At 47.7% G+C, this 461,373-nt stretch carries 375 protein-coding genes, 45 tRNA genes, 9 rRNA genes, 2 other RNA genes and 3 riboswitches (2 of these 434 running past the window's edge); of the genes, 330 read left to right on the forward strand and 101 right to left on the reverse strand.

All coding sequences use genetic code 11. The features are described from left to right. A protein-coding gene (locus NYE45_RS00550; protein WP_340015186.1) for a M1 family metallopeptidase crosses the window boundary here: on the reverse strand, positions 1–179 show its 5' portion. Its footprint begins 1,813 nt before the window's first position; the window shows 179 of its 1,992 coding nt (coding positions 1–179); its start codon is at positions 177–179; the stop codon falls past the left edge of the window. Positions 180–280: 101 nt separating this feature from the next. Between NYE45_RS00550 and NYE45_RS00555 the strand changes: the two genes are divergently transcribed. After that, the gene (locus NYE45_RS00555) at positions 281–784 is read left to right on the forward strand and encodes a YwhD family protein (protein ID WP_062838130.1); all 504 of its coding nucleotides are present in this window, start codon (positions 281–283) and stop codon (positions 782–784) included. 197 nt (positions 785–981) lie between these two features. Here NYE45_RS00555 and NYE45_RS00560 read toward each other — a convergent pair whose 3' ends face one another. After that, the gene (locus NYE45_RS00560; protein WP_340015187.1) at positions 982–3,060 is read right to left on the reverse strand and encodes a PBP1A family penicillin-binding protein; all 2,079 of its coding nucleotides are present in this window, start codon (positions 3,058–3,060) and stop codon (positions 982–984) included. 414 nt (positions 3,061–3,474) lie between these two features. Here NYE45_RS00560 and speE point away from each other — a divergent pair, with 414 nt between their 5' ends. Further along, entirely contained in the window at positions 3,475–4,302 is an 828-nt protein-coding gene (gene speE / locus NYE45_RS00565) for a polyamine aminopropyltransferase (protein ID WP_017691306.1), read from the forward strand. A gap of 14 nt (positions 4,303–4,316) precedes the next feature. Continuing rightward, positions 4,317–5,186, forward strand: coding sequence for an agmatinase (gene speB, locus NYE45_RS00570; RefSeq protein WP_036607280.1), 870 nt, complete (start codon positions 4,317–4,319; stop codon positions 5,184–5,186). Positions 5,187–5,608: 422 nt separating this feature from the next. Here the strand turns inward: speB and NYE45_RS00575 are convergent, their stop codons facing one another. Continuing rightward, positions 5,609–5,740: a hypothetical protein gene (locus NYE45_RS00575; protein WP_017691304.1), complete on the reverse strand. Its 132-nt coding sequence runs from the start codon at positions 5,738–5,740 to the stop codon at positions 5,609–5,611. A 623-nt stretch (positions 5,741–6,363) separates the two neighbouring features. On the opposite strand from NYE45_RS00575, the gene NYE45_RS00580 reads away from it, so the two are divergent. The 5 genes from NYE45_RS00580 to argS all read left to right on the forward strand — a co-directional run bounded on the left by NYE45_RS00580 (position 6,364) and on the right by argS (position 11,886). Further along, on the forward strand, positions 6,364–7,551 hold the full coding sequence (locus NYE45_RS00580) for a hypothetical protein (protein WP_340015188.1): 1,188 nt from the start codon (positions 6,364–6,366) through the stop codon (positions 7,549–7,551). A gap of 216 nt (positions 7,552–7,767) precedes the next feature. Next, complete coding sequence (locus NYE45_RS00585; protein ID WP_340015189.1) at positions 7,768–9,249, forward strand: alpha-N-arabinofuranosidase; 1,482 nt, start codon at positions 7,768–7,770, stop codon at positions 9,247–9,249. 3 nt (positions 9,250–9,252) lie between these two features. After that, positions 9,253–9,519: a DUF6171 family protein gene (locus NYE45_RS00590; RefSeq protein WP_340015190.1), complete on the forward strand. Its 267-nt coding sequence runs from the start codon at positions 9,253–9,255 to the stop codon at positions 9,517–9,519. A gap of 265 nt (positions 9,520–9,784) precedes the next feature. Further along, complete coding sequence (locus tag NYE45_RS00595; RefSeq protein ID WP_340015192.1) at positions 9,785–10,210, forward strand: DUF1934 domain-containing protein; 426 nt, start codon at positions 9,785–9,787, stop codon at positions 10,208–10,210. After that, positions 10,207–11,886, forward strand: a complete 1,680-nt coding sequence (gene argS / locus NYE45_RS00600; RefSeq protein ID WP_340015193.1) for an arginine--tRNA ligase — start codon at positions 10,207–10,209, stop codon at positions 11,884–11,886. The genes NYE45_RS00595 and argS overlap by 4 nt, the downstream gene beginning before the upstream one ends. Positions 11,887–12,180: 294 nt before the next feature. On the opposite strand, the gene NYE45_RS00605 is transcribed toward argS, so the two are convergent. After that, on the reverse strand, positions 12,181–13,335 hold the full coding sequence (locus NYE45_RS00605; RefSeq protein ID WP_062838123.1) for a S8 family peptidase: 1,155 nt from the start codon (positions 13,333–13,335) through the stop codon (positions 12,181–12,183). Between the two features lie 462 nt (positions 13,336–13,797). On the opposite strand from NYE45_RS00605, the gene rpoE reads away from it, so the two are divergent. The 49 genes from rpoE (at position 13,798) to NYE45_RS00850 (ending at position 58,629) form a co-directional block, all read left to right on the forward strand. Continuing rightward, the gene (rpoE, locus tag NYE45_RS00610) at positions 13,798–14,367 is read left to right on the forward strand and encodes a DNA-directed RNA polymerase subunit delta (protein WP_062838121.1); all 570 of its coding nucleotides are present in this window, start codon (positions 13,798–13,800) and stop codon (positions 14,365–14,367) included. Positions 14,368–14,820: 453 nt separating this feature from the next. Beyond that, positions 14,821–16,425 (forward strand): CTP synthase, encoded by a 1,605-nt coding sequence (locus NYE45_RS00615; RefSeq protein ID WP_062838120.1) that lies wholly within the window; start codon positions 14,821–14,823, stop codon positions 16,423–16,425. Between the two features lie 229 nt (positions 16,426–16,654). Then, positions 16,655–17,041 (forward strand): response regulator, encoded by a 387-nt coding sequence (locus tag NYE45_RS00620; RefSeq protein WP_076334180.1) that lies wholly within the window; start codon positions 16,655–16,657, stop codon positions 17,039–17,041. Positions 17,042–17,301: 260 nt separating this feature from the next. Then, entirely contained in the window at positions 17,302–18,156 is an 855-nt protein-coding gene (gene fba, locus NYE45_RS00625) for a class II fructose-1,6-bisphosphate aldolase (RefSeq protein WP_076334179.1), read from the forward strand. 147 nt (positions 18,157–18,303) lie between these two features. Further along, positions 18,304–19,557 (forward strand): UDP-N-acetylglucosamine 1-carboxyvinyltransferase, encoded by a 1,254-nt coding sequence (locus NYE45_RS00630; protein WP_062838117.1) that lies wholly within the window; start codon positions 18,304–18,306, stop codon positions 19,555–19,557. A gap of 469 nt (positions 19,558–20,026) precedes the next feature. Next, entirely contained in the window at positions 20,027–21,352 is a 1,326-nt protein-coding gene (gene rho, locus NYE45_RS00635) for a transcription termination factor Rho (RefSeq protein ID WP_062838116.1), read from the forward strand. Between the two features lie 96 nt (positions 21,353–21,448). Continuing rightward, a complete protein-coding gene (locus tag NYE45_RS00640; protein ID WP_340015194.1) occupies positions 21,449–22,723 on the forward strand; it encodes a radical SAM protein in 1,275 nt (424 codons plus the stop codon). 102 nt (positions 22,724–22,825) lie between these two features. After that, positions 22,826–23,023: a 50S ribosomal protein L31 gene (gene rpmE / locus NYE45_RS00645; RefSeq protein WP_036607255.1), complete on the forward strand. Its 198-nt coding sequence runs from the start codon at positions 22,826–22,828 to the stop codon at positions 23,021–23,023. A gap of 147 nt (positions 23,024–23,170) precedes the next feature. Further along, an RNA gene (gene ffs, locus NYE45_RS00650) (signal recognition particle sRNA large type) lies at positions 23,171–23,438 on the forward strand. A gap of 174 nt (positions 23,439–23,612) precedes the next feature. After that, complete coding sequence (gene dnaX / locus NYE45_RS00655) at positions 23,613–25,358, forward strand: DNA polymerase III subunit gamma/tau (protein ID WP_340015196.1); 1,746 nt, start codon at positions 23,613–23,615, stop codon at positions 25,356–25,358. A gap of 41 nt (positions 25,359–25,399) precedes the next feature. Then, entirely contained in the window at positions 25,400–25,711 is a 312-nt protein-coding gene (locus tag NYE45_RS00660) for a YbaB/EbfC family nucleoid-associated protein (RefSeq protein WP_036607248.1), read from the forward strand. A gap of 35 nt (positions 25,712–25,746) precedes the next feature. Further along, complete coding sequence (recR, locus tag NYE45_RS00665; protein ID WP_062838113.1) at positions 25,747–26,346, forward strand: recombination mediator RecR; 600 nt, start codon at positions 25,747–25,749, stop codon at positions 26,344–26,346. Between the two features lie 186 nt (positions 26,347–26,532). After that, complete coding sequence (locus NYE45_RS00670) at positions 26,533–26,808, forward strand: DUF2508 family protein (protein WP_340015197.1); 276 nt, start codon at positions 26,533–26,535, stop codon at positions 26,806–26,808. 34 nt (positions 26,809–26,842) lie between these two features. Then, positions 26,843–27,112, forward strand: a complete 270-nt coding sequence (locus tag NYE45_RS00675; RefSeq protein WP_076334175.1) for a pro-sigmaK processing inhibitor BofA family protein — start codon at positions 26,843–26,845, stop codon at positions 27,110–27,112. Between the two features lie 351 nt (positions 27,113–27,463). Further along, a 16S ribosomal RNA gene (locus NYE45_RS00680) occupies positions 27,464–29,016 on the forward strand. Between the two features lie 156 nt (positions 29,017–29,172). Beyond that, positions 29,173–29,289, forward strand: a 5S ribosomal RNA gene (gene rrf, locus NYE45_RS00685). A gap of 36 nt (positions 29,290–29,325) precedes the next feature. Further along, positions 29,326–29,402 (forward strand) — tRNA-Ile (locus tag NYE45_RS00690). Positions 29,403–29,424: 22 nt separating this feature from the next. After that, positions 29,425–29,500, forward strand: a tRNA-Ala gene (locus NYE45_RS00695). A 209-nt stretch (positions 29,501–29,709) separates the two neighbouring features. Next, positions 29,710–32,636: ribosomal RNA gene (locus tag NYE45_RS00700) — 23S ribosomal RNA — on the forward strand. The 16S, 23S and 5S rRNA genes sit together here with 10 tRNA genes alongside, the layout of an rRNA operon. An 82-nt stretch (positions 32,637–32,718) precedes the next feature. Beyond that, positions 32,719–32,810, forward strand: a tRNA-Ser gene (locus NYE45_RS00705). A gap of 43 nt (positions 32,811–32,853) precedes the next feature. Then, positions 32,854–32,930 (forward strand) — tRNA-Met (locus NYE45_RS00710). 9 nt (positions 32,931–32,939) lie between these two features. Then, positions 32,940–33,015 (forward strand) — tRNA-Val (locus NYE45_RS00715). 5 nt (positions 33,016–33,020) lie between these two features. Further along, positions 33,021–33,096, forward strand: a tRNA-Thr gene (locus NYE45_RS00720). A 9-nt stretch (positions 33,097–33,105) separates the two neighbouring features. Further along, positions 33,106–33,183, forward strand: a tRNA-Asp gene (locus NYE45_RS00725). A gap of 21 nt (positions 33,184–33,204) precedes the next feature. Continuing rightward, positions 33,205–33,277, forward strand: a tRNA-Phe gene (locus tag NYE45_RS00730). A gap of 12 nt (positions 33,278–33,289) precedes the next feature. Further along, positions 33,290–33,375 (forward strand) — tRNA-Tyr (locus tag NYE45_RS00735). Between the two features lie 7 nt (positions 33,376–33,382). Next, positions 33,383–33,455: transfer RNA gene (locus tag NYE45_RS00740), tRNA-Lys, on the forward strand. 143 nt (positions 33,456–33,598) lie between these two features. Then, on the forward strand, positions 33,599–34,795 hold the full coding sequence (locus tag NYE45_RS00745; protein ID WP_340015198.1) for a helix-turn-helix domain-containing protein: 1,197 nt from the start codon (positions 33,599–33,601) through the stop codon (positions 34,793–34,795). A gap of 103 nt (positions 34,796–34,898) precedes the next feature. After that, positions 34,899–36,023 (forward strand): sn-glycerol-3-phosphate ABC transporter ATP-binding protein UgpC, encoded by a 1,125-nt coding sequence (gene ugpC, locus NYE45_RS00750; RefSeq protein ID WP_062837775.1) that lies wholly within the window; start codon positions 34,899–34,901, stop codon positions 36,021–36,023. Between the two features lie 420 nt (positions 36,024–36,443). Next, entirely contained in the window at positions 36,444–37,382 is a 939-nt protein-coding gene (hprK, locus tag NYE45_RS00755) for an HPr(Ser) kinase/phosphatase (protein ID WP_017691278.1), read from the forward strand. Positions 37,383–37,503: 121 nt separating this feature from the next. Then, complete coding sequence (gene lgt, locus NYE45_RS00760) at positions 37,504–38,529, forward strand: prolipoprotein diacylglyceryl transferase (RefSeq protein ID WP_340015199.1); 1,026 nt, start codon at positions 37,504–37,506, stop codon at positions 38,527–38,529. A 6-nt stretch (positions 38,530–38,535) separates the two neighbouring features. Further along, positions 38,536–39,192, forward strand: coding sequence for a pyrophosphatase PpaX (ppaX, locus tag NYE45_RS00765; RefSeq protein WP_017691276.1), 657 nt, complete (start codon positions 38,536–38,538; stop codon positions 39,190–39,192). Then, positions 39,189–39,731, forward strand: a complete 543-nt coding sequence (locus NYE45_RS00770; protein ID WP_340015200.1) for a DapH/DapD/GlmU-related protein — start codon at positions 39,189–39,191, stop codon at positions 39,729–39,731. The genes ppaX and NYE45_RS00770 overlap by 4 nt, the downstream gene beginning before the upstream one ends. A 403-nt stretch (positions 39,732–40,134) precedes the next feature. Beyond that, complete coding sequence (locus tag NYE45_RS00775) at positions 40,135–41,334, forward strand: ATP phosphoribosyltransferase regulatory subunit (protein WP_340015201.1); 1,200 nt, start codon at positions 40,135–40,137, stop codon at positions 41,332–41,334. Between the two features lies 1 nt (position 41,335). After that, positions 41,336–41,995 carry an ATP phosphoribosyltransferase gene (gene hisG, locus NYE45_RS00780; protein WP_062837770.1) on the forward strand — a complete coding sequence of 220 codons (660 nt, stop codon included), beginning with the start codon at positions 41,336–41,338 and terminating at the stop codon, positions 41,993–41,995. 127 nt (positions 41,996–42,122) lie between these two features. After that, positions 42,123–43,427, forward strand: a complete 1,305-nt coding sequence (hisD, locus tag NYE45_RS00785; RefSeq protein ID WP_036674768.1) for a histidinol dehydrogenase — start codon at positions 42,123–42,125, stop codon at positions 43,425–43,427. Continuing rightward, the gene (gene hisB, locus NYE45_RS00790; RefSeq protein ID WP_197997954.1) at positions 43,420–44,049 is read left to right on the forward strand and encodes an imidazoleglycerol-phosphate dehydratase HisB; all 630 of its coding nucleotides are present in this window, start codon (positions 43,420–43,422) and stop codon (positions 44,047–44,049) included. Before hisD ends, hisB begins: the two co-directional genes overlap by 8 nt. Before the next feature lie 3 nt (positions 44,050–44,052). Beyond that, positions 44,053–44,679 carry an imidazole glycerol phosphate synthase subunit HisH gene (gene hisH, locus NYE45_RS00795; RefSeq protein ID WP_340015202.1) on the forward strand — a complete coding sequence of 209 codons (627 nt, stop codon included), beginning with the start codon at positions 44,053–44,055 and terminating at the stop codon, positions 44,677–44,679. Positions 44,680–44,978: 299 nt separating this feature from the next. Next, positions 44,979–45,713 (forward strand): 1-(5-phosphoribosyl)-5-[(5-phosphoribosylamino)methylideneamino]imidazole-4-carboxamide isomerase, encoded by a 735-nt coding sequence (gene hisA / locus NYE45_RS00800; protein WP_047841450.1) that lies wholly within the window; start codon positions 44,979–44,981, stop codon positions 45,711–45,713. 30 nt (positions 45,714–45,743) lie between these two features. Next, entirely contained in the window at positions 45,744–46,505 is a 762-nt protein-coding gene (gene hisF, locus NYE45_RS00805) for an imidazole glycerol phosphate synthase subunit HisF (protein WP_017691268.1), read from the forward strand. A gap of 1 nt (position 46,506) precedes the next feature. Continuing rightward, on the forward strand, positions 46,507–47,232 hold the full coding sequence (gene hisIE, locus NYE45_RS00810) for a bifunctional phosphoribosyl-AMP cyclohydrolase/phosphoribosyl-ATP diphosphatase HisIE (protein WP_340017283.1): 726 nt from the start codon (positions 46,507–46,509) through the stop codon (positions 47,230–47,232). Between the two features lie 12 nt (positions 47,233–47,244). After that, positions 47,245–48,069: a histidinol-phosphatase HisJ gene (gene hisJ / locus NYE45_RS00815; protein ID WP_340015203.1), complete on the forward strand. Its 825-nt coding sequence runs from the start codon at positions 47,245–47,247 to the stop codon at positions 48,067–48,069. Positions 48,070–48,149: 80 nt separating this feature from the next. Continuing rightward, positions 48,150–49,097, forward strand: coding sequence for a ribose-phosphate pyrophosphokinase (locus NYE45_RS00820; protein ID WP_036616184.1), 948 nt, complete (start codon positions 48,150–48,152; stop codon positions 49,095–49,097). A 225-nt stretch (positions 49,098–49,322) separates the two neighbouring features. Beyond that, complete coding sequence (locus NYE45_RS00825; protein ID WP_340015204.1) at positions 49,323–51,614, forward strand: helix-turn-helix domain-containing protein; 2,292 nt, start codon at positions 49,323–49,325, stop codon at positions 51,612–51,614. Positions 51,615–52,059: 445 nt separating this feature from the next. Then, complete coding sequence (locus tag NYE45_RS00830) at positions 52,060–53,649, forward strand: extracellular solute-binding protein (protein ID WP_340015205.1); 1,590 nt, start codon at positions 52,060–52,062, stop codon at positions 53,647–53,649. A gap of 131 nt (positions 53,650–53,780) precedes the next feature. Then, on the forward strand, positions 53,781–54,680 hold the full coding sequence (locus NYE45_RS00835; protein WP_062837760.1) for an ABC transporter permease subunit: 900 nt from the start codon (positions 53,781–53,783) through the stop codon (positions 54,678–54,680). Between the two features lie 70 nt (positions 54,681–54,750). Further along, complete coding sequence (locus NYE45_RS00840; protein WP_062837759.1) at positions 54,751–55,623, forward strand: carbohydrate ABC transporter permease; 873 nt, start codon at positions 54,751–54,753, stop codon at positions 55,621–55,623. A gap of 49 nt (positions 55,624–55,672) precedes the next feature. Continuing rightward, positions 55,673–56,623: a TIM barrel protein gene (locus tag NYE45_RS00845; protein ID WP_340015206.1), complete on the forward strand. Its 951-nt coding sequence runs from the start codon at positions 55,673–55,675 to the stop codon at positions 56,621–56,623. A 254-nt stretch (positions 56,624–56,877) separates the two neighbouring features. After that, a complete protein-coding gene (locus NYE45_RS00850) occupies positions 56,878–58,629 on the forward strand; it encodes a hypothetical protein (RefSeq protein WP_340015208.1) in 1,752 nt (583 codons plus the stop codon). 147 nt (positions 58,630–58,776) lie between these two features. On the opposite strand, the gene NYE45_RS00855 is transcribed toward NYE45_RS00850, so the two are convergent. After that, entirely contained in the window at positions 58,777–59,229 is a 453-nt protein-coding gene (locus tag NYE45_RS00855) for a hypothetical protein (RefSeq protein WP_340015210.1), read from the reverse strand. A 324-nt stretch (positions 59,230–59,553) separates the two neighbouring features. Between NYE45_RS00855 and NYE45_RS00860 the strand changes: the two genes are divergently transcribed. The 3 genes from NYE45_RS00860 (at position 59,554) to NYE45_RS00870 (ending at position 63,615) form a co-directional block, all read left to right on the forward strand. Further along, positions 59,554–61,287, forward strand: a complete 1,734-nt coding sequence (locus tag NYE45_RS00860; protein WP_340015211.1) for a tetratricopeptide repeat protein — start codon at positions 59,554–59,556, stop codon at positions 61,285–61,287. A 174-nt stretch (positions 61,288–61,461) separates the two neighbouring features. Beyond that, a complete protein-coding gene (gene trxB / locus NYE45_RS00865) occupies positions 61,462–62,421 on the forward strand; it encodes a thioredoxin-disulfide reductase (RefSeq protein ID WP_169482107.1) in 960 nt (319 codons plus the stop codon). Between the two features lie 162 nt (positions 62,422–62,583). After that, entirely contained in the window at positions 62,584–63,615 is a 1,032-nt protein-coding gene (locus NYE45_RS00870) for an AI-2E family transporter (protein ID WP_076333536.1), read from the forward strand. 168 nt (positions 63,616–63,783) lie between these two features. Here NYE45_RS00870 and NYE45_RS00875 read toward each other — a convergent pair whose 3' ends face one another. From NYE45_RS00875 to NYE45_RS00890, 4 genes are read right to left on the reverse strand one after another with little or no spacing between them, the layout of a single operon-like run. Further along, positions 63,784–64,389 carry a response regulator transcription factor gene (locus NYE45_RS00875; protein ID WP_340015212.1) on the reverse strand — a complete coding sequence of 202 codons (606 nt, stop codon included), beginning with the start codon at positions 64,387–64,389 and terminating at the stop codon, positions 63,784–63,786. Continuing rightward, entirely contained in the window at positions 64,386–65,525 is a 1,140-nt protein-coding gene (locus tag NYE45_RS00880) for a sensor histidine kinase (protein ID WP_340015213.1), read from the reverse strand. The genes NYE45_RS00875 and NYE45_RS00880 overlap by 4 nt, the downstream gene beginning before the upstream one ends. Positions 65,526–65,534: 9 nt before the next feature. Further along, positions 65,535–66,272, reverse strand: a complete 738-nt coding sequence (locus tag NYE45_RS00885) for an ABC transporter permease (protein WP_340015214.1) — start codon at positions 66,270–66,272, stop codon at positions 65,535–65,537. 1 nt (position 66,273) lies between these two features. Beyond that, complete coding sequence (locus tag NYE45_RS00890) at positions 66,274–67,182, reverse strand: ABC transporter ATP-binding protein (protein WP_340017284.1); 909 nt, start codon at positions 67,180–67,182, stop codon at positions 66,274–66,276. Between the two features lie 366 nt (positions 67,183–67,548). On the opposite strand from NYE45_RS00890, the gene NYE45_RS00895 reads away from it, so the two are divergent. From NYE45_RS00895 to NYE45_RS00925, 7 genes are all read left to right on the forward strand, one after another. Beyond that, positions 67,549–68,499 carry an ROK family glucokinase gene (locus tag NYE45_RS00895; protein WP_062837749.1) on the forward strand — a complete coding sequence of 317 codons (951 nt, stop codon included), beginning with the start codon at positions 67,549–67,551 and terminating at the stop codon, positions 68,497–68,499. A 51-nt stretch (positions 68,500–68,550) separates the two neighbouring features. Next, the gene (rapZ, locus tag NYE45_RS00900; protein ID WP_017691251.1) at positions 68,551–69,450 is read left to right on the forward strand and encodes an RNase adapter RapZ; all 900 of its coding nucleotides are present in this window, start codon (positions 68,551–68,553) and stop codon (positions 69,448–69,450) included. A 13-nt stretch (positions 69,451–69,463) separates the two neighbouring features. Then, entirely contained in the window at positions 69,464–70,450 is a 987-nt protein-coding gene (locus NYE45_RS00905) for a YvcK family protein (protein WP_017691250.1), read from the forward strand. Positions 70,451–70,456: 6 nt separating this feature from the next. Then, positions 70,457–71,395, forward strand: coding sequence for a DNA-binding protein WhiA (gene whiA, locus NYE45_RS00910; protein WP_340015215.1), 939 nt, complete (start codon positions 70,457–70,459; stop codon positions 71,393–71,395). Between the two features lie 258 nt (positions 71,396–71,653). Continuing rightward, on the forward strand, positions 71,654–71,923 hold the full coding sequence (locus tag NYE45_RS00915) for an HPr family phosphocarrier protein (RefSeq protein ID WP_017691248.1): 270 nt from the start codon (positions 71,654–71,656) through the stop codon (positions 71,921–71,923). 156 nt (positions 71,924–72,079) lie between these two features. Further along, positions 72,080–72,832 carry an SIMPL domain-containing protein gene (locus tag NYE45_RS00920; RefSeq protein ID WP_340015216.1) on the forward strand — a complete coding sequence of 251 codons (753 nt, stop codon included), beginning with the start codon at positions 72,080–72,082 and terminating at the stop codon, positions 72,830–72,832. 386 nt (positions 72,833–73,218) lie between these two features. Next, positions 73,219–74,316 (forward strand): DUF4163 domain-containing protein, encoded by a 1,098-nt coding sequence (locus tag NYE45_RS00925; protein WP_340015217.1) that lies wholly within the window; start codon positions 73,219–73,221, stop codon positions 74,314–74,316. 169 nt (positions 74,317–74,485) lie between these two features. Here the strand turns inward: NYE45_RS00925 and clpP are convergent, their stop codons facing one another. Together clpP and NYE45_RS00935 are read right to left on the reverse strand one after the other, a co-directional pair. Beyond that, positions 74,486–75,082, reverse strand: coding sequence for an ATP-dependent Clp endopeptidase proteolytic subunit ClpP (gene clpP / locus NYE45_RS00930; RefSeq protein WP_340015218.1), 597 nt, complete (start codon positions 75,080–75,082; stop codon positions 74,486–74,488). Positions 75,083–75,259: 177 nt separating this feature from the next. Beyond that, a tRNA-Arg gene (locus tag NYE45_RS00935) sits at positions 75,260–75,334 on the reverse strand. A gap of 427 nt (positions 75,335–75,761) precedes the next feature. Between NYE45_RS00935 and NYE45_RS00940 the strand changes: the two genes are divergently transcribed. The 17 genes from NYE45_RS00940 (at position 75,762) to NYE45_RS01020 (ending at position 95,951) form a co-directional block, all read left to right on the forward strand. Beyond that, a complete protein-coding gene (locus NYE45_RS00940) occupies positions 75,762–76,787 on the forward strand; it encodes a sugar-binding domain-containing protein (RefSeq protein WP_340015219.1) in 1,026 nt (341 codons plus the stop codon). Between the two features lie 107 nt (positions 76,788–76,894). Then, a complete protein-coding gene (gene gap / locus NYE45_RS00945) occupies positions 76,895–77,902 on the forward strand; it encodes a type I glyceraldehyde-3-phosphate dehydrogenase (RefSeq protein ID WP_017691243.1) in 1,008 nt (335 codons plus the stop codon). Positions 77,903–78,051: 149 nt separating this feature from the next. After that, positions 78,052–79,233, forward strand: a complete 1,182-nt coding sequence (locus tag NYE45_RS00950) for a phosphoglycerate kinase (RefSeq protein ID WP_310342101.1) — start codon at positions 78,052–78,054, stop codon at positions 79,231–79,233. Positions 79,234–79,269: 36 nt separating this feature from the next. Next, on the forward strand, positions 79,270–80,022 hold the full coding sequence (gene tpiA, locus NYE45_RS00955) for a triose-phosphate isomerase (protein ID WP_036616221.1): 753 nt from the start codon (positions 79,270–79,272) through the stop codon (positions 80,020–80,022). Position 80,023: 1 nt separating this feature from the next. Then, positions 80,024–81,568 (forward strand): 2,3-bisphosphoglycerate-independent phosphoglycerate mutase, encoded by a 1,545-nt coding sequence (gpmI, locus tag NYE45_RS00960; protein ID WP_076333468.1) that lies wholly within the window; start codon positions 80,024–80,026, stop codon positions 81,566–81,568. A 239-nt stretch (positions 81,569–81,807) separates the two neighbouring features. Further along, the gene (gene eno, locus NYE45_RS00965; protein WP_062837741.1) at positions 81,808–83,094 is read left to right on the forward strand and encodes a phosphopyruvate hydratase; all 1,287 of its coding nucleotides are present in this window, start codon (positions 81,808–81,810) and stop codon (positions 83,092–83,094) included. Positions 83,095–83,305: 211 nt separating this feature from the next. Next, complete coding sequence (gene secG / locus NYE45_RS00970) at positions 83,306–83,539, forward strand: preprotein translocase subunit SecG (RefSeq protein ID WP_062837740.1); 234 nt, start codon at positions 83,306–83,308, stop codon at positions 83,537–83,539. A gap of 555 nt (positions 83,540–84,094) precedes the next feature. Continuing rightward, positions 84,095–86,890: a ribonuclease R gene (gene rnr, locus NYE45_RS00975; protein WP_340015220.1), complete on the forward strand. Its 2,796-nt coding sequence runs from the start codon at positions 84,095–84,097 to the stop codon at positions 86,888–86,890. A gap of 261 nt (positions 86,891–87,151) precedes the next feature. Next, positions 87,152–87,634 carry an SsrA-binding protein SmpB gene (smpB, locus tag NYE45_RS00980; protein WP_062837738.1) on the forward strand — a complete coding sequence of 161 codons (483 nt, stop codon included), beginning with the start codon at positions 87,152–87,154 and terminating at the stop codon, positions 87,632–87,634. Between the two features lie 589 nt (positions 87,635–88,223). Then, positions 88,224–88,588, forward strand: a transfer-messenger RNA (tmRNA) gene (ssrA, locus tag NYE45_RS00985). A 109-nt stretch (positions 88,589–88,697) separates the two neighbouring features. Beyond that, positions 88,698–89,348, forward strand: a complete 651-nt coding sequence (locus NYE45_RS00990; protein ID WP_340015221.1) for a hypothetical protein — start codon at positions 88,698–88,700, stop codon at positions 89,346–89,348. A 96-nt stretch (positions 89,349–89,444) separates the two neighbouring features. Continuing rightward, entirely contained in the window at positions 89,445–89,642 is a 198-nt protein-coding gene (locus NYE45_RS00995; protein ID WP_340015222.1) for a hypothetical protein, read from the forward strand. After that, positions 89,635–90,207 (forward strand): zeta toxin family protein, encoded by a 573-nt coding sequence (locus tag NYE45_RS01000; RefSeq protein WP_340015223.1) that lies wholly within the window; start codon positions 89,635–89,637, stop codon positions 90,205–90,207. The genes NYE45_RS00995 and NYE45_RS01000 overlap by 8 nt, the downstream gene beginning before the upstream one ends. Before the next feature lie 682 nt (positions 90,208–90,889). Further along, entirely contained in the window at positions 90,890–91,531 is a 642-nt protein-coding gene (locus tag NYE45_RS01005) for a polysaccharide deacetylase family protein (RefSeq protein ID WP_340015224.1), read from the forward strand. Between the two features lie 148 nt (positions 91,532–91,679). Then, the gene (locus NYE45_RS01010) at positions 91,680–92,933 is read left to right on the forward strand and encodes a mechanosensitive ion channel domain-containing protein (RefSeq protein WP_340015225.1); all 1,254 of its coding nucleotides are present in this window, start codon (positions 91,680–91,682) and stop codon (positions 92,931–92,933) included. Between the two features lie 102 nt (positions 92,934–93,035). After that, on the forward strand, positions 93,036–94,955 hold the full coding sequence (locus tag NYE45_RS01015) for an AraC family transcriptional regulator (protein ID WP_340015226.1): 1,920 nt from the start codon (positions 93,036–93,038) through the stop codon (positions 94,953–94,955). A 141-nt stretch (positions 94,956–95,096) separates the two neighbouring features. After that, on the forward strand, positions 95,097–95,951 hold the full coding sequence (locus tag NYE45_RS01020; RefSeq protein WP_340015227.1) for an aldo/keto reductase: 855 nt from the start codon (positions 95,097–95,099) through the stop codon (positions 95,949–95,951). Between the two features lie 238 nt (positions 95,952–96,189). Here the strand turns inward: NYE45_RS01020 and NYE45_RS01025 are convergent, their stop codons facing one another. Continuing rightward, positions 96,190–99,360 (reverse strand): alpha-mannosidase, encoded by a 3,171-nt coding sequence (locus NYE45_RS01025; RefSeq protein WP_340015228.1) that lies wholly within the window; start codon positions 99,358–99,360, stop codon positions 96,190–96,192. A 199-nt stretch (positions 99,361–99,559) separates the two neighbouring features. Here NYE45_RS01025 and NYE45_RS01030 point away from each other — a divergent pair, with 199 nt between their 5' ends. Next, positions 99,560–100,483: an AraC family transcriptional regulator gene (locus NYE45_RS01030; RefSeq protein WP_340015229.1), complete on the forward strand. Its 924-nt coding sequence runs from the start codon at positions 99,560–99,562 to the stop codon at positions 100,481–100,483. Positions 100,484–100,698: 215 nt separating this feature from the next. Here NYE45_RS01030 and pdxA read toward each other — a convergent pair whose 3' ends face one another. The 4 genes from pdxA to NYE45_RS01050 form a co-directional block, all read right to left on the reverse strand. Then, the gene (gene pdxA, locus NYE45_RS01035; protein ID WP_253504871.1) at positions 100,699–101,700 is read right to left on the reverse strand and encodes a 4-hydroxythreonine-4-phosphate dehydrogenase PdxA; all 1,002 of its coding nucleotides are present in this window, start codon (positions 101,698–101,700) and stop codon (positions 100,699–100,701) included. Next, the gene (locus NYE45_RS01040; RefSeq protein ID WP_340015230.1) at positions 101,697–102,992 is read right to left on the reverse strand and encodes a four-carbon acid sugar kinase family protein; all 1,296 of its coding nucleotides are present in this window, start codon (positions 102,990–102,992) and stop codon (positions 101,697–101,699) included. Before NYE45_RS01040 ends, pdxA begins: the two co-directional genes overlap by 4 nt. A gap of 95 nt (positions 102,993–103,087) precedes the next feature. Then, positions 103,088–104,074, reverse strand: coding sequence for a 2-keto-3-deoxygluconate permease (locus tag NYE45_RS01045; protein ID WP_340015231.1), 987 nt, complete (start codon positions 104,072–104,074; stop codon positions 103,088–103,090). Between the two features lie 166 nt (positions 104,075–104,240). Continuing rightward, the gene (locus tag NYE45_RS01050) at positions 104,241–105,923 is read right to left on the reverse strand and encodes a PrpR N-terminal domain-containing protein (RefSeq protein WP_340015232.1); all 1,683 of its coding nucleotides are present in this window, start codon (positions 105,921–105,923) and stop codon (positions 104,241–104,243) included. 229 nt (positions 105,924–106,152) lie between these two features. Between NYE45_RS01050 and NYE45_RS01055 the strand changes: the two genes are divergently transcribed. The 29 genes from NYE45_RS01055 to NYE45_RS01195 all read left to right on the forward strand — a co-directional run bounded on the left by NYE45_RS01055 (position 106,153) and on the right by NYE45_RS01195 (position 142,470). Next, entirely contained in the window at positions 106,153–106,371 is a 219-nt protein-coding gene (locus tag NYE45_RS01055) for a hypothetical protein (protein WP_340015233.1), read from the forward strand. 108 nt (positions 106,372–106,479) lie between these two features. Beyond that, positions 106,480–107,433 (forward strand): alpha/beta hydrolase, encoded by a 954-nt coding sequence (locus tag NYE45_RS01060; RefSeq protein WP_340015234.1) that lies wholly within the window; start codon positions 106,480–106,482, stop codon positions 107,431–107,433. A gap of 204 nt (positions 107,434–107,637) precedes the next feature. Further along, the gene (locus NYE45_RS01065) at positions 107,638–108,342 is read left to right on the forward strand and encodes a PspA/IM30 family protein (protein ID WP_340015235.1); all 705 of its coding nucleotides are present in this window, start codon (positions 107,638–107,640) and stop codon (positions 108,340–108,342) included. A 36-nt stretch (positions 108,343–108,378) separates the two neighbouring features. Further along, positions 108,379–109,410 carry a TFIIB-type zinc ribbon-containing protein gene (locus tag NYE45_RS01070; protein ID WP_340015236.1) on the forward strand — a complete coding sequence of 344 codons (1,032 nt, stop codon included), beginning with the start codon at positions 108,379–108,381 and terminating at the stop codon, positions 109,408–109,410. Then, complete coding sequence (locus NYE45_RS01075) at positions 109,407–110,207, forward strand: TPM domain-containing protein (RefSeq protein WP_340015237.1); 801 nt, start codon at positions 109,407–109,409, stop codon at positions 110,205–110,207. The genes NYE45_RS01070 and NYE45_RS01075 overlap by 4 nt, the downstream gene beginning before the upstream one ends. Positions 110,208–110,253: 46 nt before the next feature. Beyond that, positions 110,254–111,297, forward strand: a complete 1,044-nt coding sequence (locus tag NYE45_RS01080; protein WP_076210220.1) for an SPFH domain-containing protein — start codon at positions 110,254–110,256, stop codon at positions 111,295–111,297. A 254-nt stretch (positions 111,298–111,551) separates the two neighbouring features. Then, positions 111,552–111,779: a DUF896 domain-containing protein gene (locus tag NYE45_RS01085; RefSeq protein ID WP_076333539.1), complete on the forward strand. Its 228-nt coding sequence runs from the start codon at positions 111,552–111,554 to the stop codon at positions 111,777–111,779. A gap of 132 nt (positions 111,780–111,911) precedes the next feature. Next, complete coding sequence (locus tag NYE45_RS01090) at positions 111,912–112,868, forward strand: ring-cleaving dioxygenase (protein ID WP_340015238.1); 957 nt, start codon at positions 111,912–111,914, stop codon at positions 112,866–112,868. Positions 112,869–112,928: 60 nt separating this feature from the next. Beyond that, positions 112,929–114,017, forward strand: coding sequence for a low temperature requirement protein A (locus NYE45_RS01095; RefSeq protein ID WP_340015239.1), 1,089 nt, complete (start codon positions 112,929–112,931; stop codon positions 114,015–114,017). Positions 114,018–114,438: 421 nt separating this feature from the next. Continuing rightward, complete coding sequence (locus NYE45_RS01100) at positions 114,439–117,222, forward strand: glycoside hydrolase family 3 C-terminal domain-containing protein (protein ID WP_340015240.1); 2,784 nt, start codon at positions 114,439–114,441, stop codon at positions 117,220–117,222. A 188-nt stretch (positions 117,223–117,410) separates the two neighbouring features. Next, positions 117,411–117,602 (forward strand): hypothetical protein, encoded by a 192-nt coding sequence (locus NYE45_RS01105; protein WP_062837718.1) that lies wholly within the window; start codon positions 117,411–117,413, stop codon positions 117,600–117,602. Between the two features lie 217 nt (positions 117,603–117,819). Beyond that, the gene (locus tag NYE45_RS01110; RefSeq protein ID WP_340015242.1) at positions 117,820–118,860 is read left to right on the forward strand and encodes a sialidase family protein; all 1,041 of its coding nucleotides are present in this window, start codon (positions 117,820–117,822) and stop codon (positions 118,858–118,860) included. A gap of 77 nt (positions 118,861–118,937) precedes the next feature. After that, positions 118,938–119,702, forward strand: a complete 765-nt coding sequence (locus NYE45_RS01115) for a copper homeostasis protein CutC (RefSeq protein WP_340015243.1) — start codon at positions 118,938–118,940, stop codon at positions 119,700–119,702. Between the two features lie 30 nt (positions 119,703–119,732). Then, the gene (locus NYE45_RS01120; protein ID WP_340015245.1) at positions 119,733–121,193 is read left to right on the forward strand and encodes an alpha-L-fucosidase; all 1,461 of its coding nucleotides are present in this window, start codon (positions 119,733–119,735) and stop codon (positions 121,191–121,193) included. A 1-nt stretch (position 121,194) separates the two neighbouring features. Next, positions 121,195–122,952 carry a beta-galactosidase family protein gene (locus tag NYE45_RS01125; protein ID WP_340015246.1) on the forward strand — a complete coding sequence of 586 codons (1,758 nt, stop codon included), beginning with the start codon at positions 121,195–121,197 and terminating at the stop codon, positions 122,950–122,952. 109 nt (positions 122,953–123,061) lie between these two features. Then, positions 123,062–123,928: a sugar phosphate isomerase/epimerase gene (locus NYE45_RS01130; protein ID WP_340015247.1), complete on the forward strand. Its 867-nt coding sequence runs from the start codon at positions 123,062–123,064 to the stop codon at positions 123,926–123,928. Between the two features lie 253 nt (positions 123,929–124,181). Continuing rightward, positions 124,182–125,240: a Gfo/Idh/MocA family oxidoreductase gene (locus NYE45_RS01135; protein ID WP_340015248.1), complete on the forward strand. Its 1,059-nt coding sequence runs from the start codon at positions 124,182–124,184 to the stop codon at positions 125,238–125,240. Positions 125,241–125,750: 510 nt separating this feature from the next. After that, positions 125,751–127,163, forward strand: a complete 1,413-nt coding sequence (locus NYE45_RS01140; RefSeq protein ID WP_340015249.1) for an alpha-L-fucosidase — start codon at positions 125,751–125,753, stop codon at positions 127,161–127,163. Between the two features lie 357 nt (positions 127,164–127,520). Beyond that, positions 127,521–128,465, forward strand: coding sequence for an ABC transporter permease subunit (locus NYE45_RS01145; protein ID WP_264935646.1), 945 nt, complete (start codon positions 127,521–127,523; stop codon positions 128,463–128,465). Between the two features lie 15 nt (positions 128,466–128,480). After that, positions 128,481–129,389, forward strand: a complete 909-nt coding sequence (locus NYE45_RS01150) for a carbohydrate ABC transporter permease (RefSeq protein ID WP_017691189.1) — start codon at positions 128,481–128,483, stop codon at positions 129,387–129,389. Positions 129,390–129,517: 128 nt separating this feature from the next. Beyond that, the gene (locus NYE45_RS01155) at positions 129,518–131,155 is read left to right on the forward strand and encodes an ABC transporter substrate-binding protein (protein WP_340015250.1); all 1,638 of its coding nucleotides are present in this window, start codon (positions 129,518–129,520) and stop codon (positions 131,153–131,155) included. 175 nt (positions 131,156–131,330) lie between these two features. Next, the gene (locus tag NYE45_RS01160; protein ID WP_340015251.1) at positions 131,331–133,550 is read left to right on the forward strand and encodes a helix-turn-helix domain-containing protein; all 2,220 of its coding nucleotides are present in this window, start codon (positions 131,331–131,333) and stop codon (positions 133,548–133,550) included. A gap of 50 nt (positions 133,551–133,600) precedes the next feature. Further along, positions 133,601–135,913 (forward strand): glycoside hydrolase family 3 N-terminal domain-containing protein, encoded by a 2,313-nt coding sequence (locus NYE45_RS01165; protein ID WP_340015252.1) that lies wholly within the window; start codon positions 133,601–133,603, stop codon positions 135,911–135,913. Next, the gene (locus tag NYE45_RS01170; RefSeq protein WP_340015253.1) at positions 135,910–139,041 is read left to right on the forward strand and encodes an alpha-mannosidase; all 3,132 of its coding nucleotides are present in this window, start codon (positions 135,910–135,912) and stop codon (positions 139,039–139,041) included. The genes NYE45_RS01165 and NYE45_RS01170 overlap by 4 nt, the downstream gene beginning before the upstream one ends. Positions 139,042–139,058: 17 nt before the next feature. Then, on the forward strand, positions 139,059–139,934 hold the full coding sequence (locus NYE45_RS01175) for a sugar phosphate isomerase/epimerase family protein (protein WP_340015254.1): 876 nt from the start codon (positions 139,059–139,061) through the stop codon (positions 139,932–139,934). A gap of 12 nt (positions 139,935–139,946) precedes the next feature. Continuing rightward, positions 139,947–140,819, forward strand: a complete 873-nt coding sequence (locus NYE45_RS01180) for a sugar phosphate isomerase/epimerase (protein ID WP_340015255.1) — start codon at positions 139,947–139,949, stop codon at positions 140,817–140,819. 187 nt (positions 140,820–141,006) lie between these two features. Continuing rightward, the gene (locus tag NYE45_RS01185) at positions 141,007–141,234 is read left to right on the forward strand and encodes a hypothetical protein (RefSeq protein WP_062837704.1); all 228 of its coding nucleotides are present in this window, start codon (positions 141,007–141,009) and stop codon (positions 141,232–141,234) included. A gap of 79 nt (positions 141,235–141,313) precedes the next feature. After that, positions 141,314–141,874 (forward strand): hypothetical protein, encoded by a 561-nt coding sequence (locus NYE45_RS01190; RefSeq protein ID WP_340015256.1) that lies wholly within the window; start codon positions 141,314–141,316, stop codon positions 141,872–141,874. A gap of 167 nt (positions 141,875–142,041) precedes the next feature. After that, entirely contained in the window at positions 142,042–142,470 is a 429-nt protein-coding gene (locus NYE45_RS01195) for a VOC family protein (RefSeq protein ID WP_340015257.1), read from the forward strand. Positions 142,471–142,588: 118 nt separating this feature from the next. On the opposite strand, the gene NYE45_RS01200 is transcribed toward NYE45_RS01195, so the two are convergent. Beyond that, positions 142,589–143,443, reverse strand: coding sequence for a hypothetical protein (locus NYE45_RS01200; RefSeq protein WP_340015258.1), 855 nt, complete (start codon positions 143,441–143,443; stop codon positions 142,589–142,591). 222 nt (positions 143,444–143,665) lie between these two features. Between NYE45_RS01200 and ytxJ the strand changes: the two genes are divergently transcribed. From ytxJ to NYE45_RS01240, 8 genes are all read left to right on the forward strand, one after another. Further along, positions 143,666–144,205: a bacillithiol system redox-active protein YtxJ gene (gene ytxJ / locus NYE45_RS01205; RefSeq protein WP_340015259.1), complete on the forward strand. Its 540-nt coding sequence runs from the start codon at positions 143,666–143,668 to the stop codon at positions 144,203–144,205. A gap of 78 nt (positions 144,206–144,283) precedes the next feature. Then, positions 144,284–144,466 (forward strand): hypothetical protein, encoded by a 183-nt coding sequence (locus NYE45_RS01210; RefSeq protein ID WP_340015260.1) that lies wholly within the window; start codon positions 144,284–144,286, stop codon positions 144,464–144,466. 163 nt (positions 144,467–144,629) lie between these two features. Continuing rightward, complete coding sequence (gene kdpA, locus NYE45_RS01215; RefSeq protein WP_340017286.1) at positions 144,630–146,303, forward strand: potassium-transporting ATPase subunit KdpA; 1,674 nt, start codon at positions 144,630–144,632, stop codon at positions 146,301–146,303. 208 nt (positions 146,304–146,511) lie between these two features. Then, positions 146,512–148,512, forward strand: coding sequence for a potassium-transporting ATPase subunit KdpB (gene kdpB, locus NYE45_RS01220; protein ID WP_340017287.1), 2,001 nt, complete (start codon positions 146,512–146,514; stop codon positions 148,510–148,512). Between the two features lie 60 nt (positions 148,513–148,572). After that, a complete protein-coding gene (gene kdpC, locus NYE45_RS01225) occupies positions 148,573–149,133 on the forward strand; it encodes a potassium-transporting ATPase subunit KdpC (RefSeq protein ID WP_340015261.1) in 561 nt (186 codons plus the stop codon). An 89-nt stretch (positions 149,134–149,222) separates the two neighbouring features. Beyond that, positions 149,223–151,562: a histidine kinase gene (locus NYE45_RS01230; RefSeq protein ID WP_340015262.1), complete on the forward strand. Its 2,340-nt coding sequence runs from the start codon at positions 149,223–149,225 to the stop codon at positions 151,560–151,562. After that, the gene (locus NYE45_RS01235; protein ID WP_340015263.1) at positions 151,563–153,167 is read left to right on the forward strand and encodes an ATP-binding protein; all 1,605 of its coding nucleotides are present in this window, start codon (positions 151,563–151,565) and stop codon (positions 153,165–153,167) included. Between the two features lies 1 nt (position 153,168). Then, positions 153,169–153,870: a response regulator gene (locus tag NYE45_RS01240; RefSeq protein WP_264935621.1), complete on the forward strand. Its 702-nt coding sequence runs from the start codon at positions 153,169–153,171 to the stop codon at positions 153,868–153,870. 119 nt (positions 153,871–153,989) lie between these two features. On the opposite strand, the gene NYE45_RS01245 is transcribed toward NYE45_RS01240, so the two are convergent. Next, positions 153,990–155,291: an alpha-glucosidase/alpha-galactosidase gene (locus tag NYE45_RS01245; protein ID WP_336765563.1), complete on the reverse strand. Its 1,302-nt coding sequence runs from the start codon at positions 155,289–155,291 to the stop codon at positions 153,990–153,992. 203 nt (positions 155,292–155,494) lie between these two features. Between NYE45_RS01245 and NYE45_RS01250 the strand changes: the two genes are divergently transcribed. From NYE45_RS01250 to NYE45_RS01275, 6 genes are all read left to right on the forward strand, one after another. After that, a complete protein-coding gene (locus tag NYE45_RS01250; protein ID WP_340015264.1) occupies positions 155,495–156,322 on the forward strand; it encodes an AraC family transcriptional regulator in 828 nt (275 codons plus the stop codon). 77 nt (positions 156,323–156,399) lie between these two features. After that, positions 156,400–156,594: riboswitch (cobalamin riboswitch) on the forward strand. 165 nt (positions 156,595–156,759) lie between these two features. Further along, positions 156,760–157,698, forward strand: coding sequence for a nickel ABC transporter permease (gene nikB / locus NYE45_RS01255; RefSeq protein WP_340015265.1), 939 nt, complete (start codon positions 156,760–156,762; stop codon positions 157,696–157,698). After that, complete coding sequence (nikC, locus tag NYE45_RS01260; RefSeq protein WP_340015266.1) at positions 157,699–158,532, forward strand: nickel transporter permease; 834 nt, start codon at positions 157,699–157,701, stop codon at positions 158,530–158,532. Positions 158,533–158,546: 14 nt separating this feature from the next. Further along, positions 158,547–160,139 (forward strand): ABC transporter substrate-binding protein, encoded by a 1,593-nt coding sequence (locus tag NYE45_RS01265; protein WP_340015267.1) that lies wholly within the window; start codon positions 158,547–158,549, stop codon positions 160,137–160,139. Beyond that, on the forward strand, positions 160,139–160,936 hold the full coding sequence (locus NYE45_RS01270) for an ABC transporter ATP-binding protein (RefSeq protein WP_340015268.1): 798 nt from the start codon (positions 160,139–160,141) through the stop codon (positions 160,934–160,936). Before NYE45_RS01265 ends, NYE45_RS01270 begins: the two co-directional genes overlap by 1 nt. Continuing rightward, positions 160,926–161,795 (forward strand): dipeptide/oligopeptide/nickel ABC transporter ATP-binding protein, encoded by an 870-nt coding sequence (locus tag NYE45_RS01275; protein ID WP_340015269.1) that lies wholly within the window; start codon positions 160,926–160,928, stop codon positions 161,793–161,795. Before NYE45_RS01270 ends, NYE45_RS01275 begins: the two co-directional genes overlap by 11 nt. A gap of 296 nt (positions 161,796–162,091) precedes the next feature. Here NYE45_RS01275 and NYE45_RS01280 read toward each other — a convergent pair whose 3' ends face one another. The 4 genes from NYE45_RS01280 to udk all read right to left on the reverse strand — a co-directional run bounded on the left by NYE45_RS01280 (position 162,092) and on the right by udk (position 168,176). Then, positions 162,092–165,034 (reverse strand): DUF5704 domain-containing protein, encoded by a 2,943-nt coding sequence (locus NYE45_RS01280; protein WP_340015270.1) that lies wholly within the window; start codon positions 165,032–165,034, stop codon positions 162,092–162,094. A 449-nt stretch (positions 165,035–165,483) separates the two neighbouring features. Beyond that, the gene (locus NYE45_RS01285; RefSeq protein ID WP_340015271.1) at positions 165,484–166,755 is read right to left on the reverse strand and encodes an S-layer homology domain-containing protein; all 1,272 of its coding nucleotides are present in this window, start codon (positions 166,753–166,755) and stop codon (positions 165,484–165,486) included. 346 nt (positions 166,756–167,101) lie between these two features. Continuing rightward, a complete protein-coding gene (gene csaA / locus NYE45_RS01290; RefSeq protein WP_340015272.1) occupies positions 167,102–167,431 on the reverse strand; it encodes a chaperone CsaA in 330 nt (109 codons plus the stop codon). 112 nt (positions 167,432–167,543) lie between these two features. Further along, the gene (gene udk, locus NYE45_RS01295; protein ID WP_017691162.1) at positions 167,544–168,176 is read right to left on the reverse strand and encodes a uridine kinase; all 633 of its coding nucleotides are present in this window, start codon (positions 168,174–168,176) and stop codon (positions 167,544–167,546) included. 314 nt (positions 168,177–168,490) lie between these two features. On the opposite strand from udk, the gene NYE45_RS01300 reads away from it, so the two are divergent. From NYE45_RS01300 to NYE45_RS01315, 4 genes are all read left to right on the forward strand, one after another. Continuing rightward, positions 168,491–169,324, forward strand: coding sequence for a PRD domain-containing protein (locus NYE45_RS01300; RefSeq protein WP_340015274.1), 834 nt, complete (start codon positions 168,491–168,493; stop codon positions 169,322–169,324). Positions 169,325–169,475: 151 nt separating this feature from the next. Beyond that, the gene (locus NYE45_RS01305) at positions 169,476–171,404 is read left to right on the forward strand and encodes a beta-glucoside-specific PTS transporter subunit IIABC (RefSeq protein WP_340015275.1); all 1,929 of its coding nucleotides are present in this window, start codon (positions 169,476–169,478) and stop codon (positions 171,402–171,404) included. A 48-nt stretch (positions 171,405–171,452) separates the two neighbouring features. After that, entirely contained in the window at positions 171,453–172,910 is a 1,458-nt protein-coding gene (locus NYE45_RS01310; RefSeq protein WP_340015276.1) for a family 1 glycosylhydrolase, read from the forward strand. A gap of 6 nt (positions 172,911–172,916) precedes the next feature. Further along, on the forward strand, positions 172,917–173,876 hold the full coding sequence (locus tag NYE45_RS01315; RefSeq protein ID WP_340015277.1) for a 2-keto-3-deoxygluconate permease: 960 nt from the start codon (positions 172,917–172,919) through the stop codon (positions 173,874–173,876). A gap of 105 nt (positions 173,877–173,981) precedes the next feature. Here the strand turns inward: NYE45_RS01315 and NYE45_RS01320 are convergent, their stop codons facing one another. Then, a complete protein-coding gene (locus tag NYE45_RS01320) occupies positions 173,982–174,665 on the reverse strand; it encodes a type 1 glutamine amidotransferase domain-containing protein (RefSeq protein ID WP_340015278.1) in 684 nt (227 codons plus the stop codon). A gap of 320 nt (positions 174,666–174,985) precedes the next feature. Between NYE45_RS01320 and NYE45_RS01325 the strand changes: the two genes are divergently transcribed. Beyond that, the gene (locus NYE45_RS01325; RefSeq protein ID WP_340015279.1) at positions 174,986–175,510 is read left to right on the forward strand and encodes a hypothetical protein; all 525 of its coding nucleotides are present in this window, start codon (positions 174,986–174,988) and stop codon (positions 175,508–175,510) included. Between the two features lie 145 nt (positions 175,511–175,655). Here NYE45_RS01325 and NYE45_RS01330 read toward each other — a convergent pair whose 3' ends face one another. Together NYE45_RS01330 and NYE45_RS01335 are read right to left on the reverse strand one after the other, a co-directional pair. Further along, positions 175,656–178,676: a DEAD/DEAH box helicase gene (locus NYE45_RS01330; RefSeq protein WP_340017288.1), complete on the reverse strand. Its 3,021-nt coding sequence runs from the start codon at positions 178,674–178,676 to the stop codon at positions 175,656–175,658. Positions 178,677–178,681: 5 nt separating this feature from the next. Further along, positions 178,682–180,457, reverse strand: a complete 1,776-nt coding sequence (locus tag NYE45_RS01335) for an SWIM zinc finger family protein (RefSeq protein ID WP_340015280.1) — start codon at positions 180,455–180,457, stop codon at positions 178,682–178,684. Between the two features lie 283 nt (positions 180,458–180,740). On the opposite strand from NYE45_RS01335, the gene NYE45_RS01340 reads away from it, so the two are divergent. Beyond that, on the forward strand, positions 180,741–181,559 hold the full coding sequence (locus NYE45_RS01340; RefSeq protein ID WP_340015281.1) for an endonuclease/exonuclease/phosphatase family protein: 819 nt from the start codon (positions 180,741–180,743) through the stop codon (positions 181,557–181,559). 161 nt (positions 181,560–181,720) lie between these two features. On the opposite strand, the gene NYE45_RS01345 is transcribed toward NYE45_RS01340, so the two are convergent. Next, the gene (locus NYE45_RS01345; protein WP_340015282.1) at positions 181,721–182,548 is read right to left on the reverse strand and encodes a methyl-accepting chemotaxis protein; all 828 of its coding nucleotides are present in this window, start codon (positions 182,546–182,548) and stop codon (positions 181,721–181,723) included. Between the two features lie 370 nt (positions 182,549–182,918). Between NYE45_RS01345 and NYE45_RS01350 the strand changes: the two genes are divergently transcribed. The 34 genes from NYE45_RS01350 to NYE45_RS01515 all read left to right on the forward strand — a co-directional run bounded on the left by NYE45_RS01350 (position 182,919) and on the right by NYE45_RS01515 (position 209,318). Further along, a complete protein-coding gene (locus NYE45_RS01350) occupies positions 182,919–185,162 on the forward strand; it encodes a glycoside hydrolase family 88 protein (RefSeq protein ID WP_340015283.1) in 2,244 nt (747 codons plus the stop codon). 241 nt (positions 185,163–185,403) lie between these two features. Next, the gene (locus NYE45_RS01355; protein ID WP_340015284.1) at positions 185,404–186,744 is read left to right on the forward strand and encodes an ABC transporter substrate-binding protein; all 1,341 of its coding nucleotides are present in this window, start codon (positions 185,404–185,406) and stop codon (positions 186,742–186,744) included. 48 nt (positions 186,745–186,792) lie between these two features. Continuing rightward, complete coding sequence (locus NYE45_RS01360) at positions 186,793–187,743, forward strand: sugar ABC transporter permease (RefSeq protein WP_340015285.1); 951 nt, start codon at positions 186,793–186,795, stop codon at positions 187,741–187,743. Further along, positions 187,740–188,588: a carbohydrate ABC transporter permease gene (locus NYE45_RS01365; RefSeq protein ID WP_076333531.1), complete on the forward strand. Its 849-nt coding sequence runs from the start codon at positions 187,740–187,742 to the stop codon at positions 188,586–188,588. Before NYE45_RS01360 ends, NYE45_RS01365 begins: the two co-directional genes overlap by 4 nt. A gap of 67 nt (positions 188,589–188,655) precedes the next feature. After that, on the forward strand, positions 188,656–190,533 hold the full coding sequence (locus tag NYE45_RS01370) for a sensor histidine kinase (RefSeq protein WP_340015286.1): 1,878 nt from the start codon (positions 188,656–188,658) through the stop codon (positions 190,531–190,533). Between the two features lie 8 nt (positions 190,534–190,541). Beyond that, positions 190,542–192,140 carry a response regulator gene (locus NYE45_RS01375; protein ID WP_340015287.1) on the forward strand — a complete coding sequence of 533 codons (1,599 nt, stop codon included), beginning with the start codon at positions 190,542–190,544 and terminating at the stop codon, positions 192,138–192,140. A 52-nt stretch (positions 192,141–192,192) separates the two neighbouring features. Then, positions 192,193–192,738 carry a GNAT family N-acetyltransferase gene (locus NYE45_RS01380; RefSeq protein ID WP_340015288.1) on the forward strand — a complete coding sequence of 182 codons (546 nt, stop codon included), beginning with the start codon at positions 192,193–192,195 and terminating at the stop codon, positions 192,736–192,738. 619 nt (positions 192,739–193,357) lie between these two features. Further along, positions 193,358–194,910: ribosomal RNA gene (locus NYE45_RS01385) — 16S ribosomal RNA — on the forward strand. Positions 194,911–195,278: 368 nt separating this feature from the next. Continuing rightward, positions 195,279–198,207, forward strand: a 23S ribosomal RNA gene (locus NYE45_RS01390). 137 nt (positions 198,208–198,344) lie between these two features. Further along, positions 198,345–198,461, forward strand: a 5S ribosomal RNA gene (gene rrf / locus NYE45_RS01395). Between the two features lie 59 nt (positions 198,462–198,520). Then, positions 198,521–198,594, forward strand: a tRNA-Ile gene (locus NYE45_RS01400). A 35-nt stretch (positions 198,595–198,629) separates the two neighbouring features. Then, positions 198,630–198,705 (forward strand) — tRNA-Ala (locus NYE45_RS01405). A gap of 1 nt (position 198,706) precedes the next feature. Next, positions 198,707–198,782: transfer RNA gene (locus tag NYE45_RS01410), tRNA-Asn, on the forward strand. Between the two features lie 4 nt (positions 198,783–198,786). Continuing rightward, positions 198,787–198,858: transfer RNA gene (locus NYE45_RS01415), tRNA-Glu, on the forward strand. A gap of 6 nt (positions 198,859–198,864) precedes the next feature. Beyond that, a tRNA-Val gene (locus NYE45_RS01420) sits at positions 198,865–198,940 on the forward strand. Positions 198,941–198,960: 20 nt separating this feature from the next. Next, positions 198,961–199,034, forward strand: a tRNA-Met gene (locus NYE45_RS01425). 25 nt (positions 199,035–199,059) lie between these two features. After that, a tRNA-Asp gene (locus NYE45_RS01430) sits at positions 199,060–199,137 on the forward strand. Positions 199,138–199,154: 17 nt separating this feature from the next. After that, positions 199,155–199,230: transfer RNA gene (locus NYE45_RS01435), tRNA-Phe, on the forward strand. 20 nt (positions 199,231–199,250) lie between these two features. Continuing rightward, positions 199,251–199,326: transfer RNA gene (locus NYE45_RS01440), tRNA-Thr, on the forward strand. Between the two features lie 9 nt (positions 199,327–199,335). After that, positions 199,336–199,421, forward strand: a tRNA-Tyr gene (locus NYE45_RS01445). A 10-nt stretch (positions 199,422–199,431) separates the two neighbouring features. Beyond that, a tRNA-Lys gene (locus NYE45_RS01450) sits at positions 199,432–199,507 on the forward strand. Between the two features lie 6 nt (positions 199,508–199,513). Further along, a tRNA-Leu gene (locus NYE45_RS01455) sits at positions 199,514–199,594 on the forward strand. 10 nt (positions 199,595–199,604) lie between these two features. Continuing rightward, positions 199,605–199,679, forward strand: a tRNA-Gly gene (locus NYE45_RS01460). 7 nt (positions 199,680–199,686) lie between these two features. Continuing rightward, positions 199,687–199,763 (forward strand) — tRNA-Arg (locus NYE45_RS01465). A gap of 17 nt (positions 199,764–199,780) precedes the next feature. Beyond that, positions 199,781–199,859, forward strand: a tRNA-Leu gene (locus tag NYE45_RS01470). A 7-nt stretch (positions 199,860–199,866) separates the two neighbouring features. After that, positions 199,867–199,940: transfer RNA gene (locus NYE45_RS01475), tRNA-Pro, on the forward strand. 10 nt (positions 199,941–199,950) lie between these two features. Further along, positions 199,951–200,021 (forward strand) — tRNA-Gly (locus NYE45_RS01480). 394 nt (positions 200,022–200,415) lie between these two features. Then, positions 200,416–202,281: a 3D-(3,5/4)-trihydroxycyclohexane-1,2-dione acylhydrolase (decyclizing) gene (iolD, locus tag NYE45_RS01485; RefSeq protein ID WP_340015289.1), complete on the forward strand. Its 1,866-nt coding sequence runs from the start codon at positions 200,416–200,418 to the stop codon at positions 202,279–202,281. 64 nt (positions 202,282–202,345) lie between these two features. Further along, positions 202,346–203,248, forward strand: coding sequence for a myo-inosose-2 dehydratase (gene iolE, locus NYE45_RS01490; protein ID WP_340015290.1), 903 nt, complete (start codon positions 202,346–202,348; stop codon positions 203,246–203,248). Between the two features lie 191 nt (positions 203,249–203,439). Further along, positions 203,440–204,450, forward strand: a complete 1,011-nt coding sequence (iolC, locus tag NYE45_RS01495) for a 5-dehydro-2-deoxygluconokinase (RefSeq protein ID WP_340015291.1) — start codon at positions 203,440–203,442, stop codon at positions 204,448–204,450. Between the two features lie 99 nt (positions 204,451–204,549). Further along, a complete protein-coding gene (locus NYE45_RS01500; protein WP_340015292.1) occupies positions 204,550–206,025 on the forward strand; it encodes a CoA-acylating methylmalonate-semialdehyde dehydrogenase in 1,476 nt (491 codons plus the stop codon). Positions 206,026–206,092: 67 nt separating this feature from the next. After that, a complete protein-coding gene (gene iolG / locus NYE45_RS01505) occupies positions 206,093–207,145 on the forward strand; it encodes an inositol 2-dehydrogenase (protein ID WP_340015293.1) in 1,053 nt (350 codons plus the stop codon). A gap of 108 nt (positions 207,146–207,253) precedes the next feature. Continuing rightward, a complete protein-coding gene (gene iolB, locus NYE45_RS01510; RefSeq protein WP_340015294.1) occupies positions 207,254–208,060 on the forward strand; it encodes a 5-deoxy-glucuronate isomerase in 807 nt (268 codons plus the stop codon). Between the two features lie 250 nt (positions 208,061–208,310). Further along, on the forward strand, positions 208,311–209,318 hold the full coding sequence (locus NYE45_RS01515; protein WP_340015295.1) for a LacI family DNA-binding transcriptional regulator: 1,008 nt from the start codon (positions 208,311–208,313) through the stop codon (positions 209,316–209,318). Between the two features lie 175 nt (positions 209,319–209,493). Here the strand turns inward: NYE45_RS01515 and NYE45_RS01520 are convergent, their stop codons facing one another. Next, positions 209,494–211,473 carry a methyl-accepting chemotaxis protein gene (locus NYE45_RS01520; RefSeq protein ID WP_340015296.1) on the reverse strand — a complete coding sequence of 660 codons (1,980 nt, stop codon included), beginning with the start codon at positions 211,471–211,473 and terminating at the stop codon, positions 209,494–209,496. Between the two features lie 477 nt (positions 211,474–211,950). Here NYE45_RS01520 and NYE45_RS01525 point away from each other — a divergent pair, with 477 nt between their 5' ends. Both NYE45_RS01525 and NYE45_RS01530 read left to right on the forward strand, forming a co-directional pair. Beyond that, on the forward strand, positions 211,951–212,478 hold the full coding sequence (locus tag NYE45_RS01525) for a hypothetical protein (RefSeq protein ID WP_340015297.1): 528 nt from the start codon (positions 211,951–211,953) through the stop codon (positions 212,476–212,478). Beyond that, on the forward strand, positions 212,475–212,981 hold the full coding sequence (locus NYE45_RS01530) for a GNAT family N-acetyltransferase (RefSeq protein WP_340015298.1): 507 nt from the start codon (positions 212,475–212,477) through the stop codon (positions 212,979–212,981). Before NYE45_RS01525 ends, NYE45_RS01530 begins: the two co-directional genes overlap by 4 nt. Positions 212,982–213,100: 119 nt before the next feature. Here the strand turns inward: NYE45_RS01530 and NYE45_RS01535 are convergent, their stop codons facing one another. The 3 genes from NYE45_RS01535 to NYE45_RS01545 form a co-directional block, all read right to left on the reverse strand. After that, a complete protein-coding gene (locus NYE45_RS01535) occupies positions 213,101–213,460 on the reverse strand; it encodes a hypothetical protein (protein WP_340015299.1) in 360 nt (119 codons plus the stop codon). A 259-nt stretch (positions 213,461–213,719) separates the two neighbouring features. Continuing rightward, positions 213,720–214,559, reverse strand: a complete 840-nt coding sequence (locus NYE45_RS01540) for a DUF4261 domain-containing protein (RefSeq protein WP_340015300.1) — start codon at positions 214,557–214,559, stop codon at positions 213,720–213,722. 76 nt (positions 214,560–214,635) lie between these two features. Beyond that, the gene (locus tag NYE45_RS01545) at positions 214,636–215,001 is read right to left on the reverse strand and encodes a DUF1304 domain-containing protein (protein WP_340015301.1); all 366 of its coding nucleotides are present in this window, start codon (positions 214,999–215,001) and stop codon (positions 214,636–214,638) included. Between the two features lie 259 nt (positions 215,002–215,260). Between NYE45_RS01545 and NYE45_RS01550 the strand changes: the two genes are divergently transcribed. Continuing rightward, positions 215,261–215,794 carry an MOSC domain-containing protein gene (locus NYE45_RS01550; RefSeq protein ID WP_340015302.1) on the forward strand — a complete coding sequence of 178 codons (534 nt, stop codon included), beginning with the start codon at positions 215,261–215,263 and terminating at the stop codon, positions 215,792–215,794. A 16-nt stretch (positions 215,795–215,810) separates the two neighbouring features. On the opposite strand, the gene NYE45_RS01555 is transcribed toward NYE45_RS01550, so the two are convergent. From NYE45_RS01555 to NYE45_RS01565, 3 genes are read right to left on the reverse strand one after another with little or no spacing between them, the layout of a single operon-like run. Next, the gene (locus tag NYE45_RS01555; RefSeq protein ID WP_340015303.1) at positions 215,811–216,650 is read right to left on the reverse strand and encodes a helix-turn-helix transcriptional regulator; all 840 of its coding nucleotides are present in this window, start codon (positions 216,648–216,650) and stop codon (positions 215,811–215,813) included. Positions 216,651–216,678: 28 nt separating this feature from the next. Next, positions 216,679–217,416, reverse strand: a complete 738-nt coding sequence (locus NYE45_RS01560; RefSeq protein ID WP_340015304.1) for a WecB/TagA/CpsF family glycosyltransferase — start codon at positions 217,414–217,416, stop codon at positions 216,679–216,681. Beyond that, positions 217,413–217,952: an SUKH-3 domain-containing protein gene (locus NYE45_RS01565; RefSeq protein ID WP_340015305.1), complete on the reverse strand. Its 540-nt coding sequence runs from the start codon at positions 217,950–217,952 to the stop codon at positions 217,413–217,415. The genes NYE45_RS01560 and NYE45_RS01565 overlap by 4 nt, the downstream gene beginning before the upstream one ends. 167 nt (positions 217,953–218,119) lie before the next feature. Here NYE45_RS01565 and NYE45_RS01570 point away from each other — a divergent pair, with 167 nt between their 5' ends. After that, entirely contained in the window at positions 218,120–218,569 is a 450-nt protein-coding gene (locus tag NYE45_RS01570; RefSeq protein ID WP_062838169.1) for an SRPBCC family protein, read from the forward strand. 181 nt (positions 218,570–218,750) lie between these two features. Further along, positions 218,751–220,280 carry a PAS domain-containing protein gene (locus NYE45_RS01575; protein ID WP_340015306.1) on the forward strand — a complete coding sequence of 510 codons (1,530 nt, stop codon included), beginning with the start codon at positions 218,751–218,753 and terminating at the stop codon, positions 220,278–220,280. Between the two features lie 140 nt (positions 220,281–220,420). Here NYE45_RS01575 and pyk read toward each other — a convergent pair whose 3' ends face one another. Further along, positions 220,421–221,836 carry a pyruvate kinase gene (pyk, locus tag NYE45_RS01580; protein WP_062838171.1) on the reverse strand — a complete coding sequence of 472 codons (1,416 nt, stop codon included), beginning with the start codon at positions 221,834–221,836 and terminating at the stop codon, positions 220,421–220,423. Positions 221,837–221,949: 113 nt separating this feature from the next. Here pyk and NYE45_RS01585 point away from each other — a divergent pair, with 113 nt between their 5' ends. Further along, complete coding sequence (locus NYE45_RS01585) at positions 221,950–222,729, forward strand: AraC family transcriptional regulator (protein ID WP_062838172.1); 780 nt, start codon at positions 221,950–221,952, stop codon at positions 222,727–222,729. A gap of 132 nt (positions 222,730–222,861) precedes the next feature. On the opposite strand, the gene NYE45_RS01590 is transcribed toward NYE45_RS01585, so the two are convergent. Beyond that, positions 222,862–223,533 (reverse strand): phosphatase PAP2 family protein, encoded by a 672-nt coding sequence (locus NYE45_RS01590; RefSeq protein WP_340015307.1) that lies wholly within the window; start codon positions 223,531–223,533, stop codon positions 222,862–222,864. 305 nt (positions 223,534–223,838) lie between these two features. Between NYE45_RS01590 and NYE45_RS01595 the strand changes: the two genes are divergently transcribed. The 4 genes from NYE45_RS01595 (at position 223,839) to NYE45_RS01610 (ending at position 226,021) form a co-directional block, all read left to right on the forward strand. After that, a complete protein-coding gene (locus NYE45_RS01595) occupies positions 223,839–224,627 on the forward strand; it encodes a CPBP family intramembrane glutamic endopeptidase (protein ID WP_340015308.1) in 789 nt (262 codons plus the stop codon). Between the two features lie 141 nt (positions 224,628–224,768). Then, entirely contained in the window at positions 224,769–225,005 is a 237-nt protein-coding gene (locus NYE45_RS01600; RefSeq protein ID WP_036607962.1) for a hypothetical protein, read from the forward strand. Positions 225,006–225,400: 395 nt separating this feature from the next. Then, on the forward strand, positions 225,401–225,601 hold the full coding sequence (locus NYE45_RS01605; protein WP_024633772.1) for a cold-shock protein: 201 nt from the start codon (positions 225,401–225,403) through the stop codon (positions 225,599–225,601). Between the two features lie 192 nt (positions 225,602–225,793). Beyond that, positions 225,794–226,021 carry a cold-shock protein gene (locus NYE45_RS01610; protein WP_017691121.1) on the forward strand — a complete coding sequence of 76 codons (228 nt, stop codon included), beginning with the start codon at positions 225,794–225,796 and terminating at the stop codon, positions 226,019–226,021. 245 nt (positions 226,022–226,266) lie between these two features. Here NYE45_RS01610 and NYE45_RS01615 read toward each other — a convergent pair whose 3' ends face one another. Continuing rightward, positions 226,267–226,614: a hypothetical protein gene (locus NYE45_RS01615; RefSeq protein WP_340015309.1), complete on the reverse strand. Its 348-nt coding sequence runs from the start codon at positions 226,612–226,614 to the stop codon at positions 226,267–226,269. 164 nt (positions 226,615–226,778) lie between these two features. Here NYE45_RS01615 and NYE45_RS01620 point away from each other — a divergent pair, with 164 nt between their 5' ends. After that, the gene (locus tag NYE45_RS01620; protein ID WP_340015310.1) at positions 226,779–227,513 is read left to right on the forward strand and encodes a class I SAM-dependent methyltransferase; all 735 of its coding nucleotides are present in this window, start codon (positions 226,779–226,781) and stop codon (positions 227,511–227,513) included. A 56-nt stretch (positions 227,514–227,569) separates the two neighbouring features. On the opposite strand, the gene NYE45_RS01625 is transcribed toward NYE45_RS01620, so the two are convergent. Next, positions 227,570–228,214 carry a GntR family transcriptional regulator gene (locus tag NYE45_RS01625; protein ID WP_340015311.1) on the reverse strand — a complete coding sequence of 215 codons (645 nt, stop codon included), beginning with the start codon at positions 228,212–228,214 and terminating at the stop codon, positions 227,570–227,572. A gap of 321 nt (positions 228,215–228,535) precedes the next feature. On the opposite strand from NYE45_RS01625, the gene NYE45_RS01630 reads away from it, so the two are divergent. From NYE45_RS01630 to NYE45_RS01750, 25 genes are all read left to right on the forward strand, one after another. Then, positions 228,536–229,357 (forward strand): transporter substrate-binding domain-containing protein, encoded by an 822-nt coding sequence (locus NYE45_RS01630; RefSeq protein ID WP_340015312.1) that lies wholly within the window; start codon positions 228,536–228,538, stop codon positions 229,355–229,357. Positions 229,358–229,380: 23 nt separating this feature from the next. Next, positions 229,381–230,037, forward strand: coding sequence for an amino acid ABC transporter permease (locus NYE45_RS01635; RefSeq protein WP_340015313.1), 657 nt, complete (start codon positions 229,381–229,383; stop codon positions 230,035–230,037). A 141-nt stretch (positions 230,038–230,178) separates the two neighbouring features. Then, positions 230,179–231,399, forward strand: a complete 1,221-nt coding sequence (locus NYE45_RS01640; RefSeq protein ID WP_340015314.1) for an ornithine--oxo-acid transaminase — start codon at positions 230,179–230,181, stop codon at positions 231,397–231,399. After that, positions 231,371–232,354 carry an arginase gene (gene rocF, locus NYE45_RS01645; RefSeq protein ID WP_340015316.1) on the forward strand — a complete coding sequence of 328 codons (984 nt, stop codon included), beginning with the start codon at positions 231,371–231,373 and terminating at the stop codon, positions 232,352–232,354. The genes NYE45_RS01640 and rocF overlap by 29 nt, the downstream gene beginning before the upstream one ends. 656 nt (positions 232,355–233,010) lie before the next feature. Next, positions 233,011–234,563 (forward strand): 16S ribosomal RNA (locus tag NYE45_RS01650). Between the two features lie 298 nt (positions 234,564–234,861). Next, a 23S ribosomal RNA gene (locus NYE45_RS01655) occupies positions 234,862–237,788 on the forward strand. 137 nt (positions 237,789–237,925) lie between these two features. Then, a 5S ribosomal RNA gene (gene rrf, locus NYE45_RS01660) occupies positions 237,926–238,042 on the forward strand. 59 nt (positions 238,043–238,101) lie between these two features. Beyond that, a tRNA-Ile gene (locus tag NYE45_RS01665) sits at positions 238,102–238,175 on the forward strand. Positions 238,176–238,210: 35 nt separating this feature from the next. After that, positions 238,211–238,286, forward strand: a tRNA-Ala gene (locus NYE45_RS01670). 1 nt (position 238,287) lies between these two features. Further along, a tRNA-Asn gene (locus NYE45_RS01675) sits at positions 238,288–238,363 on the forward strand. 3 nt (positions 238,364–238,366) lie between these two features. Next, positions 238,367–238,458 (forward strand) — tRNA-Ser (locus NYE45_RS01680). 17 nt (positions 238,459–238,475) lie between these two features. Further along, a tRNA-Glu gene (locus tag NYE45_RS01685) sits at positions 238,476–238,547 on the forward strand. A 6-nt stretch (positions 238,548–238,553) separates the two neighbouring features. Continuing rightward, positions 238,554–238,629 (forward strand) — tRNA-Val (locus tag NYE45_RS01690). A gap of 20 nt (positions 238,630–238,649) precedes the next feature. Then, positions 238,650–238,723 (forward strand) — tRNA-Met (locus NYE45_RS01695). A gap of 25 nt (positions 238,724–238,748) precedes the next feature. Beyond that, a tRNA-Asp gene (locus NYE45_RS01700) sits at positions 238,749–238,826 on the forward strand. 22 nt (positions 238,827–238,848) lie between these two features. Continuing rightward, positions 238,849–238,924 (forward strand) — tRNA-Thr (locus NYE45_RS01705). Between the two features lie 97 nt (positions 238,925–239,021). Next, a tRNA-His gene (locus NYE45_RS01710) sits at positions 239,022–239,097 on the forward strand. A gap of 11 nt (positions 239,098–239,108) precedes the next feature. Then, a tRNA-Gln gene (locus NYE45_RS01715) sits at positions 239,109–239,183 on the forward strand. Between the two features lie 9 nt (positions 239,184–239,192). Then, positions 239,193–239,268: transfer RNA gene (locus NYE45_RS01720), tRNA-Lys, on the forward strand. A gap of 9 nt (positions 239,269–239,277) precedes the next feature. Next, positions 239,278–239,365, forward strand: a tRNA-Leu gene (locus tag NYE45_RS01725). Positions 239,366–239,373: 8 nt separating this feature from the next. Next, positions 239,374–239,448, forward strand: a tRNA-Gly gene (locus tag NYE45_RS01730). 6 nt (positions 239,449–239,454) lie between these two features. Next, a tRNA-Arg gene (locus NYE45_RS01735) sits at positions 239,455–239,531 on the forward strand. A 16-nt stretch (positions 239,532–239,547) separates the two neighbouring features. After that, a tRNA-Pro gene (locus NYE45_RS01740) sits at positions 239,548–239,621 on the forward strand. Between the two features lie 13 nt (positions 239,622–239,634). Continuing rightward, positions 239,635–239,705 (forward strand) — tRNA-Gly (locus NYE45_RS01745). Positions 239,706–239,887: 182 nt separating this feature from the next. Continuing rightward, positions 239,888–240,493: a short chain dehydrogenase gene (locus tag NYE45_RS01750; protein ID WP_340015318.1), complete on the forward strand. Its 606-nt coding sequence runs from the start codon at positions 239,888–239,890 to the stop codon at positions 240,491–240,493. 214 nt (positions 240,494–240,707) lie between these two features. Here the strand turns inward: NYE45_RS01750 and NYE45_RS01755 are convergent, their stop codons facing one another. The 4 genes from NYE45_RS01755 to NYE45_RS01770 form a co-directional block, all read right to left on the reverse strand. After that, positions 240,708–241,754: an ABC transporter substrate-binding protein gene (locus tag NYE45_RS01755; RefSeq protein WP_340015319.1), complete on the reverse strand. Its 1,047-nt coding sequence runs from the start codon at positions 241,752–241,754 to the stop codon at positions 240,708–240,710. A gap of 97 nt (positions 241,755–241,851) precedes the next feature. After that, positions 241,852–243,534: a helix-turn-helix domain-containing protein gene (locus NYE45_RS01760; RefSeq protein ID WP_340015320.1), complete on the reverse strand. Its 1,683-nt coding sequence runs from the start codon at positions 243,532–243,534 to the stop codon at positions 241,852–241,854. 403 nt (positions 243,535–243,937) lie between these two features. Beyond that, entirely contained in the window at positions 243,938–244,798 is an 861-nt protein-coding gene (locus NYE45_RS01765; protein WP_145152237.1) for a hypothetical protein, read from the reverse strand. Positions 244,799–244,944: 146 nt separating this feature from the next. Next, the gene (locus tag NYE45_RS01770; RefSeq protein WP_340015321.1) at positions 244,945–245,853 is read right to left on the reverse strand and encodes a LysR family transcriptional regulator; all 909 of its coding nucleotides are present in this window, start codon (positions 245,851–245,853) and stop codon (positions 244,945–244,947) included. A 405-nt stretch (positions 245,854–246,258) separates the two neighbouring features. On the opposite strand from NYE45_RS01770, the gene NYE45_RS01775 reads away from it, so the two are divergent. The 4 genes from NYE45_RS01775 to NYE45_RS01790 all read left to right on the forward strand — a co-directional run bounded on the left by NYE45_RS01775 (position 246,259) and on the right by NYE45_RS01790 (position 251,791). Then, positions 246,259–247,275 carry an ABC transporter ATP-binding protein gene (locus NYE45_RS01775; protein WP_340015322.1) on the forward strand — a complete coding sequence of 339 codons (1,017 nt, stop codon included), beginning with the start codon at positions 246,259–246,261 and terminating at the stop codon, positions 247,273–247,275. 69 nt (positions 247,276–247,344) lie between these two features. Then, positions 247,345–248,418, forward strand: coding sequence for an ABC transporter substrate-binding protein (locus NYE45_RS01780; RefSeq protein WP_101314834.1), 1,074 nt, complete (start codon positions 247,345–247,347; stop codon positions 248,416–248,418). A 116-nt stretch (positions 248,419–248,534) separates the two neighbouring features. Continuing rightward, positions 248,535–250,205: an iron ABC transporter permease gene (locus NYE45_RS01785; protein ID WP_340015323.1), complete on the forward strand. Its 1,671-nt coding sequence runs from the start codon at positions 248,535–248,537 to the stop codon at positions 250,203–250,205. Further along, positions 250,202–251,791 carry an MBL fold metallo-hydrolase gene (locus tag NYE45_RS01790; protein WP_340015324.1) on the forward strand — a complete coding sequence of 530 codons (1,590 nt, stop codon included), beginning with the start codon at positions 250,202–250,204 and terminating at the stop codon, positions 251,789–251,791. Before NYE45_RS01785 ends, NYE45_RS01790 begins: the two co-directional genes overlap by 4 nt. Before the next feature lie 81 nt (positions 251,792–251,872). Here NYE45_RS01790 and NYE45_RS01795 read toward each other — a convergent pair whose 3' ends face one another. The 3 genes from NYE45_RS01795 to NYE45_RS01805 all read right to left on the reverse strand — a co-directional run bounded on the left by NYE45_RS01795 (position 251,873) and on the right by NYE45_RS01805 (position 255,432). Next, positions 251,873–252,358: a GerMN domain-containing protein gene (locus NYE45_RS01795; protein WP_340015325.1), complete on the reverse strand. Its 486-nt coding sequence runs from the start codon at positions 252,356–252,358 to the stop codon at positions 251,873–251,875. A gap of 107 nt (positions 252,359–252,465) precedes the next feature. Beyond that, positions 252,466–253,878, reverse strand: coding sequence for an N-acetylmuramoyl-L-alanine amidase family protein (locus tag NYE45_RS01800; RefSeq protein WP_340015326.1), 1,413 nt, complete (start codon positions 253,876–253,878; stop codon positions 252,466–252,468). A 153-nt stretch (positions 253,879–254,031) separates the two neighbouring features. Further along, the gene (locus NYE45_RS01805) at positions 254,032–255,432 is read right to left on the reverse strand and encodes a serine hydrolase (protein WP_340015328.1); all 1,401 of its coding nucleotides are present in this window, start codon (positions 255,430–255,432) and stop codon (positions 254,032–254,034) included. A gap of 267 nt (positions 255,433–255,699) precedes the next feature. On the opposite strand from NYE45_RS01805, the gene NYE45_RS01810 reads away from it, so the two are divergent. Both NYE45_RS01810 and NYE45_RS01815 read left to right on the forward strand, forming a co-directional pair. Beyond that, entirely contained in the window at positions 255,700–257,673 is a 1,974-nt protein-coding gene (locus NYE45_RS01810) for a methyl-accepting chemotaxis protein (RefSeq protein ID WP_340015329.1), read from the forward strand. A gap of 217 nt (positions 257,674–257,890) precedes the next feature. Continuing rightward, a complete protein-coding gene (locus NYE45_RS01815) occupies positions 257,891–259,090 on the forward strand; it encodes a DUF2087 domain-containing protein (protein WP_340015330.1) in 1,200 nt (399 codons plus the stop codon). Positions 259,091–259,348: 258 nt separating this feature from the next. On the opposite strand, the gene NYE45_RS01820 is transcribed toward NYE45_RS01815, so the two are convergent. Beyond that, on the reverse strand, positions 259,349–261,349 hold the full coding sequence (locus tag NYE45_RS01820; RefSeq protein ID WP_340015332.1) for a methyl-accepting chemotaxis protein: 2,001 nt from the start codon (positions 261,347–261,349) through the stop codon (positions 259,349–259,351). A 404-nt stretch (positions 261,350–261,753) separates the two neighbouring features. Between NYE45_RS01820 and NYE45_RS01825 the strand changes: the two genes are divergently transcribed. The 7 genes from NYE45_RS01825 to NYE45_RS01855 all read left to right on the forward strand — a co-directional run bounded on the left by NYE45_RS01825 (position 261,754) and on the right by NYE45_RS01855 (position 269,790). Beyond that, the gene (locus tag NYE45_RS01825; RefSeq protein ID WP_062837349.1) at positions 261,754–262,428 is read left to right on the forward strand and encodes an AzlC family ABC transporter permease; all 675 of its coding nucleotides are present in this window, start codon (positions 261,754–261,756) and stop codon (positions 262,426–262,428) included. Then, positions 262,419–262,748 (forward strand): AzlD domain-containing protein, encoded by a 330-nt coding sequence (locus NYE45_RS01830; RefSeq protein ID WP_062837141.1) that lies wholly within the window; start codon positions 262,419–262,421, stop codon positions 262,746–262,748. The genes NYE45_RS01825 and NYE45_RS01830 overlap by 10 nt, the downstream gene beginning before the upstream one ends. Positions 262,749–262,858: 110 nt before the next feature. Next, positions 262,859–263,656, forward strand: coding sequence for an NAD(P)-dependent oxidoreductase (locus NYE45_RS01835; RefSeq protein WP_340017289.1), 798 nt, complete (start codon positions 262,859–262,861; stop codon positions 263,654–263,656). 114 nt (positions 263,657–263,770) lie between these two features. Then, entirely contained in the window at positions 263,771–264,427 is a 657-nt protein-coding gene (locus NYE45_RS01840; RefSeq protein ID WP_340015334.1) for an SGNH/GDSL hydrolase family protein, read from the forward strand. 245 nt (positions 264,428–264,672) lie between these two features. Next, a complete protein-coding gene (locus NYE45_RS01845; protein ID WP_340015335.1) occupies positions 264,673–266,598 on the forward strand; it encodes a heparinase II/III family protein in 1,926 nt (641 codons plus the stop codon). Next, entirely contained in the window at positions 266,591–268,549 is a 1,959-nt protein-coding gene (locus NYE45_RS01850) for a glycosyl hydrolase (protein WP_340015336.1), read from the forward strand. The genes NYE45_RS01845 and NYE45_RS01850 overlap by 8 nt, the downstream gene beginning before the upstream one ends. 104 nt (positions 268,550–268,653) lie before the next feature. Further along, on the forward strand, positions 268,654–269,790 hold the full coding sequence (locus tag NYE45_RS01855; protein ID WP_340015337.1) for a glycoside hydrolase family 88 protein: 1,137 nt from the start codon (positions 268,654–268,656) through the stop codon (positions 269,788–269,790). Between the two features lie 382 nt (positions 269,791–270,172). On the opposite strand, the gene NYE45_RS01860 is transcribed toward NYE45_RS01855, so the two are convergent. Beyond that, complete coding sequence (locus tag NYE45_RS01860; RefSeq protein WP_340015338.1) at positions 270,173–270,778, reverse strand: methyltransferase domain-containing protein; 606 nt, start codon at positions 270,776–270,778, stop codon at positions 270,173–270,175. Between the two features lie 212 nt (positions 270,779–270,990). On the opposite strand from NYE45_RS01860, the gene NYE45_RS01865 reads away from it, so the two are divergent. Continuing rightward, complete coding sequence (locus NYE45_RS01865) at positions 270,991–273,363, forward strand: Ig-like domain-containing protein (protein WP_340015339.1); 2,373 nt, start codon at positions 270,991–270,993, stop codon at positions 273,361–273,363. A 184-nt stretch (positions 273,364–273,547) separates the two neighbouring features. On the opposite strand, the gene NYE45_RS01870 is transcribed toward NYE45_RS01865, so the two are convergent. From NYE45_RS01870 to NYE45_RS01895, 6 genes are all read right to left on the reverse strand, one after another. Further along, a complete protein-coding gene (locus tag NYE45_RS01870; protein WP_017691072.1) occupies positions 273,548–274,093 on the reverse strand; it encodes a chromate transporter in 546 nt (181 codons plus the stop codon). A 2-nt stretch (positions 274,094–274,095) separates the two neighbouring features. Further along, positions 274,096–274,683 carry a chromate transporter gene (locus NYE45_RS01875; RefSeq protein WP_062837150.1) on the reverse strand — a complete coding sequence of 196 codons (588 nt, stop codon included), beginning with the start codon at positions 274,681–274,683 and terminating at the stop codon, positions 274,096–274,098. Between the two features lie 12 nt (positions 274,684–274,695). Next, positions 274,696–275,190 (reverse strand): Lrp/AsnC family transcriptional regulator, encoded by a 495-nt coding sequence (locus NYE45_RS01880; RefSeq protein WP_062837151.1) that lies wholly within the window; start codon positions 275,188–275,190, stop codon positions 274,696–274,698. A 271-nt stretch (positions 275,191–275,461) separates the two neighbouring features. Then, positions 275,462–276,577 (reverse strand): PAS domain-containing protein, encoded by a 1,116-nt coding sequence (locus tag NYE45_RS01885; RefSeq protein ID WP_340015340.1) that lies wholly within the window; start codon positions 276,575–276,577, stop codon positions 275,462–275,464. Next, positions 276,570–277,220: a response regulator transcription factor gene (locus tag NYE45_RS01890; RefSeq protein ID WP_017691068.1), complete on the reverse strand. Its 651-nt coding sequence runs from the start codon at positions 277,218–277,220 to the stop codon at positions 276,570–276,572. The genes NYE45_RS01885 and NYE45_RS01890 overlap by 8 nt, the downstream gene beginning before the upstream one ends. A 108-nt stretch (positions 277,221–277,328) precedes the next feature. Then, a complete protein-coding gene (locus NYE45_RS01895; RefSeq protein ID WP_340015341.1) occupies positions 277,329–277,760 on the reverse strand; it encodes a GAF domain-containing protein in 432 nt (143 codons plus the stop codon). A gap of 374 nt (positions 277,761–278,134) precedes the next feature. On the opposite strand from NYE45_RS01895, the gene NYE45_RS01900 reads away from it, so the two are divergent. Further along, positions 278,135–278,911 (forward strand): Crp/Fnr family transcriptional regulator, encoded by a 777-nt coding sequence (locus NYE45_RS01900; protein WP_248278147.1) that lies wholly within the window; start codon positions 278,135–278,137, stop codon positions 278,909–278,911. Positions 278,912–279,004: 93 nt separating this feature from the next. Here NYE45_RS01900 and NYE45_RS01905 read toward each other — a convergent pair whose 3' ends face one another. From NYE45_RS01905 to NYE45_RS01915, 3 genes are all read right to left on the reverse strand, one after another. Then, positions 279,005–279,562, reverse strand: a complete 558-nt coding sequence (locus NYE45_RS01905; protein WP_340015342.1) for a GNAT family protein — start codon at positions 279,560–279,562, stop codon at positions 279,005–279,007. 124 nt (positions 279,563–279,686) lie between these two features. Next, a complete protein-coding gene (locus NYE45_RS01910) occupies positions 279,687–279,842 on the reverse strand; it encodes a hypothetical protein (protein ID WP_167350941.1) in 156 nt (51 codons plus the stop codon). 153 nt (positions 279,843–279,995) lie between these two features. Next, positions 279,996–280,286 (reverse strand): hypothetical protein, encoded by a 291-nt coding sequence (locus NYE45_RS01915; RefSeq protein ID WP_152682947.1) that lies wholly within the window; start codon positions 280,284–280,286, stop codon positions 279,996–279,998. 227 nt (positions 280,287–280,513) lie between these two features. Here NYE45_RS01915 and NYE45_RS01920 point away from each other — a divergent pair, with 227 nt between their 5' ends. The 4 genes from NYE45_RS01920 to NYE45_RS01935 all read left to right on the forward strand — a co-directional run bounded on the left by NYE45_RS01920 (position 280,514) and on the right by NYE45_RS01935 (position 286,427). Then, the gene (locus NYE45_RS01920) at positions 280,514–282,028 is read left to right on the forward strand and encodes a DUF6359 domain-containing protein (RefSeq protein ID WP_340017290.1); all 1,515 of its coding nucleotides are present in this window, start codon (positions 280,514–280,516) and stop codon (positions 282,026–282,028) included. 220 nt (positions 282,029–282,248) lie between these two features. Further along, the gene (gene cdaS / locus NYE45_RS01925; RefSeq protein WP_340015343.1) at positions 282,249–282,878 is read left to right on the forward strand and encodes a sporulation-specific diadenylate cyclase CdaS; all 630 of its coding nucleotides are present in this window, start codon (positions 282,249–282,251) and stop codon (positions 282,876–282,878) included. A gap of 136 nt (positions 282,879–283,014) precedes the next feature. Beyond that, complete coding sequence (locus NYE45_RS01930) at positions 283,015–284,121, forward strand: Glu/Leu/Phe/Val dehydrogenase (protein ID WP_145152180.1); 1,107 nt, start codon at positions 283,015–283,017, stop codon at positions 284,119–284,121. A 278-nt stretch (positions 284,122–284,399) separates the two neighbouring features. Next, positions 284,400–286,427 carry a methyl-accepting chemotaxis protein gene (locus NYE45_RS01935; protein ID WP_340015344.1) on the forward strand — a complete coding sequence of 676 codons (2,028 nt, stop codon included), beginning with the start codon at positions 284,400–284,402 and terminating at the stop codon, positions 286,425–286,427. 103 nt (positions 286,428–286,530) lie between these two features. Here NYE45_RS01935 and NYE45_RS01940 read toward each other — a convergent pair whose 3' ends face one another. The 4 genes from NYE45_RS01940 to NYE45_RS01955 all read right to left on the reverse strand — a co-directional run bounded on the left by NYE45_RS01940 (position 286,531) and on the right by NYE45_RS01955 (position 290,724). Further along, on the reverse strand, positions 286,531–287,100 hold the full coding sequence (locus tag NYE45_RS01940) for a nitroreductase (RefSeq protein ID WP_340015345.1): 570 nt from the start codon (positions 287,098–287,100) through the stop codon (positions 286,531–286,533). 9 nt (positions 287,101–287,109) lie between these two features. Then, positions 287,110–288,126, reverse strand: coding sequence for an iron-siderophore ABC transporter substrate-binding protein (locus tag NYE45_RS01945; RefSeq protein WP_340015346.1), 1,017 nt, complete (start codon positions 288,124–288,126; stop codon positions 287,110–287,112). An 87-nt stretch (positions 288,127–288,213) separates the two neighbouring features. Continuing rightward, on the reverse strand, positions 288,214–289,797 hold the full coding sequence (locus NYE45_RS01950; protein WP_340015347.1) for an AraC family transcriptional regulator: 1,584 nt from the start codon (positions 289,795–289,797) through the stop codon (positions 288,214–288,216). A gap of 63 nt (positions 289,798–289,860) precedes the next feature. Continuing rightward, the gene (locus tag NYE45_RS01955; protein WP_340015348.1) at positions 289,861–290,724 is read right to left on the reverse strand and encodes a LysR family transcriptional regulator; all 864 of its coding nucleotides are present in this window, start codon (positions 290,722–290,724) and stop codon (positions 289,861–289,863) included. Between the two features lie 165 nt (positions 290,725–290,889). On the opposite strand from NYE45_RS01955, the gene NYE45_RS01960 reads away from it, so the two are divergent. From NYE45_RS01960 to NYE45_RS01970, 3 genes are all read left to right on the forward strand, one after another. Further along, a complete protein-coding gene (locus NYE45_RS01960; protein ID WP_340015349.1) occupies positions 290,890–291,030 on the forward strand; it encodes a hypothetical protein in 141 nt (46 codons plus the stop codon). Then, entirely contained in the window at positions 291,021–291,911 is an 891-nt protein-coding gene (locus tag NYE45_RS01965) for an alkene reductase (RefSeq protein WP_340015350.1), read from the forward strand. The genes NYE45_RS01960 and NYE45_RS01965 overlap by 10 nt, the downstream gene beginning before the upstream one ends. A 134-nt stretch (positions 291,912–292,045) precedes the next feature. After that, the gene (locus NYE45_RS01970; protein WP_340015351.1) at positions 292,046–292,414 is read left to right on the forward strand and encodes a VOC family protein; all 369 of its coding nucleotides are present in this window, start codon (positions 292,046–292,048) and stop codon (positions 292,412–292,414) included. A gap of 141 nt (positions 292,415–292,555) precedes the next feature. On the opposite strand, the gene NYE45_RS01975 is transcribed toward NYE45_RS01970, so the two are convergent. Beyond that, entirely contained in the window at positions 292,556–293,764 is a 1,209-nt protein-coding gene (locus NYE45_RS01975) for an MFS transporter (protein WP_340015352.1), read from the reverse strand. A 285-nt stretch (positions 293,765–294,049) separates the two neighbouring features. On the opposite strand from NYE45_RS01975, the gene NYE45_RS01980 reads away from it, so the two are divergent. Continuing rightward, positions 294,050–294,628 (forward strand): TetR/AcrR family transcriptional regulator, encoded by a 579-nt coding sequence (locus NYE45_RS01980; protein ID WP_340015353.1) that lies wholly within the window; start codon positions 294,050–294,052, stop codon positions 294,626–294,628. Positions 294,629–294,724: 96 nt separating this feature from the next. On the opposite strand, the gene NYE45_RS01985 is transcribed toward NYE45_RS01980, so the two are convergent. Continuing rightward, complete coding sequence (locus NYE45_RS01985; RefSeq protein WP_340015354.1) at positions 294,725–295,849, reverse strand: LLM class flavin-dependent oxidoreductase; 1,125 nt, start codon at positions 295,847–295,849, stop codon at positions 294,725–294,727. A gap of 264 nt (positions 295,850–296,113) precedes the next feature. On the opposite strand from NYE45_RS01985, the gene NYE45_RS01990 reads away from it, so the two are divergent. From NYE45_RS01990 to NYE45_RS02010, 5 genes are all read left to right on the forward strand, one after another. Beyond that, complete coding sequence (locus NYE45_RS01990) at positions 296,114–297,499, forward strand: transcriptional regulator (RefSeq protein WP_340015355.1); 1,386 nt, start codon at positions 296,114–296,116, stop codon at positions 297,497–297,499. A gap of 256 nt (positions 297,500–297,755) precedes the next feature. Beyond that, positions 297,756–299,126, forward strand: coding sequence for a transcriptional regulator (locus NYE45_RS01995; protein ID WP_340015356.1), 1,371 nt, complete (start codon positions 297,756–297,758; stop codon positions 299,124–299,126). 141 nt (positions 299,127–299,267) lie between these two features. Then, positions 299,268–299,441, forward strand: coding sequence for an aspartyl-phosphate phosphatase Spo0E family protein (locus NYE45_RS02000; protein WP_339168193.1), 174 nt, complete (start codon positions 299,268–299,270; stop codon positions 299,439–299,441). A gap of 36 nt (positions 299,442–299,477) precedes the next feature. Beyond that, positions 299,478–300,002, forward strand: coding sequence for a pyruvate kinase (locus NYE45_RS02005; protein WP_340015357.1), 525 nt, complete (start codon positions 299,478–299,480; stop codon positions 300,000–300,002). Positions 300,003–300,311: 309 nt separating this feature from the next. After that, positions 300,312–300,500: an aspartyl-phosphate phosphatase Spo0E family protein gene (locus tag NYE45_RS02010; RefSeq protein WP_062837171.1), complete on the forward strand. Its 189-nt coding sequence runs from the start codon at positions 300,312–300,314 to the stop codon at positions 300,498–300,500. A gap of 149 nt (positions 300,501–300,649) precedes the next feature. Here NYE45_RS02010 and NYE45_RS02015 read toward each other — a convergent pair whose 3' ends face one another. From NYE45_RS02015 to NYE45_RS02030, 4 genes are all read right to left on the reverse strand, one after another. After that, the gene (locus tag NYE45_RS02015) at positions 300,650–301,300 is read right to left on the reverse strand and encodes an amino acid ABC transporter permease (RefSeq protein WP_340015358.1); all 651 of its coding nucleotides are present in this window, start codon (positions 301,298–301,300) and stop codon (positions 300,650–300,652) included. A 92-nt stretch (positions 301,301–301,392) separates the two neighbouring features. Next, positions 301,393–302,115, reverse strand: a complete 723-nt coding sequence (locus NYE45_RS02020) for an amino acid ABC transporter permease (protein ID WP_076332614.1) — start codon at positions 302,113–302,115, stop codon at positions 301,393–301,395. A 102-nt stretch (positions 302,116–302,217) separates the two neighbouring features. Then, entirely contained in the window at positions 302,218–303,048 is an 831-nt protein-coding gene (locus NYE45_RS02025) for a transporter substrate-binding domain-containing protein (protein WP_076332615.1), read from the reverse strand. A gap of 39 nt (positions 303,049–303,087) precedes the next feature. Further along, entirely contained in the window at positions 303,088–303,840 is a 753-nt protein-coding gene (locus NYE45_RS02030; RefSeq protein WP_340015359.1) for an amino acid ABC transporter ATP-binding protein, read from the reverse strand. Between the two features lie 453 nt (positions 303,841–304,293). Here NYE45_RS02030 and NYE45_RS02035 point away from each other — a divergent pair, with 453 nt between their 5' ends. After that, positions 304,294–305,907 carry a glycoside hydrolase family 28 protein gene (locus NYE45_RS02035; RefSeq protein ID WP_340015360.1) on the forward strand — a complete coding sequence of 538 codons (1,614 nt, stop codon included), beginning with the start codon at positions 304,294–304,296 and terminating at the stop codon, positions 305,905–305,907. 170 nt (positions 305,908–306,077) lie between these two features. Here the strand turns inward: NYE45_RS02035 and NYE45_RS02040 are convergent, their stop codons facing one another. Further along, on the reverse strand, positions 306,078–306,929 hold the full coding sequence (locus NYE45_RS02040; RefSeq protein ID WP_264933453.1) for an AraC family transcriptional regulator: 852 nt from the start codon (positions 306,927–306,929) through the stop codon (positions 306,078–306,080). Positions 306,930–307,186: 257 nt separating this feature from the next. On the opposite strand from NYE45_RS02040, the gene NYE45_RS02045 reads away from it, so the two are divergent. Then, the gene (locus tag NYE45_RS02045) at positions 307,187–307,648 is read left to right on the forward strand and encodes a cupin domain-containing protein (protein ID WP_062837177.1); all 462 of its coding nucleotides are present in this window, start codon (positions 307,187–307,189) and stop codon (positions 307,646–307,648) included. 86 nt (positions 307,649–307,734) lie between these two features. Here NYE45_RS02045 and NYE45_RS02050 read toward each other — a convergent pair whose 3' ends face one another. Next, positions 307,735–308,562, reverse strand: a complete 828-nt coding sequence (locus NYE45_RS02050; protein WP_339168201.1) for an aldo/keto reductase — start codon at positions 308,560–308,562, stop codon at positions 307,735–307,737. A 456-nt stretch (positions 308,563–309,018) separates the two neighbouring features. Between NYE45_RS02050 and NYE45_RS02055 the strand changes: the two genes are divergently transcribed. From NYE45_RS02055 to NYE45_RS02070, 4 genes are all read left to right on the forward strand, one after another. Beyond that, a complete protein-coding gene (locus tag NYE45_RS02055; RefSeq protein ID WP_036616660.1) occupies positions 309,019–310,275 on the forward strand; it encodes a DUF445 domain-containing protein in 1,257 nt (418 codons plus the stop codon). Positions 310,276–310,658: 383 nt separating this feature from the next. Continuing rightward, the gene (locus NYE45_RS02060; RefSeq protein WP_264933461.1) at positions 310,659–310,940 is read left to right on the forward strand and encodes a hypothetical protein; all 282 of its coding nucleotides are present in this window, start codon (positions 310,659–310,661) and stop codon (positions 310,938–310,940) included. Between the two features lie 31 nt (positions 310,941–310,971). Then, positions 310,972–312,264, forward strand: coding sequence for a hypothetical protein (locus NYE45_RS02065; RefSeq protein ID WP_340015361.1), 1,293 nt, complete (start codon positions 310,972–310,974; stop codon positions 312,262–312,264). A gap of 50 nt (positions 312,265–312,314) precedes the next feature. Further along, a complete protein-coding gene (locus NYE45_RS02070; protein ID WP_264933465.1) occupies positions 312,315–312,587 on the forward strand; it encodes a hypothetical protein in 273 nt (90 codons plus the stop codon). 233 nt (positions 312,588–312,820) lie between these two features. Here the strand turns inward: NYE45_RS02070 and NYE45_RS02075 are convergent, their stop codons facing one another. The 4 genes from NYE45_RS02075 to NYE45_RS02090 all read right to left on the reverse strand — a co-directional run bounded on the left by NYE45_RS02075 (position 312,821) and on the right by NYE45_RS02090 (position 317,055). After that, entirely contained in the window at positions 312,821–313,597 is a 777-nt protein-coding gene (locus tag NYE45_RS02075) for a YcnI family protein (protein ID WP_062837184.1), read from the reverse strand. A 56-nt stretch (positions 313,598–313,653) separates the two neighbouring features. Beyond that, on the reverse strand, positions 313,654–315,369 hold the full coding sequence (locus tag NYE45_RS02080; RefSeq protein ID WP_340015362.1) for a copper resistance protein CopC: 1,716 nt from the start codon (positions 315,367–315,369) through the stop codon (positions 313,654–313,656). A 197-nt stretch (positions 315,370–315,566) separates the two neighbouring features. Continuing rightward, positions 315,567–316,223, reverse strand: coding sequence for a response regulator transcription factor (locus NYE45_RS02085; RefSeq protein WP_340015363.1), 657 nt, complete (start codon positions 316,221–316,223; stop codon positions 315,567–315,569). A gap of 1 nt (position 316,224) precedes the next feature. Then, positions 316,225–317,055 carry a histidine kinase gene (locus NYE45_RS02090; protein WP_340015364.1) on the reverse strand — a complete coding sequence of 277 codons (831 nt, stop codon included), beginning with the start codon at positions 317,053–317,055 and terminating at the stop codon, positions 316,225–316,227. A 305-nt stretch (positions 317,056–317,360) separates the two neighbouring features. On the opposite strand from NYE45_RS02090, the gene NYE45_RS02095 reads away from it, so the two are divergent. After that, complete coding sequence (locus NYE45_RS02095; protein ID WP_167350943.1) at positions 317,361–317,528, forward strand: hypothetical protein; 168 nt, start codon at positions 317,361–317,363, stop codon at positions 317,526–317,528. A gap of 133 nt (positions 317,529–317,661) precedes the next feature. On the opposite strand, the gene NYE45_RS02100 is transcribed toward NYE45_RS02095, so the two are convergent. From NYE45_RS02100 to NYE45_RS02110, 3 genes are all read right to left on the reverse strand, one after another. Then, positions 317,662–319,494 (reverse strand): diguanylate cyclase, encoded by a 1,833-nt coding sequence (locus NYE45_RS02100; protein ID WP_340015365.1) that lies wholly within the window; start codon positions 319,492–319,494, stop codon positions 317,662–317,664. A gap of 494 nt (positions 319,495–319,988) precedes the next feature. Further along, a complete protein-coding gene (locus NYE45_RS02105) occupies positions 319,989–320,579 on the reverse strand; it encodes a DUF5317 domain-containing protein (RefSeq protein ID WP_340015366.1) in 591 nt (196 codons plus the stop codon). 242 nt (positions 320,580–320,821) lie between these two features. Further along, positions 320,822–322,243, reverse strand: a complete 1,422-nt coding sequence (locus tag NYE45_RS02110; protein ID WP_340015367.1) for a hypothetical protein — start codon at positions 322,241–322,243, stop codon at positions 320,822–320,824. A gap of 277 nt (positions 322,244–322,520) precedes the next feature. Between NYE45_RS02110 and NYE45_RS02115 the strand changes: the two genes are divergently transcribed. The 15 genes from NYE45_RS02115 (at position 322,521) to nfsA (ending at position 337,614) form a co-directional block, all read left to right on the forward strand. Next, positions 322,521–323,552 carry a BMP family protein gene (locus tag NYE45_RS02115; RefSeq protein WP_145325689.1) on the forward strand — a complete coding sequence of 344 codons (1,032 nt, stop codon included), beginning with the start codon at positions 322,521–322,523 and terminating at the stop codon, positions 323,550–323,552. Positions 323,553–323,666: 114 nt separating this feature from the next. Further along, positions 323,667–325,166, forward strand: coding sequence for an ABC transporter ATP-binding protein (locus tag NYE45_RS02120; protein WP_340015368.1), 1,500 nt, complete (start codon positions 323,667–323,669; stop codon positions 325,164–325,166). Continuing rightward, positions 325,163–326,230 carry an ABC transporter permease gene (locus tag NYE45_RS02125; RefSeq protein ID WP_017691012.1) on the forward strand — a complete coding sequence of 356 codons (1,068 nt, stop codon included), beginning with the start codon at positions 325,163–325,165 and terminating at the stop codon, positions 326,228–326,230. Before NYE45_RS02120 ends, NYE45_RS02125 begins: the two co-directional genes overlap by 4 nt. Then, positions 326,214–327,137, forward strand: a complete 924-nt coding sequence (locus NYE45_RS02130) for an ABC transporter permease (protein WP_076332630.1) — start codon at positions 326,214–326,216, stop codon at positions 327,135–327,137. Before NYE45_RS02125 ends, NYE45_RS02130 begins: the two co-directional genes overlap by 17 nt. 47 nt (positions 327,138–327,184) lie before the next feature. Beyond that, complete coding sequence (locus NYE45_RS02135; RefSeq protein ID WP_340015369.1) at positions 327,185–327,856, forward strand: sulfite oxidase-like oxidoreductase; 672 nt, start codon at positions 327,185–327,187, stop codon at positions 327,854–327,856. Position 327,857: 1 nt separating this feature from the next. Continuing rightward, a complete protein-coding gene (locus NYE45_RS02140) occupies positions 327,858–328,616 on the forward strand; it encodes a nucleoside phosphorylase (protein WP_340015370.1) in 759 nt (252 codons plus the stop codon). A gap of 421 nt (positions 328,617–329,037) precedes the next feature. Continuing rightward, entirely contained in the window at positions 329,038–329,223 is a 186-nt protein-coding gene (locus NYE45_RS02145; protein WP_036616704.1) for a hypothetical protein, read from the forward strand. Between the two features lie 121 nt (positions 329,224–329,344). After that, positions 329,345–329,833, forward strand: coding sequence for a GNAT family N-acetyltransferase (locus tag NYE45_RS02150; protein ID WP_340015371.1), 489 nt, complete (start codon positions 329,345–329,347; stop codon positions 329,831–329,833). A gap of 60 nt (positions 329,834–329,893) precedes the next feature. Next, positions 329,894–331,150: a hypothetical protein gene (locus tag NYE45_RS02155; protein ID WP_340015372.1), complete on the forward strand. Its 1,257-nt coding sequence runs from the start codon at positions 329,894–329,896 to the stop codon at positions 331,148–331,150. A gap of 100 nt (positions 331,151–331,250) precedes the next feature. Then, positions 331,251–331,649, forward strand: a complete 399-nt coding sequence (locus NYE45_RS02160) for a metal-sensitive transcriptional regulator (RefSeq protein WP_340017291.1) — start codon at positions 331,251–331,253, stop codon at positions 331,647–331,649. 60 nt (positions 331,650–331,709) lie between these two features. After that, positions 331,710–331,910, forward strand: a complete 201-nt coding sequence (locus NYE45_RS02165) for a copper ion binding protein (protein WP_076332633.1) — start codon at positions 331,710–331,712, stop codon at positions 331,908–331,910. A 223-nt stretch (positions 331,911–332,133) separates the two neighbouring features. Beyond that, positions 332,134–334,611, forward strand: a complete 2,478-nt coding sequence (locus NYE45_RS02170; protein ID WP_340017292.1) for a heavy metal translocating P-type ATPase — start codon at positions 332,134–332,136, stop codon at positions 334,609–334,611. A 352-nt stretch (positions 334,612–334,963) separates the two neighbouring features. Next, entirely contained in the window at positions 334,964–336,127 is a 1,164-nt protein-coding gene (locus NYE45_RS02175) for an ABC transporter permease (RefSeq protein ID WP_145152102.1), read from the forward strand. A 151-nt stretch (positions 336,128–336,278) separates the two neighbouring features. Continuing rightward, positions 336,279–336,878 (forward strand): TetR family transcriptional regulator, encoded by a 600-nt coding sequence (locus NYE45_RS02180; protein WP_340015374.1) that lies wholly within the window; start codon positions 336,279–336,281, stop codon positions 336,876–336,878. Continuing rightward, on the forward strand, positions 336,871–337,614 hold the full coding sequence (nfsA, locus tag NYE45_RS02185; RefSeq protein WP_340015375.1) for an oxygen-insensitive NADPH nitroreductase: 744 nt from the start codon (positions 336,871–336,873) through the stop codon (positions 337,612–337,614). Before NYE45_RS02180 ends, nfsA begins: the two co-directional genes overlap by 8 nt. 324 nt (positions 337,615–337,938) lie before the next feature. Here the strand turns inward: nfsA and NYE45_RS02190 are convergent, their stop codons facing one another. The 6 genes from NYE45_RS02190 to NYE45_RS02215 form a co-directional block, all read right to left on the reverse strand. Next, positions 337,939–338,769 carry a TatD family hydrolase gene (locus NYE45_RS02190; protein ID WP_340015376.1) on the reverse strand — a complete coding sequence of 277 codons (831 nt, stop codon included), beginning with the start codon at positions 338,767–338,769 and terminating at the stop codon, positions 337,939–337,941. 82 nt (positions 338,770–338,851) lie between these two features. Next, the gene (locus tag NYE45_RS02195) at positions 338,852–339,760 is read right to left on the reverse strand and encodes an ABC transporter ATP-binding protein (RefSeq protein ID WP_340015377.1); all 909 of its coding nucleotides are present in this window, start codon (positions 339,758–339,760) and stop codon (positions 338,852–338,854) included. 37 nt (positions 339,761–339,797) lie between these two features. After that, positions 339,798–340,556, reverse strand: coding sequence for an ABC transporter permease (locus NYE45_RS02200; protein ID WP_340015378.1), 759 nt, complete (start codon positions 340,554–340,556; stop codon positions 339,798–339,800). Further along, on the reverse strand, positions 340,556–340,846 hold the full coding sequence (locus NYE45_RS02205) for a thiamine-binding protein (protein WP_017690996.1): 291 nt from the start codon (positions 340,844–340,846) through the stop codon (positions 340,556–340,558). Before NYE45_RS02205 ends, NYE45_RS02200 begins: the two co-directional genes overlap by 1 nt. Positions 340,847–341,061: 215 nt before the next feature. Next, on the reverse strand, positions 341,062–342,102 hold the full coding sequence (locus NYE45_RS02210; RefSeq protein ID WP_340015379.1) for an ABC transporter substrate-binding protein: 1,041 nt from the start codon (positions 342,100–342,102) through the stop codon (positions 341,062–341,064). Between the two features lie 309 nt (positions 342,103–342,411). Continuing rightward, positions 342,412–342,524: riboswitch (TPP riboswitch) on the reverse strand. A gap of 160 nt (positions 342,525–342,684) precedes the next feature. Then, a complete protein-coding gene (locus NYE45_RS02215) occupies positions 342,685–343,071 on the reverse strand; it encodes a VOC family protein (protein WP_340015380.1) in 387 nt (128 codons plus the stop codon). 298 nt (positions 343,072–343,369) lie between these two features. Between NYE45_RS02215 and NYE45_RS02220 the strand changes: the two genes are divergently transcribed. Beyond that, on the forward strand, positions 343,370–343,804 hold the full coding sequence (locus NYE45_RS02220; protein WP_340015381.1) for a hypothetical protein: 435 nt from the start codon (positions 343,370–343,372) through the stop codon (positions 343,802–343,804). A gap of 423 nt (positions 343,805–344,227) precedes the next feature. On the opposite strand, the gene NYE45_RS02225 is transcribed toward NYE45_RS02220, so the two are convergent. Continuing rightward, complete coding sequence (locus tag NYE45_RS02225) at positions 344,228–345,463, reverse strand: MFS transporter (protein WP_340015382.1); 1,236 nt, start codon at positions 345,461–345,463, stop codon at positions 344,228–344,230. A gap of 388 nt (positions 345,464–345,851) precedes the next feature. On the opposite strand from NYE45_RS02225, the gene serS reads away from it, so the two are divergent. Continuing rightward, entirely contained in the window at positions 345,852–347,150 is a 1,299-nt protein-coding gene (serS, locus tag NYE45_RS02230) for a serine--tRNA ligase (RefSeq protein WP_340015383.1), read from the forward strand. Positions 347,151–347,373: 223 nt separating this feature from the next. Here the strand turns inward: serS and NYE45_RS02235 are convergent, their stop codons facing one another. Then, positions 347,374–347,577, reverse strand: coding sequence for a hypothetical protein (locus NYE45_RS02235; protein WP_076253873.1), 204 nt, complete (start codon positions 347,575–347,577; stop codon positions 347,374–347,376). 180 nt (positions 347,578–347,757) lie between these two features. Here NYE45_RS02235 and NYE45_RS02240 point away from each other — a divergent pair, with 180 nt between their 5' ends. The 26 genes from NYE45_RS02240 to NYE45_RS02365 all read left to right on the forward strand — a co-directional run bounded on the left by NYE45_RS02240 (position 347,758) and on the right by NYE45_RS02365 (position 375,405). After that, positions 347,758–348,864, forward strand: coding sequence for an Ig-like domain-containing protein (locus NYE45_RS02240; protein ID WP_340015384.1), 1,107 nt, complete (start codon positions 347,758–347,760; stop codon positions 348,862–348,864). A 381-nt stretch (positions 348,865–349,245) separates the two neighbouring features. Next, the gene (locus NYE45_RS02245; RefSeq protein WP_340015385.1) at positions 349,246–349,797 is read left to right on the forward strand and encodes a GrpB family protein; all 552 of its coding nucleotides are present in this window, start codon (positions 349,246–349,248) and stop codon (positions 349,795–349,797) included. A gap of 19 nt (positions 349,798–349,816) precedes the next feature. Then, positions 349,817–350,209, forward strand: coding sequence for a DUF2809 domain-containing protein (locus tag NYE45_RS02250; RefSeq protein ID WP_340015386.1), 393 nt, complete (start codon positions 349,817–349,819; stop codon positions 350,207–350,209). Between the two features lie 28 nt (positions 350,210–350,237). Further along, on the forward strand, positions 350,238–350,795 hold the full coding sequence (locus NYE45_RS02255) for a GNAT family N-acetyltransferase (protein ID WP_340015387.1): 558 nt from the start codon (positions 350,238–350,240) through the stop codon (positions 350,793–350,795). A 51-nt stretch (positions 350,796–350,846) separates the two neighbouring features. Beyond that, complete coding sequence (locus NYE45_RS02260; protein ID WP_264933545.1) at positions 350,847–351,176, forward strand: DUF952 domain-containing protein; 330 nt, start codon at positions 350,847–350,849, stop codon at positions 351,174–351,176. Between the two features lie 68 nt (positions 351,177–351,244). Next, positions 351,245–351,835 carry a DUF1572 family protein gene (locus NYE45_RS02265; protein ID WP_340015388.1) on the forward strand — a complete coding sequence of 197 codons (591 nt, stop codon included), beginning with the start codon at positions 351,245–351,247 and terminating at the stop codon, positions 351,833–351,835. Next, positions 351,832–352,425, forward strand: a complete 594-nt coding sequence (locus NYE45_RS02270) for a histidine phosphatase family protein (RefSeq protein ID WP_340015389.1) — start codon at positions 351,832–351,834, stop codon at positions 352,423–352,425. The genes NYE45_RS02265 and NYE45_RS02270 overlap by 4 nt, the downstream gene beginning before the upstream one ends. Next, on the forward strand, positions 352,426–353,259 hold the full coding sequence (locus NYE45_RS02275; protein WP_340015390.1) for a DUF2785 domain-containing protein: 834 nt from the start codon (positions 352,426–352,428) through the stop codon (positions 353,257–353,259). Between the two features lie 44 nt (positions 353,260–353,303). Continuing rightward, positions 353,304–354,017 carry a 5-oxoprolinase subunit PxpB gene (pxpB, locus tag NYE45_RS02280; protein ID WP_340015391.1) on the forward strand — a complete coding sequence of 238 codons (714 nt, stop codon included), beginning with the start codon at positions 353,304–353,306 and terminating at the stop codon, positions 354,015–354,017. After that, positions 354,017–355,051, forward strand: coding sequence for a biotin-dependent carboxyltransferase family protein (locus NYE45_RS02285; RefSeq protein ID WP_340015392.1), 1,035 nt, complete (start codon positions 354,017–354,019; stop codon positions 355,049–355,051). Before pxpB ends, NYE45_RS02285 begins: the two co-directional genes overlap by 1 nt. Further along, positions 355,048–355,821: a 5-oxoprolinase subunit PxpA gene (locus NYE45_RS02290; protein WP_340015393.1), complete on the forward strand. Its 774-nt coding sequence runs from the start codon at positions 355,048–355,050 to the stop codon at positions 355,819–355,821. The genes NYE45_RS02285 and NYE45_RS02290 overlap by 4 nt, the downstream gene beginning before the upstream one ends. 90 nt (positions 355,822–355,911) lie before the next feature. Beyond that, the gene (locus NYE45_RS02295; RefSeq protein WP_340015394.1) at positions 355,912–356,370 is read left to right on the forward strand and encodes an NUDIX domain-containing protein; all 459 of its coding nucleotides are present in this window, start codon (positions 355,912–355,914) and stop codon (positions 356,368–356,370) included. A gap of 647 nt (positions 356,371–357,017) precedes the next feature. Continuing rightward, positions 357,018–357,434, forward strand: coding sequence for a pyridoxamine 5'-phosphate oxidase family protein (locus NYE45_RS02300; RefSeq protein WP_062837223.1), 417 nt, complete (start codon positions 357,018–357,020; stop codon positions 357,432–357,434). Positions 357,435–357,912: 478 nt separating this feature from the next. After that, positions 357,913–360,168 carry a bifunctional 2',3'-cyclic-nucleotide 2'-phosphodiesterase/3'-nucleotidase gene (locus tag NYE45_RS02305; RefSeq protein WP_340015395.1) on the forward strand — a complete coding sequence of 752 codons (2,256 nt, stop codon included), beginning with the start codon at positions 357,913–357,915 and terminating at the stop codon, positions 360,166–360,168. A 214-nt stretch (positions 360,169–360,382) separates the two neighbouring features. Next, a complete protein-coding gene (locus NYE45_RS02310) occupies positions 360,383–361,420 on the forward strand; it encodes an EAL domain-containing protein (protein ID WP_340015396.1) in 1,038 nt (345 codons plus the stop codon). Between the two features lie 195 nt (positions 361,421–361,615). Then, a complete protein-coding gene (locus tag NYE45_RS02315) occupies positions 361,616–363,712 on the forward strand; it encodes a methyl-accepting chemotaxis protein (RefSeq protein WP_340015397.1) in 2,097 nt (698 codons plus the stop codon). Positions 363,713–364,103: 391 nt separating this feature from the next. Next, positions 364,104–365,396, forward strand: coding sequence for an arsenic transporter (locus NYE45_RS02320; protein ID WP_340015398.1), 1,293 nt, complete (start codon positions 364,104–364,106; stop codon positions 365,394–365,396). A 685-nt stretch (positions 365,397–366,081) separates the two neighbouring features. Continuing rightward, the gene (locus tag NYE45_RS02325; protein ID WP_340015399.1) at positions 366,082–367,008 is read left to right on the forward strand and encodes a phosphate ABC transporter substrate-binding protein; all 927 of its coding nucleotides are present in this window, start codon (positions 366,082–366,084) and stop codon (positions 367,006–367,008) included. A gap of 142 nt (positions 367,009–367,150) precedes the next feature. After that, positions 367,151–368,059: a phosphate ABC transporter permease subunit PstC gene (gene pstC, locus NYE45_RS02330; protein ID WP_100528178.1), complete on the forward strand. Its 909-nt coding sequence runs from the start codon at positions 367,151–367,153 to the stop codon at positions 368,057–368,059. A 2-nt stretch (positions 368,060–368,061) separates the two neighbouring features. After that, entirely contained in the window at positions 368,062–368,949 is an 888-nt protein-coding gene (pstA, locus tag NYE45_RS02335) for a phosphate ABC transporter permease PstA (protein ID WP_340017293.1), read from the forward strand. 12 nt (positions 368,950–368,961) lie between these two features. Beyond that, positions 368,962–369,717: a phosphate ABC transporter ATP-binding protein PstB gene (gene pstB, locus NYE45_RS02340; protein WP_062837230.1), complete on the forward strand. Its 756-nt coding sequence runs from the start codon at positions 368,962–368,964 to the stop codon at positions 369,715–369,717. A 193-nt stretch (positions 369,718–369,910) separates the two neighbouring features. Continuing rightward, positions 369,911–371,011, forward strand: a complete 1,101-nt coding sequence (locus tag NYE45_RS02345) for a phosphotransferase (protein ID WP_340015400.1) — start codon at positions 369,911–369,913, stop codon at positions 371,009–371,011. A 357-nt stretch (positions 371,012–371,368) separates the two neighbouring features. Continuing rightward, positions 371,369–371,492: riboswitch (glycine riboswitch) on the forward strand. 252 nt (positions 371,493–371,744) lie between these two features. After that, positions 371,745–372,434 (forward strand): L-serine ammonia-lyase, iron-sulfur-dependent subunit beta, encoded by a 690-nt coding sequence (gene sdaAB, locus NYE45_RS02350; protein ID WP_340015401.1) that lies wholly within the window; start codon positions 371,745–371,747, stop codon positions 372,432–372,434. Beyond that, positions 372,424–373,362 (forward strand): L-serine ammonia-lyase, iron-sulfur-dependent, subunit alpha, encoded by a 939-nt coding sequence (gene sdaAA, locus NYE45_RS02355; protein ID WP_340015402.1) that lies wholly within the window; start codon positions 372,424–372,426, stop codon positions 373,360–373,362. Before sdaAB ends, sdaAA begins: the two co-directional genes overlap by 11 nt. Before the next feature lie 261 nt (positions 373,363–373,623). Next, positions 373,624–374,838, forward strand: a complete 1,215-nt coding sequence (locus NYE45_RS02360) for an ABC transporter permease (RefSeq protein WP_340015403.1) — start codon at positions 373,624–373,626, stop codon at positions 374,836–374,838. 54 nt (positions 374,839–374,892) lie between these two features. Then, the gene (locus tag NYE45_RS02365; protein ID WP_340015404.1) at positions 374,893–375,405 is read left to right on the forward strand and encodes a PadR family transcriptional regulator; all 513 of its coding nucleotides are present in this window, start codon (positions 374,893–374,895) and stop codon (positions 375,403–375,405) included. Between the two features lie 132 nt (positions 375,406–375,537). Here NYE45_RS02365 and NYE45_RS02370 read toward each other — a convergent pair whose 3' ends face one another. Beyond that, the gene (locus tag NYE45_RS02370) at positions 375,538–377,292 is read right to left on the reverse strand and encodes an alpha-glycosidase (RefSeq protein WP_340015405.1); all 1,755 of its coding nucleotides are present in this window, start codon (positions 377,290–377,292) and stop codon (positions 375,538–375,540) included. A 223-nt stretch (positions 377,293–377,515) separates the two neighbouring features. Between NYE45_RS02370 and NYE45_RS02375 the strand changes: the two genes are divergently transcribed. From NYE45_RS02375 to NYE45_RS02395, 5 genes are all read left to right on the forward strand, one after another. After that, positions 377,516–378,199: a response regulator transcription factor gene (locus NYE45_RS02375; protein ID WP_340015406.1), complete on the forward strand. Its 684-nt coding sequence runs from the start codon at positions 377,516–377,518 to the stop codon at positions 378,197–378,199. Between the two features lie 56 nt (positions 378,200–378,255). Further along, entirely contained in the window at positions 378,256–379,767 is a 1,512-nt protein-coding gene (locus NYE45_RS02380; RefSeq protein WP_340015407.1) for a HAMP domain-containing sensor histidine kinase, read from the forward strand. An 87-nt stretch (positions 379,768–379,854) separates the two neighbouring features. Beyond that, positions 379,855–380,769, forward strand: a complete 915-nt coding sequence (locus NYE45_RS02385) for an ABC transporter ATP-binding protein (protein WP_145325645.1) — start codon at positions 379,855–379,857, stop codon at positions 380,767–380,769. Continuing rightward, on the forward strand, positions 380,766–381,482 hold the full coding sequence (locus NYE45_RS02390; RefSeq protein ID WP_340015409.1) for an ABC transporter permease: 717 nt from the start codon (positions 380,766–380,768) through the stop codon (positions 381,480–381,482). Before NYE45_RS02385 ends, NYE45_RS02390 begins: the two co-directional genes overlap by 4 nt. Position 381,483: 1 nt before the next feature. Continuing rightward, positions 381,484–382,218 (forward strand): ABC transporter permease, encoded by a 735-nt coding sequence (locus NYE45_RS02395; RefSeq protein WP_340015410.1) that lies wholly within the window; start codon positions 381,484–381,486, stop codon positions 382,216–382,218. A 93-nt stretch (positions 382,219–382,311) separates the two neighbouring features. On the opposite strand, the gene NYE45_RS02400 is transcribed toward NYE45_RS02395, so the two are convergent. Then, entirely contained in the window at positions 382,312–382,872 is a 561-nt protein-coding gene (locus tag NYE45_RS02400) for a DapH/DapD/GlmU-related protein (RefSeq protein ID WP_340015411.1), read from the reverse strand. Positions 382,873–383,175: 303 nt separating this feature from the next. Here NYE45_RS02400 and NYE45_RS02405 point away from each other — a divergent pair, with 303 nt between their 5' ends. After that, positions 383,176–385,884, forward strand: coding sequence for a PAS domain S-box protein (locus NYE45_RS02405; RefSeq protein ID WP_340015412.1), 2,709 nt, complete (start codon positions 383,176–383,178; stop codon positions 385,882–385,884). 142 nt (positions 385,885–386,026) lie between these two features. Here NYE45_RS02405 and NYE45_RS02410 read toward each other — a convergent pair whose 3' ends face one another. Further along, the gene (locus NYE45_RS02410) at positions 386,027–386,980 is read right to left on the reverse strand and encodes an L-lactate dehydrogenase (RefSeq protein ID WP_145325640.1); all 954 of its coding nucleotides are present in this window, start codon (positions 386,978–386,980) and stop codon (positions 386,027–386,029) included. A 544-nt stretch (positions 386,981–387,524) separates the two neighbouring features. On the opposite strand from NYE45_RS02410, the gene NYE45_RS02415 reads away from it, so the two are divergent. Next, positions 387,525–388,214 carry a hypothetical protein gene (locus NYE45_RS02415; RefSeq protein WP_340015413.1) on the forward strand — a complete coding sequence of 230 codons (690 nt, stop codon included), beginning with the start codon at positions 387,525–387,527 and terminating at the stop codon, positions 388,212–388,214. Positions 388,215–388,277: 63 nt separating this feature from the next. Beyond that, entirely contained in the window at positions 388,278–389,171 is an 894-nt protein-coding gene (locus tag NYE45_RS02420; protein ID WP_340015414.1) for a protein kinase, read from the forward strand. A 218-nt stretch (positions 389,172–389,389) separates the two neighbouring features. Here NYE45_RS02420 and NYE45_RS02425 read toward each other — a convergent pair whose 3' ends face one another. Further along, the gene (locus tag NYE45_RS02425) at positions 389,390–389,599 is read right to left on the reverse strand and encodes a hypothetical protein (RefSeq protein WP_017690946.1); all 210 of its coding nucleotides are present in this window, start codon (positions 389,597–389,599) and stop codon (positions 389,390–389,392) included. A gap of 208 nt (positions 389,600–389,807) precedes the next feature. Here NYE45_RS02425 and map point away from each other — a divergent pair, with 208 nt between their 5' ends. Together map and NYE45_RS02435 are read left to right on the forward strand one after the other, a co-directional pair. Next, complete coding sequence (gene map / locus NYE45_RS02430) at positions 389,808–390,554, forward strand: type I methionyl aminopeptidase (RefSeq protein WP_339304469.1); 747 nt, start codon at positions 389,808–389,810, stop codon at positions 390,552–390,554. Between the two features lie 174 nt (positions 390,555–390,728). After that, a complete protein-coding gene (locus NYE45_RS02435) occupies positions 390,729–391,742 on the forward strand; it encodes an NADP-dependent oxidoreductase (protein ID WP_340015415.1) in 1,014 nt (337 codons plus the stop codon). A gap of 195 nt (positions 391,743–391,937) precedes the next feature. On the opposite strand, the gene NYE45_RS02440 is transcribed toward NYE45_RS02435, so the two are convergent. Then, positions 391,938–392,423 carry a cytochrome c biogenesis protein CcdC gene (locus tag NYE45_RS02440; RefSeq protein ID WP_264933607.1) on the reverse strand — a complete coding sequence of 162 codons (486 nt, stop codon included), beginning with the start codon at positions 392,421–392,423 and terminating at the stop codon, positions 391,938–391,940. A 217-nt stretch (positions 392,424–392,640) separates the two neighbouring features. On the opposite strand from NYE45_RS02440, the gene NYE45_RS02445 reads away from it, so the two are divergent. Genes NYE45_RS02445 through NYE45_RS02455 form a run of 3 tightly spaced genes read left to right on the forward strand, consistent with a single transcriptional unit; the run spans position 392,641 to position 396,403 of the window. Beyond that, positions 392,641–393,795: a HEAT repeat domain-containing protein gene (locus NYE45_RS02445; RefSeq protein WP_340015416.1), complete on the forward strand. Its 1,155-nt coding sequence runs from the start codon at positions 392,641–392,643 to the stop codon at positions 393,793–393,795. Continuing rightward, entirely contained in the window at positions 393,776–395,236 is a 1,461-nt protein-coding gene (locus NYE45_RS02450) for a glycosyltransferase family 2 protein (RefSeq protein WP_340015417.1), read from the forward strand. The genes NYE45_RS02445 and NYE45_RS02450 overlap by 20 nt, the downstream gene beginning before the upstream one ends. Before the next feature lie 36 nt (positions 395,237–395,272). Further along, on the forward strand, positions 395,273–396,403 hold the full coding sequence (locus tag NYE45_RS02455) for a hypothetical protein (protein WP_340015418.1): 1,131 nt from the start codon (positions 395,273–395,275) through the stop codon (positions 396,401–396,403). A gap of 181 nt (positions 396,404–396,584) precedes the next feature. Here the strand turns inward: NYE45_RS02455 and NYE45_RS02460 are convergent, their stop codons facing one another. Both NYE45_RS02460 and NYE45_RS02465 read right to left on the reverse strand, forming a co-directional pair. After that, positions 396,585–397,157 carry a TetR-like C-terminal domain-containing protein gene (locus NYE45_RS02460; protein WP_062837252.1) on the reverse strand — a complete coding sequence of 191 codons (573 nt, stop codon included), beginning with the start codon at positions 397,155–397,157 and terminating at the stop codon, positions 396,585–396,587. Continuing rightward, positions 397,154–397,885, reverse strand: a complete 732-nt coding sequence (locus NYE45_RS02465) for an MBL fold metallo-hydrolase (RefSeq protein WP_340015419.1) — start codon at positions 397,883–397,885, stop codon at positions 397,154–397,156. Before NYE45_RS02465 ends, NYE45_RS02460 begins: the two co-directional genes overlap by 4 nt. Before the next feature lie 430 nt (positions 397,886–398,315). Here NYE45_RS02465 and NYE45_RS02470 point away from each other — a divergent pair, with 430 nt between their 5' ends. Together NYE45_RS02470 and NYE45_RS02475 are read left to right on the forward strand one after the other, a co-directional pair. Then, positions 398,316–398,780 carry an Rrf2 family transcriptional regulator gene (locus NYE45_RS02470; RefSeq protein WP_340015420.1) on the forward strand — a complete coding sequence of 155 codons (465 nt, stop codon included), beginning with the start codon at positions 398,316–398,318 and terminating at the stop codon, positions 398,778–398,780. A gap of 262 nt (positions 398,781–399,042) precedes the next feature. After that, positions 399,043–399,669 (forward strand): nitroreductase family protein, encoded by a 627-nt coding sequence (locus NYE45_RS02475; RefSeq protein WP_340015421.1) that lies wholly within the window; start codon positions 399,043–399,045, stop codon positions 399,667–399,669. A gap of 181 nt (positions 399,670–399,850) precedes the next feature. On the opposite strand, the gene NYE45_RS02480 is transcribed toward NYE45_RS02475, so the two are convergent. Both NYE45_RS02480 and NYE45_RS02485 read right to left on the reverse strand, forming a co-directional pair. After that, the gene (locus tag NYE45_RS02480) at positions 399,851–400,534 is read right to left on the reverse strand and encodes an S-layer homology domain-containing protein (RefSeq protein ID WP_340015422.1); all 684 of its coding nucleotides are present in this window, start codon (positions 400,532–400,534) and stop codon (positions 399,851–399,853) included. Positions 400,535–400,692: 158 nt separating this feature from the next. Then, entirely contained in the window at positions 400,693–401,553 is an 861-nt protein-coding gene (locus NYE45_RS02485; protein ID WP_340015423.1) for an AraC family transcriptional regulator, read from the reverse strand. Between the two features lie 234 nt (positions 401,554–401,787). On the opposite strand from NYE45_RS02485, the gene NYE45_RS02490 reads away from it, so the two are divergent. The 7 genes from NYE45_RS02490 to NYE45_RS02520 all read left to right on the forward strand — a co-directional run bounded on the left by NYE45_RS02490 (position 401,788) and on the right by NYE45_RS02520 (position 410,466). Then, positions 401,788–402,843, forward strand: a complete 1,056-nt coding sequence (locus NYE45_RS02490) for a lactonase family protein (RefSeq protein ID WP_340015424.1) — start codon at positions 401,788–401,790, stop codon at positions 402,841–402,843. Between the two features lie 236 nt (positions 402,844–403,079). Continuing rightward, positions 403,080–404,474 carry a helix-turn-helix transcriptional regulator gene (locus NYE45_RS02495; protein ID WP_340015425.1) on the forward strand — a complete coding sequence of 465 codons (1,395 nt, stop codon included), beginning with the start codon at positions 403,080–403,082 and terminating at the stop codon, positions 404,472–404,474. Positions 404,475–404,762: 288 nt separating this feature from the next. Next, positions 404,763–406,640, forward strand: a complete 1,878-nt coding sequence (locus tag NYE45_RS02500; protein WP_340015427.1) for a rhamnogalacturonan lyase — start codon at positions 404,763–404,765, stop codon at positions 406,638–406,640. Positions 406,641–407,123: 483 nt separating this feature from the next. Further along, positions 407,124–408,203 (forward strand): sulfate ABC transporter substrate-binding protein, encoded by a 1,080-nt coding sequence (locus NYE45_RS02505; protein WP_340015428.1) that lies wholly within the window; start codon positions 407,124–407,126, stop codon positions 408,201–408,203. Between the two features lie 87 nt (positions 408,204–408,290). After that, a complete protein-coding gene (gene cysT, locus NYE45_RS02510) occupies positions 408,291–409,127 on the forward strand; it encodes a sulfate ABC transporter permease subunit CysT (RefSeq protein ID WP_017690928.1) in 837 nt (278 codons plus the stop codon). Between the two features lie 67 nt (positions 409,128–409,194). Continuing rightward, on the forward strand, positions 409,195–410,070 hold the full coding sequence (gene cysW, locus NYE45_RS02515) for a sulfate ABC transporter permease subunit CysW (protein ID WP_340015429.1): 876 nt from the start codon (positions 409,195–409,197) through the stop codon (positions 410,068–410,070). Between the two features lie 156 nt (positions 410,071–410,226). Then, positions 410,227–410,466 carry a YezD family protein gene (locus NYE45_RS02520; protein ID WP_036607453.1) on the forward strand — a complete coding sequence of 80 codons (240 nt, stop codon included), beginning with the start codon at positions 410,227–410,229 and terminating at the stop codon, positions 410,464–410,466. A 97-nt stretch (positions 410,467–410,563) separates the two neighbouring features. On the opposite strand, the gene NYE45_RS02525 is transcribed toward NYE45_RS02520, so the two are convergent. Next, positions 410,564–412,204: an extracellular solute-binding protein gene (locus NYE45_RS02525; RefSeq protein WP_340015430.1), complete on the reverse strand. Its 1,641-nt coding sequence runs from the start codon at positions 412,202–412,204 to the stop codon at positions 410,564–410,566. Positions 412,205–412,446: 242 nt separating this feature from the next. Next, the gene (locus NYE45_RS02530) at positions 412,447–414,768 is read right to left on the reverse strand and encodes a helix-turn-helix domain-containing protein (RefSeq protein WP_340015431.1); all 2,322 of its coding nucleotides are present in this window, start codon (positions 414,766–414,768) and stop codon (positions 412,447–412,449) included. 363 nt (positions 414,769–415,131) lie between these two features. On the opposite strand from NYE45_RS02530, the gene NYE45_RS02535 reads away from it, so the two are divergent. Continuing rightward, complete coding sequence (locus tag NYE45_RS02535; RefSeq protein ID WP_340015432.1) at positions 415,132–417,843, forward strand: S-layer homology domain-containing protein; 2,712 nt, start codon at positions 415,132–415,134, stop codon at positions 417,841–417,843. Between the two features lie 225 nt (positions 417,844–418,068). Here NYE45_RS02535 and NYE45_RS02540 read toward each other — a convergent pair whose 3' ends face one another. Then, complete coding sequence (locus NYE45_RS02540) at positions 418,069–418,956, reverse strand: hypothetical protein (RefSeq protein ID WP_340015433.1); 888 nt, start codon at positions 418,954–418,956, stop codon at positions 418,069–418,071. A 304-nt stretch (positions 418,957–419,260) separates the two neighbouring features. Between NYE45_RS02540 and NYE45_RS02545 the strand changes: the two genes are divergently transcribed. From NYE45_RS02545 to NYE45_RS02570, 6 genes are all read left to right on the forward strand, one after another. Next, positions 419,261–424,894, forward strand: coding sequence for a S8 family serine peptidase (locus NYE45_RS02545; protein WP_340015434.1), 5,634 nt, complete (start codon positions 419,261–419,263; stop codon positions 424,892–424,894). Positions 424,895–424,984: 90 nt separating this feature from the next. After that, entirely contained in the window at positions 424,985–425,794 is an 810-nt protein-coding gene (locus NYE45_RS02550; protein ID WP_340015436.1) for a DUF1629 domain-containing protein, read from the forward strand. Positions 425,795–425,813: 19 nt separating this feature from the next. Continuing rightward, positions 425,814–430,007, forward strand: a complete 4,194-nt coding sequence (locus NYE45_RS02555; RefSeq protein WP_340015437.1) for a fibronectin type III domain-containing protein — start codon at positions 425,814–425,816, stop codon at positions 430,005–430,007. A gap of 139 nt (positions 430,008–430,146) precedes the next feature. Then, on the forward strand, positions 430,147–430,575 hold the full coding sequence (locus NYE45_RS02560) for a GNAT family N-acetyltransferase (RefSeq protein ID WP_340015438.1): 429 nt from the start codon (positions 430,147–430,149) through the stop codon (positions 430,573–430,575). Positions 430,576–430,892: 317 nt separating this feature from the next. Beyond that, the gene (locus tag NYE45_RS02565; RefSeq protein WP_340015439.1) at positions 430,893–431,525 is read left to right on the forward strand and encodes an NAD(P)H-binding protein; all 633 of its coding nucleotides are present in this window, start codon (positions 430,893–430,895) and stop codon (positions 431,523–431,525) included. 115 nt (positions 431,526–431,640) lie between these two features. Beyond that, positions 431,641–433,320, forward strand: a complete 1,680-nt coding sequence (locus NYE45_RS02570) for an NAD(P)H-hydrate dehydratase (protein WP_340015440.1) — start codon at positions 431,641–431,643, stop codon at positions 433,318–433,320. A 289-nt stretch (positions 433,321–433,609) separates the two neighbouring features. Here the strand turns inward: NYE45_RS02570 and NYE45_RS02575 are convergent, their stop codons facing one another. The 4 genes from NYE45_RS02575 to NYE45_RS02590 all read right to left on the reverse strand — a co-directional run bounded on the left by NYE45_RS02575 (position 433,610) and on the right by NYE45_RS02590 (position 439,330). Next, positions 433,610–435,262 (reverse strand): methyl-accepting chemotaxis protein, encoded by a 1,653-nt coding sequence (locus tag NYE45_RS02575; protein ID WP_340015441.1) that lies wholly within the window; start codon positions 435,260–435,262, stop codon positions 433,610–433,612. Positions 435,263–435,288: 26 nt separating this feature from the next. Further along, on the reverse strand, positions 435,289–436,302 hold the full coding sequence (locus tag NYE45_RS02580) for a BMP family ABC transporter substrate-binding protein (protein WP_340015443.1): 1,014 nt from the start codon (positions 436,300–436,302) through the stop codon (positions 435,289–435,291). Positions 436,303–436,666: 364 nt separating this feature from the next. Further along, the gene (locus NYE45_RS02585) at positions 436,667–438,277 is read right to left on the reverse strand and encodes a gamma-glutamyltransferase family protein (RefSeq protein WP_340017294.1); all 1,611 of its coding nucleotides are present in this window, start codon (positions 438,275–438,277) and stop codon (positions 436,667–436,669) included. Between the two features lie 153 nt (positions 438,278–438,430). Further along, on the reverse strand, positions 438,431–439,330 hold the full coding sequence (locus tag NYE45_RS02590) for a glucose 1-dehydrogenase (protein ID WP_340015444.1): 900 nt from the start codon (positions 439,328–439,330) through the stop codon (positions 438,431–438,433). A 155-nt stretch (positions 439,331–439,485) separates the two neighbouring features. On the opposite strand from NYE45_RS02590, the gene fosB reads away from it, so the two are divergent. Both fosB and NYE45_RS02600 read left to right on the forward strand, forming a co-directional pair. Next, entirely contained in the window at positions 439,486–439,905 is a 420-nt protein-coding gene (fosB, locus tag NYE45_RS02595) for a metallothiol transferase FosB (protein WP_100526939.1), read from the forward strand. A gap of 135 nt (positions 439,906–440,040) precedes the next feature. Continuing rightward, positions 440,041–440,244, forward strand: coding sequence for a hypothetical protein (locus NYE45_RS02600; RefSeq protein WP_340015446.1), 204 nt, complete (start codon positions 440,041–440,043; stop codon positions 440,242–440,244). Positions 440,245–440,372: 128 nt separating this feature from the next. Here NYE45_RS02600 and NYE45_RS02605 read toward each other — a convergent pair whose 3' ends face one another. After that, a complete protein-coding gene (locus NYE45_RS02605) occupies positions 440,373–441,623 on the reverse strand; it encodes a helix-turn-helix transcriptional regulator (protein ID WP_340015447.1) in 1,251 nt (416 codons plus the stop codon). 184 nt (positions 441,624–441,807) lie between these two features. Between NYE45_RS02605 and NYE45_RS02610 the strand changes: the two genes are divergently transcribed. The 17 genes from NYE45_RS02610 to NYE45_RS02690 all read left to right on the forward strand — a co-directional run bounded on the left by NYE45_RS02610 (position 441,808) and on the right by NYE45_RS02690 (position 459,744). Then, positions 441,808–441,999 carry a hypothetical protein gene (locus tag NYE45_RS02610; protein WP_340015448.1) on the forward strand — a complete coding sequence of 64 codons (192 nt, stop codon included), beginning with the start codon at positions 441,808–441,810 and terminating at the stop codon, positions 441,997–441,999. 239 nt (positions 442,000–442,238) lie between these two features. Beyond that, on the forward strand, positions 442,239–443,249 hold the full coding sequence (locus tag NYE45_RS02615; protein ID WP_340015449.1) for a 3-oxoacyl-[acyl-carrier-protein] synthase III C-terminal domain-containing protein: 1,011 nt from the start codon (positions 442,239–442,241) through the stop codon (positions 443,247–443,249). After that, on the forward strand, positions 443,188–444,576 hold the full coding sequence (locus NYE45_RS02620; protein ID WP_340015451.1) for an ATP-grasp domain-containing protein: 1,389 nt from the start codon (positions 443,188–443,190) through the stop codon (positions 444,574–444,576). The genes NYE45_RS02615 and NYE45_RS02620 overlap by 62 nt, the downstream gene beginning before the upstream one ends. After that, entirely contained in the window at positions 444,577–445,863 is a 1,287-nt protein-coding gene (gene lysA, locus NYE45_RS02625; protein ID WP_340015452.1) for a diaminopimelate decarboxylase, read from the forward strand. An 18-nt stretch (positions 445,864–445,881) separates the two neighbouring features. Further along, complete coding sequence (locus tag NYE45_RS02630; RefSeq protein ID WP_017690901.1) at positions 445,882–446,142, forward strand: acyl carrier protein; 261 nt, start codon at positions 445,882–445,884, stop codon at positions 446,140–446,142. Then, positions 446,142–447,020: a hypothetical protein gene (locus tag NYE45_RS02635; protein WP_340015453.1), complete on the forward strand. Its 879-nt coding sequence runs from the start codon at positions 446,142–446,144 to the stop codon at positions 447,018–447,020. The genes NYE45_RS02630 and NYE45_RS02635 overlap by 1 nt, the downstream gene beginning before the upstream one ends. Positions 447,021–447,040: 20 nt before the next feature. Next, a complete protein-coding gene (locus NYE45_RS02640; protein WP_340015454.1) occupies positions 447,041–447,997 on the forward strand; it encodes a 3-oxoacyl-[acyl-carrier-protein] synthase III C-terminal domain-containing protein in 957 nt (318 codons plus the stop codon). A 15-nt stretch (positions 447,998–448,012) separates the two neighbouring features. Further along, positions 448,013–448,735, forward strand: coding sequence for a hypothetical protein (locus NYE45_RS02645; RefSeq protein WP_340015455.1), 723 nt, complete (start codon positions 448,013–448,015; stop codon positions 448,733–448,735). After that, a complete protein-coding gene (locus NYE45_RS02650; RefSeq protein ID WP_340015456.1) occupies positions 448,735–449,892 on the forward strand; it encodes an acyl-CoA dehydrogenase family protein in 1,158 nt (385 codons plus the stop codon). Before NYE45_RS02645 ends, NYE45_RS02650 begins: the two co-directional genes overlap by 1 nt. Continuing rightward, on the forward strand, positions 449,885–450,850 hold the full coding sequence (locus tag NYE45_RS02655) for a hypothetical protein (protein ID WP_340015458.1): 966 nt from the start codon (positions 449,885–449,887) through the stop codon (positions 450,848–450,850). The genes NYE45_RS02650 and NYE45_RS02655 overlap by 8 nt, the downstream gene beginning before the upstream one ends. 18 nt (positions 450,851–450,868) lie before the next feature. After that, positions 450,869–452,257: an MATE family efflux transporter gene (locus tag NYE45_RS02660; RefSeq protein ID WP_340015460.1), complete on the forward strand. Its 1,389-nt coding sequence runs from the start codon at positions 450,869–450,871 to the stop codon at positions 452,255–452,257. Between the two features lie 27 nt (positions 452,258–452,284). Beyond that, positions 452,285–453,466 carry an arginase family protein gene (locus NYE45_RS02665; protein WP_340015461.1) on the forward strand — a complete coding sequence of 394 codons (1,182 nt, stop codon included), beginning with the start codon at positions 452,285–452,287 and terminating at the stop codon, positions 453,464–453,466. A gap of 2 nt (positions 453,467–453,468) precedes the next feature. After that, the gene (locus tag NYE45_RS02670; RefSeq protein WP_340015462.1) at positions 453,469–454,446 is read left to right on the forward strand and encodes a hypothetical protein; all 978 of its coding nucleotides are present in this window, start codon (positions 453,469–453,471) and stop codon (positions 454,444–454,446) included. A 22-nt stretch (positions 454,447–454,468) separates the two neighbouring features. Then, on the forward strand, positions 454,469–455,773 hold the full coding sequence (locus NYE45_RS02675) for an insulinase family protein (RefSeq protein ID WP_340015463.1): 1,305 nt from the start codon (positions 454,469–454,471) through the stop codon (positions 455,771–455,773). Beyond that, positions 455,766–456,989 carry a pitrilysin family protein gene (locus NYE45_RS02680; protein WP_340015464.1) on the forward strand — a complete coding sequence of 408 codons (1,224 nt, stop codon included), beginning with the start codon at positions 455,766–455,768 and terminating at the stop codon, positions 456,987–456,989. Before NYE45_RS02675 ends, NYE45_RS02680 begins: the two co-directional genes overlap by 8 nt. 30 nt (positions 456,990–457,019) lie before the next feature. Beyond that, positions 457,020–457,808 (forward strand): 4'-phosphopantetheinyl transferase superfamily protein, encoded by a 789-nt coding sequence (locus tag NYE45_RS02685; RefSeq protein ID WP_340015466.1) that lies wholly within the window; start codon positions 457,020–457,022, stop codon positions 457,806–457,808. Positions 457,809–457,932: 124 nt separating this feature from the next. After that, positions 457,933–459,744, forward strand: a complete 1,812-nt coding sequence (locus tag NYE45_RS02690; RefSeq protein ID WP_340015467.1) for a S9 family peptidase — start codon at positions 457,933–457,935, stop codon at positions 459,742–459,744. 172 nt (positions 459,745–459,916) lie between these two features. Here NYE45_RS02690 and NYE45_RS02695 read toward each other — a convergent pair whose 3' ends face one another. Both NYE45_RS02695 and NYE45_RS02700 read right to left on the reverse strand, forming a co-directional pair. Further along, positions 459,917–460,954 carry an aminoglycoside phosphotransferase family protein gene (locus NYE45_RS02695; protein ID WP_340015468.1) on the reverse strand — a complete coding sequence of 346 codons (1,038 nt, stop codon included), beginning with the start codon at positions 460,952–460,954 and terminating at the stop codon, positions 459,917–459,919. Between the two features lie 21 nt (positions 460,955–460,975). Continuing rightward, positions 460,976–461,373, reverse strand: the 3' portion of a protein-coding gene (locus NYE45_RS02700; protein WP_340015469.1) for an SMI1/KNR4 family protein. The gene runs 577 nt beyond the window's last position; only the last 398 of its 975 coding nucleotides appear in the window; the start codon falls outside the window, past its right edge; it ends in the stop codon at positions 460,976–460,978.

The raw sequence follows: 461,373 nt of genomic DNA on the forward strand, positions 1-461,373 counted from the left end.
ACACTTTCTGGAGGTGCTGGCGTTGGAGCTATTGCCTTGGGCTTGCCCGATTCCGGGGCGAGTACTGGCAATTCGGAATGAGTTGAGCGATTGTAACCCAGAGTGATCCATATCCCTCCGGCCAGCACACATAAGGCCAGGGATGCGGTGAGCCAGCTCTTGGCGCGTCGTGGAATCATCGTTAAATACCTCCCGTTGACAAGCATCTACAGCATGTATATGTTTGCAATGGGCCAATTATTAGTTAAAATATTTGTATCAACCCTTGGAGGCTATAAACATGGACCAAAACGAGCAAAACGGCAAAAAACAGATTGCCTTGAATATCGTTAGTGCAAAAAGCAAGCATAAAGGTTTCGGTGCAGGCTCCATTGATCTGAACAACCTTTCTCCGGTCATTATTGATAATGGCGAAGCCAAAATTGATATCGGTGCGATGCATGCGAAGAGCAAAGTGGAGCGCAATATCAAGTTCTCGACGAATCGTGAGGATGTACCCAATGGACGCCAAGTATGGCTGGTGTGGGTAGCTGTGGATCGCACGGAGGAAGGCCAACTGTATGGTGGAGCAACGGCCTGTGAGATGTGGATTGACACAGAAGCAAGACGTGGATGGAAACTGCTGGCGGAACATGTGAATCGCATGGATTATGCCATGAAGCGCCGTTTCATGCTGGATGAGCTCGGACCGGAAGCACGGGCCGCACTCAAGACGCTGTTGATCTCACACAACGAAGATTGGTGGAATGCTTCTCCGGATGTATTGAAGGAAGCACTTGCCTAAGTTAGATCAGTCAACACAGTATAAAAGAAAAAAGAAAAAGGCCCTTTAACCGGAAAATTCGGTTGGGGCCTTTTTGCTCGTTCATTAACAGTATTCATCGATCTGAATAATTATGAGTTTTCATCTGAAGTGAATTTCCAAATGATCAATATAATCAGGGGTCAAAGGTGACGCAACTAAGTCATCGCGCATTTGCGTTATTCTACCCACCAACGTTTGAAATCTCCCCACCAGGAATGCTTCTCTTCCTGTATGCCTTGTTGATTCTGCACCTGACGGGTCTTCTCATCTTCTCCTGCATCCGAATCATCCGTCGTACCATGACATACCTCTTTCGGCTCAGTTCCATCAATAAAGACTTCCAGTCGCTTCTCTTCACAGCCATTGCCTGCCAGCTTGCCGGATTCCGGGTCGATATAGACACTTACAACATGATCAGGTACGGTGAAAATTTTAGGTGGTACGCTCGCAAGGGCCTGCTCTGTGAACTGGGCAAAGATCGGCGCCGCCCGTCGGCCATCCGAAGTGGAGATGGCTTTGCCTTGGTCGTAACCAACCCATACCGCGGTGGAGAGCTCAGGTGTGAATCCAACCAACCAGGCATCGGTATTGGTTGTGCCCGTCTTTCCGGCTACCGGACGTTTGATCGCGGCAGACACCCGGTTACCCGTTCCCCCATTTTCGAAGACACTTTCCATTAAACGAGTCAGTACATAAGCTGCCGCAGGTTCCACAACAGTCTCAGCCTTCGTCTGCGGCGATTCGTAGAGCACACGTCCTGCAGCATCCGTCACTTGCAGAATGGCGACAGGTGGTGTTCGTTGTCCACCAGCAGCGATGACAGAAAAGGCCGACGCCATCTCCAGCGGACTGACAGGTGAGGTTCCTAGTGCAAGAGAGGGCACGGCGCTCAGGTTACTTGTAATACCAAGGCTTTTCGCCATACTCACAACCTGCTCAGGACCGATCTGCATAATGGTGTTCACCGCATAGATATTGTCTGAAGCGGCGATTGCCTGCCTAAGATCAATCTCACCTAGATACTTGTCCCCGAAATTGCCAGGTTTATAGGTTTTGCGGTCGTTGTCATAATGAAACAGGGTAGGTTCACTGTTAAACATGGATGCACTGGTAAGCTGCTTGGACTCCAGGGCTGCCAGATACATAATCGGTTTAAAAGCCGAACCCGGTTGACGTGTAGTCGCCAATACATGGTTAATCTGATTGGTGCGATAATTTTTGCCGCCCACCATGGCTTTGATGTAGCCCGTACGAGGATCGATGGACACGAGGGCCGTCTCCAGCTCGCTTTTGGCATCCATACCCTTCGCTATGGCGTCTTCAGCTGCTTTTTGTACACGTAGATCCAGTGTGGTGTAGATGTTCAATCCCCCGTGGTCCAGCATCGCTTCGCTGATTCCTAGCTCTTTGATGGCCAGACTCCGAATATAGTCACGGAAATACGGAGCGCTTTCCACCGTTTTACGCTCACTTTCCGGTTTGAACGAAAGCATTTTCTCATAGGCCTTATCCGCTTCGGCCTGGGTAATCTCGCCGATATCAGCCATGGCATTCAGCACAATTTTCTGCCGGTCTTTGGCATTCTTCATATGGTTATAGGGTGAATAATATGTGGGTCCTTTCGGGATTCCTGCCAGCATGGCGCTCTCTGCGAGATCCAGCTGTTTGGCTGATTTGCCAAAATACATCCGCGAAGCTGCTTCGATTCCGTACGCTCCATGCCCGTAATAGATTTCATTCAGATACATCTGCAAAATTTCATCCTTGCTGTACTTCATCTCCAATTGCGCCGTGTACATGGCTTCCTTGGCTTTGCGAGTCCATGTTTTCTCATGAGACAGATACAGGTTACGCGCCAGCTGTTGGGTCAATGTACTCGCGCCTTGTGACATCTGCATATGTTCAAGGTTAACGAGTACCGCCCGTCCCATTCCTTGAACGTCGAACCCGTAGTGGTTGTAGAATTTGCGGTCCTCTACAGCCAGAGTGGCATGGACCAGATCTGGAGCGATGTCCTCCAGTTGAACAGGTACAGAATCTTTGCCACCTGCCGAGAAGGTAGCGATCACTTCACCTTGACTATCCAGCAATCGGGAATTTCGATCAGAGTCTGCGAGGGGGAGGCTGGTTGCGTATAGGTACACCAATCCCGCCGCGGTAGCAAGCATGGCGAGCACGCCCAGCAGAGACAGGTTTTTAATGAATTTTCGTACACGGAACCCGCGTTTGCGGGTCTTTTGATTTGGCTTGGTCATGGAACGGGCTCCTCTCTTTTCTTCCAGTATGGGACTTGATTGGCAGGGATATTCAATCGGGTGCATAAGCAAACAAAATGTAGCATTTTCGCCGGAAAAACCGTTTTGCAGTATAAACGTCAATCGCGTATAATGCAAAAGGGTAATGAAAAGGTAAGATTCGGCACAAGATACTAAAGCGCGTAAGGACGAACAGACGAATGGTCATTGATTCATTGATTAGTCAGACGCTCTGCACGCTCTGGTCAAATTTAATCTATATAATGAAGTGAACCGCGGATCTTTCCCGCAGGCCAGCAAATCATAACGCGATATGGCGCCGAACGCTGGACGTGCTTGGGCGAACCGATTATAGTGCACAGCGCTTGGTCGGGTATGGCTGATCATTAACTTTACGGAAAGAAGGTAGAGATTATGGAATTGTGGTTTACGGAGAAACAGACCCCGGTATTCGGGATCACCGCGAAGATTAAGCAGACCTATGTTACAGAGAAAACCGATTTTCAAGATTTGGCCATGGTAGAAACCGAGGAATTCGGTAACATGTTGCTCCTTGATGGCATGGTGATGACTACCGTAAAAGACGAATTCGTATATCACGAAATGGCAGCACACCCTGCGCTGAACACACACCCGAATCCAAAAAAAGTTCTGGTTGTCGGTGGCGGCGATGGCGGTGTCATACGTGAAGTCATTAAGCATGCTGCTGTAGAAAAAGCAGTTCTCGTCGAAATCGACGGTAAAGTCATTGAATACTCTAAAAAATATTTGCCTGAAATCGCCGGCAAGTTGGACGAGCCTAATGTTGAAGTACTCGTAAACGACGGCTACATGCATATTATTGAACATAAAAATGAATACGATGTGATTATCGTAGACTCCACGGAGCCTGTAGGCCCGGCTGCGCCATTGTTTGAGCGTGGTTTCTACCAAGGTATCTACGAAGCACTCAAAGAAGACGGAATCTTCGTTGCCCAAACGGACAACCCTTGGTTCAAGGCGGATCTGATCCAGAAGGTGAACAAAGACGTCAAAGAAATCTTCCCGATCGTACATGTGTACGGCTGTAATATTCCAACATATCCAAGTGGTTTGTGGACATTCACTATGGGAAGCAAGAAACATGACCCGCTTGAAGTGGATGAGACTCAAATCCCGGAGATGGATACGAAGTATTACTCTCCGCGTCTGCACAAAGCAGCATTTGTACTTCCTAAATTCGTGGAAGATTTAACGAAATAAAGGGGAAATCATTAATGAAACTGGATCAAGCTTATTCAGGAAACGTATTTATTTGCAGCTCTGAGGATTATGAGAACTCGAAAGCAGTTATCTATGGTATGCCGATGGATTATACCGTCAGCTTCCGTCCGGGTTCCCGTTTCGGCCCATCTCATATCCGTCAAGCATCGGTTGGACTTGAAGAGTACAGCCCGTACCTCGACAAAAGCATTGTAGACATGACGTACTTTGACGCTGGAGACTTGCTCTTGCCTTTCGGTAATGCTGGACGCAGCCTTGAAGTAATTCATGAATACATCGGTAGTTTATTGGCTGACGACAAATTCCCAGTTGGTCTCGGTGGCGAGCATTTGGTTACTTGGCCAGTCATCCAACAAATGTACAAGAAATACCCGGATCTTATTCTGATTCATATTGATGCACACGCAGACCTTCGTGAAAACTATGAAGGCGAGCCCTTGTCCCACTCCACACCAGTACGTAAAGCAGCTGAGTTAATGGGTGGCAAAAATATCTATCAGTTCGGTATCCGTTCCGGTTCCCGTGAGGAGTTCCAGTATGGTCGCGAGAACATCAACTTCTATCCATTTGAAGTGGCAGCTCCGATGAAGGAAGCTCTTCCGAAGATGGGCAACCGTCCGGTGTATGTGACCATCGACATCGATGTGCTTGATCCGTCAGCAGCACCAGGAACAGGTACAGCAGAAGCGGGCGGCATTACGTCCAAGGAACTGCTGGAAGCCATTCATATGATCGCGGGATCTGATGTAAATGTCGTTGGTTGTGACTTGGTTGAAGTTGCACCAATTTATGATCCAACACAACAGACACAGATTGTAGCTGCGAAGCTGATCCGTGAAATGCTGCTTGGATTCGTGAAGTAATTACAGAATAATCGATAAACATCATGCTCTCTGTCTGCGCGGCTTCAAACCTGTGCAGGGGAGGGCATTTTTTTATTGATAACGTTCATCTGCCTGTCCTCAACTATTCCAGCATAAGGAACCCGATGCATGATAGATCCGAAACTATTCTGCCAAGCGAAATAACGAGGTTGAATTCAAATTAAGTTAATTTAACTTCTGTCTGGAGCTATGTTATACTGACTACATCAGTATTCGGTAGTATATGAGTTGATATATTACACTCGTGAAGTATATGGTGATCGGGTTCGACCATATACTAAAAAAAGAGCCTATACCGCGCCAACGGTAAAGACTCTTAGGACCCGAAAGGCTGTGGACTGCCACGGCGCGCATGAATTAAATACCGCTATTCAAGCGAAACCCACCGTCAGGCGTCCAACCTATGAGGTGGGTTTTCGCTTGCTACGAAACTTTTTGCGCAACCAACGGTAAAGCTTTCGCCCACTCAGTACAATACTGAGGATCGCAGCAATCCATCGGATTACATCAAGCAACGCCACAAGTTTGACCATCGACGTCACCCCCTTTCGGGAAGCTGCGCCGTGGTCTGGAAAACATCCACCAATATTCAAAAGTCCATAACATGAATTATAGCACGTATGTTCCCTTGTCTCTACCATTTATTTCATGTGTTAGTATGGACTCTCCACTTACGCAGATATCGTGCCTTGGTATGACTCTATCTTAATATATGTGTATAATATGGAAATATAGGAAGGTGAATGTGAATGCGTGTGATTCGGACTCAATTGAGTATGTATCCCAGGTGGCTAACTGCAGTTTTTATAGTGTTTGTCATCAATTTTGTATTAGCAGTGACGATCTTTCTCAACTTCACGTTGATGGTGGCTGATCTGGCCATGCTTTTTGCTGCATATAGTATTCGGGAATATAAATATAACAAAATATATTTTAGTTTATGCCTTTTCTTAAGTATCAGTTTTGTTATCCTTGCTGTGGTGACGTATCCCATTTAACTTAGAGTACACAATGTTTAGTAATCAACCACCCTTGCCTACATGATACCAATCATGGGTAAAGGTGGTTTTTTTCTTGCGAAATTGTCATCGGGGTTCATCGGATTGTTACGTTAGAACCATCCCATTTGGGTAAAACCATAGAAGGAGGTGTTACGATGACAACTAAGAGAACGATGACACGCAAACGGATTGGTGCGCTGGCATTATCGTTAACGCTGGCTTGGGGGATGGGGCCGGTACATACGCTATCAGGCGCTAATGCTGCATCCTCGCAGGTATGTGGAAAGGGAGACCATGGACTATCTGCTACATTGAAAAAGGGTAGTGGTGTGGAAGAACAACACCTGCAATTTACTGATATTGATTTTCTTAATGATACGACTGGACGAGCCGGGGGCGAGGGGTTTCTAATCGGTACCTCGAATGCAGGCTGTACATGGCAATCCATATACACCGGGCAGTGGCAATTCACACAGCTTGATTTTCCGAATAATGTGAACGGATATGCGCTGGCGCGGGTGAAGGATTCACCTGCAACCTATCTGATCCGTACCAATGATGGAGGATCTCACTGGAAGCGGCTCGATACGCCGGGTATTCAATTCAAACGCATCGATTTCCGCAATAAAGATGTAGGGTATGGTTACACCTATAATGGTGCATATCAGACGAAGGATGGCGGGGTAACGTGGAACAAAATGAATACACCTGCCAACACGCGTGCAGCTGCTTTTGCGACAGAGAAGCAAGGGTATGCCGTCGTGGTTGTACCTGGATCGGGATATCATCTGAAGCAAACGAGTGATGGCGGAAAAAACTGGACAACCTCTCTTCGAGTTGTCTCAGACACCTGGAGTGGAGCGGATCTGTATGCACATGGCCAGCAAGTATGGGCCCTTCTGTATGGTGATGCAGGCATGTCCCAACAATCCTACTCGCTCTATGCGAGCGGTAATCAAGGCAAGAACTGGACTCAAGTATTTGCGCAATCCACAGCAGGGGGAGGTCCTGCACCAGGTGCAAACAGTGCGGGTAAAGGAACCGGACCTGCCAATCCCGGCGGTCATCCAGGCAACATGGCGCTGATTGGTAACCAGACGGCTTATCTGTCCGCAGGGTCACCTGCAGCTGGTAAAGTGGGGATTGGTCGCTCATATGATACAGGTTCCACGTGGAAAAACGTTGATCTAAAAGATCCGGGATATAGTTCTCGTATCTCGTTCCCATCCGCCAAAACAGGCTGGTTCGTAGTGACAAGTGATAACTCACCTGCAATTTATCAGACTACAGATGGTGGAACGACGTGGACACAAAAAATGTTGTTGCCTTCAGAGCAGGATTAAGTACCTGTTATCTGAAATAACAACCAGGCAAATCCAAATTAGAAATGAATGATAATCAATTTGGTATGTCTCTGCATGGATATCTATAACAAACAAGCCTCTTCCTATTCAATTACACAGGAAGAGGCTTGTTTGTGCAGAAATAAAAACGGTTGAAACCTACTCCAAAACGAGTTATTGTAAGCGATAACAATACAATTTATGGAGGTTGAAATCATGGTTAATGTTATTTTAAAGGCAGATTCAGATCAAGGATTAATAAATCGCAATATATATGGTCAATTTTCCGAACACTTGGGTCGTTGTATTTATGAGGGACTGTGGGTAGGAGAGGATTCACCTATTCCGAATACGGATGGGATTCGAAATGATGTGTTAACGGCCTTGCAGAAGCTTAATATTCCAGTGCTTCGCTGGCCAGGAGGTTGTTTTGCCGATGAATATCACTGGAAAGATGGTGTAGGTCCGAAGAGTGACCGTGCTCGTATGATCAATACGCACTGGGGTGGTGTGGAAGAGAACAATCACTTTGGTACGCATGAATTCATGAGATTATGTGAGTTGCTCGGCACGGAGCCATATATTAGTGGCAATCTGGGTAGCGGTACAGTGCAGGAGATGCAGGAATGGGTGGAGTACATCACGTTTGACGGCGAATCCCCGATGGCGAACTGGCGGAAAACTAACGGCCGGGAAGAACCGTGGAAACTGAAATATTTTGGCGTGGGAAATGAGAACTGGGGATGCGGCGGAAATATGCGTCCTGAATATTATGCGGATGAATATCGCCGGTATGCTACATATGTACGTAACTACTCCGGGAACGAAATTTATAAAATCGCTTGTGGTCCCAACGAAGGCAACTATGAATGGATGGAAGTGTTGATGCGTGAGGCTGCTCGCTTTATGGACGGAATCAGTCTTCACTATTACACCATCCCTACAGGAGAGTGGAATGATAAAGGCGCAGCTACAGGATTTGGAGAGGCTGAATGGTTCACGACTTTGAAAAAGACGCTCCATATGGATGAATTACTGGTGAAGCACTCCGAGATTATGGATAAATATGATCCAGAAGGCAGAGTCGGCATTATTGTGGACGAATGGGGTACGTGGTATAACGTTGAGCCGGGAACCAATCCAGGTTTCTTATATCAACAGAATACGATGCGGGACGCTGTGCTTGCAGGCGTTAACCTGAATATTTTCAACCAACATAATAAACGGGTACAGATGGCAAATCTTGCTCAGATCGTCAATGTGCTTCAATCGCTTGTGCTCACGGAAGGTGACAAAATGCTCCTGACCCCTACGTATCATGTATTTGATATGTATCAGGTTCATATGGATGCGCAGCGACTGGACTTGAATTATGAAAGCCCAGGATACACATTCGGAGAAGAGACCATTCCGCAGCTCAGCTTATCAGCTTCCCGCAACAAGGATGGGGTCATTCATGTGACGGCTTGTAATCTGAGTCACACGGATGAGTTGGAAGTCGTGTGTCAGCTGGAAGCAGCTCAAGCGGCTAAAGTATCCGGGCAGATTTTGCATCATGCTGATTTTGGTGCATTCAATACGTTTGAACAACCGAGTCAAGTTCAGCCTATGGCGTGGGATGGAATCACACTGGAGAATAACACATTGCGTTTTGTCCTTCCACCAGCATCGGTTGGGGTGCTCGCTGTAGAGGGTTAATGAATGAAAAGGCAGGAACCTTGCAAGGGCTGCAATGATCAGTATGATGTGAAGATTAGCGATGCCAAAATGGCCAGACTTGTGGAGATGGCCTCGCGCTCGCGTTCGACCGTACAGGATGAGGAATATGAGCGGCGATTATCCATCTGCTCTGCCTGTCCGGGATTGCAATATGGCACAACCTGTCGGCATTGTGGCTGTCTCGTACAGGTGCGAGCAAAGCTGAGCGAGTCGATATGTCCTTTTCCTTATGAATCCCAATGGGCCTGATCGGATGAACGAATCTTATTATAATGAAGCAAAAGGGAGTTGCACTTTACAGGTGTGGCTCTTCTTTTTTGGCTTGATGAGGAAAAAACTCTGAATTTGGATTTGAATTGAGCGAGGGAACTGGATATAGTTATACAGTAGAGTGTAGGATAGCGAGCTATCCGGGAATATGAGCGCGTATAGCGACACAACAATACGGGAAGGGCTGTTCTCACCGGCCGTGCCTGATTTTGCGTCGCCTCGAATATAATGGAGGTTAACATTCATGTCGAACATGCGACCGGTACACATCCGGCTGCACAGCCGTTATGAAGGTGAAGATGTGCTGCAGGAAATGCAGGGTGAAGCCGTGTTGAAAGGGTCCGTTCTTTATGTTCGTTATGAAGAACCGCAGGTTGGACCCGAGGGAGGCACAACCCGCACCACATTGAAGCTGGGCGGACAATCCATCAAGATTATACGTCATGGTGAGGTTGAATCGGAGCAGACTTTTGAATTGAATCGGAAGCTTCCTGGTTTCTACCGATCGCCATACATGTCGTTTGCCCTGTCCACGCATACACAGCAGCTGGAACTTTCCATTCAGGGATTGAGCGCACGCGCAGCGTGGAGCTACGACTTTTACCGCTTTGATGAAGAATCCGGACATTTCGCGATTAGTTTGCATATACAGGAGGAACCAATTTCATGACACGTAATCCACTAGATACGATTAACGAACGGGTAAGCACGGCCATCGGTAACGCCATTGTGGCTGCCGGAATTGTCACGCAGGACGAATTGCCAGCCATCACATTGGAAGTGCCGCGTGAGAAGACACACGGAGACTTGGCAACCAATGCTGCCATGCAGCTGACCAAGATTGCCAAGCGCAATCCGCGTCAGATTGCTGAAGAGATCATTGCCAATCTGAATCTGGCTGAAGCAGGAATTGAGAAGGCAGAGATTGCTGGTCCAGGATTCATTAACTTCAAATTGGACAAGAGTTACCTTTACCCAGTACTTGCGCTTGTGCAAGACCAGGGTAAAGATTACGGAAGAATTAGCATCGGAGAAGGACGCAAAGTCGAGATGGAGTTCGTCAGTGCCAACCCGACAGGCAGTTTGCATCTGGGTCATGCCCGTGGAGCAGCTGTAGGGGATGCACTATGTAACATCCTTGACTACGCAGGATATGATGTAACCCGTGAATACTACATTAATGATGCAGGTAATCAGGTGTTTAATCTGGCTCGTTCTATTGAAGCTCGTTATCTGCAAGAGCTGGGTCAGGATGCTGAGATGCCTGAAGACGGTTATCACGGCGAAGATATTAAAGGATTCGCCAAGCAGCTTGTTGCTGAAAAGGGTGAAGAATTGCTGTCCATGCACCCCGGTGACCGCGCGGCTTATTTCCGTGACTTTGGTCTGGAGAAGGAACTGGACAAGATCAAACGTGACTTGAATCGTTTCCGTGTTAACTTTGACATCTGGTTCAGCGAGACTTCCCTGTATGACAACGGAGAAGTGCTGCGAGTATTGGATGAATTGCGTGACCGCAATGAGATCTATGAGCAAGACGGGGCAACTTGGCTGAAAACGATGCAGTATGGTGACGACAAAGAACGTGTATTGATCAAGAACGATGGCACGTATACTTACCTGACGCCGGATATTGCTTATCACCGTGACAAGTATGCGCGTGGATACGACACGATGATTAACATCTGGGGTGCGGATCACCATGGATATATTCCACGGATGAAAGCCGCGATGCAAGCACTGGGCAATGACCCTGAGAAACTGGTGGTCTTGATTGCACAGATGGTGAGCTTGTTCCAGAACGGTGAAAAAGTGAAGATGTCCAAACGTACAGGTAAGGCTGTAACGATGGAAGATCTGATGGATGAAGTCGGCATTGATGCCATCCGTTACTTCTTCACAATGCGTAGCATGGACTCCCATTTGGACTTTGACATGGACCTTGCGATTTCGACATCCAATGAAAATCCGGTATTCTACGTACAATATGCGCATGCACGTGTATGCAGCGTATATCGTCAGGCTGAAGAACAGGGTATTGAGCTGTTGCCACTGGCACAGATTGACCTGTCCAAGCTGACAACAGAGCATGAGTATGACCTTCTCCGCAAAATGGGAGAGCTGCCTGAGGAGATCTCGGCAGCGGCAACAGGATATGCACCTCATCGTATCATCCGTTATGTATACGAGCTGGCATCCCTGTTCCACAGCTACTACCGTGCAGAACGCGTCATTACGGAAGACGCGCAACAAACTCAGGCGCGTCTGGCGCTGATCGGTGCTGTGCGCACCGTTATCGCAACAGCGCTTCGTCTGGTAGGCGTAACCGCACCAGACAAAATGTAAATCCAGGCCCGCGGCACATCGCCGCTCTGCCTATAGCAAAAAGTCTCCATGCCCACGTTGTGTCATCAACGTGGTATATGGAGACTTTTTTTGTGGTGTACCCGGGGCTGTAGAAACTGGCCTATCCCCTGATACACCACAAGGTCTGCTCAGCCCTGCACTGTCATTGCAGCGGGCGCCAGCTAGAGGCTATGCAGCAATAGCAATGCCTCTTCGCGCGTACTGTGCCGGGAGAGCTACTGCGTTTCGCCACCAAGCTTCAATCGAGTCCTGCTGATGGGAGGCAGAGTCGGATCACTCTCCGCCCTCCTGCATTAGCCGCAGGGCGTCAATCTCGCCACCGCGTACCTTGCTTTTCGCGGTGGTGGTCTTACGAGCGCGCAGCGGGATCGTAGCACGCTTGACGAGCGTTTTGATTTCACTAGGGGATAGACCAGGATGTTTTGCGAGCAGCAAGGCGATAGCGCCACTCACATGGGATGTCGCCATCGATGTACCACTCATCTCGTGATGCTTCCCTTGTACCCAGGAGGAGACGATCTTATCACCGGGTGCATAGACATCGACGTATGCGCCGCGATTGCTGAAGGACGCAATACGTCTGTTTTTGTCGGTTGCCCCAACGGATATGGTCTGCGGATACCGTGCTGGATAATCAATACTGCGGCGTTTGCCGTCATTTCCTGACGAGGCAACAATGACGATTCCAGCATGGTATGCACGATTGACCACGTCAAGAAGCGCCTTGCTACGTGTTTTCATGCCAAAACTCATATTGATGATATCGACCTTGTTGCGTACACACCAATCGATGCCAAGTACAATGTCGGATACATAAGCCGATCCGTTGTGGTCAAATGCTTTCACCGGATAGATCAGGGAGCGTGGAGCTACACCAATCATGCCTGCGGTGCTGTTGGCTGCAGCGATGGTCCCTGCAATGTGGGTTCCGTGTCCATTATCATCATGGGGAAGCAGGCTGCGGTTTAACAGATTGATTCCGCGTGCCAGAGAATAACGAAGATCGGGGTGGTGGTAATCAGCACCCGTATCAATTACGCCGATTTTAATTCGGTGTCCCGTAGACACAGACCATACTTTGGGTGCCCGAATTTGTTTCACTCCCCACGGTATGCCTTGGGCATTGCTTGGTTTGCTGTGGAGCGCGGTGGCGTGAAGGGAGATGGGCACGTCTGCTTCAATCGTAATTTCATCCCCATAGCGGTACAGATCCTCCGGGCGTTGCACTGGAGCGATAATGGAACGAGCGAGTCGGGAGGAGCGAACAGCCCCAAGGTCCGTGAATTCGTTCCGCATTCGGGACAATTCCAGGAGACAGGCTTCATACTGCTGTGGTTTGGCAAATCGGATCAAATATCGCCCTCCCTGTTCTGGTTCAGGGCGTCGCATTCCGTCAATCAATTGATGCAATAAACCAGTATAGTCCATAATGGGCAGCCCCCTTCGGGATGAACATGCTGAGGTATTCTATGAATGCGCTCATCCCGCCGCATGGGGAACTTGCCCTTTTTTTACAAAAACACATTCTCTTCGTGTCAAAACGGGCGCAGGGACATATGATGGATGGAGAGCTAGAGGGCTCTTGCGGGGAACCTGGTGAGGAGCAATCCTTCAAGGGTATACAGTCAGAAGGCGGAGGGGACTCCGTCTTTTTTATTTTGGCGTTGTCTTTTTTGTGAATGAGGATGTTTGTAGGAGTTTGATGTCAACTTACGATCAATATATGGACAGATTGGACCTGCTCTCTGCATTTGCGTCACATCCATACATAAAAACTTGCTTTTTACCGCTAAATAGGTTTTACTTAGGTTTGTTAATGGATATGTTATACGTAACAGTCCAGTTCGTAGGGGTTAAAAAGTGAATTTTGTGTGAGAGGAAGTGTCTGCAGTGAGTACCTCGCTCAATTTGAAAATTGATAAAGAAAAGGTAAAAGAGATCCCTTTGGTGGACCTTGCCTTTATGGTGCTGAAAGCGGCTAATACGCCGTATTACTATCGTGACTTGATGAATGAGGTAGCGAAGCAGCGCGGAATGACTGATGAAGAAATCAACGAGTTTATCGCCCAGCTATATACCGAGATTAATATCGATGGTCGTTTTGCTTGCGTCGGTACGAGTCTGTGGGGCTTGAAGCGCTGGTATCCGGTAGCTGGAACAGAAGATTCCATGACGGGTGCGAAGCGTCCGCGTATCATCAACGATGAAGATGATGATCTGGAAGATGAAGACTTCGGTGAAGAAGAAGACAGCTATAACAGCGACGAAGACTTCGACAGCACGGATAAAGACGAAGATGAAGACGAAGAAGATGAAGACGAAGACGACATCTTTGATGAAGAAGACAGCGAAGAAGAAGTGCTGGTCGAAGATGACGATCTGGAAGATGAAGACCTCGAAGAAGACGAAGAAGAGTCCGAAAACGAGGATGAATTTGACGACGATTCTGATAATCGGTAGTCATTTTTGACGTCTATAATTTACCCGTTTCCCCGGAATAGTCAGCCTTGACAGCGGACGGGGTAACGGGTAAACTATTGCATGGGCTTATGAATGAGCGATAATATATTTATGTTTTTTATAGAAGGTGCCCCGTCCTGCGGGAGTACTTTTTTTTGTATTTTTAGAGGCATAATTTTGCAAAATGTTTTCATTTCCGCATGCTCCCGGCCAACATTTCGTGGCCCGTTTTTGTATATCAAAAACACCAAATGGAATGAAGGCTACCGGAATGTTTGCACCATTTTTTGCTGTAGAACAACGTTTATTTAAACCGTCTTCGCAGAAAGAGCAGTTCGCAGATGCAGGGAATTTCTGCCATTGCTCTTTTTAACGATGATTACCTGGGAAACAGGTTACGATAACACCATATATCGCCTGAATTTCTGTACTTATATTAGGAGGGTAATAACAGTGACAAAGTATATTTTCGTGACGGGCGGAGTTGTGTCCTCCCTGGGCAAAGGGATTACGGCTGCTTCGCTGGGCAGATTGCTGAAAAACAGAGGGCTTAAGGTAACGATTCAAAAATTTGATCCATACATCAACATCGACCCAGGGACAATGAGTCCTTATCAGCACGGCGAGGTTTTTGTTACGGATGATGGCGCGGAAACGGATCTAGACCTTGGCCACTATGAACGTTTTATTGATATCAATCTCTCCAAAAACAGCAACGTCACGACTGGTAAAGTATACTCTTCCGTCATCAGCAAAGAGCGACGCGGGGAATATCTGGGCGGAACGGTACAAGTTATTCCACACATTACGAACGAAATCAAAGAGCGTGTATTCCGCGCTGGACGTGAAGCGGGTTCGGATGTTGTTATTACGGAAATTGGCGGAACAGTGGGCGACATCGAGAGCTTGCCTTTCCTGGAAGCTATTCGTCAAATCAAGAGTGATGTAGGTCGCGACAATGTAATGTACATCCACGTAACCCTTATTCCTTATATCAAAGCAGCTGGTGAAGTGAAAACAAAACCAACGCAGCATAGTGTTAAGGAATTGCGCAGCATCGGTATTCAACCGAATGTGATTGTATGCCGTACGGAGTATGAATTGTCTGACGACATGAAAGCCAAAATCGCTCTCTTCTGCGATATTGATGAGAATGCCGTGGTTGAATGTCGTGATGCAGACACGTTGTATCAAGTACCTCTGAACCTGCGTGAAGAAGGCTTGGATGAGATCGTGGTAAACCACCTGAAGCTGACTACTCCTGCACCGGATATGAGCGAGTGGGAAGGTTTGGTTGACCGGATCAACAAGTTGGAGCATACGGTTGAGATCGCTATTGTTGGTAAATATGTAGCGCTGCACGATGCATATCTGAGTGTTGTTGAGTCCTTGTCTCATGCAGGATTTGCATCCAATGCCGATGTGAAAATTCGCTGGGTTCCTTCTGAGGATATTACAGATGAGAATGTAGGCGACCTGTTACATGGTATTGGCGGTATCCTTGTTCCTGGTGGATTCGGAGATCGTGGTATTGAAGGTAAAGTATCGGCAATTCGTTATGCTCGTGAGAAACAAATTCCGTTCTTCGGTATTTGCCTGGGTATGCAGGTTTCCGTTATTGAGTATGCACGTTCCATCGTTGGTTTGAATGGTGCGAACAGCTCCGAGATTAATCCTGCAACGGAATTCCCTGTGATCGATCTGTTACCTGAGCAAAAAGATATCGAGAATCTGGGTGGCACGATGCGTCTGGGTCTGTATCCTTGTAAGCTTCAGGAAGGTTCTTTGGCGATGGCATGTTATGATGACGAGCTGGTGTATGAGAGACACCGTCACCGGTATGAGTTCAACAATGAATACCGTGAAACGATCGAAAAAGCAGGACTGGTTATCTCGGGTACATCCCCGGATGGACGTCTGGTTGAGATCGTGGAACTTCCAGGACACCCTTGGTTCCTGGCGGTACAATTCCATCCGGAATTCACTTCACGTCCGAACCGTCCGCAACCATTGTTCCGTGAATTTGTAAAAGCTTCTCTGGAGAATGCGCAGAAGTAATACATGGTTTTAGTGTTAATGTAATAGATATCGGGGATGTTCCTGGCAACCATTTAGCGGAGCCGGAACATCCTTTTTTTTACGTAAAAAGCAGGTCGAAATGCTTTTTGTCATTTTGTGAAGGTAGCAGGATTTTAATGGAAGAGGTAGAATACTTATCATGACGACTATGGGATAGTTATCCAGATTCGAAGATGTACATGCTTTCCTAATTCTAGGAGGTTACAGAGTGGAAGATAAAAAAGTTTTGATTGTTGATGACCAGAATGGTATTCGAATCCTGTTAATGGAAGTGTTCAGCAGTGAAGGATATAACACGTTTCAAGCACCCAACGGCAAGGTTGCCCTGGAGATTGTGAATAATGACAAGCCTGACCTGGTATTGCTCGATATGAAGATTCCTGGGATGGACGGTCTGGAAATCCTGAAGCATATCAAAGAAATTGATCCGGATATCAAGGTCATCATGATGACCGCTTATGGTGAATTGGACATGATTAAGGAAGCCACGGATCTTGGAGCACTCATGCATTTTACAAAACCGTTTGATATCGATGAGATGCGAGTGGCTGTAAATATGCAACTTCGTAATGGGGCCGCCAATAAATGCAGTTGAATCCTGTAGATACAGGATTTTTTTGCGTGTGAAGAACATAGATGGTACTTGGTGGAACAATGGGGTATTTCACTCCTTCATCCGGGGAATATTGGAAATGGGGAAGTCATAAAGCGGTGTCTATGAAAACTGTGCTGCAAAGCACAGCATTTTTGCAAATGCTTGTTTAGTATTTGACATGGGATGTGGTATAATAAGCCCGTATGTGATTTCGGCTAAAAACCATAGACACAACCCAAACCCCTAGGAGGATTGAAACCATGCCATTAGTATCTATGACAGACATGTTGAACAAAGCACTCGAAGGAAAATATGCAGTTGGTCAATACAACATCAATAACCTTGAGTGGACTCAAGCGATTCTTGGTGCTGCTGAAGAAGAGAAATCCCCAGTAATCCTGGGTGTATCCGAAGGCGCAGCACGTCACATTGGTGGCTTCTACACTGTAGTTAAAATGGTAGAAGGACTTATCCACGACATGAAAATCACTGTTCCAGTTGCAATTCACCTGGACCATGGTTCAAGCTTCGACAAGTGTAAAGAAGCGATCGATGCTGGATTCACATCCGTAATGATCGACGGTTCCCACCACTCCATCGATGAGAACATCGAAATGACTAAAAAAGTTGTTGAATATGCACACGCTAAAGGCGTTTCTGTAGAAGCTGAAGTAGGTACTGTAGGCGGACAAGAAGACGACGTTATCGGCGGCATCATGTACGCTGACCTGAACGAGTGTATCCGTATCGTTAAAGAAACAGGTATCGACACATTGGCACCAGCTCTTGGTTCCGTACACGGTCCTTACCATGGCGAGCCTAACCTGGGCTTCAAAGAAATGGAAGAAGTTCGTGACGCGGTACAAGTTCCACTCGTATTGCACGGTGGTACAGGTATTCCTAAACACGACATCGACAAAGCCATTTCCCTGGGTACATCCAAAATCAACGTAAACACAGAGAACCAAATCGCTTTCTCAAAAGTGGTTCGTGAAGTGCTTGCAGCTAAACCAGATGCTTACGATCCACGTACATTCATCGTACCAGGCCGTGATGCAATCAAAGAAACAGTTAAAGGTAAAATCCGCGAGTTTGGTTCCAACAACAAAGCGTAATTTATCTTTACCAGTTCCATACTGTGAAATGGAAGAACACCGCCTAGCCGGTGTCTTTCCATTTTCACACCTTATTTCTACATCGGAAGCCAACAGCACGTATTGCCGTTCATCGGCTGCAAAACACGTAGGGGGACATTAAGCTTTATGGAAAAATTGATGATTAGTGGCGGACGTCCGTTACAGGGAACTGTAACTATAAGCGGCGCCAAGAACAGCGCCATTGCGCTTATTCCTGCAGCATTGCTTGCCGAGTCAGAAGTCGTGTTGGACAACCTGCCGCTTTTGAGTGACGTGGCGGTTTATGCAGAAATTTTGGAGGAACTCGGAGCACGTGTTACTTGGGAAGGCAGTCAGATGAAGATTGATCCTTCTGACATTAAATCCATCCCTATGCCGAATGGTCCCGTGAAGAAGCTTCGCGCTTCGTATTATATGATGGGTGCATTGCTAGGGCGTTTTAAAGAAGCGACCATAGGTTTACCAGGAGGCTGTAATTTTGAGCCTCGTCCAATTGATCAACATATCAAAGGGTTTGAAGCGCTTGGCGCAACTGTAACAAACGAACACGGCTCCATTCATCTGCATGCCAAAGAGCTGCGCGGAGCAAAGATTTATCTTGATGTAAGCAGTGTCGGTGCAACCATTAACATTATGCTGGCGGCTACTCGTGCCAAAGGCTCTACAATTATCGAAAACGCGGCTAAAGAGCCTGAGATTATAGATGTAGCAACACTTCTGAATTCCATGGGTGCCAGCATCAAGGGTGCAGGTACCGAAACGATCCGTATTGAAGGAGTATCGGAGCTTAAAGGCTGCCGTCATTCTATCATTCCGGACCGTATCCAAGCAGGTACGTATATGATTGCTGCAGCGGCAACGCGCGGAGATGTTCTGATTGACAATGTGATCCCCAAACATCTGGAGGCTTTAACGGCAAAGCTGCTGGAGATGGGTGTTGGCATTGAGGAATTGGATGAAAGTATACGTGTCATTGGTAAACCAAATTATAACCATGTTGACGTGAAGGCACTTGTATATCCTGGTTTCCCAACAGATCTACAGTCACCGATGACCAGTGTTTTGACACAGGCAACTGGCGTGAGTGTCCTGAGCGACTTTGTATATAGTAATCGATTCAAGCATGTGCCTGAGCTGGTGCGGATGGGCGCAAAGATTCGGGTAGAAGGACGGTCAGCGATTATTGAAGGCAGTGCATTGAATGCGGCCAAAGTAAAAGCGTCCGATCTTCGCGCTGGAGCAGCGCTGGTAATTGCAGGTCTCACCGTCAGTGAAGGTGTGACTGAAGTAACGGGGGTCGAATATATCGACCGTGGTTACGATCACCTGGTGACCAATCTGCGCCTGCTTGGTGCAGATGTATGGCGGGAAACCGATTAATATGGCAGTATCATGCATGATTCAGTCATACACATGTTTATTTTAACTGAACTGCATATCCTTTCAGTAATTGGGTAAACCTGTTTTAATAGAGTTCTCAGTCTCTCCGGCATAAGACGAAATGTTTCTGTTTCCTTTACCGGAGGGTCTTTTTTTGAGTCAAACTTCATATGGCTGTAAGAACATCATTTCTCTTCCCCAACCCCCGGTTTTGTTTGAACCTGCGCTCCATAGCCGGTCTATCCGGATTGATCGCCTCAATGCATCGTGTTCACTCATTAGCGGATCTTGCCGAATATTGGCCATCCCACCCGGAAACTTACACTCAAAGACAAGTATTTGCATTATAACGGTTACATTCCGTACAATGGACAGAAGAGATTGTGGCAGATGCTGCGCTCTATAGCCGGAACATCTAGCGAAACTATCCATTTCACACGGACTTATTAATTGAATAGGTGGTTATTATATGGATCTACAAATTTCCGATTTGGAAGAAATGAAACTAACGGACCTCTACAAGCTGGCCAAAAAATATCAGATACCTTACTATGGTACGTTAAAAAAGAAAGAATTAATCTTTGCTATATTACGCGCACAAGCTGAACAGAGCGGTCTGATGTTCATGCAAGGCGTACTCGAGATTTTACCTGAAGGTTACGGATTCTTAAGACCCATTAACTACTTGCCAAGTACGGAAGACATCTACATCTCAGCTTCTCAGATTCGCAAGTTTGACCTAAGAACAGGTGACCTTGTATCAGGTAAGTGTAGAACGCCTAAGGAAAACGAGAGATACTTCGGATTGTTGCAAGTCAACGCTGTAAATGGTGAGAATCCATCGGCGGCTGCAGAGCGACTTCACTTCCCGGCACTAACCCCACTGTATCCGCAGAAAAAACTGGTTCTCGAAACATCCCCCAACCATTTGTCCACACGCATTATGGATGTGCTCGCCCCGGTAGGATTGGGACAGCGCGGATTGATCGTAGCACCTCCCAAAGCGGGTAAAACGCTTCTCCTCAAAGAAATTGCCAACAGCATCTCAACTAACAATCCTGAAATTGAACTGTTTGTCCTGTTGATTGATGAACGTCCAGAGGAAGTAACGGATATGTCGCGTTCGGTAAAAGGGGAAGTTGTGGCTTCTACATTTGATGAATTGCCTGAGAATCATATCAAGGTGGCAGAGTTGGTGCTTGAGCGTGCGCTTCGTCTGGTTGAGGCGAAAAAGGATGTCGTTATCCTGCTGGATAGCATTACGCGTCTTGCGCGTGCATATAACCTGGTTATTCCACCATCTGGTCGTACACTTAGTGGTGGTATTGACCCAGCTGCGTTCCATCGCCCGAAACGTTTCTTCGGCTCTGCCCGGAATGTGGAAGAAGGCGGAAGCCTGACCATCCTGGCAACGGCATTAATTGATACCGGTTCGCGTATGGATGACGTCATTTATGAAGAGTTTAAGGGTACGGGTAATATGGAGCTTCATCTGGACCGTCGTCTGGCTGAGCGTCGTATATTCCCGGCGATCGACATTCGTCGTTCTGGTACGCGTCGTGAAGAAGTATTGCTCAGCAAGGAAGAGCTGGATACGATCTGGACGATCCGTAAGAACATGAATGATTCCCATGACTTTGTCGAAGGTTTCCTCAAGAAACTTCGTAACAGCAAAACGAATGCTGAGTTTTTGGCGGCATTTGATTCAGCTGGTAATGGTCCAACAAGTAATTCGGGGACAACAACAACCCGTCGCTCACCAAGACAGACAGCTACGTCAGGTACATCGACATAAGTGTCGTTCGACCAATAACATGCTTTTACAGCGTTGCTGTGAATTTTACAATACACTCGTCGTTAGGTTTAACCCATTAGATGTGAGGAGAACATCATGTATTTAGTATACGCAGATGAAAAAGGTAATGTATTTGATCACCCTTCCCTGTACGGGCTTGCCCGCAGTGGAGATATGATCGTTGAGATTATGGAGGATGAGTTGATTCCTCTGCCAGAAGGTGCAACGTTGGTTGGACTCCCAAGTACCCGGCCCATTGGTATGGACCCGGACACAGGTGAGATGCTGCCGATGCCAACAGACACACAGGCTGTAGGTGCGTTGCTTCCACAGGGCTTCACTCGTTTGTGTCTCCCTGGTTATGTGAAGACGGATAAGGAATATAAGTTACCGTTGTTCGGTTATTCAGCAGTAGTTTGGAAAGACGGCGGTTTCTATGTCACGGCTTCGAAGTCGGATAGTCCCGACAAATGGAATCCGCTGAACTGTGATCGAGATGATGTGCGTTCCGGAGTTAAACGGTTGACGGAGCAATATCCCGAGAACCGCCTTTATACCCACCTGTCCAATTGTGCATTGGGATATGAATGTCTAACTTCGTCGAACACGTTCCTGAATCGTTGGGAAGGCGGAGTACCGGTATCCTATTCCTGTAATGCGGGCTGTTTCGGATGTATCTCCGAGCAGCCGGATGACAGTGGCTTTGTTTCACCACAGACGCGTATGAACTTCCGTCCGCGTGTGGATGAGATTGTCCAGGTCATGATGGAACACCTGAAAACACCGGAATCCATCATTAGCTTTGGACAAGGTTGTGAAGGGGAGCCCTCCACGCAGGCCAAGCTGATTATTGAAGCGATTCGTGAAGTGCGTTCTGTAACGGATATGGGGTATATCAACATTAATACCAATGCCGGTCTGAATGATCACATTAGAGGCATTGTAGACGCTGGATTGGATCTAATGCGCGTAAGTACAATTAGTGCACTGGATGATCACTATAACGCCTACTATAAGCCACGTGGTTATACCTTGGCTAATGTCGAGAAGTCGATGAAATACGCGGCACAGCAAGGTGTATACACATCCATTAACTATTTGATTTTCCCGGGCGTAACAGATCGTGAAGAAGAGATTGAGGCGATGATTGAGTTTGCACGAAGAACGGATCTGCGTCTGATTCAGATGCGTAATCTCAATATTGATCCGGAGAGCTACTTGGGATTAATTCCTCCAGCTCAAGGTGATATCCTGGGCATGAAGCAGATGATTGAGATCTTTGAAGACGAGCTGCCTGATGTGGTGATTGGTTCGTATACCCACGTTCCACCAGCTGGAATGGCACGCCCTAAACGGTTGATTACCTCTTAACAATAATGGATTGCAACAGGCAATAGGCCGTGTTATAATCTCAGAGTTGTGCCATTTACTCTGGGTCCGCTTGAGGCTCAGGGCGGAAAGAGGTGAAAGGTAATGAAAGAAGCAATTCATCCTAATTACACGATTGGTCAAGTATCTTGCGCTTGCGGGAATACTTTTGAGACAGGTTCGGTTAAAGACGGACTTCGTGTAGAGATTTGCTCCGCGTGCCACCCGTTCTTCACAGGTAAACAGAAGTTTATCGATGCTGGCGGCCGTGTTGATCGTTTCAAGAAGAAATACGGAATCTAATAGGACAATTCTCGGAGTTGTCTGCTAATTGCATCCAACCCACCCCTGCTGAACTGGCAGGGGTTTTTATATGTTTTATGTGTGCCTAGTTGTCTCCGCGTTCCTTCTGGTTGCAATTTGGATAACCTTACGTTATACTATTTCTTACCGTGCTAGATGGGGAGGTAGCGGTGCCCTGTAACTCGCAATCCGCTATAGCGAGGTTGAATTCCTGCTAGAGGTTTTGTCGATGTGAGGTTTGGTCCCTAAACGTGGTGTTGACGGTTGGGTCCTCCGCAATGAGTACTCATGAACCTGGTCAGGTCCGGAAGGAAGCAGCCATAAGTGAGATCACTCTTGTGCCGGAGGGTTGCCTAGCCCGAGCTATTGTTCAGGGGTGCCACTTGGATCGCAAATATCGATAGCAGGTGCACGGCTTACCATTTAAATGTAGAGACCTTTGCAGTTGTATGTATGCAGGGGTCTTTTTGATATGTCTTAAAAAACCACGCATGAATGAGTCAGATAAAGTTTGGATTCACCCCGGATTATAGTATAATAGGGGAACGACAAAGGACTCGAATGCGAAGTGGAAGGAAGGTAACGCATCATGGAGCATATCGCGTTATACCGGGCTTGGCGTCCCCAGTCGTTTCAAGATATGGTGGGACAACAGCATATTATTCAGACCTTGCAGAACGCGATTCGTGAACAGCGGACTTCCCATGCCTACTTATTTAGCGGGCCCAGAGGAACGGGGAAGACAAGTGCCGCCAAGATTTTGGCCAAAGCTGTGAACTGCGAACGCGGGCCTGCGCCTGAACCTTGTAACGAGTGTGAAGCTTGCCGCAGGATTACGACTGGCGCTGTGATGGATGTGCAGGAGATTGATGCTGCATCCAATCGAGGCGTTGAGGAAATCCGTGATCTTCGGGAAAAGGTTAAATATGCGCCAACCGAAGTCCGGCAGAAAGTCTATATTATTGATGAAGTGCACATGCTGACGACGGAGGCATTCAATGCTTTGCTCAAAACATTGGAGGAGCCACCACCACATGTGATGTTTATTTTGGCAACAACGGAACCACATCGCCTTCCGGCTACCATTATATCGCGTTGTCAGCGATTTGATTTTCGCCGGGTTTCTCTGGAAGAGCAGACAGCAAGGCTTACACTGATCTGTGAACAGGAAGGCATGGAAGCTGACCAGGATGCACTCCAATACATTGCCCGTTTATCGGACGGTGGAATGAGGGATGCACTTAGTGTGCTGGATCAGATTTCTTCATTTACGGATGGACGAGTAACGTACCAGCAGGTTATGGATATGACTGGTGGAATTGCTTCAGAGCAATTTGCCAAACTGGCTGCTTCGCTGCTCAAGGGTGATGTTGGTCACATTTTGCAGATGATTGAAGGCTTCATGCATGAAGGAAAGAGTGCAGACAAGTGCATGGAGAATTTACTGTATTATTTCCGTGATTTGCTTATGATTAAGATGGTGCCTGATGCAGATAAACTGACGGATCGGGTACTCAATCCGGAATCTTTCCGTGATATGGCGGAGTCCTTCACCAAGGAACAGCTGTTCCATATGATCGACACCCTTAATCGGTATCAGAGTGAGATGAAGTACGCGGTACAGCCACAGACATTATTTGAAGTCGCATTGCTTAAACTGTGTAGTATTCCAGCACAAGGAGAGGCGTCTGTTCAAGTTGGAGTTTCGTCTCATGCGGCACCTGCTGATGGGGGAGAGATCAACCGCTTGAAGCAGCAGCTTGCTGAACTGGAGAAGAAATTGGATCGCGCACTTAAGAGTGGGTTGTCTGGTGGAGAGGCTGCATCGAGTGCTCCATCGCGTCCGGCAACAAGAGCCCCTGTATCGAGAGGGAACTCGCCCGCGAAGCTTCCTGCACAGTTGGATCAATATGTTGCGCGCAAGGGAGCCCCTGAGTTCGCAGAGATCAGCAAAAAATGGAGTCAGATCCTTCAGCGAGTGAAGGAAGAGCGGGTTACCGTTCATGCCTGGTTTGTGGATGGTGAGCCGGTATCATTGCTTGAAGACAACGTTCTGGTTGCTTTTAAAAACAATATCCACCGTGAAACGACGGAGAAGCAGGCTAACCGCGAAGTTATTGAGCGTGTGTTGTCCGAACAACTTGGGCGTCCGGCACGTTTGGTGACGATGATGCTCAAAGATTGGACCGGGGTAATGGAAGGAGCTTCTGAAGCGCCAAAGGAGGACTTTAAGCTTGAACCTGAGCATGAAGACGGCGGTTCAGGCAACAAACAGCCTTGGATTGATGAAGCCATCCAGCTCTTTGGTGAGGACCTTGTAGTGATTAAAGAATAATGCGCATAGCGCGATAACCATAACAAAGGAGATGAACAATTATGAATAACATGAACCAAATGATGAAACAAGTGAAGAAAATGCAGGAGCAAATGCTGAAAGCACAAGAGGAACTGGCGGACAAAACAGTCCAAGGTACTTCGGGTGGCGGTGTTGTGACGGCTGAAGTTAACGGACACAAGAAATTGCTTGCTATCACGATCAAACCTGAAGCGGTAGATCCGGAAGATGTTGAAATGTTGCAGGATCTCGTTATGACAGCTGTTAATGATGCAATGGCCAAGGCTGATGAGATTGCCAACAAGGATATGGGCAAGTTCACAGGCGGCATGAATATTCCGGGATTATTTTAATTAAAAATTGATCCTGTCAAAGGAGACACAATCGATTGTATTATCCCGAACCAATAGCAAAGCTGATTGATGCCTTCACCCGGTTGCCGGGTGTGGGTCCCAAAACAGCAGCGCGTTTAGCTTTTCATGTGCTTAACATGAAGGAAGATGACGTTATCGATTTTGCCAAAGCACTCGTGAGTGTGAAGCGTAACCTTCATTACTGCTCTGTGTGTTGTAATATCACCGACACGGATCCGTGTCGCATCTGTCAGGATAAGTCCAGGGATGTCTCTGTAATCTGTGTAGTCCAGGATTCGAAGGATCTGGTGGCGATGGAGCGCACCAAGGAATTCGATGGGTACTATCATGTGTTACAGGGTGCGATTTCACCTATGGAGGGAATTGGCCCAGACGATATCCGTTTGAAGGAACTTCTGATTCGATTAAGTGATGAACGGATAAAAGAAATCATTCTGGCGACGAACCCCAATATTGAGGGTGAGGCTACAGCGATGTACATCTCCCGCCTGGTGCGTCCGTTTGAGATCAGTGTGACCCGGATTGCCCATGGATTGCCTGTAGGTGGCGATCTGGAGTATGCAGATGAAGTGACCCTTTCCAAAGCGCTGGAAGGGCGTAGGGAGATGCGTTAGTGTGTTAGAATTGGTTTCGCACAGTATACTTCCTTAGAAACTTCGGATGCTAAATATGTTTTGATGCGCAAAGAGAGCCCTGGGGCTCTCTTTTTTTATGATTAAAATGAAACGTCCAAGTTCTAAGTTTGTCCTTTCCCTGATAAGTATGAGAATATGCTGTGCTGATCAGGAGGGGGAGAGTTTATGTTCATGTGGCGAAATACACGGAACTCGGTAGAGAAACACAAAAGAATATTGAAGGAACTTGAAGCGGATCAGATCTATGCAGATATTCAGACGGCAAAGCAGGAGTGGGAACGGGCTATGAGGCAGTTCGAAGATGCGCAGGGGCAGGATGAGATTGATTATGCCATCTATGTACTGGAGGCGGCCGAGCGAAAGTATCAGATCCATTTGAAGAGAGCCAAGCGGGCTAGAGCTAATGATGAGGTTGAAACACAGCGAGGAGTTAGTATGTAGATTCAGATTTAAACTATACATGGAGGTGTTGAAAATGAAGAGTATCATACTGGGAAGTGTATTGGTTATATCATTACTGGGGCTTATCGTTATTTTATTCAGAAAGCGGATAGGTTTATCGTTTTTCACATCGTTTGGAATTCATCTGGTGTTGGCGGCGGTAGGTATATACATCGTCAATTATTCCGGCTGGTTAACTGGAACCTATATCCCTCTGAACCCTGCAACCATAGGAACTGTAACTGTTTTGGGATTGCCGGGTGTGGGGCTATTATTGGGATTGAAAATTTCTTTGTTTGGATAGTTGACTCCTGGGATATTTATATGGTACATTATATCTCGTTGCTTTGCTTGCTTGGTTACATGCTTTTGATGAAATGAAGAAGTTCATTACGAGCTTCGAAAAAGAATTTCAAAAAAACACTTGACCAAAACATACGAAGTATGATATATTATAAAAGTCGCCGCTGAGAGAAAATGGTGACGAAGAAACAAGTTTGATCTTTGAAAACTGAACAACGAGTGAGTAACGATCTTGCTTGCAAGATCGACGCTGAGAAATTGGTACAAGTCTTCGGACTGTATGATTTCGAAGCAAAAAAGAGATTTTTAATCTCGTCAGATTCAAAATGAGCTTATCGCTCTTTTCAATACTTTATTGGAGAGTTTGATCCTGGCTCAGGACGAACGCTGGCGGCATGCCTAATACATGCAAGTCGAGCGGACTTAAAGAGAAGCTTGCTTCTCTGATGGTTAGCGGCGGACGGGTGAGTAACACGTAGGCAACCTGCCCTCAAGTTTGGGACAACTACCGGAAACGGTAGCTAATACCGAATAGTTGTTTTCTTCGCCTGAAGAGAACTGGAAAGACGGAGCAATCTGTCACTTGGGGATGGGCCTGCGGCGCATTAGCTAGTTGGTGAGGTAACGGCTCACCAAGGCGACGATGCGTAGCCGACCTGAGAGGGTGATCGGCCACACTGGGACTGAGACACGGCCCAGACTCCTACGGGAGGCAGCAGTAGGGAATCTTCCGCAATGGGCGAAAGCCTGACGGAGCAATGCCGCGTGAGTGATGAAGGTTTTCGGATCGTAAAGCTCTGTTGCCAGGGAAGAACGCTTGGGAGAGTAACTGCTCTCAAGGTGACGGTACCTGAGAAGAAAGCCCCGGCTAACTACGTGCCAGCAGCCGCGGTAATACGTAGGGGGCAAGCGTTGTCCGGAATTATTGGGCGTAAAGCGCGCGCAGGCGGTCATTTAAGTCTGGTGTTTAATCCCGGGGCTCAACCCCGGATCGCACTGGAAACTGGGTGACTTGAGTGCAGAAGAGGAGAGTGGAATTCCACGTGTAGCGGTGAAATGCGTAGATATGTGGAGGAACACCAGTGGCGAAGGCGACTCTCTGGGCTGTAACTGACGCTGAGGCGCGAAAGCGTGGGGAGCAAACAGGATTAGATACCCTGGTAGTCCACGCCGTAAACGATGAGTGCTAGGTGTTAGGGGTTTCGATACCCTTGGTGCCGAAGTTAACACATTAAGCACTCCGCCTGGGGAGTACGGTCGCAAGACTGAAACTCAAAGGAATTGACGGGGACCCGCACAAGCAGTGGAGTATGTGGTTTAATTCGAAGCAACGCGAAGAACCTTACCAGGTCTTGACATCTGAATGACCGGTGCAGAGATGTACCTTTTCTTCGGAACATTCAAGACAGGTGGTGCATGGTTGTCGTCAGCTCGTGTCGTGAGATGTTGGGTTAAGTCCCGCAACGAGCGCAACCCTTATATTTAGTTGCCAGCATTTCGGATGGGCACTCTAGATAGACTGCCGGTGACAAACCGGAGGAAGGTGGGGATGACGTCAAATCATCATGCCCCTTATGACCTGGGCTACACACGTACTACAATGGCCGGTACAACGGGCTGCGAAATCGCGAGATGGAGCCAATCCCAACAAAGCCGGTCTCAGTTCGGATTGCAGGCTGCAACTCGCCTGCATGAAGTCGGAATTGCTAGTAATCGCGGATCAGCATGCCGCGGTGAATACGTTCCCGGGTCTTGTACACACCGCCCGTCACACCACGAGAGTTTATAACACCCGAAGTCGGTGGGGTAACCGCAAGGAGCCAGCCGCCGAAGGTGGGATAGATGATTGGGGTGAAGTCGTAACAAGGTAGCCGTATCGGAAGGTGCGGCTGGATCACCTCCTTTCTATGGAGAATCGTTTCCTGTAACGGAAACATTCAAATAAGTAGGTTCTGAGAACCTGCAACAGCGATTCATTTTGGTCCATCACTTCGGTGTGGATGAAATGAAGAGCACAACACTCACTCGTTGCTCAGTTTTGAGAGCTCAAACTCTCAAACGTTTGGTGGCGATAGCGAAGGGGTTCCACACGTTCCCATCCCGAACACGACCGTTAAGCCCTTCAGCGTCAATGGTACTTGGACCGCAGGGTCCTGGGAGAGTAGAACGCCGCCAAGCGTAACCCATTTTGGGTTCAAATAGTATATAAAATGTGGGCCCTTAGCTCAGTTGGTTAGAGCGCACCTCTGATAAGGGTGAGGCCGGTGGTTCGAGTCCACCAGGGCCCACCATCTATACCTTTAAACTTTATATGGGGCCATAGCTCAGCTGGGAGAGCGCCTGCCTTGCAAGCAGGAGGTCAGCGGTTCGATCCCGCTTGGCTCCACCAAAAATGATTTACAAGTTTGTTCTTTGAAAACTAGATATCGAAACGAAACAAACGCGAATTAGAACATTCCTTTAAGCTAATCTTGTGTAAACAAGTGAAGTGTTTAAAGGTAGTTAAATTGCTTTTGTGATGGTATCGGGTGAGAGTGACTTTTGGATTTGGACGTAGTCCAAACCAAGGGAAGCGAGCGACCGAAACCGGAACAAAATGGTTAAGCTACTAAGAGCACACGGAGGATGCCTAGGCGCTAGGAGCCGATGAAGGACGTGGCGAACAACGAAACTGCCTCGGGGAGCTGTAAGCAAGCTTTGATCCGGGGGTGTCCGAATGGGGAAACCCAGCTGGGGTAATTTCCAGTTACACCTAACTGAATACATAGGTTAGTGTGAGGCATACCAGGGGAACTGAAACATCTAAGTACCCTGAGGAAGAGAAAACAATAGTGATTCCGTCAGTAGCGGCGAGCGAACGCGGAGAAGCCCAAACCAGAGAGCTTGCTCTTTGGGGTTGTGGGACGTCTCACATGGAGTTACAAAGGAACCGGTTAAGCGAAGAGGTCTGGAAAGGCCCGCCAAAGAAGGTAAAAGCCCTGTAGTTGAAAGTCTGTTCCCTCCGAGACGGATCCCGAGTAGTGCGGGGCACGTGAAACCCCGTATGAATCCGGCAGGACCATCTGCCAAGGCTAAATACTTCCTAGCGACCGATAGTGAAGCAGTACCGTGAGGGAAAGGTGAAAAGCACCCCGGAAGGGGAGTGAAATAGAACCTGAAACCGTGTGCTTACAAAAAGTCAGAGCCCGTTTTAGGGGTGATGGCGTGCCTTTTGTAGAATGAACCGGCGAGTTACGTTCCCGTGCAAGGTTAAGGTGAAGAGCCGGAGCCGCAGCGAAAGCGAGTCTGAATAGGGCGACATAGTACGTGGACGTAGACCCGAAACCGGGTGATCTACCCCTGTCCAGGGTGAAGGTGCGGTAACACGCACTGGAGGCCCGAACCCACGCATGTTGAAAAATGCGGGGATGAGGTGGGGGTAGCGGAGAAATTCCAATCGAACTCGGAGATAGCTGGTTCTCCCCGAAATAGCTTTAGGGCTAGCCTCGGAAAACAGAGTCGTGGAGGTAGAGCACTGATTGGGTGCGGGGCCCGCAAGGGTTACCAAGCTCAGTCAAACTCCGAATGCCATAGACTTACTTCCGGGAGTCAGACAGTGAGTGCTAAGATCCATTGTCAAAAGGGAAACAGCCCAGACCATCAGCTAAGGTCCCCAAGTGTGTGTTAAGTGGGAAAGGATGTGGAGTTGCACAGACAACCAGGATGTTGGCTTAGAAGCAGCCACCATTGAAAGAGTGCGTAATAGCTCACTGGTCGAGTGACTCTGCGCCGAAAATGTAACGGGGCTAAACACACCACCGAAGCTATGGCTTGATGCTTTGCATCAGGGGTAGGGGAGCGTTGTATAAGGGTTGAAGGTGTACCGTAAGGAGCGCTGGACATTATACAAGTGAGAATGCCGGTATGAGTAACGAAAAGATCAGTGAGAATCTGATCCGCCGAAAGCCTAAGGGTTCCTGAGGAAGGCTCGTCCGCTCAGGGTAAGTCGGGACCTAAGGCGAGGCCGAAAGGCGTAGTCGAAGGACAACAGGTCGAAATTCCTGTACCACCGTAAGCCGTTATGAGCAATGGGGGGACGCAGTAGGGTAGTGACGCAGACTGATGGATGTCTGTCCAAGCAGTAAGGCTGATGTGTAGGCAAATCCGCACATCATTAAGGCTGAGCTGTGATGGGGAGTGAAAATTACAGTAGCGAAGGTCATGATCTCACACTGCCAAGAAAAGCCTCTAGCCAGGTGATGGTGCCCGTACCGCAAACCGACACAGGTAGGCGAGAAGAGTATTCTAAGGCGCGCGGAAGAACTCTCGTTAAGGAACTCGGCAAAATGACCCCGTAACTTCGGGAGAAGGGGTGCCCCGGTAGTGTGAATAGCACGAGGGGGCCGCAGTGAAAAGGCCCAAGCGACTGTTTAGCAAAAACACAGGTCTGTGCGAAGCCGTAAGGCGAAGTATACGGGCTGACGCCTGCCCGGTGCTGGAAGGTTAAGGGGAGTGGTTAGGAGCAATCCGAAGCTGTGAACCGAAGCCCCAGTAAACGGCGGCCGTAACTATAACGGTCCTAAGGTAGCGAAATTCCTTGTCAGGTAAATTCTGACCCGCACGAATGGCGTAACGACTTGGGCGCTGTCTCAACGAGAGATCCGGTGAAATTTTAATACCTGTGAAGATGCAGGTTACCCGCGACAAGACGGAAAGACCCCATGGAGCTTTACTGCAGCTTGATATTGAATTTGGGTACGATCTGTACAGGATAGGTGGGAGCCTTTGAAGTGGGAGCGCAAGCTTCCATGGAGGCAACGTTGGGATACCACCCTGATCGTATCTAGGTTCTAACCTGGTACCGTAATCCGGTGCGGGGACAGTGTCAGGTGGGCAGTTTGACTGGGGCGGTCGCCTCCTAAAGAGTAACGGAGGCGCCCAAAGGTTCCCTCAGAATGGTTGGAAATCATTCGAAGAGTGCAAAGGCATAAGGGAGCTTGACTGCGAGACCTACAAGTCGAGCAGGGACGAAAGTCGGGCTTAGTGATCCGGTGGTACCGCATGGAAGGGCCATCGCTCAACGGATAAAAGCTACCCTGGGGATAACAGGCTTATCTCCCCCAAGAGTCCACATCGACGGGGAGGTTTGGCACCTCGATGTCGGCTCATCGCATCCTGGGGCTGAAGTAGGTCCCAAGGGTTGGGCTGTTCGCCCATTAAAGCGGTACGCGAGCTGGGTTCAGAACGTCGTGAGACAGTTCGGTCCCTATCTGTCGTGGGCGTAGGAAATTTGAGAGGAGCTGTCCTTAGTACGAGAGGACCGGGATGGACGTACCGCTGGTGTACCAGTTGTTCCGCCAGGAGCACCGCTGGGTAGCTATGTACGGACGGGATAAACGCTGAAAGCATCTAAGCGTGAAGCCCCCCTCAAGATGAGATTTCCCAGTATGTAAGACCCCTTGAAGACGACGAGGTAGATAGGCTGGGGGTGGAAGTGCAGCAATGCATGGAGCTGACCAGTACTAATCGGTCGAGGGCTTATCCAATTAGCAAGTGATAATTCGCGTGTTTCGTTTCGAATCTAGTTTTCAGGGAGCAATCCTTGAATGATGTTGAAGATTGTTATTTGGAGAGATACCCAAGTGGCTATAAGGGGACCCTCTGCTAAGGGGTTAGACTGCGTAAGCGGTGCGAGGGTTCGAATCCCTCTCTCTCCGCCATCTTTACCTAAAGATGGACAAGCAATCAAGACACAATTAATATGGCGGTGTAGCTCAGCTGGCTAGAGCGTACGGTTCATACCCGTAAGGTCGGGGGTTCGATCCCCTCCGCCGCTACCATATTACCCAGGAGGCTTAGCTCAGCTGGGAGAGCATCTGCCTTACAAGCAGAGGGTCGGGGGTTCGATCCCCTCAGCCTCCACCATATACGCCGGTGTAGCTCAACTGGTAGAGCAACTGACTTGTAATCAGTAGGTTGGGGGTTCAAGTCCTCTCGCCGGCACCATTAATGCCTGGAACCGTGGTGTAGTTGGCCTAACATGCCTGCCTGTCACGCAGGAGATCGCGGGTTCGAATCCCGTCGGTTCCGCCATTAATCCTAAAAATTAAATATGGCTCGGTAGCTCAGTCGGTAGAGCAGAGGACTGAAAATCCTCGTGTCGGCGGTTCGATTCCGTCCCGAGCCACCTTTAATCCTTGGAGGATTAGCGAAGTGGCCAAACGCATCAGACTGTAAATCTGCTCCCGTACGGGTTCGGTGGTTCGAATCCATCATCCTCCACCAGTTTTATGAGTCATTAGCTCAGTTGGTAGAGCACCTGACTTTTAATCAGGGTGTCGAAGGTTCGAGCCCTTCATGACTCATCTTTAAGAAAAGAGTGATTAATCATTAATTTGATTAGTCGCTCTTTTTTGTTATGTAATTTTAAAGGAATATGGATATTTATTAATGCAGTGCAAGATATGATAAACTAATAGAAAACATGCAGAGTGGTGACGTTCATTATATGAAGCTCATACCTGATCTAAAACAGCAAATTGAAGTCATTATAGGCACAACTTTGGACGAATATGAAATCACAATACAAGAATGGACGCAATCCGTAGTAAATCTGGTTGGTCTTCATGGGAATTCAGATACCTTTGGTGATGAAGGTGAGATTCAGGGGTTACCTGATCACTCTATATCCCAAAGTACATTATCCGATGTGATCAGTTTGAATACAGGAGAGCGTATCTTTTTTAAGGTTCGGATGAATGAGAAAGAAGAGACTGTCGTGTGTTGGGGATGCGTAGCCAGATCTATTACTGTGGAAACACGGCGGTTTATTGAGCTTTTGATCCGTACTAATACGGGACTAGCTGATGAGACACAGCCTGTAGTATATGAAAATGATAGAGAGCAGTATCTGACTGAACTGGGTCTCTGGCTTAAAGAGCAGATCAAACAACCAACCAAGCAGGAATCTGAAAGTGTTCCTGATCGCTTTGTGGTGGCTGCTGGATTGAATGCTGAGAAGATTCTGTTTTTGCTACAAGGGGATACACCTGATGCACATCGTTTACGATCCAAGGAACTGAACAAGTTGCTTGAGAGTTACTTTGGCGAGGAGATTGTATTGATTCCTTTAGGGGAGCAAGAGTGGATTTTTATGGGTGATAAAGAGATTGTTACAGAAGAAGCCGAGGAAGATACAACGGAAGCCAAAAAAGATTCACTAAACGCTTTCTGTCTGGGATTACATGAATTGGTCGCGAGTGAGTGGGCAGGTGTATTCCATCTCTCTGCATCCCTGCCATGCATTCCTGCACAACAACTGGTATCGGTCACTGCTCTTCTTCAAGAAAGTGTTCAATTGGGCAGAGCATTCCATGTTACGCAGCACATTCATCTCCCATGGGATCTGCATCTGGAACGTTTGGTAGCGAGCATTCCAGATGAACAACGTATACGCTTTATACAGGAAACAGGCAAGGACACGTTAATCTTCAATGATAGTGAGACGCTTGCCACGCTGGAGACCTTTTTTAGTCTGGACTGTAATGTTAGTGAGACAGCCAAACGACTTTTCATTCATCGAAATACGTTGGTGTACCGTCTGGACAAGATTAAACAGGAGATTGGTTACGATGTAAGGCACTTCGAAAGTGCTGTTCTAGTGCAGTTTTTACTGCTTATGTACAAAGTGACGAAAAAGCATTGATATTTTTGTGCAGTTTGCGAATAGTCAAACCTCATACAGATAGGGTAATATAAAAATACAAATTGTATTCGATTACAAAATGATCTCTGAGGAGGCAACAATCATGGCTGGAGTACGTTTAGAGCATATTTTCAAAAAATACCCGGGTTCTGATAAAGCAACTGTAGTTGACATTAACCTGGACATTAAAGATAAAGAATTTCTGGTATTGGTAGGCCCGTCCGGTTGTGGTAAATCAACAACACTGCGTATGATCGCAGGCCTTGAGGAAATTTCTGAAGGTAAACTCTATATCGGTGACCGTGTCGTTAATGATGTTGCACCTAAAGACCGCGATATCGCAATGGTATTCCAATCCTATGCCTTGTATCCGCATATGAGCGTATATCAAAACATGGCGTTTGGTTTGAAATTGCGTAAGGTTAAAAAAGATGAGATCGACAAACGTGTACGTGAAGCAGCGAAAATCCTGGATATCGAGCATTTGCTTGAGCGTAAACCTAAAGCATTGTCCGGTGGTCAACGTCAGCGTGTCGCTTTGGGACGTGCGATTGTCCGTGATCCACAAGTGTTCTTGATGGATGAGCCTCTCTCCAACTTGGATGCCAAACTGCGTGGTCAAATGCGTGCAGAGATCACTAAACTTGCGAAACGTTTGGAAACAACTGTTATCTACGTAACGCATGACCAGATCGAAGCGATGACGATGGGTGATCGGATCGTTGTTATGAAGGATGGTATCATCCAACAAGCAGCTTCTCCGGAAGAGTTGTATAACTTGCCGGCTAACCTGTTCGTAGCTGGTTTCATCGGTTCCCCGACAATGAACTTTATCTCGGGTAAACTGGCTGAGCAAGGTGCTAACCTGCACTTCGTAGCTCCAGGCGTGGACGTTGAAATCCCGCAAGGTAAAGCACAAGTGTTGAAATCTAGAGGATACATTGGCAAAGAAGTGATTCTGGGTGTTCGTCCAGAAGACATTCACGAAGAGCCAGTATTCCTGGAAGCATCCCCGAACTCTGTATTCTCTACACACGTAGATGTTACAGAGAACCTGGGTCACGAAATGCTCCTCTACTTGAGCGGTGTTGGTAACGATACAACGATCGCACGTGTAGACGGACGTTCTAACACTCGTGATGGTTCCACAGTTAAAATGGCCATCGACATGAACAAGGTTCATATCTTTGACAAAGAGACTGAAGTGAACGTACTTCTTCAAGACTAATATTACTGAGATTCCTCGGTGACGATGGAACCTGACAGTTAACGCAATTATACATTGTAATGAGAGCCCCTTCCGTTATTGCTGGAAGGGGCTTTTTTTAAGATTATAATTTATAAGCTTTCAGCGGGGCTGAAGAATTCGATAATCGCAAGAAAAGCAACTGCGACCCCCTAATGTAGCATACTTGATACTGCTTCGATTAGAAGACTTTTCTTACTAATAGTTGTGGGAGGCCGCGATTGCATTCAGCCCGGAATTCATTTAAGATTATTTGAAGGTCTGTCTTCTTATGATTAAGAGAATGGACTGTTGGAAGGGTATGCATCTGTACCTAATGTTGTGAATGCGCTAATAATGGAAAGAACTGATACACGATCTGATGTACATAGAGGCACAGCGAATGCTGAAAGGAAGAGACAAATGGCGAAAAAAGTGAAAGTATCCGAATTGGTGCAGCAGTTTCAGTTAGAGGTTGTTTCTGGATCTCACGGACTGAAAAGAGTCATTACGGTAGATGATCTGAACCGTCCTGGTCTGGAAATGGCCGGTTATTTTGAATACCATCCACAAGAGCGGGTACAGTTGCTTGGAAGAACGGAGTTAGCCTTTTTTGCAATGTTACCTGAGCAAGAGCGGCGCGATCGCATGCAACGTCTATGCACGGAAGAGACACCTTGTATCGTTGTAACGCGTGGACTGGAAGTTCCGCAAGAGCTGATTGATATCAGTGAAGAACAGAATCTGGCTGTACTTCGCAGCAACATGGCGACAACGATTCTATCCAGCCGAATTACCGGTTTTCTGGAGAAGAAACTGGCACCGACAGCAACCATCCATGGTGTACTTTGTGACGTCTATGGCGTAGGCATGCTGATCACGGGTAGTAGCGGTATTGGTAAGAGTGAAACAGCACTGGAACTGGTGAAACGTGGACACCGACTGATTGCCGATGATGCAGTAGAGATCCGCCAAACGTCAGACTTTCAGCTGCACGGTACAGCACCTGAATTGATTCGCCATTTACTCGAAATTCGAGGCGTCGGCATTATCAATGTCATGACATTATTCGGAGCCGGTGCGGTTCGGAATAACAAACGGATTACCTTGGTTGTACGTCTGGAAGCTTGGCAGCAGGACAAACAATATGATCGTCTAGGTCTGGATGAAGAGACTACACGTATCATTGATACCGATGTGCCTCTGGTTACGATCCCTGTTCGTCCGGGACGGAACTTGGCCGTTATTATTGAAGTGGCTGGCATGAACTATCGCCTGAAACAGATGGGTCTGAATGCTGCACTGCAATTCACGAACAAGCTGACAGCAACCATCTCGGAAGATATGGAAGACATGGATTAAGAAATATTTTATACAAGGAAATGAAGACCAATGGTTGACATGAACTGCTTCTCTTAAGGCGCAGGGCATGCCAACCATTCGTCATGCATGCGATTGATTGAATTTATAGGAGTGTGAATGAATGGATACATTATTACTGTTGAACCCAATTGCGTTCTCTATTGGAGCGTTAAAGGTTCACTGGTACGGGCTTATTCTTGGTGCTGCGGCACTGATAGGATTACTGCTCGTGATCCGGGAGGGCAAACGCTACAATATTCCACAGGAAGTGTTCATGGACATGGTTCTGCTGGGCGTGCCTTCTGCCATCATTGGTGCCCGTATCTACTACGTAGCATTTAAGTGGGAAGATTATAAGGATAATTTCTGGGATGTCTTTAAAATATGGAATGGCGGTATCGCCATCTACGGTGCACTTATTGGTGCTATCATCTGTGCAGTTATTTTCTTCCGTCGTAAAGGATATAACTTCTGGCGTATGGCTGACATCTGTGCCCCTGGACTGCTCGTTGGACAGTTAATCGGTCGCTGGGGGAACTTTGTGAATCAGGAAGCCTACGGCGGTCCTGTGGAAGAATCATTTTTGAGAGACAAGCTTCATCTACCGGACTTTATTGTGAATCAAATGAACGTAGAGGGTGTATTCCACCATCCTGCATTTTTGTATGAATCGATGTGGAGTCTCGTTGGTCTGGTCTTGCTGTTGGTTTTGCGTCGTCAGAAGTTTCTGCGTTCAGGTGAACTGTTCATGTTTTATTTCATCTGGTACTCTATCGGTCGCTTCTTCATTGAAGCTTTACGGACAGACAGTCTGGGCTTCCAGGCTCCGCAGTGGGTTGCTTCATTAGTGAACGGGCTGTGGTCTCCAATGACTGCAATGGGCTTTGAACAAGGATATCTGGATCCTGCTTACGGTAACGTACGAATCTCGCAACTGCTCGCTATTGGCATCATTATTGTAGCTGTTGTATTCATTGTGGTGAGAAGAGTGACAGGCAAAGCGGATGTTCGTTACAGTGATCCGATTGTATCGTCCAAGGTTCCTGCAGATGATATGGAGCATACGGGAACGGTTGCTGGCAAAGAGAATAAGGTAACACCTCCAGCCAAAGATGAATCCAAGCAAGTTGATGATAAAAAGGAGTAATGCAACATGATTGACACGGTATTGTTTGATCTGGACGGAACGATTATTGATACCAATGAGTTGATTATCAGCTCATTCCAGCACGTCATGGGGGGATGGGAACATTCAGCTCCGTGGACACGGGAACAGATTATTCCGCATATGGGTGGCACACTAGAGCAGCAAATGCGGACTTTCTCTGGCCAGGAGGAAGTCTCCGAGTACGTGAAGGGTTACCGTGCCTATAATGATATCCATCATGAAGCGATGGTTAGACCTTTTCCACATGTTATTGAGGTAGTCGAGGCGCTGCATCAGGCCGGCATTGTGATGGGTGTAGTCACGACCAAAATTCGTCCATCTACATTAAAGGTGTTGGAGCGTTTTGACCTATTGAAGTATATGAAGACGATTGTAACAGTGACCGACGTAACGAATCCGAAGCCGCACGCTGAACCTGTTCTGAAAGCCATGACGGAACTGGGGGCAGATCCTGCCAAAACCTTAATGGTGGGTGACAGTCCGGTGGATATCCAATCGGCACAAAATGCGGGTGCTCTCTCGGCGGGGGTTGCATGGTCTCTTAAAGGAGAAACGATCCTGAACGGATATGGCCCGGATCACATGTTGCACGACATGAGAGACTTGTTGAAACTCATCCGCATTGAAACGGGACGTTCATGAGAAAAGTAACCCGCTATCCGGTAGAGGACCAGAATGCACTTTGGCATATCTACAAGACAGTGAGTCCGTGGAAGGGCGTTCGTAATTTTATCTGGATCCAATTGTCACGCTACTGTCCGATTCTATCGGTGAAGAACTGGATTTACCGCCGGATGCTCGGTATGAAGGTGGGAAAACATACGGCCTTTGGCCTGATGGTGATGGTGGATGTGTTTTTTCCGGAGAAAATAACGGTCGGCGAAAACTCGGTCATTGGGTACAACACAACGATTCTCGCTCATGAGTATCTGATTAAGGAGTACAGGCTCGGTGAGGTGATTATCGGGGAAAATGTACTGATTGGTGCCAACACAACGATTCTGCCCGGGGTAACGATAGGAGATGGAGCCGTTGTGGCTGCCGGAGCTGTCGTACATAAGGATGTTGCACCAGGAGCTTTTGTTGGAGGCAATCCACTACGTGATTTATCCGGTTCGGCAGCTTCTACGGAGGAGACGGTCTTTAACACGGATAATTCTTCTCAGGGTAGTGTGCATTAAATCAATAAAGTGATCAATGAAGATGGATCGATGATGATGATTCGAAGTAAAAAGCTGCTGATGGCAGCTTTTTTCGTATATAAATACCGACTGGTGAGGGTAATGAGTGTGTGTATAAAACAATATGTTCATCCAAGGGTGATCAAGCTTCGGTATTGTTGACGGTAGTGCGGATTTCATGTTATTATATCCCATATCCTTTAGTTTGTTAGCACTTTACCATGTGAAAGTATTTTGAGAGAATATAACGTGATAAAGGTTGAACTAAACCAATAGTTGAAGGCTTTTGAAGCATTACGGTGATTCAGGGTTACAAGATAGAATGGGGATTTACACTACATAAATCCTGTTGAAATAGAACGAGCACCACTCTTAAATTACTGACTCGGGGTGAATAATACCAATGTCCAAACCAAAAGGCTTTGAAAAACCGACCGGATTTCGCGACTACACACCACATGTAGTATCCAAGCTACGGACGATTGAGCGGAATGTACTGGAATGTATGGAACGCTGGGGTTACCGTCAGATCATCACACCAACGATTGAATACTACGACACAGTAGGTGTAGCGAGCTCCACATCAGATCGCAAATTGTTTAAATTATTGAACAGCCGTGGAACCACGCTGGTGCTGAGATCGGATCTAACAGCTCCAATTGCACGCGTCGTTTCGTCCATGCTCAAAGATGAGCAGTTACCACTGCGTCTGTCCTACCATGCGAACGTATTTCGTTCCATTGAAGAGGAAGCTGGACGTGAGGCTGAATTCTTCCAGACGGGGGTGGAGCTGGTTGGAGACGATTCACCTGAAGCGGATGCAGAAGTTGTTGCGCTTGCGATTGCCTCTTTGCAGGCAGCGGGCGTGTCTTCTTTTAAAATAGCCATGGGCCACATGGGATTCCTGAACGGATTACTGGAGGAAGTGATTCCAGGCCAGACCGCTGAGCAGGAGCAACTGAAGGAAGGGTTACTTGGACGTGATTATGTCGGATATCGCCAGTCGATTGAAGCATTGAATCTGGAGCCGAAGTTGAAAGAACAGCTTGAAGCGATCTTGCGTCTGCGCGGGGGTAAGGAAGTATGCACACATGCGGCAGAGCTAAGTTCAAGTGTTGAAGCAGCCCAGTCGATTGCACATCTGTGTGCAGTATTCGAAGTGCTGGAAGCATACGGTGTATCCGAGCATGTGCTGATTGATCTAACGATGATCGGTGATTTCTCCTATTATACGGGTATGACTTTTGAAGGGTATGCGGCAGAACTGGGCTCCCCGGTATGTAGCGGCGGACGGTATGATAATCTCTTACAACAGTTTGGGCGCTCGTTGCCAGCTACAGGATTTGCACTGAAAACCAACCGAATTATTGATGGCGTTCATGGCATTATCATTGAAGAGAAAAAACCAATACTTATCCAATATAGCCCGAAACGTCGGGCCGAGGCACTAACAGAAGCGGCAAGATTACGCAGTATGGGGCAAAATGTAGTGACACTCCTCCTTCCTGAAGACGGGACTGAGGCAAGTGCTGTATCAAAGGGAGCAACAACCGTTCAAGCGGAGCAGGTTATTACTTACGGATCTGAAGAAGGAGGACGCTGAGATGTCGGATATTCTGAAGGTGGCCATGCCGAAGGGCCGAATCTATAAAAAAGCCTCCAAATTGTTCCGTGAAGCGGGGCTGGATATTCCAGAAGACGTGGACGATACACGCAGACTGGTCATCGAAGTACCGGAAGCCGGAATGGAGTTCATTATGGCGAAGCCCGTGGATGTTCCAACGTATGTGGAGTACGGTGTTGCCGATATCGGAATTGTCGGTAAAGACGTGCTGCTGGAGGAAAATCGGGACGTGTACGAACTATTGAATCTGGGAATCGCCCAGTGCCGTATGTCTGTCATTGGACTTCCGGACTGGAAGCCAGGCATCCAGCAACGTGTCGCAACGAAGTATCCGAGGATTGCTTCGCAATATTTCCGGGAGCAGGGACAGCAGGTCGAGGTTATTAAGTTGAATGGTTCCATTGAGCTCGCACCCCTGATTGGTCTGGCAGATCGAATCGTCGATCTGGTGGAGACAGGTCAGACGCTGCGCGAGAACGGACTCGTGGAGATGACAGGCATTCTGGATATCACGAGCCGTCTTATCGCCAATCGGGTAAGTTATCGGATGAAAAATGCCCGAATCCAGGCATTGTGTGATGCGCTTCAGCAGGTCATTCCGGCATCGAATGAGATTTCGGCGGGAAGCCTTCGGGGATAAATTAATAGTTCGGAAACATAGATGAGAAACATATAAAGCAAAAGTAAAAGCAAGAGTAAGAGACACAACAAAGAAAAGAATCGGCCATGAATAGGCAGGCATTACAGGCGATAAGGAGGTTTTACGCATGAAAATTGTACCTGCACGGGAGTTTGATCTGAAGCGGGAAGTAGAGTATGGTACGCCGGAGCAAAATGAAACGGTACGGCGTATTGTCAGCGACATTCGCCGTGAGGGTGATGCGGCCCTGCTGCGTTACACAGAGCAGCTGGACCGTACGAAGCTGACGGCAGCGGAATTGCGCGTGCCGCAGGAAGAGCTGCAGGCGGCTTATGCAGCCGTGGAGCCATCCTTTGTGACGGCGATTCGGCAAGCCGCCGCCAACATTCGTGCGTTTCATGAGAAGCAGAAACGCAACTCGTGGATGGATTGGCAGCCGGACGGCAGCCTGCTGGGCCAGGTCATCCGACCGCTGAAGCGGGTCGGGGTCTATGTACCTGGCGGCAAAGCAGCGTATCCATCGTCTGTGCTGATGAATGTGATTCCGGCACAGGTGGCAGGCGTGCCGGAGATTGTTCTGGTGACGCCGCCGTCTACGAATGGCGGCGAAGGTATTAACCCGTACATTCTCGTGGCTGCTGCGGAAGCAGGCGTGAGCGAGATGTACCGTGTTGGCGGCGCTCAGGCTATCGCCGCCCTTGCTTACGGCACGGAGAGTATTGCACCGGTCGACAAGATCTGTGGACCGGGCAATATTTACGTGGCGCTCGCGAAGCGCGAGGTGTACGGTGCGGTCGATATCGACAGTATCGCCGGGCCGAGTGAGATTGTGGTACTCGCCGATGATACGGCGAATCCGGTGTATGTCGCCGCCGACCTGTTGTCGCAGGCGGAACATGACGAGATGGCATCGGCCATTCTCGTCACGAATTCGGCCACGCTGGCGGAAGCCGTGCAGGGCGAAGTGCAGCGGCAGCTTGAAGTGCTGCCGCGGCGCGATATCGCTGCTGCTTCGGTAGAGCAGTATGGTGCGATTATTGTGGTCGATTCCATCGATGAAGGAATCGATGTAGTGAACCGGCTTGCACCGGAGCATCTGGAGATCATGGTGCAGGAGCCTATGGCTTACGCTGGCCGGATCGAGAATGCCGGTGCGATCTTCCTCGGCCCGTACAGCTCGGAGCCGGTAGGAGACTATTTTGCCGGACCGAATCATATTATTCCGACCAATGGCACCGCACGTTTCAGTTCACCGGTGGATGTGGATGATTTTATCAAGAAATCGAGTTTGATCTATTATAGTAAAGAAGCGCTGCTGAAGAACGGAGCGGCTATTATAGAGTTGGCCCGCCATGAGGGTCTTGAAGGGCATGCCCGTGCAATCGCTGTACGGTTAGAACAGGAAGGAAAGGCGGAATCGGACAATGGATAAGCAAAATAATGGTGTGGAACTTGAAAACAAAGGCGCAGTGCGCCAAGCAGAGGTTGATCGCAAAACAAACGAGACCAATATCCAATTGGCTTTTACCGTAGATGGAACAGGACAATCCACGATTGAAACGGATGTACCCTTCCTGAACCATATGCTGGATCTGTTCACGAAGCACGGACAATTCGACCTGAACGTGCAGGCCCGTGGAGATATTGATATCGACGATCATCACACGGTTGAAGACATCGGAATCTGTCTGGGACAGACGTTGCGAGAAGCGTTGGGTGACAAACGCGGTATTAAGCGTTACGCCAGTGTTTTTGTACCGATGGACGAGGCACTCGCTCAGGTCATTATTGACGTGAGTAACCGACCTCACTTTGAATACCGTGCTGAATACCCTTCCCAACAGGTAGGCAGTTTCTCCACGGAGCTGGTACATGAATTCCTGTGGAAATTGGCGTTGGAAGCTCGGATTACGTTGCATGTCATTGTGCACTATGGACAGAACACACACCACATGATCGAAGCGATCTTTAAGGCATTGGGACGTGCGCTGGATGAAGCAACGATGATTGATCCACGTGTAACAGGTGTGCCTTCCACGAAGGGAGTGTTGTAGACGATGGCGATTGCAATTGTCGATTACGGTATGGGGAACCTGCACAGCGTCGGCAAAGCGGTCGAACGTCTTGGCTACGAAGCGCTGGTCACGGGTGACCGGGAAGAGATTCTTGGCGCAGATGGTGTCATTCTGCCAGGCGTAGGTGCTTTTGGTGATGCGATGGTTCATCTGCGGGAGAGTGGACTGGATACGGTGGTGAAGGAAGCCGCTGCCGGGTCCAAGCCACTTCTGGGTATCTGTCTGGGCATGCAATTGTTGTTCAGCTCAAGTGAAGAGCATGGCGAGCATGAGGGATTGGATATTTTGCCAGGTAAAGTGGTGCGATTCGCACCAGGAGAACTGAAGGTTCCACATATGGGCTGGAACCGTTTGGAATTTGTACACGCCGAAAACCCGCTATTTACTGGGCTTGAGGCAGGTCACGTCTACTTTGTCCATTCCTATCATGCGCTTACTGAAAACAGGGACGATCTGCTGGCGGTAACGGATTACGGACATCCGGTTACAGCCATTGTAGGCAGAGGATCGAACTTCGGTATGCAATTCCACCCGGAGAAAAGTGGCGAACTTGGCATGAAGCTGCTCGGCAACTTCTTGGCTCTGACAGGAGCGCCTGTCCAAAGGTAAATATCTCTGGTATACGTTCTGTGGATGACAGGACTGGCGCAAGAGAACTAATGTGTAGTCTTCACAGTCCACAGAAAAAAGGTATCAGTTGAATTTCAATTTATATGATTAGAGACGGATGACTCACTGCTACGGTGTGTTAACATTGCATGCCTGGTATGGAGCATTGCGCGTCTCTTCTAACCTATAGAAATATCTGAAGTTAAACACGCAGGTACGGAATCTAACGTATCGATAGAATTCATATCGTCAGTATGTAATTAAGCGTACAAATTTAATCAATATTCAGGAGGCCTTCTATGTCATCTTTTATCCTATATCCGGCGATTGATATCCGGGACGGCAAATGTGTAAGACTGGTGCAGGGAGATTATAATCAGGAGACCGTTTATAACGATGACCCGGTTCAAGTGGCTTTATCCTGGGAGAAGCAAGGCGGTACATACGTCCATCTGGTGGATCTGGATGGTGCCAAAGCAGGACATCCCGTTAACGATGAGCTGATCGGACGGATTGCCTCGGCGGTGAACGTACCCGTTCAGGTTGGTGGCGGACTTCGTACGGTAGCGGATGTAGAGCGTTTGCTGGGTCTGGGTGTTAGCCGACTGATTATTGGAACAGCAGCAATTGAGGATCGTGCTTTTACAGAGGAAGTACTGGGACGTTACGGCGACAAAGTGGCAATTGGTATCGATGCACGTAACGGTTACGTGGCAACTCGCGGTTGGCTTGAAACATCGGAAGTACAGGCAGAGGTGCTTGCTAAGGAACTGGCGGCATATGGAGCAGAAACGTTTATCTTTACGGATATATCCCGTGATGGCATGATGCAAGGTCCTAATGTGGAAGCGATTGTGTCTCTTGCCAAGGCGAGCGGACGGACGGTTATTGCTTCCGGTGGTGTGAGTGTGATGGATGATCTGCTTCGTCTGAGTCGTCATGCGGATGATGGTGTTGGTGGAGCGATCGTGGGTAAAGCACTGTATACTGGTAGTATCGATCTGTCTGAAGCAGTACGTGCGGTAAACAAGTAAAGGATATCCGGTTAGAGAGGAAGAGGTAGCATGCTGGCAAAAAGAATCATTCCCTGTCTGGACGTGAAGGACGGCCGGGTCGTCAAAGGCGTCAACTTCGTTAATCTCCGCGATGCGGGTGATCCGGTAGAGCTGGCGGCGCTATATGACCGCGAGGGCGCGGACGAATTGGTATTTCTCGATATCTCTGCTTCGGTAGAAGGCCGCGAAACGATGGAAGAAGTGGTACGGCAGACAGCCGGCGAGATCGCTATTCCATTTACGGTAGGCGGTGGCATCTCCAAGGTGGAGGACATGAAGCGGATTCTCCGTGCAGGAGCGGATAAAATTGCAGTGAATACAGCTGCGGTACTTAATCCACAGTTGATTGCAGATGGTGCACGTCGCTTCGGCTCCCAATGTATCGTCGTAGCGATCGACGCCAAGTATAATGAAGCTTGGGGCGAGTGGGAGGTCTACACGCATGGTGGACGGAAACCATCCGGGATCAAGGCACTGGAATGGGTTAAACAGGCTGAGAGCTTGGGCGCGGGAGAAATTCTGCTGACAAGTATGGACGCCGACGGAACGAAAGACGGCTTCGATCTGAAGCTGACGGCAGCGGTATCCGAATCTGTGCGTATTCCGGTCATCGCATCGGGCGGTGCGGGCAAGGAATCTCATTTCTATGATGTATTCACCACAGGCAAAGCGGACGCAGGGCTGGCCGCAACGATTTTCCATTACAAAGAAATCGCCGTACCGGCGTTAAAACAACATTTGAGAGAACAAGGGGTGGAGATCCGTGACTAAAGTGAGTGATGAAATCAAGGAACAGCTGTCCTTGGAACAGGTTGTGGAACACATTCGTTGGAGTGATGATTTGGTTCCTGCCATTGTGCAGGATGTGGATACTCGTGAAGTTTTAATGATGGCTTATATGAATCGTGAATCCCTGAAGTTGTCGCTGGAATCCGGTGAGACCTGGTTCTGGTCGCGCTCTCGTCAGGAGTTGTGGCATAAAGGTGCAACCTCCGGCAACGTGCAGACGATTACTTCCCTGAAATATGATTGTGACGGCGATACCTTGTTGGTTGAGGTCAAACCCAATGGTCCTGCCTGCCATACAGGTGCGGTGACTTGTTTCCATAATGAAATCATTGGTTTGCCAGAGAAATCGGCAGACAAGGCTTCGGATGAAGCGGGTGCGGCATCTGCTTCTGCAAGTTCCAGTTCCGAAAGTCGCTTTGAGGTATTGGCTGAACTGGAATCCGTTATTGCAGAGCGTGAACGCGAGCGCCCTGAGGGTGCATATACAACGTATTTGTTCGATAAAGGTGTAGACAAAATACTGAAAAAAATCGGTGAAGAAGCGTCTGAGACGATTATCGCCGCCAAAAATAAAGATAATGACGAGCTTCGTCTGGAAGTCAGTGACCTGATGTATCACCTGCTCGTCCTGTTACAAGAGCGCAAGCTGCCGCTGGACGACATTATGTCAGAGCTGAGCCGCCGTCATGAACGGCCTCGCCGCGATTAGGAGGCGAGTTACGTGCGTATAGACTATCACACACACCATGAGCGGTGTGGACATGCAGTCGGTAAACTGGAGGAATACGTGCAACGTGGTGTGGAGATCGGACTATCCCAGATTGGATTGTCCGATCACATGCCATTGTTGCATGTCGATCAGGCTCAATATTATCCGGAAATGGCGATGCCTATGGATGAACTGCCGCGTTATGTAGAGGAGTGTTTCTCCCTGAAAGAACGTTACCGTGGACAGATTGAGGTACGTGTTGGTCTGGAAGGTGACTATATTGAAGGCTGGGAAACAGAGATCCGTGCAATCATCGAGCGTTATCCATGGGACTATGTGATTGGCTCCGTTCATTTCCTTGGGGAATGGGACATTACGGACTTCCGCCAGACCCATCACTGGGAGGGCAAAGACGTCCTTGAAGTATATCGTCATTATTATGATGCTGTAAGCAAGGCTGCTGCGACGGGCATGTACGATATTATGGGCCATACGGATGTCATTAAACGGTTTGGCTTTGTTCCTTCAGCGGAGCAGACAGAAGAACGTATCTCACTGGAGAACGCCGCGCTGCAGGCTATTGCCAAAAGTGGCTGTGCCATGGAGCTGAATGCTTCTGGATTATCCAAGCCTTGTGCCGAGATGTTCCCTAGTCGCAGAATGCTGACAGAAGCTATTCGCTTGGGTATTCCACTAACCATGGGCTCTGATGCACATGACCCAATGAAGCTGGGCGATTATTTGCCCGAAGCTGAAGCTCTTTTACATGAGTTGGGCTGTACGGAGGTCGCTGTTTTTGAAGGCCGTCATCGTTCTTTCATTCCTTTAAATGTATAAGCCAGTGGAGTATAATGAGGGTAGGAAATAACCTTTTAGATAAGGGATTATATAGGGATTTCAACCCTCGGGAGGGCATTATGCAGCATTCGTTACGTATTTTTTCCGGTTCATCGAACCCTAAGCTGGCAGAACAGGTATGTGACAAGCTGGGAGTACAACTGGGCAAGATCAAGCTGTCCCGGTTCAAGAGCGGAGAAATTTACGTTCATTATGAAGAAACGATCCGTAATTGTGATGTGTTTCTGGTACAGTCGTTGTCTCATCCGATCAATGAGCTGTTTGTCGAGCTGCTTGTGATGATTGATGCTGCTAAAAGGGCTTCAGCGCGCACTGTGAACATCATTGTTCCGTATTACGGTTATGCTCGTCAAGAGCGCAAATCTGCTCCTCGGGAGCCGATCTCGGCCAAGATGGTAGCAGATGTATTAACGACAGCTGGAGCCAATCGGGTAGTAACGATCGATCTGCATGCAGCGGCCATACAGGGATTCTTCAACATTCCGGTTGACCATATGACATCGCTGGATCTGATTAGTGACTATCTGTTAAGCAAAGGCATCGAGAATCCTGTCGTGGTCTCCCCGGATGCGGGACGAGCATCGATGGCAGAGAAGCTGGCGAATCGTCTGGATTCCCCATTTGCCATTATGATCAAGAAACGTCCAAGCCATAATGAATCGGTGATTACCCATGTCATTGGTGATGTTGAAGGCCGGACACCCATTATTATTGAGGATCTGATCGACACCGGAACAACGATTCTGAATGTCGTGGAAGGGTTGAAGGAACGTGGGTCCAAAAATGTGTATGTATGTGCAACACACGGGTTGTTCTCGGATGGGGCAGTCAGTAAATTGAATCACCCGTCTATTGAAGAGGTGGTGGTTACGGACTCAATTGCACTGCCAGATGATCACCCTGAATGCTTCAAAGTGTTACCTGTTGCACCCATGCTGGCCCGCGCCGTACGCATTATTGTGGATGGTGGCTCCATGGCCACATTGTTTAAGGATTCCGGTATTTAGAGCATCGAGGATTTATCGGTGTGATGCCCCAGATTAACTGATCCGTGTCTGAGTTGTTGTCTGCTCAGCACGGTTTTTTGCTTTTGACTCTGCGAATTCAATTCTTGCTTTGCTGCTTGGAGGCTTGTGCTATAATAACATAAAATCAGTTATGATAGCGTTATCATATAGTATTCAGCCCTGAGGTGAGATGGATGCTGAACAGTAGAACCACGGCTGAGAACATTGGCATCGTGGAGTGAGGAGTGGGGTCTATTGTCTCGTAATTGGTACTACCGGTTACTGTTCTCGTATTTCCCGATTTTTTTTCTTACGGTGACCATACTCATTATCATCGCGTTTGTCTTCATTAATGACATCTCCAAGGAGGAAACGAAAAAAGCAGACCGGATCTCCTCCAGTTATATGTTAGACACGGTGGATCGTACAATCAGAGATATTGAACTATCTATCCTTGAAACGGCACAGAGCCAGCAGGCCTACAAACTCTATTTTAATAACACAAACCAGACCAGCTCAGACACGGTATATGCGGTTGCGCAGAGTTTACGTGAGCTAACCAATTCGTCCTCATGGATTCAATCCATCTATCTGTATGACAAGCGAAATAAACATGTACTGACCGTAAGTGGTTCCAGAGAAGTGGAAAGTTTCTCGGATAAGGCATGGATTGATCAGATGGCAGCTGGTTCTATCGGTTCAGGCTGGCAGCCGGTCCGTGAATTCGATGCGGACTCTGTTCAGCGTACCCCGATTCGTGTATTAACGGTGAACAAGGATATGCCTTTGCCTTTTGGCTCTCAGGGTACACTGGTCATTAATATCAAGATGAGCAGCATTGAACAGAGCGTAGACAGTATGGTTAATGGTCAGCTCTCGTTCCTGACAATTACGGATCGGGACGGTAAGGTTGTCTACAATGCACACTCGGACCAAGAAGGCTCGATAGACGGTCAGGAACTGAATACGCTACCGCTAGAAAGACTAGGCTGGACAATATCCAGTGGAATTAAAGCCGGCAACTTATTTGGCTGGGTATCTGTCGTGTCTTATGTATGGGTAATCATTGCGATTGTGACTGTCCTCTGTGCGATTGTGTATATCGTGTACATTACTCGCCGTAACTATAAACCCATTCAGATCATCATGAACCGGATTGAGTCTCATCAGATTCGGGCGTTTGAACACTCGGGGGCTCGCACGGATGAGATGAAGATGATTGACGGTGTGCTTGAAAATCTGATTAATCATATGATGGATTATGACAAGAAAAGCAGGGAAAATGTACTCATGCAGCGCAGCAAGTTGTTCAATGCCCTGTTGCATGGGGAACACATGGAAAACGCAGCAGAGCAATTAAAAGAGCTTTCTCCACTGAATGATGTGTATGACTCGTCGCGCTTTGTCGTTGTTGTTGGAGAGATTAACCGTTATGAGAAGGGTTTTCAGGAGAGGTACACGAGAGGTGAACAAAATACGCTGAAGTTTGCCTTGATGAACGTTTTGCAAGAGCTGTCACGTAATACGGGAGTACAATGCTGGACGGAATGGATTAGTGTAGATCGAATTGCGATCCTTTTTATGTTCAAAGAACAGAGTGATAACAACCTGGACATGTCTGGGCAGATTCGTGTTGTAGCTGAGGAATGCAAATCCTGGGTAGAACAAAATCTACGTATTTCCTTAAGCTTCGGTATTGGACCTATTGCTCAGGGAGTTGGTGCAATACGAGATTCCTATGCGGCCGCAGAAGCGGTAATGCAACGCAAACTGTTGATGAATGGAGATGTCGGCCAAGCCGATTGCGGCGAACCACAGCATCCTTTACTGGATACCTATACTTATTTGCAGATGATTGCGGACTTTGTTAAGCGGTTCCGGATGTCGAGTGGACAGTGGCGGGAACAGTTGGAGGAGATCTTTACAGCATTTGAAAAAAACAAACTGCCGGATGACGAGATTCGTTCTCTGATTCAAGCCATGTTACAGATGCTCAGCCGAGAGGTGGCCATGATGTCGGAAGGGCTCCAGGAAGAGCTGTCCGAAGAAAACATCAACAGATGGTTAAGTACTGTGGAAGAGGCAGAGACGCTTACGGATGTGAAAAATCTTTTGTTCGAAGGTCTGACAGACTTGTTTAGAACATATGTGGCGGTAACGGAAACCAAGAGTTACAAAGCCATGGTCAACGAAATGAAAAATTATATCGAAGAACAGTTTGCGAATCCGGATCTTTCATTGAAACATCTGAGCGACCGATTCCAGATTACGGGCAAACATGCGAGTTATTTGTTCAAGACAGAATTCAACATGAAGTTTGTTGATTTTGTTACAGAGCTGCGCATGAAGGAGACGGAGCAGCTTCTGCTCAATACGGATTACTCTTTGCAGGATATTGCCCTGAAGGTTGGGTATGCAAATGGAATTACGTTGGGACGTGTATTTAAGCGGGTAACGGGCATTACACCAGGAGATTATCGTCGTTTGAAACGTGAACATCGAGAACCCGAAGAGTAACGCAAAAGTGATCATATTCTGAGATCTGTACATCAGGATAGACAGGGTGAATTTCATGCAGTCACTTTCCACCAGGAGAGCAGGCTTGCAGAGGTTCGCCCTGTTTTCGTTGAACAGTTCTCTGGTATCCGAGATCGATGCAACTGTTTTCGCAGGATAGCAAGCTAATATTCCTGTTTTTTCTCGTTTACGAATATAGGCAGTGTGTGAAAATGGTTTATCCGAATGGGGACAGGCAGTTCCGAGTCGTGAGGTGTTGTGAGCCATCACAGCCTAGAGCAGCGCAGCTTTGGGAAAATAATCAGTCTGCGAAAATGTGCTTAACATATAAACCATAATCCGTTTGTAAGCGCTTCCGAAATTGGTTTATTGCTAGAGGTCGGAAAGATGTGGAATACTCGGAGCAAGCCTTAAACATTCACGCAAAGTAAAAGGGGATGACAAAATGATTGGAAAAGCAACCAAAGGGAGTAAGAAGAAATGGATGGGTCTGGCACTTACGGTAGTAATGGGAGTGTCCTTACTTGCGGGGTGCTCGTCTGCATCAGAAAAAGAATCAGCAGAAGGCGGGGCAACAACTAATGGTGAGCGTGTTACTTTGAAAGTGGAGGTTTTCGATCGTGGTAACAGTCCTTCTCCACATACGATTACGAACAACTACTTAACTAAATTTGTTCAAGAGAAATTCGGCGATCCGAATAACATTGATGTGCAATTCGTACCTGTTCAACGGTCAGAAGAAACAACCAAGCTCAACGTGTTAATGGCCAGCCCCAGTGACGTTCCAGATATTGTGTTTGTATACGACTCCAGTGTGTTCTACCGTTATGCTCAGCAAGGTGGTCTAACTGACGTAGGTGAACTTCTTAATGAACATGCACCTAACTTAAAAGAATATCTCGGCGATGACCTGTTGAAATTCGGTCAGCTTGAAGGTCAGCAATTCGCTATTCCGGGTAAACGTGCCATTACGGCTCGTTACAACTCATATATCCGCCAGGATTGGCTCGATAAAGTCGGCATGGAAGCTCCAACGACAACGGATGAGCTGTACGAAACGTTGAAAGCATTCAAAGAGAAAGATCCGGGCAATCTGGGCAGCAAAAACATCCCAATGGGTATGGCACTTGCCCCAGCGCAGTACGAAACACTGATTTACTCCTTCATTAAACCCGTACAAGATGGGCTTACGTACAGTCAGCGTTACGAGCTACCATTGCATGATGGCTTCAAAGATGCGATGCAGTTCCTTAACAAGCTTTACAATGAAGGTCTGATCAGCAAAGACTTCAGTCTTGATGAAGAAAAAACGCAATTGGTCAAAGACTTCCAGAACGGTAATATTGGCTACATGTCTGAGGACGTAGGTCAGATTCTGTATGCAGATGGTATGCTTGATAATTTGTATAAAAATGTACCGGATAGCAAAGTTGTAGCAGTTGACGCTTACACCAACTCGAATGTAGACAATAAACACATCAAATCACGTTATGGTAGCAACGGTATGTACATCATGATTCCAAAAAGCAGCAAACGTTCCGTTGAAGCAGTGAAATATCTAGACTGGATGGCTTCTGGAACGAACTTGCTGGAGATGAACACGGGTGTCGAAGGTGAAAATTACGATATGGTTGATGGTGTTCCAGTTGTTAAAGATGATGCACCACAGGATGTCAAAGATCGTCTCTACAACGGTGGAGACATGGCCATTATTGCCAACGGTAAAGTAGTTGGAGATCAGGCAGCCAATGAAGCCGCATGGATTGCAGGCTTCCCAGAACGTAACCATGAACTGATGAGACAGTCTATTGATATCGCTAATACGGATACGGTCGGCCCGGTTATCTTCAGCAAACCAATTGAAGCAGAATCTAAATATGGTACAGCGCTAAATGATAAGTTGAAAGTGCTTATTGTGAAAACTGCGATGGCTAAACCGGCAGAGTTCGAAGCGGTATATGAAAAAGAAATAAATGATTTCATGTCACTGGGTGGCACTGAGCTGAAGAAAGAGCTTGAAGCAGCACTTCAGTAAGCGTTATCAAGTAAACAGATTTATCTTATGATTATTAAATCAATATGTAATTTACCGCATAACTTTAGAAGGAACGCGTGCCGCCAGTATGGGCGGCACAGCCGTTTCTCTGTTGATAGGAGGAAACCGACTTGACCATCACATACTTGAAAAGGTATTGGCAATTATATGCGCTCATCTCACTGCCTCTGATCTACTTCTTGATCTTTCGTTACGGCCCAATGTACGGGGTTCAGATCGCTTTTAAGGATTTCAACTTGTTTCAGGGCATCAACGGGAGTGAGTGGATCGGTTTCGATGCTTTCCGTGAAGTATTTGGAATGCGGGACTTCTACACCACATTACGAAATACCTTCATGCTAAATTTCCTCGACCTGCTTGTTTCGTTCCCTGCTCCAATTATATTGGCCATCATGCTCTATGAAGTTCGATTCAAATGGTTTAAAAAAATATCGCAAACGATTCTGTACATTCCTCACTTTATCTCCTGGGTTATCATCGGGGGAATTGTATACCAATTGTTCGGTAATCAATCCGGTATGGTTAACGGTGTGTTGGAGAGTATGGGCTTAAATTCAATACCATTTTTGACAGAGAAAAACCCATGGCTTGTGACGTACCTGTTCACAGGTGTCTGGCAAAGTGCAGGATGGGGAACCATTCTATATCTGGCCGCATTAACCGGCGTCAATAAGGAATTGTTTGAGGCTGCCGAGATTGACGGAGCTTCAAGACTGAAGAGAATCTGGCATATTACGTTGCCAAGTATTAAGCCAACCATTGTGACCTTGCTCATTCTTAATCTCGGACATATGGTCAGCATCGGTTTTGATCGGCCTTATATTATCGGTAACACAGCCGTACGTGAATATTCAGATGTACTTAGTACGTTTGTATACAGGGTCGGCCTTGAATCAGGACAATACACGCTGGCAACTGTCGTAGGACTATTCCAGGCTGTTGTAGGGCTAATCTTTGTACTTGGCTCTAACTATATTTCGAAAAAGGCAACCGGCGAAGGCATTTTATAAGTTATCAAAGCATGAAAGATACGCCAATCGGCTTGTATGTATAGACCATCAGCAAAGGAGCTGTGCGCATATGAGTGAACGCACCTCAAATCGGATTTTTGATATCGTTAATATCTCCTTTATCAGTTTGTTTGTTATATTCTGTCTGGCTCCATTTTTGCACACCATTGCGATATCGTTAAGTTCTAACCGGGCTATTACTTCGGGAGAAGTAACCATTTTTCCTAAAGAATTCAACTGGGATGCGTATATTCAAGTATTCTCTGATCAATCCATGCTCTACTCACTGGGCTTTACGACTGTTCTGACAGTGGCAACCACAGTGTTGTGCATGTTATTCACACTTGCTGCTGCATACCCGCTAACCAAGAAAAAATTGAAAGGGCGCAAGCTCTTCATGTATGTCATCATCATTACGATGTTCTTCAGTGGCGGGATGATTCCCGAGTATTTGCTCATTCGTGATCTCAATATGCTTAACTCAGTCTGGGCACTGATCCTACCGGGACTGGTGAGTCCATTTAACCTGATCATCCTGATCTCATTCTTCAGAGGCATTCCTGAAAGTCTGGAAGAATCAGCAGAAATTGACGGCAGCTCACATGTACACACGCTATTCAAAATCATACTGCCATTATCCATGCCTGTACTTGCCACATTAGCGCTATTCTACGCAGTTGGCCGCTGGAATGGATTCCAGGATTCACTGTTGTATATTAATGATCCCAAGTTGTATCCACTACAGCTGAAGCTCTTCCAAATGGTTCAAAACAACATGGTAAGCGAACTTACATTGATGGAAGGTGCTAACCGCACACCACTGACTCCGGAAAGTCTCAAAGCAGCTACAGTTGTATTCGCAACGGTACCCATTCTGCTTGTCTATCCGTGGCTGCAAAAGTATTTTGTCAGCGGTGCCATGCTTGGCGCGGTAAAAGGTTGATATAAAACTACTGGGTAAGCTCCAGCCGATGGGAAGGAGAAGGAATCAGATGCAGCAAAAAGATAAAGGTATATATTCATTTTCGACGTGCTGGAATATCCGAAAACATGATATTGGGGAAGACATGATACGGGAGATTGCGGATCTCGGCTTTCGCCGAGTGGAGCTCAATTATAATGTGACGAAGGAAATGCTCAAGACGATTGAGCCCATGATTGAACGCGGAGACATCGGCGTCTCCAGTGTTCATAACACGTTTCCACATGACCCTGATCCCGATTATGGTACGGATTCTATCTTGCTTGGCTTCGAAGATGAAGTGAAACGTAAGCGGGCAATCGAGTTGCTGGTCGAGTCGGCTGAATATGCCCAGCGTTATGGTGGAGAAGCTGTTGTTGTACATCCCGGAGAAGTACCTTTTCCTCAGGATATCAGCAAAGATCTTGGAAAGCTCTACAACGAGGAAGGTCCGGATTCACCGAAGTATCGCAGCAAATGGGCGGAACTGATGGAGCGGCGAGAGGCACTCAGTTCTGGCTATGTGGAGAAAATTATCGCCAGTCTGGATGAGGTGTGTAATCGAGCGGCAGCTAAAGGTCTGGATGTTCGTTTTGGAATCGAGACGAGATCCAGACCGCAACAGATTCCTACCCTTGCCGAGGCCAAGACCATCATCACAGCTCTTAAAGGAGCTCCAGTTGGTATCTGGTACGATACGGGTCATGCCATCATGATGGACCGACTGGGTCTCTATGATAGTGTGGGAGAAATGCAGGGGCTGATGGATGATATCGTAGGTGTTCATATCCATGAGACACTCGGTCTCTCTGATCACTGGTGCCCTTATGTACACAGTAAGGACATGAACTTCTATGATGCCTATCTGCCGATGATTCGCCGGGCACAGGTGAAAGTATACGAGTTGAAGTCTGCCTGTAAGGCAGAAGAGATCCATGAGAGTCATGACTTGCTAATGAAGAAGTTTGAAGTGGCAGAGTAGGAACGGTGATATGGGGAACCGTGTGCTTGTTAACAACGTGTGTTAACTACTGTTTCCTCGGTGATGAAGACCCATAAATATGTAGTGAATTAAGAACGGATTTTCTAGCGACTTTTGTCGGTAGATGGTATATACTGACGAGAAAAATGAACTCACCTACGGGCGGTATGAGTAAGCTTCCGGTCTGAATTGAAGGGGCTGAAGCAACATACTCCGCACATCGGGAGAATGCATTGGTATGGAGGGGACTGCATATGTACAAACAACTGGTGGACAGTAATGACAGAGCGGTAGAAAGAGGCATATCGCGGCAGATGCTTGACCCGGAAAGCCGTTACTATGGAGGGACAATTGATCCCTTCACAGGTGTTGCCTGGGTTAACCACACGACTGGAACGCCTACGGATATGTGTTACTGGGGAGCTGCGATCTCCAATCCGGATTCCATCTATTACCGGGATGAGGCGTTGTTAAATCGACTGCTGTTAGCTACGGAATACGTACTTCGCTTCCAGCATGAAGATGGTTCAATATCGCCTGGCTGGACTAATTACCATTCCCCTCCCGATACCGCATTTGTCGTTGTAGGGTATTCGCAGTTATATCAGCTTCTTCAACAGCAGGATTGGGAGCCACTGCAACCTGTATTGAACAATATGAGGCTGTTTCTGGAACGTACAATCCCAACCATGCTTACGGGAGGCTGTCATACGCCTAATCATCGCTGGGTGCTATGCGCGGCGCTCGGTTTCTTGCATGAGCTATTTGATCTGGAGGAAGCTGTGCAGCGCGCAGAGCAGTGGATGGATGAAGGGATGGATATTACTCCCAATGGGGAGTGGACAGAACGAAGCAATGGGATATACAGCGCAGTTAGCGATATCATGTTAATTCATGCTGCACGCCTGCTCAATCGTCCTGAACTGCTGGAACCGGTGAGGCTCAATCTCCGCATGATGGTGTACCTTGTGCATCCAACGGGTGAGATTGTTACGGATTATTCAGGTCGACAGGATCTGGGCAGTGTTCATGATCTGTCGCCTTATTATCTACCTTATGCCATTTTGGCCCGGCTGGATAGTGATCCACTCTTTGCCGGCATGGCAGCCTGGGCAGGAGATACATTAACAGATCCGGGAGTATGCTCAGTGAATACGCTCATTCGGTTGATGCTTGAGCCAGAGCTTCAGCAGGCGATTGAGGCACGTGATGCATTACCGGAACAGTATGAGGTTATGCTGAATGAGCATTTTGTACGCGACGAATATCTGGAGCAGATGGACGCAGTAGGGCATCATGGACGTATCTCGCATAGTCGTATGCATACGGACTTTGGTGCTCCCGTAGCCCGAATTCGGGATGGGGCTACTAGCGTGACGGTGATGACAGAAGTTCCTTCTTTCTTCGCTCTTCGTCATGGAAAAGTGCGTCTGTTGGCTGTGCAACTGGCTTCATACTTTAATCCAGGATATGTACCTATGCAGCAAATGACGAGGTTGTCCGAGGGATATCAACTGACTGGCGAGCAGAAAAAAGGCTATTACGGTCCAGTCCCTGCGAACCTGTTGCCAGAATCGGCTGCATCAGCCATCAGTCCATGGTACTTGCTACCTCATCAGAGCCGTCAGCTCACTCATGAGCAGACATTCCGTGTAGGGGCAGAAGTGCAACCAACGGAAAACGGATGGACCATGCATCTCTCGGGGCAGGAGCCGGAAGACATTATGATGCAGCTATCCTTTGTATTCGGAAGCGAAGGTGAGCTGACCTGCGAGGATGCCATTGAAACGAGTGAGGGTCACTATCTGTGGAAAGGCGGTACGTTACGCTATACCTGCGGAGAAGACTGGCTGGAGATCACCGGGGGTGAGCTGGGGCATTTGGCCGCTTCGGTGCGGGAGGCGAAACTGCCAGACAAGTGCAAGGTTGTGCTGGTCAATTTCATGACGCCGTTTGATAAGACCATTCATATTTCACTTTCGCCTTCGATGGCGTTGAAGCTTTAAGTCATAACTGTAGAAGACCGAGCCTTTGGGCTCGGTCTTCTTTTTTTTATGGCTGATTACGGCGAAGTTCACTATATTCCCACTGATGCACCCAATCAATAGGAAGTGATTCGGATATTAAAGGATACGTCTCATAATTGTGACCTATTATTTCAGTTGCTCTAACGCAGTTTCAATTGGTTTAGTTATTAGAGGATTCTCTTTGGTATTACTCCAGTAAACGATGAGAACATTTTCTTTCTCATATAGAAAAGGCAATGTTGTAAAATGGGCACCTTCCATATTCTTATTGAATTCTGTAGTCCCTTTCATGCGATCCTTTTCAGAGTTGAAAATATAAAAATGTATAAATTCAGGGTTATCCGGTTCTTCTGCAGCTTGCACCTCAATGGAGTACACCTCAGGTATAACATCATTTAATTTCATTGGATACCCGGTTATGCCAAAGGATACTAAATTCAGTTTTTGAGATTCAAGCGCTGTTACTACATCATCTAGTGTGAGAATATTTTCTTCATTTTTTATATCTTCTGAACATCCGACCAAGGCAAACAAGCATATTAAAATGAATACAAGTGGTTTTATTTTCGAGATAACCAATATACCATCTCCTTAAAAATAAGAATGATGTTGCCTTGTAATATGAAGTGACACCGGAGCTAAAGAATAAAAAAAGTCTCACGTATTTGATTCGTATACAAAGCATTTATGAAAACCATTCACAGCAGATTCAGATCATGAGCTACATTTATCTTACCATAACCGAAAGAAGCCAGTTGAACGCCCTTACCCGACAAGGATGGAAGGTCATCGTTATTTGCATTTTTTTCATAAACGACATGAAACTACATATTGAGAAGTGGGCCTTAAGATGTGGTATACTGAAGAGTATGAATGAAATGCAAAGAGGAGGTGCCTTGGAAGATGAAGGGCAAGCTAGTGCGGGCTGAGGGACACCTTGCCAATATTATACCGATTCACTTGGATGCTTCTTTCTTTTTTGAAAGAGCTGTCCGCTCGCTGGACCGTAATCATGTCGACAAGGCATTAAAATATTTTCGCAAAGCTGTTGAATACGAACCGGAAAATCCGGTGAATCATTGTAATATGGCGGGTATTTTATCGGAGAAGGGCGATTATGAAGCGTCCAATGCCATTCTGGCTAACGTGCTGGAAGTGGTAGATCCGTCGATGACGGAATGTTATTTTTACATGGCGAACAATTATGCAAATATGGATCGGTTTGAGGAAGCCGAGAAAGCACTTGTTACCTACTTGGAGGAGGACACCCAGGGTCAGTTCATGACGGAAGCTGAAGAGATGATGGAGCTTCTGTACTATGAGCTGGATCGTCCGGCCAAACTGAATCGAATTAAATCACGCAAAGGTGTAGTGGAGCACGATCAGGCACGGGAACTGTTGGAAGAGGGGAAATTCGCACAGGCTGCTGAGCTGCTCGAAGGCATGTCATCGGATTATCCTGACTACTTGGCTGCCCGTAACAATCTGGCACTTGCCTACTATTATATGGGGCTGTTTCCCAAAGCCAAAGAGACCATTGCCGAAGTGCTTGAACAGGAGCCCGGTAATCTGCATGCACTCTGTAATCTGGCCATTTTCCATCAAAATGAGAATCGGGCTGATCAAGTGCTGCTTCTGATCAAAAAATTGCGTGTCATCGTGCCGTTCCAGCACGAACAAGTCTACAAACTGGCTACCACGATGGGAATTCTGGGCCAACACGATACGGCTTATGTTCACTTCCGTCGTTTGCTCAAGGACGAAGAGACAGCTGCTGATCCGGCACTTGCTCACTATGCAGCAGTGGCGGCTTATAATACAGAGCGTTATGACGCTGCTGAGCGTCTATGGCATTATGTGTCCAAGCTTGATCCGGGTTCCGAAGTATCTCGGTACTATCTGTCCGGTCTTGAGGCCGTACGGCAAGGCGAGCAAGAGCCGGAGAAGCTGAGTTATCACTATCATCTGCCGTTTGACGAGCAGTTCAGACAGTGGGAGAACTATGGTAACGGCATACCTGAAGAAATGAAGAATGATCCACTGATTCGTTCATCGTTCTTCTGGGCTTTGCGACATGGTGATCGGGCAACCAAGCTGCAGGTTATTCATGCACTCGGGATGATCGGGGATTATGAGGTGCAGCAGGCGCTGCAATCCTTTATTGAAGAACCGGGAGAAGAACAGGATCTGCTTGAGGCAGCACAAGCTGTGCTGGATGGATTGAAATCGGCTGAACACGAGGAGCAGAATACTCAGGTGGTTCGACCGTTTTCTCCTGTAGCCTTGAAGACTATTGGGAAGGCTCAACCCACATCGGAGCAATCGGAGACTCACTCAACTTCCCATTGGCAGGCTGTTGTTGATCGTGCGCTTCAGATGTCTGAGGCGAAGGCTGAGTTGCAGCAAGAGATGGAACGGCTCTGGACGGACTATGTAGCCCGGGTACATCCCGAGGTTCCGGGTACGAAGCAGATTGAGGGCTGGGCTGCGGGACTTGAATATTTGGCTGCCAAGAATCACAGTCGACCTGTTACCTATCAAAGCATCGCTGAGCGGTATGGGATATCGGCATCAACGGTTAGCAAGTATGCTAAACAGATCCATCGGGTTTGTAACAGCAAACCACCACTTGTATAGAAAGAAAATTCGCTTTAACTCGTTTTCAGAAAGACATCATCAGGTGAAGGATACAACAACCGGGAAAACGGGTAAACTTAACGAATGGGCCTCGTAAACGCCTGTAGGATATCATCTTGGCAAGTTCATCGCTAGTACAACACACTCTCACCTTATTAAGGAGGCTGTATCTATATGTCTAAATACAGAACGATTGTGATCGGAACGGGACCTGCGGGTCTGACAGCAGCGATATATCTAGCTCGTGCTAATCTGAACCCACTGGTTATCGAAGGTCTTCAGCCGGGTGGTCAATTGACGACGACAACGGAAGTTGAGAATTTCCCTGGTTTCCCGCAAGGTATCATGGGTCCGGAACTGATGGACAACATGCGTAAGCAAGCAGAACGTTTTGGAGCGGAATTCAAAAATGGTTGGGTTGAAGAGGTTGATTTCAGCAAACCTCCCTTCAAGGTCAAAGTTGGAGGAATGGGTGAACTGGAAGCTGAATCGATCATTATCTCCACAGGTGCTTCCGCTCGTTATCTCGGTATTCCGGGCGAGCAGGAAAATGTGGGACGTGGTGTAAGTACATGTGCGACATGTGACGGCTTCTTCTTCCGCGGCAAAAAAATCGTGGTCGTTGGCGGTGGTGACTCCGCGATGGAGGAAGCGAGTTTCTTGACTCGTTTTGCAACGGACGTCACATTGGTTCACCGCCGCGATGAGTTACGTGCATCGAAAATTATGCAAGATCGGGCTCGCAGCAATGAGAAGGTGAAGTGGGCACTGAACCGTACTCCTCTTGAGGTCGTGCCTGAAGCGCTGGGAGTCAAAGGGCTGAAGGTGCGCAACAACGAGACGGGGCAGGAAGAGTTGCTTGAGGCGGATGGCGTATTCGTTGCCATTGGTCACACGCCGAATACCGGGTTCCTGGGTAATGCGATCGCACTGGACGAACATGGTTATGTTGTGGTTAAACCGGGAACGACGGAGACCAATATTCCGGGTGTATTTGCCTGTGGTGATGTTCAGGATACGAAGTATCGTCAAGCCATTACGGCAGCCGGATCAGGTTGTATGGCCGCGATGGATTGCGAGAAGTTCCTTGAAGGAAGCATTGTGCATGACTGGAGCGAAACGCTGGATAAGTAAGCATGACATGCGTGAGGTTAGGCATATGTTAGGAATAAGAGACAACGGGAAGTCTCATGAAATGAGAGAAGCCGGAAGGCTTCTCTTTTTTTGAAACTACAGTGGGCATGAGTTCGTATACATATGGGGCATATTAGCTGTGAGGTGAAGATTTTGGGGGAAATGATAAAAGATTGGTTACAGAATGCAACAGTGAGGCGGTTTTTGATTCTGCTCTTGTTCTGTTTAATTTTGTTCAGTATGGGGAGTATGCTTCACATGATTCTGCTGTTGTTCCTGGTGACATATGTCATGAACAGGCTGCAGCACTTCATTACAGGTGGTTTGAATCGGTTATTTAAGATCAATTATAAAGTCGTGGTCATCCTGCTCTATATGATCGTTATCGCAGTGATTGTGCTGGGTATCTCCAGATATTCACCACGGATTGTTGATCAGGTCGTTCAGTTGACGAACGAGATTATGAAGTTTCTGGATAGTGCGGACGGTGATAATTTTGCTTCCAAGATTGCGGGTTACCTTCAATCCTTCGATATCAAAAACTACACCAATGATGCATTGAAATATATTTTCGCTTTGAGCAAATGGTTGGAGTTTATTCTGCTCGTTATCATTCTGAGTCTGTTCTTCTTGTTGCAGAAGCAGGAGATATCCAAATTCACATCCAAGTTCAAAACAAGCAAAATCGGGTGGTTCTATACTGAAGTAGCTTACCTTGGCGACAAGTTCGTTTCTTCTTTCGGTAAAGTTATTGAGGCTCAATTGCTGATTGCCGTATTCAATACGGTGCTGACAATGCTGGGGCTCTGGATTCTGGGTTATCCGTACTTGTTCGCGCTGACCATTCTCGTATTTATGTTAAGTTTGGTGCCAGTGGCAGGGGTGATCATCTCTCTGGTGCCGCTCTGTCTGATTGGATATCAGATGGGTGGACTGAAACTGAGTATTATCGTGATCATCATGATTATTATCATTCATGCGTTGGAGACGTATTTCCTGAATCCAAAGCTGATGGCACACAAGACCAAATTACCGATGTTCTACACCTTTATTGTGCTGATTCTGTCGCAACACTTCCTGGGGATCTGGGGACTGATCATTGGTATTCCAATCTTCGTCTTCCTGCTCGATATTCTGGATGTAAACAAGATGGAGAAGACAGAAGAGCCGGTACGTGTGGAAACGAAGTTATAATGCATAGCTGAAGAACGGCTGAATGCTGTGTAATAACGATGTGTATAAAAAGATTAAAACGCCTCCAGTTCGCTGGAAGGCGTTTTTTCTATGCCATACACCAGAAGGTGTAATGGATCGTGAATGAAGTTCTATCTGGACCATATGTCGTGCTTCGTGAACAAAGTCCTATGACAGCCAGCCTTTCTCCTCGGCAATGGAGACGGCCTCCATCCGGTTCTTGGCAGCCAGCTTGGCGAAGGCCTCCGATAAATAGTTACGTACGGTCCCGTAGGAGAGATGCAGGGAGGCGGCAATGTGATTGGCATTCATCCCGGTGGCAGCCAGCTTGAGCACTTCCTTCTCCCGTTCCGTTAGTGGGTTGACGGCTTTGGCTGCGCCAAAAACGAGCTCAGGTGAGACTTCCCGCCCACCGTTCATTACACGTCGAATGGCCTCGGCCAAACGGTCACTGGGCTCATCCTTGAGCAGATAGCCCTGAACTCCGGCTTGTATAGCCCGTTCCAGGAATCCAGGTCGAGCAAACGTTGTGAGGATGATGATCCGACAACTCAGACCAAGCTGCTGAATGCGTTCAGCCACATCAAGTCCACTCATCACAGGCATTTCAATGTCCATCAGGCAAAGATCTGGCTGAAGAGTAGCGATCTGCTTCAGAGCTTCCTCTCCATTACCCGCTTCTCCAATGACTTCAAAATCATCTTCAAGATCAAGCAGGGAGGCTAGAGCACCACGCAACATACGCTGATCTTCGGCAATTAATATACGAATCATAATGATATTCCTCCTTGTGGCTCGCTGGCGATTAAGGGAAAGAAAAAGACGACCCGGGTTCCTTTAGAACCGGAGGAAATCTGAAATGACCCATCGATCAAATCCAGACGCTCGGACATTCCCTTCAGTCCATTTCCGTGATGTAAATCTGAATTTAGGCCAATACCATTATCTTGGACCATAATCCTGATTCCATCGGGTATTCGTTCCAGTTGAATGATACCTAAAGTGGCTTTGCTGTGCTTTACGATATTTGTCACGGACTCAAGAATGCAGAGACTTGCCATGTTCTGAGTCAAATCAGGCACATCAGCATAAGATCCTTGTTCTCCGATCAGTCGCAGTTCAATGTTGGCACTTTTCAAGGTTTCTTTGGCATCAGCCAATGCCTCCACAATGCTGATTGCCCGCATATCGGAGACGAGTTGACGTACTTCTCGTAAGGCAGCACGGGAGGTGCGCTCGATTTCGCGTGCTTCTTGAATGGCACGTTCGGGGTTTTTGGTGATAAGTTTGTTAACAAGCTCACTCTTCAATGTAATCAAAGAGAGCGTGTGCCCCATCGTATCGTGCAGATCCCGGGCAATGCGCATGCGTTCTTCTCGTTTGATCAGCTCTTTAATATGCTGTTGCGCTTCATCAAGCTTGGCTTCCAACTGCTGCCGATCTAGCATGGTTTTGATGCCATAGGGAGATATCAGCATGATCAGATAAAACGGAATAAAGAACAGCAGCTGCTCGGTACGAAGTTGATCGAGGGCTATGGTAATGACCATCGGAATGGTCTGTATGACAGCGAAGATAAGCAAAAACAAGCGAAAGGCACGCTTTTCCGAATACCATCCAATGAAATTCGCTGTGAAAAATCCAAGAAAAAACATGTTAGGATTAATGATCAGGCTAAGAATGAGAACACAACCCATTTGCATACAGAGCCAATAGGAAAAAAGATATGTGCCTGCGTTCATGTAGAGTTGTCGATAGGTAAGGACGAAAACGATAAAAGCTGTGATTCCGATGTATTGCTCAAGCCCCTGGGCATTCCACAGATAGTATAAGGGCATGGCTAAATAGATCATCCAGATATATGGATAGACACCGTATCGTTTAGGGAAAAGTTCAAAACCTTGAAGCATGCGTCGAAATTACGCCTCCTTCTGTTTGCTGCGGATATATGTGGATAGTAACATAAATCCCACCAGATATGCTGCCAAAAGAAGGATATCTCGCATATGAGGCATATCTCCAGCTATGAGGACCCATGCTCCGTTGCCGAAGCTGTGTGAAGGCAACCAGCTGCCGATCTGCCTCAGCCAGTCTGGCATGACATCAAGGGGCATCCACATACCTCCAAGCAAGGCGAGGGAGAGATACAGGGCGTTGCTCAATCCGCTGGCAGTGTCTACCCTGCGGAACGTGCCAATGCATGTACCGAGCGCAAGAAAAGGCAAAGAGCCAGCCAGAATCCAGAGCGCAGAACCAATCCACTGTGATGCCATGAGGGAAACACCGTTAATCAGATAACCGGATATAAAAATAATGATAATCGAGCACAGGTGGATGAAGGTCTGACCAATCATTTTACCACCAAAATAAATGGAGTTTGGTAGCGGTGTAACTCGAAGATAGGTAACCCAGCCGTGCACCCTCTCCTGAACAAGACGAATACCAAGAGTCATGATGGATGAGCCCATCACGCTGAAGCAGGTCATGGACATCAGATAGTGTGCATTCCATTGCTGAGCATCCACAGCATCTGTGGTAAATATGCGGGTATACAGGATATAGAATAGTACAGGCATCAGTAAAGACCAGAATACAAAATAGACATTACGTGACATGCGAAGCATCTCTACTCGGGATTGGGCCAGCAGCATGGACATCTTAATGATCCTCCTTTATGGTTTCGAGCAATGTTGCGTAAGCATCGTCGAGCTGTCCGGCTTCAATGCGGATCTCCTGAACGGGAAGCTGAATGGTAATGATGTGGCGAATGAGTGCATCTGTATCTTGGGTATGAAGAATGCATCGATTTTTACGATATTCGATCTTGTCTACCCCGGACAACCCTTCAACTTGAGTGCGAATGTCTAAATCTGAGGAGAATGAAAAGGATAGTGTTCGCTTCGTGATTTCGCCTTTGATGCTGTCGGGTGTTCCGTCTGCAACGATGGAGCCTTCATTGAACAGGATAATTCGATCGGCAGCTTCATCTGCTTCGTGCAGGTAGTGGGTGGTAAAGACCACAGTTTTGCCTTGCTGCGCAAGCGCACGGATCTGTATCCAGAAATGCCTGCGGGTCTCGGAATCCATTCCGACAGTAGGTTCATCGAAGAAGAGAACGTCAGGGTCACCGGTCATGGCCAGTGCAAAATTCAGGCTGCGCTTCTGTCCGCCGGATAGCTTTTCTGCTCTTCGATTCAAGTCAGCTGGCGCAAGACCGGTTAAGCCTTCAATCACGTCTGTATCCAGCGGGGTAGGGTAGTAGCTGTGAACCATGCGAATAATCTCTCGGACGGTAAGTCCGTCCATGACACTGACATCCTGTAACATGACACCCATGCGTTGACGAACCTGTTTATGATCCGGTGCCATTCCCAGGACAGTCACTTCACCAGAGGAAGGGCTGGACAGGCCGAACATCATTTTCATGGTGGTTGTTTTGCCAGCACCGTTGGGTCCGAGTATGGCCACAATCGAGCCGCTAGTGATATTTAGTGAGATATGCCGAACGGCATGCTTGTTTCCAAACTGCTTGCTTACGTTGTTCAGCTGGATAACCGTTGAATCCATATTCATCGTATTCACGCCCCTCGTCTGTTCAATAAGATAATTTCATCTTACGGAAAAAGTCGTGGGTGATTTAGTAAGCATTGTCATGACTTTCAGGTGACAGTTGTCATCTTTTATGAATGGAACGAGTGAACATGAAATATCATGAGTTGAGGCTTCCCTTTCTATGAGGGAAGAATAAAGCTTGCTTTTTAATAGGAGAAAGGGAGGATGTATACGTATTCAAAAATGGTGTGTGATGTGGTTCACAACCCCGGCGGAGCAGGAAGGACTTGAGGTCTTATCGTCTTGACCCAGGCGTATCCTTCAATTATAGTTGGTACGTAGGACTTAAACTATTTTAGATAGATAAAGGTGGCTTGCAGCATGTCTGAGAAAATCTACGTTGGGGTCGATCTCGGCGGAACAGCAATCAAGGTCGGTATATGCGATGAACAAGGTCAGCTAATGCATACGTATGAAGGACCGACTGAAGTGGATAAGGGCGTAGACACGGTCATCGCCAACATCGAGAAGTATGTCCGACATATCGTAGCCGAATCACCTTACAGTTGGGAACAGCTTGAGGGTGTAGGTGCTGGAGTGGCCGGTTTCACGAATGTACGTGAGGGAATTATCGTTCATGCCCCTAACATCGGATTTCGGAATGTAGCCATTCGTTCGATTCTGGAGGAACGTCTGGGCAAGCCAATCAAAATAGATAACGATGCGAATGTAGCTGCACTGGGTGAAGTGTGGGCAGGTGCGGGCAAAGGCGTAGACAATTGCGTATGTTATACACTCGGTACGGGCGTTGGCGGAGGCTTGATCCTGAATGGTAACATCTATCAAGGCTTCTCTGGTATGGCTGGTGAGCTGGGTCATATCAGTGTTGTACCTGATCTGGAGGCCATCAAGTGCGGCTGTGGTAAAATGGGATGTGTAGAAACAGTATCGTCTGCAACGGGTATTATCCGTATGGCAAAGGATGCTGTAGAACGCGGTGATCATACGTCACTGGCACTCGTTGACAAGATTGCAGCCAAAGAAGTATTTGATGCTGCCAAAGCAGGCGATGAAGTGGCGCAGCGTATTGTAAACCGTGCGGCCTTTTACTTGGGCAAGTCCATGGCTACTGTAGCAGCTGTCATTAACCCGGAGATGTTCATCATTGGTGGTGGCGTATCCAAAGCGGGTAACTTCCTGTTTGATGAAATACGTACCGTATTTGCTAAGTTAACACCGGAACCGCTGCAAGAAGGGGTTCAGATTCTGGAAGCTACACTTGGTAATAATGCAGGTATTGTAGGTGCAGCAGGTCTTCTCTTGCGTTCCTAGTAACCTCGTAACAATATATGAAGACAGCAATATGATAAGGAGGGGACATTTATGCTTGAAGGTGAAGGCTCACCAGGCACAGGCGCCACGCTCATTATCATTACGGGCATGTCCGGAGCAGGTAAAACCATTGCAGTACAGAGCCTGGAGGATCTGGGTTTTTTCTGTGTGGATAATCTGCCACCGGTATTGATTCCAAAATTTGCGGAACTGATTGAACAGTCAAACGGTAAGATCGGTAAGGTTGCATTGGTTATCGATCTTCGCGGGCGTGAATTCTTTACGGCTCTGTCCGAGTCTTTGAACTATATTAAAGATCATTTTACCATTCATTGCGAAATTTTATTCCTGGATGCTACAGATTCTGTACTTGTTCAGCGTTACAAAGAAAGCAGGCGCAGACATCCGCTGGCTCCTGAAGGTATGCCGTTGGACGGCATCCGGTTGGAGCGCAAGATGCTGGAGGAACTCAAAAACTCCGCTACACAGGTACTGAATACAAGTACAATGAAGCCTGCTCAACTGAAAGAACGCATCATATCCCGCTTTTCTCATCTGGAAAGCCAAATGCTGTCGGTGAATATTACTTCGTTTGGATTCAAGTATGGCATTCCGATCGATGCCGATCTGGTATTTGATGTACGTTTTTTACCGAATCCGCATTATATTGATCATTTGCGTCCGAATACGGGACAGAATAGTGATGTGTATGAATATGTTATGAAATGGCCAGAGACACAGGCGTTTCTGACAAAGCTGCTGGATATGCTGCATTTCCTGATTCCGCAATACCGGAAGGAAGGCAAAAGTCAGGTTATTATTGGAATCGGCTGTACCGGAGGCAAGCATCGTTCGGTAGCAATATCGGAATATTTGGGCAAGATGTTGGGAAGCAGCGAGACTGAAGCTGTCACCGTGAGCCATCGCGACGCTGACCGGGACCGTCATTAAAGAGGGTGAAGGGATGAAAGAGGCCGGACCACGAAGAGAACGTCCGAGAATAGTTGTAATGGGCGGCGGAACCGGATTATCCGTGATGTTGCGTGGTTTAAAAGAAAAACCGCTGGATATCACGGCCATCGTCACAGTTGCAGATGACGGTGGAAGTTCAGGCATCCTGCGCAATGAGCTACAAATGCCGCCTCCGGGCGACATTCGCAACGTGCTTACGGCACTGGCTGATGTAGAACCATTGCTTTCAGATATGTTGAAGTACCGTTTCAATACAGGCGCGGGGCTTGCAGGCCACAGCTTGGGGAATTTGATTTTGGCTGCAATGACGGATATTTCGGGCGACTTCGTGACCGCGGTGCGGGAACTTAGCCGCGTGTTTGCCGTTCGAGGTGAGGTATTGCCAGCCGCAGGCCAGGCCGTGGTGTTGCATGCCGAGATGGAAGATGGGACAATTATTACAGGTGAGTCCAAGATTCCGGAGGCAGGTGGACGCATCAAACGCGTTTTCCTTGAACCGGATCACGTGGAGCCGTTGCCAGAAGCGGTAGAGGCTATTCGTCAAGCTGACGCCATTCTGATCGGACCAGGCAGCCTCTATACAAGCATCCTTCCGAATCTGCTCGTACCGAAGCTGGCTGAGGCTGTGGTAGAGGCTGATGCGGTGAAGATGTTTATCTGTAATGTGATGACACAGCCGGGAGAAACAGATAACTATACGGTAAGTGACCACCTTAAGGCGGTACACGAGCATATAGGTCATCAGCTCTTCGACTATGTTATCGTAAATAATGGTGATATTCCGCTGCAAGTGCAGAATAAGTATGCGGAAAAAGGAGCAAAACCGGTTGTATTGGATATGAATGTACTCGAAAGTGCCGGCTATCAGGTGGTTGCAGATACCCTTGTTCTGTTCAAAACCTATCTGCGTCATGATGCCGACAAGTTAAGTCATCACATCTACCAACTGGTACAAAATTGGATGTTACGGAAGAGGTGAAGTCCCATGTCGTTTGCAGCACAGACCAAAAAAGAATTAACCATGATCGAGAGCGAACCGTGCTGCGAAAAGGCGGAACTTTCAGCCCTCATCCGTATGCTTGGTGCGGTGCAGTTATCGAATAAAAAAGTGATCTTGGATATTTCGACGGAGAATGCCGCCATTGCAAGACGGACATACTCTCTGCTTAAAAAGCATTTTCAAGTGCATACGGAATTACTGGTACGCAAAAAAATGCGGCTGAAAAAGAACAATGTATACATTGTTCGTATTCCAACCATGGTACAGGAGATTCTCAATAGTCTTCATATTGTATCGGAAGGTTTTCTGTTCACACCAGGGATTCATGCGGAGCTGTTTCAGCAGAACTGTTGTAAACGGGCCTATCTTCGCGGTGCATTTCTGGCAGGTGGATCGGTTAATAATCCGGAAGGTTCCTCCTACCATTTGGAGATTGCGTCCATGTATGAGGAGCACTGTCAGGCACTGGTCGATCTGGCGAATGAATTTCATCTGAATGCCCGGTGTATAGAACGGAAAAAAGGATTCATCCTATATATCAAGGAAGGCGAGAAAATCATTGAGCTGCTTAGCATCATTGGTGCTCATCAGGCCTTGTTCAAGTTTGAAGACGTACGGATTATGCGCGACATGCGTAACTCCGTTAACCGTATTGTCAATTGTGAGACGGCCAACCTGAATAAAACCATCGGAGCGGCGGTAAGGCAAATCGATAATATTCGGTTGTTGCAAAAGGAAGTCGGTCTGGAATCGCTACCTGAGAAGCTTCGCGAAGTGGCGGAGGTTCGGCTCGCTCATCCGGATATCAACTTGAAGGAAGTGGGCGAACTCCTTAAAGGTACAGTCAGCAAGTCGGGAGTGAACCATCGGCTTCGCAAGATTGATGAGCTGGCTGAGAAAGTGCGCACAGAACGTTATGGTTAAGACGGAGTAGGGTAAAGTAACAAGGTCGGCTGATTCTGTTGAACAAAAACGGAGCAGGCAAGCCTGATGTAAAGGAGCCAGAAGAGTCACTCGGGCAGCTTGGTGCCATGTGCAATGGTGATGAAATGGGGCATGATAATGCCCTCCAAAGCACCCTGAGTTTTTTCTTCTAGTGTCCGGCACAGGTTAATGTTATAATGTTGTATAAATATAATTGTGTATTTAATGTCCAGATTTCATAATAGGGGGTAAGTTTCCATGACAAAGCACCCGGTAGTTGTCCGTTTGAAAACGGGTCTCCATGCCAGACCTGCGGCACTGTTCGTTCAAGAAGCGAATAAGTACTCATCTGAAGTGTTCGTCGAGAAGGACGACAAAAAAGTTAATGCAAAAAGTATCATGGGGATCATGAGCCTTGCGATCAGCACAGGTACGGAAATCCAGATTAGTGCAGAAGGCGCGGATGCCGAACAGGCTGTAAACGCTTTAGTTAGTCTGGTAAGCAAGGAAGAGCTTGAAAACCAATAAGATATGATTCTTTCAATGAAGAAGTCCCGAAAGGGGCTTTTTTGCGTTTTTATTGTTTTCGCTATCGTCAAGTGCAACATTATGCAATTTGTCCCGTCTGTTAAGGTATCAAATGCTTTAAAGTTTGAGATGTTAACACATAAGGGGGCTATCGTGATGGGTAAACAATGGATGAAACCGTTTGGTGCGGTGCTGGTGGCAAGTACGTTGCTTGTTGGAGGAACAGCATGGGTTGCACCAGGTAACTATGCTTACGCTGCAGAGGTTCAGGGCGTACAACAGAATGTGATTAATGTCGTGGGTAAAGGTGAGATTCAGGTGAAACCGGATATTGCTTACCTGTCCATTGGCGTGAACAGTACTGCAGAGACAGCTGCATCTGCCCAAAAAGCAAATGCTGCCAAAGTTCAAAAGGTATCCAACTTGCTGAAGAATACGTGGAAGATCAGTGCAGATGACATTCAAACCAGTCAGTTCTCTGTACAACCGAACTATACTTATAGTGAAAAAGACGGACAACAAATTAAAGGATACACAGCGCATCATACGCTGACGGTCACATATCGTGAGATGGACAAAATCGGCGAGCTGCTCGATGCTGCTTCACAAGCAGGTGCCAACAACATTGAGAACGTGCGCTTTACTGTAGAAAATCCGGAAAGTTATGAGTCCCAAGTGATTGAGAAAGCTGTTGCCAATGCCGATGTGAAAGCTGGCGCCATTGCAAAAGCAGTTAAACGTCAACTGGGTGCTGTTCTTTCCGTGAGCCAAGGCGATGCCAATGTGCCTGTATTCTATGCAAGTGAGGCTTTGATGTCCAAAGCACAAGATACAGCAGGTGGCACTGAGATTGAAACAGGCCAGGTTAAAGTGAGCACAATCTTGAATATCACGTATGAAATGAAATAAACAAGATTGAACTAAGAATGTAAGCACAAGTAATCTTTCAAGTGTCATTTGAGGGAGTACAACGAAATAATGACAAAGACTTTGTCCCCGGGACAAGGTCTTTTTTGTTGCAAAATCAAACTTTGATGAAGTTAGAAGGCATGATACCCTTTTGAAGCTGCATGAAATGCTGTTTTTTGGTATCTTTTTTGTATAGTTTTTCGTGACAAAAAGGTCATATCCCGTTATATTTTCCCTCTGATATTCATCAACATTGTAACTCCAGCTGTAAACCTTTCCGAAATTGGGTTAATTATAATAGAGAGGTGAGCGTATGAGATATGCGATCAGTTCAGAATTACATACGCAATGATCCCTAATTGTAAATTCAGAGAGGAGTTTTATATATGACATCATGGAAAAAATGGACAAGTGCGTTGCTTGCAGCAGGAATTATTGTGGGGAGCGGTGCAGTGTGGCAAGATAGTTCGGTACAAGCGGCTTCTGTATCCTCCAAAGTGACAACCCCGGCTGAGGTGACCCTGAAATCGGGTGGGAAAACACTGACTCAAAAAGGACTTTTGCAAGGAGGCTCAACCTGGGTATCTCTTACAGCAGTTAAAGATGTAGCGGGTGGAACCTTGAAATATGATGCGAAAACCAAAGAGTATGCTCTGACAGCAGCCAATAACACGATGACCATCAGCCTTTTGGACGGCGAGCCGAGTGTTCGAATTAACAATTACTATCCTCAAGTAGACGCGAAGCTGATCAACGGCAGACTATACATCCCATTCTCGGCGATGAGAGATTATCTGGGTGTGCAAGGGAACTGGGATGGCAAAACCAAAACGTTGACGCTCAGTAAAGTGAAACAAAATAGTGTGAAAGTTAAAGCGGCGACAATCAATGTTACTGTGAAAAATGCTGAAGTGGATGTTCAGTATCCGCAGGTGAGTGGACTTGCCAGCAAAGAAGCTGAAGTAGCGATCAACAAAGTGCTGAAAGATGAAGTGGATGCATATGTAGCTGACTTCAAGAAACAGACATCTGAGTTCGGCGGTGCAACCGCCAACCGTCCGTATGCATTTGAGAGCTCTTATGTAGTGACGTACAACGAAAGAGGCGTTCTGGGACTCATTACACAACGCTACGAGGATTATGCTGGCGCTCATGGTATGACAACCCGTACGGGCCACACCTTTGCACTGGACACAGGCAAGGAGCTTACGTTAGATGATGTGCTGCAAAACAACAAAACTATGCGTGAGACGTTGGGTAAAAAAGTCGGCGAACAGCTGAAAGCTCGCGGTGGATACCTCGAGGGTTACAAAGGGTTAAATAAAGATCAGGATTTCTATGTGACACCAACGGGTGTGGTCGTGTTCTTCCAGCTGTATGAGTATACAGCGTACGCAGAGGGATTCCCTGAAATGCCTTTTACGTATAAAGAGCTTCTCCCTAAAGGTACAGAACCTTTTAGCGATGTAACGGGAACCAAGTAACGAATCATTATCGTGCACTCTAAGTTATCTTTCTTATAAAATGAAAAAAAGAAGCCCCCATCATGTGCTTATGATGAGGGCTTCTTCTCGTATAGACAACACAATGATGTGTTGCTGATTACGTTAGGTGTTGATTATGTTAACGCTTAGACCGTGGTCTACGTTACTCTTAGATGCCTTGGGACCCTACGTTTTCGATAACTTTATCAATGATACCGTATTCGGCAGCTTCAGCAGCACTCATGAAGTAGTCACGATCCGTGTCTTTCTCGATCTTCTCCAACGGTTGACCTGAACGCTCAGAGATGATGCGGTTCAAGGTATCGCGCATTTTCAGGATGCGGCGAGCACGAATTTCGATGTCAGTAGCTTGACCTTGAGCACCACCAAGTGGTTGGTGGATCATGATTTCACTGTTAGGCAACGCAAAACGTTTCCCTTTCGCACCGGCATTCAGCAAGAATGCACCCATGGAAGCCGCCATACCTACACAGATGGTAGATACATCCGGTTTGATGAATTGCATTGTATCGTAAATGGCCATACCAGCTGTAATGGATCCGCCTGGGCTGTTGATGTATAAGTGAATGTCTTTCTCCGGATCTTCCGCAGCTAGGAACAACATCTGTGCCATGATGGCATTCGCCACAACGTCATTAACATCGCTACCAAGGAAAATAATACGATCCTTCAGCAATCTGGAATAGATGTCATAGGCGCGCTCACCCCGGTTGCTCTGTTCAACGACCATAGGAATAAAACTCACGTGAAAAACCTCCTCGGAAATGTAAATGTTATTGGTGTTTATACTTAAACTGTTACCGTATTACCCACATAATAAACAATTCCAAACAAAAAGTCAAAGAAAGTCAAACTAACTTGCAAAAAAAAGAAACCTTTCCGGTTTCATTGGTTAAAAGGGTTATGAGCTGTTAAATAAAAATGGCGCGCCCGCCAAGAATCGAACTTGGATCTCAGGCTTCGGAGGCCTACGTCATATCCATTGGACCACGGGCGCACATTATGTGACAGCAATAATGATTATAGCTCATGAAATATTTAATTGCAAGCAGTTCGTTATGCATGTTGGTTTGGATTGAGCTAAAAATGATCATGATGAAGAAGAGTGGATAAAGAGTGCATTTAAGTAAATGCTATTAGAGGTTTTGGACATGCCATATGAAATGTGTTTCTGAGCGATATGTAGATAGAAATAATTTGTTTCTTCTATATATGGTATGCGCGAGGTAATCATCAATCATGGAAGTCCAGGATTGTGAAAATAGGCGCGTACAAACGCTGGAAGCGTGTCGAAATAAGACATTGAAACACTTGCATGTCACGTCAGTTTTAGGTAGAATAGACGTGGGACTTAAAAAGTTAACCCGGGACGTTTTAGGGCCACGAAAGAGAGCTTGGAACGAGAACTTGCGGGAGTGGAAAGCATGCGAACGATTTTAGAAGTACAAAAGCAGCTTCTGCCTGATCTCATGGATATCTTGAAAAAGAGGTATACGATTCTGCAACAGATCATGTTATCGGATGTGATCGGACGGAGAACGTTAGCTAATTCCATGCAGATGACCGAGCGGGTTCTGAGGGCTGAGACCGATCTGTTAAAGGCTCAGGGACTTATTGAAATTGACAGTGCAGGAATGAAGATCAGCGAGGCAGGGTATGATTTGCTGCAGCAGTTAGAGCCCGTTGCCAAAGAGTTGTTCGGATTATCCGAGCTGGAAGAGCGCATCAAGCAAGCCTACGGTCTGCAAAAGGTAGTTGTGGTTCCTGGCGATTCGGATGTTTCTCCATTTGCCAAAAGGGAACTGGGCAGAGCCGGAGCGAAGGCTCTCGGCAATATCATGAGTGACAACGACGTTGTCGCCGTTACTGGCGGATCAACAACGGCCGAAGTCGCAGAGCAGCTGACTCCGCCAACATCGCTCAAAGGTGTCTGGTTCGTACCGGCACGCGGTGGACTTGGAGAAAGCCTTGAAATTCAGGCAAATACGATCGCATCCACAATGGCAAAACGGGTAGGAGCGCAATACAAACTCCTGCATGTACCGGATTTGCTTAGTGACCATGCTTATGAATCATTAATCCAGGACCCCAGTGTTCAGGAAATTCTGGAGCTGATTCGGAAATCGCGGATTGTTATTCATGGAATTGGTGATGCCGTGGAGATGGCGACAAGACGTAAACTTGCGACGGAGATTATAGATGAACTCCAAGAGCAAGGGGCCGTATCTGAGTCTTTCGGTTATTACTTTAATGATCAGGGTGATGTGGTTCATACCATGCTTACACTGGGAATGCGACTTCAGGATATTGAACGAACCGATGTCGTGATCGGAATTGCAGGTGGCAAAAGCAAAGCTGCTGCCATACACTCCGTGCTACGATTTGGTCAGGAAGATATTCTGATTATTGATGAGGCTGCTGCCGAAGTCATCGTAGCCGAAATGGAATAAGAGTTTACTTTTTAACACAACCATTGTTGTCTTGACGGACTTCACCGTCTGTCTTGAATATATAAGTTTCATAAAAAAATTAATCAAAACTTGGGAGGAACTTACTCATGATTAAAGTAGGTATTAACGGTTTTGGACGTATTGGACGCTTGGCATTCCGCCGTATTCAAAATGTAGCAGGCATCGAGGTAGTAGCAATCAACGACTTGACTGACGCTAAAATGCTGGCTCATTTGCTCAAATATGATACAACTCAAGGTCGCTTCGATGGCGATGTTGAAGTACACGATGGCTTCTTCAAAGTGAACGGCAAAGAAGTTAAAGTATTGGCTAACCGTAATCCAGAAGAACTTCCTTGGGGCGACCTGGGCGTAGATATCGTTCTGGAATGTACTGGTTTCTTCACAACTAAAGAAGCAGCTGAGAAACACTTGAAAGGCGGAGCTAAGAAAGTTGTTATTTCCGCACCAGCTACTGGCGACATGAAAACCATCGTTTACAACGTAAACCATGAAATCCTCGACGGTACTGAAACTGTAATTTCCGGCGCATCTTGCACAACGAACTGCCTGGCACCTATGGCAAAAACGCTGCAAGACAAATTCGGAATCGTTCAAGGTTTGATGACTACAATTCACGCTTACACTGGCGACCAAAACACGTTGGATGCTCCACACCCTAAAGGTGACTTCCGTCGTGCTCGCGCAGCAGCTGAAAACATCATCCCTAACACAACTGGTGCTGCTAAAGCAATCGGTCTGGTAATCCCAGAACTGCAAGGCATCCTTGATGGTGCAGCTCAACGTGTACCAGTAGCTACTGGTTCCCTGACTGAGCTCGTAACTGTTCTGAACAAAAAAGTAACTGCTGAAGAAGTTAACGCAGCTATGCAAGAAGCTTCCGATCCAGAAACTTTCGGATACACAGAAGACGAAATCGTATCTTCCGATATCCAAGGAATCACTTTCGGATCCCTGTTTGATGCAACTCAAACTAAAGTTCTGACTGTTGGCGACCAACAATTGGTTAAAACTGTAGCTTGGTATGACAACGAAATGTCCTACACTGCACAATTGGTTCGCACTTTGGAGCACTTTGCAAAAATGATTAAGTAATATCTGCAATAACATAGAGCGGAAACAGATGCTATTGTTTCCGCTCTTTATATATCTACATTTTGCAAATTTCTCAAAAACACCAGGATTGACAAGGGATTTCAGCTCTTGATTGGTCCACCAAATACATGGGTGCGGAGGAAATACAGATGAACAAAAAAAGTGTACGCGATATCGAATTGACAGGAAAACGGGCTTTTGTCCGTGTAGATTTCAATGTGCCGCTCGAAGATGGTAAAATTACAGATGACAAACGTATTCGTGCAACGCTTCCTACAATCAACTTCTTGATTGAAAAAGGCGCTAAAGTCATTTTGGCAAGCCACATGGGTCGTCCTAACGGCGAAGTGGTTGAATCCTTGCGTTTGACTCCAGCAGCTGAGCGTTTGTCTGAATTGCTTGGTAAAACAGTTGTTAAAGCTGACGATTCTGTTGGTGACGCTGTTAAAGCTCAAATCGCTGAACTGAACAACGGCGACGTATTGTTGCTTGAAAACGTTCGTTTCCACGCAGGCGAAGAGAAAAATGATCCGGAACTCGCAAAACAATTTGCTGAACTGGCTGACGTTTTCGTTAACGATGCGTTTGGCGCGGCTCACAGAGCACACGCTTCGACTGAAGGAATCGCTCACTTGCTTCCAGCAGTGTCCGGTTTGTTGATGGAGAAAGAACTTGAAGTGTTGGGTAAAGCAATCTCCAACCCTGAGCGTCCTTTCACAGCTATCATTGGTGGATCCAAAGTTAAGGACAAAATCGATGTAATCGACAACCTGCTGAACATTGCAGACAACGTGATCATCGGTGGAGGTCTGACTTACACGTTCTTCAAAGCACAAGGACATGAAATTGGACAATCCTTGCTGGATGAATCCAAACTTGATGTTGCTCTCGGTTTTATCGAAAAAGCGAAAAAACTGGGCAAAAACTTCTACCTGCCGGTAGATATCGTAGTGTCTGACGATTTCAGTGCGAAAGCAAACACACAAATCGTTGACATCGATGGTATCCCAGCAGATTGGGAAGGTATCGACATCGGTCCTAAAACACGTGAGATCTATGCTGACGTAATCAAAAACTCCAAATTGGTTGTATGGAACGGACCAATGGGCGTATTTGAAATCGAGCCATTCTCCCACGGTACTCGTGCAGTAGCAGAAGCTTGCGCTGAGACAGAAGCTTACACTGTAATTGGTGGCGGTGACTCCGCAGCAGCAGCTGAGAAGTTCAAATTGGCTGATAAAATGAACCACATCTCTACAGGTGGCGGTGCATCGCTCGAGTTCATGGAAGGTAAAGTACTTCCAGGCGTAGTGGCATTGAACGACAAGTAAGTTTTAGTAGTCTATAGCATGAAGGAGTTGAAACCCATGAGAACACCGATTATCGCAGGTAACTGGAAAATGTTCAAAACGGTTTCCGAATCCAATGACTTCATTCAGGAAGTTAAAGGAAAAGCGGAAGTTGAAGGCGTGGAAACTGTAATCTGCGCACCGTTTACAAATCTGCCATCCCTGGTAGAAGCCGTTAAAGGCACAAACATCAAAATTGGTGCACAAAATCTTCACTTTGAAGACAACGGTGCATTCACAGGTGAAATCAGCGGCGTGATGCTGAAAGACCTGGGTGTAGATTATGTCATTATTGGTCACTCGGAGCGCCGTCAATATTTTGCGGAAACCGATGAGACTGTCAATAAAAAGTTGCATGCAGCATTCCGTCACGGATTGACTCCAATCTTCTGCCTGGGTGAGACGCTTGAAGAGCGTGAAGCGAACCAAACAAAAGACGTATGCAAAGTGCAAACAGTAGCTGCTTTTGCAGGTCTGTCTGCTGAGCAAGCGGCACAAGTCGTTATCGCTTATGAGCCAATCTGGGCGATTGGTACAGGCAAATCCTCCACTTCCCAAGATGCGAATGAAGTTATTGCTTACATCCGTACGCTGGTGAAGGATCTGTACAACGAGACGGTTGCGAATGCAGTTCGTATTCAATACGGCGGCAGTGTTAAACCGGAGAACGTAACAGAATACCTCGGACAAAGCGACATCGACGGCGCACTTGTTGGCGGTGCCAGCTTGCAGCCGGCTTCGTTCATCGCGCTTGTTGAGGGGGCGAAGTAAGATGACAGCTCCAAAACCTGTAGCACTGATCATCATGGATGGCTTTGGTCTGCGTAACACGGTGGAAGGCAATGCGGTAGCGCAAGCCAAGAAACCGAACTACGACCGTTTCATGAGCCAATTCCCACATACAACACTCACTGCTTGCGGTGAAGCTGTAGGTTTGCCAGAAGGGCAAATGGGAAATTCCGAGGTAGGTCACCTGAACATTGGTGCCGGCCGGATCGTATACCAGGATTTGACCCGTATCTCCAAATCCATTCGTGACGGCGAGTTCTACGACAATGAAACACTTGTCAAAGCTGTTCGCGAAGCGAAACAAAGCGGCAAAAAGCTTCATCTCTACGGCTTGTTGTCCGATGGCGGCGTACATAGTCACATCGACCACCTGTTTGCTATGCTGGATCTGGCCAAAAAAGAAGGAATGAATGATGTGTATATTCATGCTTTCATGGATGGCCGTGATGTTATGCCAGACAGTGGTAAAGACTTCATGCAGAAACTGATCGCTAAGATTGAAGAAGTTGGTGTAGGTAAAATCGCAACGGTTCAAGGTCGCTATTACGCGATGGACCGTGACAAACGTTGGGAACGGGTTGAGAAATCATACCGCGCTATCGTTTATGGAGATGGACCAAAATACACTGACCCACTCAAAGCGGTTGAAGAATCGTATGAGAAATCCGTATTTGATGAATTCGTTGAACCAACGGTTATCGTCAAAGCGGATGGTGAGCCGGTAGGTTTGGTAGAGAGCGGCGATTCCGTTATCTTCCTCAACTTCCGTCCTGACCGTGCGATCCAGTTGTCGCAAGTATTCACAAACCAGGATTTCCGCGGTTTCGATCGTGGTCCGAAGTTCCCAGTGGGCTTGCACTTTGTTTGCTTGACTTTATTCAGTGAGACGGTTGAAGGTTATGTGGCTTATTCGCCGAAGAACCTCGACAACACGCTGGGTGAAGTTCTTGTACAGAACAATAAAAAACAACTGCGTATTGCAGAAACGGAGAAATACCCGCACGTTACCTTCTTCTTCAGCGGCGGTCGTGATGTGGAGCTTCCGGGCGAAACTCGCGTACTGATCAACTCACCAAAAGTTGCAACGTATGACCTGCAACCGGAGATGAGCGCGTATGAAGTGGCTGATGCATGTGTTCGCGAGATCGAAGCAGACAAACATGACGCCATCATTCTGAACTTTGCTAACCCTGACATGGTTGGACACTCCGGCATGCTGGAGCCTACCATTAAAGCGGTTGAAGTAACAGATGAGTGCATGGGACGTGTTGTGGATGCAGTACTTGCCAAAGGCGGCGTTGTACTGATCACGGCGGATCATGGTAACGCGGATATGGTGTTCGATGAGCAAGGACGTCCGTTCACAGCTCATACAACGAACCCGGTTCCATTCATCGTTACTGATGCAAATGTAACCCTGCGTGAAGGCGGAATCCTGGCGGATATCGCGCCAACGATCCTTGACCTGATGCAATTGCCTAAACCGGAAGAAATGACAGGTACATCTGTTATCGCTACCCGTAAGTAAGTTGTACAACAACATATATAATTGGGCGGTTTGGCGTTTGCACATTGAACGAAGGCAGCAGAAATAGTCTGAAGAAGCGAAGCGCTCGACTTTATCACATGATTTCAACTTATGACGATAAGTTCAAAGAAATCAGGGGATAACAGCGATCAGAAGAAGATTCTGCTGACGTAGTGAAATAAGGGCAAACACAAGTTGGTCCCAAAATTAAATCCCAACTATAAAGGAGATTATCACAAATGACTATTATTTCTGACGTGTACGCTCGCGAAGTCCTCGACTCCCGCGGTAACCCTACAGTAGAAGTTGAAGTATACCTGGAGTCCGGCGCAATCGGCCGCGCAATCGTTCCATCCGGTGCATCCACTGGTGCCCACGAAGCAGTTGAGCTTCGCGATGGCGACAAATCCCGTTACCTCGGTAAAGGCGTTCTGCAAGCTGTTAAAAACGTAAACGAAACAATCGCTCCAGAAGTTATCGGTATGGATGCATTGGATCAACTGGGTATCGACAAATTGATGATTACTTTGGATGGTACGCCAAACAAAGGTAAACTGGGTGCTAACGCAATCTTGGCTGTATCCATGGCAGTAGCTCGCGCAGCTGCTGACGCTCTGGACCTGCCATTGTACGTTTACCTGGGCGGATTCAATGCTAAAGCACTGCCAGTACCAATGATGAACATCATCAACGGTGGTGAGCATGCTGACAACAACATCGACGTTCAAGAGTTCATGGTTCTTCCAGTTGGAGCACCAAGCTTCAAAGAAGCTCTTCGCGTAGGTGCGGAAATCTTCCACAACCTGAAATCCGTATTGAGCTCAAAAGGCTTGAACACAGCTGTAGGTGACGAAGGTGGTTTTGCACCGAACCTTGGTTCGAACGAAGAAGCAATCACTACAATCATCGAAGCTATTGAAAAAGCAGGTTACAAACCAGGCGTTGACGTATTCCTGGGTATGGACGTTGCTTCCACTGAGTTCTACAAAGATGGTAAGTACACACTTGCTGGCGAAGGTAAATCTTACACTTCCGCTGAGTATGTTGACCTTCTGGCTTCATGGGTTGAGAAATACCCAATCATCACAATCGAAGACGGTATGTCCGAAGATGACTGGGATGGTTGGAAATTGCTCACTGAGAAATTGGGAGACAAAGTACAACTCGTTGGTGATGACCTGTTCGTAACGAACACTGAGCGTCTGGGTAGAGGTATCGACGAAGGTATTGGTAACTCCATCCTGATCAAAGTTAACCAAATCGGTACATTGACTGAAACATTCGATGCAATCGAAATGGCTAAACGTGCAGGATACACAGCTGTAATCTCCCACCGTTCCGGTGAGTCCGAAGACAGCACAATCGCTGACATCGCTGTTGCAACTAACGCGGGTCAAATCAAAACGGGTGCTCCTTCCCGTACAGACCGTATTGCGAAATACAACCAATTGCTTCGCATTGAAGATCAACTGGGTGAATTGGCTCAATACAATGGTCTTAAAGGATTCTACAACCTTAAAAAATAAGCTGGATAGCCAGCTTTTACGGGCAAGCCGGGTAACCGGCTTGTCTTTTTTATTGGTACATAGCAATGTGTACACTACGGATCAAGTAGATGGTGAAATTTAGGGTATTGTATGAACTGCACTACTTGTATCACAACAATAGCTATGTTACAATTAAAGTAACTGTTTTTATGGTGAGATGTTATGCCCACATGGGTAGGAGGTGGAAAGAATGGATATTGCTTTGAAATTGCTGCTCGTTGTCTTCTCGATCGGTCTAATCACTGTAGTATTGCTGCAGCACGGGAAAAGCGCTGGTTTGGCGGGTGCCATCTCCGGTGGTGCGGAACATCTTTTCGGTAAAACGAAAGCGCGCGGATTGGATCTCTTCCTGCAACGTGCAACGGTGGTACTGGGTGCAGGATTTATGATTTTGTCTATTATTGTTACGGTTGTTTCCAAGTAAGACTTGGAAATGCTGAGCAATGAATAGCTTAAGCTAATGGCTTCATTGATGAACCTTCGTTTCGTGGAGAAACGGGGGTTTTTTAATAAATTCTTACGCGTCCAAACTTTTCCAACGATATATAGACTCCATGATTTCGGTCTTCTTCTCACTTCTGTTCGGTTTTCCTTCCTTAGTGTGCAACACACCCCTATCATGTATGGTATATCCCTCGCTTATTCGTTACGCGAACTTACTCCTTATAATGAATGTCATGTGTACAGAAAATTTCAGGATGTGGTCGTTTTACAGATGCGTACAGCACTTGTATCGCATAAAATGTCTGTAGAGATACGTGAAAGCGTGATTTTAGAGGAGCGCCCGGCAACTGCGGTTTTTTTGCGAGGTACGGATGGGCCGGATTGAATTCGTGTATACTAGGGTATGAGATAGTATGGTTGCATTACTACACTCTACACGACAGTGACATTGTACTGCATGAAAATGGTATGGATTCCGATACATAAAGAGATGAGACCCGATTACACTTTTATGTTTCCCGAGGTGAATATATTAATGATAACAGAACAACAATTGCTCGACTTCATGCGGGAAACCGCTTATAAACCGATGACTTATCAGGAGTTGGAACAGCACTTCGGGATCGAAGATGCAGCTGATTTCAAAGCCTTTTTGATTATGCTTAATACGCTGGAGGAATCCGGTAAAGTTTTGCTGACACGTAACAATCGCTATGGCATGCCAGAGCGAATGGATTTGGTACGCGGACGTTTACAAGCTCACGCCAAAGGGTTTGCTTTCCTTATTCCTGAGGATCGGGAGCACCCGGATGTGTATATTCACGCCAATGATATGAAGAGTGCGATGAATGGTGACACGGTATTGGTTAAAGTTACGTCTCAAGGACCTTCTGGCGGCCGCCTGGAAGGTGAGATCGTTCGTATTGTTACTCGTGCTGTGACACAAGTGGTTGGTGTGTTCCAGAGCCATGAGGTGTACGGCTTCGTCATTCCGGATGACAAACGGATTAATCGCGATATTTTCATCCCACGTACTAACTTTGCAGGGGCTGTTGATGGGCAGAAGGTCGTAGCAAAGATCGTTAGCTACCCAGAGGGCCGTGCTGCAGCTGAGGGTGAAGTAATCGAGATTCTCGGTCATAAGGATGAGCCGGGTATTGATATTTTGTCCGTCATCCGCAAGCATCAGCTGCCTGAAGCTTTCCCGGATGAAGTGGTAGAAGAGGCGGAGAAAGCACCAGACTCCATCACGGATGAAGAGATTGTACAACAGGGGCGCCGTGATCTGCGTGGACTTAACATTGTTACGATTGATGGCGAAGATGCCAAGGATCTGGATGACGCTGTTAACGTAGAGAAGCTGCCTAACGGGAACTATCGTCTGGGTGTTCATATTGCCGACGTTGGCTATTATGTGCAGGAGAATTCCAAGCTGGATCAGGAAGCTTATAACCGCGGATGCAGTGTGTATTTGGTAGACCGGGTTATTCCAATGTTGCCACAGCGTCTGTCCAACGGGATCTGTAGTTTGAACCCACAGGTAGACCGTTTGACTTTGTCTTGTGAGATGGAGTTTAACGACCAGATGAAGGTTGTGAAGCATGACATTTTCACGAGTGTAATCAAAACCAAAGAGCGGATGACGTATTCCAACGTTCGCAAAATCCTTGAAGGTGAAGAGCCAGAATTGCTCGAGCGTTATAAGGATCTGGTGGATGATTTCCATCTGATGAAAGAGATCGCCTTGAAGCTGCGTGCTATGCGTATGCGCCGTGGTGCGGTTGACTTTGATTTTGAAGAATCCAAAATCATTGTGGATGCAGAATGCAAACCGGTGGATATCGTGAAACGGGAGCGTTCGATTGCGGAGCAAATCATCGAGGAGTTCATGTTGGCAGCGAACGAAACAGTGGCAGAGCATTTCCACTGGTTGAAGGTTCCGTTTATCTATCGTGTGCACGAAGATCCAGACCAGGAAAAACTGCAAAATTTCCTCGCCTTTGCGGCGAATTTCGGACACCAAGTCAAAGGACGTGGCAACGCGATTCATCCACGTGCACTTCAATCGTTGCTTGAGGATATCAAAGAAACGAAAGAACAAACCGTGATCAGTACGATGATGCTGCGTTCCATGAAACAGGCGAAATATGATTCCGAAATGTCGGGTCACTTTGGTCTGGCAGCAGAATTTTATAGTCACTTTACGTCTCCAATTCGTCGTTATCCCGATCTCGTCATTCACCGGGTAATCCGCGAAGTGATTGAGAATAATGGTGCTTTGCCAGAGAACCGTCAGGAGTATTTGGCAGCACGGATGTCCGATATTGCGCAGCAGTCTTCGGAACGTGAGCGTGTAGCGGTAGAAGCTGAACGGGATACAGAGAAGATGAAGAAAGCTGAGTATATGCTCGATAAAGTAGGCGAAGAGTTCGAAGGCATGATCAGCAGTGTGACCAGCTTCGGTATGTTCATTGAACTGGAGAACACGGTTGAAGGTCTGATTCGCCTGAGCGCCCTCACGGACGACTATTACCATTTTGACGATCAGCACATGGCTCTGATTGGTGAACGTACCTCGAAAGTCTTCCGCATCGGTGATGAAGTGAAGATCCGTGTGGCGCGTGTAAGCATGGAAGAGTATACCATTGATTTTGAAATGGTGGATATGAAACCTCGCGGTGAACGTCCTGGCGGCTTCGGTGGCGGACGTGGCGGTAAAGGTGGACGTCCAGGTAGCGGTGGCGGACGCGGCGGTGCCAAGGGTGGACCAGGTGGATTCAGTGGTTCGCGTGGCGGCAAAGGCGGCTCATCTGCTGCTGGAGGTAACCGTGGTGGCAGATCACCGGAAGAGAGCAGCAAAGGCGGTCGTGGCGGTCGTAGCGGAGCTGCGAGTGCAGGAGCGGGCGCAGGCTCATCCGGTGGCTACGCGGGTAAAGGCGGGGGCAAACCGAAAGGTGAGCGTCGTGCGAATGATGCTGGCGGATCGACTAACCGCGGCAAGGGCGCGGTAAGCTTTGGTTTTGGCTCAGGTAAAGGTGGTTACAGCTCTACATCGGGTGGATCGGATAGTGGTTCAGCCGGTGGACAAGGAAGTGGCCTGAACAGCGGCAGCGGTCGCGGTGAGGGAAGCTTCAAGTCCGGCAAGGGCGGCGGTAAAGGTGGCAAAGGCGGAAGTGGAAGAAAGAACACTTCACCGAGCGGCGTATTTATCGGAGAAAACGCAACTCCTGGTGGTGCTCAGGAAGGCGGAGCACCACGTCGCAAGCGGAAGAAGAGCAAAGGTGCAGCTGGTAACGGCACAGCAGCTTTTGTACGGAAAAAGAAAAAATAATAACGCTACAGTCACTTGGAGAACTGGACTGCAATTAGTTCCTCCAAGTTAAGTGTTAGTGAGATAGTCACTTCAGGTGTATGTTGTTTCGCACAGTCTGTAAGTGGTGTAATGAGGAGGGGCGGCAGAGGTCGCCTCTTTCTTGATTTTAACAGCCGTACTTGCTACAATTAAGGTCTGGCACGTGGTACCTTGGTGCAACATCGGGTGCGCTGCTACAGAGCATGGTACCGGCTTATTTTACGGAGAAGGAGTGAGGACATGGGCAAGAATGATGGACAGAGTAAAGTGCTCGCACAGAATAAAAAGGCTTCCCATGACTACTTCATTGAAGATACGTATGAAGCGGGCATGGTGCTTACCGGAACGGAGATCAAATCTCTTCGCAACGGCCGTGCGAATATTGGTGATGCATTTGCCACGATTCGAAACGGTGAGATTCATATTCACAATATGCATATTAGTCCTTTTGAACAAGGAAACCGAAATAATCCGCTCGATCCGACACGTACACGCAAGTTGCTGATGCATAAAGTGCAAATTCACAAGCTGCTCGGGCTGTCGAAACAGGACGGATACAGCATTGTGCCTTTGAAGATCTATATCCGCAACGGTTATGCGAAGCTGCTGCTCGGACTGGGTAAAGGTAAGAAACAGTTCGACAAACGCGAGACTGCAGCCAAGCGGGATGCACAACGTGATATTCAACGGGCAATGCGTGAGAAGCAGAAAGTCGCACGTTAAGTGGAGCGCTGGGCGTGGAAAGCTGTATTATAGGTATATAAGTTAGTTTTTGTGATGGAGCTAGGAAGAGTGTTGTACGAGTTAAGGAGTCTCAAGGTTTGTCCTGTAATGGACAAGATTGAGGCTTTTTTTATTTGTAGTGGGGATGGTGATTTGATGTGAATAGCTGTAGTATGCAGTTGGGTGATTTTTGTTGTGTGTGATTAAGTAAATTGCTAGGAGCATGGAGCTAAGTGCGGTGAGGAATCTAATTTTTCAGCTGTTGCGTAGTTTGTCAGGGTAGTGGGTAAGATACTTAGGTACAGTTGTTCGTGATCCGATCTGGGTAAACTTTACTTCCGATTGGTGACGCGGTATAATATGTAGACGATTGAGCTGTTGTATTGGATAAATTTGTACACGTGCTCAGCCCGCTGGAATGTCTTCCAGCAATCTGTACTATTTCGGTGATGTGTCCTATGTTATGATTACTCATGTAGCAGACAGGAATGCCGAGTTTGAAAGAAGCATCTTTTTACCTTGGAGGAAAAAGATGTGCAGCACCTTTGCTCCGTATTCACGGATTAATCCTGGAGCCCTTCTTATATGAGGGGGCGTTTATGGATTCGACGGGGATAGTTCGAGCATGGGTAGCGGGTAGTGGGGACGCGTCCGCTTCATCAACGCTAAAGCCTATTAAACGGCAAACAACAAACAAACTACGCTTTCGCAGCCTAAGAAACTGTGTGCGTGCTTCTAACCTGCATCGCCCATGTGACAGGATTAGGGGCTAACAAGTAGTGGGATACGCTGTCACATCTCCGCCTGGGGTGTGCTGAAGAAGACAATCAGGCTGACCCAACGTATAGCCGGTTACGGGGCGATACTCGGGTGACATCAAAACTGTGACTACACCCGTAGAAGCTTATGTGTCGTTATCTTCGGACAGGGGTTCGACTCCCCTCGCCTCCATTAGTAGTATCAGTGACAGCCACCATTTGGTGGCTGTTTTTGTATATCAATCTATTATTCTGGTAATACTAATTACTATATTAATAGATTTGGAGTGAGGACATTGACCTTAATGACTATTAAGAAGGAAAACCATATACACATTTCAGATTATAAGAATTTAGTTAGAGGAATAGTCAAGGAAGGATCGTTGTTTTCGTTATTCAAATTTCAAACTGAAGTGATACGAAAATTGACTGCTGATGATGGAACAGACTTCACACAGCAGAGAATTGTTGACTTTTTGAATATATTAAAAGAAGTAGCCGATGAATGCTTGTTATGCAATAAGTGCAATCAAACATTTAAATTTAGGATTTGTGCCGGACTAAGTTATAAAAAAGACAATGCAATTGAGTTAACTTGTGAAGGGTGTGGCGATTGTTACACTCATTCTGAGGAGCGAAGTCATTTCACCTATTTTAACTTTGAAGCATGGAGAGAAGTAGATAGTTTAAGGAAGCGATCTAGGGGATTCACTATAAGTTATCGACTTAGTAGTTCACCTGAGAGGGCACTTCTTTTAATAAATGATAATAAAGAGATACGCCCTGAAATATGGATTAATGGCCATCGAGTTTTTCAAGCAGAGGAAGTGAAAAGTTACTGGAATTACTCAAAAGAGCTAATTAAAAAATGGAAAAAGAATGAGGAAATACAAGCGGAATTTAAACGAAAAGAGAATATAACGATTTATGGATTAGATGAAAGAAAAAATGGATAACTATTTTAGCTATATAACACCACGATCAGTGTTCTGATTGGTGGTATTCAGTTTGTGATATAATAGGGATAATTTAAAACTGGAGGGGGACTGAGAATGTTTACAAATCGAGAACAGCTCCAAGAAATTCTAAAAAAAGCAAATCAACATGCACGTAAACAAGCTAAAGAATCAGGTGCCTCTATTTATTATATAAAGAACAACAAACGCGTTCGTGAGGATGCTGAAGGCAATAAATTCGAAATTATATTTGATGCTACTGGGAAACGCCAGGAGTTTGAATATCATGAGTGAAATCAGGCCAGTCATGACTGTGTTTGCGGGTACCAATGGAGCAGGGAAAAGTACACTTAGCATGCAAATGAGAGAGTGGCTTGGTGAACTGGTTGATCCAGATCAAATTGCAAGAGAGTTGAAGCCAGAGAATCCGCGTAGTGCTGACCTGTCTGCTGGCAGGGAAGCTGTAAAAAGAATCCGATCTCTCATTAAAAGTGGTAAAAACTTCGCTATTGAAACGACATTGTCCGGATCATTTGTTTTAAAACATATGGAAATAGCAAAAGAAAACAGTTACGAAATTTTGGTATACTATATCGGCCTTGAGGATGTCCAAATGCATATAGATCGTGTAGCCTCACGTGTTGAACAAGGTGGGCATTGGATTGCAGAAGAAGACATTCGTTATCGATATGGTGAGTCATTGAAGAACCTTAAACCGGCTCTAGCTATCGCAGATCAGGTTATCATTATTGATAATACATACGAGCCTTTAATTGTTGCGGAAATCATACAGAGTGATTTGATCTATTGTGTTGAACCCATACCTGCTTGGGCTAATCCTGTTCTTAAGGATTACTGATACTTGGGTGACATCAAAACGGTGACTACACCCGTAGAAGCTTATGTGTCGTTATCTTCGGACAGGAGTTCGACTCCCCTCGCCTCAAATTCACAACTTGTAGCTTAAAGATGACGTGACGTCTACATATTCCTTGTAGACGAGTACCTTTTTTTCATAAATACCAATGAACTTCTTGATTTCAGGAAGATTACGTCTGGAGATGTGGTCCTTAAGTCAGAAAGCAGTTATTGCAGATATTCTTCTGTAATGACTGCTTTTCTTTTACCTAATGGGCTTCTAACAACTTCGTTTCCAGTTCAACCTTTTGCTGCTCTAATGCCCCTGAACTTCAAGAATGATAGGTTTATTAAACCACTAGTTACTGCATTTAGAATGTTCTCGTTCTGAAATTCTACATCTACTAAACTTTTGGACAGGTGCCGTTTTGAATAGTAAGAGATACAGGGGGAGTTAGTTTGAGGAATACTCGAAAAAACATTAGTGACTGAGTGGCTTGTTTATGTGACTCATTGCAAATTTTAATAAGTATGCCTCCAGACAGAAGAGCATGATCGCAGGTGCGATCAAAGGTTAGATTAGAGAGCAGGTGAAGTTGTGATCTCTTGACTAGACCGCGGCGTATAGACATGGAATAATAAGGGGGATGTAGCCAGTCAGTTGCAGAGAGGGGGCATTATTTATGGTCAATATCGCGATGGTAGAGCAGGAGTCTGTTCGGGAAAAGGTTGTGGCGTTCACGTTTGATGATGGGCCGCATCCGGTGTACACACCTCAAATGCTTGAGATTTTCCGCGCTGTCGGTGGACGGGCGACGTTTTTCATGATTGGCCAAGAGATGGAGGCTCACCCGGAGATTACGGCAGAGGTGCACCGGGAAGGGCATGAGATCGCAAACCATACGTACACGCATCCGAACCTGACCAAGTTGACGCTGGAGGAAGCCTGGGAGGAGCTGCAACGCGCAGAAAATCTTGTCCAAGAAGTCACGGGGCAACCTGCCTGCAGCTTCCGACCGCCCTATTTTGGAGTAAATGATGATATACTGTCTTTGGCGGCGGAGCGCGGATATCGCACGATTGGTGCGGTCAACGGTGATGCGAGAGATTGGGACAATCCCGGCGTTGAGCACATTCTGGAGCATACCCGGTCTGTGATGAAACCAGGCAGCGTGCTCATATTCCATGACGGGTACGGGGATCGTTCCCAGACGGTGGAGGCGGTTCGTGTGTTGGTGGATGAACTGGTTACGGAAGGGTACCGATTGGTGACGGTGAGTGAGTTGTTGGACATTTCTCGTGTGAATGATATAAAGACGACATAATCAAGTGGGCCCATCATTCTTTGAATGAAAGGGTCTTTTTTTAATATATATAATGCATAGGAAGAACGGAGCGGAAGCACAAATTTTGCTTACCACCTTAATCTACTTTATAATAATAGGCTAAACTAGACTGCGTTAGGAGGAAACAATGGACTTTATTAGAAATCAACTAGAGGGAATGGGCATGAGTGAGCCATCCATTGGATATCTTTCGAATATAATTATGGTGATTTTTATAGCGGTGATCTCGATATTGGCGAATGTGATTGCCAAGCGAGTGGTACTAAAGACGGTGCATCGTATTGTAAGTAACAATCGGTACAAGTGGGGCAACATCATTGTGGAGAAAAAATTATTCCACAAGCTGTCGCATCTCGTGCCAGCGATTATCATCTATTATTCTGCTTATATTTTCCCGTCCTATCAGGCTTTGATTGAAAAGGCTGCTATGACATACATGATCGTTATCATGATCACGGTGCTCAACGCGCTACTCAATGTATTTGATGATATCTATCGTTCCTATGAAGTCTCCAAGATTCGACCAATTAAGAGTTACATTCAGGTCGCTAAAATCTTCCTGTTCATTATAGGTGGGATTATCGTCATCTCGAATATGATTGGACAGAATCCGTTGATCATTCTTAGTGGACTTGGTGCGTTATCGGCCGTATTGATGCTGGTTTTCAAGGATTCCATATTGGGTCTGGTGGCCGGCGTTCAACTATCTTCGAATGATATGGTGCGTGTCGGTGACTGGATTGAAATGCCGAAATATAATGCGGACGGCGACGTCATCGATATTACATTGAACACGGTAAAGGTTATGAATTTTGATAAAACCATTACGATGATTCCAAGCTACGCCCTCATTTCGGATTCGTTCCGGAACTGGAGAGGCATGCAGGTGTCCGGCGGCAGAAGGATTAAGCGGAGTATCTATATTGATATCAGCAGTATCCGTTTTTGTACGGAAGAGATGGTGGCTGAATTTGAGAAAATCCACTACCTGACTGATTATGTCTCAGCTAAATTGAAGGAAATTCAAGCATACAACATGGAGCACCAGGTGAACACGGAAAGCAACGTGAACGGAAGACAGCTCACCAATGTGGGTGTGTTCAGGGAATATATCCATCAGTATTTAAGAAATCATCCGAAAATCAATAAAGATATGACGATGATTGTGAGACAACTAGCACCAGAAGATCGCGGACTGCCTCTTGAAATCTACGCATTCAGCAACGATATTAACTGGGGTGTGTATGAGAATGTGCAAGCGGATATCTTTGACCATATTTTTGCGGTTGCACAAACCTTTGGACTTCGTGCGTTCCAGAATCCAACCGGGCATGATATTGTGCAGCTGAAAGAGGATAAGCAATTTGCACGAGAGTATTAGGTTTTTTTTCAATGCATAAGCCGTTAACCCATCTGGGTTGATGGCTTTTTGTCTGTGATATAATAGGCATATTTTAAGAACGATGAAGTAGGGGGAACGTATATGGATTGGGAAGCCCATATCGAACGGTGGAGCCGAACTGCTGTTAGATTGCTGGATATTCGGTATTATCGTGCGGAGCATGGAACGGTTCCTGATCACTATGTGGCGCATACCAGCTTTTTCTTAATTACTACTCGTGGAGAGGCTAGGGTGAGCATATCGGGCGAGGTCTATCAGACCCGTTCATCTTACATATTACATGGGGGAGCAGATGCTGAGCTGAGTATTGTGCCGCTGGGTCAGGACTTTGCCTGTTATCTGATTTTATATACAGCCGAGTGTCTATCGCCGGAGGAACGGAAGAGCTTCCAGGTGACGTATGCGTTTGCTCCGTATGCAGTACTCCCTGTTCAGGAAAAGTGTGAAGCTATGAACCGTTTGTGGCAAGAACCCGCTTCCATAGACAAGCTACAGGCGCAGTCGGTCTTTCTTCCATTGGTGTACGAGATCATGCGGCAACAGATCCAGACATTGGCCAAAAAGGAAAGCAGCAGACCCAACATCGTCACTGAGGCAATCCACTATATTCACGATCACTATAACGAGCCGATTACAGCCGAGGAACTAGCCAAGAGATACCATTGCAGCGCCAGCTATTTATCCCGTTTGTTCAAAAACCAGATTGGACTAGGACCCATTGAATATCTCATTCATGTGCGCGTTCACAGATCAAAGCAGTACCTTCTAAAGTCCGAGGCCCGTATCCAGGAAATCGCGAGCAACGTAGGTTATGCAGATGTGTATTATTTCAGTCGCTTGTTCAAAAAGCATACCGGATTATCGCCACTTCAGTTTCGTGCGGAACATCATCAAAAGATCCAGGTTCAGTATAATCCATTACGCGGGTTAGAATCGTCTATTGTAACCCCTAACTCCTTTTTTCATAATGAGAATGAGACTTATTATCAACGGATTAGGGAAGGGGACACATCCATGTTTAGATTTTCACGACCGGCCTTTGGAGCGATGATGTTATTATGTACATCCTTGCTTCTAAGTGCATGCCAGACAAGCAGTACTCCAGGAGCAGCGGCTTCCCAGCCAGCTTCATCAGATACGACTACTGCTGTAACTACAGACAGCGCAGCTGTGGAAACGCGGATGTATAAACATCTGAAAGGCGAAACCGAGATTCCTGTGAATCCACAGCGAGTCGTCAGCTTCTATCACTTGGGTGAGTTGATGGCACTTGGGGTGAAGCCGGTTGGCACAACGACATTTATTTTAGATAATCCACTTATAAGTGATACTTCCGGTATTTCAGATGTGGGTGTTCCGCCAGATGCGGAGAAAATTCTGTCACTGGAGCCAGATCTGATTGTTACAACGGCAGCATTTGCGGAGGCTGTGGAAGGCGGGTATGATGCACTGAGTCAGATCGCTCCAACGATTGTTGTCGAGCAGTACAACGACCCGATTAAAGATGTCGAGATGTTTGGTGATATTCTTGGAAAACAAGAGGAAGCACGGTTATGGAACGAGCAATTCACGGCCAAAATCGCGGAGTACAAAGAGAAAATTAGCCCTTATGTAAGTGCCGATGAGACGTTCTCCATATTAAACGTGCGTCCAGATGCACTTTTTGTTTACGGGGATACCAATATGGGAGGCAATATCATCTACAAGTATCTCGGGTTGAAGCCAACCGCCAAGGTAGAGACAGACGTGATCAAAGGTGAGACGTGGGAAATTTCTTCTGAGGTGATTCCGGACTTTATCGGTGACCGGTTATTCCTTGCTGTGAATGACGGGGCGGAGGATAAACTCAAGGATGTACAGAAGCTGATTGAGCAATCCCCAGCAGGGAAAGCGAATAAGGTCTACAATATTGATTTTGATGAGTTTCTGCTCAGTGACCCCATTTCGGTAGAGCAACAGCTGGACATCATTGCTGATATACTGGTCGGAGATAACGAATAGAACGTCCAATACCTTGTAGTCTCTCTTATGCCAAATTGATTCAAGCTCACTGGGAGGGGTAGAATAACGAGAGGACGATCAATTTCTAACAGTCTAATCTCGGAACGAAAATCCAACCTTTTGGCAAAGGAGAGTTCTCACATGAAGCATCACATTCCGGAATATACATTGAACGATGGCTTGAAAGTACCCGCAATTGGATTTGGTACCTATAGTTTAAAAGGTGAAGAAGGCGTTAAATCGATCGCATCCGCGATGGATGTGGGTTATCGATTAATTGATACGGCATATAACTATGAGAATGAGGCAACAGTGGGCAAAGCAATCAAGCAGAGCTCCGTTGCCAGAGAAGAACTGCTGATTTCCTCGAAGCTGCCGGGGCGCTATCACGCTCATGATAAAGCACTCGTAGCAATTCAGGAATCCCTGTACAGAGCCGACCTGGATTATTACGACCTCTACCTGATCCACTGGCCCAATCCCAAAAAGAATGTGTATGTGGAAGCATGGCAGGCTCTAATTGAAGCAAAAAAACGCGGATATATCCGTTCCATCGGAGTGAGCAATTTCCTGCCTGAGCACAATGAACGCCTGATTAAAGAGACGGGGGTAGCACCGAGTCTGAATCAGATTGAGCTGCATCCGTTCTTTGATCAAGCCCATCAGCGGGAACAGGATAAGAAACATGGCATTGTGAACGAGTCCTGGAGTCCAATCGGACGTGGCAATGATGCTGTTCAGGATATCGTCAAAGACGAAAAAATTCTCCGCGTCGCGGAAGCTCATGGGAAAACGCCTACCCAAATCATCTTGCGCTGGCATATCCAGCTAGGCTCTATTCCAATTCCGAAGGCAAGTTCGCTTCAGCATCAGCAAGAAAATATTGATATTTTTGACTTTGAGCTGACTGCGCAGGAGATGGAGCTTATCTCTTCATTCAGCCGTCCAGATGGACGATTGTGGGATCAGGACCCGAGTGAGTACGAAGAATTTTAAGGACAACGTAACCACTGGCTAAATTGGTTGCTGTATAATCTATCATCTGTGATCAGAAACCCCTGTGAATAAACATGGTAAAGCCCGCTGGCTCTACCGATGTTATTCCAGGGGTGTTTTGTATTTCTAGGGAAAGAGGATACAGTAACAAAGAAAAAGAGTGCCCTTGTCAGTAATGACAAGAAGCACCCATAATATGAATGGTTATGGCTACATAACTTACCCGTAAATGTGCCCGCTACGCTCTCGGAATCCGGAAAGTTAGAATCTCGTACGGTTTAATATCAAAAGAAATCCGGCCGTTGTCCACGATGCATTCCGCCTCGTTATTTTCCAACAGATCACACGCATATGCTTTAGCACCTGCTCCTTCAGTCAGTTGAAGAGAAGCCCGACTGCGGCGGCCATGCGCTTCGTAGACTCGGATGATCATATCATCGTTGTTCTCGGCTTTTTTGATAACCTCTAACACGACATTCTCTTGATCGACCGATGCGAGTGACCATAGCCCCGGCAATGTGCCGGTTTGCAATGCAATCTCACGGGCAACCAGAGGACGGTTGATATCGTAAGCAGCTTGGATGACACGTCCTTCACGGAAGTCGCCCTGATGCGGATAGAGCGCGTAGGTGAATACGTGCTGCTCTTTGTCGGCATTTTCATTCGGGTACGTTGCGCTCTTGATCAGTGACAGTCGCATCACCGAGTTATGAATATCATATCCGTATTTGCAGTCGTTCAGCAGAGCAGCGCCGTACCCGTTCTCCGCCAGATCGGCCCACTTCTGTCCACATACTTCAAACCGTGCCTGATCCCAACTCGTATTACGGTGGGTAGCGCGCTCAACGTTGCCGTACTGGATCTCATATACCGCTTTCTCAGTCCAGATATCCAGCGGGAAAGCGGTTTTCAACAACAGGTGCTCCTGCTTCCAGTCTATGAATGTACGGAAATCAATCCGGCGTGTATGCGCATAGAAGATGATTGTCTGCTCAATAACAGATTCCAGGAACTGTCGCTTCACTTGCAACACGGAACGCACAGGCCCGCTTTCAACCCACTCAAGCGACTGCAGGTCGTTAATCTCCCACATATGCTGTTCATAATAATCGTCAATATTCCACGCTTCGTATTCCGCAGGTCGATCCTCGAATACTTGCAGCACGTTGCCACGCTTTCCAGACTGAAGCAGCTCACGGCCTTCCAGCTTGTCCCATACAGATGTGAATTCGGCACTTTCATTCAGATGAATATCATACCAAGGTGTATGGATGTGTCGCTGATCTGCTTCCCACTGTGCAACTGACACGCCAATACCCAGTTCGGCGGCCATATCCGGCGTGATCCGGAAGGTTTTATATCCTGATGCAGGCACGTTCTCTGCAAGAAACACGAGTCCGCCTTCGGAAGTACGCTGGCTCGCTACAGGACGATCTCCGTCATAGACCGTTACTTTTTTCGCAAAAGAAGGCAGTTCAACCACATCCGTCCGCTCGAAGCCGGTCGTGTTAAATACCACAATGGCTTCGCCATCAGATGTAATTCGACTCGCAATGCCGTTCAGCGCGCTGTTCTTCAGTTCATCCGTGACACGCAGAACTTCTTCATACTGCTCTTTGGAATCCACATACACCTGCTCAATGGAGCTACCAGGGAGAATATCATGGAACTGGTTCAGCATTGTCAGCTTCCATGCGTGCTCCAGTGCATCAGTTGGATGGGTCGCCTGTGCATCCGCCTCGCGATGAATCATGGCATACAGCTCGGCATCGGCCAGTGCAAATTCGCTATGCCGGTTGTACCGTTTGTTACGGGCCATAGAAGTGTAGGTACCCCGGTGATACTCCAGATACAGCTCACCCGACCAGCGTGGAACGGAAGGAACATCCGCCAGATTTTGCTCCAGCTTCTCGAAGAACTCACGTACAAAAGTACGTTTCACGTCCGGTACGCCTGGTAATCCTTTTTCAAGCCGTCTGCCGTGCTCTAGCATCTCCTCCGTTGGTCCGCCGCCCCCATCACCGAAGCCGTAGCACTGTAACACATCTGCATTGATGTTTTTGTTCTGGTATCGCTGCCATGTGCCTTTGACTTGAGATGCATTGAATCGTCCATTGTAGGTCGTTTCGAACCGGCGCTGCCTGAAATCGGGATGCTTGTCATAGTCTGTGGCTGTGATGAAATGCGTTAAAACCTCAGAGCCGTCAATGCCTCTCCAGTACATCGTGTCGTTCGGAATCTGGTTCGTATCGTTCCAGGCAATTTTGGTCGTCATAAAATAGTCAATACCGCTCTTGCGCATAATCTGCGGCATCGCTGCACTATAACCAAATACATCTGGCAGCCAGAGAACACGGTTCTCCACGCCAAACTCTTCCTTGAAGAAACGTTTCCCGTAGATAATCTGACGGATCATGGATTCGCCCGAAATCAGGTTGCAATCGGCTTCCAGCCACATCGAACCTTCCGCTTCCCAGCGGCCTTCGGCTACCTTTTCCTTGATTTTCTCATAGAGAGACGGGTAGTCTGCTTTCAGGTACGCATATAACTGGGGTTGCGAGGACATGAAAGTATATTCCGGGAACTTGTCCATCAAGTAGAGTACACTCGCGAAGCTGCGAATGACCTTTTCCCGCGTCTGATCCAGTGTCCACAGCCATGCCACATCAATATGAGTATGACCAATGCAGTGAACGGTGGGAATGTGGTTGCCCGCAGGCCGAGTTTCACCGTAGATATGATTTTGCATATAAAGACGGGCTTCCAGCACCGATGCATGAAAAGCAGTACTGTTTTCCTGACGCAAATCCAGTAGATTTACCGCCCGATTCAGATGTTCAATCAGCTTCAGTCGCTCCAGATCATCCTCACGTAGTAGATCCGCGGCATCGAGTGCAGCTTTAAGATCGTAATATAAATCCGTGACAGGCTGATGATGCTCAGCTACATATACATTGAGAAAGACATCGGCTGCCGAAGTACTACAGTACGCATATAGTGCCAGTTCGAATGCTTCACCTTTTCCCGCAGCGGGTGTCAGATCAATTTCCGTATGGTTCACGTCCAGACCGCAGATCAATTCTCCATTGAGGAATGCCAGAAATTGCGGGTTATCATAGTTCCAAATATCATCAGCACCGGTGACAATGGTACAAACGACTTTTTTTCCTTCCATATGATCCGGGATGCGAATCCGGGTTTTGAAGCAGCTGTGTACGTCTTTGCCGCCCCAGCCATCACCCTTACGGAATACGTTCCAGGAGGAAGGGTCCTCATGAACCAGTTCCCAGGAGTGGTAACCACTCTCTTTATGATAAAGCTCCGGTATATATGTCTTTGAGGTCAGTCGTGCACGTTCCAAGTGTTTCACAATGGTATGGATCCGAGTATACAAGGAATTCATTTTCATGTTGGTTTCCCACCTTGGTTTGTAGTAAGTACAGGCTGTAGTCGTTGATGGAACGAGAATACTGCAAGCGCTAACATATCAACTTTATCATACCAAAAGAGAAATGGGCGAAACTATGTATTGTATGCTGAAAATAACGTCTTTTTATTGCATTTCATGCTAAAATAAACTCATTAGAATCGGGATAGGGGGCATGTCCATGACACCATCGGTTTTGGCATACGAGCAGGGATATGCGATCCATGTGAACGAGCCTGGAGATTCACTTTTTTATCATCTGGATTATGACGAACGCTCTCATGAACTGAATATGGAGTTTCAGCATTTCCACGATTACTATGAAATCTGTATTCTGCTGGATCGCAGGGCTGCGCACATTATTGAAGGTAGTTTGTACGAGATTCAGCCGTATGATATCGTTCTGCTGAGACCCTCTTTACTGCACAAAACGCAATATCCAAAGGGAGTGCCACCCAAACGCTTGATGATTACCTTTGCCATGCCGCGCAATACACCCGGTCTTGAGAACGGTTACACAGAACTGTTTTCGATCTTTGATGAACCAATCCCGATATTCCGATTTACAGAAGAACTGCGCCAGGCGGTAATGGCTCCTTTAAACGAAATCTTTGCTCTATCACAAAATCTCTCCGTACTTCATTCGGTTGCAATTCATAGCAAATTCGTTGAGTTTCTCTGTACAATCCATCGATACTCAGCAGAGAATAGCTACGTTCGTGAAGAGACAGGTTCGTCTATGTCGCAGCGGATGTATGCCATTGCATCGTATATTCACAGTCATTATCAGAACGAGTTGTCCCTTGAGGAGATCTCCAAACGGTTTTTCGTGAGTGCCCATCATCTATCCCGTCAGTTTAACAAAGTCACAGGCTTTACATTTACCGAGTATATTCAGATGACCCGAATTCGTAACGCCCAACAATTGCTCCTAAACTCTAACCAAAAAATCACCGATATTGCAGCACAGTGCGGCTTCGCCAGCTTCTCTCAATTCAATCGCATCTTCAATAAACTGAATGGCATGTCACCGAGTGCATATCGCCGAAGCAGAGAATTGCAGAGCGAGCGTGAAGTGATATCCTCGGGTAGACCTGAGCGCTGACTGAAGACAGAGATAATCTGGGGATGTCCGTGGAGATGTGTTGCATAAATCGCGACAGCCAAGAACGGATAGAGGACAAATAAAAAAGGCAAACCCTCTAAGTTACAAAGGGAATGCCTTTTTCTTTTTCCTTCTATATAAAGATACGTCTATCTGGAGAGGGTCCTCCTGACCAGACTCACTCTCTCACTCATGTGCCTGTATGACAGCTACTCTTAAACTTGATCCTTCGGTGCCAGCTCAATGGCGGAGCGGATGGCAGCCAGCATACTTTTATCATCTGCGATGTTTTTGCCGGCGATATCGAAGGCTGTACCGTGGTCAACAGACGTACGGATGATGCCGCCTTTCAGACCAACGGTGATGTTTACACCTTCCTCAATGCCCATCACCTTGATCGGTGCATGGCCTTGGTCGTGGTAGCAGGCTACGACGATATCAAAGTCACCGCGGCCAGCGCGGAAGAAGAGTGTGTCCGCCGGCAGGGGACCAACGACGTTAATGCCTTCCTGCTGCGCACGTTCAATGCCGGGCTGCAGTTTCTCTTCTTCTTCTCCATTACCGAACAAGCCGTTCTCCCCGGCATGAGGATTGATTCCGCATACGGCTACGCGCGGATTCTCAAAGCCTGCTTTTTTCAGCGTATCATGGGCAAGCTTCACCACGGTGTAGGTTCTTTCCGGGTTAATACTCGCAATGGCATCGATCAGACCCATGTGTGTTGTCAGGTGAATAACGCGCAGATTAGGCGTTGTCAGCATCATCGAGAAATCCTGCGTATCCGTCAGGTCAGCCAAAATTTCGGTGTGTCCCGGGTACAGGTGCCCGCCCTGGTGCAAAGCTTCTTTGTTCAAAGGCGCGGTGCAGATAGAATGAATTTGCTGCTTTTTGGCAAGATCAATGGCTTTGGCGAGAAACTGGAAAGCTGCATCCCCAGCCACGGCAGATACTTTACCGTATTCGAGATCCGCAGGAACGAGATTCAGATCAATCACATCCACGGTACCGAATTCATACTTTGCTTCGGAAGGCTCTTGAATCGCGTTAACGTTTAGACTTGAGCCGATGACTGGCAACACACGCTCCAGAATCTTCGCATCACCGATAACGAGTGGATTGCACTGATTGTACATCTCTTGATGACCCAGTGCTTTCATAATTATCTCCGGTCCAATACCTGCTGCGTCGCCCATTGTAATTCCAATTGTAGGTTTCATACCAGAATACCCCCTTTTAATTTTTGAATCGCATGGATAAAGACATCGGGTTTACCGAATCCGCCTGCTTTGGTAACCACATGCAGATCATCAATCCCGATGAACTTGGAGATCGGCACGCCGATTTCAAGCTCATCCAGCAGCTCGAAGCCGCTAATATTCCATTTCAGACAGATCTGTTTTGCCGTATCGCCACCAGTCATGGACACCCCTTTGAAAAGCCTCTCTTCCAACAGTCTGGCACAGATCTCACCCATCGCGAGTACGATTTCGTTGCTGACTTCCGTGTGATTGAGACCGCGAATTTCGCCCGTTGCCCGTGCCAGTTCGATATCCACTTGTTCTGCGGTGGAGTAGAGGACGACATCTTGTCCTTCCAGTGCTTTGGATCTCACCTCGTTATAGACACGTTCCATCTCTTCCGCGCGATCTGCGGTTGCGGATACTGCTTTGAAAGAGTGGAATGAAACGGATGCAATCTTAGATTGGCGCAGCAAGCGATACAATTGCTCGCGGGAGTTTTTATTTACGCTGCCCACAACCGTCAGGACCGGACCGGGATTCTCGGGTATCGTGAGTTCGGTGGACTTGGATTCAAGTTCGAAGTGAGCAGGGAGGTAGTTGGCTATGCCAGCAGACCCTGCCCAGGCAAAGGTATAATCCAGCTCGCGAGTCATCTGCAAGATCATCTCCAGATGCCGTTCTTCTGTGGAATCTACGAGTACATATGGAATGTTATTTTGCTTGAAATGTTCTAGTTTCGATTGAATGTGACCTTGGCCAACGTCCAGATCAGCAACCGTTATTTCGCCCACTTCATAATTCGTCTGTTGTTTCAGCAGGTCCGGAAGGTAGGAAAGAGTTACGGGCGTCTTCGGATCATTCGCAATCTCGGTATCCGCGAGCGGAACGCCGTTCAGATAATGAATACCCTCATGGATGGTACGGTTATTCTTCGGATAGCCCGGAGCGATCATCATAAAGTCAGGTTTGACGACATCATATAGGGCATCGATCTCGATGCCGATATTTCCACGCATGGTCGAATCCATCTTTTTAAAAATTGTCTCAAATCCGTTGTTCGTTAGCAATTCAGCAGCCCGATATACACGGTCATACGCTTCCTGCGAGGATATGGAACGACTATCTGTATCAAAGACGACGGCATCGTAACGCGTAAGAGGCTCCTCATCCATATTAAAAAGAACACTGGTCTTTAAGCCATGACGGGCAAGCTGCACCCCGCTGTCATTGGCACCGGTCAAATCATCTGCAATAATGGCTAATTTCATGCAGTCATCCCTCCTTGTGAGCACATTTTAATAAAAAGTTCGTTCAGATCATCCATTAAGCATAGATTAAGCACATTAAATCAGGTGAAAACCCTTTATGTGGTTGGTCGTTGATTGTATTTCTCGACTCCACCTGATTTCTCCAGTCGTTTGGAGAGGAACCCGATGAAGATCGGCAAGAGGATGGCCGTAGTAACAACGCTCGCCGCAATCTGCACCGTAGCAATCTCGGCAATTGGGCCAAATGAAGCATTAGCAGCCACGATGGCAGCAGGTGTACCTACCGCATTGCCGGCTGTTGAACCTTCGGAAGCACCGACGATGGGGTTCCAGCCGATGGCTTTGAACAACAGGTATCCGATTCCGCCTGTGAGAAGCACGGTCAGAACGCCAAGCATGATTCCACCGAGTCCACCTTGGATAATCGAGGAGAAGTTGATTCCCATACCCAGTGAGAAGGCGAAGAACGGAACAAGTTTGTCGCTGCCTTTGTGCAGCCAATCTGCCAGATTGCGGTCCAGATTACCAATAATGACACCAACGATGAGCGGAAGCAATACAGCAACGAATGCCATAGGAGAGAACATGCCGTTGGCAAAGCCCATCGCACCGAAGATGGAGAGCGCTACCATGGTTAGGAATGGACCATCGCTGAGCGCGAGGAATGGATAGGCTGCTTTGTCATCTTCTTTACCGTATTGACCAGCGAGTGCGATGTAAAGACCACCGTTAGAGTTGGTCATCGCAGCGATAATGGCAAGTGGGGCCAGACCCAGGAATAACCCGCTTGAGTCGGCAAACAAAATGGCAACGAGACCAAGTGCTGCACCGATCGCCCACTTGACGACAAGCAAGGTAACACCCTTACCGACGGATGAACCAGCCGTTTTGAATGTAATCTGTGTACCGGCAATTAACAGGAACAGTGCAATCAATGTACTGGAACTGTTAACGAAGAGAGCTTCCGTGAATCCGCCAATGCGCAAGGCATTTGGGAAGAATGTATTAATGGTTGCACCGAGTAACAGAGGAACGACCATCATACCGCCAGGGATGCGATCTAAAGTTGCTTTAATGTTCATAGTAGTAGCTCCTTATGAAGTAATCGTTTTTATGAAGCGCTTGCAGGGATTATGTTATCCCATATCGTTTAATATAGCAACAATAAATTATTGTAAATTTAAAATACATAGTAAACTGTTTAAAAATGCAACACATAAAGGCGATAAAAAAGACGCAAACTTAAAGTTAATCTTTAAGTTTACGCCATAATGTGGCCCGGTTAATCCCCAGACGCTCTGCGGCCTTCGATTGATTATTATTTTCCTCCTGAAGCACGAACTGAATAACTTCCTTTTCGATGTCCTTCAGAGTTCCATTCAACTTCATTTGGCTTGAAAGAGGTTGCTGATCCAGTAAACGAGACAAGGTAGCGGTGGTAATTACATAGTCCTGTTCATTAAGTGCAGCCTGCTTGATCAGATGCTTCAACTGGTTGACGTTCATATGTGTGATCTGATCCCGGATCAGCTGTAGTGCATCTTCTTTTATTCTCACCGCAGTAGTTCCGTATTTCTGGTAGTAACCCGTTAGGAAATGCTGCATCAGTGGAGCCAGATCCTCTGGTCTATCCGCAAGATTTGGCATCATGATCGTATTAAGCTTCAGGTCGAGAGACCACTGTGGGTTCAAGGTCTGTTCTCCAAGTATAAACACGCCAATCCGGCTTTGAAGGCAGCTCTGGATAAAAGAGAGCAACTCGGGATCTTCGATACGTGCTTCCATACGGTTAATCTCTACATTCCGAACCTTGGCTAGTGGTATCTTGTGCAAATGACCGGGCGGAACTTGCGTGAGATCGATCTGTAATAGCAGCCCGCCACCGGAGTACATCTGATGAATGTGTTTGACCAGAAAAGATTTACCGGAATCCGCTTCACCCAGTAGATAGATCGGTTCATGATGCTCGTAGAGTGCCCGAATGTTCTTCAATACCGCCTGCATGGCAGGGGATTCAGCAACAATGGGCTCCATCGATGCGTCCGTGAACGTTGTTATGCCGAATTGTGCAAAGGCATAGGGTTTTCCTTTTTCCAGCATATATACCTTGTAACTCTTGTTGTCCAGAGTCGTTTCATAGGCGTTAACCGTGAGTTGGTAATCGTCCACCATAAACACATTTTGGATCTGGGATTGATGGAAATCCAGGCTGGTGTTGGTTAGATACATGTGATTATCGGTCAGCGGATTTTTCTCAAAATCGGTCAGGTTCTCGAATACGACTTCGTTCCGTTCATTTAAAATAAGCAAATTCGGATGTTCCTGTGTCACCAGGTCATTCAGTATGATCGATATCGCATGATTTTTGCTCAAATAACGGTAGACCAGCTGTGCATCCTCCATCGCTCTAAGGATGGATTCCTGGCCAGATTGGATCAACAATCCCTCCAGACCATAGGTCTTCGCGGTGTTGACGGTAATCACATCCCCGACAATCTGGCGGTACCCGGAAGCCTTCAACTCCAAGAGCAATCGTGCTACATCTTCCGAGCTATGTATGGTATAGACCTTGAGAGGCAGATCCATCAGATCAATAATGGATTGTGCACCAGAGGTGATGTTGGAGAAGCCAACGATGGCTGTTTGGCCGTTAAACTGGCTTGCCAGGGTAAGTGAACGAATCATATCATAGCCTGATAACTGCACATCAATGACGGGAATGGTCACTGCTTTCTTAATCAGTTGGGCGGTTCCGCCGCGGCTGATGATAATCTCTGCACCGTTTTTCTCAGCTTGGGTTGCTAATTCCACACCGTTTGCCAAATCGCCCACGTCCGTCTGAATGGCCAACTGGGGAAAACGAGGAATGCACTCTTGTATAATAGGAATCATCGATTCGTAAGGAGCGATAAAATGAACTCGTGTACGCATAATTTTCCTGCCTTTTATAGAAATCATTGATCCCCTTATTATAGCCAACTTGCGGAGGAAAGGCACCTCTGGGAGAACCAACACGGTCATGTCTGCAAAATACCTAAGGGGTATGTCGCCATAACTCTTCGAGTTGAATGTGATGAAGTGCACTGAATCGAATCCTTAACTATTTCAAAATTAATGGATAATTGCACACGATAAGTATAGAGAAATGAGGAAATTTCATATGGGAGATATTCATAAAGTAGCTGAACCGGATCACATCATTAAGGATGTTGTCGGAAAGTTCCCGTGCAGGGTGCTGTGGAGTGAGGGCCGCCCATGTCTGGAGTATCAGAGGGAAGAAGGGTTAGCTCGGATCGAAGAATACGTCCGCACGACGTATAACGTTGAGCTGTTGGATGTGTTTTTCACAGCGGTGGAGAGCCTTCCAGTTGAGCCGTAGTTAGGGAGGGATTTATTAGAGCGCGATGAGAAAAGGATTAAATCTCATATAACTTCCAATGTACATGGTAAAATAAATAAGAGTGTACATCATGTTGGAGGGGAACCAATGAGAATTGTGTTGAAGAGATTGGGGTATGGTGCCTTGGCAATATTGGGTGTCATGCTAGTGTTTATTGTAATTAGTTTCACGAATCATACAATTAAGCTTAAGAGTGAGTTGAGTATTCTGTCGCCGCCAGGTGTAATGGTTAACGTGAATAATCACCAAATGCATGTCTATACAGAAGGCGCTGGGTCACAGACGCTGGTATTTCTATCAGGTGGGGGCACATCCGCTCCTGTATTGGATTTCAAGGCACTTTACTCCAGATTGTCGGAACAATACAAAATTGCTGTGGTGGAGAAGGCAGGCTATGGCTATAGTGAAACGGCCAAGGTGTCCCGCGATATCGATACGATATTGGAAGAAACCAGAACAGCGCTGACTTTAGCAGGCCAGAATCCACCATATGTGTTGTTTCCGCATTCCATGTCAGGCATTGAAGCATTATATTGGGCACAACGGTATCCAACCGAAGTGAAGGCGATCATTGGATTGGACCCTGCTATTCCAGAGGTATATGAAGCATATCCTTTGCCTTCGGGAGGCATGATGAGTCTGACAGGTTTGGGAGCACGAATGGGAATTACACGCTTTTTCCCCGGGATTGTGGATTCATCCGCTGCAATTAAGGAGAATCATCTATCTCCTCAGGAAAAGGAACTTTACCGTGTGCTATTCTACAAGAATACGCAGACTTCAAATATAAATGATGAAGTCAATCTGATTAAACAGAATGCAGCAAAAGTTGCCACACAGGGAATTCCGGATGTGCCGATGTATTTTTTCATATCTAATGGTGAAGAGTTACCGCTTGAGAATTGGCAAACGTACCTAATACGTTATATCGAGTCTGTGAAGAAGGGACAATATCAGCTTTTAGATGTTGGTCATTACATACATAATACGGATCCAGATCGGATTGCAGAGGAAAGTGTGCTGTTCATTAACGAACTGTGATTGAGGAAGAAAGATACTGAGAATTAGGAGAGGATTTTTGGATTATAAGGCGACACTATAAGTGCTCGTCTTTTCTTATATTGTGTTGTTATAGTATGGATTTGGATCGTATTAACTCCACTTGCAATCGTGAAATGTGAAACGTATGTGGGCGTATTCATGTATTATAGTATACATATGAACTTTTCGGAGGAGGAACAAGTAATGGGAATCTTATCGAGGTTTAGAGACGTGATGAAGGCCAATGTGAACCACATGCTGTCGCGGGCGGACGACCCGGAGAAGAGTGTGAATGAGTATATGCGCAGCCTGAGCAGTGATCTGGGTCAGGTAAAAGCGGAGACGACAGCGGTGCTGTCAGATGAGAGCCGGGCGAAGCGAGCATTGGATGAGTGCAGTGCCGAGGTCAAGAAATTACAGCGGTACGCTGAGAAATCAGCGGAGTCGGGAGACGAAGACAAGGCACGTGGTTTTCTAGAGAAGAAAGTGAAGCTGGCTGACAAATTGAACGAATTACATGCCGCATATGAACGTGCTTCCGCCAAAGCCAAGATGATGAAGCATATGAATGATAAGCTCGTTGCCGATCTGGGGCAACTGGAAGCGCGGCATGCAGAACTGAAAGGCCGAATGGCAGATGTGAAGGCGCAGCAACAGGCGAACGAACGGAATGCATCTGCGGGTAGAGCTGATGCCGCATTGAAGGCCATGGAAGACAAGGCGAATCAGGCGCTGAACGAAGCGGAGGCTTTGGCAGAACTACGCGCTGGAGCACAGGAAGATGATTTGGACGAATTAATTGCCCAGTTGGAGAGGGACATGAATGCGGATGCGGGTAATAATGAGAGTGTGTTGCCAAGTGCGGAGGAAGAACTCGCAGCGATCCAGGAGAAGTTGAAGAATAAGTAATACGTTACACCATTTCGTTAACATTGAGGTGAGCAGATGCCGGTTATTGAATATAAATGTCCCAACTGCGGCAGTGGCATGATCTTTGACAGTGTGTCAGGTGCATTATCCTGTCCGAGCTGCGGCCGCCAGGACAACATAGAGCAGATTCCAGATCCGTTGAAGAGACAAGTGTTTACGGAAGATGAGGTCAAGGAATACCACTGTAACAGCTGCGGAGCTGACATTGTGACAGAACCGGAGACCAGTGCGACGACATGCAGTTTCTGCGGTGCAGCGGTTGTACTGAGTGATCGGCTGACGGGCAATTTGGCCCCTGCGATGGTAATTCCCTTTTCCATTAACAAGGATCAAGCCAAGCAGGCTTTCAAAAAGTGGTGCAAAAACGGCCTCTTAACGCCAAGTGGCTTCATGTCCGCCGATCGGATTCAGAGCATTACCGGCATGTACGTGCCGTTCTGGTTGTACGAGTTACATAACAAAATCGAAGTGCATGGTCGTGGCACCAAGGTTAGATCCTACACCCAAGGTGACTACCATTACACGGAAACTCAGCATTTCGATATATACCGCCGGATTCGGCTGAATTACGTGAATCTGCCCATCGATGCATCGGAGAAAATGAAGGATGAGCTGATGGATAAGCTGGAGCCTTTTCCATACAATCAGCTGAAATTGTTCAAGACCCCGTATCTGGCGGGGTACATTGCGGAAAAATACAGTTATACGGACGAGGAACTTTTCCCACGGGCCAAGGATAAAACGAGATCTTACATTGATTCTTATATTGCTTCAACCGTATCCGGATATAGTAGCGTGAGCTACACGGACAAACAGATTGATACGACGCTCAAACATGCGGACTATGTGCTGCTCCCGGTATGGATGGTCAACTACGACTATAATCGTGCACAGTATACCTTTGCCATGAATGGTCAGACAGGTAAAGTGGTGGGTAAACCGCCGATCAGCAAAGCCAAAGTGGCCGGATGGTTCGCAGGAGTCTCTGCGGTCTCGTTGCTGTCACTGAAGCTGGTTTCCTGGATGATGGGAGGTGGATTCTTATGATGAAAAGAACCCCTCTGGCCGTGATGGCTACGCTCATTTTACTTATGATAACCCTTGTCGCTCCGTTGATTTCCATGTCATCGGCATCCGCAGCGGAGAGCAAAAATCTCATCTACGATGAGGCCAACCTGCTGAGTGAGCAGGAGATCAGTGAACTGAATCTACTTGCGAATCAGTATGGCGCTGAACGGCAGACGGACTTTGTTATTTTGACAACAAATAATGTTGAGAATCAGGATGTTATGCTCTTAACGGAAGATTTTTATGATAAGCAGGAGCTAGGGTACGACAAAAAATTTGGCAATGCTGTCATATTAACGATGGATATGAATAATCGCGAAGTGTATCTGGCTGGATTTTATAAGGCAAAAGAATATTTGAGTGATCAGCGACTAGATTCTATCCGTAACCGAATTACCTCTGAATTGTCCAGTGGGGATTATAAACTCGCATTTGAGAAATACATTGAGCTCTCTTACAAATATATGGGGTATGAACCCGGTGTGAATCCGAACAACATTTTGTTCAACGGCTGGTTTCAGTTGGGAGTATCTGTAGTTCTTGGCGGTATTGTTGTTGGTATGATGACCTATCGTTCCGGGGGGCGTGTCACGGTCAATCGTGCGACTTATGAGGATTCAAGCAATTCCAGTGTAATTGATCGTCAGGATCGTTATATCCGTACGACCGTAACCAAGCGCAAAATCGAGAAGAACAATAACAACGGTGGAGGCGGCGGAGGTGGAGGTACCTCCCGAGGCGGTCATTCACACAGTGGAAGTAGAGGTTCGTTTTAGTAACGGAGTCTGCGAATTATGTTAAATAGAAGGGATGGGAACGAGTATGGGATTTTTCAGAAATCAATTTTCGAATGTGGTGGAATGGGAAGAGTTCAGAGATGACATGATATTTTGGAAGTGGAGCAACCGGGAGATTAAGAAGGGGAGTAAACTCATTATCCGTTCGGGTCAGGACGCCATTTTCCTGAATAACGGTAAAGTGGAAGGGATTTTCGAGGACGAAGGATCATTTAATATCGATTCCGAGATCATTCCGTTTCTTTCTACCTTAAAAGGGTTCAAATTCGGATTTAACAGCGGCATGCGGGTCGAAGTCTTGTTTGTAAATACCAAAGAGTTCACCGTGCGCTGGGGCACACAAAGTCCGGTGTTGATTCCAACACCACAACTCCCGGGCGGGATGCCGATTCGGGCCAACGGAACATTTAATTTCAAAGTAAGTGACTATGTGACCCTGATTGATAAGATTGCAGGCATCAAACAGAGTTATCTGGTCGAGGATGTCAAAATCCGAATCACTTCAGTGCTGGATCAGCTTCTAATGAAGTGGATTAGCCGTGAAGGGAAGGATATGTTCAACCTGCAGGCCAATGCATCGGATATTGCCAAGGGGATTCAGGAAGATCTGGATATGCAGATGATGGACATCGGCATTGGGATTACCGGTTTCCAAGTGATGAGCTTCAACTATCCAAAAGAGATTCAGGATATGATTACAAAGACCGCTTCGCATGAGATGATTGGTAATCTGCAAAAGTATCAACAGGTCAGCATGACAGACGGCATCTCATCCGGTAAAGTACAGGGCGGCGGCGCAGCTTCGGATATGGCGGGCATGATGATGGGTATGAACATGGCCAATGAAATGATGAAAAACATGAACCAGAACCAAGGCCAAAACCAGAACAATAATTCCAATTCATCTCAGAATCAAAATAACGACCAGAAACCAGCGGGAAATAGCAACGGTGATTCGAATACATCTTCATCTACAGAAGGCAACAAGAAGCCAAACTTCTGCCCAAACTGTGGAGCCAAAAATGAAGGTGCCAACTTCTGTCCGAACTGTGGTCAAAAGCTGGGCTAATGAATTAAATACATGAAGGGCTAGGTTCGTAGTAAGTGAAATTACTGCGGAGCTAGCCCTTTTTTGTTTGGAGTCATACTTAAAGCAACATGGAGTAGAGCAGAGGAACGGGTGCAGTCATTTAATTTTTATAAAAGAGTTGACAACCGATCACAAATCATTTATCTTTAACTTAAGATATTTAATTTGAATATAAATAAATAACAAGCCAAAACAAATATCTTTAATCCATTACATGAGGAGAGATCAAGATGATGATCCCAACATTGACCAGAATAAATGAACTTTCAAGAAAAGCCAAAGAGGGCGGATTGACGGAGATGGAGAAAGAGGAACAGGCTCGTCTTCGCAAGGAATATCTGCAAACTTTTCGCGGTTCGGTCAACGACATTCTGCTGAATGCAACCATCTATGATCCAAACGGCGATGACGTGACTCCTGATAAATTGAAACAAGAACAGGCCAATCAAAATAACGACTAGCATATTATTCGCTAGACCATATATCTTAATTTAAAGATAATACAAACTTACTATAAATCAAATAACTAACTCAAATATCTCTAACACCTAATCAATTTAAAACATGCTTACCAAACCAAGGAGGAATTAATCATGACTATTCAAACAGCAGGTATTCACCATATTACAGCTTTCGCAGGCGATCCACAGGCCAACGTTGATTTTTATGCCGGAGTTCTGGGACTTCGTCTCGTGAAAAAAACAATTAACTTCGATGCACCTGATGTATATCATTTGTACTTTGGAGACGAACACGGAAGCCCGGGTACCATCATTACCTTCTTCCCATCGGCTGGATCACCACGGGGCAAAATTGGCGGAGGTCAGGTCGGCATCACTTCCTATGTCATTCCTCCTGGGTCGATTGGCTTCTGGCAGAACCGGTTGGAACAGTATAACATTGAGGTAACCAAAACAAGTCGCTTCAATGAAGAGCTGCTTCAATTCGAAGATAGCGAAGGCCTGCGGCTTGAGCTTGTTGAACGGGAAGAAGGAGCAACCAGCACTTGGGCGCATGAAGGGATTCCAACCGATAAAGCGATCAAAGGCTTCGGCGGTGCTGTCCTGTTCAGTGTTAATCCGCAAAGAACGATGGATGCTCTTGAGAAAATCATGGGATTTGTCAGAGTGAGTGAAAATGAAGAGTATGCTCGTTTCCGGTCCAGTGGGGATATCGGTAATGTCGTAGATGTTCCAGTGACCCGTATACCTCTGGGTATGGGCGGCGCAGGAACCGTGCACCATATTGCATGGCGCGCAAAAGACGATGAGGAGCATGCACAGTGGAGCGAAGCTGTACGTGATTACGGGTACCAACCGACTCCAGTTCGGGATCGTCAGTACTTTAACGCAATTTACTTCAGAGAAGCTGGTGGCATTCTGTTTGAAATTGCTACAGATCCTCCGGGCTTTGCCAAAGATGAACCTGCTGATTCGCTTGGACAAAAATTGATGCTGCCTGAGTGGTTTGAGAAATACCGTCCACAGATTGAGGATAATCTGCAACCGATCGAAGTAAGAACGCTCGTACCTGCTACAGCTGCGAATTAATTGGAGGGTTATTCTGTCATCAAAGTGTAAGTGTAAATGAAACCAAAGGAGCATTGAAGGATGATGGAGAAAAAGGTTACCTGGCTGGAGCTGTTCTACGATCTGCTCTTTGTAGCAGCGGTCTCTAAAGCGGGCCATGTCTTGTTGCATGCCGAACACGGAGTAATTACGTTTGAATATTTAATGAAATTTGTGCTTATTTTCATCCCTGTTTGGTGGGCATGGGTCGGTCAGACCTTGTTTATTAACCGTTATGGTCAAGACATCCTGATCCATCGAATATTCCTCATCCTTCAGCTTCTGTCCGTTATGGTCATGACGGCGAGCCTCTCTACCCATTTTGACCAATATTATCTGTCCTTCTTCATCGGGTATATCGGCTCACGGGCGTTTACGGCCATTCAGTATCTGACGGCTCACAAGTCAAAAAGCGAGCATCAACAGCAAGCCGCTCGTTACTTGGGCATCTGTTTCCTTATTGGGATATTAATCTCATCAGGTTCACTGTTTTTCGATTCATGGTTACGCTACTTAATTCTGTATGTGGGGATTGCTGTGGACATTGTGCTTCCGCTGATCGGTCGTAAAAATCTGGTAAAAGTACCGGTTCAGACCCATCACTTGTTGGAACGCTTCGCACTCTTTACACTTATCCTGCTGGGTGAATCGGTGGTAAGCATTATCGCTGTGCTGCAAGCCGATCATTGGGACATGAAATCCATCTTGTTTGCCGCCTTTACGTCCATATTTGTCATTGCAATGTGGTGGCAGTACTTCGACAACGTGGAGAAAAAGGTCAGCAAAGAGATTCAGACTGCCGGGCAAGCGATCATATACGGCCATCTGTTCATCTACATCTCCATGAGCATGATCGCGGCATCAATTCAGCTGTTATATCAGAATCAGTTAAACTATGTGTTCATGCTCGGGTTTGTATTTGGATCAGCGCTACTGTATTTCTTGTCGACCTCCCTTGTGTTCCACCGTTACAGACACGCACATCTACGACTCCGGCCACGTCATCTGGCGGTGATGGTAGGGTTGCTGGTGGCATTTGTCCTTGTAGATCTGGTCTATCGAGTTCCAGGCTATGTCATCATGGGCGAAGACATGTTGTTCTTCCTGGTGTATGCGAAACTTACGACTTGATATGAGTAATCTAAAATGAAGAAAAGTCACGGACAACAGACGTCCGTGGCTTTTTGTTATGCCACTAATTGTGAACAAGTCTTAATTATATCAATAAAGCACAAATCTAATTTAATTTCTTCAATAGAATCTGTTAATATGAGACTATGTACAAGTGAATCTACCAGATCATAGAATATCTTTTTTATAAAATGAGCGTAAGAAACAAACATGAAAACGGAGAGGACAGAAATAACCTGAAGAAGCATAAGCGTTCGCCTTTATCAACGGATTTCTCCCTTAGGAAAAGGGAATCAAGAAATCGGGGGATAAGAGTGATCGAAGGGTTGTTCTGTCATAGTAGTGGCCGAGTGACGTTTTGTGAGTTCATTTTATATATAGCGATTCGTAGATATGGGGATGACAATCAGGAGGGAAATCATTGAGCACACATCAAATCGGAGTTCCATTGGAAGGGTTTGCAGAGTTTAGTCGCACGGTTGCCGCAGAAGGAGCCGTTTTACTCAGAAATGAAGGCCAGGTGCTTCCGCTTCGCGAAAACGAAAACGTTTCAGTTTTTGGACGAATTCAAGTCAATTATTATCGCAGCGGCACGGGTTCAGGCGGTAGCGTTCATGTGGCCTATACAACCAATCTGTTGGATGGTCTTCGCAGCAAAAAGAATATTACCGTTAATGAAGAGCTTGCAGCTGTCTATGAGAAGTGGATTGAAGAAAATCCATTCGATGATGGCGGAAAAGTATGGGCAGCCGAGCCATGGAATCAGAAAGAAATGCCTTTGACGGATGAACTTGTTGCACAGGCTAGAAGCAAGTCCAGCAAAGCTATTATCGTGATTGGACGTACAGCAGGGGAAGATCAGGATAATGCGGATGCGCCAGGAAGTTACCAACTGACAGAAGATGAGAAAGCGATGTTAAAACAAGTCACTTCGCAGTTTGAACACACGATCGTTGTGCTGAATGTCTCGAATATCATTGATATGAGCTGGTTAAACGAAACGTATCTACATCCGATCCAAGGTGTAATTTACTCCTGGCATGGCGGTATGGAGGGTGGTAATGCGATTGCTGATGTGCTGGCGGGCGACGTTACACCAAGCGGTAAATTGACAGATACGATTGCATACTCCATCGAAGATTACCCTTCGACGAGCAACTACGGCAATGAGTTCAAGAACCTGTATCAGGAAGATATCTATGTAGGTTATCGTTATTTCGAAACGTTTCGACCTGAGCGCGTTCAGTTTGAATTCGGTTACGGCCTGTCTTATACGACGTTTTTGACCCAACACGAAGAAGCGAAATCCGTGTCCAAAGACGGCGAAACCTACATTGAAGTTCGTGTCAATGTGACCAACTCAGGTACAACATATGCGGGCAAAGAGGTTGTGCAAGTTTATTATGAAGCACCACAAGGCAAACTGGGACAACCGGTGAAGGCTTTAGTAGCATTCGGCAAAACAGGATTGTTGCAGCCGGGCGAGTCAGAACTTCTGACGATCAGCTTCCCGATCAATGCCATGGCATCCTACGATGATGCGGGTGTTACAGGTCTTGCTTCCGCGTACGTATTGGAAGAAGGCACATACCGACTGCATGTAGGAACCAGTGTGAAACAAGTGCAGCTCATCAGCATCGATGGTCAGGATGGCTATGTTATTGAATCCCTTCAATTGGTGGAGCAACTGCAAGAAGCAATGGCCCCAACTGAAGATTTTACACGGATGAAACCGGGTCTGCGCAAGGAAGATGGATCATATGAACTGACTTATGCCGAAGTGCCGAAGCGTAAAGTATCCATGGCGAACCGGATTGAAGAGAATCTCCCGCAAACGCTGGAGCAGACGGGTAACCAGGGCCACAAGCTGAGTGATGTTAAGGCTGGCAAAGTGAGTCTGGAAGCCTTCATCGCTCAACTGAGTGATCAGGATCTGGCGGCAATTATCCGAGGCGAAGGCATGAGCAGCCCGCTCGTTACTTCGGGAACGGCATCTGCATTTGGTGGTGTCAGCGACAGCCTGTTCAACTACGGTATTCCGGTAGCATGTACGGCAGATGGCCCGTCCGGTATTCGTATGGATAGTGGCGAGAAGGCAACACAGGTATCCATTGGGACATTGCTTGCGGCGACATGGAACAAAGATCTCGTTGAAGAGTTGTATGTGATGGAAGGACAGGAACTGCTGAGAAATCAGGTGGATACCCTGCTCGGACCTGGACTGAATATTCGCCGGAGCCCGCTCAATGGCCGGAACTTTGAGTACTTCTCTGAAGATCCACTGATCTCGGGTGTATTTGCCGCGGCGTGTACGAAAGGTATTATGAAGGGTGGTTCCAATGCCACACTGAAACACTTTGCCTGCAACAACCAGGAGAAACACCGCAGTAAAGTAGATGCCGTTGTCTCCGAACGTGCACTGCGTGAAATTTACCTGAAAGGGTTCGAAATCGCTGTAAAAGAAGGCGGAGCGAACTCCATCATGACCTCTTACAACCCGGTTAACGGACACTGGGCGGCATCCAATTATGATCTCAACACCACGATTCTCCGTGGCGAATGGAATTTCGAGGGTATCGTAATGACCGACTGGTGGGCGATTATGAACGATGTGACCGAAGGTGGAGAGGCGGATCGCAAATACACCAACTGGATGATTCGTGCGCAGAATGATCTCTACATGGTTGTACCGAACTACGGCGCAGAGATCAACGGCTGGGATGATAACACGATTGAATCTTTGGAAAATGGAACACTTACGCGCGGAGAACTGCAACGCTCTGCGATTAACATCTGCAAGTTCATCATGAATGCACCGGTGTCCGGCAGAAAACACGAGATCGTGGAGAACGTCGCTTCGTTCCAAGCGAATGCTTCTCTATCTGCTACACAAGCTCAGGCGCTGGTTGAGAACGCACAGGTGAAACCTGAAGTAGCTGAACCCGTCTACATGAAAGTGGACGAGGCAGGCCATTACCGGATTATCGTACAGATCATGTCCCCTGAGCCGGAACTGGCTCAAAGTGCATGTAACCTGCTCCTGAATGATCAGTTGGTGACCACCATCCAAACGAATGGTACGGAAGGCAAATGGATCAGACAGAAGCTTGTCAAAGTAGATCTTGAAGCAGGACTGTATGAATTGAAACTGGACTTCACAAAACCAGGCCTCCAGATTGATTGGATCGAATTCAAGCAGGTGTAGAAGATAGTCGGATATATCAGGTGATAACAGCAATCGAAAGGTTGTTCTGTCATCAAAAGTAGAATACGTTGGTATGACAAAGGACACTGTTCGCGGGTGTCCTTTGTTGTAACACGGAATAGCTACTGTTATGATAGTGTTATGGGATTCTGGAGTTCTGAACAATGGGGTCAGGGGTGTTGCGAAGAATGAGAAATTATAATTTTTTGAGTCCAATCCTGCTGGTTGTAGTGGCGCTGATTGTAAGAGGCCTGGTGACTAACCTGGGAGTTCTTTTCGGACTATCACAAGAAGTGGCGAGTAATATTGCCATGATAGCCATGATCATTGCTGCACTGATTATGTTTAATCGAATGACGAAGGCTCGGCGTAAAAAATAGAAAAAGCTCGGATAACCGAAAGGTTATCCAAGACATGAAGACACCCTCCGGGTGTCTTTTTTTGTATTGACGTTCTGATCCTAACGTTTTAGACTATTGCTAATAAATAATAACGTTAATAATAACAAAAATAACAAAAAGCATCAGGAAAAGTACATGATGTCCGTTGCACGCTCTATTTGCTAGCCCATCCCGGTCCCCAAAGGAGAATCCATTCATGAAGATCATTGCCGACAAACAATATATCTTTCAGGAAGGTCAGCCTTTTCAGAGCAGTCATGCGTCCACCGTTGCTGTTTTACCGAATGGCAGTGTGCTTGTTGCATGGTTTGCAGGTCAGCATGAGAAGGCGAGTGATGTAGCGATCTGGCTCGCAAGGCAGGATCATAGCGGAGCGTGGTCTGTTCCACGTAAAGTTGCGGATGAGGAAGGTATTGCGCACTGGAACCCGGTGCTGTATGCACAGGGTGATTCGCTGATGCTCTTTTATAAGGTAGGGCATGAAATTACGGATTGGCATACCCGTATCATTCGTTCAGGGGACGGTGGATATACGTGGACGGCTTCTCGGGAATTGGTGCCCGGCGATATTGGTGGTCGTGGGCCGGTTCGGAACAAACCTATTCAGCTGGAGGATGGAACAATGCTGGCTCCCGCATCCATTGAACGATTGGACCCTGAGGTATCAGGCAAGCAGATCTGGGAGTCCTTTGTCGATATCTCAACAGATCACGGGGAAACATGGACGAAAAGTACGCATGTGCCGATGGACCTGTCCACCTATGTTGGGGCGGAGCATTGGTTTGCGAAGGGGCTGATCCAGCCTACATTGTGGTCTTCTGGTGGAGAGCGTGTGCACATGCTTCTGCGCAGTACCGAAGGGGTTATTTTTCGCAGTGATTCGCCAGATGGTGGACGCACATGGTGTGAAGCTTACGCTACAGAATTGCCCAACAACAATAGCGGAATTGATGCCATACGCATGGAGCATGGCTTGCTTGTGCTTGTCTACAATCCGGTCAGTGGATATGCAACAGAGAGCCCTCGAACCCCGCTGATGATTACTTTTTCAACGGACAATGGTCAGACCTGGGGTGATGAATATGTGCTGGAAAATGAACCGGGGGAATACTCGTATCCGGCGATTGTATCTCAAGGGAAGGATCTTTATGTCACCTATACGTGGAAAAGGGATCGGGTCGCGTTCTGGAAACTAACCGTCACTCATAACGATGAAGAAGGACCGCAGGAGCGCTGATGATACGCTTTGTCGGTCCTATATGTCATGGAGCGTAGCACTTTACAAGTACGATAATGATCAAGGGAGTGACCCTTATGAACAGACAGCCTGTATTGGAAGTCATCGCTGTGAATGTGGAAGATGCCAGAGCCGCAGAACAGGGTGGTGCAAACCGAATTGAACTGGTATCAGCGATGTCCGAAGGAGGGCTTACCTCCAGTTATGGTGTCATCGAGCAAGTAGTATCACAAGTCTCCATTCCAGTGTATGTCATGATCCGTCCACACAGTCGCTCTTTCCGCTATAGCGCAGATGACGTCCGTGCCATGACCCGGGATGTCTGCGTGGCGAGGGAACTTGGAGCTGCTGGCATCGTGATCGGCGCCCTTACAGAAGCTGGTGAAGTGGATCTCCTATCCTTGCAATCATGTATGGCCGAAGCTCAGGGGCTCGGCGTTACGTTTCATCGTGCGATTGATGTGAGCGCAAGCCTGACTGAGACGCTCAAGGTCATCAACAAATTGGGTACCGTCGAGCGTGTGCTTACATCGGGAGGGAAACGGGTAGCGCCTGAAGCGATGCTGGAACTGAAACAGCTTCAGGAACTGGGCCAAACCTTGAACATCGCTGTCATGGCTGGCTCGGGGATAACCGTAGACGGGATTCAGACCCTCGTCCAACAAACAGGTATCACAGAGATACATATGGGATCAGGCGTCAGGTCCGAAGGCAGCTTTAATTATCCCATTGATCCACATTTGGTCGAAGAAGCCAAGCAGCAGTTATGGTTTGCATCACAGCAATTCATGGATAGTAGTGCAATGAGTAGCGGTCCAAGCGATGGAGGCCTAGTGACATAGGAATGCACGAAATAAAAGGAGTGATACGCCATGAATCAAGAACTGCAAACATCCGAATGGATTAAGTCCGCAGCACAGGTAAGCCCATCGGAACGCCAGTTGAGGTGGCAGGAGATGGAGTTCTATGCATTTATTCATTTTACGGTAAATACATTCACGGACCGGGAATGGGGCACTGGGGAGGAAGACCCGGCTATTTTCAATCCTTCTGAACTGAGCGCAGCGCAATGGGTGCAGGCGTGCAAGGCTGCTGGGATGAAAGGGCTGATTTTGACGTGTAAACATCATGATGGATTTTGTTTGTGGCCAAGTCAGTTTACAGCGCACACGGTCGCGGCAAGTCCATGGAGGAATGGTGCGGGGGATTTGGTTCAGGAAGTTGCAGATGCCTGCCGTGAGGGAGGGTTGAAGTTTGGCGTGTACCTTTCTCCTTGGGACCGCCATGAAGCCTCCTATGGGGATTCGCAGAGATATAACGAGTTTTTCCTCCAACAGTTGCGCGAGCTGCTCACGAATTATGGCGACATCTTCTGTGTATGGTTCGACGGTGCGTGTGGGGAGGGTCCGAATGGTAAAAGGCAGATCTATGACTGGGACGCCTATTATGCGCTTATTCGTGAACTTCAGCCGGGAGCTGTCATCTCGGTATGTGGTCCGGATGTTCGCTGGTGCGGCAATGAGGCAGGGCATACGCGGGAATCGGAATGGAGCGTCGTGCCAGCATATATGCAGGATAATGAGAAGATTCAGGAGCAATCGCAGCAGGTGGATGATGGTGAGTTTGCCACAAGGATCAATACGCAGGACAGTGATTTGGGAAGTCGAGAGGTCATTCGTTTCCAAAGTGACCAACTGATCTGGTACCCTGCTGAGGTGAATACTTCAATTCGCCCGGGATGGTTCTATCATGCCAGTGAAGATGATCAGGTCAAAACATTGGAAGAATTGCTCTCCGTCTATTACGGCGCAGTGGGGGGCAATGCCACCTTTTTACTCAATCTGCCGCCGGATACGCGTGGTCTCATTCACGAAACGGATGTCGAGCGACTACAGGAATTGGGAGATTCGCTGCGCACCATTTTTCAGGAAAATTTCGCCTTTCAGGCGCTGGTAAAAGCATCAGAGACGATGGATGAACAACATGCCGTATCAGAAGTGCTGACAGAAGACCGGGATACGTATTGGCGTCCCCTTGAAGGAACGGAGCAGGCTTGGATTGAGCTGGATTTGCGGGAGGAACGATCATTTGACCGGGTGGTGCTGATGGAGCATATCCAGACAGGTCAACGGATTGAGCGTTTTACACTGGAGTTACAGACGGCAGATGGTGGTTGGGAAGCGTTCTACACGGGGACGGTGGTGGGGTATAAGCGAATTTGCTGTTTCCCACAGGTCACATCGAGAAGGATGCGATTAACCATTCATGAATCCAGATGGTACCCTACGTTGTCCGGGTTGGGCATATATCTAAGTGAACGGGGAGGGCTGTAACATGGCGGTGCTGACGTATAAAGGTTCACAATTCATGTATGGTGGCGAGCCCATTCGAATTTTGTCGGGTGCCATCCATTACTTCAGAGTGGTTCCCGACTATTGGGAGGATCGGTTGCTCAAGTTGAAAGCCTGCGGTTTCAATACGGTGGAGACGTATGTGCCGTGGAATGTTCATGAGCCGCAGCCGGAGCAGTACTGTTTTGAAGGTTTGGCTGATCTGGAACGATTTATTCGCACTGCGGGAGATGTGGGTCTGCATGTGATTGTTCGCCCAAGTCCTTATATATGTGCCGAGTGGGAGTTTGGCGGATTACCTGCCTGGCTGCTTGCTGATGATGACATCCGTCTGCGGTGTAATGATACAAAATTTCTGGCGAATGTGGATCGTTATTATGATGTGCTTTTGCCCAAATTAAAACCTCTTCTTAGTACCAATGGCGGACCGATTATCGCAATGCAGATTGAAAATGAGTACGGCAGCTTCGGGAACGACACGAGTTACCTGCAATATTTACGTGATGGTATGGTAGAGCGCGGTATGGATGTGCTTCTGTTTACTTCGGATGGACCAACAGATCACATGTTACAGGCAGGATCGGTACCGGGGCATCTGGCTACGGTCAATTTTGGTTCAGGGACGGAAGGAGCGTTCGCCAAACTGCGTGAATATCAGGCGGACGAACCTTTGATGTGCATGGAGTATTGGAATGGCTGGTTCGACCACTGGGGAGAGTCACATCATACCCGAGAAGCCGCAGATGTGGCTGGTGTATTTGAGGAGATGCTTCAAGCAGGAGCCTCAGTCAACTTTTATATGTTCCACGGTGGAACAAACTTCGGATTCTATAACGGGGCGAACTGTCAGCAGAAGGATCAATACGAACCCACGATTACAAGTTACGACTACGATTCACTGCTCAGTGAATCCGGGGAGCCGACAGCGAAGTTCCATGCGGTGCGTGATCTTATTGCTCGGTATAGCGATGAAGATCTGGGTGAGCTTGTGCTGCCAGAATCGAAGGGGACCGTCGCCTATGGGCGAGTGGAATTGAACCAGCAGGCGTCTTTACTTACACAATTGGACCGGATATCAGCCTCGGTGCAGCGTACGAATCCGGAACCGATGGAGAAGCTGGGTCAGGATTATGGCTTTATTTGTTATCAGACCCGGATATCCGGGCCCAGAGAGCGACAGGAGCTGGTGATTCAGGAGGTACGTGATCGTGCGCTTGTGTTTGTGGATAGGCAATTTCAGGGAGTGCTTGAACGGGGAAATACGGCATTATCGGTATCCTTTGAAGTGCCGCCAGAGGGCGCAGATCTATTGGTTCTTGTTGAAAATATGGGGCGAATCAACTATGGTCCGTACCTGAGAGATCCGAAGGGCATTACGGAGGGAGTGCGACATGGCTTTCAATTTTTATATGATTGGACGATTCATTGTCTGCCATTAACCGATCTGTCGGGTTTGCAATTTAGCAATGCGATTAGCGAAGTACAGGGGCCAGCTTTTTATAGGGGAAATCTTCAGATCAAGGATGTGAGAGATACTTTTCTGCGATTGGATAACTGGACCAAGGGAGTTGTATTTGTAAACGGATTCAATCTGGGTCGATTCTGGAATAAAGGACCGCAAAAAACGTTATATGTACCTGCTCCACTTCTTCGCGAGGGTGAGAATGAAATTGTAATATTCGAGCTTCATCAGACGGCTGATCTGGCCGTAACGTTGGTGGATACACCGGATTTGGGCTAGGAAAAGGAAAATAGTTGAGCCAAACGATTATTGAGAATTGTCGTGTCCGCCGGAAAAAGGTATACGTTGGGTATGGACATTGACTGACTACAGGAGAGGATGAGGAAAAATGAAAGTTGGACTCAGTACCTACAGTCTGCAACAAGCATTGGATCGCAAAGAATTGACCGTACCGGATGCCATTCGTTGGATCGCCGATCAGGGTGGGGAACATGTGGAGATTGTGCCAATGGGATTCAGTCTGATCGATAACCCGGAGTTGATTGATGAGATTAAAGCTGTGGCAAAAGAGGTTGGAATTGATATTTCCAATTATGCCATCGGCGCTAACTTTGCTGTGCAGGAAGACGCCGAAGCGTTGGAGCAAGAGATCCAGAATGTGATGCGACATGTGGATGTAGCTGCAGCGCTCGGAGTAAAGCTGATGCGTCATGACGTGGCATTCCGCCCTGCACCAGAGGGAACCGTAGCACAGTTTGAGATCGACCTACCGGTACTAGTGAAGGCTTGTCAGCGGATAGCCGATTATGCAGCGGATTTTGGAATCACAACAAGCGTGGAGAACCATGGGTACTATGTGCAGTCGAGCGAGCGAATTCAGCGTTTGCTACACGAGACGGCGCGGGATAACTTCAAAACTACGCTGGATGTCGGCAATTTCCTCTGTGTGGACGAAGATCCGGTGAGTGCCGTAAAAAATAACATTCCGTACGCGTCGATCGTGCACGCCAAAGACTTCTACTGGAGACCTTCCTACCGGAACCCCGGTGAAGGCTGGTTCCAAACTTCGCATGGCAATTACCTGCGCGGTGCCATTGTGGGCCATGGCGATATCGACATGCCTGAGGTATTCCGTGTGTTGAAACAATCCGGGTATGACGGATATATCTCGGTTGAATTTGAAGGCATGGAGGATTGTAAAACCGCCTCACGTATTGCTATGGATAACGTCCGCCGCCTATGGGAAGAGGCATAGGGCTGAGTACTTGTTTTAAATGAATAAAATTGAATCCAATTCTAAAGAAGGCGTGAGTAACAGAGGGGAAGCTTGGAACTGTAGGAGCGTTAGCGACCGCCTTTGTCTGCGGATTTCAACCGCTAGAGCGGTCAATAAAAGAAATTTGCAGACAACAGCGGCCTAAAGTCCAAGCATTCACCGTCGTTACGTTAAGCCGAATATTATAATTTCTTGAGTCAATTCATATGAAAACGATGGAGGAATCAGCACTATGTCCAAATTGAAAGTTGCCGTTATCGGTGCCGGATCCATATCCGATTGCCATTTGCAAGCCTACGCCAGTAACCCCGACGTTGAAATATACGCCATCTGCGACCTGAATGCAGAACGTGCCACAGAAGTGGCGAAGCAATATGATGCACCCCATGTGTTTACCGATTACAAAGAATTACTCGCACTGCCCGAGATTCATTCCGTCAGCATCTGTACATGGAACGACTCCCATGCGGAGATTAGCATTGCTGCTCTGGACGCGGGTAAAAACGTGCTGTGTGAGAAACCGCTCTGCCAAACGGTGGAGGATGCCCTTGAGGTAGAGAAGGCGGTTCATCGCAGCGGAAAGTTGCTGCAAGTCGGTTTTGTTCGCCGTTATAGCGACAATGCACAGATTCTGAAGAGGTTCATTGACGAGGGTGAACTGGGCGAGATTTATTATGCCAAAGCCTCCAGTCTACGGCGTCTGGGCAATCCGGGTGGCTGGTTCTCGGATATTAACCGCTCCGGCGGTGGCCCACTGATCGATATCGGGGTGCATGTGATCGATATCTGCTGGTATCTGATGGGCAGACCAAAGGTAAAATCCGTCTCCGCTAACGTGTCTAACCGATTGGGGAACCGCTCGAACATTAACAATCTGTCATTCTACAAAGCAGCAGATTATGATGCGGAACAGAACACCGTTGAGGACATGGCGAATGCCCTGATTCGTTTCGAGAACGGTGCGAGCCTGCTCGTGGACGTCAGTTTCACGCTCCATGCCAAAGCGGATGAGACGTCGGTCAAACTATATGGCGACAAAGGCGGTGCAGAGCTGGAGCCGGAAATTTCGATCATTGGCGAGAAATTTAACACCATTTTGAACATGACTCCACAGGTGGATTTCAAATCATTTGACTTTATGGGCTCGTTCCGCAATGAAATCAACCATTTTATCGATAGTACGCAGGGTCTTAAAGAAACACTTAGCCCCGTCGAGGATGGCGTCGAGGTAATGAAAATGCTCTGCGCCATCTACGAATCAGCCCGTCAAGGCCGCGAAATTACGCTGTAAAGGTAGGATTGTATTGCGTTGATACTTAGGGAGCGAGCGCTACCGAACCTGAGTCGCGCTATATCGGAATAAACAGCAGTTTACAGCGTTTTTATAAGCTGATTTCGGGAAATAACGTGTCTGATGTTCCTTACAATTTAAAAAGAGGACCATAAAGCTAAATAAGACGCCCTGAGTTCCTTAGAAAAAACTTTACTCATTCGCCAGGATCAGCAGCTTGGATTTCCTTATATAGAAACGAAGGAGATGCGGGATTCACAAGTAATTGAAGATGGCACCGCAATCGAAATAACAAAGTTACTACGCCCCTTAATAGTTAAACTAGCGTTTACGCCAAAACGGAGAGTGCAGAACCAATCTGAAGAAGCGAAGCGCTCGCCTTTACCCCCGGATTTTCCCTCTAGGGAAAATCCGGGGGTAACAGCGATCGAAAGATGGTACTGCACTCGGAGTGACCAGGCGTAACATACAAGGTCTATCTTTTATCCAATCCAAAGGAGATGAAATAGGATGAGCGAAACCAAAGAAACCGTACTGGAGCAGGAAGAGCAGATCGTCGAAGCCGGGGTGCACAATTTTAGCAAAGAGGATGAATGGATCAAACCGGAAGATCCGCTGCTGAATGAGCGGCTGGAGTGGTTCAAGGATCAGAAGTTGGGGCTGATGATGCACTGGGGGCCGTATTCCCAGCTTGGCCTTGTGGAGTCCTGGGCGCTGAGCGACGAGGATGGCGATTGGTCGCGCGACGACATCGACTGGACGGATGACATGGAAGACTTCAAACGGGAATACTTTGATCTCAACAAAACCTTTAATCCGATTCGCTTCCAGCCTGAGGAATGGGCACAGATGGCGGCAGATAACGGATTCAAATACTTCCTGTTCACCACCAAGCACCATGACGGTTTCTGCATGTGGGATACCAAGACGACGGATTACCGGATTACGGGCAAGGACACGCCTTTTCATACCCATAAGTATGCGGACATCTGTCGAGCATTATTTGACGCTTTTCGGGCCAAAGGACTTGGCATCTCAGCGTACTTCTCCAAAGCGGACTGGCATACCCCGTATTACTGGGCACCGGGCATGGAGCGTGGACGGCATATGTGGCGCGGCCCTTCGTATGATCCCCATAAGTATCCGTGGCTGTGGGAGAAATTCGTAGAGTTCACACATGAGCAGATCATGGAGTTGCTGACGAATTACGGGCGGATCGAATGTCTGTGGCTGGATGCCGGCTGGGTGCGCGAAGGTCGCCATGGTCAGGATATCAGGCTCGGGGAAGTCGTGGAACGGGCGCGTCAGACCACACAACCTTGGCTCCTGTCCGCAGATCGTACCGTCGGTGGACCGTATGAGAATATTGTTACCCCCGAGCAGACCATACCGGAACATCCGATGAACATTCCATGGGAAAGCTGTATTACTGTGGGATACTCTTTTGCTTTCGGATTCGATGATCAGTATAAAACGGGAAGACAGCTGGCACATATTCTACTCGAAGTCGTGTCCAAGGGTGGTAACCTGGCACTGAATGTAGGACCGCAACCCGATGGGCGGCTGCCAAAAGGGGCAATTCGAGGCATCAAGGGCCTCGGTGAATGGTTGGGAACTCATGGAGAAGGCGTCTATGGAACCCGGATCTGCGGGCCATATTTTACGAAGGATTGGGCTTTCACCCAGAAGGAAGAGATCAACACCGTATATGCCTTCCGTTTATACCGAAACGAAAATGAGACCGTACAACCACAGTTAATCATTCCTTATCTGGAAAAGGTAGAGCGGATCGAACTCGTCGGCACTAATGACGTACTTTCGTATCAGCAGACGGAAGACGGGCTTCTCGTGGAACTGCCACAATCCGCCGCGACCAGTGCAGCACCCATCACACATACGTTCAGATTGGTCACAAGCGCATAGAACCACATAGAACGCCATGTCAATTCCGGGGGAGATATCACAGCCTCCGGGATTTTTTTATTCATACAGAAGGAACACAATTTCCTACAGAAACGGCTCGTAATCGCTTGTCACACAAGGGTTTATGGAATAAAGATAAGTCGGAGAAAATTGCAAATTGATGAAAGTTTACGGTTCGAGGTACTATCAAATCAAGAAAGCGTTACCTGATATGAATGTTCACATAATATTTGCTTAACAAGGGAAAGAGAACAGAAAAAAGGATGTATAAGGGATGTAAATGTAATGTATTATTACACTTGAGGTGTAGAAGGAGTGACGCAAATGAGTCGAGCTACGGAAAGCATACCCGCCAAGATGGAACTCCAACAGAGGAAACATGTGGAGCCCAAGCGGCAGCATCCATTCATCAGAAGCCTCAAGAAGCACTGGGAGCTCTACCTGCTCGTGCTGCCCCCGGTGTTGTATCTGTTGATCTTCAAGTACATTCCTATGGTGGGTGTCCAGATCGCATTCAAGGACTTCAGCGTGGTCAAAGGAATCTGGGGAAGCCCTTGGGTGGGATTCAAACATTTTGAAGCCTTCTTCCAATCTCCAAACTTCTGGCTACTGATTAAGAACACGATAGGCATTAGCTTCTATTCCTTAATCGCAGGGTTCCCCATTCCCATCTTGCTCGCGCTGGCGCTGAATGAGATTCGAACGGGTTACTTTAAGAAGACCGTGCAGATGGTCACCTACGCTCCGCATTTTATCTCCACCGTTGTTATGGTATCCATTATCATTCTGATGCTCTCCCCGCATGTGGGCGTGGTAGACAAGCTGTTCACACTGCTCGGATTTCCGATGACCAACTTCATGGGCATCCCGGAATACTTCAAATCGATCTACGTTTGGTCTGGTGTATGGCAAGGCATGGGGTATTCATCCATTATATATATCGCAGCTCTTGCTGGTGTTGATCCATCTCTCTATGAAGCAGCGAAGATGGACGGCGCATCAAGGCTTCGGAAAATATGGCACATCGACCTCCCATCACTCGTTCCAGTCACCGTCATCATGTTGATTCTGAGTCTGGGCAGCATTATGGGTGTAGGCTTCGAGAAAATATATCTGATGCAGAATCCGCTCAACACAAGCGCTTCGGAGGTCATCTCCACGTATGTGTACAAGGTGGGTCTGATCGGAGCGAATTTCAGCTTCTCCTCGGCAGTAGGGTTCTTCAACTCCATTATCAACCTGATCCTGCTGGTTATCGTCAACGGCATATCGCGCAAAGTATCCCAGAACAGCTTGTGGTAAAGGAGGAGCTTATCCATGTTCAACCTGATTAATCGTAACCGGATCAAGGACCCGCTCGGTGACCGCATTTTCATGACATTCAACTACATCTTTCTGTTCGCTATACTGCTAACGGTGTTTTACCCGCTCTTGTATATCATCAGTTCTTCGTTTAGCTCTTCACGAGCCGTGACATCCGGTCAGGTGTGGCTGTTCCCGGTAGACTTTAACATCAAAGCGTACATCTCCATTTTCAAAAGCCAACAGCTTATGCTCGGTTTCTATAACACGATCATCTACACCGTGGTGGGCACGTTCATTAACGTGGTGCTGACCGTCATGCTGGCGTATCCCTTGTCACGAAAATCGTTCTATGGACGAGGGGCCATCATTATTTTCATGATGATCACAATGTTCTTTGATGGCGGTCTGATTCCCACCTACCTGCTGATGAAGGATTTGCACCTGCTGGATACACGTTGGGCAATGTGGCTGCCGGGGGCGCTCGCGGTGTTCCAGGTCATCGTGGCAAGGACTTTCTTCCAATCTTCCATCCCGGAAGAGCTTGGTGAGGCCGCGGAAATGGACGGTTGTCGGGATATCCGGTATCTGATCAGCGTGGTTCTTCCCTTATCGAAGCCTATTCTGGCCGTCATGACACTCATGTATGCCGTAGGCCACTGGAATGCGTACTTTGATGCACTGATCTACCTGCGCTCCGAGAAGTTGTTCCCTCTGCAATACGTGCTTCGCAATCTGCTCATCCTGAACGCGGCTGATCCGGCGATGCTTGCCAATACCAGCCAACAGATGCGAGATCAAGGGTTCGAGCAGGTGTTGAAATATGCACTGATCGTTGTCGCGAGTATTCCAATCCTGATCATGTATCCATTTGTACAGAAGCATTTTGTTAAAGGGGTCATGGTTGGTTCCCTGAAAGGTTAATCCTTGTGAGTTAAGCCCGGTTGCCTCTTGAAAGGAGGTGGAAGGAACACGCCGGCTTCCGGGGTCGATTTTATACACGTGCAGTACTACCAATGGTTTGCCGTTATGAACAAAAAGGAGGAGTCAGATTGAGAAAATCTTGGATTTCGATGTTGTTTCTGGTCTTTGCTTCGATGGCTTTGTTGTCCGCATGCAGTTCATCCGAGGAATCGGGTGGGAGTAGCGACGGTAGCGGGGAGAGCGGCGGTCCTGTAACCATGACCCTCTTTGCGCCGCAAGGCAAAGCGTCTATGGAAGAGAATGAATTCACCCAATTTATCGAAGACAAGTTCGACGTTACCCTGAAATGGGATCTGGCCCCAACGGACGCCTTGCAGGATCGCAGACAATTACTGCTGGCCAGTGGTGATTATCCCGAAGTGTTTCTTCACGGCAAGTTCACAACCTCAGACCTTCAAACCTATGGAAAACAGGGCGTGTTCCTTCCGCTACAAGATCTGATTCAGGAGTATGGTCCGAATCTGACCAAGATTATGGAAGAGAAGCCATACTTCAAAGAAGCCATCACGGCACCGGATGGCAACATCTATGCGCTGCCGATCTTCAATGAATGTTACCACTGTACGTATGCACAGAAATACTGGATCAACACGGAGTGGCTCGATAATTTGGGTCTGAAAATGCCAACCACGACAGATGAATTGTATAACGTTCTGAAGGCGTTTAAGACACAAGATCCGAACGGTAACGGGAAAGCGGACGAGATTCCACTCACGGGCGCACCGAACAAGTATGTATGGAATGGCAACATTGATGCCTACCTGATGAACAGCTTTATATACAATGACAACGACAAATACCTGATCGTGAACGATGGCAAGGTGAGTTTTGCCGCCAATCAGGAAGGGTGGAAGAAAGGGCTGGAGTACATGAACAAGCTGTATGCAGATGGCCTGATTGATCCGGCTTCCTTCACACAGAACGATCAGGCGATCGGACAACTGGGTAACAAAGAGGGCGATGAAGTGGTCGGCTCCATTACGACGGCGCTGGTCAGTTATCTCGTGAATACCTATGACAAAGAAATCACCCGTCACCAGCACTGGGAGATCGTTCCTCCATTGAAAGGGCCGGATGGCGTGCAGACGACAGGCGCTACGCAGAGCGTAGGTGAGTTTGAGTTTGCCATTACCAACAAAGCGACAGAAGCACAGCAGATTGCCGCCATCAAAATCGTAGACTACATGTTCAGTGAAGAAGGTGCGTTGTACGCGGAGTATGGACCAACTGAAGGCAAGGGCTGGAAGAAGGCAGATGCCGAGGAGAAAAACATCAATGGCGAGCCGGCCAAATACAGCTACTACAACCTGCCTGAGCGTGATCCAAACGTTGTTGTGAACGAGAGCTGGTCACAGATCGGAGCACATGACTTGTCCAACACGTTCCGTAATCTGTTTGCCGAAGGACAGAATCCGTTAGAAGCAGAGGGCTACGGTACACGTTTGGCTCAAGCTACCAATGTGTATGAACCTTATGCACCCAAAGAAGTGTACCCTGCGAACGTATTTATTCGTCCAGAGGATACGGAATCAGCTGCACAACTGACTACGGCCATCAAGGACTATGTGCAGACGAATATGGCGCAGTTCATTATTGGTAGCAAGAGCATTGATAAGGAATGGGATTCGTATGTTAAAGGCTTTGATGGTCTGGGGTTGAGTAATTACCTTGAGATCTACCAGCGTGCCATTGAGAAGAATCAATAATTGAAGGATTCCATATAGAGGCTGTCCCGTCTGTCACCCGTGACCGGGACGGTCTTCTCCTATGACAACCCCACGTCATCCGATATAATGTACTGAATATTTATGGAAAATTAACGATCAGCACAAATGTTTGTCGTCATTCAGCATGAACAGTAACGGTGGGGGGATCTCGGAGATGAACAACAATTGGTTTAGGCGTTTGCTGTTATCGTATCTGCCTGTTTTCTTTATTGTGACGACCATTTTATTCTTTATTTTCTTTCAGGTATTCAATGAACAGAATCGTAGAGAAGCACTTAAGGCCAATGAATTCCTGGCCTCACAGGTCACGCAATATCTGGACAACTCCCTGCGTTCCATCGACTTCAAGGTACTGCGTGAAATTTTGACCAACCCTAACTTGAAGAATTATTTCTCGGTATCTGGCAGCGAAGATGTGTATGCAGGCATTCAGGCGGTCCAGGTAGTTGATGAATTGAAAATAGAGTATCCGCTGATCGATTCGATATATCTCGTTCGATATGGAGATGGCACGGTCTTCAGTAACGGGAAGGCTGTTCCGATTGAAGAGTTCCCGGATGCAGACTTCATTGCAGATAGCCGGTCAAGGGATGAACAGAAATGGGCAGGAGCACGAGCGTTCAGGGCTTTTCCTTCACAAGCGACGGAGCAGGTGATTACGATTGTGCGAAGTGTAGGGAACGGCAAAGGACTTGTGGTCACGAACGTGGATCTGAGTACCTTGAGAAAATCCATCATGCAGATGTATGATCCGGAATTTACGTTCGTGAACATCTTCAACCGATCAGGCGGCAATCTGTGGGATAGCAGCATGCCAGAAGGGGTTACAGCTTCCACTAAAACTACTTCGGGAGAAGTCTTCTCCGAATTTACGTCGAGTTATAGCGGTTGGAAGGTGCAGACAGGTCTCAACAATGGCAAAATCGTCAAATGGGCTCTGCAATTTTATAATATCTGGTTTGCGTTTGCTGTAGTGGTTGTGTTGATTGGCGTGGTATGGGTGATCTATGTGACCCGCAGAAACTACAAGCCGATTCAGCAGATTGTCACGTTAATTCAGACCGTCTCTTCACAGAAGCAATCGGGGCTGAACTATGGCAAAGAGAATGAGTTCCGATTCATCCATACAACGCTGGAACGCATGATTGATCAGACGAGGCAATATCAGGAGGAGCATGAAGAGAATCTGATTTTGCAGAAAAAAATGTTCTTTCAGGAGTTGTTGGAGGGCACACGAGACTTTACGAGCACGGAGCTGACAGCAGAGATGAAGAAGTTCAAACTGCCTGAGCTGGAGCATCGTTGGGCCGTCATGGTAGTTGAAATGGATCGGTATGATGCATTTGTAACGGAGTATCATGATCAGGACCAATCCCTCCTGAAATTTGTGTTATCCAGTATTCTGCAGGAGAGTGCACGTCATGAAGGAACGGAGGTGTGGGCTGAATGGATCTCCGATCAGCGCCTGTACGCTATCCTCTGGATGCCGGAAATGGAACAGGCTGAGGAGACCGAGCATCGATTGCTCGCTGGTTATCTGGACAGAATCGATCAGTATCTGAACTTCACCGTGACCATCGGTGTTGGTCGGGTCGCTGTCGATATTCGGGGACTGAGAGCTTCATTGAAAGAAGCTGTGCACGCGCTGGAGTATAAGGCCGTACTAGGGATGAATCGCATCATTCCGTGTAGTGATGTGCCGAATTCGACCAATGATGTATATGAGTTCCTGAAAACCATCTCGCTGCTGGTACAGGCGATGCGTTTATCGGACGATGTTTGGGAAAAGCATTTTGAAAGACTGTTTGATCAAATCAGTGAGTCCGTTCTGTCCCGTCAGGAGATTATGAATACGATCCAATTGTTATTTCAACATTACAATCGGGAATTCGCCGAACTTCCACGGGAGTATCAGGAGTCTTGGGCAGCTATATTCACCCCACTTCTGCCAAGGCTTGAGGGCTGGGAAACGTTAGACGATCTGCGTGAGCTGTGCTGGGAAGGGTTCAGGGAACTGGCGTTGCAGATGCAGACGCTGCATTGTTCCCGAAAACACAGATCACATATTTTGGAGATTCGCAAATACATCGAAGAGCATTACAACAATCCCGATCTGTCACTGAACTACCTTAGTGATCTATTCGATATTAATCCGAAGTATCTGAGCAAGCTTTTCAAGGATGAGATTGGGGAGAAGTTTGTGGATCTGCTCATTAGTCATCGCATCGAAAAAGCCAAGCTGCTCATGCAGGAGACGGATAAAGCTATTCAGGAGATCAGTGAGGAAGTGGGATACACGAACTATAATTCCTTCAACCGGGCTTTCAAGAACGTGGTGGGTGTGGCACCAAGTGACTACCGAAAAGCCATGTGATGTAAGTGCACGCGCCTAACTAATTCCGAACGCATAAGGAGAATGTGCATATGGACTATAAAGATGCTTCGCTTCCCATTCACGAACGAGTTCAGGATCTGATCGGACGGATGACAACGGCAGAGAAGATTGGACAACTCATTCAGCCTATGGGATGGAAGACGTATGACAAATTAGCTGATGGTACAGTAGAGGTGACGGAAGAGTTCAAAGCGGACATGGAACAGGGCGGTGTTGGTTCTCTGTACGGTGTGCTTCGGGCCGATCCATGGACCGAAGTGACGCTGGAAACGGGGCTGACCCCACGGCAGGGAGCCGTTGCTACGAATGTCATTCAGCAGTATGCCATGGAGAATTCCCGGCTGGGCATTCCCATTTTGTTCGGAGAAGAGTGTTCCCACGGGCATATGGCGATTGGAGCGACAGTATTTCCGGTACCGTTAACGGTGGGCAGCACATGGAATATGGAGTTATACCGCAAGATGTGCGAAGCTATCGCAGTGGAAACCCGGAGTCAGGGGGGAGCGGCAACGTATTCCCCGGTGCTTGATGTCGTACGTGACCCGAGATGGGGACGGACAGAGGAATGTTTTGCCGAAGATCCATATTTAATCGGTGAATTTGCAGTAGAAGCGATGAAGGGACTACAGGGTGATCACCTAGATTCCAACCGGACGATTGTTGCGACACTCAAGCATTTTGCGGCTTATGGCAGCTCGGAGGGTGGGCGGAATGCAGCACCTGTGCACATGGGATTACGTGAATTGCATGAAATAGATCTGTTGCCGTTCAAAAAAGCAGTGGAAGCCGGGGCTTGTTCCGTGATGACCGCTTATAACGAGATTGATGGCGTGCCGTGCACGTCCAGTACGTATCTGCTGAATGACCTTCTGCGCGAGCAGTGGGGATTTGATGGATTCGTCATTACTGATTTTGGCGCCATTCAGATGCTGGTCCATGGACATAACACCGCCGAGAACGGGGAGCAGGCCGTAGCACAGTCCCTTCAGGCAGGAGTAGACATGGAGATGTCTGGGTACATGTATCGCAAACATCTCGGTCAGGCGCTGGAGCAGGGATTGATCGAAGAGAAGGATCTGGACTTGGCTGTGAGGCGGGTGTTGGAGATGAAATTCAGACTTGGGTTATTCGAACAGCCTTTCGTAGATCCTGACTTTGCAGAGCGGGTTATCGGATGTGAAGACCATACTCAGCTGGCGAGAGAAGTCGCGCAAGAGGGGATTATTTTACTGAAAAATGAGGGGAATACTCTTCCACTCGGCAAAACAGGTACGAAGCTGGCCGTCATTGGTCCGAACGCGAACCATATCTATAACCAGCTCGGGGACTATACCTCGCCACAGCCGAGAGAACAGATCGTTACCGTACTGGATGGCATTACGCGCAAGCTTGGCGCGGATTCGGGTCAGGTGTTGTACGCACCCGGTTGCCGGATTAAAGGCGATTCCAGAGAGGGCTTTGCGCAAGCGCTCGCCTGTGCGGAACAGGCGGATGTCATCGTGATGGTGATGGGTGGTTCCAGCGCTCGCGATTTTGGTGAAGGTACCATAGATTTACGGACAGGTGCTTCAGTGGTGACCGATGATCCATGGAATGATATGGAGTGCGGCGAGGGCATTGACCGGGCTTCCCTGAATCTCATGGGTGTTCAATTGGAGCTGGTGCAGGAGGTACATAAGTTGGGAAAACCCGTTATCGTGGTGTATATTAACGGCCGCCCCATTGCTGAACCTTGGATTGATGAGCATGTCCATGCCATTGTGGAAGCGTGGTACCCCGGCCAGGAAGGTGGTAACGCCATCGCAGATATTCTGTTCGGTGATGTCAATCCATCTGGCCGCCTTACCGTCTCCATCCCCAAGCATGTTGGGCAACTTCCGGTCTACTATCATGCCAAGCGTACTCGTGGCAAGCGGTATCTGGAGATGGATCTTGCGCCGCAGTATCCGTTCGGACATGGACTGAGCTATACCGAATTCAAATACGAGAATGTAAGGGTTATACCGGATGTGATCGGCCCGGACGATGAAGCACAGGTGATGGTTGAAGTCACGAATACCGGAGCGGTATCGGGAAGCGAGGTTGTGCAGTTGTACATCACGGATGTGTCGGCTTCGGTTACGCGGGCTGAAATGTCTCTGAAAGGTTTTCGTAAAATCCATCTAGAGCCAGGACAGACTCAGACCGTTACGTTCCCTGTGCAAAAAGAACATCTCGCACTGATCGACTCTCGTCTCCAGTCTGTCGTAGAACCGGGTGAATTCAGGCTCATGGTTGGCCGTAGTTCCATAGAATGGACTGCTTGCAGTCTGCAGATCCAGAAGGTGGGGGTGGAGGTATGATTCGAATTCAGCGATTCATCGAAGATCTGAAGCAGCGGCAATGGCTGGATACGATCGAGCTTCCGGCATGGGAGATGCAGAGGGCCAGATACATTCGGCCAGGGGAATACGAGTACGAGCAGGGATATGAAAATGAAGATGAGCAGGCAGACAAGGCCATGCAAAGCTTGAATCCGCTGAACAGCGTACACGGCACGACGTATTTTCTGAGTAATCGTGTGGAGATTCCGGCGGAATGGCAAGATCAAGCTGTTGGGCTAATCTTCGAGGCTGGAGGAGAAGGGCTGCTGAAGGTGAATGGCTTACCTTATCATGGACTGGATCGGAATCACGGGTTCGTACCCCTTCCGAGAAGTCGGGTAGGAAATACACCGCAGTTGGAGATTGAACTCTACGATCCGATTCCAGAGCCGCATGATCCACTCAACCGACAAGCTGTTATTCAGCCGCCTATTCAGGGCATTCGGGCAGCGTTGGTTCATGTTAATCAGCCACTGCAGAGCCTGATGTACAGCGTTACGGTACTCGCCGAGTCGCTCCGGGCATATAACGAGAAGGAGCCCAAGCGGATGGCACTTGTTCAAGCCATTCATCAGGTGATGGATGACATGTACAATGACCCGAACCGCTGGAGTGATGCAGCCTGGATACAGAACTTTGAACATGGATTAGTACAGTCGGTACAGCAGGAAGACCCGGAGGAGTATCGAAGTGGCTTCATGCATCTGGTTGGACAATCCCATATTGATATTGCCTGGCTGTGGCCTGTACGTGAGACGGTTCGCAAGTCCAGTCGCACGTTCTCGACCATGTGTACGTTGATGGACACATACCCGGATTTTGTGTATTCCCAGAGCCAGCCGCAGTTGTATGCCTTCGTGAAGGATCATTATCCGGAGTTGTACGAGCGAGTTAAAGCCCGTATTGCCGAAGGCCGCTGGGAGTTGGTTGGAGGCATGTGGGTCGAGCCGGATCTGAATATTCCGAGTGGCGAGTCGTTAGTTCGGCAGATTCTGTATGGACAGAACTTCTACCAGGCGGAATTTGGCAAGCGCTCCAACATCGAGTGGCTGCCGGATACCTTTGGCTACTGTGCTTCCTTGCCGCAGATGCTGAAGCTCGCGGATATTCCTTATTTTATGACCACCAAGCTGAATTGGAATGATACCAATGCGTTTCCTTATGACCTCTTCGACTGGGTAGGCATTGATGGCACTTCCGTGCTGGCGTATCTGAATCATGGCGTGAATGAGCATACGCGTCCCAAAGATGTGGATGAACACTGGCAATCGTATAAACAGAAGGATGTGCATCCTGAGCAGATGTTGCTTTATGGACATGGCGATGGTGGTGGCGGCGTGACGAATGAGATGGTGGAGTTTGCGGAGCGATCCCATTTGATGGTCGGACAGCCGATCAGCAAATTCAGCACGGCTGGTGCTTTTTTTGAAGACATATCATTAAATCATCCGACGTTGCCGAAATGGCACGGGGACTTGTACCTGGAGCTGCATCGCGGAACCTACACGACTCATGCGAGGAACAAACGTAGCAATCGAAAGGCAGAGGTACTGTATCGGGAAGCGGAGATCTGGGGGCAATTTGCCGGAGCTTGGTCTGCACACACGAAGAATGATCTGGATGAAGGCTGGAAGCTGATCATGCTCAACCAATTCCATGACATTATTCCGGGAACGTCGATTCCTGAAGTATACGTAACGTCCACCGAGGAGTACACGAAGGTATTTGCATTAGGTACATCCGCACTGCGGGAAACGCTGGATACCCTTGCGGAGAACATTGCAACAGATGAAGTCGATGGTCTACCCTACATTATATTCAACAGCCTTGGCTGGGAGCGTGGAGAGAATATCACCATTACAAGGGATGCCAACCTCGCCGGGGTGGCTGCATTTGATCGTGAAGGGAACCGTCTGGCCTGTGATCTTGAACAAAAGGAAGACCAGTATACGCTGCTCGTGCATGTTCCATCGATTCCTGCTTTTGGGTATACAACCATATGGCTGCGCGAGGCATCGGATGTTATCCTTCCAGTAAGGGGAGAAGAACGCTTCCCTTCCACATGGGAAACCGAATTCTATACCCTTGAGTTCAATGACGTGGGAGAGATCACCCGATGGTATGACAAAACGGTAGGACGCGACTGGCTGAAGCCCGGTGATCGGGCGAATGAGTGGCAGTTTTTCCACGACAAACCGACGTACTGGGATGCATGGGATATCGATCCACGATTTGAATCCCAGCGAGCAGGTGCGGTGCAGTTGATCTCCAGAGAGGTTGTACAGCGCGGGGCTACGCGAGATGTACTGCGTTTTGTCTGGAAGCTGAATCAATCGGAGATCAGTCAGGATATCATTTTACATCGTCACCAGCGGCGTGTTGATTTCCATACGAAAGTGAACTGGAATGAGAGCCATAAGCTACTCAAGGTGGCATTTCCGGTGGATCTGGTGGCAGCCAAAGCAGCCTATGAAATCCCGTTTGGAGCGTTGGAGCGTCCAACCCATAACAATACCAGTTGGGAGCAGGCGCAGTTCGAGGTCTGTGGACATCGCTGGGCGGATATCTCGGAGGGAAACAGCGGTGTGAGCTTGCTGAATGATTGCAAGTACGGGTATGACATTAAGGATCGAACGATCCGCCTGTCTCTGCTTCGTGCCCCGAAATGGCCGGATGAACATGCCGATCAGGGCGATCATGAATTCGCGTATTCGATCCTGCCCCACCAGGGCGATTGGCGACAAGCCGCCGTCGTTCGCCGGGCGATGGAGCTTAATCATCCGGTGGAGGTTGTTGCAGCGAGTCAGTCTTCCGGTCACTTGCCAGCTGAACATGCTTGGGTTCAGTTCCAAAGTGAGCATGTCATTTTGGATGCAATCAAGCCTGCGGAAGACGGCTCGGGAACGGTGCTGCGTTTCTACGAATCATCAGGAGGTCGGGAAACGGTGCAGGTTCAGTGGGCTGAGAAGGAAATCAAGGCATCCATCATTAATCTGTTAGAGGATGAGATCCATCCGTTGGTTTGTCCGAACGGAGCATTCGAACTGACATTCAAACCGTATGAGATTAAGTCGGTGAAACTTGTTCCAGTGAATCCAAATACGTAATCTTCAGGAGGTATGACATGAAATTAACGAATAAGATCGGTGTCATCGTGGATAGCTTTGGCGTAGGTGTACGGGAAGGGTTGAACAAGGCCAAAGACGTAGGTGCAGAAGGTGTGCAGATCTATGCCGTCAAGGGAGAGATGGACCCTGAAAATTTGTCGCCTGCGGCGCGCAAGGAGCTAAAGAGTTACATTGATTCTCTAGGTCTCGAAATTTCAGCATTGGTTGGCGATTTGGGCGGACATGGGTTTCAGGTCAAGGAAGATAATCCGTGGAAAGTGGAGAAGTCGAAGCGGATCGTGGATCTGGCCCTCGATCTGGGCACCAACATCGTCACAACACATATCGGTATTGTTCCACATGACCCTTCATCGGAAGTTTATGCCACGCTGCATGCTGCTTGTGAGGAACTAGGCCAATACGCCAAGAGTGTTGGCGCATACTTTGCCATTGAGACAGGGCCGGAAACGGCTGCTGATTTGAAAAGATTCCTGGATACGTTGTCGACCAACGGAGTATCGGTGAATTTTGACCCGGCGAATATGGTGATGGTGACCGGAGATGATCCGGCGCGGGGCGTTCATCTGCTCAAGGATTACATCGTACATACCCATGTGAAGGATGGTGTGCGGCTGAAGGAAGTTGACCCACGAGACGTATACGGAGCGGTCGGTTATGCCCCTATGGATCACGATAAGATTGCCGAGATGGTCTCTTCCGGAACATTCTTCCGCGAGGTGCCGCTGGGCGAGGGTGGCGTTGATTTTGACGGATACTTTGCAGCGCTTCAGGAGATTGGTTACACCGGTTATCTGACGATTGAACGCGAGGTAGGGCATCAGCCGGAGCAGGACATACGCAAGGCGGTTCAATTTATCCAACAATATCGATAGGGAGCTGAGCAGATGAAAGTGGGCCTGAGCACGTATAGTTTGTTGAACGATCTGAATTCGGGTGAGATGACGGTGCTGGATGTGATCGACTGGATTGCGGCGAACGGCGGCGAGCATATGGAGATGGTGCCTTACGGTTATACCGTGGAGGATAATCACGATCTGGCGGATGCAATTCGAGAACGGGCAGCATCTGCGGGTATTGAACTGTCCAATTACTCGATGCCAGCGAATTTCGTGCAGGAGACGGAAGAGGCGTTTGCAGAAGAGATGGCTCGGGTCAAAAGGCATGTGGATGTCGTATACCGAATGGGTGTAAAACATCTGCGTCATGACGTCACGGCGTTTACCCTGCCGAAGGAGAAAATGACCATTGCCTGGTTCGAGGAACATCTGCCGCTGATGGTGCGGGGAAGCCAGATCATTGCGGACTATGCTGCGCAGTTTGGTATTACTACAACCATTGAGAACCACGGCTTCAGCGTGCAGGCGAGTGATCGAGTGCAGCGTGTGCTGCATGCTGTAGATCGTCCGAATTTCAAAACAACACTCGATATTGGCAATTTCATGTGCGTGGATGAGAACCCGATCATTGGCGTCATGAAAAATCTGCCGTACGCTTCTCTGGTCCACTTCAAAGATTTCTACTTCCGTCCTTATGATGAGCATCCGGGTGAGGGTGAATGGTTCACGACAGCCTACGGTAACTTCCTGCGAGGGGCCATCGTTGGACAAGGGGACATTCCAATTCGTAAAATTGTAAAGCTGATCAAAGACTCCGGCTATGATGGCAACATTACGGTGGAGTTCGAAGGCATGGAGGAATGCAAATCCGCATCCAAAATCGCCATGGACAACCTGCGCCGCTTCTGGAAAGAGGCGTAAGAACACTATAGAGATATAATCAAGGGCCACGTTCAAAAGTGGCTCTTTTTGTCATGCTACAACAAGTGATTAAGCCTATCAGAATATGGTTCTGCGCAAGGATTAAGTTACGAGCATCACAAGTGTGGTATAATGGATATATTCAGCCTGATAATAACTGGCTATGGATAGGAGAGGTCGCTGATCTATGCAGGTATTCGAGGACTGGAATCAGAAAGTAAAGAAGACGTTTAATGCTACGAACCCCGAGGTAGTATTGACGGTATCGGAAGCTGGAAGTTTGCTCGGCTTGACCAAAGACCAGATGAAACTGTACGTGGACAAGAACAAACTAACGAAGGTCCCGATCATGAGAAGTGTTCACCGATACCTCTTATTGAAAAGTGAAATAGATAACATCGTTCAAGCTCGATAACTTCATAGGATTGAACACAACCATTTTACCGACAGGATTCGGGAGAGTGGTCTTTTTTTTATCGGAAAGGGGACAGAACGTGCTGAATAAAGCGTCGGATTGGTTCTATCAGCGGGTCAATTGGAAATGGGTTATAGCTGCGGTTGTTGTATTTGCCTGTTTCATTGCATTTATTCTGCCCTGGCAGGCGGCAAAGTCGGAGGAGGCCACAGGTGGCGGGCAGTCCCCGGACTCCTCTTTTCTGTACACGGCGAATGATCTTTATCAGATGGCTGAGCAGTATGGTGAAGCAGGACGGAGCGCCTATATTCAGGCACGATTCACATTTGACCTCATATGGCCCTTGGCCTATCTGTTGTTATTGGTTGTTCTGTTATCCGTACTCTATCGCGTGCTTCCGGTAAAGAGTCGCTGGCGCTGGGTGAATCTGGTTCCAGTCTTAGGTTGGGCTATGGATATGCTCGAAAATATAGGTGCGTCCCTGATCATGTCTCGTTATCCTGAACGTACGCCTGTGCTTGCTGAACTCACTCCGATATGTACACTGTTGAAATGGTGTCTGATCTATGCCAGTTTTGCAGCACTGGTTCCGGGTGTTCTGATCACGTTTCTCTACTATATGCGCAAGCGCAAGCAGTAGTGGAGAGAGGGATGGATTCAGAATATGTTGGTAACCCTAATCATGTAAAGGTCCGCAGAGATGAGTGCAGAAATATACGCTTGTCAAAGGACAACCTGTTCATATATACTCATGTCGCAAGTGGCGTGAATCGTATAATTACAAGAGCCCAAGGAGATGAAGAACGCATGTCGATCAGCTTGAATGTGTATCTGGTAACAGACGGTAATGGACGTGAATCGGTAGATTTTTATCAAAAGGCATTTGGAGCGGAAGTGCTCGCGCTTCAAACATTTGGTGACGGTCCATCGGATCCGAATCACCCCATCCCGCCCGAAGCGAAAGACCGTATTATGCATGCTTCATTGCAAATTGGCAGCTCGGTATTAATGTTGTCCGACACATTTCCAGGCATGCCGTACACTGTAGGTAATCATGTTACGGTTACGGTGAACACGGATACGGCGGATGAAGCCAAAGCAATTTTCAACCAACTGCAAGACGGCGGCGAAGTGAAAATGCCGATACAAGAGACATTCTGGAGTCCAGCCTACGGCTCGGTTGTCGATAAATTTGGTGTACAGTTTCAGATTAGTGCTACGCCGGGACAAGCTTAAGAGTGTACTCTTTGCTAATATAGCCTTCAAATGGCAAAAACCTCCGCGATCTGCTTTGAGCAGTTGTGGAGGTTTTTTGTGCTAATTTTTGTAATGATTCGTGATTAATCTCACTTGATTAGCCTTCCTTCTGAATCTTGGAAGGGTTGTTGATTTTATAAGGAACCGGGTTACGTGTCAGCTTCTTCTTGATGATTTTCGCTTCAAACGTGATAACGTCTCCCACTTCGAGTTCCTGTTTCTTAACCGTAGCACTGTGGCTGGACCAGGCTTCCCCAACATCGATGACGTCTGGCTCCGTTATGGTAACTGCTTCGTAGATGATGACTTCATCATCATTGTCAGAGAAATGATTCGGTACGGTGGTGAATTCTTTGACCACGGCACTCATCTTCACTTTGCCTTCAGGCAGATCAATCTTGACGGTTTTGGCTTTGCTCGCTGTTTTGGCTTTAGGTTTGGCTTCACTGGCTGCCCCGCTTTGAGGTCCAACATACTCTTCTACTAGCCCATCCGGATCACCCTTCATCCCCGAGGAGAATTCATCTGTGTCCGTGTCGTCCGAATCATCCAGATCCGGCGGAATTTCATCCAGGTTAACCAAGGCATCTGGAGTTGGCGCAACATCAGCAGCGACTGGTGTGACTGTATCCGAAGTTGTCGATTCTGTGCTTCGATCTGACCCGGCATTACTTATGCTTCTGGCGCTGTAACTGGACGCTTGCATTTCCTTCAGATACGACGGGTGAATACAATGCTTTTGTCCATTATCCAATTGAATAACGGCTGCCATGTGATCGACATATCCAATGATGGTGCAGGGCATGTTCAATCCGTTTCCTTTATAATAGAACATTTTGAGTTTGGTTGCTTTACCCGAAAGCAGGCCCCACTCCTGACATTTCTCAATTAACTCGTCTTCGTTATCCAGCGCAATAAAATCCTGCGGTTCAATCATAAACGCGTATGTCATATGGAATTTCCGCCCTTCCAATCCATTCTTCATGTTCATCGTTTCCAAATTACAACCAGTGTATCACAAATGAGCATTTTGCATAAATCGAAACGCTGAAATCTGTACTCGGAGATGAAGATTATCAAAGCCTGCTCACAGAGGCCTATGCTATAATTTGATCAGAATAAAGGATGAGAAGATATAGCCTTGATATACATAGTTTAAGAAGGGAAGATCTGCATGAAGAAAAAAGTAAATCATCAAGCCGTATGGCTTGCTATAGGAACGGCTATGGGAGTCAGCATTGGTACGGCTACGCAGCAGCTTGGACTCGGGATTGCTTTTGGCTTGGCGCTTGGCATTGTGCTTGGTTCGGTGGTTAGCAAACGTGCCGGGTCAGACTCAGAACATATGCTCAGCGAACATGTCCGTGAATTGCACAAACCTGGTGACTGGGAAGAGGCGCTTCACCGTTCGCAGGATCATCCGGTGCTTATTTTGAAGCACAGCACGACGTGTCCGACGAGTGCTAGAGCGTACAGAGAGTTTATGGCGTTTGTGGGCACCCATGCATCAGATCCCAAACAATTCATGGATTACCGCATCGTCAAAGTGATTGAAAATCGTTCGTTGTCCCGCCATATTGCGGAAGAGACAGAGGTTCACCATGAGTCACCACAGGTACTTCTTCTCGATCAGGGAAAAGTCGTCAATCATACCTCCCATGGCAAAATCACGAAAAAGAGATTATTGCAGTGGGCACAGAATCCGTTTGGATGAATAACACACCTTGATAGACCCGTTCTTTTCAGCCTTTAGCTGAGGAGAGCGGGTCTTTTTTACGCTTTTTTTACACCCATGGAGGCATTTCTTTACCCCTTTTTTACAGCGTTTCGTATTACGATTTTACATGTAGCAGGTGCAGAGAACGGTAGAGAGAGGGAGGAAAGGCGCATGGTGAATGATGCCACGATGATTGGATTGGTTGTGCTGCTGTTTGCGGTGTTTTGGGGATTTGTGAAATTTTGCGAGAAGGCTTGAGGGTAGAGAGGGGGAAGTCAGATGATCGTCATTGGCATGATTGTGCTTGCACTGGTGATTTATCTCGGTTATGTGCTGGTGAAGCCGGAGAAATTCTAATGCTGACGATGTACGTAATGCGGAACAAGGGAACGTCGAATAGGGAGGATATGCGGATATGGGTATCGGTGTAGTGCAAGTAGCGGTGACGCTACTGATCATCCTGCTGCTGGTGAAGCCGGTGGGGAAATATGTAGTGAACGTGTTCGATGGACAGCGAACGGGGCTGGATCGGATTTTTGGTGGACCGGAGCGACTGCTCTATCGAGTGATGGGCGTACGCGAGAATGAGTCCATGGGGTGGAAAAAGTACCTCACGGCGGTTCTCCTCTCGAATTTTGTAATGTTGGTATTGATGTTTCTGGTGCTGCGACTGCAAAAATATTTACCGCTCAATCCGGATGGCATCGGTAATATGCCAGCGGCGCAGGCATTTAATACAGCCGTATCTTTTATGACCAACACGAACTGGCAGTCGTATACGGGCGAGAATGCCCTGTCGTATCTGTCACAGATGCTGGCCGTGACGTTCCCGATGTTTACGTCCGCAGCGACGGGATTCGCAGTAGCCATTGCATTCATTCGTGGTCTGGTAGGCCGCCGGGATGAACTGGGGAATTTTTATGTCGACCTTGTACGGTCGATTACGAGAATTTTTTTACCGCTGAGCTTTATTGTAGCATTGTTCCTCGTGTTCCAGGGTGTGCCTCAGACACTCGCGGGAGCGGTGAACGCAACCACGCTGGAAGGCGCGCAGCAGACGATCTCACGTGGACTGGTCGCCTCACTGGAGTCGATCAAACACATTGGCACCAACGGTGGTGGCTGGTTTGGAACCAATGCTGCACATCCATTCGAGAATCCGACGGCCCTGAGCAATCTGGTGCATATCGTCTGCATGATGCTGTTACCGACTGCACTGGTATACGCCTTCGGCTTGATGGTCAATAACCGGAAGCAGGGTTGGGCCTTGTTCGCAGCGATGAGTTTTCTTTTCCTGGTGATGTTGACCACCGTATTTGTCTTCGAATATCGCGGTGTACCTGCGCTGGATGCGGCGGGTCTTCAGGGCAATATGGAGGGGAAAGAGGTCAGGTTCGGCATACCTGAATCGGCTTTATTCACGGCAGTCACGACAGCGGCTACTACAGGTTCGGTCAACAATATGCACGAGTCGCTCACTCCACTTGGAGGCATGGTATCACTGGCTCAGATGATGCTCAATAACGTGTTTGGGGGCAAAGGGGTAGGGCTGATCAACGGACTGTTGTATGTGATTCTGGCTGTGTTTATCTGTGGATTGATGGTGGGACGAACACCTGAGTTCCTGGGCAAAAAAATCGAGGGCAAAGAAGTGAAGCTCGCATCCATCGCCTTGCTCATTCATCCTTTGATTATTCTGGCGCCAACGGCACTCGCGCTTATGCGGCCCGAAGCCGTTGCGTCCATCTCGAACGGGGGCATGCATGGCCTGACCGAGGTTCTCTATGCTTTTGCCTCGGGTGCAGCCAATAACGGATCGGCCTTTGCCGGACTGAATGCGAATACAGACTTTTACAACATCGCGATTGGTATCGTTATGCTGCTGGGAAGATACGTTTCGATGATCGCCATGCTGGCTATTGCGGGTTCACTCGCTACGAAACGGGTTGTACCGGTAACCACAGGCACCTTGCGGACCCACACACCTCTCTTTGCTGGCATTCTGGTCATGATGATCGTTGTTGTCGGCGCACTCACATTCTTCCCGTCGCTTGCCCTTGGACCGATCGCAGAACACTTGGCGATGATTCAATGAGGGATATGACAGGGAGACGACAGATGGATCAGCACAAGGACGTAACGTATGGAGGTGGCAGTGCACGATGAATGCAGTCGAACGAAAGAAGGAGCAGACGATGCAACACATGGATACAGAAATGTTTAGAACGAAAGGCAATGAGCCGGATAACAACCGCGGTAATATTCAACGTGATCCCGGATCAAAACGGTCGTTAAGCAAGGAGATGATACTTCAGGCTTCACTGGATGCGTTCAAAAAGTTAAATCCGGTGGTCATGATCAAAAATCCGGTCATGTTTATTGTCGAGATTGGCACATTCATTACGCTCTTATTGAGCATCAATCCAGATCTCTTCACCGCATCGGAGGCTGGGCGCGGGTACAACATTGCCGTGTTTTTCATTCTGTTGTTCACGCTGCTGTTCGCTAACTTCGCGGAGGCACTTGCAGAAGGTAGAGGCAAGGCGCAGGCGGATACGTTACGCAAGACGAAGTCGGACACCATGGCCAATCTGGTGCAGAAGGATGGAACCATCCGGCAAGTGTCTTCGACCCAGTTGAAAAAAGGCGATATGGTCCGTGTGGAAGTTGGTGAACTGATCCCGACGGACGGTGAGATTATAGAAGGCTTGGCCTCTATTGATGAATCGGCCATTACGGGAGAATCTGCCCCAGTCATCAAGGAAGCAGGAGGCGATTTCTCTTCGGTTACCGGAGGTACACGCGTTGTGTCCGATTACATCGTCATGCGTGTTCAGACCGATCCGGGTGAGTCATTCCTTGACCGGATGATCTCTCTGGTTGAGGGTGCACAGCGCCAGAAAACACCTAATGAAATCGCGCTGACAACCCTGCTTGCCGTATTAACTCTGATCTTTCTGATCGTCATTCTGACAATGGTCCCGATGGCCAATTACCTGGGTATTCGACTGGATCTGGCGACACTGATCGCACTGCTTGTCTGCCTGATCCCAACCACCATTGGTGGATTACTGTCCGCCATTGGTATTGCCGGAATGGATCGGGTTACGCAGTTCAATGTGCTCGCCATGTCGGGTAAAGCGGTGGAAGCAGCCGGGGATATCGATACGTTGATTCTGGACAAAACGGGGACGATCACATACGGAAACCGTATGGCGTCTGAATTCATTCCGGTTCATGGCATTACTTCATCAGAGATGACGCGGGCTGCTTTACAGGCTTCTGTGCGAGATGAGACCCCGGAAGGACGTTCTGTTGTGGAACTGGCAGGTAAACAAGGCCAGAGCTGGGCTGAGACGGAGTATGCCAATGCGGAAATTGTGGAGTTCACGGCAGAGACCCGGATGTCCGGTCTAAATTTCATCAGCGGAATGAAGATTCGCAAAGGTGCGGTAGATGCGATCAAACGATATATTGCTTCCGAAGGAGGACGTATACCGGGAGATCTGGATGAGATTGCAAATCGAATTGCGAAGGCTGGAGGCACGCCGCTTGCTGTTGCCATCGATGAGCGAATCTACGGTGTGATCTATCTGAAAGACACTGTGAAGCCAGGGCTGAAAGAGAAGTTCGCCGAGATGCGCGCCATGGGCATCAAGACCATTATGTGTACAGGCGACAATCCGCTGACCGCAGCGACCATAGCGCTGGAAGCGGGCGTGGATGATTTTATTGCCGAAGCGAAGCCCGAGGACAAGATTGCGGCAATCAAAAAAGAGCAGCAGGAGGGCAAGCTCGTCGCTATGACGGGCGACGGTACCAACGATGCTCCTGCTCTGGCGCAGGCCGATGTGGGCCTGGCGATGAATTCGGGCACCATGGCGGCCAAGGAAGCGGCCAACATGATTGATTTGGACTCTGACCCGACCAAGCTATTGTCGGTCGTCTCCATTGGCAAGCAGCTGCTGATTACACGCGGCGCACTTACAACCTTTTCGATATCCAATGATATCGCGAAATATTTTGCCATCATTCCAGCCATGTTTATTCTCGCCATGCCGCAGCTTCAGGCGCTGAATATTATGAATCTGGCTTCGCCGCAGTCCGCAATCCTGTCGGCGCTGATCTTCAACGCCATTATTATTCCACTGCTTATTCCCATCGCGATGAAAGGGGTTAAGTACCGGGCGATGTCAGCCGAACGGCTGCTTGGTCGTAATGTGTTCATCTATGGCGTAGGTGGTGTGATTGTACCTTTTATCGGTATTAAGCTGATTGACATGGTTTTGTCGGGGATTCTTTAACGAGCTAACAACGTTATCAATATTGTCCTTTTATCCTAATGAATTCAGGAAGTGATCTGTATGAACATGTTTTTGCCCGCCGTGCGGTTATCCGTCGTGCTGATGCTGATATGCGGCCTAATCTACCCGCTTGTAACGACTGGCATAGCCCAACTTCTCTTTCCTGCGCAGGCGAATGGCAGTCTGATTACGCAAGATGAGAAAATCATCGGCTCGTCCCTGCTTGCGCAGGAAATCCAATCGCCGGGGCTGTTCCAGCCCCGAGCATCGAGTGCCGGTTATGACCCAACGGCTTCAGCCGGTTCAAATCGAGCTGTAGCTTCGGAGGAATATATCGGCGAGATGAAGGAAAAGATGGCTCAGCTCCAGCAGGAAAACCCGGGATTGAAGCAGATCCCTGCTGATCTCGTGACGGGTTCAGGCTCTGGACTTGACCCAGATCTCTCTCCCGAAGCCGCTGAGGCACAGATCCCACGAATTAGCGAAGCTACGGGGCTTAGTGAACAGCAGCTTGTGCAACTTGTAGATGAGCATACGGAAGGTCGTCAGATGGGTATATTCGGGGAACCGCGTGTGAATGTAACGGCTCTGAATCTGGCGCTGACAGCAGAACTGAAGTAACGAACGAACATATTAGCCTGCTCACGATATATCGGGAGGGGCTTTCTCCATTTTTGTCTTCACATTAACAAGAAAGGGGGAGAGGACGGATGGAAGACAGCTTTAAGCGCAAGTCACCGGAAGAAATGTTGAGGATGATTACGAAGCTGCAGCAGGGTACCCTCAAAATCTACATCGGCCCAGTCAGCGGATCAGGCAAAACGTATCACATGTTGCGGGAAGGGAACACGTTGCGCCAACAGGGCATTGATGTGGTCATCTGCGCCGTCTCCACAATGCGCAGACCGGAAACGGTGGAACAGCTTGGCGCACTCGAACGGATTCCAAGTATTCACTGGTTACGCCAGAGTGATGATGTAGAGATGAAAGATCTGAACCTGGATGCACTATTGGCGCGTAATCCGGAGGTTGTGCTGGTGGATGGTTTGGCACATCGCAATAGAGAAGGCGCTCGCTATGCTACCCGTCTGGAGGACATTCAGTTTTTGCTCCGAAACAATATCAGTGTCATGACAACGGTGAATGTGTATGAGCTAGAAGGGTATACCGAACTGGCCCGGCAGCTCACCGGTATCGCAGCAGAACATACGGTACCTGCGGATACACTGGAACTTGCGGATGAAGTCAAGCTGATTGACGTCACACCAGAAACCATACTGAGCCGTCTGGCAGAAGGTCATCTAAAGGGGCATGAGGGAGAAGCTGTATTTCGTCAAGGTAATCTGGGTATTTTGCGCGAACTGGCCCTGAGATTGGTTGCAGAAGGGGTGAATGAATCCCTGCGTGAGCATCGGGAGGAGATGGGAATTACCGTCACAACAGGCATCATGGAACGGATTCTGGTGTCCACGCAATATCATTGGAACGGCTCGATCTATATTAGGCGTGGACAACAGATAGCCAAACGGCTGAATGGTGATTTGTGCGCCGTGGTTTTTCGGAATATGAAGCAGCCATTAACCAAGGAGGCAACCGTATTTCGGCGCAATATGATCAAGTTGGTAGAGAAGTTTGGCGGCCATATGGAAGAGTTGTCTATATTGCACCGTCGCAACATCCCGTCTACGCTGGCGCGTTACGCCATGGAGCACCAGATTACCCGGATTGTGATGGGACACTCCCGGCGTACGCGCTGGCAGGAATTGTCGCAAGGGTCCGTTGTGAACTCGCTGCTACGCAGATTACGTGGTGTCGACCTGTTTCTTGTTGCTGATCGAGCAGCTCGGGAGGGTGAACGTGTGGTTCCAGCAAAAGTTAACGATGTGGAGTCGCTGACATACCGCAGACTAAGCGAGCAGGAAATGAAGGAACAGATAGGTCAGATTCAGCGCGGCACATTCAAAATATATATCGGAGCCGCACCAGGTGTAGGCAAAACCTACATGATGCTGCGGGAAGGCAATGATTTGCTCCGTAAGGGCATCGATGTACAGATCGGCTTGCTGGAGACTCATGGGCGGGCGGAAACCGTGGAGCAGATGGGTCACCTATCTGTGATCCCTCGCGCACAGCGAGTGTATCAGGAGGCTCGTCTGGAAGAAATGGACACGGAGGCCATTCTGCATCTTTGTCCGGAAGTGGTGCTTGTGGATGAACTGGCGCATACGAATGTGCCCGGAAGTGTTCGGCAAAAGCGTTATGAAGATGTCCTGCTCCTGCTGAATGCAGGCATCTCGGTGATTACCACAATGAATGTACAGCATCTCGAAAGTTTGAATGATGCCGTTGAACATATTACCGGTGTTCGTGTCCGCGAGACCGTGCCCGATCGGATCATTCAGATGGCGGATGAGGTGCAGCTGATTGATGTGGCACCCCAGGCCTTGCGGCAGCGCATGAGGGAGGGTAAAATCTATGCAACTGCCAAGGTCGAGCAAGCCCTTGCGAATTTCTTCAAAATTGGTAATCTGATTGCCTTGCGTGAACTTGCCCTGCGCGAACTGGCGGACGATGTCGATGAACGGCTTGAAACACAGCAGGCCAAAATTGCACTTCGAGGACCTTGGCGCAGACAGGAAGCGGTCTTTGTATGTGTAAGCAGTGATCGTCATGCCGAGCGGCTGATCCGGCGCGGGTTCCGCATGGCTTATCGTCTCAAAGCCATCTGGCATGTACACCATATCCACATCGGTGAGTCCATGAGTGACGAAGTGAAGTGCCATCTGGAAGCCTTGGAACAGCTGACGATTCGGCTTGGCGGTCAATTTCATATTCATCACAGTCCAAGGCTGCGCGATGTACCTGGGATATTGGCAAGAAAAGCATCGGAGGCGCGAGCAACCCAGCTTGTGGTCGGGCAGGCAAGACGGGTGTGGTGGCTGAATGGTTACCGCGGCTCGGGCTCAGTGGTCAACCGACTTGTACGCTTGTCGCGGCATCTGGATGTATTGATCGTTGCAGATTATGATTATGAACTGAGCGGGATGTGAATGATTTTGTCTGAACGAATAAAAAAAGAAACGCGGGCATCCCATGGGAAACGGGTTCCGGCATATGTATGGGTGACCCTTGGGGTGACGCTGCTAACTTTACTGCTTCATGCCATCGGCATGAGTGGTGATCTGGTGAATGTAGCGCTTGTATACCTGTTTCCCGTACTGGTTAGTGCCGTGTACTGGGGAATGGGGCCAGCTGTATATGCCGCGAGTTTTAGTGTCATTATGTTTGACTTCTTTTTTGTACCGCCATATTTGAGCTTTACGGTTGAAGACTTGAGGTATCTCATCTCATTTGTCGTGTATCTTGCGGTGGCTATCCTGACAGCGAGTCTTGCAGGTCGATTGCGACAACAGTTGGAGATGGTAAAAGCACGCGAGGCCACGACTAACTCCCTGTACGCATTGAGTCGTCAGATGACAGCTATTACGGATCTGAATACCTTACTGGTTAACATTGCAACACAAGTATCGCTTACCCTCGGTAAGCCTGCGGCTGTGTATCTTCCGGATGGACAGGGGGATCTGCTGGTTACAAGCTCATCCGCATCCGCATCCGCATCAGAAGGGGAAAAGGACAGCTGGGGAGATGGAGAGTCGGAGATTGCCATTGCCAAATGGGTGTATCATCACGGACAGATCGCCGGTAAGGGATCATCCACTTTGCGGGAATCTCCCGGACTTTACGTGCCGCTACGCACAGAGGAGCAGATTCATGGCGTGCTCGCCGTGAGCATGGACGCTGGCGAGGTTCATGAGCAGCAAGAACAGCTTCGTCTGCTGGAAGCATGCGGAGGTCTGGCGGCAGGTGCCATTGCCCGAGTGAAGCTGGCGGAAGAGGCCCGATTGGCGCAGATTACTGCCGAATCGGAGCGTATACGCACAGCGCTGCTGGACTCTGTCTCCCATGAATTACGCACGCCCCTAACCGCCATTATCGGCTCGGCTACAGGATTGATGGAGAATGATACGCTTTTTACATCCGAGGATCGGAGAGAATTAACTGGCAACATTCGGGATGGAGCCTTGCGTATGAATCGTCTCGTCACGAATCTGCTGGGTATGGTTCGACTGGAGAGCGGCATGTTGCAATTGAATCGGAAATGGTGTGACGTGGGGGACATGATCAGCGTCGTACTGACACAAGTTCGGGAATTCAGTCCGCATCGCAACATTCAAGTTGAACTGCCTGATGATCCGGCCTTCATTTACGGAGATGAAGTATTGTTGGAGCAGGTACTGGTCAACATCGTCAGTAACGCCATTAAATATTCGCCTGATGAGAGCCAGATTGTCATCAAGGTGACGAGTGATAAGAGCCTAAGTCAATTGATGATCTGGGTAGCTGATCAAGGCATTGGTATACCGGAAGCGGAAAGAACACGTATATTTGATAAGTTCTATCGCTCGGAGTCCACTCAGCATGTCACAGGAACGGGGCTTGGTCTGGCGATTTGCAAAGGCATTGTGGAGGTCCACGGAGGTACCATTGTGGCAGAGCCGAATCCGGGCGGTGGAACGAGAATGCGCATAAATATCCCCATGGAGGCTCACGGACCGCGGTTTCCCTATTCAGAACAAGGAGAGGTTGAAGAATAACATGAACGCACCACTAGGGGCTCGCATACTGGTGATCGATGATGAGCCGCAAATTCGCAAATTGCTCAAGGTCACCCTACAGGCGCACCAATTCGAACTCCACGAGTGTGGGGATGGCGAAGAGGGCGTCATTCAGGCCAGTATTGTACATCCGGATCTGATCATCCTTGATCTTGGTTTGCCGGGCATGTCTGGCATGGAAGTACTTCGCCGGATTCGCGAATGGTCACAAGTGCCAATTATCGTGCTGACAGCGAAGGATCAGGAGGGAGACAAAATTGCCGCGTTGGATGGTGGTGCAGATGATTATGTGACCAAACCATTCGGAATGGGTGAATTGGTCGCACGTATTCGGGTGGCGCTGCGTCATGTAGCCAAAACGACGGATGAGCCGATACTGCGCTTCGGATCACTGACGGTTGATCTGGCCCAAAGGCAAGTGGAACTGGAAGGTACTTTGGTCAAATTAACCCCAACCGAATATGAGATGCTGAAGGTGCTCGCCTCGAATGCGGGGAAGATCATCACCCAGCGTCAGCTTTTGCAGCAAGTATGGGGAGGGCATCATCATGAGTCTGACAGCCATTACCTTCGGGTATATGTGGGACATCTGCGTAAAAAATTAAATGAAGATCCGACAAATCCCCGATATATTCAGACGGAGCCTGGCATTGGTTATCGCTTCTTGCTTTCTGCCGAATAAGGTTCAAGGGAGCGGGGCGTTTCTTATCAAATGAATGCGATGCACGCTTTAGTGGGTGAGCGCTACGGAACGAACAAAACACCGTCCCCTTTAGCAGTAAAGGAAACGGTGCTTTTTTATTATGACGTGTATTTTGGCAACCAGTCGCCGTGAGCTTCAATCAACTCATCACACATCGCTACGATATCATCGATAGACAGCTCCGCAGCTGTGTGTGGATCAAGCATAGCGGCGTGATAGATATGTTCTTTTTTGCCGGTAATTGCCGCTTCAATCGTCAGCAGTTGCGTATTGATGTTGGTCCGGTTCAATGCCGCGAGTTGTGGAGGCAGGTCACCAATGTACGTAGGGCTGATCCCTGATCCATCGACCAGACAAGGTACCTCGACACATGCCTCGCGCGGCAGGTTCGTAATCAGTCCGTTGTTCATGACGTTGCCGCCAATTTTGTAAGGTTGGTTCGTCTCCATAGCCTCCATAATATGCGATGCGTATTCCCGACTACGGGTATGTTCAATATTTTCGCTGGCAAACAGCTTGGTACGCATCTCTTTCCAGCCTTCAATCTGGTTCACACAGCGGCGTGGATACTCATCCAGTGGAATGTTGAAGCGTTCGATTAGCTCCGGGTAATTCCGTTTGATGAAGTATGGGTGGTACTCGGCATTGTGTTCGGAGGATTCCGTTACATAATAGCCAAAGCGCTGCATCAGCTCAAAACGAACCATGTCGTCATGCTGTTCCTTCTGTTTTTCCTTCGCCAGACGTTTAATCTCGGGGTACAGATCCTGCCCGTCTTTTGTAACTTCGAGCAACCACGCCATGTGGTTGATGCCTGCAATTTTGGCCACCACACCTGTCTGATCGATCCCCAGTGCATCAAATAGATGCGGCACACATACCTGCACACTATGACACAATCCTACGGTTTTGATCCCACCATGCACGTTCATGACGTTGGTAAGCACAGCCATCGGGTTGGTGTAGTTCAGGAACCAGGCATCCGGACATACTTCCTGCATATCCCGGGCAAAATCCAACATGACCGGAATCGTCCGCAAGTTACGGAAAATTCCGCCGATGCCGAGTGTATCTGCAATCGTTTGACGCAGTCCGTATTTCTTCGGAATCTCGAAGTCCGTAATGGTACATGGATCATATCCACCGACTTGAATGGCGTTGATAACATATTTGGCTCCGCGCAGCGCTTCTTTGCGGTCATGATATACGTTAATGACACAACGACTTCCAATTGAACGGGCCAGACTGGTCAGCAAACGCTCGGAATCGCTCAAACGTTCAGCATCGATATCAAACAATGCCAGTTCAAAATCCTGCAGTGCTTCGGTCATCATGACATCACCCAATACATTTTTAACAAAGACGGTGCTTCCTGCACCGAGAAACGTAATTTTGTTCATCTTAAGTTCAGCCTCCCTGAAAAATGTTGTACCCCAACTATAGGCCGATCCGGCTCATATAACTATGGCTCAACCCCTTTCAAACATGGCATAATCCCATTTTTGTTCCCGCTTTCAACTAATATTTATCCACTTTAGCTGTTATAATTTAATTAGGTATACAGATAGTAATCCGCGAAAGGAAGTAAGGAGTGAGGCATAGCGTGAGTCCAATTGAGATGAATGTGGTTCCCACGGGCTGGACACAGATGGAGCTGGTTTTGTTGTTTTTCGGGTGGGAGGCGTGTGATCCTGCACATTATTGGGGACCGGGTGTACGTGATTCCTATGTTGTGCATTACATCCATGAAGGACGGGGCACTGTGTACATGGGGGATCGGGAGTACAAGCTCACTCAGGGACAGGGCTTTGTGATTCTTCCAGATACACTTATTCATTATGAGGCAGATCCGAAGGAGCCCTGGACGTATTCGTGGTTTGGATTCAAGGGTGTACAAGCCAAAGCATTCATGCAACGTGCCCAGTTAAGTCCGGAGCGACCGGTATACGATGCCCATGATACGAGTACGATGGAACACTTGTATACGGAGATGGTTCAGGCTTCCACACGTCCGGGAGGTGATGTGATGAACCAGAGTCTCTTGTACCGCTTGATGGCAGAATTAATCTCTTCATCTCCTGTGGAGGAGGAAATAGGACAGCTCCTTTCGAGCAAAGAGACGTACATCCGGCAGGCAGTTCAGTTTATGGAGAACAGGTACAGCCAGCGAACCTCCATTCTGGATATTGCCCACGCTGTTGGACTGGATCGCACATATCTGTCCGGGTTGTTCAAGGAGCGCTATGGCAAGTCGCTACAGTCCTTTTTTCTGGAGTATCGAATGAATCGTGCTGCCGAACTTCTTCAAAACCCCGGACTTTCTGTTAGTGAAGTAGCCCACTCGGTGGGTTATACGGACCCATTACTATTTTCGAAGATGTTCAAGCGAGTGACGGGTGTATCACCAAAGGGTTCGAGAATTCGCGATTAGATGCACCTATTGCTTCAAATTTAAAAGAAAAGTTTTGATCATTAATCGTTGTCCCGCTATACTGATACAGAAGTGTAATTGAATATGTGGAACTTGGTGCTTTGCCCGTCAGGGTGGAAGCTTAATAGGGAAGTCCGGTGTAATACCGGCGCGGTCCCGCCACTGTAACAGAGGAGTCAGGTAGCGATAAATCCACTGGTTTAGACCGGGAAGGAGCTACAAGTGACGATGATTCTGGAGCCAGGAGACCTGCCAGGTTTAACAAACACAGTAGTACCCTACGGGAGATAGGAAGGTGTTTAGAGAGCATGATTTTTTCTGAAAATCTGTTTATTTAAGGCGTCCTCATCCAGTAACACGGAGAGGGACGCTTTTTTTGATATGTAGGAGGACATCATGGCACATACATAAAGTTTTGGGGAAGGGCGTTTGAGCACTTGAGCAGATATATCGTTAAACGATTAGTACAACTGGTAGCCGTATTGTTCGGCATCACGTTCCTGACATTCCTGCTAACCTATCTGTCTCCTGGAGATCCAGCCAGACTTATGCTCATGTCTACAGGTGTAACGCCATCGGATGAGCTGGTCAGGCAGGTGAGGTCAGAGCTTGGATTGGACCAACCCTTTCTCTATCGATATGGGACATGGCTGGGACAGGTGGTGACCGGAGACTTCGGTACGTCATATAAATACAATCGTCCAGTACTGGATGTGCTCATGGCGCGGCTCCCGGCAACGCTTTGGCTGACAGGAAGCGCCATGCTTCTGGTTATTCTGGTCTCCTTTCCACTGGGAATGCTGTCGGCTGTGTACCGCAACAAATGGCTTGATTATGTTATTCGTTTATTCTCTTTTGCCGGATTATCGATGCCCAGCTTCTGGTTGGGTATGTTGCTCATGTTGGTCTTCGGTGTACAGCTGAAGCTGCTACCAGTGATGGGCAATTCCGGCTGGAACAGTCTGATTCTGCCCGCATGTACACTCGCGATTCCACTTGTTGCCCAGTACAGCAGACAGATTCGTACGGTCCTGCTTGAGGAGACAAGCCAGAACTATGTGATCGGAGCAAGATCCAGAGGTGTGAAGGAGTCGATCATTATTTTACGTCATATTCTCCCTAATGCTCTGCTGCCGATCGTTACCCTTATGGGCATGACGACAGGTGCTTTGTTAGGTGGTGCAGCGATTGTGGAAAGTTTATTTGTGTGGCCGGGTGTTGGCCAGATGGCGGTGGATGCCATTTTTACAAGGGATTATCCTCTCATTCAGGGGTATGTCATCTGGATGGCGATCATATATGTCACGCTGAATCTGCTGGTTGACGTATGGACACATCTTCGTGATCCTCGAATCCGACTGGATGTGGATGTATAGATGAGAGCCTTCAGACTTGTATTACTGCAAAATCGCTGGTTCACATTCCTGCTGTCTCTGACCGTCTTCTGGATTATTCTCGCTATGGTTGCGCCATTCCTCGCACCACACGATCCACTTGCAACGAACTTTGCCAAAGTGTTGCAGCCATCCAGCGCCGAATATCCGCTCGGAACCGATCAGCTTGGCCGCTGTGTATTATCCCGCCTTCTTTACGGGGCAAGAACCTCGCTGCTGCTTACCTTTATGATGATTAGCATTGTGTTCGTACTAGGTGTAGCGATTGGGGTTATCGCCGGTTTCGCTCGGGGTCTGACGGATACGGTGCTTATGCGGTTGTCTGATACATTAATGGCATTTCCGGGCCTTATTTTTGCGATCGCTGTGGTGGGCATGCTTGGGCCGGGATTGTTCAATACGGTACTGGCACTGTCGGTTGTCTGGTGGGCGAAGTATGCACGGATGGCCAGAAGCCTGGTGATTTCCCTTCAACAAAAGGAATATGTCGCTGCCGCTGCTTTCAGCGGAGCACGTAAGATCCAGATCATCGGCAGGACGATCCTGCCCAATATGATGTCTCCACTCATCGTCATGGCGATGATGGATGTGGGTGGTATGATGCTGTCCATCTCGGGGTTGTCGTTTCTCGGGCTTGGCGCGCAGCCACCGAACCCCGAGTGGGGGGCGATGTTAAATGAAGGCAGAAGATATCTCCAGACTGCGCCTTGGTTGTTGATTTATCCGGGTCTGGCGATATTTAGCACCGTTATTATTTTTAATTTACTGGGAGACAGCCTGCGAGATGTACTTGATCCCAAGAAAAATACAGCTTAACTGGAGGAACCAGAATGAAGAGGAATTTACAAAAATCAATCCTGCTCACCATCGTATCCATGTTCGTTGTGTTCTTGCTTGCAGCTTGTGGTACTACCAATAATCCATCGACCTCGTCGGATGCAACGGAGAAGTCGGCGGCTACGGACAATGGTACGACAAGTGCACCAACGCATCTGAATGTGGCCCTGTTCTGGCTGGGAAGCAACCTGGACCCGGCAGAAGAATGGAACGGCTGGACACTTACGCGTGCAGCGATTGGTGAGACACTGATTCAGTTTGACGAGAATATGAAGTTGGTCCCTAAAATTGCAGATACCTGGGAACGTGTGGATGACACGACTTGGCATTTTCATATTCGGGAGGGTGTAACTTTCCATAACGGAAACAAAGTAACCGCCGACGCGGTGAAAAAATCGATCGAACGCTCCATTGAGTTAAATGAAAGAGGACAGGCAACTGTGCCAGTTGCGTCGATGACTGCTGAAGGACAAGATCTGACGATCAAGACGACAGAGCCTTACGCATCCTTGCTTGGCAATATTGCCGAGCCGCTGTTTATCATCGTGGATACTAGCGCAGATACATCCAAATTCGAGAGCGAGCCGATTGCAACTGGGCCATTTATGGTGACGGGTTATACGCCGGATCAAGAAATCCAGGTGAAAAAGTATGACGGATATTGGGGCGGCGCGGCAGATGTCGACACATTGACGTTGAAATACATCAAGGATGACAGCACACGTGCTCTTGCTCTGCAATCTGGTGAGATTGATGTAGCAAGTAACGTGGGACGCAGCAGTCTGGCATTATTCCAGGACAAGAGTCAATATACCATTGATGAAATTCCAAGCCTGCGCACCCAGTTCGTATGGTTCAACACGACCAATCCGCTGCTGAGTGATCCGGAGGTTCGCCGGGCGATCTCATATGGTATTGACCGAGAGATGTATGCAAATACGCTGGTGGGCGGTCAGGCAGCCAAAGGACCATTCACCTCAGCTCTGCCTTTTGGCTATGACAAGATCACAGGATATGATTACGAACCGGAGAAAGCCAAACAGTTGCTGGATGGGGCTGGTTTCAAGGATGCAGATGGCGATGGCATTCGCGAAAAAGATGGAAAGAAGCTGTCGCTACAGCTGATTCTCAACTCCGCTTACGAGTCCGATTCAATTGTGGCTGCTGCGATGCAGTCCCAGCTTAAGGAGATCGGTGTTCAATTGGAGATGACCTCTTATGAGGATTTAACCGATCATCAGAAGAGCGGAAATTACGATCTTGCTTTAACAAGTATCAATACAGGCATCACGGGTGACCCGCAATATATTTTGGATTTCTACTTTATGACGGGCGCGGAATGGAATGTGGGCGGATATAGCAATCCGAAGCTCGATGAAGTAATTACTCGTCTTCACTCCGAGTTTGATGTGGAGAAAAGGTATGCTCTCGCAGCAGAGGCCCAGCAGATGATTTTGGATGATGCAGCCTATATGTTTTTGACCTATACCCCGATTAATATTGTGAGTAAAAGTACCGTGCAAGGTGCGACGATGTATCCTATCGACTTCTATTTGCTGGATCGTAATATTAAGGTTGGGCAGTAATGAAGCCCCTGCTTAGTGTCAATAACCTTTCCGTAACCTACAAGGGTGATTCTCTGGCTCTACAGGAATTGTCCTTCTCCATGAATAAGGGGGAGATTATCGGGATTGTAGGCGAAAGCGGCAGCGGAAAATCGACCCTGATTCGGGCTTTGCTTGGCCTGTTACCAGAAGGTGGTCGATACACCGGGGGAGAGATCTCTTTTCAGGAAAAAATGCTTCTACGTGACTCGCGATTGGATTGGGACGGAGTGCGCGGGAAGCGGATTGCCATGGTGTTTCAGGACAGTGGATCGTATCTTAATCCGATTCGCAGCATCGGCAGTCAGTATATCGAAGCGATTCGTACTCATTTCAGCGTGTCCAGAAAAGCAGCTCAAGCGATGGCTGTGAATATGCTCTCGGACATGGGACTGAAAGATCCCGAACGAATCATGCGTGCCTATCCCTCGCAGCTTAGTGGGGGGATGAAACAACGAACGGCGATAGCTATGGCGGTTACGATGGAACCTGAACTTCTACTTGCAGATGAGCCGACAAGTGCATTGGATGTGACGACACAAAATGAAGTGATGAATCGATTGAGCGAGCTTCGTTCCCGCCAGGGGACAGGCATGATTATCGTTACGCATAACATTGCCGTTGCAGCTCATATGGCGGACCGAATTGGTGTTATGCAGGGTGGTACATTGGTTGAAATGGGAGATACTTTCCGCGTCATATCCGATCCTCGGCATGAGTACACTCGCAAGCTGCTGAGTGCTGTACCTGAATTGGAGGGAAATGTTCATGGCTCATGAGGAGTTACCGATTCTGGAACTGAGAAACCTGTGCAAAACCTACGAGTTAAAGGGACATAGGGCAGTTGATGCGCTGAAAGCTGTTCATTTGGAGCTATATCCGGGAGAATGTCTGGGGATTGTCGGTGAGAGTGGTAGCGGGAAGAGCACACTGGCTAGATGTGTAACCCATCTGGAACGAGTGACTTCAGGACAGATTCGATATCGTCAGCAGGATATTACCGGATTGAACGGAAAGGCACTACGGCAGCAACGAAAGAAGATCCAGATGGTATTCCAAGAGCCTTCGGCTATCTTTAATCCGCGAATGAAGATTGGAGCTTTTATCCGGGAGCCACTCATCAATTATAAAATAATGAAGGGCCAGCAAGCGGAACAGGAAGTGCTCAAGCTGTTGGAACGGGTGGGGTTGCCGACTGCTGCTGCGGATAAATATCCGCATGAACTGAGCGGCGGAGAGCAGCAGAGAGCAGTCATTGCCCGTGCGATTGGAGTAGAGCCAGACATCATCCTGTTCGATGAAGCCACCTCCGCACTGGATGTTTCCATCCAGCAGCAGATCCTGGATCTGTTGGTGGAGTTGAGAAAGGATACAGGCATCTCATCTATTTTCATATCGCATGATCTGGCGGTAGTGCAACAGGTTAGTGATCGAATTGCCGTGATGTACCAAGGCGAGGTGGTCGAAGTCGTAGAGAGTTCGCAGCTGACCAGCTCAGCCAATCATCCCTACACCCGTAGCCTGATGGCTTCGGTGTTGTCCGTGAGGGAAATGAAGCATAGGGTGCAGGCGCAGAATCTAGAAGAGGAACAGGAACAAGGGCGGATGGGGGTTCTTCAAGAAAGTCTGTTGGGATAACTTGATACGCGGATTCGTTATGTTGGATTATACAAAGAGAAAGACACAAAAAAGGATCCCTTGAAAGTCTATTGATGACTTTCAAGGGATCCTTTTGTTGTATAACAGGCATATTGTGTATAGCTGGGACGTGACACTGGAATACAGAATAGCTTGTTAATTTTTCGTCATATGTCGTTCAGTGCACCTATATCATTCAGTACACCATAGTTTTGCATGTCTGTGTAGTACTTAGTCCGGCACTTTATAGCTATTTCATCATACAATTATTGATTGCTTCATTGGGTGATCCAGTACTAGTGTGGCACTTGGGATTGGAAGTCGTTCCGGCTGGACTGATCAGCATGGTATAAGACAATATCGCCATCCTTCAGCGGCCAGGTTCTGCCTTGGCTGTCAGTTGGCGTGTTGTTGAAACCTTCCATCTGCCATTGATTCATCAGCGGCGCATGAATATATTGCAGATGGGGTGCCTCTGTATTTCCGTTCCGTAGGCTCTCCATGTTGAAGTTGACCACAATATAACCATTTTTCAGAAAAGTATTCGATTTCTCATCTAGCTGGTTTTGTCGGGCGAGGGGTTCGAGATCCGTACCTTTTGGTACGGCATATACATCGGCTGGCAAGCTGTACTCCCCGTACCAGCGTTGTATTGCTGCATTGGCCCGGTCCACGTTGATCCCGGAAGGAATGTCCGTTTTGGGCCCAATAAGCGTCCTAATCGGAGCGGACAGGATCATCCAGTCATAGCGACCTACCCACGTTTTTTGATGAGAAGTCTGATCGACCAGGCGGACCATATGTTCTGCCAACGTACGTTGGTTACGTTCTTCCGCTGACAGTTCATAAGTATACTGATAACGCGCTGTATCGCCTAACTCCGTGCCGGGTACATTTCGAAGCCTTGAGTTCAGGACAACAAATCGTTTCTCCAGATCCTGTGCCGAGCCGATTCGGATTAGGCGTTCCTGACCGCGATGGTAGTACAGATCCACTTCTTGCCGGGAGGACCCATCTTTACTCACAAAAGCAAAAGTAGGTGTAATTCGAATACCATCCTGTTTGCCAAACATATTACCCTTTGTCTTCAGATCGAACTTGAAATGGTACCCTGTCTTCACAGTCGCGTTAGCGAATCCCTGCACCGGATGGCTTCCTGGTCGGATGGGCAATACAAATGGAGCCAGATTACCTCGTGGATCACCATCAATGCTATTCATCCCAGTCCAGTAGCTATAGCCCGTTGGTTCGGGACTGCCCAATCGCTTGCGAAATACATTTTCCCAGTTGTAATCGGAGATATCAGTGATGTGAAAATCATATAACCTTCCGATGACATCTACGGGTACGGTGTCCGCTGCAACATGATGTGCCAAATTGGTATTGGCATCCTGTTGCTCGGTAAAGTTTGCCGGTGCATTCTCTGCAATGTTGCGGAATACAATGTGATACTTGCCTTCGTCTACCCATACAGGGAGATAGAATGTGGTGTCCAGTTGATTGACCGGAATATCGACCCATGTCTTGGCAGGGATAAACTGACTCCGGTCAGCGTTATAGACATCAAACGGGAATTGCACCTGTTTGATCCGAAAATATTTGGCATAGTCCCGATTTCCATAACCGGGATAACTCGCTGCGTCCAAGTGCTGTCCCGCTGTAGGGATTCGCACAATGAACGGGCGTTCCAGAATGAGTGCAGCGCTGGTTGGGTCCGGTACGGTTTTCTGATTATGCGGCTGATCATCCGACACCCAGGCGTAGTTGACGACGGGAGTGTGCACTGTGACGGTGTTGATGCCGTTAATCGGCAATATTTTGTTGGCGCCGCCATTCACGTTACCCGGTAGAAGATCATAATAGATCTCACCGGAGCTTGTGGTGTTTGCTTTATTCAGTAGGGAATTGCTGATTATATTGCCCGGTTTATACAGCACATCGCGCCCAATCGTCGTTGGATTAGGAATGTTGAATGGTGTTGGGCCATCTTTGGTTGCTTCCGCATCATTCATAATGGTTGTGCTGTTGAATTTCACTAAATCATTATTCACTTTACTTTGAGGTGTGTTGGACTCAGCCATGCCTTTTAACCGTGATGTATCATCAGGCACGCTGGGAGGTAGGTTCAAACCACCTGTTAATTTGGGTGGAGTATATGAGATTGAAGTGGTTTGCCCTGGTCGTACATGGCTTTCTACGGATTCATCATTTCTAGATTCCAGTGTTGGTGGTGTGTATCCTGTTGGATTCATCGTAACGGTCTCTCCGGGCAAAGCGTAATTATTCATGGTTGCTTTAGCGATCTTGTATACTTCCAGGTTGTTAATTTTCCAGTAGGAGTAGTCTCTTGTGATTTGGAAAGTGTATGGCTTGGATACCGTGTCATTCGCGGGTACAGGCGGCCCTGGTGTACAACCATCATCATCACATATTTCGGGTCCAGGTACTGTCCATTCTCTGTCGTAAGAGATTGTGATATTGCAGTCGTATGTAACTTTACCACTCATTTTCGCCCAGGCTTGTTTAAACAGGTAATTGTCAGCAAAGGCATTCGTATAGAGTGATTCAGAAGTAGGGATTCCTTTTAACACATTGAATGTCTCATTATCTCTGTTATCTGACTTAATAACACCATTGGCATTTGGATCGAGATCATTCATGCTCATGATGGTGCCAGCAGAAGGTGGTCCAATCGTTGGTGTGCAACCTCCACCACCGCCTCCATTACCGTTCTCACCACCAGGACCCGGATCTTCTTCAACGCCAATGTTTGTTGTGGTAGTTAAGGTGAAATCGTCTTTTTCCCACAATACGGTGATGGTTGTTGTTCCTCTACTGACGGCTTGAACTAATCCGGAGTTACTAACGGTAGCGACACCTGGATTGGATGATTCCCATGTCGTTGTACCACCGCTACCGGTGTTTACATTGGTCTCTGCTCCAAAGTTTCCATCTCCATTTTTGGTTTTGACCGTAGCATTCAATTGTTTGGATTGGTTCAAGCTAAGTTGCCCGCCAGCGGTTAGGTTGATCTCTTTGGTTATTTCGGCAACAGCCCGCCAATATATATCCGTATTGAATATGTAGTCGGCAGAGTATTTAGGTGGATTATAGGGTCTGTGGGCTGTTGGTTCAATAGCACCTCCGATTTGAGTTGTAAATTTCACTGCCTCACCGTCAAATGATTCGACACTAACCAAGATTGGTTTTCCTGGTAAGTAATACTGTGTGTTATCCATGTACATGGGCTTTAATGAAATTGAAGTTAATTCATTTCTAGAATATCTCTGACCTGAACTATCAAAGTACTCAGAGGGTTTGTAGCTTGGTGCATCTAGTGGAAGATTTACGCAAACTAATGATGAGTTTGGTTTGTTAGTATCGAGGTTATTGCTTAATGTTTGGCCGTTGCATTCTCCATCTACACTCCATCTTAAATTATCGAGCTGGTAAACATAAATGCCGATATTAGACATTCCACTGCCCTCAACGGGGATTACTTTTTTCTGAGACTTTGCAGGTGATGAAGGTACTATACGAGAGGCTTCTAACACTGGTTTTGTTCCGGGTCCCCCTCCAGCAAAAACAACTGAAGGGGTCGGGAATGACATACAGAGTACTATAAATAATATTAAAAGTTTCTTCATTTCTCTATTGATACACACATTTGCACTCCCTTTTCATTAACTTAATAAGGAACTACGTTATAAATCGTTCCGTCTTTGAGCATCAGATTTACTCTGGGATTAAGGGTATTGTCAAAATGTAATAAACCTTGGCTCCAATAATTCGGGTTTTTAACGGTAAATATTCCTTTTGGACCAAGCAAATCATTAATGTGCTTAGCTCCATAATTCCTAAAAGCTGCAGTATTTGGTGAGGTTAGCGTATTGATCGTTGGTGAGTTAATAAGGCTTCCTCCTTGCAGTTGGTTCATAGAGTTCTTAATATTAATATCAAACTCTGTAAAAGAATAATAAGCGCCTCTTAGTAATCTATCTTTTTCATCAACGAAAACAGGGTAATAGATACTTCTCTCAGTTTCTTTCACATATGGATTGACGATGATCCAGTTCTTGACCTTCAGATTTGCATAATTCGTTACTGTAACTAATTCTTGATTACGAACTTTCGCAAAATCTCCAGTTACTTTACTGTAATCATACGATTCAGAAAATTTTTCTGGTCCCGCTTTCTGATACTTAGGAGCAATAATACTCAAATTCGTCCCGGTCAAACCCACCGCTCGCAGTTCATTCAGACCCTGAAAATCGGCAGGTTTTGTCTTGGCAACTGCTGCATAACGTGCGATCAACACAGCAACTTCTGCCCGAGTGGTGGTACGATCCACCCCAAATGTTTTATCGTTTGCCACACTCATCAGTCCCGTTCCCAGGGCAACGGCTACAGCATTTTTTTGAGCGCTTGCGAGTTTTCCTGTGAAATACTCCTTTGCAGGCACAACGGTGTTCGTCACATCAGAGAGTGCTTGTTTGTATTCAGGATCAACGACGGTTAATCCTTGCGTCAACCACGTAGCCATTTCGCCTCGTTGAAGAGCGCCTTGTGCATCCAGTTTCCCCTTGTAATTAGAAGGGCTGATAAAACCTTTTGCTATAGCAATAGAGACACCGCTCTTTGCCCACTCGGGTATGTCTGTGAAATTGTTTTGTTCTTGTGCTGATGCATCAGGCTGGTCGGATAGACGTCCCAGGATACTTGCCATTTCAGCTTTGGTAACAGGTGAGCTTGGTTTAAATGTCCCGTCGGCATATCCTTTGAAATACCCCTGTTCCACGGCCGAATTAATTGCTGAGGATGCCCAGTGTGTAGCCGGAACGTCCTTGAATTTAGTTGTAGCTTGTGCGGCTTCTACAGAACTCCCAACGCCTCCAAAACCTACGATACCCCCTGTTAATAAAGCCAATGCCGTTACGCCGGAAATCATCATTTTTCTCATTATACTTACCCCTCTCAATTGTGAATTTTTCTCCTTGATATGTACTTTTCAGGCTACTAGATACTAAATTTGTAATAATAATCAATATTCTACCATGTAAAACTAGGCTGTTGGTATGATTTATCAATATATTTCCTCCTCTGCATAGAACTCTTACTAATTCTCCAGACCTATATTTCCTCCAAAAAACACAAAAAAAGGCCACGAATCCGCAGATTCATAGCCTTATGCTTTAAGGTCTCCAACATATGTAGTTCCATCAATAGTCAATCCAATAATCAATACATCAAGGATACTCGATTTCCAAACATTTGAAAAGCCCATATTATTCGAACTCAAAATAAACTCAGGCTATCGGTGTTCCATTTGGCAATGGACGATCCGGTGTGAGCAAGACAACATCGCCTTCACCAGGCACGCCGCCTAGCACAAGTACTTCAGAGACAAAACCGGCAATTCGCCGTGGAGGGAAATTAACTACAGCAACGACCTGTTTGCCGATCATCATGTCAGGCGTGTAGCGTTGGGTAATCTGAGCACTGGAACGTTTCAGGCCAAGTGGTCCGAAGTCGATCGTCATTTTAATAGCGGGAATACGAGCCTTTGGAAAGGGTTCGGCTTCCACCACTGTACCAACCCGGATGTCATGTTGCATGAATTCTTCAAAAGTAGCCATAGGGGGAGATCTCCTTTCAACTATTGGGGACTATTATAAATGAAAAATCAACAAAAAATCCAGATTACGCTGTATCGTAACCTGGATTTCTGTTGTGGTGCTTTGCAGCTAGTTAAGCGCCGTTCCAATTCTCTCCGGTGAGGTATTTCTCAGTGAGGATGGATAACATCTGAATGCCTACTTCATTATGTCCGCCTTCTGGAATAATGATATCAGCATACTTTTTGGATGGCTCGATAAAAGCATCATGCATCGGTTTTACCGTTTCGAGATATTGTTTGTACACGGATTGGATCGTGCGTCCGCGTTCTTCGATGTCCCGCAGTACTCTCCGCAAAATCCGCACATCGGAATCAGTATCAACAAATACTTTGATGTCCATCAGACTGCGCAGATGTTCGTCGATCAGCACATGCAATCCTTCTACAATGACAATATGGTTCGGTGCCAGTTCAACCGTCTCATTGGCAGCACGGTTATCTATGGTGAAGTCATATACGGGAGCATACGCCGCTTGGCCTTTTTTCAACAGGGTGAGATGCTCAATCAACAGATCATTATCGAATGCAAACGGGTGATCGTAATTGGTGAGTCGACGTTGCTCAGGTGTGAGCTGCGACTGGTCTTTGTAATAATTGTCTTGGGATATAAATGTGACCTTACCTGATCCCAGACGGTCTATGACGGAGCGAGCTACCGTCGTTTTACCGGAGCCGGTTCCTCCGGCGATACCAATAATGAGCATGGTTGTTCCATAAGCCTCCCTAGAATGGCAGCATAATCATGGATAAAGGGCAATGATCCACAATCGATTCAGCACCTTTACCCACGTGTCTGTCTGTGAATACACAATTCTTTCATTGTACCATAGCGCATTACTTTTTTCATCTGCTTTACAGAGGCATGTATTCCCTAACAAAGGAGGATTGACATTCTTGTGAACAGGCCTATAATAATACATATATTCATAACACGGACTGTTACTGGGCGAACCAGGCATGACCGAATTCGATTATTTAACTGTAATCGCTTTCGGTCTTTTTTTATTTTCATCTGGGGGTGAGGACATTGAAGGTTATTAAGAAAGTGAATAACAACGTGGCGATTGCCATTAATGATAACAATGAAGAAGTATTTGTCGTAGGTAAAGGGGTAGGATTTCTGAAAACGCCCTATGAGCTGACAGAGACGGACTTGGTAGAGAAAATTTTCGTAGCACCGAAAAATATCCGTATGTATGACCTGCTGAACAGTATTCCGATTGAGGATATATATCTCGCTGAGGAAGTGATTAAGCTAGGCAGTCAGATTCTGAATAAACAATTTAACCCGAACCTGCTTCTCACCCTGTCCGACCATATCAGTTTTGCATTAACCAGAACCAGAGAAGGCATCAGTATCAAAAATCCGCTGGAATGGGAAGTGCGGACACTCTATCCGGACGAGACCCGGGTGGGGGAGGCTGCGCTGAAGCTGATACAGGAGCAAACGAATCTGGCTTTGCCGACAGCCGAAACGACGCTGATTGCTCTTCACTTTGTCAATGCACAGGTTGGCTCGGGAGAAATGACGGATACGACCAAGGTAACCACAGTTACAGGTGAAATTCTATCCGTGATCAAATATGCTCTCAAAATTGATTTTCAGGAAGACTCCATTCACTTTATGCGATTTGCGACACATATCAGATATTTCATTATGCGGCAGATGAGCGGTAAATCGCTCAAAGACGAGAATGAATCGCTGTTCCTAATGGTGAAGGAGAAGTTCCCGAAGGAACTCGCTTGTGTGGAGAAGATTGCTTATTTTCTGAAAAACAATTACGGCTGGACCTGTTCGGATGATGAAAAATTATATCTGATTCTGCATATCCAACGATTAATCTCGAACTAACCAATTGAGTGAACCAGTGAAAGAACTAACCGAATAATCCATATTGGACTGTTACTGATTCGATCAGGCATGACCAAGCGTAGGGAATGACGATTCCCCGGCTTGGTCATTTTTTATATAACCATTTCAGTAGATGTAGAGGAGAAGGGTCATGAACAACAAAGACTTGGCTAAAAACGTACTTGATCTTGTTGGCGGCGAGCAAAATATATCGGGTCTGACGCACTGTGCAACCCGTTTGAGATTCGTATTGAAGGATGATAACAAAGCAGATCTCAAAGCGCTGGATCAGCTCGAAGGCGTGCTCAAGGCACAAAATTCCGGTGGACAGATTCAGGTTGTCATCGGTGCAAAGGTAGATGCAGTCTACAGTGAAGTGAGGAATTTAACTTCTGACCAGATTGGCGAGCTTACGGAGTCTACAGACAGTGGACCGAAAAAGAGACGCAACCCCGTCAATGTCGTACTTGAAACCATCGCAGGTATATTCACACCTGTTCTGCCAGCACTTGTTGGTTGCGGGATGATCAAGTGTTTGGCTACCGTAATAACTGCAATGGGATATCTGGAAGGCTCCGGTTTCCTGACGATCATTAACATGATCGGGGACTGTATTTTCTACTTCATGCCGTTCTTCCTGGCTGTTAGTGCAGCAAATCGTTTCAAAACCAATCCCTATTTGGCTGTAGCTCTTGCTGCGGGACTAATGCATCCAACTATTTTGAACGCTGCGGCTCTGATTGCTGAGACGGGTGTAAACAGTATTGATTTTCTCGGCATGCCGATTCTGTTGATGAAATATTCCTCTTCCGTCATTCCAATCATTTTGGCGGTATGGATTATGAGTTATGTGTATCCGATCGTTAACCGAGTGATTCCCAAGTTTCTACAGGTCCTGCTGACCCCAATGATTGTTTTGTTCATTATGATTCCTCTGGAATTAATAGTGCTTGGCCCAGTAGGATCATATATCGGTGACTGGTTGACCAATGGCATTAACTCATTGTTCTCAACCGCAGGTGTTCTTGCTGGTGCAATTCTTGGATTTTTCAAACCGATTATGGTCATGTTCGGTATGCACTATGCCATCATGCCGATTCAAGTTCAACAAGTGGCTACACTGGGTGCAACCGTGCTGTTACCAACGGCACTGGCGGCAAATTTGGCTCAGGCTGGAGCAGCCTTCGGTGTGTTTGTACTGACGAAGAGTAAAACGATGAAATCAGCGGCTGCTTCGAGTGGATTCACGGCTTTGTTCGGGATTACCGAGCCGGCGATCTATGGTGTAACGCTGAAATACAAACGTCCCTTTTTCGCAGGTTGCCTGGCAGGTGGATTAGTCGGTGGATTCTACAGTTTGGTGCATACAACAGCCAATGCAATTTCACTTCCAGGTGTATTGGCAATTGGCACGTATACATCTGATCGTTACATGTATGTTGTTATTGGTTGTATTGCCGCAGTTGTACTCGGGTTTGTGTTCACGCTGTTGGCTGGCATCAAGGAAGATACAGATGTGAATAAATCGAAGCAGCAAGCTACTAATAAAGTAAATAGCAATCAGACAGTCGTTGCCTCAGAGGTAACTCCAGCATCCGTATCATCACAGACATCCACATCTTCTGACATGCTTATCGTTAGTCCAATGACAGGGGAGATCAAACCCATCTCTGAGGTAGAAGATCAGGCATTTGCCCAAGAGTTGATGGGTAAAGGCATTGCAATCGTTCCGACAGATGGCAAGGTATACGCTCCATTTGACGGAGTAGTCGAGGCGCTTTATCGCACCAAACACGCCATCGGTTTGAAGGCAGCGAATGGTGTCGAGATCCTGATTCATATCGGTGTGGATACCGTCAGCCTGAAAGGGAAATATTTTAACGCCCATATCGAACAGGGACAGACAATCAAGGCTGGCGATTTATTGGTGGAGTTTGATCCAGAAGGCATTACTTCAGCAGGTTATAACACCATTACATCGATTGTGGTAACCAACATGCAACAGTATGGAGACGTACTGACCACAGCGACCAGCGGCCCGATCCGGGAGAGTGAAGCTTTAATTAAGCTGATCCCATAAAACTTGTATTAAGACCTTAATAACACGTAATAACAGGAGGAAACTAAAATGACCAATTCTAATTTTCCAAAAGATTTTCTATGGGGAGGCGCACTATCTGCCTGTCAGGCAGAGGGAGCTTATGATGTGGATGGCAAGAGCTTGACCATTCCAGAAGTGATGAAGTTTAACGAGAAGAACGACCGCAAGGTGACCAAGCAGATCCGGGTTAATTGGGAGATGATTGAAGAGGCCAGGAATGACCCGGATACCGTGAAATATCCGAAGCGCCGGGGGATCGATTTTTATCATAACTTCCGTGAGGATATTGCCTTGTTCGCCGAGATGGGATTCAAAGTCTTCCGTTATTCCATTTCATGGGCCAGAGTATTTCCAGGTGGCGACGATGCCGCTCCGAACGAAAAGGCACTAGAGTTCTATGATCAGGTGATTGATGAATGTTTAAAACAGGGAATGGAGCCCCTGATTACCATCAGCCACTTTGATACGCCAATTGTACTGATGGACAAGTTCGGAGGATGGTATAACCGCAAGTTGATCGATCTGTATGTAAACTATTGTGATGTACTGTTTAATCGCTACAAGGGCAAAGTGAAATATTGGGTGACGTTCAACGAGATCAACATGAGCGTGAAAGCATCGGCGAAGACGCTGGGAATCATTGATTATGACGCTCCGAATTATGAAGAAATGTTGTTCCAAGGGCTGCATCATCAATTTGTAGCTGCGTCCAGAGCAACCAAGATGGCTCATGAGATTGATCCGAATAACCAGATCGGAAGTATGGTGGCTTATTTTACAACATATCCTTACACTTGCAAGCCAGAGGACGCACTTCAGATGCAGCAGGATGATCAGATGAAAAATCAGTTTTATCTGGATGTGCTTAATAAAGGGGATTATCCGTACTATAGTAAAACGTATTTCAAAAACAAGGAGATCCAGTTGAACATCGAGGATGGCGATCTGGATAGCATTCGCGCACATACGGCTGACTTCGTGGGGATGTCGTATTACAACTCGATGATTTCCAGCAGTGATACAGAGCAGCTCGAACTAACGGCAGGCAATGTACACAGTGTATATAAAAACCCGCATCTGCCCGCTAACGAGTGGGGTTGGCAGATTGATCCGATTGGCCTGCGTTATACGCTTAATCTCGTCTATGATCGGTATCAAAAACCTGTCTTCATTCTGGAGAACAGCTCGGGCTTTTACGATAAGTTAAATGAAGACGGAACGATCAACGATCCATACCGGATTGATTTCCTGAGCAAACATATCGAACAGATGGGACTCGCCATTGCTGATGGGGTCGAGGTGTTGGGGTACACGATGTGGGGACCCATCGACATGATCAGTTCAGGGACTTCCGAGATGAGCAAACGGTACGGATTTATCTACGTGGATCAGGATGACTATGGCAATGGTACGCTGAAAAGATATCGTAAGGATTCCTTCTTCTGGTATCAGAATGTGATCCGTACCAACGGAGCAGAACTGTAACACACCATGAACATTCTGGGTCGTATCAAAAAAATCCCCGGCGGCTTGCTGATCGTTCCCATGCTGGCCGCTGCGGTCATCAACACGATTTTCCCTTCGTTCTTTCAGATCGGAGATCCAACGACAGCACTATTCACATCGAAAGGTACCATGGTGTTGATCGGCATGATTTTACTGATATCAGGAACACAGCTTAACTTGTCACAGCTTCTGGTGACTTTGAAGAGAGCAGGGGTGCTCTGTATTTCACGTATCCTCATCAGCTGCCTGTTCGGATGGGCGTTTGTACACTTTTTTGGCATAAGTGGGGTCGGGGGAGTTTCTGCGGTAGCCTTCATTGCCGTTCTGACCAGTTGTAATCCGGGATTATATCTGGCCTTGATGAACACGTACGGAGATGATGTGGATCGTGCTGCGTTTGGTATTCTGAATCTGATCGCCGTACCGGTTATTCCGGTCATGATATTGAATTCGGCAAGTGGCGTCGGTATCGATTATCTCAGTGTACTTGCTACGCTAGTACCTTTCTTGATCGGGATACTGCTTGGTAACCTGGATAGCAACATCCAGAAGATGTTTGCTCCGGGAACACTGATTCTGCTGCCTTTCCTGGGTACGAGCTTTGGGTCCAATATTGATCTGCGTATTGCATTTCAGTCCAGTCTGTCCGGCTTGCTGGTCACAGTGTTATTTTTGCTGATCTGCATGCTGCCACTCATTGTAATCGATCGCACGATATTAAGACGGCCCGGTTACGCTGCGGCTGCAACATGTTCGGTTGCTGGATTGTCCATGGTGGTGCCTTCGATGGCTGCCGGGTTCAATCCGGCGTATGCGCCATATGTGGACACAGCTATCGCTCAGATTGCCTTTGCTGTGATCCTGACGTCGGTTACCGTACCTTATATCGTGAAGCGTTTGGCTGGAACAACAGCGACGGAAGCTTCTGCATCAACAAATCACTAGAAAAAAACAGCATGTGTTCTGTCAGGTCATGACGGATCACGTGCTGTTTTGCTTTGTACATCTATATGATCTCCTGGGGGGAGAAGAGGGGTCGATCGGTTTATTTTACAGACCCAGCAGTTGTTTCACACTTTCAGCTACCGCTTTGCTGGATTGCGGATTCTGTCCGGTGACCACGCGGCCATCTGTTGTGACATAGGAGCTGAAGGCAGTAGCCTTATCATATTGTGCAGCGCGTTCTCTCAAAGCATCTTCCAGCAGGAAAGGAACATACTCGGTTTGTTGAGCCAATGCTTCTTCTTCATTCGTGAAGCCGGAAACGGTTTTGTCGTTGATCAAAAGCAGACCATTGGACAGTTTCACGTTCAACAGGGCTGTAACCCCGTGGCACACGCCGGATACAACGCCACCTTTTTCATAGATTTCACGAGAAAGCTCTTGAAGTTCGGCATTGTCCGGGAAATCCCACATCGTACCGTGACCGCCTGTGAAGTAGATCGCATCGTAGTCACTCGCGTTTACTTCGCTAGGTTTCAACGTATTTTTCAATTGGTTCATGAACGTTTCGTTCTCGAAATAGGCTTTGGTGCTCTCATCCAGAGAATCGCCGAGACTTTTCGGATCAAGAGGTACGTTACCACCTTTAGGGCTAACCAGATCGATTTGAACATTTTCATTATGATCAAACTCTTCAATAAAGTGAGTTGCTTCGCTCAGCCACAAGCCGGTAGGCTCGTCCTTCGTTGCGTATTGATCCACATTTGTTAGAACAACCAATATTTTTTTCATATAAAAACCTCCCGTAAAGTATATGACATTCATTTATATTTAATATCACAAAATTAAATTGTGTAAAATCTATTATCAATAGTAACATAACCATTTTCTAAAGTAAAATCATGAACGTATCGTCGTTCTCCAATCTGACTTTTAAACGTAGGAGAAAGAACAACGTGGTGGTAAGTATGCTCCTTAAGAATGCACTTTTACTTATAATGCCCTGTTTATTTTACTCATATTGTAAGCGGAGGTAGGCGTGTGTAAGGGATCTCGAAATTAATTCAAATTTGAAGTTAATTTGATTGAACAACTAGTACTTTTGATTTAGAATGACGGAAGATACCAACAAAAATCTGGTACATATTACATATGGACTCGGAGGAACAGTCATGAAACGTTCAGGTAAATTTTTCGCTTCATCCGTAGTTGCTGCTGTCGCTGCAGTATCTATCGTCTCTTCAGCTTCAGCGAGCACAGTTTCCGTCTCCAATATCTCTGGCGTAACACCTATTAACTTTAGCAGTATGGATATCGAAACAGCTTTGATGATGGTCCAACAAGAACGTACCAAATTACTGGATGCACAATTGCAAACGCAAATTCAGGAGGTACAGAACCGTAATCAACAGATCGCGGATTTGAACGCTCAATTGCAGATAGCCCAGCAAAACGGGGATGAAGCAGCTGTTCAAAAGCTGAAAGGCCAAATTGATGCTGCGAGCAATTCCCAACAGATGGACATGCTTCGTCTGCAGTCCATGTCCAACAAGCGCAATGAAGCGTTTGATGTCATGACGAACTTTATCAAAAAAATGCAGGATTCAAGATCATCCATCATCGGTAACATGCGTTAAGAACGGATAATTGACTGCAACAATACAAAAAGAGCGAAGCCGGAATTCAAATTCCGAAACTTCGCTCTTTTTGTATTTCTTTTATGATATATCACATCTAATCCGGGTGTGGCCCCAGTCTTTATACTGCTTTCTTCAATCCAAGTTAGCCCGACCAGTCACGACGCCGTGTGAACAGATCCTTCAGCTCGTCTGTCGACAATTCCGTAATCCAGTTCTCGGAGCTTGTGATGATGTTATCGCTAAGCTGCTGTTTGCTCTCCAACATCTCGTCGATCCGCTCCTCCAGTGTGCCAAGAGAGATGAACTTATGCACCTGAACATCCTTGGTCTGACCCATCCGGTAAGCCCGGTCGGTGGCTTGATTCTCAACAGCGGGGTTCCACCAGCGGTCAAAGTGGAAGACGTGATTGGCTGCCGTCAGATTTAAACCCACGCCGCCTGCCTTGATGGACAGAATGAAGACGGAAGGCTGCTTGTCCTCAGGCAATGTGCGGGATTGGAATTCCTCAATCATACGATCCCGCCCCGTTTTGGATGTTCCGCCATGCAGATACAGCACAGGCTCCTGCAACTCCTGACGTAGTACCTGTTGCAGCATCTGACCCATCCCGATGTACTGGGTGAAAATAAGGCATCGCTCGCCCTCATCCCGCAACTCGCGGACAAGCTCCATCAGTCGTTCCAGCTTCGCGGATCGACTGATCAGCATCGCCATATCCTGCGGGCTGTACACGTCATAAGCAGATGTCAATGCGCCGTCTTCGGGCAGTTCCTCTGGCAAGGCTTCTTTGGTCAGCAGCAGAGGGTGATCACACAGCTGTTTGAGCTGGGTTAACGCCGATAGAATTGCGCCTTTGCGCTTAATGCCTTCCAGTTCTTTCATTTTATCCATCAGGGCCTGTACGGACTGGTCATACAATGCACTTTGTTCGCCCGTAAGGTGAATGTAAGTTTTCATCTCGTTTTTGTCCGGCAGATCAAGCTGGATATTCGGATCTTTTTTCTTCCGGCGCAGCATGAACGGTTTCACTAATTGCTGCAGATCCTGCATCCGTTGCTCATCCTTATCCTTCTCTATGGCACTGATAAAGCGAGTCTGGAATGCCCTTGCACTGCCCAGATATCCTGGATTGGTAAAATCATAGATCGACCACAGCTCGGACAACCGATTCTCAATTGGTGTGCCTGTCATGGCAATGCGGTGTTTCGCCGGGAAACTGCGAACAGCCAGGGACTGCTTGGTCTGAGCATTCTTAATATTCTGCGCTTCATCGAGACAGATGCATGACCACGTATAAGTCTGCAACATTTCCTGATCCAGTGTAGCCGTAGCAAAAGATGTGATAATAATGTCCACCTGCTCCGTCTGCTCCCGGAATTCTTCCCCGCTTAATCGGCGTGCTCCGTAATGCAGGCTGACATGAATGGAAGGCGCGAAGCGGCTAATCTCCTTTTGCCAGTTGCCCAGTACGGAAGTCGGACAGATCAGAAGTGCCGGAGCTTGTCCCGGCTTACGTGGTTCATGTTCTTTGATGTGTAACAGATACGTGATGAACTGAATGGTTTTCCCAAGACCCATATCATCGGCAAGACATGCCCCAAGTCCGAATCTGCGCAGGAAACCAAGCCATGCAAAACCTTCCTTCTGATACGATCGCAGCTCGGCATGAAGCCCTGTCGGGATGGGCAGAGAAGGCGCACCGCCTTGTCCACCTCCGAGTTGTGCGATAACCCGATTCAGGTGTTCGTTAAGTTCAACCTCCAGCCGGATGTTCTCATTAGCCTGCGGTTGCTCTTCCTCCTCGGATTGTTGTCCTTCCTTCCATTTCTGGTTGCGGTATTCGCGCTGCTCATTGTGCAGCAGATGCAAGTGCAGAATATCCTGAAATGAGAGTCCCTGTTCCCGATCTACACCGCCCATGGCACGACGTATCTGTTCCAGCAGGTCGGGGTCGAGAGGAACCCATTCTCCGCGGAAGCGAACCAATCGTTCATTACGGGCAACAAGGTCGGCGAATTCATCTTCGCTGAGATCCGTGTCACCAATCGCAATTCGCCAGTCAAAATGAATAATCGAGTCCAGTCCAAAGAACGACTGGCCTCGCTCACTGCCTTCCTCCGGTTGCACCTTAGCGCGCAGCTTTGGCTTCTTCTTACGTGCTGCTTCCCACCAACCTGGAAGTAGGACTTGCCAGCCCGCCGCCAGTAACCTGCCGCTATCCTGCGTCAGGAACTGCCAGGCTTCCTGATCTCCCAAAGGGTCACTCAGTACATCCCGTCTGCCGCTAATGGAACCTCCAAGACGCGGCAGATGTGCACGAAGCTGATCCAGCCATCCGGCGGAGCGATCCAGAATGAACGGTGTCCATACCTCGGGCCATTCCCCTTCAAGCCTGCCGCGTGAATCCAGCATGACGGGCACCAATACGGCGGCATCCAGCTTGTTCTGCAATACCAATCGCAGACGCCAAGATGGTTCATCTTCGTCTGGCTCCTGCAACTGCAGCATGGGTCTGAATGGTGCGGCATCTGCTTTCCAGCCAATGGATACGAGCCAGGACTGGGCATCCATTCCGGCTGTCTTAGGGAGAGTCCCACGCTCTGGGAACAACTGCGGGAATTCACGCCGCAGATCGGTTGCCGCTTCCTCCGAACTATACCAGCGCTGGAATACGGCAGCAGAGTAGGTCGCCCCGAGTCCCTCGGCATAGCTCTCGTCCGTTTGCTGAATCGCTTTGGTAAGCGATGCTCGATCCTGCTTTTTCAAGTTGTCCGGGTCCCAGGTCCACTGAAGCTGTCCTGCACGGTAGGCTTCAAAGCTGGGCACGTATTTGCGTTTCTCAATGGAGGCTGCGAGGGCTGGAGCCAATCGAATCAGATGTTCCGCTTGCTCGTCCCACTTCCATTCAATATGAAGCAGCGTATGCATCTCGGCGAAGAAGGGAATGACTTCTTCCGCAGGCAGAACAACCAGCTCAATCTCCTCAATCTGCCGAACTTCCAGTTCGGTGCCGTAGAAGGAAGGCACATGCCAGGCGAATAACCGCTGCTTAAGCGACTGTCCCGATACAAAGTGGTGCGTGTTGAGTGCTCCGTAAAATAAAGCATCGCCATATCCGGTTAAAGCGACGTGAACCTCAATCGTTTCAGTGTAAGGATGAATTAAGCTCATGAGATCAGTTTACCTTTCCGAAGCTCTTCCTGCAGGGCGCGCAGCCGACTGTTACGAACGGCGAGTGTGGTGATGAATTGCTCCCAGTGCGCTTCTTGCTTCAACTTTTTATAGATTTTGGAGAGGCGTTTCAGCAGCTTCACCGCTGCTTTGTATCCGTCCCTGTTCTTGTGTCCGATATAACGCTCCACCGCCTGGTGATAGAAGGGGAGCAGTAGTTCAGGTGCATCTTTTTCAATCGGTTGCAGTACTGCTACGCGAAATTCGAGAGGCTCCGTCCCTGTGCTCAGCTGAAAATCAATCCACCTGCGCCACTGACCACGAGAATGCATGGCATCTTCATAAGCAGGGCGGGAGTGGGGAAGCATGCTGACAAGCGTGTCCCACATGCGGTTCTCTGCATCCGGCAGATGTTGAATGGCCGTGTCCCACAGATGCATGTAATCATTCAAAGGTGTGTTACGCCGATTCGCCAGAAGGGGGCCAAGTTGTACCAACCAATCCCCAAGCCGATTCCATTCAGCCGAATCTGTGAGTACATGGAGAAAATGCAACAGATGTTCTGGCGGGATGCCATAGGCGGAGCTTCCATGGACGAGTCGTTGCCATGCCTGATCATCCTGCCCCAAATGGAAGTACATCCAGCTCTGGGCGAGTACCAGTGGTAAGGGGAGTGTTACAGCTTTGCTCGTTCTCTCACTACTACTTCCATTACTTTGAGCACCACCCAAGACACTTTCACCTGACGGGGAAGGTGTCGAAGCGGCGATTATACCGCGCTCTATATTATTTAAGATAGCCTGTTCCGATGCTAGCATGTCCGGCGCACCTTGAAGCTCAGGCACAATCCAGTTCAACCATAGTTGTCGATAGATCGGCGTGAAGAACATCATGTTTGCCGTCTCAGACATCATATGTGTACGTAAATAGGCCGAGGTTTCGGCCAGTCTGTTCCAATGTTGCTCAAGCTTTTTCCCCTTTAGACCCGACAGGTCTAGCTGATGGTTAAAGATCCGATCGATGCCTTTCAGAAGTGCATCCACCGCCAGCTGGGCAGGGTAGCTCAAGTACACGGGGGTATGCGTAATTGAATTACGGGCCGGAGGCACGCAGAATCGGATGAGGTACAGCTGTACATGCAGTTCAAAAAGTTGGTCCATCGCAGCAGACAGCCTTGGCTTAATGGCATATAGCTCGTCCGTTGCTTCCTGCACGTAGGATGTGTTTGCTGTGCCGGTACCCAGCCGTCTCAGAGAGGAGTGAAATAGCTCATGCCATTCCGAGATTCCAAGATCGGCCAGCTCTGTTGCACGCTCCTTAATCTGGCTGTATTGGTTAACCGGAACATCCATATCCTGCTGTTCATCGGCATCTGCATAGCTGGATGGTCCTGCGGCCATGGCCCCAACGGGTTTGGTTGTTTGTTTAAGGGCGGTACTGGAGTGCGCATTCACAATCGCATGCACAGGTCGCTCCAGTTGCTCGGCATAACTCATCAATACAGCAGTCATATGTTTGCATAGGGAACTCACCGGACAGGTACAATGACTGGTAGACAGAGATTGCATGCTAAGGGTGACCTCATACTCTTCCGATCCTTGTACAACGGCCGAGATCCCTTGTTGTTCGGAATAGGTTAATGGTCCGACACGTTTCTGTTTATAATATTGGAATCCACGCATGATCGTCAGGTTATTAAAATGCTCCGCAACCTGCCTGATCAACTGTTGCCACTGCGCATCATCCATCCTCATGTTATTCGGTATGTTCATCATTCCATCTCCTGGGGTAAACATAGGTTCAGTAATCACCACGTCTATAACGTTATGTTGTGAATTTAATGTATCCATCATATCAGTTATGAGCCACTCCGTGCATGGGTTATGAAGAATTTGAAGTTATTTTAGACCAACAGGAATCAGGATGAACACGTCGGTTCTGATAGCAGACGGAATGCATGATTGCACCATATTGTGTATGCTTATGGTATGTATTCCTTTCAGGAACGATGCAGGCCGGGGAAACGGCCATACTACACACAACAGGAGAGAGCATATGAAAATACTTACGTTAAACACACACGCTTGGGCGGAAGAGAATCAACTGAACAAGATCAGTCAGCTGGCTGATTTTATCAATACACATCAATTCGACGTGATTTCCATGCAGGAGGTCAACCAATCCATGCAGGAAGCGGCGCTTTCTCAGGAAGAACTGAAGATGTATTATGCTACTGAATCGGATGCTGTGATTAAAAAAGATAACTATGCCTACGTCCTGCTCCAGCAGTTGACCGAGCAATATTACTGGACGTGGATTAACGCGCATGTCGGGTTCCAAAAATACGACGAAGGACTGGCGATCCTTAGCCGGACGCCGATTAAGCAGGCTTTTGGAGAATACGTGTCCCACATGCGGGATTATAACAATTACCGTACGCGCAAAATGGTTGGGATTGAGACGGTCGTCCAAGGGGAAGCAACCTGGTTTGTAAATGGACACTACAACTGGTGGGATGATGCGCAGGAACCGTTCAAGGGCCAGTGGGAAATGACGGAGAGCAAGCTTGCCCCCTACATGAATCAGCCGTTATATATGATGGGTGATTTCAATAATGTCGCGGAAGTGCGTGGGGAAGGCTATGATTACATGATGAGCAAAGGCTGGAACGACCTGTACACCACAGCATTGCAAAAGGATGACGGAGCAACCGTGGTGAAGGCCATTGCCGGCTGGGCAGATAACAAACGCGATCTGCGGATCGATTATATTTTCTCCAATCGTCCAATCCAGGCCAAGTCTTCCACCGTGGTCTTGAACGGTAAAAACGGACCTGTCGTGTCAGACCATTTTGGCGTCGCTGTAGAGATATAACAGCCATACGGCTATAAAAAGGATATCGCCTCAAATACGAAAAAAGCCTCCGTTGAGTTCCTGTAAAGGGAAGTGTAGCCGGAGGCCTTTTTGCATTCAAACATAATTTCCTATGTACTTGTGATATGGTTTGTTCTTCTTGGTTCTGCGGAACTGGACTACTATTCGAGCGCCAGCATCTGATGTACAAACTTTTTCAGATTCGCACTTGTCTCACTAAGCTGTTCGATACTTTCCATGAACTCGGTAACGAGCTTGGCTTGATCTACCGTTGCGGTTGTAATCTGACCGATCTCTTGCTCCATATGTTTCATGGAATCCTGTACACTGCTGAGAGATGATTCAATATCAGATGCTGCTTGTTTCGTATGATCGGACAGTTTGCGTACCTCACTGGCAACCACACCGAATCCGGCTCCCTGATCGCCCACACGGGCTGCCTCTATCATGGCGTTGAGTCCAAGCAGGTTGGTTTGTTCCGATACTTCACGAATGACGTTTGTTACTTTACTTACACTGACCGAGTTCTCTGAAGCTTTTTTGGAGTTGCGCAGAATCTCTTCCGATGTCGCGGAGAGTTCTTCGGAATGTGCCGCAATCTGCTGAATTCCGCCGACGAGCGCATTAATGGTTGTTTCATTTTCACGAATCAGATTTTCGAGAGTCATATGGCTATCCAGTGCGTAGTTCACACCCAATATACCCACGACCTGATCGTTTTCTTTGATGGGAATAAGGATGGCGTCGAAAGGTCTGCCTTGCAGATCACCAGGCATACGTGCCACGGTACGGGAATCTTTGTTGGTGAGCATTTTGAAGTTTTTATAATCATCATGCAGCTCATCCCCAACCTTTACGCCAATCTCCAGACTTTTTGCTTCGGAAAAATACAATACTTTCTCATGATCATTAATGGATATGGATATGTCGTCGCGGAACATTTGGCTAACAAAAGGCATAGCATTTACCAGAGATTCAAGAGTATTCAATGTTCATCTTTCCTTCCCGATACAAAAAGTGGAATTTTTCAGCCTACTATCTATATCGGTAACGTTTTCTCGTTTTTAAACTATTGTTTAAATTTTGTTAACTTAGAGAGACAAGGTGACTAAGTTAAATTAATTTTGTAAGCGTAAACAAAATTCTATAGCCACCACAGAACATGTCAGTTATACTGGGATTATTATTCGGCTGTTCTGAAGATAACCAAGGGACATATCTATTTCCCGGTAAGGGGATTATCCACCTAGGTTAAGCGCTATACTTTATTACTGCATGTTAGTTTAGTGCTCCATTGTGGATGGTATGAATGCAATGATATAAGACTTTATTTCAACGGAAGAAGGATGTGTGCCATCGATGACGACCTATTTCAGTGAACCGCAGAGCATGTATTACCGATTTGGAGAAGATCAGGATCAGGTGTTGAAGGTGCTAGCCGAGAGGTATATTGGAGCCAATGCGCAGGCTGATTTTGTATATCGGGTATTCCAAAAGTCTGGTATTTTGCAAAATGAGAGAGGGCTTTATGATCTGAATTTAGGTAAACGCTTTCCTGATGCACTCAAAGACCATATATCCTACGCAGCTGCACTGGTTTGGGGGGATGAGGACCGAAATCTGGATGTGCTGGTCCGCTGTTATGGTCCTGTTCGGTTCTATTTCAATGGGCAGTTGATCTACCGCTCTACGGTAATGGATGAGATTAGTCCTGATGCAACGGTGAAGCTCAGCATCGATATCAAGCCTGGTTGGAACACCATTTGGCTGGAAATGAAAAACACGCCTGCCGGCTTTGGCTGCCAGTTTGGATCAGATGAAGGTAAAGTGCGTATTCTGAACGTATTTGCTCCATTCCAGGAGAGACAGGGGCAAGCGGGGTGGGTGTTCTCCCAACCGAACCCAGCCACGAGTAAACAACCGGACCTGCTGGGAAAAGAAGCAGATTACAGTTTGAAGTGGCTGCCTGAGACAGGCTGGTCTGATGAGGATGAAACCAAGTCAGCTCTCGAAAGAATATACGGGCATCTTCCTGGCCGGCATGCTTATGCTTGGACCCATCTGAACAATACCGATTCGACCGGGAGTCCGGTTCGATTGTCAGGTCAATCTTCCGGTTCTCTATGTATATGGATTAGCGGCAAACCCGTGGCGCAAGTGAAGGAAGCAGGTCCATTTGAAGTGGATATTCCAGCCTCTTTTGGACGGAGTGACCTGCTTGTCCGGAGTGAGTGCACTGAAACGGCAGGACCTTGGCATTTTAATTTGAACGCAACCGTTTCCGGTAAGCCGCTTTCACTTGAACTTCCTCAGCGTGTGCACGGTGCTAATGGAGAGTCTTGGTTATATGTTGGACCTTTTGAATCGGAGGTAGAACCGGATTTGCAGGATCTGGCACGGACGGACCGAGTGTACCAAACGGGGCTAGAACAGACGTACTGGCGTTTAGATCGACCAGATGCTTGGATCAGACCTTATTATGAAAACGCCATGTTAAGCAACAAATGGACCGTGGGCAGTGTGACCAATTATGGTCGCTGGGATTATCCATTGGGTGTCACCGTATATGGTCTGCTACGGACAGGACGTTATTTGCAGAGACCGGACATTACACGTTATGCGGCTGAACATGTGCAGGCATGTACCCAGATGTATGAGTACTCCCTATGGGATCGGGAGCAGTATGGTTTCCCGGCAGTCAATCAACAATTGGTCATGCTGAAAATGCTGGATAACTGCGGTTCTTTTGGCTCAGCTATGCTCGAAGCGTATTCAGAGTGTCATGAACCGACGTTTCTTCCGATTGCTGAACGGATTGCGGATTTCATGCTTTCCCGCCTGGAGCGGCAGGAGGATGGTGCGTTTTATCGCACATGCGTAGGGGAGTATGCCGAGAATACCATGTGGGCTGACGACCTCTATATGAGCACGCCGTTTCTCGTTCGTTATGCCCGGGTGACCGGAAACACATCCGCACTGGATGAAGCCGCCAGACAATTTTTATTGTATCGGAAATATCTGTTCATTCCTGAGTTCAAAATTATGTCTCACGTATATGATTTCAAATACGGACAAGCAACGCAGATTCCATGGGGACGGGGGAACGGCTGGACACTGTTTTCCTTGACGGAGGTATTGGAAGCTTTGCCAGTGGAGCATCCCGAGCGCCCGGCTTTAATTGATTTTTTCAACGAACTGTGTGAAGGGTACGCGGCTCTTCAAGGGGGAAGCGGGTTGTGGCATCAGGTGTTGAATGATCCGCAGACGTATGAAGAAGCCTCCTGCACGGCGATGTTTGCCTATGGTTTTGCGCGGGGTGTACGTTTTGGCTGGTTCAAAGACCCAGAAGTTTACGTCACGGCTGCCCAGCGGGCCTGGAAGGGACTCATCTGCAAAGCCATTGATCGTCAAGGCAACGTGCATGGGGTGTGCAGCGGATCGAGATATGCGTTTACGGCAGAGTATTATGATCAGGACTTGCGTACCGTCACCAATGACAATCATGGAATTGGCATTATGATGCTTGCAGGAACTGAGGTAGCCAAAATGAAGGAGTATCTAGCTGAGTCCAGGGTATCTTCACCTGCCGTCACACATTCCTGACAGACTTAACCATACCAACCCGTTAACTTCTGCTCCACGTACTACACTTCTATCCCCGTAATCATATCTGATAAGGGAATTTCACCGCCGGGAATGTCATTCCCGGTGGTTTTTGATTCCGACAACTCCTTACTTTTTTGACAGGAAAGCTTACTTTTGTTTATGTCATGTGCAGCAATGGACCGATACAATAGATTTTGTAAGCGATTCCATAGATGCAAGAAGGGGAGGAAATTCATTTATGATGATCACGAAAAAGTGGGTAACCCTGTTCTGCCTGTCCCTGTTATTGTTCGCTACAGCCTGTTCTGGAGGGGCCACCGATACACCAGCTTCTTCTGGTGAAGCAAGTGAAGGTGAAGGAGACTCTTCAAGTAAGATCGAACTACGCATGACCTGGTGGGGATCACAGACTAGACATGATCTGACGACCAAAGTCATCCAATTGTTTGAAGAGAAACATCCGGGAATCACCATTAAGCCTGAATACTCCGGTTGGGACGGTTATTTTGACAAGTTGACTACACAGGTAGCTGGTTCGAATGCACCGGATATCATCCAGATGGATTACGCTTTTCTGACTGACTTTGCCCGGCGTGGCGCCTTGCTTGACCTGACTCCGTTTGCAGAGAGTAAAGAGCTGCGGACAGAGGATCATGATCAAAGTATGATTACAGCCGGATCAATTGACGATAAATTGTACGCGATTACCCTCGGCGTTAACGCACCAGGTGTCATCTATGATGCTACCGTATTTCAGGAATTAGGTATTGAAGAACCGCAAGAGAGCTGGACATGGAAGGATTTTGGGGATATGGCGACCAAGATTGCCACAGCCAAAGGTGAGGGGTTCTATGGATCTGCAGACATTTCCGGTACAACGAACATGTTTGAAGTGTTTATTCGGCAATCCGGGAAAGGATTGTTCGATGGAGGCACGATGACCGCTACCAGCGAGGAGCTTCAACAATGGTTCGATATGTGGGGTGCACTGCGCGAGAACGGTGGAGTGACCACAGCGGAGATCACGGCATCCACAACGAATGCGCTGGAGACACGCCCGATCTCACTGGGTACAGCTGCCATGGATTTTGCGTGGTCCAATCAATTACTGACTTTCCAGCAGGTGAATAAAAATCAGGATCATAAACTTGGCATCCAAGTGCTTCCGCATGGTGTTAACGAGCAGCAAATTGGCGAATACCTGAAGCCAGGGCAGTTCCTCTCCGGTTATGGCAAAACCAAACATCCAAAGGAAGTGGCCATGTTCATCGATTTCATGGTCAATGATCCAGAAGCAACCGCTATTCTTGGTTCTGAACGTGGTGTGCCGGTTAACTCAAGCATTCGTGAGCAGATGCAGCCAACGCTGCCGGAAGCGGAGCAAACCATTTTTCAATTTATCGATACCGTATCGAAACATTCCAGTGAGATTGACCCACCATACCCGCAAGGATTTGCTGAAGTGGACACGAGTTTCAAGAGCGCAAGCGAGCAGATTGCCTTCGGTCAAGGCAGTACTCCAGATGTCATTGCCCAGTTTATTGAAGGAGCCAAGGCTACACTTGCATCGAGTCAGTAAACCATTGAAATCGTATCAGACTTCTAATTCTGCGGGGAGGTTGCGAAAATGACTACATCTCAGGTCAGTCAAGCCCGAATCGAGCGTGTAGCTGTCCGGCAGGTCAAACGGAGATATGCGCATAATGGAGCTGCTCTTCTGTTCCTCGCCCCATGGCTTGTCGGGTTGTTATTTCTCACCTTGGGTCCCATGTTGGTATCGTTATACATTTCGTTCACCGATTACAGTATCCTGGCCGCCCCTTCCTGGGTCGGTCTGGATAACTACACGACGATGTTTACATCGGATAAACTGTTCACTCAGTCGCTCAAAGTCACATTCACGTATGTCGCTGTATCCGTACCGGTCAAATTGATTTTCGCGCTGCTTGTAGCGATGTTGCTCAACAAAGGGATTCGAGGATTAGGTATTTATCGGACAGTGTATTACATCCCGACATTGCTTGGAGGTAGCGTGGCGATTGCGATGCTGTGGCGTAAAATGCTGGGTGGGGACGGGCTACTCAATAGTGTTCTTGCCATGGTAGGCATTAAAGCGCCCGATTGGGTAGCGAATCCGAAGTATGCCCTGTACTCCATCGTGCTGTTATCCGTGTGGCAGTTTGGATCGTCGATGATTATTTTCCTGGCAGGCCTGAAGCAGATTCCACCCGAGTATGATGAAGCCTCAGCGGTAGATGGTGCAGGTCCTCTGCGGAGATTCTTCTATATAACGTTGCCGATTCTGTCACCCGTTATCTTTTTCAATCTCGTCATGCAGCTGATTACGTCCTTTCAATCGTTCACGCAGGCCTTCGTCATCAGTAACGGTAGCGGCGGGCCGGTGAACTCAACCTTAATGTACTCTCTGTATCTCTACAAAAAAGGATTCTCATTCTTTCAGATGGGCTATGCTTCCGCGATGGCCTGGGTGCTGGTCATCCTGATTGGCGTATTTACATTGCTCGTATTCCGCAGCAGCAAGCTGTGGGTGCACTATGAGGATGGTGGAAAATCATGATTGGACAACGGAACTCTACAGCATGGGTCGTCGGCAAACATGTGCTGATCTCTGGCATCGCCTTTGTCATGCTCTATCCAATTCTCTGGATGCTAGGCAGCTCGTTCAAACCGGGACATATGATCTTTACAGAGACCTGGTTCTGGCCGCAGGAATGGAATTGGCAAAATTATATGAATGGCTGGTCTGGAATTCAGGGTAATCCGTTCTCCCGGTTCCTCAGCAATTCTGTCATCCTGTCGCTGGGCGCCGTGCTGGGCAATGTGATTTCCTGCTCTATGGCGGCGTATGCCTTCGCCCGACTGAATTTTCGTTTCAAAGCCATCTGCTTCGGTCTGATGCTCATGACGATCATGCTGCCACATCATGTGACGCTGATCCCGCAGTATATCCTTTTCAATCACCTGGAGTGGGTGAATACGTATCTGCCCCTCGTCGTGCCAAAATGGCTGGCGACCGACGCATTCTTCATTTTTCTCATGGTACAGTTTTTCCGGGGGTTGCCCAAAGAGCTGGATGAAGCGGCCACTATTGATGGATGCGGTCCTGTGAAAATATACACCAAAATCATCATTCCACTTGCCTTTCCAGCGCTGGTTACCACGATGATCTTTACGTTCTTGTGGACATGGGACGACTTCTTCAGTCAGTTGATCTACTTGAGTGACGTTAGCAAATACACTGTGCCGCTGGGTCTACGCCTGTTCCTTGATTCCAGCTCTCAATCCGATTGGGGTCCGATGTTTGCGATGTCGGTATTGTCGCTGGTGCCATGTTTTATCGTATTTATCGTGTGTCAAAAGTACTTCGTGGAAGGAATCGCAACCTCTGGGCTTAAAGGGTAATTCCAAGACGAAACGAGTTGATTTTCGCATGCGGAAAGGAAGATGGTCTTCATTCATTAATCACAAGTTGCAACAAAGCAAGCTCTCCACGTTGATGGTGACTTGCTTTATTGCGTTTAACCTGTTGCTTGTCTTGGTTGTCGTCTGGCTGGCATATCAGTCTTTCTCAGCGGTCACCTTTGCCGAGATTAGCAAAGCACGCCTGGCTCTTCTGAACGAGAGCACACGTCGGGGATTTGATTTCATCACAGGGGTAACCGGAACGGCCTATGCTCTGGCAAGCAATCGGGAACTGTCCAGTATGCTCGAAACGATGGAGACCGGAAGACTTTCGCAGATTCATCAACGGAGAGAGGTTTCTCGAATCCTGGATCATACCTTGGTCGTCAGTGAAGGCATTACTTCTATAGAGTTGTACACGGATGCATTTAACGGTGTAGCTGTTACCATGCCTGATCGCATCTTCCCGGTAGACACGATTTCCGACGACTCCTGGTTCGATGCACTGGAGCAAGCAGATGCAGCATGGGTACCTTTGCGCGAGAATGAATCTGGTCAATCATTAATCGGGTACGCCCAGCGAATCTTTGACAGCCGAGGGGGTACGGTAGCCTATGTGCTCATTCGACTGAGTCGCACAGACATCGTACGAAGGTTTGCCGATGTACCCATGGTTCTTGATGGAAAAGTCCTGTTGGTAGATACGGCTGGTAATGTCGTCATGCAGATGGGGAGAGTTGATCCAGCAGGAGATAATGTGCAGCCCGATAATGCTTTTGAAGGTGATGTAATGGGTGAACAGGAACGAGCAGATAGAAGAAATGAAGCGAGTGCAATTCAAGAAACGGGTGAGACCGTAAATTCATCTTCTTCTATTATAGATAGTGCATGGATTCAGGAACATGTCCAACCAGGTGCAGACGGATACGAAGTAGTTTCCGGACAATCCGGAGGTGCACAATTGGTGCTGTACTCCAGGCCAGCCATGCTTCAGTGGCGTCTGGTGCAGACTATTCCTGTTCATATGCTGTTATCCCCTGTCAGACACGCAGGGTGGCAGATCCTTGGCATTGCAGTGTTGGGGTTGTTATGCTCGGCAATACTCGCATATATGTTCGTGCGGCGGATTATTCGTCCTCTGCGCCAACTGATCAAACGGATGAGACAATTGGAGAAAGGGGATTTCGATACTCGGGTACAACTGTCATTCACAGAGGAATATGCCCATTTGGCGTATGGCTTCAATCACATGGCATCACAGCTCACGACGCTGATGGAACAGGTGAAGGATGAGAGCCGTGCTAAGCGGGAAGCCCAGACGGGCTTGCTTGAGGCCCAGATCAAACCCCATTTTCTATACAACACCCTCGACATGATTCACTGGCGCGCGCTCGATTACGAAGCCAAGGATATCAGTCGCATGATTGTACAGCTCAGTAAGCTGTTACGGATCGGACTGAGTGGGGGAAGATTGTTTATCCGGGTTCGGGATGAGTTGGAGCATGCCCGGTGTTACGTCAACATACAGTCGGAGCGACTACCTTTCTCCATTCAATATCAGGAGCAGATCGATCCGCGCATTCGCGGTTGTTACATTCCCAAGATCATTTTGCAGCCCTTCATCGAAAATGCCGTTATGCACGGACATCCCCAAGAAGGCACACTTCGAATTCAGGTGCATATGTACGAAGAGGTTGGCACGCATGAGGATATCGTCATTCGTATCACGGATAATGGGCGGGGGTTGCCGGAGGGGTGGAAACTCGAAGAGACGTGTGGCATCGGTGTACGGAATGTCCATCAGCGAATTCAGCTCTATTGCGGGAAGCGATATGGCGTTCAACTGAGCAATAGAGAGTCAGGTGGCGTGGAAGTGACTATTACACTGCCGCGCATTGAGAGCGACGAGCAATTAAATCTGTGGCTGGACGGTGAAAAAGGATGAAGACCATTATGCTTGTTGATGACGACCCTCATATTGTAAAGGCATTAAGCGAACATATCGATTGGCCTTCCCTAGGCCTCAGCATTGCAGGCACTGCTTCGAATGGCCTGGATGCGCTTGATCTTTTTCACCGCATGCATCCCGATGTTGTTATGACTGACGTCTATCTCCCAGGGATGACCGGGCTTGAGATTACGCAGACGTTGAGGCGTGATCATCCTCATCTGCCGATCATCATCCTTAGTGGATATGACGAATTCGAGAACGCCCGGGCAGCCATGCGCTGGGGTGTGAATCACTTTTTGCTGAAGCCGGCAGAGGTTGAGGAGATTGAGTCTGTGCTGCGGGAGGTGCTGCTGGAACAAGATGTGCGAGAGCGACATGAGCGGCTGGAGCGGACGTACAAGCAGGAGGTTGGACGAGTGCTTCCGTATTTGCGCAAACAATTCCTTCACGAACTGCTGACTACGCGATATCGGCCGGAGGAGCTGCCTAAAGAACGCATGGACTATATAGGCATTCACATGTCCTCCCAGACACGCGCCATTAGTCTGCAACTGAATCGCCCCGTATTTTTGACACGGATGAAAGAACGGGACTGGCAGCTTCTCCGCTATGGGGCGGCTGATATTATTCAGGAGACGGTGAAGGAGCAGGCGGCGCGCATGAATGGTCAGGTAGAGATTGTTGATTATTCGGATCAGGTATTTGTGTTGCTTCTATTAGGAGATAAAGAGGATAAGGATCAGCTTGAGGATATCCTGCCACTCGTGGAAAGGATGATGGATCAGATCTTTACGTATTTGAAAATCGAAGTAAGTGCTGGAATAGGAAAAGCCAAAAGTCACCCATGTGAGGTGATAGATTCTTATCTGGAGAGCAGGGAAGCGGTGGAAACAGCAGAGTTTCAAGGTGGAAGTCGTATCTACCACTATGAAGCGTCAGAGGATACAGAACCAAGTGTGACCGATTATTCGTTAATGCTTCGTCAATGGAATGAGGCTTGGGCGGATATTCGACCTGACCTGGCGGAAGAGGTATGGCATCATATTTGCCTTTTGCTGAAAGAGGGGAAATGTGTTGGGATACAGGATGTACAGGTTGTGGCCGTCAGTCTGTTTGACACGTTGATGCATAGCTGGAACCGACTTCATCCTATGTTAGCGCCACCGCTAGCGATGAGTGATTTTTTGCGTGAAATTCAATCGAAGTATGCTCTGCATGATCTGGTAAATTGGATGGATCGTTTTATCTGCGACTGGCTGGAACAGATACGTAAGGAGATGGGCGAGAAGAAAAGCAATAAACTTATCGAGCAGGTAAAACAGTATGTAGAGCTTCATTACGCCGAAGAGATTAGTTTTGAAGCGATAGCCAAGGGGCTGTTCGTACATCCGAAGTATCTGAGTCAACTGTTCAAAAGGGTGACCGGTGAGAATTTCGTGAGTTATTTGAACGGGTACCGGATTCAGAGAGCGTTGGAACTGTTGCATTCGGGACATTACATGGTATATGAGGTGAGCGAGATGACGGGGTTCCGTAACGCGACGTATTTCAGCCAGGTGTTTAAGATGCTTACAGGCAAGAGTCCGTCTGAGGTGGGGTAGAGCAGTAGAGAGTACAGAATATAATTACATTGGAATAGGCGGAATGGTTCTTATGATTATCGAACAACAGGAATATTACGTTAAAAGGGTATCTTACTCGATTAGATCAGCAGAAGAAAAGGATGCCGAGGCCCTGTCTTCACTTCGTGTACAACTGGACGGAGAAACCGAGAACATGGACCTTGAAGAGGGCGAGGGGTATATCGACCCAGCCGGCTTTAGGCGTATCATCCAGTTGGACACCGAGAAGTCGCGTAATCTGTTCCTCGTTGCTATAGTAGCGGGCGAGATTGTGGGATACTCCCGATGTGAAGGCACAGAGTTGAAGCGATTTAGCCATAAGGTTGAGTTCGGCGTGTGTGTAGCCAGAGAGTTCTGGGGACATGGGATTGGCAAGAACTTGTTGGAGCAGTCGATGGAATGGGCAGACCAGACTGGTGTGGAGAAGATGACGTTGAATGTACTGGCATCCAATGAAAAGGCAATCGAGCTATATCAAAAGAGTGGCTTCGGGATTGAAGGTGTTTTGAAAAGGGAACGTAGGCATGTAGATGGGCAGTATTACGACACGATAGTGATGGGCAGGTTCAAAGCGTAACAAGTAAAGAAGTGATGACCAAAACTTATCAAGCTCACAGAAGAGCGAGTCAATTACAATAGTCGATATCTAAAAGCATTGTTCCCAATATGATATTGTCTTTCTTATTATATAGAATGTAATAATGTTGATCGGTTCTGTTCGTAACCTATATAGAGGCAGAATAGACTGGTGAGTGTATGTAGGGTATAGTAAGATGATATTGCCATCGAGAAGATTAGTTTGAAAAGAGATTTAATCGAGCATATGAGAATTTCGTTGATGGGATATTTTACAAGTAGTAATTATATCGTGCATATGGTATATTCTATTTCCGGCCAAAAAAACACGAGAAACTTAGTGCCGAGAGCAAAATAAATAAGCTTCGAAAGAAACTTAAAAAAAGAGCTTGCTAAGTTGGTTCGGAAGTGTTATGATATAAAAGTTGCTGAGGGGAACGACGATCGGTAACGAAATAAGTTTGATCTTTGAAAACTGAACAACGAGTGAGTAATGATCTTGCTTGCAAGATCGACGCTGAGAAATTGGTACAAGTCTTCGGACTGTATGATTTTGAAGCAAAAAAAGAGATTTTTAATCTCGTCAGATTCAAAATGAGCTTATCGCTCTTTTCAATACTTTATTGGAGAGTTTGATCCTGGCTCAGGACGAACGCTGGCGGCATGCCTAATACATGCAAGTCGAGCGGAGTTGATAGGAAGCTTGCTTCCTTGATACTTAGCGGCGGACGGGTGAGTAACACGTAGGCAACCTGCCCTCAAGTTTGGGACAACTACCGGAAACGGTAGCTAATACCGAATAGTTGTTTTCTTCGCCTGAAGAGAACTGGAAAGACGGAGCAATCTGTCACTTGGGGATGGGCCTGCGGCGCATTAGCTAGTTGGTGAGGTAACGGCTCACCAAGGCGACGATGCGTAGCCGACCTGAGAGGGTGATCGGCCACACTGGGACTGAGACACGGCCCAGACTCCTACGGGAGGCAGCAGTAGGGAATCTTCCGCAATGGGCGAAAGCCTGACGGAGCAATGCCGCGTGAGTGATGAAGGTTTTCGGATCGTAAAGCTCTGTTGCCAGGGAAGAACGCTTGGGAGAGTAACTGCTCTCAAGGTGACGGTACCTGAGAAGAAAGCCCCGGCTAACTACGTGCCAGCAGCCGCGGTAATACGTAGGGGGCAAGCGTTGTCCGGAATTATTGGGCGTAAAGCGCGCGCAGGCGGTCATTTAAGTCTGGTGTTTAATCCCGGGGCTCAACCCCGGATCGCACTGGAAACTGGGTGACTTGAGTGCAGAAGAGGAGAGTGGAATTCCACGTGTAGCGGTGAAATGCGTAGATATGTGGAGGAACACCAGTGGCGAAGGCGACTCTCTGGGCTGTAACTGACGCTGAGGCGCGAAAGCGTGGGGAGCAAACAGGATTAGATACCCTGGTAGTCCACGCCGTAAACGATGAGTGCTAGGTGTTAGGGGTTTCGATACCCTTGGTGCCGAAGTTAACACATTAAGCACTCCGCCTGGGGAGTACGGTCGCAAGACTGAAACTCAAAGGAATTGACGGGGACCCGCACAAGCAGTGGAGTATGTGGTTTAATTCGAAGCAACGCGAAGAACCTTACCAGGTCTTGACATCCCTCTGATCGGTACAGAGATGTATCTTTCCTTCGGGACAGAGGAGACAGGTGGTGCATGGTTGTCGTCAGCTCGTGTCGTGAGATGTTGGGTTAAGTCCCGCAACGAGCGCAACCCTTATATTTAGTTGCCAGCATTTCGGATGGGCACTCTAGATAGACTGCCGGTGACAAACCGGAGGAAGGTGGGGATGACGTCAAATCATCATGCCCCTTATGACCTGGGCTACACACGTACTACAATGGCCGGTACAACGGGCTGCGAAATCGCGAGATGGAGCCAATCCCAACAAAGCCGGTCTCAGTTCGGATTGCAGGCTGCAACTCGCCTGCATGAAGTCGGAATTGCTAGTAATCGCGGATCAGCATGCCGCGGTGAATACGTTCCCGGGTCTTGTACACACCGCCCGTCACACCACGAGAGTTTATAACACCCGAAGTCGGTGGGGTAACCGCAAGGAGCCAGCCGCCGAAGGTGGGATAGATGATTGGGGTGAAGTCGTAACAAGGTAGCCGTATCGGAAGGTGCGGCTGGATCACCTCCTTTCTATGGAGAATCGTTTCCTGCAACGGAAACATTCAAATAAGCAGGTTCTCAGAACCTGCAATAGCGATTCATTTTGGTTCATCACTTCGGTGTGGATGAAATGAAGAGCACAACACTCACTCGTTGTTCGGTTTTGAGAGCTCAAACTCTCAAACAGCTTGCTTTTGCATGGAGCTTGTTCTTTGAAAACTAGATATCGAAACGAAACAAACGCGAATTAGAACATTCCTTTAAGCTGAACTTGTGCAAACAAGTCAAGTGTATAAAGGTAGTTAAATTGCTTTTGTGATGGTATCGGGTGAGAGCGACTTTTGGATTTGGACGTAGTCCAAACCAAGGGAAGCGAGCGACCGAAACCGGAACAAAATGGTTAAGCTACTAAGAGCACACGGAGGATGCCTAGGCGCTAGGAGCCGATGAAGGACGTGGCGAACAACGAAACTGCCTCGGGGAGCTGTAAGCAAGCTTTGATCCGGGGGTGTCCGAATGGGGAAACCCAGCTGGGGTAATTTCCAGTTACTCATAACTGAATACATAGGTTATGTAGAGGCATACCAGGGGAACTGAAACATCTAAGTACCCTGAGGAAGAGAAAACAATAGTGATTCCGTCAGTAGCGGCGAGCGAACGCGGAGAAGCCCAAACCAGAGAGCTTGCTCTTTGGGGTTGTGGGACGTCTCACATGGAGTTACAAAGGAACCGGTTAAGCGAAGAGGTCTGGAAAGGCCCGCCAAAGAAGGTAAAAGCCCTGTAGTTGAAAGTCTGTTCCCTCCGAGACGGATCCCGAGTAGTGCGGGGCACGTGAAACCCCGTATGAATCCGGCAGGACCATCTGCCAAGGCTAAATACTTCCTAGCGACCGATAGTGAAGCAGTACCGTGAGGGAAAGGTGAAAAGCACCCCGGAAGGGGAGTGAAATAGAACCTGAAACCGTGTGCTTACAAAAAGTCAGAGCCCGTTTTAGGGGTGATGGCGTGCCTTTTGTAGAATGAACCGGCGAGTTACGTTCCCGTGCAAGGTTAAGGTGAAGAGCCGGAGCCGCAGCGAAAGCGAGTCTGAATAGGGCGAATTAGTACGTGGACGTAGACCCGAAACCGGGTGATCTACCCCTGTCCAGGGTGAAGGTGCGGTAACACGCACTGGAGGCCCGAACCCACGCATGTTGAAAAATGCGGGGATGAGGTGGGGGTAGCGGAGAAATTCCAATCGAACTCGGAGATAGCTGGTTCTCCCCGAAATAGCTTTAGGGCTAGCCTCGGAAAACAGAGTCGTGGAGGTAGAGCACTGATTGGGTGCGGGGCCCGCAAGGGTTACCAAGCTCAGTCAAACTCCGAATGCCATAGACTTACTTCCGGGAGTCAGACAGTGAGTGCTAAGATCCATTGTCAAAAGGGAAACAGCCCAGACCATCAGCTAAGGTCCCCAAGTGTGTGTTAAGTGGGAAAGGATGTGGAGTTGCACAGACAACCAGGATGTTGGCTTAGAAGCAGCCACCATTGAAAGAGTGCGTAATAGCTCACTGGTCGAGTGACTCTGCGCCGAAAATGTAACGGGGCTAAACACACCACCGAAGCTATGGCTTGATGCTTTGCATCAGGGGTAGGGGAGCGTTGTATAAGGGTTGAAGGTGTACCGTAAGGAGCGCTGGACATTATACAAGTGAGAATGCCGGTATGAGTAACGAAAAGATCAGTGAGAATCTGATCCGCCGAAAGCCTAAGGGTTCCTGAGGAAGGCTCGTCCGCTCAGGGTAAGTCGGGACCTAAGGCGAGGCCGAAAGGCGTAGTCGAAGGACAACAGGTCGAAATTCCTGTACCACCGTAAGCCGTTATGAGCAATGGGGGGACGCAGTAGGGTAGTGACGCAGACTGATGGATGTCTGTCCAAGCAGTAAGGCTGATGTGTAGGCAAATCCGCACATCATTAAGGCTGAGCTGTGATGGGGAGTGAAAATTACAGTAGCGAAGGTCATGATCTCACACTGCCAAGAAAAGCCTCTAGCCAGGTGATGGTGCCCGTACCGCAAACCGACACAGGTAGGCGAGAAGAGTATTCTAAGGCGCGCGGAAGAACTCTCGTTAAGGAACTCGGCAAAATGACCCCGTAACTTCGGGAGAAGGGGTGCCCCGGTAGTGTGAATAGCACGAGGGGGCCGCAGTGAAAAGGCCCAAGCGACTGTTTAGCAAAAACACAGGTCTGTGCGAAGCCGTAAGGCGAAGTATACGGGCTGACGCCTGCCCGGTGCTGGAAGGTTAAGGGGAGTGGTTAGGGAGCAATCCCGAAGCTGTGAACCGAAGCCCCAGTAAACGGCGGCCGTAACTATAACGGTCCTAAGGTAGCGAAATTCCTTGTCAGGTAAATTCTGACCCGCACGAATGGCGTAACGACTTGGGCGCTGTCTCAACGAGAGATCCGGTGAAATTTTAATACCTGTGAAGATGCAGGTTACCCGCGACAAGACGGAAAGACCCCATGGAGCTTTACTGCAGCTTGATATTGAATTTGGGTACGATCTGTACAGGATAGGTGGGAGCCTTTGAAGTGGGAGCGCAAGCTTCCATGGAGGCAACGTTGGGATACCACCCTGATCGTATCTAGGTTCTAACCTGGTACCGTAATCCGGTGCGGGGACAGTGTCAGGTGGGCAGTTTGACTGGGGCGGTCGCCTCCTAAAGAGTAACGGAGGCGCCCAAAGGTTCCCTCAGAATGGTTGGAAATCATTCGAAGAGTGCAAAGGCATAAGGGAGCTTGACTGCGAGACCTACAAGTCGAGCAGGGACGAAAGTCGGGCTTAGTGATCCGGTGGTACCGCATGGAAGGGCCATCGCTCAACGGATAAAAGCTACCCTGGGGATAACAGGCTTATCTCCCCCAAGAGTCCACATCGACGGGGAGGTTTGGCACCTCGATGTCGGCTCATCGCATCCTGGGGCTGAAGTAGGTCCCAAGGGTTGGGCTGTTCGCCCATTAAAGCGGTACGCGAGCTGGGTTCAGAACGTCGTGAGACAGTTCGGTCCCTATCTGTCGTGGGCGTAGGAAATTTGAGAGGAGCTGTCCTTAGTACGAGAGGACCGGGATGGACGTACCGCTGGTGTACCAGTTGTTCCGCCAGGAGCACCGCTGGGTAGCTATGTACGGACGGGATAAACGCTGAAAGCATCTAAGCGTGAAGCCCCCCTCAAGATGAGATTTCCCAGTATGTAAGACCCCTTGAAGACGACGAGGTAGATAGGCTGGGGGTGGAAGTGCAGCAATGCATGGAGCTGACCAGTACTAATCGGTCGAGGGCTTATCCAATATGCAAGTGATAATTCGCGTGTTTCGTTTCGAATCTAGTTTTCAGAGAATGATCTCTGAATATGCGCTGAACCATTCATCCACACAGTCGTGTCGGACCGAATGGAACGCGAACGCATTTGTTACACAAATGCTCGTTTGGTGGCGATGGCGGAGGGGTTCCACACGTACCCATCCCGAACACGACCGTTAAGCCCTCTAGCGCCGATGGTACTTGGACCGCAGGGTCCTGGGAGAGTAGGACGCCGCCAAGCGATTTCCCTTTGGGGTATTTTTTTTGCCCCCCTTGCCAAGGAATAAGGGATATATATTAGGGCCCTTAGCTCAGTTGGTTAGAGCGCACCTCTGATAAGGGTGAGGCCGGTGGTTCGAGTCCACCAGGGCCCATAGCAAGACCACAACAATGAAATATACCAGTGTATGGGGCCATAGCTCAGCTGGGAGAGCGCCTGCCTTGCAAGCAGGAGGTCAGCGGTTCGATCCCGCTTGGCTCCACCATTCCCTGATAGCTCAGTTGGTAGAGCACTCGACTGTTAATCGAGTTGTCACAGGTTCGAGCCCTGTTCGGGGAGCCAGTAAGGCCCGTTGGTCAAGGGGTTAAGACACCTCCCTTTCACGGAGGTAACAGGGGTTCGAATCCCCTACGGGTCATAATATGGAGGCTTAGCTCAGCTGGGAGAGCATCTGCCTTACAAGCAGAGGGTCGGGGGTTCGATCCCCTCAGCCTCCACCATATAACAACTTTTATAACGACGCGGGGTGGAGCAGCCCGGTAGCTCGTCGGGCTCATAACCCGAAGGCCGCAGGTTCAAATCCTGCCCCCGCAATTAACTTTCCTTGAGAAAGTACTATGGAACCGTGGTGTAGTTGGCCTAACATGCCTGCCTGTCACGCAGGAGATCGCGGGTTCGAATCCCGTCGGTTCCGCCATTTTTTTAATTAAGTAAGGCTCGGTAGCTCAGTCGGTAGAGCAGAGGACTGAAAATCCTCGTGTCGGCGGTTCGATTCCGTCCCGAGCCACCATTTATAACACCATGTAATATGCCGGTGTAGCTCAACTGGTAGAGCAACTGACTTGTAATCAGTAGGTTGGGGGTTCAAGTCCTCTCGCCGGCACCATGTAATTCTGGAGGATTAGCGAAGCGGCCAAACGCATCAGACTGTAAATCTGCTCCCGTACGGGTTCGGTGGTTCGAATCCATCATCCTCCACCAGTTTTTCTATGAGTCATTAGCTCAGTTGGTAGAGCACCTGACTTTTAATCAGGGTGTCGAAGGTTCGAGCCCTTCATGACTCACCATTATATGCGCGTGTGGCGGAATTGGCAGACGCACTAGACTTAGGATCTAGCGTCTTTGACGTGGGGGTTCAAGTCCCTCCACGCGCATCCCTTATTTGCGGAAGTGGCTCAGCGGTAGAGCATCGCCTTGCCAAGGCGAGGGTCGCGGGTTCGATTCCCGTCTTCCGCTCCAATATTTTGCGCCCTTAGCTCAGCTGGATAGAGCGTTTGACTACGAATCAAAAGGCCGGGAGTTCGAATCTCTCAGGGCGCGCCATTATAACTTCATATTTTGCCGGCGTGGCGGAATGGCAGACGCGCTCGACTCAAAATCGAGTGGGAAACCGTGGAGGTTCGAGTCCTCTCGCCGGTATAGATAACGGGATGTAGCTCAGCTTGGTAGAGCACCTGGTTTGGGACCAGGGGGTCGCATGTTCAAATCGTGTCATCCCGATTGTTGTTATGCGGGTGTAGTTCAATGGTAGAACTTTAGCCTTCCAAGCTAATAGCGTGGGTTCGATTCCCATCACCCGCTTAAATATTGAAAAGAAAGAGATGGTGAGTACCATCTCTTTCTTTTTTTGCATTCATAGATATATTGGTGAATGTAGTATACGAAGATCACAGAATATATGGTTCGCTGGCATGTACCAGCATGTTGTATCCCATCCTCACAACAGATCCCTTCTCTCATAACTCTTAGTAATTGTGGAGAGCTCTCAAATGGAACAGGTCTAACACAACACATCTTACAACACTAAATCTAAGCTTCTTTATCACATTTTATAAAAACGCTTACAAAAATAGCTTGCGTAAATCATCAGCCTGTAATACCATATCAATTAAGCGCTTAACCTTTAGGGGTAAGGCGCTTAAACTTAACTTAGATTAAGCGCTTAACCCGTAGAGGAAAGGATGGCGATCATTTCATGATAACAATTCGACTGACGATGGCTCAGGCATTGCTTCGATACCTGGATCAGCAATATATCTCGGTTGACGGGGTGGAAACCAAGTTTGTGAAGGGGATCATCGGTATTTTTGGACATGGCAACGTAACAGGCATTGGAGAAGCGCTGGAGCGTAGTCCCGGAAGCCTGACGTATATGCAAGGGAAGAACGAACAAGGTATGGTGCATACGGCAGCAGCCTATGCCAAGCAGAAGAACCGCAGACAGATCTATGCATGTACAACATCCATTGGACCTGGTGCTTTGAATATGATTACGGCGGCAGCTACCGCAACGGTGAACCGGATTCCGGTTTTATTGCTTCCTGGAGATAACTTTGCTACACGGGAACCGGACCCGGTACTACAGCAGCTGGAAGTAAGCAGTGACTATACAATTTCAGCTACTGATCCATTCAAAGCCGTCAGTAAATACTGGGATCGCATTGTTCGTCCCGAACAGTTGATGATCGCTGCTACACAGGCCATGCGTGTGCTAACCGACCCAGCAGAGACCGGAGCAGTAACACTCGCACTGCCACAGGATGTGCAGGCAGAGGCGTACGATTATCCGGAATCGTTCTTTGCCCGCAAAGTACATTATCTGGATCGTCGCCCGCCGGTACAGGCAGCTATTGAACGGGCAACGCAGCAGATTGCTCGCGGTAGAAAGCCGCTGCTCGTTGCAGGCGGCGGCGTATTGTACTCTGAGGCGTCCGTTCAATTAGTGGAGTTCGCCGAAGCATTTGGTATTCCGATCGCCGAGACGCAGGCGGGTAAAAGCGCAGTCTCTTGGGACCACCCACTGAATGTGGGGGCAATCGGGGTTACAGGTTCTCTAGCAGCCAACAGGCTGGCGAGAGAAGCGGATGTGGTGATCGGCGTCGGTACCCGGTTCTCGGATTTCACGACGGCGTCCCGCTCTGCTTTTCAACATCCAGAAGCTTCATTCATCAACATCAACTTGAACAGCATGGATGCCGCCAAGTTAGGCGGAGAAGCCATTCTGGCCGATGCACGTGAAGGGTTGCAGGCTTTACAAAAGGAATTGCAGCAAAGACAATACCGCAGTGCATATGGCGCATCCGAAGTCGCTGACCTCCGAGTTGAGTGGAATGCAGAAGTGGATCGGCTGTATGCAGCACAACATGAAGCTGGACTCGCGCAGACCACAGCAGTCGGCGTGGTTAACCGGACGATTGATCCATCCTCCGTCATTGTGTGTGCGGCAGGCAGTCTGCCAGGCGATCTGCATCGTTTGTGGCGTGCGGCTGAACCAAAGACGTATCACATGGAGTATGGATTCTCCTGTATGGGGTACGAGGTAAGTGGAGCGTTCGGAGCAGCACTTGCCGAGCCGGATCGTGAAGTGTACGCGATGGTAGGGGATGGCAGTTATCTGATGCTACATTCGGAGTTTGTGACCAGTTTGCAGGAACAGAAGAAGATGACTATTTTATTATTTAATAACAATGGATTCCAGTGTATTCATAATTTGCAGCGGGAACATGGTAGTGATGGGTTCGGCAATGAGTTCCGTTATCGGGAATCAGAAAGCGGACGATTGACCGGGGACTACATGCCAATGGACTTTGCAGCCCACGCCCGAAGCATGGGAGCCAAATCCTATAGAGCGGAGACAGCAGAACAGCTGGAACAGGCACTCCGAGATGCGAAGAATGAAACGGTGAGTACGTTGATTGAGATTCCGGTTGTGCCTGGGACCAATGCAGGTGGATACGAGTCATGGTGGAATGTAGGTGTACCAGAAGTATCTGCCGAGGAAAAGGTAGTTCGTGCTCATCATACGATGCAAGCCAACCGTGCCAAAGCAAGACCTATTTAATCTGATTTTGAGCACTGCATTCCGAGTGAACCACAATGTTGAACGACAAAGGAGACGTGGAGCAATGAGCAAGCTGCCATTCCAGCTTGGGATTCATCCGATCAATTGGGTCGGTGAAGATGTGAAAGAGCATGGTGATGCGACAACGTGTGCACAGATTCTGGATGACATTCAGCGTCTTGGGCTGACAGGTACGGAGATGGGACGAAAATATCCAACCGATCCTGCTATATTGCGTGAGGAATTGAGTAAAAGGAATATCAATCTGGTCTCCCAGTGGAAATCGGTGCTGTTCTCCGATCCGGCGTATCGTCAGTCGGAGCTGGACAGTTATCGCAGACATGCGGAATTTCTACAATCCATGGGTAGTAAGGTGATCAGTACGGCGGAGGTAGGTGGTTCACTTCATTTTGATCCAAGACGGACACCGAATGAAAAAGAAGTGCTCAGACTCAGTGAATCGGAATGGCATATCCTCGCTGAAGGATTAAACGAAGCAGGAGCTATTGCCCGTGAACATGGGTTGAAGCTTACGTACCATCATCATGGAGGTACAGTGGTAGAACAACCGGATGAGATCGACCGACTGATGGAGCTAACCGATCCTTCTCTCGTGTATCTGCTCTATGACACAGGTCATGCCTACTATGGCGGAGCTGATCCACTTGAACTGCTGCGCAAACATTATGATCGGATCGCTTATATCCATCTGAAAGATATCCGCCCACATGTGCTGGATGAAGCACGCGCGGAGCAGTCTGATTTTGTCGGCTGTATTCGTAGAGGGGTGTTCACCGTACCAGGGGATGGATGCATTGACTTTGCTCCTATTCTGCAAGAACTGATCACACGAGGATACGATGGCTGGGCGATGCTTGAGGGAGAGCAGGACCCGGCGATTCATAACCCGTATGAGTATGCCAAACGCTCCTTGAACTATATGAAGTCCTTATACCAACACAGCTGATACAGGCATAGCGATGGGAAGAGGACCATACCCATGAAGTGAAATAGGATGAAGACCAGCAAGAGTATAACGTTACGATTGGAAAATAAAACTGACTTACTCTAGCCGTTTACTGATCCTCAAGATCGTAACTAGTCTAGATATCCATATACAACATGTAAAATCCCACCACAGAAAGGGGCTCACATGCAATGACTTACGTATCCTTTCCCGTATCCAGGAAGAAGGATTTCACCGCGATTGGCCGACTGTGTATCGACTTGAATGCCAATGAGATCAATCGCCCGATGGAAGAGACGATGACGTTCACAAAATATGTGGGCGGATCTCCAGCCAATATTACGATTGGCATGTCCAGGCTGGGTATGGAGACGGCATTTATCGGTAAGATCGCGGGCGACCAGATGGGCAGATTCATCCATAGCTATCTGGAGAAGAACGGCATCGACACATCGAATGTGGTTACAGATGACACCGGAGCAGTAACCGGGCTTGCTTTTACCGAAATCAAGAGTCCAACCGATTGCAGTATCCTGATGTACCGGGACAATGTAGCTGATCTGTTATTACAGGCGCAAGAGGTGCAGGAGCAGTTGATCGCTGACTCCAAAGTGCTGCTAATCTCAGGCACAGCCCTCGCGCAGAGCCCATCCCGTGAAGCCGTATTACAGGCACTAACGTATGCGAAAAAACATGGCACAGTTATTGTGTTTGATCTGGACTATCGTCCATACACATGGACATCGGACGAAGAGACAGCGGTCTATTATAACCTCGCAGCCGAGAAATGCGATATCATCCTTGGCACACGTGAAGAGTTCGACATGATGGAGACATTCGACCACAATCCGGATCATAGCGATCAGGTGACTGCACAGAAATGGTTCGATTTCTCAGCGAACATCGTTGTAATCAAACACGGCAAGGAAGGGTCCATTGCTTATACGCGTGAAGGGCTTTCCCACCGTGCGGACAGCTATCCGGCAAAAGTGGTCAAAACGTTCGGCGCAGGCGACTCTTACGCGGCTGGCTTCCTGTATGGATTGATGCAGGGCTGGACGATTGAGCGCAGTATGGCGTATGGCAGTGGCGCAGCAAGTATCGTCATTTCAAGCCACAGCTGTTCGGATGCAATGCCAACAGCGGAACAGGTAAATGACTACATTGAACGTTGCAATCGGGGCGAGATTACCGTTTCCTGAAGCACGTTGCAATACTTTGAATAACGCACACATACAGATCTATAACAATGAAACAAGTTGAACATAAGGGATTACACATAAGCGAAGGGAGACAGGGCTATGGGAAAAGGAGTTTCTGAAGCGTCTGCAACAGCGACAATGGTACAAAACTGGATCGGAGGTGCCTGGGTAACCCCAGCTGCAACTCGTACGGAGCCGGTTGTGAACCCGGCCACGGAAGAAGTTATTGCACATGTGCCACTGTCTGAGCAAGCGGACGTGGATCTGGCCGTTCAGACGGCACGGGAAGCGTTCAAGTCGTGGAGCGGCACACCGGTTCCACGCCGTGCACGTATTCTGTTCCGCTACCAGCAGCTGCTGGTGGAGCATTGGGAAGAGCTCGCTCGCCTGGTGACGCTGGAGAACGGTAAAAGCTACGCTGAAGCGTATGGCGAGGTACTACGTGGCATTGAATGTGTCGAGTTCGCGGCAGGTGCCCCGAATCTGATGATGGGCAAACAACTACCTGACATCGCGACAGGATTGGAGTCGGGCATGTATCGTTACCCGATCGGCGTAATTGGCGGGATTACCCCGTTCAACTTTCCGATGATGGTGCCTTGCTGGATGTTCCCGCTGGCTATTGCTTGTGGTAACACCTTTGTTCTGAAGCCGTCCGAGCGTACACCGCTGCTGGCAGGCCGTTTGGCAGAGCTGTTCAAGGAAGCGGGGCTTCCGGACGGTGTGCTCAACATCGTTCACGGTGCGCATGATGTCGTGAACGGTCTGCTGGAACATAAGGATGTTCAAGCGATCTCCTTTGTCGGATCACAACCTGTGGCGGAATACGTCTACACTACTGCATCCAAGCATGGCAAACGGGTACAGGCACTCGCGGGTGCCAAAAACCACTCCATCGTTATGCCGGACGCCGATCTCGATCTGACGGTGAAAGAGATTACAAGCGCAGCTTTTGGCTCAGCAGGGGAACGTTGCATGGCATGTTCGGTTGTTGTGGCTGTAGGTGATGTGGCTGACACACTCGTACAAAAGCTGGTGGAAGCAGCAGACCGCATTACCATCGGTAACGGCATGGATGAGGGCGTATTCCTCGGTCCCGTCATCCGTGGACCACATAAAGAGCGCACACTCAGTTACATTGAAACCGGAGAGCAGGAAGGCGCGGCCTTGATCCGGGATGGACGTAAGGATCAGGCGACAGGTGAATCCGGGTACTTTGTAGGGCCGACGGTATTCGATCAAGTTGAGAGCAATATGAAAATCTGGCAGGATGAGATCTTTGCTCCAGTACTCTCGGTGGCAAGAGTGTCTACGCTGGAGGAAGCGGTAGAACTGGCGAATCGTTCAGACTTTGCCAACGGGGCGTGTCTGTTCACCCGCAGCGGGGCGAGTATGCGTCAATTCCGTGAAACGATTGATGCGGGCATGTTGGGCATTAACCTGGGCGTACCTGCGCCAATGGCATTCTTCCCGTTTTCCGGCTGGAAGAAATCCTTCTACGGTGATCTGCATGCCAATGGTACGGATGGTGTTGAATTCTACACTCGCAAGAAGATGGTAACGGCGCGCTGGTAACAACCAGAGCAACTCGGGCTAAGGGGAACGCCCAGCCCATATGGACGCACATAGGGAGGATAACGGAATGGGCAAGGACAAAGTGAGAATTGGCATCATCGGTGCTGGACGGATCGGCAAAATTCATGCAGACAATCTCCTGCGTAACCCGCATGCCGAGATTGTGGGAATCAGTGACTTATTCGCGGGTCCTGAATTGGAGGCATGGGCCTCCAGACGTGGCATCCCTGTTGTAACGACGGACAGCAGCCAGTTAATCTCGATGCCTAATGTAGACGCGGTGCTGATCTGTTCTTCAACAGATACACATGTACCGCTGATCGAACAGGCCGCTCAGGCGGGCAAACACATCTTCTGCGAGAAGCCGGTCAGCATGGATCTAGCACAGACTCAAGCGGCTGTAGCGGCGGTTCAGGAGGCTGGCGTGAAGCTGCAAATTGGTTTTAACCGTCGCTTTGATCACAATTTCAGACGGGTACGTGCACATGTGAAGGATGGTACGATTGGTGATCCGCATATTATCAAAATCACGTCTCGTGACCCGAGTCCACCGCCTGCGGAGTACATCCGTGTATCTGGCGGGATCTTCATGGACATGATGATTCATGATTTTGACATGGCCCGCTATCTGTCCGGGAGTGAAGTGGAAGAAGTGTACGCTCAGGGCAACGTGCTGATCAATCCGGTTTTTGCAGAACATGGTGACGTGGATACAGCTATTGTAACGATGACGTTTGCCAATGGAGCGATTGGTGTTATTGATAACAGCCGTCAGGCTGTATACGGGTATGATCAGCGTGTTGAGGTATTTGGCTCAATGGGCAGCGCCGCAGCGGCGAATGATCATCCGAATACGGCTGAGATCAGTACAGCGGCCGGACTCATGCGCGACAAACCATTGCACTTTTTCCTGGAACGCTACAATGAAGCGTATGTACAGGAGACAGCCCTCTTTATCGATGCAATCATTCATGATACACCGGTTATTGTAGATGGCCACGATGCAGTACAGGCAGAACGAATTGCGCTGGCAGCGAAGATGTCGATGGAGCAGGGAAGACCTGTGAAGCTGAGTGAAGTCCCTGGGGTGTCAATGGAATCGCAAACGGCAACGCCATAGGTGGATGATTAAAGTCACTTTTTTAAATGAGCGCATGAATAGTCAAAGTTCTTGTTTTTATATGCATCAGGTTGTTATGGACGACTACAGAAAGGAGTGGATGGCAAGATGTCAGAACGTATTGTGAAACCCGTGGTCAACCGGGAGGGGGACGGTACGCTTATAAACGTAACACCGGAGTCGGCTGGGTGGGAATATGTTGGATTTCAGGTAGTGAAGTTGGCTGAAGGGGAGACGCTAAACCGCGAGAGCGGTGATCAGGAACTCTGTGTGGTTCTTCTCAGTGGTTTCGCTAATGTAAGTACCCGGGAGCACACATGGGATAATATCGGAAAAAGAATGAGTGTTTTCGAGAAAATCCCCCCGTATTCGGTCTACGTCTCAACTTCCGATCAAGTGCAGATCACAGCACGTACCGAACTGGAAATCGCTATATGTGTTGCGCCCGGAAAAGGCACGTACCCGGCTCGTCTCATTGCACCCGAAGATGTAGGGGTAGAGGCGAGAGGATATGGCAATCTGGAACGCCAGATTCACAACATTTTGCCGGAACAAAAGGAAGCGGACAGTCTGCTCGTTGTTGAGGTGTTCACACCAGATGGGCATTGGTCCAGTTACCCGCCACATAAGCATGATCGGGACGCACTCCCGGATGAATCTTTGCTGGAGGAAACGTATTATTTCCGTGTGCAACCTGAGCAGGGGTTTGCCATTCAGCGCATATACACGGATGATCGCTCTGTAGATGAGACGCTTGCAGTGAAGAACGGTGAAGTGGTGCTTGTTCCGGATGGATATCATCCGGTAGGTGCTCCTCCGGGGTATGAGGTCTACTATCTGAACGTGATGGCTGGACCAACCCGGACCTGGAAATTCCATAACGACCCTGACCATGAGTGGTTGATGAAAAAGTAAAACAATTCCTGCTAAGCACATTGTGCTCGCTTCAAGTTGCGTATGCAGACTTCCCCCTGCATAATGAGAAGAAGAGAACAATTATCTATGCGAATCAATTTCATAACTCACTAAAATGGATTTCTGTAACTAAATATAGACAAATTGAACCATTTTGATCTATATTTAGCTTTGATTGAAGCAGATAAAGGTATTATGAGATTGATTCATGTGTAACGAAACTTATATATAGCACAAATGGGGAAAAACAATGAAAGCAACCATATACGATATAGCACGCGAGGCGGGTGTATCCATTGCAACCGTCTCGCAGGTCATTAATGGCAAAGGCAAGATCAGCGAGAAGCGGCGCGCCGAGATTATGGAGATCATGGAACGCCTTCACTATCAACCCAGCGCGATCGCAGCTGCACTTACAGGCAAGCAGACGTATACATTGGGACTACTTGTACCCGACATTTCCAACCCGTATTTTGCAGAACTCGCCAGAGCAGTCGAGGATCGAAGCCGTCAGTTGGGCTACAGCGTGGTCATCTGCAGTACCGACAATAAGGACGAGCGGGTAGAGCGTTACCTGAATCTGCTTCAGCAAAAAAGGGTCGATGGCATGATGATCGGAACCGGAATCGATAATGCCGAAATTTTGTCACCTCTCTTGCAGCAGTCCATCCCTGTCGCTTTGATTGCCCGTCATATGCCGTCCCTGTCGGTTCATACAGTCACCATTGATGACATTCTCGGTGGAAGACTCGCAGCGGAACATCTGCTTGAACTTGGTCACACCCGTGTAGCAGTGCTGTCGGAACCGTCCAAAGTCAGCAGCAGTCAGGAACGTGTACGTGGATTCCGTGAAACACTGATCAAGGCAGGTCATACGCTGCAACCGAATCAGATCCGAGAATCGGCAGCTGACCTGAGTTTGGCCAAAAAAGAGGCGCTACTGCTGCTCAGTGAGATTGATCATCCCACAGGCTTGTTCTGTTGTAACGACATTCAGGCCATTGGTGCACTTCAGGCAGCCAAAGAGCTGGGTCTACGCGTGCCAGAGGATGTGTCCATTATCGGATTTGATAACACCATTCTGGCCTCGGTAACCAGTCCACCACTTACAACTGTTGCCCAGCCGATTGAAGATCTGGGACATCGCGCTGTAGATCTGTTGATTGAAGAGTTGAAGGATGAGCGTAAAGAGCCGCAGAAAATTGTGCTGAAGCCCGAATTGGTTATCCGAGAATCAGCAGGCCGTGTAAGGGGCTGAAACAATGAGGTTTCCAGCATACGCTAATCAGCCGTGAGGCCAAGCTGGCCAAGCTTACTTGTGTCATATCTTTTATCCAGATACGGGTGCCGTTTCATCCCTCATTCGGAATATGTAACATAACAACGTAACAAACAAGCCGTGTTCCCCCAATGGGAGAACGCGGCTTGTTGATTTAAATCTTGAACTTCTTCACTTCCTCGGCGAGCGTATTGGCTTGTTGAGCCAGTTCATTGGAGCGCTCCGAGATACTCGTAATGTAATTGAACTGTTCCTGCGTAGAGGAAGCAACCTCTTCTGTGGAAGCGGCGCTCTGTTGCGACATAGCCGCTACGCTGGAGATCACTTCAGCAATCTTGCCCGAGCTGCTGTCCAGTTCAGTTGTTGCAGATGATACCTGCTGAAGCTGGTTGTCGATGCCTTCAATGGATTGTTTGATTCGCATAAACGAATTGCGCATCTCATGCACGGCAGCGACCTGCTGCTCAATACCATGTTCAGCAGAATCAACCTCGCTCACACTTTGACGAGTAGCCGCCTGGATTTCATTCAGCAACACGATGATATCCTGAGCAGAGCCTGCGGATTGTTCAGCCAGTTTGCGTACTTCCTCGGCAACCACCGCGAATCCACGTCCATGTTCACCCGCTCTGGCTGCCTCAATGGAAGCGTTCAAGGCAAGCAGGTTGGTCTGGGAGGCGATACCTTGAATCATGCTGACGATGTCTTCAATCTTCTGTGATTTGTCTGCCAGTAGGGTGATCGATTCACCTACGCGGTCAATCGATTGGCGGTTGCCATCCGAAAGTTCCACCTGGTGATCTACCGCCTGCAGTCCAGCCAGCATGGCTTCTCCTGCTTCACGTATCATCGTTACGGACTGCTCCACACTGCGATTAATACCGCCCACACTATCGCTCATCTCCGATAGACGGCTTGAGCCATCATACACCGATTCAGCCTGTGTACTGGAGCCTTGAGCGAGTTCATCGGTGGCAATGGAGATCTGCTCCGCGATGCGCTTGGTGTTATCCGTATGTTCCTGCATCTCACCCGAGATACTTTGTACCCGATCAGCAGAGGCCGTTACTTGTCTGAACAGCATACTAAGCTGATCTGACATCTGATTGAACGCCATGCCAAGCTCAGCGAACTCATCTTTGCCTTTGATCTGCACCCGTCCTGTAAAGTCACCACTCGACATCTGGCGTGACGTTCCATGCAGGCTTCTCAGCGGCTTGATGAAGAGTGTTGCGATCCAATAGGCACCTGCCAATACAACCAGCAACGTAATACCGATAATCAGAATGTAGTTATTGCGCAATTCATAATACTCAGCGTAGGCCAGCTTCTCGGAGATGATGGAGCCTACAGCCCAGCCGGTGCTTGGAATCTGATGATAGAACAACAGATAATTCTCGTCATTATATTGGAAGGGCTTCTGACCTGACGAATTCGCCTGCATATCTGCCAACAGCGGTTTTAACTCCACATTATCAGCAGCGGAAGTGTTCACGAGTTTATCGTCAGGGTGAGCCAGAAGCAGCCCGTTTTTATCGATTAAAAAGGTGTAGCCCAATCCGTCCAGGTTTATTTTCCCCACGGTATCGGTAAGTGTAGAGAGCAACAAGTCACCTGCGACAACCCCTTGCATTGTGCCTTCTTTATTTTGAACCGGCATGGCAATCGATACCGCGTATTGCTCCGACATCATATCCAGATAGGGATCAGAGAAAGTTAACTGATTGGCTTGCTTCGCTTCCTGGTACCATGGACGCTGTCTTGGGTCATAATCTGCATCGGGAGTCCAGTCTGAACCGTTCATGAAGCTGCCGTCCTGCTCTGAACCGTAATACAGATCCGACAGACTCTCTTTGTTACTGCCCAGCTTCATAATGTTAAAGTATTCTTCCGTGAGTTCTCCCTCAGGCACGCCTTCCTGGATGACAAAACCTAACGTTTCGATGACTTTGGCATTACTGCTGATCCAGCCATCCAACTGATTTGCCGAAGAGGCCATTAAGCCATTCAATTTGGAGTCCACATTACGCGTGGCTTGTTTTTCAGTTTGAACCAAGCCAAGGGAAGCCAGTGGCAGTGCAGTAATCAATACAGCGGCCAGAAACATAATCATTAATTTCGGTTTGAGCTTCATTACAATTCCCCCTAGCGTTTAACAATTACATGCCTATACTTCTTCATATAACATATTATCGTGCGTGGTGAGCATGGTGTTCCAAGCTGATTTGTTGATAATGCTCACTTGTTAAAACTGGCCGAGTATAGTCTCGGGATGTTATGGATGTGTAAGAATGAATGGAGCTTATGAAGTATATCGTCATTTTTAGTTTAAATTTTAGGTAATCAAACAAGTTAGTTAGCGAGCATAGAAATTTATTTTAATTACTAAATCTGAAAACGGAATCATGATCTGGAAGTCTTGTATACATCGACTACACGCTTTTTTCCCTACCGTTCAATTATTATCAGTAACTATAGTTTAGGCAAAAACGTTATCGAAATGGATAGGGTAAATAAGAATTTACTTTGGAACAGAAGGAGTGAGATGATATACTAGGAAGTATCATTAATTACCATTTTATATATGTTTTGTGGTGTATGGAGGAGCGGTATGATTAAAAGACTTAAAATCATTATGGGCATCGCCATGATTATTGTTGTTGCAGCTATTGCAGTGCGTATGTATACCTCTGGTCAATACACCATGTATATCCCCAGCAAACATACGACGTTTCGAGCAGAGGTTACAGATCATATGAGCATGCTGGATAGATTGGATCGACTGACGATTAGGAAAATTTCAAGTGCAGATCCGTATAATGAAGAAGATGAAGTGACGATTACAGATCCCAATGAGATTAGAGATATGCTGAAGCTCTTGAAGGATGTTGAACTTAAAAGAGTACGGGAATTCGACGTTTCCGAAAGGAGTCCATATTACTATGAATGGCGACTTACCATTAATAAGGAAGGTCGATTTACCGATGGATTCGGATTAACATTCTATAATGAGCATGCCGTTTCAATCTATAGTAAGTACAAGACACGAGACAAACTTCAAGATTACGAAATTACTAATGAGCTCAATATAAATGAGATGGAGCGCCTTTTTGAAAAACTGAAGGAGGAGCAAACATGACCAAGACCAACTATCATGTACGCCTCATTGAGGAACAGGATATCTCCTTTCTGTGGGAGATGTTATACGCATCCCTGCATACACGCGAAGGTGATGAACCTATCCAACTCGAAAGTGTACATACTCCTGAGCTATCCAAATATGTTGAAGGCTGGGGAAGAGAAGGGGATTTTGGGTATGTTGCGGTAGACCAGCATGGTAAGAAATCAGGTTCAATAACATTACGATTCTATACGGATCAGAATGCGGGTTACGGTTATGTGAATGCAGCTACGCCAGAGATGGGGATGGCTGTAACTGAAGATGCACGTGGAAAAGGTGTAGGCACCTTACTGCTTCAGACTGCACTGGATGAAGCCAAACGGCGGGGAATTGAAGCAGTCTCGCTCAGTGTAGACCCGGATAACGAAGCGATTCGCTTATATAGGCGGTTAGGGTTCGTGGAGGAAGGCTTCTGTGGTACATCAGTAACGATGGTGCGTGTGAGTAGTCTGGAATCTTAAATGATCTATGATCTTTCTACTGAATAAGAAAAAGGCGCTCCCTAATGGGAAACGCCTCTTTCTTTTGCCGCGTATAGCACATACATGTTCGCTTTAAACTTCCGCTGTACTATCTCGAATTATTTCAACAAAAATGCCAAAGCCTCGTCATACGTTTCCCATTGGAATTCAGTCTGATGAGCCGATTCTTTGGAAATGCGATTCAATTGCATTTTGGCGATTGCACCGCCTACGGCCACACTGGCCCGCTTCATACCCCACGCTGTCAGCAATTTCTGATGCTCTACAATTTTTTCCTTGGTATCCTGAGGGAATGCCTTCATGCTTCGCATATCGACTAGCACATCAAACGAATTTCCCAATTGTTCCGCTAATCTCTGGATTTCTGTATTCGCTTGTTCGACATGTTCAGGGGAAACAATACCTTCCCAAGTAATTTCAATAATAGATTTAGTTAAATCCAAACGTCTAACAGACATGTAGGCAACTCCTCGATAATATAATGATATGTATGATATGAGACTATAAGCCTATTAATTATACCTTTTTATAGCACGAATGAAAACTTAAATCATAGTTATATGGTTCTTATGAACTACTTCTTCCTAGTGGAGTTAAATTCAGGGATTGCTTCCATATCATCATTGGAAGAAGTTGAATAGCTAAAAGCCGCCCAGAGTATGAACTCCGGACGGCTTCTACAAAGGTGACACGATAAAGTTAAGATAACTACGTAAGCTAGAATCCGATCTTCAAACTGTTACCTTCCGTTGCTACACCTTTGGAAAGGGAAATGCTTAGCTTTTGTTCTGCCGAGAAACCAAGTGTTTCCCCGTCATGCAGTGTGACGTCGTTTTCAACCACATACGTTGTGGTCATGAACATCATCTCAAATACGTCGCTTAAGGACTCCGACGATTGCATAATCTCCATCTCTTCTTTGCCAAAGTTACGTAGTCCGTAAGTGTAAGCTGAAGCTCCTTCGACATTCTGATATAATCCGATGAAAATCCAGAGCGAGACGGGCAGCTCATCATGCTTGATTCCACGGCTGGTCTCGACATATTGACTGGCTTCAACCACAAGCGGGGCCATGTATATTGCGAGCGCGTGATCCAACTGCAATAAGGCACTCGCTGTCTGAGTGAACAGAACATGTCCCTCGATAGCATTTGTTGCGTTCAGAACAGATACAATAATCTGAGACTGGTGACGTGAGGTAACTTGCTCCGCTTCTCGCCAAAGGATGTTAAGTTTGGCATTCTCCTCAACTTCACGGTCAGGCACAGGGGCGGCAATGTGAGCACATACCACCTGCATTCCATTCACTTCAAAAAAGAGATTGCCCTCCTCCGGGCGTTCCTCAATCTCAATATTCCATTCGTTTTTCATATTTTTGATGAAGAGGTCAAAATCACAATCTTCACGCTCCAGCAGGACAAAACCCACGATGGTTTCACTGTAATTCGTCGATTCGACAGCACCACCTGCAGGTACCTTCTCCTTTTTGCGCCGCCGAAGCTTGTCAAACAATCCCATGACATGTTCTCCTTCCAATTCCAGATTAATTCTGGTCATTGTACACTGCTATCTATTCACTACCTTACCATAAAGGAGTTTACATGAATCGAAGCAATACACTATTCGACAGAAATTACAGGAACAGAACTAGCAACAATGCAATGATCGCAGGCAATCCTTGTTTAATAATGATGGAACGTGAAGAAGTAGCCCCTCCATAGAGGGCCGCGATAATCACACACGCCAGGAAGAAAATCTGAATATGCTGTCCAACGGTAGCATCCGGATATACGAGTCCCCAGATCAGACCTGCCGCAAGAAATCCATTGTAAAGACCTTGATTGGCCGCGAGAGATTTGGTTGATTTGGCGAATTCCGGCGTGAGATTAAAAGTTTTCATTGTGCGTGGACGAGTCCACATAAACATCTCCATCACCATGATATAGATGTGTTCGACAGCTACAAGAGCTACAAAAATGATACTAATCAAAGGAAACACCTTACTTTCTAATATGTAATTTATTTACTTGTCCACCTTAGTATAAATGTTTGCAACGAGAACGGAAAGAGTAAAATTAATTTGCAACAATTTAATTGTGTATTATTTAAAATGTTTATCATTTTCCAAGTGCGTTAAGATGTTGAAAATAAAAAAAATGGATACAAAGGTAAGCATACGCCGATTGTCGAAAATCCATTCATTGGGTAATAATGAACAATAAAGAAGCAATATTGCTCAGGAAAGAGAGGAGATTACTATGGGAACTGTTCAATTCGTCTTGTTGGCTGATGATTCATCCACATTTGTGACGCGAGTTGTTCCTTTTATCGACATCGAGCTTGCGGGAATTCCGGGTGACCGTCACTATGGTTTGCTTCGTCCGGCGGACTCCCGTCAGAAAATCTACAAGCGCGGCACACCGATTGCGAATCGCCGCCAGATCAGTATTGTTTCTGAGGAAGAATGTGCTCTTATCGCTGAGAAAATGAACATTCCTGAAGTGCGTCCAGAATGGCTTGGTGCCAATATGCTGGTCCGTGGCATTGATCGATTGACTGAATTGCCTGCTGGAACGCGGCTTTTATTTCCAAACGGGACGGGGTTAATATGCGAAGGAGAGAATCTTCCGTGTGTGCATCCGGGGAAAATGATTGAGCAATTCTACGAACAGGACGGTTTGCGTAAAAAGTTTGTGCCAGCCGCTCGCAAAAAACGTGGGATCGTCTGCTCGGTAGAACGGGAAGGGGTAATCCATACGGGGGATACCATCGAAGTCATTCGCCTGTCCTGATTTTCAGGACAGGTTTTTAATTCATCAGACCATAGCGCTCGCCATTCGGTTGTTTAGAGTGTATATACTCCTCTGGTGTGCTTCCGATAATGGACTTGAAATCTCGGATGAAATGGGATTGATCATGATATCCGAGATCCTGAGATAGCTTAACCAGATCATAGTGAAGACCGCGCTCCATCCATTCTGCAGCATTTTGCAGACGATACAACTTAATTACGGTTTTTGGTCCAATACCTACATACTGATTGAACAGGCGCTGTAGCTTTCTTTTATGAATTTTCCAATACGAAGACAGATCATCTACTCTCAGCATCTCACGGTTCAGTTCAATCTGTTGCACAATATCGTTAACCAGCGTCGCTTGGGCATCTTCAGCTGGAAGGTGCGCACATAATAGCTGATCGATGTAACCGATTTTATCCGCATTATCCCCATCCCGAAGTAGCCTTTCTTCCAAGGAACCTGCTGTGACCTCAAGAATACGGGATACATCCATCGGTTGTCCGTAAAGTGAAGAGACAGGAACCCGAAGGAAGGGATAGAATCCTCCTGGTTTGAACTTCACACCAAATACACGGCCTTTCCCGCTCACAAGATAGGAGAATTTACGTCCCGACGGTCCGAAGCAAAACGTATTGTTCCGTTCCACAACCAGATTGACACAGGGGTTAGGCACGACATGTTGGGGATACGGTTCAAGTCCTGTCAGATCCCACGATACGATCCAATAATGTTTAACAAAAGGACGAAGTGCTTCGGAAGGAGCATGGCGGGTCAGTTGATATCTTTGGTCACCTTCATTCAGATTCAGCAGGCCCATACTTGGTCTGTCTCCTTGTTCTACCTGTTTCATCCGGACCATTCCTCCTGCTCATCTCACATTATTTAGGCTCTCTGAACAACATTGCTCGCACAGCAAAACGGGGTAAAATGAGTTGCCTGCGCCATCTCGAAGGTTGATTGAGGAGGCGATAGAGCCACTCCAAATTAAGCTTCTGCCATATCGCAGGGGCACGTTTGGTTTTCCCGGCCAGAATATCGAGACTACCTCCCACTCCTATGGCTACACGAGCACTCAACTGATGGCGATACTTGTTAATCCAGTGTTCTGCATGGGGTGCGCCAAGAGCTACGATAAGAAAGTCCGGTTGAGCACTACAAATCTCTTCTATAATCTGTTGTTCCTCATCTTCCTGGAAAAAACCATGGTGTCTGCCTTTGACGACAACTCCCGGATAGCGTTGCGCAATAACTTTCACGGCCTGTTCACTGACACTTTCCTCTGCTCCCAGCATGTAGAATGACCAGTGTTTTCGATCGCCTTCCTCCAATAAACGAAATAGCAGATCACAACCGGTTACCCGTTCAGTCAATTGTCCACCCCGCAAACGGGATACCATTACAATGCCAGCACCGTCAGCTGTAACCAACCCGGCTTGATCGACGACTTGGCGAAGAGAGGTACTCTTTTGACAGGACATGACGATCTCGGGATTTCCTGTGATGACATGGAACAGTTCAGTGTTTTCCTGATCTACGACTTCACCAAGGATCGAAACGGTTTGATCCATCGTGACATTGGGAAAAGGGATACCCATAATATTTGTTGATTGGCTCATGTCTCATTTCCTTTCTGATTCCGACCCATGAGTGAATGGGGGACAAGCTTATGCGTGTGAAGTTCATGTATCATACTGTCAATCAGATTATCGAATGCATGTACGTTTGGATCATAATCGTGTAACAGATACAGTTTGCCTGAACGGCCAATAGCTGTGACTGCAGAATAGTAGTATCCGGTTAATCCAAGACAATAACAATCTTCTTTAGCGTATTTCAAGATCGAATGCATCTCTGCGGAACAACGTAGTGTTTCTTCAGCATCCGGAATAAAATGAAATTCATATTCATGCCAAGGGCTTTCAGTAGGCACTTCCCCGGCAGTGTGGCTATAGTATTTAAAATATATAAGTTCATCTATTCCCCAAAACTCTTCAAGAAACGAACGGGCAGCCGGAAATAAATCTGCGGATTTAGAGCACTGCTCTATGTATGGGGAGATGTCAACGCAGCGGTTCTCATACCAGCCCGCCTTCTGCAGCAACTGAATCATTTGTTGATAGGGTAACAATGAGGATTGTGACGTTCCAGTCATATTGAACAACTCCTGTTATTTCATTCCAGTTTAGTATATCTGATCTTCTGGAAAAGGACTATATCTCCTGATGTCGCGTTTTTACAATACGACCTTTGGGGTATAACGATAGGATAGGAGTGCGAGGTTGGCAGATCGCATATCCAATACATAAAGGGAGTGAGTCTATGGAACTCAAATATGAGTTTTATATCAATGCAGGGCTGGAAGATGTGTGGAATGCTCTCATTTCACCAGACGGCACACGGAACAGCTTTTTCGGTAGTGAACTTCGTACGAATTTTCAGCCAGGTCAGCCGTTTGCTTATGTAGGGCCGGGCAATGATGGTGCGGAGACTGTCCATGTGTATGGAGATATATTAGAATTCGAACCGTTGTCCAGACTCAGCTATCAGGAGCATCCAGGTCCATCATATCATGCGAACCATGCCGAGCTTCAATCCAGAGTGGCTTTCCAGTTGGAGACTGTGGGGGAGTGTACGAAGCTTACGCTGATCAATGATCAATTTACAGATAACCATCCTTCCTTTGCCAATGCACAGAGCAGCTGGTGGATGATCCTGAGCAGCATCAAAACTTGGGTAGAGACGGGAAAAACACTGAATTTTGGCTGGTAGTTAGCTGGCAAGAGGCAGTCATGAATGACTGATTATAATAATAAAAAAATATATATAACAAATGAACCAGTGCTGATTCAGCGCTGGTTCATTTTGTTTATACAAATTAAGACTATAGCTCTACATTTAATGTCTAATGATGTCGAAATATATATCATATGACCTAAGAGGAGAAATGAACATGTTTCGTAAAAGCACTGAATCTACTAAACAACTTCGTATAGATGCGTATCAAAAATTATTGGAGTATAGTCGTAAGCTGGTTGCAAACGCAGAAAAGGGCGACTATGGTACATGGGTCGAAGATGGCATTGAGTTTCAGGATGCCGATGAAATAGCCAGTAACATCAAAAAAGCAGTACATATGATGAAAGCACAGAACGAAGCTGTGGAAATGCGTCTTAAGATGCTGAATCAGGCGATGAATGTGGGATTATGGGAATCTGAAATCGTTGCCGGTGATGCGCTGGATAACAATAATATCATCGCATTTTCGAATGAATTCCGCCAAATGTTAGGTTTCCATAATGCCAAGGATTATCCCGATTCCTTTGCAAGCTGGGCCAAATCCATCTATCCGGATGACAGACCTCAGCTGGTGCAGGAGATTATGAAACATGTGAATGACCCTGGAGCAACGAATGCTTATAACGTAATTAGTCGTATGATTACAAAAAGTGGAGAAATCCGCTGGTTCCGATGTCTTGGACAAGTCGTCCGAAATCAGGCTGGCGTTCCGGTCAAACTTCTGGGCATCATGTTTGATATTCATGAGGAAAAAAGTAAGTCCGATGAGCTGGAAGCACTCGTCACCCGATATGATCTTGTTAACCGGGCCTTGGTGGAGGCACCGTGGGATATGACCGTTGTGGCAGGAGATGTGGTTAACCCGAATAATGAATTTTGGTGGTCACCCCAGTTCCGCAGAGAATTAGGGTTCAAAGACGAGCAGGATTTCCCGAATGTGTTCAGCAGCTGGAGCAGCCGATTGCATCCGGAAGACCATGACCGGACGATTAATGAATTTGCCAGACATATGAATGATTACAGTGGCCGCACGCCGTACGATCTGGATTATCGTCTGCAACGCAAAGACGGGGAGTATCGGTGGTACCACGCGGGTGGGGAGACCATTCGGGATCAGGATGGAGTACCGCTCCGTGTAGCTGGAACGATTCGTGATGTAACCCATGAGAAGAATAAGGAACAGATCGTGGAAGCCATGAATATGAAAACAAAACAATTGTCGGAGTCCATTGGTGAGATGGTACGTGGAATCAACTCGATTACCGATCAGGCACAGGATTTGGTGACTGCACAGGAATTGTCTGCCGATGCAGCCATTGAAGTGAAAAGCAGTGCAGATGATACGAAGAATATCACCGTGTTTATTCGGGAGATTGCGAGTCAGACCAATCTACTCGGGTTGAATGCAGCCATTGAAGCCGCGCGAGCGGGAGAGCTGGGACTGGGGTTTGGCGTCGTTGCAGGTGAAGTGCGCAAACTGGCTGATCACAGTTCAGAGGCCACAGTAAATATCGAAGATAGCATGCAGAAGATGAAAACACTGATTGATCAAATTCTGGAGCATATCGGTAATATGTCTACGTTAACGCAAAATCAAGCTGCCCTGACACAACAGGTGAATGCTTCAATGGATGAGATTAACACCATGTCACAGGATCTGGTTGATTACTCGCGGAATCTATAATTTCGAACCCATTTGTTGTAACATCACGATTCATTGGCATACATCATCGACAAAAAATCCACCGGGGGCATTTCTGCTTCCGGTGGATTTTGTATTTCTTACTTATAGCTAAGATTATAGCTACAGTTTCAGCTATTTGATTATACTTGTTGAACTTTGATCAGGTTCGTATTACCGGATTGACCGATTGGAACACCAGCGGACAATACAATGATGTCACCTTTTTCGATGTAACCTGTTTTGATTGCGTTGCGTGTAGCAGATTCGAACATTTCATCCGTAGTGGTTACTTTGTCGCCCATAACCGGAATGACACCGGAGAGCAGGCAGATTTTCGCCAATACTTCTTCGTGTTGTGTAACTGCGATGATTGGTGCTTTTGGACGATACTTGGAGATCATGCGTGCTGTGAATCCACTCTCAGTCGAAGTGATGATTGCTTTCGCATTCAGCACGAGGGAAGAACTTACAGCGCCCTGACTGATAACTTCAGTAATATCAGCGATCTGTTGAGCAGATTTTTGTGCGAATTGCTCTTTGTAATCAATCATCGTTTCAGCACGGCGAGCAACAGCAGCCATCGTGCGTACAGATTGTACCGGATATTTACCAGCAGCCGATTCACCAGACAACATCACAACGTCTGCACCTTGGAGTACGGCGTTCGCTACGTCACTTACCTCGGAACGAGTAGGACGCGGGTTCACTTGCATGGACTCCAGCATGTGTGTAGCTACGATAACCGGTTTACCAGCGCGGTTACATTTATCGATCATTTCTTTTTGCATCATTGGTACGTCTTCGATCGGTACTTCAACCCCGAGATCTCCACGAGCTACCATGATACCGTCAGATGCTTCAATAATGTCATCCAGGTTGGTCATACCTTCCTGGTTTTCAATTTTGGAGATGATCTGAACGTGGTCTACACCGCGTTCTTTCAGAATGCTGCGGATTTCACGGATGTCGTCGCCTTTACGAACAAAGGATGCTGCGATAATTTCGATATCGTTTTCGATCCCGAATCCGATGTGCATAACGTCACGCTCAGTTACACCTGGCAGTGTCGTTTTGATTCCTGGCAAGTTAACCCCTTTGCGTGGTTTCAGAATGCCGCCACTGATAATTTTACAATGGATATCGGATCCTTCCACAGACAATACAGTCAGATCCACAAGGCCATCATCGATGAGGATGCGATCGCCAGGTTTTACAACGAGGTTCAGCTCTGGATAGTTTACGGAGATACGCTCAGCGTCACCGAGAATTTCTTCAGTCGTCAGGATCAGTTCTTTACCTGCTTGCAGGTGGCAGGATGCTTCTTTCAGTTTGCCGATACGTACTTCCGGCCCTTTGATGTCCATCATGATCGGTACATAAGTGTTCAGTTCGGAAGCTGCTTTACGGATATTGTTGATCCGTGTCACGTGATCTTCGAGTTCGCCATGAGCCATGTTCAGACGGGCAACGGTCATACCTTCCTGAATCATTACTTTCAACAATTCGATTGAGTCACAAGCAGGTCCCATGGTACAAATAATTTTTGTTTTTAACATGCTAATTTCCTCCTCATATTTAAAGCTTATATGTGTATTGTAGCGTTTTCTGTCGAAACAGGGTATGAACTATAGTACAATGATTAGAGTATAGTCCAGTAATGAGGTGTGTTATGGTCACTCCACTTGAAGTACGGCACATTAATGGTGTTGGTTGGTACGAAGAAGGTGTGCAATCCCATGAGACTTGGCGGCTTAGTTTGGTTACTTATGGAAAATGTGTATATTGGGTGAACGGTGATAAACAGATCATGGAAAAGGGTGAATTGCTACTCATTCCAGGTGGCGTCCCGTATTACGGCAAGAGTATTCCTACGGTAACGCATACGCAGATTGTGATTCAACTGCAACGCGACCATACAGAAGGTCTGCCTGCACTGGAGCGATATGAGGCTTTACGGCATAAACCCGGTTGTTATGAACTGATTCATCAACGCATGAGCGCTATTTATCAACAATGGCAGGAGCGTCCGTCTTATTATGTCATGATGAGCCAAGCCTTATTGATGGAAGTGTTGATTTATATGAACAGGGAGCTGGATCGGGGAGTTATTCCTCCGGAGAGGCATATTCATGTGGAACGGATGAAGCGATACATTGAGCGGCATTATCGGGAGAGAGTGACGAAGGAAGAACTCGGAGACGAGATCAACAAGACACCCAATTATGCTGCTGCATTATTCAAAAGCATGACGAATCAGACCATCAGTCAATATGTCCATGATCAACGGATGAAAAGAGCGGTATATTTGCTCACTGAGTCACAACTCTCAATTCAGGAAATTGCCGAATTTCTCGGCTACCGGGATCTGTCCTATTTTTACCGCATATTCAAGCGCATAACGGGAAGTCCACCATCCGATCTGCTCCATGAGCGCCCACCTATAGCATGAAACGCGTAGTCCAACCCAAATAAGTTCTTCTATATAAAAGGTTCGATTAAATAAGTACGAAAAAAAGAGGGCCTAGGCCCTCTTTTTCTTTTATGGCAGGATCATCATCCTACCTGTTAGATATATTAACCACTATACATGACTGCTTGGATTAGAAGCCGTGAGTGGTTGCTTGCCTTTTTTTCGTGCCTGCCCAAGACGAACGGCAAAGACACGTACAGTCCAATACGCGGCCTCTGCAAACAAAATACCTCCGGCGATGTCGAGCAAAGAATGCTGTTTTACAAATACCGTCGAAGCAATAATCAACCACAACCATACCGACCAGGAGATCCGTGCTAACGGCTTAAAGTTCAAGTGTCTGTTGATGATAATAAATAGCAAGTAGCTGGTTAGAACGTGAACACTCGGGAAACAGTTGAAAGGCGCATCATTCGTATAGATAAACTGTACTAACACGCTGCTCAGATCGGTTCCGCCGACTTCGGGACGTGGTACATGGGTAGGAAACACCGCAAAACAGACATTGGCAGCCATAACACCAACATTATAGGTAATCAGCGTACGCCAGAATAGCGACTTGTTCGTCAGACCCAAATAAAGAAATCCAAGATATAGAATGGGCATCCAGCTAATGTACGGATAAATAAATTCTTTGAGAAAAGGAATCTGTGTATCAATCCAGGCATAATTGTAGAAGACATCACTCCCGGTATTGCTGCCTAGAAATAAGTAAATGGAGCCTTGGAGCGGTATGCACAGAATAGCCAGTAAATGCCCCCAGCGCTGAAAGAATGCTTTCATAGTATCCCCCTGATTTCATTATGCATTTTGAAACTATCGTTATGGGTACTTCATAGATATATGACGTTGGAGAGTCGCCGCACCCCTGCAGCATTGAACTCTTGTAATACTATAATGGACAGATTCAGGTACAAGCCATACCTGATTTTAGGGGAAAAGCAGTCAGGATAAGTCTCTTTTTTGTTACTTTTATAGTTTTATCCATAATAGGGATATTCAATATACTGGTGATGTGATACAACTATATTGGCATATAAGTTCATATGACAACGAAAAAAAGTAAATGAAACGAGGTAGGTAAATGTATGATTAATCCGCAATCCAAGCCAAAACATTCCTTTTCCGAGCGCAAACCTGTGCTCACCGTCGTGATTATTGAGCTGCTTCTCTTGTTAGCCGTATTTGCTGCAGGGGCCATTGCGACGATAAAACAACTGGACTACACTTCCCCTGTACTCATCTCCTTTACACCAATTGCAATTGTTCTGATCATCTATATGACGTTAAGGCGCAAGTGGGGAGAGACTGGATTCCGGTCCTTGCGAAATATCCCGGCGAACCATGCAAAGTATTATATTCCACTACTCCTTGTACTGGGTACACTTGCCCTGAAAGGATTTGGGGAGCTGAGCTTGTCCCGGGTAGCCTTTTTCATCTTTTTCACCTTGCTCGTAGCTTTTGTTGAGGAAACGATCTATCGGGGCCTTATTTTCAAAACATTGCTACAAAAAAGTGCAGTGGCCGCAGTTGTGACCTCCAGCATCTTGTTTTCAATTACACATCTCCTGAATGCATTGTCTGGTCAGAATCTGACGGATACGATCATGCAATTGGTCTATGCGCTGCTTCTGGGAGCGGCACTGGCGTTATTAATGCTGAAGAATGGAAATATCGTACCGCTTATTTTGTTTCATTTCATACATAATCTGATTCAATTCCTCGGGAATGACCTGGAGGATACAGGAACACTTCCTTACGATCTGTTTATACTGGCGGTATTGATTGCATACTGTGTCTGGTTAGTGTGGAGTCACCGAAAGAATTCATCCATTCCTTCCAAAGGGAGTGAGCAGGCCACTACGGTTGTTCATTAAGGGAATTGCTTGGAAGTAGTTATCATACAGTTTCCCGTCAGCAGTTGGATCATGGTATACTTCAGTCTGGCGGGAAGACAGGTATGTTCAAGATACGAGGTCTGCCTATCCGTACATTAGGTTCATACAGTAGGTGATATTGTGGAAAAAACAGCACAAGGCGTAGCAGAATGGATGGTTCAGGAGATTAAATTCACAGGAACACTTCATCAGGAAGCTGCCATAGAATATGTGAAGACCCATTTTGGCGAAGAGTTTGTTTTTGTGAACGAGAACGGCAATACATCATTGTCCAAGGAAGTGAAGAAAGCTTTCCGGAAGCTTCATCGTGGGCAGATCGCCTGGGATCGGGATGCATTTATGTGGGCATGGACATAGTGTGTTACACTGTAGTAAGATGATTCTTTGGTTGTGTTGGATATGCATGTCAGAATTTTATATAAAAAATGTATAAGTTGGATTAGATCTGCATATCCTTTCATAAGACCGCACACGAGTGACCGGGCACATAAGCGTGATAAACCCTGTCCCCGTGCTAGTTAATAACATGTATTTCCAAAGCTGTTTGAAAAGAAAATACAAAGATTTGCTTTTTGGCTGAATTGGAGTTATAATAAAAACAAGTTGTAGAGAGTGGAAAACCTAATTCATATATTGTAAAGGGCGATCACTTATAGGTTTATGACTGGTACCTTTTTCAATGTGTGAATTTTTATTTGCTTGCTGCAAAGAACAAAGGAACATGTTAATCTTTATTTGGAGGTGTAATTCACATGCAAAACGGAACAGTAAAATGGTTCAACGCTGATAAAGGCTTCGGTTTCATCGAAGTTGAAGGCGGAGAAGATGTATTCGTACACTTCAGCGCTATTACAGGCGAAGGCTTCAAAACGCTGGACGAAGGTCAACGCGTGCAATTTAAAATTGTACAAGGAAACCGTGGTCCTCAAGCAGAAGAAGTTGTAAAACTGTAATTAAAGCATAGCTGCCTTTAACATGTTATAATGGTAAAGGCAGCTTCTTTTTTTTGATCAGTTATATGTATGAAAGTCGGCCCAATAGTTGTCGAGGCAGAAGTTCAGTGGGACGTAAGACTTCCGCTAAGTAGTGTCTTCTGTGAAATAACGTCGGTTAGATGTTTTTCCATAACAAAGGGGGTAGAAGTCATGTATAATCGCAAAAAACCGTTGGAAGAGATTCCACAAGCTGATGCGGCAATCTGGGAATGTACGAGTGATACGTGCAAAGGATGGATGCGGGACAATTTTGCGTTTGATAACGTACCTACTTGTCCGATATGTGCTTCTGAGATGGTCAGCACGACTAGGATGCTACCATTGCTTGAGAATTCGAATAGTAATCTGAAAACGATGCCTAAAGGAAATCGGATTTAACATAGCTTACCCGCCTCTAACGAGGTGTTTTTTTTTAGATTAAACAGACACCCTGTGCGAAGGTAAGGGTATTAAATATGAAGTTCCCGGCATTCGTTTTAGCGAATGCCTTTTTTTGTATCATTTTTTAGACAGAAAGTATAATGTAACGGACGTAAATCGTATGAAAAAGACAAAGCCCCTTTTCGCTATAAGCAAAAAGGGGCTTTGTTATGACTGCAATTTTAACACGATCAGGTTGGAGTTTAGATGAATAGGAACGGCAGCAGAAACAATGTTGCTACCAGAGCCAGATCGATCCCCGCTCCGTAGCCGTAACCCCCACCGTATCCTCCGTAACCATATGGACCGTAGGCCGAAGATTTAACTTTCTTTGTTGCACCAGCGTTTTTCTTGCTGCCTTTGACCAGCTGCTGTTTGGATTTGACTGAACATAGCCGTGGTCCCTCGAAACACCCGTTCAAATAAACTTTGCCATCACGACATTGACTAAGCGTACCATACATATGCTTACCGTCGTTCATAACGAGACAAACGGAACGTCCAACGTGCGGAGAAACCGTTTCTTCACATACCGGATTAATTCTGTACATGCATATCCTCCTCATTAGATGCGGTTGCCGCTTGAATTCAACGGTTTGTATATCATAGTAAAAAGAAGACCAATTGGTATGGACGAGTACCCGGAAAATCGAATAGGGAGGAGCCGTTTTTGAATCTGCTCCATACACTGGGAGGAGTGAGGAGGGGATGTCGCGTGGATTATCATGACATGCTGGCTCGGTTAGGGGAGGGGAGTGCCCATCCCGGAGGATTTTTGGCAACGATGAAGTTGCTGGATGGCTTATCTCTGCCTGGGGGTAGTCATATCCTTGAGATAGGATGTGGCACTGGGAGGACCGCGTGTTACCTGGCTAAAAGTGGTTATCGGGTAACGGCGATTGATCTTCATCGCAATATGCTGGATAAGGCAGTTCGGCGAGCGAGACGAGAACGGGTGGATGTTCGATTTGTTCAGGCCGATGTAGCAGCGTTGCCTTTTCCAGAAAATCATTTTGATGTGGTATTCGTAGAATCGGTTACGATATTTACCCCATGGCGGAGTGCACTTGCTGAGTATAGAAGAGTGCTGAAGCCGGCTGGACTTTTGGTGGATCGGGAGATGGTTCTATCAGGCAGAAAGACCGAATTGATGAGCCGCAGGTTGAAGCAATTTTACGGTATACGAACTCTGGCAACAGTAACAGCATGGAAAAAACGCCTCACACAGAGTGGTTTCACCAAGGTCGAAGTCCAAGAACATTCGCGATCCATGGAAAAATGGGGCGTGGATCATGATCCGCATCGGGAGATGGATATGACTTGGTTTGAGGATGAACGTATGCAGCGAATGAGTCGCACCAATGATCGCTTGCTCGCTAAATACGGCAAAAAATTGGGATATGCTGTTTTTGCGGCTAGGGTACCGTTGGAAGTCAAAAAGGAAAAGTAGGAAAAAGGCAACTCACAATAGTGTGGGTTGCCTTTGGTTTGTTAGGATATTCGCTATTACAACATATCGTTGTCGATAATCCGCCAGTGGTGCTTAAGTAGAGCTTCCAATTGGTTTTTATCCTTGGATCGAAAAGCGCTTAAAATTTGACGATGCTCTTCATTAACTTCGAGTAGTACCTCAGATAGCTTTGGCTTATTATCACTAACATACGACTGCCGGATGAAGCTGTTCTTCAATGTGTTTAACATCTCAATCACTGTGGCGTTACCACATCGCTGGATGTACAGGTTATGGAATTGATATTGGTTCTTGTTGTAGGCAGCAAGATCAAGCTGGCTGATATCTTCGTCCATTCGGACAACCAGAGTTTCCATCTCCAGTAGTTCAGATGGTTTGAGGTGGTCTGCTGCGAGTGTGGCGGCAAGTGCCTCCAATACACCGATCGCTTGCGAGAACTCTAGTTTTTTTCCTGCATCAAAAGGAGTGACAATAAATCCCCTGCGTGGGATGTATTGCAGCAAATTGTCCGAAGCCAGCTGGAAAAGCGCCTCCCGAGTAGGGGTGCGACTGATATCCAGCTTTTTGCATATCTCGGCCTCGTTGATCTTCTGGTTGGGAAGCAGGGTCCCGTCCTGAATCTTCTGGGCAATGTAATCGTATACGTGATCTTTCAAGGACCGGTATTTAGGTACCTCCATACCGAATCCTCCTTTCTATGTATAGTGATAATTGGATGGGGGTGGGGCCGTGCTGTACGCGCCGTTCAGGAGTTTCAAGTTTTTATCATCTTAACACCGAGGGGGAAGTTGGGCAAGCAAACTTCATGTTTCAGGCGATGTAAATGCCATGTTATATATAGTACATTTTATGGAATTAGAGCGTATAAATGTTTAAATAATGATTGTGATAAAGCAAATTGTTTGTTAGTATTACTTACATATAAGTCCATATATTGTCTTATGTATATTGTATACAAATTATTATGCTACTCATTCAAAAAAAGAATAGGGGTATGATCTGTGAAAAAAGTGCTTTTGCCAATGATGCTGTTGTTAGTGATTGTAATCATGTCTGCTTGTGGGCAGGAAAAAACGACAGGAACCGGATCGGACGCTGCTTCGTCTTCGGGGAGTAGCTCTGCTGAAAAGAAAGTAATTGTACTTGGGACCAGTGCGGACTATGCACCCTATGAATTTCATAAGAAAATCGATGGTAAAGATACCATTGTAGGTTTTGATATCGAGATTGCCAAAGCGATTGCGGCTGATTTGGGAGCTGAGCTGAAGATTGAGGACATGGACTTTGACGGCCTTCTTATGGCTCTCGGTACAGATAAAGTTGATTTTGTAATATCGGGCTTAACCCCTACCGAGGAACGAAAGAAGAACGTTGATTTTACGGATATCTACTACTATGCAGAGCAGGCTGTACTTGTTAGGGAAGGCGACGATGTGGCATTAAAGTCCGTGGATGATCTATCGGGCAAGCAGGTTGGCGTACAAAAGAGTTCCATTCAGGAAGGGATCGCTCAGGAAATAGAGGGAGCAAAGCTCACTTCTCTGGCTAAAATACCTGAACTGATTCTGGAGTTGCAGACGGGGCGCGTAGACGCACTCATTCTGGAGAAGCCGGTGGCTGAACAGTATGTGAATAACCAAGAGGGCCTTGTTGTTGCAGGTGTAGAGATTGAACAGGCTGAAGATGAGGGTGGTTCGGCCATCGCGGTGAAGAAAGGTAATCAGGAGCTACTCGATCAGATCAACACTACATTGGAAAAGCTCAAAACCAACGGAGATATTGAACGTTTCGTCGTTGAAGCCAATGAGATGCTCGGCGAATAAACCGGACGAGTGAGGGATATGCCTTGAATTTAGATTTTTCCTTTCTATTAGAACATTGGCAGGATTATGCACGAAGTGCGTGGGTGACGCTTGAACTTTCCTTCTTCGGCGTATTGTTTGGTACGTTGCTTGGTGTGATCATGGCACTAATGCGCATATCCCGAATATGGCCAATTAAATTTGTGGCATCGGCGTATATTGAACTCATTCGAGGGACGCCGATGCTGGTACAGATTCTTATTATTCATTATGGTCTGACCGTTATAGGTGTGAACTTGCCGGCATTTGTGTCGGGGGTGGTGGCTCTGACGATGAATAGCTCCGCTTATATGGCGGAGGTGTTCAGGGCCGGAATTCAAGCGATTGATAAAGGACAGACGGAAGCTTCACGCTCCCTTGGCATGACGCATGGAATGACACTTCGCTACATTATATTGCCGCAGGCTTTTCGTAACATGCTTCCAGCCATCGGCAATGAATTCATTATTATCATTAAAGATTCTTCGCTTGTTTCCATGATCGGCATAGCTGAGATTATATACACGGCCAGAACGATTCAGGGTGTTACGTTCCAGCCGCTTGCTCCACTCCTTGTTGCCGCCGGCCTCTATTTTATAATCACATTTACACTGGCTAATTTACTGTCTTGGTTGGAACGTAGACTGTCTACTTCTCGCTAACTATTGATAAAGGATTGGATTCGAGAAAGGCTGGGATTAGGCTACAGTGGAAATAGCGCGATGTAGTCGTAAATAGTGATGGCATCGCATACATTGATATTGTATTTTGTATACAATATTTTAGGGAGGAGTGTTGGGGGTATGTCGGATTCCAAAATGTTAATCGATTGGTCGGAACGTTATGCTGCGCCTAATTATCATCCGCTCCCTATTGTCATTGAACAGGCGGAAGGGGTATGGGTGCAAGATCCTGAAGGCCGTCGTTATATGGATATGTTAAGTGCATACTCTGCATTGAATCATGGTCACAGACATCCTGTAATTATACAGGCGCTCAAGGACCAAGCAGATCGGGTTACGCTGACATCACGGGCATTCCACAGCAGTTCAGCTTCTCTTTTTTATCAGAAGCTCTCACAATTTACGGGGAAATCAAAAATTCTCGCCATGAATACAGGAGCGGAAGCGGTGGAGACTGCAGTAAAGGCAGTGCGCAGATGGGCTTATCGTTGCAAAGGTGTACTGGAGAACCAAGCCGAAATCATCGTATGCTCTGGTAACTTTCATGGAAGAACGCTAACGGTAACTTCCTTTTCTTCTTCAGCGGAGTATAAAAAAGATTTTGGACCATTCACACCTGGATTCCGGATTATTCCCTATGGAGACATTGAAGCACTGAAGCAAGCTATTACACCGAATACGGCTGGCTTTCTTGTAGAGCCTATTCAAGGGGAAGCTGGAATTGTTATTCCGCCTGATGGATATTTAGCTGAAGCATTTGCTTTGTGTAAGAGCGAGCAGGTATTGACTGTAGCTGATGAGATCCAGACCGGATTTGGAAGAACGGGTCGCCGTTTTGCTTCCGATTGGGAAGGTGCTGAACCAGACATCTGGATTATGGGCAAAGCGCTGGGGGGAGGAGTTATGCCTATCTCGGCTATCGCTGCTGATGCGGATATACTGGATTTGTTTGAGCCGGGATCTCATGGTTCTACGTTTGGGGGGAATCCACTCGCCTGCGCGGTGGCTATAGCGTCTCTGAAAGTTCTTGAAGATGAGAAGCTCGCTGAGCGATCGGAGCGTTTGGGGAACTATTTTATGAAAAGACTTCGTGATATTCGCAGTTCAGTTATACGAGAAGTTCGGGGCAGAGGGTTATTTATAGGTGTTGAGCTACATGAGTCAGCACGTCCCTATTGTGAGCGATTGATGTCTGCTGGTTTGTTATGTAAAGAAACCCATGAGACGACCATTCGCTTTGCTCCGCCGCTGACGATTATAGAGTCCGAGATTGACTGGGCAATGGAGAGAATTGAGCAGGTTCTGATCAACAATGAAGGAGCTGACCTATATGAAAAATGATGGGGATGTCCATGGTGGAATAAAAGATACTTCTATTAATACGAGTCACACATCTGTATGGCGCAATGTTGTCATCATTAAGGTTCCTTTTGGACTCGGTGGAGCGAGAGGTGGTGCTGAGTTGGGACCGGATGAATTGATTACAGCTGGACTGAAGCGGGAGATCGCGAGTCTTGGGTTAGTGCTTTCCAAAGAAGTGCGGGTAGAGTGTCCTTCTGAACCTGCTGTCTCTGCTGGGCGTAATCGTGTGAAACACTTAAATGAGGTACGCCAAGTCAGTGAGAAGGTGTGTCATGAAGTATCGGTTGCTGTAAGGGAAGGAGCCTTTCCACTTGTACTTGGAGGAGACCATAGTGTAGCGATTGGTACTTTTGCCGGGCTAACAGCGCACTATTCTAATTTGGGTGTGATCTGGTTTGATGCGCATGCAGACTTGAATACCGAAGAACGTAGCTTATCAGGTAATATGCATGGGATGAGTGTGGCTGCATCCTTGGGGCATACTGCATTCAATCTGTCGCACATTGCTGGAGCAGGTGCGTTTATTGATCCGTCCAACCTGGTCTATATTGGTCTGCGTGATCTGGATGAGTATGAGAAAGAGCAGATTAAGGGACTGGGAATCCGAGCATTTACCATGCATGATATTGACCGGATGGGAATACAGCAGGTTATTGAGCAAGCAATAGCTACAGCGGGACAAGGGACAGATGGTATTCACGTCAGCTTTGACATGGATTGTCTGGATCCAAGAGAAGCTCCGGGTGTAGGTACCCCAGTACCGGGTGGTTTGAATTACCGGGAGGCACATTACGCATTGGAGATACTTGCTTCCACAAATCAAGTTACGTCCATGGAACTGGTGGAAGTGAATCCGTTGTTTGATCACAATAGGCATACGGCAAGGCTTGGTGTGGAACTGATCGCCTCGTTACTTGGTAAGCGCATATTGTGAGCGTTGAGAAGAGAAGTGGAGCGTCTATGTCGTGCTTGAGATAAGTTTGTCTTCTTTATATAGAAGAAAAGGAAAAAGAGATCCCCAAAAACCAGGGCCAGTTACAATGAATGTCCTCTGCAAACTTAGAGGGTGTGGCTTCCCTGGTTAAGTTTATTGGATAAGAGTAATAGAAGCTTCGTAATAAGCTGATGAAGTTATTGATATTACAGGAGCACAGATTACAATTGTGCGGATGAAGTAGACTATGATAATTAATCAAAAAAAGACTTGCAATCAAAATCTGTACATGGTATATTCTAATTCCGGCCAAGAAAACACGGTTTACACGGTGTGGCAAGCGAAACAAATAAGCTTCGAAAGAAACTTAAAAAAAGAGCTTGCAAAGTTGGTTTGGATGTGATAAGATATAAAAGTTGCTGAAGAGAACAACATTCGGTAACAAAACAAGTTTGATCTTTGAAAACTGAACAACGAGTGAGTAACGATCTTGCTTGCAAGATCGACGCTGAGAAATTGGTACAAATCTTCGGACTGTATGATTTCGAAGCAAAAAAAGAGATTTTTAATCTCGTCAGATTCAAAATGAGCTTATCGCTCTTTTCAAATACTGAGATGATTTTCATAGCGTTTAACCGCGTTACTGAAATTCATCTTTATTGGAGAGTTTGATCCTGGCTCAGGACGAACGCTGGCGGCATGCCTAATACATGCAAGTCGAGCGGACTTGAAGAGAAGCTTGCTTCTCTGATGGTTAGCGGCGGACGGGTGAGTAACACGTAGGCAACCTGCCCTCAAGTTTGGGACAACTACCGGAAACGGTAGCTAATACCGAATAGTTGTTTTCTTCGCCTGAAGAGAACTGGAAAGACGGAGCAATCTGTCACTTGGGGATGGGCCTGCGGCGCATTAGCTAGTTGGTGAGGTAACGGCTCACCAAGGCGACGATGCGTAGCCGACCTGAGAGGGTGATCGGCCACACTGGGACTGAGACACGGCCCAGACTCCTACGGGAGGCAGCAGTAGGGAATCTTCCGCAATGGGCGAAAGCCTGACGGAGCAATGCCGCGTGAGTGATGAAGGTTTTCGGATCGTAAAGCTCTGTTGCCAGGGAAGAACGCTTGGGAGAGTAACTGCTCTCAAGGTGACGGTACCTGAGAAGAAAGCCCCGGCTAACTACGTGCCAGCAGCCGCGGTAATACGTAGGGGGCAAGCGTTGTCCGGAATTATTGGGCGTAAAGCGCGCGCAGGCGGTCATTTAAGTCTGGTGTTTAATCCCGGGGCTCAACCCCGGATCGCACTGGAAACTGGGTGACTTGAGTGCAGAAGAGGAGAGTGGAATTCCACGTGTAGCGGTGAAATGCGTAGATATGTGGAGGAACACCAGTGGCGAAGGCGACTCTCTGGGCTGTAACTGACGCTGAGGCGCGAAAGCGTGGGGAGCAAACAGGATTAGATACCCTGGTAGTCCACGCCGTAAACGATGAGTGCTAGGTGTTAGGGGTTTCGATACCCTTGGTGCCGAAGTTAACACATTAAGCACTCCGCCTGGGGAGTACGGTCGCAAGACTGAAACTCAAAGGAATTGACGGGGACCCGCACAAGCAGTGGAGTATGTGGTTTAATTCGAAGCAACGCGAAGAACCTTACCAGGTCTTGACATCCCTCTGATCGGTACAGAGATGTATCTTTCCTTCGGGACAGAGGAGACAGGTGGTGCATGGTTGTCGTCAGCTCGTGTCGTGAGATGTTGGGTTAAGTCCCGCAACGAGCGCAACCCTTATATTTAGTTGCCAGCATTTCGGATGGGCACTCTAGATAGACTGCCGGTGACAAACCGGAGGAAGGTGGGGATGACGTCAAATCATCATGCCCCTTATGACCTGGGCTACACACGTACTACAATGGCCGGTACAACGGGCTGCGAAATCGCGAGATGGAGCCAATCCCAACAAAGCCGGTCTCAGTTCGGATTGCAGGCTGCAACTCGCCTGCATGAAGTCGGAATTGCTAGTAATCGCGGATCAGCATGCCGCGGTGAATACGTTCCCGGGTCTTGTACACACCGCCCGTCACACCACGAGAGTTTATAACACCCGAAGTCGGTGGGGTAACCGCAAGGAGCCAGCCGCCGAAGGTGGGATAGATGATTGGGGTGAAGTCGTAACAAGGTAGCCGTATCGGAAGGTGCGGCTGGATCACCTCCTTTCTATGGAGAATCGTTTCCTGTAACGGAAACATTCAAATAAGCAGGTTCTTAGAACCTGCAACAGCGATTCATTTTGGTTCATCACTTCGGTGTGGATGAAATGAAGAGCACAACACTCACTCGTTGCTCAGTTTTGAGAGCTCAAACTCTCAAACAGCTTGCTTTTGCATGGAGCTTGTTCTTTGAAAACTAGATATCGAAACGAAACAAACGCGAATTAGAACATTCCTTTTAGCTAAACTTGTGTTAATCAAGTTTAAATAAAACGGTAGATTGCTATTGCTCATATTGAGCAATTGGTTAAGCTACTAAGAGCACACGGAGGATGCCTAGGCGCTAGGAGCCGATGAAGGACGTGGCGAACAACGAAACTGCCTCGGGGAGCTGTAAGCAAGCTTTGATCCGGGGGTGTCCGAATGGGGAAACCCAGCTGGGGTAATTTCCAGTTACTCATAACTGAATACATAGGTTATGCAGAGGCATACCAGGGGAACTGAAACATCTAAGTACCCTGAGGAAGAGAAAACAATAGTGATTCCGTCAGTAGCGGCGAGCGAACGCGGAGAAGCCCAAACCAGAGAGCTTGCTCTTTGGGGTTGTGGGACGTCTCACATGGAGTTACAAAGGAACCGGTTAAGCGAAGAGGTCTGGAAAGGCCCGCCAAAGAAGGTAAAAGCCCTGTAGTTGAAAGTCTGTTCCCTCCGAGACGGATCCCGAGTAGTGCGGGGCACGTGAAACCCCGTATGAATCCGGCAGGACCATCTGCCAAGGCTAAATACTTCCTAGCGACCGATAGTGAAGCAGTACCGTGAGGGAAAGGTGAAAAGCACCCCGGAAGGGGAGTGAAATAGAACCTGAAACCGTGTGCTTACAAAAAGTCAGAGCCCGTTTTAGGGGTGATGGCGTGCCTTTTGTAGAATGAACCGGCGAGTTACGTTCCCGTGCAAGGTTAAGGTGAAGAGCCGGAGCCGCAGCGAAAGCGAGTCTGAATAGGGCGACATAGTACGTGGACGTAGACCCGAAACCGGGTGATCTACCCCTGTCCAGGGTGAAGGTGCGGTAACACGCACTGGAGGCCCGAACCCACGCATGTTGAAAAATGCGGGGATGAGGTGGGGGTAGCGGAGAAATTCCAATCGAACTCGGAGATAGCTGGTTCTCCCCGAAATAGCTTTAGGGCTAGCCTCGGAAAACAGAGTCGTGGAGGTAGAGCACTGATTGGGTGCGGGGCCCGCAAGGGTTACCAAGCTCAGTCAAACTCCGAATGCCATAGACTTACTTCCGGGAGTCAGACAGTGAGTGCTAAGATCCATTGTCAAAAGGGAAACAGCCCAGACCATCAGCTAAGGTCCCCAAGTGTGTGTTAAGTGGGAAAGGATGTGGAGTTGCACAGACAACCAGGATGTTGGCTTAGAAGCAGCCACCATTGAAAGAGTGCGTAATAGCTCACTGGTCGAGTGACTCTGCGCCGAAAATGTAACGGGGCTAAACACACCACCGAAGCTATGGCTTGATGCTTTGCATCAGGGGTAGGGGAGCGTTGTATAAGGGTTGAAGGTGTACCGTAAGGAGCGCTGGACATTATACAAGTGAGAATGCCGGTATGAGTAACGAAAAGATCAGTGAGAATCTGATCCGCCGAAAGCCTAAGGGTTCCTGAGGAAGGCTCGTCCGCTCAGGGTAAGTCGGGACCTAAGGCGAGGCCGAAAGGCGTAGTCGAAGGACAACAGGTCGAAATTCCTGTACCACCGTAAGCCGTTATGAGCAATGGGGGGACGCAGTAGGGTAGTGACGCAGACTGATGGATGTCTGTCCAAGCAGTAAGGCTGATGTGTAGGCAAATCCGCACATCATTAAGGCTGAGCTGTGATGGGGAGTGAAAATTACAGTAGCGAAGGTCATGATCTCACACTGCCAAGAAAAGCCTCTAGCCAGGTGATGGTGCCCGTACCGCAAACCGACACAGGTAGGCGAGAAGAGTATTCTAAGGCGCGCGGAAGAACTCTCGTTAAGGAACTCGGCAAAATGACCCCGTAACTTCGGGAGAAGGGGTGCCCCGGTAGTGTGAATAGCACGAGGGGGCCGCAGTGAAAAGGCCCAAGCGACTGTTTAGCAAAAACACAGGTCTGTGCGAAGCCGTAAGGCGAAGTATACGGGCTGACGCCTGCCCGGTGCTGGAAGGTTAAGGGGAGTGGTTAGGAGCAATCCGAAGCTGTGAACCGAAGCCCCAGTAAACGGCGGCCGTAACTATAACGGTCCTAAGGTAGCGAAATTCCTTGTCAGGTAAATTCTGACCCGCACGAATGGCGTAACGACTTGGGCGCTGTCTCAACGAGAGATCCGGTGAAATTTTAATACCTGTGAAGATGCAGGTTACCCGCGACAAGACGGAAAGACCCCATGGAGCTTTACTGCAGCTTGATATTGAATTTGGGTACGATCTGTACAGGATAGGTGGGAGCCTTTGAAGTGGGAGCGCAAGCTTCCATGGAGGCAACGTTGGGATACCACCCTGATCGTATCTAGGTTCTAACCTGGTACCGTAATCCGGTGCGGGGACAGTGTCAGGTGGGCAGTTTGACTGGGGCGGTCGCCTCCTAAAGAGTAACGGAGGCGCCCAAAGGTTCCCTCAGAATGGTTGGAAATCATTCGAAGAGTGCAAAGGCATAAGGGAGCTTGACTGCGAGACCTACAAGTCGAGCAGGGACGAAAGTCGGGCTTAGTGATCCGGTGGTACCGCATGGAAGGGCCATCGCTCAACGGATAAAAGCTACCCTGGGGATAACAGGCTTATCTCCCCCAAGAGTCCACATCGACGGGGAGGTTTGGCACCTCGATGTCGGCTCATCGCATCCTGGGGCTGAAGTAGGTCCCAAGGGTTGGGCTGTTCGCCCATTAAAGCGGTACGCGAGCTGGGTTCAGAACGTCGTGAGACAGTTCGGTCCCTATCTGTCGTGGGCGTAGGAAATTTGAGAGGAGCTGTCCTTAGTACGAGAGGACCGGGATGGACGTACCGCTGGTGTACCAGTTGTTCCGCCAGGAGCACCGCTGGGTAGCTATGTACGGACGGGATAAACGCTGAAAGCATCTAAGCGTGAAGCCCCCCTCAAGATGAGATTTCCCAGTATGTAAGACCCCTTGAAGACGACGAGGTAGATAGGCTGGGGGTGGAAGTGCAGCAATGCATGGAGCTGACCAGTACTAATCGGTCGAGGGCTTATCCAATATGCAAGTGATAATTCGCGTGTTTCGTTTCGAATCTAGTTTTCAGAGAATGATCTCTGAATATGCGCTGAACCATTCATCCACACAGTCGTGTCGGACCGAATGGAACGCGAACGCATTTGTTACACAAATGCTCGTTTGGTGGCGATGGCGGAGGGGTTCCACACGTACCCATCCCGAACACGACCGTTAAGCCCTCTAGCGCCGATGGTACTTGGACCGCAGGGTCCTGGGAGAGTAGGACGCCGCCAAGCGATTTCCCTTTGGGGTATTTTTTTTGCCCCCCTTGCCAAGGAATAAGGGATATATATTAGGGCCCTTAGCTCAGTTGGTTAGAGCGCACCTCTGATAAGGGTGAGGCCGGTGGTTCGAGTCCACCAGGGCCCATAGCAAGACCACAACAATGAAATATACCAGTGTATGGGGCCATAGCTCAGCTGGGAGAGCGCCTGCCTTGCAAGCAGGAGGTCAGCGGTTCGATCCCGCTTGGCTCCACCATTCCCTGATAGCTCAGTTGGTAGAGCACTCGACTGTTAATCGAGTTGTCACAGGTTCGAGCCCTGTTCGGGGAGCCATATGGAGAGGTGTCCGAGCTGGCCGAAGGAGCACGATTGGAAATCGTGTAGGCGTCACAAGCGTCTCGAGGGTTCGAATCCCTCTCTCTCCGCCAGATAATTTTTTTAGCAAGGCCCGTTGGTCAAGGGGTTAAGACACCTCCCTTTCACGGAGGTAACAGGGGTTCGAATCCCCTACGGGTCATAATATGGAGGCTTAGCTCAGCTGGGAGAGCATCTGCCTTACAAGCAGAGGGTCGGGGGTTCGATCCCCTCAGCCTCCACCATATAACAACTTTTATAATGACGCGGGGTGGAGCAGCCCGGTAGCTCGTCGGGCTCATAACCCGAAGGCCGCAGGTTCAAATCCTGCCCCCGCAATTAACTTTCCTTGAGAAAGTATTATGGAACCGTGGTGTAGTTGGCCTAACATGCCTGCCTGTCACGCAGGAGATCGCGGGTTCGAATCCCGTCGGTTCCGCCATTTTTAATTAAATATACACCGTGCCGGTGTAGCTCAACTGGTAGAGCAACTGACTTGTAATCAGTAGGTTGGGGGTTCAAGTCCTCTCGCCGGCACCATTTTTAGTATTTACATCTGATTTTGTGATAGAATGTATATTACAAGTGAAATTGTTAATACTAAGATACTCTTAGTCGATGAATGGCTTACTCTATGGCGATCGTGGCGAAGTGGTTAACGCACCGGTTTGTGGATCCGGCATTCGGGGGTTCAATTCCCCTCGATCGCCCCATGATTTTCTAATGGGGATTAGCCAAGCGGTAAGGCAACGGACTTTGACTCCGTCATGCATAGGTTCAAATCCTATATCCCCAGCCATTTCATTATGAGTCATTAGCTCAGTTGGTAGAGCACCTGACTTTTAATCAGGGTGTCGAAGGTTCGAGCCCTTCATGACTCACCATTATATTTTGCGGTCGTGGCGGAATTGGCAGACGCGCACGGTTCAGGTCCGTGTGGGCTAACCCCCCGTGGAGGTTCGAGTCCTCTCGACCGCACCATATGTTTTGCGGAAGTGGCTCAGCGGTAGAGCATCGCCTTGCCAAGGCGAGGGTCGCGGGTTCGATTCCCGTCTTCCGCTCCAATATTTGCGCCCTTAGCTCAGCTGGATAGAGCGTTTGACTACGAATCAAAAGGCCGGGAGTTCGAATCTCTCAGGGCGCGCCATTATTTTCATAAGTATCGGGATGTAGCTCAGCTTGGTAGAGCACCTGGTTTGGGACCAGGGGGTCGCATGTTCAAATCGTGTCATCCCGATTTTTTTTATTTTGCGGGTGTAGTTCAATGGTAGAACTTTAGCCTTCCAAGCTAATAGCGTGGGTTCGATTCCCATCACCCGCTTCCTAGTAACATACGGAAAAGTCTTTGCTTATAGCAAGGGCTTTTTTTGTGCGTTAAAAAGAATAAGTGTATTTCTTTCAAAATAGGGTCAATTGTCATTTGATTAAGGAGGGAATCTTTGTTTAAATAAACAAAACAATTCTTATCTGATTAACCGTATTTATAAAGGAGGACGAACAGTGATGAAAAGGGCTCTAGTCATTGGCGGAAATGGAACACTAGGTAAAGCTGTTGTTGCGAAGCTGAGAGATTATTCCGTTGAGGTTATTACAGCGGGTAGACAATCCGGGGATGTTCAGGTGGATATGACGTCGACAGAGAGTATTACTTCTCTCTTTGAAACGGTGAGTAGTATTGATTACGTCATTGTTGCGGCAGGCCAGACCCATTATGCGAAACTGGAAGAACTGACACCTGAGAACAATATGATTAGTGTGCAGGGAAAACTGCTTGGACAGGTTAATATCGTGTTGATTGGTCAGCACTATATTAACGACAAGGGGAGTTTTACGCTGGTTAGTGGCATTATACAAGACCACCCTATTGAGAAGGGGGCATCAAGTGCTATGGTCAATGGGGCTATTGATTCGTTTGCTAAAGCGGCAGCGTTTGAGTTGCCAAGAGGCATTCGTTTGAATTCGGTTAGTCCTAATCTGTTTGTAGAGTCGGCGGAAAGATATAAGGATTTCTTTATTGGATTTAATCCCGTGCCTGTAGAGAAAGTGGCTAATACGTTTATCCAGAGTGCACTTGGGATTGAAACAGCCCAAAATTTTAAAATATATTAAAAGCCGGACAGTTATGTATGATTTTGATGATTACCTATCCCTAATTTATTGTAGGATGAGAAGGGTGTACATGAAGTGCATTTAAATGTTAAGCATGTAGAATGATTTTTCTTGAAACAGGACTGAGTAAGGCCATTTGGAGTATAAAATATAAAGGAGATTCACCGAAAAAACGGTGAATCTCCTTTTGTTGAAACAGACAGTATGTTTGGATTCAGGGAGCAGGTAGTCCAAGAACCTCGAGCATTTCATTACGTTTGAGCGATTCGGCAATGGGGCCGTCAATGAGCCATTTCTTGGCATTGAGGACATAGACATGACCATTTTGAACAGCGGGTAGGCTTTTCCATACTTGGAGTTGCTGGATTTCATTTAGTTCATCTTTTGTTTTTTGCAACGCTTCAGCTGACCCATCTGAGCTAATGGACACGATAAACAGATAGTCTGCTTTGATTTCAGGCAAAAGCTCAACCGAGATACTGGCATTCATCCGTTCCGGATTCTCTGCCTCAAGTTTGGTAACGAGAGCATCGGGAGTGAATCCAATCTCATAACCCGCTCCTACATAACTGGAAGCCGGGAATGGCGTGGATGGAATGGACGAGAAAAACAAACGCATATCTTTCTCTTCCAGGCGCAGGAATGCAGCTGTGGGTTTGGTTTTGGTGATATCGGCTGCGAGCTCCTGAGCTTCAGTTACTTGATCTTTATTTTTTTGTAAAAGCTGTTCAGCCCGCTCTTCAATATCCAGCGCAGTAGCTACCTGCATGATAGATTCCTGCCAATTACGGCGATCGTAAGTGATCGTTGGCGCGATTTTCTCGAGTTGTTCGAGAATTTTGGCATCTAAACTGGCATTGGCAATAATGAGGTCCGGATTAGCGTTGACTACAGCTTCAAAATTGACACTTTCATTAATGGGTTCGACAGCCACGCCTTGGGCTTCAAGTTGCTCGTTCAGGTAGTCTTGCCGGCCAATAGGTGTAGCAAGTACCAGTGGTACCTCCAAGGAGAGGAGAATGTCCTCCATATTAATGGACACAATCCGTTCAGGATGTGCCGGGATTTCTTTGCTGCCACTGGCGCTCTCCACGGTCTTAGTAGCTGATTCAGCGGATGAATCACCATCTGTCTCCGCAGCTGATTTCACGCCATCTGCAGGTGGCTGCGAAGTGCTTGCAGGTGTCTGTCCACACGCAACAAGTAGCATGGCGAGTATGAAAAGGATCCCCGTTATTTTGACAAAATGCTGTTTGTACATCATAATCCCCCTGTGTTTCTAATGATATTGATTCTCAGTACACTTTATATTGTAGCGGTCTCACGTTGGGGGAGACATAGCCTTCTGTGCTATCCAGTCATGGATTAATGTGCTGAGTGCCACCAAAGAGTTTGATGGTTTCATCGATAATTTGATCATGGGCATACGGTGAGTAATCCAACCAAGGCATTTCATCTAGCAGATATACATGCTGGTTTTGCACGGGCTTCAAATCTTGCCATAGCTGAGTATGTTGGAGTTTATGCCAACGCTGCTGGGATTCCGAGTCCTGGTCCACAATCAGTAACATGCGATCTCCAACCATTTGAGGCAACTCCTGTTCATCCAATGCACGATAGACTTGCCCTGGAAGCAGATCGTGTGAAGGCGACACGCCTAGATCGTTATACAAAACAGCCCCCCCATTGCGTCGTCCGTAGATTAACAGATGACCCATCATGATATGAATGATGGAGACCGTATCTTTACCGATTAGATGATTAAGCTGCTCTTTGGCATGGGTTACTTTGTCATCATACTGTTCCAACCATTGCTGAGCTTCCTGTTGTTGTCCCACAATGGAAGCAACTTGCAGGAAATGTTCCCGCCAGTTCAATCCTTTCCATGGGATAACGATGGTAGGTGCAATTCGTTGCAGTGTTCTTTTTAGCGTCTGGGCTTCGTACTCATTACAGAGTATGAGGTCTGGGCTCGCTTGCATCAACAACTCAACGTTGGTTTGCCAGATACGAGGATTCATGCGTTTGCTACGTCCCAGATGATAAGGAATATTCGAAAAAAACAGATTCCTGTGTTGATCCCGTCGGTTATCGATCAGTGCCGCATGGGGGATGTTCTGCAATGCCAGCAGGTGGCCAGTCGTTCCGAAGGAAAGGGCAGCGATTTTATTGCGTTTCTGTCGTTGATAGGTAGAGGGAGACACGCCAACATATTTTTTGAATTTGCGGCTAAAGTAAAACTCGTCCTGAAAACCAACCTGTGAGGCGATATGTTTGATGGTTTGGCCGGGGACGAGCAGCATCTCTTTGGCCCGGTCCATGCGGATGCTATTCACGTATTCCATGGGACTGATGCCAGTGCGGTTTTTGAATACCCGCGAATAGTGCCATACACTCATGCCTGCCACTCCGGCAAGAACTTCACGAGAAAGATGCTCAGCATATCCAAGCTCAATAAGTTCAAGTGTTTGATCCAAAGCAGAGGTGTGTTCGGAATCTCGTATTGCACCTTCTTTAGGAGGAGCATACACATGGGTTAACAATTCATGCATCAAAGTCTGAATACGAAATGGACGATTTTCCTGAGGTACAGAGATGCATTCATGGAGCTGGGAGGCAATTCTGGTACACTCCTGAAAGAGTTCATGTGGTAATTCATCGGCGTAAGACGAACGAAGTAACCCTTTTTGGTAAACCTCCATTACAGTAGATCCAGAAGTGGTTTTGTTCATATCTGAAATGGGCTTTAACAGATCAAAATATATCGCGAGTCCCTGTAAAGGATGAACTTCATCCGTTGTATATTCTATCGCTGTTCCTGGCAGGATCAGATACATTTTGCCGAGTGTGGCATGATTTTGCCTATGCCCAATACGGATATTGGCTTCACCGCCAGTACAGATGAGCAAAAGATGTGAATCCGTTAATACGAATGGGGGAAGAAAAGACGCTTGATCGAGAACTTCGGATGTCTTGAATCTTGCATATAGGTCACGGGTATGGTCACCGTTTGATATCGGTGGAAAGACTTGTAAAGTCACCAGAATCCCTCCTTAACTTGCAATAGTAACATTACATATGATGTATTTGAGAATAATTATCAATTATCGCATATTGTCATACAAATAAGAAGTCCATTATGTATAAGTCGAACTATCATTTACACGAGAACGTAGAGGACAGAAATAATTTGAGAAAGCGAAGCGTGCGACTAAAAGCTTTCTGAAAGAAAGCTGCATCGAAGTGGTAGTGGAGAGAATACGAAGGAGGTTTTAGGGCTTCTAGATGTTGAAGAAGGTATGCAGATAGAAGTCTTTAGAGCATGGAACTACATAAAACATACATAACCCTTGGGCTTTATAGTTCACTACGCAAAAAAAAGACAAGCCCTCTCCTACGATGTCCGCAGGAAGAGGAACTTGTCTTTTTAGTTAGAGCTAGCGATTAGTATCTTTCCAGAATGGTCTGTGTCTTCAAGCCATCGGCAGGAATCAGCCAGTTGTTGTTCTCCAGCAATTGCAGCAGTTGGGTACGCAGTCCGGATACAGCTACAGCATCATCGGTTTTGAAAGAAACCTCTACGATATTCTCAATACCTGTACCTGCTGCGTTGCGGATTGGCCATACTTCGAGTGTAAGTTCTTGACCATTCCATGTACCTTCATAACGTTGGAACGTTATCGGACCATAAGCACGGGATTGCGTAAGTTGTTGTTTACCCCAGTTGGAGGAAGTCCAGTTTTTCAATTTGCCCGGGAGCTTGTCCAGTAACATGTTCAAGGCTTCTTGCTCCGAAGGAAGTTGAACACCTGTTGCTTTGGTATCGACTTTTTTGGTGTTGGAGAAGCTCAAGGTTTGTTTGCCATATCCCCAATCAATCTCAGCCTCGTAGTTATCATCCGATTTATCGAATCCTTCTTGGTTAGCCAGAGTCAGCGCTGCGTTGATATCGCCATTGATCACAGGGTAGCGTTTTTTATAAGTCAATTCGTAGTTATTCTTGTCATCCTTTTTGCGAAAACGAACGTTCCATCCTTGTTGATCCAATCCGAGAGCATTGGTGTCGAAGTACTCTACGTTAATGTTTCTTGGCGTGGAACTCAGGCCGAGTGTCTGAATCACTTCACTGCGTGGTGTCCCATCTGTATTTAATACAAGTTCCGGCTTGGCCAGAAACTTTACTTCATAAGCAGGAACGGCATTGGCAGCAGCTGAAGCCTGGGGTGCTCCCAGAAATGTCATTCCACTTCCCAATGTTACGATGCTCAGCATCAATGAGGCAGTTACCTTTTTCCACTTTTTCAAAACCAATCACTCTCCTAATCTGGATTAACGTACAGACTCACTTTATCGCCCGAATATATGAAAGCGATTAAAGGGAAGCGCACATTGCGTTAACCCTGCATAGATTTGATGAATGGCAAACGATAGTTTATAGCGGATCAGGGCAATTAGCCATGGAAAGTGGGGAAGCCGTGACTCACCTCTCGTAGCACTTCTTTGAAGCGGTTTACCTGAACTGAAGGGTGGCGGTCCTTGTTATGTACCGTATAAATATGGCGCGGTGCTTGCTCTCCGGGAATGGGAAGAACCTGAATGAGCCCCTGCTGTTCCTCCCACTGTACCGCCATCCGAGACATGAATGAGACATGCCCCCCGATTAACACGAGCTGTTTGATGGCTTCCAGGGAATCCATCTCCACCGTGCTCCGCAAACGAATATCATGTTGCGCAAGCCATTGGTTGGTTAACCGACGAGTACTGGATTCATTGCCATGTAAGGCAAAAGGAATCTTCGCGATATGATCAGGGGTTAATGCATCCTTCTGGGCCAAACCATGCTGCGGAGAGCAGATTAATACCAGGTCGTCTTCACATAGCGTCTCGGCTTGCAGGGCAGGTCCAACAAACGGCTCGGAAGAGATCACACCCAGATCAATCTGGTGCCGAATCAGCATCTCGCGAATAACAGGTGATGGTTTGACGGATAAGACGATACGAATGCCCGGGAATTCCTGAGAAAAGGTATTGAGCATGGCGGGCAGCAAATATGTAGCTGGTACATAGCTTGCCCCAATGTGCAGGGTGCCCCGATAGAGGCTGTCATATTCCTTCACTACCCGCCTTGCCTCTTGGGTCAAAGCATTGATTTTGACGGAATAATGGAGCAAAGCCTGTCCGGCTTCGGTTAAAAAAGTCTTCCCACTGCGCGATTCGAATAATCGCACACCCATCTCTTCCTCCAATGACTTCATATGAAAGGTAACGGTCGGTTGTTTGATCCCCAGTAACTCGGCCACGCTTGTCATGTGATGATGCTTATCGATCAGCTCAACAATTTGCAATTTGATCAGATTCAATGTTCCAACACTCCTCTCACTTCTACTAGCCCCAATATATAAGATGATCTAATGTTTTTCATAAAGACGGAGAGACAGAACCAATCTGAAGAAGCGGAGCCAAAAGCTTTCTGGAAGAAAGCTGCTTCGGAAGCATATGCTTCGCCTTTATCCCCGGATTTCTCCCTTTATAAAGGAAATAAAAGAAATCTGGGGATAACAGCGATCGGAAGATGGTGCTGTAATCGGAGCGACAACATGAAAATTAATTTAGTTCACCTACTATAGATTTAATCTATGAACATCAACAGAATTCATCTAAAAAGTTAATTCCAATTTTACATACAAGACATACAACTCGCGAAAGCGGACGTTAGACTGAGAACAGTGCAAGATACAAGTAACAGAAGACAGGCAGGGATGCTTATGAAATTAGAGATAACGGGAGTTCAAAAATCATTTAATCAAACACCCGCACTGCTGCCGACAGATCTAACGCTTGAACATGGAAAGTTCACGACACTGCTCGGCCCATCGGGCTGTGGCAAAACAACACTGCTCCGCATGTTGGCCGGGTTGGAACAGCCGGACGCGGGGGAGATTCGTGCAGATGGTCAGTGTATCTACTCTGCGGCGAAGCGGATTGATATACCGACACACAAGCGTAATCTGGGCATGGTGTTTCAGGATTTTGCATTATGGCCGCATATGACCGTATACGAAAATGTAGCGTTTGGCCTGAAGGCCGGAAAACAGAAATCCGATCTACGGCAAAAGGTGAACGAAGCGCTTGGCATGGTCCGCCTGCAAGGCATGGAAGATCGCTATCCTCATCAGCTGTCTGGTGGACAGCAGCAACGGGTTGCTTTTGCCAGAGCTGTAGCCGTAAGGCCGGGTGTGATCCTGTTCGATGAGCCACTGAGTGCACTGGATGCTGTACTCCGGGAAGAGATGCGGATTGAGATGATGTCCTTGGTTCGGGATATGGGACTGACTGCGCTGTACGTCACACATGATCAGATTGAAGCGATGTCGATGTCGGATGAAATTGTCGTCATGCAGAAGGGGCGGATATTGCAAAAGGGAAGCCCGGAAACGATCTACTCGGCGCCAAGTGATCCGTATGTCGCTTCGTTTATCGGAAAGTCCAACTGGCTTACACCTGATCAATCCATGGTTCGTCCGGAGCATGTCACTTGGAACAAAACAGGTCATGACGATCTGTGTTATCCGGGGACGGTAATCAGCGTCAGCTATGTAGGTGAGCGTTACGAAGTGCGAGTGCAGATGGAAGGGCTGGGCGTATGGACAGCATATATGAATCAAAGAGTGCGCGTAGGGGAGCGGGTGCAGCTCTATGTAACCCCGGAACGGATATGCCGAATGGATGGTTATGACAACCCGAGTGTAAAGCAGAACGAAGCGATCGCAGTGGCATATTAAATTGTTGAACGAGCACGCAGTTGGAAGCAGAAGTACACATTTATAAGAAACCAGGGGAGATGGACGAATATGTTGGGTATGAAAACACGGAAAAAGAGCGCAATGCTGTTATTAACAGCGGTAATGAGTATCAGCTTGTTCGGATGTAGCACAGGGAACTCGACCACAGGCAACGCGGCACAACCCGCGGGTGAAGGAAATACAGCAGCAGCTGCGGAAACAACGAAACCGGCTGGCGGCAAGCTTGTCTTGTACAGTGCTGGTCCACAGAAGCTGGCGGATAACATCGTGAGCGGATTTACGGACAAAACGGGGATTGAAGTCGAGATGTTCCAGGGAACGACAGGCAAAATTCTGGCTCGTATGGAAGCAGAGAAATCCAATCCGGTGGCAGACGTTGTAATCCTGGCCTCTTTACCATCAGCACAGGCTCTGAAAGCGGATGGACTGACTATGCCATATCCGGACGCAGCGAATGCAGACAAGCTGAACAAGGATTGGTCGGATGCAGAGGGCAACTACTTCAGCAGCAGCGCATCCGCACTGGGTATTGTATATAACACCAAACTGGTATCTACACCACCAACAAGTTGGGCAGAGCTTGCTACGCCTGCGTGGAAAGATGCAGTGAACATTCCCGACCCTACATTATCAGGTTCAGCACTCGACTTCATCACAGGATACCTGAGTGCGAATGGTGAAAAAGGATGGGATTTGCTGAGTGCCTATAAAGCCAATGGTGTAGCGATGGCAGGTGCTAATCAGGAAGCACTTGATCCGGTCATTACGGGTGCTAAAAGCATCGTAGCAGCAGGTGTGGATTACATGGCGTATTCCTCCAAGGCAAAAGGTGAACCCCTGGATATCGTATATCCGGAGGAAGGCACGGTAATCAGCCCAAGACCGGCAGCAATTCTGAAATCCAGTCCGAATGTAGAAAATGCCAAAGCGTTCATTGACTACCTGTTGTCCGATGAAGCACAGAAACTCGTTGCAGATGCTTATCTGATTCCGGGCCGCGAAGACATTGAAGCGACTAACCGCGCCAATGTGAAGGATATTCCACAACTCAAAGTGGATTGGAACTGGATGAGCGAACATGGTGAAGAGACAGCAGCACGTTTTTCCGAGACTTTTAAGTAAGTACTTTTGCATATGCAACATACCGAAAGAAGAACAAGTATAGAGACAATTAGGCAAAAGGAATACCTGCTGTCTGTGGAAAGTCATGTGAGGTGAACGTAGTGAAACCTGTTGTAATGGACAACAACCGAATTTTTCGGAGAGTGGGCGTGATTCTGGCCCTCTTTCTGCTGACCATAAGCATTGGCGTGCCGCTCTTGCTGATCTTCTGGCAAAGTGTGTATCCCGACGGGCAATGGGACTGGATGGCTCCGATTCGCACGATTACCGGTCATCATCTATCAGGTGTATTGCTGAACTCCGTCTGGCTTGGTATCTGCGTTGTAGCGGTAACCACGCTGCTGGCGCTGCCGCTTGCCTGGATGATGGCGAAGACCCGGATGGGCGAACACCGCTGGGTCGATGTGATCCTGATGATTCCGTTCATGACTCCGCCGTATATCGGCTCGATGGGCTGGATTCTATTTATGCAAAAAGGGGGATACCTTCAGCAATGGGTGCCTTCATCTGCGAGCTGGAGTGAGCTGTTCTTCAGCTTCTGGGGCATGGTGCTCATTATGAGCTTGCACCTGTTCCCATTCCTGTATCTGCTGCTTCGGGATGCATTGATCCGCATCGGTGGCAATCTGGAAGAAGCGGGAGCCGTACACGGTGCACGTGCGGGGTATCGTTTCAGACGCATTATTTTACCCCTGTTGTTGTCGTCCTACGGCATGGGAATCATGCTGGTCTTTGTCAAAACGATTGCGGAATTCGGAACACCGGCAACCTTCGGGCGCAAGATTGGCTATTATGTTATGACCTCCGAAATCCATAAGTACATCTCCAGTTGGCCGATTGATTTCGGCAAGGCGACTTCGCTGGCATCGGTGCTGCTGTCCGTCTGTCTGGTGATGTGGTACATGCAGTCGGCCATGAGTCGAAAGTTCACGTATCGTCTGGTTGGTGGCAAAGGCCAACGTTCGAAGCGATATTCTCTTCGTGGCGGAGCAGGATGGTTGTGCGGTGTGTATCTTGCAATCCTGTTGATCCTGTCGGTAGGTATTCCGTATTTCTCCATCATCGCCGCTTCGACCATGAAGCTACGGGGATCGGGACTCGCTTTTGATAACCTGACCTTGGATCATTACAAGGAGCTGTTATCTTGGGGTTCGGTGAGCATGAAGGCGATCGGGAACAGTCTCGGGCTATCCCTTGCGGCTTCAACCGTTGCTGTTATTATCGGTACGGGGTTTGCGCTGGCGATCGGCAGATCATCTTCATTCATGCAGCGTGTGATTGACTTGTTCAGTCTGTTGCCTAATACGGTGCCGGGCATCGTAATGGTGGTGGGTCTGATTCTCTTCTGGAACTCCCCTTGGATGCCAGTCACGTTGTATAACACCTACGGCATGGTTGTTCTCACGTACGTTGTTCTCTTCTTGCCTTACACGGTGCAGTATGTAAAATCGAGCTTTACCCAGATTGACGGAACATTGTTCCAGGCTGGGCAAGTCTTTGGCGGGAAGCCGATGTATATTCTGCGACGTATCCTGATCCCGCTGATCCTGCCCGGCATGCTGGCGGGTTGGATGATGACCTTTACGATTGCTACCCGGGAGCTGGTAGGTTCGTTATTGATTCTTCCGCCGTCGATGCAGACGTCGGCTACGTATATTTTTGCCCAGTTTGAACAAGGTCAGGTATCACTCGGCATGGCGATGGCCGTCGTTACAGTAGGTATGACGGTGCTGATGCTGCTGGGAATCGAAATGCTGAATTCAAAGAGAAAGTGGAATGCATCATGATCAAACTGAACGTATGGGGCGGTGCAGGGGAACATGGACGTTCCGCCTATCTCCTGAGCGGGAGCAATGTTCGCCTATTGCTGGATTGTGGTGTGAAAAAAGAAGGCACGGGCGAGTATCCACTAATTGACCCGAAGATCGTCCCGCAACTGGATGCGGTCCTGTTGTCCCATGCCCATGAGGATCATTCCGTCGCCATCCCTTTGCTGTATAAGATGGGTTACCAGGGTGAAGTGTGGACGACGAGAGAGACTAGGGCGCAGCTGCGTACGTATTTTGCCAACTGGCGTAGATTTGTAGAGCGTATAAGCGAAGAACTTCCTTATGATGAAGCAGATGAGCAAGCTATTCGTTATCGGTATCTGGAGGATGAGGTGGTATCCCAGACCTGGTTCGAACCCATTCCTGAAGTAAAAGTGATGTGGGGCCGAAGTGGACATCTGGCTGGATCGGTGTGGTTTGGGGTTGAAATGGAAGGTACGCGGATTTTTTATTCAGGGGATTACACTTCCGAATCGCTGCTTTTACAGGAGGATTGTCCAGCCGAAGCGTTCTTGCAGGCAAGCACGCTCCATGAAAATCCGGTGTTCGATGCTTCGAGCAGCGAACGATGGGGCGCGGAAGAACTAATCGCTATGAACAGTGGGCAAAAGGCTGGAGGATGTATAGCTTCACAAGATCAGACATTTGTTACATCAGAAGCGTCGTCAAGAACACTCGTATCCAAGGTGATACCCATGAAACAGGGAAATTTCACATCCAGCGAAGCAGATGGAGTAGGCAGAGCAAATATAGCAAGCGGAGCAGATAGCGCAGCAATACCTTCCGTCGGGCTGATAGATCTGGCGATTGTTGATGCGGCCTATGGTACGGATCAGGATACACAGGCCGACAAACTGGAACAGCTTGAACGATTCATTCGCCAGACGATTGCACGCGGTGGAAAGGTGCTACTACCCATGCCTGTCGTAGGGCGCGGACAGGAGATCATATTGTGGGCACAGCAACAGTTCCCGGCTGTTCCAATCGTAGTGGAACAAGGGCTGGTGGACGGTATGAAGCAGCTTATGCATGTTCCATACTGGTTGAGGGAGAAGGGAGAGCATGTCATCGGAAGTTCGTTGAAAGACGAAATTGATGGCTTTCTGACCGGACGAGGGTGGGATCTGCCTACGACCACCCAAGAGCGGGAACAACTGTTGGAACAACATGCTGCTTCGCTATGGTTCATTCCGGACGGCATGATGCAGTCCTCGCTTGCTCGTTGGTACTATAGCCAATTATCAGACAGCGAGGAGAATCTGATTCTGCTCACCGGGCATGTTGCTCATGATACATTTGCTGATAAGCTGCTACGGGTTCCTGACAAGTATGGAGTATGTGAGGTGCAGAAAATACGCTATAAAGTACATCAGGGCTGGAAGGATGTTGAGCGGATGTTGCATCAGATTCCAGCAAGTCATACGGTCCTTGTGCATGCTGACCGGGCAGAGACGGACCGATTAAAAGAAGGTTTGCTCAGAAATAGCCCCTCACCGGGAACAGTGATACATTCACTGTCTGCTGGTGACGAGCTATATGTGTGAATTGTACATGAAACGAAGTGTTGCGTTCGTTATCTGAGAGCGTCCCTGGGGACGCTCTTTTTCCATTGAATTGTTATAAATTTAGGGTTCGCGATGAGTGGGGTGCTCCAGTTCAGCATGACCCATCAAACTATCAACGGCTTCACCGTCCACCAGTATATCCAGGCTATTTACTTCATCAAATTGAAACATCGTTGTGGTTAAAGCTTCCAATGCGAGCAGTTCTCCACTGGTACCGAGGTTGGCTTCAGCGGGGATATGAACATCCAAAGTTACCGTACCCTCAGCATATTGGACAGAGAGCAATTCAACCTGCTCCCAAAGGGAAACAAGCTCTGGATCAGTGTTCGTTTGCAGAGCTGCAAATGTTTTTTTATATTTTTCGGAGTCATCCTTGTACTCAATTTCCTGCTCTGTTTTCTCAAGCTCGAGTACCTGAGAGTCTGCCAAGTAAACATCGATGACTTGTGTATTCATTTTGTCCAGATCCACCTCCGGTTTGGATGGGTTTGGTGACTGCGCCTGTCCTCCCTGTACAGCAGGTTCATTCGATCCGGATTCACTCACTGGCTTCTGGGCACATCCGACTCCGATAAGGATCAAACATGATAATATAAGTGCACAACCTAGCTTCTTATTCAAAGAATCACTTCCCATCTAATGTATTTAATGATTTATAGGCCCAAATACTCCTTGATTCCGTCGGCTATCGCTTGAGCGGCTTTCATCTGAACAACTTCGGATGACATCAGTTCTTCATCGAGCACATTACTCAGGAATCCCACTTCCAAAAGCACGGCAGGCATGGTCGTGTCTCGGATCACTTCCAAGTTGCCATTTTTCACACCACGGTCTCTGAGCCCCATGGCTTTCACTAAACGTTGATGAATAATAGTAGCTAATTCCTTGCTGTTACTGCGTTGATAATAATATGTCTCCGTACCTGTCGCCTGAGGTGCAGACTTCACGCTGTTGCCATGGATAGATACAAATACATCCGCGTTTAATTGATTGGCGAGCTGAACACGCTCAGGGCGGGTCGGATAGGTATCACCTTCACGAGTCATCACCAATTCGATATTAGGTTCATTGAGCAGCAGGGCTTGTACTTTGTGAGCCAATGCCAGATTGTATTCCTTTTCGGGTTTGTTAGTAATACTGATCGTCCCTGGATCACTGCCACCGTGTCCTGGATCGATCACAACGACCTTGCATCCTGAATCACCTATTGGAGTTACAGGAGTAGGTGCGATGTTGTCTCCTGCAATATTCAGGTCAATAATCAGTTTGTCGGCAATGACGTTCTGGCTATACTGGATATCCTTCACATGATTCAATTCTACAACAATTCGAACTTGCGCCGGATCTCGTTTGAACAGTGAGTATCTCACTTCCGTCACATTGGGATAAACGCTCACGTCCAGCTTGCCATTGAATCCCTGATCCAGCGGTTGGGACAGATCTCCAAAGGTGGCCCCGGGCAAGTCCACAACCAGACGATCAGGATACTTGAGGGTCGTTATTACCGGCTGAATGGCCCGATCGGTGGATAAAACGAGCTGATTATTGGCAAATTGGATATCGGTAACCTGAGCGTCAGATATGGAGTCCCCTTTTCCAGAAATGTTGCCTGGGTCGATAGCAGGTTCCTTACTAGTGTTCGTTAAGTATACGATCTTGTCTTGATTGTTCCATCTTACCTTAAGCCCCATTTGTTCACTGACAAATCGAATGGGCACCACCAGCGTTTTGTTCAAAATTTGCGGTGCTGTGTTTAAGGTGACTTGCTTGTCTGCAACCATGGCTTGCTTTTGATCCACGGTTAGCGAAATCGTCTGTTGATCTTGCTGGATTTTTACAGTGCGTGCTTGCTGGTTCCAATCGACTTTGAATTTTAAATTTTCGGCAACAACACGAATCGGGATCATCACGTTTTTATTGATAATCGTCACCTGTACATCACTTGGGAGGACTAATTCCTCTCCATCCATAACGATTTTCGACGTGCTTGCAGCGGCATTTCCCTGAGTAGGAAGCAAAACGAGTAAGAACAGGCTCAAAAACAGTAGTAAAATGGTTTTCTTCATTATGCACCTCGACTAGTATTAGATCTTTTTCTTAATTCCAGAATATACCTACATAATATAAACGGTAAAATTGTAAAAATGTTTCTTTTTAACTAAATAAAAGAGACGATCCTGCTGAAGGATCGCCTCTTATTGCTTTTTATGAAAATAAAATTATTGCAATTGCAGTGCTTTAGCTGTTTTTGTCTCAACTTCATCCAAAAGTGAAGTCATGTCCATACCTGCATGATTGCCGAGCAGGATAATGGTGATATCATCGGACAGATTACGTGAAAAGGCTGTGGCAAACCCGCCACCACTACCATTGTGGAAGACGGTACGATTCGTGCCGTTTTCTTTCAGAATCCAGGCGTAGCCATAGTTTTTATCGGAGTAAGGCTCATACATCTGTTCAATCGTATCCTGGCTTAGAATCTGGTCCGTATACAAGGCACGGTCCCATTTGAGCATATCGTCCACCGTGGAATAGATGGTTCCTGACCCGGATTGAGATACATAGTAAGGGGCAGTTACCCATGCGTTATTTTGTTGAACAAAACCACTAATGGTATGCACTTTACGGGAAGCCTCTCCCGAATTTTTCATGCCAAGTGGCTTCAGTATAGTCTGCTGCACGTAATCGGCATAACTCATGCCGGATACCTGTTCAACGACGTAAGCGAGCAGAACATACCCGCTGTTGCTGTACAGATAAGCACTCCCTGGTTCAAACTTCAACGTTTTGTGGCGAATCTCCTCTACAGTCTCTTCCATAGAAGTTCCTTCACCCCGACCGAATGCGGATGGCAGACCTGAGGTCTGAGATAAGAGCATATGCAGCGTGATCTGATCTCCCTTCGGTATACCGGAGATGTACTTGGAGATTGGATCTTGCACATCAACCTTTCCTTCTTCCGCCAGACTAAGAATGGAAGCGGCCGTGAAGGATTTGCTCAGCGATGCGATTCGAGTCTTCTGATCCGGACGATTCAGTGTCTGTTCGTCGGCAAGTCCGTAGCCTTGCTTTAGAAGTACTTCACCATCACGGGCAATCAGAGCCATGCCCGGATAGTTGATCTCGCGCAGATACGTATCTACGCTGGCAACTTCGCTCTTCAGCAGACTGACTTGATCGGTTACCATATTCACACTCATCTGACCTGTAGCTGTACGTTGGACCTTGATATCGGCCTTAATTGCATTAGCCATGGCCCGAACAGGTACCATCAACGTACCGTTAACCGTACGTGAATTCACACCTGTCGCCAGATAAACCTGGTTTACCTTAATGAAATTGCTGCCAGCCTGATGGACCAGCTTGTCTCTGCCAACGGTAATGGTAGCCGTCTTGGTGCGATTATCCCATTTCAACGTGCCTTTAACCGATGTGACCACATCCCGTAGTGGAACAAACGTTGAACCTTTGATGATAAGTGGTGCGTTCTTCCAGGATTGTTGCTCACCATTCACTTCAATGTGAACTGCTTGCGTCGTCTGCGCTGCAGATGCCGTGGTACCAGCTTGTCCCAGAATCGGGCCTGCGCACAGGATGAGCGCTAACAGAATGCGGAACATGGATGAATATACAGTGGAAATGCGTTGCCTTTCATTTGACTTGCGTAAGATTTGAATCCTCTCCTTCCAATCGTTTCATGAATAGCCAGCTTATGAGCATTGTAAACGATCTTGCTAAGAGGGTCAAAACGAAAAGTAGGATAGGGTAAGTCCATCCAACCTGACCGAAAAGATTAAATTTATTCTAATTTAGTATCTATACATAATATTTTTACAGGATTTGTCCGATAAAAGGATGGGTGAAGATTATGATGGGGGATAGTTAAAATGAAGAAAAGGATTCGAAATTGGTTTAGTTTAACCGTAAAAAAACGCCTGATCGCTGCATTGCTCCTGTTCCTGGTAGTACCGAGCATTACCGTGGGATGGTTGTCTTATCAAAAAGCTGCTGACCAGGTTAAAATGGAAATTATTCGTTCCGCACAGGCCAAAACAGAAATGCTTAGTCTGCAGATAAATCAAATGCTGGAAATGGAGAAGGATAACGCAGCACAGATGGCTGCGGGTATTACTTCAAACGATATTATTAACAAATCCCCTGCGCTTCAAAGGCAGATGGATCGGATGTCTCAGAATCATAAGGAACTGGGTGTGCTTACCGCAGGTGCCGATGATGGCAGCTGGATGAAGTCTCCTGATCCCGGAGAACAGATCTATGATCCGCGTGAACGTTCATGGTACACAATGGGCATGTCTCAGGACGAACCGGTAATCTCGGATACGTTCCAGTCGGCTACAACAGGTGAATGGGTCGTCACGGCAGCAGCCAAACTGGCTGATGGCAAAGGAGTATTCGGGGCCAATGTCAGTCTCAATCATCTGAAAGAATCCGTTGATCAGATACGCATTGGCAAAGAAGGAAAACTGTACATGCTGGATAACGGGGGCAAATTCCTGTTCCACTACAAAATCGAATCCGGTACACAGTCAGATGAAAGCTATATTAATGAGATGTATACACAAGAAAGTGGGACCGTGAAGTATACATATGATGGTCGCGAATTGGAAGCTGTGTATTATACCAATCCGGTGACGGGTTGGAAAATTGTTGGTGAGATGGTTCCTTCTGAAGCAACTGAAGCCGTGATGCCTATTATGATCCGTTCAATTACGATTGTGGCATCTGCATTGGTTATTGGGTTGATTCTGCTTATTTTCATTATCCGCAGCATTCACCGACCATTACTGCAATTAACGCAGGCAGCATCCAAAGTAAGCGCCGGGGATCTCACCGTTCGGGTTGGTTTGCAGCGCAAGGATGAGTTCGGACAGCTTGGAGAAAGCTTCGATACAATGACGACTTCACTACGTAGTGTGCTTGGAGAGGTACATGATACGTCCAGCCAGCTGGCAGCTTCTTCTGAAGAGCTGATGGCAAGTTCCGAGCAGACATCCAAAGCGACAGAGCAGGTAGCTGAACTGATGCAGGATGCAGCGGCAGGAACGACGTTGCAAAACAACAGCCTTGCCGCTACTGGCCAACTTGTAGGCGAAATGTCCATTGGAGTCAAAGAAATTTCATCAAGTGCTGAAGACACCGCTCGTATCGCTCTGGATGCTTCCACCAAGTCGGAAGCGGGTATGGTTACCGTAGAAGAAGCGGTTACGCATATTCAGCAGGTGAATGACGAGAGCAAAGCCATGTCTGTGGTCATAGAGGATCTGCGCGCGAAAAATGAAGAGATTCTTGTGATTGTGGCCGAGATTACGGCCATCGCCAAGCAGACCAACATACTCGCATTGAATGCGTCCATTGAAGCTTCAAGAGCTGGCGAGCAAGGGCGTGGATTCGCGGTCGTAGCCAACGAAGTGAAGACACTGGCTCACAGCTCAGGCGCTTCAGCCGAGCGGATTAATGAGCTTATGCATGAGATGCAGGAGAAAACCAATGCGGTGCAATCGACCTTTGCCCGTACAGGTGAAGGTATGATCAAGAGTTCGCAGATGGTTACGGAGGCGGGCGAAGCCTTCCATAACATTCGTACTGCCGTACAGTTGGTGGCTGCACAAGCTGGAGAAGTATCCGCGGCTTCCCGTCAGATTGATGGGGGCATGGGTCATATCAACAAGGCAGTAAATGATACGATGGTTCTGTCAGACAAAATTGCCTCTGGAACGGAAGATGGATCAGCGGCTGCTCAAGAGCAGTTGGCTACAATGGAAGAGGTCGCAGCATCTTCGGCGGCATTGTCACGTATGGCTGAAGATCTGCAAAGCATGATTGAACGGTTTAAGTTGTAACAGGGATTGAAATGAGACTGCAGGGTTGCGACCCTGCGGTCTTTTTTCTGTTGAACAAGGGGCATCCGTTATTTCTTCAAACACAGCATCCTTTTCCGTTACGTTGACATAAACTAAACAAAATTATATTATGTCTATAAATAAACAAACAATAATAAAGATAAGTTGATGGATATACGATTAAAATGACCATATCAATAAAAAAAGGAGCTTTTACATGAAATCCTCGGAATCCTGGTTACAAACCGCTTCGTTGGAAGAGATCAAACGTGGTTATATGGAGGAAGGTCCCGCCTATATATGCGTCTGCTGCGGATACAGAACGGAAGCGGGGATTATTTACCCTGAAGAAGGGGTGCTCTATGAGGCTGCCCGCTATATGCGTGTTCATATCGAGAAAGCTCATGGATCGGTATTTGAGTATTTGCTGGAGTTGGATAAAAGCGTAACCGGATTGTCTGATGTGCAACGGGGCTTGCTGGCCCAATTCTATGAAGGCAAGAAGGATGCTGAAGTACAGAAGGCCCTTGGCATCGGGAGTGCTTCCACAATCCGGAATCATCGGTTTGTATTGAAGGAGAAGGAGAGGCAGGCCAAGATATTCCTGGCATTAATGGAGCTTCTCAAGAGTAAGGCTACCCAGGCTCCAGCTGAATGGGTATCGCCTGTGACAAGACATGGACATACGATCCATCGTGACTCATTTGATATTACAGAACAGGATCGGGAGAAGGTGCTGAACAAGTATTTTCCAGAGGGTACCGGTGGTCCACTAAAGACGTTTCATATGCAGCAAAAGCATAAATATATCGTGCTCACTGAGATAGCCAAACGATTCGATACAGAGCGCAAATATTCCGAGAAACAGGTCAATGACCTACTGAAGGAAGTCTATGAAGATTACGTGGAAATACGGAGGTATCTCATCGACTATGGCTTGCTGGAACGTGAGCCAGATGGCAGTCAGTATTGGCTTGAGAGCCGTACAGATCAACAGAGCGCCGAAGATAGCACACAGGGTCTTATAAAAGAAAAGGGGGAGCAGGAGAACATGAATCGTCGTAAAGAATTGCAGGAGCAGGCCAAGGAAGTTAAAACGGAAGCGGGCATCTACCAGATTCGGAATGAACGTAACGGCAAAGTTTATATCGACAGTACACTTAACTTAAAAACCATTAATGGACAACGGTTTATGCTACAGATGGGTAGCCATCTGAATCGAAGATTGCAAGCTGAATGGAATGAATATGGAGAGAATGCGTTTGTGATCGAGGTGTTGGAGACATTGAAGCAAGACGATAACCCGTATTACGATCCCAAAGATGCGTTGGCTAAATGTCTGAACCGCTGGTTTGAACAGTTAGAGCCTTATGGAGATCAAGGATATCACGGAGATAAAAAGCAATCTGCTGATTAAGTAGGACATTTTCCTCTCTAAAATACCTGACCTTTTATAAACTAAAGCCCCTTTGCCAATATGATGGCAAGGGGGCTTTGGGTGTTACAGACCACTAAACTTCGCCTGCAAGCTTTCTGAAAGAAAGCTACATCGGAAGCATACGCTATCCCCGGATTTTCCCCTTTGGAAAAGGGAGTCGAAAAATCTGGGGATAACAGCGATTGGAAGGTTATTCTGTCATCGTAGTGTTAATGTAAACAATCTTTAGTTTAACGATTACAGCTTGAATTGTTCCACCAGCTTCTGCAGCTTATGAGCCAGATGTGCGAGCGAGTCAGCAGAGGATGATATCTCCTGCATGGAAGCAACCTGCTCCTCCGTAGCTGCAGAGATGTTCTCTGTTCCATCCGCATTGGTTTCGGATATGGTGTGGATCTGATCAATGGACTGCACCACTTCGGCTGTACTTGCAGACATCTGTTGTGAGGCTGCTGCAATGTTCTCAAGCTGATGATTGACGACACCCACAGCCTGGCTAATCTGGGCAAAAGCTTCATCTGCAAACTGAACGGCGCGAATGCCGTTGCTTACATCCTGTTGCCCGATCTGTACATTGTGATTGGCCATTGAAATCTCCTGTTGAATCGCTCCGACCATCTCTACAATCTTCTGGCCGGACAGGCTGGATTGTTCAGCGAGCTTGCGGACTTCGCTGGCAACAACGGAGAAACCGCGTCCATGCTCACCTGCACGTGCTGCTTCAATCGAAGCATTCAGTGCAAGCAGATTGGTCTGTGCAGCGATGTCTGTAATAACAGATACCATCTCGCCAATGGATGTGGAATGCTGTTCAAGTCTTCCAGCAGTATCTGCCATACCTTGCACAAAGCGACTGACGGAATCCATCTCGGATACGGCCGTCTGCATGGTAGCATTTCCTTTATCCGCGAGTTCACTTGCTTGCATGGCAGCTTCAGATACTTGCTGAGTACTGTGCGTTACTTGCCCCACTCCTCCAGCCAGCTCATTCATCTGCTGTGCCGTATGCTTGAGGTTACTTGCTTGTTTCTCAAGTCCAGCTGCGGATTCTTCCGTGATCAAGGCAACTTGCTCTGTTGCTTTGGTTGTCTCCGATGAGTTGACTGCCAATTGTGTTGAAGAAGCAGTTAACTCGTCAGCCGTGTGTCGCACGTCCTGAATGACGGTTCGCAAGGATTCGCTCATTTTATTGAAGCTGGTACTCAGCTTGCCGAATTCATCCTGCCCCAATACAGCAACCTCGATGGTCAGATTACCACCACTAATTTCGTCAGATGCCTTCACCAAGCGGTTCAGCGGTTTGGTGATTGACTGCACAATCCAGAAAATGATGATGGAGCTTACAGCAATTGCAATCGCTACAACGACAAGCGTGGTATAGAGGATCGGCCGGACAGACGCTGTCACTTCACCACTGTCAATCACACCGACCACGGTCCAGCCCGTCGTTTCATTGGTGGCGAAAAAGGCATGTTCCTGGTTTCCGTTTAGTGTATAAGTCAGACTTCCGTTCTTCTGTGCAAAAATATCTTTATAGGGTTCCATGGTTCCTTCAGTTCCCGGTTTTTCGGTAGGATGTACAATGATTTTGTTGGCATTATCGATGATATAGACATAACCCTTCTCGCCAATCTTGGTGGAATTAACCGTCTTGGAGAGGGCTTCAAGCGACAGGCTGACAGAGACAACACCATGGCCATCCGCTGAGGTCTGGGCTACCGAAGCAACAACATTACCGGTATTGCTTGATATGTAGGGTGTAATTACGGTAGGGACATCTTTGTTCTGTGTAGCAGCCTGATACCACGGGCGTTCGCGCGGGTCGTATCCCTCTTTGTTCACTGCAGTTACAGGGGAGTTAATATACACACCCTGATCAGTACCGATGGAGGCGAGTTCTACGTCATCATGGGTTTCCTTATACGCGTCGAGCAAGGTACGGATGGTCTCTGTTTCGTCACCCTGGTTGGGTCCGACATTGCCTGCATCCAGCTGACTTGCCAGGAAATCAACATTTTTGCGTGTTGCACCAATGATCTGGTCAATGGTCTGGTTAAGTACGGTAACACTGCTGATTGCGTTCTCATACATTTTCTCTTCAACCTTGGCATCGGCTGTTTGGAACGAGATAATGCCCAGACTTATTGTTGGAATGAGTAGTACGATGGCAAATGACAAAATCAGTTTTTCTCTCATCTGCAGCGTTCTTTTGGCCCCTTGTTTACGAATCTTCTTCATACACATTCCCCCTCTGTGTAACCCATCCCTATGTCTGGTGGACAAGTCAATCTGGTAAAAGATAGTTCATTCCATCCTTTCCAGATGTTTCTGGTGCTATCGTATGACAAAATTCGAGTTTATTCAACATGATTTATGAGTTTTACGAAAATTTTTTCGGATTTATTAGGTATTTAGGATTACATCTGTTCTGTAAAAAGTAATCTGTCTCTCCCTTAGTGCACATCTTGTGGTATATTTCTGAATTAATGTGACATGAAAAATGAACCTGAATGGATATACATCGATATATATCGGTTTATGGAGACCAAAATTGGAGAGGGGTTGTACCGGAGTTGGACCAAAGTACATTACAGATATCTGGACAGGAGAACACAGAAGAGGTCCAGGATCAGGCTACATTCATGCAGGGGGTCAAAGATTGTATCCCAACGCTGCTTGGCTATTTGAGTATTGGCTTTGCTGCGGGTGTCATTGAAATGACAGCAGGTCTGAGTCTGGCGGAAACGGCTCTGCTTAGCCTGATTTTATATGCAGGATCGGCTCAGTTCATTGCAGCAGGCATGCTCGCATCGAATGGATCAGCAGTAGCCATCATGTTCACCATATTTTTCGTAAATCTACGTCATTTGCTACTCAGTGCAGCTGTATCACCTTATTTTCGTCATCTGACCCCGCTTAAAAATATGTGGATTGGTTCACTGCTTACGGATGAGTCTTTCGGTGTGGCGATGACGCGTGCCATTGGCAGAGAAAGGCTCAGTGAACGCTGGATGCACGGTCTGAATATTACCGCATACCTGAACTGGTTCGTGGCTAATATGGCGGGAGCATACTTTGGACGCTGGATCACCAACCCAGAACGACTGGGTCTGGATTATGCCCTGCCAGCGATGTTTATTGGACTGGTCGTACTCCAGTTGGTGCATCGTAAAAACAAAAAAATACACATTAATGTGGCTATTATCGCCGTTGTCTGTGTAATCTTCGCCAGCATGGCTTCACTTGGCAGCATGAGTGTCATTGTGGCTGCGGTCATTGCGGCAACGATGGGAGTGTTCATGGAACGATGGAAGTAAGATGGGATGTATTTTGGATTATTATGGGCTCGGCACTGTTAACATTTATTCCGCGTGTACTGCCACTGATGCTGTTCAGCAAGATACAGATTCCAATGTGGCTGTTGCGCTGGCTGGAGTATGTACCCGTAGCAGTCATGGCAGCGCTGATTGGTCAGGAACTGTTCATGTCGGACAACCAGTTGGTGCCAATTACGCACAATGCAGCTCTGTGGGCATCCCTGCCTACGATTGCAGTTGCTATCTGGACACGCAGTCTGCTCGGAACCGTATTGGTCGGTATTGTGGCTATGATGATTTTGCGATATTGGATCGGATAGTTGCTAGGTTGTATTGTAATATCCGGTAATTCTTTCGCCTGATCGGTTAATAATGTCTATTAAAGGACAGATAACCTATCTGAGCGAAGGGAGCTGGATTCATGAGTGAACTGAGGCGCAAGCTGTTAATTACGGGAGCTGCCGGAGTCATTGGTCGCAGTCTGCTGGAGGGGCTGAGAACCAAGGGTGCGTATGACATCGTTGCAGCGGATCTGCATGAAGATGAGGATGCTGGCATTGTAGCAATGGATGTGACAGACGGGGATCGCCTGAAAGAACTGATGAAGGGGGTCCACACCGTTCTGCACATTGCATGGGCCAAGGATGAGGAAGATTTTCTGGGCAAAGTTCTGCCGATCAACGTAACCGGAGCGTACCATGTATATGAAGCAGCACGGTTGAACCGTGTTCAGCGGGTGATCTTCGCAAGTTCCAACCATGCGACAGGCTTTTATCCTACGGGTGAGGATATTGAAGTAGATGATCCGTATAGACCGGACAGTTTCTATGGACTTAGCAAATGTTATATTGAACTGCTGGGACGTTATTACGTCGACAAATATGATATGTCCTCATTCAACATTCGGATTGGAAACTTCTCAGGTGATACATACCCGCACTCGGAACGCTCGGCTCACATCTGGATCTCGCCAAGAGACATGGTCCAGCTCGCCGAGTGTTGTATTGAGGCGGATTCGGATATGAAGTATTTGAATCTGTACGGGACTTCAGCGAATACAGATAACTATTATGATATTGGATACTTGGCGCAAAAGATTGGATACCGTCCACAGGATGATGCAGCCGAGCTATGGGAAGAGGCTAAGCTTAGGGGAGTACCGAATAAACAGGACGAGACAACCTATCAGGGCGGAGGCCATGTGGAAAAAGAACCAAAAGATTCATAGCTGGCGATATCCAATTATGAAAACGCTATTTTCAATTGTGGTCGAAAGGGATAAAATGGAGACTGAGGTGTTCAGTGTTTTCATTTTGCACAAGAGGAAGGAACGATTTCAATCATGAGTACAAGTCCATCCGTTATATTGTTTCAAGGAGACTCGATTACAGATGGGGGAAGATCACGCAATGATGATCCGAATCATTTTCTCGGCCACGGGTATGCGTATCTAATCTCCAGCAAACTGGGTATGGAACTGGCGGGCAAGCAAAAGACGTTCTATAACAGAGGCATCAGCGGGGATCGGGCATCCGATCTGTATGCACGCTGGAATGAGGATACGATTAGTCTGAAACCGGATCTGATTAGCATCCTCATTGGGGTTAATGATGCCTGGCGCACGATGAATGGTGAACCTAGCGGGATTACGGATCGTTTTGGACGAGCGTATCGCCATTTGCTCGAAGAAACACGGGAAGTGATGCCCGATACGGGACTGGTTTTGCTGGAGCCATTTATTCTGAAAACCGGAGCGACTGTGGAGAAATGGGAAGCCTGGGAAGAGTATATCGGTCAATATCAGAAACTGGCCCAAAGTCTTGCTGAAGAATTCGGAGCGGTGTGGGTGCCATTGCAGCAAACGTTCAATGATGCTCTGAAGCAGGCGGATGCAGCCTACTGGTTGTGGGATGGCGTACATCCAACTGCAGCAGGCCATGAGCTGATTGCACGCCAATGGTTGTCTGTTGTGCAAAAATCTCCACTTGCGATTGTGTAACCAAAACGGAGGACCTGACGAAGGTTCTTCGTTTTTTTAGTTTAGGAAGGAGAAGGATTTCAGGTTGTGGAAAGGGTTCAATGGATAATTCTTCAAAAATGCTATCATATCCGGTAAAATGAAATCGATTACATTATAATGTTTGTATGACAATCCATTAACGAAGAGTGGTGAATCCAGTGGTAGATTCCATTCACGAAGTCGAAAATGAAAACATAAACAAGCGTGGAAACGAGAACAAAGCAGTGAGTTCCCTAAGTGCCAGCAGACTTCGAGAGAAGTTATCCCGACCTGAATTGGCTACGCTATGCACGGACTTGAAGTCATATGGTGAACGCGCTTTGATTGAACCCATGCCTTCCTTAACGTTCCGTCTATATCGCCAGTTCAGTGATATGGGTGAGCGGAAAGCCTATGAAGAGGCTTATTTCGATCGGAGGGGCCGGTTGGCTGCTGTGGCGATGCTCGCTTTGGACACGATTAGGCCGGATGCACTGCAAGCGCTGGAAGAAATGTTGTGGGACGTGTGTGGTGAGTATACGTGGTGTTTGCCCGCGCATCTGGGTACAGGTGAAATCAACCAGGTCAATGGGAACATCGATCTGTTCGCCGCAGAGACGGTACATATGCTGGCCGAGATTGTGTCCATTCACGCCGAGCGGCTGGACCGCCTTGTCATAGAGCGGATCAGATCTGAAGCAGAGCGGCGAATTTTCACCCCGCTTTACCGGGAGCAACGGAAGTTCCACTGGCAGACAGCGGATCACAACTGGTCTGCTGTCTGTGGTGGGTGCTGTGGCATGGCCGCATTGTTGCTGCTCAAGGATGAGATTACACTACAGGAATCGATCTCCCATACGATCAGCTGTATGAACGCATTCCTGAGCGGTTATGGCGAGGATGGCGGCTGTGCCGAAGGCATTGGATATTGGGTATATGGATTTGGTTATTTCACCTATTATGCCGAGATGCTTCGTGAATATAGTGAGGGTGAACTAAATCTGCTGACGGGTTCAAAAATAGCAGCCATCGCAGCCTTCCCGCTGCGAGTTCATCTGTCGGGCGGCACATATGTGAATTATTCGGACAGTACCGAGCAGGAAGAGATCCCTTCCGGATTAATTTCCTTACTGGCATCCCGGATCGGGTTGCAGGTGGATCTGCCACTTCATATTCCACTGCTGACCGATGATCCCTGTCATCGCTGGGCACATCTGTTGCGCAACGTGATGTGGAGCGATCCGGCAGTGTATGGTGATGAAGGAGCCTTTGGACTGGCTGAACGTGGATTTATTTTTCAAAACCTGGGCTGGATGATTGCAAAAGGGGCGCTCGATTCTCCGGATACAAAACGTACGAACGGCGATCCCCTTCATGTGGCTATTTCCGTTAAAGGCGGACATAACGATGAACCTCACAACCATAATGATCTGGGGCAGTTCATTATCCATTGCGGTGGTGAGAATATTCTGTGTGATCCAGGAGCAGGGTTGTATACTCAAGCGTATTTTGCACCAGGCAGAGAGCAACTGTTCCACATCTCGTCATCCGGTCATAGCGTTCCGCTCATTGAAGGCCAAGAGCAAAGCTCGGGTCGGCAAGCGCAAGCCCATGTGTTAGAGACAAAGCTGGCAGAGGGTGGCGGTGAGCTGGATACTACTTTGGATCTGACATCCGCGTACTCTGGGGCTGCTTCTCTGGCTCGTTATACGCGCCAATTTCATTGGGGAATATCTCCTGACGGTAGCAAAGCTAGAGCAGAATTGCGTCTGATTGACCGTTTTCAATGGAAAAGCAGGATGGTGTCTCCGGCTGAATCCTACTCTTCGGTGGACGATTCAGATGCAGGATGTTCAAGCGTTGTAGAGCGATGGATGAGCAGAGTACAGCCTGAAGTGGTGAAGAGCGGTGACCTTCGCTGGCAAGGTACACATGGAACGGTCCATATGACGTATGATGCGAACCAGTGGCAATTCCTTACGGAGGCAATAGACACAGATGATCATGACAATGTTCCAGTCACATTCTATCGGACGTCACTATCATGGACAGGTGTGATTAATGAGACGGATGTTCGGATAGGGAGTCCTAATCCGCTTGAAACGGTATGTGAGGTACGCTTCATTATTGAACCGAAAATGGGAGAAACCGAGGTGAGCATGCGTGAGTAAATATACATCCGCGTCCACGTATCCATGGAAAGATGAACTCGAACGTTACCGTACATTGGCAGAACAAGCGGGTCCCGCTCCGGCAGACGGCTGGAATAGGGATCGAAAGCTGGCACTTGTTGAGAGTGTTGTTCGCGCTTACACACCTTATCAGGACAGCCAGGGTGCAATTATCGACCCGTTCTCGGGTGTGGAGAGGTATTATTCTACACCGGCCTATGCGATGGCTGCGGCAGTTCTGGTTGATGCAGGGCGTACAGATTTGCTTCAATCCGCAGCGGCAGCCCTGTCACAGAGCATTGATGCCGTGGTCAAAGGTAGCGCACCAGACAATCACCCCGATTTTTTTCCGGTGCTTGTGATGAGAGCTTATATGTTGTTGAAATCACATCTGCCTAAACAAGCGGAGATCTGGGCTGAAGCACTCAAGACGATCAGTCCTGAACAAGATTATGTATTTACGATGAGCAAGATGAACACTCCCAACCGCATGATCAACTGGAACGCCATTATGATCTCTGGTGAATACCTGCGATGGCGTGAACAGCTGGCAAGTGAGGATACGACGTGGATGGATCGTTATCTGGAAGCCTATCATGTGCCCCGATTTACGGCCCTTGGGTTATATCAGGATGGACCGCTGGACCGACCGAATTGTCCGTTTTCCTATGATATTGCCACCCGGTATCACCTTGGGGTGATGCTTGAAGCTGGTTACGAGGGAGCTACTGCCGATACGTTACGTGAGCAGCTGCGACATGGTGCGTTCAGCTCGCTACTGACGCTCTCACCGCTAGGTGAGATTCCACCGCGTGGTCGCAGCTCCCAGCACCAGTGGAACGAAGCAGCCGCGGCTTATGTATGCTCCACACATGCAAAACTAGCTTTGCAGGCGGGAGATCGGGTGATGGCGGGTGCTTTTGCACGTGCGGCTAATCGATGTTTTGCTGCTGTAGAGCGCTGGAAAATGGATGATGGGCGCCTGAAAATTGTACGCAATGAATACGCGCCAGAAGATCGCCACGGGTATGAGATCTATACCAATCATACCTGTTACAACCTGTGGACGGCAGCAGCGCTGGCCCACGCTTGTCTCAGTGATCCGGGAGAGGATGTGGGCGAAGTGTACCTTCCTTCCGAGGTGGGCAGCCGAGTTTTGCAGACGGATGGGTGGTTCGAAACCGTGATTGCTTCCATACCTGGTCAGCAGCTGGTATTACACACGGCGATGAATGATCCGTATACGATCCCTGGTTTGGTACGGATTCAACAGATGGGGTTACCTGGTCTGATTGGTCCGTCCGCCGCCAGCCATGTGCAGGCCGGATTCACGGAATTTGCCGAAGGGGAGGTCCGTCCGCTCAGCTACTGTCCTGCCTGGAAGACTCCAGATGGGGTATGGCACAGTCTTGCAGAGGGGATTCCATCCGGTGGTGCATATGATCGTGACGTTGGATTAGACCCTGCTCAGGGAGGTGGTTCCATTGTGTATGAGAAGGTGGACTATGATTCGTGGAACCAAGTGGAGCAGCATCTGGCGGAAAGAGCGGCAGAAGATGACGTGAATGCTTTGGAGAATGCTTTTGCCGTGACATGGGTTGGTCCATTCCCCGGAATTGAAACATTGCGTACCCATTATGTGCAACAGGCGGATGTGCTGACCATAACGTATGAATTCGATGGTGAGATTGCGGCGGCAGGTGCACTCATTCCGATGATGTTCCATGATGGTCGTGAACAGGCGGTGATTACTCAAACAGATCTTAGCGTACGAACGGAGTATCGAGGGGCCTATGTAGAATCTACAGCGCTGGATCAGGAAGCCATAATTCATCTGGAAGAGCAGGCTGTGGCTTCCCGTAATGGGTTGCTGAAGGAAGCACGAATTGAAGTGAACGGAGCACGTAGTCTGTCATTTACGATCCGATTGGGCGAGGTTAGTGATAATTAACTGATAGATATTGCAGTTACGGCATACGACGCTATAGATAAGTTGAGGATGAGCTGGAGCATCAAGCATAGATGTCTGGTATTGAATCGAGGAGGGATATGTTCATGAACACATCAACGTCGGTAAAATGGCTCGAGGAAGCGTGGCAACAGGGGGCTGCCAAAACGATTCGGAATGCAAAGCGGATCAAGGATACATTTCCACACATTGCCCCGCAGGGGACGTATGACCGGAATGATCCGGAATGGTGGACAGCAGGTTTCTGGCCTGGATTGTTATGGCTGGTCTATGGGGATGCTCCAGAAAGTGAAGCGGTCGCTCCGCTACATCGCATTGCCGAAAGCTGTGAGCGGCAACTGGAAGGTTGCCTGCGTGATCCCGAATCGGTCGATCACGATCTGGGGTTCATCTGGCTGCTTAGTGGCGTAGCCAACTACCGCCAGACGGGCAGCGAAGATGGACGGCGGCGTGGCATGCTTGCCGCCAACCTGCTCGCTGCCCGCTTCCACGTGCGCGGTGAGTTCATCCGCGCCTGGAACTTCAGCTCGTCAGCAATGGATACGCGCGGCGTAGCCATCATTGACAGCATGATGAACCTGCCGCTGCTCTACTGGGCATCCGAGCAGAGCGGCGATCCTCGCTTCCGCTGGCTGGCGGAAGCGCATGCGGACACCGTGGCGCGCGAATTCATCCGCGCTGACGGGTCCATCTGCCACGTGGTGGAGTTCGATCCACACACGGGGCAGAAGCTGCGAGAGCATGGCGGACAGGGCCATGCTCCAGGTTCTGCCTGGGCGCGGGGCACCGCCTGGGCGTTGCACGGGTTTGCGCTGTCTTTCCGTTATACGGGCGAAGCCCGATATCTGGAGTCAGCGGAGCGCGCGGCCGATTTCTTCCTCGCCATGCTTGGCGAAGAGATCGTGCCGGTGTGGGATTTCCGCGCACCTGCGGAGCATCAGGTGGCGTGGGACTCGTCCGCTGCGGCGATTGCCGCGAGCGGGTTGCTGGAGCTGGCGAAGCTGTCGCCACGTGGGGAAACCTATGCCGCTGCGGGAGAACGTATCGTCCGCGGCTTGCATGAGAACTATAGCTCCGGCGAGTCGGCAGCGGAAGAAGGTCTGATTATGCAGGGAACGGTGCATTACCCGGAAGGGCGAGGGTTGAATGTGCCGATTATATACGGCGATTATTTCTATATGGAAGCGCTGGCGAAGCTGCGCGGACGTGAGGGGTTATTTTAGAAGAAGAGATAAGAACTAGGCACAGGATGAACCGAAGGTGAGAACTGATCAGTAGGGTCGTGTTCGTGTTATTAGCCTGCGAGTTGTTCATTAGATTCAATCCATAAATCAGTTGTATATTCAGCAGTCATTAGCATCAGTAGTCAATCATCATCACCTGTCCGCGTGAGGTTGTGTCCAATACTAGGGAGGATATCTCTTCTATTGGAGGCGGAGCACAACTAAAGGTAATCTTGAAGTAGACGAGTCAAGCCAAGCGGACAGGTAGATGATGTACATAAGTGAAGGAAAACGAACGAATTTAACATATAAAATCTCACTCTTACGGTTCCCGCTGGGGAACAGATTTGCAATTGTTATGCTCTATTGAAAGGATCAGGTCTCACTTCGAAGGCGTACGTCTCAGGATAACAAAGTCGGCAGAAGATTGATCGGGATAGCGCTGCGGAATAATCTCATGAACTTTGAAATCAGGATAGTCGAAGAGATAATCGAACAGATTACGGTCCTGGATTGTATCGATCTCCGGGTTGCCGGCTTCTTTCAATCGCGTGTATAACACCACCCATGCTGTGGAAGAGTGCAGTACATCATAGAGGGTATTGCGAAAATCTGTTTCATCCGTAATGTGATATAACACATCCAAACAGACCGTCAGATCGGCTTGCAGGAAACCACGGTTAATCCACAGACCTGGTGTATACAGCATGAAACTTTTAGACGTATCCTTGGCAAACTGGGAAGCACAACGTTTTACCGAAGAGGCAGCGACATCAACGCCCAGGTAATCCTCATAGTTCATGTATTGCAACTGGTTGCCATCCCCACATCCAAACTCAATGACTCGATGAATACCCTCCCGCTGGATCAGTCCGTTCACGACCTCGGCTTTGAATTCGGCCAGTACCCCGTACGAACCCCTCCCAGAAGTCTCACCCGAACGATATGTTTGCTCCCAATACCCGATGTAATCAAAAGGCTGACGCATATGTTTCCCCCGATCCTGTGAAATGAAGTTCAAGACAATCACTATACATAGGTTATGCGCAATATTCGCAGGTATGAATTAGTTAGAAAATGAAGAAAGAATGAATTAATTTCCACAGAATTCCCTGAAAATTTCCTGAAAGTCTAAACATCTGGAAAGGACTTGCCGACATTAAACATAAGGAAAAAAATGATGATAATCGGGGGGAAATGATGTTAAAGCCAAGATTGACCAAGTACATGGTGATGATGCTGGTGTTGATGCTGAGTATTTCCAACGTAGGCTTGGCCGCTGCGGCAGACAAAGAACTGTCCAAAATTGTGGTTTCCAAGAATGAAATGTCGCTCGAAGTTGGTGATTCCAGTTCAGTTACGGTAACAGGGGTATATTCTGATAATACGTCGGCAAACGTAACGATCAGTTCATCCTGGAGTACCAGTGATACTTCGATAGCAACTGTATATAATGGCGCAATTACAGCCAAAAAGGAAGGTACAGCGACGATTACCGCAGCTTACCAGGGTCAAAGTCAAACCGTCCAAGTGAAAGTGACGAAGAAGGTCAAAGCCCTTTCGAAGAACGTGCAAAGTCTGGATTTGCGCACGGGAGATACGAAAGAAATTATTTTGACAGCAACTTATAGTGACAATGAAACTAATAATGCAGCGGCAAGTACCGCTGAATGGTCTACCAGTGATGAGAAGGTTGCTACCGTTGTGAATGGTAAAGTAACTGGACAAAGCGCAGGTACGGCAGTTATCACAGCCAAAGTTGGCAGCCAGAGCGTAACGGTCGATGTTAACGTTGAAGTGGTTAAACGTGTAGATGTAGACAAACAGCAGGTTAACCTGTTGTTGAACAAAAGTGAAAGTGTAAAAGTGACGGCTACTTATCCAGACGGTACAACCAAAGATGTAACGGATCTGGCGGAGTGGACATCCAGTAATGAGAAGGTTGCAGACGTTCTTAAAGGCGAAATTACAGGATACTCGGCAGGTTCTGCCAAGATCACAGCCAAATACGGTACGAAATCCGTATCCGTTGACGTGGATGTAGATCTGACCAGCAAACTGAGTGTGGTGAAACAAAGTATTTTCTTCCGTTTGAGCGATACAACCAAAACGGCTAATGTCGTTGTAACGGCTTCTTATCCAAACAGCAGCGATGTGAATGTAACAGATCAGGCAACATGGACATCGAGCAACGAGAAGGTTGCAACGGTATTCAAGGGACAGATTACAGCTATTAGCGCAGGTTCAACAACGATTAAAGCAACCTACAGTGGCAAAACCGTAGAAGTTGCTGTCGATGTAGATACGGCAAGGTATTTGGATATCAAAGATGTGACTGACAAGCTCGCCATGAGTGTTACAGGTGATAACAAGTCCAAGACATTGGTAGCCAATGCCGAATATATTGATGCGAGTACGGAGAATGTAACTTCCAAAGCAACATGGACTTCAAGCAATGCAGATGTTGTATATGTATCGAACGGCGATCTGATCGCGTACAAATCCGGTACGGCTACGATCACTGTAGCTTATGGCGGTAAAACGGTTAAATTTACAGTAAATGTAGACGTACCGGACAAGTATGAAATGGATAAGAAAAAAGCATCCGTAGCTGTTGGTGGAACGACTTCTGCCAAAGTACTGGCGTTGTATGGTGAAACATCCAAAGATGTATCCGAAGATGCAACCTGGAGCAGCAGCAGCGACAAAATCGCAGAAGTAGATAGCAAAGGGGTTATCACAGGTGTTGCTACAGGTAAGGTAACCATCACAGCGAAGATTGAAGGCAAAACGCTGACTCTGCCTGTTGAAGTAGGTATGGCTAGTGGACTGGAAGCAGATGTGAACTTCGTTGTTCTGTCCGCCAAAGAAACACAGACGATCCTTCTAACAGGTACGGATGAGGACGGCAATACCCTGGATGTTACATCCGAAGCAACTTGGAAATCCAGCAATGCACGTGTAGCTGACGTGAAAAAAGGCGTGATCACGGGTAACAGCAGTGGTAAAGCCAACATCACGGCAGAATACGGCGCCAAAAAAGTAACCATTCAGGTCGAAGTGGATGTCATCTCACGTATTGAAGCTTCCGAGCCGGCTCTGTCCCTGAAATCAGGCGATACTGCTGATCTGACGGTAACTGCGATCTTGAGCGACGGTAGCGAGCGTGATGTTACGGACAAAGCTGAATGGAAAACCAACAGCTACAAAGTAGCTCAAGTGACCAAAGGTAAAGTCAAAGCTACAGGTTCTGGTAAAGCCAAAATTACTGCAAAATACGGTAGCAAGTCTGTCACGATCGCTGTAGATGTGGATACACTGAAATATTTGCAGACGGATAAAGTAACGTTGACCATGAAACCTGGTGAAAAGGTAACTGTAGCGGCTACTGCAACGTATGCCGATGGCAGTGAAGCGAATGTATCCAAGCCGGCGCTCTGGAAATCTTCCCGTATTGCGACAGCATCGGTGAAAGATGGAATCATTCAGGCGAACGGTAAAGGTAAAGCGACGATTACGGTGACATTTGCAGGTGTGAAAACCAAAGTAACCGTAGTGGTTGAAGCGAAGTAACTTGGTTTTTCCAATGTGAGCGTGAAACGCGCAATATATTAAACGGTGATGCCCAGCTTAATAGCGGGTATCACCGTTTTTTTGTATATAACCTATTAAAAAAAGAAACGTCCAGAACCCCTGCATACACCCATTGCAGATGTATAACCAAGTGGTTCTATGACGTTCCCTGTATGTTCTATCACTACATCGTGTGAGACAGTACCAGCGCACCATAGGCAAATGCGATCACGATCAGAATGGCTGGGTGCAGCTTGGTCTTGGTCATGACCCAGAGCGAGATACCTGCAATGATCAACGTCTGCCAGATACCGATGGAATCGGTGGATAGCTGACCGAATTCCCATGTGAGCAGAATCATGAGCACAGCGATAACAGGCTGCACGAGTAAAGTCATACCTTTGACTTTCGGTGAAGTACGATGTTTGTTCAACAGACGAAGTAATATAATTAGTGCGGTCGCGGAAGGCACGATTGTGGCAAAACTTGCGATAAATGCCCCAAACCAGCCTGCCACGTGGTACCCGACAAATGCAGCAATTTTGGTTGCAATCGGACCGGGAAGGGCGTTACCAATCGCCAGCACATCACCGAATTGCTCGGTGGTCATCCATTGGTAATGGTTCACAATCTCTTCCTGCATTAGCGGAATGGACGCCGGGCCGCCCCCATATCCCAATATGTTTGCTACGAAAAATCCCCAAAATAATTCCCACCATGTCTGGAGCATCCTTAGGACACCCCCTTATCGGATTTGCCTTTGGATTTGAAGCGCTGGACCAGATCCAGATGGAAGACACCATATCCAAGGAAAACCGCGATCACAATCCCTGGATGGATATCCAGCAGCTGCAGCAGTACAAAGGCAATCACGCCGAAGAGGGCGGCAAAAGCTTTGCCGAGTCCCTTCCAGGCTTTCATGGCGAATTCATAAGCCATCATGCCCAGCATGACAAAAATGACTGGCCGCACGGCGGCTACCATGCCGGCAACCACTTTCGACTCGCGCAGCGCGTACATGGAACCGAGCAGAGCAATGATAGCAATGCTTGTCGGCAAAATATGAGCGAGTACGGACACAATTGCGCCCAGTACACCTTTGGTTTTATAACCGAGATAGGCGGCCATCTTGGTCGCGATGGGACCCGGCAGGGCGTTGGCGATAGCCAAAATCTCGCCGAACTCCTCATCACTGACCCATTTGTAACGCGTAACGGCTTCGTAACGGATCAACGGGATCACCGAAGGGCCGCCGCCATATCCGAGAATTCCGGTTCGTACCATTCCGATCACGAGACCGTTGTAATCTTTCCAACCCATGCTGATTTCCTCCTAGAGTCTCATGCCCATCCGGCTTTTATAACGTTTTAATAACAGCTGTGATTCCACTTTGACGATACCCGGCATCTTATAGAGCTTCTCCAGCAAGAACTGCTCCATCTCTTCCATATCCGCAAAAATACCGTGCATGTGCAGGGTACTCGGGCCTGTCATATGATAGAGGCTGGTGACAGCTGGCTCTTCGTCCAGTTTCTCTGCCACTTCATCCAGGAAGGGCGGTTCAACATCGACATTGAAAAAGGCCGAGACCTGAAGCCCAACTTTGCCAGGGTTGATCACAACGGTGAAGCGTTCGATGATTCCTTTTTCGGATAACGCATTAATGCGTGCTTGGACTGCTACACGTGACAACCCGATCTGTGTACCCAGATCCGTATAGGAAATCCGGCTGTTTTTGTGAAGCGCAGCGATGATTTTGCGATCCATCTCGTCGAGATTGTACATTTGCGGAATTTCTCCTCCCTTGGAGGAGCGTTTTTCTGACATGTTGACCATCCTTTTCTCTCGCTATATAAAATGAACAATGAAAATATATTAATCATACAATGTGTATGTGGCATTCATATTTTAATGACGAATCGTAACTCAAGTCAATCTATTTATCATGATTATTGAATTTAACCGATTTTGATCTTTCATTTTGTTATTTTGACCAATTGAAAAAAATAAAAAGGCCACTCGCGCGTTCCAATAGCGAGCAGCCGTTAAATAATAGATAGCTGGAGTGAAGCGCAAAGCACGATGCGAAGCATATTCGTTATGCTTGTGCTGTCTTGGGCAGTAAAAGGGTAACGGTAGTCCCTTCGCCAGGCTCGGAAGAAACTCTCAACGTTCCTCCTGCACCACGGGCACGCTCTTCCATACTGAACAATCCAACGCCATTGCCAGCGGTTGCTTCGCTGAATCCAGCCCCCTGGTCTTCAATAATAACCATCGTCATGTCCTGAGCATCTTCGACAGTAACACGTGCCTCGGAAACATCGGCATACTTTGCGACATTCGTTAAGGCTTCCTGAATAATCCGGTATATGGAAATCTCCCGGTTCATCTCCAGTCGCTTGCGCAAATTACATTCCAGATCGACTTCGATCCCGTAGTGACGGGTGTAGTTCTCAATATACGTCCGAATCGCAGGAACAACACCCAGATCATCCAGAACGGATGGCCTCAGTTCCCATGCCATACCGCGTACATCTTCCATGATGCCCGTGACCTGCTTCCGCAGTGCTTCAACACCCGGTTGAGGCTGGTCTGCCAGCAGTCGGTCCATCTGAATCACCAGAGAGAAGAGACTCTGTCCAATCCCGTCATGCAGTTCACGCGAGATCCGGCGTCGCTCTTCTTCCTGAATGTTCATGACCTGGGACATCATCTTCTGCAATTCGGCTTCGACGGATTTCAGCTTGGTGACCTCGCTACGTACAGCCAGGTATTGATAGGGCTCACCGTCATTATCGAGGAAAGGCACGATGGTGGTGTTGACCCAATAATGACTGCCGTCTCTGGCACGATTGCGAATTTCCCCGTTCCATACCTTACCTGAGGATATCGTGTCCCACAGGTTTTTCATAAAGGTTTTGCCATGGTATCCGGAATTAATGATTCGATGATCCTTACCAATCAGTTCCTCGCGCTCATACTGCGAGATTTCACAGAATTTATCATTCACATATTGGATTTTGCCTTTGCGGTCCGTGAGGGCAACTATAGAGGACTCATCCAGAGCAAATTTCAGATCACTCAGTTGATGGAGGGAACCCTTTAACCTGCTGCGAAATTCGTTATCCGTAATATGATTGTCGATTTCGTTCAGCAGGAGGCGAACAGGCTGGTCTGCGAGCCCACTTAATCTGTTCTTGCGTGCACTACTCAAAGTTCAGCAACCCCTTTTTCATGGCGAACTTCACAAGTTCCGGTCTTGTACGCAGGCCAAGTTTCTCCATCAGATTGCTTTTGTGGGATTCGACCGTTTTGACACTGATGATCAGATGTTCGGCGATCTCCTTGTTGGCGTAGCCTTTGGCAATCCAGGACAAAATCTCTTTCTCCCGCTCTGATAACGTGTCATACGGTCCGGCATTTTCCTGTTTGGCTTTGTCCAGGTATTCACTCATCAGCCGCTTGGTTGCACTGGGGTACAGATAGGCGCTACCCTCTGCTACGGAACGAATCGCGGCAAGCAATTCTTCATGCGGCGCACTTTTGAGTATATATCCGGATGCTCCCGCGTGGATGGCGCGGAACAGATATTCTTCATCGTCATGCATGGTTAGTATCAAAATGGAGACATCCGGCATCAATTTCTTCAATTCAGCCGTAGCGGTCAGACCGTCTTTGCCCGGTGGCATGCTGAAATCCATCAAGACCACATCTGGTTTCAACTCTTGAGCCTTGGCAATGGCTTCATCGCCATCTGCGGCATCTCCAACGATATGTATATCATTCTTTCCTTCGAGTAAGGCGATCAGCCCGGAACGCACGACGACATGGTCGTCTACAACTAATAGTTGAATCACATCATTTCCCCCTGTCCGCTTCCTCAGTTCTATCTATATCATAACAAAAAAAGAAGCCATCCAGAGCTTAATCTCCGAATAGCCTCTCTTACTCTCTAGTTAAAACTTTTATCCAAACACCTTCGGCTGAAGATGTAGAGCGACTTGCTCCGTCTGCCGGACCATGTCCGGTGAAAAGGTGCAAGGCAGTCTGCTGCCAACGAGCAGCACGGCACCAGGCACGCTACCTTCCTGGAACACTGGGACCGCTATGGCACTTACCAGCCGCTCAGCAAGCATTAACGGGCAGCGAGCGGGTGTATGTTCGCCGGTGGATTGTGCATCAGATAGGGCTGTGCGTCCAGTTCGAAGAGCTGTGCCTACCAGATCTTGTCCGGGGCGCATTTCCATGCGTTTCACCCGTTCATTACTAGCCCCAGAGGTATACTTCCAGCGCAGCATCGTCCCGTTCAGACAGGCAAGTCCGCAGAAGTCGCTGGATGTGTTCAGGCGCAGGCCGTCGATCATCTCCTGAATGCCAGATGGCAGTTCATCATGCATGAGAGGACACTTCCTTTTTCGGATTATAACGTACATAAAGTAGAATCAATATCATTAACCTTTGATAGGATCATCTTAAAGTAAGGGTATTACGATGTTAGTTCTATTGTAGACCCTTTCTCGTACATTGTAATTCAGGGAAAACCCCTATTTCCGTTCTATAATCTACTGAACCTGGGCCGTGGAGGACTCCTAAATCAGGTACACCAAGGGATTGGAGAAATGCGAAGGATGAGGCATATCGGTGAAATGTGACTTTTCTCACAGCAAATTCAGGGAGTTTCTCCTCAAGGATCAGGTAATCCCCCGATAACCCTGACGATACTTTCGCGGTATGATGGATACATAAGGAATCACCGAGGGGGACGAAGGTTATGGGTACAGTATTTGTAGAAAGAACAACCCAAAGAACAGAGCAGAAACAAACGGAGGCGGGCAAAATGACACGAGAAACAGGCGGAATCCTTTCGTTCGTTACACCTGAGCAATGGGACCTGATTGAAGCGAAAATGCAGCCCAAACGGGTAAAGTCGGGGTATAGTCTCTTTCTCGAAGGCGATGAAGCCGGATATCTGTACTACATTCGTTCGGGACGAGTGAAAATGACCAAGTCGACGGAGGATGGCAAGGAAATTATTTTATCCATTCAACAAAGCGGCGATCTCATCGGTGAATTCGGCGGCATCGGCGGATTGAATCATAGCTACAGTGCAGAGATGGCGGAAAAAGGGGAACTGGCCATTATCTCGCTTAGCGATCTGGAAAGTATACTCAGCAAACATGGCGACCTTGCCTTGAAATTTTTGCAATGGATGGCACTGTCGCAGCGGATCACCCAGTCGAGATTCCGTGATTTGCTGCTCTATGGCAAGGCGGGTGCACTCGCTTCGACTCTGATCCGTGCCAGCAACTCGTATGGGAAGATTACACCGGATGGTATTGTGCTGGACATGAAGCTGAACCATACCGAGCTTGCCGAGATGATTGGAGCTACCCGGGAGAGTGTAACGCGGATGCTGGGGGCATGGAAGGAACAAGGTACGCTGGATATGATGGACGGCAAACTGATGATTCGGGATCTGGCAGCCTTGCGCTGCATGTGCGGATGTCCGACATTCCCAAGCTGCCCGGCAGAGCTGTGCCGGTTGTAACATAGCTTGTTCCGAGGATTCACCTCCATTGGCGATTGGGGTCGTTACGGAGAAAAAGAAAGAAAAGAAAAGCTGGCGTCCCATATATGGGAGTCAGCTTTTTGCGTTTCCATGAAATTGTTCATTAGTATATTCTCTGGCGAGAATCGAATAGAGCACCGAGTCATGAAAGGAACCTTTGTAGAACCAATGCTCTCGCATTAGACCTTCACGCTGCATACCAATCTTCTTCATAACGTTCTCCGAAGCCGTGTTGTGCGGACGACATTTGGCGTAAATGCGGTGAATGCCAAGTTCGTTGAAACCGAAACCCAGTAAAGCACGGGCTGCTTCGGCGGCATAACCTTTCCCCTGGTAAGCAGGGTTGAGGACGTAACCGATCTCTGCATTGGTTTTCTCCATAACGTGAATACCCACTCCGCCAAGGAGAGTCCGGTCACTTTTTAAACATATCGCAAGTTCAAAGCCCTCTCTTGGATGTGCCTGCTGTGTGTCCAACACAAACTGCACGTATGCCCGTGTATCCTCTTCCGTATTTGGACCCCATGCTGTATGCTGTGTAACTTCCGTCATGGAGGTATAGGCATGAATCCTCTCCCAGTCGGTCTCCCGAATCTCCCGGATAATCAGTCTGTCGGTCTCCAATTGCATCGTTGTTCACTCCTTCACGTTTGAATAACTTTAATGTACATTGTACAACAAAAATAGCCCACAACAGATTCAACGAATGAATCGGTTGTGAGCCATGATGTAGATCTATGTTGTATGTCGAATACTATTGTGGTTGTTTACATTGAACTGCGGGATACGTATATGCCAGCTTGCGAATAATTTCCTTTTGCCATTTCGTATCACCCAGATTGGTTGCCAGGTTCAGAAGATCCAAGTAATCGTCAAGCTGCAGGTCAGCCTTTTGCAGAGGTGTATTCATTCGATGTTCGTTCCCCTTTATCTATAAAATCGTAAAATCATATGCAGTAGACAGGTACATAGAGACAAGTTCAAGAATGATAATCATTATCACAGTTATATACTCATTATGCAATGAACGATGGCAAAATGCAATCCCAAGTCCGTAATGAATTCAACTTTTTTCTGAAAAAAGGCTCATCCACAGCACATAGGGGATATATACACCCAGATATGCAGACGGATACAGGAACCAGCCATTCAGCAGGAAATGGTGAATCTCGGTCGTGAATGTGGTCATATGGGCATTCGTCGCATACACATCACCTGCGATGACCGTTGCCGCACTATAAAAGCAGAGCAGCGCAACAATATGAAACAATCGTCTAACCATCCGGGAACGAAGAGCAACATAAGCCATAATCAGCGGAACAATCAACAAGAGTATCAAAAATACCAACTTCATTATCGTTTTACTCCTTCGGTAAATGGAATCCTCATGATAATCAGTATGGGCAAATAGATACGACCTCAAAACTTTTTCAAAAAGTTTACAAAAAGAAAGAGGAATTCATCATATGAACAATTAAATTAAAGGAGGATAACCCATTATCAGGTAATTTGGAGGAGGAGAAAGGGAATATGAAGAAGGCGTTATGGCAGCACTGGATCGGGGCATTCCTGGTCTTTATCATGATGGCAACCGCATTGCTCGGGCCGGGTTCGCAAAGTCCGGTACAAGCTGCAGCACCACTTACGGTATCTCAGGCCATCGCTGCCCAGAGCGGTGGAGGAACGGCAACGGTTGAAGGGATCATTGTTGGACATGCTACCGGGTCACTTACCGCGAAGTTTACATCTCCGTATGCCAATGATTTTAATGTTCTGATTGCAGATTCAGCGTCAGAGCGAACCAACGCCAGATTATTGGATGTACAAGTTCCCGCATCTTTCCGTTCGCAATATGGACTGGCTTCCAATCCGAGTCTTGTAGGCAAAAAGATCATCGTAACCGGAACCTTAGGTGCCTACAACAGCTATGCAGGAGTCAAAAACCCAACGTCCATCGCGCTTTCCTCCGGAACAACCAATCCTGATCCAGATCCGAACCCAGGTACAACACTGCCGGATGGTACCGGTAAGAAAGTATTGTTCGATAATACCCACGCCCAGACAGCAGGTGCTGCCGACTGGATTATCGACGGGGCATTTTCGGATTTTGCCAATGGTTTGCGAAACGCAGGCTTTGCCGTGGATCAGCTGGAACGCAGTATCCCGTATACATTTGGTGAGCAAGCCATCACCTATAATAAATTGAAAGATTACCACGTCTTCGTCATCGGCGAAGCCAACGTGCCGTTCAAGGCGACTGAGCAGGCTGCGCTGGTGCAGTATGTACAGAACGGAGGAAGTATCTTCTTCATCTCCGATCACTATAATGCAGACCGCAACAAAAACCGCTGGGATTCTTCCGAAGTATTCAACGGTTATCGCCGTGGTGCCTTCCTGAATCCAGCCAAAGGCATGTCCTCGGCTGAAGCTGAATCACCTGCCATGCAGGGTGTGATTAGCTCCGATTGGCTGGCGACGAACTTTGGTGTTCGATTCCGCTACAATGCCCTCGGCGATGTGAATGCATCGGATATCGTTGCACCTGCACAATCCTTCGGCATTACAGCTGGCGTTAATTCTGTAGCCATGCATGCCGGATCGACCATTGCAATTATGGACCCGAACAAGGCCAAAGGCTTGGTGTACGTACCAAGTGGTGTATCCAAGTGGGGCAATGCTGTGGATCAGGGCGTATACAATGGTGGTGGACGAGCTGAAGGAGCCTATGCCGCCATTGCGAAGATTGGTGCGGGCAAAGCTGCATTTATCGGCGACTCCTCACCTGTGGAAGACGCTACTCCGAAATATTTGCGAGAAGAGACTGGCGCTACCAAGAAGACTTATGATGGATTCAAAGAAGTGGATGATGCTACTTTCCTCGTGAATACCGTGAAATGGCTCGCAGTCAAAGAGAGCTATACCAGTCTTGCGCAAGTGCCAGGACTGACATTGGATACGGCAACAAGCCTGCTTCCGATGGAAGCTCCGGCTGCATCGACCGAGCCGCAACTTGAGCCGTGGGCTGCACCCGCAGCAGGATACAAGTGGTATGACCCGACTACATTTAAGGCAGGTTCATACGGGAAAGCTCAATAAGTGAAATAGGCAAAGATCAAATCATTATGCGAATAGGGCCTGGCCGTGAAGGTTTGCGGACAGGCTCTTTTTTTGCTTGTTATACCCGTTACAATAAGACCTTGATTAGCTCATACAGCCTTGCTGCCATTGCATAAATACCTGCTCCGAAGGGGAAGTTATGGGTACTAATGATGTGGTGCGAGGTACAACAGGTCCAACCCAAAAAAGGAGGCGACGAATGATGAATCGGCAAGCAGACTGTGACAGTTCTTCGATGAGACAGAAGCTCAAGGCGGACCTCCATCGTGTGGCGGATCGAATGAATCTGACGTTATCCCGGTTTGACAATGACAGTGCCTGTCTATTGGGACAATTTGCAGAGATTCGTGCGGAGATCAAGCAGATCGAGGTACTCGCCTCTTCGTTTTATCTGGATTGTTATCTGTCACCCTTTACCGAGAAGTTTGCCGAATTAACATCGAGCGTACAGCATCTATCTGACCGGAGATATGGTGCGCTGATTGTGATTGAACGCGAAGTTCCCTTGGAGTCGATCATCCATTCAGGGGTGGCGGTGGATGCGAGAGTGACGCATGCGTTGCTGGAATCGCTGTTCATTCCCGGTGCGCCTCTGCATGACGGGGCTGTGCTAATTCGTGGCAATCAGATCGTATCCGCGGGAAATGTGTTGCCATTGTCGCAGGCAGAAGTGCATGAACGAAAGATCGGCACCCGTCATCGGGCTGCATTGGGACTAAGCGAATTGACGGATGCGGTTGTGCTGGTCGTTTCTGAAGAGACGGGGCAGGCCTCATTCGCTGTGGATGGCGATTTGCATCCAATCAATGTGGTCGAGGTCCTTTCTTAAAAGTGAACCGGTGCTTCTCTGACATTGCGATGTGATTTTGCACAAACTGGGTATTCATGGGTACAATAGAGGATGGTAATTAAATAGAGAACACTGCGATTGGATCGCAAAAATGGTTGGAGGAGACGGTTAGCACATGAGTTGGTTTGAAGCAATGGAGCATCACGATTATGAGGAACTGGTTCTGTGCCAGGATCGAAATTCAGGGTTAAAAGCAATTATCGCCATACACGACACAACACTCGGCCCTGCGCTGGGAGGAACGCGGATGTGGACTTACGCTTCAGAGGAAGCAGCCATTGAAGACGCCCTGCGCCTTGCCCGTGGTATGACATATAAGAATGCGATATCCGGCCTCAATCTGGGCGGTGGCAAGACCGTTATCATCGGAGATCCGCGGCGTGACAAAAACGAAGCAATGTTTCGGGCGTTTGGCCGCTACATTCAAGGATTGAACGGACGTTATATCACGGCCGAAGATGTGGGAACGACGGAAGAGGACATGAACCTGATCTATCAGGAAACCGATTATGTAACAGGCATCTCGGCAAGTTATGGTTCATCCGGGAATCCATCGCCTGCAACGGCTTGGGGTGTATATCGCGGGATCAAGGCAGCAGCCAAAGAAGCATTTGGAACGGATATGCTGGAAGGCAAAACGATAGCGGTCCAAGGTGTGGGCAATGTCGCGATGCATCTATGCAAATATCTGTATGAGGAAGGTGCACGTCTGATCGTTACGGACATCCATAAGGATTCGGTCAAGCAGGCTGTGGATCGCTTCGGCGCGACCGCTGTGGATCCCGCAGACATCACGGGTGTGGATTGTGATATCTATGCACCATGTGCGCTGGGTGGCACGATTAATGACGATACGCTCAAGACGCTCAAGGCGAAGGTAGTAGCGGGTTGTGCGAATAATCAGCTACTGGAGACCCGTCATGGAGATCAACTGTATGATATGGGCATCGTTTACGCGCCTGACTACGTCATCAATGCTGGTGGTGTGATCAATATTGCAGATGAGCTGAATGGTTATAACGCGGATCGGGCGTGGAGCAAGATCGGAGAGATCTATACCAATCTGGAGAAAATATTCGAAAGCTCACGTACCGAAGGCATCGCAACTTATGTTGCCGCAGATCGTCTGGCTGAGCGACGGATAGAACAGATGAAGAATACGCGTAGCACATTCCTGCAGAATGGTCATCACGCTTTGAGTTCCCGGAGATTGCGCAAGTAAGCTTCATCCATTCATCTTGTAATCTGAAAACTGTCTGTTAGATAACGGCAACATCCATTCCAGAGATGGATCGTGTCGATCTGACAGGCAGTTTTTGTATTACTATTAGAATTAAAAAAAGAAAAACAGTGGCAATATCTCCCTAATACATCAATTCCACTATGCATATTTCCGATAATGAATATACATCGTTCAGATGGAGATGGTTCAGGAAGTGGGGAGAAGTGGAAATGGGGAAAATGGGGGAAAAGCAAGGGATAGGGCATAGGATCAAAAATATGTCCCTTAAAATCAAGCTGCCGATCATGATCAGTGTATTGGTTGTGCTGGTTCTGCTTGGTGCAACGACCACAAGTTATATGATTTCATCTGATGTTGTGGTCCGGAAAAGCAAGGATGAGATTAATGTGATGGCTGACCGCCTTGGGGAAGGGCTTTGGACAGCGATGCAGCTTCAGCAACAGATGAGTCATGCGATATCCGTACATAACACGTTCAAAGATCTCTTGAAGTTGCGTGATACGAACGAAATGACAGATGAGACCTTTTTCACAGATGAGAATCCATACTTCAATAGAGCGAATACGATTCTCGCGGACAGTATACCCGATACGGTAGGCACCAAGCCGGACTTGTTTGTGTTCGACAAGGAAGGAAACATTGTGGCGGGAACGATGCCGGAAGTGATTGGACAGCCACGGGGAGACCGGGAATATTTCAAGGAGTCCATACAGGGGAAATCCTTCATCAGTGATGCAATCGTATCGAAGAACAGCAAGAAGCTTATTATTGCCTTCTCAGAGCCTATCACCGATGAAGAGGGCAATATTCTGGGGGTGTTCGCCATGTCGGTGGACAGCAGCTTCTTCCTGGGGCAACTCGGAGATATTAAAATCAATGGTCAAGGCAGAGTTGAAGTGCTGAGCCGGAGTGGCATCATTATGTATGATTCACTGGACCCTTCCGTTGTGGGACAAACGCTGGAAGAGGACAAGGAAGCGATGGGAGTTATTGCGGATAGAGCCACCGATGAAGTGAAAATTACTTCGATGGATCGAGATGATACCTATTATCGTGTGAATCAGATTCCTGGTGCAGATCTCTCCGTGGTCATTATTGATGATTATGACGATATCAAGCGTCCATTAGAGGATATGCAGCGCCAGATGGTTATCGTGACCTTGATTGGAATAGCTCTGGCTATTGGCGTGGGATTGCTGATCTCTCGTAGTATTACGAGACCTATCATTCGTCTGATCGGGCTGTTCCAACAGCTTGCTCAGGGGAATCTGACCGTTAAGGCCAATGGCAGATATAATAGTGAATTCAAGGATCTGGCTGAAAGCTTTAATGGTATGGTGGAGCAGAACAGGAACCTGATTACCGATATGAATAGTTCGATTCATGTCCTTCAGGCCAGCACGCAGGAGCTGGAGGAGACATCCAGACAGACGGCCAGATCCATTGATGAGACATCGGCGACGTCCATGGGGATCGCGAAGGCGATGGAGGCCCAATCGGAAGATACGGAGCAGATTGCAGGCAAATTCAACAGCTTCGGCGATAAAGTGGCTGCCATGAACAGCAGTGCACAAGATGTGAAGGCAAGAGCAGATGAGATCGAAAATGTATTCCACAACGGGAATGAAGTCGTCAATGAACTGATGCGTATCAATGAGTTGAACGAACGGGAAGTGGAGAAAATCTCTGAGATTACCGTTAAACTTCAAACCAGTTCGGGCAGTATTAGTCAGATCACGGAAGCCATCAGCCAGATCGCCAAGCAGACGAACCTGCTTGCATTGAATGCTTCAATCGAAGCATCACGGGCTGGAGAGCATGGCAGAGGATTTGCGGTTGTGGCCGAAGAGATTCGCAATTTAGCCGAACAGAGTTCCCGCCAGTCCAAGGAAATCTCCAGCATTATCGAGCAGAATCTGGCCGATGTCGCCGAGAACAACCAAAGTGTTGCGGAAATTCACACCATCTCGTCCAGACAGGATGAGCTTGTCATTCAGACCCGCCAGGCGTTTGATGTGATTTTGGAGAAGGTGACGGTCATTAATCAGCAGATCGCCACGATGGCAGGACAGATGCAGGAGATGTTGCAGAACAAGGACGACGTACTGGAGTCGGCACATAGTTTGTCAGCTTCAGGAGAGCAGGTGTCCGCTTCGGTTGAAGAGGTAACGGCAACCATGATGGAGCAGTCTTCGACAGTGCAGCAGTTGGCGAACATGGTCGATACGATCGATCAATTGACGCAAAAGCTGGCCGAATCTGCCGCAAGATTCAAGGTGGAGTAAGCGCCAGTTGAATGTGATATAGGGGAAAGAAGACAAAAGGCACTCTTTATGAGTGCTTTTGTCTTCTTTTTTATGGTCTAGATTCCATATGTTTTAAGTCTATTTAGTGATCAATGAGATGCAATAGTTGAGGGAGAGGTGCGCGAGGCTTGGGCATGGGCTGATCTTCAGCGTTAAAATACCCCATGTGAAGTGTACCTACTATTTTTTCCTCTGATGTCACACCAATGGCTTCACAGAATAGTGGACTTTCGTTGAAAGGACTTGTCTTCCATACGACGCCGATGTGTTGTTCCCAGGCAAGCAACTGTATGTTCTGGATCAGTGCCGAGGTTGCAGCAAAAGCCTCTTCCCACGCTTTGGAGGGCAGGTTGGCTGTCATAACCACAACCAGATGCACAGGTGTCTGTGCACAATAGGCAGTTCTGATTTGTTGTCCGTACTTTGCTACAAATTCAGGATTGCGTGTACTCAATACAGCGCTCGCGAATGTTTCTCTGCCCTCATTCATAAACAGGATGAAGCGCCAAGGTTCCTTTTTGGAATGAAAAGGTGCCCATATCGCTGCCTCCAGAATCTCATGAATCGTTTCCAAGGGAATGGGTAGGCCATTAAATTCCTGAATCGTACGTCTTTCGATCACGGTCTGCCTAAGACTTGTTTTAGGTTTCATCATGTCCCTCTATAACTCGAAGGAAGCAGCGATCTCATCAATAATTTTGTTCAGACCGATGGGACCGTATCCTGCAAACCACAGGTTGGCATCACCGATATATACATGATCGTTCTGGACTGCATTCAGATTGGACCAGATGGAAGTATCCATGATGTTATTAAGCACAACCTTGTTTTCTTCTCCTGGACGAAGAATAATAAACAGTCGATCCGGGTTCAGCTCAGGCAGAATTTCCTCGGAAATTGCCACATTCCATGATCCCTCGAAATCTACACTGTCTACTGAAGCAGGGGTCAAGCCCAGAGCACCAAACAGAGTGAAGTTATCATCAGGTTTAATCAACTGAAGCTGTTTATCCTGTACGCGCATGTAGGCCACCGTTTCGTCTTTGGCTTTTACGGCAAGCTCATCATGAGTTGTGGCCACTTTGGCATCATAGGCGTCTTTGACCGCTTGGGCTTCTTTTTCTTTGCCAAGAACGGTTGCCGTTTCCATGAATCGCTCCCAGTCTCCTTTTTCTTCATTATCAAAAAGGATCGTTGGAGCAATCTTGGAGAGTTGCTCATAGTTTGCTTCATTTAACGTTTTGGAGGCCAGAATGAGATCCGGCTCAGCCTGGAGCAATGCTTCAAAATTGGGTGACTCGCCGGAACCTACGGCAGTGGTATCTTTCATCTGATCTGCCAGATATTCAGGGAATCCGAGATCGTTATACGTAACCATGGCTGTCGGTTCAATGCCCAGTGTGAGCAATTGGTCGGCAAAGACGTAGAGCATTCCCGCGATTTTCTTGGGTTCAGCAGGAATTTCGATATCCCCTTTGATCGTGGAAATGGTGCGTGTATTCTCACTTCCCTGTTCAGCGGTTGAGGGCTCTGCCCCATTGGACCCGGGTGAAGCGGAGTTCCCGCTGTTCTGGGAAGTTCCACAGCCTGCAAGCATGCTGCATAGAAGAAGAATGGTTATAAGGAATCGTCCTGATTTGAAAAAGGAAGAAAAGCGTTGGTTGTTAGGTAAAGACACGTTGTACACACCCTTTAACTGATTTTGATTATCATTATCAAAATAATTATAGGTGCATTCCAAATCGTAATCCATGGATATTCCTGTTTAATGCATGGACGTTTGGCTTAGGAACAATTGACTAACCCGATTCAGAAACAGATTATGAGCCAAGGAAGTATAACAGGAGTAGGGGGAGGAATCGCCCAATTCATAGACTTGATTCGTACGAACCGCCTCCCATTGCTGCCAGATTGAATTTTGCATAAGCGATGCTACAGTGTGCGCACGCTCGTCTGCTTGGCCACTTGTAAACAGAATGAAGTGTTCAATATCCGACTGGACGAGCTGTTCCAGTGACATTAAACGGGAATGGGATACGTGGTGTAGAGCTTGGGGTACGGATAACTGCAAATCATCATAGAGTACCGTCCCCAGATTACGGTTGCCGTAGACCCGGAACTGTCCATCCTCGTATTGCGCCACAGCCACAGGACGGTCATCCAGGGCATGTTGTATGCCGGATATGTTGCGGTTGACCGATAGCTCATAACGTTCCAGCCATTCTTCACCAGCTGTTATTTTGCCCACGGATTGTGCAATGGAGTACAACTGTGAACGCCAATCTCCTGCAAAAGGTATGGTACAAGTGGAGGCGATATGCCGAAATAATTCGGCTTTTTTGGGCTCTTCATAATCGGTTCCTTCATACCCAATGATCAGTTCCGGGTGTGCGTTCAATAATAGTTCCAGATCAGGCTGATCTCTGCCCACTTGAATCACATTTTTGAATTCATATGATGTTCTATGGACCGGATTAATCAGTGCCGCATATGGCTCAATACCAAGGGCAAGCAGATGCCCCGTATATGGATGGGCAATTGAAGCGATACGTGTTACGGAGCGATGCTTTTTGATATAAACCATGGGAGACAATCCGGTGGTTGCTTTAAATTTTCGGCTGAAATAGAATTCATCTTCATACCCGACCTGGCGTGCTGTTTGTTTGATCGTGTTGTCTGAGGCCAGTAGCAGATCACCGGCTTCCCGGATGCGTACGGCGTTCAAATATTCGATGGGGCCTTGTCCGATCATTTTTTTGAACAATCTGGAATAACGGGTGACACTCAGTCCAGCTATTTCAGCCAGTTTTTCGCGTGTGAAGTTCTCCTGATAATGTGTATTGATATATTTCTGGCTCTGTCGTACTGCTTCACTCGCGGTATCTTCCTGAAATTTTTGCTTCTTCTGCTTCATTAGGACAAGACACAGTTCCTGAAAGAGGATCTGACGTGCCATTCCAGCCCATGGATCTTCCTTCTGCACACCTTCATGGATTTGAATGGCGAGAACGGGAGCTGAGGGAACAACAGCGGCAATGAATTCCAGATGTGGATCAATAACTCGCTGCATGTTGCCATCCAATTCTTCGTTGTAGACATTGTAGGTTAAGGTGACACATTCAAAATCAGGCTGTACCTCGGTAGTTGCGTTACAGGTGTGAGAAGGTGGGACGGAAAGGACTTGAGGGGCGCATAGGGAGATGATTTTGTCTTCGACTTTGACAGTTAAGTTCCCTTTGATCACAACAAGCAGCGTATGATGTGGACAGGATGGAAAGGACACTTGTTCTGCATTGTTGTCGACACGCCGGGCATCAATGAGCCTATATAAAAGATTCGTGAGTTTCATCTGATCTTCTCCTGACTGCTGTGAATGTACATACTATACTGCTGCTTATAAAAGTTATCTATATCAAAACGTAATGCACTTCTGATTCAGCAGCTTCATGAATTGATCCAGCGCACTACTGACATAACGATCCTCACCGCGGACAAAGGTTGTCGTGGTATGAGTAAAGCGATCTGCCAGATCGAATACGGAGAAATCATTCGGTTTCTTGTGAATAACGCTGCACGGCATAATAGTAAAAGCAATTCCAGACGCCACACAGCTGAGCAGGTTTTCCATCGTACTCACTTCAATGATATTACGAGCGGACAGCCCCTCTTCCTGCAAAAATTCTTCGGTTATTTCACGATACGGGCAGCCCTCGGGGAAAACAACCCACGATACTTGGCACAGGCTTTCGGGTGGTGCGTCTGTCTTTTTGGCGATGATATGAACGGTGTCCTGCATCTCGTACTCCACCTTCAAACCTTCCTTCACACAAGCCCCGCTGATAAAAGCACCATCAATTTCATCGTCCTGTATTTTCTTGCGCAGTACTTTGGGTGAAGTGGCGTTGACGAGTGAGATGGACACCTTCGGGTAGGTTATTTGATATTCATTCAGAATTTCCATAAACCGGCTCGATGCTGCCGTTTCCACAATGCCGATTTTCAGCGTGCCAGAAGGCTCCCCGGGGTCGGTCATATCCTGCTTCAGATCGTGCAAAAGATTGTGAATGCGCGTGGCGTACTCAACAAACTGTTCTCCTTTGGAGGTCAGCACAACGCCTTTGGGAAATCGGTTGAACAGCTGTATCTGATATTCCTGCTCCAGTTTTTTGATGCGTGTGGTGACATTGGATTGCGCGTAATTCAGTTCTTTGGCAGCTTGTGAGATTTTGCCTGAACGTGCCACCGCGAGAACAATATCAATATCGGAAAGTTCCATGCTATGTCCTCCTGGACGTGGATTAACTTCAACTGCTTCAGCTGATGCCGATGTTAGGTATCTCTCGGAGAGATACAACTATATATTTCAATCATTTTACGATATATCAGGGTCGCCTTACAATATCCTTAATGACGAAGAGAGTAGGGATATGACATGGATAACATGAATACACGTTCAACATTATTGAGCCCGGTGACGATTCATCAGTGGCAATTAAGGAACCGAATTGTGATGGCGCCGTTGACCCGGGGATTTGCTGATGATCAGAAGGGGACCGTCACGGATGAGATGGTGTGGGGCTGATCATTACCGAGGGCATTAACCCGAATCTGGCAGGCAAAGGCACTTACGGCATCCCTGGTTTATATACAGATGAACAGACGATTTCTTGGAAAAGGGTAACGGATGCTGTCCACAGTCATGGCGGCACCATTATTGCTCAACTATGGCATGTCGGCAGGTTGTCCCACTCCGATCTGATCGGAACCGCTCCATTGGCACCCTCCAGCCTTGCGGCAGAGGGAAGAGTGCATAAGCTGCATAAGCCGTATCAGGTTCCAGAAGCGATGAGTACACAGGATATAGGGGATACAATTCAGCATTTTCAGACGGCCGCCCGCAATGCGGTTCTGGCAGGGTTCGACGGGATCGAGCTGCATGCTGCGCATGGGTATCTGATCGACCAGTTTATCAATGAGAAGACCAACCACAGAACAGATGAATACGGAGGCGACACTGCAGGCAGATTGCTGTTCCTGCGGGATATTATTGTGGCTGTGAAAAAAGAGATCCCTGTGGATCGCATATCGGTACGATTTTCCGAGAAAAAGGATGATGATGCATCCTATGCTTGGGCAGATAAAGCTGGAATGATCGATGCATATCTGGACTTGTTCCGTGAGACGGGAATTACAATCTTGCATCCCTCAACAGATCAATATACGAAAGCGTGGGAAGGGGAGCAGTCCTTTCACGAGCGGATTCGAAGTCAGTGGGACGGAATCATCATTGGTGTGGGGGATTTGGATGTTCATACCGCGGAGCACGCTATTGGCAAGGGAAGCATAGATCTGGCTGCGTTCGGAAGACCGTTTATCGCAAATCCCGATCTGGTCCGGAAATTGCATGCCGGTGAGCAATTGGTGGAGTATGATGCGAATACGCATCTGCCCGTGTTGGTGTAAGAGAGAAAACGAGTAAAAGAAGAAATCAAAGAAACCGAGAAAATCGAAAAAATGAAAGAACACTACTGACATACTGTTGGCAAGAGCGGCCTTGTATGATTTAGATATACAAATATGAAGGAGGACATTACATTATGTCAGCAATTGGACCGGATTTCATTTCACTTCAAGTGAGCAATCTTGAAGGCTCTGCCGAATTCTATCAAAACTATCTCGGACTGGTTCGCTCACAGGCGGGACCACCTCATGCGGTGGTCTTTGAAACAAAACCTATTGCATTTGCTCTACGTGACCTATTGCCGGGAACCGAACTTGGTTCAGTTACTCAGCCGGGACTTGGTATCGCTCTGTGGCTTCATGCCCCGGATACGCAAGAAATTCACGACAAGCTTGTTGCAGCAGGCGTAAAGATTACATCAGCACCAATAGATGGACCATTCGGGAGAACCTTTACATTTGCCGACCCAGACGGGTACCAAGTTACCCTTCACAGTAAAGCCTAATACGCAAATGTATCTATCTTAATCATAGTGATAACTTCCTGTCACAGGGAGCCAAGTGATCATTACAACATGAAGGGCAGAACTGATCCTGAAGATCAGTCTGCCCTTTTTCCGTCGTGCGGATTGAACGATCTATTCATTCTATTCATTGCTGACAACTACCGCTTTCTTTTCCGTAAAGTAATACACCAAAGCGAGTAGTGGCATGATCAGGCCAATCAGCGTTGTAAGATTCCAGCCCCCATGGGCGTAAGACCAGCTTCCAAGAGATGAACCAATCGCACCGCCGACAAAAAAGATCGACATGAATATGCCATTCACGCGTCCTCTCGCTTCACTTCCTAAGGAATAAATGATTCGTTGACCTAGCACCAAATTCCCTGATACAGCCATATCCAGAGTGATCGCCACGATCACAAGCAGGATCAGTGCTAACGTGGAGTGGCTTTGGAACGCATAAGCAAGACCAAAAGAAGCAGCAGCGATCACCATGGCAGCACCCGTCAGAATTCGTGTTAGCCCGCGGTCTGCCAGTCTCCCGGCAATGGGGGCGGCAATAGCACCTCCGACACCAGCCAGTGCGAACCAGGCAATCCCTTGCTGTGACATACCGAAATCGTTAGCGAGTCTGAGTGGAACCGTGGTCCAGAACAAGCTGAAAGCACCAAATAGACTGGCTTGATAGAACGCCCGACGACGCAGCAGAGGCATCGTTCTGAACAGTGTTCCCAAGGACACGATTAATTGCCCGTATTTCAAGGCGGGTTCAGGCTGGCGAGCAGGAAGAGCACGTGACAGAAGCAGCATTAGAAGTGTTATGACAATAGCGGAGAATACAAAGACCGTCTGCCATCCGAAGAGGCTGGTGATGAAGCTTGCGACAGGACGAGCCAGCATAATGCCCAGCAGCAACCCACTCATTACATTGCCCACAACACGTCCACGTTGTTCCTCGGACGTAAGATACGTCGCATAAGGCACCAGAATCTGAGCGACAACAGAACCTATGCCAATGAACAGAGAGGCGGTCAGAAATACAACAGCCGTGGGCGAGAAAGCCGCAGCAATCAGGGCAACGACCAGTACGCTGAGGAAAAGCACGACCAGGCGCCGATTCTCGGTAATGTCACTGAGCGGCACGATGAACAACAAACCAATGACATAGCCAATCTGTGTCAACGTCACAATCAATCCGGCAGCGGCAGAAGACAGACCTGTTGTAATACTAATCGGTCCGATAACGGTCTGAGCATAATACAGGTTTGCCACAATCAATCCACAAGCTGAGGCCAGCAAAAAAATAATCCAGGTGGGCACAGGTGCCTGCTTCACTTGTTGTCTCATATTCATCGTAATCATCCTCCACAGATTTCAAATTTATGTTCGATCTAAACAAGTGGTATTTAAAAACGCTAATTACTAAACGTTGTGTTCACTAATTACAAACATATAATAAACTAAACGTTTAGTATTGTAAATAGGCATTACATAATTCTAATGAAACTTTAAATGAGAACGAAAAGGTAAGCGGAGTATGAATTGTGTGTACTCATCACTGTTTAGTATAATGAACGTATCGTTTTTATGAATATTACTGATGATGATATATATGATTTACAGCCAGGAGGGCTCAAAATGACTGCAAAAAGAGGACGTCCGCGTAACATGGAAACCCAGAATGCCATTCTTACAGCGTCGTACGAGTTGTTGTTGGAGCACGGATTCGGGACAGTTACGATTGAGAAGATTGCTGAACGTGCACAGGTAAGTAAAGCCACTATCTACAAATGGTGGCCAAACAAAGGCGCCGTCATCATGGACGGATATATGTCTGCCGCAACGGCAAGATTGCCAGTACCGGATACAGGCTCGGTATTGGAAGATATACGCATACATGCGAGTAATCTGGTTCGTTTTTTGACCAGTCGGGAAGGCAAGGTAATTACGCAGATTATTGGAGAAGGGCAGTCGGATGAAGGGCTTGCCGAAGAGTACCGTACAAGATATATCCAACCACGTCGGCGTGAAGCTCGGGGAATTCTGGAGAAGGGTGTGGAGCGCGGCGAATTGAAGAGTGGGATAGACATTGGATTGTACATTGATCTAATCTACGGACCAGTGTTCTATCGCATGTTAGTGACGGGTGAAGCAATGGATGATGAGTTTGTAGATGTGTTGCTCCGTTCATTGTTTGAAGGCATTCAGTCCAAGTAGGTACAGGAAGAGCGACGATACAAGTGTGAGTAAGAGGGAAGAGGGCGATTCGTAGGAATCACCCTGGAAGGAACTTGTGTATATTGTACGGGGCAACTAAACCTGGAATATAGGTGAGATGGCTGTGGGCCATGAATCTGTAGCATTAGAGGGAAGGAAGGATGAGTGCTGGGTTAACACCGGGGGTTCATTCCATACCGAACTAGGTAGCTCGCGGCGTAATACAGGGGCCACTTCCTTGGCAAAACGCTCCACTTGCTCCAACTGCTCGCTATGCGTCAGTCCATCTACGCTGATACTCAGCACCTGATGTCCGTAAGCGGCATGATAGTCCAGAATTTTCTCAATGACCTGCTCCGGACTACCGATCAACGCGGGCCCACGTGCAATGTTGTCCTCCAGATCGGTGAAGGGAGACAGGTTATGCTGTGCGGCGGCGGTGGCATGGAACGCTTCATAATACGGCTTATATCGACGGATGGCTTCTTCACCGGTATCCGCAAGATAGAGACTGCCGGCACCGGAGCCAATCACTGCCTGCTGCGGATCATGACCATAATAATCGAGGCGCTCCCGATAGTGATCAATTAGCGCTTTGTATTTGGCCTGAGGATGAAAAGAGTTCGACGTGAAGAGCGGCTCGCCATATTTGGCAGCGAGTTCGGTCGAGACCGTGCTGGACGCGCTACCATGCCAGATCGGGATGGATTGCTGAAGCGGCCTTGGCCAGGTGGTCACTCCCTCAAGAGGAGGGCGATACGTTCCCTGCCAGGTTATATTTTCTTCAGACCACAGCCGTCTTAGCAGATGATAGCGTTCATCTAGTGAATCCCATTGTTCCTCTTCGCTTATGCCGAACAGCGGATAGTGCCGAGGGTCATTGCCTTTCCCGATGATCATCTCCAGCCGTCCGCCCGATAATTGATCCAGCGTGGCATAATCCTCGGCAACCCGGACCGGATCAAGTATACTAAGAACAGTGACGGTGGTTAGTAACCGGATGCGTGTGGTTGCTGCGGCTATTGCGGTTAATACGACAGGTGGCGAGGAAGATAGAAAAGGCGCACCGTGTCGTTCACCGATTCCATAGGCATCGAATCCCAGTCGTTCAGCCAGCTTCACTTGCTCTAATATATTGTGGAATTTCTGTTGAGTCGTCAGAGCTTCCCCGGTTACTGCATTAGGCAGATTCATCATGAGACTAAACAAGGCAAATTTCATCTGACCTTCTCCTTGAACTGATTTGATAATGTCTGTGTCGTATAATCCTATTGAAATAGTAGGATATGTAAGTTGGATTAAATGTATCACGTTCTCACGGATTCTTCTAATGGATTTTTTCTATAAGCAGGAATATTCAGGCTTCCTTGCTTACATGTGAAGGAAATTGCCACGATTTTTATTGACCGCTGTAAAAATTAGGATTAAAATTGTGCTTATCATATAAATTCAAAATTATGGATTTTCATTGTGGAGGTGGGATACATGGAACCTACAACTACGATACGCTCATATATTGAGGACTACATCAGGAAACAGGGGTACACCCTTCAGTATTTTGCCGATATATCGGGGGTTAACGCTGGAACGCTTAGTGCGATTATTAAGGGGACTCGGCCCATCGCTATGGCTCAACTGGATCTGATTACCCAAGGCATGAAGCTGGAAGAGGGGTATTTCTACGAGGTTTATGGGGCTGAATGTTTCGTGGAATCGGCGCCCCATTGGAGAAGACTGGAGCCGTTCCTGCAGCGTTGTGCTGAATTGGACAAGCTGGAATGTATTCAGAAGGTTATCCAGCAAGTGACGGATGATCGCTCGTATATCTCAGAGTTGTTCGAGATGGCGGAAGGCATGCTTGAACGTGGACAGACGAAGGCTGCACGGATGTTGTACGAATGTGTGGCGGAATGTGAGAAATACCAGCACTCGGAACGTCTGGCTCTGTGTCAGTATCGCATCTTTACGTTATCTCTCGGTCAGGACCAGCATGAGAATCTTCGTGCGGCCGTACATTTCGAACCGTATATTAACCGGCTGGATGAGGAACGGCAACTGGATGCGATAAAAGACCTGGCGAATACATACTTGGCTCTAAGATACTGGGACAAGGTATTCACTTTGGCTGAAGATCTAGAGCAGAAGACTAAAATTTTGCAATCATACACAAAGAAAAAAATTGATAAAAGTGATCGGATAACCGCATATCCTTTGTTTGTGTATAGAGCATATTCAAATTTGCTGAAGTCTTCCGCATGTGAGAGACAAGGACGCTACGAAGAAGCTCTACAATATACAGAGCTCTACGCCAGTCTTACAAAAATTGCTGAACCGGATGAAGAAGATCAGATTTATATTGATAAATTCGAGGGTTGGACGGAAGCAAATAGCTATCTATATAAGTTAATGATGGGCGATCAAGGTGTTTTGCCGGCTTACGTGAATTATATAGAGCAAAATGAAATGGAATTGCTGCCTGCACTGATAAATATTTTGGAGGCGGCTAATAAATTCGATCATAATATTGATGATATCATTTACAAGTTCAGCGATCAGATTAATTCAGAAGTTACGCGGTTAAAGGGATATACTGAACAGGTGGAATTAGATATGTACATCACGTTCTTACTCGAACGTACTATCTATCACCTCAATCGTTGTGAGTATCCAGAAGGTATGAGGCAGCTGATGAACTGTTTGGGAGAAGCCGTCAAAATAAAAAATCAAACAGATATCATCCATTGTGTAGCGTTATATGAGAGATATAGAAATATAGCAAATGCTGAAATTGAGCATCAGTATAAATTAATAATGATGGAGGTTCAGAGCTATTATGATAAAAAAGAAAATCCTGCATTTAATCTTGCTTAGCTTTATTGTTATTAACGTTAGTCAATTGGTTACTTTCGACGATGTTTCTCTTATTCAATCATTATTCAGCGTGCATGGAGCAGGCGGTCTGTAATAATTAAATCAGAAATTTGTTGATTGTTATAAACTTACTTCCGAAATTGGGAGTGAGTTTTTTGTTATGAGGAGATTGACCGCTGTAAAACACAAGATTAGAATTACATTTATTATAACTTATTGAATAATTAATTCATTTTGGTTAATGGAGGTGGGAGAATTGAAACTTGCACCTACGATACGCACATATATTGAGAGTCACATGAGGGAACATGGATTTAAATTGCAGCAATTCTCTGATATTACTGGTGTTAACGTTGGAACCTTGAGTGCTATTCTTAAAGGTAGCAGACCAATGGCAGTGAGTCAGCTAGATCAGATCACTGCAGGTATGGGATTGGAAAAGGGTTACTTCTATGAAATGTACAGCGTGGAGTTCTTTATTGAAGCGGCTCCGCATTGGAGACGTTTAAAGCCTTTCCTTCATCGTTGTGCTGAGTTTAATAAGTTAGCTTGCATTCAAGAGGTTGTCATTCAAGTTACGGATGATCGCTCCTACATTTCAGAATTATTTGAGATGGCCGAAGAATTTAATAAGAATGGGCTAAGTGAAGCTGCGCTTATTTTATATGAATGTGTGGCAGATGGAGAAAAATATCAGCATTCGGAGCGGTTGGCTTTATGCCAGTACCGTATTTTTTTGCTCCATAAAACCATTAAACAATTCGATAATCTAAGTGCAGCGATAAAATTTGAGCCATATATTGAGAAGCTCGATGAAGAGATACAATTGGATGCAATCAAGGACCTAGCAAATGTTTATAACACAATACATCATTGGGATAAAGTCGATAAATTGGCGGAAGCACTTGAACGGAAAGTTGATTTTCAGCTTGAACTTCAATCTCGAAGGCGGAAAAATATAAAGAGGCTTACCTTTTATCCCATATTCACATATAAAGCGTACGCAAATTTATTGAAGGCAAGTGTATGTGAAGCACGTAAGGAATTTGAAAAGGCACTGGAATACACAGATGTTTATGCAAAAGTTGTTGAGGTTTCTAACCCAACCGAAGAAGAGCAGATATTAATAGATCGTTTCAAAGGATGGGCAGAAGGGAATCGGTATTTATATCGCTTAGGTAGTGGGGAGCATGAGGTTATTGAATTCTATTTAGATTACCTTGAATCTAATCCTCACGAAATCTTAATAGCATTCGTAAATATTGTTCAGTCAGCTAATCAACACTTGCTGAACATCGATTTCGCATTGGATAGATTTGATTCGTATATTCAAGATTTTAATACGGAGAGACATTTAGAAGGAACCTACAACCAGCAGATGTTAAACCATAGGTATATACGCTTTTATTATGAGTTATCGAAGTACAGACTCAACCAGCAAAATTATGTGATGGGTATTGAATATTTGCTGACAAGTTTGAAAATAGCTTCAAGTAGTAGCGATGATCTTATGTCTATTAAATTGATTGATCTTTATGGGAAGTTTAGAAGCCAAGCAACGACTGAGCAGGAAGAACTGTACACTGGTCTAATAGAAAACAGGAGTATAGAGAAATATTATATATAAAATCCTAATCTATAAAGAGTATGAGATATTGCCGATGCACTTAAACATTCATTATGGTGAGGTTTAGATTTTTGCAAAGTATTCGATTATCCATTGTTTAGAGAATGTACCCTAGAATAGGTTGAAAAAGGGGTGCATGCTGTGAGTGAGCTGATACAGATTAGAGACCAAATAGAACAGAGTAAACAACATCTTCGTCTCTTGGTAGAGCAACATGGCATGCAAGACTATAAAGTTCTTCAACAGTCTAGGGTTCTAGATGAACTGATTAATAGATATATTCATCTTAATAAGAATAAATTAAAAAGGAAGTAGTTATTAAATATGACATAACGAAAAGAGGATTCTCCATTGCAGATTGATATACAGAAGCTTTATGACAAATATATAACTTTAAACATTCCTAATCCATTCACTTTAGAGCAGATCCATGAACGACTAACAGAGAAATACTATGCTGAGAAGGTCGATTTAGAGGAGTTTTCCGACTTGCGTAACGACCCTTATGCCGGATTCGATCAGGCGGTTGCAGCTTATGTATTTAAGGATGAGAGGGGAACTAAGCAATTAATTAGCCTGAACAAGGATGAAGATATCCATGAGCCACTAGAATTTGCATGGATAATTGAATCTACTGTACGAGGATTTTCTCTTGTATTAAATCTTGAAATTGACGTATTTTATGGGATGGAAGAGAGTGAGATGACTCTTGGTAATCAGCGTTTTGAGGAATATCTGATCCTGCTCTATTTAACAGGTTACATTGAGTTTGAAAATGATTACTTCATAAATCCATTGCGTGCTCGTTATCGAGAGGGATACAGACTTCGTTATTTTGGCATGCAGAACGGTGATGATAATTATCTATATGAATAGATTACTTTCTGATAAAGTTATTAACTTTTTGGAGAGAAAGGTACCAAAAACACGTGGGGAAAAAATGATAATATGTCCATGACTCACTTTGGTGTCAATTGATTTGAACTTTCTTGAATACGATATGTAGACATGCTATAAATTTCTTTGCCCACATCTTGTAGAGATGAGGAGAGTTCATGTCTCCATGCAAAATGCTTGATGTTGAAAGTATCTCGATGTAAATAAATATTTTATTCTGCAAAGGAATAAAATATGAATTTTTTGGCAATGTATCCTAAAATGTTATACAAAGAGGGGGTGCATGCTATGAGTGAACCGAGGCAGATCAAAGATAAAATCGAACGGAATAGGCAAGAGTTAAGTCGTTTGGCGGAGAATCATGGCATGCAAGACAACAAAGTCCTTCAACAATCGATGCTACTGGATGAACTGATTAATGAGTATAATCGTTTTAAATATAAGACCGGATTTATGAATAGGCAACCGATTGCATAATGCAGTCGGTTGTTTTTAGTTGGAGTATATGGGGCGGAATAGAATGGGAGAGAGGCTCCGTTCGTTCCAAGCCTAATGCCAATAGAGCTAATAAAGATAAACAAGACTCCAAAACCACGTAGAAGTGGATTTGGAGTCTTTGGACTGTCTCAATTCATTCGTGCCTCAAGTCGTCTTGCGACAATGGACAGCGCGTAGTTGATGACAAAATATAGTACGGCTGCAAGCAGCAGGGCCGGGATGATGTAATCGAAACTTTGACCGCCAAGGATCTGCACGTTGTGCATCAGCTCCGGCAGGGAGATGATGATCGCCAGTGATGTATCCTTCAGGAGTGAGATGAACTGACTGACCATCGGCGGGGACATGCGGCGTAGCGCCTGTGGCATGATGATGCCACCGAGGGTCTGCATGTAGCTCAGGCCCGAGGAGCGGGCGGCTTCCACCTGACCGCGCTCAACGGATTTCAGACCGCTACGGACGATTTCGGCGATCATCGCGCCTTCGAACAGACTCAATCCAACGACCGTGGACCAAAAGACGGACATTTTGATCCCGAGCTGCGGAAGTACGATGTGTATGAAGAAAATGATGAGCAGCAGCGGCAGATTCCGGATCGTATCCACGATCACCGCCACGATCTGCGACAGAACAGGGATGCGGGTAAACCGCACCGTCCCTAGCACGGTACCGAGCACGAAGCTGAATACAATAGATAGCCCTGCTACCTGCAGGGTAATCAGGAATCCTTGAAGCAGGAAACGAAGGTTGGGCCAGGCATAGGCCCCGCTAAAGTCCATATTTCATCAGCCTCCTTCTGTATGCAGGAATGGAATATCGAAGATCAATAGATGGGGCATGGACTGTTTATAGAGCGATCCAAGTCAATCTGTTACATGGTGACCTGACCTGCAGGTTTGTTCTTCTTCGGTTTGCCCTTGGTGCTGCGCGCCTCTGCATCGCTCTGTCCGAACCTGCGCTCCATATAGTGCACCAGAAAGCTGAGTGGTAGCGTCAGCACCAGATAGAACAGCGCAACAATGGTGTACACACTTAGCGGCTGGAACGTATCCGAGTTAACGAGGTCGGCAAAATACATGAGATCCATACCGGCGACGACCGCAAGAATGGATGAGTTTTTAACCAGGTTGATGAACTGGTTGCCAATAGACGGCAAGACAATCTTGATGGCCTGAGGCAAAATGATCAGGTTCATGGCCTGTACATAGGACAAGCCTGAGGATCTTGCAGCTTCCAGCTGTCCACGCGGCACAGTCTGAATGCCCGCTCGGATCGCTTCGGCAATGAAAGCGGCGGTATAGATGGTCAGACCCAGAGTACCGGAGACAAACCCATCCAGCGAAATGCCGAGTGCAGGCAGTCCGAGATAGAAGAAAAATACAACCAGCAGAAGCGGGATGTTCCGGATAAATTCCACAAAAGCCGTGCCGATCCAGTTCAGCGGTTTCACAGGGGATATCCGAAAAATGGCTAGAATAGCGCCAAGGATAAAGCTGCCGATCAGAGCCATAATGCTCACTTGAATGGTATTCAGGAATCCTTCCAGGAACCGATCCGAGTGTCGCATCAGTACGTTGAAATCCAATGTGCCCATATAGGCGAAGCCTCCGTTCTCCAGATGTAGAAACGGCGATTACGCCTGCTCATGCATCGCATCCAGCAGACGAAGTCGCCGCTTACTCATCATTAATCGGGGTTACTCGGGCTTCGCGCCCAGCCATTTCTCATGTAATGTGTCGTATTCCCCGCTGTCTTGCATGCTTTTGAGCAGTGTGTTGACCTCTTCGACGAAGGCGGTGTCGCCTTTACGGATGGCCATACCATAAGGTTCACTTGTGAAATTGCCACCAACCAGTTGGAAGCTGTTATCCGTCTGTTGCATACCGATGAGGATGATGTTATCTGTGGTCAGCGCTTCGCCTTTACCGGCTTTGAGAGCGGTGAACGCATCCTGATAGTTATCGAATTCAAGCACCTCAGCATCCGGGGCTTTCTCGCGAATGTTCTGAGCGGATGTGGAGCCTTTCACCGCGAGCACTTTCACACCGCTGAGGCTTTCGAGGCCAGTAATCGCACTATCATTTTTCACGAGCAGGGACTGCCCGGCTTCAAAGTAAACGTCACTGAAATCCACCTGTTCCTTACGCTCATCCGTAATCGTCATTGTGGCGATAATGATGTCGATGTCTCCATTTTGCAGCATGGGAATACGCGTCTTGGAAGTGACCTCTTTCAGCTCGACCTTCGTTTCATCTCCGAGGATCTGCTTGGCGAGTGCCTTGGCGATATCAATGTCGAACCCCTCAACGTTGCCACTTGCGGGATCTTTCAATCCGAATAGCTTCGTATCATATTTCACGCCAGCAATGAGTTTGCCGCGCTCTTTAATCTGCTCAATCGTGCCTTTGGCCTCAGCATCACCACCACCGCTCGCGGAAGGTGTATCTGTACCTGTACTACAACCGGACAATACAAGCGAGAGAATGAGGACGAGCATAAATGATGGCCATTTCAATAATTTCTTCATGAATAAAGACCCCTTTCAAAATGGAATATTGGATTATTCTCAATGATGAATCAGACGGCTCAGGAATTGCTGTGCTCGTTCTTCTTTGGGGTTGTCAAAAAATTCAGCGGCGGTGGCCTCTTCTACAATTCGGCCTTCGTCCATGAAGATGACCCGGTCCGCAACTTCGCGGGCGAATCCCATCTCATGGGTAACGACGACCATGGTCATGCCATTATGGGCAAGGGAGCGCATAACATCGAGGACTTCCCCGATCATTTCGGGATCGAGTGCAGAGGTGGGTTCGTCAAAAAGCATGATTTTGGGCTCCATCGCGAGTCCCCTGGCGATCGCTACCCGTTGTTGCTGTCCACCGGACAACTGGGAGGGATAACTGTCTGCCTTATCAGCAATGCCCACCCGGGTCAGATACTTCATTGCCGTTGATGCTGCCTGTTCTTTGGGTTGTTTGCGCACCTTCATGGGTGCAAGGGTAATGTTATCGATGACTTTTTTGTGAGGATAGAGATTGAAGTGTTGAAATACCATGCCGATGTCACGGCGGAAGAGGTTAATGTCCACCTTTTTCTGATGTAGAGGGATCCCACTGACGACAAGTTCACCTTCAGTAATGGTCTCCAGGCGATTAATACAACGGAGTAATGTGCTTTTGCCGGAGCCGGAAGGTCCGATAATGACGACGACCTCTCCTTCTTCAATGTGAAGATGGATATCCTTGAGGACATGAAAATGACCGAAATGCTTTTGGACACCCCTAAATTCAATCAAGAGTACACCCCATCCTTTCTGCAACGTTTGTGTGGAAAAGGAATAATAAGGAATTAATTGAAACTAGTTATTTAATCATACATAGTCATCCTGCTTATGGCAATTGGTTTGTGATAAAACATGACATAAGTAATGGTCTTTCTAGGGCTATAGCCAGTAATTGTGTTATATATCTGTCAAGTTATTAAATCTCTTGTGACGAATCCTGACAGAAAAATGAATCTAATCTCCTAGTTATTTACCAACCTTTGGAATAGTTGTATAGAGTATACTAAAAGTGATGTTCGATTTATGACTCTGATCAACAGAACAAATTCCATCAAGTTCTAACCGTACATGGCAAAAAAGCTCAACCCTATGCATCATGCCATTGATATGATGGAGCGGAGAGCACTCGTCTGAATGAAAAAAGAAGGTAGAAGCGAAATATTGATCCCATAACGATCCCATTACAAGTAGAGAGGATGATTCTGCACGATGAATACATATCACTCCCCATTGTCGACAGGAGCAAGTGCTCCGTCCGATGTTCGAGCTTATGAAGTTAATTTGCCTGTCATTCCTGCTCAGGATTTTCGAATTATAGACTATGGAGCTGTTGGAGACGGTGTAACGGATAATACGGAGATGTTCCGACTTGCCATTGCGTCATGTGCCGAAGCAGGAGGTGGCAGAATTGTTATCCCTGCGGGAGTATGGCTCACAGGCCCGATTGTAATGCGCAGCCGTATCGAACTGCATGTGGAAGCAGGGGCACTGGTTACGTTTAGCCGAGATTTTGATCAATATCCACTGATTGTATCTAGCTTCGAGGGCTGGCAGGTCGTACGTTGCCAATCCCCGATCGACGGGGATCAACTGGAGGATATTGCGATTACTGGTGAAGGGATATGGGATGGGGGCGGTGAAGCCTGGCGTCCGGTGAAACGTTCCAAAATGACGACTTCACAATGGAACCGATTGGTTGCCTCGGGTGGCGTTGTTGAGCAATCCAGTGGAGATGAAGAGATCTGGTGGCCATCCGCATCTGCACGTGAAGGCGGTAGCATTGCGAATCGTTTGCATCAGGAGCAGGTACGTGATGTGGCATCTTATGAAGAAGTCAGAGACTTTTTGCGCCCCAACATGGTCAGCTTGCGCAGATGCAAACGGGTACTGCTGGACGGTCCAACGTTCCAGAACTCGCCTGCATGGAATCTGCACCCATGGGCATCGGAGCATGTAACTATTCGTAACGTGAGCGTACGGAATCCGTGGTTCTCACAGAATGGAGATGGGTTGGACATTGAATCCTGCCGTCATGTGGTGGTGGAGCAAAGCGTATTCGATGTTGGCGATGATGCAATCTGTCTGAAATCAGGCAAGGATGCCGAAGGTCGTGAACTGGGTCTCCCATCGGAGTACATCACCATTCGAGATTGCACGGTGTATCATGGGCATGGTGGTTTCGTGATTGGCAGTGAAATGTCCGGCGGTGTGCGGCATGTGCGTGTGTCGGATTGTACATTTATCGGAACCGACATTGGACTTCGCTTCAAAAGCGCACGTGGACGCGGCGGGGTGGTAGAGGATATTCAGATTGAGCGCATATATATGAAAGATATCATTATGGAAGCTATCTCGTTTTCCTTTTTCTATGCGAATCAGGAAGGGTCTGCTCGGGGCAGTGACCTGTCTCAGGAGATTAGCGAAGAGACGCCAGTGTTCCGGGATATTCGAATATCGGATGTGGTCTGTGCCGGTGCCGACACTGCATTGCTCGTGAGTGGGTTGCCGGAGCTGCCTTTGGATGGTGTTAGAATTGAGCGCTACAATGTGCAAGCCCGCAGTGGTGTCCAATGTGCTCATGCGAAACATCTGCATATCGCTGAATTGTATGCTCAGATCACGGAAGGTCCGCTGATTCATTTGCATCAGTGCAAAGGAGCAGAGCTGGAAGATATTCAGGGCAAGGGTGCAGATGGCCGCCTTCTGATGGTGACCGGACATGAGTCCGCAGGCATTGTATGTCGTGAAGGGGATGCCGACACAGACGGGCGTCAGATCTCTGTGGGTCCTGAGGTACGAAGTGGTGTGATCATTCGCAGGTAAAAGGTGTGTAACAGGTAAACGGTATGTGATTAGGTTTATATAAGTTGGTCCAATTCAGCCGTAGTGGCGTAGCTATAGATCCAGTAATCGTGATGCCTTTTGATATAAGGAATACGTAATCTCTGGAGCAAGGCTACCCACTCGGCTTCTATATGGAGTTATCTAATGATCTACCGGTGTTCCTTGCGATAGCGCAGCGGTGTTGTACCGGTGACCTGTTTGAATGTTTTGTTAAAATGAGCCGTATGCTCGAATCCTACTTTTTCTGCAATCATTTGTACCCGCTCTTGTGTAGACAGCAATCTTCGCTGTGCCTCCCGGACACGAACAACACGCAAATATTCGCTAAACCGAAACCCGGTAAATCGGCTGAACATCCGGCTCAGATAGGAAGGGCTGATATAGAAACGATTGGCTGCACCCTCCAGCGTAAGTGGTTCCGTATAGTTGTTATTTACATAAGTGACAATTTCGCTGATTTTGTCCTGCATCGGATGCAACGGACCTGGGCATGACTGCCGGATGACCTCCTCCACCCGATGAATACGAATCAAAAGTTGGGCAAGCAGGCTTCTGACCGCGATCTCATAGTGAGGACGGCGCTCTTTGCATTCTTGCAGCATCTGCCACAATATGCGCTCCATCTCGGGCTGTTCCGCTTCAGGCAGGTGAAGGAGTCTTGAGCAATTAAAAGGCAACAGACCACATATGCCGAGTTCCATCCCCGTCGCAAAAGCAGGCGAAAAACCGATTAGAATCCGTTCAAAGCCGGGAATGCTTCCTTTGGAGGTGGTATGTACATCGTGTGGGTTAATCAGAATAAAATCACCCTTGCGGGCAGACAAAATCTGACCATTCATGGAATAGACCCGTTCCCCTTCAAGCAGGTAATACAGTTCGTAGAATGGATGAGCATGAGGCTGTGGCATACCGTTCCCATCCTGTCTACGCATATGTTCAATGGTAAATGAATGTTCACCAATTCGATATTTGGGTCCAATCCGATCCTCTATGAGACTCATGGTACAGCACCCCTCTGCTTCACGGATTAACAACGATATCCATATCATAACGGAAAATCCATCTTTTTGTAAACGCTATCATTGGAAATGAAATATTTCTTTAATCCTATCGTTAAATACCGGGAGAACGAATCTGGCATGGCCCATATGCGCTGTCAAGGTGACAAAACTTGAATGATGTTTTAGAGTAGGGAGAGAGAGGCAAAACTCTGGTTAAGGAGTGTCTCGACTATAATTTGGAAGGAAGGAAACAGGTTATGACGACACATGAATTATCGCCATTGGTTGCTGCGCTCAATATGCAGCCTCACGTTGAAGGCGGTTGGTATAAGGAAGAATGGAAGGCATCCTATCAGATTCCACAATCCGTTCTGCCAGATACATACTCCGGCCCACGATTCTCGGCAAGTTCCACGTATTTCCTGCTACATGCGCATGAAATCTCCGAGTGGCATACGGTTCTGTCCGATGAACTTTGGCTGTGGCACAGCGGCAGTCCGGTTGAACTGAAGCTGGGCGGCAATGGGGAGAACCCGGAGAACGAGGAAGTTCTCGTTCTGGGAATGGATATTGCTGCAGGACAATCACCACAGGTGCTCGTTCCCGCTGGTGTATGGCAGACAGCACGCCCGCTGGGCGATGAGCCTGTACTGGTAACTTGCGTGGTAGCGCCAGGTTTCCACTTTGATGATTTCAAGCTGGTATCCAAAGGCGAATAGTAAATACTTGATATGAGAAATGAAAATCCCGATCCGAGATGCTCAGGCATCCGAATCGGGATTTTTTAGTTATTTGAATGATGTAGTTAGAAGTTAAAGTTGTCTGGATCCGAACCAAAGCGTTTGTTCTCGTTCAGGCCGTTAATCTGCTCTACTTCTTCCGAAGTTAATTCAAAATCATAGAGATCGGCATTCGCGTGAATACGCTCAGGCGTAACGGATTTTGGTATCGTCACGATGCCGTTCTGCAGATCCCAGCGCAGAATGACTTGTGCGGGTGACTTGCTGTATTTGGCGGCGATGTCCTTCAGCAACGGATGATCCATCAGATGACCTTGTCCGAGTGGAGACCAGGCTTCGATCTGAATCTGATGTTTGTTGCAGTACTCCCGCAATTCGGTTTGAATCAGTAGCGGATGAAGCTCCACCTGATTAACCGCAGGTTTGATCGTGGCATCGATCATCAGGTCTTCCAGATGGTGAATCTGGAAATTGCTCACGCCAATCGCGCGGATGCGTCCTTCTTTATGGAGTTTCTCCAGCGCTCGCCATGTATCTTTGTACTTGCCTTTAACGGGCCAGTGAATAAGATAGAGATCCAGGTACTCCAGTTCGAGTCGTTCCATGCTTGCTTCGAAGGCAGCGAGTGTGGATTCATATCCCTGATCACTATTCCATACTTTAGTGGTAATGAACAGATCCTCACGGGCTACTCCGGATTCACGAATACCTTGAGCAACACCTGTTTCGTTGTTATACGCTTTGGCTGTGTCGATACTGCGATACCCGGCTTGAATGGCCGTTTTGACAGCGTGAACGACTTCGTCTCCGTCTTTAACTTTGAATACGCCAAAACCCAGCCATGGCATTTTGACTCCGTTGTAGAGCGTGGTTGTGTCCTGCACGTGTTTCATGGTCCGAAATTCCTCCTCTTATTGATCCATGGTTCCACTATGTAATTACCCTGCTGTTCCGCGGCCAATCGATATTGAAGAGCCGTCGTAATTGATTATACTAAAAACTTCCTTGTATTGGAAAAGAACACGGATTCATCTTGCGAAGTAAACGTCGTGATTATCCTTTTTCTTCAACCAGAGGTTTGGTTTTGACGCTTGTGGGTGATAAGATGAAGTATACGATATATGGAAGTCGAAATTTTGCTATTGGAGAGTTTACATAAGCATTTTGCATAAATCCCATGAGCGTCTTCCAATCAGCAAGATATAGATCGAAATGATCCTGTTCGTCTATATCTTGTACCCGTGAGCGTTTAGAATCGAATTATGCAAGATGCCGACATAAGAAACGAAGAAGTGCGGAATCGGGTACAGGCCGGGCCGTACGATTAACGATAAAGGAGCAAGAATACAATGGCTAAACCTAAACAAACCAAAAAAGCAGCAGCCTGGTCTCTCGTGGTGATGGGAGCAGGATTTGCTGCATCCTTGCCTTTCCAAGGCGTTCCCGTGGGCAAGTTGCTGGTAGGATCATTTGAAGCGGGACTCGTGGGTGGACTGGCGGACTGGTTCGCAGTTACGGCGCTATTCCGTCACCCGCTCGGCATTCCAATTCCGCATACGGCATTGCTGCCGAAAAATCGCGATAAAATGACGGAAGGTCTGGTCTCCGCAGTAGAGAATAACTTGCTCAACAAAGACAGCATTACCGAGAAAATTGCAGATTTCAAAGCAGCAGAGACGGTGCTCGATACGTTGACACGTGAGCTTCACAGTGACGGGATCAAGATCATGATTGATACGCTCTGCAAACGAATTCTGGCGGGTCTGCCGTTAGAGCAGATTGCTCCCCTTGTAGCGCGTGAGATCAAGTCACAGGCGGGCGCCTTTGATCTGGGGCCGATTCTGGAACGGGCTGCCCACCAGATGACGGAGCGCGGTTATGACGCCAAAGCGTTGGACTATGGACTGAAGCAAGCCGAGGAATGGCTCGTTAAGCCCGAGACGATCATGTTCTTGGGTGAAAGCGGCATGAAAGCCATCAGCGGCATTCAGATGAACGGGTTGATGCAGTTTGCGATGAATGCGTTCCTTGGTTATATGAACGAGGAGCGTCTGGGTGGCATTTTGCAAGGATATCTCTTCGATCGGGTAGAGGATATGAAACGTGAAGGCAGCGCGCTAAGGTACAAGGTGCTTGATATGGTACGTACCCAGACGGTGCGTTTGGCAATGAGCGAGGCTATGCAAGATGGAATCAACAGCTGGAAGAACAATATGCTGGAGGGCTGGAACGCAGAGGAGACCGTGCTGAACAAACTCACCGAACTGAGAGACAAGGCGCTCGCTGCGATGGAAGATGGACAGTATGTAGATACGTATGCACTGCCTGCCATTGAGCGGGTATTGGTTGATCTGCGGGCAGATGACGAGTTGATGACAGGCATGAATGCCAAGATCGTAAATGGCGTCACAACACTGCTGGAGAAAAATCATTCCAAAATCGGTAAACTGGTACGCGAAAATGTGGACAAAATGGACAATGCCACTTTGGTTTCGATGATTGAGGATAAGGTTGGACAGGATCTGCAATGGATTCGGATCAACGGAGCCGTTACCGGATTTGTTATCGGGATTGCGCTGACTGCGCTACAGATGGCATTGGCATAATAGTTCAACATGGCATAAAAAGGGCCGCTCTATCGAAGAGCAGGCTCTTTTTGTCGTGAATCGGAAAAAGCACAATACTCTATAGAATTATGATGCAAAATTCAGGAAATCGGGTAATATACACGCGAACACGCGTATGAATCATTTAGGAAGAAAGATACATAAAAACGATGCTCTCAGCCGATGTGGCGATGTTGATTTTGTACTATGATTCAGGTAACACAAGGTAAAGGCATGAATGAGTGGATATTCCTGATTCTATGGGTGCACATATACATTGAAATCATAAGAAGAAGGTGATGGGTATGGGGCCAATACAAAAAAGGGTAGGTGTATTCTTTTTAATTGCGCTAGCTATCTTTATTTTGGGAGGTTGTCAGAACATGAAGGAAAGCGAGAAACAGGCACTTTTTCAGGAAGCAGAGACAAAAGCAGTAAACTATTTCAAAGACAAGTATGAGCTGAATGTTGTTATTACCAGCAAGGAGTTATTGCCCGAAATGGCACTTGATTCTATTGCGATGGAAGGGCACGTGGTCGAGCAAGAAGAACAAGAGTTTACCATTTCATATGATTATACCGATAAGAAAATCAAAAATTTTGGTATGAGTCCTGCGATCAAAGCAGCCATTATTGCGAAGGGCTATGATCCTTTTGCCAAGTAGATTGTACTGATTCTTTGGAGGTGAACATAACATGAGCGATACACCACGAATTGATGATGAAACATACCGACTGATGTCGGAACTGGCTTACGAAAATGCTAAAGCAGGCACCGAATATGCGAATCTACCAGGATGGCAAGTGCTTGAGGATACGCATGGCAATGGTTATTCCGGGTTTGATGCTGTAACTTTTTACAATCCGGAAACGGATCAGGCGGTCATTTCTTACCGGGGAACGGAAGGAAGTGCCGGATGGGATCGTAAAGGGCTTGATTTTCTGGCGGATGGTCAGATTGCGATCCCGGAACTGGGCAGAAAAATTGAACAGTCTACCGATTTCACACCCGATTGGTTATCAGGTGGCATTCAAAAGGTAAAAGACGTCACCGGACTGACCCATTTGGATAATGCAGTGGGTGAGCTTGATCGACAGCTTGATAAAAAGTTGAATCCTTTTCCGAATCAAATGTATGAAGCAGAAGACTACGCAAAGGATATGCAGAACAAATACAAGAATTTGGACTTCTCCTTGACCGGTCATTCGCTAGGCGGCGGAAATGCCCAGTATGCAGCAGCGCATACGGGAATGACGGCAGTAACCTTCAGTGCGCCATCTGTCATATCCAGCTTGACTCCATCACTGAAACGTAAGGCAGAAGAGGGCGGATTCGATAGTCAGATCACAAATTTCGGTCACCCGGGTGACTTTGTTGCCAGTGGATTCTTTGGTGGCTATGATCGCCATGTTGGTTCCATGTATTACATCAACTCCAATTATGAAGACATGAACGGCAGCATGAGCATGTTGGATAAGATCAATAACACCTTTGGTGGAAAGGAATACCACGACCTGAAGCAGTATCAGTTTGAGAATGGTTATATTTCCAATGAGCTGTACGACCCTACCACGGGTGAAAAAATCAATAAAACGCCTCGTGAGCCTTCCAATATCATGACGGAGCTTGCAGATATTATGCGTAGTTTTGGAGTGCAGACCAGTAAGATGGTTGCAGGTGTGGGCGCCGTGGGAGGAGTTTCCGGTCTGATTCAGGTAACGCCGGAAGAACTGAAGAGTGTCGCATCCCGGTGGAAGCAAAATGCACAGCAATGTAATGCGGAGCTGAATCAGGTCCGAAGCCGAATGGCTCAATACCTGCATACGAGCCGCAGTCGCAGACTGGAGCCAATTGTCACCCAATTGGATGCGTCCATTCATGAGCTTGGCACATGGCATATGAAACACACCAGCCAGTTCCTGAACTTTATCGATGAGAAGGCGGATGCCTTCCGGCAGGCGGACGAGAGTCCGGTTCATTTTAATTAGGATTCCTAGGTTAGCGTTGATATCACGTACATAGGGGGAGGGGAACGCGAGTGGGTGGACAATTGCTGGTGGAATTGAATGATCTTCGGATTGCGGAAAAAGAACTGACACAGCTGCTTGCCCGTCTGCAAGCCGATGAACAGGAAGCGAGGGCACTATACAGTCGCCTAAACGATTGGAAAGGGCAGTCTGCAGATCATACAAGGCAGCAGATTGAAGAGTTTTTTGCGGGCCTGTCCAGACGCATTCAATCCATTGAACAGCAGAAGAAAAGCTTGCTGCAATACATTGAGATTATGATCCAGACGGATCAGCAACGCTAAAGAGTGGTAAGGCTATTGCCATATTGCGGATGGCAATCAGCGGTAAGATGAGTGTGATCCTGGAGCGGCATGATCGAGTGCATAACCCATGGAGTGAAATGAATATGGGTAGCCAAACAAAGAATTGCAGATAGCCAATAAAAGCCTATAGCACACCGGGTTTGATCCCGTATGCCATAGGCTTTTTAGTTATCTGAATTTGTCTCAAGTTATCGTGAACTTAACGTTAGTTCTTAACGTTTTTTGCGACGTGTAGCCAACGCGATCCCCAAGAAGGACAAGATCAGGGCCAGAATGGATACGATCAATGTTGCTTGTTGAAGCTTCAGCGTACCCGGATCTGTATCCGTGTTGTTCGGCTCACCTGTAACGGTGTCATTGAGTGCATCGCCCAGTGTGGTGTCATCGTTTGCTTTGCTATCGTCGGTAGCTGCATTATCCCCAGCGGCTCCTTCTGTACCTGCACTATCATGTCCATCGTTGGCATGACCTCCACCTGCCGCAGCATTACCAGCAGCAGCTGGATCTTCGCTAATCGTTGTAATACTGTGCGGGTTGGCGTCACTTGGTTGGCCTGTCCATTCTACGATGCTGCCGTCGCTGTAGTATTGGAACGCATCCCAAGCCACTTCAGCTTCAGCCGTTGGGTTCTGTGCAACGAAGTTGAACTGTTGGAATTGTCCTGCCAGGATTCCTTCGTTATCGCCGTCAATTTCCCACGTAATCGATGTTACTTCATTGGAATCGTTCTTCTCGGTGGTGATTTTCCAGCCTGCCAGTGGTTGATATTGCTTGAATGCAACACCTTCCGGAACTTTCATCGTGATTTTGGTCGTAGGCAGTTCCTTCTCGGATGGAATCTTAATCGTGTACGTCTGCCATGCGCTTGTCTGTGCAACGGATGGGCTAACGGTAACGTGGGCGCTCGCAAATCCGGCGAATAGCATAAATGCTGCGGTACCTGTTGCGATAGTGGATGTTAGTTTGGAAATCCATGATGTTTTCTTCAAAATAAATAACCCCTCTCAGTTCTTATCATATATGATTCAATTTGATCGTTGTGTAACTACGGCTTGGCGGTGTCGATCTCAAATTCGGCATCCAGTGCATCCAACGATTTGGTCAGGAGATGTACCTTGATATTCCAACGTCCAGGCATGGAGATGTAATCTTCAGCCTTGTACACACCGGTGTCATTTTTCGGAATGGTAATCTCATAGATCCCCATATCCATGTCCAGATGTGTGAGTGACAGTGTGATCTGTTCCAGATCATGGACGATACTGCCATCTGCACCTTTGACGTCCACTTCAAATTGGTTCTCTCCCGTTACATTGGGACTCACCTGAAGTGTGATCGCTGAGCCATCTTCTGTAGTCTTCGTCTCCTGATACGGTCCGACCGCTGCTGGTTGCCCTGGAGACAGGTGGGTCAACACGGCAGCGAGAGCGAGAATTACAGCGCCGGTGGCAAGTTCGGCTTTCAGGCTACCGGATAATCTGCTTCCCGTTGCTGCTCTTGCCAGTCTGGCATGACGCCATGCGAAGACAAGCATCACAATTAGCAGGACAATCTTGCCGATCAGAACAAGACCATAGGCTGTAGTGAACAAGGAGGTCAGCACGGGTGCAGGCAGAATAATGAGACTGCTATATATTCCTGTAGCGACCAGAGCGGCTACGGCGCCAATCCCCCATGCGGTAAACCTGCGAATGGCAACCCAGTATACTTCTCCTCGAACCTTCGATGGCAGCTTATCCGCCAGTGGAGGCAGACATATCGCCATGGCCGTCAGTGCGCCAATCCAGAAAGCGGCACCGATCAGATGCACGAAATCCATGGTAATGGCGAGTCCGCGTTGATCGGCAGCAGCCGGGTGTCCTGTCATGGCATGTGTGAACAACCAGCCGAGCACGAGCACAAGTGAGCCATAGGAGGACCAGATGCGCACACGGATGGAGCGATCCCGATCATATCCAGATAGAATGGTGACTGCCAGCAGCATCACAATCAACATCTGTACCATCCAGATCTGGCCAAAGGATGTCAGCTTGAGCGCACTTCCGATCAGTCCCCAACTCAGCTCACCCAGCGCCACGCCAGATTCGTATAACGTGTTCAGTGGCAGGCTGACGAGAGCGGCAAAAGAAGCGGCAGCATAGCTGATCCACAGCATTCTGTAGCTCCCCGGAACGTCCATAGGTTCTCTTGTCATGGAAGTCGGAGCGATCCGCAGCAACATGAACGCGAGTGTACCCAGAATGACAGAAAGTCCGAGATACTGAATCCAGTCGGTTAGGGATACGATCCATTTCAGCGGTCCACCTGTTGAACCGGAACCGGATGTAAGATCACTCAGCCCGACAGGCGATCCGGAAGGTTCACCGATATGGAAAACATACACTCCCTGAATCGGATGCCCATCGGCAGATACAGCCTTCCAGTTGACGGCATATGTTCCGTTGCCAAGTCCGGTCTGCAGGCCAGTCTCCAGAATATGAGGGCGCTCCGCATCAATCTGCACCTTTCCATCGTCTGCCTGAGTGCCGTCAGGTCCGGTAATTTTGATATCATAAAAGGCCGTCTGCAAGGATTCGTTAAACTCCAGCGTCAGCCGCTCCGGAGCAGTTACGAGTATCTCGTTCTCTCCAGGCGAAGCCTTAACAATATAAGCATGGGCAGATGCCCACTGTGGCATAACAAGGCAGCACACGAGCATCAGGCAGGTGACTAATGCCCAGTGCCGTTTGCCCCATTTCAGGGTAAAGCTTGTAAAAATCAAAAAATCATCACCCTCAGGTTATAGATTTATAGTCACACATGGCCTTTAAACACAATCTAACCCATTATAACTTTGTCCAAAATGACTGCGTATGACTACATTGGGCTATAAAAAAACGATTTGGTCTGCATAATTGTGACAAAAGCATGAATGCTATGACATTCCGCACCTATGCATTCCATTTCGAAGCAGCGAGTTTATTTGCGAAGCTTGCGGCCCGCAAGCCCGCTCTCTAGTGCATAGCGGGTGAGTTGTACCCGATTTTCAAGCTGTAACTTCTGCAAAATGTTTTTCAAATGATTCTTCACCGTCTGGTCGGAAATGCCGAGCTGATCGGCGATCTCCCGATTGGTATATCCTGCGGATACCCATTGCAATATCTCAAGCTCCCGTGCCGTTAGCGGGTTATCTTGCACATCTTCACTGCGTGGTGCCGGGAATTCCTGCAAAATCCGATAGGCCAGTTCCTTGCTGAGTGGTGCATCGTCACTGACGATGGCGCGCAGGTACTCCAGCCAGGTGGAAGGCGTTAGATTTTTCAGCAAATACCCTTGAGCTCCTTGTTTCAGTGCTTCGAACAGAAAGCTCACATCATCCGATACCGTGACCATCACGATAATAACATAGGGAAAGCGTAGCTTGATCTGACGGGTAGCTTCCAGCCCATCCATGTCAGGCATCTGCACGTCCATCAGGATCAGGTCAGGCATCCATTGTCCGGTGAGCTCCAGCGCTTCCTGTCCATTCGAAGCTGTACCAATCACTTCAAACAGACTATCCTCGGATAAAATGCTACAAATCGCTTCACGCGCATGCGCATGATCGTCAACAACCAATACACGTACATGTTCCATGTTAGGCATGCTCCTTTCCAATCGTCATTCGTGTATGCCCCGGTCTTGAATCGAGGGTAAAAGACCAACCCATCTCGGCAGCACGCTCCTTCGTAATTCGCAGTCCGTACCGATCCTTCAGATGAAGAGGATCTCCACTTAGTCCATTCCCATTATCCTGAATATAAATGAACCAGGCAATCGGGTTACCCTCCGCGTGAATCTGTACGCGGGTAGCCTGCGCATGTTTGCGTACATTTAGTAAACCCTCCCGGATACAGGCCAGCAGTTCCACTTGCTCCTTGGCAGTGAACGTTACACCGCTTAGATCCCAGTGAATCTGTGCGCCAGGTACTGTCTCCTTGACGAGCACTTCAACCTGCGCATGTAGTGAGATAATCTCGGGTGCCACCGTAGAGGAGGGAACATAACGCAACTGGGCAATGGCTTGCCTCACGTATGTATTGACTTCATGCACCGTTTTTTGAATCTCCTGGATCTCATGCTCATGCCCGCTTCCGGCCAGACTACGGCCCGCTTTATCCGTTTTGACCGACAGCAGAAAAAGGGACTGGGATATGCCGTCGTGAAGCTCTCTGGCCAATTGATCGCGGGCTTCCAGTGCGGCTTTGGCAGCACGTTCTTGCTCCAGAGCAGCCCTGGCACCTTCAAGCATGCGGAATAATCTGCTGAGCAGAGTCACGCTGACGAGGTAAACGATGACGGGCGTTAGCCAGTTTCCGGCATCCATCGAAAGGTACGGCATCAGGAACTGATGGCGAATATATTCCCAGATGCCTACTGTGAATGTGGGGATCAGCAGAATCATCCATTTGATTTGTTTATAGGACATGAATGCAGAACTCCTTTGATCTAGGATTAGCTGAATAACGTACTTTAATTATGCAGGGATGGGACCATTATAACGCAAGCTTGTCCAAGACCCTAGTCTGTGTCTTTGGAGAAACCTGGGGAGGATCAGGGAGTATTTAGAAGGATATCTAAGAATGACAAGGGGTGAAATGTTGTCACGCTAGGTGAGGGTTGGTGTATCCAGCTGAGGAAGGCTGAGTCCGTTTTCCCTATCGGAGAAGGTCCTCTATACTTAATATAGAACGTGAATTCATTACAAAACATGTTAAGGAGTGACGCAACAACATGAGTCAAGAAGTATTGGAACGTCGCAGTGAATTGCTCAAAAAGAACATTCATCAGATGCTTGTTCAAGACAATCAGCACGGTATCAGTCGCCAAGACAACATGTTTTTGCAGCAGATGATTAAAGAGCTGCATCAGACCTCACATGAGATGAATACCAAATCTTAATGTAGAATCTGCACGAGAATGAAGTTGTCTGGTGTACGATTCATTCCATGAAAATGAAAATGGCGCTATCTCCGATCAGACCGGGGATAGCGCTTTGACTTTTTAAGGGAATATAGAAGAAGCTTCGTTTAACTTACAGCAACTGTTGCTGAGCGGTTCTTTTCTCAATATATCGAATGAACAACTCGGCAAGCTCCGGATCGAACTGTGATCCCGAACATGCGCGTAGCTCCCGAATGGCTTCCTCCACATTCTTCGTCTCCTGATACGGGCGCTCTGTCGTCATGGCATCAAAGGAGTCGATCACGGTCAACATCCGGCACAGCCGGGGAATCTCGTTACCCTTCAGACCATAAGGATAGCCCTTGCCATCATAGCGCTCGTGATGCAGTTCAATATACGGAATCAGATCGGCGAAGCGATCGTTCGTGATCACCATTTTTTTGCCCCAAGTGACATGCCCTTTGATTGTTTCCCATTCTTCTGCGGTGAGCTTGTCCTTCTTGTTCAGAATGGACCAGGGAATCTCCAGTTTGCCGATGTCATGAATTAATGCCCCCAGCACGAAACGCCGTTTCTCCGCATTGTCCAGCTTGAGCAATTCACTGATATCCAGTGCGTATTTATAAACCCGTTTGGAATGTTTGAACGTATCCATATCCTTGTATCTGAACAGATTGAGCTGCTGCTCGATGTCACGAACATCCTGTACCAGATCAATCTCGTGCTCCATGCCATCATTGCTGCCGTGACGGTGCACGTTGTTCTTGCCTTGTTTCTTCGCATAATACAGTGCTTTATCGGCCTGATCCACGAGCTGGGATTTGTTATACATATCCACCTGATAGGGAGCGACGCCGCCCGAGAAGGAGAGGCAACCGTGCGGAAACACTTCAACGCCTTCAAACGGCGTATCATTCAGTTGCTTTCGCAGCTTGTTCATGAACTTGTAGGATTCGTCCAACTCCATGCCTGGCATGAGCAACGTGAACTCTTCCCCGCCATAACGAAATGCGGTAACAGGTGTACCTTCCGTCTTTCGCATCAGAAAATCTCCAAGCAGAGCCAGCAGGCTGTCACCTTGAAGGTGACCAAACCGGTCATTATACTTTTTGAAATCATCGATATCTAATAGTCCCAGACAGAGCGGGGTTCCCTGCGTACGGGCGTTAGTCAGTTCACTTTCTAACATGCTTTCGAAATAACTATGGTTGAACAAGCCTGTGCGTTGATCAGTGTTGGCCTTTTCCTCAATCGTTTGATACATCACAAACAATTGCTTGAATGCGTGGGAGAGCAGAATGCTGAGACTCAGATACAATAACAGGCCCAGTACGCCATTGTGCACAACCAAAATTGTCAGGACAAGCGCCAGAATCAGCGTACACAGATAAACCAGCAAGGATTCGGTAACGAATGCCCGCTTCATCTGCTGTAATGCATCCTTCGTGGAGAAATGAAAGAACAAGCCGAGCGTGATCGTGTTAATAATGAAGTAGGCTGCGAGCGCTGCGAAATAAGGAAACAGGTTATACCCATTCAACGTTCCCGATTGACCACCCGTCCATTCAAACACGGCAGCTGCTCCTGTAATCATGAGACTGTAGATGCTGAAGTTGACAATGTGTTTCCACCAGGTGAGCTTGCGCTCTTTGATGAGCAGGATGATGGAGACAGGTAGCAGCACGGACAGACTGAACGCTCCGCCAAACATGAATATACAGGCAAGGTACACCGATGAGTCCATGGATTGCTGATTGCCTTTGGGTGGAATCTGGAACGTGAAATAATCCAGAATCAACGCCGCACCCAGCATGGTGTAGACCATAACCCAATCTGACGTGGATAGATGAAGATAAGACCACTTGTTCATGTACAGAAAAACACCGATACCGGTGCAGCTAAGCAAAATAACATACAGACTGCTTCGATCTGCCTTATGGATAAGGTTACGAATAAAGTTCATAAAAAATCTCCTGCTTGGGTTTAGTCTACTCTTGATGTGTATATAAATTGAGCTGATAGGTATTAACACTTACACTTCGATGACAGAACAACCTTCCGATCGCTGTTATCCCCAGATTTTTTGATTTTTTTTCCAAAAGGTAAAATCCCGGGATAAAGGCGAACGCTCCGCTTCTTCAGGTTATTTCTGTCCTCTCCGTTCTAGTGTAAATGTTCAGTTCAATATATAATTGGTGCGCTGGTATAGAGGTATACTATATAGATGTATAACATATCAAGTTGACTACCAAAAATCCAGAAAGAAAAAACAGGCCGCGGGCAGCCTGTTTGTCTTGTTTGGCGGTATGGATACTAGCCGCCCAGCTTGTATCCCGAAGTTAATGCCACAACGACAGAAGCCACGATGATTGCGTTGATGACAATGCGGGAATATTTCACACCTTCAAATTTTTTCATGGAGAAGACCTCCCTTCCTTGGAGTCTGACTGATCTTCTTCAAGCCTGATGAGTTTTAGCCGGTTGCACAGCCTTTTTGTCCCGACTCACCATCATGTACTGGATAAATAGGAATATGCCAACGTTCATGACCACATCACCGATGCTAATCACCTGAGTCCGTGGATAAGGGCTGGACAGTGGGATGATATCACCGAGAAAAGGCAGGTGTGTAGACGCATCCATCATGAAATGCTTCGATACGGCTCCGCCTTCCCGAAGCATGTCTACATAATACGGTCCCAACACAGCGGAAGCTTCCACAGAAACCGGCATGCGCCCACCGTTGACAGCCATCACGGCAAAATTGAGAAACACCCCAATCCAGATGAGCATGAAACCGGTATGATGCCTGTTGAGCCACAGAAATGCGAGCCCTGTAATGTAGACGGCAGCAAAGAGGTAACCATTAATGGAAGCCACCCATTCGAATCGTTCCTGCAAATAGAAAATAAAGAACTGGATAAGTAGCAATACAGGGAAAATCCAACCACTTCGTAGCTTGAGTGCTGCAAACTGGTTGAGCCCATGTCGCAACCCGCCCCGTAAAAATCCAACGATCAAGCCGAGTAGAATACCGTCATATACCATGAGTAACTCCTGTTCGTGCGGAGATATGCAATGTAATTGCGTGTTTATGTACATATAGGATTCGACCTTATATTGGTAATTCCTGCATGAGAAAAATGATTTTCTAGAAGAAATTTGCAAAATGCTGAACAAAAAACCGTCTTTACGAATCCATAGGTCGAAACCCTTGTGAAATTCGGTAAAGACGGCTACTTATGATGCCAAAATACGAGCTTTAAATTCGGTTGAAGACGGAATTTATTTTATTCAGATCCACCGTTCAGATAGTTGAAGAAAGGCTGATCCACCCAGAAGTCATACGTCGTAATATCCGCATCAGGTGCCAGCTTCAGGAAGCCTTCACGAATGGCTTTGGCATTCTCTTTCAGAGAGAAGGACTGAGCATAGTAATTGCCAAGCGCAATCTTATTATTGGAAATGACCGGATAGTTCGCCAAAGCAGTTGGTGAATAATACAGCGGCTGCCACCAGGAGCTGAGAATCAGTGGAGATGTGCTATCGCTGTTCTTCTTGGCATATTTAAGAACAATGTCGTTGAAGCGAACTTTGTCTGCCGCATTGTTGAACTCGAATTGAATGTCATATTCCTTCGCAGAGGCAATATAGTTGCCATTCTCGATCTGTGTCACTTTATAGTCAGGCGTTTCTTTCGGCTCGCCCCATTCCTTCAAATAAATGAAGGCAGATGTCTTCGGCTGGAATTGTACATCAGCATCAATACCTTCGCTACGCAGCAAACCAATCAATTGTACAGCGTGTTGGATATTATCGTGGCCGTAAGTAAGTGTCAGCTCATCGATAAAGTTGGAATCAAAGCGGCTATCCTTTAGGTTGTAACCTGTGACGAGATCATCTCGCAGGGCCTGATCCACAATTTTTCTCAGTTCAGGTGACTCGATCAGATCCGCTGTGCGATATGCAGCATACAGTTTGGAGTAGATGTCTGCATCACCGGAACGTCCAATCTCGTGTTTATATTTTCCTTGGCTGATCAGAACGCGTCCAAGCAACGTATTAGAGAAATCTTTACTTGCTACGCCACCCTTAAGAAGAGCAGGGTACAGGCTTTCGGGAATTAGACCTGTATCAATCGCTGCAGCCAGTTCCTGTGCGGCTTGTCCCTGAACACGGTTTGGGCTAATGCCCACCTTGGCAAGTGCTTTGGCTGTTTTCTCAGCAGGATATGTATAGGCGAGTTCCTTGAATCCAGCTGCTTTTACCGCGATGAAGACAGCTGCATAGGCGCTCAGTTGATCCTTGGCACGTACTTCTGTACCTGTAAGAACCCCCTTATTGTATAAGGATACGGCAGCATCATAGGAAGAATCACCAGAGGCTAGATCGGTAAAGGCTGGAGCCTCAGCTGCACTGTCGCTTGCTTGAGCTGCTGTCGTGATGGCTGCAATGGCTTGAATGAAATCACCTTTGGTAATCTGTTGCGGCAATTGAATGCTGTATTTCGCTTGCAAGAATTGAGCAAAATCCGCTGCGCTTTCCGTATAAGCAACAGGAGCCTGGGCTACCGGTCCTTTGACACTTTGTGAGGTGGTTGGTTTAGCCGGAGTTGCAGATGCTGCAGAAGCAGAAGCGGGCAAGCTTAGGCTGCCGAGTGTTACCGGAGCGGCGAGCAGGGCCGCCAGTGTGATCTGGGTGATTTTTTTCAAATGAATAGCCTCCTTAAAATGGGTTGGAAAATAATCAGCTTTGCGTTATAATTCTGACAAATCCTATATGAATAGAATAATTGGATTGACTTTAGCACGGAGACGCGCTGGATGTCAACGAAAAAAAAGCTTGATACAGAGCGCTTTCCAGAGGTTGGAAGAAAGCAAATCGTCAATTATATTCTAATTGAGTGTATACGCTCAAAGATTTATTGACAAGGATCGACAGTATCCGCTAGGATAAGAAAAAAGAATGTTGAAAAGGGGTATTTTCAAAATGAAAAGAGGTTTATCGTTCGTCTTATCGATCATCATGTTGGCTATTTTGTTGGCAGCTTGTGGGAATTCGGCTTCCAAAGACGAACAATCCGCCCAAGGCAGTGATTCGGAGAAATCTCTTCGGATGGCCCTCGTACTTCCCGAAAAAATAGGGGTTAACCCTTTCTTTGTACAGATGGATGAAGGCTTCAAAAAAGCAGGCGAAGAATTCAAAGTAGATACCAAGACGATTGAATCGACAGACCCGGCAGCATTTGAACAAAATCTGCGTGCTGCGGTTGCCGAGAATTATGATCTGATTATTACAGCCACTTTCCAGGCAGAAGATGCATTGAAGAAAGTTGCTGCAGAAAATCCGGACAAGTCCTTTGCAATTGTAGATACAACAGTGGATCTGCCTAACGTACGTAGCGTTGGTTTCCGTGAATATGAAGGGGCGTATCTGCTTGGTGCAGCTGCTGGATTGTCCACCAAAACAGATAAAGTCGGCATGATCGCAGCAATGGATGTACCATTGATCAAGAAATATACGGAAGGTTTCAAAGCAGGATTGGAATCCGTGAATCCAGACGCAGAATTCCTCGTGAACTATGTAGGTGGATTTAATGACCCGGCCAAAGCAAAAGAATTGGCACTGGTACAATTCGGCAAAGGCGCTGACTTCATCGCTGGCGCATCCGCTGTAGGTGATCTCGGCGTGTTCGAAGCAGCCAAAGAAAAAGGCTTCTACACTTCAGGTCAAGATACGGACCGCACAGTTGAAGACCCGGAGCATATCGTATTGTCTCAATTGAAATCAACCGATACAGTTGCTTATGAGACCGTGAAAGATTTCGTAGAAGGCAACTTCAAAGCAGGCGCTGTTAACTACGGTTTGAAAGAAGACGGTGTAGGCCTGACTTACGTTACTCGTGATAGCGAATCTCCGCTGAATGCTTTTGTTGGACAAGAAGTGATCGACCAAGTTAAAGCAATCAACGATGATATCGTATCCGGCAAAATCGTAGTCAAAGATCCATTGCAACAATAGTTTTGAATGTTCTTTTCAATGAATGAGTGATGGAATTGATCAGCCGGCTGCCCGATCAGGCAGCCGGTTTTGCTGCTATTAAATGACCGAGACCGAGGGGAGCGAACGCGAGATATGCTGTTGGAGATGGAGCAGATTACGAAGAAATACGGCGGCTTCACCGCTAACCGTGACATCCGTTTTAATTTGCGTGAGGGAGAGATTCATGCCCTGGTAGGTGAGAACGGAGCCGGGAAAACAACCCTGATGCGCATGCTGTACGGTATGGAACAGCCCACGTCAGGTACAATCAAAGTCCGTGGACGCGAGGTGAGCTTTGCCACGCCTTCCCAGGCGATGGCAAGTGGCATCGGCATGGTGCACCAGCATTTCATGCTGTTCCCTTCCTTTACGGTGGCGGAGAACATTGTGATCGGACGCGAACCGGCTAAGGCAGGTGCATTTGACCGCAAAAAAGCAGCGGCCCAGGTGAACGAGCTTGGCAGACAATATGGCATGCCGGTTGACCCGTGGAAAAAAGTGTCCGAATGCCCGCTCGGCATGCAGCAGCGTGTTGAAATCCTCAAGGTGCTGCATCAGGGCGCAGACATCATTATATTGGATGAACCTTCAGCGGTGTTGACGCCGCTGGAAGTGAAGGAACTGCTGGCGAACATGAAATCTCTCGCCAAGCTGGGCAAAACCTTTGTACTGATTACACATAAGCTTCAAGAAGTCATGGATGTAGCCGACCGGATCACAGTGCTTCGGGATGGTCAGGTGACTGGAACGCTGGAAGCCAAGGATACACATGTGGAGGAATTATCTCGTCTGATGGTTGGTCGTGAACTTGTGCGTATGGACAAGCAGCCATCAGTACCAGCAGAAGCTGTGCTTCAGGTCGAAGGAGTCAACTTGTCCGGAGCGAAGGATCGTTCGGCGCTCAAGGACATCCACATGGAGGTACGAAAAGGCGAGGTCGTTGGTATAGCAGGCATCTCGGGTAACGGCCAGTCGGAACTGATTCAGGTCATTGCCGGACTGCGTAAGGCAGACAATGGTCGTGTCTTGCTCTCAGGGCAGGATACAACAAACTGGCCTGTGCGGCGCATTCGGGAGCATGGACTTGCTCATATCCCGGAAGATCGTTATATGTGGGGAGCGGCCAAGGACGCAAGCGTTCGCGAGAATGGACTGATGGGACACCATCATCGATTGCAGTCACGTGGCATCATCAAAGCCAAAGCAGCAAGAACGATGGTAGAGAGCTGGATCAAACAGTTCAGCATCAAGACGGGTTCTGCGGAGACCAAGGCACAGTTTCTGTCGGGAGGAAACTTGCAGAAGCTGATTGCTGCCCGTGAATTTGCACAGGATACACCGTTTCTGATTGCAGCCGAACCGACTCGTGGTGTGGATATCGGTGCTATGGAGACGATCCATGCTGAATTGTTGCGCAAACGCAGTGAGGGTGCGGGTATTCTACTCATTTCATCGGAGCTGTCCGAGATTTTGCAATTATCTGATCGGATTATTGTCATGTATGAAGGCGAGATTGCCGGAGAACTGCGAGCAGAGGAAGCGACAGAGGAACAGATCAGCTTGTTAATGGCGGGAGGGAAAGAGCGGATATGAATCGGGTAAAAGAAACACTTCGCGGACTCGTACAGCCGCTGCTTGCCGTATTCATCGGTCTGATTGCAGGGGCTGTGGCGATTCTGATCGTTGGCGGTAATGTGGTGGATACGTATGCGGAGATGTGGAAAGGGGCCTTCGGCAATTTCTACTTCTTCACGAATACGCTGGCTCGTTCCACGCCAATTATCTTGGCAGGACTGGGTGTGGCGCTTGCATTCCGTGCCGGGTTTTTCAACATGGGAGCCGAAGGTCAGATGATTCTCGGCGGACTCAGTGCTGCGCTCACGGCGCTCTATCTGCCAGGGCCAGGCTGGTTCGTGTGTATTGCTGCAATTGTGGCAGGTATTGTTGCCGGGGGAATCTGGTCCCTGTTTGCAGGTTGGCTGGATGCACGCTTCGGTATGAATCTGTTGATCACAACCTTACTGCTTAACTATATTGCCATTTATTTTGGCGGATACATGGTCTCTTATCCATTCAAGGATCGGACTGGATCAGCTGCGATGGCTCAGACACCCATGATTGATCAAAGTATCTGGTTGCCGAAGTTGTTCCAGGGCATGGGACTGCATGCAGGCTTCATCATTGCCATTGTAGCAGCTATTCTGATCTACTGGTTCACGCACAAAACGGTGACTGGTTACGAGATTCGCATGCTCGGCAGCAATCCGTCCTTTGCAACCTACGGCGGTGTTCGCCGCATTCGTATGATGATGCTGTCCATGGTCATCAGTGGCGGACTTGCTGGACTCGCGGGTGCAGGGGAAGTCCTCGGTACACAGTACCGTTTCCTTGATGGCTCGCTGTCATCAGCAAGTTACGCATGGAGCGGCATTATGGCGACGCTTCTTGCCCGCTCGCATCCACTTGGTACAGCTGTGGCAGCCATTTTACTCGCTGCGCTACAGACAGGTGCCATGGGGATGGAACGGAATACGGATGTGCCGCTGGAAGTGGGCAGTGTCATCCAGGCCGTATTGACGTTATTTGTATCAGCTCAGATCGGTTATTCATTCCTGAAGCGGAGAAAGGAGAAAAAGTCCAATGCAACAACTGTTTGATGCAGCCATGTTTGGCTCAACCTTGCGGATTATGACTCCAATCCTGCTTGCAGCGCTCGGTGGGGCTTTATGTTCCCGTGTCGGTCTGTTCAACGTCGGTCTCGAAGGACTGGTGCTGATCGGTGCATTCTCCGCCATTGTCGGTAATTATCTGTTTGGCAATGTGCTGCTGGCTGTACTCTTTTCCATTATTATTGTGATGTTATTCTCGGCGCTTTTTGCCTTTATAAGTATTAATCTGAAGGCCAACGCCATCGTGGTCGGGATCTCGCTCAACTTCCTGGCTGCGGGTGTGACGACCTTTGCACTGCGTGCGATTTTTGATGTAAAAGGTGCATACTACGACAAAGACATGGTGGGACTTCCCAAGTGGGATATTCCGCTGATCAAGGACATTCCATGGGTGGGCGATGTATTATCGGGACATAGTCCTTTGGTTTACCTCGGCATTGTGCTCGTGATTGGACTGCAATTCTACCTTTTCAAAAGTGTATCTGGCTTCCGTCTGCGCTCGGTCGGTGAGAACCCGATTGCAGCACAGAGCATTGGGATCAAGGTACGTGGCATCCAGTATGGTGCCGTTCTGATGTGCGGCGTGTTGTGTGCTCTGGCTGGAGCGCAGTTGTCGCTCGGTCAGGTGACGATGTTTACCGAAGGCATGACTGCTGGTCGTGGCTTTATCGCGCTGGTGGCAACGATGCTGGGGCAAGCGAATCCGCTTGGCGTCATGGGCTCCAGTGTGCTGTTCGGCTTCATGGAAGCATTGAGTATTCGTCTGCAAGGATTCTCCCTGCCAACGCATTTCACGTTGATGCTGCCGTATATTGTGACGCTGGTCGCGATGTTCTTTTTCAAAGACCGTACCTATGCACAGGATGCACTGAAAGCGGGCGGAAGCTCGCGTTAATTCCTGAATGCCTATGCTAGAGACAGAAGATGAAGGAGGAATCCAACTTGCATAACAAGGCTGAACGTTTGAAAAAAAGTAAAAGCCCGGCATCCAAAACAGGTAACGATCACGGAGATCGGCTGCCGCCGGGACAGATGCTGACGGAGAAATTCCCGATTCTGCATGAAGGGGAAGTGCCGGAATATGACCTGTCCACATGGGACTTGAAGGTGTTCGGCGAAGTTGAAGAGGAGAAGGTCTTCTCCCTAGCTGAGTTGCAGGCGATGCCACAGGTGAACACGGTGAGTGATATTCACTGTGTCACACGCTGGTCGAAATTCGATACGCCGTGGGAAGGGATTCGCTTTTCCGATTTTGTGAAACTTCTGGGGGTTAAGCCGGAAGCGAAATACGTCATGATCCATGCAGATTACGATTATGAAACGAATGTACCGCTTGAAGAATTGATGCATGATGACGTATTGCTTGCATTCAAATATAACGGCGAGCCACTAACGCCCAAGCATGGTTTTCCGCTCCGTATGGTCGTGCCACAACTCTACTTCTGGAAGAGTGCGAAGTGGATACGTGGTCTGGAGTTTATGACAGAAGACCGGAACGGATTCTGGGAAGTGAATGGTTTCCACCACTTTGCTGATCCGTTCAAGGAACAACGCTTCTCGGGTGAAGATCTGCCGATTCCGGAAGACGAGTGGACGAAGAAGGAGTTTGATTGATATGTTGATGCCTATTTTGCAGATTCATTCGGAAGACATGCCGGCATACGCCATCGTCTGTGGTGATCCGGCACGAGCAGAGAAGATTTCCCGCAAGCTGGAGCAGGTGAAAGAACTGGCGTTCAGTCGGGAGTATCGCACGTTTGTTGGTTTGTATGAAGGGGTACAGATGGCTGTCGTCAGCCATGGTGTAGGTTCACCTGGAGCAGCTGTCTGCTTCGAGGAATTGATTCGCGCGGGTGTAACGACTCTGATTCGTGTTGGTACAGCGGGATCGTATACAGCCGATTATCCGGCAGGTAGTGTGATTGTGAGTACAGCCGCTGTTCGTTCGGATGGGTTGACTCGCCAACTGGTGCCGGATGGTTTCCCAGCAGTAGCGGATATCGGTGTGACGCAAGCACTGGTCGCGGCTGCTCGTGAGCAGGAGAGCGCAGATGCTGCAACCTTTGCAGGCAAAGTGGGCGTTGGTATTACCGTAACGCTGGATGCGTTCTTTGCAGGCGTGGAAGAGATTCCACACCGCAAGTACAAGCAGGCTGGAGCGCTTGGGGCCGAGATGGAAATTGCGGCCCTCTACATCGTCAGCACCTTGCGTGGTGCTCGCGCCGGAGCCATTGTCGCGATCGATGGATTCGCAGACAGCGATCTGGCTGCCGAGTATGATCCGCATACGGATGCGGTTGGACAAGCGGTGGAGCACGAGATTAATGCTGCGTTACGTGCACTAGCCGCGCTTGCTCGCCAGGATCAAGCATGATACAAAACCAGTAATTTAATCGGTTAAACGTCCAGCTGAGATGGACATAAGGAAAGAGGGCATCCCGTAAGGTCATGAAAATGACCAGTGGGATGCCTTTTTTTGTGCTTTAAAGAGAGTGTATCCAATTAACGAACTCAGCACGTCTTATTCGGGCGGAAATCGCAAGTGTGAAATCCTAACGAATCTTAGGCACGCTAATGCCTGGATAGGCCCCTTTTTTCCAACCAATTCGATGAATTACCGTGATATAACGTGTCTGAGATTCGTTACATTTTCATTTTGCTCATATTTTCCCTTATAAGGTGTGTACGATTCGTTAGCTCTGACGCCTGCCTCTCGCGGAGAATGATAATGCAGAAATTGGGCACGTTATATAAAGGAACATCAACATGAATACGAAAAAAGGGAGGACTCTACGATGACACAGAACAATCAACCTCAGGACGAGGCGGAAATTCGCAACAAGTTGGATGAAGACGGGGATTCCTTAATGGAGAAAAAGAAAATTTTAAGCGGAGTCGACATTGAGCCGCAGGCGGACGAATGGGCAGCGAAGCCATCACCTGTTGCTTTTAATGAAGGAAATACTTCTTCGAAAAAATAAACAATGAGCATCACATGGGCTTGATGGAATGAAGATAAATTTAGCGAAGCAGGTACCCTTATGGTATCTGCTTTTTGGTTGTATAATAATGTAAAATTCATGTGATGAAAGAGTGATGAGGATGAGTACTGGGACGATTAACATCAGAAAGGCAGAAATGAGGGACTACTCTGGCGTGTCATTACTGATGAATGAGCTACATCAGATGCATGTTAAGGCGCGCCCGGATATATACAGAGCGTTAGAGACCAGAATGGTGGAAAAGGAGTTTACCGAACTGCTGGAAACGGACAAGCGGTACCTGTATGTTGCCGAGTCTTTGGAAACGGGCTTGATTCTGGGTTACGGGAGTGCGCAGTTAAGTATTATTCAAGATAACCCATTAATGGTGGACCGCAAGATGTTATACATCCATGAACTTGTAGTGGATACCAAGCATCGGGGTCAAGGAACAGGCAAACAGTTACTACAAGCATTCATCGAGCTAGGGAGAGAGCTTCAGGCTGACAGCGTGGAATTATCCGTGTCGACGTTTAACTCTGGCGCACAGGCTTTCTATGAACAGATGGGTCTGGTCGTCCGCAGCAGCAGGATGGAGTATACCTTGTAAGGCGGGACCAGTAGAGTGATAGGAACATTGGCATGGAGGGGAGGGAGGTGCATGAAGGGGATGAGAAGCATTAATGAAAAAGAACAACTGGGCCAGAATAGCATTCTGCAATCTACTGAGGATGTGGAATATCTTGTTCGCAGTGTGCAAAAACTGTTGGAGGAGCCTGACACAGTAATACAATGTTGGGAAGTTGAAAGCATCAATCCAGGGCTACTTAATTTCACCACATCAGGTATTTATCGAATTCGTGGAACGGCTACCGTAGTTGGAGCATCGCTGTCATGGTCACTTATTTTGAAATGCATTAAACCGGACTCAGCAGAGAAGGAAGATGTTACATACCATAACTATTGGAAAAGAGAAGCAGAGATATTCTCATCAGGGCTACTCGATCATTTACCAAGGCGTATCATAGCTCCACGCTGTTTCGCTATACAGGATAGACCGGATCAAACCATTGGGTTGTGGATGGAAGATGTGTCTGGTCACTCGAAGTGTGATCATGTCTGGCCTCTGGACGATTGGGGTTGGATTGCGGAACGCCTTGGTGAATTTCACGGAGCTTATCTCACGGGAACTTCACTACCCCAACAAGAATGGATCTGTCCATATTGGCTCAAATCCTGGGTTAGGGGTTGTCGTCAGTATGCCCCTTCAATCCAAGAACCTAAATTGAAAAGTGGATTTGGTGATGATGATACTGGAGCTAGAGGAAGGCGTATTGGCGTAGGTGGTTCCGAGAGGTATGCCATTGCAGGAAGTATACAGGAGCAGGCCCATTCGATCTGGCAGTGGTTCAACCAATATAGCGAGCAAATGGACAAGATTTTAAATACACTTGAACAATTACCACGAGTTCTGTCACATCAGGATTTGGGTAAAGGCAATATATTTTTGCCATCAGAACGTCTGGACGATAGCGTACTTACTCTCATCGATTGGCAATTCATGAGTATTTCTGGCGTTGGTGAAGAATTAGGGAAGCTGTTTGGGGTTAACGCAAGTTTTGGGCATATTGCAGCAGAGGACATATCTGCAGTTAAAGAGGAAGTGTTCGATCGCTACGTGCACGGACTTCGGACAGCAGGGTGGATAGGCGATAAAAGACTTGCAAGATATGGATACTGTGTCGCAGTTTCAGCTAGAAGTCTGTGGGAAGTTCCTGAGTGGTTAAAATGGGTGGAGCAGTCATGTACTGCTTCAGATAGTAATGAGGAGCTTGATCAGAAAATAAGTACCCGTGCCCGGATCATAACTATTCAGAAAGAGATGTCATTTGAAGCAGCTGAGTTGGCTCATGCTCTGTTTAATTAGGAAGGATTCATCCATTTTAAACAAAATATCAGAATACTATTGAATACCCCCATGGGGTATGTTACTCTTAGAAAAGAACGAAAGAAAAGGGGTGTTCATGATGGATCATCAGAGCCATCCCGAGGAACCTTTGCAATCCTCCGTAACTGATTCAACTGAAGCTTCGGGTACAGATCAAGAAGCGGTATCCTGTCATGCCGAGGGCAGTGATGGGAAGCATGTGCGCAAGAGTCACCATTCGCAGGAGATGAAGAGTAACCTGGTTTCTCGCTTGAACCGTGTGGAAGGACAGATTCGCGGGATCAAGGGATTGATCGAGAAGGATACGTACTGTGATGATGTGCTGACGCAGATTGCGGCGGCTCAGTCTGCTCTTAATTCGGTAGGCAAGCTTCTCCTTGAAGGCCATATGAAGAGCTGTATCGTTGAACGCATTCAGGCTGGTGAACATGAGGTTGTGGATGAACTGCTGGTTACGATGCGGAAGTTAATGAAGTAAGCTATATCAAAGTTACTAGATCAAGTTATCATTTTAATATACCCCAAGGAGGAATTTACAATGTCTAATGTTACGTTGAGCGTTACAGGAATGTCTTGCAATCACTGTGTGAAGTCGGTTGAAGAAGCTGTGAAGAATGCTGGGGCGAGCGGTCAGGTTGATCTGGCAGCGGGAACGGTAGCTGTGGAATATGACGAGCAGAAAGTGAACGTGGATCAGATTAAGGCTGCGATTGAAGATCAGGGGTACGATGTAGTCTAACTGCATCACAGGCTTAAACCGAACATTCTCATGGGCGAAAAAGAGGTCAAAGGCCTTTCCCACGAGCTAGGTTTAAGCCTAATTTTCTGTCTAATATATACCCCTAAGGGGTATGTTAATGCAACATACAATAAATTGAATCGATATGAAAGGAGCTGACATGATGGATAACTCAACCAATAAACCAACGGACAGATCATCTGAACCCACACCAATGCCGCCTATGGCAGACGCGCCAGGACTAAAGACAACACTGCACATCACGGGGATGACCTGTGCTGCATGTTCCACGCGAGTGGAGAAGGGCTTGTCCCGCATGGAAGGGGTGCAGCAGGCCAATGTGAATTTGGCCATTGAACAGGCAACCGTTTCTTATGATCCGAAGACAACCAACGTGAATGCGTTGCGAGATAAGGTGGAAGCATTGGGCTACGGTACGGTGTCCGAATCCGTTGATCTGAACATCACGGGTATGACGTGTGCTGCTTGTTCTGCCCGGATCGAAAAAGGTCTTTCCCGACTACCGGGGGTATCTCAGGCGAATGTGAATCTGGCCCTGGAGACAGGACACATCGAATATGCCGCTGGCGCACTCAAACCTTCGGATATTACCGCCAAGATCAAGCAGATGGGCTACGGTGCTGAACTGCAATTGACGCAAGAAGAGACCAAATCGGTTCGTGAACGTGAGCTGCAACGTAAAAAGTGGAAATGGATGATATCTGCTTTGTTATCGATTCCGTTGCTGTGGGCAATGGTCGGGCATTTCTCGTTCACATCCGGAATTTATGTCCCCGATCTATTCATGAACCCTTGGTTCCAGCTGATTCTGGCAACGCCAGTACAGTTCGTGATTGGATGGCAATTCTATGTGGGGGCGTACAAAGCCCTACGTAACCGCAGTGCCAATATGGACGTTCTCGTCGCACTGGGTACCAGCGCAGCGTTTTTCTACAGTCTGTATCTGACATTATCCAGTGGGTATTTACCTTCTACGACGATGGATCATGGGGCAATGGGAACGAGCACAGCCGTCATGCCCTCGGTAGAACTCTATTATGAGACAAGTGCAATTCTAATTACGTTAATTTTACTGGGAAAATGGTTCGAGGCTGTGGCGAAAGGTCGCTCTTCCCAGGCGATCAAAAGCTTGATTGAACTCGCTCCACGTGAAGCCCGTGTCATTCGTGATGGACAGGAAGTTATGGTTCCTGCCGCATATGTGGCGGTGGGTGATCTGATTTTGGTGAAGCCGGGGGACAGCATCCCGGTGGATGGTATCGTTGAAGAGGGGCAGTCCTCTGTGGATGAATCCATGTTAAGCGGAGAGAGCCTTCCCGTGGATAAAAAACCGGGAGATGCCGTTACAGGTGCTACGCTGAACAAAAACGGGGTATTACGAGTGCGTGCGACCCGAGTGGGATCGGACACGGCTTTGTCCCAAATCATCAAAGTGGTCGAGCAAGCACAGGGCTCCAAAGCACCGATCCAGCGGATCGCCGATGTCATATCAGGCATATTTGTACCAATTGTCGTGGGTATTGCCGCGTTGACATTCCTGATCTGGTATCTGTTTGCAAGTCCGGGTGACTTCGCCGGTTCCCTTGAAAAAGCGATTGCCGTGCTCGTTATTGCCTGTCCATGTGCATTGGGGCTGGCAACACCAACCTCCGTCATGGCTGGATCAGGACGTGCCGCCGAATATGGCATTCTGTTCAAAGGCGGCGAACATCTGGAGTCGGCACAACAGATTCAGACTGTGGTTCTCGACAAAACAGGTACAGTGACCCAAGGTAAACCGGTCCTTACCGATGTTGTCATGGCTCCGAATTGGACGGAATCCGATCTGCTTGAGCGTGTAGGAGCGGCTGAACAGAGTTCGGAGCATCCGCTGGCAGAGGCGATTGTTGCAGGTATCCGTGCCAAGGGTCTGGAATTGACCCCAACAGAGAAGTTCGAGAACATACCGGGATACGGCGTGCGAGCTTCATTAAAAGGGCAGGAAATTCTGGTCGGCACACGTCGTTTGCTCGCAGATGCAAAGGTGAATGTCGCTGAGGAAACCGTTCAGCAGATGAACCATCTGGAGGAGCAGGGACGTACAGCGATGCTGGTTGCAGTGGACGGTCAGTGTGCAGGGATCGTCGCTGTGGCTGACACCATTAAGGATACCTCTCGTGAAGCCATCGGTCGTCTTCAAGCGATGGGGATCGATGTCATTATGATCACGGGAGACAATGAGCGGACTGCTCGCGCTGTAGCAGAACAGGCAGGGATCGGTAAAGTTCTGGCTGAGGTTCTGCCGGAAGGCAAAGCCACGGAAGTGAAGAAACTTCAGGAGAGTGGCCTGAAAGTCGCTATGGTAGGTGACGGCATTAATGATGCTCCGGCACTCGCCACAGCGGATATTGGGATGGCCATCGGAACAGGAACAGATGTAGCGATGGAAGCGGCGGATATTACCTTGATGCGTGGTGATCTGAACAGTATTGCAGATGCCATTGAGATGAGCCGGCGTACGATGGGTAACATCAAACAAAACCTGTTCTGGGCACTCGGATACAATGTCATTGGTATTCCCATTGCGGCAGTTGGCTTCTTGGCACCATGGCTGGCAGGGGCGGCGATGGCATTCAGCTCCGTGTCGGTTGTCCTGAATGCGCTGCGTCTGCAACGCATGAAGCTGAAGAGAAATGACTGACCGACCCATGTTTAATGATATATTCAACGTCTCATTGTAATGAAGTGAGGATAAATCAATGCGCGGTTCGCTGCGGCGGACCGTGTTTTTTTGTTGAGAAAATACGGTTTGAATTTCCAGAAAAGTAGGTCTGAAACGTTGGCATAAGTGTTCTTTTCTTTGGGAAAAGGATAGCATAATGCTCTTTTGTGAAAATGGATCGATTGTATTCATGAATAAAGCTTATGTTTTCTGAATATTTCAAAAATCAGTTGACAATATGGACATATTCACATAAAATTTAAACGATCGTTTGATTCAAACAACTGTTTAAATCAAATTAGAACTATTTTAGTAATGGAGGACACCTTTTATGTTGCAGGCATTACGTACATTGTTTAAAAAACCGCCAGTGATCGTGGGGATCGTAACAGCACTTATGTTCCAAGTGATCTTTAGCGTGATCTGGATGACCGCATATTCGGGAGTAAATGACCGTACGAAAGAATTGACGGTTGCGATTGTGAATGAGGACGGTGAAATGTCCAAAGGAATCGCAGATTCCCTTGCAGGAACACTGCCTTTCCACACCGTATCCAATCTGAGTGCGGCTGAAGCGTTGGATCAGCTGAATCATCACAAAGTACACATGGTGCTGGATATCCCGGCTGGATTTAACGAATTGCTTCAAACGGCTGGCTCAACCGCTGAGATTAAATACACGATTAATGAAGCGAACCCGGTTACGATTAAAAGCATGATGCAAGGTGTATCACAAAGTGTGACAAACACGATTAACAAACAAGCTACAGCACAAGGGGTACAGACGGTGTTAACTGCTTCAGGTGCACCTGCCGATCAGGCTGCTGAAGCCGCTACGAACCTGACTACCCGAGTGGAAGGAACGACAACGTCCATCAACCCGGTTAACGGGATGAATAATCAGATGGTGCCAATGATGATGGTACTGGCTTCCTATGTAGGTGCCATGATCATGGGGATGAACCTCCAGACAGCGATGGGTATGTTGTCATCTACCTATTCCCGCTTGACTTTGTTTGGCGCAAGAGTAGTCATTAACGTAGGTTCTGCATTGGTCGTTTCCTTGCTGGGATCATCATTGATCGTGGCATTGGGCGGACAGATTGAACAAGGATTCGTCGCATTCTGGTTGTTCCAGGCGCTATTCCTGTGCACGTTCATGTTCTTCTCCCAGTTCTTCCTGATCTGCTTCGGACCAGCAGGAAGTCTGTTCAACATCATCTCACTGTCCTTGCAACTGGTATCCTCCGGTGCAATGGTACCGCGTGAATTGCTGAATAGCTTCTATAGCGGCATTGGGCAGTACCTGCCTGCAACATACGCCGTTCAGGGTATTCTGAGCGTGCAATTGGGAGGCCCAGGAGTTCAGTCTGCTGCGGGCTCTATCGTGATTGTACTGTTGGTTGCAGTTGCTTTGTCACTGGTCGTGACGTTGTTGAAAAAACAACGCATGCCAGCTGGGGCGCCAAGCCCGGCTCAAGCGGCGAACAACTAATACATCCATATTATGGATTTATAGGATAGGACAAGCACCCCGATGATTTTCATCGGGGTGCTTGGTGTAATATAATAGACAGATAGATTACCTGACTACAGCCCTTGAGCTGGAGCGAATGAAATGAACGGACAAGAGGGAGCGGGACGGAATGACGGAACCGGAGTTGGATATCAAAACGAGGATACTGCTTGCAGCTAAGAAGCTTTTTGCACAGCAGGGGTATGACGGGACGAGTGTTCGTCAAATCTGTGATGAGGCAGGTGCTAATGTGTCACTGGTCTCATACCATTTTGGCGGAAAAGAAAAGGTGTTCGAAGCGTTATTTGAGCATTTTTTCCCTGGGCATATGATGAACTCGCTGGCGGAAGAGTCGATGTCCTCGCCTGTGGAAGGTATCCGACGAATTATTGGTGAAGTTGTGAAGTTCACGATGACGGACCGGGAGATGAGCGATATTGTACAGCTTGAAATTACACTGCGTACACATCGCACAGCTACCGTATTTCGTTTTCTGGACCCCGTCTGGACCCGAGTTAAGGAACTGCTGCAAGAAGGTAAGGACCAGGGATTGTTCCAGATCGAGTCCGTGTCTTATGCGATGCTTCAGGTTATGGGTGTGGCTTTGGCGCATAAACGGGCCAAGAATTCACGATTTGGCTTTGATTATCAGGATATGAATACAGACGAGCTCGCTGAGCAGACGATTGAGTTCGTACTTCGAGGATTGGGAGTGAACAGCCATGAATGAAACTATTGAGTTGATGATGAAACACCGCTCTGTACGCAAATTCAAGCCAGACCCGGTGAGTGATGAGCAGCTTGCAGCCATCGTAGCGGCTGGGCAGATGGCTTCCTCTTCAAGTAGTGTGCAAGCCTATACCGTAATTGCTGTGACGGACTTAGAGCAAAAAGCCAAGCTGGCTGAATTGGCAGGCAATCAGGCCTACGTCAATGAATGTCCGGTGTTTCTTGTATGGTGTGCTGATCTATATCGGCTGAGTGATGCTGCGAAACGTCATCTTCCTGAGAAGGAATCGTATGCCGATTCCACAGAGAATTTCATGGTAGCCACAATTGATGCTGCACTGGCTTCGCAGAATGCTGCTCTTGCAGCAGAGTCACTTGGCTTTGGAATCGTATATATTGGCGGGCTTCGTACCCGGATTGAAGAAGTCGCTGAGCTGTTGGGATTGCCGGAGGGGGTATATCCGGTGTATGGCATGTGCATTGGTGTTGCAGATCAGGAAACGGGAATTCGGCCACGTCTGCCACTGGATGCAGTCCTGCATCATAATCGCTATAATGCCGAGCAGAGCATCAAAGGTGTCGAGCAGTACGACGAGACAACGACGGCGTACATGAAAGAACGGACCAATGGTGAACGAACGACCCCATGGTCCGAACTGATGGCGAAGCGCCTGACTGAGCCAACACGGTTGCAAGTGAGACCGTTCCTGGAAGGCAAAGGATTCTTGAAGCGTTAAGTTGAACTGAAGGTAGTTACACTTGCCACTCCGATGACAGAACAACCTTCCGATCGCTGTTATCCCCAGATTTTTTGATCCAATTTTTGTGAAGGTGAAAATCTAGTGATAGCGTATGCTTTCGAAGTAGCTTTCTTTCAGAAAGCTTTTAGGCGAACGCTCTGCTTCCTCAGGTTATTTCTGTCCTCTACGTTCCTGTGTAAAAATTTAGTTAAACTGATATATATATAGTAAATTAGAAGTCAGTCGGTGGCGAAGCCGACTGGCTTCTTTGTGCTGTGTTGGCACGGGCAAGCGAGAGTGCTTGCTGCTACCAGATTGTACTCAAGTTAAGCCATAGAAACGCTTCGTATTCTGATAAAAGAGACGGGCTGCCCGCTCGGTTCCCATGCCGGTGATCTCGCTCCATGCCTGAATGACCTGTCTGGTCATGGCCGGGTGTGTCATTCGTCCCTGAAATGGCCCTTCGAAGGGCCAAGGTCCGTCGGTCTCGGCCATCACTTGTTCTGATGGATATTGCCGGGCGAGTTCACGAATCTCATCTTCATACCGAATATCCGGCGTGAAAGAGATGAAATAGCCGTTGTCCGCCATACGCTTTATGGTTTGGCGAGATCCTTTGAACCAGTGGAAATGAGCACGTCGGAATTGATAATGCTCCAGCAGATCACAGACGATATCCGCATCTTCGTATACCGCATGAAGGACAAGTGGTTTGTTATGCTTTTTGGCGAGTTGGATAAAACGTTCGAGCAGTTCGATGTACCCGCTCTGATCGAAGTGTTGCCCTGCCTGCTCAGCCTCCTGACGGTTGTAATAGGGAAGCCCAACTTCTCCTATGGCTATGGCTTGTCCCATATGCTTCTCAATCCATTGGAAGAACAGGTCCATTTCTGCAACGGAGGGCAGTTCCTGTTCCGGATGGAAACCGAAGGCCGGATAGATGTAGCGTGGATGTTGCTTTGCAAGCTTCAGATTGGCCTGGGCAGAAGCAAGATTCATGGACACGGCGATGATTGCTTCGACTTGCTGAGACGGAAACGATAGCAGCATCTCACGTTGTTCATCAGGCGTATACTGATCGAAGTGAATATGAGCATCAATTAAGGGTGCGAAAGCTTGAGCATGCACGAGGGAATTCCTCCTTGTGGTCATTTATATTCTAACTATGTTACGCAGGATTTCTTATGGTGGATCACCCATTAAAGGAAAATAATAACTTAAAAAACCCGCGCTATTATGATAGGCGGGCTTTCTGCTGTTCTTCTCTCATCCACTGTGCAATCTGCCGTTTACGTTCAAGGAATGCGGATTCCTCTGTAATTTCTTCTCGTCTTGGGCGATCAAAAGGAACATGTACCTCGTGCAGCACCGTTGCAGGTCGGTTGGATAACACATAGACCCGATCGGCAAGCAGCAATGCTTCTTCGATATTGTGGGTGATGAACAGCACCGAGCGGCGGTTCTGTTCCCAGATATCGAGCAGCCAGCGCTGCATGTCACTACGTGTCAGTGCATCCAGCGCGCTGAAAGGTTCGTCCAGAAGCATGAGTTCCTGCGGACTGAGCAGGGCACGCAAAAATGCAGCACGCTGCTGCATTCCGCCCGACAGCATATGAGGATAGGCCTGCTCGAACCCGGCAAGACCCACGCTGCTTAACCACTTTCGAGCCTCTGCAAGTGCTTCGGCCCGAGAGGGAGCATTTGTCGCTACTTCACCAGCAAGTAGTACGTTATCTTCAATGGTACGCCACGGGAAAAGAGCAGGCTGTTGTGGCATATAACTGATCTTGCCACGTTGGCCCGTCACATCGAGACCATTCATCAGCACTTGCCCTTCCTGAGGCTTCAGCAGACCACCGATGATATGGAACAGGGTGCTTTTGCCGCAGCCAGAAGGTCCAACGATAGCGACAAACTCACCTTGCTCCACAGTCAGGGACAGGCCGTTCAGAACCGATAACCTGCTCCGTCGTTCGCGGAATGATGCATGAACATTAACAACGTCCAGTGCAGGTGGAACCAGAGCAGGAGTAGCATTGGCAGGTTGATCAGGGGTAGCCGAGTGAAACTTTTCACCATGCTTGGGCTCCATTACGCTTGCTCCTCCTCTAGGCAGGACTTGTGCGTCCTGTTGCCGATTCATATGATCATCACTTCCTAATATACAGATTACATCTTTACTACCGCTTCTGTGGCCGCCAGCGCACGAGCAGCTTCTCCAGTAGCGCAATGAGCAGGAAGAGCAGCAAGCTGAGCGCGACAATAATCATGATTGCCACGAATAGACGATCGGTGCGATAAGCCGACTTTTGCAGCATCATATAATAACCAATACCCTTGTCTGCACCAATCCATTCGGCAATGATGGCACCCATCACGCTATAGGTAGCGGCGATTTTGACACCGGAGAACACGGATGGCAGCGCATGGGGAAGCTCCAGCTTCCAGAAGATCTGGCGACGTTTCGCACCAGCCATGCGCATATAGTTCATCATCGCCGCGTCGGTACGGGTCAAGCCGTCCATGGCCGCCACTGCGACAGGGAAGAAGCAGACTAGGATGATGGTAATCAGCTTGGGCAACAGCCCGAATCCGAACCAGATCAATAGGAGCGGCGCCAGCGCGATGGTCGGGATATTTTGACTAAGAATAAGTAAAGGATACAAGGCTGACTTGAGAAAAGGGACCAAATGCAGCACCATCGCAATCAGCAATCCGACCGCTGTGCCAGCCGCGAATCCGATCAGCGTTAACTGAATGGTTGCGGAGGCATGCATGCCAAGTCGCTCGGCCTGGGATGCCGCTTGGCGGGCGATATCGGACGGTGCTGGCAGCATCCATTTCTCAATATGGAACAGGGAGACAGCTCCCTGCCATATTGCTATAAAGAGAATAACCGCCACAAAGGGCGGCCATACACTTTTGAAATAGGCATGCATTAGCGATATTTCTCCGTCAGGGTGTCCATACTGAAGCCGGTTGGGCTATGGGCGATTTTGATCTGAGAGATGATGCTTGGGCTGCCAGCCTCCACGAGTACCTCGTGCATTTTACGGACAACCTCGAGCAGTTCCTCCAGTTCCCCCTCCATCGTGGTGTCGAGCGCGTTCACCTGATACTTCAGGCCAGATTGCTGAATGACTTCAATGGCGCGATCTACGTAAGGATAAGAATTCTCGCCATTTGGCGTTTTCGGAATAACCTGAATGCTAAGTAGTGTGCTTGCCATGAGAGATCACGGCTCCTTTCGTGATAAATTGCATGAATTGAACCAGGTTTACACTTATCACTCCGATTGCAGTACCCTCTTCCGATCACTGTTATCCCCAGATTTCTTGAATCCATTTTCAATGGGGAAATCCGGGATAAAGGCGAACACTTCGCTTCTTCAGATGGGTTCTGCACTCTTCGTTCTTGTGTAAAAAAGTTAAACTTAAGCAATTTTTATTGGGGTAAAAACTCGTTCGTATATGCTTTGCTCACATCGATCTGTTCATCCAGCAGTTTTTTGCTAAACATCCAGTCAGTGTAGTTCTGCCACACTTCCTGTTTTTGTTCACCCCAACGCGGGGCGTCATCCGTGTACTTTGGACTAAGCCATTTCTGGCTTGCCAGCACCAATTCCTTGTCCAGATCCGGTACAGCTTTGATCAGAATGTTCGCTGCGTCTTCGGGATGATCAATCGCGTATTGATATCCTTCGGAGGTGGCTTTCAGGAATGCTTTCACCAGCTCAGGATCGTTCTGAATCGTCTGCTCGTTCGTTACGAGGACAGGCGTGTAGTAATCCAGTGCATCTGAATAATCCTTCACATATAACATGTCGATCGGTTCTCCGCGCAGTTCGGCTTCAATCCCCGTCCAAGCGTAGAAAATCCACGCAAAATCAATGTCCCGTTTTATTGCGGTGAAAAAGTCAGCGTCACCCATGTTAATGTTTTTCACTTTGGATACATCAGCTCCGTCGCCTTCCATAATGGATTGCATCACGGCTTCTTCAACAGGGGAGCCCCAACCGCCATAAGTTTTACCCTCGAAATCTTTCGGTGATTTAATATTCCGATCCGCCGGAGCAGCGAACCCGGATGTATTATGCTGAATAACTGCTGCAATGGAGACGAGTGGAACACCCTGTGTGCGGGCTTGAGTTACACTCTCCTGATAACTTACGCCAAAAGGCACTTCATTTGATGCAACCATCGTATCCGCGCCACCAGCACCTGGTTGTACAATCTCCACGTTCAAGCCTTCGGCCTTATAAAAACCTTGATCCACGGCCGCATACAGGCCGGTATGATTCGTATTTGGTGTCCAGTCGAGCACCACTTTAATATCTTTCAGGGCGGCAGTGTCACCTTCGTTGCTGCTTTCCGCATTCTTGCTGCCGTTCTGTTCTGCCGGGGCAGCTTCTTTGCCGCCACATGCGGCCACCGTCACCAGTAGTACGCATAAGAGCAACAGTCCCATTGTTTTACGCCAATTCATCTTTGATTCTCTCCTTCGGTATGTCCGGCCGATTGGCACGGGGTACTCCTTGGCTTCATATCCAATCATCTTGCATAAATCGACAGATTTATACCAGTTGAGATCCGGATGACGTTATTTTTGAACGTAAGTAAAACGTCCATCGATGTCATTCAAGGAAGCCAGACCGCGTTTAGCGGCAGTTTTTCTTGCAATATCAGAAAGGCGATGCTTCCAAACGTATACTTTCCGATAGTAACAAAAAAAGCGCCCCGTATTCCGGGACGCGTGCAGGCGTTAGAGAGGTGGCGTTCAGCCATAGGGCTGTGCCATTTCGATATACTCCGATTCCTACGCTGGCATGATCCAGATCAGGTCTAAGGGTTAGTATCTTGGTGGGATACACTCTCAGCCGGCCAATTCCGACTCCCCTGGGAAACTATGAAGTTACGGGCATTACTAGGTGTAATTATAGGCCAGCCGGTGGAACGTGTCCAGTCAGGAACTGGATAGCGTGCGGTCCGAGTAGAGCATTCCATCCATTAAAGGATTTACACAGGTCACTATTGAACCGATCTAATTGTCCACACACTGCTGATGTACTTAACGTTGGAAGAATTCGATCCATTCTCTCTCCGGACCATAGATGAAGAAGTAACGGTAACCGTTAGGCAGTGTGATGATTTCTCCATCGATAAATTCGGCTTCGGTGGCTTGGATGCGTTTGTATTCAGAATCAAGGTCATCCACATGGATGGCAAAATGGTGCACAGTTCCTTCGGCAGGCAGCTTGTCGCTGTACCCTTGAATTAACTCAATCTCTGTCTCGTTACTTCCATTGAAGCCGAGGAAGGCAAGCTGAATGACGCCGTTTGTATGTGTCACGCGGTCTTTCAGTTCCAATCCGACAACCTCCGTATAGAAAAGGAGTGTGGTATCCAGATCACGAACGGCAATGCCGACGTGGTCGATGCGCTTTTGAAAACTCATCGTAGTAATCCCCCTTATGATCCGTTAATGTAACCGGAAAATGTTACCTGACATATTAAGGAGTATGATAGATTTATAAAACCTAGTTGTCAAGTGGGGATTGTTCATATCTACACGTGTGAAATTCAGCTGGAGTAACCATCCAATTATTATGTAGTTCACAGAATGTTCACTTATGTGGAGGCTTTCCTCATCTCTATAATTACGAAGATAAACAGAGAGGATGAGAGAATTGCCAATAAGCAAGAAGGAACAAATTATTTTCGGATTAATGATGTGTATAGGGATGGTAATAGTCATGATGTTCTTCAATCTATGGCACAGTGGGTTACTCGGTAAGATGTCCCCGCTTGAGATACTGCTTCAATTCATATTATGTTTTGTCATCGCGTTTCTGGTGGAGTCTTTCATTGTTGGCCCTGTGGCGAGAAAGATTGCATTCTCCTTGCCCTTCGACAAGTCCAACAAGATTTTGGGTGTGCTCGTCATGTCATTTTTCATGGTGATTGGCATGGTTCTGATCATGTCCATGTATGGAATGATTTCAGCGTATCTTGCAGACCAATTAGGTGGGGGTTCCATATTCTGTACCTATCTTCAGACGATCGCTCGCAACTTCAGCCTGGCGCTTCCATATCAGTTAATCATTCTGGGACCACTCGTGCGATATGTATTCGGTAAATTCATCAAGGACAACGGGCCTGTATTGCCTGCCGTTAACAAAAGTGTGTGATTCAACGGGGTCCAGAGTATTTCCTGGGCAATCTTGTGCAAATGAATAGATCATATTCTCACTTTTAATGAAAGGTGATCAGAGAGGCAAAGATAGGGCACTTGCCACCATTATTGCAGCCCTAACGAATCTAGAACACCTTATTAGGCCGGTTTTTAAGGAATGAAAAATCTAACGAATTTCAGCGGCGTTATTAGGTTAAGAAACTGCAACGAGATCTTGATTTGAAGCTAATTACCTACAATAACGTCTCTAGGATTCGTTAGATTTCAAACATACAGAAATGGAGATGAATAGCGTGTGTCAAGTTCGTTAGAACAGAGTAACGATACAAAAAAATGTCCACCGTCAAGTCATGACAGTAGACATTTCATTTTTTTAATAGGTAATTCTAATTCTCAGAACTGGATTGATGCATAACTGTTAAGTTGCTGGATCGACCATATGTTTGTTCTGCCATTGATACGTGATTACGCTAATGACAAGCAGGCCAACTGCAAAGATCGCAAGCATCCATGCAGACTGATTAACCGCCAGATGATCAAGACTCCACCCCGTCGTCAAAGGCAGAATGGCACCGCCAACCCCGCCTGAGGCAATCAAAATGCTGGGTGTGGATTCTTCTGTTCCGGGCAGCAGTTTACTGGCGAAGACAAGGGCAATGGAGAAAATGCCTGACATCGCAAGTCCAAGTAGCAAGATGATGAGAAACGCAGACCAGATCTGGTTCGTAAATGGAAATACCATTAACAAAAGAACAGACGCGAGACAACTGTACAGGACATAGACGCGGTATTGGAATTTCTCTGCGATATACCCGGCGAAGAGTCGTCCCACGGACATGGCAATCCAGAAACAGGTAACACTAAGCGCTGCTCCGGCTTCCTTCATGTTCATTTTCTCAATCAGGATCGCTGGCATGAAGTTCGCAAGACTCATCTCCGTGCCAACGTATAGGAAGAAGAACAGGACGAATAGTACTAGCAGAGTCAGGTTACGTCCGCGATAGGTTGGGCCGGATGAACTGGCAGGTGCGGGGTGCATCTCACCCGATGTCCCAGCAGAGTGCGTATGTACCGAAGCATGATTTGAACCTCGTCGATCCAGCACCTGGTCTAGCTCACCGAATGATCCTTTCGCCCAGAATATAAAGGTTAGTGCTGCGCAGATCGCAACAACGAGAAAGGAGAGGCGCCAGTATCCAGCAGCAATCAGACCGCTGGCAATGAGCGGCATGACCATCGCCCCGATTCCGAATAACACTTCCAGTCGACTCATGGCAACAGCTGTATTGTCTTTGATTGCAGCGATGATAATGGTGCCAATGACAGCTTCAACCATTCCGAATCCGAAGCCGGCTGCGGGTGCGATGACGAACATCCAGCCCCACGGTGGCAACAGCATGTAGGATAATTCTGCAATACAGAGCAACGCTGTGGCGATTAACAGGCCTCCCCGTTTACCAAAGCGTCTGTTCAGCCATGGAGATAACAATACACCACCCAGGAATCCTGCAAATTGAGCGAAGATCAGCGTTCCGCCATGGCTATAATCTTTGCCGTAATGTTCAAGTGCAACCGGCAGAATGGAACCGAGTACAACGTGGGCAAGTCCAATCAGGAAATAGGACAGACATCCGATCCACAGTAATTTTTTCATAAGGAACTCCTTCTACTTATATACATAAATTGAGAATCAGAATAAAGCGTAATCATGGAGACAAAGTCTATCATAACAGGACATGTAAAGTTGTGCCATGAATTCCTCATCGATACAGAAGGTTGCAATTTGGTCTGACGTTCGTATATACTGAGACACAACAATTACAGATCGGACCATGCCGTTGAAGAGCATCCAACTCGGAGGCGTTTTCGCCAGGGGAGCGATATTTCCCCAAGTTAACCGGAACCGCCCGTTATCGCGGACCAAGAGGCTGGAAGCAGGATATCCTGATTCAGCAAGTTGGGTGGCACCGCGAGCAGAGCGCTCCTCGTCCCAAGGGATGAGGGCGCTCTTTGTATTTTTACAGCCAAAGGAGACGGTGACCATGTTAGAAATGAAGTGGATTCGGGCACATGCAGAAGAGGTTCAGGCCGCAGCAGACGGAAAAAAAATCAAAATCAACATTCGCACATTGCTGGAGCGGGATGAGGAACGCAGGGCAATTTTGCAGGAATCGGAAGAAGGACGCAGATTGCGCAATACGTTATCCGCGGACATTGGCAGACTCATGCAAGCCGGGAATCGGGAACAGGCCGAGGGATTGCGGGCTCAGGTGAAACAGCTCAATGAACAGTTGGAACACGTGGAAGCGAGGCTCGCCCCTGTGCAGGAGGAAGTAACCAAACTACAATGGCTGGTACCCAATGTCGTATCTCCGGATACCCCGAAAGGCATGTCGGATGCGGATAATGTGGAGCTGCGACGTGTGGGAGAGGTGCCAACGTTCGAGTATATCACCAAAGATCACGTGGAACTTGGGGAGTTGCATGATCTAATCGATATTCCCCGTGGAGTTAAGATTGGCGGTACGCGAAGTTATGTATTGAAAGGCGCTGGTCTGTTATTACATCGGGCAGTACAGCAACTTGCGCTTGATCTCCTGTTGAAGCATGGGTTTACACCAATGGAGGTTCCGCTGATGGTCAGGGAGGATGCGCTGGTGAACACCGGATTCTTCCCAACCGGTCGAGATCAGGTCTATGAACTTGAAGGGGAGAACAAGTGGCTCGTGGGAACTTCTGAAGTGCCGCTGGTTTCGTATTATGCGGATGAGATAGTCGATGTTAAGGAGCCGGTGAAGCTGGCCGCGGTATCGACGTGTTTCCGCAGTGAGGTTGGCTCCGGCGGACGTGATGTACGCGGATTGTACCGTGTGCACCAATTTGCCAAAGTCGAGCAGGTCATTCTCTGTGCTCCTGATGCAGAAGAATCGGAGCGCATGCTGCAAGAGATTACGGGACACGCTGAGGAATTGCTGCAATTACTTGAACTGCCGTATCGTGTTGTCGCTGTATGTACCGGAGATATGTCTCAGAAAACGTACAAACAGTATGACATCGAGACCTGGATGCCGAGCCGCGATGCCTACGGAGAAACCCATTCGTCGTCGAATCTGCATGATTTTCAGGCTCGCCGTTCGAACATTCGTTGCCTGGATGCCGAAGGCAAGTTGGTCTATTGCCACACCCTGAATAATACGGCGGTGGCATCGCCGCGTATCCTAATTCCTTTGCTTGAGAATCATCAGCAGGAGGATGGAAGCATACGCATTCCGGTAGCCTTGCGGCCCTATATGGGCGGTGCCGAGAGCTTGATTTTGCCAGAGCAGGATGAAGTGAATTAGAAAGGTTAGTTAACGCTCTAGTAATTCAAAAAGGGGATGTTCCAAACGTCATGTTGCATGTGACGATGGACATCCCCTTTTCAACGATAACACTATTTAACGAACCGATCTCCTACTATGTTGTGCCAAATATAACTGATGGTTAGTGCTCGGACCTAAGATATAGCTTTCTTAATCAGAATTTTCTTCGTTTATGTAAGTAAATAAAATTATTTCTTAAATGTTAACGCAGCTTCCATTCACGCTCGTTAATGATTTCAATTTGTCCAGATTCAAGGGCTTTTTTGAAACGATTGCGGGCTGTTTTCATCAATAGAACCATCTCGTCTTCAGGACGAATCTTGGTGGATGTCGAAGTGACAATAGCTTTCATACGTTTACGGTTATTTTTAGGTGAAACCATATCAAGCAAATTCTTTTCGATCATACATATCCCACCCCCATCTTTTAGGTTTATTAAAACAGTATTACGCGACCTTCCCATATTATACAATGAAAATCATGAATTGTTCCAAGACTCCCACTTACGTTATTCAACTTTATGCAATTCGTATCCGATATAATATAATAGAAGTAAAATATTGGATTATGGGAGATGGATATAGAAATGAGTAGAATCAAACTGGCGATTCGAGGCACACTTGCTCTAATTATGGCATTAACAATACTGGTTCCTTCGTTGGCCTTGGCGGCTACAGGTGATGTGACATCGATTGAAATAACCAATAGCAGTCCGCAGAAGATGAGTGTCTCCGAAACAGCTACGCTTCAAGTGATGGCAACGGTAGAAGGTTTTGATAACAAGCAGGATGTTACCGAAGGTGTGACATGGTCCACCAGTAATGCAGCGGTTGCGACGATGGTGAAAGGCAAAGTCAAGGCTGTGGCTGCTGGCGAAGCAACCATTTTTGCAGAGGTAGACGGGGCTAAAGCCCAGTTGGTTGTGCAGGTGCAGGAGAAGATCAAAAGCATCAAAGCTTCACCGAACTCCTATAATTTTGTTAAAGGCAGTGAAAGCACCCTCCCCAAAGTAAGCATTACCCGTGCGAATGGTAAGGAAGAGGATGTGACGTCTGAGATTGTGTGGTCCGTATCCACTTCTTCGGCTGTGCTGGAAAACGGTAAAATCAAAGGCGTTACACCTGGCAGAGTATTGTTGCAAGGCAAATATGGAACAACGATCGTGAAAGTCCCCGTTGCTGTGACGGATGAGATTACCAAAGTCGAGGTTACCCCTGCCACAATGCAGCTGAACATCAAGAAGTCCAAGGCGTTGAAGGTCATCGGCACCTACGCGAATGGTAAAACCATTAACCTTTCAAAACAAATGATATGGACCTCTTCCAATACGAATGTAGCTATCGTGAAAAATGGAGCCGTCAAGACGCTGACAGAAGGACAAGCGACCTTGACAGGAACTTATCAAAATCAGACAATAAAGGCAGAGGTTACCGTTGTACCTTTGCTCAAAAAGTTGATTACAGGGCAGAAAAAACTGGTTTTATCCCCACAGGGAAGTACAACGCTGAGTGTGATGGCCCAGTATGATACAGGCAAAACCACTGTTGTAACTAACAGCGCGGTATGGAGTAGCACAAAGCCGGGCGTAGCGACAGTAACAAATGGAAAGATTGTGGCTGTAGGCAAAGGTAAAACGTCCATCACTGCCAAGTGGGGCAACAAAAAAGTGACGATTCCTGTTACGGTAAAATAAATATTTATATTAGTGAAGCGTTTTGCATTACTCCAAAGATTAATTCAGTACATGACATCGTTAAAATCATCAATGTAACAGACAACTAGGGGCGTAGACATACGCTCCTTTTTTGGATATATAGAAATATGTATCTGAAATGCCTTCTGCTTTTTTTAAAAACTATATAAGGGGAGTGGATGGGATGAATATGAAAGCTTGGATTATAAGCTCAGACGCTAACTCTAGTGATCTGGCTTACCTGAAATATCTTCTTTTATCCCTAAGTTCCACACTTACATTTCAACGGAGTACTACGATTAAGCGGATGAAGCAACGCACCTATGAAAAATACAGAGAAGGCTACCATTTGAAATGTCATGTTGAAGAGGAGATACCTGAATGAAAGATCCAATGCAACCGGAAAATTGGCCTGCCTGGGCTACAGAGTCGGTAGAGATTGCTCCGGCCAACCCCAATTGGGGCGCACAGGCTCAGGAAGAAATCCGGCAACTCAAACGTCTTCTACAGCAGTTTAACATCCATCAATTCGAACATATCGGAAGCACGTCCATTCCAGGGTTACCCGCCAAACCCATTATTGATCTGATGGCAGAGGTACATTCATGGGATGATATGGATCTGATTGCGGATCAGCTGAATCCGGTGGGCTGGAACTACGTTCCGCCTGAACTGGATGGACGGGAATACAGACGATTCTGGGTCAGGGTTAAGGATGGCAAGAGAGCTGTACACCTTCATCTTATGCGCCCAGGAGAGGAACGTTGGGATCGTCAAATTCGGTTTCGGTATGTACTGAGAAAACGCCCAGATCTGGTGGAAGCTTACGCCGTCCTGAAGACGAAGCTTGCTGATGAGAACAAGGAAGATAGGGAATCGTATACCGCTGCCAAAACGCAATTTATTTTACAAGTGCTTGATGAAGGCATGTAATCAATTGAAATACATGCTCATGAAGGACAGACTGATCTATTTCTTCGCAGTCATGATGACCATGGCGGCAGGACTCGCCTCCAGACACTTTGGTGATCGATTACCCAATTGGGTGCATGAACATTCCGGAGACGCATTGTGGGCGGGCATGATTTATTTCGGAGTACGCATGGTGTGGCCTCATCGCAGCTTGGTATGGGCGATGTGTTTGAGCTGTGTATTCAGCTGGTTGATTGAGTTCTCACAGTTGATTCAGACGCCTTGGCTTATTGAGATACGCTCAACTGTATGGGGTGCTCTTATTCTGGGACATGGTTTTCTGGTGATCGATCTGATTCGATATACGGTGGGTATTCTGTGCATGGTAGTGATAGATCGTTATTTCCTGAGAAATAAGATGGATGGATCTTGAACTCCAGTGAATCAAGGAGGTGCGTAGAATGAATGTAGAAAAACTTTTTGCCGAATCGCCCGAATTTGAAACACAGCGGCTGAAGCTGAGACGCCTTGCGATGGATGATCTCGAAGATTATTATGCGTTTGCCTCTGATCCGAGAGTGAGTCAGCAAAGCTTGTGGAACTGCCATGAGACGGTGGAGGATTCAATTCAATATATTCAGCGGGTACTGGATAATTATGAACGGAAAACGGTACATATCTGGGGTTTTGTCCTGAAGGAAACAGGGACCTTGATCGGCAGAGGTGGCATTTTTCATCTCAACGAACCCATGCAGAGTGCTGAACTGGGGTACGCGATAGCCAGCAGTCACTGGGGTAAGAGTCTCGCAGCAGAAGCGATGCAACCCATCGTGGATTATTGCTTTCGGGAACTGGACTGCAATCGGCTGGAGGGGAAATGTAATGCAGGCAACATAGGCTCTGCACGCGTCATGGAGAAGCTGGGCATGTCGTACGAAGGTTTGCTACGCAAACAGTTGAAGATCAAAGGTGTATTTACGGATCAAAAATTGTACTCCCGTATCCGGGATGATCTATAATACTTCCAATGACACATAGGGTACATATCAGAAATTGAAGGAGGCGGAACCATGATCTATAGTATTATTTCCCGTTCGTTGTGGGAGCAAGTGTCGAAGGGGACTGAGTATGCACCAGATAGCCTGGAGACAGACGGATTCATTCATTGTTCCACCAAGGAACAGATCCCATGGGTAGCCGGGCAATATTATGCAGGCCGCACGGATCTGTTATTACTTAGTATTGATGAGAAAGCGTTAAAGCCAGAACTGGTGTATGAGGATCTGTACGAATTGAATGAACTATTTCCACATATCTATGGAGAGCTCAATCTGGATGCGGTGCGCAAAGTCATTCCATTTGAACCGAATGCAGACGGCACATTCTCATTTCCTGAATAAATAACATGTGACGCTTCTGTTTGGACGTGATCAGGGGACAACATACTTTTCCGAAGGGCGGTTAGCGGATGGATATGAATCAGGTTTTTCTGGAAACAGCGGAGAAGCAATTTCTGTATTACAAGCAGCTCGGGGAAAAAGCCATGGCACAACTGGAATCCGAGCAATTGTTTCTATCCTGGAATGAAGACGCGAACAGCATTGCGGTGATCGTAAAACATCTATGGGGCAATATGCTGTCCCGTTGGACAGATGTACTGACAACAGATGGTGAGAAACCGTGGCGTGAACGGGACGCCGAATTCGTGAATGATATTTCTTCCAAGGAAGAGTTACTCGCCAAGTGGGAAGAAGGCTGGACATGCCTGCTCGAAGCCATTCGTTCGTTTACCCCGGAACAATTGTCTCATATCATCTACATTCGCAATGAAGGACACACCGTCATGGAGGCCATTATTAGGCAATTAGCACATTATCCGTATCATGTCGGGCAGATTGTATTTGCCGCGAAAATGCTTAAAGAAACAGCTTGGGACAGTCTCTCGATTCCGAGAAGCGGGTCTGCTCAATATAATGGCGGCAAATTTGCCAAGCCGAAGGCACGCAAACATTTTACAGAAGATGAACTTCATATAGAAAAAGGTGAGGAACAACAATGACTGAAATCGCATTGATTCGCCATGGAAGCACTGCATGGAATAAGGAAAAACGTTCACAGGGACAGACGGATAATCCGCTGGATCAGGATGGAAGGGAACAGGCGGTATTACTTGCCGCGAGACTAGCCGAAGAATCCTGGGATGCCATCTATGCAAGTGATTTGGAGCGCGCAAGTGAGACGGCTCGCATCATCGGTGACCGCTTGGGGATTCGGGAGATTCATCTGGACCCTAGGCTCCGCGAGATGGGCGGGGGACAGGTCGAAGGAACGACGGAAGAGGAACGGTTAGCCAAGTGGGGAGCGGACTGGAGTACCCTGGATCTGGGACGGGAGCTTGCGGATGCAGGGACTGTTCGAGGCAGCGCGGTGCTTGAGGATATTGTACAGCAGCACCCCGATGGAAGAGTGATTGTTGTCAGTCACGGAGCCGTCCTGCGGAATACACTGCGAGGTCTGGTGCCTGAGCTTGATATCAGCGCGAAGCTATCCAACACATCCATTACCCGGATCGTCAAGAAAGAGAATGTTTGGCAATGCGATCTGTACAATTGTAGCGTGCACTTGGATTCGTCCAGGGAGTCTCAATAGATGGATGCTCTGACGTTAAAACAAAAATTACAGCATATTCAGTCGTCTAATCATTCCATTGATCACGAGGAACAGCCTTACGAATTGGCACTGCATATGATGAAGCACATTGGCAGTCCTGACCCTGTCCTGCGGGATGAATTGATCTATGTTACGTTTGCGACCTGGATTGGGCAGGGGGTGTTTTCGGAAGACGAGCTGAAGCATGTGTTGCAGTTGGCGCTGGACGATCAGCACCTTTTCTATCGGATCGGAGAGCAGGGGACTGATAGTGTGTTTACACGTACGTTCTCCGTGTTGTTACTGCCTCCAATTTTGAGTGTGGATCGTGAGCAGCCTTTCCTGAACAAGGAGGATATCGCAGGGATTCATCATCGGTTGACTACATATCTGGAATGTGAAAAAGATGTTCGCGGCTACGCCGATGATAAGGGCTGGGCGCATGCTCCGGCACACGCGGCTGACGCAGTTGAAGATCTGGCACAGTCGGCATATCTGGAGCGAACGGATCTACTGGAACTTCTGCATGCACTCGCTGTGAAAATAACCGAATCAAGTGTAGTCTACATCCATGATGAGGATCAACGAATAGCGCATGCCGTTATGACCATTCTTCGTCGCAATCTGTTGGAGCCAAAGGATATTACGGTGTGGATCGATTCTCTTCATCAAGGAGACCAGGCGGTGAACAGATCACTTCTGGAAACCAGTCATAGGAGCCTGAATGTGCGTCTATTTTTGCAGACACTATATCTTGCGATACGTACAGAAGAAGCTGAGCCGTTTCCGGCAGTTCGTTCGATGGTATTGCAGGCATTGGGAAGAGAAAAGTAACGGGATACTAGATATATGGGTGTGGGAAAAGGGGGAGGTGGCACATGAACGAATTGTCGTATTCATGGACGGAGGAAATCCTGTCTCCGCTGGGTGAGACAGCGGTTATCATCGATTGCGGGGATCACTTGTCTGAGGCGGTGCACCGCAGAGTGATGTCTGTATGTGCTTTGCTGGAAAAAAGCACTCTGCCAGCCATGATCGAATGGGTGCCTTCTTACACGTCCGTTACACTATTTTATGATCCGTTCATCTCCTCTTACCCCGAGTTATGCCAGACTCTGCTTCAGCAGCTGAATCAAATGAAGGAATCCGCACAAGACAAGCCCAGGACAGTCACGATTCCCGTATGTTATGGTGGCGAGTGGGGGCCTGATCTGGACTACGTTGCCAGTGAGCATGGACTGACCGCAGAGGAAGTCATTGCGATTCATACATCCGGGGACTATCTTGTACACATGATTGGATTCGCACCGGGTTTTCCGTATCTTGGCGGGTTATCCGAACGGATTGCTACGCCCAGACGGGCAACGCCAAGGCTTCGGGTAGAGGCCGGTACAGTAGGTATTGGTGGCAAACAGACGGGAATCTATCCGGTGGACACACCCGGGGGATGGCAATGTATTGGACGAACGCCACTCCGGTTGTTTCGGCCGGGTGAGAACATACCGAGTTTACTGGCAGCAGGTGATCGGGTTCGATTTGAACAAATTACGATGCAGGACTATCTGGCGTTGAAGCGGAAGGAGGGCGAATGATGAGTATTGAAGTGATTCGCCCTGGTCTGTTATCTACCATTCAGGATGAAGGCAGAACCGGCTATCGCCGATATGGTATTCATCCTGGTGGGGTCATGGACACCTTTGCAGCCAGAGCAGCGAATGTGCTTGTTGGTAACTCTCGTCATGCGGCAGTACTGGAGATGACGATGACGGGGCCGGAGCTTCGATTTCAGGAGAGCCAGCTTATCACACTATGTGGAGCTGATTTGACGGCAACCGTGGATCAGCTGCCTGTACCTTTGTGGCGTCCTGTGCTGGTGCGGGCAGGAAGTGTACTGAAGTTTGGCCAATGTCGTCATGGCTTGCGCGGTTATCTGGCGTTTGCGGGTGGAATAACTGTGCCTGAAGTGATGGGCAGTCGAAGTACAGATCTCAAGACAGCTCTTGGCGGTTTGGAAGGTAGAGCCCTGCGTGTGGCAGATCTGTTATCTACGGGTGAACCTTCTGATGAGGCGCAAGTATGGATGCAGCGTATGGAAAAGCACGCAGAGAAGAGTGATCAGGGACGCCGAATAATTGCACCGGCTTGGTTCTTGTCTGAGCGAGAAAGACCTGACTATTATGGTCAACCTGTTATTCGTGTGATAGAGAGCAAGGATAGTTCGCTGTTCAGCGAGGCAAGTTTGGGGAAATTCTATGCGGAAAAGTACGTGATCTCTTCGCAATCGGATCGGATGGGCTATCGCTTACAGGGCTCCAGACTGGAACTGGATCAGCCGCTGGATCGGTTGTCTGAAGCCGTTACCTATGGCACGGTGCAAGTGCCTCCGGATGGGCAGCCGATCATCTTGATGGCAGACCATCAGACGATTGGAGGTTATCCTGTCATTGCACAGGTAGCTCGGGTGGATATGCCAATCCTGGCTCAAGCTAAGCCAGGAACCCGAATTGCTTTTAAACAAATTACGCATGATCAGGCCCGTCAGTTGTACATGGAACAGGAACGCAACATGCAGCTCATGGATAAACTGATTCGCAGAAGAATGGCAGAAATGGAGGGCGCTCAATGAATACCTCAAAAACCTTGGATATCAATTGTGATCTGGGCGAAAGTTATGGTATATATCGCACGCTATCGGATGAAGCCATTCTGCCCTTAATTACGTCAGCCAATATAGCCTGCGGGTTTCATGCAGGGGACCCGGCTACGATGCGACTGACGGTGGAGAGGGCATTGGAGCATCAGGTTGTGATTGGAGCCCATCCAGGGTTGCCGGATCTGCAGGGGTTTGGCAGAAGACGTATGGACATTACGCCACGGGAAGCATATGACATGGTGGTATATCAGATCGGTGCACTGGATGCCTTTGTCCGGGCAAGTGGAGGTCGCATGCATCATGTGAAACCACATGGTGCCTTATACAATATGGCCGCAGAAGATGCGAAGCTTGCTGAAGCCATCGCCGAGGCGATCTATCAAGTGCAGCCTGAACTGTATCTGTATGGTCTGGCGGGCAGTGAGCTGATTCATGCTGCGGATCGCATCGGTCTGCGTAGTGTAAGCGAGGTGTTTGCGGATCGAACCTATGGGGCGAATGGGAAGCTAACCCCTCGTAGCCAAGCCGGAGCCGTCATTGAAGAGTCGGGACAAGCGATTGCGCAAGTGCTTCGGATGGTGAAAGACGGAGTCGTTGTATCCACGGATGGTACGCTAGTTCCCATTAAGGCTGAGACGGTCTGTATCCACGGTGACGGAGCAAACGCGTTGACATTTGCTCAAGAAATCCGTCGCGTATTGGAATCGGAAGGTATTAAGCTCTCTGCGCATACAATGGGATGATATGCCTGTTCAGCAGAAAACAGTAGTTTACAGAATGTTTTGTTAGATTGAACTTTGAAATTTTGGAATGACAAGGAGTGAATGAACAGAATGAAACCCATACGCAACTCGGCGAAGGCCGTTATTGTGCAGGATGGACGATTGCTGGTGATTCGACTGGAAGATCAATATGGTACCGCTTATGTGTTCCCGGGTGGAGGACAGGAGAAGGGTGAAGAGCTCAAGGATGCGGTCGCGCGCGAATGTCTGGAGGAGATTGGTCAGGCCGTGAACGTGGGAGAGTTGTTACATATTCGAGAGTATATCGGAAAAAATCATGAATTCGCCGAGTGGGATGCAGATATCCATCAGGTTGAATTTTATTTTGCGTGCAGCCTGATCGATCCGAAGGCAACTATTTTTGAAGGCTCCAATCCAGATGACCACCAGGTCGCCGTGGAATGGATTGCCCTTGAAGAGCTGTCCCAGATTCGTTTATATCCAAAAACGATTGGCGAATTGCTGCTTAAATCAGACTCTTCCTCAATCTATCTTGGAGATCTGAATTAACTCAGCCATGAAGAATTTAAGCGCTAATCCCTTTATGTAAACATTTTTATAAAGAACTTTTCCAATTTTGTCACGTTAGCGTATCGGTTCATGGATTCACCATAGGTGAGGTGGGTACACTATAAGTACAGGCTTATTACACCTAACGTAAGTTGACTGTACTTATACACTGCAACGGAGCGGATATAATCTAAAGAAACGAAACCTGCAAAGTTAAGTACAGGTTTCTGTTTGAACTTTAGCTTACCCACTCCTCAAATTGGAAGAACGGTAGACGTAGTGGAGGGGACGAAATCGATTCTGAGGAAGCGAAGTGTCTGCTGGTATCCTGGGTTTTCACTTGTATATCCATTGAATTAAACATTTACACTATAACGGAGAGGACAGAAGAAACCTGAAAAAGCGAAGCGGTCGCCTTTGTCACCGGATTTTTCCCTTGAGAAAAGGGAATCAAAAAAATCTGGGGATAACAGCGATTGGAAGGTTATTCTGTCATCGTAGTGTAAGTGTAAATCGCTTTAATCCAACGTATACGATGAAGAGATCAGGATCATCGCGAGACAACAGCGATCCAAAGAACGATCCGTACCCGGAACGGCGCCTACAAGAGTCTCCAAATATCCCCCAAATCGAAAGGAGCACTTCCCATGAACCAGACTGAATTGGAACAAAACATTGTAAAAGCATTGGAAAACAACCCTTTTTGCAGCTTCTCCACTGTGGAGGATGGTAAACCGAAATCCCGCTATATGGCGCTTTTCAACGATGGACTGAACATTCATCTGGCAACGAACCGCCGTACACACAAAGTAGAGGAACTGGAGAATAATCCGAATGTTAGCCTGCTACTTGGTTATGAGGCTGGTGGCTCCAAGGAAGTGGTTGAGATCGAAGGAACTTGTGAAGTGACGAAGAACGAAGGTTTGCGTGAGCAAGTGTGGAACGACGAACTGAAGGCCTGGTTCGATGGACCTAACGATCCGAACTATGTCATTCTGGACATCACACCGGCTCGTATTGAGTATACGGGCAAGGACCATGAACACCACGTGTGGGAACAATAAGCCGAAATATGAAAATAACCTCTGCCAAGTAGCATTCTTATGCGGAAAACCGGGCAGAGTTCAATTCAACCGTGAAAGCCATCTAGGCTTCACGGTTTTTGTTATGAATGAAGAACGCTGAACTGGACATAGTTGTAAGGTTTATGTAATATACGTATTTTTAAACAACCAAGCACTAATTACCTACTAAAATGTTGAAAAAAATGTCGAAATCACGCATGATAATGTAAACTCGGCCTGGTATGTGCGGGTAATGTAAAAAATAATGCTTTTCAATGGCTGAACATTGCGTTATGATTTGGAATGTAAACGACAAGCACAGACATAAATAGATGTTCATGTGAGATAAACTTACCTGAAATTCCGATGCATGTCATCAGAGCGTCAGTACGCACAACCCATGAAATCTATCTTTTTTCTGCGCTCTTCGTTTGCCCAATAATGCATGATTCAATGTACATAACCGGGAGGGGTTATTTTGAAAACGAGTAAAAAAGTATTATCGAGCCTGACTGCCGCTTTGGTTGCATTAAACGTGCTCGCGGTATTTCCGGTACCTGTGTCGGCTGCGGATGCTGCCAAAGTGAAACTGCGGATCATGGAAACCACAGATATTCATACCAATCTGGTTAACTATGATTATTATTCCGACAAAGAGACAGACCAATATGGACTCGCGAAAACAGCAACACTGATTAAGAAAGCCCGTGACGAAGCGAAGAACAGCCTGCTGTTTGATAACGGGGATCTGATTCAGGGAAATCCGCTGGGAGACTACGCTGCCAAAATTGATCCACTGAAAAAGGGTGAGACTCACCCTGTATATAAAGCGATGAATCTGCTCGATTATGATGCAGGGAACATCGGTAACCATGAATTCAACTATGGTCTGGATTTCCTGGACATGACGCTGGAGGGAGCGAACTTCCCTTACATTAATGCCAATGTCTATGTAGACGATGGTGATGATGATGAGACAAATGACAAAAATTATTTCACACCGTATGAGATTTTGGACAAGAAAGTAACGGACGAAACGGGTAAGGAACATACGATCAAAGTGGGTGTGATCGGATTCGTGCCACCACAAATCATGCAGTGGGACAGTGCTAACCTTGAAGGCAAAGTAATCGCCAAAGATATTATCGCTACTGCGAAAAAATTCATTCCTGAGATGAAAGCAAAAGGCGCCGACATTATTGTAGCTATTCCTCACTCCGGATTTGAGGAAATTCCTCAAACGGATCTGATGGAAAACTCCGTATTGTATCTGAGCCAAGTTGAAGGCATTAATGCCATTTTGTTTGGACATGCCCACAAAGTGTTCCCAAGTGCTGATTTTGCCGGCAAAAAAGGGGTAGACCTGGAGAAGGGCACCATTAATGGCGTTCCTGCTGTAGAGCCAGGATTCTGGGGGGATCACCTGGGGATTATTGATCTGGATCTAGAACAAGTGGATGGCAAATGGAAAGTGGTGGATTCCAAAACGGAAGCACGCCCAATCTATGACACAGCCAACAAAAAACCATTGGTAGAAGCGGATCAGGACATCATTGATGCGGTTCACGAAGAGCATGAAGGCACATTGGAGTATGTTCGTGGTCCGGTGGGCGAAACGACTGCACCAATCAACAGCTTCTTCGCTCTGGTTCAGGATGATCCATCCATTCAGATCGTAACGAATGCACAGAAATGGTATGTTGAAAAACATATGCAAGGTACGGAATATGAGAAAATTCCTGTATTGTCCGCAGGTGCTCCATTCAAAGCAGGTGGACGTTCAGGCGCTTCGTATTACACGAATATTCCTACGGGCACCATTGCGATCAAAAACGTTGCTGACTTGTACGTGTACCCAAATACGGTACATGCTGTAATGGTTAACGGCGCAGAATTGAAAGAATGGCTGGAATGGTCTGCAGGCCAATTCAACCAGATCGACCCGGCCAAAGGTGGACAACAACAACTGATCAACAATGACTTCCCAACGTACAACTTCGACGTTATTGATGGTGTAACGTATCAGATTGATGTAACCCAACCAGCCAAATACGATAGCAAAGCTACGATCGTTAATGCATCCGCAAGCCGGATCAAAGATCTGAGCTTTAACGGCAAACCGATTGACCCAGCACAAAAATTCATTGTAGCGACCAATAACTACCGTGCTTCTTCATCCAAACTGGCTAACCCGGACGGCAAACGAATCGTTCTGGCTGCACCGGATGAGAACCGTCAAGTGATTATCGACTACATCCGTGAAAATAAAACGATTAATCCAGCAGCGGACGGCAACTGGTCCCTGGCACCAATCAAACCATCTGCTGGTGTAACTGCAGCAGCGCTGAATGATCTTGAAGTTGTGTTTGCTTCTTCCCCAGATGCGAAAGATCTGGTTGAAGCGAATCCGGCAATGTCATTCATTGGTACGAACAAAGAAGGTTTTGCAGAGTATGGCTTGAAACTGACAGGTGAAGCAACGACAACACCTGAAACAGGTGTGGAGCCAGCTCCGACGCCTAAACCAACACCAACGCCAACGCCGACACCTAAGCCACAACCTGAGAAGCCGGCAACCAACAACAAAGTTGTATATGTGGTGAAAAAAGGGGATAACCTGTACCGCATCGGTTTGAAATATGGTGTGGACTGGCGCAAGCTTGCGACAGCTAACAAAATCTCAAATGTGCATAACCTGAAAGTTGGACAGAAAATCGTGATTCCCGCTTCTTAAGTTTAATAAGCGGTGAGGAGGAGACCGACAGTCATCAGACTGTCGGTCTTTTTTTCTGCAATTTTGAATATATTTGTTTCAATAACCGTCATATAGGAAGTCATCAAAACAGTAGAGATTAATTTCAAGACCCATGATATAATATTTACAAACTTTGGGTATATACCAGTGAACATTAATGACATGGCATCATAAATTGGCAAGGGGGTCCTACATGAATTGCAGTGGCTGCAGTCCAATCTATCCTATAGAGGGTCAAGGTACCTTGTACCTGCGTCCCATTTCCCCCGCTTTGCTGGAAGCGCTGCAAACGCCGGGAAGATATATCGAGACGTCGGATGATATGATGTGGATGCATTTTACGGATCTTGAGGCGGTTCAGAGCTTAATAGAAGAGATCGGCATTATTGATCCCACTTTACGTGATAACCTAACCGTTCAGATTACACCTTTATATGAACAGGCTAATGAAGAAGGCTGGATCAGTCTAACCATGCAGGAGTCCCGTTTCAAGCATGCGGAGCTCGTTTCCATTATTTTGGAGCATCAATTCAGCAGTCATATGCAGCCTATCGTTGATGCATCGGAGCAGATTATCGGATATGAGTTTTTGCTTCGTCCTGCTGAGAATGGAAAACCCTTCAGCTCCTATGAATTATTTGAAGTTGCGCGCGAGACCGGATTACACTCTTTTCTGGATCGAACGGCGCGTATTACCGCCATTGAGACAAGTGCCCTTTTTCTGCCGCATGGTGTCAAACGCTTCGTGAATTTCCTGCCTTCCTCCATATATAATCCCGAATATTGTCTGACACATACGTTTGATGCGATTGAACGTCTTGCGCTTGACCCTAAAGATTTTGTGTTTGAAGTCGTGGAAACAGAGCAGATTCAGCATATGTCCATCTTGCAGCACATCTTTGAGGTGTATCGTTCACGCGGAATGTCGGTTGCGTTGGATGATGTGGGTGCCGGATATTCGACAATAGAGTTGATGAATCGGTTAGAACCGGATTTTGTCAAAATAGATCGAAGTCTTATTGATCGTTGTGATCAGGATTCGACCAAACAACAGAAGATTCTTGATATTGTTGAGATGTCGAGTCGATTTGGGGGTCAAGTCCTTGCCGAGGGGATCGAACGAATGGAGGAGTTTGAATTCTGTCGTTCCATCGGTATTGAGCTTGCCCAAGGTTACTTTTTCGGTAAACCTGCGGCACAACCTCTAGACGGTCCGTGTTCCAACACTTGACCTAAATTCATTAAAAATTTAGTACCTCGTACTTTGTACAAGTCACTTCTGCTCAGAGGTGGCTTGTTTGGCGTACCTGCACATTTTTCTCTCAAATAAATACCCTCATTCAGCCGATATATAAGATAAGCCTTGTAGATTGATCCATACATACAAAGAAAGAGGGCATTTTTACATTAAGAGGGGGAGAAAGCAATGAGTGGAGATCCGAATAATAAACCAATGAAAGCAACAAAACCCGCTAAGCCAAAACAAAATAAAAATAAAAAGAAGAATAAAAAGAAAGGTTTTGTCTGGAACATAAGGAACAAATTGTTGGTCTCCTTCCTGGCAGTTCTGCTTCTGCCAAGTCTGGCAGTCGGCTTGATCACACTTAAGATGGCTGAAAACGGCGTACAAGGACAATTGGTGGATAGTGCCCTGCAAAGCGTGAGCACTGCCAATACAATTGTAGAAAGCCAAGTGAATTACAAGATTCATGATATTAACTATTTCGCGGATTCCCTTGACCCGAGCCTGATTAAAGGGGAGAACGATAGTCCTGAGCTTCAGGTGAAGCTGCAGCAATATCTGGGCTTGCATCCCGATGCTATGAACATTTTTGTAGGAACGACAGACGGAGTTATGGTTCGAGGTAAGCCAACGGCGAGCAGCACGCGGGGAGATGCATATGATCCACGGGAGCGGGAGTGGTACAAGCTTGCGATAGAGAAGCCGGGTACGACTGTGGTGTCACCTGTATCCATCAATACGGATGGCGTTGCTGTTGTGTTTATTTCCAAAACATTAAAGGATCAATCCGGTGTCATCGGTTTGTCTCTGGACCTGACAGACCTGCAAGAACAGGCATCCATTAAGGTAGGCAAAGAGGGCTACGTTATCATTATGGATGAGAACAAAAATTATGTCGTTTCTCCTGTAGTTGATGCAGGAACACAGGAAACTAGCGGTTTGCTGGACGAAATGTATGAGGGTCAAGAAGGTCAATTTGATTACGTATTCAACGATCAGCCGAAGATGATGATTTTCTCAACGAATGAAGCAACGGGTTGGAAAATTGCCGGCACGATGTTCAAGAGTGAAATAACCAATGCGAGCAAGGACATACGCATGATTACATTTATAGTGATTCTCGCAGCCACGTTCCTTACGCTCATCTTTATTATCTGGTTTACACGCTCCATGCTGCGTCCGATCAAACGACTGCAGGAATCTGCGAGAGCTGTAAGTAAAGGTGACCTGACCGTGAAAATGGAAACAGGGCGTAAAGATGAAGTCGGAGATCTGGCGAAGTATTTCGAGCGTATGGTGGATAACCTGCGAATGATGATTCTGGGTGTACAGGAAACGACAGAGCAGGTATCCGCTTCTTCTCAAGAATTGTCTGCCAGTGCAGAACAAACCACCAAAGCGATTGAACATTCAACACTGGCCATTCAGGAACTGGCTGAAGGTGCAGAGCAACAAGTGAACAGTGTGAAAGACGGATCTGGACAGATGAGCCGAATGGCAGAAGATGTTCGAATGATGTCGGAGCGTGTGCAATCGATCACGGCAAATATGCGGAATACATCTGGTGCGGCTTCTTCGGGTAATGAGGCAGCAGGACAGGCGGTAGAGCAGATGAACAGCATCCAGGAAACGGTGGAGCAGCTGGGAACGGTGGTTCAATCTCTGAATGCCCGTTCGGTAGAGATTGGCAGCATGGTTGATGTCATTGCCTCCATCTCGAAACAAACGAACTTGCTCGCATTGAATGCTTCCATTGAAGCGGCAAGAGCGGGTGATGCGGGTCGTGGGTTTGCCGTCGTAGCGGGAGAAGTACGTAAACTGGCAGAGGAATCCGGTAGCTCGGCAGCACAGATCGGTGAGGTGGTTCACAATATCCGTCAGGATATGGATGCCGCTCTAATCGCCATGAATGCCGCTCAGACTCGGGTGGGAGAAGGAATTCAGGCCGTGAATACGTCCGGACAATCGTTTGCCCAGATTCGGGAGGCGGTGGAAGATGCCGTTCATACATTGGATGACTTGTCCGAAACAACGAAGCAACTGGAGAACGGTGCATCCCACGTTGCCAAAGCGATGAGCGATATTTCGAATGTGACCCAGGAATCGGCTGCAAATACAGAATCCGTGTCTGCATCTTCGCAAGAACAACTGGCATCAGTAGAGGAGATTGCATCATCCTCGGCACATCTGAACAGTATGGCGGAGCAATTACAAGGACTGCTTGGTATGTTCAAGATGGTGGAGGATACACCGAAAGATAAGGGTAACGATAAATCCTAACGTCGGGACAGCGAAACCGACTATATAAATTGAACTAAACGTTTACACGAACGGAGAGGACAGAAAGAACCTGAAGAAGCGGAGCTACAAGTTTTCTGTAAGAAAACTACTTCGAAAGCATATGCTATCCCCGGATTTACCCCTTATATAAGGAATCAAAAAAATCTGGGGATAACAGCGATCGGAAGGTTGTTCTGTCATCGGAGTGTCCAGTGTAAATATTTTTAGTTCAACTTATATAGATATATGAGAAAATAAAGATAGACATTGCTCCTGCGGCCCTGTATAAATATATCGTCTGGTTCTTCCGTGCATCGTGCGGTGTAATCTTACAATATAATGATGGAATGAACGATAGAATATATCGAGACAGGGTACAGCAGGAGGCTCTATGGTATACGTAGCAATATTGATTTTTGCAGTAACAATCACCTTGGTGATTTGGCAACCTCGTGGATTGGGTATCGGCTGGACTGCCTCGGGTGGGGCATTGCTTGCCCTACTGTGTGGAGTCGTCAGCTTGAACGACGCATCGGATGTGGCATCCATTGTATGGAATGCAACGCTGGCTTTTGTCGGTATTATTATGATTTCTCTCATTCTCGACGAGACGGGTTTCTTCGAATGGGCTGCCCTTCACATGGCAAGGCTCGCTGGAGGGGACGGTCGCAGACTGTTCTTCTACTCGATTTTGCTGGGTGCCGCAGTATCTGCCCTGTTCGCGAATGACGGAGCGGCACTCATTCTGACGCCAATTGTACTGGCAATGGTACGTGCATTGAGGTTCGATGAGCGCATGGTGCTGGCTTTTGTAATGGCGAGTGGATTTATCGCGGATACCACATCGTTGCCGCTCGTTGTCAGCAATCTGGTTAACATTGTGTCCGCTGATTTCTTTGGTATTACATTTGTGGAGTATGCGGTGCGCATGGTTGTACCGAATCTGTTCTCGATCGTAGCGAGTACGGGCATGCTGTTCTTGTTCTATCGCAAAAGCATACCCCGTCGCTACGACATCTCCGCGGCACGCGACCCGAAGGAAGCGATACGTGATCCACGGATGTTCCGAATCGCCTGGTTCATGCTTGGGCTGTTATTGGTGGCCTATGCATCCAGTGAGTTTCTGCCGATTCCCGTGTCGGTTATCGTTGGCTCCGTTGCGTTGCTGTTCGCTTTACTGGCACGCAAGAGCGAGGCGGTTGATCTGAAACGGGTAATCAAGGAAGCGCCATGGTCGATTGTGGTGTTCTCGGTGGGCATGTATATCGTCGTATATGGACTGCGTAATGCGGGGTTAACGGATCATCTGAGTCGCTGGCTGGATGCCATAGCAGAGCATGGTCTGCTGGCTGCTTCGCTGGGAATGGGCATCATCGCTGCCGTATTGTCATCCGTCATGAATAACCTGCCGACCGTGTTGATTAACCTGCTAGCCATCCAGGGTGCACATACGGAGGGGATCGTTCAAGAGGCTTTGATCTATGCCAATGTTATCGGTTCCGATCTGGGTCCCAAAATGACCCCGATTGGATCACTTGCCACATTGCTGTGGCTGCACGTGTTGTCTCGCAAAGGTGTGAAGATCACATGGGGGTATTATTTCAAAGCAGGTATCATCCTGACGATTCCAACATTGTTAATTACCCTAGCCGGGTTGGCATTGTGGTTATGGATCCTAGGTTAGTAAAATTAGATTTTACATTAGGTATTAATAAGATAATCTGTTTTAATGTAAAGCTGCTCTCACAGCTGGTGCTACGCACTGGCAGTGGGGCAGTTTTTTTGTTCCTCTTTTGTTTCTTCTATAGAAGAAATGAATGCTCTATTTCAATTAAGCAGTTAAGCATTTACATAAGGCCAGCCCATTGTAGGGCTGGCCTTCTTTGCCTACTCCCCAGGCAGAAGATTGAAATGCCTGAGATCCAACAAGCGCTGACATAGCGCAGGGAAACCGCGATCGTAGTGGAGGGGACGGAATCGATTCTGAAGAAGCGGAGCGTTCGCCTTTGTCTCCTAATTACAACAATTAAAATTATTGATCAAAGAAATTTGGAGACAACAGCGATCAGAAGAACGATCCGTAACCGGAACGGCCACTCAGGGTATCAGCTACTTAATATTACTATAAGTAAATTTTTTTCATGGAAATCTGGACACAATACGGATTAAAACAACGTCCGTTCCCTAAGCGACCTCTTCAGCGCTAGATTAAATCCCAAATATTTCAATATACAGCCGATATTTTTAACATTGCGTTTACAAAACACTGATTTTAAGATGACATACCGAAACTACAATGAGTAAAGAGTTGATGGTGAACAAACAAATTCACAAAACGCCATCACTACATTGGGGGAGGAAAACAAAACATGTTTAAAAAGTTGCCGTTTATTTTGATGACCTTAACGTTCGTACTGGTACTCGCAGCATGCGGATCGAAAAATGACGCTGGTACAGAGGGTGCCGCAAGCAATGGATCAGGAGAAGCTGCTACTGAGCTTAGCGGTAACATTCTGGCAGTCGGATCGACAGCATTGCTACCTCTGGTAGAACAAGCTGGACAGAAATTTATGGCAGTTGATGAATATAAGAACGTAACGGTTCAAGTTCAAGGTGGCGGTAGTGGTACTGGTTTGACACAAGTATCTGACGGACAAGCTACAATCGGTAACTCTGATGTATTTGCAGAAGAGAAGCTGGAGGACGAGGCCAAAGTAAAAGAACTGGTTGACCATCAAGTAGCGGTAGTAGCTATGGCGCCAGTTAGCAACAAAGATACAGGTGTAGAAGATTTGACGAAGCAACAACTGGTTGACATCTTCTCCGGTAAAGTAACGAACTGGAAAGACGTTGGTGGTGCGGATCAAGCAATCGTTATTGTAAACCGTCCAAGTAGTTCCGGTACTCGTGCAACTTTCGAAAAGTATGCATTAGGTGAAAAAATGGGTGATATCCAAGGTTCAATTCAAGAAGATTCTTCTGGTAACGTAAGAAAATTGGTAGCTGAAACGCCAGGTGCTATTGGTTACCTCGCCCTGTCTTACTTGGATGACAGCCTGCAAGTATTGAAATACGAAGGTGTAGAAGCGACTGTTGAGAACGTAGAAGCAGGAACTTATCCAGTATGGGCTTACGAGCACATGTACACGAAAGGTACACCAGATGCAGCAACACAGGCATTCCTGGACTACATCTTGAGTGACGAAATTCAACAAAATGACGTGACAGAACTTGGATACATTCCAATGTCAGGTATGAAAGTAAAACGCGATGCAGCAGGTAATGTGGTTGAGTAATCTTTGAACTTGCGCATTCAGCGAAAGAGGCGGACTTAGGTCCCGCCTCTTTACGCGGTTTGCTCTAAAATAATCCCATATTTTGCATTAATTCTACTATAGAAGGATGGTTGTTATGGAACAGACCGAAGGGGGAACGGTAATGAATAACAAGTTGAAACCGCGCCGGCCCTTAAAAGAGAAACATTATTGGGAAGAGTGGACGGGACGGATCTATACGTCGATTTGTGTCGTTTTCCTGATCGTTGTCATGTTTTCCATTGTGTATTTTGTAGCGTCCAAGGGACTATCAACATTTTTCCAAAACGGGATAAGCATAAGCGAATTCCTTGGTGGGAAAACGTGGAATCCAACGGGGGAACCTGCTTTCTACGGGGCATTGCCGTTCATTACAGGTTCTTTCATTACAACCTTGCTTGCAGCACTGATCGCAAGTCCGCTTGGCTTGTGTGCAGCACTCTTCATGACAGAGATTGTTCCGGGTAAAGGAAAAAAGATTTTGCAGCCTGCGATTGAGCTCTTGTCCGGAATTCCGTCCGTTGTGTACGGATTTATCGGTCTGAGTGTCATCGTACCTTTGTTGCGTAGTATCTTTGGTGGAACAGGCGTCGGGATTGCAGCCGGATGTCTTGTTCTCGCTGTAATGATCCTTCCTACGGTGACAAGTATTATGGCAGATGCATTGTCCGCATTGCCCAAAGGATTGCGTGAATCCTCCTACGCACTTGGTGCCACTCGCTGGCAAACCATCTATCGTGTCATTATCCCAACAACTTTGCCAGCTTTGTTGACAGGTGTCGTTTTGGGTATGGCTCGTGCTTTTGGTGAGGCACTTGCTGTGCAGATGGTTATCGGTAATGCACCGCATGTTCCAACATCCTTGCTTGAATCAGCTTCAACATTAACAAGTGTAATTACACTCAGCATGGGTAACACCACGATGGGTTCTGTTCATAACAATGCACTGTGGAGTATGGCGCTTGTCCTGTTGGTGATGACCTTTGTCTTCGTCATTCTGGTTCGCCTGCTTGAAAGGAGAAACCGGGTATGAAAATGAAGGCAAAGACGGTAGATAAAATTGCAACATCCGTTATCGTTGTATTGGCCCTGTTCATTGTTATTCTATTGCTCGGCCTGCTCGGCTTCATCATGTATAGAGGCATTGGACATATTAGCTGGAACTTCCTGACAAGCGCACCACAGTTACTCAAAGGTGGCGGCGGGATTGGTCCACAGCTCTTCAACTCCGTTTTCTTGCTGATTCTGACCTTGATTGTTACCATTCCACTCGGATGGGGCGGCGGGATTTACATGGCGGAATACGCCAAACCAGGCAAGATTACCAGCTTCATTCGTCTGGTCGTTGAAGTATTGTCATCATTCCCATCCATCGTTATCGGTTTGTTTGGTCTCTTGCTGCTAGTAAATCAATTTGGTCTTGGTTTCTCCCTGATCTCGGGTGCATTGGCTCTGGCGATCTTTAACTTGCCACTGATGGTACGGACAACGGAGCAGGCCTTCCGCGCCGTTCCGAAGGAACAGAAGGAAGCAGGTCTGGCGCTTGGACTGTCCAAGTGGAAGATTATCACTTCCATTCTACTGCCTGTGGCATTGCCGAGCTTGATTACGGGTACGATCCTGGCATCGGGCCGGATCTTCGGTGAAGCCGCCGCGCTGATGTTCACCGCAGGTATGAGTAGTCCACCATTGGACTTCACAGATTGGAATCCGACGAGTCCAAGATCACCGCTTAATCCTTTCCGTCCGGCAGAGACACTTGCTGTCCATATCTGGAAAGTAAATAGTGAAGGCATTGGGCCAGATTCCAAAGAAGTGGCAGCAGGGGCATCCGCCGTGCTTGTCATTCTCGTGCTGGCGTTCAATCTAAGTGCACGCTGGATCGGTCGGGTTGTATTCCGCCGCATGACAGCTTCGAAATAAGGAGGAACCAACATGGCCATACCTTTTGGTACGGAACAGTTAAGCATATATTATGGACATTTTCAGGCAGTTAAGCAGATCAGCCTGACGTTTCCCGAAGCAAGCGTAACAGCGCTTATTGGGCCGTCTGGTTGTGGTAAATCCACGTTCCTCCGGTCGCTGAACCGGATGAACGACGAGATTGCCGGTTCCCGCACAGAGGGACATATCTGGATGGACGGTAACGATCTGAATGAGCCTGGAACTGATGTAATCAAGCTTCGTCAGAAGATTGGCATGGTATGGCAGAAGCCGAACCCTTTTCATAAGTCCATCTACAACAATATCGCGTTTGGCCCCCGCTACCGTGGTACGAAGAGTAAGAAGGCACTGGATGAAATTGTGGAAAAAAGCTTGCGCCGTGCTGCGCTCTGGGACGAAGTGAAAGACAGGCTGAACGAGTCAGCCCTGTCTCTCTCAGGTGGACAACAGCAGCGTCTATGTATCGCACGCGCCTTGTCTGTTGACCCGCAGATCCTGCTGCTCGACGAGCCAGCATCTGCACTTGACCCGGTATCTACGGGTAAGGTTGAGGAATTGATTACCGAGCTTAAGAAAGATCTGCGGATCGTCATTGTTACCCATAACATGCAGCAGGCGGCACGCATCTCGGATTATACGGCTTATTTCTATCTGGGTAGCATGGTTGAGCACGGGGATACGGAGCATATTTTCACCAACCCCGACAATCGTCTGACGCAAGAATACATTATGGGTCGTTTTGGTTAATTGGATCATGGAGTGTCACATAGAGTAACATAAGAGAGATAGAGAAATAATAGAGACAGAAGAAAGCACAATGCCTGGACGATTGTTCGGGGATTGTGCTTTTTTAATTTATTTTTGGAAGAATTTGCTGTATATCAAACAATCATGCTACGATAATCAGTATTGAGAGAACGTTTACATAACTTCGAAGGGGATGTTGATAATCACTACGGATCAGACGTCTTACGACCACATGGCAGCCCAGATCATACAGAACTATAGCATGGAGAAACCTGTCGTTTCCTATATTCGACACAATGAAAATCTGACGTATCATGTCGTCGATGAAGCCAGCCGGCAGAAGTATCTGCTACGGATACACCAAGCCGCCTATGCAAGTATGACAGGCATTCAGCATACGCTTCCTGCACTGGAGGCGGAGATGAACCTGCTTCATGAGTTAAACGCGACGACAACATTGCGTGTGCAGCATCCGGTACGGAATGTAATGGGAGACTGGGTCACGGTATGGACAAGTGAAGCGGGTAAAGAAATCTGTTGTACAGTACTGGAGTGGATTGAGGGCAGGGACATCCAGCAGGGAGAACGCCTGACAACAGAGCAAATCTATGATCTGGGTGTCCAACTGCAGACACTTCATCAATATGGACGTGTGCAAGATACGGCCGAAGCCACTGAGGGAACGGTTGAGGGTAAAGGAGTAGTGGATGGCAACGATCATCAGCGGACAGGGAGAGAGATGAGCCAGCTAGATCGAACGAAGGTGCGCCCGGCATATGGCAACATCCATGAGAATCTGGTCATGCTAGGGCAACTGGAGGAAGGCGTCCGACTTGGGATTTTTACAACGGAAGACTTCGATCTGCTTCGTGAGACGTTCGAGAACATTAATGAACAGTTGGAAACGTACCCGCACGATGCAAAGACATGGGGAGTTATTCATGGGGATATTACTCGCAACAATCTGCTGATAACGGATCAGGGAATCTCCATGATTGATTTTTGTCTACACGGTTATGGTTACTATCTTTTCGATGCCGGAGGGGCAGCACTGATGTTCAATCGGGAGGAACGTGACATATTCTTATCCGGTTACACGAAACAGACCGCACCACTGACGGATCGTGATATCCGATTAATGGAAGGGTTCATGTTGATCTTTACACTAGGGTATTATGCTTTTCAGATGGCGAACGTGTCGAGGCACGAATGGATGAAAGACCGCATGCCGAAGCTATGTAGCAAGTATTGCATACCTTATGTACAGAAGGAGAGTATCTTCTACGAACTGTGAATGATAATCCAGATGTGCAGACCCAGATGAGCTGCTGAGCAGTGTGCTTCAAAAGTTATGGTTGCCTGAGCACCCGAACGTTTTCATGGACAACATCATAAATAGTAGTAAGCACATCATTGCATGGATTACAGGAAAACAAAATGAACTTTTAAAAGATCTTTTATCGTATTAATGTGATGAAAGCTGACAAAATATTCTGTTTTTTATCGATTTTAAAGGAAATAAAGGAAATGTATCCAAAGAAATCGTTAAGTTTGTTGACACTAACCTTCCGGTCGATTAATCTTAATGAAGAAGAAATTAACGACTTCCATTACTGTTCTGCATAAGCTTAGAATAGTTCCATACAGCGGATGATAACGAGCGGGAGAGACCTGATCAGCCGAGCAAAATGGCTGTTGTTCAGGCACCGAAGGAGCAAGCTGCTGCGCACCCGGCGCAATGGTTAATCTCTCAGGTAAATGTACCATCGTTGGACGCAACTCTGGAGAGTGCGCGAACTGCGCCACCCAAGGGGTATATGATCAGTCAGTACGGTGACCTTGTCTGTAATTGCAGGTAATGCACCTTGTCGTGAGACGCTGCTGATCGTGAAACTCTCAGGTATCGAGGACAGAGAGAGGGCCTGAGGCCTTCTTCTGTCCTTTTTTGATGTCATCATTCAGTAAATAAGGAACAATATGGCTCAGATTCTGGATGGAAATGACGAATACAATTGGAGGGTTACAAGGTGCGATTTAAAGATGTTTTCTCAATTATTGGTCCGTCCATGACAGGTCCTTCAAGTTCACATACAGCTGGAGCGGCAAGGTTAGGAAGAATTGCTCGTCAATGGCTGGGTTGTACGCCGGATCGTGCACGACTGACGCTGTACGGTTCATTCGCTGATACGTATCAGGGGCACGGCACGGATCTGGCATTGATCGGCGGTCTGCTGGACTATGTCACAGACGATCCGCGTATTCCGGATGCAGAGCAATACGCAGAGGAAGCGGGCATGGAGGTTGAGTTTTATACAAGCGGCCTGCCTGCTCCTCATCCGAATACCGTCAAGATTGAGTTGTGGCATGGAGAACGTGCCTGCTCCTTGATTGGTGCTTCTATTGGTGGCGGCAGTGTATCGGTGCATGCGATGAATGATTTTCGTGTCCAGATCAGTGGTGAATTCCCAACACTCGTTCTGCGTCATGCGGATAAAGCGGGCGTGCTCGCCTCGGTGACGTCCACGATCAGTTCATCCGGGGTTAACATCGGGTATATGCAAGTAGATCGGAAAGCCCGGGATGGCGAAGCGCTGACTGCGATGGAGATGGACGGTGTGCCGAATCCTGATATGCTGAAGCGTCTGCGTTCGCTCGACCATGTGTTGGACATTCGTGTCATTGATTTGAAGAGAGGAGTTGATTCGGATGCGATTTAAACATTTGCACGAACTGAATACGATCTGTACAGCAGAATCCAAAACCATTGCTCAGCTAATGATCGAGGAACAGGTTCAGGAGACCAATACGCCGGAAGCGGATGTTGTGCAACAGATGTCTGAATATTATCAGGTGATGAAGGAAGCGGTACGCAAAGGGTTAACGGAAGATACCACTTCACGCAGTGGATTAACGGGTGGAGACGGCAAAAAAATGGCCGAGTACATTCGCAAGGGGGAGACTTGCTCTGGTGATGCTTCCGCACTTGCCATGGCGTATGCCCTGTGTGTATCTGAAGTGAATGCCTCCATGGGCCGGATTGTGGCAACACCAACAGCTGGTTCCTGCGGCATTATCCCTGGTGTGTTTATTAGCTCACAGGAGCGGTTTGGCTGGACGGACGAACACTTGGTAAACGGGTTATTCTGTGCAGGGGCGATTGGTTATGTCATTGCGAACAATTCATTCATCTCCGGGGCTGAGGGTGGCTGTCAAGCGGAAGTAGGTTCCGCGATAGGTATGGCTGCGGGTGCCATGGTTGAGCTGCGTGGAGGTACACCGGAGCAGGTCGTTCATGCCGTTGGCTTGGCGTTAAAAAATACACTGGGTCTGATCTGCGATCCAGTTGCAGGCCTCGTTGAAATTCCATGCATCGTCCGTAATGGACTGGGTGCAGTCACAGCACTGGCTGCGGCCGACATGGCATTAGCCGGAGTTCGTAGTGCCATACCGTCAGATGAAGTCATCGACGTCATGCTGGAAGTGGGTAGTGCGATGCCGAGCCGTCACCGGGAGACAGCCCAAGGCGGACTGGCCCAGACGCCAACCGGCCGCAAAATGATGCAGAAGCTGGCTAAACCGAAGGCAAAGCGTGCAGAGCCTGAACCGGAATCCCCTGCTGAAAATGATACAGAACCTAAGGCGTAATAGGATTGATATTTAAATAAATCAAACGCTAACTTGTGGAGCCTTGAGCCTTGATTATTAAAGGTGACACAGTGCTCTCTACATGATATGAAAAGCCGATACAAACCTTCCTGGTGAAGAGATGTATCGGCTTTTTTTGTCTTTTTCCAACGAAGAAGAACAAAAAAACATTGACGATCTATATATCGATTAGATATATTAACTATTGTCATATATCAACATGATATATAAGAGCGAGACAAACTAAAGGAGATGGATAGAATGAAAAGTATTTTCCAGACGAGTCTGCTGTTTTTGAAAAACGGAGCTACCATTGTAGGTTTAATTACAGCCGTGCTGTTTCAGGTTTTTTTTAACATCATCTGGCTTAGTGGATACGATCAGGTTAATGAGAGAATGACTGAGCTAGCTGTGACTATTGTGAATGAAGACGGGGGAGCAGCTGAGCCGGTGGCCGAGTCTTTGGCAGCGGGCCTGAATTTCGAGATCAAACCATCTGAATCGATGCAAGAAGCGAGACAGATGTTAACGGACCGGGAAGTATACATGATCATTGAGATTCCATCCGGTTTCATGCAGCAGGCAGAAGACTTGTCGAAGCCGATGACTGTTAAGTATGTGATGAACGAATCGAACGTGGCTACCGTTAAAAGTGTGATGCAGAACGTAGCCGCACAAGTTACAGCGACATTGAATCGTGAAGTACAAGAGAATGGCATTCGCGGAGTGTTGAATCAGTCCGGTATGACTGCTGATCAGGCCGATGCGTTGGCGCTGGGGTTATCTTCACGTGTGGAGGCAGAGGTGCAGAGGCTGAATCCTGTTAATAATTTTGCTTTCTCCATGGTACCGATGCTGATTGTAACGGCTACGTTTACCGGAGCGATGTTGCTTGGTATGAACCTGCAAAAGGTTTCTGGAGAACTGAGTGGCAGGGCAGGGAAATGGGAGCGCTTCTGGGCCCGCAACATCGTTAATGTCGGTGCGGCATTTATCGTTTCGCTCGTTGGATCGGGGATGATGCACGTTATGGGGGTATCGTCAGCAGATGGTTGGTTCATGTTATGGCTGTTCCAGTTGCTGGTCACCATATCTTTTATACTCATGGCTCAGTTGAGCTTGTTGTTGCTTGGCAATGCTGGGGCTTGGTTAAACAGTGCACTGTTACCTCTGCTGATGCTGTCCTCGGGCTCAACGATTCCGCGCGATGTGATGTCTGAGTTCTACCAAGGGATCGGTCATTATCTGCCGGCAACCTATGCTGTAGAGGGGATGACGAACCTTGTGCTTGGGGGAAACGGGATCGGCCGGGATGCATTGTTTCTTGGGATAATCGGGCTTACAACGCTGACTCTGGGTGCTTTTAGCATCTGGATCAGACGTTCCAACCCGGCAATCTCTGACCCTCGCAGGGAGAAACAGCCTGCTACTATACCTGCTGCTCTGGAAGCATCCGTGTCTTCATCCGATCATTGAATATGGGGGGCTGATTGTGATACGTTAAGAGGAATGGAAAGGAGCGGTGCACCGATGAACACGCAGCATGTCATCCTCGGAATACTGCACAATCAGCCATGTTCGGGATATGAGATCAAGCAGTACTTTGAACAATATTTTTCATTTTTCTTTGATGCGAGCTATGGCACCATATATCCTACACTCGCGAAGATGGAAAAGTCAGGGTTGCTCACGAAGGAATCGGTGAGGCAGGAAGGGAAACCCGATAAGAACGTGTACTCATTGACTCCGGAGGGAGCAGCACAGTTTCACGCTTACCTGATGAGTCCCCTGGAAGACGAGGTGTTCCGTTCTGATTTTCTGATGCGGTTGTATTTCGGAGAGTTGGCGGATAAGAATACTGTAACGGGGTGGATTTCAACAGAGTTGAAACGCAAGGAATTGTTATATGACGAGCTTCAGCGTCAGATGAAGGAACTTGGTGAACACATTTCGCCTTCACAACGTTTGTGCATGCAAGTGGGTCTTGTTCAGTATGAAGCCACCATTCAATTGCTCAAAGAGCAACTGGATCAGCCGGAGTAATCCCATGATAGTGGTTGATATGCGAAATAGGAGCTCACAGATCAGGACAGATCTGTGAGCTCCTATTTCGTTTAATATGCCGACGAATTGAACAGACTCCAGTCTTGCATATGAGCAAGTATAGCTTGGTGCTTATGTGAGATGAGTACTCAGTACGGCATATCCATACGCAGGCAGTTCAATGGCAAGCACGCCATCTTCCTTGGCCGTACGATGGTTTCCACCGAATAACTCTGTCCATTCCTCGTCACCAGCCTCCAGCTCGACAATAGCCGTCTCTTCTGAGCGATTGAACAGAACCAGAATGCGTTCCTCCTCATTTTGCCGCTCGAACACCAGTTGGCTACCCTCGGGACGAGCCTGCAGGAAACGAACGGTGCCTTCTGCACGCAGGGCAGGATGAGCATGACGCAGGGAGATCAGCCTCTGATAAAAGTCGAACAGCTCCCGGTCCTGCTTCGCTTCATCCCATTCCATGCATTTACGGCAGCCCGGATCATGCTCGCCGTCCATGCCAATCTCGTCTCCGTAATAGATGCACGGAGCGCCCATATAAGTGAACTGGAATAACGCAGCCAGCTTCATCTTGCGCTGGTCGCCTTCACACAGTGTGAGCAGCCGCGGAGTATCATGGCTGTCCAGCAAGTTGAACGCCACTTCGCTGGCCTGAAGCGGATAACGGGATAACTGTCGCCCGATGGAGTTCGCGAACTGTTCGGCGTGCATTGTATTTTTCACAAAGAACGCATTCACGGCATCGGTAAACGGATAGTTCATGGACGCATCGAACTGATCGCCTTGCAACCAGGAGGAGGACTCGTTCCATACTTCGCCCAGAATATAGGCTTCCGGATTAGCGGCCTTGACTACACGACGGAAATCACGCCAGAATGCATCATCCACCTCATCTGCCACATCCAGTCGCCAGCCGTCCGCACCCACTTCCTTGATCCAGTACTCGGCAACCTCCAGCAGGTATGCCTTTACCTCGGAATTCTCCGTATTCAGCTTCGGCATATGCGCTTCGAATCCGAAGGTCTCATACGTAGGAATGCCGTCCTTTACATCCAGCGGGAATTCTTTTACATGGAACCAGTCTTTGTATGTGGATTGTTCACCGTTCTTCTGCACATCCACGAATGGCGCAAACGTCTTCCCGGAATGGTTGAACACGGCATCCAGCAGTACGCGAATTCCGCGCGCATGGCACAGCTCGACCAGTCGTTTCACGGTATCTGCGTCTCCAAAGTGACGATCTACCCGCAGATAGTCCTCGGTATCGTATTTGTGATTGGTGGTTGCTTCGAAGATGGGGGTAAAGTAAATTGCATTTATGCCAAGATCACTGATGTAATCCAGATGGTCGATCACGCCCTGAAGGTCACCGCCGAAGAAATTGAACGGTGTCGGCTCCCCGCCCCACGGCTCAACCTTTTCCGGACTAATATCCGGGTTGCCATTGGCGAATCGTTCAGGGAAAATCTGATAGAACACCGCATCTTTAACCCATGCAGGAGGTGTGAACACAGCTCCGGGGTGGATATAGGGAAACTGGAACATGCGACCCGGATCGTCCGGTTCTTCTTCCTGGAAGTCCGTCTCGGTCATCCAGATCTGTTCGTCTCCGTTTTGGAGTAGAAAAGAGTACTTCAGTCGGTGGTAGGGAGGTTTCACTTCGCCCTCGTAGTAATCGAACATGGAGTCAGAGGTAAACTTGGTTAAGGGAACCAGCGCTTTGGTTGCGTCCCAAGCATATTTGTCACCGGTCAAGGCATGTACCTCAGTCAGATCATTCTTTTTGGCACGCAGGCGCAGATGGATTGTATCTTGGTCATAGGCATAGGCCCAGTTCCGTTTCGGTTGATGATAGATGGCTTCCAGCAGCATAATGAAATTCCTCCCGTCAGGTGTAGAACTAATATGTACTTGGTAGACTTGATGGATATGTCATTACCCAAGGTAATGGATAAGCTATAATTAGAATGCGTGGCAACATGAGACTTCAACATTTCAATAAGATATGAATCCATAGGTTATAGGCAGCTTTTATCATTATTATGCTCAGATATATCATTAACCCAATGGGGGCAGAAAGGAAACGAATATTCGGATGAAAACCAAACTGTTATATATTGAAGACGACACGGAAATTGCGACATGGGTCAGAGCCGATCTGGAGGAACGCGGTTATGAGGTGCAATGGCTCGGAAGTGGTGAAGGTGCAGCGGAGGCTGCTGTCGGTTGCTCCCTCATTATTCTGGATGTCATGCTGCCAGGACTGGATGGATTTACGGTGGGCCAGCGACTCAAAAAAGAACATCCCGCCGTGCCCATTGTCATGCTCTCGGCCAGAACGTCCATTGACGACAAGCTGCATGGTCTCGATTTTGCCGATGACTATGTGACCAAACCATTTCATCCTGATGAATTGGCAGCAAGGATTGAGGTCCAACTGCGTAAGGCAGGGACAGCGGTATCCTCTGATGCAGCCCTGAAGCTGGATCATCTCTCCATCTATGAGAAGGACAACCGGATCGTCAATGAGGAGACGGGGGATGAGATTATTTTATCGGGAAAACAGTTCCACATCTTCGCCTACCTGCTACGACATATGGGCATGATTCGAACGAAAGAGCAGATCTATGAAGCTGTCTGGAACGAACCCTATCTGGATGGGGATAAGACTTTGATGGTACATATTCGACATTTGCGCGAAAAGCTGGAGCTTGATCCGGCCAATCCTGTTGTTATTCAGACGGTCCGCGGTGTGGGATATCGTGTGAAGAAGCCATGATCCGGCGGTTCAGAGAACGGAAGATCATGAAGGAAGGACGGAAGGAGGAACGAGGCGTGGATCAAAAGCAATCTGGGCGTCGCAAGCTTCGCTTTGGGCAGTCCTTGATGTCCAGATACATCCTCCTGATCTTGGCGGCTGTATTATTTGTGCCCGTTGTGCTTCCAATCATATCCGTTATATATATTGTCGTAGTGAATAACACGGACACGAATATGAACCGAGCCGCGCCTTATGGTGATGTTACCCGAATCAGTAACCTATGGTCACGTGAAGCAGAGAACCTGGATGGTGCTTCGGATGAAGAGATTAAGGCCCGGTTGGAGCAATTACATGGATCGTATCCCAAATCTTCCATGTATCGTGTGAATTCGAGCGGTGAGACCCTCTTCATTATCGGTGGTGAGGGTGTAACCATTCAGAAATCCACATCCCCGGACGGCAGGACAGATACGACATTGAGATGGTCACTGGACTCCGGGCAAACGGCAGAGACTCGAATTCCAGCCATATGGAATGTGAACAACACAATACAATTCATGAAAGAAGCTTCCTTTCGCGATCCATTGACTGTAGTTGCATATATTGGCGGGGCTGAACAGGACAAAGGACAGGGCTTCATGATTATTGAAGTGCCGCGATCACTTCTGCAAATGACACAGAGTAACTGGCCGATGGAGCTCCTGTATCTCGGCATTGTCATGATGATCATCTTCATGATTTTCATCATCATGTCGGTTCTCTTCTTCGCACGCATTCGCAAAAGGCTTATACGATTGCAGACAGCAATGATGACCACGGGCAAGGAGGGCATCCCGCTTCCGGTTGATATCCGCCGGTCAGACGAAATTGGTCAACTGGAGGAATCATTTAACCAGATGGTGCATCAGCTGTCGGACAGCCGCGAGCGTGAACGAGAGGAAGAACAATTGCGCAAACGTCTCATTGCTGGGCTTTCCCACGATCTGCGCACCCCGCTGACAGTAATTCGTGGACATATGCATGCTTTGCACAAGGAAGCGCTTAGTGAGCAAGGTGACCGTTCATTACATCGCATGGAAACGAAGATGGAGGATCTCGGCGGGCTCATTGATAACATGTTATCCTACAATTTGCTCACGAGCGGGAAATATACGCTGAAGCTGGAGGAGAAAGATATGCTGCGAATCGTCAGGGAAACGGCGGCGGCCTGGTACCCAGTCTGGGAGAAAGAGCAATTCGACATTGATATCGACCTGCCGGAGGAACCGCTGATCTGGCATATGGATGAACAGGGCATGCGTCGTATCCTTGATAATTTGTTCCAAAACGTGATCCGTCATGCCGCCAGCGGGAAATATATTGGCATCTCAACCCAGGAGATTCAGGGCGAGACAGCCATCGTGATTCAGGATCGGGGTCCGGGAATACAGCAGGATTCCGACACGAAGGGGACGGGTCTGGGCCTATCCATTGTAGACCTGTTAATTCGTGAGATGGGACTGCGGAAGCGGGTGGACAGTTCCGACACGGGTGTCCAGACATATATCTACAGTGGTACGGGAAACAGGGAAACACCAAACCGCTGAAATCCCTTTTTTTTAAACTAAACTTAAACTGGAGACTACCTTGGCTTTAACCTTGGAAGGTTACGATAGTTCCGAGGTGATCATACAGTGAGTGAAAATATTATTCAAACGGCGAATTTATGGAAAACATACCGGGACCGTGCAGCGGTCCGTGAACTTGATCTGCATATTAAAAAGGGAGATATCTATGGCTTCCTCGGTCCCAATGGTGCCGGCAAAACAACAACGATTCGCATGCTTCTCGGCTTGATTAAACCAACCAAAGGCGTGATCCGGGTCTTCGACAAGGATATCCGCAAAGATCGCATGGATATTCTGCGCCGTGTGGGCTCTCTGGTGGAATATCCGTCCTATTACGGGCATCTGAACGCGGTGGAGAATCTGGAGACCTTGCGCCGCATTATCAATGTACCGAAATCGAGAATTGCTGAAGTGCTGTCCATTGTAGATCTGACGAAGGATGCCAAACGTTCGGTGAAGGGATATTCCCTTGGGATGAAGCAGCGTCTGGGGATTGCCAGCGCTTTGCTGGGTGAGCCGGAGCTATTGATTCTGGACGAGCCGACAAATGGGCTTGATCCTGCCGGTATTCAGGAGATTCGGGAATTGATCAAACGCATGCCTCTGGAACATGGCATTACTGTTCTGGTGTCCAGCCACTTGCTGAGTGAAGTCGAACAGATGGCAAGTCGCGTCGGTATTATCCGTGAAGGCAAGATGGTGCTTCAGGATACCATTGCGAGTCTGCATAGTCAGACGGGCAGCTCTATCCGGTTAACGGTTTCGGAGCCGGAAGAGGCCATGAAGCTGGCCAGAGAACAGGGCCAATTTGGTCAGCGGCAGGGTTCTGCGTTAACGTTCCCTTATATGGACAACCCTTCGGTGGCACTGCTTGTGCGCCGATTAATTGAGCAGGATCATGATGTGTATCGTGTGGAGGAACAGCGTCAGTCTCTGGAAGATCTGTTCATGCGGGTCATCGGCGAGGGGGCATCCATATGACCGGGCGTGCATTATCATCGGATTGGCTCAAGATTCGCGGGAAAGGCATCTGGTTTCTCGTCTTCCTGGCTCCGATTGGATTGATAGCCATGCAGGCGCTTAATTTCGGGCTACGGCTGGATTATCTGAAAGAACAGTACGCCGATAACCTGTGGGGCGGGCTATTGGGCAATGTGGTTATCTTTGTGCCTTTGTCTCTGATGCTGGGGGCAACCATTCTCAGCTCGATGATCGCTAATGTTGAGCATGAACAGGGATCGTGGAAACAGCTGCTTGCGATGCCGATTCCTAGACCGGCTGTGTATCTGGCTAAGTTTCTGCTTGCCTGTCTGCTGCTGATGATCTCCTGCCTGCTGTTAACCGCTGGAATCGTGGCTCTGGGACTGATACTCGGATTCCATGCCAGTGAGATCCCTTGGATGCAGGCGATTAAGCTGGGGCTGCTACCTTTGGCTGGTGCGCTTCCCGTGTTATCTCTGGAGTTATGGCTCACGATGGTAAACAAGAATCAGGCGCTTCCGGTCACCCTTGGTATTGTACTCGCGATAACGGGCATGTTCGCACTCAGTATCTCACCGAACTTTCCACTCGCATGGGCACAGATGGCCTGGAATGGACCCAATCCATATCTGTATGCAGGCATGGGTGCAGGTCTGGGAATCTTGATTCTGTTGCTGGGTATGGTGCACTTTAGCCGGAAGGATGTGGCCTGACATGAGCTTCGCGACAACCTATTTCCGAATTCTGTCTGCTGAACGGTTGAAAATGGGCAAATCGCCCATATGGCTGCTGATCCTGCTGAGTCCACTCATTGCGCTGCTCATCGGACTCTTGTCCACGCCTTCTGGGAATTGGCAGGTATTGATGGGCACCATGGTATTTCTGCATGGATTGCTCCTGTTGCCAATGCTGACCGGCGTGTTTACGTCCTTTATCTGCCGATTTGAACATGCAGGAGGAGGGTGGAAGCAGATGCTGGTTTTGCCGCTCACACGTTCAGGTGTATATGCAGGCAAACTGACGATTGTACTCATGCTTCTGGCGGGCACACAAGCATTGTTGCTGATGTCCATTCTGTTGGCAGGGTTGATTCATGGAATTACGGGGCCAGTCCCTTGGGCATTCTTGGTGAGCAAACTACTGCTTGGATTATTGGCCTGTGTACCACTGGCTGCCCTGCAGATGTTCGTTTCATTGGTGTGGAGCAGCTTTGCCGCACCACTCGCACTGAATTTTGCACTGACCGTACCGAATATTCTCATCGTGAACTCAGCTACATTTGGACCGTATTATCCATGGGCACAACCGATGATTCTGATGACGCCAATGGATGGCGGAGGTTTCGGAGCCTATAATGTCCCGTTGATGACGATGCTGGCGGTCGTCGGAGGCAGTGCTGTCATTTTCATTGGGATAGGTATGATGTATTTTGCAAAAAAAGAAATTTGAATAATCCGTTACACCCTTGGTTATCGTAGACAAGATCCTCTTTAAGCAGAACATGCAAAGCTCTATTGTATGTAGGCTTGAGGAGGATTTTTTCTAATGTCTGACCCACCCATCGTGAATGGTCAACTCCCGAATGATTTTGGCTGGCGCCCCGGCTACAAGTGTATTCTCGGGTACGTCTTTGGTTACCGTACTTCCTGCAGCCACGACTGCATTTCTGCCAATCGTCACTCCGGGCAAAATGAGTGCGCCTGTGCCAATCCAGGCATTATCCTGAATGATGATCCTTTTGGCGGTCTGGCTCCCGTCATCCAGCGAATCAATCCGGTGATAGGCACTGTCAAATATGCTTGTTCGAGGACCGATCATGACATTATTGCCGATCGTCACCTCTACGTTAGCCGCAATTCCCACACCGGCATTAATCATGACGTCATCACCAATGGTTAATCGTGCTCCTTTGACCACGGTTAGCTGGGTTCCCCAAGGTTTGCCTATGATGTTAAGCCGTTTTCCCACCTGCAAGTCACCCAATTTATTCAGATAAACCTTACCTCTGATTCGTGGCAGCAAGCCCATTGAGGGCTGGATTTTACCAAAGATGGCCAAGCCTCTTAGTTTGCCATAAACAATTTTAACTCTGTTGGGCAGCATGATTCATTCGTCCTCTCTGTAGTCAAATGATGCTTTTTAAAGATTATAGCTTTTTTCGATACAATTTGTATCGTTAAATTTCTGAAGTATAATCAAAGTAGAATTTTAAATTCCAACTATTACATCACACTTCATGTGAATTGAATCATAGATTGTAAGCAAAAGGAGACGAGAATCTGGTAAAATAAAAAAAGCTGTTTCTAGGCAGGCTTACATGGTTATTCGAGGGTAGGCCCATTTCTACGGAAATAATTAATTCCTATTGTTAGATGAAGATATTGGCTGAGAAAAGAGGGGTAAGCCTTGGATATTAATAAAACGGAAACCCTGAAGCGCATTATTTCTGAGGGAAGTTCTTACCAATCATTGTTTTTTAACCACCCGGATGCCATTTATGTGATGGACATCCATGGAAACTATATTGATGCTAATCCCTCGGTAGAGCGGATATCAGGGTATACACTGGATGACTTGATTCGTAAGAATCAGAGTGAGATCTGTCCTCCGGACAGTGAAAATTCACGCAGAGAATATATTAAAGAGGTACTGGCTGGACGTTCAGTCAGTAATTCCATTACTTTTTATCATAAAGACGGATCTCTGAAACACGCAGAGATAACGTATGTGCCCATCACGGAGGGTGAAGAAGTTGTTGGCATCTATGGTATTGCCAAGGATGTTACCGAAACGTTAGAAGTGGAGCGTGAGCTTCGGGAGACACAAGAGAAATATCAGGTGCTCGCTGACCATGCACAAGATCTGATTACAACCTGTGCAACGGATGGAACGTTGTTATACGTCTCACCTTCCGTGTACAGCTTGCTGGGTTATAAGCCGGAGGAAGTTACAGGAAAGTCCTTCAAGGATTATTGTTATCCGGGAGATTATCCTGATCCTATGGAGCTTTCCGAGATTGGCAATGGCTGCAAGATGCGCGTGTTACACAAAAAAGGACAATATATCTGGATGGAGACATTGGCGAAGCCTGTCGCTGGAGAGCGGGGCAAGAATACTCAGATTGTAAGCATTAGCAGGGATATAACCCAGCACAAAGATGCGGACAGACGTCTTCGAGAAAGTCGTCAGCGTTACAGATCACTGTTCGAACATAATCCGGCAGCCGTGTATTCACTGAATATGCAAGGCCAATATAGTGCGGTGAACAGCAAGCTTGTGCAAATGCTGAATGTTCCACGCAATAAGCTTATTGGTAAATCGTTTTTATCCAATCTGGATAAATGCGAAGTGCAATACGGCCAAACGAATTTTGAATTGGTGAAGCAGGGCGAACCACAATATTATGAGACCCGAATCGTCAATTCGAGTGGTCGGAAGATCGAAGTCTCCGTTACGAATGTGCCTATTATTGTGGATAAAGAAGTGGTAGGTGTCTATGGAATCGTGTCCGATATTACCGAGCGTAAGGAATATACGGAACGGATTCAGGAGCTTAGCAAGCAACATGAGCTGATTCTTAACACGGTTACGGAAGGAATCTATGGTTTGGATGCGGATGGGATCACCATGTTTATGAATCCTGCAGCAGCTTCGATGTTCGGTTATGAACCGAAAGAATTCATTGGCAAAAACTCACATCCCATTATCCATCACACTCGTGCAGACGGAAGTCATTTCCCAAAAGAAGAGTGCCCGATCCACATGACCGTGTTGGATGGACAGAGACGCTCAATCAAGGAAGATGTGTTTTGGCGTAAAGATGGTAGCAGCTTTCTGGTGCAGTATCAGGTGACGCCGATTATTGAACAGGGACAGATTCAGGGCGCGGTGGTCGTGTTCAATGATGTGACTGGCGAACGTGAAATTGTACGTGCCAAAGAGACAGCTGAGCTGGCAGCTCAGGCCAAGTCAGAATTTCTGTCGATGGTCAGCCATGAGATCCGCACACCGATGAACGGGATCGTGGGTATGACCGAGTTGTTGATCGGTACCGATTTATCGGAGGAACAGCGAGAATATGCCGAGATTATTCAAGATAGCGGCGATGCTCTGCTGAACATCCTTAATGATATTTTGGACTTCAGTAAGCTGGAATCCGGGAAAATGGCGCTGGCTTATGAACCATTTGCATTACGCAAGATGCTGGAACAGGTGGCCGAACTGTTTAAATCCCGTGCAGATGAGAAACATCTGGAGATCAGGTATCGTCTCAATCCAAGTATCCCTGAGTTCATGGTAGGCGACTCCATACGTATCCGACAGATTCTGGTGAACCTGGTTGGCAATGCGCTCAAGTTCACAGACCGGGGAAGTATTGATGTCACCGTAGATATCATCAAGGGCAGAAAGCCCGAAGACAGCGTTCTTGATTTTGCGGTGCAAGATACGGGGATCGGCATCCCCGCTGACAAGCTGGATCAGTTGTTCCAATCCTTCTCTCAGCTGCATCCGGTGATTAACCGGAAGTATGGTGGTACTGGCTTGGGCCTGGTCATCTCCAAGCGACTCGTAGAGATCATGGGAGGCAGTATCAGTGTCGAGAGTATAGAAGGAGAAGGTTCGACCTTCCGGTTTGCTGTCCCTGCGACGAGTGTAGAAGCTTCAGCGGAACAGACAGCAAGTCAGTTCCATCATGATCGCACACGTCAAAGTGACAAGGTCGCCATGCGTATTCTGGTGGCGGAAGATCATCCGGTAAACCGGAAGATTCTGCGAGAATATCTGGAGAAGCTCGGATACCAGGCAGATGTGTGTACCAATGGTGTAGAGGCGATTGATGCCATCTCTCAGAATGCCTATGATATTGTCCTGATGGATATTCATATGCCTGTGATGGATGGATTGAAGGCGACAGACCTTTTGCACCGCCTAATTCCACAGGATCGCATACCGCCAATCATTGCAGTTACAGGCAATGCCAAACGTGAAGACAAGGAAGCTTGTCTGGAGATGGGGATGCGTGACTTTATTAGTAAACCGGTTATGCTGAGTGAGTTGAAGCGGGTGTTACAGCAATGGGGACCTAGGGACGAACCTCAGCTTGCACCGAATTGAACAATAGTTCGACCGTGAAAAATAATAAACGCAAACATGCCAATAAGACTCCTCGCATGGAGTATTATTGGCATGTTTGCGTTGACAGGCTTTTGAAATTGAGCTGATGCATAAGAAGTGAAGTGGAGCTTATACGTATGGCTTATGCCAGTGTCAGACGATTGATGTTACCTGATAGGATTTCACAGGAATTGTTGAATTTCTCACGTTCCGTTGCATCCAGATTCAATTCGATAATCTCCTGAATGCCATTTCCGCCGATGATTGCCGGAACACCGACGCAGACGTTGTGTTGCTCATACTCTCCGTCCAGAATAGCTGATACGGCGATGATTTTGTGTTCGTCATTGAGGATGGAACGGGTGATGTGCGCGAGGGCGTTGCCGATCCCGAATTGGGTAGAGCCTTTGCGAGTGAAGATCTCCCAGCCGGCATCTTTCGTTTTGCGTGCGATATCGTCCAGATCCAGATGTTTGAAGCGCTCCTTGTGCTGATCCATAATATGCATAATCGGTTTACCGCCGATGGTCACATGCGACCAGGCCACGAACTGGGATTCTCCATGCTCCCCGAGAGCATAACCATGCACACTGCGAGGATCGATGGAGAAGACTTCAGACAGCAGCGTTTTGAGTCGTGAAGAGTCAATGGACGTGCCTGTACCGATGACGTGTTCGCGCGGGAGGCCGGATAATTTCCATACCATATAAGTTACTATGTCAACCGGATTGGCAGCGACGACAAAAATCCCGTTAAATCCACTGTTCATGATGGGAACCACGATGTCTTTGGCAATGGACTCCGCTTCCTCCAGAATATCCAGCCGAGTCTGTCCTGGCTTGGGATTCGCCCCAGCGGTTAAGATAATCACATCCATATTGCCGCAATCGGCATACGTCCCTGCATATACTTTGGTGCGGTTATGTGTGAAGTCCATGCAATGGGAAAAATCCAGTGCCTGTGCCACAGCACGGTCATACGTCCGGTCCACCATCATAATTTCCCTGCATATCGATTGATTAATCATGGAATACGCACAACTCGAACCGACAAGACCCGCCCCGATCACCGCTACTTTACCTGATTTGCCTAACACTGCCGTTCAGCCCCCATTACATTGATATTTATCCGTCACTTACACGTCCTATGTTAAGTATAGTCCTTTATTTTATGCTGAAATGTACTTCTACGTTACATAAGATAACACATGGAAAAGCTGTGCAGCAATGATATCCGCTATCGCGGGAGCGTATTGGAGTAACGGAGTTAACAAAATTGACATGAATAATTCACAATCAGTTGATTTGACGGCATTTGCACCTGTCTTATTCGACATGACAGCATTCATGCTCGTTGTCGGATCAAGGGTTATTTGTGCGAATCATATACCTGACAAAAGTTCTTAGGAATCCGCAGAAACAGAACAAAACCGCCAAAGGGATCTGCCGAGAAGCTGACGAATAAATACGGACAAGCAAAAGATAAGCATACATGATCCATGAGACAGGTTGCCCCGATCCGATGACGGTTCCATAAAGGAACGCTGAAGCCATAATGTTTTTATTCAAGAATCAATTTCATAACTCACTAAAGGTATGATGAAATTGATTCCCAAAAGACTTCATTCCGGGAGGGAATTAATGATGATTGAAGAAGCAGGAGCAACGACGGAAACGGCCAAGAGCCTGGGCATAGGTGCCAGTACTCTTCGTAAATATGCGGCGGCACTGGAAGAGCAGGGATACCGGTTCGAACGTTCCGCCAACAAATCCAGACTATTCAAATCAGACGACATCGAGTGCATTGAACGCTTGATGACCGAACTTAGAGAGCATAATCTGCCATTAGCTGATGCTGTGGTGACTGTATTGGCTCCAGACATACCTGTCGTAGAAGTAAATGTAGATGTACCCGCAGTGAGAATTGAAGGACTTTCAGAGCCAGAATGTGCAGCAACATCGATGTCATCTATATACCCTGAAGAACCTGAAGTAACAGGTAATCTGAGATCCTATGAGGGTCTGGGACAGCTGGTAAGTGAGGTCACTTATGGTGCTGTGGAACAACAACAACAGGATGATCGGGTACAGCTGCTGCAACAGCGGGTCGATGAACTGGAGTTGACTCTTCAGCATCTGGCCGATACACATATGGCGCTTCAGGAACAGATGGAAAAACAGCGTATATGGATGAACGAGAAACTGGAAGAGGAGCGGGATCGTGAACTCGTGACCAATCTGCGTAGCTTTCAGGGAAGAAAACGCAAACCCAAAGGAGTATCCCTGCGTATGTTGTTCGGGTTGTTGCCCAAGAAGCATAAGGAAGCTTGAGCAACAGGCTTTTGCCCATCGTGATTTTACAGTATCGGCCTGATATAATAAGCTCCATACAACATGAAGACTGGTAACGGATTGCTCGGTATAGAATTAGACCGGGGAGATCTGGAAGCTGGCGTGGGAGGATCTGTGGAGCTGCGACGAAGTTGGCAAAGATTGCTCGGACTATGGACTGACCGTCCTAGGCGTCAGGGGACGACCATTGCTGAGCGTTATACGATACAGGAATTGCTGGGCATGGGGAGCTATGGGCTGACATATCTGTGTACAGATGACCGGACTGGTAATGAAGTGGCGTTGAAGGAGTCCAAGCCCAGCAAGGGCAGACTCGCTGCGCACCTGTTGGACCGGGAGGCGGACGTGATGAAACGTCTGCACCATGAGGCGATCCCTGACCTATTGGATGTGTTCACATCCGGGAGAAGAAGCTATATCGTTACTGAGTATATTCGTGGACAGACGCTGGAAGATTGCATATTTGAGCAAGGACTTCAATATTCGGAGCGGGAATGTCTGGAACTGGCAGGTCAACTGCTTGCTCCGGTGGCTCATGTGCATGAACAGGGGTATATTCATGGAGATGTACGGATTCCCAATGTTATTTTACGTGAAGGGATGTTGCATTTGATTGACTTTGGCCTGGCGAGACGCTTGGGGGAGCCGTTGTTGCCGGAGCTGAAGCGACGTATGCGAGAGGTACCTGAGCCAGAAGATGAACCGGCTACACCGGATCATGATCTGCAGGACATCGGTCACTTTCTTCTATTTATGCTGTATTCCGCCTATGAGCCAGAGAAGGGCCGGGAACCTGCCAGCTGGCAGGAGGAACTGAAGCTTACGCCTGAATTGCACCAGATGCTGGAGAGACTTCTTGGACTCCGTCCAGGTTATGAGGGTGGGGCGACAGAGCTACAGGCAGAGATTGAGAATGTGTTGTTGAAATTACAATGAAATAAGCTCTATAGGCGGACCTATATTTGTTATCCGTGACCTCTTCGTAGAATAGCTGTAGGGGTCTTTTTCCTTTTCGCTGTATATAGAAACAATAAAGGGGTGTTCTGCAGGCCGTGTGTACGGCTGTCGAACACCCCTTTGTTACATATTCATTAATTGTAGCGTCCAATAGTCTGGCACGATCATTGCTCTTTACAGGCACTAGTGAAAGAAGCTTAGCTGGAGCTGTATTTTCTGCTTTTGTAATACCCGGAGCCACTGCGGCTATCCCGATATTTCACATCCGAAGAAGAATAGCGCTTGTAGGAACGCTTGCCTGAGGAACTGCTGTGACGTTTATATGAGCGCCTGTCCGAGGAGCTATAACGTTTGCGGTGAGATGAAGATTTCGAATCGATCAGTTTGCCAATAATCTTTTTGAACATGAGCTTTCACCCTTTCGAATTCAACTGTTTTTAACCATATACGTGGTCTGATATGAAGGGGTTTCGAGTTTTTCATGGAAAATTGTATTCATTGGACAGGAGCTTGGCGTATAATAGGATGTTGCTGATTGTACGGAATTTTTTATTTTGAGCGTTTAGCGTTACAATAGAGGACAGGATAAGATTTTAACGGACAGGAGTAGTTATTATGATTACATTGAAGACCAAAGAACAGATTGAATATATGAAAAAAGCCGGAGAAATTCTCGCCGCATGCCATAGAGAAATTGCAAAGATGATTCGTCCAGGCATTACGACACAGGAGATCGACCAGTTTGCAGAGGCTTTTATGAAGAAAAATGGCGCTACGCCGGAACAAAAGGGATATAACGGGTACCAATATGCGACATGTGCGTCGGTTAATGATGTGATCTGTCACGGTTTTCCGGGAAAATATGCATTGAAAGACGGCGATATCGTTACAATCGACATGGTAGTTAATCTGAATGGCTGGCTGGCGGATTCGGCTTGGTCATATGCCGTAGGTGAAGTGACTCCGGAAGCACAACATCTGCTGGATGTAACCAAAAACTCTCTGTACAAAGGCATTGAACTTGCTGTGGTTGGCAACCGGATCGGAGATATCTCCCATGCCATTCAAGTGTATGCAGAAGGTGAAGGTCTGTCGGTTGTACGTGAGTTTATTGGACACGGCATCGGTGAGAAGATGCATGAGGAACCACAAGTCCCTCACTATGGTCCACCACATCGGGGTCCACGTCTCAAGGAAGGCATGGTTATTACGATTGAACCGATGCTGAACATTGGTACGTACCGCAGCAAGCTGGATTCGGATGGATGGACTGCGCGTACGATGGATGGAAGTCTATCTGCCCAGTATGAACATACGATTGCGATTACAGCAGATGGTCCCGTGATTTTGACAGCACAATAATAGCTAAAAGCAGCTACAATGTGACGATATTTGCATATTTCAAGGCGGCCCACGTTTGTGATCCGCCTGTTTCGGTTTAAACTAATAAGAAGTGATAACACAGAGCCAGTGGTGAGTGATCTCAGCTGACAAGGGTTAACCTTGCGTCCACTTGGCAACAAGGAGGTAATTTTGGTGTCTGTAAATAAACAGATCGTACTTGCGTCTCGTCCCGAAGGTGCCCCATCCAGAGAGAATTTCAAATTCATTGATGCACCCCTTCCCGAACCGGAAGCTGGTCAAGTCCTGGTACGTACATTATATTTGTCGGTCGATCCGTACATGCGGGGCCGCATGAAAGATACAAAATCCTATGCTGCACCGTACGCATTGAATGAAGTGATCAAGGGTGGAGCCATTGGACAGGTTGTGGAATCTTCGGAACCGAATCTGCGCAAAGGAGATCTCGTATCCGGCATGTGGGGCTGGCAGCAATATGCCGCAGTGAATACGGGTGACCTTTCGCTGATTGATACGGAAGAGGCACCGATCACGGCTTACCTGGGTGCGCTGGGCCTGACGGGGCTGACGGCTTATTTTGGTATGGAAGACATCGGCAAACCCAAGGACGGCGAAACGGTAGTGGTATCGGGAGCAGCCGGAGCGGTAGGCATGATTGCAGGTCAAATTGGTAAAATCGTAGGAGCACGCGTGGTCGGCATTGCAGGCTCTGACGAGAAATGCGATTATCTGAAAGAAAAACTGGGCTTCGACGTGGTGTTGAACTACAAGAAGGAGCAGGATATGTCAGCGTCTATTGAACGGGCTTGCCCGGATGGCGTAGACGTCTACTTCGACAACGTGGGCGGTGACATCTCGGATGCAGTGTTACGCCACATCAATCGGAATGCACGTATTCCGTTATGTGGTCAGATCTCGTCTTATAATCTGGAGAAGCCGGATATCGGGATGCGCCCACAGACGTTGCTGTTAACGAATACAGCATTAATGAAAGGTTTTCTGCTGGGTGACTATACAAAATCCTTCAAAGAAGGCCGCGCCAAATTGGCGAAATGGATTAAGGAAGGTCATATCCAGTATGAAGAGAACATTGTGGACGGATTCGAACAGACGCCGGAAGCATTCATGGGTCTTTTCTCGGGGGATAATCTGGGCAAGCAGCTGGTTAAAGTTGCAGATCCTGAATAGATATTGAATGTTTTTACATTTATAAATGAATCAATTTCATAATACCTTTGGCTGCTTCAGTTACAAAAATCCATTTTTAGTGAGTTATGAAATTGATTCAAATAGGTTGGGAACACCAAAAGACACGTTCTGCACACTAATGGTGCGACAGAACGTGTCTTTTTTGTCTGTGAAACTGTGCTTGGTCTACGGTGACTAGTGTTCGGCAACCAGCACTTCTTTGTAGTGTTTGTACATATATACACGCCAGCGTACAATCATGCCAAAAGCCAGCAGGAAGAACAATCCGCCCGTTTGCGGAATGCTTACATATCGCTGAATGACTTCATGCAGGATCAGGCGTACGGCCAGCAATCCGAGCAGAATGAAAGCAAAGCTGCGGGAACGCGTGGCGAAAATCTCTTCGCCTACTCGTTCAAACCGTGTACTGCGAATGAGGGGATACGAGAAGAGAAACCAGCCCACCAGCAACGCAATGAATGCCCAGAGTAGAGGAACATGTGTCTCCGGTACAACAAACATGAGAAATCCTGTGCTCATGCCGAGCGGAGGAATAAGGATTTTGCGAATGGTCACAGGTCTGTGACTGGCTTTCATGCGGATGAATATAGCAAGCAAGGCCATGACAAGCATGCCCACGGTTGCTCCGATTTGCAGGTAATACGGACTGATTTGAGCCACGTAGAACTCCCTCTTTCTGGAATAATATGTTATCCGGAGATCCGGAACCCAGTACGAATTGCCGGAATTTTCAGTTCCTATTATATCACAAACGTAGAAAGCCGATAGAAAGCTTAGTGTATCATATACCCGATATGTATTCACAGGGTGTATTTGAAAATTTTGTATTATTGTGCCCGTTGTAAGGCCGTTTATTCGATTAAGGGGAAATCATGCAATGATTGGACAAAAATGGATGTACATTAACCTCATCGGTTCACATCGCACAGGTTGGCTTGCCAGTAATACAGATTGGTTAGTACATGTGGTCAGCCTGATCTGTGCAAGTGTAATGCTTCTTTTGCTGGTTATCTACGGATATATCTTATGGACGAAATATAGCAGCAGACGCAGGGAAAAGGTCAAGACAGCACTGGTGCAGGAATTACTTGCAGAGGGCTCGGTTTTACAGCGGTACCTTGACCAAGGAGAAATTGGCGTAGAATTATTAAATATGAGTGGGGATCAACAAAGCGTGTTACAGCAGTTGTTATTGCAACGGCTCGCTCAAGGACCGGAAGAGCACGAGATCTTGCGGATTCGGCTGTTATCCTGGCAAGTCTTTGGCGGTTCATACCGGTCGGTACTGAGGAATGGGAAGTGGAGCCAACGAGTAAACACGTTGTTATATATTGAACAGTTTCATATGGTGGAGCTTCTGCCCAGGTTAGAGGATATGCTGCGGGTTAGCTCATGTAAGTTACTTGAACGCTTCATCATTTTGCGCATATATGCCAGAACCGGTTATTTCAGAATTGTGAAGGAACTAATGCGTGAGCAATATGTATTATCCGATTCGCAGTATCTTCAGATTCTGCTGTTGCTTACCGAGTCATCCTGGACTCGTCTGAAGGATCATTTCAAGGATGTACCTTATCAGGTCCAGTCTAATGTCATTCATGCCATTCGTATTCGGGATGATCAGACGGATGGCGCTATTGCTCTACTGGAGAAGCTCATTCTTGGAGACGAGGCGCAGCTACGTATTTGCTCTTATCAGGCACTGGCTCACGTTGGCAGAGGTCGTGAAGATTTGTTGAAGGGGCTACTGTTGATATGGAACGAACATGGTGAGGAAAGGCAGCGCTCTGAACGACTAACAGTGACCCAGCTTATGGGTACTGTTCACGCGGATGCTTTTATCCCTCGTCTGAAGGTGATGATGGGTGATCCTTCCTTTCAGATCAGGCAGGAAGCGGCGAACTCTCTTGCCCGGTATGAACAGGGACTTGAAGAACTTCGGGATACGGCTGTGAATCATCCGGATAAATATGCAAGGCAGATAGCGGAAGAAATGCTGGAAAGGATGCAGTATGGACGAGAGATGGATTGAGATGCTGCGGAGTTTTATTTTGGCGTGTTATGAGGGAATGTTTATTTATCTGGTGCTAGCAATTGTGATGTGCAGTGTACTGGTTGTCGCCGCTGCTCGGACATTGATCCGTGGGAGGGATCTGGACCCGCTGCAATATCATGAGATGTTAGATGACGAACTGGCTCCGGCGGTCTCCCTGCTTGTTCCGGTGCGGAATAGCGAGGATACGATCGTACAGCGAGTTAGCTGTCTGCTGGATATTCAATATGCACGCTATGAAGTGATTATCATTAATGATGGGTCAGAGGATGGGACCATGCGGCGTCTAAAGGAAACCTATGATCTGATGCCCATTCAGAGTAAAGTTCATTATTCAAGACTCGGCCAGGAGACGGCTCAGATTAATGGGGTCTACCAATCCAGGCTGCATCATCGTCTCATTGTGATCGACAAGGCGTATGGAGGACGAATGGACTCCCTGAATGTAGGCCTGAAAATCTCGCAGTATCCCTACATCGCCTCCGTTGGACCCCGCACAGTTCTGGAACGGGATGCATTGGTGAAGATCATGAAATCCGTTATGGATGCTCTTCCGGGAGAAGAGGTCGTTGCTTGCAGTGGACGAGTAGATCTCATGGCCCACGGAAATACGAATCATGCGGATTCCACCAACAACGGCGCAAAACGGACGGGCAGTACGTTGTTTGTAATGCAGACCATTGAATACGTGCGTGCTTTTCTGATTAGCGGCGTGGGACTCGTTCGGTACAATATTAATGTGCTTTTATTTACGGCTGAAGTATTCGGTGTATTCAAAAAGAACCGGGTGTTGGAAGTTGGGGGTTACAAGCGCGATGACCAGGTCGCTCACATGGAACTGGTGATGCGGTTACAGAAACATATGAAGCAAATCCAGGAGCGTGGCCGTATTATATATATTCCCGATCCGATCTGCAGGGTAGAAATACCCGGTACATGGCGTCAGCTGTGCAGACAGCGTATCGGTTGGCACATGCAGCTTGCAAGCAGTCTATGGACTCAGCGGAGCATGATCTTCAATCCGGCCTATGGCTGGATGGGGATGGTATCCATCCCGTATTTTATTTTGATCGAATTGTTGGGGCCTGTGTTGGAACTGGGAGCGATTGTGCTGTTCATTGCAGGCATAGGGCTGCAGTTGGTGGATAGTAACCTATGTATCATTCTCGCTCTGTTGCTGACACTCTATGGTTCCTTGTTGTCCGCAAGTGTGGTGATGTTCGAAATATGGTGTTCACGCAAGGCCTATACATCCCGAGAGGTGATACGTCTGCTGGTGTATGCATGTACGGAGACGTTCTGGTTCAGACCGCTGAATAACATATCCCGTATATATGGCATGTTGCAGGCTATGGGATTAAGGAAGGCAGAGGAAAAGGACAGCAGACATGGATTAGGGGAATCTACCGACCAATCCTGACAATACCTTGGAACAGAGCAAGGAGGAATACGCTTCATGAAAAAAAGTTACAGGCCAGCCACGATGTGGACGCTGGCTTGTTTTACAGTGGTATCGGTGGTGCTGGTTGTCCCCTGGATTATGTGGCAATCTCAGGCCCCGGTTCCGCTTAACATCATGATTATAGACAAGAGCAGACCTGATCAGTCCTACCAGGTGCACAAGGGATTGGTCTGGCTTCTGAATCAGCAGAAGATCGTACAGCAAACAGGGGAACACTATTCCTATGAAGAGGATTATTACGGCTATGATCTTCAGGACGGGCTTCCTCGGATGAAACGATTGCTGCCTGATGAGGTGACGGATACGGATCTGATCTATCTGACGGCGAATCGGAGTAGTCTGTCTGCAGACAAGAATGAACGGAAGCAAGACGGAATCTATGAAGGCTTAACAATATATGATGTGCAGAAGATTCGCGAGGCTGCTTATAAAGGCGTAACGATTGTCGCCGAATACAGCGCATTGGCGAATACGGCTTCCAAGATGACAAGGGAGCAGCTATATCCCATCTTGGGCGTGAACAGCAGTGGATGGCAGGGGAAATCGGTATCTAATCTGCAAAGTATAGAAGAAGTACCCCGTTGGATTCGGACGAACTATGAGCAGCAGGAGAAGAAGAAATGGCCTTATCACGGAGCTGGTATGCTGCTGGTTCATGTGGATGGACAGGTCATGGTGCTTGAGAAAGGTCCGGATGTGAAGGCAGGTAATATACAGATTGCATTTACACCGGAAGGCAGCGATTGGAGTGGCATAACCCAGGATATACATTATAGTGGCTGGTTCGATATCATTGTGCCGCAAGAGAAGAACTCCATACTGGCCTGGTATAAGATGGATCTGACGGAGACAGGCGAGCAGAAGCTGGTGGATGCAGGAATTCCCGCGGAATTTGCTGCACTTGTCCGATATGACGACTATAATCGGTCGTACTACATGGCAGGCTCCTTTGGAGAGATGAAGCACTATTCTTTCTGGCGCAGAATCCGAGGATGGGAGGTCGTCAGGTCCAAGCTTACGCCTGATCAGAAAGAGATTCCTGACATGTTCTACTGGAAGGTGTACGTGCCCGTGATGAAGCATATTTTAGAGGAAGTGCAGGATGGTCGGCAGCAATGGCCGTAGGGTGGCTGTAAATAAAAAACGTTCGGATGGAGAGCAGACAGCGAAAGGCCGTTCTACTGGAATGAGGAACGGGAGATGTACATATTAGAGAAGCGCGTAGATAGGATGTACCAGTACACGACAACATAAAAAGGACTGCAGCGGATCTGCAGTCCTTTTTCATGATGCCATGCGGTCTTTACTAATTTTCGTGAAGATGCCGGAGTCCGTGCAGGAATGCGGATACGGTTAGACGCAGACTTTCGTCTGGATCAAAGTTCATGCCGAAGCCCCCTTGTGCCTCAATGGAGGCAAACCCATGGCAGAGGCTTCGCAAACCACGAACGGCATGCAATGCTTCCGCTTCGGTTAGTGGATAGGGCTGCAAGCTGTGCAGCAGCAACTCCAGCGTGGCTGTGCTGGCCGCGGCGAGCTGTGGCTCCTCGCGGTCCGGGGCATGAAATGAGGCTTCGTAGAGCCCGGGGTGCTCGCGAACGAAGCCAATATATGCCGCGGCGATGGCCTGAATGGCCTCATCGCCAGTGCGGTCAGCGATAGCCGCGGTTAATGCGCGGCTAAGCTGTTGTACGGACATCAGCGCCATTTCCTGGCGAAGCCCGGGAAGTCCGCTGATGTGGTTGTAGAGCGACGGCGAGCGCACATCCAACCGCTGGGCGAGTGCGGCCAGCGTCAGCGCCTGAAAGCCGTCGCTGTCAGCAAGCTGGGTAGCGGCGCTAAGCAGAGCGCCGCGATCCAGCCCTTGCCGGGGGCTCACAGCTGCCCCCCGGCAAGACCAAGCCGCTGCTGTGCATCAGCGGCTGCCGCGCGCATGGCGGCCGCGGGCTGGCGCAGCATCCGTCCGTGGCCTACAGCCAGCACGGACGGTTCCAGCTCCGCCAGGCGCTTCGCGCTGGCCAGAGCCGCTTCGCGGTTCCACGTCGCCAGCGCGGGGAACGGGAAGAGCGGGCGCACGCGGCCGGATACAGCGAGGCCGCCTTGCAGCTGATACGCGTCGCCGGCGATGAGCACGCGGCTGCGCGTATCCATGAAGGCCATATGCCCTGGCGTATGGCCTGGTGAGGCAATGGCGACCAGTGATCCAATCTGGTCACCGTCATCCAGCAAGTGGTCCGGCTGGGTGCGGACCGCTTTAGGTTTGGGCACGCCGCCGCGTACTGGGGTCTGTGGCTCACCTGGAAGAAGTGAGGTATCTCCCGCTAATAGCCGGGCATCCCGTCTGGAGATGAAGAACTCCGCTTGGGATAGTGCTTCTTTGAGAAGATCCAGTGCACCAATATGATCGCTATGCGCGTGAGTCAGAATGATTTTGGTAATGGGTTTGCCAAGGGACTGGGCAGTTGCCAGAATCCCTTTAAGACTGAACGGCATTCCGGCATCAATCAGGGTTAATCCATCTTCCTCTTCAACAAGATACACGTTCACAGGGAAGAGCTTCGGAAGGAATGTAACTTGAACGACATCAAACTCTCGGGTAATGCGCATCGATAAAACCTCCTTAAAACTAATGATATTAGTATAATAACTAATGGCATTAGTTTTGGCAATACCTAGGATTCATTTTGTTCCAATAAAAAAAATTTTAAATAATGATGCACTTTACAAAAAAAGCGTTTTCAAAATGGAGATTACCGATTATAATAATCACGTAAGCCCTTTCATATGTCTATCTTATTGGAGCCTTTCGCTTAGCGAAAGGCTCACTTTTTTGTTCTTTTTGGATTGAAATGCAGATGGGATGTGGATCCTGGCTTGATTGTATAAGGTGCTGTAAGTATTGGTATAACAGGAAAAATCACGTTGGGTCTCCATCTTGGGCGAGAGTTGACAAACATAACTGTTATTCATATAATGACAGTTATACTTACCTTGGGTTGAAGTTCATCGGTGTTGTATGCCGGGAAGGGAGTAAGTTATGAACAGCGAATTTACCATAGCGGTGCATTGTCTTGTTTTTTTGTCGATGAGAGATGAGTGTATGGCCAATAGTGAAGATTTGTCCCAAAGTGTGGGTACTCACCCGGCCAGAGTCCGTAAGGTACTTAGTGTTCTGCGCAAGCATGGTTACCTTACGACGAAGGAAGGTGCTCATGGTGGGTACTTGCTTAGCCGTCCAAGTGAGGAGATCAAGCTTGGAGAATTATACAGACTGGTAGCTGGTGGCTCACTCGGTCCGAACTGGTGCTCAGGGGAGTCTGGTTCATCGTGCGTGGTATCTTCCAATATGCAGGATGTCATGGGGAACATTTATAACGGAGGCGAAGAGGCGCTCAGCGCTTATTTTGACCGTATATCCATTCAGGATGTGAAAGAGCGCATAGGTCATGGGGAAATATTAACCTTGTCGCTGAATGGATTGCCTGCAAAGGAGAAGTCCTGACGGAGTCTACAACGAATGGTCCTTCATGACATGGCCTTGGGTAGTCAGGCATGATGGACAAGTTATGGCAAGGGCGTATGCTCCGGTGAAGATCCATTGATTTCTCAAGCGATTCCGGGCATAACGTGAACACAGATGGGGAGAGATCGTCTGCGCTGATGTTATTTTCGGAAGGCAAGTCCTTGGTAGAGATGACTTCAAGATTACCTTGCGAAAGTAAAAAGAAGAATACAAACAAAATAGATTCTGGGGAGTGGAACACATGTCAGGCATTGAAAAAAATGAAACACTTCGCGTTATTAGCGAACGCCATGCTGTCAAAAAGTACGAAAAAGGGTTTGAATTGCCTGAAGCTGATCTCAATGCGATTTTGACAGCAGCTGCTGAAGCACCATCTTCATGGAACCTGCAACACTGGAGATTTCTCGTAATTGAATCCGAAGCAGACAAAGCGAAATTGCTGCCAGTTGCTTACGGTCAAAGTCAAATCGCGGAAAGTTCAGTTACAATTGCTGTTCTTGGAGATTTGGAAGCGAACCGTAACACCGTAATCTACGATCAAGCTGTTGAAGCAGGCGCACTGACTGCTGAGGTTCGTGACGCATTGGTTGGGCAGATCAACGGTGCTTACCAAAACGCACAAACGGCTCGCGATGAAGCGATCCGCAATGCATCCTTTGCTTCCCAAAATATTATGCTTGCTGCACGCTCCCTGGGTTACGATACATGTCCAATCGGTGGATATAATCCACAAAAACTGATCGAATCATTCAACATTCCTGCACGATTTGTGCCAACGTTGTTGATCACTGTAGGTAAAGCTGCACAGCCAGCTCGCCCGTCAGGACGTTTGCCGTTGTCTGAGGTTGTTGTTAAAGGTTCTTTCTAAGTTAGAAAGTTAAATCTGATGATTGCATCAGTGATATAGGTATAAACAAACAGCCGCACTTTCCTGTTGAGGGAAGGTGCGGCTGTTTGGCTTTATGTGTTGTATGAAAAGTCCACTAACGGTGACTCCAATCGAGCGGATTCACCATTCAAGTGAGTTCTTAGTTTCCACCATGAAATGATTACTTTTCAGGTGTTTCCGGGATTTGCGGTGCATGGAACGATTCCAGATACTCGATTGCGTTATACATCATAACGGCTGCTTCGGCACGGGTAATCGTTTGTTTGGGATTGAAGTTGCCGTCAGCATCCAGTTCATTGATTTTGAGAACGAGTGAACGTTGAATAGCACCTTGATACTCCGGAGTAACTTCCTGTTCGTCGGCAATGTCCACAGGTTGGATTTTAATCATCGGCAGACCGCCTTTGGCCTCGATGCCTTGCATTAGGAACAGCGTGTATTGTTCACGAGTGAGCCCTTTGGATGGATCGATATCCTGTGACATCTGAATTCCATTAAATTGGGCGCGGATAAATGCATCACTGTACCATACGCCATCTTTTACAGCAGAGAAGTAGTCACTTGGTACCGGCATTTTGATAAAACGAATCGTGTCCAGATTCAGATTCAGGCCGTCCGCAATCAGTTGAATGCCCTGAGCGGTATTTAACTCCAGTTCAGGTTTGAACAAGCTGTCGCTCACGCCTTTGATGAATCCATCTTTATGGAGAGATTCGATTTTGTCTGCTCCTGCGATACCTTGAATATCCGTGAATTGGGTCTGCGCAGCGTTGATCGGGCCTGCACTTAGAGACAGCGTGAGCAGAGCTCCCGCAGTTAATGTAGCAAGTATATTTTTTTTCATGATAGATTCTCCTCACTTTTCCAGGGATGATCCCTTTATATAAAAGCTATTTGCTCCTATAGACGACCTTACTGTTCGAAAGGTTGCTGTAATTTGCCAATAGAATTGGCGACAACAATTCTGAAAGATGTAAGTGAAGCACTGTGAAGACACTGCATCTATCCTTTGGATTTATTTCGGTAATCCGTGGGAGAACGGCCCATCATTTTGCTGAACAGTCGGGAAAAGTAGTACGGGTCCTTGAATCCAAGCTCGGAACTGATCTGCTTGACGGTCCAATCGGTAAAATCCAGATAGCGGCAGGAATGCTGGATCTTGAGCCGCAGGAAATAATCGATGGGCGAATGCCCGGTAGCTTGTTTGAACAACTGAGAGTAATGGGGGACAGACAGCCGAGTGTGTGCTGCCAGTTCCTTAAGGGTGATTCCGTTCTCCAGGTGCTCCAGCATATATTGAACAGATTGTTCAGCCGCACGTTTACTGCTCACGACCCCGCCATCTGTTCCTGTCGTCTCCGGTCCATAAGCGAGCATACCAAGCATATAACCGATAATCTGGGAGGCATATGTCATCGTCTGCATGGAGTAACCCGTCTCTAGCGCGCCGTAACATTCATGAAAAAGCTCAAGCCATTTTTGAGCCTTGGCCGGTGGCATGGTAGTAATATGATGGGCTAACAAGGGTTCTATGTAGGATAAAGCGTGTTGCCCGCGCAGATGAATCCAGAAGATGCTCCATGGTTCAGCTGCGTTGGCTCCGTACACATGAGGAACATGTGCAGGCAATATGACGAGGTTTCCCGGTCGGACATCATATGTCTTGCTGCCATCCATCGAATACCAGCCTGTGCCTTGGGCACAGTACATCAGAATGTGTGATTCACAACCATTGGGACGGTCACGGTAATGATGCTCTGCTTCGTGAAAGTAACCGATATCGGTAACATATAATCCGGACGTGACCGGATAAGCTGCGGTTTCTTGCAGCAGCGGGTCAGGAAGCACAATGAGTTTTTGCATACGAAATCCGTCAGATTTACGCTGTAGGGGTGGTCTGTTGTTAGGTCTCATACTTTGTATTATGGTGAGAGGGGATAATGGAGTCAATGACAGATATGAGAGCGCTCACCGGGGTTATACTCGATTTAGAAAGCCACGTTACAGGAAGTGAAGCAGTTGCCCGTGAATTGGGTAAGTACATACCAGTGGGAAGAATCAGACCAATGAATATATAGGATAAGGGAGAGATTAGATATGGACAGAGTCACAACCCAGGAAACGCTTTTCTATACAGGTACGTATGCTTCAGCAGATGAACCAGGAATATTCCTATGTGCGTTGAATGCGGATACAGGAGAGATGCGAATCGTCAATCACATGGAGGGTGTAAGCAATCCTTCTTATCTGGCGCTATGCCCGGATGGGAATTGTCTGTATGTGGCGAGTGAGACGGACGAGGGAGAGGTGTTGGTCTATCGCAGAGATGCGGCAACGAGTGAGCTGCACTTGATGGATCGAAAGCAGACCAGAGGGGCTTCTCCGTGTTATGTCTCTGTCTCCAAGGATGGCCAGTGGGTGTTCTCATCCAACTATAGCAGTGGCAGTGTCAATGTATTCCCGGTAGGCGATCAGGGGACGCTCGGTGAGATGAGTGCATGGGTGGAGCACACGGGAAGTGGAATCAACGAAGAACGCCAGGAAGGGCCGCATGCGCACTCCATCCAGCCAGATCCGTCTGGACAGTATGCTGTCGTATGTGACCTTGGTCTGGATCAGATTATTGTGTATCGGTTGGAAGAGGGACGTCTGGTTACCCATCGTGAGACGGATCAGCGACCAGGCGCAGGGCCAAGGCATCTTGTGTTTCATCCCAACTCGAAGTGGGCTTATGTAATCAATGAATTGGACAACACGGTTACGGCATTCCTGTATGATGAGCGCAGAGGGGAGTTCACTGCGGTGCAGCACATTTCGACACTTCCAGAAGGGCATAAAGGAGAAGGTACGGCTGCGGATATCCGTGTATCTCCATGTGGTCGTTTCCTGTATGCATCCAATCGGGGAGATGACAGCATCGTGCTCTATCATATTGATCAGGAGAGCGGTGAGTTGGAAGCCGTAGAGTGGACGTCCACCATTGGGCAGACACCGCGTAACTTCAATATTTTGCCGGGTGGGATTCTAGTGGTGGCGAATCAGGATAGCAATAACCTCGTAAGTTTCCAGATCAGTGAAGAGGACGGACGACTGACGCATAACGGATTCAAGCTGGAACTGCCTCGTCCGGTATGTATTGCGCCTGTGGTATAAGTTGTAATACGGTGAAGTAAACATGGAATATTACATCTGAAAAGTGGTCTATAAGCTGTGAAATCATGGGGAAACACATGGTTTTACAGCTTTTTTTAGTCTTTTTATACGATTAACTTGAAAATAGTGGCAATTATCACATTTTTTTATTGACCATCGTTCGAACGTTCATTATGATCAGAATATATGGTGATGAAACCTAAAATCTGGATGTTGCACGAAGGGTGGTGCTTTCCTTGGAACCTGCAAATTCAATTCGGGAGCAATTAACCCAGTTTATCGATAAGAACAGCATGACGCTCTCCCGATTCTCGGAAGTATCTGGCATGAATACAGGAACAATTAGTCGTATTTTACATGGGAATCGTCCCATATCCGTGAGTCAGTTAATTGCGATCTCATCAGGAATGGGCGTGGCAGCAGATCATTTTTTTGCCGATTATGTGGAAGAATGTTTCGCTTATTCCGTATCCATGCGGCGGATCAGACCGTTTATTCTCCGAAGTGCGGAGCTGAATCGGTTGGACTGCATTGAGCAGATTCTTCATCGGCTACTGGACGACCTGGATTATGCCACGGAACTATTTGAGATGGCAGAACAGTTATTTGAACGAAATCAGCGATCTGCGGCGGCATTGTTATATAAGAGTGTGAGTGAAGTTGAGAAATATCAGCATTCCGAACGGCTTGCGATGTGTCAGTATCGGTTGTTTTTAATTGCACAAGGAGAGAACCTGGAGGAAAATCTAAGAACGTCTATCTTGTTTGAGCCCTATGTTGACCGGTTGGATGAGGGATACCAACTGGACGCGCTGAAACATTTGATTCATTCTTTCGGCTCAGTGCATAAGTGGAACAAGGTTAATGAACTTGCCAACAAAATGCTTCATTTAGCCCAAATACAGTATGAGGCACCTAGAAATCGTAAACGTAAGGATCAGGAGCTGAAACGAACAGAGCGACCACTATACTTTTATATATTGTACTCCTGGTTAATCCAATCCACTGTATATGAGGAACACAGGGACTATGTCCGAGCACTCGACTTTGTGAAGTTATATGCTGATGGACAAAGATGGGTGAAAGAGGACGATGAAGAGTCTCGTCGTATATTGAAGCAGTTTGAAGAGTGGGCTGTAGCTAATACCTATCTCTATCGTTTAATGTCTGGAGAAGTGGATGTTATTCCCGATTATGCAGACTATATTGAGGGACGTAAAGACGAAATCTTCATCGCCCTTCGATATATAGTACAAGCTGCAAATAAATTTGACGTGAATATTGATCACATTTTGGATCGCTTCTCTGATCATATCCCCTTACGTACGTACAAGACTGAATTTGGGGAGTACAATCATGCGATTATGGGCGAGAGTTACGCACAGTTTTTAAGTGATTTAGGAGTATATAATCTTAGCAAACATCGTCGTAATGCAATTAATCTAATTTTGGAAGGTTTGCATTTTTCAGTTAAAATAAATAGTGATCGGAATATCATCACGTGTATGACCCTGTTTGAGCAATACAGGGATCAGGCCGATTCAGTTGCAAAACAAAAATTCAAATCTCTAACAAGTGAGGTGCATCGGATCAATGCAGAAAAAATGGTCGTTACTTCTATTTCTATGTAGTTCCATCATCATAAATCCTGAGATTATAGTGCTAATGGGACATGGATGGGGTGGAGGATAAACAGTCGAAATGAAACATTGCACCAAACAACCTTGTTTTAAATGCTGTACCTTAGAGTCGAGGGAGAAATCCTTCGGCTTTTTTATATACGAACCATTTAATTACTAAATTAGACCTATAGATGGAAGTATATGTTTAATTTAAAATAAATATATTAAAGCGCTTACATAAAAGATGGCGCTACAAGGGCATCGGGCTTACCACTACAATTGGGGAGGCAATTGTTTATGGGAAATCGATCATCATTGTGGAAGCGCACATTACGTACAGCCGGAGTATCGCTACTGAGTTCCGCGTTACTGGTCACTTCGCTTGGCTTGGGCAACACGCAGGTAACACATGCAGCGGGAGCAAGGCAGATGGAATATCTGGATCGCGGTGTGGTGGCTGTGAAGACCGGGACAGGTGTGTTTGTCAGCTGGCGGCTTCTGGGAACGGAAGGATCGAATGTATCGTTTAATGTCTATCGGGATGGGACCAAAGTGAACGCTACGCCCATAACGAACAGCACCAACCTTCAGGATGCGAGCGGGACAAGCAGTTCCAAATACACGGTTCGCGCTGTGGTCAGCGGAACAGAGCAGGCTGCTTCAGCGGCAGCGAGCGTATGGGGCAACAATTATCTATCTGTACCGCTCAGTGTGCCCGCAGGTGGGACAACGCCCGATGGAGTAGCCTACACCTACAGTGCCAACGATGCCAGTGCAGGTGACCTGGATGGTGACGGGGAGTATGAATTGATCGTGAAGTGGGACCCCTCCAACTCCAAAGATAACTCTCAGAGCGGTTATACCGGGGAAGTGTTTATCGATGCTTACAAATTAAACGGAACACGCCTCTGGCGGATTAGTTTGGGCAAAAATATCCGTGCCGGCGCTCACTACACCCAGTTCATGGTATATGATCTCGATGGTGACGGCAAAGCCGAGGTCGCCATGAAAACAGCCGATGGCACCAAGGATGGCACTGGCGCGGTCATCGGGGATGCAAGCAAGGATTACCGCAATTCCAGCGGTTATGTGTTGTCTGGCCCCGAATTTCTGACGATCTTCAACGGGCAGACTGGCAAAGCGCTCTCCACGGTGAACTACGAACCGGCACGTGGCAATGTGTCCGACTGGGGAGATAACTACGGCAACCGTGTGGACCGATTCCTTGCGGCCATTGCCTATTTGGATGGGGAACGCCCAAGTCTGGTCATGGCGCGTGGGTACTATACGCGTAGTGTGCTCGTGGCTTATAACTGGCGAAATGGACAGCTGACCAAGCAATGGACGTTTGATTCCAATACATCTGGCAATTCGGGTTATGCCGGGCAGGGTAATCATAATCTGAGTGTGGCGGATGTGGATGGGGATGGGAAGGATGAGATCATCTATGGTGCTATGGCGGTGGATGATAACGGCAAAGGATTGTACACGACAGGACTTCATCATGGCGATGCCATGCATTTGAGTGACCTGGACCCGGACCGCCCTGGACTTGAGGTGTTTCAGGTTCATGAGACCCCATCCAATGCCGGAGTGGAGTTCAGGGATGCAGGTACAGGCCAGTTAATCTGGGGTGTCAAAACAACGAAGGATATTGGACGCGGCATGGCGGCAGATATTGATCCAAGATATAAAGGTGCTGAAGTGTGGGCAGACGGCAGTCTGTATACAGCCAAAGGGCAGAAAATCGGGACAACCCTGCCTTCCTCCACGAATTTTGGGATCTGGTGGGATGGTGATTTGCTCCGTGAACTGCTGGACAGCAACCGAATCGACAAGTGGAATTATACCAATAGCACAACAGTGAACCTGCTCACTGCATCCGGCGTTTCTTCCAATAACGGAACCAAGTCTACGCCGAATCTGCAAGCCGATCTGTTCGGGGACTGGAGAGAGGAAGTCGTGTGGCGGACGAATGACAGTTCGGCGCTGCGGATCTATACCACAACAGCAGTTACGGACAAACGCATCTATACGCTGATGCATGATCCGGTGTACCGTCTTGGCGTCGCTTGGCAAAATGTAGCCTACAATCAACCGCCGCACACCGGTTTTTATCTGGGGGAAGGCATGAACACACCGCCTGTTCCCAATATCCGGTATGCAGGCAAATGAGGATTGGACTAAGCGTGGCGGTCCAATTTCGTTCATATTTACAATAGACAGCGAAGCATGGAATTCGCTGAAAGGAACAACGGACGATGGTTCGTTGTTCCTCTTTTTTTTGCCAATAGCGCAGAAATACGGTAAAAATCGGAAAAAACGTTTGACAGGTATATAGACTGCCTTTATTATACGTATATAACTTACTAAACAGGTAGGAATAATAAAAATGAATTTGTTTTCAATGTGAAAACGGTCATTTTACAGACACATGCAACCATGCAACCTGAACAGAATAACGTTCTCACCGTATAGACGGAGGAACACCGCAGCGCATCATTTCCGGATGAAGCATACACGGCCCAGGGGCCGGCATGACTTTATGAGGGAGAAGTGCGCGGGGGTTCCTCCGTCTTCTTGTTTTTTACGGGGCGTTCCATCCTGTTCAGCCGGCCTGAGGTAGTCATGCAGATCTATATCGGGGGAGTGTTATTCATGAAAAAGAGAATTCACAAGGGTATTTTGGTTGGTCTGGCACTGGTGTTAACAGGGGTACTGGCAGCATGCGGATCGGATAGCGGCGGGTCCAGTGCGGCAGGAACATCAGGGGGAGCAGAAGGCGGTACAGAAAAGGCCAAGGCTATCGAGCTGCTGAATGTTTCCTATGATCCAACGAGGGAACTCTATGAGCAATATAACAAAGCGTTTGCGGCGCATTGGTTGAAAGAGAAAGGCCAGGAAGTGACTATCAAGCAATCCCACGGGGGATCGGGCAAGCAGAGCCGTTCTGTTATTGACGGACTGGATGCCGACGTGGTGACACTGGCATTGGGATATGATATTGATGCAATAGAAGATAAAGGTCTGATTAATGAAGGCTGGCAGGATAAATACGAGCATAACAGCTCTCCATATACCTCTACGATTGTATTCCTTGTACGTAAAGGCAATCCAAAAGGCATCAAGGACTGGGATGATCTGATCAAAGGGGATACGCAAGTCATCACACCGAATCCCAAAACGTCCGGCGGGGCGCGTTGGAACTACTTGGCGGCATGGGGATATGCCCTCAAACAAAATAACAATGATGAAGAGAAAGCGAAGGAATTCGTGGGTGAGCTGTTCAAGCATGCGCCTGTACTGGATTCGGGTGCTCGCGGATCTACGACGACGTTTGTTGAACGTGGCATTGGTGATGTGCTGCTTGCCTGGGAGAATGAGGCTTTCTTATCGGTAAAAGAGCTGGGTCCGGACAAATTCGATATTGTCGTGCCTTCGGTTAGTATCTTGGCTGAACCACCCGTTGCAATTGTGGACAAAAATGCAGACAAAAAAGGAAGCCGCGACGTAGCGGATGCCTATCTGAAATATTTGTACAGTGAAGAGGGACAGACGATTGCCGCTGAAAATTATTACCGCCCAACGCTGGACAGCGTGGAGGAAAAATTCAAAGATCAGTTCCCGGCGCTTGAACTGTTCACATTGAAAGATGTATTCGGTACATGGCGGGATACTCAGGCCAAACATTTCAATGACGGTGGTATCTTCGACCAGATTTATGTTCCAGGCAGCTAAGGTTGCTCTGTTCAATGAACACTCGATCAATCGCGCTGTGAGCGGCCAACCAGCCTTACCGGCTGAAGGCAGAGAGGATGAACGTACATGAGCAAGGTGATGGTGGCGCGGAGACGCACATTGCCGGGATTCGGATTAACGATGGGTTACAGTGTGTTCTACCTGAGCCTGGTTGTACTTATTCCATTGGCTGCGCTGTTGTTTAACTCAACAGGGCTGACGTGGGCAACCATGATTGAGGTTGCGACCAATCCCAGGGTGCTGGCTTCCTTCCAGGTCAGCTTCCTGACCGCAGGTGCAGCGGCCCTGATTGATCTCGTGCTGGGGTTACTCCTGGCATGGGTGCTTGTTCGGTATGAATTCCCTGGCAAAAGGCTGTTTGATGCGGTCATTGATCTGCCTTTTGCCTTGCCGACGGCGGTAGCAGGGGTTGCCCTTACAGCGATCTATGCCGGCAATGGCTGGATTGGACAGTTTGTAGAGCCCTTGGGCATTAAGCTCGCCTATTCACAGGCTGGGATTACGCTGGCGCTGATGTTTATTGGAATTCCGTTCGTGGTTCGTACGGTGCAACCGGTGTTGGAGGAGCTGGAGGCAGAAGTGGAAGAGGCAGCTGCCACACTAGGGGCAGGAAGATGGCGGATATTCCGTACGATTCTGCTGCCTGATCTAATTCCACCACTGCTGACGGGCTTTGCTCTGGCCTTTGCTCGGGGCATCGGTGAGTATGGCTCCGTTGTATTTATCTCAGGCAATATGCCGATGAAAACGGAGATTGCTCCCTTGCTGATCATGGCCAAGCTGGAGCAGTTCGATTATGCAGGAGCTACAGCTGTAGCATTGCTACTGCTACTGGTCTCTTTCATCCTGCTGCTAATCATTAATTCCTTGCAGCGTTGGAGCCGGAAGGCGGGCAGAGCATGACCATGAAGCATGATGCAATATGGATACGAACAGATGTCACTCACCCAAACCAAAGGAGGTGCAGCATATGGCGGGTTCCGTTCCACTGAGCCCTGTTCAACCTGTGAAGACTGGCCGTGGAACTAACCGAGCAACAACGGAAGCTCCATGGGTCAAATGGTTGTTGATTGGACTGGCGAGCCTGGTACTCATATGGCTGCTTATTTTGCCACTGGTTATTGTGCTCATGGAGGCGTTGAAGCAGGGCTGGGGTGTGTACATCGCCGCTCTTACCGAGCCGGATGCCATGTCTGCACTGAAACTCACGTTATTGGTTGCGGCGATTACAGTGCCGCTGAATACGATATTTGGTGTGGCCGCTGCCTGGGTCATTACCAAGTTCCAGTTCAAGGGCAAGGGGCTCATGATCACCCTGATTGATCTTCCCTTTTCCATCTCGCCTGTGGTGGGCGGGTTGATCTTTGTATTGGTCTTTGGTTCCAATGGGTGGTTTGGGCCGTGGCTGTCCGAACATGATATCAAAATCATTTTTGCGCTGCCAGGCATTGTCATTGCAACGTTGTTTATTACCTTCCCTTTCGTAGCGAGAGAACTGATTCCGCTGATGGAGGACCAGGGAACCCGGGAAGAGGAAGCGGCGGTTACGCTGGGTGCTTCCGGGTGGCGAATCTTCTGGAGTGTAACTTTGCCCAATATCAAATGGGGACTGTTGTACGGTATTATTCTTTGTAATGCCCGTGCTATGGGTGAGTTCGGAGCGGTATCTGTGGTGTCCGGACATATCCGCGGGGAGACGAATACGCTGCCGCTGCATGTCGAAATTTTGTATAACGAATATCAATTCTCAGCTTCATTTGCCGTAGCTTCCCTGCTCCTGATTCTGGCTCTCGCCACGTTGCTTCTCAAGAGCTGGCTTGGACACAAAGCCGTTTCAGAAAAGTGATGATGAGAAGAAGAAAATACAGATTGACAGCTACTGGAAGCCCTGCTAATGTATAAACCAAGTATATAGGTTGGATAAGAATGATTTATAAATCCGTTGGATGACAGCGCACTTAGGAATATGGCGGGCAGTAGCCCGAGAAGAGGAGGCGGCTCTATGGCTAAGCCGTTAAAAGTAGATGAGGTATGGTTGGACCGAATTGCCGGACAGCTGAATGACATGGAGTTTGGTTCTTTGCACATCGTGGTGCACGAAGGTCAGATTGTGCAGATGGAGCGGACCGAACGCAAGCGTTTTGAAAACACGCCCTCAGGCAGCGCCTCCAAATCCGGAAGCACGGCACGAAGCAGTTCAGCCCGTTCACTACGCGGATCGAATGCGAGTGCGAAGGGATAGACAGAGACTAGCGTGAGGGAAGCGGGGATGGATGCATAGGAACACACATGTATACTTTCCAGAAACTCATGGGAAATGTATGTTCCATATCGTCCACCTATTGCGCGCGACTTGTCTCCTTATGCTCGTTATACCAATGATTCGCTTCAAGCAGCACTTGCTGCCCACCCGCATCCATGAATTCTTCCACAAAGGTATCGAAATACCCCACAGGCTGATCGCCAGTGATGATGGAGATGTACGCTCTGTCTCGCATGCGAATCAATTCAGATGAATATTGAATCAGGGCAGGGGTTGCAACCTCCAGGCGATTATAGATACCATTCTCCGTCAACCCTGCAGATGCAGCCCACTGTTCACGTTTATCCGAGGGTGTACCTGGAACCGTCATGCCGATGCTTGAGCCGATCATATTAATATAATTCTCCATTCTGTTGTATGGGTAAAGTAAATGGAACGAGTTTGAATTTTCAGCGCTCCAATTCCAGTGTTTTCCTGGAAGGCCATACTCCATTTTGATCTGCTCCTCCGGATCGGGGTTGGCACTTACATAATCGAGTATCTCCAAAATTTTCTCCAGTTTCCCCGGCTCGTTTGCAGCCTCAGCACCTATAGCAATAAAATTCATCAGCAGATTGTTCCCTTTGGAACCGCTATGTCCATCCGGACCAATAACAGGAGAACCAAATACAACCTCTGCAGCTGCATTCTTCTGTAGCAGCTCATTGACATTGAACGAGGCTCCCACGGGGGTTTCTTTACCATTTCCATTCAGGACACTGTAATCTCCCTCTTGATTCCAATGATAGTAGTTGCCCATCGAAGTCATCCCAATTTTTCCATTGATAAAAGCATGGGATAGATGTTTATAGCCGCCTTTGTTTTCACCGGTTATGAACTCAGGGTCGATAATCCCGTCCCGATACCACTTTTGCATATAAGTCAGGGCTTTTTTCATCTCAGGCTCCAAAGCGCCGATCACGAGTTGGTCGTTTTTTTCATTAAAATACAGCTGCTCGGTGAAAACGGACTGTCCAAAAGCGCCAAACACAACATTTAAGCCCTCTCTGGATAGACCATACGTATCCTGTTTCCCATTTCCGTCCGGATCACCTTTGGCAAAGGCATACATGACCGTTTCAAATTCCTCTAATGTCTTCGGTACATCCAGACCAAGCCGCTTAAGCCAGTCCTCTCGATATACGACAGGAGTTCGATAGATGTTGGTCTCATTGATGGCCGGAATTCCATATAAGCTGCCGTTTATTTTTCCATACTCCAGGTAACGTGAGTCATAATCGCGAATTCGCTGTACAATATTTGGTGCATATTGTTCAAGGACCTCTGGGGAAATTTCCGCTAAGACCCCTTGCATCTGATATTTGAGCAGATCATGCGGCTGCCTGATTCGGAACAGATCCGGTATCTCCCCTTGAGCCAGCTCCATATCCAGCAGTTCCTCGTACCGCTTGTTCTCAAGGTTCCATACCTCCAGATCGACATCAAACCGATCCTCTATATATGCAATCATCTCCGCGTCCTCAGGAACAGCAACATTTTGATGCATGGTCCAGGATATCGTATACTGCGGTGCTGTATCCTTCTCAGCGCTTGCCAGATGACCCTGCTGCTGCACAGGTGTTCCTTCCCTGCTTAGAACGGTACACCCACTTGTAAATACGAGAAGGAGAAGCATTGCGGAATATAGCCATAGCTTTCTTGACAGGTTAAGGTTCATAGCAGCTCCTTTACTAATTTAAATTCTATATAGCTTCAATTTAACATTTACACAATAACGGAGAGGACAGAAAGAACCTGAAGAAGCGAAGCTACAAGTTTTCTGTAAGAAAACTACTTCGAAAGCATACGCTATTCCCGGATTTTCCCTTTTTGAAAAGGGATTAAAAGAAATCTGGGAATAACAGCGATCGGAAGGTTGTTCTGTCATCGGAGTGTCCGTGTAAATATTCCTAATTGACCCTATATAGATCCCTGTTCCATTAGACTGCGCATGAAGTTTTTTGGCGTACAGCCGTGAATTTCTTTGAACTTTTTAATGAAATAAGCAGGGGTACGGTAACCGACCGTATTTGCGACTTGCTCAACCGTAATTTCGCGTTGTGTCATGAGTTCCCGTGCGCGTTCCATTCTCTGATTCGTAACATATTCGGAATAGACAATCCCGGTTTCTTCCTTGAACAGTTTACTGAGATATTTAGGGCTGATGAATACTTGCTCTGAGACATGATCCAGCGTGAGATCACCCGAAAGATGCTCATGAATATAGGCTTTGACAGCCGAGATGGTATCCACACTCCGTACCTCGCTTCGCTTCTCCATATGCGTCACAAATTCGGTCACGAGATGAATCATCCACTCCGAATAGCGGTTGATGTTGTAGAACAATGAAAATTGCTTGTACAAATTCATCGAGCTTGCCTCGGCGGGTTGCAGGCGCACCTGCTGGATACATTCAGCGTAAATAGATACCGTTTTTAATAATATGATCCGGCTGTATTCGGCTGAATAGAGGCCTTCTTTTATTGTCGTGACCAACTCCTGAATGGTCTGAACCGTACCTTTCACATCTCGTGCCTGCAATTTCTTCTCAAAGTTTACGAGGTATGAGTCCGCAATTTCCAAGCTGCTGGATTCCCTGTTCAGAAGATGAAGATCCTGAATGGCAGACTGCTCGGGAAAGAAGTAGCTGTAACGAATCAGGGTGTTAGCCTGATGATAGCTTGTGTGAATCTTCGTAAAGTGCTCTACCCATCCGCCTAACGATAATACAAATTCCAGACCAAATCTGCTTCTCGCCTCAGCATGAATAAAGTCTACAATGTGATCAGAGAGAGGTTCCTCGGGTTGATTGGTACAGATGATGACCGCGATTTTGTGATCCTGCAATTCCTCTGCGAGCAGTTGAGTTTCGTCTATATCTGCGATCTCAAGTTGCTGAATCATCGTGTACAACGTATGCTGCAACTGTCGTGGCTGCAGATCCTTCCACTTCTCATTGACCGGGTCAATGACGATGCAACGGAAGCGGGAGTAAGCCATCGAAATCTGAACCGACTGCAGCTGCTCCGTAAGTTCCTCGGGTGTAAATCGGTTATGCAACATGTTAAGCATGATACTATGCTTAATCATCTTATGATTGGCCTGTAGTGTTTCCTCAAGACTATCAACTTTATTGGACAGACTGTTAATCGTTGTGTCGATGAATCGGTATTCGTCCTGCTTTAAGCTGGATGGGCTATCCATTCGGCTCTTGATATTATTCAGGATTCGCTTAAGGGGACTATAGTTGGCCCTGGTGAAGATGGACGACATCACGATCCCAACCCCAACAGCCAACAAGCCAAGAAGAACCGAAATTTCCTTCAAGCTATCCAATTTGTAATAGAAGCTTTCATTAGGTGTAGTCGTGTAAATCCGCCATGCATTTCCTTTAAATTGATCTTGGGTAACAACTTGCGAGTCATTGTTGAATACAGGCGTGAAGCTCTCTTCTGATGAATGAAAGGAGAGTAGCGACTGCGTTAGATTCTCCTCCGTGGAGCTGCCTAACAACGTTTTGTCCTCGGCAGAAATGACGGTTCCATCCTGATCTATGATTAATGTATTCGCATAGTCAGCAGGGAGCATATTTTTAATGATCTGACTGATCGCTGATTCTTTGATATCAATCGCAATCATGGCTTTACTGTCTTGTCCAGAAGATTGAAACGGGTAACTGTGGACATAGGAAATTAGAGGACTCATGTTGCTCTGTTCTCGTGATTCGATATAAGCATCCTGAGGAATCATGCGAGTCTTCATCCATAAGGAGCTTTCTTTGGTCTCTTTCATCGCAGTAATCCAATCCGTCGTATGATCCACACTCGAAGGCGTGTCCTCATAGAGCATCAGCCCATATACAGAGGAGACGATGAAGTGGTTCTTCGCATCGTACACATGAATAGCTTGAATGAGATCAGAATAATTTTGCACCATATTTTTGAGGGACTGTTCAATGTCCAGAATTTTGCTATGGTTTCCTTTTAAGCTATCTAAATTGATACTTGCAGCGTTACCCAGTGCCAGGGACAGATAGACCTGATTCACCTTCTGGATCACGGAACTCTCAATAGTATTGACCGTGCTTTTCAGCGACAGTTGATTATTGATGCGGATCTCTTTGCTGTATTGATGGGAGAAGAAGGAGTATAAGATGGAGCCGAAAAGAAGCGCAATGACAAGAACGACAGCGAGGTAGGAAAGAACCATTTTGGATCTCACAGACTGAAATGGCTTACGCATTCTTTTTCCCCCTTCGTTTCTCGTGTCTAAACAACTTCATCATTATATAGCAGGCCGAGGACGAGAAATCATGTTGATCGAAATTTAACAAACTCCTTCTCCACATTTTACACTAATTTAATAAAGCGTTTACATAAAAGGGTATTATAATTAACGAAAATAGTATCTCCTCTGTTTTTTGTGGGCAGAAATCATCGGAACGTACGATTTTGATATAAAACGGAATTTGTTCTATAGATGCGAAACGCTCCCTAATGCTACAGTAACGGCAGATCAGACATCTGTATAGAGACTTTCTTACTCATTTGCAGATGCAGAAGCAAAAAAATAATTTACTATAATGGGAGCGTGTATTTGCAAGCCATGAGAAAACCACTTAAAAAGTCACTGGCACTACTTCTAATGTTGTCTATGGTAGGTCCGACGTTTGCAGAGAAGAGTTTTGCAGCCGATCAGAAGATTCAGTTCTCTGATATTAAGGGACACTGGGCGGAAGCGAATATTCAAGCATGGGGTGATGAAGGATTAATTCGAGGCTACCTGGATCGCTCATTCAAACCGAATACGTATATTACTAGAGCAGAATTTATGAATTTGGTAAACGGTGCATTTGGATATTCCGGACAAGCTAAAATTACCTTTAACGATGTGTCTGAGAGTGCATGGTATTACGAAGCAATTTCTATTGCAAATGCGAATGGATATATAGATGGATACACCGATGGCACAATGAAGCCGCAAGATCCGATTACACGGCAGGAAGCAGCTAAAGTGATCGCTGGCATTTTGAATTTGGAGTTGAATGAAACAGCAGCGAATGTCTTCAGTGATTCATCGTCTATTGCTGCGTGGAGCAAAGGGGCCGTAGGTGGAGCGGCAGCAGCGAAAATTATCGCCGGATATGCAGATGGAAGCTTCAAACCGCTTCATTCCATCACTCGTGCAGAAGCAGTGTCTGCGCTCGTTAAGGCTGTGGAAACAGATGCTACTACAGCTGCCAAACCAGCTAAGCCAAAAGGAACGGCAACCGTACTGAACGTTAATCCCCCAGCAGATGAGGCTCGTTTGTCCGCCGTGAAGCACGGAGGCAATGCTGGAGACGACACCTTGAAAAATATTGCGGAGACCAATCCGTTTATTGATATTTTGGACGGTTTTGATCAAGTATGGTCCATGAACCTAGCGGATTGGAGAGATGGAACAGCGGCAACCAAAATTGGAGCTGACGGGAAGAATGCAAAGTATGGCGATGGACCGACTCCATATTATGACGGCTTTAAGAATGATCCAACCGTAGCTGTCGCTGATCAGAAAACATATGCAAATGAAGAGATTCGCAACAAAGCGACTTGGGAAGCCAATATCAAATATGTAGAAAAGGTAACGCAAAATCGTACAGGTGAAGAGACATTGGCAGCCTATTATGATGACCAAAGAGATAAGATCTATAGCGTGATGGAGGGCTTTGGTCCGTTGGCTAACACGTATGTCGACATCATCAAGCCAAAGACAAACGTTGAACGAACGGTGGACGAGATGAATGTGGTATTGACCGAAGAAACAGTGGAAGATGAAAGCCAAGGCATTGGAGATTGGGAAGCAAAGACGGAACTTTCAGACTTGGTCAATTTAGTTGATCTGGTTCGATTCAAAATTCCTGCCTCATCTAATCCCTCTAAATATTTCTACTCTTCCCCTAGACCGTGGAGAATGAATTCCAATGGAGAAGTGAAAGAAGTTGTTGACAGCAAGGGACTGCCTGTATGGGAAACCTTGGGCGAAGGTGAGAAAAAAGAAGTACCTTTGGCTTCAGGCGGCACCAAATCAACCGGAGAAAAACATTACCAGCAATACGAAACTAACGTTAAACTTATTCCTGCGTTAACTTATGTCAAACGAATCGCTGAAGATGGAAGAGGAAAAGATGGCGCATTTCCGAGCGGACATACCAGTGCAGCTTACTTATCCGTATTTCCTTTGGCATACGCTACGCCAGAACGATTCTCTGAATTGTTAACGAGAGCAGCTCAGTTGGGCGAGAATCGAGTCGTAACGGGGATGCACTCACCGCTTGATATTATAGGAGGAAGAATACAATCGACAGCCATGGCTGCCTATGCACTTAATCAGCCTGAGAACAAAGATGTGTTAGAGAAAGGCTATGAGAATGCAGGAGAAGTATTTGGAGCTGCAGCCAAGGAAAAAAATATGAGTCTGTATGAATATGCACACACCGTAACAGAGGATTACACGTTTAAAAGTGCTTACGATGAACACAAATGGGAAGATCATGACGCCAATAAAGCCTTCTACAGAGAGAAGATGACTTATGGTCTGCCACAAACCGGAACCAAAGGTTTGGCTCCCGTTGTACCGCAAGGAGCAGAAGCGCTGTTGGAAACGCGTCAACCGTATTTAACAGATGAGCAGCGCAGACAAGTATTGTATACAACATCCATTGACTCTGGATATCCTGTACTGGATGAATCCAAGGGCTGGGGTAGAATTGATCTGGTGACGGCTGCGGATGGATACGGGGCATTCTTGAACAATGTAACTGTGGATATGGACGCATCCAAAGGACGTTTCAATGCACAAGACTGGTGGAGAAATGATATCACGGGTAGTGGAATGCTTACGAAAAAAGGAACAGGCACCCTTACATTGACAGGGAAAAATAGCTACACAGGCGGAACCTTACTGCAAGCAGGAACACTGGTAGCCGAATCTGCAACAGCTTTTGGTACAGGTGATCTGTATGTTGAAAATGGAACTGTTGTTGTGAATGTCGATGGAGCATTGAACTTGAATAGAAACCTCACCATGGATAATGGTACTTTGGAATTGGTAGTGGCTGACAACAACAGTCAACTGAATGTCGGCAGAAAGCTCTATATTGAAGGAGGAAGTCTCAAACTGGACTTGTCCAACTATAAGATCGAAGGTTCCAAAGATATTACGTTAATCACGGCAAATGGAATTACAGGTGAATTCGACAGTGTAACGGCAGATGGTTATGACGTGACTGTCACGTACGAAAATGGCCGTGTCATTGCACATGTTGTAGCGAAATAAGTGAAGTAATTATGCTTGATATAAAGTGTAGAGTGAACTGAAGAATGTTACACATGCCACTTCGATGACAGAATAACCTTCCGATCATTCTTCGCAAGACAAGATTAGTAATATAGAAAAGGGCCGAAACTACAATGTAGTTTCAGCCCTTTTCGCGTACAGATACGTTGGATATAGTTAATGAAAGTCCGGCCATCTAAATTTAAAAAATGAGCTAAACGTAAGTTATTCACCAGTATGAGGACCTGATTTACGTAATGGACTCCCTTCAATCTCCGTAGAGACTTTCTTCGCTGGTTCCAGTTCCGTATGTCCTGCGTAGGGGCGGTCACTGCGAGAGCGTGTCCCGGTCAACCCGAAACCCGAAGTGAATATAATCAGCTGTAATCCAAGGGCATAGGGTGAAGCAACAGGTCCAATCAGATGGAGCAAGGAGCATAGCGCGATCAGCAAGGAGAGCATTTTGGTTACTGTACGTGACCTATCCCGTCGTGGGCTGGCCCAGAGCAGGTAACCATATACTATGGTGATCATCAGGGAAACCGCGCGAATCCATGGCAAGATGCTGTCCCATGAGTCCACAGAAACGTCCAACATCCGCTGACGAAATATCAGATCTGTAACCAGAAATCCTGTGGCGGCCAGTGCGGCTGGTTCGGCTACGGGCCGAAGGATGGTCCAGAGCGCTGTGCCCCAATGATCTGCATGAGTATCCCGGCTGAGTTCATCCGATAATACGGTGCATTCTCTTTCCAGTGCTCTATGCATCAGTCCGAGTCGGGCAGGATCATGTTCCTTAATACAGTCACGGATCTGGTCCTGTAGCTGTGGGGATAGGTAAGATGCAGCTTTGCAGGCTAACATTGCCGTTATCAAATCGTTATGTTCGTGATCCGACCGTTCATATTTCCGATTTTCCTGGATGGTAAGTTGTCCCAAGAGGGCTGTACTTATGTATAATGTATCTCGTATCCTTCTCATTCGCCTTTCGTGGCTGCGGCGAACTTCAGTGGCAGACCATATGTATATCCCTAGAAGCAAAGCCATGACTCCAAGCAACACAGCCACAGCGCCTGGGCGCGATGTTAGATCTTCAATCCAACGTTGAAACACACTTGTTCCTCCTTTGCACCAACTTCACGTATCATGAAACACGCTTCACGTAAGCTTTCTCTCACTATTACACAGGAAGTAGATGAATTCAAGCAGAAAGGGGCACAAAGTCAAATCAAAGATTCATAAGATATTTACGCAGGCTTATCCAAAATATTCTCACAATTTCGTTATTTTCGAGGATTAATTACAAATATCGACAAATTATGCGATTGATTTAATTGATTACAATATCTATTATTAATGAGATTGCTAAGTTGTTGTATAAATGTGGTAGTAAAAGTCGAATTAGGAGGAATATTGTTTGAGAAGTCTAAAACGTGTATTTTTATTAGTTTTAACATTTTCAATTCTGCTTGGAAATTTTGAAGTTGCAATAGGTTTTGCTGCTTCAGGAGGTGGTAATGGGAACACTTCAATTCCAGTCACTACGCAGAAATCGCAAGAAGACACATCAACTGACCCCGAAGTGGGTTCTGTGCCGATTGAGGAAGTCGATAGTGATATAACCAATGAGGAGGAAATACCAGAGAAGGAGGAAGAGGAGGTTGTTGAAGAAACTGCCCCACTGCCTGAAGAACCCGTTCAAATAGATTCTCCAAAGAATGATGTTAGCGATGTTTTAAACAATATTAGCGTTATTGGAGATGTACATAATAATAAGCCTCGTTCCAAATTCTTGGTTCGGCTTAAAAAGGAATTTTCGGTTCAGCTTCCTTCAGTAAATGAAAGCGTTTCTAGAGGGTCGGCAGACCAGAAGAGCATGAAAATTCAAGGTTTAATGTCAGAAGAACCGTCTAGCTCGACTGGTGACATCGAGTACAAACTTGATCTATATAATGTGAAAAGTTTGGAAAGTGTAAACTCTTTATCTATGGAGCTGAATACTGAAGAAGTTAATATCCTTTTATCTGATCCTAAAATAGAGTCAATAGAAGAGGATAAACCGATTGAAATTGCAGCTGACAATGTAACAGAAGTAGAAGATAAATCAGTAAAAGAGAGCGCGCAAACCATCCCTTGGGGAATTCATTCAACAGGTGCGTACATGCTTCAGTCCAAAAAGGGTACTGGTGATCGTGTTGTTAAGGTAGCGGTATTTGATACCGGAGTTGTAGATCATCAAGATCTTAATATTGCGGGAGGAGTAAGTTTTGATGAATCATCGACCAGCTATACAGATGACAAAGGACACGGTACACATATAGCAGGTACGATCGCAGCAATTGACAATGGAATCGGAGTAATGGGTATCTCTCCATCCACAGAGCTATATGCAGTGAAAGTGATTGATGGTACAGGTAATGGTTACACAAGTTCGGTCATCCAGGGTATAGAGTGGGCGATCAATAATAACATTAATATTATCAACATGAGTTTTGTATCGTCCCAATATAGTGAAGCTTTACATGAAGAAATTCTGAGAGCGAAAGAAGCTGGAATCATTATTGTGGCTGCAGCGGGTAACAGCGGTCTAGGAGAAGATACAATTAAATATCCTGCCAAGTATCCTGAAGTGGTTGCAGTAGGTGCTGTTGATTATTCGTATCATAGAGCCGACTTTTCAAGCACCGGTAGTGAACTGGACTTGGTTGCTCCCGGATTCGGCATTATTAGTACCACGATGGATGGTGCATACGGAGTTTCCTCAGGAACCTCCAACGCAGCTGCACATGTGACTGGTGCTGCATCATTGTTATGGAGCCATAATCCTTCTTGGACTGGTGAGGAAGTAGTTCAAAGGATATATGAAACTGTCACACCTTTAGAAGATACTCATGAAACTGGCCGTGGGCTTGTGAATGTGGCTAAAGCAGCCAATGTCATTGAAGGTTCAATTGCACCGCTCTCGGAAGAAAACTTATCTGGGTTGAATACGGTGATTCCAGTTGAACCGGAAGGTGAGATTACAACAGCATCATATGATTTGAAAAATAACGGTGCTACAATCGAGCCAGGAGAGACAGTCACCGTTTCACTTAAACTAGAGGGTGACCAGAATGGTAGTAACCCTCATAGACAAATTATTGTTGAGGTATCTGCTGCCTCTAATCCAAATAATATTATTGCTTCACAGACGATATCCAATCCAAGCTTAAATGTAGACATACCTTATACTTGGCGTACGTCTGCTTCAACTCCAACCGGAACTTATTATATCAAGTATCGCTATCCGGGTGTAACTTCGGGTAAGTTCGATGACACATTTATCATTAATGTTGCACAACAAGGATCAGGGCAAGATACGTATGAACCCAATAATACAATTCTTACAGCCAAAACTGTTAATCCAGGCAACAGCTATATTTCATATATCTCTTCAAGTAGTGATATTGACTATTACAAATTGACAGCTGATAAGGACGGACAAATCTCAATAACATTAGATATACCTTCATCTGTAGACTATGAGATGGATATCTATAACGAGTCGGGAATTCAGGTAGGTGAATCTTCTAATGGAACTGGCATCACTGAACGTATTGATTTTGAAGTAACGGCTACCAAATCATATTACATTAAAATTACTGGTTTCAGTGGTCAGTTCAGTACATCACCATATACACTTACGCTAAGCAATATAACAGCACAAGCATTCAAAGCGCCGACAGGGCTTGAGGCAGTGCCTTATGCAACAAGTATTAAGCTCTCTTGGAACACAATGCCAGATGCCACATCTTATGTAGTAAGACTGGATGGAAAAGAAGTAGGAACAGTTAATACATCTTCATATACTTTCAGCAGTCTTGAGCCCTTAAAAGCGTATAAACTTGAAGTGGCAGCAGTATATGCAGGAGGCAACAGCTCATTTGCTTCGATTCAGTCATCAACAACTATTCCTGAACTATTCGTAGCAAAGCCGGAAGATATAGATCAGCCTGCGGGTAGAGATCAAGTATATAGTTTTACACCAGCTACTACAGGGGTATATCGTATCCGTACGAGTGCATATCAAGGATCAGGCCCTGAAGTCGATACTGAGTTGTCTATTTATTCAAGCCTTCAGCTTACGAAGCAAATGGCTTCCAATGATGATGCCAATGATTCGGTGTTTTCAGAGATAACTATTAGTCTTGTTGGTGGGCAGACCTATTATGTGAAAGTAAATGGTTTTGATACGACACCGTTACGGGCAAGAATAACAGCTGATGTTGTTAGTTCAAGTATTCCTTATATTTATCTAAACCAGCCTCAGGATATTAATGAACAAGCAGGTAATAGCAATGTGTATGTATTTATCCCTGCGAGTAACGGTAAATTTAGAATTGCTACAAGCAGGTATAATGGCAGTGCCAGTTCCAAAATTAATGATACAGAATTAAATGTGTTCTCCGATGCAGATATGCTGACACCGATTACCAACGGATACAATGATGACAAAGGAGAATCTGTCTATTCAGAAGTAATTGTTAATCTAAGCGCTGGAACACCGTATTATGTCCGTGTAAATGAGGCAAATAAAAGAAAGGTATTTGCCAGACTTCAGATTACTGCTGCAGGTCAGACAGGGTTTGATTCTTTAAAACTAGGTGAAGCAGTAAGTCTATCCAAACCAAGTGGCGAGGAAGCATACCTTCAGTTTACTCCGTCCACAACGGGTAAATATCGTTTCTTCACATCATACTACCCTGGTAGTAATGAAGTGAATGATACTGACATTGCCTTGTATAGTGATCCAGAGATGGAACGACTTTTGGATTCAAACGATGACGTGAAAGGATATAGACCTTATGGAGATCTATTCTCCAAGTTAGAAGTCACTTTGAATGCCGGTACAACGTATTACATGGTTGTAGGCAGTTATGGTTCTGCACAAGGATTACGTGCACAACTGACTGTAGAGAGTATGGCACATAGTACAAGGGAGACTGCGCAACTCATTCCATATGGAGAGAGTGTTAATCAGGACCAATCAGGAAATTCCTTGTCAATTTCTTCGCTTTATGATGTAGATTATTACAAATTTGAGTTGAGTACTCCTGAGGAACTTAGTATTGCATTGTCTGAAGGCGAAGGGATTTTGGAGGATGGTAATGGTTTTACTATAAGTGTTTCTAACTCCGAATCCATGCAGGCTGTGGAACTTTATCCAGGGACGTATTACCTTAAGGTAAAGTCGGGACAATTCAAAAATACATTTAAACCGTATCTATACGATCTGGCTGTTGATATTAACAAAGTTGAATACCTGAACTGGGTCGACGGTGAAGAAGTAGTAACGATGCGTATGGCTAAAGCAAGTGCAAATAATGATCTTTACTTAGATGCAACTCCGGGATCAGGCAACTCGGCAAAGATAAATTATCGTGTGAAAAATTCGAACCAAAGGTTGTATTTTGATGTACGAACTAATGGTACGAATGAGCTTGTATATAGTGATTTTGTAGAAGGAAACTTTAAGAAAGGTCAGGATGTACCCATTGTATGGAAAGGTCAAGTAAGTACTTATAGTAAAAACAAAGAATTATTTTCGAGACATGCTGTAATTAACGGAAAAGATACTTACTGGGCAAAAAGTGCAACATATAGTGTGGTCATTTCTCGTTATAATGAAAGAGATCGGAGCCATAGCGATAAACAATGGGTGAGAGTTTACGTCACTAATGATGGTAAACTTAAATTAAATTGGACACCGGTTCCGCCAGTGAAGTATAAAAATAGTAATAAGCCTATTAAAGCAGGAGAGACCAAATGTTTGGAATGTAGAGATTACTTTTCTAGGTATGTATACATTCCTAACAGTACATTATACGAAACTCAGTATGGTGCATGGTTCTCTAAGATATACGGAAAAACTGGATTAGAAAACTTCTGGGCAGGCGCAGAAAAACTCGTAACCTGTAAGAATCTAAAAGGATCAGAACTAGTACACTGTACTATACAAAATATAGGTATGATCCCTATATTAGGTGAACCGTTTGACGGTATTGATGGAGTAATCTACCTAATAGAAGGTAACGTTGCTGATGCTTTATGGTCTGCAGGATCAATGATTCCATTTGCAGGGAATGGAATAACAGGATTCAAGACTGTTAAGAGGGTATACAAAAATACTTGTGGTTGCATGCCAGAGGGGACCTTAATCAAGACTAAAAATGGTGAAATTCCTATTGAGAAAATTAAAATAGGAGATCTTGTTCTTGCTAAAGATACTGATAAAGGCATACAGTCTTATAAACCCGTAGAGCAGTTGTTTAATACAACGGCAGAGGAAATTTTTACACTGCAGATTGGTAAAACAAGTCTTAGATCAACAGGAGATCACCCGTTCTGGATAAAAAATCGGGGTTGGGTACCAGTTGATGAGTTAGCTATTGGCGATCAGGTTGAACTTCAAGATGGTTCTCTAGAACGTATTAATTCCATTGAAATTAAATATGAGTCTGTAAAAGTTTATAATTTTACAGTTAGTGATTTCCACACCTACTATGTTTCTGAAGCGGGAATTCTAACTCACAACCTTCAAGAGGTATGTGATATCAAAAATTATAAAAACCTGAAATCTAAAACTACTGGTGCAAAAGGTAGCAGCAATGGTGATAAACTAGCTAATGAGATTGAGAAAGCAACTGGTATGAAGAGACCTACGGGGTGGGATGCTCATCATATAGTGCCAGTTGGTTGTACTTTGAAGACTTGTCAAGAACTACAAGACATTTTCAAAAAATTAAAGATTGACTTTAATGCTTCTGCGAATGGAGTCTATTTGCCAAAAGATAAGGGTTCTGCAACAACAATAATAGACGGTACAACAATGGCAACACATAATGGTGGACATTCAAAAAAATATTATCAGTTTGTATTAGACGAATTAAAACCGATCAAAGATGATCCAGAAGAGGTACTAGAAAAGTTGAATTGGATCCGTGGTGAATTGTTGAATGGAAACTTGAAAATTGGTAACTTAGGAAAAAATGGAGAAGCCTATAGTTTTTAGTTTGAAATGTTGCTCTTCTTAAAAGATTGTTTGTTATACAAAATCTCTACATCTAAAATAATAAAATAAAGTGTTTTAAGAGGTGAGAATATGAAAATTTACCGATTAAGTGGTCATCCAAAAAGTATGGATATAAATTTAGAAGATTCAGAGCACTTACTAAACTCTGATTTTAATGGTAATCCGTTAAGAGAAGATTGGGAACCGGCTAAAGTAGTGACAGTGCATAAGAGATTATATCAGGATTTCCCAGATTTTACTTTAGGAAAACTCATTGTAACAGATGAAGTAAAAGAAATAATGGCCTCATCTTTGCAGACACAAGTAGAATTTCTTAAATTGATACATGACAGCTTGGACCTATATGTTGTTAATGTCATCAATATACTTGATTGCGTTGATTGGCAACGAACAGATGTTATGTATACATCTAAAGGGCGTTTCTCTAGATTCAACACTATATTTTTTGATTTATCTAAAATACCATCTGGCACATCTATCTTTAAGCTTAAGGAGACAGCATCTCACCAAATTTATGTAACACATGAATTTAAAAAGTCAGTGGAGCAGTATAAGTTTAAAGGGCTTGATTTCACCATGGTATTTGATTCTGATTTTGATAAAGATCAGGAGGATAGACAAAAACAAGAATATGAAAACATGTTAGTGGAGATCGAGAGAAATAAAGGAGAAGAGTATACCTATGTCGATGCCCGTGAACTTGTAGATCGGGGAGAGGCTATGGCTAGCGGCCAGTGGAAAATGCAATTGAATCGGCAGGGACAATTCTTGCTTGGTGAGTTGCTGAAAGATGTATCGTATCAATGGATGATTCCAGCTTATATTCCACCAGTGTTACTGTTAAAGTCATGGCATAAGGTTAAGAAATCAGAAATTTAAATTGTTTTGGAGGATGAACATGAGAGGCTTGAGACGTAATATTGCTGCTACAATAGCATTGGTCATGATTATATCCTTGCTCTCTCCCCTTTTTGGGGGAGTAGGCATTTCATATGCAGCGGATATACCGGGGGCCCCCATTACTACACATAGTATTAAAGGGAATAAAAGCAGTAATGGTATCTACTATGGTGCCGTTGAATTGGAATTAATTGCTCAGGATACAGGTTCAGGCGTATCTATAACTAGATTCAGCTTAAATGATGGAGATACATGGTCTACCTATACTCAACCAATTCTTTTTTCAGATAAGAAAGTTTACAACGTCACCTATCAATCGGTTAGTAACAACAACCGAGCCGAGACGCCAAAAGAATTGAAATTTACAATTAAGAAAGATACAAACCCTCCTGAAACTACGATTCAAGTTGCGGGGACCCAAGGACAGAACTCATACTACCTAAGCCCTGTTACGATAAGTCTTCAAGGTACAGATACTCAATCATCAGTTGATTATACTGAATACAGCCTGGATGGTGGACTGAATTGGGCCAGGTATACAACTCCAATAACGGTCAATGAGGAGCAGAGTGCTATATATTATCGTTCACGCGATCTTGACGGTAATTTAGAGAAAACCAAAAAAAGTAAAATTAGTATTGATACAACTGCACCAACTCCTCCTAATTTTAGTTATGAACCTGAAGAGTGGAGTAATTCTACATATGTGGTCAACATCTTTAATGGCTCAGATGAACAAAGTGGAGTTATGAAATCTCAGTACAGATTGGATCAGGGGGCTACTTGGACTGACTATACAGTTCCGTTTAATGTAAGCGGTGAAAAGTTTAGAACGGTCTATGTTCGTACTCTTGATAATGCCGGAAATATTAGTGAAGTAGAGGAATTTACTTTGCAATTCGACAAAATGCCTCCTACCGCACCTAAAATTTATCTAGAATATGAAGAGTGGAGAGGTCACGAAATTTATGTGGAAATTGATGAAGGTACCGACGAAGATAGTAAGGTAAAGGGGTACGAATACAGAGTAGGCTCCAGTTTGGAGTGGAAGGAATACATTAATTCATTCCCTGTACAGCAAGAGGGGATTACCAAAGTTTATGCTCGAACCTTAGATAGAGCAGGTAATGTAAGTGCAACAGTGGAAACAGAAGTGAAGATTGACCTTACACCGCCATCTCCACCTGAGAATTTGTTCAAAGTAAGTCAGTTGGGGTCAGTAGCGGTAATACGCTGGTCTCCTGCAAAAGATAATTTGTCAGGCATAAAGGGATATGAAATTTACAATGGCGATACACTTCTAGGTGAGACTAAAGACACCAAGTTTACGATTACCAATCTCACACTTAATGAAATGCAGTCTATCTCAATCGTAGCGATAGATAAAGCTGAGAATTATTCAGAAAACAGCAAGCCTCTTATTTTCTTTACTAATAATTTGGCTGTCTCGGCCTATAGGGACCATACCTTTGCATGGAATCAGCAAGGTCAAGTCTGGGGCTGGGGGCTCAACAGTAATTATCAGTTGGGTGAAGCTACAACAGCCAACCGTACAAGTGCTACCAGAATAACGACTCTGGACGGTTTTTCAATGATCTCTACGGGTTTAAAACAGAATATTGGACTCCGCCCAGATGGAACTGTATGGACATGGGGCGCTAATGACTATACTAATCAACGTCTTCCGCTTACGAAAGTTCCAGGATTGGAAAAAGTAGTTTCCATCTCTGCTGGACTTCAACATTACATGGCACTTAAGGAAGACGGAACTGTCTGGACATGGGGAGATAACGGCTTAGGTCAACTCGGAGTTGGTGGCAAGATACCGTATAATAGCCTTGAACCAGTCCAAGTTGTAGGTCTAACTGATGTCGTTGCAATCAATGGAAGCTACTATAACAGTATGGTGTTGAAAGAGGATGGAACTGTCTGGATCTGGGGGAATGGGAGTCGGGCGATTGGATATAAGACTTCAACCAGTACTATTCACTACTCTCCAATTCAGATATCGGGTCTATCAAATATTGTTCAGATTGATATGACATACTTACATGGACTTGCTCTCAGAAATGATGGAACTGTCTGGAGTTGGGGAATGAATGAATCAGGTCAATTAGGCCTGGGAGATTTTATTGATCACCCAACTCCAACTCAAATACCAGATCTGAATAATGTCATTAAAATAACTGCAGGTTACTCACATAGTATGGCCTTAACGAATAATGGAGAAGTTTGGACGTGGGGTAATAACTACTATGGAGAAGTTGGAGACGGAACAACTATTCAGAAGCGTCCAACTCCTGTAAAAGCAGCTCACTTAAAAGGGGCTACAGATATTGAGGCTGGTGAAATGTACAGCTACGCTCTTAAGAAGAATGGTTCTTTATGGGCCTGGGGATTTAATACGTATGGACAATTAGGGAATGGAGCAACTACGGCACAACCTACACGTGTACTAGTAAATGGAATCAATTATCCCGTGGATAAGGATGCTCCGACTGCACCAGGACAACTTAGAATTACCGGAAAGACCTCTTCTACAGCAGTGATGTACTGGGATGAATCAGAAGATAACCACGCAGTAAAAGAATATCTGGTATATTCAGGTTCAACTTTGTTTAATACATTGCCAGTAGATGGTAAGTCTCTAGAATCTATTATTAATTACACTGCCACCGGCTTAGCCCCTGGTCAGACATATACCTTTACCGTTAAGGCTAAAGATTATCAAGGCAATATTTCTACTTCGAGTAATAGTGTAACTGTTACTACCGAGCAGTCTTTTACTAGACAGATGTCGGGAGGACAAAGTCACTCACTCGCACTTAAAAGTGATGGATCTGTATGGGCCTGGGGATATAATCAAATGGGGCAGTTAGGTGTTAAGGGCGCATTTCTTGCCAAAACACCGATTCAAATTCCCACTCTGAATTCCATTACCTCAATTACATCTGGACCAGACTACAATTTAGCACTTAAAAGTGATGGTACAGTTTGGGCATGGGGAAGTAATATGAACGGTCAATTAGCGAATACAAATTCAAGGCAGCAGGATACTCCTATGAAAATAGAAGGTCTAGATTCTGTCATAGCTATCGATGCCGGAACAAGTCATGCTTTGGCGTTGAAAAAAGATGGTACAGTTTGGGCATGGGGGAGTAACTACTATGGTGATCTGGGACTAGGACATAATAATAGTCAATATGCTCCGACTAAAATTCCAACTTTATCAGGCGTTAAATCAATTAGCGCAGGTGCCTTCTTCAGTTTTGCGATTAAATCGGATGGTACAGTCTGGGCATGGGGAGCTAATGGTTTCGGCCAACTCGGAGATGGGACAAAAGTTCAAAAGAATGTTCCAATCAGAATTGCAGGATTAACAGGAGTAGAAAGTATCTCCTTAGGTTTCTACCATGGACTTGCATTAAAGCAGGACGGCACTGTCTGGGCATGGGGGTACAATTATAATGGTCAGTTAGGTGATGGTACCAACACTGAGCGGCTAACTCCAGTTAGAATAAACAGTTTATCTGGTATTAGCCAAATCTCAACAGGAAACTTTAATAGTTTGGCCAGAACTTCAACTGCAGTGTATAGCTGGGGATCAAATAATGCCGGAGAGTTAGGTACAGGAGGATACTATGCTACAAATTCACCAGATAAGGTTGCTTCTATAACTTCTGTACAGAGCATTGCTGCTGGAACAAGTCATGGTATGGCTTTGTCCAATAATAACCTGTTGGCATGGGGGGCAAACAGCGATGGGCAATTGGGCAATGGTTTAACTACTAATTCATATGTTCCAGTTAATGTTACGGGAATGTCTACTGCTAAGGCAGCAGTTGCCTCAAAGGCAGCGGCGGCACCGAAAGCTCAATCAATGAATAAAACTCCTGAAGAACAGGAAATGCTTACTAAACTAGTCTCACCTGATTTTATAGCTCCTACAGTTCCTTCTAACGTGAGTATAACCCGCAATGGTGGAAAACTTGTATTGGATTGGGAACCATCGACAGATGATGTAGGTGTGAAGGAATATTGGATATACTTGAACGACGAGTTGATATTGAAGACACAATCGTATACTAAAGTTGAAATACAAGAATTAACTAATAAACTAGTTAATATCACAATTAAAGGCGTCGACGAGGCAGGTAATGTTTCAGTAGCCAGCGCCCCTGTAACACCATAATATTTTATTCTTAAAGTCTCCTGAGTTGTCAAATCTCAGGAGATTTTTTGATATACTAAAGAGATCAGATAGCTAAGAGCTAAGTGATTGATTACTGAATAGATATCCAATGTATCTTTTGCAGAAAGGGGCACAATTCATGGATCAAGTGAATATTGAACACACACCACCCGCAGCAGTGGAGTATCTTGCCCTGCGGCAAATTGCCGGCCTTAGTGCAATGAGCAGGGAAGGGGCGGAGATTGGACTACCGAATAGCCTGTTTGCCGTATGTCTGCGTGAAGAGGATATGCTGGTAGGTATGGGGCGAGTGATTGGAGATGGCGGTTGTTTCTTTCAGGTCGTGGATATTGCTGTACACCCGGATGTTCAGGGGATGGGTTATGGAAAACTGATCATGAGCGAGATTATGAATTATCTGCGTGACGCTGTGCCTGCTCGCGGTTTGGTCAGTCTACTGGCGGATGTTCCAGCTGATCGTCTGTATGCTCAATTTGGATTTGAATACACAAGTCCGAAATCGGAGGGTATGTGGTGGAGACAGGGAGAAGAAGGGCCGACTACCTAACGGAACGGAAACTGAATTTTGATGTAAGATTAAATTTAATATCATGATGAAATCATCTCAGTATAGCCGCATTAGCGGCTTTTTTCATGATCCGTGTTGCTTGATGGTGGGTAGAGGGGATACTTCTGAGTGTCGGTGTTTCTTCCCGTAGAGAAGTGAAGATTGGTTTTCTACATATAAGCTGTAAGAGATAGGTTTACAAGTGTTCATATCCGGTTTAAGATGGCGTGAGCCGTTTAAGGTATATAACAATAGGATTAAGTATTAAAATAACGGTAAGTTGACGAGATGATATCTATAGAAAAGAGGGAATTATTATGAAAGTAGCCATTTTTGGAGCAACCGGAGCGATTGGCAAGACGATTCTGTGGGAGCTGATGGATCGTGGGCATGAAGTGACAGCGGTGGTGCGTGACCCGTCGAAAGTCGAGATGGTGCACGAACGCTTGCGTGTGGAACAGGGAGATCTGCTTAACCCGGATCAGGTGGCAGATTTTGCAGCGGGTCAGGAAGTGGTTGTGAGTGCATATGGACCGAAGTTCGGTGAAGAAGAAGAGATGCTGGAAGTCACACGCTCATTAATTGAAGGTGTGCGCCGGGCAAAAGCAGGACGTCTGGTTGTAGTTGGTGGAGCGGGAAGCTTGATGACCGATTCCGGTGAGATGCTAATGGACACGCCGGGATTCCCGGAGGAAGTCAAACCCCTGGCAAAAGCACATGTAGAAGCATATGACCTGATTGAAGCATCGGGTATTCACTGGACCTACATGAGCCCTGCCGCGACAATCACAACTGGACGTCGGACCGGCCAGTTCCGTGTTGGCATGAACCGGGTGATTACGGATGATATTGGGGAAAGCTCGATTTCGGTTGGTGATTTTGCAGCGGCTTTGGTGGACGAACTGGACGATCCGCAGTTTATCCAAGCACGGTTTACGGTAGGTTATTAAGCGTAAATGGATGAGGTAAGAGGAAAGATAGCGATACACATATAAGATGCAGAGTTTAGGTGCGAAGTTGTTGCTTTTAGGTATGAGAAGAGCTTGTCACGGGGAGGGATGAACGTTGTTTATCGTAACCGCTGAACAGATGAGAGCTGTGGACGAGCATACCATTCATCAGCTCGGTATTCCGGCAACTAGTCTAATGGAGAATGCTGGCCGAGCCATTGCTGAGGAAGTCATCAAGCTGTGCCGGGAAGGGCAGGCAGAAGGCCGGCTTGCGGATTCAGGGCAGCTTGGCTATAGCAGCAAGACCGATGCTCGGCGGGCACACACCGGGCCCGGCGATCGGCAAGGTTATGGTGGCGACATCATCGCCGATCCGGCGCTGGTGATGGAGCACCCGGGAGATCAGCAGTGGTACATGCTGATCGGCAAGGGCAATAATGGCGGCGATGGGCTGGTGGCCGCGCGCCATTTGGTTGAAGCGGGGCTTGGCGTGACATTGGTCTACGCCGATGCCCCTGAGGCAATGCGGGGCGAAGCCGCAGTGCAACGGGATGCCGCTGCGCAGCTCGGCATCCCTGCGCTTGTCCACGGGCGCGAAGCCGTGGACTTCAGCCGGTGCACAGGCATCGTGGATGCGCTGCTGGGTACCGGCTCGCGGGGTGCGCCGCGGGGAGCCTACGCGGCGCTGATTGAGGCGGCGAACGACAGCGGCAAGCCGGTCGTATCCGCCGATGTGCCGAGTGGGCTGGACGCCGACACCGGAGAGGTGTACGAGCCCTGCATTCAAGCCCGGGTGACTGTATGCCTCGCGCTGCTCAAGCGCGGGCTGGTGCAGTACCCGGGCGCTTCCGCCGCGGGGCGCATTGTGGTGCGCGCCATCGGCATTCCCGCGCGGCTTGCGCCAGAGCATGGCCCCTCGGTCCGTCTGCTGACGGACGAGGTGCTGCGCGTTGCGCTGCGCGTGGACACAGGCCGTCTACGGGTACCGGACGGCCACAAAGGCACCTACGGCCACGTATTGCTGGCCGCGGGAAGTCTGCCGATGAGCGGCGCAGGCCTGCTCTCGGCCAAGGCCGCGCTGCGCGCAGGCTGCGGGCTCGCCACATGGGCGTTGCCCGCGGCACTGTTGCCGTATGTCATCGGCACCGTGCCCGAGCTCATGCTCGCTGCCGCCGCCGATGGCGACAGCGGCGAATGGAACGCGGCTTCCGCCTCCGCTGTGCTGCGTCTTGCGCAAAGCCGCGACGTGCTCGCGACCGGCCCCGGCCTCGGCCGCTTCAAGGGCGACACAGACTGGCTGCGCCGTCTGTGGCAACAAACGGATCGTCCGCTCGTCATCGACGCGGACGCCCTCAACATGCTGGCAGACGCTGGCCCACATGGGCCTCGCGACTGGGGCCAGCGAAGTGCGGCGACAATCCTGACGCCGCACCCTGGCGAGATGGGTCGACTGCTGGGCATGTCGACCCAAGAGGTGCAGCGTGACCGCATTGGACACGCTACACAATACGCCCGCGAGCAGGGCGTAACCCTTGTGCTCAAAGGAGCACGAACGGTCATCGCAACGCCAACCGGCGAGGCGTACATCAACACCACCGGGCACGCCGGCATGGCGACAGGCGGTGCCGGAGACGTATTGACCGGCATCATCGCCGGTCTGCTTGCCCAAGGTCTCAGCGCGGAGCAAGCCGCCGCGTTCGGCGCATATCTCCACGGACAGGCCGCTGAACGCGCAGCACTGCTGCGCGGTGACCCATCGTCCCTGCTAGCCGGAGACATCATCGACGCACTGTGAGGACGGGACAGATGTGGGACAAGCTCGCAGTTTTGGAATACTGCCTATGACGACTCGTTCCCAAATGCAAGTGATTCAACGAACCAGCACACCAAAAGTAGATGACTACTACTGAAAAGGGGAGCCCTGTCATGATCATGACGGAGGCTCCCCTTTATTTGCTTGTATGTCCACGCTACCTGATCCTTGCTCACTTATAACCTGCCTTTAACCTGCCTGAAATTTGCATCTAACCTACCCCTAACCTACATCCGGCCTATGTCCGGTGCGAATGATCCCTGCATTCTGCTTACAGCCGGAAACGCAACAATTCCTGATGCATCTCAGCACTGATATCACGCAATGACTTCACCTTGATACTCGCTTCAGCGAAGGAACGTTGTTGTTCCGACGTCGAGGCGGTAATCTCTTCACTGCTGGCAGCCGACTGCTCGGTGATGGCACTGATATTTTCAATAGCCTGTTGCACCTGTGTGCTGAGTTCGTTCGAGTGCTGCATGTCCTCAGCAAGCTGATGGATGCCGGTACTAATGCGCTCCACACTTCCGCGAATGGCAGAGAAGGATTCCCGGGTCTGGCTGGTGGCTTGTTCCTGTTCCCCGAATAGCTGCATGCTTTGTGCTACCGAGTTCTTCACCTTGTCCATGGAGGTTGTGATCTCGCCAACAGCCGCGTAGATATGCTTGACCGATTGCGCGGATTGTTCTGCGAGCTTATTCACCTCGCCTGCAACAACAGCGAAGCCACGCCCTGCTTCTCCGGCACGAGCAGCCTCAATGGAGGCATTTAACGAGAGCATGGTCGTCTGTTTGGCAATCTCTGATACATATGCAGTCATCGTGGTGATTCGAACCGCGCTGTCTTCCAGTTCCCGCACCGTCTGCTCCACCTCGGACATCGCCAGACGATTCACTTCGGCCAGACGGAGTTGCTCTGCGACGGCTTTATTGCCTTCTTCAACGGTAGTTAATACTTCACGACCATCGATCACCGATTGGGAAGTGGCCTCCAGATTACTGTTGAAGGTAGACTGCATTTTGTCCACGACCATCACCGTTTCACTCAGATCCTCAGCAATCTTTTGACTGCCAATTGATAGTTCCTCCGTTGTACGGGATACCTGTTGCACAATCGCTTGGGCCGTATCGTTGCCACGATCTATGTCTTGTGCCATCAGATCGACACGGTGACCCGCTGCACCGATAGATTGAATAATACCTCGGATATTATGGGTCATAATACCGAAGGAGCGACTCAGGTCATCGAGTTCATCTTTACCCCGAGCTTCCGGTAATTTTCCGGTAAGGTCGCCATCCGCAATTTGTCCTGCTGCGTCTTTGAGCGTACGAATACGCTTGGCGATCTGACGTGAAGTATACATATTGAACAGCATCACCGCGATGAGCAATACGATGGCTCCACCGAGAGAGATTTGCCACGTTTGCTGGATATCACGCTCCAAATCAACGGTATATTGATCATATCGATCCCGAGTTATTTCATCCAACGAATAGATATCATTCTGTATGCCCCGAACCCGAGTGCTATACCGTTTCGCTTCCGCCCCGTCCATCTCTGTCATGGCCGCGGTAGCTCCCTGACTCAGAGCAGTGAGTTTTATCTGGATGGACTGAATAAGCTGCAACTGCTGATCCGTTTCAAGTAATCCGTCCGCAAGCTCCTGAATCATCGTTTGACCTTCATCCAGCAAGCGGAGCACTGTGTCCTGATTTCCTGCTGTCAAGGAGAACGAATAGACATCCAGCGCCTGCTGGGTCTGAATCTGATTGGCATTTAGTTCACTTACCTTGAGCATGGCAGGTACCAGATTTTGATTTTTGGCATTCATGCCGAGCAATTCCATGATGATAAAGGCTACCAGCGCAAGGCATAGAAGTAGCGAGATTAGAGCATTAAGTATCAGTTTTCCCTGTAGTTTCATGTGCGTACCTCCTCGAATCCGATGGGTTATTGATCAAGCGTAATTTTGATTTGGCCGGAAGAGATCTGTGTTTTCAGATCTTCGAAGGTTTTCTGTTGTTCATCACTGAGCGTGATATTATGTAGAGCGGTCAGGCCCACGGCGTTCTCTGCCAGCCCCTCCACGATTTCCTTTTGAGGGAAGGCATGATTGTTTTGAATAAACGAGTTAACGGCATTATAGATGGATACATCCACATTTTTCAGCATGGACGTAAGAATGGCTTTTTCCGCCAAAAAGAATTGATCGGTATCTACGCCGATGGCGTATTTCCCTAATTTCTGAATCTCCGTCAGTGCGCCCACACCTGTGAGACCGGCAGCCACATAGATCACGTCAGCGCCCTTGTCCTGAATCATCTGTGCAGCGAGTTGTTCACCCAGATCGGCATTACCGAAGTCCCCTGCGTAGACGACATCAACGGTTGCATCCGGCTTGACAGCCAGAACACCTTGCTCAAAACCCTGCTCGAAATTACGAAGGACCGGTATCTCCATTCCACCAAGGAAACCAACATGATCTTCCGTTGAAGCCATAGCAGCAATAACGCCTGCCAGATAACTTCCTTCTTCCGCCCGGAATGAAATGGAGGCAATGTTAGGCAGTTCGGACTGACTGTCGATCATGAGGAACTGCTGGTCAGGATATTTGGCTGCAACCTTCTCCATATCCGCTTGGACCGTATCGCTCAGGCCGATAATCAGATCGAATTTGGCTTCTGCAAACTCCTCAAAAGCAGCTTCGGCAGTTAAATTGCCGCCCGGTTCACGATAGTCAAAGACAATGCTTTTCTCGTCTCTGGCCTGAACCAGTCCATCAAAAGCAGCATCATTAAAAGAACGGTCTCCCAGACCCACTTCGGTAAGTACGATCCCGACTTTTGTTCTTGTGTCTGTTACCGTTGTTGTATTATTGGCTGAACAAGCCCCTAGGATCAGTACCGTCAGGATCATCATTAATGTGAGACCTAGATCTGCGCGTCTGTTCTTGTTTGGTTTCATGTGTGGTACCCTCATTTCTGTAGTCGCATTTTTCTGATTTGAATTGTTCTTCAGCTCTAGGGAAATACGCATATATGGATGACACGTGTGGTGAGGATTTCCCTTTATCTATATCGGACAGAAAGGTACTGTGTTTTATGGTATGTAGTGAAAATTTACGAAAATCTAAATATGTTTCATGATTTATACATTAGTTTTACATTTCTCTGGTTAAAAGGGTGCATGAATAACTACAGTATGTTGTTTACTGACGTTAAAAGTCGAAAAAAGACACAACAGCGATGACTTGAATCATCGCTGTTGTGTCTTAGAATAGCATCCTATGGATCATAGGACGAACATTCCTATAAAAATTACGTAGGTTTTACCAAGCCGCAATCGAGCCATCCGCTCGGGTTTCCGTACCCCCGCATAATACGCCATTGTTCGGGTTGCGCCAGATAATCTGACCGCGTCCAAACTGGGATGGATCGAGCGCCACTTGAATATCATGTCCTTTGCGGGCGAGTGCCTGTGCAATGTGCTGTGGGAAGCCAGGTTCCACGAGAATCGTTTTGCCCTTCGTCCACTGCCAGCGTGGAGAATCCAGTGCGGCCTGAGGATTCAGGTGATAATCGATTGTATTCATGACCACCTGCACATGGCCCTGCGGTTGCATGAAACCGCCCATGACACCGAATGGTCCAACTGCTTCGCTGCCGCGGGTGAGGAACCCCGGAATGATGGTGTGATAGGTTCGTTTGCCCGGCTCCAAGGCGTTTGCATGATTCGGGTCCAGTGAGAAATTATGTCCGCGATTCTGCAATGCAATGCCTGTTCCCGGAACAACGAGTCCGGACCCGAAGCCCATATAGTTGCTCTGGATAAAGGAAACCATGTTGCCTTCACCGTCAGCCGTAGCCAGATAGACCGTTCCACTTGCTCGTGGATCGCCTGCCTCAGGTGCACGTGCGGTATCACCAATGAGTTTGCGCCGTTCTTCAGCGTATGCCTCGGACAGCAGTTCCTCCACCGTCACGCCCATTTTACGTTCTTCGGTAATATATTTCTCCCCATCGGCAAATGCCAGCTTCATGGCTTCGAGTTGCTGATGATACGCGAGAACGGATTCTTTCTCGTCAAACTCGTAACCTTTCAACAGATTAAGCGCCGCGAGAGCAATCAGCCCTTGTCCATTCGGTGGGATTTCCCACACATCGTATCCGCGATAGGAGACAGAGATGGGATCAACCCACTCGGGCTGGAATGCTGCCAGATCTTCTTTGGTTAGATAACCACCGTGTTCTGCCATAAAGGAATGAATGCGTTCCGCCAGTTCCCCTTCGTAAAAGTCTCGCGCTTCGCTCTCGCCAATCTGGCGCAAAGTCGCCGCATGATCCGGCGAGCGCCACATTTCTCCAGCTGCGGGAACACGCCCGCCTGGAGCAAATGTCTCAAACCACGCACGCCCTGCTTCCGCATCACCCTGGCGTGCATAGATCTCGGCTGCCCTTGCCCAGTGGCGGGCCAGCCCAGGCGCAAGCGGGTAACCTTCCTCCGCATAGCGGATGGCCGGTTCCAGCGCTTCCGCCAGCGTGAGCCGCCCGAAACGGCGGCTCAGCTCAGCCCAACCCGCCGGTGCGCCAGGCACCGTCACCGGAACAACCCCAAGCTTCGGCATCTCCGTATGGCCTGCCGCTTGAAGCGCCTCAATGGATATGCCCTGAGGCGCAGGGCCGCTGGCATTCAGGCCATGCAGTTTCCCCTCGGTCCAGACGAGGGCAAAAGCATCGCCGCCAATGCCATTGGACGTAGGCTCCAGCACGGTGAGTGCTGCCGCAGTTGCAATGGCGGCATCGATGGCGTTGCCGCCTTTTTTCAAAGCATCCAGGCCAGCTTGTGCAGCCAGTGGCTGTGACGTCGCCACCATGCCTTGCTTGGCATACACAGGCACGCGGTAAGAGGGGTACGGTTGGTAGAGTGGATCGAAGTTCATCAGGTTGTTCAGCTCCTTGTCGCAAGATGTCAGGTTCCGGTATAACCGGATCATACTCCTAACCCTCTTCGCAACCGGACAACCGATATCCTGCCACACCTGCCAAATCCAACCTGACATCAGTTAACGATATCACCCACATTCCATACTAGCCTATGTCGTTACCATATCGCCGCCATTCACATGAATGCATTCACCTGTGACGTAGGATGAATCGCGGGAAGCAAGATAGACGTAAGCTGCCGCCAGTTCGTAAGGCTGACCAGCCCGACCCATGGGCGTATCTGTTCCAAATACCTGTACATCCTCCGGAGAGAAGCTGGCAGGGATGAGCGGTGTCCAGATGGGTCCCGGGGCGACGGAGTTCACACGGATTCCCTGTGCAGCAAGCGATTGGGCGAGTACACGAGTCAGCGATACGACGGCTCCTTTGGTAGAAGAGTAGTCGATCAGTTGGGTGTTGCCTTTATATGCCGTAATGGAAGCTGTATTGATGATGGAGGCACCTCTGCACAGATGGGGGAGAGCGGCCTGGATCAGAAAGAAATAGGCGAACACATTCGTCTGAAAGGTGTGATACAGCTGCTCTTCCGTAATATCAACAATGCTTGGCTGCACATACTGCACACCGTGGTTGTTGACCAGAATGTCGATTTTCCCATAGGTTTCCATCGTCGTACGAATAACAGCCTCGCAATTTTTCTTTAGGCGGAGATCAATCTCGATCAACAGACAGCGCTGTCCCAGTTCCTCAATCCGCTCGCGAGTCCTTTCTGCATCTGTTACTTCATATAGATAAGCAATGACGATATCCGCACCTTCCTTGGCAAAAGCGATGGCCGTCGCCCGGCCGATTCCACTGTCACCACCTGTGATAATCGCAACTTTGTCTTGGAGTTTGCAACTGCCGATATAAGCAGGATCTTCGCTAATTGGTTCAGGCACCATTAGGGTTTCCAGACCGGGTTGCTGGTCCTGATGCTGGGGTGGGAATGCCAGCTTTTGCTCTTTACACACCGTTTTCTCACCATAAAAAGGATAGACAGGATTCATTCGCTTTACATCCTCCTCAAGCGTTCATTGATACGGATAAACTATGCATTCGCCCAGAAGAAGGTGCGAGAGGAGGCAGCAGAGCTGTTGTTTTTTGCACAAAATATACCATAATAAGGATAGGTCCTTAAATCAATGGAGGTGTCAGGAGCCACATGAATATTCAGGGAATTAATCATTTGTGCTTTTCCGTATCCAATCTGGAGCGGGCCATTACCTTTTATGAGCAGGCTCTCGGTGCCCAGATTCAGGTGAAAGGACGCAAACTGGCGTATTTTGAGCTTGCCGGTCTGTGGATCGCCTTGAATCAGGAGGATGTTATTCGCAACTATACGGAACGAACCTATACCCATATTGCATTTACCGTTACAGAAGAGGAGTTCGACGCGTCTGTACAGCAGCTGCGAGCAGCTGGGGCGGACATTCTTCCCGGAAGGCCCAGAGATCCGCGGGATGCGTTATCTGTTTATTTTACCGATCCGGATGGTCATCTGTTTGAACTGCATACAGGTACGATGAAGCAAAGGCTGGATTATTATCGCGAAGACAAAGCTCATATGACCTTTTATCCGTGAAATGGTTGTGCAAGTGGAGGTAAATGGGGATTAACGTGTTTAAAGTCATAGCGATTATCCGTAAAATACGTCTTAGGTTGCCAGGAATCGATGGTGGATTATGCTACCCAATTATAAACATGAGGAGAGATGAGCATGGAGAGTAAGGGAACCAAATTCGTTACAACGGCAAGTGAACTCTGCATGGTTACTATCATGCTTCTACCTTTTATCGCAGGACAGCTTCATGTTTCGGGTGCACATGCAGGATCGGCCAAAGCTATTGGCCCGCAGGGACAAGAATACGCCATATCGACGGAAACGCTGCTGGATTTAAATGACCCTGTTCCTACTCGATGAGCGGTTTAAGATGATCCTATGTCCTGTCACCAGGGATTCCCGGAATTAAGGCCTCTGTTACAGAGACCCCAAACTCCATTATTTCTTTTCCCTGTGTTTCTAGTTGTTAGATGAAGAAGGAATCCGCTTTATTTGATAAATGACTTATAATCTTCATAGTTCATTTTACGATCCTGCATGCTTAGCAGGAGGAGTTGATGGCTGATGTCAGCCTCGCGGTTTGCAGAGATGCGTTTAAGCAGATCGTGACTCATTCTTAGAAAATAATAGCCTTCATTGCTGTTGTTTTTCTCATGAAATACAATACCTAGCAAGCGATACAGTTTGGCACGAAGCATCCCTTCATCTTGCTGATCCAGCAGTTGGAGGGCTTCTTTGATGATGGCCTCTGCCTGTTCTGGCTCGCGCTGTTCCAAATAAACTTTACTGATTTCTTCTAATATGGAAGCTTTCTTGTGGGGAAGATTGCGTTTGTCGTAAATTCGAGCGCATTCGTCAAGCAAGGGGAGGGCTTCTTTTTTTTGCCCCATATGAAGCTGGATCACGGCAAGGTTGTGAAGTGCCAGAACGTAGGAGTCGCTGTTCGCCTGTTTATAGGCCTGTACGGATCTCTTGGTCCAGTCATAACTTAACAGCATGTGTCCATCCTGTTCGGACATATAATAGGCTTTGCCCAAACCTAGCGTAATCTCGCCATACAGTTCCGGCTGCCCCGCCATTTGGGCTTCCTTCTCCGCTTTGAGATAGTAGTTCAAGCCCTCATTCACATTGCCCAGCCTTAAATGGGTTGTGCCAAGAAAGGTCAGCGAATGGATGTGTTCTTCCTGTAGATGTTTGAGTCTGCTGCTGTACGTATACGCCTGTTCGTAATGTTTCCGGGCAGCATGAAACAGCTCTGCATGAAAAGCTGCTCTCCCCATTTCCAGATAATATTCAACAATACGTTCCCTGTCCCCCGTTCGAATGACCGTAAATGCTGCGGTTTCCCCTTCATCCAGAGCTTGTCGGTAATCCCCAAGTCTGTTGTGACTTCGCAAAATGAGCAGGTAGGCCTCAGACTGATTCGATGTATCCTCCGTCAATGTCAGCACTTTATGGGCTATGCGGATGCAGGCAGAATCATTCTGCTCGGCATAACAGGCTTTGGCCTTGTCCAATACAGCCTCACCAATATCCGAATCTGTCGATGCACTTCCTCCCAAAAAAAACTCCATTGGTGTATTAAGCCTTCTGGCAATAATTTTCAACATACGCTGTGAGGGAACGGCTCTACCTTTTTCGATAAGGCTGATGTAAGAACGCGTCATATCCTCACCTGCCAGTTGCTTCTGAGACAGTCCAAGCTGCTCCCGGATTTGCCGGATTTTGAGTCCGAGCATGATCGTTCACCGTCCCTTGAATATAGTTTAAATGGAATGGAGCTGTGATTGGTACGTTGGGTCTATTGTGAGTACAAAAGCAGAGGTAAGGAGAGTGAGAGGTTCATTTACCTCCATTTACAGTTTAAATCCAATTTGGGAGATTATAGAATCAGAGTATCTAAGATGAAAGGAGGAGATATGAATGGTCATTAAAGCGACTCCCATTACACTGGAGCAACTGAAACGCAAAGAAATTGAAGCGGCACAATTGGAAACGAATGGACTGGGCGAGGCACGTGAAGTCAGTGCACGCGCAGCTTCCGCTCGCGCAGTTGAAGCCCGCGCTGTAGCGGCTCGTGCTGTCGAAGCCCGTGCAGCGGCTGCTCGTGCCTGATTTTTCCTACTTACTCATTTTGCATAATTCGAATCCTACCGCTCCAACAGCGTATAGACGAATAAGATCATTTCGATCTATATCTTGCTGATTGGAAGACGCTCAGGGGATTTATACAAAATGCTCACTTACTTATCGTATTACGCTAGATTCATAGATGGGAGCTTCTGCGGAAGCTCTTTATCTCCCTATATTTCAGTGAGATTCGTACGTTAGTGATAACGAGGTGTCTGAAGCCGATGCATATCAAGCAAATATGGTCTTACATTCCGGAGCACATTGTACCGATCAGGGAACTGAACGAGGTGCTGGGACTCAATAATGCCCAGACGAAGGTACTGGAAAAAATTCATGGTTTGAAACAGGTTCGGCAAGACAAGGATGGAGATCTGGTTTCGTTGCTTGGGCGCGTATTAACCCAGGTGGTAAATAACCCTGAGATCGCTCCTAACTCGATTAAGTATATCATTTATTGCCACACAATTCAGGAAAATTTCCCCTTTCCTATGAAAGTTTTGCAAGTCCTGAAACGGGCTTACGGGTTGCAGCATGCCATCGCGTTTTCGCTTACGCAGCAGAACTGTGCATCGGGCTTAATCGCCCTGAATGTTGCCGAGACATTGCTGCCTTCATTGGAAGCGGATGATCATATTTTAATTTTAACAGGTGAAAAAACCTTTAGTCCCGTTGTGCAATTGATCCCCAATACCACCGTGATGGGAGAGGCATCAGCCGCCGTGCTGGTGGGCAACAAGGGCAACGGAAGTCGCGTCGTTGGACTTACGAGTGTTACCTTGGGCCAATTCTGTAATGTATTAACGGGAACCCCGCAGATCCTTAGGGAGTTTCAGGAAATCTACACGCCTCGGTTATGTGAAGCCATTGTTGCAGCTGTGGAGCAGGCGGGTCTGACGTTGCAGGATATTCGATACATCGTCCCACACAATGTGAATCTATCCTCGTGGAAGAAGGTGGCGATCCGGTTATCCTATCCCCTTGAACGCATATATACGTCCAACGTGCAGGAGATCGGGCATTGTTTCTGTTCGGACCCATTTATTAATCTCCAAGCCATTCTGGAGCAGAAACTGTTGCAACCAGAGGAATATTATCTGCTTGTTACGGTCGGACTTGGGGTTACATTCAGCGTAGCAGTGATGCAATATGCAGGAATAGGAGGGGATGGCCGTGACCACCGTATTGGCGGATTTTTCGAGCAAGCTCAAGTGGGCGTTAACGGGCCAGCATGACGTTACTTTTGTCTATCTGAACAATTTTGAAGTGGAGGAGTACTGGAGTGAAACGGGTATTCTCAAGCTGCCCTCATTAAGCATAGGCTCGGCTGCGGATGTCGTTAATCGGATGGAGGAACTGGGTATTTTCCTCGCCGGAGAGAACGATATCATCCTGCTTAAGGGTCCGCCGAATCAGGGATTCATGGCAGATGCACAGGCTCTTGGGTTTGGTCGCTCCCGATGCATAACGGTAGAGCACAATGATCCGGCACTGAACATTACCGCGAATCTTCTGAATTGTCCAAGAACGATGGACAAGCTGCGAGAGCTGTCACAGGCTGCTGGAACGAATGCTTATCTGGTTCCCTTTGGAACCTCGGATCAGGAAGAGGAATTCTCCCGACGGACCGGTATTCCGCTGGCTGTTCCATCTTCAGATATCTTCCGCAAGGTGAATGACAAGGGGTATTCCCGCCGTCTCAACGCGGAGCTGGGCATTCGCCAGATTCCCGGTGTTGAATGCACGTCTTTGGATGAACTGGTGTCTGGTTTCGATCAGCTTAAGTCTGTGCTAGAGCAGGGTGGACGGCTTGTGCTGAAGGATTCCATGGGTGTATCAGGCAAGGGAATTACCGTCATCACCGATGAAGCCAGGTTTCACAAATGCATGAGCATGCTGGAGAAACAGGCAAGCAAAAAGGGAATTCGGCAAATCAACTACGTGCTTGAACAATGGATTGATAAAATCTGTGACCTGAATTATCAGATTCTCATCGATCGATCCGGCGGAGTTGAGTTTCTGGGCGTCAAGGAATCCTTGGTAGAGCAAGGCGTGCATCAGGGGCATCTCATGCCTTCTCGGCTCAACGATGTTCAACTTGATGTCATTCGCGAAGCGGCCATGCGAATTGGAGCAGCCTTGTATCGAGATGGATATTACGGCATTGCCGGCATGGACGCTATTCTGGACGAGGACGGTACAATCTGGCCCAATCTTGAGATTAATGCCAGGTTTAATATGTCCACCTATCAGACCAACATTCAACAGCAATGGCTGCCCGAAGATCAATATGGACTGGCCAAAAAATATACGCTCCGGCTCAATCACCTGTTGGAATACGCAGTACTTCGCTCCAGGTTGGGTGTGTTGATGTTCGAACCGGAACGCGGCGAAGGATTATTGATCAATAATTTTGCCACAGTCAATGCGGCATTCAGAAGTGAGGGGACCTTGTTCTCCGGACGTCTGTATGGCGTGATTATTGCGTCCTCCCCTGAACGGCTGGGATTGATCGACGAAGCGATAGAAGCCGTCCTATCTTCCATTAACGAGGTGATGTGAGTGTCTAAGGAATATCAGATTCAGCAGTTGCCAATTTCGGACATCGCTCAGAGATTCGGGACACCCTTGTATGTGTATGACGGGGATGTGTTGCAACAGGTGTATCAGGATCTTAGGGGATTGCTTACGCCTGATGTAGAGCTGTTCTATTCATTGAAGGCTAATCCGAATATTTCGATCGTACACATGCTGCGGGAGATGGGAGCACAGGCAGAGGTATGTTCCCTCGCCGAATTGCATACGGCTGTACAGGCTGGAGTAGCGCCAGAAAGCATTATTTTTCTGGGACCGGGAAAAAGCGATGACGAGATTACGGCATGTATACGTCTGGGCATATATGCGATTGTATGTGAATCGTTCCAGGAGATGGAGCGCATAGAGAACATCGCTGCAAGTGAGGGACGAATCGTGCCTGTGGCGCTAAGAGTGAATCCTTCCTTTTCTGTTAAAGGCTCCAGGCTGACCATGGGTGGCAAACCACGTCAGTTTGGTATGGATGAACAAAGTGTGCTCCAGGGGAAAGAGCAGTTCGAGAGCTTCTCCCATGTGGAGATTATGGGACTTCACGTGTACATGGGGACCCGCATGTTGGATGTAGAGCCGATTGTTCAGAATACCCGTCATATTCTGGAACTGGCTGAACGAATTGAGAACGAGCTGGATATCAAGCTGCGTATGGTTGATGTAGGCGGGGGATTGGGCGTGCCCTACCATGAAGGTGAGCAGTTCCTATCCATAGCCACACTGACAGAACAGTTGAATCCAATGTTCGAATCGTTTCGGCGTAGTCATGCCAACACCCGGCTGTTCATGGAGCTTGGGCGATATCTGGTAGGTACCTGCGGTATGCTGGTCAGTCGTGCCTTGTACGTCAAGCAATCGTATGGAGAGCACTTCGTCGTAACCGATGGTGGAACGAACTGCCATATGGCGGCGGTGGGCACAGGTTCTTACGTGAAGCGTAACTTTCCGATTGCCTCCCTGACGCGTTATGGCGAGTCCCCTGTAGCCGAATACAATATTACGGGCCCCCTATGTACGCCCAACGATGTTGTTGGAAAACGGGTACTGCTTCCTCCTGTTGAACGGGGCGATCTAATCGGCGTTTTTCATTCGGGAGCCTACGGACCAACGGCTTCTCCCACACACTTTTTGAGTCACGGAAGTCCGGCGGAAGTGCTAATTGTCGCTGGGGAGGCTCACTTGATCCGTGAGCGGGATACTCCGCAGGATTTACTGTCCAAGCAACGCTTGATTCAAATATCCCATACGGCAATAACCAATTGATGAGGAGAGATGATGATCATGACAACTGCAGTATTGCTTGAAGAGATCAAGGGTGCCCTTGCTGAAGTGTTGAATACGGAAGCCAGGCAGGATATTCAATTAAGCACATCTTTATTTGACGAACTTTATCTGGATTCGACCTCGGTTCTGGAACTGCTGATGACGCTGGAAGACCGGATTGAAGGTCTGGAGATTGACCCGGATGATCTGGAGCCAGATGTATTCGATACGGTAGGCTCCCTGGCTGCTTATATTGAGAAGCAGCTCATTGCGGCCTGATGGCTTCGCCTGTTGCCATACGGGAGATGGGAGTCAGGCTGTTCTCGGAGAAAAAGCCTCCGTTCGATCATCCGGAACTGCTGCGATTTCATCAGGATATGCTCGCAGGTACTCCGATCAAGTACGACGTTCAGCTTTTGCAGGGGCGTAACAACAATGCCTATCACGAGATGAGTGTGGAACTGCTGGAGGAAACGGGACTTGATCGGGTTATGCAGGATGTGGATGTGTTGCTGCTGGCATACAATTTTCCGAATACCCGCCCGGATATATCGATTGTGAATTATTTGATGGATCGCTATCAGGCCCGTTTTATCAGTTTTGCTGTAAATGATCTTGGTTTTGGTGCTCCATTTGCAGCCCTCCACATGCTTCAGCATTATCTGGGCAGAGAAGGTTACATGAAAGGCATGCTGCTGGTCATGGACCAGACGGCTCTCCCCTATGAAACGAAGGAACTTGATTCGCCGCCTGGGCCGGACACGGCTGCAGCAATATACCTTGATCGGATGACAGGCATAGGACCTTCCCTGCTTGGTGTAGAGATGCGACATGCCGAACATTCCATAGCCGATACTGCGGAGATGGTACTGGATCGATTATGTGCCCAGGCATCCATTCACCGGAATCAGATTAACCTGCTCATCCATCCTGATCTGGAGCAGTTATGCAATCAGGCTGCCTGGTACAGGGAATGTGGATCGAAGAGTTATTATGATCCATCGCGCTGGAGTGCGGCGCCATTCTTCGCATTACAGAAGTTGCTGGAGGAGAAGGACGGGGGAGAGTACATATGTCTTATTCATCTGGAGCAGACGGATTCGTTTATTCACGCCTTGCTGATTCGGACTTGTGAATGGAGTACGAATGGACACTAATCGCAGAAGGAGGGAGAACATTGGGGTTCGGTATTGTGGATATTGGCGTCTATCTGCCTGAACAGATTCAGCAGCCGGAAGAGGTACTGGCTGCGCTGGAGCTTGGGAAAGGGGAGCTTCAGTTTCTGCGCAAGTACCACCGCCTGGAAGGTGTGCCTGTAACGGAATCGGGCCAGATGCTTGATGATACGATCGCACAGGCTGTGGAACGGCTCCAGACCAGACCCGCCCCTTCCGGAATCGATCTTGTTCTCTATGTCCATTCCTTCCAGGTGCAGACACCGAGCGATTACAGACTTGTGCAGCGTGTCCTCCAGCGCTTCGGGCTGGAACATGTACCGTTCTATGGCATATCCCAAATGAACTGTGCATCGTCGATAGCCGCTCTTCAATGGCTTGAACGAATCTCGAAAACGCAGCCTCACATTCGGAATGTGCTGTTGATCTGTGCGGATCAATTCAATTTTTTGCCTCCCGAATGGCGCTATCTGCGCAAATCGGCCATTCTGGGTGATTCTGCCGTAGCCGTCCTATTGAGCAGAGAGAGCTGTCAGCATGTCGTTCAGGCGGCGCATGTGCTGCGAGATACCCGGTTCCATACTGGTTATCATGCAACCACCGATGAGATCTCGGCATTTAACCGATTGTATGTGGACCATATCATTCAAGGGATGGAAGAGCTGCTGTCAACGCAAGGCCTGAGTTTCGAAGATGTGGATCATATTTTTCCCCATAATGTGAACTGGACCACCTGGAAGGAATTTTCGCGACGTACGGGAGTTGGACTTGATCGGATATATCTGGATAACATTCAGCGAATCGGACATACCTTCTCTACCGATCCGTTCATTAACCTGAGTTCGGGATTGGAGCAGAACTGGGTGTGCAGGAAGGGACGCTCCATCATGGTCAGTATCGGGCTCGGCAGTTTTTTTGGTTTTGCACTGGTGGAGCATGGAGGATGCGAAGAAAAATGAACAGGAGGAATGGCAATGCACGTTATTGAATTCCAGGGCCCAGATGCAAAGCCCGTCGGATCAAAGGCAGCAGGCAATCCCGTTGCTCCGATATCGGAAATATTGGAAGCGAAAACCTTGCTGTTGAGCAGTCGTCCAGTGCTTTTGGCAACAGGTCCCTACGTGCTCGCGACCGCTCATCTCATGGAACAAGATCCTTTGCTCTGGCATGAAGCATCAGCAGGGCTGTATCGTTGGAACCAACTAAATGCTGTTCATGTGCAGGATCGGATGCTGGAACCCTCCGGACTACTGTTATACCAGGTACAGCCGAACGAGGGCGAGGAAGCTGAGACATCCGGGGAGAAAGTGACTTCGGATGAGCTGAGAATACGCCTGCTTGAGTTCCGCGCAGAGCTGTGCAAGGCAGGCTTGGAGCAGATTCGCAGGCATTTGTCGGTGCGAATATCGGGCGGGCAATCCACGTTTCAGCACCAGCTCGTCAAAGGCATGGTCGCTGACATCCTGACAACGCTCTATATGGCTAAAACGTTGCCCGAAGATCGTTTCCTCTCAGCAAATCCAGGTCTTCCATCGGTCCGGGTTCATGCGTGGATACATCAGGAATTGGACGAGGCTTTCAGGCAGATTCAACGTCTTGGCGGCGGTTTCGGTTTTTTGAGACACGGCGTATCTGCGTATACCTATGCAGGCCAACTGGTGAAAAACATGCTGTTGCCAGCTAAGGAGGAATATTGATGATTACTCCATCAACGATTGCGATTTTCGAGCATGTGATGAAGCAGTATGCTGCGGAGCTTCGTCAGATCGGCCAGACGATTGACCGGGAGCCAGACCGGCTCACCGAGTTCTTGCACACGTCTGCCCTGCAGGCCATCAATCATATGATGATTCCCCCGGAGTATGGCGGCCAGCCAATTGTAACCATAGGTCAGGATCGATATTATGGACTCTCTTCGCTGGAAAGAGTCATTACGATCGAGCAGTTATCCGCAGGAGATGCGGGCGTTTTTCTGGGAGGACCTGGTCCTTCCATGTCCAGCATCGTCATGATTGACTTGGGCGATGAGGAACAGAAGGAACGCTTTTATAGCCACTTTTTGAAAGGTCCAGCCTGGGCTGTTTTTGCCTTGTCAGAGCCAGAGAAGGGTTCAGATGCAACCGAGATCAGCACGCGGATTACACGACATCCGGATGGGGGCATGGAGCTAACCGGACATAAATTCTACATTGGGAACGGACACCGGGCAAGTATTGGACTGGTATTCGCCCAGACCAATCGTACGCCTCTGGGCATTCAGGTCGCTATAGTTGATCCTTCTCTGCCGGGTTTCACAGCAACCCCGCTGGACACGATGGGTCTTCGGGGTCTGCAACTCAGCCATCTGCAATTCGAGGCTTTCCCACTGGAAGAGAAAGATATTCTGGGTCGTCATTTAAGCCCAACCAAGCGTGGACTGTGGGGAGCACTGCGTACATTCCACCGGATGCGTCCTAGTGTGGCGGCATTGGCGCTTGGTGTTGCACAGGCTGCTTATGATTATGTTGTGGAGCACAGAACGATCTTCACAGAACGCGAAAAGACAGAACTGGAGCGACTGGAGATACGTTTGCACGCGCTGCGCAGCATGATTCGGAATGCAGCAGCAGAGATTGACCATGATGCGAATAAGGGATATCTGGCTTCCCTCAGTAAAATACGGGCTGCGTCAGTTGCCGAGGAAGCGACGGAATGGGCTCTGGAGATGATGGGGCCAGGTTCTATGCTGGAGCATCCTCTGTTGAACAAATGGTATCGCGATGCAAGGGCCTTTGAGTTCATGGAAGGCACAACGTCCATTCAGAAGATAAACGTTTTTCAGGCGTATGCCAACGGGAAGATGCAGCATGTCTGATTCACTTCATGGTGAGATTGGCGCGCCAATCTATGTGGATCATATTTGCTGGCTTACTGCGGAGGATCATCTGTACACGCTGGATTGGCCAACACCGGATGATTATGTTTACGTATCGCCGCACATATACATGGAGGATCACTATTATGGTCGCGTGGGAACGCTGACTCGCTCCCTTATGGCAGATGGGAGACGGGTGACAGCCGGTGATCTTGCGCTTATGGTGCTGGAGCGGTTGTGTACAAAGCCGTATTGGGATTGGTTGATCCTTGCCCAGACCTGTCCGGAACGTCATGCGTTGAATGCTCCGCTTGCCCGAATGCTTGAAACGGCTCCGTGGCGAGTTAATCATCCACTTGGTATTACCCATATGGGGGCGCTCGCAGGCACCGAGGCCATTCAGGTCGCTCTTTGGAGCATGCTAACTAACGAACGGACTGCGATTGTGCTGGTGGAGCAGCGAATCCTCCATGAAGATGGACAGAATGGATATGGTCAATCATCCGAACCTAAGGGTGATTTGGGCGACATGGCGGTTGCGCTTGAGGCAGGCCTAGGTCAAGGGGCGTTGCAGGTACATTATGCGGGAAAAAGGATCATTAGATCGGATGAAGCCACGGTTTTTGCATCCGAGGCACTCGGTATCATCCGCGAATGGATGGATGGTCATGCAGCCGAGCACGTCATTCTTCAGTCGAGACTGGGATTACGTCTCAATGGCAGTGTTTTGCATATTTCCCCTTCCAAGACCATCTGCGTACCACAAACGGATTATCAGAGCGGGGACGTATGGATACAGCTGGCAGATAAGCTGGAGCGGGGGATCATCAGGCCAGATGATCGGGTCATGCTGGTCTCATGGGATGACGATCGGATGATATCGGCTTGTTGCGTGCATGTGATACGTCTGCCGATCCTCAGCAGGCTTACAATGAATCAAGAAATCAAGACTTCATGAATTGTGGAGGTGGACCCCATGCAGGGGATCGATTATACGGCCGGCTCGATCCATCGTTTGTTATTCCGTACGGCCGTTCCGATGCTGCTCGCTTCTCTGGTTAACGTGATTACACAACTGGCTAATGTATTTTTCCTGGGTCATACGAGTCAAAGTGTATTATATGTGCTCTCATTATATATTCCTGTCTCCTTCGTCATGATTGCCATCATCGAAGCGATGCAGCTGTCTGTTCAGGTCGCGGTGGCGCGCAGTCGTGCCGGGGGCTCTCGTGCATTTACCCAGCTGTTCGTACACATGATGGGCAGTGCAATGCTGCTGGCCATTCTGACCGGGGGCATGGTGATGCTACTGACCCCTGTGCTCTCATGGTTTTACCGTGTGCCTGCCGACATTGGGCCCATGTTTACGCTGTACGTAGGGGGTATGATGGCAGTGAGCATCCCGGCTGTCCTGGCGGCAGTGACCAGTGCGGCGTTACGAGGACTGGGCCGTGCACAGGCAGCGTCGTGGAACGCGGTTGGGATGGCGATGCTAAACATTGCTCTCGTGTATACATTTGTGTCGGTCTTCGGGTTGGATCTGAAGGGCATCATCTATGCCAACCTGATCACTTCCGTCTTATCCTTGGCTATCTCTCTGCTGATTCTGTTCATTCGCCGGGAAATGATCTTTGAGCGCTTTGCATTTGCCCAAAAACATCTGCTGGCCCTCAGGCATGTCGGTATTCCTGTGTTCATCTCGTACTGCATGATTTTTCTGAGCACATTTTTTTTCAATAAAATTGTCAGTCACTTTGGCGAAGGGGCGGTTGCCGGCTTTGGCGTTGGTTATCGAATTCAGACGATGGCGATCCTGCCGGGTATCGTGATTGGCTCGGCCATCGGCATTATCATCAATCATAATTTGCAATCACCACACCGGCAAAGGGCCTATGCAAGTTATCGCCAAGGTCTGCTGCAATCCTTTGTTCTGTATGTGATCATTGCCGTTGCCGTCTGGATCTGGCGAGATCCGCTTATCGCATTCCTAATCGAAGACGCGGCAACCCGAGCAGAAGCAGCACGGTATTTGTCCATCGTAGCTCTTTCCTATATTGGCATGGGTCCCATGATGACAACCTTGCTGACGATGGAGCAGAGTGGGCGTGGATACCAGGCCATACTCCTGAATGCGGTGTATTTTCTGATTATTATCGTACTTGGCTGGGGACTGACTCGGGCTTTCAATGAGGTTACTTACTTCTATGCGGTGATTGCTGGCATGAATGTGGTCGGCATGTCGTCGTTCTTCCTGCCTTTCATGCGAATGCTGAAGCGGGAATATGTGGAATCGTCTACGGATAAGGACATCAGTACAGAAGGTGATGCGACGTTGCCGAATAAGAGCTATTCCACACAGACTTGACTCTAACTACGTACAGGAGGCTTTTGCATGAAAACATCAGAACCTGCTTATCTGGTACGTCGCATTGCAGATGCGTGGATCGCTGCGGATGAAACGTTCACCCAGTTTTATGAGCTGGAACCGGCGAAAGAGCTGGAGCCACAACGCCCCCCGGATTTGCCGGGGGTTGAACCTGCGGAAGCGCCTTTTTTTTTGTATGAGCCTCTCATCGGTCATCGGGCTCCTCAACTGGGGATCTTGGGTATCCCCCATTCTGGTGGGACAAGCATGTTAAACTCCTCCGTTGCCGGACTTGCGCATGCGTTACGCGTAGAATCGTGGAAAAAGGTCATCTATCCATCGTTGCAAGAGTCCGGGAATTCGAGCTTGTACGACATTGGAAGTGGAAGACGATTGCTTGAGAACGTAGCCATGCAGGATTGGGGTACTTGTCTTATGAACGAAGCGGAGGCTAATACAGCTGTTCCTTATAAAAAAGGTCTTGCGGCCGCACTGGATCATGCGCTGGATCAACAGACGCTATTGTGCTGCATTGGCGGAGACCATTCCATTACGTATGCTGTGCTTCAGATGATGGCAAAGGCCCAGGGCAGTCGAAGAGTGCTGGTCCAGTTCGATGCTCATCATGATTGCGGTATCGATGCCATCCATCAGGAGCATCCCAGTCACTCCAATTTTGTGAGACATTTGCTAGAGCAGGGTACGGTTGCTGCTGTTGTACAGATCGGCCTGCGTGGTCTTCGCTCAGCAGACCAGATGTACAGCCATCCCGGCTTGATTCAGATATCGGCAGAGCATATGACACCTGAGAGGGTGAGCCATGTTCTGAACGAGGTAAGACAGAAGTACGATGTCGACTCGGCTTATTTAACGTTTGACTTGGATTCCCTTGATCCGGGAAGCTTCCCGTTTGTTGATTTTCCGATTTCTGCTGGACCGACGTGGCAGAACATTCGAGACTGCGTTATTGCAGCGCTGGAAGTCCCGATATCTTATGAAGGGATGGATATGGTTGAAGGACAGGGTGTTCAATCGGATCGACACATACCTGGACAATATGAACTGGCACTTCGAATGTTGGTCTATATGATGGATGGCATCGACCGGAATCGTCGGCGGTTTGAATCGTCTTGCAGAACTGGTGCAGCCAAGGAAGGAATGCTGTCGGGAGCGGGAGTATCCATGAATCAGGGTATACAGGAGGTGTAAGCATGGAGGATTTTCATACACTATATACGTTACATCGGGAACAGGTCAGGGAGGAGTTGTATAGGGAAAAGGCAGACGGAATTCAACTGGGATTCTTCTATGCGCTAATGAACATTGTTAAGGAGCTTTCTCCTCTTCAACCGGAATCGTCACCAGAGTCGATCTGGATGGATTATCTGGCCTTTTTAAGGACAGTTGACGAACACAAAAAAAGCCCGTACTCCTTTATGGATTGGGATGAAGTCGAGGGTCTTGAACATCTGCAAGCGACGTTGCAGGAAGGTGGGGCTTTGTTGACCTGGCATTACGGATTCGTCAGGCATAACATGATCACCATCGGACAAGAGATTCGTGCAGGCCACATGAAGTCCGGATTACCTTTCTATCTGGTGGCTGAACAAGGCACCGTAGAGCAGGAACAGAAGCTGTCGTCCTGGAACACCCTACGGCAGTTTGCAGGTGCTGATCTGCTGAATGCCGAGGATGAGATGATTGGCATACGATTATATTCTCATTTGCGAAAGGGAGGTTCATTCAATCTTTTCGTAGATGGTCAGACCGGATTCAACGCGGATAATCGCGCAGTGGAGCTTCCTTTCTTGAGTTCGCGTATCCGGACGAGGAGCGGTATTTTTCGTATTTTAGCCAAGACACGCAAGCCTGTATGCCCCTATTTCATGACATTGACTGAAGATTTTCGTTCCAAAATTGTCTTCTTGCCGCCTTTCATATTAGAAGGGGATATTCAGGAATCAGCAGGACGTGTATATGAGCCGTTTCGCAATCAACTGCTGAAGCAGCCTGCACTATGGAGATTCTGGGACCGTCATCATCAGCAAGTGATTCACTGGAAAGAGGATGAGTCTAACCTTCATTCATCGGAAGCCGAGAGTCAGGTGGACTGGTTCTCCAAGCCACTGGAGGGATTCGGTCAGCTTGGACTGAACACCGCGAGTGGCATGATCTACAATTTGGGTTAAGCGTCAGATAAGGGGGGCAAGGATGCAGTCTTTCATTAGTGAGCAATACAATCGTCTATCGGTCCATGTGATGCCAACAAGGAAGTACGCCAACGATTATCTCCATCTGTGTATCGTTAACGAACAGGGGAGAATTCCATCAGCGGTGTTTGCAGTCATTGTGCGGCTGCTTTTCAGGCAGGATTCGCTCGGCAAAAGAAAGCTACAACAGCAACTATGGTCCATGTATGCGGATGAGCTGAGATGCGAATTGGAGCAAAAGGGGGAGACCCAGCTTGCATCCATCCAGTTGCGTATCCCTACAGGGTTGCTGCCCGGAACCGAGGCACGGACGCGGGATGCGCTGAAGCTGCTCGCAGACATGATGTTCGAACCGAGCCTTAGGGGCGGATTTGATTTTAATGAAGTGCAGATCCAGGAGGAACTTGCCTGGGCAGAACATCATGCTGGCTATGATGTTTCCGATTGGGACAAGGTGGTACAGGGTCGTAGTTTGGAATGGCTTGGGTATGTAGGACGAAGCAGGGAAGCCGACTTGGAGCAACTGCAACATTGTGTGCGTGATGGTAAACTTCAGCAATGGTACCGGGAGGTGCTATGCAGCCCAATACATATTCATGTGATCGGTGATTTCCAGTCGGATGTGATGATAGCTCAGGTCATGGAGACCTTTTTGCCTTCGGTTGTCACGGCTGAGGGGGGAGAAACTCCATCTGTGATCGGGTATCAGCCTACTGAGCGTCTGGAGGAAGGCGAAATGATGCTTGAATTGATGGATGTTCAGCAATGCAAAATTAATGTGACCTTTACCACCGGGGTAACATATGGATCGCCGGACTATCCTGCACTGTTTCTGTTTCATTCCCTGTTTGGTGCTACGCCTGCTTCCAGGCTGCAATCCAAGCTTCGTGAACGAAAGCAATGGGTGTATCAGATCTACAGCACGCTGGATAATTATCGCGGAACGCTTCATGTGACAACGGGAACAAGCAGTGGATATGTGACAGAGGTGCTTGAAGCGATAGACGCTGAATGGCTGAGGATATGCAGTGGAGACATTCAGGAAGTGGAGCTGAATAGAGCGATTCAGAATGTGATGCATTATGTGCAGGTGGGTTACGATCTGCCTGAGCAGGTGGTCAACCTTCATATTGATCGGTTGCTCAACCAGGTTCAGATGACCACTCCGCAATTCCTGGAAGCCATATCCTGCGTTACTGCAGTACAAGTGGCCGAGGTAGCCTCTGGCATGAAAAAGGCTGTCACCTGGATTTTGTATCCTGAGAGTGAATATTCCGCACCAGTACAGGAGGTGACTCATGAATAGTATTGTGAATATTGTGCCGGTCCGCAGGCGATTGTCCAATGGTCTGTCGGTCCACATTTTCCCCGAGCCCCAGTTCCACCATACTTTTGTTTCGTGGTCCGTGTCCTATGGCTCAATCCATGATGCAGCCCTGCCCGGCAGAGCACATTTCCTTGAGCATATGATGTTCTACAATCCCGATAAAAGGCTCGTCAAGCCGCTATTTCATACTCTGGGAGCTTCGACATCTGCATTGACACGTTACGATGTAACGACTTATCAGCTGGCCTGCACAGGCGATTTGAAACGAAGTCTGGAGTTGTTCACCGGCATGCTCGCTACTCCATATTTCACCCCGATGCATATGGAACAGGAACGGGCCGCCATTCATCAGGAGCTGTCCATGTATGCAGACCAGCCCTCCTGGCGAGCTTTGCAGCAGTTGACTCAGATGATGTATGGCAGCAATCACCCCATCACGATGGATGTTGCAGGCACACCGGATAGTCTGTACCAAATAACTACGGATGAGCTAAAGCATGCCTACAACACTCGCTATGCCACAGGGAGAATGGCGGTAGCGGTGGCTGGTCCAGTTGAAGCGGAGTTCATTGCGGATATGCTGGAGCAATTCCCTGCGATGGAACCACTGAATGGTGCCTACATGCCAGAAGTTACACTTCACTATTTAGGTGAGGATTCCAATAAGCAATATCGGGAGATTGAATCTGGATTGCCCTTGCCGCTTGTAAGGTATGGGTTCCGTGCCGAAGATGGGATGCAATTGAAGGAGCAAATCGCTTGCATGATCGGCATTGAAGCCTTACTGGGTGAAACTTCTAATTTCCACGCCGAATGTATGGAGTTGGGTCTGCTTTATAAGGGTACAGCATGGGACCACTATTATCGCAAGGAATTTGCCTTTTCGAATGCTTGTGGGTATTCAGCAGATCCTGTTTCTTTATATAACCGGGTCGAGGAGACGTGTGAGCATATTCAGAACGGAGTGCTATCCCTATCCAACTTGAACGATGCGCGGATGAAGTGGTTAAGCAAGTATTATGCAGACATGGATTCGTTAAAACAGCGATGTATGCATGTCTCCGAATATGAGGTGATCGGACTGGATTATATGCAGCTCGGTACGCATGCACTTGAATTAACAGAAGAAGACGTTATGAGTGGTCTCAGAACTATGGCAACGTCTGCCCGTCTGCGGATGGTTGTTATACGATAGTATGAATCCACGCATAGGGAGGAGAGCCTTATGGATTCCAAAACCGGAACAATCAGCAGCCTTCTGGCAATGAGGGAACAAGGGAATGATACGTTTGTGTCAATTGTAGAGGAACCGGAGATCCATATTTGGACACAAGCTTTGCCCATAAGAGATGATCAACTGCAGACAGCTACTGCCATGGACTCCAGTGCACTGACTTTAGAAGAACATGAACGTATGGTCAGAATCAGCACGACCTCACGGCTAAAGGCTCATTGCTGGATGATTTCGAGGGTTTTCATGCGAAGAGTGCTGGCTCGGTACATGCAGGTTCAGGAACAGGATATTCTATTTCAATACGGGACCAGCGGAAAGCCTTATCTCGTGGGAGGTCCACAATTCAGCCTTTCGCATACGAATGGGCTGTGTGTACTGGCGGTTACATGTACTAACAACGAGCTTGGTGTGGATGTGGAATGGGTACGTCCACTCCTGCAAGAGCAAGCCATTATCCAACGTTTTCTGACGGAAGAGGAGCGGGATTATGTGCTGGAAGCCGTGTGTTCCGGGGAGGATTCTTCTTCCCTGCTGTGGAAAGTCCTCACAGGCAAGGAGGCCTGGATTAAGGCTTCGGGTCAATCTTTATGTGGACAGTGGAGAAATCTGAATACGGTACAGGCTATCCGTAATTATGAATATTTGCTGGAATGGGACGGACAGAATTATATGTTGAATTCTCTGGATATGGGCAAGGGCTACGCCGCATCATTATGCGTGACAGGGACGGAGAGATCACTCATACGCTGGATGAATGTGACAGATCATATACAAAGCTAAAGGGGAATTGGAAATAAAATCTTACATATCTATTGTCTAAACAATGGAAGTACCTATAATATGGACAAATGGTACCTTAATTTACCAATGTTAAATTCGTTGGTTCAATCCAAGGAGGTTTGTCATGATTCAGTTCCCTAAACCGGATGTCGAGCAATATTTTCAGACGTACCGAATTTCGCATTTTGCCGTATCGGCCGACGAGAAACGTTTGTTCATGGACAGCAATCTGAACGGTCAGCCAAATATTTGGGCGATGGATTTGCCCGGAGGGTACCCGTATCCTTTAACGTACTTGAATCAGAGTAGTGCATTTATCAAAGCAGACCCGCAAGGACGTCATCTTCTTACCGCGTTTGATCGGGATGGTGACGAGAACTATCATCTGTATGCACTCCCACCTGAGGGTGGTGTTCCACTGCCTGTGGTTCCGGCGGAACCGAATGACCGCTGTTATTACGCCCACTTATCTGAAGATGGAAAGCGTTTGTATTATATAACCAGCGCAGGTAACCCGAATTATCTCAATTCGCGCCGAGTAAATTTGGAGACGGGAGAGGACGAACTTCTGCATCAGGGTGACGGCGTGACGAGCAATCTGGTTGCTGTAAGCCCAGATGAACAGGCCTATGTCATTTTGAAAGTTTATTCAAATACGTACCAGACAGCTCATCTGTATCGTGAAGGTGAAGAACAGGAGATCCTGCCAGCCTCAAAGCGGCAGAGTCAGATCACGGATCTGATTTTCGCAGATGACAATCGTCTTCTGCTGATCACTAATGATAACTCACCATACTCGTATGTGGCTGAGTACCGGATCGATTCTGGTGAGTACCGTCCATTGTGCAAAATCGAAGGGGAAGATGTGGAGTTCATCCGCTGGCATCAGGCTTCCGAGACCTTATATTTTTGGACACTTACAGGGCCGGAGAATCGTATGTACGTATTGGGTAAAAATGCCGATGAGCCTCGGCGCATAGAGATGCCGCTGGATACAATTGAGCAGGTGACTGTTACGAAGGCAGGTAATGTATATATTCTGGGGCGTGGAGCAATCCAGCCGCATAACATTTATCGCAAAATGGCAGGTGCTGAGTCCTGGGAGCCGCTGACTGCCAATCGGGTAACTGGACTGGAGCCAAGTGATCTCGTGTACCCAGACGTCATTCGGTATAACTCCTACGACGGACTGGAGATCGAAGCGCTTTTGTTCAAAGCAAAGCCAGAGCAGGCCAATGGTTACACGGTATTTTGGCCACATGGCGGGCCGCAGGCATCGGAAGCGAAGTTTTTTCGGCCGATGTTCCAGATGATGCTCGCTCAGGGCTATCATATCTTTGCACCGAACTTCCGTGGCAGTACCGGATATGGTGCGGAATTCGTCAAATTGGTTGAGCGAGATTGGGGCGAAGGTCCAAGGCTGGACTGTGTTGCCGGGATCAACTGGTTGTTTGATCAGGGAATTACATCGCCAGAGCGGTTGTTTGTGGTAGGTGGAAGTTACGGGGGATACATGACCCTGCTACTAGCAGGGCGCCATCCGGAGCTCTTCCGGGCTGCGGTCGATATTTTTGGGCCGAGCAACCTGTTCACATTCCTGGAATCCGTGCCGGAGGACTGGAAGCCGATGATGGATAACTGGCTGGGTGATCCGATCCGTGACCGCGAACGCCTAACGAAGGATTCACCGATTACGTATCTGGATCAGATGGTAAACCCGATGCTGGTCATTCAGGGGGCCAATGATCCAAGAGTCGTGAAGGCCGAATCCGATCAGATCGTGGCCGCGCTCCAGTCGAAGGGACTTGATGTGGAATACATCGTTCTGGATGATGAGGGTCATGGCTTCTCCAGAAAGACAAACGAAATTCTTGTGTACCGCCGGATGCTGGAGTTTTTGCAGAAACATCAGGAGTCACCGGTCGCACAGGCTTAAGTTGAGCGGGGTTCATCGTTGATCGAAATATATCGTGGTATGACGAAAACCGCCAGAGATCATCATTGATCTTTGGCGGTTTTATGCGTTCGCCCGGATGTTGGGCGACATATATGGAACGATACATACGTAAGTTTGGAAGGCCGCTATCCATTGAGCACCCTGTCCAAATCTAATCATCCAGTAATGCAAGTATCGAATCGATGGACTGCTCTGCCCACTGTGCAAAAGGCAGGTCTGCTGCCCACGTCACTTGTCCTGTCGCTTTGGCTTCACCCCACCACAAGATACGTTGATAGAGCAGATGCACGCTGAGACGTGCATGGAAGTACTGACATTTCTCCACATCTGCTGCACAGACCAGATCCCTGTAGCAGCGAAGGAACTGTGCGGCCAGTTCTGGCTTACCCTCACGGACATACCTGGTGGACATTTTGGTTAAGTCGGCTGTGCCGTCTCCGAAATAGGCAGTTGTGAAATCGAACAGGCCACTAATTTCCCAGTCGGAAGAAGGGTCATCCTTTTTTTGAACTAGCACATTCTCGACCTTGAAGTCTCCCATGACAAACCCGGGAACAGCTTTGGACCGAAATGCCGGTTCAGCATTCTTGAATTGCTCGTCCACCCACTGCACATCTTCATCCGTAATCACCGAGTACTGTTCAGCATCATGTAACCAGTGGCGGATGGTTCCGTACAACCAGTCCAGATAATCGCCTGCAAAGGAAACAATCTGCTTCGCTACAGGGTCATATTCCCCAGCATCAGGCACCTTCCAGCGGTGCAGTTCAGCCAAAGTATGGGCAAACATACAGGCGATCTCTTCCTGATCTTGCTGTGACAGTGAGGCCTGGAATGCTGGATCATACAGGTGATTCCCGGGCAGGCGCGGCATTATGGCATAACTCCAACCCAGAAGATTGATATCTTCGTGTAATAAATAGGGGTCAGGGACGGGAATGGACGTATGCTTCGCCAGTTGCTCTACGAAGAACTTTTCTTCCTGTAACTGTCCTGAATATAACGGATTACCTTTCAGAATATACTCTCCACGGGAAGAGCGGATGAGCAGTGTTTGGCCCATAACGCCTTTATCCGTTCGTTGATAATCTTCAAGGGTCCCCAGATCATATTCATTCAGCGCATCTTGCAATGAAGCTGACGCCACTTCGCCGAGTTGTTTGGAACCAAAATATATACGGGTTGTCATATGGCCGGACCCTCCTGGATTTTAGTCCTCATTCTGTTCGTCAGACAGGTCATACGTATCCTCATCGAGCAAGCCACGGATGAAAGCTTCAAAATTCGGCGCAAGATATGTAATCTCATAATCATTTTCCTGATCCACATGAACCACACAAGGCTCGCCTTCAGGACCACAGAATCGATAATCCAGCATAACGACATCATGACCAGCGGACGGACAATCACAGATCACAATCCCCAGATCGGGGTATCCCCAATCTTCGATCATGAACCGACTTCCCAGCTCACCACCCAGTGCGTATATCTTATCGTGTCCAATTCCCATAATGCTTGAAATGGCAATGTGATCATCAGCCCAGGAAGTCGCTTCTTTGGTGGGAAATACAGTGAGCGCGGGGATACCGCCGTTCTGGGTATTCATTA

Source organism: Paenibacillus sp. FSL K6-1318 (genome assembly GCF_037976905.1).
GTDB classification, from domain to species: Bacteria; Bacillota; Bacilli; order Paenibacillales; family Paenibacillaceae; genus Paenibacillus; species Paenibacillus amylolyticus_A.

What these genes read in the sequence shown, in the direction of transcription:
- rpmE (WP_036607255.1), top strand. Translation starts at nt 22,826, where the DNA reads ATGAAAGAAGCAATTCATCCTAATTACACGATTGGTCAAGTATCTTGC.
- dnaX (WP_340015196.1), top strand. Translation starts at nt 23,613, where the DNA reads ATGGAGCATATCGCGTTATACCGGGCTTGGCGTCCCCAGTCGTTTCAA.
- NYE45_RS02635 (WP_340015453.1), top strand. Translation starts at nt 446,142, where the DNA reads ATGGCTTCGCCTGTTGCCATACGGGAGATGGGAGTCAGGCTGTTCTCG.
- NYE45_RS00560 (WP_340015187.1), bottom strand. Translation starts at nt 3,060, where the DNA reads ATGACCAAGCCAAATCAAAAGACCCGCAAACGCGGGTTCCGTGTACGA.
- NYE45_RS01315 (WP_340015277.1), top strand. Translation starts at nt 172,917, where the DNA reads ATGAACATTCTGGGTCGTATCAAAAAAATCCCCGGCGGCTTGCTGATC.
- NYE45_RS02445 (WP_340015416.1), top strand. Translation starts at nt 392,641, where the DNA reads ATGATTGGACAAAAATGGATGTACATTAACCTCATCGGTTCACATCGC.
- sdaAA (WP_340015402.1), top strand. Translation starts at nt 372,424, where the DNA reads ATGCGATTTAAACATTTGCACGAACTGAATACGATCTGTACAGCAGAA.
- NYE45_RS00990 (WP_340015221.1), top strand. Translation starts at nt 88,698, where the DNA reads ATGACTATTAAGAAGGAAAACCATATACACATTTCAGATTATAAGAAT.
- hisD (WP_036674768.1), top strand. Translation starts at nt 42,123, where the DNA reads ATGAAAATTGTACCTGCACGGGAGTTTGATCTGAAGCGGGAAGTAGAG.
- NYE45_RS00670 (WP_340015197.1), top strand. Translation starts at nt 26,533, where the DNA reads ATGTTCATGTGGCGAAATACACGGAACTCGGTAGAGAAACACAAAAGA.
- NYE45_RS00840 (WP_062837759.1), top strand. Translation starts at nt 54,751, where the DNA reads ATGAGTGAACGCACCTCAAATCGGATTTTTGATATCGTTAATATCTCC.
- fosB (WP_100526939.1), top strand. Translation starts at nt 439,486, where the DNA reads ATGAATATTCAGGGAATTAATCATTTGTGCTTTTCCGTATCCAATCTG.
- NYE45_RS01750 (WP_340015318.1), top strand. Translation starts at nt 239,888, where the DNA reads ATGAAAAGGGCTCTAGTCATTGGCGGAAATGGAACACTAGGTAAAGCT.
- NYE45_RS02610 (WP_340015448.1), top strand. Translation starts at nt 441,808, where the DNA reads ATGGTCATTAAAGCGACTCCCATTACACTGGAGCAACTGAAACGCAAA.
- NYE45_RS00890 (WP_340017284.1), bottom strand. Translation starts at nt 67,182, where the DNA reads ATGGATTCAACGGTTATCCAGCTGAACAACGTAAGCAAGCAGTTTGGA.
- pstA (WP_340017293.1), top strand. Translation starts at nt 368,062, where the DNA reads ATGAAGGCAAAGACGGTAGATAAAATTGCAACATCCGTTATCGTTGTA.
- NYE45_RS01275 (WP_340015269.1), top strand. Translation starts at nt 160,926, where the DNA reads ATGGCTCATGAGGAGTTACCGATTCTGGAACTGAGAAACCTGTGCAAA.
- NYE45_RS02210 (WP_340015379.1), bottom strand. Translation starts at nt 342,102, where the DNA reads ATGAATTGGCGTAAAACAATGGGACTGTTGCTCTTATGCGTACTACTG.
- NYE45_RS01095 (WP_340015239.1), top strand. Translation starts at nt 112,929, where the DNA reads ATGATGGAGAAAAAGGTTACCTGGCTGGAGCTGTTCTACGATCTGCTC.
- hisB (WP_197997954.1), top strand. Translation starts at nt 43,420, where the DNA reads ATGGATAAGCAAAATAATGGTGTGGAACTTGAAAACAAAGGCGCAGTG.
- NYE45_RS01175 (WP_340015254.1), top strand. Translation starts at nt 139,059, where the DNA reads ATGAAATTAACGAATAAGATCGGTGTCATCGTGGATAGCTTTGGCGTA.
- NYE45_RS00555 (WP_062838130.1), top strand. Translation starts at nt 281, where the DNA reads ATGGACCAAAACGAGCAAAACGGCAAAAAACAGATTGCCTTGAATATC.
- NYE45_RS02505 (WP_340015428.1), top strand. Translation starts at nt 407,124, where the DNA reads ATGAAAAAGAGAATTCACAAGGGTATTTTGGTTGGTCTGGCACTGGTG.
- NYE45_RS00925 (WP_340015217.1), top strand. Translation starts at nt 73,219, where the DNA reads ATGACATCATGGAAAAAATGGACAAGTGCGTTGCTTGCAGCAGGAATT.
- NYE45_RS02100 (WP_340015365.1), bottom strand. Translation starts at nt 319,494, where the DNA reads ATGAACTTTATTCGTAACCTTATCCATAAGGCAGATCGAAGCAGTCTG.
- NYE45_RS01365 (WP_076333531.1), top strand. Translation starts at nt 187,740, where the DNA reads ATGATTGGACAACGGAACTCTACAGCATGGGTCGTCGGCAAACATGTG.
- NYE45_RS01895 (WP_340015341.1), bottom strand. Translation starts at nt 277,760, where the DNA reads ATGCATGATGAACTGCCATCTGGCATTCAGGAGATGATCGACGGCCTG.
- eno (WP_062837741.1), top strand. Translation starts at nt 81,808, where the DNA reads ATGACTATTATTTCTGACGTGTACGCTCGCGAAGTCCTCGACTCCCGC.
- NYE45_RS02655 (WP_340015458.1), top strand. Translation starts at nt 449,885, where the DNA reads ATGTCTGATTCACTTCATGGTGAGATTGGCGCGCCAATCTATGTGGAT.
- NYE45_RS01570 (WP_062838169.1), top strand. Translation starts at nt 218,120, where the DNA reads ATGGAACTCAAATATGAGTTTTATATCAATGCAGGGCTGGAAGATGTG.
- fba (WP_076334179.1), top strand. Translation starts at nt 17,302, where the DNA reads ATGCCATTAGTATCTATGACAGACATGTTGAACAAAGCACTCGAAGGA.
- NYE45_RS02010 (WP_062837171.1), top strand. Translation starts at nt 300,312, where the DNA reads ATGAGTGAACCGAGGCAGATCAAAGATAAAATCGAACGGAATAGGCAA.
- NYE45_RS01360 (WP_340015285.1), top strand. Translation starts at nt 186,793, where the DNA reads ATGACTACATCTCAGGTCAGTCAAGCCCGAATCGAGCGTGTAGCTGTC.
- NYE45_RS02535 (WP_340015432.1), top strand. Translation starts at nt 415,132, where the DNA reads ATGAGAAAACCACTTAAAAAGTCACTGGCACTACTTCTAATGTTGTCT.
- NYE45_RS01755 (WP_340015319.1), bottom strand. Translation starts at nt 241,754, where the DNA reads ATGTACAAACAGCATTTTGTCAAAATAACGGGGATCCTTTTCATACTC.
- kdpB (WP_340017287.1), top strand. Translation starts at nt 146,512, where the DNA reads ATGATACTTCAGGCTTCACTGGATGCGTTCAAAAAGTTAAATCCGGTG.
- NYE45_RS00640 (WP_340015194.1), top strand. Translation starts at nt 21,449, where the DNA reads ATGTATTTAGTATACGCAGATGAAAAAGGTAATGTATTTGATCACCCT.
- NYE45_RS01010 (WP_340015225.1), top strand. Translation starts at nt 91,680, where the DNA reads ATGGACTTTATTAGAAATCAACTAGAGGGAATGGGCATGAGTGAGCCA.
- NYE45_RS01320 (WP_340015278.1), bottom strand. Translation starts at nt 174,665, where the DNA reads ATGAAAAAAATATTGGTTGTTCTAACAAATGTGGATCAATACGCAACG.
- NYE45_RS01045 (WP_340015231.1), bottom strand. Translation starts at nt 104,074, where the DNA reads ATGAACATTAAAGCAACTTTAGATCGCATCCCTGGCGGTATGATGGTC.
- NYE45_RS01585 (WP_062838172.1), top strand. Translation starts at nt 221,950, where the DNA reads ATGGTCACTCCACTTGAAGTACGGCACATTAATGGTGTTGGTTGGTAC.
- NYE45_RS02165 (WP_076332633.1), top strand. Translation starts at nt 331,710, where the DNA reads ATGTCTAATGTTACGTTGAGCGTTACAGGAATGTCTTGCAATCACTGT.
- NYE45_RS01515 (WP_340015295.1), top strand. Translation starts at nt 208,311, where the DNA reads ATGAAAGCAACCATATACGATATAGCACGCGAGGCGGGTGTATCCATT.
- NYE45_RS00850 (WP_340015208.1), top strand. Translation starts at nt 56,878, where the DNA reads ATGTACAAACAACTGGTGGACAGTAATGACAGAGCGGTAGAAAGAGGC.
- ytxJ (WP_340015259.1), top strand. Translation starts at nt 143,666, where the DNA reads ATGAAGAAAAAAGTAAATCATCAAGCCGTATGGCTTGCTATAGGAACG.
- NYE45_RS01240 (WP_264935621.1), top strand. Translation starts at nt 153,169, where the DNA reads ATGAACGCACCACTAGGGGCTCGCATACTGGTGATCGATGATGAGCCG.
- NYE45_RS01955 (WP_340015348.1), bottom strand. Translation starts at nt 290,724, where the DNA reads ATGGAACTTTCCGATATTGATATTGTTCTCGCGGTGGCACGTTCAGGC.
- NYE45_RS02180 (WP_340015374.1), top strand. Translation starts at nt 336,279, where the DNA reads ATGACGGAACCGGAGTTGGATATCAAAACGAGGATACTGCTTGCAGCT.
- NYE45_RS02690 (WP_340015467.1), top strand. Translation starts at nt 457,933, where the DNA reads ATGATTCAGTTCCCTAAACCGGATGTCGAGCAATATTTTCAGACGTAC.
- NYE45_RS02555 (WP_340015437.1), top strand. Translation starts at nt 425,814, where the DNA reads ATGAGAGGCTTGAGACGTAATATTGCTGCTACAATAGCATTGGTCATG.
- NYE45_RS02170 (WP_340017292.1), top strand. Translation starts at nt 332,134, where the DNA reads ATGGCAGACGCGCCAGGACTAAAGACAACACTGCACATCACGGGGATG.
- NYE45_RS01905 (WP_340015342.1), bottom strand. Translation starts at nt 279,562, where the DNA reads ATGCAATTGGAGACCGACAGACTGATTATCCGGGAGATTCGGGAGACC.
- NYE45_RS02125 (WP_017691012.1), top strand. Translation starts at nt 325,163, where the DNA reads ATGAATCGGGTAAAAGAAACACTTCGCGGACTCGTACAGCCGCTGCTT.
- NYE45_RS01030 (WP_340015229.1), top strand. Translation starts at nt 99,560, where the DNA reads ATGACACCATCGGTTTTGGCATACGAGCAGGGATATGCGATCCATGTG.
- NYE45_RS02525 (WP_340015430.1), bottom strand. Translation starts at nt 412,204, where the DNA reads ATGAACCTTAACCTGTCAAGAAAGCTATGGCTATATTCCGCAATGCTT.
- NYE45_RS01185 (WP_062837704.1), top strand. Translation starts at nt 141,007, where the DNA reads ATGCAGGTATTCGAGGACTGGAATCAGAAAGTAAAGAAGACGTTTAAT.
- NYE45_RS01280 (WP_340015270.1), bottom strand. Translation starts at nt 165,034, where the DNA reads ATGGATAACACACAGTATTACTTACCAGGAAAACCAATCTTGGTTAGT.
- NYE45_RS01145 (WP_264935646.1), top strand. Translation starts at nt 127,521, where the DNA reads ATGGAACTCCAACAGAGGAAACATGTGGAGCCCAAGCGGCAGCATCCA.
- secG (WP_062837740.1), top strand. Translation starts at nt 83,306, where the DNA reads ATGGATATTGCTTTGAAATTGCTGCTCGTTGTCTTCTCGATCGGTCTA.
- iolE (WP_340015290.1), top strand. Translation starts at nt 202,346, where the DNA reads ATGAGCAAGCTGCCATTCCAGCTTGGGATTCATCCGATCAATTGGGTC.
- NYE45_RS02695 (WP_340015468.1), bottom strand. Translation starts at nt 460,954, where the DNA reads ATGACAACCCGTATATATTTTGGTTCCAAACAACTCGGCGAAGTGGCG.
- NYE45_RS00895 (WP_062837749.1), top strand. Translation starts at nt 67,549, where the DNA reads ATGTCTGAGAAAATCTACGTTGGGGTCGATCTCGGCGGAACAGCAATC.
- cdaS (WP_340015343.1), top strand. Translation starts at nt 282,249, where the DNA reads ATGATGAATCGGCAAGCAGACTGTGACAGTTCTTCGATGAGACAGAAG.
- NYE45_RS00660 (WP_036607248.1), top strand. Translation starts at nt 25,400, where the DNA reads ATGAATAACATGAACCAAATGATGAAACAAGTGAAGAAAATGCAGGAG.
- NYE45_RS02365 (WP_340015404.1), top strand. Translation starts at nt 374,893, where the DNA reads ATGAACACGCAGCATGTCATCCTCGGAATACTGCACAATCAGCCATGT.
- NYE45_RS01960 (WP_340015349.1), top strand. Translation starts at nt 290,890, where the DNA reads ATGAATACACGTTCAACATTATTGAGCCCGGTGACGATTCATCAGTGG.
- NYE45_RS01335 (WP_340015280.1), bottom strand. Translation starts at nt 180,457, where the DNA reads ATGAACATACCGAATAACATGAGGATGGATGATGCGCAGTGGCAACAG.
- NYE45_RS01180 (WP_340015255.1), top strand. Translation starts at nt 139,947, where the DNA reads ATGAAAGTGGGCCTGAGCACGTATAGTTTGTTGAACGATCTGAATTCG.
- rocF (WP_340015316.1), top strand. Translation starts at nt 231,371, where the DNA reads ATGAAGGAGCTGACCTATATGAAAAATGATGGGGATGTCCATGGTGGA.
- NYE45_RS02245 (WP_340015385.1), top strand. Translation starts at nt 349,246, where the DNA reads ATGAAAGATCCAATGCAACCGGAAAATTGGCCTGCCTGGGCTACAGAG.
- NYE45_RS02320 (WP_340015398.1), top strand. Translation starts at nt 364,104, where the DNA reads ATGGTATACGTAGCAATATTGATTTTTGCAGTAACAATCACCTTGGTG.
- NYE45_RS00885 (WP_340015214.1), bottom strand. Translation starts at nt 66,272, where the DNA reads ATGTCCATGCTGCTGGCCCAATCCCGAGTAGAGATGCTTCGCATGTCA.
- NYE45_RS02360 (WP_340015403.1), top strand. Translation starts at nt 373,624, where the DNA reads ATGAAAAGTATTTTCCAGACGAGTCTGCTGTTTTTGAAAAACGGAGCT.
- NYE45_RS02090 (WP_340015364.1), bottom strand. Translation starts at nt 317,055, where the DNA reads ATGTCCTATAAACAAATCAAATGGATGATTCTGCTGATCCCCACATTC.
- NYE45_RS02015 (WP_340015358.1), bottom strand. Translation starts at nt 301,300, where the DNA reads ATGGACTTTAGCGGGGCCTATGCCTGGCCCAACCTTCGTTTCCTGCTT.
- NYE45_RS02575 (WP_340015441.1), bottom strand. Translation starts at nt 435,262, where the DNA reads ATGAAACTACAGGGAAAACTGATACTTAATGCTCTAATCTCGCTACTT.
- NYE45_RS00915 (WP_017691248.1), top strand. Translation starts at nt 71,654, where the DNA reads ATGACAAAGCACCCGGTAGTTGTCCGTTTGAAAACGGGTCTCCATGCC.
- hisH (WP_340015202.1), top strand. Translation starts at nt 44,053, where the DNA reads ATGGCGATTGCAATTGTCGATTACGGTATGGGGAACCTGCACAGCGTC.
- gpmI (WP_076333468.1), top strand. Translation starts at nt 80,024, where the DNA reads ATGACAGCTCCAAAACCTGTAGCACTGATCATCATGGATGGCTTTGGT.
- NYE45_RS02485 (WP_340015423.1), bottom strand. Translation starts at nt 401,553, where the DNA reads ATGCAAAAACTCATTGTGCTTCCTGACCCGCTGCTGCAAGAAACCGCA.
- pstC (WP_100528178.1), top strand. Translation starts at nt 367,151, where the DNA reads ATGAATAACAAGTTGAAACCGCGCCGGCCCTTAAAAGAGAAACATTAT.
- cysT (WP_017690928.1), top strand. Translation starts at nt 408,291, where the DNA reads ATGAGCAAGGTGATGGTGGCGCGGAGACGCACATTGCCGGGATTCGGA.
- NYE45_RS01640 (WP_340015314.1), top strand. Translation starts at nt 230,179, where the DNA reads ATGTCGGATTCCAAAATGTTAATCGATTGGTCGGAACGTTATGCTGCG.
- NYE45_RS02490 (WP_340015424.1), top strand. Translation starts at nt 401,788, where the DNA reads ATGGACAGAGTCACAACCCAGGAAACGCTTTTCTATACAGGTACGTAT.
- NYE45_RS02615 (WP_340015449.1), top strand. Translation starts at nt 442,239, where the DNA reads ATGCATATCAAGCAAATATGGTCTTACATTCCGGAGCACATTGTACCG.
- NYE45_RS01055 (WP_340015233.1), top strand. Translation starts at nt 106,153, where the DNA reads ATGGGAGATATTCATAAAGTAGCTGAACCGGATCACATCATTAAGGAT.
- NYE45_RS02665 (WP_340015461.1), top strand. Translation starts at nt 452,285, where the DNA reads ATGAAAACATCAGAACCTGCTTATCTGGTACGTCGCATTGCAGATGCG.
- NYE45_RS01915 (WP_152682947.1), bottom strand. Translation starts at nt 280,286, where the DNA reads ATGAAGTTGGTATTTTTGATACTCTTGTTGATTGTTCCGCTGATTATG.
- NYE45_RS01140 (WP_340015249.1), top strand. Translation starts at nt 125,751, where the DNA reads ATGAGCGAAACCAAAGAAACCGTACTGGAGCAGGAAGAGCAGATCGTC.
- NYE45_RS02260 (WP_264933545.1), top strand. Translation starts at nt 350,847, where the DNA reads ATGATCTATAGTATTATTTCCCGTTCGTTGTGGGAGCAAGTGTCGAAG.
- NYE45_RS01920 (WP_340017290.1), top strand. Translation starts at nt 280,514, where the DNA reads ATGATGGCAACCGCATTGCTCGGGCCGGGTTCGCAAAGTCCGGTACAA.
- NYE45_RS02295 (WP_340015394.1), top strand. Translation starts at nt 355,912, where the DNA reads ATGAAACCCATACGCAACTCGGCGAAGGCCGTTATTGTGCAGGATGGA.
- NYE45_RS01575 (WP_340015306.1), top strand. Translation starts at nt 218,751, where the DNA reads ATGTTTCGTAAAAGCACTGAATCTACTAAACAACTTCGTATAGATGCG.
- NYE45_RS02285 (WP_340015392.1), top strand. Translation starts at nt 354,017, where the DNA reads ATGAGTATTGAAGTGATTCGCCCTGGTCTGTTATCTACCATTCAGGAT.
- NYE45_RS00860 (WP_340015211.1), top strand. Translation starts at nt 59,554, where the DNA reads ATGAAGGGCAAGCTAGTGCGGGCTGAGGGACACCTTGCCAATATTATA.
- NYE45_RS01375 (WP_340015287.1), top strand. Translation starts at nt 190,542, where the DNA reads ATGCTTGTTGATGACGACCCTCATATTGTAAAGGCATTAAGCGAACAT.
- NYE45_RS02175 (WP_145152102.1), top strand. Translation starts at nt 334,964, where the DNA reads ATGTTGCAGGCATTACGTACATTGTTTAAAAAACCGCCAGTGATCGTG.
- NYE45_RS01340 (WP_340015281.1), top strand. Translation starts at nt 180,741, where the DNA reads ATGAAAATACTTACGTTAAACACACACGCTTGGGCGGAAGAGAATCAA.
- NYE45_RS02300 (WP_062837223.1), top strand. Translation starts at nt 357,018, where the DNA reads ATGAACCAGACTGAATTGGAACAAAACATTGTAAAAGCATTGGAAAAC.
- iolB (WP_340015294.1), top strand. Translation starts at nt 207,254, where the DNA reads ATGTCAGAACGTATTGTGAAACCCGTGGTCAACCGGGAGGGGGACGGT.
- NYE45_RS01615 (WP_340015309.1), bottom strand. Translation starts at nt 226,614, where the DNA reads ATGTACAGAATTAATCCGGTATGTGAAGAAACGGTTTCTCCGCACGTT.
- NYE45_RS02660 (WP_340015460.1), top strand. Translation starts at nt 450,869, where the DNA reads ATGCAGGGGATCGATTATACGGCCGGCTCGATCCATCGTTTGTTATTC.
- NYE45_RS01120 (WP_340015245.1), top strand. Translation starts at nt 119,733, where the DNA reads ATGAATCAAGAACTGCAAACATCCGAATGGATTAAGTCCGCAGCACAG.
- NYE45_RS02040 (WP_264933453.1), bottom strand. Translation starts at nt 306,929, where the DNA reads ATGAGTCTCATAGAGGATCGGATTGGACCCAAATATCGAATTGGTGAA.
- NYE45_RS02155 (WP_340015372.1), top strand. Translation starts at nt 329,894, where the DNA reads ATGAGAAGCATTAATGAAAAAGAACAACTGGGCCAGAATAGCATTCTG.
- NYE45_RS02045 (WP_062837177.1), top strand. Translation starts at nt 307,187, where the DNA reads ATGACGACACATGAATTATCGCCATTGGTTGCTGCGCTCAATATGCAG.
- lgt (WP_340015199.1), top strand. Translation starts at nt 37,504, where the DNA reads ATGGATACATTATTACTGTTGAACCCAATTGCGTTCTCTATTGGAGCG.
- map (WP_339304469.1), top strand. Translation starts at nt 389,808, where the DNA reads ATGATTACATTGAAGACCAAAGAACAGATTGAATATATGAAAAAAGCC.
- NYE45_RS02205 (WP_017690996.1), bottom strand. Translation starts at nt 340,846, where the DNA reads ATGGCAAGCACACTACTTAGCATTCAGGTTATTCCGAAAACGCCAAAT.
- NYE45_RS02450 (WP_340015417.1), top strand. Translation starts at nt 393,776, where the DNA reads ATGGACGAGAGATGGATTGAGATGCTGCGGAGTTTTATTTTGGCGTGT.
- NYE45_RS00580 (WP_340015188.1), top strand. Translation starts at nt 6,364, where the DNA reads ATGACAACTAAGAGAACGATGACACGCAAACGGATTGGTGCGCTGGCA.
- hisF (WP_017691268.1), top strand. Translation starts at nt 45,744, where the DNA reads ATGCTGGCAAAAAGAATCATTCCCTGTCTGGACGTGAAGGACGGCCGG.
- hprK (WP_017691278.1), top strand. Translation starts at nt 36,444, where the DNA reads ATGGCGAAAAAAGTGAAAGTATCCGAATTGGTGCAGCAGTTTCAGTTA.
- NYE45_RS01270 (WP_340015268.1), top strand. Translation starts at nt 160,139, where the DNA reads ATGAAGCCCCTGCTTAGTGTCAATAACCTTTCCGTAACCTACAAGGGT.
- NYE45_RS01160 (WP_340015251.1), top strand. Translation starts at nt 131,331, where the DNA reads ATGAACAACAATTGGTTTAGGCGTTTGCTGTTATCGTATCTGCCTGTT.
- NYE45_RS01025 (WP_340015228.1), bottom strand. Translation starts at nt 99,360, where the DNA reads ATGAAAATGAATTCCTTGTATACTCGGATCCATACCATTGTGAAACAC.
- NYE45_RS02115 (WP_145325689.1), top strand. Translation starts at nt 322,521, where the DNA reads ATGAAAAGAGGTTTATCGTTCGTCTTATCGATCATCATGTTGGCTATT.
- NYE45_RS01380 (WP_340015288.1), top strand. Translation starts at nt 192,193, where the DNA reads ATGATTATCGAACAACAGGAATATTACGTTAAAAGGGTATCTTACTCG.
- NYE45_RS02500 (WP_340015427.1), top strand. Translation starts at nt 404,763, where the DNA reads ATGGGAAATCGATCATCATTGTGGAAGCGCACATTACGTACAGCCGGA.
- smpB (WP_062837738.1), top strand. Translation starts at nt 87,152, where the DNA reads ATGGGCAAGAATGATGGACAGAGTAAAGTGCTCGCACAGAATAAAAAG.
- NYE45_RS01805 (WP_340015328.1), bottom strand. Translation starts at nt 255,432, where the DNA reads ATGTTCCGCATTCTGTTAGCGCTCATCCTGTGCGCAGGCCCGATTCTG.
- NYE45_RS02685 (WP_340015466.1), top strand. Translation starts at nt 457,020, where the DNA reads ATGGATTCCAAAACCGGAACAATCAGCAGCCTTCTGGCAATGAGGGAA.
- nikC (WP_340015266.1), top strand. Translation starts at nt 157,699, where the DNA reads ATGAGAGCCTTCAGACTTGTATTACTGCAAAATCGCTGGTTCACATTC.
- NYE45_RS01830 (WP_062837141.1), top strand. Translation starts at nt 262,419, where the DNA reads ATGGAAGTAAGATGGGATGTATTTTGGATTATTATGGGCTCGGCACTG.
- NYE45_RS00940 (WP_340015219.1), top strand. Translation starts at nt 75,762, where the DNA reads ATGCGAACGATTTTAGAAGTACAAAAGCAGCTTCTGCCTGATCTCATG.
- NYE45_RS01930 (WP_145152180.1), top strand. Translation starts at nt 283,015, where the DNA reads ATGAGTTGGTTTGAAGCAATGGAGCATCACGATTATGAGGAACTGGTT.
- NYE45_RS01050 (WP_340015232.1), bottom strand. Translation starts at nt 105,923, where the DNA reads ATGCGTACACGAGTTCATTTTATCGCTCCTTACGAATCGATGATTCCT.
- NYE45_RS02605 (WP_340015447.1), bottom strand. Translation starts at nt 441,623, where the DNA reads ATGCTCGGACTCAAAATCCGGCAAATCCGGGAGCAGCTTGGACTGTCT.
- NYE45_RS01970 (WP_340015351.1), top strand. Translation starts at nt 292,046, where the DNA reads ATGTCAGCAATTGGACCGGATTTCATTTCACTTCAAGTGAGCAATCTT.
- NYE45_RS02065 (WP_340015361.1), top strand. Translation starts at nt 310,972, where the DNA reads ATGAGCGATACACCACGAATTGATGATGAAACATACCGACTGATGTCG.
- NYE45_RS01005 (WP_340015224.1), top strand. Translation starts at nt 90,890, where the DNA reads ATGGTCAATATCGCGATGGTAGAGCAGGAGTCTGTTCGGGAAAAGGTT.
- NYE45_RS00745 (WP_340015198.1), top strand. Translation starts at nt 33,599, where the DNA reads ATGAAGCTCATACCTGATCTAAAACAGCAAATTGAAGTCATTATAGGC.
- NYE45_RS02190 (WP_340015376.1), bottom strand. Translation starts at nt 338,769, where the DNA reads ATGACCACAAGGAGGAATTCCCTCGTGCATGCTCAAGCTTTCGCACCC.
- NYE45_RS01125 (WP_340015246.1), top strand. Translation starts at nt 121,195, where the DNA reads ATGGCGGTGCTGACGTATAAAGGTTCACAATTCATGTATGGTGGCGAG.
- NYE45_RS01285 (WP_340015271.1), bottom strand. Translation starts at nt 166,755, where the DNA reads ATGAGAAAAATGATGATTTCCGGCGTAACGGCATTGGCTTTATTAACA.
- pyk (WP_062838171.1), bottom strand. Translation starts at nt 221,836, where the DNA reads ATGTTAAAAACAAAAATTATTTGTACCATGGGACCTGCTTGTGACTCA.
- NYE45_RS02160 (WP_340017291.1), top strand. Translation starts at nt 331,251, where the DNA reads ATGGATCATCAGAGCCATCCCGAGGAACCTTTGCAATCCTCCGTAACT.
- NYE45_RS00770 (WP_340015200.1), top strand. Translation starts at nt 39,189, where the DNA reads ATGAGAAAAGTAACCCGCTATCCGGTAGAGGACCAGAATGCACTTTGG.
- NYE45_RS01810 (WP_340015329.1), top strand. Translation starts at nt 255,700, where the DNA reads ATGAAGAAAAGGATTCGAAATTGGTTTAGTTTAACCGTAAAAAAACGC.
- NYE45_RS02670 (WP_340015462.1), top strand. Translation starts at nt 453,469, where the DNA reads ATGGAGGATTTTCATACACTATATACGTTACATCGGGAACAGGTCAGG.
- NYE45_RS00775 (WP_340015201.1), top strand. Translation starts at nt 40,135, where the DNA reads ATGTCCAAACCAAAAGGCTTTGAAAAACCGACCGGATTTCGCGACTAC.
- NYE45_RS01870 (WP_017691072.1), bottom strand. Translation starts at nt 274,093, where the DNA reads ATGCTCCAGACATGGTGGGAATTATTTTGGGGATTTTTCGTAGCAAAC.
- NYE45_RS02630 (WP_017690901.1), top strand. Translation starts at nt 445,882, where the DNA reads ATGACAACTGCAGTATTGCTTGAAGAGATCAAGGGTGCCCTTGCTGAA.
- NYE45_RS02310 (WP_340015396.1), top strand. Translation starts at nt 360,383, where the DNA reads ATGAATTGCAGTGGCTGCAGTCCAATCTATCCTATAGAGGGTCAAGGT.
- NYE45_RS00820 (WP_036616184.1), top strand. Translation starts at nt 48,150, where the DNA reads ATGCAGCATTCGTTACGTATTTTTTCCGGTTCATCGAACCCTAAGCTG.
- NYE45_RS01355 (WP_340015284.1), top strand. Translation starts at nt 185,404, where the DNA reads ATGATGATCACGAAAAAGTGGGTAACCCTGTTCTGCCTGTCCCTGTTA.
- NYE45_RS01235 (WP_340015263.1), top strand. Translation starts at nt 151,563, where the DNA reads ATGATTTTGTCTGAACGAATAAAAAAAGAAACGCGGGCATCCCATGGG.
- NYE45_RS01165 (WP_340015252.1), top strand. Translation starts at nt 133,601, where the DNA reads ATGGACTATAAAGATGCTTCGCTTCCCATTCACGAACGAGTTCAGGAT.
- NYE45_RS02035 (WP_340015360.1), top strand. Translation starts at nt 304,294, where the DNA reads ATGAATACATATCACTCCCCATTGTCGACAGGAGCAAGTGCTCCGTCC.
- NYE45_RS01780 (WP_101314834.1), top strand. Translation starts at nt 247,345, where the DNA reads ATGTTGGGTATGAAAACACGGAAAAAGAGCGCAATGCTGTTATTAACA.
- NYE45_RS00870 (WP_076333536.1), top strand. Translation starts at nt 62,584, where the DNA reads ATGATAAAAGATTGGTTACAGAATGCAACAGTGAGGCGGTTTTTGATT.
- NYE45_RS02120 (WP_340015368.1), top strand. Translation starts at nt 323,667, where the DNA reads ATGCTGTTGGAGATGGAGCAGATTACGAAGAAATACGGCGGCTTCACC.
- pxpB (WP_340015391.1), top strand. Translation starts at nt 353,304, where the DNA reads ATGAACGAATTGTCGTATTCATGGACGGAGGAAATCCTGTCTCCGCTG.
- NYE45_RS01865 (WP_340015339.1), top strand. Translation starts at nt 270,991, where the DNA reads ATGTTAAAGCCAAGATTGACCAAGTACATGGTGATGATGCTGGTGTTG.
- NYE45_RS02590 (WP_340015444.1), bottom strand. Translation starts at nt 439,330, where the DNA reads ATGAATCCTGTCTATCCTTTTTATGGTGAGAAAACGGTGTGTAAAGAG.
- NYE45_RS02475 (WP_340015421.1), top strand. Translation starts at nt 399,043, where the DNA reads ATGTCAGGCATTGAAAAAAATGAAACACTTCGCGTTATTAGCGAACGC.
- NYE45_RS02105 (WP_340015366.1), bottom strand. Translation starts at nt 320,579, where the DNA reads ATGGTATATGACGGTATTCTACTCGGCTTGATCGTTGGATTTTTACGG.
- hisA (WP_047841450.1), top strand. Translation starts at nt 44,979, where the DNA reads ATGTCATCTTTTATCCTATATCCGGCGATTGATATCCGGGACGGCAAA.
- NYE45_RS01350 (WP_340015283.1), top strand. Translation starts at nt 182,919, where the DNA reads ATGACGACCTATTTCAGTGAACCGCAGAGCATGTATTACCGATTTGGA.
- NYE45_RS01105 (WP_062837718.1), top strand. Translation starts at nt 117,411, where the DNA reads ATGAGAAATTATAATTTTTTGAGTCCAATCCTGCTGGTTGTAGTGGCG.
- NYE45_RS01230 (WP_340015262.1), top strand. Translation starts at nt 149,223, where the DNA reads ATGGAAGACAGCTTTAAGCGCAAGTCACCGGAAGAAATGTTGAGGATG.
- NYE45_RS02345 (WP_340015400.1), top strand. Translation starts at nt 369,911, where the DNA reads ATGTTGATAATCACTACGGATCAGACGTCTTACGACCACATGGCAGCC.
- rnr (WP_340015220.1), top strand. Translation starts at nt 84,095, where the DNA reads ATGATAACAGAACAACAATTGCTCGACTTCATGCGGGAAACCGCTTAT.
- speE (WP_017691306.1), top strand. Translation starts at nt 3,475, where the DNA reads ATGGAATTGTGGTTTACGGAGAAACAGACCCCGGTATTCGGGATCACC.
- NYE45_RS02050 (WP_339168201.1), bottom strand. Translation starts at nt 308,562, where the DNA reads ATGAAACACGTGCAGGACACAACCACGCTCTACAACGGAGTCAAAATG.
- NYE45_RS02290 (WP_340015393.1), top strand. Translation starts at nt 355,048, where the DNA reads ATGAATACCTCAAAAACCTTGGATATCAATTGTGATCTGGGCGAAAGT.
- NYE45_RS01990 (WP_340015355.1), top strand. Translation starts at nt 296,114, where the DNA reads ATGGAACCTACAACTACGATACGCTCATATATTGAGGACTACATCAGG.
- NYE45_RS01610 (WP_017691121.1), top strand. Translation starts at nt 225,794, where the DNA reads ATGTATAATCGCAAAAAACCGTTGGAAGAGATTCCACAAGCTGATGCG.
- NYE45_RS02560 (WP_340015438.1), top strand. Translation starts at nt 430,147, where the DNA reads ATGGATCAAGTGAATATTGAACACACACCACCCGCAGCAGTGGAGTAT.
- NYE45_RS01540 (WP_340015300.1), bottom strand. Translation starts at nt 214,559, where the DNA reads ATGACCAGAATTAATCTGGAATTGGAAGGAGAACATGTCATGGGATTG.
- iolD (WP_340015289.1), top strand. Translation starts at nt 200,416, where the DNA reads ATGATAACAATTCGACTGACGATGGCTCAGGCATTGCTTCGATACCTG.
- NYE45_RS02200 (WP_340015378.1), bottom strand. Translation starts at nt 340,556, where the DNA reads ATGCATGCCTATTTCAAAAGTGTATGGCCGCCCTTTGTGGCGGTTATT.
- trxB (WP_169482107.1), top strand. Translation starts at nt 61,462, where the DNA reads ATGTCTAAATACAGAACGATTGTGATCGGAACGGGACCTGCGGGTCTG.
- NYE45_RS02145 (WP_036616704.1), top strand. Translation starts at nt 329,038, where the DNA reads ATGACACAGAACAATCAACCTCAGGACGAGGCGGAAATTCGCAACAAG.
- NYE45_RS00575 (WP_017691304.1), bottom strand. Translation starts at nt 5,740, where the DNA reads ATGGTCAAACTTGTGGCGTTGCTTGATGTAATCCGATGGATTGCTGCG.
- NYE45_RS01800 (WP_340015326.1), bottom strand. Translation starts at nt 253,878, where the DNA reads ATGAAGAAAACCATTTTACTACTGTTTTTGAGCCTGTTCTTACTCGTT.
- NYE45_RS01305 (WP_340015275.1), top strand. Translation starts at nt 169,476, where the DNA reads ATGAACAACAAAGACTTGGCTAAAAACGTACTTGATCTTGTTGGCGGC.
- NYE45_RS02250 (WP_340015386.1), top strand. Translation starts at nt 349,817, where the DNA reads ATGAAGGACAGACTGATCTATTTCTTCGCAGTCATGATGACCATGGCG.
- NYE45_RS01195 (WP_340015257.1), top strand. Translation starts at nt 142,042, where the DNA reads ATGTCGATCAGCTTGAATGTGTATCTGGTAACAGACGGTAATGGACGT.
- NYE45_RS00880 (WP_340015213.1), bottom strand. Translation starts at nt 65,525, where the DNA reads ATGCTTCAAGGTTTTGAACTTTTCCCTAAACGATACGGTGTCTATCCA.
- NYE45_RS01790 (WP_340015324.1), top strand. Translation starts at nt 250,202, where the DNA reads ATGATCAAACTGAACGTATGGGGCGGTGCAGGGGAACATGGACGTTCC.
- NYE45_RS01595 (WP_340015308.1), top strand. Translation starts at nt 223,839, where the DNA reads ATGATTAATCCGCAATCCAAGCCAAAACATTCCTTTTCCGAGCGCAAA.
- NYE45_RS00875 (WP_340015212.1), bottom strand. Translation starts at nt 64,389, where the DNA reads ATGATTCGTATATTAATTGCCGAAGATCAGCGTATGTTGCGTGGTGCT.
- NYE45_RS01070 (WP_340015236.1), top strand. Translation starts at nt 108,379, where the DNA reads ATGCCGGTTATTGAATATAAATGTCCCAACTGCGGCAGTGGCATGATC.
- NYE45_RS02580 (WP_340015443.1), bottom strand. Translation starts at nt 436,302, where the DNA reads ATGAAACCAAACAAGAACAGACGCGCAGATCTAGGTCTCACATTAATG.
- NYE45_RS00630 (WP_062838117.1), top strand. Translation starts at nt 18,304, where the DNA reads ATGGAAAAATTGATGATTAGTGGCGGACGTCCGTTACAGGGAACTGTA.
- NYE45_RS01520 (WP_340015296.1), bottom strand. Translation starts at nt 211,473, where the DNA reads ATGAAGCTCAAACCGAAATTAATGATTATGTTTCTGGCCGCTGTATTG.
- NYE45_RS02020 (WP_076332614.1), bottom strand. Translation starts at nt 302,115, where the DNA reads ATGGGCACATTGGATTTCAACGTACTGATGCGACACTCGGATCGGTTC.
- nfsA (WP_340015375.1), top strand. Translation starts at nt 336,871, where the DNA reads ATGAATGAAACTATTGAGTTGATGATGAAACACCGCTCTGTACGCAAA.
- NYE45_RS01775 (WP_340015322.1), top strand. Translation starts at nt 246,259, where the DNA reads ATGAAATTAGAGATAACGGGAGTTCAAAAATCATTTAATCAAACACCC.
- tpiA (WP_036616221.1), top strand. Translation starts at nt 79,270, where the DNA reads ATGAGAACACCGATTATCGCAGGTAACTGGAAAATGTTCAAAACGGTT.
- pstB (WP_062837230.1), top strand. Translation starts at nt 368,962, where the DNA reads ATGGCCATACCTTTTGGTACGGAACAGTTAAGCATATATTATGGACAT.
- NYE45_RS00590 (WP_340015190.1), top strand. Translation starts at nt 9,253, where the DNA reads ATGAAAAGGCAGGAACCTTGCAAGGGCTGCAATGATCAGTATGATGTG.
- NYE45_RS00995 (WP_340015222.1), top strand. Translation starts at nt 89,445, where the DNA reads ATGTTTACAAATCGAGAACAGCTCCAAGAAATTCTAAAAAAAGCAAAT.
- NYE45_RS02420 (WP_340015414.1), top strand. Translation starts at nt 388,278, where the DNA reads ATGAAGACTGGTAACGGATTGCTCGGTATAGAATTAGACCGGGGAGAT.
- NYE45_RS02470 (WP_340015420.1), top strand. Translation starts at nt 398,316, where the DNA reads ATGAACAGCGAATTTACCATAGCGGTGCATTGTCTTGTTTTTTTGTCG.
- NYE45_RS01200 (WP_340015258.1), bottom strand. Translation starts at nt 143,443, where the DNA reads ATGACATACGCGTTTATGATTGAACCGCAGGATTTTATTGCGCTGGAT.
- NYE45_RS01020 (WP_340015227.1), top strand. Translation starts at nt 95,097, where the DNA reads ATGAAGCATCACATTCCGGAATATACATTGAACGATGGCTTGAAAGTA.
- NYE45_RS02600 (WP_340015446.1), top strand. Translation starts at nt 440,041, where the DNA reads ATGGAGAGTAAGGGAACCAAATTCGTTACAACGGCAAGTGAACTCTGC.
- NYE45_RS00950 (WP_310342101.1), top strand. Translation starts at nt 78,052, where the DNA reads ATGAACAAAAAAAGTGTACGCGATATCGAATTGACAGGAAAACGGGCT.
- NYE45_RS02565 (WP_340015439.1), top strand. Translation starts at nt 430,893, where the DNA reads ATGAAAGTAGCCATTTTTGGAGCAACCGGAGCGATTGGCAAGACGATT.
- udk (WP_017691162.1), bottom strand. Translation starts at nt 168,176, where the DNA reads ATGCTCATTATTGGTATCGCCGGAGGAACCGGCTCCGGTAAAACGACG.
- NYE45_RS02645 (WP_340015455.1), top strand. Translation starts at nt 448,013, where the DNA reads ATGCACGTTATTGAATTCCAGGGCCCAGATGCAAAGCCCGTCGGATCA.
- NYE45_RS02530 (WP_340015431.1), bottom strand. Translation starts at nt 414,768, where the DNA reads ATGCGTAAGCCATTTCAGTCTGTGAGATCCAAAATGGTTCTTTCCTAC.
- NYE45_RS00830 (WP_340015205.1), top strand. Translation starts at nt 52,060, where the DNA reads ATGATTGGAAAAGCAACCAAAGGGAGTAAGAAGAAATGGATGGGTCTG.
- ppaX (WP_017691276.1), top strand. Translation starts at nt 38,536, where the DNA reads ATGATTGACACGGTATTGTTTGATCTGGACGGAACGATTATTGATACC.
- NYE45_RS01310 (WP_340015276.1), top strand. Translation starts at nt 171,453, where the DNA reads ATGACCAATTCTAATTTTCCAAAAGATTTTCTATGGGGAGGCGCACTA.
- whiA (WP_340015215.1), top strand. Translation starts at nt 70,457, where the DNA reads ATGTCGTTTGCAGCACAGACCAAAAAAGAATTAACCATGATCGAGAGC.
- NYE45_RS00595 (WP_340015192.1), top strand. Translation starts at nt 9,785, where the DNA reads ATGTCGAACATGCGACCGGTACACATCCGGCTGCACAGCCGTTATGAA.
- NYE45_RS01065 (WP_340015235.1), top strand. Translation starts at nt 107,638, where the DNA reads ATGGGAATCTTATCGAGGTTTAGAGACGTGATGAAGGCCAATGTGAAC.
- NYE45_RS01210 (WP_340015260.1), top strand. Translation starts at nt 144,284, where the DNA reads ATGGAGGCATTTCTTTACCCCTTTTTTACAGCGTTTCGTATTACGATT.
- NYE45_RS01940 (WP_340015345.1), bottom strand. Translation starts at nt 287,100, where the DNA reads ATGAAACCTAAAACAAGTCTTAGGCAGACCGTGATCGAAAGACGTACG.
- NYE45_RS01565 (WP_340015305.1), bottom strand. Translation starts at nt 217,952, where the DNA reads ATGACTGGAACGTCACAATCCTCATTGTTACCCTATCAACAAATGATT.
- kdpC (WP_340015261.1), top strand. Translation starts at nt 148,573, where the DNA reads ATGAACATGTTTTTGCCCGCCGTGCGGTTATCCGTCGTGCTGATGCTG.
- NYE45_RS02465 (WP_340015419.1), bottom strand. Translation starts at nt 397,885, where the DNA reads ATGCGCATTACCCGAGAGTTTGATGTCGTTCAAGTTACATTCCTTCCG.
- NYE45_RS02520 (WP_036607453.1), top strand. Translation starts at nt 410,227, where the DNA reads ATGGCTAAGCCGTTAAAAGTAGATGAGGTATGGTTGGACCGAATTGCC.
- NYE45_RS00585 (WP_340015189.1), top strand. Translation starts at nt 7,768, where the DNA reads ATGGTTAATGTTATTTTAAAGGCAGATTCAGATCAAGGATTAATAAAT.
- NYE45_RS01625 (WP_340015311.1), bottom strand. Translation starts at nt 228,214, where the DNA reads ATGGAGGTACCTAAATACCGGTCCTTGAAAGATCACGTATACGATTAC.
- NYE45_RS02270 (WP_340015389.1), top strand. Translation starts at nt 351,832, where the DNA reads ATGACTGAAATCGCATTGATTCGCCATGGAAGCACTGCATGGAATAAG.
- NYE45_RS01875 (WP_062837150.1), bottom strand. Translation starts at nt 274,683, where the DNA reads ATGGGTTGGAAAGATTACAACGGTCTCGTGATCGGAATGGTACGAACC.
- NYE45_RS01500 (WP_340015292.1), top strand. Translation starts at nt 204,550, where the DNA reads ATGGGAAAAGGAGTTTCTGAAGCGTCTGCAACAGCGACAATGGTACAA.
- NYE45_RS02375 (WP_340015406.1), top strand. Translation starts at nt 377,516, where the DNA reads ATGAAAACCAAACTGTTATATATTGAAGACGACACGGAAATTGCGACA.
- NYE45_RS01530 (WP_340015298.1), top strand. Translation starts at nt 212,475, where the DNA reads ATGACCAAGACCAACTATCATGTACGCCTCATTGAGGAACAGGATATC.
- NYE45_RS02390 (WP_340015409.1), top strand. Translation starts at nt 380,766, where the DNA reads ATGACCGGGCGTGCATTATCATCGGATTGGCTCAAGATTCGCGGGAAA.
- NYE45_RS01555 (WP_340015303.1), bottom strand. Translation starts at nt 216,650, where the DNA reads ATGAAACAGGTAGAACAAGGAGACAGACCAAGTATGGGCCTGCTGAAT.
- NYE45_RS02275 (WP_340015390.1), top strand. Translation starts at nt 352,426, where the DNA reads ATGGATGCTCTGACGTTAAAACAAAAATTACAGCATATTCAGTCGTCT.
- gap (WP_017691243.1), top strand. Translation starts at nt 76,895, where the DNA reads ATGATTAAAGTAGGTATTAACGGTTTTGGACGTATTGGACGCTTGGCA.
- NYE45_RS01015 (WP_340015226.1), top strand. Translation starts at nt 93,036, where the DNA reads ATGGATTGGGAAGCCCATATCGAACGGTGGAGCCGAACTGCTGTTAGA.
- NYE45_RS01560 (WP_340015304.1), bottom strand. Translation starts at nt 217,416, where the DNA reads ATGAGCCAATCAACAAATATTATGGGTATCCCTTTTCCCAATGTCACG.
- NYE45_RS02455 (WP_340015418.1), top strand. Translation starts at nt 395,273, where the DNA reads ATGAAAAAAAGTTACAGGCCAGCCACGATGTGGACGCTGGCTTGTTTT.
- NYE45_RS02215 (WP_340015380.1), bottom strand. Translation starts at nt 343,071, where the DNA reads ATGAGTTTTCAAAAGCGCATCGACCACGTCGGCATTGCCGTTCGTGAT.
- NYE45_RS01550 (WP_340015302.1), top strand. Translation starts at nt 215,261, where the DNA reads ATGGGAACTGTTCAATTCGTCTTGTTGGCTGATGATTCATCCACATTT.
- NYE45_RS01090 (WP_340015238.1), top strand. Translation starts at nt 111,912, where the DNA reads ATGACTATTCAAACAGCAGGTATTCACCATATTACAGCTTTCGCAGGC.
- NYE45_RS02675 (WP_340015463.1), top strand. Translation starts at nt 454,469, where the DNA reads ATGCAGTCTTTCATTAGTGAGCAATACAATCGTCTATCGGTCCATGTG.
- NYE45_RS00920 (WP_340015216.1), top strand. Translation starts at nt 72,080, where the DNA reads ATGGGTAAACAATGGATGAAACCGTTTGGTGCGGTGCTGGTGGCAAGT.
- NYE45_RS01170 (WP_340015253.1), top strand. Translation starts at nt 135,910, where the DNA reads ATGATTCGAATTCAGCGATTCATCGAAGATCTGAAGCAGCGGCAATGG.
- NYE45_RS01860 (WP_340015338.1), bottom strand. Translation starts at nt 270,778, where the DNA reads ATGCGTCAGCCTTTTGATTACATCGGGTATTGGGAGCAAACATATCGT.
- pdxA (WP_253504871.1), bottom strand. Translation starts at nt 101,700, where the DNA reads ATGAAACCTACAATTGGAATTACAATGGGCGACGCAGCAGGTATTGGA.
- NYE45_RS01950 (WP_340015347.1), bottom strand. Translation starts at nt 289,797, where the DNA reads ATGAAACTCACGAATCTTTTATATAGGCTCATTGATGCCCGGCGTGTC.
- NYE45_RS01880 (WP_062837151.1), bottom strand. Translation starts at nt 275,190, where the DNA reads ATGTCAGAAAAACGCTCCTCCAAGGGAGGAGAAATTCCGCAAATGTAC.
- NYE45_RS01900 (WP_248278147.1), top strand. Translation starts at nt 278,135, where the DNA reads ATGGGTACAGTATTTGTAGAAAGAACAACCCAAAGAACAGAGCAGAAA.
- NYE45_RS00675 (WP_076334175.1), top strand. Translation starts at nt 26,843, where the DNA reads ATGAAGAGTATCATACTGGGAAGTGTATTGGTTATATCATTACTGGGG.
- NYE45_RS02235 (WP_076253873.1), bottom strand. Translation starts at nt 347,577, where the DNA reads ATGATCGAAAAGAATTTGCTTGATATGGTTTCACCTAAAAATAACCGT.
- NYE45_RS02315 (WP_340015397.1), top strand. Translation starts at nt 361,616, where the DNA reads ATGAGTGGAGATCCGAATAATAAACCAATGAAAGCAACAAAACCCGCT.
- NYE45_RS01820 (WP_340015332.1), bottom strand. Translation starts at nt 261,349, where the DNA reads ATGAAGAAGATTCGTAAACAAGGGGCCAAAAGAACGCTGCAGATGAGA.
- serS (WP_340015383.1), top strand. Translation starts at nt 345,852, where the DNA reads ATGTTAGAAATGAAGTGGATTCGGGCACATGCAGAAGAGGTTCAGGCC.
- NYE45_RS02085 (WP_340015363.1), bottom strand. Translation starts at nt 316,223, where the DNA reads ATGGAACATGTACGTGTATTGGTTGTTGACGATCATGCGCATGCGCGT.
- NYE45_RS01590 (WP_340015307.1), bottom strand. Translation starts at nt 223,533, where the DNA reads ATGAAAGCATTCTTTCAGCGCTGGGGGCATTTACTGGCTATTCTGTGC.
- NYE45_RS02240 (WP_340015384.1), top strand. Translation starts at nt 347,758, where the DNA reads ATGAGTAGAATCAAACTGGCGATTCGAGGCACACTTGCTCTAATTATG.
- NYE45_RS01935 (WP_340015344.1), top strand. Translation starts at nt 284,400, where the DNA reads ATGTCCCTTAAAATCAAGCTGCCGATCATGATCAGTGTATTGGTTGTG.
- NYE45_RS02550 (WP_340015436.1), top strand. Translation starts at nt 424,985, where the DNA reads ATGAAAATTTACCGATTAAGTGGTCATCCAAAAAGTATGGATATAAAT.
- NYE45_RS01855 (WP_340015337.1), top strand. Translation starts at nt 268,654, where the DNA reads ATGAACACATCAACGTCGGTAAAATGGCTCGAGGAAGCGTGGCAACAG.
- NYE45_RS02255 (WP_340015387.1), top strand. Translation starts at nt 350,238, where the DNA reads ATGAATGTAGAAAAACTTTTTGCCGAATCGCCCGAATTTGAAACACAG.
- NYE45_RS01525 (WP_340015297.1), top strand. Translation starts at nt 211,951, where the DNA reads ATGATTAAAAGACTTAAAATCATTATGGGCATCGCCATGATTATTGTT.
- NYE45_RS01040 (WP_340015230.1), bottom strand. Translation starts at nt 102,992, where the DNA reads ATGAAATTAGCCATTATTGCAGATGATTTGACCGGTGCCAATGACAGC.
- NYE45_RS01840 (WP_340015334.1), top strand. Translation starts at nt 263,771, where the DNA reads ATGAGTACAAGTCCATCCGTTATATTGTTTCAAGGAGACTCGATTACA.
- NYE45_RS02195 (WP_340015377.1), bottom strand. Translation starts at nt 339,760, where the DNA reads ATGAATCGGCAACAGGACGCACAAGTCCTGCCTAGAGGAGGAGCAAGC.
- NYE45_RS02225 (WP_340015382.1), bottom strand. Translation starts at nt 345,463, where the DNA reads ATGAAAAAATTACTGTGGATCGGATGTCTGTCCTATTTCCTGATTGGA.
- NYE45_RS00905 (WP_017691250.1), top strand. Translation starts at nt 69,464, where the DNA reads ATGAAAGAGGCCGGACCACGAAGAGAACGTCCGAGAATAGTTGTAATG.
- NYE45_RS02140 (WP_340015370.1), top strand. Translation starts at nt 327,858, where the DNA reads ATGTTGATGCCTATTTTGCAGATTCATTCGGAAGACATGCCGGCATAC.
- NYE45_RS01975 (WP_340015352.1), bottom strand. Translation starts at nt 293,764, where the DNA reads ATGAATATGAGACAACAAGTGAAGCAGGCACCTGTGCCCACCTGGATT.
- NYE45_RS02265 (WP_340015388.1), top strand. Translation starts at nt 351,245, where the DNA reads ATGGATATGAATCAGGTTTTTCTGGAAACAGCGGAGAAGCAATTTCTG.
- NYE45_RS02480 (WP_340015422.1), bottom strand. Translation starts at nt 400,534, where the DNA reads ATGAAAAAAAATATACTTGCTACATTAACTGCGGGAGCTCTGCTCACG.
- NYE45_RS01110 (WP_340015242.1), top strand. Translation starts at nt 117,820, where the DNA reads ATGAAGATCATTGCCGACAAACAATATATCTTTCAGGAAGGTCAGCCT.
- NYE45_RS01325 (WP_340015279.1), top strand. Translation starts at nt 174,986, where the DNA reads ATGACGGAAGATACCAACAAAAATCTGGTACATATTACATATGGACTC.
- NYE45_RS01060 (WP_340015234.1), top strand. Translation starts at nt 106,480, where the DNA reads ATGAGAATTGTGTTGAAGAGATTGGGGTATGGTGCCTTGGCAATATTG.
- NYE45_RS02650 (WP_340015456.1), top strand. Translation starts at nt 448,735, where the DNA reads ATGATTACTCCATCAACGATTGCGATTTTCGAGCATGTGATGAAGCAG.
- NYE45_RS02055 (WP_036616660.1), top strand. Translation starts at nt 309,019, where the DNA reads ATGGCTAAACCTAAACAAACCAAAAAAGCAGCAGCCTGGTCTCTCGTG.
- NYE45_RS01785 (WP_340015323.1), top strand. Translation starts at nt 248,535, where the DNA reads ATGGACAACAACCGAATTTTTCGGAGAGTGGGCGTGATTCTGGCCCTC.
- NYE45_RS02095 (WP_167350943.1), top strand. Translation starts at nt 317,361, where the DNA reads ATGAGTCAAGAAGTATTGGAACGTCGCAGTGAATTGCTCAAAAAGAAC.
- NYE45_RS02025 (WP_076332615.1), bottom strand. Translation starts at nt 303,048, where the DNA reads ATGAAGAAATTATTGAAATGGCCATCATTTATGCTCGTCCTCATTCTC.
- NYE45_RS01245 (WP_336765563.1), bottom strand. Translation starts at nt 155,291, where the DNA reads ATGAACAAAATTACGTTTCTCGGTGCAGGAAGCACCGTCTTTGTTAAA.
- csaA (WP_340015272.1), bottom strand. Translation starts at nt 167,431, where the DNA reads ATGGCTACTTTTGAAGAATTCATGCAACATGACATCCGGGTTGGTACA.
- NYE45_RS02060 (WP_264933461.1), top strand. Translation starts at nt 310,659, where the DNA reads ATGAAGGAAAGCGAGAAACAGGCACTTTTTCAGGAAGCAGAGACAAAA.
- NYE45_RS01085 (WP_076333539.1), top strand. Translation starts at nt 111,552, where the DNA reads ATGATCCCAACATTGACCAGAATAAATGAACTTTCAAGAAAAGCCAAA.
- speB (WP_036607280.1), top strand. Translation starts at nt 4,317, where the DNA reads ATGAAACTGGATCAAGCTTATTCAGGAAACGTATTTATTTGCAGCTCT.
- cysW (WP_340015429.1), top strand. Translation starts at nt 409,195, where the DNA reads ATGGCGGGTTCCGTTCCACTGAGCCCTGTTCAACCTGTGAAGACTGGC.
- hisG (WP_062837770.1), top strand. Translation starts at nt 41,336, where the DNA reads ATGTCGGATATTCTGAAGGTGGCCATGCCGAAGGGCCGAATCTATAAA.
- NYE45_RS01080 (WP_076210220.1), top strand. Translation starts at nt 110,254, where the DNA reads ATGGGATTTTTCAGAAATCAATTTTCGAATGTGGTGGAATGGGAAGAG.
- NYE45_RS02680 (WP_340015464.1), top strand. Translation starts at nt 455,766, where the DNA reads ATGAATAGTATTGTGAATATTGTGCCGGTCCGCAGGCGATTGTCCAAT.
- iolG (WP_340015293.1), top strand. Translation starts at nt 206,093, where the DNA reads ATGGGCAAGGACAAAGTGAGAATTGGCATCATCGGTGCTGGACGGATC.
- NYE45_RS02220 (WP_340015381.1), top strand. Translation starts at nt 343,370, where the DNA reads ATGATGTTCTTCAATCTATGGCACAGTGGGTTACTCGGTAAGATGTCC.
- ugpC (WP_062837775.1), top strand. Translation starts at nt 34,899, where the DNA reads ATGGCTGGAGTACGTTTAGAGCATATTTTCAAAAAATACCCGGGTTCT.
- NYE45_RS01985 (WP_340015354.1), bottom strand. Translation starts at nt 295,849, where the DNA reads ATGAAATTTGCCTTGTTTAGTCTCATGATGAATCTGCCTAATGCAGTA.
- NYE45_RS01815 (WP_340015330.1), top strand. Translation starts at nt 257,891, where the DNA reads ATGAAATCCTCGGAATCCTGGTTACAAACCGCTTCGTTGGAAGAGATC.
- NYE45_RS02425 (WP_017690946.1), bottom strand. Translation starts at nt 389,599, where the DNA reads ATGTTCAAAAAGATTATTGGCAAACTGATCGATTCGAAATCTTCATCT.
- NYE45_RS02585 (WP_340017294.1), bottom strand. Translation starts at nt 438,277, where the DNA reads ATGAACTTCGATCCACTCTACCAACCGTACCCCTCTTACCGCGTGCCT.
- NYE45_RS02130 (WP_076332630.1), top strand. Translation starts at nt 326,214, where the DNA reads ATGCAACAACTGTTTGATGCAGCCATGTTTGGCTCAACCTTGCGGATT.
- rapZ (WP_017691251.1), top strand. Translation starts at nt 68,551, where the DNA reads ATGCTTGAAGGTGAAGGCTCACCAGGCACAGGCGCCACGCTCATTATC.
- NYE45_RS02325 (WP_340015399.1), top strand. Translation starts at nt 366,082, where the DNA reads ATGTTTAAAAAGTTGCCGTTTATTTTGATGACCTTAACGTTCGTACTG.
- NYE45_RS01000 (WP_340015223.1), top strand. Translation starts at nt 89,635, where the DNA reads ATGAGTGAAATCAGGCCAGTCATGACTGTGTTTGCGGGTACCAATGGA.
- NYE45_RS01115 (WP_340015243.1), top strand. Translation starts at nt 118,938, where the DNA reads ATGAACAGACAGCCTGTATTGGAAGTCATCGCTGTGAATGTGGAAGAT.
- rho (WP_062838116.1), top strand. Translation starts at nt 20,027, where the DNA reads ATGGATCTACAAATTTCCGATTTGGAAGAAATGAAACTAACGGACCTC.
- iolC (WP_340015291.1), top strand. Translation starts at nt 203,440, where the DNA reads ATGACTTACGTATCCTTTCCCGTATCCAGGAAGAAGGATTTCACCGCG.
- NYE45_RS00605 (WP_062838123.1), bottom strand. Translation starts at nt 13,335, where the DNA reads ATGGACTATACTGGTTTATTGCATCAATTGATTGACGGAATGCGACGC.
- NYE45_RS01150 (WP_017691189.1), top strand. Translation starts at nt 128,481, where the DNA reads ATGTTCAACCTGATTAATCGTAACCGGATCAAGGACCCGCTCGGTGAC.
- NYE45_RS02370 (WP_340015405.1), bottom strand. Translation starts at nt 377,292, where the DNA reads ATGCTGCTGGAAGCCATCTATCATCAACCGAAACGGAACTGGGCCTAT.
- NYE45_RS00845 (WP_340015206.1), top strand. Translation starts at nt 55,673, where the DNA reads ATGCAGCAAAAAGATAAAGGTATATATTCATTTTCGACGTGCTGGAAT.
- NYE45_RS01265 (WP_340015267.1), top strand. Translation starts at nt 158,547, where the DNA reads ATGAAGAGGAATTTACAAAAATCAATCCTGCTCACCATCGTATCCATG.
- NYE45_RS01075 (WP_340015237.1), top strand. Translation starts at nt 109,407, where the DNA reads ATGATGAAAAGAACCCCTCTGGCCGTGATGGCTACGCTCATTTTACTT.
- NYE45_RS01130 (WP_340015247.1), top strand. Translation starts at nt 123,062, where the DNA reads ATGAAAGTTGGACTCAGTACCTACAGTCTGCAACAAGCATTGGATCGC.
- NYE45_RS02395 (WP_340015410.1), top strand. Translation starts at nt 381,484, where the DNA reads ATGAGCTTCGCGACAACCTATTTCCGAATTCTGTCTGCTGAACGGTTG.
- NYE45_RS01910 (WP_167350941.1), bottom strand. Translation starts at nt 279,842, where the DNA reads ATGAATACACCTCTGCAAAAGGCTGACCTGCAGCTTGACGATTACTTG.
- NYE45_RS02400 (WP_340015411.1), bottom strand. Translation starts at nt 382,872, where the DNA reads ATGCTGCCCAACAGAGTTAAAATTGTTTATGGCAAACTAAGAGGCTTG.
- NYE45_RS02415 (WP_340015413.1), top strand. Translation starts at nt 387,525, where the DNA reads ATGATGATTGAAGAAGCAGGAGCAACGACGGAAACGGCCAAGAGCCTG.
- NYE45_RS01980 (WP_340015353.1), top strand. Translation starts at nt 294,050, where the DNA reads ATGACTGCAAAAAGAGGACGTCCGCGTAACATGGAAACCCAGAATGCC.
- NYE45_RS01535 (WP_340015299.1), bottom strand. Translation starts at nt 213,460, where the DNA reads ATGTCTGTTAGACGTTTGGATTTAACTAAATCTATTATTGAAATTACT.
- NYE45_RS01135 (WP_340015248.1), top strand. Translation starts at nt 124,182, where the DNA reads ATGTCCAAATTGAAAGTTGCCGTTATCGGTGCCGGATCCATATCCGAT.
- argS (WP_340015193.1), top strand. Translation starts at nt 10,207, where the DNA reads ATGACACGTAATCCACTAGATACGATTAACGAACGGGTAAGCACGGCC.
- NYE45_RS01825 (WP_062837349.1), top strand. Translation starts at nt 261,754, where the DNA reads ATGCAGGGGGTCAAAGATTGTATCCCAACGCTGCTTGGCTATTTGAGT.
- NYE45_RS01605 (WP_024633772.1), top strand. Translation starts at nt 225,401, where the DNA reads ATGCAAAACGGAACAGTAAAATGGTTCAACGCTGATAAAGGCTTCGGT.
- NYE45_RS02150 (WP_340015371.1), top strand. Translation starts at nt 329,345, where the DNA reads ATGAGTACTGGGACGATTAACATCAGAAAGGCAGAAATGAGGGACTAC.